We start from the raw sequence: 461,373 nt of genomic DNA on the forward strand, positions 1-461,373 counted from the left end.
TCTGTAACATCCTCTGTTATGCAATTTGACTTTAATAATTGTCGTATAAATATATTAGATACACCTGGACATCAGGATTTTAGTGAAGACACTTATAGAACATTGATGGCTGTGGATAGTGCAGTGATGATTGTAGATGCTGCCAAAGGGATAGAGGCTCAAACATTAAAACTATTTAAGGTTTGTCGCATGCGCGGTATTCCTATCTTTACTTTCATTAACAAACTAGACCGACAAGGTAAAGAACCTCTTGAATTAATGGAGGAGCTAGAAGAAGTACTTGGAATTCAATCCTATGCAATGAATTGGCCTATTGGTATGGGAAAAGAATTTTTAGGGATTTACGATCGCTACAATCATAGAATTGAGCAATTCCGCACAGAGGAATCTGAAAGATATCTTCCTTTAGATGATGAAGGAGAATTAGCTGTCGATCATTCTATGAAAGAAACATCTTATTATACGCAAGCTATGGAAGATATTATGTTGTTAAATGAAGCAGGGAATGATTTTGATAAGGAAAAAGTACTTTCTGGTGATTTAACACCTGTATTTTTTGGTAGTGCATTAACTAACTTTGGTGTGCAAACCTTCTTAGAAACATATCTTCAGTTTGCTCCAACTCCACAGCCGAGAATGACAGATGTTGAAGAAGAAGTAAATCCTTTGAACGAAGATTTTTCCGGTTTTATCTTTAAGATTCAAGCGAATATGAATCCTGCTCACCGAGATCGAATAGCATTTGTACGTATCGTTTCGGGGAAATTTGAACGTGGAATGACTGTTACTCTGGCACGTACTGGAAAAACGTTTAAAGTCACTCAGTCTACTCAATTTTTAGCTGATGACCGTGAGACAGTTGAAACTGCAGTAGCAGGAGATATTATTGGTCTTTATGATGTAGGAAATTATCAGATTGGCGATACGGTTGTTGGAGGGAAAAAAGCATTTAATTATGAAAAGCTTCCTCAATTTACGCCAGAAATGTTTGTAAAGGTTACTGCTAAAAATGTATTAAAATCTAAGCATTTCCATAAAGGTATCATGCAGCTTGTACAAGAAGGTGCAATTCAATTTTACAAAACACTTCATACAGAAGAAGTAATTCTTGGCGCAGTTGGACAGCTTCAATTTGAAGTATTCGAGCATCGTATGAAAAACGAATATAATGTAGAAGTTCGTATGGAGCCAATTGGATCGAAGGTAGCTCGTTGGATTGAAAACGAAGAAGATGTAAAAGAATCGATGACAGGTCCAAGAAGCATGCTAGTAAAAGATCGTTATGATCACTATGTATTCTTATTTGAAAATGAATTTGCAACTCGCTGGTTCCAAGACAAATATGAGCATATAAAGCTATATAACTTACTATAAGGTATATATCCCTGACAAATAGGGAATTGTAAATAAAGGTAATCGGAAGAATGCGCGCATTCTTTTGGTTACTTTTTTTATTAGCTTTGTGAAAGTTAGTGGTTGATTTATGTTGCAAAGAAATCTTAAATCAGAGAGTAGAATTGATTTTTCGCCCCAGCCGGACGCTTTCCTCGGGGTGAGCGATAAGCCATCACCCATCGCTTACGCGCATGGTTGTGATGTCTTATCTGTCTCACTCATCCCGTAGGAGTCGCCGTCTGGGGCTCCAATCAATAAATGGGAACAGCTTTAGCATCGAGAAAGCGCTAATAAATTTACTCGCATAAACAAAGCCAAAAAACTGTACCCAATCCCATTTTCATAATCTATTTATAATCATAATAGTCATTTGAATGTCCCTTTGATAATGTTTACAGTCACTATAGAATTGTTAGTCAAAACCAACCAATAACTTTAACAAAGCTTAGTATAAAAAACGAGAGAATTTGATTTCAATATGGAGCACAAATGATAAATTAAAGAATTACATTTTCCATTGGGGGTGAGTGAAATCGTTGTCTTTATAACTTATATAACTGGAATGCTGCACGTTCTGACAATCATATGCTGTATATGAAAGGGGAAGTAGTTCGTAATTAACAGTATTAGTTGTTTCTGAACATTTCTCCGGCATAGAAAAAAGTTATACATTTGTTATAATCTCTTTATTTATATATCCCTAAGCAATAATAAAATTTGAACTCTTACGTCATAGAGCATATGATATAAATAGAGAAAGTAAAGGTGGTTCCCTGTATATGAAAATTAGTGGTTTCTCTATAAAAAGACCTGTATTTACTACTGTAATTATGTTTTTAGTAGTTATATTAGGAGCTGTTTCTTTTTTTAAAATTCCAATCACATTGATCCCAGAATTAAATCCTCCAATTGGCGTTGTCGTAACTAACTATCCTGGTGCTGGGCCAATAGAGGTAGATGAAAAAATAACCAAACCATTAGAAACTTCATTAAGTACCTTACCTGGTATTAAGTCAATCAGTAGTACCTCTCAAGAAAGCGCTAATTTTATTTTGTTAGAATTTGATTGGTCTACAGATATGGATGATGTTCAATTGGACATCATGCAACGAATAGATTTAGTGCCCGTACCTACTGGAGCAGATAAACCAAGATTTTTAAAATTTGATCCTGCACAGTTTCCTGTCATTCAGTTATCACTAAGAGCTGCTGATGATGGACAAGATATTCGATTAATAGCAAAAGAGCTAGAAAAAGAATTAATCAGCACAGAGGGTGTTGCAAGTGTTAATATATCTGGCTCACTTGTCGAAGAAGTGCAGATATTATTAGATCAAAACAAATTAATTCAAAATGGACTAACTCAAAGTGATATTGTCCAGTTAATTCAAGCGAATAATATTTCTCTTCCTGGAGATCCAATAGAAACAGAGGAAAAGATGTCCTTAACTACTCGAATTATGAGCTCATTAACCTCTGTTGAAGAAATACAAAATTTAATTATTACTGTTAACCCAATTGATGGTTCGAAAATAACTATTTCCGATGTTGCAACAGTTCAGTTAGCCGAACAAGAAACAAATAGTGAAACAAGAGCCAATGAAGAGCCGGCTGTTCTCTTGTCTGTGCTCCAAGAATCTAGTGCAAATACTGCACAAGTATCTACAGCCTTTCAAGAAGCTTTGGACAAGCAGCTAGAGAAAGAGGAATATAAGGGAGTTACAGCGGATATTCTTTTTGATCAAGGGGATTACGTAAAGCTGGCCATTAACAATATTGGAACCACTTTAGTAACAGGTGGTTTATTGGCAATGGTAGTTTTGTTCGTGTTCTTAAAAGGGATTAGAAGTCCAATTATTATTGGTGTAGCAATTCCATATTCTGTTATTGTGACATTTTTACTGATGTACTTTGCAGGTTTTTCTTTAAATATAATGACGCTCGGGGCACTTGCATTGGGAATTGGGATGCTAGTTGATAATTCGATTGTTGTTATTGAGAATATCGAAAGGCATCTCGGTTTAGGAAAAGACCCTAAAGCTGCAGCTTTAATAGGCACAAAAGAAGTAAGTGGTGCAATTACGGCCTCTACTTTAACAACTGTAGCAGTATTTATACCTGTAATTTTCCTTTCAGGTCTTATAGGGCAGATATTTACCGAATTTGCGTTAACTATTTCCTTTAGTCTTATTGCCTCACTTTTTGTTGCACTCACTGTGATACCTATGATGGCTAGTCGAATGTTAAAAAAACCAAAAGGAGATTTAGAGGCGAGAAGACGAAGATCGAAGGCTTACAACAATTTGGAGAAGTCAGTTAAGTGGTCTTTAGGTCACCGAGCTTTAGTTCTTACTATGACATTAGCTTTACTAATTATTTCTGTATTTGGTATTTTCCGTGTAGGTACTGAATTTTTACCTCCTACGGATGAGGGCTTTGCTTCTATTAGTGTAAGGCTACCAAATGGTTCATCGTTTACATCTACAAATGAAGTAGTAGACGAGATAGAGAATATATTGCAGGAACAGAAGGATGTAGATGTCTATGTAAGCTTTGTAGGCGGAAGTCAAGAGGGCATGTCTCGAGGTACTTCTAGATCTAACATCGCAGAAATCTCTGTGAAACTAATACCGCTTGATGAACGAAGTCAATCTACTTTTGAATTTGTAGATAAAGTACAGCCTAAAATAGCACAAGCAATAGGAGAAAGAGCAGAGATAAACTTTAATGTTCAAACAGCATCAGGCTCCTCACCTAATGTGGTATCTTTCAATATTTCCTCTGCTGATAAAGATATATTAAACCAAGCCGTTGCTGATTTGCAGGCTGATTTAGAAAAAATAAAAGGCGTAACTAAGGTCAACAATGACATTATTTCTACCGTAGAGGAAGTGCAAATGATTGTTAAGCGAGATGCAGCAACTGAACTAGGTCTCGCTCCTGCACAAGTAGCTCAAATGGTTAACAATGTAACGAGAGGTGTGTTGGCTTCCCAAATAATCTCGGAAGACAATGAAGTTTACGGAGTTTACGTTAAATATAACGAATCAGACCGGGAAAATATTGAAACCTTAAAGCAATTAAAACTGCGTACTCCATCAGGTCAATTTGTAAACCTTGAGGATGTTGCAAGTATAGAGGTTGCTGAGGGACCAGTAGCTATACGAAGCTTAAACCAGGCTAGTGCGGTTGCATTTTCTGTTAAGTATGAGTCAGAAAATACACTAGGGGATATGTCCGAACAAATTGATCAAGTAATAGAGAAACAAAACTTTAATGATAAAGTGCAGGTCAATTTTGGTGGCGACAGAGAGTTGATGGATAATGCCAAAAATGATATGATTTTGGCTGTTTTATTGGCGGTAGTCTTAGTGTTTATCGTAATGGCGGCTCAGTTTGAATCTTATAAATATCCGTTTGTAATCATGTTTACTGTACCGTTAATCGTGATAGGAATTGGAATTGTCTTATTCCTTACAAGTACTCCTATTAGCGTTTCAGCTGTGATTGGAATATTAATACTTGTTGGAATTGTTGTGAATAATGGGATAGTCTTAGTAGATTACATTAACCAGCGTAAAGCAGATGGCTATTCATCCTACGAGGCAATTACGACTTCCGTACGAGATAGAGTACGTCCGATACTAATGACAGCTCTAACGACAATATTAGGTTTAATTCCATTAGCCCTTGGAATTGGAGAGGGAACAGAAATAAATCAACCAATGGCTTTAACTGTAATTGGTGGTTTAGTTGCTTCGACTTTACTAACATTGTTTGTAGTGCCAATCATCTATAGTTTAGTGGACAAAGAGACAAGGAAAATAAAATCATCTTAAATATGAAAAGCTCCGAACATTTACGTACTGTAAAATTTCGGAGCTTTATTTTTGTATATATTGTTTTGGTTTAAGGCACTAGACCTAATAGTATCGTGTAACACCTTTTCCGATTAAAGTTTATGTATGCGCATTTAGAGGTCTTTAGTATAATCAAAAAAAGGGGATGATTACCAATATGTCTAATGCATTGATTACAGGATTTCCAGGGTTTTTGTCGAAAAATATCATAAAGGAACTACGTCATCAAAATCGATATTCCGCTATTTATGTTCTTGTTCTTCCTAATCTAGTTCAAAAAGCTGAACAGGTAATAAATGAAATTTACGAGGACGGAATAACTAATCAATCGATTATTGTGGTAAAGGGGGATATTACACTTTCAAATGCCGGACTTGATAATGAAACAATTAACAACTTGAAGCAAGAAATAAATGATGTATGGCATTTAGCAGCTATTTATGACTTAGCTGTTCCAAAAGAAATTGCCTGGAAGGTTAATGTTGAAGGAACCAAATTATTTAATGAATTAGTTCTTAAACTTCCCAACTTAAAAAGATACATGTATTTTAGCACGGCTTATGTGGCGGGAAAAAGAGAAGGTAAGCTACTGGAGACGGAACTTATTAAACCCCCTGGATTTAAAAATCATTATGAGGAAACAAAATACGAGGCAGAAGTACTTGTAAACAACTTAAAGAGCCAACTGCCAATTACCATTATTAGACCAGGGATTGTAAGGGGACATTCCATCACAGGAGAAACGATTAAGTTTGATGGGCCATACTTTTTTATAAACATGATTAACAGATTGAAACGATTACCAATAATACCTTATCTAGGTAAGTCAAATTCTTTTATTAATGTAGTACCATCTGATTACATAACGAAAGCCTCGATATATTGCTGTTTTGATGAAGAAGCAGAAGGTAAGACTATTCATTTAACTGATCCAAAGCCTTATCCTGTTGAAGAGGTATATAGAGCTTTTGTTAGAGAAGTTACAGGGAAATACCCAAAGGGGAGAATACCATTAGTATTAGCAAAGGGATCTGTTAGCTTATTACCTATAAGAAAGTTCCTGCAGGTGGAAAAAGAGACTTTAGATTATCTCACTTGGAATTCTTCTTTTGATACAACAAATGCTGAAAAAATTCTTCGAAAAGGTGAAATATATTGTCCAGATTTTATAGAGTCGGTACCTTCTATGGTTCGATTTTACAATAAACATAAGGACGACCCAACATATCACATTCTTATTAAATAAAGCTTTGTTAAAGTTATTGGTTTACTTTGACTAACAATTCTTTTTTATAGTGACTGTAAACATTATAAAGGTGTCATTCAAATGATTATTAAGATGAAAAATAAATTATGAAATTGGAGTTGCCGACAGTTTTTCGGCTTAGTTTATGCGAGTAAATTTATAAGCAATTTATCAATGGATTAAAGCTGTTCCCATTTATTGATTGGAGCGCCAGACGGCGAATCCTACGGGATGAGTGAGACAGATAAGACATCACAACCACGCGCGTAAGCGATGGGTGATGGCTTATCGCTCACCCCGAGGAAAGCGTCCGGCTGGCGCGGAAATCAATTCTACTCTCGGATTTAAAGATTTCTTTTTCTATCTATCGTAAATCAACCCTACTTTTAACGAAACCTGAAATAATTATGCTTTACTAATCACTTAAATATTGTTATTATAGACATATAAATAAATAGACTCTTGACGTTCGTCAAAGGGGAGTAGCTATAGGGAAACCTATTTCATAGTCGTCATTACATGGCTTTTGCCATCGGTTATGATAGCACATTAATTTTTAATTTGCTTAGCAAGACCTTTGCCTTTTTTAGGCAGGGGTCTTTTTATATTTCAAAGGAGGATTTTTATGGATTATGGAATTTTGTTAGAGTATGGATGGGTTTTACTTGTCCTAGTAGGACTGGAAGGCTTGCTAGCTGCCGATAACGCAGTAGTAATGGCAGTAATGGTTAAGCACTTACCAAAGGCCCAGCAAAAAAAGGCTCTGTTTTACGGTCTATTAGGAGCTTTTGTTTTTAGATTTGCCGCTTTATTTATGATTACGTTTTTAGTCAACATTTGGCAGGTGCAAGCACTAGGTGCTGCTTATCTGTTATTTATCTCGATTAAACATATTTACGATCAACGTAAAAAACCAGGTCCACATATTGAAACAGATGGTATAGAGAAGGAAGCAAAAGGTTCAGGATTCTGGATGACTGTATTAAAAGTAGAATTAGCAGATATCGCGTTTGCAATTGACTCTATGTTAGCTGCAGTTGCGATTGCAGTAACATTACCATATTGGGGAGACTTTGAAATTGGTGGAATTAACGGTGGACAATTTGCAGTAATGTTCATCGGTGGTGTTATTGGGCTAGTTATTATGCGTTTTGCCGCACATAAATTTGTTCAATTACTTGAAAAATATCCTACACTAGAAACGGCTGCATTTTTAATAGTAGGTTGGGTAGGGGTTAAGTTAACAGTACTAACACTATCTCATCCAAGTGTAGCTATACTTGATGAGCATTTCCCACATTCAACTGGATGGAAATTGACTTTCTGGGTTGTTTTACTAGTAATCGCTATTGGTGGATATTTACTTGGTGTAGCCAAAAACAAAAAGACTGCTTAATTTTAGTAAATATATAATGATTTAGTTAAAAGTATGAAAAGATAGTATTGTTACTGCTATCTTTTTATACTTTTTTTTTTTACAATGATTTAATAGGCTCTCTTTAACTTGAAAGGAACATATTAAATGAAAAACTATACATTTAAAGCGAAATATAAAATGACACCGGCTCAAATAATTGTTTCTTATTATTTTATTGCCATTGCTATTTCAGTTATTCTACTTCGCTTACCCGGAGTTCATAGGCCAGGTGTGAAAGTAGACTTTATTGATAGCTTGTTTACAGCAGTTAGCGCCGTCAGTGTAACAGGGCTCACCACTATAAGCATTGTAGATACATATACTATTTTTGGGTATATCATGCTTATTCTAATTCTCCAGCTTGGAGGAATTGGAATAATGTCCTTAGGAACATTTATTTGGCTTGTGGTTGGTAGAAGAATTGGTTTAAGGGAAAGGCAGTTAATCATGGTTGACCACAACCAGTCTAAAATGTCGGGTGCTGTAATGCTTATAAAGGAAATTATTAAAATTCTCTTATTCATTCAATTGCTCGGATCAATTATACTGACAGTTTACTTTACGCAATACTACGATACGTTTAAACAAGCATTGTTACATGGAGTGTTTACTTCTGTTTCTGCTACTACTAATGCCGGTTTTGATATTACAGGTGAATCCTTAGTTCCTTATCATCATGATTACTTTGTTTTAATCATCACTAGTATAATGATTGTATTTGGTGCGATTGGCTTTCCTGTTTTAATTGAGGTAAAAGAATTTCTTTCCAATAAAAACAAAAGTTTTAGATTTTCATTATTTACGAAGCTCACTACTTTAACGTATGGGGCCCTATTAGTTATAGGAACAGTGATGATTTTTTTACTTGAATTATTTAATACTCTTAAGGATCTCCCTTGGCATGAGAAATTCTTCACTGCTTTTTTTCATTCAGTATCAACTCGGTCTGCGGGGCTAACTACTGTGGACATCAATATGTTTAACGAAGGAACTAATCTTTTTATGAGTGCACTCATGTTTATTGGTGCTTCTCCTAGCTCAGTAGGTGGAGGAATACGGACAACTACCTTTGCCCTTGCAATCTTGTTTCTAATAAACTTTTCTAGAGGTAAAGAAAATATACAAATATTTAATCGGGAAATTCATTTGCTCGATATTTATAGGGCCTTTGCAGTATTTGTTTTAGCTATCCTGATGGTCTTTGCTGCAACAATTATATTGTCGGTTTCGGAACCGGGTGTTCCAGTAGCATCCCTACTATTTGAAATAACCTCTGCGTTTGGTACATGTGGTATGTCGCTTGGGGTGACAGAGAACCTATCTTCCTTTGGTAAGCTAGTAATCATGCTCCTCATGTTTATAGGAAGAGTTGGTTTAATATCTTTCCTATTTACACTAGGAGGTAAGCGAAAAATTACCAAGTACCATTATCCAAAGGAACGTGTAATTATTGGGTAATTAAAACTGCTTTTGAATAACCGCTAGTTATTCTTACAGAACACAGTGACTAAGCTTGTGGAAAGAGATAACCAATCAATAACCCTCTTGTGAAACAAAGTGGAAACAAAAGCTATGAGGAAACAACAGAAGCCCCAGAATTTACCGAATGGTAAAATTTCTGGGGCTTTTGAAATTTTAAAGCGGGTAAATCAGCCTTCTACTAATTTCTGGGATGAAATTTGGTGATTATTAATTCGTTACTGTTATATTTTCTTTTGTTTGCAAAAAGAAGAATTGTGGAGCTTCTCCGTTTTGGAATGCAGTCAGTAAGAACCCATTATCTTCTTTGATGATTCCTTGCTTAAACAAATCCACATTAACAGTAATCGGTGTGATAAATGTCTGCTTGTACAATTCTCGTTCTGACAAATTTAAGTGTGAAAAGTCTACTCCACCAATCGAGGGATCCTCTATTAGTAGCTTATAGATCGCAGACTGAGTTTCTTTGTTTAAATCATTATTCCACCAAGGCTTCCGTGGTTGGAATTTTTGTTTTGATAAATAATCTAGTTTCATAACAGATTTAATAGTTGCTAAAGGAATATTTTCTAATTGTTCTAGGAAAGCAAAAAGACGAGTATATAGGTCCTCTAGCTGATGACCAATTCTAGACCAATTTCTTTCTTCCCAATAGGTACCGAATTGTTGGAAAAAGTCGAAAGGTGTTTCAAATACATGCTCAAATAGAAATTCTAACGTTTGGTCCATTCTATGTGCATTCCAATACTTTTCAAGAACGTCTTCCACTTGCTTAATACGTAAAATATCATGAAAGCTTAATACATTATTAGAGAAAATTTCATATGGCGCTTGGTCTACATACACATAACCATACTTTTCCGCTTCAACTCTCAATCCTGTACCTCTTAAAAGCTTCAAAAACCCTAGTTGTAATTCTTCGGGACGCATTTCGAAAACTTCATTGAAAGTATTTCGGAAGGAATGATAATCCTCTTCTGGTAGCCCAGCGATTAAATCTAAATGCTGATCGATTTTTCCACCGCTTTTAACCATAGTAACTGTCCTTTTCAACTTTTCAAAGTTCTGTCTGCGTTTAACTAACTCATTAGTCAAATCGTTGGTAGATTGAACACCAATTTCGAAACGGAAAAGACCAGCTGGAGCATTTTCATTTAAAAATTGAATAACTTCTGGTCGCATAATATCAGCTGTTATTTCAAATTGAAAAACAACTCCCGGTAAATGTTCATCGATTAGAAATTGAAACATTTCCATAGCATAACTTCTACTAATATTGAAGGTACGATCGACGAATTTTATAGTTTTTGCACCATTTTGCATTAAATATCGGATATCCTCTTTAACTTTTTCACGATTGAAATATCGAACACCAACTTCAATAGAAGAGAGGCAGAATTGACAAGAAAAAGGACACCCTCTACTAGTCTCAACGTAAACAATACGTTTAGAAAGATTGGGTAAATCTTCTTCGAAACGATACGGAGAAGGAGATTCACGTAAATCTAATTTTGGAGGTAGCGGATTTAGAATAAATTTGTCGTTTTGTACATATGCTAGTCCAGGTACTTCTTTTAGCTCTTTCTTTTTGGAAAGGAAGTCTAAGGTTTCCTTGAAAGTCTGTTCGCCTTCTCCAACTACGATATAGTCAATTTCTGGCACTTTACGGAGCCAAACATTCGTGTCATAGGAAACTTCGGGACCGCCTAAAATAATAGTTATGGAAGGATCTACTGTTTTTAACATCTTGACTACTTTAATGGTTTCTTCAATGTTCCAAATGTAACAGCTAAAGCCAACTACATTCGGTTTTTTTTGGTACAAATCAGCTACTATATTAAAAGTTGGATCTTTTATAGTATATTCAACAATAAGGGGGGAATAGTCAGGTGCTGCTGCAGCCTTTAAACAACGTAATGCCAAATTCGTATGGATAAACTTTGCATTTAATGTGGTTAATATTATATTCATTTTCTTAACTCCTTTAGTTTTGCATAACTATTGTAACAGTGAATATTCATGTCGACAATATGGTCAAAAATAACCATATCCAGAATTATAAAAGTGTGGAATAATCAGAATTAATCAATAATTTAAAAATTTGAATTGTTTATTCTCAAATTCTTATGAGAGGTTGGGTGCAAAATGTTAGCAGAATACGAGTACAAACAAAGGTTTGAACAGGTTTTCCAACTCTTTTCTAGTGGATTAATATTTATAAGCGATGAAGGAGAAGTATTAGACGCTAATCCATATATAGAAAAAGTCTTAGAGATAGAACGAGAAGAATTGCTTAAAATGAACTCTAATACACTTTTAAATATGTTCTCCCTCACAGGAGCTTCTAGGAAGACATTTCTACAGAATTTAGCTTCAAAAGGACAAGCAGAATTTTTTAGTGAATTTCAAACATATATGGGTGACAATAGGTATCTACATTTGATTGTATCTAAACAGAGTGAATCGAATTTATTTCTCATGGAAATACATGATGAATCAGAAAAGATGTTTATGAAGAAGCGCCTCAATCATAACGAATCGTTAAGTACTCTAGGACAACTTGCGGCAAGTATCGCTCATGAAATACGTAATCCCATGACATCTTTAAAGGGATTCACACAGTTGTTACTGAAAACTGCTAATGAAGACGGAAAAAGATACTTGGATGTTATTGATCATGAGATACAAAGAATGGAAGAAATATTGACAGAATTTCTTCAAGTTTCAAAGCCGAGCAACAAAGAGTACACCTACTTCGAAATTGACCAGCTCATAACAGAGGTAGCTAGTTTCATGACTCCTCAATCTCTAATGAAAGCAATTGAAATCAATATTACTAATGAATTATATCCGAACATTAGAGTATTGGGAAATAGAAACCTTTTAAAACAGGTTTTTATAAATGTCATAAAAAATGCTATTGAATCTATGGTAAAAAGTGGTAAAATAGATATTAGATTATCTTTGTCTTGTGATGGATTTATAAGTATTAAAGTAAAAGATGAGGGGAATGGAATTGGAGAAGAAGAGTTAGCTAATATTTTCAAGCCATTCTTCACGACTAAATCGACAGGGACTGGGCTTGGATTATCTCATGCCTATGAAGTTATGGAGGCTCATGGCGGTAAAATAGAGGTTGAGAGTATGGTAGGAAACGGAACGATCTTTAATTTTCTACTTCCCTTACAAATAGCTTCCTAAGCTATTTTGACAATCTATTAGTCTGACCTATATAATGATTGTTAATGTAATTTAATATAGGTGAGGATGACGACAATGACCAATGACTTATCGAGTAGTGCTTTGAAATTATTTATAGTACTTTCCCGTGCTCATAAAGTAATACATGAATGTACAAATCATTTCTTTCAACAAAATGGGTTAAATCCAACTGAATTTGCGGTATTAGAGCTTTTGTTCCATAAAGGAAAGCAACCCTTGCAACAAATAGGAAATAAGATATTACTCGCTAGTGGGTCTATAACTTATGTAGTAGATAAGCTTGAGGGGCGTGGCTTTATAAAGCGGGTTTCCAGCGATACAGATCGAAGAGTTACCTATGCGGAAATTACAGAAGAAGGTTCAGAGTTCATGAAAGAATTATTTCCACGTCATGAGCAGCAGTTAGTACAATTAATGAGTAGCTTGACAGAAGATGAAAAAAAAGATGCTATAGAATTAATAAAGAAGCTTGGTCTGTCCATTAAAAAATTATCTTAAGAACTTCGAGCCATAGTACGGCCCGAAGTTTTTATTTTAATTGATTTTAATAGTATTTGCCATTTTTATGAAATCTTCAATAGCAGGCGATTCTGCTGTATCAAAAACCGTTAATTTTACTCCTAAGCCATCTTGTAGGAATGTGTAGCCATAAACATTATTGCCATCTGGAATTTCTGCTTTGTACGACTTAACATCTTCTATTTGTTTCCCAGAAGGGACAATTGATTTATCAGTGATTTCTGTTACGTTGCCTTCTGAATTAGATGCTTTTACCGTCTCTACTAGCTCATTGGTTACATCTGCCATATTAACCTCAGAGGCATTATAGACTTCTATACGCATAGATTGCTCTTCATTTTCTTTATTGAATAGCAGGTCTTTATTTGGTTCTTCTGCGGTTAATTCATAGCCATCTAGTACGGATATGGAGTATTCCTGATTATCACTATCTACAGAAGTTCCAGTTGCTTCAGAACTATTTTCTTTTTCCTCTGAACCGTTAGCTTCACTGCTGTTTGTAGAATCTGTTACTTGATCATCGTTAGATGTCTCTTTCTCTGAAGAACCACAAGCAGCAATCAAAAGTGTTAACAGTAGGACAGATAGTATTGAAATTACTTTTTTCATTTATTCAGCTCCCTTTCTAGTATTGTTATGGTTTACATAACTTTCATATTAGTGGTAGCACCAGGAATAGCATTAAAAGAAATATAATATGGGCTACAATATTAAGCGGCATACTTTTTTTCTTTTCGTAAAGCCATCCAAAAATGATTCCTACAATAATAGCAAAAAAAACACCAATGTAGAAACCACTCACTATAAAGGATGCTCCATATAAAATGGAACTAGTTAGTATAGCGAGAGTAGGAGAGAACCAATTCTTCACTGCATTTTGGATGAAGCCACGCCAGAAAAATTCTTCTCCAGGAATAATGATGAAGAACAATAAAATGTAATGCCATATAGCAGAAGGTGCAAATACACCAAAGAAACGTGAAACTTCTTTCGTCGCTTTAGACGGTAATAGCTCCAGTAGCTGAAAACCTAAAAAGCACAAGAAGTAAGTTCCTATACCATATACTATACCCCAAAATAAATAGTTAAACGTTTTCAGCTGGTCTTCTAATTTTGAAAAATAAAAAGAAGAAGCCGTTAAAAAAAGTGTTGTAAACGAATAGAAATACCAGAATACGTTTTCATTATTAAACGTAACCCAAGTAAAAACAAAAGCTAATACTAGTGATATTACTAGACCTATAAAAAGTTTTCGATTATTCATATATGCACATCCTTACCATAGTCACAAAAAAAGAGAAGTATAGAGTTTTATGACGGTCTAGGAAAAAGAATTGCCTGTTACTTAGAAATAAAACCGTTCATCTCATGGAGAGGAACGGCATGACGTTTAATCTTCATTGCTATATAATATCTTATAACGCTTATGGTTGATTACCGTTTTTTCTTCTAGTTCAAGCTCGTTAAAGTTTTCCATATAAGTTAAATCAACTATGACAGAATTCTCGTTAACTTTTTCTACTATACCTTGAAGACCATTTTTAAACTCAATAATGTTACCGACTTCAGCGATTTTCATAGATTGTCCCATCCCCTTAAGAACATAATATAATACAGTTTGCCCTAAAAAAAGATGTACGTAAAGTATTTTTATCAAAAGTTTTAAAACTATACATTTTGACTGATATTAAAATACTACTTTTCAATAATACATGAGTAATTCAGTTTAGGAGGCATTCTATGATTGTTGTTTTTCGAAGGAATAGTAAACACCATATTTAAAATATAAGGAGATTTAAAAATATGCAATCGATAGATGAACAACTTAATGCGCTAAAAAGTGGGATGGTAGATCAAATTCACGTCTCTAAGGAAGAGTTTTTAGCATTTAGAGAAGTACTTGTAAAAAGAGAAGATTTTAAACACTTTAGTGGTAATGCGATGCAAGGTGGAGATATAATATATACTTATCTAACGCATCCAAGAAGTTAATGTGCTGAAGTACATTACTTTACACTAAATTGTCGGTATATTCTGATTAGTATAAGTGGTTTATGTATAGATAGTAGTGGGAAATATACAATTTTCAAAAGGAGAGTTTTCTAATGATGGAATCTATTCTAAAAAGGCTAGAATATACAAGAGAAAAGATGATTCAATCTGCGATAGAAAATGGTGTAACTAATAGGGAAACTATTCGATTAAGCGAAGAGCTAGATCATTTACTTAACGAGTTTCATTCCCAAGTTAAACAGCTAAGCACATCTAAACAAATCGACTAATAAATTGGAGAAGATATGAATGGATTCAGCTTTAATCAAACTAAAAAAAGAATTGAACCAATCCATTATAGGTAGAGAAAAAGAAATCGATTTTATGTTAATGGGTTTGTTAGTTCAAGGCCATGTGCTATTAGAAAGTGTACCGGGATCAGGAAAAACAATGATGGCTAAATCTTTTGCAGAAGCTATTCAAGGAGAGTTTAAACGAATACAATTTACTCCCGATGTTCTTCCTTCAGATGTAACAGGAATTAGTTACTTTCATCCTCAGAAGCAGGAATTTATTCTGCGGATAGGTCCAGTTATGAGTAATATTTTGCTTGCAGATGAAATTAATCGTGCCACTCCAAGAACTCAGTCCAGTCTTTTAGAGGCGATGGAAGAGAAACAAGTGTCAATAGATGGTGAAACTATTAAGCTACCTTATCCTTTTATGGTGATTGCTACACAAAACCCAATAGAATCACAGCAAGGTACCTTCCAGTTACCTGCTGCTCAGCTAGACCGCTTTCTATTTAAGCTTAATATTGGTTATCCAACCATGAAGGAAGAGAATTACATTTTAAAACATTTTGGTCAAGCTCCTGGAAAAGTTAAAACAAAGCAAGTTGTGTCTCTTGATAAAATTGAAGAATGGACTAAGCAAGTAAACAATATTCAAGTTCATGAAGACATTTTTACTTACATCATACAAATTGTACAAGGGACGAGAAAACACCCGTACATAGAACTAGGGTTAAGTAGTCGAGCTTCTTTAGCTATGCTACAGGCTTCTAAAGCCCACGCCTTCATTAATGGTAGGGAGTATGTGACACCTGACGACGTAAAGAACATCATAGACCCTGTTTGTTTGCATCGCCTAAGATTGTCCTCGCAAGGAATGCTAATCCATGAAATATCTAGCATTATGACAGAATTGATTAAAGAAATTGAAGCACCTGTAGAGGCCAATATATAATGACGTGGAAACGTAACGATGTAAACTATAAGTATATAAAAATATATAGGGATATATTGCTGATCAGTGCGGGATTTCTTTTTATCTTTGACCAGCATGTACTTTTCGTTATTATTATCTTTTTGTTATGTTTCGTGTTGATTCAACTGCTTTACTTTCAAAAAGTTGGTAGTGGACTTACTTTTGTAAACGAGAAAAAAAGAGTTAGATTAATGAAAGGGACTACCTCACATTTTGAGCTGACTTTTAAAAATAAAGGTATGCCGATTTGGAATGGCACCATTACATTAGCATTCCACGATTCAGTTGCTCCAGTTAGAGTCAATAATATTTCATCTTCAGGATTTTTTGAGGTGAATGTTCCTTTTTCTATTGGATACAATAAAACAGTTACGATACAAGTACCTATAGTTGGTAGTCGAAGAGGTCTTTCGAGGTTTAGAGGCATAGATATTAATATCCCTCATCCTTTAACGGAAGGTTCTATTATATTGAATTACCAACCATACATATTGTTGGATGCGATCGTTTATCCAACTATTTATCCAATTAAAGAAGAATTTCTTCCTACTCGACTTAAGCCTGGAGAGCTGGAGTTAAATTCTTCTTTGTTTGTTGACCCATTCTTCCCTGTTGGTACTAGAGAATATGAACAAGGTGATCAGTTTAATCATATTCATTGGAAAGCAAGTGCAAGGACACACCAGCTACAAACCAAAATTTTTACAAAAGTTACTAATGTATCGGTATTATTTTTAGTTAATCTTGCAGATGGGTATAGGATGGTTCATGATTTTGAGGATAAGATAGAGTGGCTTGCATCTAATGTGGAAGCTTGTTATAAGGCAAATGTTCCCTTTGGATTTGGCTTAAATATTCGAGCATCAGGAAAGAGACCATTCGTATTTGTTCCTTTAGGCTCTGGTGATGTACATAGACTAAATGCTTTAGAGTTACTTTCTATTTTATCGGTTAGCAATATCACTATACCATTTGAAAATATTATTAAATATATTGATAGTCATGAGGAAATGCCGGTGTCTGTTCGAGTTTTTTCTCATAATATAGAGAAGTATCATTCCATATTAACCCTATGGGAGCAGAAAGCGATTGTAACATATCTGACTGAGCAAGAGGAGGGAGATTATGTTAAATAACTCCACTCAAACTTTCCCTGTACAAAAATTGTCCTATGAAAAGTACCTGAAGGATATGTGGATTGTTAGCTTGTTCTTTGTTTTATTGTTAAATGAGACTTTGGTGAGTTTGCCGATTCTATGGATTGGTATCCAAATTTTAATCGGGATGATTGCCCAGTATACTTTTTCCAAGTTTGGGCCTAGTTTAATCATCGCATTTATTATTCCTACGGTGTCATTATTTTTCCTCTTTTTATTTGGAGGTCCCTTTTGGCTATATTGTATAGGGGTTCTAATATCTGTGTGTTGCTTACATTATAGATATAATGTCATTCAGTTGGACGAGGACAGTGATAATCCTTTTGCCTTACTGTCTTTAATGGTATTTTTCTCTGTCCACTTAGCTTGTTTTATGCTTATGATCGAAAATTATAAAGTCTCTTTATATAGTGTATTTATAGGAGGAGTTATTTTCTTTGTAGGGTTAAGGTTATTTAGTGTTTGGAGAAAAAGTTACAGTCATACAAAAGAATCGTTAAACCGATTTGCACTATACTATTTAGTTGGTTTGTCAGTTATCTTTCTTCTAACTTTCTTAACCTATTTAATTTTTAGCCCAATGAGACAACTTTTAAATGTGATCCTCCAGGGGTTGTTTACTATTGTGATGTTGCCTTTGACACCTTTGTTCATTTTACTTGAAGAATATTTGAGTAATTTATTCGGCGAACCTGCAGAGGAAAAAGAACATGATATTTTAGCAAATGACGACTTAATGGATGGTTTACTTGAAGATAAATCTGAAGCAATTACTTCTTCATTTCCAATAGAGTGGATTCTATTTGGGGCGTTAGGTATAGTAATACTTTTAATCGTTATTTATATAATCAAAAAGAAAATAGAATTTCCTGTGCAACAAGAAGGGAATAATTTTATTTATAAAAATGATAATTTGGCAATTGAGGAGGAAGAATTATTAAAGCAAAGTACCATTTATAAAGTTGAAGCTTCATTCCTGAGAGAGCTGTACTTAGAATTTGAAAAAGAGGCAATATCATTAGGGTACAAGAGAGAAATGAGTGAAACTGTTAGGGAATGGTTTAAAAGAATGTCATGGGAGGTAAAAGGTGAATTCTTTTCTACATATGAAGAAGTAAGATATGGTGGTCACATGGTAGGAGAAGAACAGGCCGATATTTTTATAGAAGAACTGGATAAAATAAAAAAAATAATTTTTTTTAAAAAAGAGGTTTAAATAAATGTGAGCAGGGCATATTAATAAAGAACACAGCAACATTCTCATTTCCCCCTTTTTAAGGATCATCCATTGGATGGTCCTCTTTTTTTGTCTAAATTTATCATTTGCGTATTCTTTATTGAAATAAAGTGCACTTTCCTGATATAAATATTTACATCTTTTAATTATGGATGTAGGGGCAGTTTGCTGATCCAGTAGGATGCATGGGACAGTGAAGAGACAAAACAGGTGATGATAGTTTATCGTTCGCCCGATGGAAAGGGACCTACTTCATTTCTGAAAAGAGATATAATATTTTTCTCTTTTCAATCGTCCCTGTCTTACATAAAAACCGAAATTATGAAATGGATTAATCATTAAAGTGAAATTTTAAATAAACTTGTTTTATTTTTCTGATAAACTGTATTTAATACAATTATATTGGAGGAGTTATTTATGTCGGAGCAACTAAAAATAGGTTTTATTGGCACAGGTGTAATGGGTAAAAGTATAGTTAAGCATTTACTGAAAGCAGGTCATGAGGTTAGTGTATACACAAGAACTAAGGAGAAAGCAGATGAGTTACTTACTTTAGGTGCAAGATGGGTCTCAAAGCCTAGTGAAGCTGCTAGCAGTGTACAATACCTCTTTACCATGGTTGGCTATCCACACGATGTAGAAGAAGTTTATTTTGGAGAAGAAGGAATTTTCTCAATAGAAAACAAAGGATTAACTGTCATCGATTTAACAACATCTACACCTACTTTAGCAAAAAAAATTAACGATCGTGCTAAGGAGCTAGAGATGCAATCCCTAGATGCTCCAGTGTCGGGTGGAGATATAGGTGCTCAATTAGGAAAGCTATCCATTATGTGTGGTGGAGAGAGGGAGACCTTTGATAGTTCTTTACCAGTACTGAAGCTATTTGGTGAGACCATTCTCCATGAGGGAACTGCGGGCGCTGGACAACATACTAAAATGTGTAACCAAATAACAATTGCATCTAATATGATAGGAGTCTGTGAGGCACTTACATACGGAAAGAAAGCTGGGTTGGAGTTAGAGCAAGTATTAAGAGCAATTTCTACTGGTGCAGCTGGTTCTTGGTCATTAAGCAATTTAGCACCGCGGATGATTAAAGGTGATTTAGAGCCGGGATTCTTTATCAAGCATTTTGTTAAAGATATGAAAATTGCTTTGGAAGAATCAGAAAGAATGAATTTGACATTACCTGGGTTAGAGTTAGCGAAGTCATTATATGACCAATTAATAAATGACGGATATGAGGATAAAGGTACTCAAGCACTAATAAAATTATACGAATGATATAGTAATATTTTACCTCTGTATGATACAATTGGTATAATCGTGAGCGTGGAAAGGAAGATTTTTTGTGAATGACCACAAAGGAATATTACTAGAAAGCGGAACCAATGAGTTGGAAATCGTAGAGTTTCAAGTAGGTACAAATAGTTTTGGCATTAATGTGATAAAAGTAAAGGAAATTATTCAACCTATCCCGGTTACTTTTATCCCTCTTTCACATCCGCATGTGGAAGGCATTATTCAATTACGAGGTGATGTTCTACCTGTGATAAATATGAGTAAAGTTTTAGGTTTGCCAATGCAATCAACAAGTGAGCAACAAAAATATGTTGTTGCGGAATTTAATAAACAAAAGGCTGTATTTCACGTAGACAATGTAACTCAAATACATCGTATATCATGGGATCAAATAGAAAAGCCTGGTTCCCTATATCAAGGAGGATCTTCCCACGTAATAGGAGTTATTAAAAGAGGCGAAGACATGCTCTTATTATTAGACTTTGAAAGAATTATTGTGGATATAAATCCTGAATCAGGAATGAGTATAGATTCGGTGAAGAAGTTAGGGCCAAGAGAAAGATCTAACAAAAAAATTGTAATTGCAGAAGATTCACCTCTATTAAGGAAATTATTGCATGATACTATGCATGAGGCAGGTTATGTGAACCTAGAGTTCTTTGAGAATGGGAAGGATACTTTAGCATACCTGGAGCAATTAGAGAAAGTCTCTCCAGATGTATCGGAACATGTTCAAATGATCGTAACCGATATTGAGATGCCACAGATGGATGGGCATGCTTTGACAAAATCTATTAAAACCAATAGTAATTTAGCCAAACTGCCAGTAGTCATTTTTTCAAGTCTGATTACAGACGACCTTAGACACAAAGGTGATTTAGTAGGAGCAGAAGATCAAGTAAGTAAACCAGAAATTACTGAACTAGTTTTAAAAATTGATAAATATATACTGTAACAAATATATAGGAATTAAAAGAGGGATTCTCATAGCTAATGCTATAAGAATCCCTCTCCATAATATTATATCGAATATACACTACTCAGCGTTAAAATAGGGTTAGGTAACTAGAACATTATAAGGAAGAAGAAATACACTTTTTTGACTTATAAAAGTGTTTGCTTCTACGAAATTTTATCGATCTAGGTAAGATTTCATCTTACTTGGGCGTCTATTGGAAACACGAGCAAACTTCGCAGTACAAGATGTAGAGTGATTAGTGGACTTGCTTTTAGTAGCTTTGGGAGGTCCTATATAATCGGTTAATAATTGTTTAGCCATTCTTATACTCATTTTCCTGATAGGGTTTCTATAAGTATCATCTAAATGACCGAGATGTGGTAAAGTTTTAAAATCTTCTTTAACCGGAAGAAGGTGGAAATAATAGTCAGCACACTGAACTAAAACGGAGGATTGCTGTTGGCTATTTCTAGGATTACGCACAAAATGAAGACCAATTTTACTAGCTTTTTTTTCTGTGATCATTTTTTGAATAGCTAATTTTTTCAGCTCATAAAGGGGCTTGTTGTCTATAGCAGTTTTTGCATGCCTATTAACTGTATATATCGCAGTCGCTAACTGCTTGTCTGATTCAGTAGTCATAATAAGTACACTCCTTTCTTTTACTCTTTCTATACATACTATCATACCAACTAATGACCTAATTGTGTACACAAATCAAAAAAATATTATATAAAAATATTTAATAGTATTTTTATTAAAAATTACCATTATTTGACGATACAAAAGAGAGTACAGTGTGTTGATTTTTGCAATATGTCTTATACGAGGCTACTGGAGGCTAACATGAACAATTACGAACAGCTTAAGATGGATGATTACTTAGCAGATATGATTCATGAACAACCCAACCTGATAACTTGCCTATTGCAAAAAAAGGAAGATGGTTCTCATGTAATTATTTATACAAATAAAAGTGCTAACAAATTTTTAATAAGTGCGATAAATTTAAATAATTTCACTCAAGAATTATGGATTCAATTAGAACCACTTTTTTTAGAAGAGGCGAAGCAGAAAGTCTACCATAACTTTGACATTTTATTAAACGACCAAGTTTATACGTTTGATATTACAATAGCTCCAATGGGAGAAAAAACAAGAGGGATATATGGTTTGATGATGGTTGATCAAACGGTAAAACCCCATTTTGATCCCTTATTAGAGGTTCAAGAAAAATACCATTCGTTAATAGAACACAATCTAGACACCATATTGGTTATTGACAAAGAAGGTAAAATTCAATACGCAAACAAAATAATAAACACAGTTTATGGATATAAGTCGAATGAGTTATTAAATATACCATTTGAAAAATTTGTAGGAGAAGAATCTCTGTGGAACTTCCGCAATATTATGAGCCATGTAAAGACAGGCAAAGCTACCGAAATGCAGAATTGCTTGATACAACATGAAAAAGGCCATTTTATAAGTACAGATTTAAAAGCAATTCCTATAGTAATTGGTGGAACTGTAAGTGGACTTCATATAGTTCTGCGAAATACAATCAGTGATACCGAGGAGCAGGAGCAATTATTCTATCTTGTTTACCACGATCATTTGACTGGCTTATGGAATAGAAGAGCATTAAAAGAACACTTACATGAAAATATTAAAGACGCTCAAAAAACAAATAGTGAAATATCTATTATACGAATTGACCTTGATCGATTTAAATTAATAAATGAATCATTGGGTTATACATATGGTGATGAGTTACTGAAAAAAATTGCAGATCGTTTAAGTTTATATATTGATAAGGCGAGTAATTTATATAGGCAAAGTGGAGATGAATTTGTTTTTTTATTAAAGGGGAAAACAAAGGAAGCTACTAGTGCTTTTGCGGAAAATATATTAACGGAACTAGCCAAACCGATTTATTTAGATCATCAAGAGTATTTTGGTACAGCCTCTATAGGAATATCGATGTTCCCTTATGATGGAGAAAAAAGAGATGAGTTATTGTTAAAGGCTGATCAGGCTTTATATGTGGCAAAAGATAGAGGCAGAGCTCATTATCGATATTTTCAGGAACAGATGAATTTATCTTTTCCAAATGCAGCATTAATGGAATCACACTTAAGAAGAGCAATTGAAAAAGACGAGTTGTCTATACATTATCAGCCACAGGTCAATCTATTGACTGGGGAGATAAATTCATTCGAGGCTTTGCTACGTTGGAATAATCGAAAGTTTGGATATGTCTCTCCTATGCAATTTATCCCTCTGGCAGAAAAGTCGGAAATTATTTTCAAGCTGGGAGATTGGGTTTTAGATGAGGTTTGTAGACAGTTAAAGCAATGGCAAGATAAGGGCTTCCGAATGGCGAGAGTGGCAGTCAACATTTCACCTCAACAATTTAAACAAGATAATTTTGCTTTCAAGATTAGAGATAAAATTAAGAAATTCAATATACTTGCCTCTTCTTTAGAGGTAGAAATTACAGAAAGTGCGATGACCGACTTGCAGAACACTTTCACTATTCTAAAAGAATTGAAAGATATTGGAGTCGTTATATCAATTGATGATTTTGGAACCGGTTATTCCTCACTGAGTTATTTAAGAAAGTATCCAATCGACATTATTAAGATTGATCAGTCCTTTATAAAAGACATGGAAACTGACGAAAAAAGCGCTGCTATTGCAACGACGATTATTCGTTTAGCTCATAGCTTAGGCATGGAAGTAATCGCTGAAGGAGTAGAAAAAAATACCCAGGTGGAAATCTTAAAAGCAGCGAACTGTCAAAAAGCTCAAGGCTTCTTTTTTAGTCGACCTATCCCGATAGAGGATATTAACAAATCATATATGAATTATCAATAATAATTGTAGACCCAGGAGAGAGCAAAAAGCACTTTTCTATGGGTCTTTTTTTATTAATATAGACTCTAACAAGCCATAGTGCTTTTCTTAGAAGGGTATGATAAAATATTGAGTGAATGTTCATTCAATTTTAAAAGGGGTGTGTTTCCAATGTTATTAAAGGGGAAAACGATTATTGTCACTGGTGGTTCTAATGGGATGGGGAAATATATGGCAATGGCTTTCGTAGCCGAAGGGGCAAATGTCGTCATTACTGGTAGGGACAAGGAAAAGCTAGATAATGCAAAATTAGAGATTGCACAGAATGGGGAACAAGTGGAAGTATTTCAAATGGATGTACGAGACCCTGAGCATGTTGCAGCAATGGTTGAGTTTACGGATAAGGCATTTGGTAGCATAGATGGCCTAGTTAATAACGCGGCAGGCAACTTTATTGTCGAGACCTCCAAGCTTTCTCCAAATGGTTGGAAGACCGTAATCGATATTGTCCTAAACGGTACTTTCTATTGTTCAAATGCTGTAGGTAACTATTGGATAAATAAAGGAACGAAGGGTTCTATTATTAATATGCTTGCAACCTATGCTTGGGGAGCAGGGGCTGGAGTAGCTCATTCTGCTGCAGCTAAAGCAGGAGTGATGTCCTTAACTAGAACACTAGCTGTGGAGTGGGGAAGTAAATATGGTATTCGAGTTAATGGAATTGCCCCAGGTCCAATTGAACGTACGGGTGGAGCGGGGAAGCTTTGGGAATCAGAAGAAGCTGCTAAAAGAACAATTCAAGCGGTTCCTCTAAAGCGTTTAGGTAAACCAGAAGAAATAGGTGATCTTGCAACATTCATCATGTCAGACAAAGCTGCTTATATGAATGGAGAAATAGTAACGCTAGACGGTGGACAATGGTTAAATCAATTTCCATTTTAAAATAAATGTTAACTTCATCTGAAATGGTGAATTCCATAAAAAATAATAGCGGGTATGTGAATGGATGGTAGTCACATACTTGCTTTTTTTATGGAGTAATAAAGTGTTGCGCCAAAGTCAGCAAGTGTTGCGGGAACCAATGAACCAATATGAAGTGTTGCACCTAATTCCTCTTATATCGAAAATTCTTTAGAGATGTTTAATGAGCGATGTCCTCATTTGAATTTAAAAATAATGAGATATTGTAAGCGATTTCATAGTTTTTTATTCCTTTCATATGCTATCATAGTTTTATAGGTTGTGTTTTCCAATTAGGAAAACAGACAAAGGAGTAGGATTCAATGATATTTGTAAGTAGTAAGGACTTTTTGCAAATTCCTATTAAGGATTACATTATTTCAGCGGATAAGGTTGCTCATGTGCAATTAGGAAATAATGCAGAACATGCATTGCTTGTGTTAACAAAGACAGGTTATTCTTCAATCCCAGTCCTAGACGTAAAGTATCGTCTGCAAGGACTTGTTAGTACTCAACAAATTACAGATGAAATACTTGGCCTTGAGCATATTGAATATGAACGATTACCTGATTTAAAGGTTGATCAAATTATGAAAAAGGATATTGCTTCTATTCACGTGAATGAAAAATTTCAAAAAGGTTTAGACCTCTTAGTCAATAACCCATATGTATGTGTTGTAGATGATGAGGGTACTTTTATCGGTATTTTAACGAGAAGAGTTATTTTAAAGCAGATGAAAAAGTATTTATACCAATCCCAGGAACCTCAAGAATGATTTAATATAAATAGCTAGCGTAATATTAAGACACTTACTGTGTGGGTTAACAGTAAGTGTCTTATTTTATGGGCAAAATAAATGGGGTATATAGATTTCCTTTAAATTTCTTAAGGCCTAGCCTGTAGCTACGATTAAAAGAAGAAAATACTCATGTTTGATATGTAAAAAAATTTTCCTATTTCTCTTTCCGTATGATTGTTATGACTTTAGAATTAAATTAGATTACTTAATAAAAGAAATAAAGTATACAATTAAGATGACTAAGTACTATAGCGATAAAGTAATCTCAATTGTAAGGAGTAACATGGAATAACTATGACGAGATGAATGAGAGAGATAAGTCCTGCAGTAAGTATAAATACATGCTTGTAAATTCTCGTGTGGAACATCAACCATTTGAAATAGTAACCAAACTTAAAGAAAGAGGGGCAATAAATGAATTCAGATTATCTTATTATCAAAACATTAGCTGAAGAACAAAATATGCGTAAGGCCGCAGAGCGACTTTTTCTTTCTCAACCAGCCTTATCCTTACGTCTGCAAACAATTGAAAAGGAATGGCAAACAAAATTATTTTTAAGATCTCAAAAGGGTTTAACAGCAACTCCTGAGGGAGAACTTGTTATTGAATTTGCTAACAGTATACTCCAGCAAAGAGAAGAACTTTTTGAGACCATTCAATCTTTAAGCTCTAAGGTGCATGGAACATTAAAAATTGCATGTGCCTCTATAGTAGGTCAAAATTGGCTCCCAAAGGTATTAAAGGATTTTGTCCAAACGTATCCAGAGGCTAAGGTTTCTTTGTTAACCGGTTGGAGTTCAGAAATAGTGAAGGCTATTTACGATGGAGAAGCCCAAATAGGTATTGTACGTGGACAAACAGATTGGAAAGGGAGCAAAATACATTTATTTAGAGATACTCTTTATTTAGTGGATAAAGAAATGACAAACATTGATGAAGTTTTAACAACGGAAAAGCCTTTTATCCAATTTAAAAGTGATTCGAATTATTATCAAGAAATTCAGCAATGGTGGCAAAAACACTTTTCTGTTAATCCGAAGCGTCAAATTATTGTAGATCAAATTGAAACATGTAAGCAGATGGCTTTAAATGGTATTGGGTATGCTATTTTGCCTTCCATCACACTGACAGGTCATGAGGATGTAAACAAGATTCCGTTAACTAATAATGAAGAAGAGTTTGAACTTACAAGGGATACTTGGTTAATAGGGTATGACAGCTCATTCGAACTTCCACAAGTTGAGGCATTTGTAAAAATTGTGAATGAGCATGCGAAGAAATTCCACTAAAGGAACTTTTTTGGGTGAGAAACGTACTAAAAGATATACATAATAGGAGGGAAATAATATGCAGATACGTAAGTTTGCTTGGGCGATCGTAGCACTTTTTATCATTTTTTGTATACAACCATTAGATGCCTTAGCAGCTCCAAGCTTAAAGGTCAAGACTACTCTAGGTTTTGACGGAAAGGCAAAGTATGGAGAGGGCCTTCCTATAACCATCACTGTAGAAAATTCAGGTGATGCTTTTTCAGGGGATATCGTGCTTGATATGTTCGAATCCTATAGTTTAGGGAATGGGCAGGCAATTCCATTTGAAATTGGTGCTAACGAAACAAAGACAGTTCAAATTGCCTCTTCGGGGTTAAGTGACGATTATTTATACTCTAACTCCAATATTCAGCTTGTACATTTTTATGAAGGCGGCTGGAAAAAAGGAAAATCCATTGAATATAAAGGCTCCAAGAATTTAAAGGCAAATTTTATGGACCCATCCTCGACCTTTTATTTGACAATGACTAACAGTGCCGACCGTTTAACTGTTTTAAATGGTTTAAAGCAATCGAATAGTCAGGTAATCCATTTGAGTCAACTAAGTGATTTCAGCTATCCTACTGAAGGTATAGCATGGCAAATGGCAGATTACATATTCATAGATGAATATGTTTTAGCTGACCTATCTAATAGTCAGCAACAGGCTTTAGTTGATTATGTTAGTTCAGGGGGATATATCCTTGCTGGGGCCTCCGATAATACGTCCGCAGAACTTGGATTATTAGCAGAACACTTACCGTTCAATTTGCAATCGACCACAAAAAGTCTTTCACCTGAAACTGTTAGCTCTATTACTGGAGAAAAGTTATTAACAAATGATTTAACAGTTTATGAAGCAACTCTAACTGAAGGTGCACAGCCTTTGATCAATTTAGATGGTACATTACTTGCTGGTCAAAAAAAGTTGGGCAAAGGTGCAATTATACAAACAAGCTTTTCTTTAGGTGATGCGCCTCTAGCAAAAGACGAAGCGTATCCAGAGTTAATGAAAAAAATTCTGAACCCTTTAAAAACGCAGGCTACTAACTATATGTATGGATATAACGTGAAGGATCAATTAGTACATGAAATTGGTAATACGAATTCACTTTTTGCTTCTTTTAAAGTCTCAACTCCTTTGATGATAGGAATTGTAATTGTTTATATGCTTTTAGTGGGACCTTTACTGTACTTTATATTGAAAAGAAAAGATAAAAGAGAATACGCTTGGGGAATTATTCCGCTTCTTGCTATTATAACTTCTGCTGCCATATTTGGTTATGGAGCAAAGGATCGCATTGCCAGACCACAAGTTCAGCAATCTTCATTTTTATATGTAAATGAAGATAGCAGCCTTAGTGGGTACTATGCGGAATCTATTTTGAGTAATAAAGGTGGAGAATTTGCTTTTACGTCTCCAACTAGTACTTCTATGGTAGCAAGTCGAGAATACAACTCCTTTACAGGCGATGTAGTTAATATTCATGAAAACGTAATACTTGAAAAGAGTGCTTCAAGCTCAGAACTAACCTACCGCGACCTTGGTTATTGGTCCGTTTCTTCATTTTATGGAGAAACATTTATTCCAGATATAGGTAAAATAGATTCGGATCTTCGAGTAGAGGCAAGTAAACTATCAGGTACTATAACGAATAGCTTCCCTTTTACCCTTAAAGAAGTTTCTATATGGTCGGGTTCCAAGATAATAAAACTGGGAGATTTAGAACCTGGTGAACAAATGGCTGTAAATAAGGATATAGGATCCATTATGCTAAGTCCAACCTCCAACCCTTATATTAATAGTGGGGGCAGCTATGGCCAAAATGCTGGAAATCAAGACGATTTAATAACTCAACGTAAAAAGTCACTGTATGCAACAAGTAAAACTATTGAGCAACAGACAACCAAACCTGCTATTACTGCATTTGTAGAAGATAATGTAATACCAATCGAGCTTAAAGATAAAAAGGTAGAAATGTCTGCACTTCATTTATTAATACAACCATTTGAGGCAGAGACAATTATATCAGGAGATTTTACACTTCCTTCCACTAGCTTTACGGTTAATGTTGAAACAAATGCATACGGAAAATACATGGAGCCAATGGAGAATAGTAACTTTGAGTGGTATTTAGATGACGGAGAATATATTACGTCATGGAAGCTACCAGAAACTTTATCAGTAGAAGGCGTGACTTATACACAATTGCAAATTGCGAATACGGATCGCAACTCACAAACGATCGAGCTATGGAATAATAAATCCGAAACATATGAACCAGTTGATGAAAGCAGATTTACGATAAAAGAAAATATTTCCGATTATATTAACCAAGAGGGAGTAATTATATATAAATTGACGAAGGATTCTATAGACGGAAATTCTTATACACGACTTCCAGAGGTTCGGATGAAAGGGGAGGTTAAGTAATGATCGAGATTAAGGGATTAACCAAAAAGTATGGCTCTTTTTATGCTTTAAATGATTTAAATTTAACCTTACAAGAGGGAACTGTTTTTGGATTTGTCGGGGCAAATGGTGCCGGCAAATCTACGACTTTCTCTATTTTAGCTACATTGTTGCAGCCTACCTCCGGTGAAGCGTTCGTCAATGGAAATAGTGTTAAGACGGAGCCTCATGAGGTAAGAAAACAAATCGGCTACATGCCTGACTTTTTTGGTGTCTATGATCAACTGAAGGCAAATGAGTATTTAGACTTCTATGGAGCTTCTTACGGTATTCCAGAAGCAGAGAGGGCTGTTTTAATACCCCAGTTATTAGAATTAGTGAATCTAACACATAAACGATATGAATATGTAGATCTCCTTTCTCGTGGGATGAAACAACGTTTGTGCTTAGCAAGGGCATTGATCCATGATCCAAAGGTATTGATATTAGATGAACCAGCATCTGGCCTAGATCCACGTGCACGTATTGAAATGAGAGATATATTAAGACAGTTGAAGGAAATGGGAAAAACTATTCTAATTTCTTCTCATATTTTACCGGAGCTAGCTGAAATGTGTGACGAAATTGGAGTGATAGATGGAGGTAAACTGATTGCGCACGGTTCTGTTCAGGAAATTCAAGCACAGCTTGCTGGCGAGAGACATATAACCGTTAAAGTAAAAGGTTTACTTGAAAATGTAGCAACCTTCTTTGAAGAGGATCCTTTTGCTTCTAAAGTAGAGAGCGACCCTGTGAGAAACGTTATTACGTTTAACTATAGGGGAACGGAAGAAGATCAGATTAATTTACTTAAAAAAGCAGTAGAGCAACACCTAAAAATTATATCTTTTGCAGAAACAGAAACAGATTTAGAAGATGTATTTATGGAAATTACGAAGGGGGCGAAGTAAGTTGAAACAAGCTTTAAATAATCCAGTACTTATCAAAGAGATAAAACTTCGCTTTCGCTCTCTGAAAAGCTTCACAGGTATTTTGTTTTATCTTATTGCCATGTCTATTTTTGTGTTTGGTTTTATACTATTAACAACATCTTTTACAGGCACAGGATATTTTAGACCAGAAGAAAGCTTCTTTATGTTTGTGATGCTTACCTATATTCAGCTCGGTCTTATTCTTTTCATCACACCTGGTCTAACAGCTGGAGCAATTAGCTCAGAGCGTGAGAAACAAACCTTGAATATATTGTTAACAACGTCTCAAACTTCTTTTCAAATTATTATAGGAAAGCTTTCTTCATCCATTGCTTTCTTATTGTTATTGTTAGTGGCAGGCTTACCTGTATATAGCTTTGTGTTCCTTTTTGGTGGGGTATCACCAGGACAGCTTGGGCTAATCTTTTTATTCTTTTTCTTAACCATGATGGCAATTGGCGGTATAGGCATTATGTATTCCACAATTATTAGGAAGACGATTGTTTCTATGATTGCTACCTACGGGACAATGATTTTTTTAGCTGGGGTAACTGGATTTATTTATCTAGTCCTTACTGGTATGAACAGTATGGCTACGGGAGCACTTGCAACTACTCCTCAGCCAATAGCTCATTTTTTTGCAACGATTAATCCGGTTGTCCTTATGTTAAATTTAACAATGTCCAGTTCGGAGAGCTTTATCGGCCAAACAACGAATATAGATTTTCCGATATGGGCGGGATATGCTATTTTTTACGTTTTACTAACGGTTCTAACAATCTTTATAGCAGTCAAAAAGTTACGAGTTAATATGAAAAAATCTAAGTGAGGAGGATTGTAAATGGAGGACAGAAACAGATTGATTCAGTGGATTAAAAAAGCTAGATATAGCCTAGCAATTGAGCACTATTTTAAAATGCTCCAAGGAGCACTATTTTACGCATTTCTTTCTGTTGCTGTGATTTTACTAATTTCTCGCTTATTTGTCTTACCATATTACACAATTTATGCCTGGTCATTAGCCATTATTGTTTTTGTCACTTTATTAGGATGGGCATTTTGGAAAAGGCCGAAGAAAGAAATTGCTCTTCAACAGTTAGATGCATATTTCCCAGATAATGTTCTAATGACTGCCGTGTCATTTATGCACAATAAAAACCCCCTCGCTCAAGGTATTTTGCGCAAAGCTGAAACTAGTGGGGGAGCAGCTTTTGAGGCATTTAAAAAAAGAAAAAAGAATTATTTTGAAGTAAAATGGATGGTCGGGTTTGTAATCTCATGTGCAGCGATTCTTTTGTTATACACCTTTCCAGCGATTACTCAATTAGAGGCAAAAGATATTGAACAAGAAAAACAAATAATAAGTGAAATAAAGAAGGAAGTAGAGAAACTAGAGAAAAAAGATTTATCTAAAGCAGTAAAAAAAGATTTAGAGGAATTAAGGGAATCATTGAAGGATACAGAACTTGCTGAAGAAGCATTGAGAGAGCTTATAAAAAAACAAAAGGAGCTTGCTCTTAAGGAACAAAAATTAGAGGAAAAGAAAGATATGGCTAACTCAGATGGATCAGAGGGCTCCGCATTGAATGAGGAAGAGCTAAAAGAGCTTGCTTCCTTAAAGGAGTCTAATAGCGCATTGGCAAAAAGTTCAGCATCTGCTCACTCTACTCTAAGTAAAATGGGGAAAAAGCTTCCATTTTCCTCGAACAATATAGCTCAAGGTAATACAAATTCAAATAATAACAGTAACAGTAACAGTAACAACAACCAGCAAGGCCAAGGACAGCAAGGCCAAGGACAGCAAGGCCAAGGACAACAAGGCCAAGGACAGCAAGGTCAAGGCCAAGGACAAGGACAGGGTCAAGGACAAGGACAGGGTCAAGGCCAAGGTCAGGGTCAAGGGCAAGGACAAGGACAGGGTCAAGGCCAAGGCCAGGGTCAAGGTCAGGGTCAAGGGCAAGGACAAGGACAGGGTCAAGGTTCAGGAGGGCAAGGAGCTGGTAAGGGTTCTGGAGGAAGGGACCTCCTTTCTATTCCATCTAGAATAGGTGGTACTGGAGATACGAGTGTTGACAGTGGAAGCCTTGGCGAGGGTGACTCTTCTAGTGAAGAACCCGCAGAAGCGCCGACAACTAGAGGTACGGTTAAATCTTACGAGGAAGTCATCAATGAATACATGGACTCCTATTTAAAGAGTTCGGACAGAATGCAGTTGCCTAGTGATTTGCAGAGGATTGTTCAGGATTATTTCTCATCCGTAGAAAATAACGATTAATGGAGGAAACTATGGAGTTAACAACTGAAGACTATATCAATATGAGTAAACGTTTAGAAACGGTTCGCCAGGAAATTGGTCACTTTATTGTTGGCCAAAAAGAGGCAGTAGAATTTTCTATTTATTGTGTTTTAGCAGATGGCCATGCACTTTTAGAGGGATTGCCAGGACTTGGGAAGACTATGCTTATCCGTACAGTTTCTGAGGTACTTGACCTTTCCTTTTCACGTATTCAGTTTACCCCTGACCTCATGCCATCCGATATTACCGGGACTAGTATGATTGAACGATTAGAGAGTGGTAAACAACAATTTAGTTTTCAAAAAGGACCTATATTCAGTCAGATGGTTTTGGCAGATGAAATAAATCGTGCAACTCCTAAAACTCAAAGTGCCCTCTTAGAGGCGATGGGAGAGAAAACTGTTACGGTCCTCGGAGACACAAAGAAGATGGATCGACCATTTTTTGTATTAGCAACACAAAATCCAATTGAAATGGAAGGGACTTATCCATTGCCAGAAGCACAAATGGACCGATTTTTATGTAAGATAATTGTTTCCTATCCAACTAAAGAAGAGTTAATAGAAATTACAAAGAGAACTACGGGAAGCCAAGACATTCGTTTGAACAAAGTAATGAATGCAGAAGATCTGATTATTGCTCAACAAATGGTTAAGGAAGTATTGATTGCGGATGACATGTTAGAGTATGCAGTTGATCTTATTGCAGCTACTCACCCGGAATCTTCTGTCGTCCCAGAAGTTCAGCAATATGTTCAATATGGAAGCGGCCCTCGTGGTTTGCAAAGCCTTATTAAACTAGCAAAAGCAAGAGCCTTGGTTTCAGGACGTTATCACGTTTCGATAGCAGATATTAAAACCGTAGTAAAGCCTGTACTAAGACATCGTTTGTTGCTTAACTATGAGGGGGAAGCAGAAGGTAAAAGTACGGATGATTTAATAGAAATTATTTTACAAACAGTGAAGCAAGGACAAAGTGTATGAGTAAGGATTACTTGATCCCAAAAGATTGGGCTGGAAAACTAAGTCGATTGTCTATAGCAACCAAATCTAAACTACGTGGACAGCATAAAGGGTCTCATCGCTCCCAAAGATTCGGCGCTTCTCTAGACTTCTCTGATTTCAGGGAATACACGCCTGGAGATGATGTTCGTCAAATTGACTGGAATGTTTATGCTAGAACAGATAAGTATTTTATCAAACGTTTTTTAGATGAACAGGAAATGAGAGTACATATTCTACTAGACTCCTCAAAATCGATGGGAGAAAAAGTAAAGTGGAATTTTGCTAGGCAATTAGCAGCTTCCCTAGGTATCCTTGTACTTCAAAGAGATGATCGACTTACCTTTTCCATGGTTTCAAATGAAAAAGTTCCTCCTTTTAGAAGAAAAGGGGCAACCTACCGTAAAGCTTTTGCACAAGTAATAACCGATTTGAATCCGCCCTCCATGGCAGATTCCTTTGCTAAAAATGCAATCTCCTTTCTGCCAAAAGACAGTACTGTATTATTCCTTATTACGGATTGCTTGGAGGACATAGAGCATTTAAGAACTCTTATACAAAAACTACCTCGCTTTGCGGGTGATATACGACTGTTACAAATTGTTACGAATGATGAGTTAACCCCTTCTTTTTCTGGTGACATGCAGTTGGAGGATGTAGAAACCGCTCAACAATTAAATATATCTATGTCTTCCAGAGTAATAGATTCTTACAATGAGGAAAGAAAGCTGCATCAACTTGCTTTGGAAAAGTTATGTAGTAAATTCGGTATCAAACTAATACAGGTCAATGCAGATGAGGGCATTTCTCATGTCCTATTTCATCAATTACTAAGAGCAAATTGGGTGCAGTGAGGTGAGTACATTTGGGTTTTAGTCAATTACCATATTTATGGACAGCAATATTTCCAGTAGTTGTTCTCCTTTATTATTTCTTCCGAAAAAAATACAAGAAACAATCCGTTTCATCTACGCTTTTTTGGGAGGAAGTAATGAAAGAAACGAGAGCCTCTCCTTATTTACAGCACCTTCAAAAAAACGCCTTATTTTATCTTCAGATGTTAGCAATGATTTTACTTGTTCTTGCACTGATTCAGCCTTATTGGAAAAAAGAAGCACTTGCGGGAGAGCAGGTTATCTTTGTCTTAGATACATCCGCTAGTATGGAAGTAAATATTAATAATGCTAATTTATTTGACCTTCATAAACAAGAAATGCTTGATATGATTGAGCAGTTATCTGGTAAGCCATTCACCCTTATTACTACAGGAAATGAACCAACTGCTGTATTAAAACAAGAAACAAATATAAATCATATAAAAAATGAAATAAATAAATTAGAAGTGACATATGATGATGAGGCATTTTCCAAAACACTAGATTTTGCTCAATCTTTTTTTCAAACGAAAGATACTTCCGTTTATGTATTCACGGACATGCTTGATCGACAGACATTACCACTGCACTATGAAAATGTCAGTTGGAATGTTATTGGACAGCCAGTAGAAGTGGATAATATATCCATTAAACGTTTTGGGGCTACTAAGATGAAAAACGGAACTTCAGCATTGGTCCAAATTGACAATCAAACGAACGAAGAACAAAATGTCTCTTTAAAAGTATCAAATGGAGAGAAGGATGTTATAAAAGAAGCGGTTATTTTGCCACCTAGAGAAACGGTGACTCTTTCTTTTAATGAGTTGGAGGAGGCAAGCTTTCTTAAAGCTACTATTGATGTTTCTGATGATTATCTCCTAGATAATGAAATGGTTGTATTTATGCAAGACCAGCTTTCTAAGATTTACATAGATAGCTCGCTACATACATTGGTTCGTACAGCATTTCAATCACTAGGGATTGAAATGAGCAGTATACCATCAGAGCAGGTAAGCTTAGTAAAAGAAGAAGGTATTCTCGCTACCAATCAGTTTGGTTTGATAAATCAAATGGAAAGACCAGCCTTATTTATTGGAAGAAATGATGTGACGCCAATCGAAGTGAACGGTAATGTTCAAACTGTGGAGCACCCGTTATTTTCTTTTGCTGATTTATCGGACATTTATGTGAGCAGTGTATACCCAGGAGTAGATGGCTATTCTACAATTGCAACAGTCGATAATAAGCCCTTTATACAGGTATCACCCAAAGGCGATGTAGTCGTGCTTTCCGATATACAAATGACTGATTGGCCATTAAGTCCTTCCTTTCCATTATTTATGTGGAGCGTAAAAGAACAGCTATCCAATAGTAATCTATATTTAGGAACATTTACTCCAAATGAAAGAAAACCTCAATCATTAGGCAGTACAACGAACGAATGGGAAATATATACGATGGAGGATTCTTATTTATATTCTATTGAAAATGGAGGATCCTTTATGGCACCAAAGGAGCCCGGTGTGTATGTCATACGTTCAGGTGAAAAAGAAAAATACTTTACGGTAGCGTTATCACAAAAAGAAAAAGAAATTTCCAAAGGAGCTTCTTATTCCATTGGAGCTCAGAAAACAGATAAGCAATCCGAGAATCATGAACAATTTTCGCTAGTTCCATTTTTAATTGTTGTATTGCTCTTGTTGTTTGTTATCGAGTGGGAGGTGCAAAGACGTCGTGGATTTACGAGTTGATCAACCACTATTGCTATTAATATCACTACCTATTCTTATTTATTTTATATGGATTTGGAATAAAGACAGAAAGCACTGGAAGAAGGAAGGTCTTGTAGTGTTCTTTATTCGCTTGCTTGCTATTCTTTGTTTAATACTTGGTCTTACGAATCCTTATCTATTAATGCCGATCAAAGAGGAACAGGTAGTTTTCCTTATTGATCGTTCTGCCTCCGTTCAAGGTACGGAACAACAGGTTTCTGAGTGGATTGAAAAAAGCTTAGATGCTCAAACAGACAAGCATCTAGTTGGAGTTTATTCTTTCGCTGAAAATTTTCAGTCAGAGATAGCATTAACGAATGAGGATATAAAGCTTCCTGTATTGAGTCCAATGGATTTACCTGGTAATACAGATATAGCTAAAGCATTGCAATTATCTACTGGAATAATTGATCCCAACAAAGCTACACGAATTGTTCTCTTTACCGATGGAATTGAAACAAGTGGATCGGTGGCAGACGAACTCATGAAAATGACAGGTAGTAATGTAACTGTTGATGTGGTGGAGCTTGAGAGAATATCATCGGAGGATGTAGCGATTACTACTTTTGAGACTCCACCTGTAGCCTTTGAAGGAGAACAACAGCAGCTAAATGTGGAGTTAGAGGCTACCAAGGCAACTAATGCAGAGCTATTACTTTATCAAAACGATGAATTATTATCTAGAGAACAAGTATCCTTGGAACAGGGCTCCAATAGTTTTACATTCCGGAACACGTCTAAGGGTGAAGGTCTATTGAAATATGACGTACAGGTGATAGTTCAAGGGGATGCCCTAATCGAGAATAATAAGCTTACGAGTGTTACGAATGTAGAGAGCTCTCCAAGATTGCTGATTGTCACCAATGAGGATGCTACAACTAATATTACTCAAGTAATTGACCAAGAGGCAATTACTACAGATGTTATCTCTGCAAGTTCCTTACCATATGATTTATCAAATTATCTAGCCTATGATGCAATTATTTTTGATAATGTTCCAGGGCATCTTGTTGGAGAGCAAAAAATGAACGTCATCGAACAGGCAGTCAAAAATTTCGGTACTGGATTTATGATGGTTGGTGGACAAAATAGCTTTGGACTAGGTGGATATTTTAAAACACCTATAGAAAAGTTATTACCCGTTGAGATGGAAGTGAAGGGGAAGCAACAATTACCTTCCTTAGGACTTATTATAGTGATGGATAGGTCAGGAAGTATGGCTGGCTCTAAAATGGAGTATGCAAAAGAGGCAGCTGCTCGTTCGGTAGAAATGCTAAGAGACGATGATTATTTAGGCTTCATAGCCTTTGATGATCGACCATGGCAAATCATTGAGACAGAGCCACTTACAGACAGGGAAGACGCGGTTGAAAAGATCCTTTCTGTAGGCGCCGGGGGAGGAACTGAGATATATTCAAGCCTTGCGCAAGCATACGAGCAGTTACAACCATTGAAGCTACAACGAAAACATATCATCTTACTGACAGATGGCCAATCAAGCTCTTCTAATGACTATCAAACTTTAATAGAAGATGGAAAAGAGAACAATATAACTGTTTCCACTGTAGCGGTTGGTCAGGATGCAGATCGTGCTTTATTAGAAAGCCTTGCTGAAATGGGAGGCGGAACATTTTATGAAGTACAGGATGAATCTACCATTCCAGCGATTATGTCTACTGAAACGGCGATCATCTCCAGAACCTATATAGAGGATAATCCGTTTTATCCTACTATTTATGGAGACCCGACCTGGTCTAGTTTGTTTGTGGAAGGAGTTCCACAGATGAATGCATATATTGCAACCACTGCAAAACAAACTACAAATGTTATTGCACAAAGTGAGAAGGAAGATCCAGTTTTAGCTGAATGGATGTATGGTTTGGGAAGAACACTTGCCTTTACTTCTGATTCTACTGGTGCCTGGAGTGGTGATTTTGCTCGTTGGAATAATTGGGGAGATTTTTGGAACACAGCAGTCTCTAGAATGCTCCCATCCTATAGTGAAGTGCCATATACGATTCAAAAAGCAAGTGATGGAAGCTATACGGTAACAGACCCATCTGGAAAATCATCCTTTATAGAAGTGGCAGCGGTCAATGAAAAAGGGGAAGAGCTAGAAGTAAGTTCAGAACCATTGGCGCCTGGAAAATCACGTGTCACGGTTGAGAGCGAGCCAGGACTTGTATTTTTCCGAGTTTCCAATGAACAGGACGCTGTCTATCAAGCTGGAATATCTATTCCCTATAGTGAAGAATATAAGGTCCAACAGCCAGATGTTCAAAAACTACAGCTTATAACAAACAGAACTGGTGGAGAACTTTTAAGTGAACCAGCAGAGGCGTTTCGAGATATGGATGTCACTAGCTCCGAAAAACAGCCTATTAGACAGATGTTAATATTAATAGCGATAATCCTTTTCTTTATCGATATAACAATCAGGAGATTTGGATTTAAACAGCTAATTTTACCATTTAAGAAACCTAAAAAAGTAATTACCCCTTCCACTACAACAAAGTCAAGTAATATGGAAAAGCTAGTGAGAGAAAAGAAAAAACGATAAAACGTAAAAAAGCGCAACAGAGGCTTGTATCCTCCGTTGCGCTTTTATCATAGAATGACTGGTTTCTTCCTTTTAACCCAAACAAGTGTAATGACCCAAGTGCAAAGTAAAATTACAGCACCTACTAAAAATGGTATGTTAATATTTACGTCAAATAATATACCAGCAAGTGCAGGGCCAATCATATTGCCTAAACTCATATAAGCATTATTCATACCAGCAGCAAACCCCTGCTCATTGCCAGCAAGCTTAGAAACGATAGTATTAACAGCTGGTCTAATCAATGTAGTAGCAATCGAGAAGACTGTTGCTAAAAATAAGATAAGCCAAAAGGAGTCTACTAAAAAGAATAGAACTAATGAGACGGCTCCCACAACTAAGTTGACAAGAATAACGTTTAATTCACCAAAACGTTTAAATAAGCGATCAATGACAACTGTTTGAATAACTACTCCCACAAATCCACCTACCGTTAAAATAGCAGCTATTCTTTGCGGACTATAATCGTATTTGTGATCTACATATAAAGAAAAGGTTGCCTGGAAGTTAGCGATTCCAAAAGAAAATACAAAAATGATAAATAACATCATAAAGTAAGGTGTATAAATCGAGCTTTTCATTTGAGAAAGAATATTTTCACGTTTTTTTATAGCTGGATTTAAATCAGTTATTACATTTTTAATATCAGGCAAAATGATCAAGGATACTATTGCGGAAAGAAAAGAAACTACCGCTGCCATGTAAAATGGAAAGGATAAACTAACTCCTGCTAAAAATCCTCCAATAGCCGGCCCAATCATAAAGCCTAGTGACATGGAAGCTCCAATGAACCCCATACCTTTCCCACGTTCTTCATAACTTGTTATGTCAGCGACAAAGGCCATCGTTGCAGGTACTAAAAACGCTCCTCCAACTCCACCCATAAATCTTGCAATATAGAGCATCCATTCTTGAGTAGCTATCCCAAACCATAATTGTGAAACAGCGAAGATGATCAAGCCAATAATAATCATTTTTTTTCTTCCATGTTTGTCAGATAGTTCACCCGCTAATGGGGAAAATATAAATTGTCCTAAGGCATAGGATGCGATAATAAAACCTAAGGCTTGCCCAGCAACTCCAAAAGTTTCTAAATAAGAAGGCATTACTGGAATAACAATTCCTATCCCTGACATTACAATAAACATATTGAACATCAGAATATATAATGCAAATTTATTTCTTTTCTCTGTCATAATGACTCCTGCTTTCTCTCGTACTATTATTCATCTATCGATAATATCATATTTTCTCATTAATACATACTTTCGTGTCCCGAAAAATTATACAATTTTTTTCAATTAGAGTACTGTGTAAAATAAATAATAATAATAATAATATAAAGCATTAATGAAATATGAGGTTTAAGCATATATAGAGGCCGCTTTCGAAGTAGGGTTAGTCCTATAATAAATCATTGTAAAAAAAAGGTTGTTTGATTATTTATGATTGTTTGTAACAGGTTCCATTCGAAGGACATTAGTGGTGGATAATTATGTTAAAATCATTTGTAAGATTGTGGATAATGTTACTGGGTAGAAAGATTATAAGTGAGAGGAGGTAGTTGTTTGTATGAGAAAAAAAATAGTAGTAATCGTTGCTATTGTTATTGTATCTATTTTTGTTTTAGTGGATCTATTCATGGAGGACTTATGGGAGAGTAATGAAAATTTATTGAAAGAAGAAGTTTTGTCTATAGAGGAATCTGTAGAAAATATAAATTTTAACGAGTTAACGCCATTTGAATGGGATGTAGCTTATGCTTTTGACCCCTATACAACAAATGACACAATCTACGAAACAGTTGGATATAAGTGGGATAAAATTAGGGAGACGATAAATGAAGGTATGAACCAAATTGTGTTTCTAAAGGATGGAAAAGTAGTTTGTTATTTATATGGGTACCCTGAGAACAATGGTTATGGTATCTATTTTACGCAAGAAAATAGAACGGAAATATCCTCTGCTTCTGTGATTAATTCGAAGGATGATTTAGTTTTTCAAGTTGTACGAAGTAATAATGTTATATATTTAGAAAACAAGGTGCGTAAAAAGTAGTTAATTTCAAAAAAAGAGGGTCAGACGTAACAATGCTCGAAATAAAATGTAGTAGTTTTCCGTTATGACGGACGCTTTCTCTGGGCACGTCTTCCATCTCCTCATCGCTTGGCTATTGCATAAAAAAGTAAAAACGCGAAATCAAGTTGCAGATTTCACGTTTTTTTTATTTATTCTAGAAGAAATAATTAAGTTGTTGAAATTAATTATCTCCCATTTTAAATTTCAAGAATAATTCATTGTAATGGCCTAGCATTTCGAGACCAAGATTTTTGTAAACTTCTAAATTATCTCTAGCTTCTTCTGTAGGATAGAAACGCTCGTCTGCGATAACCTCTTCATCCATTATTTCCATCGCTGCAGTATTAGGAGTGGAATAACCAACGTAATCTGCATTTTGAGCAGCTACCTCTGAATCTAACATGAAGTTGATGAAAGCATGTGCACCATCCACGTTTGCTGAGGTTTTAGGGATTACCATATTATCAAACCATAAATTAGAGCCTTCTTCAGGAACAGAATAGTCTAGTTCTTCATTTTCCCACATCATGTCAGCAGCTTGTCCAGACCAAGTAAGGGCTACAGCTGCTTCTTCATTTACCATCAGCTGCGTTACTTCGTCACCAATAATTGCCTTTACATTTGGAGTCAAGCCTTGAAGCTTTTCAAGAGCACTTTGAAGCTCATTTTCATCTGTAGAGTTTAAGGAATAACCTAGGCTATTTAATCCCATTCCAATGACCTCACGTGCTCCATCTACTAATAATACCTTGCCTTCCAATGAGGGATCCCACAAATTATCCCAGCTTTCAAATGTTTGCCCCTCCAATAGGGAAGGATTATATACAATTCCTACTGTTCCCCAAAAATAGGGGATAGAAAACTCATTTTTAGGATCAAAAGGTAAATCTAAAAAGTAAGGATCAATGTTTTTTAAATTTGGTAACTTGGAAGGATCGATTGGCAAGAGTAAATCATTTTCCTTCATTTTTTCAATTGCATACTCTGAAGGGACAGCTATATCATAAGAAGTCCCGCCTTGTTCAATTTTAGTCATCATTGCTTCGTTTGAATCAAATGTTTCATAAACAACTCGATATCCAGTTTCTTCTTCAAACTGGTTTATCAACTCAGGATCAATGTATTCTCCCCAGTTAAAGACAGTAACAGTATCACTACCGGCATTATTTGCATTTTTTCCTAAATAATCGTTTGTGATAAATAATACGATACATACAACTATAATGGCTACAGCTGCTCTTACAATTTCCTTCATTTACGTATCCCCATTCCTGTCAGGTTTTTACCGCCTCGCTGGCTAATGAAGTAGTAACCTACAACTAAGAACAATGTTACGATAAAAATAATACCTGAAAGTGCATTTATTGTTAAAGTAATTCCAGCTCGAGCCATGGAGTATATTTCAACAGATAGAGTACTAAAACCATTTCCTGTTACAAAAAAGGTCACTGCAAAATCATCTAAAGAATAAGTAAGTGCCATAAAGAAACCTGCGAAAATACCTGGCTTGATGAAAGGGATGATAACCCTTCTTAAAATGTCTCTTCTAGTTGCACCTAAGTCAGCTGCCGCATCGATTAATGAGCTGTTCATCTCTTGTAGCTTTGGAAGTACCATTAAAACAACAATAGGAATACTAAAAGCAATATGAGAAATAAGCACAGAGGCAAAACCTAGCTTAACGCCCACCATAGTGAATAGAATTAAAAATGACGCCCCAATGACAACGTCAGGACTTACGATTAACACGTTATTTAACGATAAAATCGAATTTCTCAAAGATTTGTTTCTAATATAAACTATTCCTAAGGAACCTAGAACTCCAATAGCCGTTGAAATTAAAGCCGATAGTAATGCGACTATAACTGTGTTTATAAGTATCATAATTAAGCGAGTATCAGAAAATACTGCTGCGTAATGCTCCCAAGTAAAGGAGTCAAATTCATTCATCGTACCGCCGCTGTTAAATGAATAGAATATCAAATAAAAAATAGGAGCATAAAGAATGACGAAAATAAGGACTAAATATATTTTTGCTGCCTTACTTGTGTTTCCCATTGGAAGTTGCCCCCTTATCTCTTTGCCCTGTAATAATCATTACGATTACCATGAAAATGATTAAGAATACAGCAATCGTTGAACCCATTCCCCAATTTTGAGTTACGAGGAATTGTTGCTCAATAGCTGTTCCTAAAGTAATTACTTTGTTACCAGCGATTAAGCGGGTAATCATAAATAGGGATAAAGAGGGAATAAATACAGCTTGAACTCCAGCCTTTACACCATTTGTTGTTAAAGGGAAGATAACCTTTCTAAAGGTTGTCCAACCAGAAGCCCCCAAATCTTTACTTGCATCAATAAGAGAAGGATTTAACTTATCAAGTGAGTTAAAGATTGGAAGAATCATAAATGGTATAAAAATATATACCGAAACGAAAATAAAACTGAAATCAGTAAATAGTATTTGTTGCTCTCCTATACCGAATACATTTAAGAAAGCATTAATTGGGCCATATAAGCCGAAAATACCAATAAAGGCATATGTTTTTAATAAGAGGTTTATCCATGATGGAATGATGATTAAAAGTAACCATAATTGCTTATGCTTTGTTTTAGTCAAAAGATAAGCTGTTGGATATGCGATTAACAATGAGAACAAAGTAATAAGGAACGCATACCAGAAAGAGCTAAGTGTTAGTTTTAAATAAACAGACGTAAAGAAATTTTGATAGTTATCTAAAGTAAAGTTTCCGCTTAAGTCGAAGAAGGAATAATAAGCGATTAATGCAATTGGAGCTATTACAAATAACAGTATCCAAGCATAGTAGGGTATTAGATAAAGTGCCCTAGCTTTTTTAGTTTCCATAAGCGTCTTCTCCGTAAGACTCTAGGCGTTTATCAAACTCTTCTTCCGTTTCATTCAGACGCATAACATGAATAGACTCAGGATCAAAATTCAAGCCAATCATTTCACCTACGGCTGCCTTTTTAGTTGAATGCACTAACCACTCATTTCCTTCTTCATCATAAGTGGAAAGTTCATAGTGAACTCCTCTAAACAATTGTGTATCTACTTTAACTTTCATTTTTCCTTTATCAATCGTTGTGATTTCTAAATCCTCTGGACGAATAACGATATCGACTTTTTCATTTGGGTTTAGACCTTGGTCTACACATTCAAATTCCTTGCCACCGATACGAACACGGAAATCAGCTACCATTGTTCCTTCGACGATATTAGACTCACCAATAAAGTCTGCAACAAAACGATTAATCGGTTCATCGTAAATATCCATAGGCGTACCACTTTGTTCAATGTTCCCAGCATTTAGGACAAATATTTCATCCGACATCGCAAGTGCTTCCTCTTGGTCGTGGGTAACAAAGATAAATGTTTTACCTAGACGTTGTTGTAGCTCACGAAGCTCGTATTGCATTTCGGATCGTAGTTTTAAGTCTAATGCTGAAAGTGGCTCATCTAGTAGTATAATTTCAGGGTCATTGACAATAGCTCTAGCAATAGCGACACGTTGTCTTTGTCCGCCAGACATCTCTGCTATCTCTCTATTTTCATAGCCGTTTAGGTTAACAAATTTTAACGCCTCTAACACTCGATCCTCTATCTCTTTCTTACCAAATTTTTTAATACGTAGCCCAAATGCCACATTTTCAAATACGTTTAAGTGAGGGAACAGGGCATAATCCTGAAACACCGTATTTACTTGACGTTGGTTGGCAGGCACGTTATTAATAAGTTTTCCGTTAAGATAAATACTGCCATTTGAAGGCTGCATGAAACCAGCTATTAAGCGAAGGATAGTTGTTTTCCCACAACCAGATGGGCCTAACAATGTATAAAACTTTCCACGCTCTAATTCAAAATTAATGTCTTTAAGAACTGTTGTGTCCTCATCATAAAATTTAGTAACATTTTCAAAGCGAATAATAGGTGTCTCTGACATAATAACCCTCCATTTTCATAAATAAGAATTCGTGACGACATAAATAACCTTGGAGATATCATCTGATGCATTTTTCAAAAGATGATGATCTGCCGCTTCAAAATAGAGGGACTCTCCAGCCGAAGCAAAGTAGTGTTGTTTGCCAAGTTGTAACTCGACGCGACCTTGTAAAACGTATATAAAAGTTTGAGATAAGGAAGGTTCAAACTCTTTAAACTGACCGCCTTTATCAAAAGTGATCAATACTGGCTCCATATCGTTTTCATTGGATTCAGAAATAAGCCAGTGAAGCTTGTACTTTTTTTCTTCATCTATGTAAACAGTTTGCTCCTCTTCTTGGAAAACCACCTTAGTTCTACTATGTTCATCATCAAAGAAATCCTTAGGCTTACAACCTAAAACATTTAAAATAGAAAAAAGTGTCTCAATGGAAGGAGAATTTAGGTCTCTTTCCAGCTGGGATATGAAACCCTTGCTTAAGTCCGTTCTCTCGCCTAGTTCTTCCTGTGTTAGACCTTTTTTCAGTCTTAACTGTTTAATTTTTCTACCAATTTGCATGTAATTACGCTCCTTCTCTTTTGTAAAATAAAGAGCTTTTCCATAAAACAAAGTTTATTTTAACATAACTTTAAGTTTACTTTAACAACTTTTTAAAGATAATACAAAAAAAAAATTTTCCAACTATTAGATGCAACTATCTCTTAGTTGCATAGACTGAATATGGATGAAGGATAAAGGAGAGATATGGATGAATTTGAGAGAGGAGTTACCGGAGTTTCCTATTACAACTAAATGGTTAAACGGCTCATGGACAAAGGGACAGTTATTAGGTACAAAGCCTTTGCTTGTCTATTTTTGGTCTGTTAGCTGTGATGCCTGTAAGGTTGCTCCACCATTAATAAATAAATGGAAAGAGAAGTATGAAAATCAGTTTAATGTCATTGCTGTTCATATGCCTAGGTCTCCTGAAGATGCGAGTAAAAGCTTAGTGAAATCAACAGCTTCTGCAGCAGGAATTTTCGACTCTATTTGTCTAGATCATGATTTGGTGCTATCTGAAATGTTCCAGTGTAAGCTTGTACCAAATTTTTATTTGTTTGATAAAAAAGGCCGACTGCGACACAGGCAGGCTGGCGAGAGAGGGCTGCAAATGTTAGAAAAGCGACTTGTCCTCTTGGTAAAAGAGATTTAAATTTTTATAAAAAGCATGGGTTTAAAAAATGATGGAAATCTAGATAGCAGTAGAACCACTGTTGTGTTAAACTAATGGCAATTAGTTCTAGGAGGCGCAGCTATGCAGAAGGAATTTGTTGTTATTGGTTTAGGACGTTTTGGTGGAAGTATCGTTAAAGAGTTAATGGAGCAAGGCGCCGATGTTATGGCCATTGATAAGGTACAAGAAAGAGTTGATGAATTTGCCTCCATAGCAACCCAAGCAGTGATTGCGGATACGACAGACGAAGCAGTCTTAAAATCGCTTGGGATTAGAAACTTCGAACACGTTATTGTTGCAATAGGAGACGATATTCAGTCTAGTATTCTTACAACGCTTATGCTAAAAGAAATAGGTGTAAAGAAGATTACAGTAAAAGCTCAAAATGATTATCATGAGAAGGTGTTGCGTAAAATTGGAGCCGACCAAGTAGTCCATCCGGAGCGGGACATGGGGATACGAATTGCTCATAACATCCTGTCCAACAATGTTTTGGATTATTTGGAGCTTTCCGACGAGCATTCTATTATGGAAATCAAAGTAAATGAAAAAATTGCTGGCTTCTCTATAGTAGACTTGGATATTCGAGCTAGATATGGCATCAATATAGTTGCCGTAAAGAGGGGAAAAGAAATTATAGTATCTCCACAGGCACAAGATAAGATGCAGCTGAATGACGTTCTCATCATCATTGGAGCAGATGTGGATATCAATCGTTTCGAAAAGAAGGTTCTTTCTTAAATAAACGAAGTGTTCATTCTGTCCAAAAGTTAGTTGGCAGTTTTTTGCTGGATGAGCGATAAGCTATCAGCCTATCCATCTCGGGAAATTTTATTAGACTCGTTCATCCAGCTAGATTTAAGGACATCAATTCATAACCTGCAATCTCCCAAAAAGGGGTTGCTTTCCTATTTTCTTCCCTTACAATATTATTAGATAATTAAAACGGGGTATTAGCTCAGTTGGGAGAGCACAACACTGGCAGTGTTGGGGTCAGGGGTTCAAGTCCCCTATGTTCCATCCTCTAGAAACCTTGATATAAAGCGATTCTTTGCTAATGCAAAGAGTTGTTTTTTTATTTTTTTCTAGTCCAGTGTGACCGATTCCGAACTTCGTCTTTTTCTTCTGTATACATCTTACCAAAAGTGATGCTGGCAACTCAATCATCATCCTGATTAATCTGAGTATAAATATTTAAAGCAGTTTTAATAGCTCTATGTCCAAGTCGTTTTTGTATAATCTTCATATTAACTCCCTCACTAAATATGTAAGAGGCAGAGGAGTGCCTAAGACCATGAAATGAAACAGGGCGAAGGTTCTCCCTTTTAATAAATCTATTTCAAAACTGGGTAACAGAATCAGGTCGATAAGGCTTACCGTATTCATTAGAAAATAGCAGCAACACCTCTTTTCCTTCTTCATCTTTAAACCCTTCCAATAAGTTATCCATTTCATCTTGTAACTTTATTTTAAATTGATAATAGTAATATAGCTTGTCCATTAAATATTTAGGATAAGTTACATAACAATCCTCAACTGTCTTGGTCGACTTAAGACGAAATCCCATCTTCTTAGATAACTGTAAGTCTTTTTACATGTATCTGATTAGTATCCCAATAAATTACTTCTGGAGTGATGGCTAATACTTCGCCTCTTCTAAGACCACTAAACAAAGCTAAGGCAGATATGAGGTATTGATGTTCTAGTGAATTTTCCATTACTTTTAATAAGGTAGGTATTTCGTTCTTATCAAAAAATTTATTTGTTTCAACTTTCATTTTTTTACTTTTTGGTTTGCTAACTCCATGCATTGGATTGTTGCGTTCATCGATAATTTTCCAAAGAACCGCATGCTTAAATATTGACTTCAATAGTTTACATTTCTTTTCTAAATTTGCACTTTGTTCCTTTTCCCGGGTGAAAAATTGTACAATTTGAAATGTGGTAATCTCCTTTATTCGTTTTTGTTTTTTCCAAAGTGTTTTATTAAACTGTTCAGGCATAAGAATAGGTTTCAGCAGTAATGCTTCTAATTCAACATCTGCAAAGTTTTTATTCCATCTTATTGCGAAGTCCCCAAAAGAAGGATTGTCATTATCTAAATGCAAGCTTTCTTTTACTTCATGTTCAAATATCCTCAATAACTCTGCAGCATGAGGAAGCAGAGGCAGAGTTCCTTAAACGTCAGGTGACTATCGATGAAAAACTTGAATATCAGGAGAGGATGCGAGCATGAACAACATTCTCTTCGAAATACCAGGTGAACCAGTAGCGCAAGGAAGACCAAGGGCAGGGAAATCTTGGACAGGTAAAACTGTCCTCTATGATCCTGATAAGTCTAGGGACTTTAAGCAATATGTAAAGCTGGTAGTTGGTCAGTACGCTCTAAAAGAGCTCATAACAGGACCGATTGACTTAGCGATAGACATTTTATAGAGCAACCCCTAAGAAGTATCAGACAAAGCCAAAACAGGCTCTAATTGAACAAGGAGAACTAAGACCAACCACTAAGCCTGATGTAGATAACTACGTGAAGGGTGTTAAGGACGGCTTGAACAAAGTAATCTGGCAGGATGATAGCCAAGTGGTGAATTTAACAGCATGCAGCTGAGGGTGGTAGTGAGGGTTGCTTTTTGAAAAGACGTACTAAAATCACAATGTGAATTTATGTATGAGTTTAATTTATAAGTTTATTAATATCGGAGGCGAACCAGTACTCTTAACTGAGTATGGTTGCTTTTATTGAAAGTCGGTCAAGAAATTAACTGATTGAGGATCGTCTCTACAATTAATAAAATTAATTGTTTGAGAAATTTAATCAAAGTTTTTTTCCATTCTTTTCTCACGACTTTCACACCTCCTTACACGAACGAAGATGAGAATCTAATAATAGTTCTTCTAATCATTATTATCTTATTCAGATTTTCAAAAAGTGTTCTACGAAAGGAGTATGAAAATGGAACAACCACTAATAGTAAATCATGGGGAGTATGAATTTACAAGATTTGAGCGCGCTGTATCAGAACTTCAAGAGGAATACGGTTATGAAGGATTAGCTTGGGATATGGTCGTAACAAGTGGTGATTTTGATGTTCTGTGTGACTTTTTAAACGGTGACGGTTTAGATGCGGAACTAGATTAAATACGACACATTAGAACAAAAACTGTTCAATAAAGAGAAAGAAAAAAAGCAATGAAATCTCATTGCCCTAATTCGTTCTTACGTTTAAATATTAATTCAAAAAAACCAGGAGTCCCATAACCTTTTAAGCCTGGTGCAAAAATCTGTACTAATTCCCATCCTTCTTTTTCATGGTCATAAACAACTTGATGGTAACTTTCCTCAGCAGTACGTAGGAATGTAGATAATTGGATTTTCACGAATTTATGTTCGTACAAAAAAACAACCTCCTTTTTTATCTTTAATTTACGTTTTATATTAATGTAAGGTTTCAAAAATCTTAGGGAGTTGATGGACAGTTCGGAGATATTGCGAAGTAAAAAACCAATTAGAATATTCCAATCAGCTTTTGTTTTTTAGTTTTTTTCCTATTTCAACACCAACACCTAAAATAGCGAAAATCATTCCAAAGAAAAATAGTATTTGAACGAATCTAGCTGCTGCCCAATACCCTAAAAAATTCATGAAAACAACGATGATAATTAAAATTACTAAAACAATATTCGTATAGAAACGTAAATTACCAGACATTTTATACCTCCATTTTGTTCAAATATAATCACGCTTTAAGTTTAACATAAAATGGGTATTTAACCCGTTCTTATTACTGCACATTACGTAGAAACTACGTTGAACTAGAAATATATATTGCCATTGAGAGTAGGTGTTATAGAAGTGAAGGAGGCTTGGAAAATGTGCCTCTTCTTAATCTTTTAACTATTAGAGGCTTGAAATTAATAACATAGCTATTCCGAGCCAGATAAAACTAAGAGCCAATGATTTATTTGGTAAAAGAGAATTGAATTCTAGTGGACCAAGCGTTGTTCCAAGACCAGAAATGAAAAATAAGAAACCTAACCAAAATATGATTTTCCCAAATAAATTATGTGTTTTAATTGCCAAAACCTCCGGAATATATTTCTTAATATATGTATACATGATATTTTTTTCTGCATAAATGGTTTAAGTCAAAACACGTAGATAGTGTGTATTAGAAACCTATAACGTAATAAAAAAACATCTATTTCTTTAAGAAATAGACGTAAGTTATTTTTTTAAGGCTTACAGCAAAGGTTTCCTTCTCCTTTTTCAAGTGCAGATTTAAGACTACTTAATACACCAGACCATGCCATATCATGCCATTTAATAGCCTCTGCCCAATTTTCACCACTATTAAAACCAGAGTGGTGTAATGTAATCTTAGTAATATTATTATCTAAATTTAAAAAAACTACCTTTACAAGCGTTAGGGAATTCTCATCGTTCATGACACTTTCAAATTGGTCAGGCCCTTTCCAAGTAAATTGTAGCTCATTCTGTTCATCTAGTTTAGTTATCTTGCAACCTTTAGTATTCATGCCAGTTTTATTCCCAGGTATGAAATAAAGCTCATATGCTCCACCAACTTTAGGATTAATGATTGCTTCAGAAGCAAACCATTCAGAAACTCGTTCTGATATTGTCCAAGCATACCAAACTAAATCCATTGGAGTATTGATAGTGATTTCTTTGTTGATCTCAATACCTTCTAATAATTGTTTCATTCCAAAATCCTCCCTAGTTATTTACTGCTATTCAATACCGATTATATCAAATATTAAAATTATTTTGTATTTTTGTAGAAAATATATTGTATTGCTAACAACTAAGTCGTTATACGTAGAAAAAGTTTTGTATCGGTAGGAGAGAATGGAAGATGTATGGTTCTATGTTTATAAGATGATTCAAGAAGAGGGTCTGGATGGGCATTTTTATTAAGACCTGAATGATGACGAATTGTACGAGATGTATTTTAAGAAAAGAATTAAATAACGCATCTATCATACGATTTAAAAAATTGTCCAGTATAACACCCCTACTGCAGTGAAGTATTCTATTAAGTTAACTTCTCTATCAGTTTCAAGACTACTTTCTCGATTTGGATCCGTAATTAATTAACGATTCTACTTAGAAAGCATTTCATTAATCAAACATGAACATTTTCTCTATATTGAAGCGGCAGGCGGCGACACAAGTAGGGATGAGTGAGACAGATAAGACATCACAACCGCGCGCGTAAGCGATGGGTGATGGCTTATCTCTCCCCCCGCGGAAAGCGTCCGCCGAAAGCGAAAATCAATACTACTTTATTTATTTAAAAGCTTATAAATCTCCTAATTCTCTATCAATCGTTCGTGTTATCAAAATAACTTTTATTAAAAAAGACTGCAATCAAGCACGAAAACCTCGTGGATGACTACAGTCGAAGATACTTTTAAAAATACTAGATTAGATTATACTATTTACACTTCCATAATGATTGGTAAAATCATTGGACGGCGCTTAGTCTTTTCATATAAATAAGGGCTTAAAACATCTGTAATTTCATTTTTCAATTCAGACCACTCTATTGCTTTGTCTTGAATTGTAAACCTTAAGTGCTTATTTAGCATTTGCTGTGCTTCATTAATCATTGTGCCAGATTCACGCATATACACGAATCCTCTAGAAATAATATCCGGACCAGAAACAATTTTCTTTCTTTCCATATCCGCACTAACAACTACTATTACTAAGCCTTCTTCAGAAAGAATTCTACGATCTCTTAATACGATATTACCTATATCCCCAATACCGCTACCATCGATATAAACATCTCCTGATGGTATGCGACCAGCTACATGTGCTTCATTAGAACTTAATGCTAAAACTTGTCCATTTTCCATAATGAATGTGTTTTCAATAGGAACATCACAATCTGCTGCTAACTCTGTATGAATTTTTAACATACGGAATTCCCCGTGGATTGGCATAAAGAATTTAGGCTTCATTAAACGTAGCATAAGCTTTTGTTCTTCTTGAGAGCCATGCCCAGAAGTATGGACATTGTTCAAGGAACCATGAATAACTTCTGCACCCGCACGGAACAACAGATTAATCGTTCTATTAACGCTTGCTCTGTTACCTGGGATAGGAGAAGAAGAAAATACTACAGTATCTCCTGGTTGAATTTGAATTTGTCGGTGAGTACCATTAGCAATTCGAGAAAGAGCTGCCATTGGTTCCCCTTGACTACCTGTACAAAGGATTAAAACTTCGTTAGCAGGTAATCGGTTTAATGCGCTTGTATCAATGAACATTTCCTTAGGGGCTGTAATATAGCCTAGCTCTCGTCCAATTGTAATATTGTTGTCCATGCTTCTTCCGAAAACAGCAATTTTGCGATTATGATGAATCGCAGCGTCTATTACTTGTTGAAGTCTATGGATATTCGAAGCAAAGGTTGCAAAAATAATACGACCATTTACTTTACGGAAAATGGAATCCATACTTTCTCCAACTTTGCGTTCGGACATTGTGAAGTTAGGAACTTCAGCATTAGTACTATCTGAAAGAAGACAAAGAACGCCATCACGACCGATTTCTGCCATTTTCGTTAAGTTTGCAGGTTCGCCGACAGGAGTAAAGTCAAATTTGAAATCTCCTGTATGCACAATATTACCAGGTGGAGTTTTTACCACAATTCCAAAAGCATCAGGTATACTATGCGTAGTTCTAAAAAAGCTTACAGCTGTTTTTCTGAACTTAATCACATCGTCTTCTTCGATTACATTCATTTTCGTTTGACGTAGTAAGCCATGCTCTTCTAGCTTGTTTCGAAGCAGACCCAATGCTAGCTTACTTCCGTATACTGGGACATTGAGTTGCTTAAGTAAGTAAGGAATTCCACCAATATGGTCTTCATGTCCGTGGGTAATAAAAAGGCCTTTAATCTTGTCCACATTTTTGACTAAATAAGTATAGTCTGGGATCACATAATCGATTCCTAAAAGATCATCTTCTGGGAATTTAATACCCGCATCAATTAGAATAATTTCATCTTGAAATTGAACACCATACGTATTTTTGCCGATTTCACCTAGTCCGCCGAGGGCGAAAACAGCTGTTTGGTCATTTTTTACAAATTTCATGAATTACAGCTCTTCTACTTTGAAATTTGGACTTGCTTGTTCGTATTCCAAGTGGTTACCTTCAAGCAACTGGATAAGCTCAATGTTATACTTGCGGTCTATAAGAAGTGAACGAACCTCACGCTCTGATTCAGCCTCTACGTATAAGCTTTTAGTGTTTTCGCGAACTGGTACCTCTAGTGCATTTTCTTGATAATAAACTTTATAAATCATTTTTATACTCTCCTTTTTCACGTTCAAAATAAATCAATTCTCTTTATATTATCACGCTACTTATTTAAAATAAAGAAAAGCCCTTCAATTTTTGAAGGGCAAGACATTTGACTTAAGCAATCGTTTTGTTTCTGAGCATTCCGCCGAGTCGCCGCAACAGTTTTCTTTTCAAGCGTTTCAACATGGCAATCCACTCCTTATGACGTATTATATATGAAAATGTGGAGTTTGTAAAGGATTATAACAGAAAAGTCAAATAATTTAACTTGAAAAGGGAGAAAAAATAATGGAAAAAAAAGTATTGATTTTCGATATAGATGGAACCATTTTAGATTTTGAGAAAAATATTCCTGAAGGGGTAGAAGAAGCATTTAAACAAGCGAGAGAAAATGGACATATTACTGTAATTGCTACTGGAAGAGCACCATTTCTAGCTAAAGCAATCGTAGATCAACTTCAAATTGATTCTTATATAACTTATAATGGTCAAATTGTTCAATTTGAAGGCAAAACCATACATAAAGGTGTTATAGATAAGGAAGAGCTTAAAAAACTTTCGGAGTTTGCTGCTTTGAAAGACCAGCCTTTAGTATATATGGACAGCCATGAGATGGTTTCAAATGTACCCGATCATAAAGACGTGATTGAAAGTATTTCTACTTTAAAGGTCGGTTTTCCTAGACAGGCAGAAAATTTTTATTTAAATAATGATATTCATCAGGCGCTTGTCTTTTGCGAAAAAGATGTACAAGAGGAATATGAACGTGCATTTCCTAACTTGTCCTTTGTAAGATGGCACAGAGTATCTTGTGATGTGCTTCCTAAAGGCATGTCTAAAGCTGTTGGGATTGAGATACTTTTAGAATATTTAGGAGAAACTCGTCAAAATGCAGTTGCGTTCGGGGACGGATTAAATGATGTAGAAATGCTGAAGTTCGTAGGTACAGGTGTAGCTATGGGAAATGCTGTAGATGAACTAAAAAAACACGCCACAATCGTTACTGAACATGTCTCAGAAAATGGTCTAGTAAATGCAATGAGGCAATTAAAGCTAATTTAAAGGAGTATCACATGATAGAGCAAAGTAATAAGTACGTATTAGTATATGGCGATGCCTTTGTTGACTATATTTCAAAGGATCAGACAAATAAGAGCTTTAAAAAGTTTTTAGGAGGAGCCACTGTAAATGTAGCTGCAGGTATTGGCAGACTAGGTTCTTCCTCCTCTTTTATAACTATCATCGGAGAAGATGATACCTCTAAATTTGTGAAGAGGGAGCTAGAAGCAGAAGGGGTTGACCTTTCTTACATACAGGTCGACCCGGAAAAGTCTATAAGTGGAGTTTATGTGCACTTAACAGAAAATAACGATCGTCATTTTCATACTTATTTAGATGATACCCCTGACTTACAAGTAGATTTCTCTATGATAGACTTGAATGCTTTTAATCAAGCAAGTGCTTTCCATTTTTGCTCTGGGACATTATTTCATTCAATCGCTAGAGAGACTACTAAAAAAATAGTAGAACAAACAAAGAAATCTAGTGCGCTAATATCGTTTGATGCTAATATTCGCCCATTAAGATGGAATACTGAGCAGCAATGCAGAGAGACAATTTGTTCGTTTCTTCATGACGTAGATATATTTAAAATCACGGAAGAAGAACTTTTCTTTTTAACTCAAGCTAATACTCAATTAGAGGGGATTAATAGATTAGCGGAATATAATATTTCCGTAATCCTTGTAACAGTAGGAGCAAAAGGAACATACGCCATGATCGAAGGGGAACTGGTTCATATCCCGACTGAAAAAGTAATAGCTGTTGATACAACCGGTGCTGGAGATGCATTTATGGCAGGTATTCTATCTAAAATCCAGTCAGAAGGGAAGCCTAAAACTAGAGAAGAATGGATCAGATATATTGCTTTTGGGAATAAGCTCGGATCTATTTGTGCAACAAACTTTGGAGCGTTGTCTGCTATGCCAAAACTTTCCGATATCAACTAATGTGTAGTTGCTTTAGGAGAGGAGAGCGGAGCATTTATTATTAAAAGCTTTGCTAGGGGTTGGGTGAGGCTTATCGCTCACCCCGAGGAAAGCGTCCGGCTGGTGCGAAAAATCAATTCTACTCTCTGATTTAAGTTTTCTTTGCATCATAAACCAACCCTACCCATCAACATAGCCTTATTGAAAAAAGATTGGTCTCCGTAGAGGCCAATCTTTTTAATTATTTATTTTCGTAAGGAAATGCATCTGCTATTTCCGCATAAGGGTTTTGTGGATTGATATGGTCATAAAACATAATGCCATTCAAATGGTCTAATTCATGTTGGAAGGCGATAGCAGCCAGACCTTTTAGACGTTTCTTAAATGGAGTTCCATCCGGATAAAAGCCAGTTGCTGTAATTCTGGCATATCGCGGAACATACCCTTCAATAACTTCGTCTACAGATAGACAGCCTTCACCAGAAGGTATATATGTTTTTTCTACGGAATGGCTAATGATTTTAGGGTTAACTGCAACAAAGCTGATTTCCTGATCGTTCTCATCCATTAGGTGTAAGGCAAACATTCTTTTAGATTGGTTTACTTGTGGTGCAGCAATTCCAATTCCAGGACGAAGGTTGTATTTATTCACCATTTCATCATCTTGGCTATTTATAACGTACTCCAATAAATCATTTGCCAGAGCTTTTTCATCCTCAGTGAGTGGAAAGGTAAGCTCTTCCGTTTTCTTGCGTAGAGTAGGATGTCCATCTCTAATAATGTTAGGCATTAAAATCATCTTGATCGTCCTTTCAAATTTCATATTTCTATTATATCGAATTATGTCGTTTTACTAAACAAAAAGGTATATAAGTCAGTTGAATTTAGTAACTAGAACAATTATAGTTGAAAATGGGTATAGGAGGTTACGGAATGAAAAAATTAATATTCGTGGTTCCTTTCATGTCACTTTTACTATTGTCTGCCTGCTCTTTTGGAGAAAGCACTCAGGAAAAATTATCAAATGTTTTGACTGAAATCTATGAAGCAGAAGAAGGCTATAGAGAAGTTCAAACATCCTTGAAGGAAACAGAGTTAAAGGAACAGGGAAATTTTCAAAGCATGATGGAATTAACTCAGGACCAAAAAGAAGAGCTTAGTGCTCAAGTAGAGGCAACTGCTAATCTATTAGAAGAACGTATGACACTGGTAGAAAAAGAAAAGGATTCCATATCGAAGGCAAAGGAGAAGCTTACAGACCTAGAGTCAGTTATTTCTGATGCTAAAGAGGAATCCGAAAAGGAAAGTATCCGTTCAGTAGAAGATGCTTTTAAAAATCGATATGATTCTTATGATAATTTGGTTGAACAATACAACTCTCTTACAAGCTTACAAGACGCTCTTTATAATATGCTTTTAGATGAAGAAGCGGACGTATCTAAAATTCAAGAGCAGGTTGCAGAGGTTAATAAGCAGAATGAAGCTGTGCAACAAGCAGTTCAAGAATTCAATGACTTAACTACACAATTAAATGAAGTAAAAGATCAAGCTTTTTCTACTCTTCAAAACGAAGAATAAAATGTATATACACTTTATTTGAGGCTTGAACAAAACTAGTCAATATAATAAAAACGTGAAATCGGCAACTGGACTGCTCCCTGTCAAGTAGACAGTGGAAATAATAAAAATTGAACTAAGCGGCTTGAGCTCTGAATTCTAGAGGGCTCAGGCCGTTTAGTCGTTTTTGATAACGTTGATGATTGTAAAAGTAAATATACACATCAACTGCTTTTCTTAATTCCTCATACTGGAATTCCCGCAAATAATACATTTCTGACTTCAGTGTACCCCAAAAATTCTCGATTGGAGCGTTGTCCAAACAACGGCCAACTCGAGACATACTGTGCGTCATTTTAGCGCCATCTACGATGCGTTTAAATCCCTTCGAAGTATATTGAAAGCCACGATCACTATGAATCATCGGGAAGGCGCCAGCTGGCAATTGTTCTATCACTGGAATAATCGTGTCAAAAACTAAACGATTATTATTGGATTTACCTAGTTTATAACCAACAATTGACCCATCGTGTAAATCAATAATTGCACTTAAATATGCTTTTCTTCCGACACCATATTTGAATTCGGTAATATCTGTACACCATTTTTCATTTGGCTTAGAAGCCTTAAAATTGCGATTTAACAGATTTTCTGCAACGTGCTGTGGTGTAGATTTCTTATATCCTTTTCGTTTTCGACGAATGACAGATTGTATTAGATACATACGCATTAAACGGTAAATTCGTTTTTCATTGTACGTAGGTGAGCCTGCCACTTTACGATAACGATTGATCGTCAGCGTCATACGACGGTATCCATAGATTCCATCAACCTGGTCGTATAGTAGGCGAATCCCCTCTAATAAAGCTTCGTTTTCTTGTTCGCGCTTTGATGAGGTGCGCGCGCACCATTTATAATAGGCAGCACGTGAAATTTTAGCGATTTTACATAAGACGATAACCGGAATATGTTCCTCTGTATGTAGTTCTTGAATCGCTAGATAACGCTGTTGTAAGCGAATTTGACTGATTAACGCCTCCTCTCGATTTCCTCTAACTTTTTTAAGAATAAGTTTTCTGCACGCAAGCGTTCCATTTCACGTTCCATTTGTTGCATGCGTAATTTTAATTTCTCTTCTTCTGTTAATTCTTCCATTGATTTCGTGCGCCCACGACCGTCTTTTAATGCCATTACGCCTGCTGTTTCTAATTTCTTCACCCAGCTATACACTTGTTGATACGAAACCCCATATTTTTCTGCAGTTGCTTGATAATTTCGTTGAGTGTTAAAGCAATATTGTGCAATTTCAATGCGTTCCTCTACCGTTGTTGATCTCCATTTAGTCATAGTTTTACTCATTCCTTTTCTTGAGTCTTTTAATTCGCTATGGCTAGTATACTTGCGAATCCAACCATACAAAACAGAATCACTACTCACTTGAAATTTTGCGAGTATTTCATTCATGGTTAATCCATTACGTGTATAATCTAGTACCGCAGCTTCCTTCAGTTCTTTTGAGTAAGGTTTCCAAGTGTGTGAATCCTTCAACCCCTCTAATCCTTCCGCTTTATATTTCGCTTGCCAACGGTAAAGTGTAGTATAGGTTAATTCATGCATTCTACAAATTTCTTCTAATGTATATTTTCCATCCTCAAACAGTTGGAGAACGGTTAGTTTTTGTTCAACTGTATGCTTACTTCGCGCCATAAAAAAATACCCCCCAACAGGTAAACAGATTTTTGTTTTTTCACCTGTCTACCTATTGGGGAGCATATCAAACTTGATTTCACGTTTTTATTTATTTTTAAAGCAAGCTGACTTATCGGAACTTTTTATTTTGAAGAGAGGTTTGCCTCAGACTTGTCTCTAAGTAATCGAGAGGATCACTAGACTTGGTGACGGTGATGTCCGATTAATTTTATATGGTTTCGGAAAAGCCATAGAATAATCATGTGTAAAAATGATTAGACGTGGTATGTATATCGAAAAGGCGTTTATCTATATCAATATAGGTATTTGGACGATAGGAAATGGGAAATGTATTAATGATGTATTTAATTTATCGATATCCCTTCGAACTGATATAATACAGATGAAATTAATGACTAGTACAGAATGTAATGTTTATAATATTCTAATATAAAAATGATAGAGTTCTAGATGATTGACCGAGCATTTATTCTTGAGTATACTTAGATGGAATTGATATTGTACCAATCAATGTGTAAATAAATTTTAATACAGAGAAAAAGGAGAGGTGCTTTATGGCTTCAAACAAAGAAACCCAGTTTGACCCAATGAAAACGCTTCATGAAATCGAAGAAAAGTTTGAAATGTTCCAGATTTTAAATGAAGACGGGGAAATCGTTAATGAACAAGCGAACCCTAATTTATCTGAAGAAGATTTAGTGGAATTAATGAGTCGCATGGTCTATACGAGAATATTAGATCAACGTTCTATTTCGTTAAACCGACAAGGACGTCTTGGCTTCTATGCACCAACAGCAGGGCAAGAGGCTTCCCAGCTTGCTTCCCATTTTGCGTGTGAAAAAGAAGATTTTATCTTACCAGGCTACCGTGATGTGCCACAAATAGTATGGCATGGTTTACCGTTATGGCAAGCATTCCTATTCTCACGTGGTCACTTTAGAGGCAATCAGATTCCTGAAGGTGTAAATGTATTTCCACCACAGATTATTATAGGCGCTCAATTCATTCAAGCTGCAGGAGTTGCATTAGGAATGCAAAAACGTGGCAAGAAATCAATCGCTATTACGTATACAGGAGATGGCGGTTCTTCTCAAGGAGATTTCTACGAAGGCATTAACTTTGCTGGAGCTTTCCGTGTACCAGCTGTATTTATTGTCCAAAATAACCAATATGCTATCTCTACTCCACGTGAGCTACAGACTGCAGCTAAAACAATTGCTCAAAAGGGGATTGCTGCTGGCTTACCAAGCATGTTAGTTGATGGAATGGATCCACTAGCTGTATATGTTGCAACAAAGGATGCTAGAGATCGTGCAATTAGAGGCGAAGGGCCAAGCTTAATCGAGACTGTTTGTTACCGATACGGTCCACATACAATGGCTGGTGATGATCCTACACGCTACCGTACATCAGAAACAGATTCTGAATGGGAGAAAAAAGATCCATTAGTACGCTTCCGTAAGTATTTGGAGAGCAAAGGTATTTGGAATGAAGAAAAAGAAGCAGAAGTAATTGAGAGAGCGAAAGAAGAAATTAAAGATGCAATCAAAAAAGCGGATGCTGCTCCAAAACAAAAAGTAACAGATTTAATAAATATTATGTATGAAGAAAATCCATATAACTTAGATGAGCAATTAGCTTACTATACAGAGAAGGAGTCGAAGTAACCGATGGCACAAATGACGATGATTCAAGCTATTACGGATGCTCTCCGTACTGAGCTTAAAAATGATGAAAATGTGTTAGTCTTCGGCGAAGACGTTGGTAATAACGGCGGAGTATTCCGTGCAACTGAAGGACTACAAAAAGAATTTGGGGAAGATCGTGTATTTGATACACCACTTGCAGAGTCAGGTATTGGTGGATTGGCAGTTGGTCTTTCATTACAAGGATTCCGTCCAGTTCCTGAAATCCAATTCTTTGGTTTCGTATATGAAGTGATGGATTCAATTAGTGGACAATTATCTCGTATGCGTTTCCGTACAGGTGGTGCTTTTAATGCGCCAGTAACTATACGTTCACCTTTTGGTGGAGGAGTTCATACACCAGAAATGCACGCAGATAGCTTGGAGCTTTTAATGACTTCAACTCCTGGTGTGAAAGTGGTTATTCCATCTACACCTTACGATGCAAAAGGTTTACTGATATCTGCTATTCGTGATAATGATCCAGTTATTTTCTTAGAACATATGAAATTGTATCGCTCTTTCCGCGGCGAAGTTCCTGAGGAAGAGTATACTATTCCTCTTGGAAAAGCAGACGTGAAACGTGAAGGTACTGATTTAACGATTATTACTTATGGTGCAATGGTTCAAGAAAGCTTGAAAGCAGCTGAGGAACTAGAAAAAGAAGGACACTCTGTTGAAGTTGTGGATCTTCGTACTGTACAACCATTAGATATCGAAACAATCATTGCTTCTGTAGAAAAAACAAACCGCGCAATTGTTGTACAAGAGGCGCAAAAACAAGCTGGTATTGCAGCAAACGTTGTTGCAGAAATTACAGAGAGAGCTATTCTAAGCCTAGAGGCTCCAGTTCTACGTGTGGCTGCACCAGATACTGTATTCCCATTCTCTCAAGCAGAAACAGTTTGGTTGCCAAACTCTAAAGATATAATGGAAACAGCAAAGAAAGTATTAAATTTCTAAAAGAAACGAACAATAGAAAGGGTGAGCACTTTGGCATTTGAATTCCGCCTACCGGATATTGGAGAAGGTATACATGAAGGAGAAATCGTTAAATGGTTTGTTAAAGCTGGTGACGAAGTTGATGAGGACGATATCCTTTGCGAAGTACAAAATGATAAAGCTGTAGTAGAAATTCCTTCACCTGTAAAAGGAAAAGTAACAGACGTGTTGGTAAGCGAAGGAACAGTTGCTGTAGTTGGCGACGTACTAGTTAAGTTGGATGCACCAGGCTATGAGGATCTTCAATTTAAAGGAGATCACAGTGGTGAAGAAAAAACAGAAGCTCAAATACAATCTACTTTAGAAGATGGTAAGGAAGTGGAGAAAGAAGCAGTTGATGCTTCTAAAAATCAGCAACCTTCTACACCTACTAAAGAAAAGACTGAAACTACAGAGGTTAAACCTAAAGGCGACACTCGTGTAATTGCGATGCCTTCTGTTCGTAAATTTGCTCGTGAAAATGAAGTGAATATTGCTGACGTAAATGGTACTGGTAAAAACGGTCGAATTCTAAAAGAGGACATTGAAGCATTCCTTTCTGGAGACCAATCAGTAGAAGAAACTAAATCTACAGCACCAGCTGCTGAACAGGAGAAGGCGCAAGAAACAAAATCTTCAGCTCCTGTTAGCCTAGAAGGAGACTTCCCTGAAACGCGTGAGAAGCTTTCACCAATGCGTAAGGCAATTGCAAAAGCTATGGTTAATTCTAAGCATACCGCTCCACACGTAACGCTTATGGACGAAGTTGATGTGACAGAGCTTGTTGCACATCGCAAGAAATTTAAAGAAATAGCTGCAGAGAAAAACATCAAGTTAACTTACTTACCTTATGTGGTAAAAGCATTAGTAAGTACTTTACGTGAATTCCCTGCTTTAAATACTTCGTATGATGATGATTCAAACGAAGTTATTCAAAAGCATTATTACAACATTGGGATTGCAGCTGATACAGATAAAGGTTTATTAGTACCTGTTATTAAAAATGCAGATCGTAAATCTGTATTTACTATCTCTGATGAAATTAATGCTTTAGCAACTAAAGCTCGAGATGGCAAATTAGCTCCTGCTGAGATGAAAGGTGCATCATGCTCAATCACTAATATTGGCTCTGCAGGAGGGCAATGGTTTACACCTGTTATCAACCATCCAGAAGTGGCAATCCTCGGAATTGGTCGAATTTCAGAAAAACCTGTAATAAAAAATAGTGAAATTGTAGCCGCTCCTGTGTTAGCATTATCATTGAGCTTTGATCATCGCATGATCGATGGTGCGACTGCCCAACATGCGTTGAACCATATAAAACGTTTATTAAGCAGTCCAGAATTATTATTAATGGAGGCGTAAAAAATGGTCGTAGGAGATTTCCCGATTGAAACAGATACTTTAGTAATAGGTTCAGGTCCTGGAGGTTATGTTGCTGCAATTCGTGCTGCACAAACAGGACAAAAGGTAGTAGTAGTAGAGAAAGAACATATCGGCGGAGTATGCTTAAACGTAGGGTGTATCCCTTCTAAAGCGCTTATCTCAGTTGGTCACCGTTTTGAACAAGCAAAACATTCAGATGACATGGGTATCACGGCATCTGATGTTAAAATTGACTTTTCAAAAGCACAAGCTTTCAAAGAAAGTGTTGTGAAAAAATTAACTAGCGGTGTTTCCGGATTATTAAAAGGTAACAATATTGAAGTGGTTTCTGGTGAAGCTTACTTTGTTGATGCAAATACAGTTCGTGTAATGGATGAGAAGTCTGCACAAACTTATACTTTTAAACATGCGATAATCGCTACTGGATCTCGTCCAGTAGAAATTCCAACATTTAAATATACAAAACGTGTTATTAACTCAACTGGTGCTTTAAATCTTCAAGAGGTACCTGAAAAATTAGTAGTAATTGGTGGAGGGTACATTGGAACTGAGTTAGGTTCTGCATATGCTAACCTAGGTTCACAAGTTACAATTATCGAAGGCGGAGACGATATTTTAGCTGGCTTCGAAAAACAAATGACTACTATTGTTAAAAAAGGCTTGAAGAAAAAAGGCGTAGATATGGTAGTAAAAGCATCTGCAAAAGGTGTTGAAGAGTCTGATACTGGCGTAGTTGTAACTTATGAAGTTGGTGGAGAAGAGAAAAAAGTGGAAGCTGACTATGTATTAGTAACAGTTGGCCGCCGCCCAAACACCGATGAAATTGGTTTAGAAGAGCTTGGTATTAAATTTGCAGAACGCGGATTAATCGAAGTAGATAAGCAATGTCGCACTAGCATTAGCAATATCTTTGCTATCGGTGATGTAGTAGCTGGTCCTCAGCTTGCTCACAAAGCATCTTATGAAGGTAAAGTAGCTGCAGAGGCGATTGCTGGTCAATCATCTGTTGTAGATTATCTTGCAATCCCAGCTGTTTGCTTCACAGATCCAGAGCTAGCTACAGTTGGTTTATCTGAAGCACAAGCAAAAGAACAAGGATTTGATGTAGCTGCTGGTAAGTTCCCATTCGGAGCTAACGGTCGTGCACTTGCTCTTAACGCGACAGAAGGCTTTGTAAAACTAGTTTCACGTAAAGAAGATGGTTTATTACTTGGCGCTCAAATCGTAGGTCAAGGTGCATCTGATATGATCGCTGAACTAGGTTTAGCAATTGAAGCTGGTATGACGGTTGAGGATATCGCTATGACTATTCATGCACATCCAACGCTTGGAGAAATTGCAATGGAAGCTGCAGAAGTAGTAATGGGTCACCCAATCCATATTCTATCTAAATAATAAGTAGGTCGATAAAACCGTGTAGAAATACTCTACACGGTTTTCTTTTTGACTGTTAGAATGGAAATAGAAGGGATATGGTGATTATATTGAAACTTACAACTTGGTTATTACCCGCAGCACTAACTTTTTTACTAGTAGGATGTAATGCAGAAACAACGGAAGTCCAAAAAGAACTTGGAGAAAAAAACGAAGTTAATAAAGAAACGGTAGAAACTAAGCCTGAAGAAACTGAAAAAGTGGAAGAAATAGAGCCTGTAGAGGAAGTTATAGAGGAAGAACCTGTTTCGGAAATAAAGTATGAAATTAATGAGGCGAATTGGACGATAAAACCAATTGCAGATGCGAATCCTAAGGCTGTGCTTTTAACGATTGACGATGCTCCAGATAAATATGCTGTCGAAATGGCGAAAACATTAAAAGAACTTGACGCTCCAGCTATCTTTTTTGTGAATGGTCATTTCATAGATTCAGAGGAAGAACAAGCTAATCTAAAAGAAATATATGATTTAGGTTTTTCTATTGGAAATCACACTCAAACACACGCGAACTTAAAAAATAGCAGTGAAGAACAGCAACAAGAAGAAATAATTAAAGTAAACGAGACGGTAGAAGCAGTGATCGGTGAGAAGCCTAAATTTTTCCGAGCTCCTTTTGGTGTAAATACTGATTTTAGTAAGTCCTTGGTTCACCAAGAAGGGATGGTCTTGATGAATTGGACATATGGATACGATTGGGAGAAACAATATATGGAGGCTAATAGTTTAGCAGATATTATGGTTAATACGGAGTATCTAGTAGACGGAGCAAATTTGCTAATGCATGATCGAGAATGGACCGCAGCAGCTCTTTCGAAAATTGTAGAAGGCTTACGAGCAAAAGGATACGACTTGATTGATCCGAAAACTATTAAAACTATAGAATAATTTTTCGCCTCTAGTTCTAGAGGTGTTAGAGTATTGACAAAATACCTCGAGATATAAATCTTTTGAGGTATTTTGTTATTTGGAACGGGGTTGTGAGGTAAAAATCCCTGTTTTCTAGTTTTGTCGGCGGAAAGCTTCCGCCTGGAACGAAATCATCCGATTCCTTCCAAACAAGCAAACTACTTTTCTACTCATGGACATACTAAAAGAGAAGGCGTAAAATTATTTCTATTATCAGCTTTTATGGAGGTGAAACTTTAAAAGAATAAACTTTTAAAGTACATAATGAACAAAATAAAAAAAGTAGGTCGAATAATTTTTCAAGTAATTATTCTTTATTTATTCTCTACTCTAGGATCTTTTATAGTGGAATTATTGCCATTTTCTTTTCCTGGAAGTATTGCTGGATTATTAATGCTATTAGCGTGCCTCCTGCTAAAAATAATTCCAGCCAATCTTATAAAAGATGGGGCTGGTTTTTTACTTGCATTTCTTGCCTTATTCTTTGTGCCGGCGACCGCAGGGATAATGGATTACCCTCAGTTAGCCTCGTTAAAAGGGATTTTTATAATAATCGCTTTAATAATTAGCACAATGTTTACTATTGTAGTAGCAGGAAAGGTATGTCAATACTTTGAAAGTAAAATAGTAGGGGAGGAATTGAAATGATTGCTCTAGCGATGGTAATTGGTACAATCATTATTTTTATAGGGATGACTTTTCTCTATAGAAGATTCACCTATCCTTTACTATTACCTATTTTAACTACTACGATTATCCTTGTAGTAGTATTAAGTTTTTCAGGAGTTTCTTACGATACATATATGTCAGGTGCCAAGTGGATTGATGCAATGCTTGGACCAGCGGTAGTAGGGATGGCTTACCCTTTATATATACAGCGAGAAAAAATTATGAAAAACAAGGTGACGATTATATTAGGTGTTACTGTAGCAATGCTTTCTGGACTCATTAGTATTGCTATAATAGCTAAACTTATGTCTTTTGAGGAGTTTCTTCAAAAATCCTTATTACCAAAGTCAATTACTTCTCCAATTGCGATGCCTATTAGTGAATCAATCGGGGGTATTCCAACTTTGACAGCAGTTTTTGTAATTTTAGCTGGTTTAATAGGAGCATTAGCTGGACCGTTTCTCTTTAAATTATTTCACATAGATACCGCAATCAGCAGGGGGATATCTATAGGTAGTGCATCTCATGGTATCGGCTTATCTAAGCTTTCCGAGTATGGGGAAGAGACGATGACGATGGGGTCAGTGGCGATGACTCTTAGTGCTATTTTAGGGGCTTTTATATGTCCAATATTTGCCTTTTTAATTTTTTGATGTTTTGATTCTATTAAAAAACAGACTTTGACGTTAGCAGTCAAGAGTCTGTTTTTGATTGGAGTGAAAGTATTAATATACTAAATGATAGCTTGATGCTCTTTAATAACGTGAATCATTTCTAATGTATCATCTTCTGGTCCTTGTACTGGAAGGCCAGCCTCTAAATTCATCAGAATATAGTCAATATTCCCTTGGGTGATTATTTCCCCGGGAATAAAAATAGGAATACCAGGAGGGTAGACCATCACGAATTCAGCAGAAATACGGCCGCTAGCTTCTAATAATGGAATAGATTCAGTTTCTGCGTAAAATGCATCTCGAGGTGACATAGCTAAACCAGGGATGTCTGGTAAGGTTACAGCTGATTCTACTATTGTTGCAGCAGATTCATAAGCAACGACCATTCTTGATAATGCATTAACTAGCATATCTACCTCTTTTTTTGTATCTCCCAACGTAATAAGGCAAAGAATATTATATAAATCAGAAAGCTCTACTTCGATATTTGCTTTTTCTCTAAGCCAAATTTCTGCTTCAAATCCAGTGATTCCTAAATTTTTAACGCTAATTAGTAGCTTGGTTGGATCCATATCGTAAGTAGCAGAGGTTTGTAATATTTCTCTTCCGACACAATGGATATGTTCAATTTCATTTATACGTTTCCGAGTTTCCTCAGCAATTTCAATTGCTTCGCCTATTAAATCCTCTCCATGTATAGCTAACTGTCTTCTAGCTGTATCTAGAGAAGCTAAAAGAGGATAGGATGTAGAAGTCGTTGTAAGCATGGAAAGGATAGATTGTACCCTTTTTGCTGAAACTAGTCCTTCTCTTACATTCAGGACGGAGCTTTGAGTCATAGATCCTCCAAGTTTGTGTACAGATGTTGCGGCCATATCAGCACCGGCAGACATTGCCGAAATAGGAAGGTCATTATGAAAGTGGATATGTACACCATGGGCTTCATCCACTACTACAGGGATACCGTGCGCATGAGAAATATCTACAATTCTCTTTAAATCGGCCGCTAGACCAAAATAAGTTGGGTTGATAACAAGTAAACCCTTTGCATCTGGATGTGCTTCTATTGCTTTTTCTACGGATTCCACAGAAATACCATGGGAAACACCAAGTTCTTTATCTACCTCGGGATGTATAAATACGGGTATAGCACCTGCAAATACAATGGCAGACATAATAGATTTATGAACATTTCGTGGAACAAGGATCTTATCCCCAGGTCCACAAATAGTAAGAATCATTGTCATAATAGCTCCACTCGTACCTTGAACAGAGAAAAAGGTTTCATCTGCTCCAAAAGCTTCTGCAGCTAGATGTTGAGCTTTTTTGATGGCTCCTTTTGGAGAATGTAGGTCATCTAATGGAGCTATATTGATTAAATCAATTGAAAGTACATTATCTCCAACAAACTCTCGAAATGCAGGGTCCATCCCTTTCCCTTTCTTATGACCAGGAATGTGGAACTGAATTGGATGACGATTTCGATGCTTCAATAAAGCATCGAAGATAGGAGTTTCTAATTGTGACAACGCTTATACCACCTCTAATTAAATTTTTGTGCATGTAAACGATTCTAGTAATTATTAATAGAGACGTTGATGCAATTTTAAAAACAAAAGAATTATAGCATTTAAGGAAATTTATTACTATAAAAATAATTCAAAATTATTAAGATGCATTAATTTTGCTGGGCAAATAGAAAAGAAATCGAGAGGTTTGCTTCTACAAGCATTTTAAAAGTCGTTTGTTTTTAAAAGCATTTTATAATGAAGAACAGTTAACAAGCATTTAAGCCATAAACGATAACCTTATACTAGATTGTATGTTTTTCCTACCGGATATGTCTTGTTAGAGTCTTCTAATACATACATAACCTACTTTAAAGATTTAAAACGGCTCATTTAAAATTCTATCCTTTAATAGATCGATTGAATCCTAATTAAATTTTCTTTACACTACTATAAAGGGAGGGATTAGTTTGTCATTTCAAACAAGGGTTACAGATCTATTAGGAACAAAATATCCTATAGTACAAGGTGGACTAGCATATCTTGCGTATTCGGATCTATGCATTGCGGTGTCAGAAGCGGGTGGCTTAGGACAGATAACTGCTATGAGTCTCTCAACACCGGAGGAGCTTCGCCAAGAGATTGCTAAAGTGAGAGAACATACAAATAAACCTTTTGGCGTAAACTTTGCTATTGGGCAAACAGGTAGACCTTATGAACATATGCTTCAAGTCGCTATCGAAGAAAACGTTCCAGTAGTTTCAATGACTGGAGGCAATCCTGCACCAATTTTAGATGCCCTGGATAAGACGGATATTAAAAAGCTGGTTTTAGTCGCATCTAAGCGACAGGCTCTAAAAGCAGAACAGCTAGGGGCCGACGCTGTGATGGTTGTAGGGCAAGAGGGTGGCGGTCACTTAGGGAGAGATGATATCGGAACTATGGTACTTATCCCTCAAGTTGTGGATGCTGTTTCCTTACCTGTCATTGCATCTGGAGGCATTGGAGATGGGCGAGGCTGGATGGCTGCTCATGCTCTTGGAGCGGAAGGGATAGAAATGGGGACTCGTTTTATCGCAACAAAGGAATGTATCCATGCATCGAAAGCATATAAAAATGCCATATTATTAAAAGAGGAAACAGATACAGTTGTTATTAAAAAAGAGCTAGGGTCCCCAGCAAGGGCAATACGAAATAGTTGGACCGAAACTATTTTGGCTATGGAAAAGGAAAATCCTACATATGAGCATTTGAAGCATCATATTAGTGGAGAAGCCAACAAGCAATTTATTTATAACGGTTTCGAAGACCAAGGCTTTGCATGGGCAGGGCAAGTAATAGGCATGATTCATGACATTCCTACAACGAAAGAGCTCATCGACAGAATGGCAGCTGAGGCACTAGATATACGAAAAAAATGGAAATTATAGGAGAGTTGAAAATGGAATACACATACCCTTTTTCGTTAGATTGGTCTACAAAAGAGATAGTAGACGTAGTACAGTTTTTTGAAGCAATTGAAAATGCTTATGAAAAAGGCATAAAGCGAGAAGAACTGATGAATAAATATCGTCGCTTTAAAGAAATAGTTCCGTCTATAGCGGAAGAAAAAACATACTTTCGGGAGTTTGAAAAAGAAAGTGGATATGCAAGTTTCCCAATCATAAAAAAAATGAAAGAACAAACAAACGAAGCAATTATAAAGGGATAAAGTAATCCCTCCTTAAAAAGGAGGGAAAGCTTGTCTTATTTTATATTGGTCATAGTTTTGTAAATGGGGAGAAGTTTTTCAAAAGTATTTTCTACTAAGTCGAATAATTCTTTTTCTGTTAATTTAACAGCTTCTTCTTTAGGTATATGACGCCCAACTAAAAATTCACCCTTTTTAACGTCTCTCAGACGCGTTAGAAGCTCTTCTACACCCTCTTGATTAACTTCCCTTAAGGAAGAGGCTTCTGGCTTCATATGGTCCCCAGAAACGATAAAATCATCTGGTAGCTTTTTAAATAGACTCATCTGTTGCAGCAAACGCTCTGCAATTGCAACTTTATCTGGTGCTTCATAAATAACTGCTACTATGATAAATAAATGCGTACCCCATAAGCCAATTTGAAAATGAGGCAAAGCCTTGTAACCACGTTTGTAAGGAGCAAAAGCTACCCAACTATCCTTTGGAGGGTTAACTGATCGACGAGCGTGCTTAGCTACATGACTAAAAAACTCATCTCCAAGAACACCAGAAAAATAAAGGCTATATTGTTTACCAAGTTCTTCAAACTTAGGTCGAACATTCTCTATAAGAGCAGTCATTCTATTTTCTAATCCTTCAATTTGAAACACTTCAAAATCTTTTTCTTGCCAAAAAGTTTTACTCATATATTAACTCCTTTCAATTTCTATGTTTATTTTAGCGGATTTTTGGGTAAAAATCTTGTAAGCAGTATTTATTAACACAAATCGATTTGTAGCATAATGTAAGTATAAAGTTCTGAATATTAAGATAAAATGATTATGGAGAGGTGTTAACTATGAAACAGGTTGTGCATATAATTCGTAAATATGATATGGAAAAGGAAAAAATTCAAACATTGAAATTGGAAATGGATTATCAATTAGCTACTTTATACGATGCAATGCAGGATGGAGACCAAGAAGTAATTAGTGAAGCAAAGATGCGATTAACAGAGCTTCATCAGTCACTGGATGAACTAAATGCGTTTACTTAAGTTGTCATCACTAATAGCACCATGAAAAACACCAGCTAATCTTGAAAGACAGCCGGTGTTTTTTTCTTTATACTAAGACTAAGTATATGCAAAGCATGTATGACGGTCAGTTAACAGGAACATAGAAGGGGTGGTAACATGGACTTACATATGCTTGATAAGTATGCAAAATCATTGATTAAACAAGCTGCGATTCAAATAAGAAGCTCATTCTCAGAGGAGTTAATTATTGAATCTAAGTCGGAAGCGAATGACTTAGTTACTAATATTGATAAAGAAACAGAAAAGTTTTTTATTAGACATATTAAAAATGATTTTCCAAACCATCGTATATTTGGAGAGGAAGGGTTTGGAGATAAGATAGATAATTTAGATGGCTACGTTTGGATGCTTGATCCAATTGATGGGACTACTAACTTTATTCACTTCAAGAGAAACTTTGCTATATCGTTAGGTATTTACAAGGACGGCGAAGGAATACTTGGATATATTTATAATGTTATGGATGATGATTTACTAAGTGCTGCATTGGGACAAGGGGCATATCTAAACGACGTGAGGATCCCTCGGCTTGAGAGTACGACAGTAGAGAAATCAATTATAGGGGTGAATGCTAGTTGGGTTGTACCAAATCGAATGGTGCATCACGACGGAATGATAGAGCTCGTGCAAACGTCTAGAGGAACTAGATCCTTTGGGTCTGCTGCAATTGAGATTGCCTATGTAGCCACGGGAAGATTAGATGCATATCTGTCCATGAGACTCTCACCTTGGGATATAGCTGGAGGGATGGTAGTAGCAAACGAAGTGGGAGCAGTTGTTACTAACTTATCTAACGAGCCTATAAATCTGTTAAAACAAAATTCATTTATAGTCTCTAAGCCTAATCTTCATGAACAACTATTATCAAAATATATTATTTTAAAATAAATGAGTTTGTTTCATATATTTAAAATTAAATAATAGAATTTAATAAAATTATATTGTCGAAAACTATAAAAGTAATTTCCGTAGATTAGAAATAAGAATTTAAAAAAGAGGCTGGTTAGTGACGTTAGTCGCGACCAGCCTCTACTGAAGTAGAAAAAAACAGATAAACTACCCAGATATAATTATAAAAAACTCGGGTTGATTTAGATTTTCCTATTCTAATAACCCTTGTTCACGCATTTTCTTTTTTGTTTTAAAACCAAATCCCATTACAACAAATAACATTGCTAAAAACAATAATGCTAACGGAATATTACGTAAAGCAATAGCGACTCCTATTAATCCCATAGACAACATTGCGCCTAGAGAAAACAAGACAAAAACCCATTTAATGTTACTCAAAACAATTACCCCCAAGAAAATAATTAAAAATATTATAACTTTAGTTCTACTTGTGTTATAATAGCACAGTTATGGACATGAAAAAAGAATATGGAGTGGAAATATGACAAAATTACGTCAAGATTTAAGAAACATAGCTATTATAGCACACGTTGACCATGGAAAAACGACATTAGTCGATCAATTATTAAAACAATCAGGAACGTTCCGTTCAAATGAACACGTTGACGAAAGAGCAATGGATTCAAACGATATCGAACGCGAGCGTGGAATTACTATATTAGCAAAAAACACAGCTGTAAATTACGAAGACAAACGCATTAACATTTTGGATACACCTGGACATGCCGATTTTGGTGGAGAAGTAGAGCGTATCTTAAAAATGGTAGATGGTGTTTTACTTGTAGTAGACGCATATGAAGGTTGTATGCCTCAAACACGTTTTGTATTGAAGAAAGCATTAGAGCAAAAGTTAATACCAATAGTTGTAGTTAACAAAGTAGATAAAGATTCTGCTCGTCCACTAGAAGTAGTAGATGAAGTATTAGAACTTTTCATCGAGTTAGGTGCAGATGACGATCAATTAGACTTCCCAGTTGTTTATGCTTCAGGTGTTAATGGAACTGCTTCTTTAGACGCTGACCCAGCTAACCAAGAAGAAGATATGAAGTGTCTATTTGAAAAAATCATTGAATCTATTCCAGCGCCAATTGATAATTCGGATGAGCCGTTACAGTTCCAGGTTGCATTACTTGACTATAATGACTATGTAGGCCGTATCGGTATTGGTCGCGTATTCCGCGGTACAATTGAAGTAGGTCAACAAGTTTCTTTAATGAAATTAGATGGCAAAGTTAAAAATTACCGTGTTTCTAAATTGTTTGGTTTCTTCGGTTTAAAACGTGTAGAGATTGAATCTGCAAAAGCTGGAGATTTAATAGCAGTTTCTGGTATGGAAGAGATTAACGTAGGGGAAACGGTTTGTCCTACAGACCATCCTGACGCTTTAACTCCATTACGTATCGATGAGCCAACATTACAAATGACATTCTTAACAAACAATTCTCCGTTTGCTGGTCGTGAAGGTAAATGGGTAACATCTCGTAAAATTGAAGAGCGTCTTCGTTCTCAATTACAAACAGATGTTTCTTTACGAGTAGAAGATACTGATTCACCTGATGCTTGGGTTGTTTCTGGTCGTGGAGAGCTTCACTTATCTATATTAATAGAGAACATGCGTCGTGAAGGTTATGAGATTCAAGTATCTAAACCAGAAGTTATTATTCGTGAAATTGATGGCAAAAAATGTGAGCCGGTTGAACGCGTACAAATCGATGTACCAGAAGACTGTGTAGGTTCTATTATTGAGTCCATGGGTACACGTAAAGGCGAAATGGTAGACATGGTCAATAGTGGAAATGGACAAGTTCGTTTGATCTTCATGGTTCCTGCCCGTGGATTAATCGGATATTCAACTGAATTCATGTCCTTGACTAAAGGTTTCGGAATCATTAACCATACATTTGACAGCTACCAACCAGTAGTGGCAGGTCGCGTTGGTGGACGTCACCAAGGTGTGCTTGTTTCTATGGAAACAGGAAAAGCAACAACTTATGGTATGATGCAAATTGAAGACCGTGGAACTCTATTCGTAGAGCCAGGTACTGAAATTTATGAAGGTATGATTGTTGGTGAAAATACTCGTGATGCTGACATTACAGTAAATATAACTAAGATGAAACAAAAAACAAACATTCGTTCAGCAAACAAAGACCAAACAAATGTTATTAAACGCCCACGTATCTTAACTCTAGAAGAAGCATTAGAATTCCTTGGTGATGACGAATATCTAGAAGTAACACCAGAGTCTATTCGCTTACGTAAAAAAATTCTTGAGAAGAGCGAACGTGAACGTGTAACAAAGAAAAAGAAAAGTGCAGATCAGGAATAGGAACTGAAAGGGTGACAAGCCTTGGAGGAACAAGATCTAGTAATGGGTAGAATGTCTTCTATCGCTAGGTTTATATATGAAACAATGCCAAACTTTACTGTATCAGGCTATGTTTTATTTATCGTCATATTTTTATTGTCAGTGCTAGTGTACAAGCTTGGATTTGCAAAGAAATTAAAATTTAAGCAAAATATAGTTATCTATATTTTCCTATTGTTAGGTTGCTTAATGTTGACCTTCTTAGCATTTTTCCTTCCGGTAGTGGAAGCATTGTTAGTTGCTGCATTGATATTAATCATATATAAAATACGATTAAAGCTAGAAAAAAGAGGTTCGACTACTTAATTAGGCTACTTTAAATCTAAAAGCCGAGGCTGGGACAAAACCCACCTCAAAATTAAAAGCAGATCAAATTTTACGATGAGTAAAATTTGGTCTGCTTTCTTTTTATGACTAGGGTAGCCGTTGTTCTCCGTTACGGTGGAAACTTTCCTGGGGGCACGTGGCATGAGCCTGTAGTCTCTCCCACGCGCTTGTCCCCTAGGAGTCGTCACCTTCACTCCGAACAACTAATATTACTTCTGTTCAGATAATACCTATAAAATTTCTGTAAGTAAGCATTCGAGGATGACATTTCGTCAGACATTTTAAAAATATAAAGCAAAAAGAGAATTCCTCGTAGCAATTCTCTTTTTGCGTAAAATGAAACTAATTAAGTTCTAGCTTCGTTTTTTATTTATTCTCTTATAAGTAAAAAGTAGATAATAAAAAAGCCCTAAAAATTTGCTGTAATTAAAATTTTTAGGACTTTATGATTTGGAAGATAAGTATGGTCCTAGTCTCGATTAATTAAAACTCATTTTCAATTAATCGAGAACTTTTGTAGGAGATATACTTACCAGTAGCTAGGCGTTCCTTCGTTTTATACTCGATTCGATCATGACATTCTTCGCACATATAAGTGTGAATAGGTCGGTTTCTTAGTTTTTTTGCTAGTGGTAAATCAGAAGAAATTTCATCAATTCGATCGCATATCACACATTGCACTTTCATATACAACACTCCTACTCTAATCGAAATGCAGTTACGTATCTAATCGGATCATTCAGGTTCGTGCCATCTTTTTTTATAATATGGACGGGACCATCTTCACGAAGAGGCTTGCCCTTGTGACTAAATTTAACTAGAATATCATCTATTTCATCTAAGGAGATAGTATGATTTCCTTCGCTTGTTTCAATTATTAGGTGCTTTGCCTCATTTAATGGTTCAGCATTTTGAATAAACGGTTTTAACTCAATGCCATAAGTGTTAGAAAGCATTTTAGTCTTTTCATACTTCTTTTCTGATTTTAATGTAGGGGGATTTGTAGATCCCTCTATAATCTCACGAGACCAATGAGCGGAAGTGACCTTTGTGTATTCCTCGTCTAAATCTTTATACTCATATTTTCCTTCAAAAAACTCATCTAGGTCAATTCTACGATCATCAAAAATCCACACAGTGGGATCAAGCGTTATATTAAATTTAACTGCTCCTGTAATAGGTATTATAAATTCCATGCAAATTGCCTCCTCTTAACTGTCTAATCTATATTAGTATACAGATAAAAGGTGAAATTTAAAAAGAATATTTCCTTTTCGATTAAACCTAAGCGAGAGAACACTTGCAATTTTTCCGATCAAAAGATACACTTTAGGGAGGTAAAGAACAAGAAATAATAATAATGGGGGCGTCCTCATGGATACTAATATAGAACTTTCCTATCAAGATAAAGCTTTAGTGCTCTTAAAAAAAGATGCTGAAAAAATTGCCCAATTGATAAAAGTGCAAATGGATAACTTAACAATGCCTCAATGCCCTCTTTATGAAGAGGTTTTAGACACGCAAATGTTTGGATTATCTCGTGAAATAGATTTCGCGGTAAAACTTGGACTTTTAGAAAAAAGTGAAGGCAAAGAGATTATTGCTTCACTGGAAAAAGAGTTGTCTGTTTTACACGAGATCCACACAGAAAAATAATGTTAAAACTCAAACAAGCAGACTGTTTGAGTTTTTTTCTATAAAGAAATTGAGGTCTTTCATATGAATGCTTATATAAAACGTTTTATTAAAAACTTTGACTATCCTGTTTTTTTTGTTTACATCGCTCTTTGTTTATTCGGTCTAGTAATGATATATAGTGCGAGCATGGTTTGGTCCGTTGAAAGATATGGATGGACCCCAGATTATTTCTTCAACAAGCAAAAGCTTAATTTGTTATTATCTTTGCCTGTGTTTTTTTTAGCTGCGTTGTTTCCGTACAAGCATTATAAGAGTCGATTTATGATGCAGTTGATGCTTGGCGTAATGTTTATCCTCCTCATTCTCGTTCATTTCATTGGAGTAGGGGGAGAAAGTGGATCCCAAAGTTGGCTGAGTTTAGGTTTTGGTAATGTACAGCCATCAGAAATTGCTAAAATTGTAATAGTCTTATACTTTGCTAGTATCTTTACGAAAAAATATCAAAATGGCACGCTAGACAAGCTAAATGAGTCTGTAGGTCCGCCTTTGTTAGTTTTAACTTTTGTGTTTGTTCTCATTATGCTTGAAACTGATGTGGGTAATACAATGATTATAAGTTTTGTAGCCATTTCAGTTATTGCCGCAAGTGGCATTAAATTCAAATCATACTCCAAATTGATAGGATTAATCGGTATACTAATAGTTATTGCCTTAACTTTTATATATTTCTTAAAGGACTCTCTTCTTACAGAACGCAGGTTAGGTAGACTTGAAGCATTTTTCAATCCTTTTGATTATGAACAGGGCTTTGGATACCAAATAGTAAATGGATATATTGCTATTGGGTCAGGTGGTCTTACAGGCTTGGGTTTAGGAAATTCTAATCAAAAGTACGGATATTTACCAGAGCCACATACAGATTTTATCATGGCCATTATTGCTGAGGAGTTAGGCTTGGTAGGTGTTCTGATTGTGTTATGCGGTTTGTTCTTCCTAGTGTTTAAGGCGATAATGATTAGTATAAAAACTAGAGATCCTCAGGCTAGAATGATAGCTGCTGGAATCGCAAGCATCATAGGGTTTCAAACATTTGTCAACCTTGGCGGTATGCTTGGAATAATCCCGCTTACTGGTGTACCACTTCCTTTTATAAGTTACGGGGGGACCTCCATCATTATCTTATCTGCTGCCATTGGTATACTGATGAATGTGTCAATGTTTGTTAAACTTGAAAAGACTAAATCATAAGGAGTGTGCAATGGGATGAATAATATTAAAAAAATAGTAGTAGCAAATAGAGGCGAGATTGCTATTCGTATATTTCGTGCATGTACCGAGTTAAATTTGCGTACCGTAGCTATTTATTCAAAAGAAGATAGCGGTTCCTTCCACCGCTTTAAATCAGATGAGTCTTACTTGGTGGGTAAAGATAAAAAACCTATTGATGCTTATCTAGACATTGAAGATATTATTCGCATTGCAAAAGAAAGTAAGGCCGATGCTATACATCCAGGCTATGGTTTTCTATCAGAAAACGTAGAGTTCGCTAAAAGATGTGAAGAAGAAGGCATTATTTTTATTGGTCCAACATCTAAGCATTTAGATATGTTTGGAGATAAGGTAAAGGCACGTGAACAAGCTGTAAAAGCTGGAATTCCTGTTATACCGGGAAGTGATGGACCACTAGAAAACTTGGAATCCATTCGTGATTTTGGTAAAAAGCATGGCTACCCACTAATGATTAAAGCTTCTCTTGGTGGTGGTGGTCGTGGAATGCGAGTAGTACAAACTGAGGAAGATCTTGAGAGCGCTTACGATAGAGCAAAATCAGAAGCAAAAGCGGCTTTTGGCTCTGATGAGGTTTACGTAGAAAAGTGTGTATATGAGCCAAAGCATATTGAGGTGCAAATTTTAGGAGATAAAGAAGGAAACCTAATCCATCTATACGAGCGAGATTGTTCTATCCAACGTAGACATCAAAAGGTTGTAGAGATTGCTCCTTCCAATTCATTAAGTCCTAAGTTAAGAGATGAAATATGTCAGGCAGCTGTAAAATTGATGAATAATGTAGGTTATATAAATGCAGGAACTGTAGAATTTTTAGTGACGGATGATGAATATTATTTTATCGAAGTAAACCCACGCATCCAGGTAGAACATACGATTACAGAAATGATTACGGGAATAGATATTGTTCATGCTCAAATAAAAATAGCAGATGGGATCCCTTTAAATGCTCCTGAAATGGGTATACCTAACCAAGCTGACATTCCGTTATTTGGCTTTGCAATTCAATCGCGTGTAACTACTGAGGATCCTTTGAATAACTTTATGCCAGATACAGGTAAATTAGCCGTTTATCGTTCAGGTGGAGGATTTGGGGTCCGTCTAGATGCAGGTAATGGCTTCCAAGGTGCGATTATTTCTCCTTATTATGATTCTTTGCTAGTAAAAGTTTCCACATGGGGAATGTCATTTAAAGAAGCAGCAGCTAAAATGGATCGGAATTTACAAGAATTCAGGATCCGTGGTATTAAAACAAACATACCATTCCTAGAAAATGTGGTTAAACACCCTTCGTTCCTGTCAGGGAAATTTAATACAAGTTTCATAGATTCTACACCTGAATTGTTCCTGTTTCCTAAAAGAAAGGATAGAGGGACTAAACTATTAAATTACATTGGTAATGTAACGATTAATGGGTTTCCAGGTATAGAGAAAAAGATTAAACCAGAGTTCGGTTCTGTTAGAAAGCCAAGTTTCGATTTCTCTTCTAATCCACCAGCGGGAACAAAAGATATTTTAGAGCAGCGAGGCGTTGATGGTCTGATTCAGTGGGTAAAGGAGCAGAAGGATGTTCTATTGACAGATACGACATTCCGAGACGCCCACCAGTCTTTACTTGCAACTCGAGTGCGCTCTTTCGATATGTTTAATATTGCCAAAGAATCCGCACATGGTATGCATAATCTTTTCTCCTACGAAATGTGGGGAGGAGCAACGTTTGATGTAGCTTATCGCTTCTTGAAGGAAAATCCTTGGGACCGCTTGATCAAAATGCGTGAAATGATACCAAACACTTTATTTCAAATGCTATTCCGAGGAGCAAATGCAGTAGGCTATAAAAACTATCCTGATAATGTGATCCGGGAATTTATAGCAAAATCTGCTGAAGCAGGAGTAGACGTATTCCGAATATTTGATAGCCTTAACTGGATAAAAGGAATGGAAGTAGCGATTGATGCTACGCGTCAATCTGGTAAGATTGCAGAGGCAGCTATTTGTTACACTGGAGACATTTTAAATGATTCTAGAGACAAATATACTGTTCAATACTATAAAGACATGGCTAAAGAGTTAGAGGCTTTAGGGGCTCATATTTTAGCGATAAAGGATATGGCAGGATTATTAAAACCGGAAGCAGCCTATCGTTTAGTGTCAGAATTAAAAGAAAGCGTAGATATTCCAATCCATCTACATACACATGATACAAGTGGAAATGGTATTTATACTTATGCCAAAGCAATTGATGCTGGGGTAGATATTGTAGATACAGCTCTTGGAACAATGGCTGGGTTAACATCACAGCCTAGTGCTAGTAGCTTAAGCTATGCAATGCAGGGATCTGGTCGCAATGTTATTGGTAACGTCGAAGCATTTGAAAAACTTTCTAGTTACTGGGAAGATGTTCGTAAATATTATCAAGACTTTGAAAGTGGCATGATTAGCCCACATTCTGAAATATATGTCCATGAGATGCCTGGAGGTCAGTATAGCAATCTTCAGCAGCAAGCGAAGGCTGTAGGACTAGGAGATAGATGGGAAGAAGTAAAATCGATGTATTCACGAGTGAATCTTTTATTTGGAGACATCGTAAAGGTTACGCCTTCGTCTAAAATTGTTGGAGACATGGCTTTATTTATGGTTCAAAATAATCTAGATGAGCTATCCGTCGTAACGAGAGGGAAGAAAATTGACTTCCCAGACTCTGTTATCGAATTTTTTGAAGGATATATCGGACAACCACATGGTGGTTTCCCTGAAGAGCTTCAAAAAGTGGTTTTAAAGGATCGTGAACCTATTACAGTGAGACCAGGTGAACTATTAGAGCCAGTAGACTTTAATGCGGTTAAAGAGCTTCTATTCAACAAATTAGAGCGTCCAGTAAATAGTCAGGAAATACTAGCTTATACTTTATATCCAAAAGTGTTTGATGAGTACTGTGCAACTGAGAAAAACTTCGGTGACGTTTCGGTTCTTGATACGCCTACTTTCTTGTATGGAATGAGACTGGGTGAGGAGATTGAGGTAGAAATAGAAGTTGGTAAAACCTTGATCATTAAACTAGTTTCGATTAGTAAATCAGACAAAGAAGGAAATAGAATTATCTATTTCGAGCTCAACGGCCAGCCACGGGAAATAACAATCCAGGATATGAACATGGAAGTTAGTAGTTTTTCTAAGCTTAAAGCTGAACCGTCCAATGAAAGCCACATTGGCGCTACTATGCCAGGAACTGTTTTGAAAGTAGAGGTTGCTACGGGTGACCAAGTAAGACGCGGTCAGCATCTAATTATTACAGAAGCAATGAAAATGGAGACGACCGTCCAAGCACCATTTGATGGTATTGTAAAAGCTATCCATGTAGGAGCAGGAGAAGCAATTGCAACCGGTGATTTATTAATTGAAATGGAAAAATAATAAGTAAAATAGCTCGAAGGTATCAAAGGTAAAATTTATGATATCTAAGACTGTAGGCAAACACTGTGAATTATGGAGTTTGCCTACAGTCTCTTTTTTTAAGGAGTTAAAGTTGATTATCCGATGCGAGCGAATCTTATATAGGGTATTAAGCAAGCTGGTAAGCCATTGGATTCTCAGTCCAGATTATGTCTTTATTGAGTTGACCTATGAAAAAAATAAAACGTAAGCATGCTAGAAGGATACTAGTCTGCTTACGTTTTTTTAAAAGAAAAGAAGAATCTTATTGCTAAGTCTATTTTACTTCTGTATTTCTAGTTACTTGTTTTACTTCTCGATAACAATAATATGAGATAACATAACAAACCAAATAAAAGAGAAATAAATAAAGAATGTAGTAAGGCGATATAAAGATTTAATTTCGTTAATACTACAACCATACCTGTAACTACTTGGCAGGACACAAGTATGAGGGAAATAATCCAGCCCCAGTAGATTGCTCGTTGATCCTTATAATTCTTGATGACATGAATAGCAATGATTAAAATCCAAATAAAGATTAAACCGGCAGCTGCTCTGTGCCCCATTTGAACCCATTCATACAGATTGGTTGGTAAGGCAAAGCTATCATTGTTACATAGTGGCCAGTCATTACAGATTAAACTTGACTCGGTATGACGAACTAATGCCCCCGTGTATATAACAATGTAGGAATATAAGGCTACGCCAATGGTATGGAATCTCAGTGTCTTACCGATTTTAATCTTATCAGTATCAAATTTTCTATCTACCTCGAAAATTAGAAGTGTCAAAAGTAATACTGCTGCAAACGAAATTAGGGAAATCCCAAAATGAAGTGCGAGGATAAAGTCGCCCTGTCCCCATTTAACTTGAGCGGCTCCGATTAATGCTTGCAACACAAGGAAAAAGAAAGCCATAAAGGATAAGAACTTAGTCTCACGAACATGACCCAATGCGCGCCAAGCCCATACGGATAATGCTACAATTAATATTCCAACTGCCCCTGTTACTAGGCGATGTGAAAACTCAATTAAAACTTCAGCGGTAATTACATCTGGTATAAGCTGTCCATTACAGCCAGGCCAATGTCTACCACAACCCATGCCGCTGTCAGTCTTTGTAACAAGTGCGCCACCTAAAAGAATTAGGAGCATACCAATTGTTGAAGCTACAGCTAGCCATTTTAAATATTTGTTTATATGCAATACGTCACCTACTTTATGTATCTATTGCTCGCTTAATAAAAGCGGTATCTGCTACTAGATAATATCGAAACCTGAGCAAAAATACAATGTAAAACAACGAAACACTTAAATAAGACAAACTCTATTCACAAATTGTTCATAAAATCGTTAATTAGTATTCACACATAAGGGGGGCAAATGATTTACTATTGATATGTTCAGTTTAGAAACATAAATTACTAGTACTATTATGCGAAAATTCTATTCGGTGTAGAAATATGTTATAGTTTTCGCTATAGTATTAGATAGCGGAATATGCTTACAACTTTGAAAGGAGGGTGCAGCATGTCAAATGGTCATACTATAACCGCTACTACTGAAACGGAGAGAGATCCTGTAACTTCATCTTTTTTGAAAGACTTCCTTTCATTGATTAAAATTGGAATTGTCAATTCTAATTTAGTTACTACTTTTACAGGTTTATGGTTAGCTTTCCAGTTTACGAATACAAACTTTCTTCACGAGCTAGATTTATTGTTTTTCACGCTTTTTGGTTCCGCGTTAATAATTGCAGGTTCCGCTGCGATGAACAATTTTATCGATCGTGATATCGACCCAGTGATGAAGAGTAAGAAGGGTAGACCAACTGTCACAGGTAGATTTAACCCGACAGCCGTGCTCATTACTTCTTTCACGTTTTTAGTTGTAGGTGAGGTCTTCTTATTTATGGCATCTACTTCCGCGGGTATATGGGGATTAGCTGGTATAATCAGTTATGTCGTTTTGTACTCTATGTGGTCGAAAAGAAAGCATGTCAGTAATACTATTGTGGGTAGTATCTCTGGTGCAATCCCACCGGTAATCGGCTGGGCGGCTGTAGAGCCAGGTTTAAGTTTAGGAGCATTAGGCTTGTTCTTCATTATGTTTGCTTGGCAACCACCTCATTTCTACGCTTTGGCTATGAAACGTGTGGAAGAATACCGAGCAGCTAATATTCCAATGCTACCTGTAGTCAAAGGTTTCAAGCGTACAACGGTTTCTATGCTACTGTGGGTAATTTTATTATTCCCACTTCCACTATTTTTGATGGAACTAGGAACAGCTTTTGTTGTACTTGCAACAGCGTTAAACATTGGATGGCTAGTTTTAGCTGTTAAAGGATTTAAAGTAGAAGACGATATTAAATGGGCGACTAAAATGTTCGTTTATTCATTGAACTATATGACAATTCTATTTGTATCAATGATTATCTTCTCTATGTTTGTTTAATTTTTGGGATTCTTTCTTAGTCAACAAGAATTCATATAAAAGAACCACAGTCCAAATGTACTTGAAAACAATAATGAAAGAGGGGTTTGATTTAGCTATGATGAAAGGGCTTAAAAAATGGCGACTTTTTTCACTGTTAGCAGCTCTTACGATATTTCTGTCGGGTTGTGGCGAAGAATATTTATCAACGCTATCACCTGCGGGAGAAGTCGGAAGAGATCAATTTAATCTATTACTACTAGCATCAGCTATTATGGCATTAGTTATTATAGTAGTAGTGATAATTTATGTAATTGCTCTAACGAGATATAGTCGCAAAAAGGTTGGAGAAGATGTGATTCCTAAACAGGTTGAAGGAAGTCACACACTTGAAATTATTTGGACAGTTATTCCAATTATACTTTTAGTTATTCTTGCAATTCCAACAGTTTATTACACTTATAAGCACGCAGATGTTGCTGCTATGGATCAAGTGGATGAAGAAGGAAACAAAACAAACCTAACAGTAAATGTAACTGCAAAGTTATACTGGTGGGAATTTGAGTATCCGGACTTAGGAATCGTAACTGCACAAGAATTAGTAGTTCCTACAGATGAGCAAGTATTCTTCAATTTGAAGGCTGCTGATGTTAAACACTCATTCTGGATTCCATCAATCGGTGGTAAATTAGATACAAACGTTGAAAACGTAAATAAATTCTACTTAGTTTTCGATAAAGAATCTGCCGGCTTAGAAGATGGCGTATTCTACGGTAAATGTGCCGAGTTATGTGGACCATCTCATGCATTAATGGACTTTAAAGTAAAATCAATGAATCGTGAAGATTTCAATGAGTGGGCAGAAGCAATGAAAACCACTGTACATACTGCAGAAGGGGATCTTGCTAAACAAGGGGAGGAACTATTCCAATCCGCAAGCTGTATCGGATGTCACGCAACTGGCGGTGAAGGTATGTCTGGTCAAATGGGTCCAAGCTTAGCTACTTTTGGAGATCGTAACCGTGTTGCAGGCTTCATGGATCACACGAAAGAAAACGTGAAAAATTGGATCAAGGATCCTCAAGAGTACAAACCAGGCAATATAATGCCACAACCAGAACAATTAAATGGCGGTGAACCATTTACAGACGAGCAGTTAGATGCTCTTGCAGAATACTTAATGGGACTATCTATTGAAAAATAATTCCATAGATAAAAATGAGGGAGGTAAAAAGTTGTGAGTTCTATAGCTAAGAAAAAAGGCTTTGGCGCAACTTTATGGGACTATTTAACAACAGTAGACCATAAAAAGATTGCTGTCCTGTATCTCGCTGCCGGTGGTTTGTTTTTCGTAATCGGTGGTATAGAGGCAATGCTTATCCGTATTCAATTGGCTAAACCGGATAATGACTTTGTAAGTGCAGGTCTTTTCAATGAAATTATAACAATGCATGGTACGACGATGATTTTCCTTGCAGCCATGCCGATATTATTTGGTTATATGAATGCCGTTGTGCCACTTCAAATTGGTGCGCGTGACGTAGCATTCCCATTCTTAAACGCACTTGGTTTTTGGTTATTCTTATTTGGTGGTATCTTCCTAAACCTTTCTTGGTTCATGGGAGGAGCTCCTGATGCTGGTTGGACTTCTTATGCATCGCTGTCCTTAGCATCCCCTGGTCATGGTATTGACTTCTATGCACTCGGACTTCAAATATCCGGTGCTGGTACGTATATTGCTGGGATTAACTTCCTTGTAACGATTATTAATATGCGTGCACCTGGTATGACGTATATGCGTATGCCATTGTTCACTTGGACTACATTTGTAGCAAGTGCCTTAATTTTATTTGCATTCCCACCACTTACAATCGGTCTTTTCTTCCTAATCATTGACCGTATGTTTGGAGGGCAATTCTTCAATCATGAAATGGGAGGAAATACAATTATCTGGGAGCATTTATTCTGGATATTTGGACATCCTGAGGTATATATTCTGATTTTACCTGCTTTCGGTATTTTCTCAGAAATCTTCTCATTATTTGCTCGTAAACGTCTATTTGGATATTCATCCATGGTATTTGCGACAGTATTGATCGGATTCTTAGGATTCATGGTTTGGGCCCATCACATGTTTACAGTTGGATTAGGGCCAACAGCTAACGCAATTTTTGCAGTTGCAACAATGGCAATTGCTGTACCAACTGGTATGAAAATATTTAACTGGCTGCTTACAATTTGGGGAGGAAGTATTAAAGTTACAGTTCCGATGCTTTACGCATTAGGATTCATCCCTTCATTCGTAGCAGGTGGTGTAACTGGTGTCATGCAAGCTGCGGCTCCACTTGACTACCAAGTACATGATTCTTACTTTATCGTTGCCCATTTCCATTATGTAATCGTTGGTGGGGTAGTACTTGCTATCTTAGCTGCATTACATTTATATTGGCCTTTAATGTTCAACCAAATGTTAAGTGAAAAATTAGGTAAATGGACTTTCTGGTTCTTCTTTATTGGTTTCCATCTAACATTCTTTGTTCAGCATTTCTTAGGATTAATGGGTATGCCACGTCGTGTATTCACTTTTGGAGCAGATCAAGGTTGGGACTTATTCAACGCGATCAGTTCCGGTGGTGCCGTATTTATGGCAATCGGTGTAATTATCCTAGTAGTTAATATTGTTATAACAATTGTTAAAAATGAAAAAGTTGGAAATGACCCTTGGGAAGATGGACGTACATTGGAGTGGGCTATTCCACAACCAATTCCATTCTACAACTTTAAGCAAACTCCACTTGTTCGTGGTTTAGATACTTTCTGGATTGAAAAACAAGAAGGAAATAAAGAAGGTATGACATATGCAGAGCCAATTTCGGATATCCATATGCCTAACAATTCTTTCATTCCTTTCGTAATGACATTAGGTTTATTTATCGCAGCGTTCGGTGCACTTTACAATGGCGAAAAAGATTGGGCTGTTCCAGTATTAGTACTAGGACTTGCAATTACAGTTGCTTCTATGGCTGTTCGTTCATTGAAAGACGACCATGGATATCACATTCATAAAGAAGATTTAATGAATGACAAAGGGGGTAAATAAGATGGACGTGAATAAAAAGTACACCCCACAAACTTGGCCAGATCATCCAGAACAAGCAACAATGGAAGGTAAGAATAAATTCTTAGGTTTCTGGTTGTTCTTAGCCGGTGAAACTGTACTATTTTCTAGTTTGTTTGCTACTTATTTAGCCCTTAAAAATAAAGGGCCAGAGGGTATGGAATTCAGTACAAATACGTTATTTGAATTACCTCTAGTTTTTATCATGACAATGATTCTGTTAACTTCATCTTTAACAAGTGTTTATGCTATGTACCATATGAAAAACCATAATTTCCGCGGTACACAAACTTGGATGGCTATTACTGTATTTTTAGGTCTAGTTTTCCTAGGATTAGAAATTTATGAGTTCAATCACTATGTACATTTAGGATTCCATTATGGACAAAGTGCTTTCTCAACTGCATTCTTTACGTTAGTTGGTACTCACGGTCTTCACGTAGTTATTGGATTAGGATGGATCATCTTATTACTTCTACGTAATGCTAAACGTGGATTCAACTTATACAATGCACCAAAATATTATACTGCATCTTTATACTGGCACTTTATTGACGTTGTGTGGGTATTCATCTTTACAGTAGTATACTTGATGGGAGTGGTGAACTAATGTCTTCACATGACAATCATGTTTACGTTAGATCTCAAACTGAATTTGAATATTTGAAGCGAAAAAGAAGAGAGAATATGCGTACACAAGTAACGACATTCTCTATCATGATTTTCTTGACGTTAATTTCATTTACAGCAGTAGTAGCAGATTTCTCAAAATACTACATTATCCCAATCATTTTATTGTTAGCGGCAGTTCAAGTAGTGTTACAACTTTACTACTTCATGCATATGAGTGAAAAAAATCATAACATTCCTGCTTATTTCATCTATTTTGCAGCAATGGTTGGTTTTACATTCCTACTTACTTTCATAACAATCGTTTGGTGGTAATACTAAAAAGAGCTAAGATTTTTCTTAGCTCTTTTTTTTTTAGATAAAATAATTTCATGATTCCTGTTTTAATGTATAAATCCGAACTCAACTCAACTTCTGGGATACCTTTCACATGTGCACGTTATGATATATTATCTGCACCAATGGAGGCAACGCCTGCCTCTGAATCATTATTAGAACTGATCGTGCGATTAACCGGCAGAGAGGGATTCATGAAATTTGAATTCATTATAATCGCCTTTTTATCCAGATCAATGTGTGACAGTCTGTCACAAATTTTATAATAGTAATAATTGTCATAGTTCGTTCATTTGATGTTAATTGAACTGCCCTATATAATAGGGGTAGCAACTTAAAAAGGAGCGTATAGGTATGTCTATTAGCATATTCGGCTTCCAAGCTTTATGGAGTCCTATTCTTTTAGGATTATTAGTTTGTATAGCTATTTTATATTTCTTGATTACTGTCAAATGGAGAAATGACTTTAAAGTTTCCGAGCCACTAAAAAGAAAAGAAGCAATATATTTTATTTCTGGTTTAGTTCTTTTATATATTGTAAAAGGCTCTCCAATGGATTTGATGGCACATATCATGTTTACATTCCATATGGTTCAGATGGCACTTCTGTTATTACTAGTACCACCTTTACTTATGAAAGGAATTCCATGGTGGGTATGGAAAGTGGTCATTGAGTTACCAGTACTAAGAAAGGTTATTCCTTTCTTTACTAAGCCGCTGTTGTCACTAGTATTGTTTACTATGACATTCTCGTTATATCATATTCCTTTGGTGTTTGATGCTATTAAGATGAACGAGGTTCTTCATGGTACTTATACTTTAGTGCTATTCTTAACAGCAGTGTTTATGTGGTGGTCTATAGTTGATGTTATGGAGTCAGAAAAGAGACTTCATGGACTAAAGAAAATTGGTTTTATCGTTGCAAGTGCTATCTTGATCACCCCGGCCTGTGCATTGATTATTTTCTCAAATAACCCAATGTATGACACGTATACAGATTCAGACGTTTGGTTAAAGAACATGGAGCTATGTGTACCTACAGATACGTTAGCTGGTCTAAACTTATCTGGTCCTGAATTATTCTCTAACTTAGATCCACTAGAGGATCAACAGCTTGGTGGAATAGTAATGAAAATTATTCAAGAGATTATATACGCTGCATTCTTATTCTCCATATTCTTTGCATGGTATAAAAATGAGCAGGATAATGCAGATCAAATAACTCAAAAAGCATTAGACGACTTAAAGGTACAAGCTAAACTATAATTTTTATATACGAGGAGAATGAGAATGAGTGTTCCAGTATTACCTACAATCAGCACATTTTTTATTGTTTTAAGTGCTGTGCTTGTTGCGGTTGGTTGGATTTTAGTTAAGCAGAGAAAAATAGAAGCTCATAAAAAAACAATGTTTGCAGCCGCAATCTCAGCGCTTACGTTTTTCATAATTTATGTGTCTCGAACATTATTTATAGGAAATACAGCCTTTGGTGGGCCGGATGATATTAAAATTTACTATACGGTATTTTTAATATTCCATATTATTTTAGCCACTACTGGGGCAGTATTTGGATTAGTTACAATTTATTTAGGATATAAGAACAATATAAAGAAACACCGTAAGCTTGGACCTATTACTAGTGTTATATGGTTCTTTGTCGCAATCACAGGATTGGCTGTGTATTCATTGCTTTATATATTCTATAAAGGCGGGGACACAACCTCCGTGTTCAAAGCAATTCTCGGTGGATAATAACTTATGTTCCCTATAGTAGACTCATTTCTAAGCTATGGAAATTCAATAAGAAGTAGAATGAAGAGGCTTAGGGTAAAATTAGTCTCTGCAACATTAAAAAGGTGAAATTGCGACATGCAATTTCACCTTTTTATGTTGTATATTTGTAATCAAATTATATTTTAAAATTTAATCGAATCATGCCCGCTTCTCTGGCGGTTATAAATAATATGACTACCAGTGGACCGATTAGGAATCCAAGGAAGCCAAACAATTTAGCACCTATAAACATGGCGATAAGAATCGCTAAAGGTGATATACCCATGTGACTACCCATTAACTTTGGCTCCACAGCTCTTCTAATTATAAGTAAAATTATAGCAAGAACCGTTAGCTTTGTGGCGAATACAGTATCACCCACAAGGAACAAATATCCTGCCCACGGAGCTAATACAGCAATCGATCCTAAAATAGGAATTACATCTATTATCCAAATAACTAGAGACATTATGATGGCTATTTTAAATGGAACTATAAATAACAGACCAATTAGAGAAACCCCTAAAATGATGAAGCTAGCCAGAATTTGAGCCTTCATAAAGCCAATTGTTACTTTCTTAACGCTAGAAGTCATGACTCGAACCTTTTCAGCAGTCCCTTCCTTCAAAAAGAAAAAGAACTTTTGGCTTAGGTTTTCTAAGTCTAACATAAACAGAAATAGAGCAATTATAAATACAACGAAGTTTACGAGAAAGGTAGGAATATTGGTGAGTATGGCCGAAATATTTGAGTAGCTTAAAAGATCTAGAAGCGCATCCTTCATACTTGTTAAGGTAGCATTAAACTTATCTTGTATGGACTGTACTACTTCAAGAGGTAGTCCTTCGGTATACTGAAAGACGTTATTCTGAATATTTATCCATATCCCAGTCAAACTATTAAGATGGTAAGGGATTACTTTTGAAGTATATAGAAGTTGGCTTATAAGCTTAGTTACAATGAAATATAAGAGGGCCGAAATGATGGTTAGAAAAAAAATGAAGTTGGTAATAACTGCAGGTTTTCGTTTCCATTTAAATACCCTTTGAGTAAACTTTACAACTGGTTCAATAATTATCGCAGTAAGTAACGCTAAAATAATCGGAACTGACACTGGTAGGATAAAAATAGAAATTAACAGAATAAAAATAAATAGGATTATATACTTAATGTATTCTTTTTTAAACGCTTTGAAAACCATTCTATTTTGCTCCTTTATACATCGTTCCTTTAAGTATATACAAGGAATACCAGTTTTAACAGATAAAAAAACGTTAGAGAAATTTTTCTCTAACGTTTCATTAGTTAACCTTGGATAGCAAATTCATCTAATTCAGCTTTTAAAGCTGTTAGAGTAGTTACACAAGATTTAACTAAATGGTTCGGGAATACTTCACCTTCACCGTATTCTACACCATGCGGATAATAGTGTTTTCCTAAAACCGGTTTTAAAAGTGTAATGTTAGCTTCGTGTGCACCAACATCTCCTTCTTTTGTAAAACCGAATATACGAAGGTAGAAGATACCCTCTTTAATTTCGAATTTCTTATCGTAAGTCACACGTTCATAATCCCATTGTCCAGCGCGAATTAAACCATGTTTTTTCATTATGTCGTCTAATACATTTAAGTCTAAGACTTTGTCTTCTATACCTGTATTTTCAAAATACATCGAATTGTCCTCCTTCACATTGAAGTTATACTAAGAATCTGTTCTTATTAATATTAATTCAAATTCAAAAATGTTGCAATGACAACATTGTGTATTTGTACATATCCTTGATATACTAATGAAAATGAAGGAACTTCGAAGGAGCCAAAAAAGTTGAAAACTTTATTTCATATTTTAGTTGGCATGGCTATTATATTATTAATATTCATATATTTTGATTCACCAGTTCGAGAGAACGATCTAATAACAGGTTCTAATAATAACGGCCAGCTAATTCCAGTTGAAAGAGAAGAAGTTGTCGAAACCGTTAGTATATTCACAAGGCCGAAGGAGGGAATCTCCACTTTAATAGGAAAGTCAGTAAAGGAAGTGAGGACCCTTTATGGAAATCCAGCTAGAATTGACCCTTCCATTTATGGATATGAATGGTGGGTATATAATAAGTCTTTCTCCGACTATATGTTAATAGGAGTTAAAGAAGACAAAGTAACACAAGCATTTGCAATAGGAAATCATGTTGATACTTCCCCTTACAAAATTGGTCAGTCTCTTGAAGACATCTACCGGTTTACACTAGTACAATCCGAAGTAACGATGAATATTGGCGACAACACATATATATTTTCCTTAAACGAAAATGATATTAAAACTAGACTGCTGGTTCAATTTGATGATTTGTTCGCGATGCTCTATATTGATCAAAAGGATCAACAACTAGAGGCTGTAAGATTTAGTGACTCACAAACTCTCCTCCTGCATAAACCGTATGATATTTTATATAGTGGGGAAGTCATTGAATCTAAAACACCATCTTCTAATCTTCAAGTAAGGGCGGATAGAGCTACTGCTATCCAAGTTGTGGAGATAACTAATATTTTAAGGCTTCGACATGGGTTACGTGTTTTAGAATCAGACGTTAACCTCCAGAACTTGGCTGATATGCACAGTGAAGAGATGGCAAAGAATAATATTGTTACAAACGATAACTTTGAGATACCAAGGTTTAAAGATAAGCTTAAAGAAACCTCACTTGATTTTAATCGCGCTGGTGGTAATACTGCTGCTTTTTACTTTGATGCTGGAGAAGCTGTGAATGGTTGGTTGAATTCCCCAGACCATCGACAAACTTTATTAGGTAGGTCATATACTCATACCGGTGTAGGAGTCTACAGTAATTACTATACACAAAACTTTATAGAGAAAAAAGATAATCTAGAATAATTATAGATGAACAAAAGTACCATTCGTTTCTTCGTACAAAGAGCGAATATGAAGGGGTACACCATGAAGGGCAGCAAAATTTGCTGCTCTTTTTTGTATGACTTCTACAGGTTCATTTATTTTAAGCTGGAGCTCATCATACGTCATATGGGATATTAACTCCACTTCGCTATTAGTAGAAGGATCTGCTGACATAACTCCCGGCACATTCTTGTAAAATTCTACAACATCTGCTTTTAAATAATAGCCGTATATGACAGCAGTTAAATCACTTCCACCTCTTCCAAGGGTAGTAAAATTGTTACTACCTTCGGTGACCCCTTGAAACCCAGGAACTACGATACATGGACAGTCCTCAAATGTTTTTAAAATTTGTGAGGTATCTACATTATCTATATTAGCATTACCAAATTCTTCGTTAGTAATAATCCCAGCATTTTTACCATACAAAATTGTTGAACGAACACCATTTTGTTTCAATTCTGCTACTAATACAGATGCACTAATGAGCTCTCCACAAGCAGAAAGTAAATCAGTCTCTACACTGTGTGGCGAGCTTGGTATAAGGTCAAGCAATGTATCGGTAGAGTAATGCTGACCTCTTCTTCCCATGGCGGATACAACAACTAACACTTTCTTATGGGCAGTGATTGCTTTTTGGATTCTTTCGATGACTAATTGTCTATTCGAAGTATCCTGCATCGCAATTCCTCCATATTTTTGCACAATCATATTTTCAACCACTCTTTTCGTGACATTTCAAACACTCCGTTCATAAAATACAAGGAATTCATTTTACTGTATGCGATTTAACAAGAATGGTGTAGGGAGTGAGCTACTATTTATCCAATAAAAGAGCTATTAGAGGGTCTGGAATATAAGATATTTGGAGATTTAAATGGTATAAAGGTTCATCGTTTTATAGATCATTCCAAACAAATACAGCTAGGAGACGTATTTGTCTGGGAATCCAACAATCGTACCTTTGTAGAAGAAGCAATCCAAAGAGGGGCTAATCTAGTCATTACTCAGCATTATATTCCAGACTGTAGTGTTCCACAAATCGTTCTTCCATCTGATATGTTTTTACTAAAAGACAAGATTGCGTATTTAACCTATAAAAAATATGGACAAAAAATAAAGACAGTAGGCATTACAGGTACCAATGGTAAAACTACCGTTGCTTCTTTTATTGGGCAGCTATTGACTCAACAACAGAAGTCAGTATGTGTAATTGGTACTCTTGGGGTCTATGTGAATGGTGAAAAATTGGAAAGACAATTTAGAAACAATACCACTCTACCTTTTTATGATTTCATACAGGTAGTGAGGTATTGTTATGACCATGATGTGGAATACATCGTGTTAGAAGCCTCCTCTCAAGGCTTGTTGGATAATCGGTTAGGAAGTTATCCAATGGACGTGGCTGTATTTTTAAATATTGGAAAAGACCATCTAGAGTTTCATGGCGGGATGGTGCCATATAAAAAATCTAAGGAGCTACTCATTCCATTAGCGAGAAAGTTGGTAGTTAATAATAATGATGAATGGTGTCGTTCAGTTGCACAAAAAGCATATATACCAACAATACGATTCGGAAATCAGGAAGGTAATGATGTAATTTTTAGTAATGAAAAATATTTAAATGAAGAAGTTAAATATGAATATGAAGTAAATGGAAAAGAGACGTCTGTCCTCATGAGGAATAGTGGATATCATAATGGGATGAATTTAGCTGCTGCACTTGGTGCGATGTTAGGGCTAGGTCTCCCCTGTGAGGTGATCTATCCAGTAAATTTACCGGCTGGAAGGCTACAAAGGGTACCGAATAATAAAGGGATTGAAGTATTGATAGACTACGCACATACACCTGATGCACTAGAAGCTTGTTTGTCTTCTATTACAGTTTATGCGAAGAAAAATATATTCGTTGTCTTTGGGTGTGGAGGAAATCGTGATAAGCAAAAGAGAAAATGGATGGGAGAGGTAGCTTCCAAATATGCTACTAAGGCAATTATCACTTCTGATAACCCACGAAATGAGGAACCAGAAGCAATTATCGCAGATATTATTCAAGGGATAGACCCTAGCAAGGTAATGGTGGAAGCTAATCGAAGAAATGCAATTCGCTTGGCATTAGCTACCGCTCAAGAAGGAGATGTCGTTTTAATAGCGGGAAAAGGGCATGAAAAAGAACAAATTATTAAAGAAGTTGTTTTACCCTTTTCTGATCTTGAAGTAGTTCAGTCTTATTTTGATGAAGGTGTAATGACAAAAAATGATCCGGTTGCATGAGCAATCTTTTTCCCATCCGGTTGAGTAATAGTACATTCCATTACTAGCGTTTGTCTTCCTTTATGTAAGTACGTAGATGTAGCAATCAGTTGCTTTTCGGATGAAGCTTTTATGTAGTTGATCGTCATATTAGTTGTAACGGCACCTTTTCCTTCTGGATGAAGGTCTTTGTTCACTAAAAATCCCATAGCATTATCGACTAGAGTTGCAATGACACCACCATGGGGCATATCAAAGCTGTTATGAATTAGTGGGGTAACAGGAAGTGTTACAATGCATTGGTTGTCCTCAAAACGAGTGTCCATTTGAAACGTCGCATTTAGGTATGTAGGTGCAAGTCCTTCTTGTTTCTTTTTTAATCCGGTAAGGAAGTCTGTCAGTAACCCTTTTTCCGTTTCTGAAGCCTCTTTTGTAACTTGTTCAAATAGAGTTTGTAAATTTTCCATAGAAATTCTCCTAACACTTAAGTTATTAGTTTAACAATTGTCTCCAGTTTTCTGTTATGATAGACAGGATTGGAGGTTTTATTTATGATTATGACTGATGAATGGGTGGATATTATGGATCACTCAGACCTATTATGTGCAATGATTTTATCCTCTGAACCATTTTACCTTTACTTAAATGCACATCGTGCTGTATATACAAAACCTGAACTCGTGCGGGAAATCAATAGCTTTACCCGACTGAAGGACCAATACGAAGAGGTTCAACGCTTTGGAAAATACCATCCAGATTACTCAAGAGTCATGAAAGACATTCGTGTAACTAAACGTAATCTTGATATGGTAGATGAAATAGCAGCTCTTAAGGTGGCTGAAAACGAGTTACAGGACCTGCTCGATGAGGTAAGCTTGATTATTGGTAAAACAGTCTCAGAAGGAGTCAAAGTACCTGTAAGTAATCCATTTTTCGCTTCTAGTGGTTCAAGCTGCGGTAGCGGCTGTGGAACCGGCGGATCATGCTCTTGCTCAGCTTAAGAAAAGCGCAAAATTAAAAGTCAGCTAAGCAGACAAATGGATAGCTGCACCATATAAATTAGGAAGGATGTGTACATAAATTGTGCACATCCTTTTTTTAGACTCATAAAATTCTAGTTCAACTTTAATACATCAATTGCTAGGTCAGGTCTATCCGTAATAATCCCTTTTGCTCCATTTTGAATAAGCTTTTTCATTACCTCTGGATCATTGATGGTCCAATAATGTACTGGGATATTTAAAGTAGATAAAAATTTTATAAATCCAGGACTGTCCAAAGAAACCATTTTGGCTCTTAACGGCAACTGAAAAATGTCCGCCTTCGGATGATATAAATGTCTAAATTGTGAAGTGTAAGCTGTGTATGCTTTTTTCACTTCTTTTTCACCGGCACCTAAAGCAACTCTGTTTTGAGCGTAGAGATTGAACCGATCAATTTGTTCATCAAAGAAGCTTGTTACCACTACCCGATCAAAGGCTTGTTTTTCTTCTATCAATCTCCATAGCTTAGATGGCATCAGACTACCTTCATAAGTAGCGGGGTTGTCCTTTATATCCATATTAATGAGCATTTGTGGATACGCATCGATTAACTCACCAAGTGTTACCACTCGTTCACCTTTGCCTCTATATGAAAAGCCATCTTTTATATCTTTAAAATGATACCCTATATCTGCATCTCTGAGCTCAGGCAACGTGTAGTCTGCAACCTTGCCTGTAAGGTCTGTTGTTCTTTCTAATGTTTCATCATGAAATACAATGATTTCTTCGTCTTTAGTTAATCTTAAATCAATTTCAAAGCCATGGACTCCTAATTTTGCAGCATTATCAAAAGCAGCCATAGAGCCTTCAGGAGCAAGGGCTAGTCCTCCTCGATGTGCAAGAATAATGGGATGTTCATACTTTAATGCTTCCTTTGAAGGGCGGCTATCCGGCTTTGATAAAGCTTTTGTACTAGCCCAAGCGGCACCTGCAGCAGCAGCAATTGCAAGAGCTACATTAGATTTTTTCCCCATATTTTAATCCCCCTTTTTGGACTTATTCAAATTGTAGAAAGATAATAGGATCTTAACCCACTTATGTTGACAATGATTTCTTTAATTATAGCCAATTGATATTTAGCTGTCAGCTAGTTGTTGTTGCTATCAAAATCCTCCATATGTTATTCTTGAAGGAAGAAATGAGGGGAAGCGTATGACAGAAAGACAAGGACTAATTGTCTATGTGCATCATTTAAAGCAGGCTAAATCTTTAAGAAAATACGGGCATGTCCATTATATTTCTAAAAAAATGAAATATGTCGTTTTATATTGTGATCAGGATCAGATAGAAGCGGCTAAACAAAAGATGAATAAACTTCCTTTTGTAAAAGAAATATTAGAGTCCTATCGTCCGTTTGTAAAAACAGAATTTGAAAATAGTAAACCAGATAAAGCTAAAGAGTATGATTATAAAATCGGTCTATAGCATTTTATTGGAATGGTGGTATATAATGGTTTAATCTTAGGATTCCAATGATATACTGATAAAATAAATGCGTATCTGCAAAAGTAGAGGAATGCTTAATAGATATTTGTATTGGTTCAACCTGTAACTCGTTTAAAGTTTCTTTAAATGTACTTAGTCTTTTGGATTCTGGCTGTGACTGGGGAATGCCCTCACGGCAAATATAAATTGGGAAAAATTTGGTATCATTTATGGGTTTTAGAGCAATTGCTATAGAAATATAGTCCTTCCCATTTTTTGGTGAAGAGAAGATAAATGCTCTGTAAATACGTTCTTTGTTTACACGTGCTAATTCACATAGCTCAAATGTATCTCCGTAACCTTCGCCAAGTTCTATAAAACGTTGGATCAATGAAAACACTTCCTTTCCAATTCATCTTACCACTATGTTGGAGGACAATTCCATGAAAATTATTGTAGGCTTTATATCTATGCTTTTAGTAGTAACAAATTGTGTTTTATTATTATTTCAATATGAGGTGTACTCCTCCAATATAGATGAAGAAGTACAGGATTTTTCATATGAGCAAGAAGTAGATGTCCAATTATTTGAAAATAGTATACAAGTAAATCATCACTTTTTTAACTTGCCAAAGGAGAAAGTCTCTATTTTATGGCCAATTGCTAGTGGAAATAGGAGCTGCTTAAACATTGCTGGAGACAGCTGTAAACGTTCTACAGAAGACTTGAGTAGCTTTCTTGAAGGTGAAAACTCCAGTCAAAGTGTATCCTATACTTTTCCTTTGCCAAATGGATTAAAAGAAGGAGTCGTTCTTTCTGATTTTCTCTTAAAGCTAGAAAATGGTGATGTAACCTATACAACATTACATATAACAGACTCTTTAAAAAGAGGTGGAATGTGGGTAAGTGGTCTACCTAAGATAGGTAACTCTTCTTTAGACTTAATTGACTACTCACTTTCTATTGGAGAAGGTACTGTACAAGAGTTATATTGGCAACAAGAAGCTTTACCGATTCAATACCAAAATGATCATTATTCTGTCTATTCCAAGGAGCCGGTAGCGGCTGGTCTACAAAAGCTTTTAGATGAATTACAATTACCTAACACTAGACATTCTTCTATTTTAGTTGAGGATAATACGAACAAAGTGAACGCATCCAATATTTTATTTTTGGGAAATGAGGACTTGCCTTCTATACAGAGAGATATAGCAGTTAAAAATATTCAGGATGGCTATAATTTACCGATTGAAAATCTTCTGCTAGCAGAAGTAGTAAGCAGCTTTCTAATGGAGTCTCCTGTGGGGGCTGAAAAGTCAATATGGATGTATGAGACCTTAACTAGTTATTTGACTAATAGTCAATTGTTAGAATGGAAGTCCTTGTTGGAAAATCAGAAGGAGTTAAGTGCGGAGAAGTTGGATAAGCTATTGTCATCTCTTTTGGACTCCAAAACTTCATTTTTCGAATGGAATGATCTGCAAAAGGACAAGTTCCCATTGTTGTTTGAAGATTCACGACCTGTATATATTAATGATGGCATACAAAAGGACATCGACGTCTTATTTAAGGATGGAAAGGTTTTGTATGCAGCAGAACCATTATTTGATGTGTTGGGCTATACGTATGACGACACAGATAAAGGTTTATACGTCCAAAATGAAACTAGGGCATTTAGATTTCCTATTCAAGAACCATTTTATGTTTATAATCAAAAAAGATATGATGCCATGTCCGAGCCCTTTGAAAAAATCGGTTCAAAATTTTATATAGAAGAGACGTGGATGATTCGTTTGTTTTTGTTGAACATAGATAAAGAGGACGGACGAATTCATTTACAAGAAGAAACGTCTAATTAATGCTGGGAGAAATAGTATGAGAGTTATTTCAGGAACTAGAAAAGGATTACCATTGAAGGCAGTACCAGGAACTAATACAAGACCTACTACAGATAAGGTGAAAGAGTCTATTTTTAATATGATTGGACCGTACTTTAATGGAGGAACGGCTGTGGACTTATTTGCAGGTAGCGGTGGACTAGGTATTGAGTCTTTAAGTAGAGGTATAGAAACCTGTATTTTTATTGAAAAAGATTATAAAGCGATTCAAACCATTAACGAAAATTTAAAAAAATGTCGCTTAGAAGATACAAGCGAGATATACAAAATAGATGCATCTCGTGCAGTAAAGGCATTTGAAAAAAGAGAGCTGAGTATAGAGCTATTATTCGTTGACCCTCCCTATAGTAAAACTCCTTTTTATAATCTGGTTGGGGATATAGTAGAAAAGGGTCTAATGTCTGAAACAGGAACAATCGTCTGTGAGCATGAAAAGATGGTGGATTTACCGGATGCTTATGGAGAGTTTCAGCTTTCACGCAGAGAAAATTATGGTGGGACGGTTATTTCCATTTATCGTTACCAAGAAGAAGAGGGGAATTCACATGAGTAAAATGGCAGTTGTTCCAGGAAGTTTCGATCCAATCACTTATGGACATCTTGATATTATTACTCGAGGAGCTTCTATTTTTTCAGAGGTTTATGTAGTTGTTTTAAATAACTCCTCTAAAAATCCTCTATTCTCTGTAGAAGAACGAGTAAAGCTTATTCAGGAAGTAACCGCCCACTTGCCCAATGTAAAGGTAGAAACCTTCTCAGGTTTACTTATGGACTATGCTCAAAATGTAGGAGCAAGTGCAATCATTAGAGGTCTTAGAGCAGTCTCAGACTTTGAATATGAGATGCAAATTACCTCTATGAATCGGGTTTTGAATGATGAAATCGAAACATTTTTTATCATGACCAAAAATCAATATTCATTTTTAAGCTCTAGTATAGTAAAAGAAGTTGCTAAGTACGGAGGCAACATTGGAGAGCTAGTACCACCCCAAGTGGAAACAGCACTTAAAGAAAAATATAAGCATCAACAATAACCTTGCCCTTGGGCAAGGTTATTTTTTACCTCCGATCAATATATGACAGAAGTGTTACTGGTGCCTGGCACCAGTAACATTTCTGTCATTTAGCCAAGTATGAAAAATAGTGGAATGATGAGCATGTTGAGCAAGCGGAACATGAGGTATTTCCGAATGGGTATGCCTGCTTTTTGAGCAAGAACTATTATTTGCATATGAATACTTAAACCGCTAAAAGCAATAATAAGAGCAATGGTAAAAGGAAGGTAGTAAGATCCTGATAGTATCTGTCCAGCAAGGCTAATCCCACCTGTCATTTCAAAAAGTGAGGATACAAAAACTAGGACAGTTGGTGAAATAGATGGGATGATTTCTTTTAATGATTCAAAAACGATATAGCTGATTGTAGTAAAAAAGATAACGGTCGTCCCAATAAGTAAAAGGATTTGATAGGTTTCTTTTATGCTCTCTTGGAAGGGAGAGGTGTTAGCTTCTTTTTTGTATGTATTCATTTGAATAGGCTTGGAGAAAATAATGAATACTAGTAGGAATATAAGGTTGACTACATGAATGATGATTAACAATTTAAGCCCCGCTATTTCTGCGTTAAATATTTCAATTCCCACAAATCCAATAACAAACATTGGGCTAGGTGCGTGGCAAATAGCTAATAGCCAGCTTGCATTCCGGGCGTTCAAGGTGCCTATCTCCTTTAAGGAGGATATAATGGCTGCTCCACTAGGGAAGCCACCAAGTGCTGTCAGGAGGTAAATATTAAAATAAAGTTTAAATTTGTTATTGGTAGTTAAAAATTTTTTCTGAGTGCGAATAAACATTTGAGTAATCACCAAATAAGGTAATAGGTAAGGCATGAGAGAAGTTGTGAAGATACGCATCCCTTCTAATGCACCTTTATGTGAAACTCCGGGCTGTAAAAATAAGAGAATAATAAGTGCCCAACTGCCAACTGTAACAATAATATGCATTATGCGTCATTCCTTATCTCTTAAAGGAAAACAGTTTTTCCTCAAAGTGTAGTTTTTGTAAGATTTCTTTCTTAATCAGAGTTATTCAATCTTTTAAATCTTCCAGAGTTAGCAATATTTTCTTAATATGTTTTGTCAGTCAAAATTGGAAGTGATAAACTTATATTTATATTTAATTATTTATGAAAGAGAGGGATAACTTATGAAGAAGATAAAACCAATAGTCCTTCTTTTTATTGTTGTAATTATTTTGGCATTAGGCTTCTATCCAATGGAATCCTACATTTCAAGACCAGGGGGAGCTTATGAGCTTTCACCATTGGTACATGTTGAGAATGGAGATGAGGATGACGAGGGTACATTAAGTCTTCTAACTATTGCTCTATCAAAGGCGACTCCTCTCACGTATGCATACGCGAAAGTAACAGATAGTCAAAAGATTTATCCTGCCGATCAAATTCGCCAAGAGGACGAAGATGAAGAGGAATATAATGTACGTCAATTAAAGCTTATGTCTGATTCTCAGTTTAATGCTATTACGGTGGCTTTCGATCGAGCGAAAAAACCATACACCGTTATCAATCACGGAATATTTATTTTTAATGTAGTGGATGGAGGAGGCGCTCACAATATTCTGAAACCAGGAGACAAAATTTTAGAAATGGATAATTTGTCTGATCTGACTGGAGATGTGATTGCCAAGTACTTAGCAGATAAAAAAGAGGGCGATACCGTTCGTTTAAAGGTCGAGCGGGAAGAAAAGGTGCTTACTAAAGAGGTAACCCTTAAATCGGTCCCAGGGGTCCTTGAAAAGGCTGGTATTGGTATTTCCTATACTGAAAACAAGGTAGTAGAAACCACCCCGTCTGTAGAGATTAAATCCGAAGATATTGGGGGTCCATCGGCAGGTCTAATGTTTACCCTTGAGTTATTAAACCAACTGCTTCCAGAGGACATAACAAAAGGCTACAATATTGCTGGGACTGGAGAGATGCTACAAGATGGTACTGTAGGAAGGATAGGCGGAATTGACTTAAAAGTAATTGCTGCAGATAAAAAAGGGGTAGATTTCATGTTTGCACCCGACGATGATATACCTGAAGAAATTGTTGCTAAAAACCCAGATCTTACCTCTAACTATGAAGAAGCGTTAAAAACGGCAAAAAAAATTGGCACAAAGATGAAAATTGTGCCAGTGAAAACCATTGACGATGCATTGGAATATTTAGATAACCTAGAACCTAAATGATTAAATTCTAATTGGTATCTTTCTATATTCGCTTCCAACCATGGATGAACCAAATTTAGTTTGAAGTCCTAAATAATATAGATTTGCGGCCTTAATATCAAGCTGCAGTAGTATATTATCCTTGCTTGCAGCCACCCTACTAACTAGAGGGAGCTGCAAGTCTTTTTTTATGGATTGGAGATATGTCTGTCCTTTTTGACTCATTGCAAGTGGTCGGATGTAGGTAGGGTACTCAATAGATCTTAAATCTTCCCATGTAAATGCATTATAAATATGGGTCAACATTCTTTGTATTCTTGTCCAGGTAAATCGTTTGGATTTTATTTGCTCCATAAATGGGAAGAAACTGTCATGCTTTGCAGCAGCGTTCCAAATAGCGTTTTCAATGCCTTCCGTCACCTCTGCATACTTTGCGATGCTATGTTTATCCTGGCGCAAAATTATTAGGCGCAAAATAGGATAAAAACGCTCCCAGCTACCGAAGCTTTCTGCCTGCTCTATCCATTTGGTTAGACCCATGAGACTTGTGTCGGGTAAATATGGATGAATTTTAGATAGCTCTTTTTCTTCGAAGAGTACCTTTCTAATTCCAGTGGCGCTCGCAATCGATTCTGTTTTTTTAGCATCATCGTGATAGTTAGCTACAATGCGTTGAATCGTAGTTGGCTTAATGGATGAATTTATTTGACGTGCAGCCTCTATGTAATGATAGCCTAAGATGTTATTCGGTTTAGACAGATCCACTAGAGGTTCAGTTGCTTCATTTGCCAATAAATGATATGCCTCGTTCAGTGCTTTTGGATAACTAATCCCTTTTTTTATAAATTGGGAGATAGCCTCGTTATATTCGTTCTTTTTGGAGGTTAACAACTTAACTGTATGATTAAAAGACTCTATTGACCCTTCCTCACTTCCAAAACAAAAGCTTTCGCATTTTAGTGCATCCAATAAAAAAATAGCTCCCTTAGCAAAATCACTTGCCTGTGCAGTTGCAAATGCATATGGTAACTCTATAACTAAATCGACACCAGCATCTACTGCCATTTTAGCTCTAGTCCATTTATCTACAAGCGCTGGCTCTCCACGCTGCAAGAAGTTGCCGGACATGACAGCGATTGAAAGTTTGCTATCCGTCTGTTTAGTGGACTGTTGTAAATGGTGTAGATGACCATTATGAAATGGATTGTATTCTACAACAATTCCTGTGGCTTTCATTATAATTAATCCCCCTTAAATTTTCTGATTTTCTAGCTGGTAGTCTTTGCTATCCTTGTTTTGTCTGTTAAATCTGGACCAATCTTAAATACTTTCCTTACTGAAAGTATAATGTTAAAATAAAGTAGTGACAAGAAATTATCTTGACATCTAAAACTAAGCATTATATAATCAACTTTGTTGTCTTGAGGTGATAATCGTATGAAATGGGCAATTAGTCAGCTTTCTAAATATCGTGAGAATGGTCTAGATATAGATGAATTCGTGGAACTCGAAAATGTGAAGAAGCGAAATCAAGACGTTCGAAAGATTTCACCCGTTCATGTAAAAGGGCACTGCACATTTGGTGCAGCGCAAATGACTTGTCATTTTCAGCTTTCTGGAGTTTTAACCTTACCATGTGCACGCACTTGGGAAGACGTAGAATTTCCATTTGAGATTCATTCGGATGAAGTATTCACCTGGTCCGACACTGCACTCGCTTCTGCTAAAGCGTATGATAATTATCATATCGTTGAAGGGGATGTCATTGATGTCGATCCTGTTCTGGAAGAATTAATTCTTTTAGAAATACCATTGCAAGTGTATAAAGAAGGTGCAGACCAATTTAAACACGAGGGTGGGACAGGTTGGAGCTTTACTACTGATGAAGATCTTAAAGAATTGCAAGAAGATGACCAACCAAAATTGGATCCAAGACTTGCTGATTTAGCTAAGTATTTTGATCAAACAGACGAATAATAGATCTGTAAGGAGGTGCCACCAATGGCAGTACCAGCTAGAAGAACTTCTAAAACTGTAAAAAGAAAACGTCGTACACATTTTAAATTATCCGTACCTGGTATGGTTGCTTGTTCAAATTGTGGTGAAATGAAATTGGCTCACCGAGTTTGTAAATCATGCGGTCAATACAAAGGGAAAGAAGTAGTGAGCAAATAATACAGTATTTGTTCCTTAAAAGGCTACCAAAGAGACCATGGCTCTTCGGTAGCCTTTTTCTCTATATTCATTTTAGGAGGTACATACTTTGGCGTACACAATAAAAGAAAAGGATAACATCCTAATATTTGAGATTGATCGACCTGACATACATAATGCTATTAACTTTGATGTTTTGGCTGGATTTAGGCAGCTTGTGACCGAGGTTAATTCAAATAAAGAAATTAAGCTTGTAGTTATCACAGGAGCAGGAGATAAGTCTTTCTGTTCAGGAGGAGATTTATCGGTTTTTCATGAGCTAAAAACGGCAGAGGAATCTTACGCAATGCTAAGCGAGGTAGCTAAAGAACTTTACAAGGTAGCTACTCTAGAGGTACCAACAATCGCTTTAATTAATGGGACCGCAGTTGGTGGGGGATGTGAAATAGCCACATTATGCGATTTCCGACTTGTCAAAAAGGAAGCAAAATGTGGATTTATCCAAGGTAAACTTGCTATAACTAGTGGCTGGGGTGGGGGAACATACCTTTTTGAAAAGGGTATGAGGTATGATAAAGCACTAAAGATGTTAACAGAAGCCACTCCTTATCAATCATCGGAGCTTTTAGAGATGGGTTGGGCTACCGAAGTGTTTGAGGGTGATAAAGTGATTGCTCTACAAGACTTCATCTCCAAAATGATTATTCCCCATTCGACAGTTTTGAAGGCCTACAAAAAACAGATCATACGAAAATGGGAGCAATCTAAATTATTTGAGAGAATAATGGAAGAAGTGAAAGAATGCTCTGTACTTTGGGAAGCAGATGTACACCATGAGGCAGTCAATTCTTTTTTATCAAAAAAGAAATAAAATAGAGTCTATTTATACCCACTTTGCATATATTAATAAAAAAGCAAAGGGTGATTAATGTGAATGTTAAATTGAGAAAAGATAGCTGGACCCTCGACGAAGACAATCTACTAAAAGAGATAGTACTAAAGAAAATCGAACAAGGCCACACCCAAATCTCAGGGTTTCAGGAAGCCAGCGTGTTGTTAGGGCGTTCCAAACAAGCTTGTGCATTTAGATGGAATAAAAATCTTCGCCCACAACTTTTCCCGAAAGAGGATTCCCCGAAGGTAGAAAGTTTCAAGGAGACTGTAAACGATTCCACTTCCCTTCAAAACCATTTGCAACTTGCCATGCAAAGTTATGATGAAATGAAAAATTCCTATGATGAAATAGCTAATGCATATAATTTACTAAAAAGAGATTACGAGGTACTAGTGAACTGGGCAAAACAAGGTGTTCAACACATAGAAAGAAATTAGCAATGAAGTCTCTAAAAAATAGAGACTTTTTTTAATGGGAAATAATTTTATATCAAAATCGTTACAGGTGCCTGGCACCTGTAACGATTTTGTAATTTTTTGTTGGTTATTTGGCCCTAGGTTAGGTAGATGAATTTAATCAATTATTATGTGAAAGTTGAATTCACTTTCAACTTTCGTATAGACTAATAGAGGGGAGAATATTTTGACAAAGGGGAGATACATATGAAAAAGCTGTTAATAGCAAATCGGGGAGAAATAGCACGACGTATTATCAAGACATGTAAACGATTAAATATTGAAACGGTAGCAATTTATAGTGAAGCGGACGAACAGCTTCCTTATGTGAAAGAAGCAGATTATGCTTTTCTTATTGGGCCGAGTCAGGTGCAACAGTCTTATTTAAAGGCTGATGACATAATTGAGCTTGCTATACGAGAGGGTGTAGATGCAATTCATCCAGGCTATGGTTTTTTGTCAGAAAATGCAGAGTTTGCTAGAAAAGCAGAGGCGGCTGGAATTACGTTTATTGGTCCTAAAGCGGAAACGATTGAAAAGATGGGAGATAAAATTGAATCCCGTATAACAATGATTAATGCAAACGTGCCTGTGGTACCGGGAACAGAGGATGGGCTTAATTCTTTGGACGAGGCACTTCACGCAGCCAAACAGATTGGCTACCCAATTATGCTTAAGGCAAGCGCGGGCGGAGGCGGCATCGGCATGATTAAATGTGACGATGAAGCAACCCTTACCAAGCACTTTGAATCGATTAAAACTAGAGCCAAGTCTTATTTTGGTAGTGATATAGTATTTTTAGAAAAATTTATTGAAGACTCTCGTCACATTGAAGTACAAATCTTTGGGGATACAAAAGGAAACATCGTGCATTTGTTCGAACGTAATTGTTCTGTACAAAGAAGAAATCAAAAGGTTCTTGAAGAATCTCCATCTCCAAATTTCCCGGAAGAAGCCAAGAAAAAGCTGTTTGAAGCGGCAGTTAACGCGGCAAAGGCGGTCGATTATGTGAATGCTGGCACGGTAGAATTTATCGTAGACCAAAATCATCAATTTTACTTTTTAGAGATGAATACCCGTTTACAGGTAGAACATCCAGTAACAGAAGCGGTAACAGGCTTTGATTTAGTAGAATGGCAGCTAAAGGTTGCACAAGGTGAGGAGCTGCCAGTTAAGGAACAAGACAAAATTACAACTAATGGGCACGCGTTTGAATTTAGAATTTACGCGGAGGATCCAAAAACGTTTTTTCCTTCTCCAGGAACAATATCTACTCTTACATGGGGGAATGATTCGGATGTAAGAATAGATGCAGGGTATGAGGAAGGGAATAAAGTGACTCCTTTTTATGATCCAATGATTTCCAAAATAATTATACATGCAGAAAACAGAAGATTAGCAATAGAGAAAGCACAAAAATTATTTTCTTCTGCTAAAATAGAAGGTGTAAGAACTAATATTTCACTATTTGACCAGTTTTTACATGACAGTACTTTTGAAAGTGGAGTATATTCAACATCCGTTTTAGGGGAATGGATGGACAAACAAAGGGAGGAAATTTCAAAATGAAAAATTTAGAATCAACTATGGCAGGTACAGTATTTACGGTTAACGTTGCAGTGGGGGACGAAGTGCAAGAAGGCCAAGTGGTTATGGTACTTGAATCGATGAAAATGGAAATTCCTGTAGAATCTAATGTCGCAGGCAAGGTTCTAGAAATAAAGGCGCAAGTTGGGGACTTCGTAAATGAGGGAGACGTATTAGTAACGTTCGAATAAAAACTCTCCAATACAAAAAACTGTAAGTTGAGTATTTAAAATTCTATTAGAAAATTAAGTAGGTTTAACGAATCGTTCAATAAATGTATCTATCAATTAAAATAATTGTTTAGTATTTTATTCTATCAAGCAATTGTATCAGTCGGAGTGTGCCCTACATACAGGGCTCGGCTGCTGCTACTTGAAACGGGGGTTTTACAAAGTGGGAGAAACAAAGGGGTATAACGATAAGTTAGAAGAAAAATTGTCATCCATTTATGCAGGTGGACATTCAAAGTATCATGAGAAAATGAAGGAGCAGGGGAAGCTGTTTGTTCGTGATCGTTTAAACCTGTTATTTGATAATGGGGAATACGTAGAAGACGGTCGATTTGCAAATGTAGAAGCAGGTGACTTACCCGCTGATGGTGTTGTAACTGCGACTGGAAAAATAAATGGACAAACAGTTTGCGTAATGGCAAATGACTCTACAGTAAAAGCTGGATCATGGGGATTTAGAACGGTTGAAAAAATAATTCGAATCCAAGAAATTGCTGAAAAAAATCGTGTGCCACTATTGTATTTAGTAGACTCTGCTGGGGCACGTATTACAGACCAATTAGCAATGTTCCCTAATCGTCGTGGAGCTGGTAGAATTTTTCACAATCAAGTGAGATTATCCGGTTTTATCCCTCAAATATGTTTGTTATTTGGACCATCAGCTGCAGGAGGGGCGTACATACCGGCATTTTGTGATGTTGTATTTATGGTTGAAGGAAATGCCTCGATGTACCTTGGATCTCCACGTATGGCTGAAAAAGTTATTGGAGAAAAGGTGACGTTAGAGGAAATGGGGGGAGCGCGCATGCACTGTACAGTAAGTGGTGTCGGCGACGTGCTTGTTTCCTCGGAAGAAGAAGCTATAGAAGAAGCGAAGAAGTATTTAAGCTACTTCCCTGCCAATTACACCGAAAAGCCAAAAACGGTTGAACCGAAGCAAACCAAAGAAGGTAGAACGTTAGAGGAAATTATTCCTGAAAACCAAAACGCCCCTTTCGATATGTATGAAGCAATTGATGCATTAATCGATGAAGGTACTTTCTTTGATATTAAAAAACTGTTTGCTCCGGAGCTAATAACAGGATTTGCTCGAATCGAAGGGAAGCCGGTAGGAATAATAGCGAACCAACCGAAGGCAAAAGGTGGAGTCTTGTTCGTAGATTCTGCAGACAAGGCTGCTAAGTTCATCTCTCTTTGTGATGCTTTCTCCATTCCATTATTATTCTTAGCAGATGTTCCGGGCTTCATGATAGGGACTAAAGTGGAAAGGGCAGGTATTATTCGCCATGGAGCTAAGCTTATCGCAGCTATGAGCTCAGCAACTGTACCAAAGCTTTCTGTTATTGTACGAAAAGCTTATGGCGCAGGTCTTTACGCTATGGCTGGACCAGCTTTTGAACCTGATGTGTGTATCGCACTTCCTACCGCTCAAATTGCTGTTATGGGACCTGAGGCAGCGGTAAACGCTGTATATTCCAATAAGATTGAAGCAATCGAGGACCCAAAAGAACGATTGAAATTCGTTCAAGAAAAGCATGCGGAATATAAGGAAGAAATAGATATTTATAAGCTGGCATCTGAAATGATTATCGATGAAATTGTGAAGCCGAGCGATCTGCGTAACGAGCTTGCTAATCGTTTGAGATACTATGAGGACAAAGAAATTGCAATTGCACCTCGAAAACACCCAGTCCTTCCTGTATAATATTTTTAAACTTAGGTCTACCTTAGAGGTAGGCCTTTTTAAAAATTTGACCTAATATAAACGTTTAGTGGACGACTTCCCAAGATGGTAGATTTTTATTCCCCATATAATATTTTTTAGGAGGTGAAGAAGTATGCGAATAGGAATTATAGGAGCTGGAGCAGTAGGAATGCTATTTGGCGCCTATTTATCTAAAGCAGGTCATGACATATCCTTTTTAGTAAGGAATAAGAGCTTAAAAGAACTATACATAAAAACAAACGACATTACTGAACCGATTGAATGTCAGATAGTCAATTCTATAGAAGCACTACATCAAATGGATATAATTATTGTGGCAGTTAAGTATCACGATCTCTCTTCATTAAAAAAAAATTTAGATTCCTTACCAAAAGAAACTCCTCTACTGTTTATACAAAATGGTCTACTACATTTACAGTTTATCGATACTTTAAAACAATCGAATATATTATTAGGTTCTGTTTTACACGGAGCGACCAAAATAAATCCGGAAACGGTACAACACTTAGGAATTGGAACGACTTCAATTGGATTTTATAAAGGAAAGTGGCAGAGTCTTGAACAGCTACTGAAATCTGAGGCAGAGCAATTCCCATTTCAACTTACTGAAAATATTAGACAAATCTTGTTTAAAAAAGCATTACTTAATTGCTTGATAAATCCCTTAACTACCATTGCTCGTGTGCAGAATGGTGAACTAATTAAAAATGAATCATATAAAAAAATATTGCGAAGCCTGTATGAGGAAATTATAGAAGCCTTTGAAGATTGGAACGACTTATTGGCTTGGAAAGAAGTTGTGTCGCTTTGTCAAAATACAGAGTATAACTACTCATCCATGCTTAAGGATTTTCAGAGCAACCGCATGATGGAAGTCGATACTATTGTAGGAGCTATCCTAGCCGAAGCAGAGAGTCGTAAAAAGTCATTGCCCATTCTAAATACTTTTTATTTATTATTAAAAGAAATGAATAAAGTAGGTGATTGATATGATCAGCCTTGTTTCTATCATTGTATTAGTTCCAGCAATTCTATTTATCATTTCTTTTGTGATTGCGAAATATGCCTTTCGCAAAAGAAAAAAATCTATTGGTATAGCTGCAGATATTACTACGTTTTTGTTATTCTTTTCAGTTTCTCATGTGTTTAATGTTATTTTTGAAAAAAAAATAGGATTTATTATAATTATTTTTGCTATTTTTATTGCAACTATTATGACCATTCTAGAATGGAAAATGAAAAAAGAGATAGAAATAAAGCCTCTGCTTCGGAAAGTGTGGAGATTGTTTTTCATCCTACTCTGCTTCATGTACGCTCTTTTATGGATAATCGGAGTAATCCGATATGTTTTAAAGTATATAAGCTAATAATTTTCATCTCTTTCTGATGAAATGATATACTCTAAAAGGATTATATTAAAGAGGTGGAAAATCGTGCGATTAGAGCAATACACACAACCATTTGTTTCCCCATTCTATAAAGCATATTTAGAGGACTCTGCAAGTCTTTCCTCTTTTTTTCATTATGAATGGAACCAAGAGGATTTAAATAAAAGACTTCAAGAAACCGATTACTCAAAACATAAAAGAGTTGAGCTGGCGACCGTAATTACTAGCTATATGGACCAGTTTGGTATTTCTGAGAAAAGTAGAAAACATATAGAGGAATTGAAAGATAACGGCGTGGTTGTGATTGGTGGACAGCAGGCAGGCATACTGACCGGTCCTATGTATTCCATCCATAAAGCCATTTCGGTGATCGTTCTTGCGAAACGTCAAAGAGAAATACAAGGGATACCGGTAATTCCTGTATTTTGGATAGCTGGTGAGGATCATGATATCGATGAAATCAACCATGTTTACATAGAGAAAAGCAGAAAGCTCCAAAAGCTCGTCTTCCCTGAAAGATCGAAGTTAAAGAAAATTGCTTCAGAGACAACATTTACGAAAGAAACGATGCTAGCCTATTTAGAAGAGATTTTCAAAAGCTTGCCTGAAACATCCCATACGAAAAAACTATACTCAAAGTTCACCCACTTTGTAGAGGAACATTCCAACTTCACTTCATTTTTTTCGGCAATTATGAACGAATTATTTTATGAAGAAGGACTGCTTATGGTTGATGCAGCCTATAAGCCTCTTCGCCAGTTGGAATCTGACTATTTTGTTCAAATGATTGAACAGTCCTCGGATTTGGCAAGTTTAGTATTCCAAAAGGAACAACAGCTTGACCAACTAGGGTACGGATCTCCAATTCAAGCGAAAGAAACAGCTGCCAATTTGTTTTATGTAGAGGATGGCGAACGTTTTCTTCTAGAAAGAGAGAGCAATTCTTTTGTGCATGAAGCTAAGGGAATATCTTTCACCAAAGAAGAGCTTATTGCGATTGCTAAAGATCAACCTGAGAAACTTAGTAATAACGTTGTTACACGACCATTAATGCAAGAAATGGTTTTTCCGGTATTAAGTTTTATTGGTGGCCCAGGCGAGATAGCTTATTGGGCTACATTAAAAGATGCCTTCCAATTATTTAATATGAAAATGCCGGTTATCACGCCGCGACTTAGTATATCTTTGGTCACTCCTAAGGTGCAATCGCTACTAGATAAGCTGGAATTCTCGATTCCTGATGTTTGGAGTGGAGAGGTTGAGCTTTCAAAAGCTAGGATGATTGAGCAAAATCAAAATAAGGATGTCTCCTTGTTCATCCAGTCAATTAAAGATGATTTAGCAAGTAAGTATGAAGAGCTTGATCAATTATTAAAACGAAACGATATTAAACTTACATCTTTAGTAGAAAAAAACTTGGATTTTCATGCGAAGCAGCTTACCTTCATGGAGAATGCAGTGGAGGATACTATTTTAACTAAGCTAGATTCTTCTATTTATCGATATGACCAATTAATGATTCAGCTTATGCCCAATGGTGGTCTGCAGGAAAGAACTTATTCTCCTATACAATTACTAAACGAAAAAGGACAGAACCTCCTTGAAGAATTACTTCAGGTTCCATATGAATTTAATGGTAAGCACCATGTAGTATCTATATAATGTATCTTGCTCCTCTCCCTTAATGGGAGAGGAGTTTTTCGTTTGTTTAGGAAATTATAAGTTTTGAACCTTTGGATCAATTGATGTCTAGCTCCACCGCCTTGCCCCTCGGGGTCAAATGGATGAAAGCTCCGGTGGCTGAGGAACTGCCTCCTCGCTTTTCTCCATTTGCCTGTCGGGGCAGGGATAGGCGGTTGTGCTTTTCTTGTTTTATTTATATTAGTTGAAATTGATGAAAGGGAAATAATTAAGTCGTTTTTTATAATCCATTGGATGTAAACTATGACTTGTATAATCATATTACAAATCGAAAAATAAGATATTTTAAGATGAATTTGTTTTTTTGTTAATTTTCTCTTCTTTAGAAATATTAAATGTTGTTTATCTATTACATAGTTTGTTAGTTAAATTTAATGTAAATTTAACGAATTATAGGTTTAAGCTTCTGAAAAATGGGTAGCTCTTTTTTCTCCTAAACCCTTGTCATATTTGCTCTAAATGTGTTTTAACAAGTACTAATTACGCATTTTCAAATTTTCTCCACTAATTTACGAAAAAATTGTGGAGGAAAGTGGGGGGATGTGGTATGTTATTGACATAAAGTGGGGTGAGTAGCATGTTCATGGGCGAATACCAGCATAACGTCGATCCTAAAGGGAGAATAATCATACCTTCTAAATTTAGAGAGCATTTGGAGGATTGTTTTGTTTTAACTCGTGGTCTTGATAATTGCTTATTTGGTTATCCTATGAATGAATGGCGAAAGCTTGAAGAAAAATTAAAAGAACTACCTGTAACTAAAAAAGATGCACGAGCATTTACTCGTTTTTTCTTTTCTGGTGCTACAGAGGTAGAAATTGATAAGCAAGGCCGAATCAATATACCAAGTAATCTTAGAGCATATGCAAAAATGGACAAGGAGTGTATTGTTCTTGGGGTGTCCAACCGTCTGGAAATATGGGCGAAGGAAGCCTGGGAAACATACTTTGAAGACTCTGAGGATTCATTTAACGACATTGCGGAGAATATGATCGGCTTTGATATATAAGAAATGGAGGGAAGAGCTTGTTTCATCATACAACAGTACTACTCCACGAGACGGTAGATGGGCTAGCTATTCGTCCCGATGGAATTTATGTTGACTGCACACTAGGTGGTGCCGGTCACAGCGAATACTTAATCAAACAGCTTAATGAAAATGGTAGGTTAATCTGCTTCGATCAGGATATGACAGCTATCGAAAATGCAAAAGTTAAATTAGCTCCTTACTTGGATCAAGTGACTTTTGTTCACTCCAATTTTCGATATTTAAAAAAATCCTTAAATGATTTAGGTATTGAAAAGGTTGATGGGATTTTGTATGACTTAGGAGTTTCCTCACCTCAGCTAGATACCCCTGAGCGTGGTTTTAGCTATAACTACGATGCTCCTCTTGATATGCGGATGGATCAAACAAGTGAATTAACAGCTTTCCATGTCATCAATGAATGGCCTTATGAAAAATTAGTAAAAATCTTTTTCCGTTATGGAGAAGAGAAGTTTTCCAAGCAAATTGCAAGGAAAATAGAGCAGGCAAGGGAAACTGCACCTATCGAAACTACTTTCCAGTTAGTTGAGTTAATCAAAGCAGGAATTCCGGCTGCAGCAAGAAGGACGGGCGGGCACCCAGCCAAGCGTATTTTTCAAGCAGTCCGTATAGCAGTGAACGATGAGCTGGGAGCAGCTGAGGATTCACTCGAAGATGCAATACAGCTTATAAAGGTGGGAGGACGAGTTAGCGTTATTACTTTCCATTCTTTAGAAGATAGGCTGACAAAGACTATCTTTAAGGAGGCGTCCTCACTACCGGAGTTGCCACCAAACTTGCCAGTTATACCAGCTGGAATGGAACCTATGCTGAAGTTAATAACTAGAAAGCCAATATTACCTTCGAAAGAAGAGCTAGAAGTGAATAACCGTTCAAGATCTGCCAAGCTGCGCATTGTGGAAAAACTAATCGAAAAGGGAAGTGTTTAAATGGCTTTACGTAACTATCAGTCAGAAGAGACATACATAGCTAGGCCTTCTTTTCCAGAGCAACCACCACAGCCAAAGAAGCCGGCAAAAATAAAGAGTAAAATACTATCTAAAGGTGAAAAGTTTTTATTTGTAGGATTATTAATCGTTGTAACTGTGCTTTCGTTAATGATTGTTCAAACTCAAACAGACGTTAGAGCAACTACGAAAGAGATATCTTTACTTGAACAACAAATAGATACTACTTCAAAAGAAAATACTGACTTGTCCATACAAGTACGTGAATTATCTACCTATGATCGAATTTGGAAAAAGGCAGAGGAACTCGGCTTGAAACTAAATGAGCAAAACGTAAAGGTAGTACCAGGACAATGAATAAAAAATTTCGTTTTCAATGGGGAGCCTTTCTAATGTTTTTACTTTATGGAGGGCTCTTTTTTGTATTGCTAAGCCGCTTTGTATTTATTCAGGTTACAGGTACAGCAGAAGGGGAAGTTTTAGCTTCAAAAGCAGACGATAAGTATGGACGTGTTCAAGAAATACCAGCAAATCGAGGCAATATTGTAGATCGTAATGGCGAGATAATTGCAGAAGATACCTTAAGCTATAAGATGATTGCAATTACGAGAGCAGAGGTTTCAGGTAATAGTAAAGTCCCTCGACATGTTGTGGATCCAGAGGATACGGCTAGAATACTGGCAGAATATATTGATATGTCAGAGCAAGAAATTCTAGAGATATTAAATAAAGGTATTGAAAAGGACAAGTATCAAGTCGAGTTTGGCAAAGCTGGAAGAGATATTAGTCATAAAAAAATGTTAGAGATTAAGAGCTTAGAACTTCCTGGAATTCAGTTTAGCCAAGATTTAAAAAGGTTATATCCTAATGGGACATTTGCATCTCATTTAATTGGATTTGCTCTCAAGGAAGAGAACAAGGATGGGGAAGCCATTGCAGTGGGTAAAATGGGACTTGAGTATATTTATGATAAAAAGCTTACTGGTGTGCCAGGTAAAGTAGAATATCATAGTGATACAAAGGGCTTCTTACTTCCGAATGCAAGCAAGATGATCACAGAAGCACAAGATGGCTATGACATTCACCTGACGCTCGACAAAACAATAGAAAACTTTTTAGAAGATGCTATGAATAAAGCAGAAGAAAAGTATAATCCTGAAAAAATGACAGCCATTGTTGCGAATGCTAAAACTGGTGAGATATTAGCAATGTCTCAACGACCGACATTCGAACCGAATACGAGAGAAGGACTTTCGACCAATTGGTTGAATGAAGCCATTGAGCAAACGATAGAACCTGGTTCTACGATGAAAATCTTTACTTTAGCATCTGCTATTGAAGAGGGTGTTTGGAATCCAAATGATCAATTTAAATCAGGCTCCTACAAAGTTTATGATCGTACGATAAGAGATCATAATGTAGTTGGTTGGGGAACGATTTCTTACCTAGAAGGATTCCAAAGATCTTCTAACGTTTCCATGGCCTTTTTACTAAATAAAATAGGTGACGAAACCTTTATAGAATATATTCGTCGTTTTGGTTTTGGGCAGCCCACTGGTATAGACCTTCCAAATGAGGCAAGTGGTATCGTAAACGATAGATATCCTATTAACAGAGTTACTACGACTTATGGACAAGGGGTAACTGTCACACCTATTCAATTAGTTCAAGGAATGACAGCTATCGCAAATGAAGGAACTATGTACCAGCCTTATGTTATTGATAAAATCGTTAATCCTAATACAGGAGAGATTGTCGATGACAATGAACCAGTAGAAAAGAAATCTCCTATTTCAGCAAGCACTGCTAATCAGGTAAAGGAAATTCTGGCAAGCACTGTTACATCGGAGCATGGAACGGCCCAACGCTTTAAGTTGAATGGATATACTTCTGCAGGAAAGACTGGTACTGCTCAAATTCCAAAAGGGGATGGAAGCTACTTTTGGGGAAGACAGCTATTCCTATATTCCTTTTTAGGGATGGCTCCTGTAGAGGATCCTCAATTAATCGTGTATGTTGCTGTTCAGAAACCGAAGATTAAAGATACCGAAGTTGGTTCTCAACCAGTATCTGAAATATTTAATTCTGTTACTGAAAATAGCTTGAAATATTTAAATATAGAACCAGAAAACCTTGAATTATCTAAACCGATAAAAATGCCTGATTTAATTGGTAAAAATGTGTTAGACAGCCAAATGGCGTTAGAAACTCAAGGATTAAAAACTGTTATAATTGGACAGTTGGATCAGGTGTTAGAGCAATATCCTAAGGCTGGCACCTCTGTTATTTCTCAAGGAACTGCTTTTATAAAAGGGAGCGGGGAAATAGTACTTCCGAACTTTGCAGGATGGTCAAAAAGAAATCTTATGATTTATAAGTCACTTTCTGGGTTACCAATTGAAATAATAGGAGATGGCTTTGTGTCGAAGCAAAGTTTAACAGCTGGCTCAGTTGTGACTAGTGACTCACCGATTGTAGTTCAATTGTCGAGCCCAAAGGAAATTGCTGAAAACAGCGTAGAGGAAGAAGAATTGGAAGAACTACCGCAAGACTAGAAGAGTGCTAGAATAGTTAAGGACGTTTTCTCATAAGCTATCTAAAACGGACATAAAGGAGAAAACGTAATATCTAAACTTAAACAAGTAATTCGGCTACGGATGATATGGGTTATTACGCTGCTGTTGTTTCTGGCGGTAGCGGGAAAGCTTATTCAGCTTCAGTTTTTTCAGTTCAGTGAATTGACTACTAAAGCTAAGGAAAGCTGGGACCGAGAGCTGCCTTATGCTTCTGAAAGGGGCAATATTCTTGATCGAAATGGGGAGGTAATAGTTGGTAACAAACTATCTCCTACCCTTTTCTATATGCCTTCCCAAAATAAAGAACCAGAGAAGGTAGCAAAAGAAATTGCACCATTGTTAGAAGTGGAAGAGAGTAAGCTATACGAACAAATTAACAAGAGAGCTTATCTTGTTAAAATTGCTCCAGCAGGGAAGAACATTACGTCTGACTTAGCTATGCAGATTCAAGATAAAAATGTTAAGGGTCTGTATGCTGGTATTGACTATGTCAGAGATTACCCGCATGGTAAAATGCTTTCGAGATTGTTAGGCTTTACCGGATATGATGCCCAGGGGCTTGCTGGAATCGAATATCAATACGATTCTGTCTTGAAGGGCAAAGAATCAGCCATTCGAATGTTTACAGATGCTAAAGGAATTCCACTTCCACATGTTGATGACAGTTGGAAAAATGGACAAAATGGTAACCATGTCCAATTAACAATCGATATGAAAATTCAAACCGTAGTAGAGAGAGAATTGTCACAAGCAATGGATAAATATGAGGCAACGCAAGGCATTGCGATTGTAATGAATCCTAATAATGGAGAGATACTAGCATTAGCTTCGGCTCCAAATTTTGACCCTTCTTCTTATCAAGAAGTTGATTCTACTATTTACAATCGTAACTTACCAGTTTGGATGACATTCGAACCTGGATCCACGTTTAAAATTATTACGCTTAGCGCAGCACTCGAAGAAAATGTTGTTAACTTAGATAATGACCATTTTCATGATGCTGGTTACACAATTGTAGAAGGAGCAAGACTGCGATGCTGGAAACGACAAGGGCATGGTAGCCAAACGTTTCTGGAAGTTGTAGAAAATTCCTGTAACCCGGGATTTATAGAATTAGGCAGGAGAGTTGGACCTGACAAGCTTTCAGAGTACATAAAGAAGTTTGGATTTGGTCAATCCACAGGTTCTGGAATGGCTGGAGAATCTTCGGGCATTCTATTTAGTAAAGATGCTTATGGACCAGTTGAACATGCAACCACTTCATTTGGCCAAGGTATTTCTGTCACACCGATTCAACAAGTTCAAGCAGTAGCAGCGGCTATTAACGGCGGCTATTTATATAAGCCTTATATTGTAAAGAACATTGTGGACGGAGAAACAAATAAAATTCTATCTACAGCAGAACCAGAAATGAAAACGCAAGTAGTATCAGAAGCAACTTCTCAAAAAGTACGTGAGGCACTTGAACACGTGGTTGCTCATGGCTCCGGTAGAAACGCCTATAGAGACCAATTACGGATAGGTGGAAAAACTGGGACTGCACAAAAGGTTCAGAACGGCCGATATATGGATGGAGAGTACATTGTTTCTTTCATCGGCTTTGCTCCTGCGGATAAACCAGAACTTATAGTATATGTAGCAATTGATAATCCAAAGCATAGTACTCAGTTTGGTGGAGTAATTGCCGCACCGATAGTAGGTCAAATTATTGAAGATTCACTTGAGGTTACAGGTGGAGGTAAACAATTAGAGAAAGATTATAGATGGGGAGATGTTCAAACCGTCCGCGTCCCAAATCTTGTAGGAACTAAAAGAAAAGAAATTACATCGTACATGTATCCGTTTCAAATTGTTTGGCACGGCGATGGAGATGAAATCTTAACTCAATTACCGAAAGAAAACAGTCTTATTCCGTTAGATGGGACTATACATGTTTACACAAAATAAAAATAACTATAGTACATTCATGATTAGTTGTGCGTATTTAAGGAGATTTTTTTATGACATTGTCTACAACGTTAATTACACTTATTGCTAGTTTTTTAGTATCTGTTATACTTGCCCCGATTATTATCCCCTATTTAAGAAGGATGAAATTTGGGCAAAGTATAAGAGAAGAGGGGCCAGAATCCCATCAGAAAAAAGCTGGAACACCTACCATGGGTGGTTTAATATTTTTAACCTCAATCATTGTGACAACACTTGCTATTTCGTTTATATTTGACAAGCTTACGACACAGTCAATCGTATTGTTGTTAGTATTAGTGGGCTTTGGGTTAATTGGGTTCTTGGATGATTTTATAAAAGTAGTTTTAAAGAGAAATCTAGGCTTAACTTCTCTACAAAAACTAATCGGACAAATAATTATTGCGATTATTGCCTTTTTCTTGTTAAAGCTAGGTCCATTTGATACTTCAATCTCCATTCCATGGACTGAAATTACGCTTTCTCTAGGTCAGTTCTATGTTGCCTTTTTAGTGTTTTGGCTAGTTGGCTTCTCCAATGCAGTAAACCTATCAGATGGGTTAGATGGTCTTGTATCTGGTACAGCATCAGTATCCTTCGCTACTTTTGGAGTGCTTGCTTTAATATACGAACAAACGGATATTGCAATTTTTGCCTTTAGTGTTGCTGGAGCCTTGTTAGGTTTTCTATTGTTCAATAAAAATCCCGCTCAAGTTTTTATGGGAGACACTGGATCACTAGCTTTAGGTGGAGCACTAGCTATGGTTTCAATTCTTGTTCAACAAGAAGTGCTTCTATTGATCGTTGGGATTATCTTTGTAATAGAAACATTATCGGTTATATTACAGGTCATTAGCTTTAAAACTACTGGTAAGAGAATATTTAAAATGAGTCCGATTCACCATCATTTTGAACTTTCTGGCTGGAGTGAACGTAAAGTTGTCACCGTATTTTGGGCTATTAACTTTGCGGCTGCAATGTTTGTAGTGATTATGGAGGTTATGTAAATTGAAACAGCTACCTTTTGTATATCATAAAAAAATACTTGTTTTAGGCTTAGCCAAAAGCGGTACAGTTGCTGCTGAGCTCTTGCATGACTTAGGAGCATTTGTCACAGTTAATGATTCCAAGCCATTTGAGCAAAATGAAAATGCTCAATATCTTTTGACCAAAGGATTGACAGTCATTTGCGGTAGTCATCCAGAAGACTTGTTGGATGAAGGGTTTAATTTAATCGTAAAAAATCCTGGAATTCCTTATACGAATAGTGTAGTTGCAGAAGCTATTAAAAGAGGTATTCCTGTATGGACAGAAGTAGAGCTTGCGTATCGTATTAGTGATGCTCCCATGATTGGAATTACGGGGTCAAATGGTAAAACTACTACAACGACCCTTATATACGAAATGTTGAATCATGCTTCTAAGCAACCATTGATTGCGGGTAATATAGGAACTGTTGCCTCTGGGGTCGCAGAAAAGGCGACTGCAGACAATACAATTGTTATGGAGTTATCCTCCTTTCAGTTGATGGGAACTGAACAATTAAAACCTAAAATTTCAGTTTTAATGAATTTATATGAGGCTCACTTGGACTATCATAAGGATTATCAAGAATATACAGACGCAAAATTTAATATTACCAAAATGCAGGATGAAAATGATTGGTTTGTCTATAATGCAGAGCAACAGTTAGTTCAAGATTATGCTGATAAAAGCCAAGCACAAAAGGTTCCTTTTTATGTCAGCAAAAAGACAGCCAACGGTATAAGTGCCGACGATCAATTTGTATATTGGAATGGTGAACAACTTTTTGAACGCTCCATTATTGCACTACGAGGTAAGCATAACTTGGAAAATGTATTAGCTGCAACTGCTGTAGCTATTTTGTCAGACTGCTCGCTAGAAAGTATTAAATTTGTATTACAAACCTTCCAAGGTGTAAGGCATCGCACACAGTTTGTGTTAGAGTCAGATGGACGTAAGTTCTACAATGATTCTAAAGCTACGAATACGCTGGCTACCAAAAGTGCGTTAGAAGGGTTTTCTGAGCCTGTCGTGTGGATAGCAGGTGGAGTCGATCGAGGGCATTCGTTTGATCAGCTTATTCCTTATTTACCTAATGTAAGAGCACTTGTACACTATGGTGAAACAGCGGAAAGACTTCAGAAATTTGGAGAAGAGAACCATATACCCTTCGTGAAAAGAGTCTCTAATTTAGAGGAAGCCACCCGGTTAGCTGTGGAGGTATCAGAAAAAGGAGACATTATTCTTCTTTCTCCCGCTTGTGCAAGCTGGGATCAATATGAGAGCTTTGAAATTCGAGGGGATGAATTCATCAAGGTTGTTGAATCTTTAACGAATAATTGAAAGGATGAAATAATCGAAAGATAAACGTAAGTTACTATTCTTATCGTCTGTATTATTTTTATCAATTATTGGGATTTTGTTTGTGCATTCAGCCGGATCGTATTGGAGCGAGGTTCATTATCAAGGGCAAACGCCTTTCGCTTTGAAACAGAGCTTGTATTTAATAGTTGGGGTGGCAGGAGCATTTTTTATACAAAATAAATCATTTCTCCGCCTTCCCACATTTTGGCACGTTTTATATATCATATCGGTGGTATTGCTTATAGGGGTATTGATTCCTGGTATCGGTGTCGTACGGAATGGTTCACAGAGTTGGATATCTCTTGGTTTTACCAACTTTCAGCCTGCAGAGCTGTCTAAAATTGCTGTATTAGGCGTGTTGGCTTTAGCTTTGGCAAAGGAACCAAAAAACAAAGGTAAACTATATATGCGTAGCGCACTTCTACTCTTGCTGCCAATAGGGTTAATAATGGTTCAACCAGATTTTGGATCTGCTTTTGTATTAGTTGTAGCAGTATTTATGCTGTTATTTGCTGCAGGACTTCCTTTAAAGTTTTTTTTCGCCATTGGATTATCTGGGGTAATAGGTTTAGCAGCACTAATCATTTCTGCTCCGTATAGGTTAGTTAGGATCCAAGCTTTCTTGGACCCTTGGAAAGACCCTTTAGGTTCTGGATTTCAAGCAATTCAATCACTCTTAGCCATTGGTCCAGCTGGTCTATTCGGTTTCGGCTATGGAAATAGTCGCCAAAAGTTTTTATATTTGCCAGAGCCACAGAATGATTTTATCTTCTCCATTTTATTGGAGGAAACGGGATTTATCGGTGGGATAGTTGTAATCTCTGCCTTTGTTGTTTTTTTCACTACTAGCTATATGATGGCTTCCCGTGCGAAGACAAGAGAGGCCCAATTAATGATAGTAGCCTTAACCTCCTTACTTGTTGTACAAACGTTTTTAAATATGGGAGTGGTAACTGGCTTGTTACCTGTCACAGGGGTAACCTTACCATTTATCAGCTATGGCGGGTCATCCTTAGTAATGACCTGGGGGATTATCGGAATCATTTTAAACTTGGCTAATACATCTAGTACAGAAGGGAGGCGGTAGAATGGAAAAAGTCATCGATATCGAAGATCGAATACCTACCTTAAAAGAAAAAAGAAGACGTAGAACAAACAAAAAATTTTCCATTCTACTTTTTCTCTTTGTCTTTACTCTATTGGTCTTGCTTTATTTTCAATCGTCTTATAGTCAGGTACAAAAAATAGAGCTAGATGGGGCTAAGCTTTTCTCCGTGAATCATTATGTTGAACAAAGTGGTCTGAAAATTGGAGATTCCATGTGGAGCTTTAAGGAAAAAGACATAGAAAATTCATTGGAGAAAAGCGATTGGGTAGAATCAGTACAAGTTAAAAGAAAATGGCTATCCAGTATTCATATCGAAGTTAAAGAATTTAAACAGGTTGGATATGTAGAAAAGGAAAATGCACTTCAAATAATTTTGGAAAATGGTAAGACCATAATTCCAGAAGATGAGATTGTGCCTATCGAAGGGCCAATCATCGCAGATTTTGAAGATGAAAAAATTCGATTACGTCTTATAAAAGAACTTAAAAAGTTGAATAGTGAAGTGTTATTAACTATCTCTCAAATAAATTACGTCCCAACAGAGAATGATATATACTCCATTCAAGTTTTTATGAATGATGGTAATGAGGTACAAGCTCTAATCCCGTCATTTTCAAGTAAAATGAATTATTATCCTTCGATTATTTCACAAATAAACCCAGATCAAAAAGGGGTAATCGATATGGAGGTAGGGTCATATTTTGAACCCTATCAAAAGGTTTTAAATGAAACTGAGGGTGAGGAGGCCATTGAGGATGAAGAAGAGGAGTCGTCTTAATGTTCCTTTTCGTGGACGTATTCTTATCTCGCTGGTTAGTTTAGTATTAGGGTTCATTTTAGCTTATTCCTATAGCATGGCATCTGCGGATAAAGAAATAGAGGGTAGTAATAGCTATTCGTTGGAAATACAAAAGTACAGAGAGCAGCTAATAGAACAAAAGGAAATGAATAAGGAATTAACAGAAGAGATAAATAAAAAACAACAGGCTATTAGAGTTTTTGAAAAGTCATTTGTGGATAGCGAAGAAAGTGTTGAAGAGTTAGTAAAGGAAGCCGAAATGCTTCGGTTACTAATGGGAGACATTCCATCTGAGGGGAAGGGCATTTCAATAGCTTTGCAGGATGGTGAGTATAATCCTTCTCAGGAAAACCCGAATGATTACATTGTTCACGAAAGTCATGTATTTAAAGTGATAAATGAGCTAAAAATATCTGGAGCAGAAGCAATTACTATTAATGGACAAAGGCTTCATGCCCAATCTTACATATCGTGTACTGGCCCAGTGATAACAGTCGATGGACGAGCTTTTCCCGCGCCTTTCACAGTTGAAGCCGTAGGTGATCCAAAGGTATTACTAGCATCGGTTAACTTAGGTGGCGGTATTGTAGATCAGCTAACAAACGATAATATCGTAGTCACCGTTGAAGAAAAGAGTAACATTATGATGCCTGCCTTGCGTAGTGACCAAAATTAACAAAGGCAAAGGAGGGCCGAATACATGAAAAAAACCGTCTATATTCGGTTTACTATAATTTTGTTGATCGTTGGTTTCATGATTGCCATTCAATACAATACAGTAAAACAACCAGAAACTCGCGATACGCGTGATGTATGGGAGATTCGCCAAGAGCTTGCCACGGAAACACAGCTACATTCTGAATTGTTGTCGGAAGTACGCCTGTTAGAGGAGACAGTTGGCAAGTATGACAATATGGTCAATGAAAGTCCTGAAATAGCTTTAAATGAAACCGTTAAACAATTAAAACAGGATATTGGAATTGCGGATTTTAAAGGTCCAGGACTAACCATAACAATTGAACCCTCTATAGAGAGTATGATGGTGGGGGAGCAAATAGAAGAAATATCTCCTGATTTATTAATTCGATTAATCAATGAGATTAATCGCTTTAAAGCGGAGGCAGTAGAAGTGGATGGCAAACGGATTGTATATTCCTCTGCTATACGTGATGTAAACGGAAGGACTACGGTTAATAACCTGACAATAAAAAAGGCCCCCTTCACTATTAAAATTGGCACATTAACACTAGAAGACGCTAAGAAAATGTATAACCAGCTACAAGCATCTCCTATTGGAGATAATTTCTACATTGATAATCTAAGACTAACTATAGGTGAACCGGAAGATGAGGTTACAATACAGGCCTTTGATCAATCAGTAAATATGGAATTTTTACAAGAAGTGCCAGGGGGAGAATAGTTATGTGGTTGCCGTTTTTAGGATTAATACTTGGAATATCACTTGGCTTAATGACTGATATTCAAATTCCAGAGGTTTATGAAAGCTATTTATCCATTGCTGTTTTAGCTGCATTAGATACTTTGTTTGGAGGAATTAGGGCACAACTTCAACAAGTTTATGATGATAAAGTATTCGTTTCCGGTTTCTTCTTTAATATTGCTTTAGCTGCTGGTCTCGCCTTTCTGGGGGTCCATTTAGGGGTAGATTTATATCTAGCAGCCATCTTTGCTTTCGGTGTTCGACTTTTTCAAAATATAGCTGTGATTCGTCGAATAATATTAACAAAATGGCCTGAGAGAACAAAAAGATAATGTTTTGTGCTATAATTTACTATTTCTTTAGAAAATTTTAGACTTTATAGGTTTTTTACAATAGAATAATAAATAAAGAGTTATTAGGAGGTGCCACGGGTGAATCAATCAGAAATGTACGTATCATTAGATATTGGGTCGTCTTCCATTAAAGTATTAATAGGTGAAATGAGTGATGACTCGCTGCATGTAATAGGAGTAGGAAATGTTAAATCAAACGGTATTAGAAAAGGCACCATTGTTGATATAGATGCAACTGTTCAATCGATCAAAAAAGCCGTTGGTGAGGCTGAAAGAATGATAGGAATGTCTATACATGAAATAGTGTTAGGTATACCCGCTAATTTAGCGAATATACAAAACGTTAAAGGTGTTGTCGCTGTCAATCGAGAGGATAGAGAAATAACAGACGCAGATTTGGACCGTGTTTTAGAGTCTGCTCAAGTAATGTCTATTCCTCCTGAAAGAGAGCTAATTAACATTGCTCCCAAACAATTCATCGTGGATCATTTAGAAGAGATTAAAGATCCTCGAGGCATGATTGGAACTCGTCTAGAATTAGATGGTTTAATGATGACGACATCCAAAACGATTTTACATAACGTGTTACGATGTGTGGAAAGAGCAGGCCTTCAAATTAGAGAAATATATTTGCAACCATTGGCGGCAGGACATTTTGCCTTAACTGAGGATGAAAAAAATCATGGTACTGCCTATATAGACATTGGTGGAGGCTCTACAACCATTGCAATATTCAGAGAAGGTCATTTAGTCAATACTGCTGTTATTCCTGTAGGTGGAGATCATATAACTAAAGATTTATCTATCGTTTTAAAAACCCCTACAGAACAAGCGGAAATGATAAAATTAAAATATGGACATGCCTTTTACGATGACGCGTCAGATGATGAGTTATTCGAAGTACCAGTAATTGGTGCTGATATGAAAGAGCAATATTCTCAACGATATATAGCAGAGATTATTGGGGTACGTCTAGAAGAACTATTTGAGTTAATTCTAGAGGAATTTTACCGAATGGGATTACAAGATCTCCCAGGTGGAGTAGTAATTACAGGTGGAGTTGCTAAACTTGAGGGTATCGGACAATTGGCGAGACATATATTACAATCGCGTGTTCGACTGTACACACCAGATTATATCGGCGTTAGAGAACCACAATATACAACAGCTGTTGGCCTTATAAGATATGCCTATAAAGAAGATCTTTTCTATGGTAAAATTGGCAATAGCCATGCATTATCTCAAATGGCACACAATGAAGTAGTAGCAAGCACTAAAAAACAAAAACAACCACAAAAAAATTCAAACAATGAAAACAAAGAGAGTGCAATGAGTAAGGCGAAGAAACTTTTTGACAAGTTCTTTGAATGAGAAAACTTTATCATAGTTGAAAGAATATAGGAGGCAATAGCATGTTAGAATTTGAAACAAACGAAGATCAATTAGCAATTATTAAAGTTATTGGAGTCGGTGGCGGCGGAAATAACGCAGTAAATCGTATGATTGAACATGGTGTCCAAGGGGTAGACTTTATCGCTGTAAATACAGATGCACAAGCCCTTAACATGTCAAAAGCTGAAGTAAAACTTCAAATTGGTGGTAAACTAACTCGCGGTTTAGGAGCAGGAGCTAACCCAGAGGTAGGTAAAAAAGCAGCGGAAGAAAGTAAAGAGTTAATAGAAGAAGCACTAAGAGGTGCAGACATGGTTTTCGTAACAGCGGGAATGGGTGGCGGAACTGGTACAGGAGCAGCTCCTGTAATAGCTCAAATCGCTCGTGACTTAGGTGCTTTGACTGTCGGAGTAGTAACACGTCCATTTACATTTGAAGGCCGCAAGCGCTCTACACAGGCTGTAGGCGGGATTGGCATGATGAAGGAAGCCGTTGATACACTAATTGTCATTCCTAATGATCGCCTATTGGAGATTGTAGACAAAAATACTCCAATGCTAGAAGCATTTAGAGAAGCTGATAACGTTCTTCGTCAAGGTGTTCAAGGTATCTCAGATTTAATCGCAGTTCCTGGTCTTATTAACTTAGACTTTGCCGATGTTAAGACAATTATGTCTAACAAAGGAGCAGCACTAATGGGGATTGGTATTTCTGCAGGAGAAAATCGAGCAGCAGAAGCAGCTAAAAAGGCTATTTCTAGTCCGTTACTTGAAACTTCTATTGATGGAGCGACAGGTGTATTAATGAATATCACTGGCGGCTCAAATCTTTCCTTATTTGAAGTACAAGAAGCTGCAGACATCGTAGCATCTGCTTCAGATGAAGAAGTTAACATGATCTTTGGTTCGGTTATCAATGATAACTTGAAAGATGAGATTGTAGTAACAGTAATTGCAACCGGTTTTAATGAAGAAGTAATTATGCAAAAACAACCTAGAGGGACAGGCTTTGGAACTGCACGTGCACAGCAAGCAGCTACTACACAGCGTGAAACTAGAAAAGAAGAGCCACAGTCTCAACCGCAGCCTTCTTATCAGCAGGAACGTCCTGCTCCAACTCATAACCACCAAGATGATGCTTTAGATATACCAACATTTTTAAGAAATCGTAATCGCAGAAACTAATAGGTTAATAGATAAAAAGTAATCAGGTTAATAGCGATTGCTCAGGCTATAGACTTTCAAAGAAATTTGAAATGTCTATAGTCTTTTTTTATGGCTATGTTAATGGTTGGGGTGATTTCGAAAAAAACTCATACCATAAATCTTTCTATAATTTTGTCGTTTAAAAAATTTACTTTTGAACGTTCCTTTGACAAATTTCTTATAAATCGGATGTTAAGCTTTTATCAAAAGGAGGAGAGCTATGTACGCAGAAGTTATGATTGCAACAAACACCTTTTTCAACTATACCGTTTTAGCGTTTGCAAACAGAATTGGTTGGATTGAAAACAAAAAAAGATACCTGCTTCTGTCTGCATTTGTTGCGGGATTGATAACCGTCGTTTTTTCTAATCATTTCATTACGCTATTTTTGACTTTCTTTCTCATGATTGGAATAGCGTTTTGGAAAAAAAGGACACAAATCGTCAAAGCCATTTCATTAACATTGCTAGCAAGCATCTTTGCTGGCGGACTACTTACAGCAATTGCCCCAATGTACCATAATGCGAGTAATTCATTCATGATTATCAATTATGCATTAATTGCTACTGGTGGTTTATACCTCCTCACGAAACACGTACTAAGTCTGCATATATCACAATCGGAAAGAGAACTTATTTATCCTTCTAGCATTAAATTATTCAATCAAACAAAGGAACTTACACTATTTATTGATTCTGGGAACGTCTGTACAGAACCACTTTCTAATGATCCTGTACACTTTATAGCAGCAGAAGCTCTTCGCCCCATTCTTCCAGAACTTCTTTATGATGTTATAAATAGCTGGGATAGCTCACATTATAAAGGTTTGGATATGCTTCCAAAAGAGTATGCGAGTAAGGTTCGTCTAATACCAATTGCAACCGTTCAAAAGGAAAAGTCATGGGTAATTGGCATTAAATTCGATGAATGGGTCGTAAATGATCAACCTTTACCAAAAGGTTACATCGTACTAACGAGAGGTAAGGACAAATTTCCACACGAGGCAGACGGTATCTTACATAGTTCCTCGTACTATCATTTGAAAAAAAGGAGTGCTAAATAATGATATTAAATATGCTACGTCGATTTTATTATTGGATTCTTTCATTTAGAAGAAAAGGAGTCCATTATATTGGTGGAAGTGAATCATTACCAAAACCATTGACGAGAGATGAGGAACGAGAAATGCTACTAGCTTTTATGGATGGAGATGAGTACGCAAGAGATGTGTTAATCGAAAGAAATTTAAGACTTGTAGTATACATTGCTAGAAGATTCGATCAAACGAATACAAACATAGAAGATTTGATTAGTATTGGATCCATCGGACTTATAAAAGCGGTAGAAACGTTCAATTTAGATAAAGGCATTAAGTTAGCAACCTATGCTTCAAGATGTATTGAAAACGAAATTCTTATGCATTTGAGAAAAACGAACCGCATGAAATCAGAAGTTTCATTTGATGAGCCTTTAAATTCTGATTCAGATGGTAATGAATTACTACTTTCCGATATTCTGGGTACAAGTGAAGACCTAATAATAGAGGATGTCGAAAAAAAGCTAGAACGTCAGCATGTTTTTGAAGCTATAAATTTATTGGGAAATAGAGAAAAATATATTATGCAATGTCGTTTTGGGCTCAACGGACAAGAGGAAATGACTCAAAAAGAGGTAGCTGATCATCTTGGAATTTCCCAATCTTATATCTCAAGATTAGAGAAAAAAATAATTTTAGATTTAAAAGAAGTACTGAATGAACCGATTGCCTAATGGGTGAAATTGGATAGCTATGCTCCGAATAATCTTTTAACCGGCGGATAAACTGACTAAGAACTATTAAAAAGTCCGGAGGAAGATCTATGACGAGAACAAAAGTTGAATTATGCGGCATTGACACATCAAAGCTTCCTTTACTAACCCACGAAGAAATGAAAGCATTATTTATTCGCTTACAAGCTGGCGAAGATTCGGTTAAAGATGAATTGGTAATGGGTAATTTAAGATTAGTTTTAAGTCTAGTACAGCGCTTCGCTTATAGAGGCGAGCAAGCAGATGACTTATTCCAGGTAGGTTGCATAGGGCTTATAAAGTCCATTGAAAATTTTGATTTAAAACATAATGTGCGTTTTTCCACATATGCAGTGCCTATGATCATTGGTGAGATAAAAAGACATTTGCGTGACCACCATTCTGTAAGGGTTTCTAGATCACTAAGAGATATTGCTTATAAGGCTATGAAAGCCAAGGAACAATATATTAACGAACATTTGGAAGAACCGACATTAGAGGATTTGTCTAAAATACTTGAGATACCAGTAGAAGATATATTACTATCGCTAGATGCAATTCAAGATCCTGTCTCTCTTCAAGAACCAATTTTCAGTGATGGAGGAGATGCTATTTATATGATGGATCAATTATGTGATAATGATGTATCAGAAGATCAATGGGTTACTTATTTTACGGTAAAAGAGAGCTTTCAAAACTTAGACTCGCGACAAAAGAAAATATTAACGAAAAGAATATACTTTGGTGCGACACAAACAGAAATAGCTACCGACCTGGGTCTCTCGCAGGCTCAAATCTCAAGACTAGAGAAAAGTGCTTTATCTACTATTCAAAATCAGTTAAATCCTAAATAACAATCCTAAACGCTTTTTCTCGTCAGAAAAAGCGTTTTTTTCTATTTTCATGAATATACTATAAAAAAGGAGGGGAACTGTTGAAGTTTTCAGATGCGCAACAAAAAGAAGTCATTGAGGCTAATTCTGGGCAATTATTGGGCTTTATAGTGGATGCAGAAATAGATAAAGAAACAGGTCATATCATTTCCTTTATTGTAGAAACTAATGGGGCATACCCCACATTTTTCAATAAAAAAAGGGAAACGAAAAAAATTAGCGTACAAAATATAGCTGTTATTGGAAAAGATGTAATAATTGTTGCCAAAAACAGAGAATAGGTACTGTTCTTTATTGATAAAACGCCATTTCATTGATACAATGAACAAAACACTAGATGAAGAGTTGGTTTAAAATGTCAAATGTTCATAATAATTTAATTAATATTCAAAAGCATATTGAAGAAGCCTGTGTACGCTCTAATCGAAATTTTGACGATGTAACACTTATTGCTGTTACAAAGGAAGTTTCAGTAGAACGTACGGAGGAAGTTATTCAAAATGAAATATTGCATCTTGGAGAAAACAGACCTGAAGGACTTAAAAGAAAATTAGAAGCTATTTCAGCTAACGTAAAATGGCACTACATAGGCTCATTGCAAACTAGGAAAATAAAATCGGTAATCAATGAGATAGATTATCTGCACTCCTTAGATCGTAAAAGCTTGGCCGAGGAAATTGAAAAAAGAGCAGACAATGTTAAAAATTGCTTTGTTCAAGTGAATGTTTCTGAGGAACAATCCAAGCATGGTCTATCTATGGAAGAAGCTGAATTGTTTATTGACACTCTTAAAGATTATTCACATATACGTGTAGTCGGTCTAATGACAATGGCACCGAATACGGAAGATAAGGCTTTAATACGAAAAGTTTTCCGTAGCTTAAAAGAGCTTCAACTAAGAATTGCTGCAAAACAACTTCCACACGCCCCGTGTAAGGAGCTATCCATGGGTATGTCCGGAGATTACGAAATAGCTATTGAAGAGGGAGCTACATTTATACGAATAGGAACAGCATTAGTCGGCAAAGACAAGGAGGATGAATGAGTATGAAGAATTGGGTAAAAAACTTCTTCTATTTAGAAGAGGATGAAGATACTACAACACCTCAGCAACCTAGAACACAAAATCGTGCAGTAGAACCAGAACAAGTACGACAACAGCCAGTAAAATCATCATATCCTAAAGAACGCAAATTTAATGCTGCTCCTAAGGAAACTGCTGCTACGAATCTTGTTAGTATTCAAAATATGCAAAAGTCCTCAAAGGTAATTTTAATTGAACCAAGAGTCTATGCTGAGGCACAAGACATTTCAGAGCATTTAAAGAACAAAAAAGCAGTTATAGTTAATTTACAACGTATTGACAAGGAACAAGGAATTAGAATAATCGACTTTTTAAGTGGAACAGTATATGCTTTAGGTGGAGATATTCAAAGAATAGGAACAGATATATTCTTATGTGCCCCTGATTCGGTAGAAGTAGCGGGCTCAATATCGGATTACTACTACAACGATCTAGATTAATAGAGGAGTTATTATAATGGATTTGATTTTATATTTATTGGCACAATTAGTACAAATTTACTCATTTGCGTTGATTATTTATATCTTTATGTCATGGGTACCTAATGTGAAAGAATCTGCGGTAGGACAATTTTTAGGGAGAATATGTGAGCCCTACTTAGAGCCCTTTCGTAAGATTATCCCACCAATAGGTATGATTGATATTTCACCGATTGTTGCTATATTTGTTCTTAATATAGCTATGAGAGGGATTATATCTCTAGGTCATTACATTTAACCTCACATTTGTGAGGTTTTTTTAAAATATATTATTTATTCTTGCCCCCCTCGGGTTAAACAAAGACAAGCAATTTAACTAAACTAAAAGGCTATGTTAAAGGTTATGGTTGATTTATGATGCAAAGAAATCTTAGATCAGAGAGTAGAATTGATTTGTCGCCCCAGCCGGACGCTTTCCGCGGGGTGAGCGATAAGCCATCACCCAACGCTTGCGCGCGTGGTTGTGATGTCTTATTTGTCTCACTCATCCCACCGGAGTCGCCGTCTGGTGCTCCAATCAATAAATGGGAACAGCTTTAGCATCGATAAACCGCTAATCAATTTACTCGCATAAACAAAGCTGAAAAACTGTCACCAACCCCATTTACATCATCTATTTATGTTCTTAATAGCCATTTGAAAGTTCCTTTTTTAATGTTTATAGTCACTATAAAAAAGAATTGTTGGTCAAAATCAACCAATAACTTTAACAAAGCTAACTAAAAAAAGTTTTTCTGTGCTTTTTCCCATTTGCCTGTCGGGGCAGAGATAGGGGCTTACGCTTTTCTTATTATCTAGCTCCAGCCCCATGCCCCTCGGGTTCAAATGGATAAAAGCTGCGGTGGCTGAGGAGCTGCCTCCTCGCTTTTCCCCATTTGCCTGTCGGGGCAGAGATAGGGGCGTACGCTTTTCTTATTGTCTAGCTCCATCGCCTTGCCCCTCGGGGTCAAATGGATAAAAGCTCCGGTGGCTGAAGAGCTGCCTCCTCGCTTTTTCCCATTTGCCTGTCGGGGCAGAAACAGGCGATTGTGCTTTTCTAATTATAAATTTCAGTGAGGTCTTGATTATATGGAACATTTATTACAGCATTTTAGGAAAGAAGAGCAACCTTTTATCGAGCAAACGGTTAGTATGATGAGAGAGGTTGAGGATCGTTATGCGCCAAAGTTAACGGATTTCTTAGACCCGAGACAACAATTTATCGTGGAGTCTATACGTGGGCAATATGAAATAATTGAGTCTAGCTCTGCTGGTGCTTTAGAGGACGCGGAGAGAAAAAGGATACTACTTTATCCCTCATATTTCGAACCGGCGGAATCTGATTATAATATGACCGTAGTGGAAGTAAAGTATCCGCAAAAATTTGTAACATTAAAGCATCAAGATGTACTCGGTTCGATGATGTCCTTAGGGATTGATCGAAGTAAGTTTGGTGATATTCGTGTGGAGGAAGGATCTATTCAGTTTGTAGTTGCTACAGAGGTTCTTGACTACGTTAGAGCAAATTTCGTCAGTATTGGTAAGGTTAAAGTTCATATGGAAGTAGTAGAAGATCCGGCTAACTATTTTAGACAGCAAGAAATATGGACTTCTGAAAATCATACGGTTAGCTCTTTAAGGCTGGATACAGTTATCTCATCTATTTTCAATATTTCTCGGCAAAAGTCTGCTTCTATCATTCAAGGTGGAAAAGTAAAGGTCAATTTCACTGTAAAAGAACAAACATCCCTAGAGTTACAGGAGTTAGATCTAATTTCTGTAAGAGGATTTGGTCGATTAAAGTTATTGATGATTGAAGGAAGAACAAAAAAAGACAAAATTAGACTGCAAATTGGTAGATTAGAGCCAAAAAAGTGATTTCCTTAAATTAAATTTGAAATTTAGATGTTTTCAACCTGCCGGAAATGTATAATAGAGGGAAGAAGATTAGTATGTAAAGGAGATGGATAGGATGCCACTAACACCACTTGATATACATAACAAAGAGTTCAGTAAAGGATTCAGAGGTTATAACGAAGATGAAGTAAACGAATTTCTGGATCAAATCATGAAAGACTTAGAGATACTCATCAAAGAAAAAAAAGAGTTAGAGCTTAAATTGAAGTCGTCTAGTGAAAAGGTTGGCCATTTCACCACTATAGAAGAAACCTTACATAAATCCATAGTTGTTGCCCAAGAGGCTGCTGAGGAAGTAAGACGAAACTCTCAAAAAGAAGCAAAGCTTATTGTAAAAGAGGCAGAAAAAAATGCAGACCGTATTGTCAATGAAGCTCTATCTAAAGCTCGGAGAATTGCTTTAGAAATAGAGGAATTGAAGAAACAGTCTAAAGTGTTTAGAAATCGCTTTAAAATGCTAGTAGAGGCTCAATTAGATCTTATTAATACAGACGATTGGAATCATTTGATGGAGTATGATGTAGATTCTACTGCTGTCGACCGTATTTCTGCTACAGAGGATTAAGAGATTTCTTGACTGCTGGCCGTACATTTCCTATAATAATTTCATATCATATATACATGCATTGAAAAAGACGTCTAAAAATGATTTCAGTCAAGCGACTTGGGGATGGTGGAAGCTCAAGCAATGAAGCGTTTTAGAAAATCACTTTGGAGCAAGGACACTGAATTTTTAAGTGTCTTCGGATATGTCCCGTTATGACATACTAAGCGGCGATTACTTTTGGTAATCGCAAGTAGGGTGGTACCGCGAGCATAACTTCTCGTCCCTTTTTGGGATGAGGGGTTTTTTTATTTGTAAATATACCATTACCTGCGAAAAATGAAGGAGGAAGAACAAATGGAGTACAAAGACACATTATTAATGCCAAAAACAGATTTTCCTATGCGAGGAAACCTACCGGTCAAAGAAGTAGATATCCAAGCAAAATGGGAAGAACAGGACATCTACAAGAAGGTTTTAGAAAGAACGAAAGATCGTCCATTTTTCGTCCTGCATGATGGTCCTCCATATGCAAATGGTGATATTCATATTGGGCATGCTTTAAACAAAGTTCTAAAAGATATGATTGTTCGTCACAAATCAATGACTGGCTATCATGCTCCTTATGTGCCAGGCTGGGATACTCACGGGCTTCCAATTGAACAGGCTTTAACAAACAAAGGTGTTAAGCGTAAAGAATTATCATTGGCTGAATTTAGAAAGCTATGTGAGGATTATGCCTATCAACAAATTGACAACCAACGTACTCAGTTTAAACGTTTAGGTGTGCGTGGAGATTGGGAAAATCCTTATGTGACATTAAAGCCTGAATTTGAATCTCGCCAAATCGAGGTATTTGGGGCGATGGCTAAAAAAGGTTACATTTATAAAGGATTAAAGCCTGTTTACTGGTCACCTTCAAGTGAATCAGCGTTAGCAGAGGCTGAAATTGAATATCAAGATAAAAAATCTCCATCCATTTATGTAAGCTTTGCTGTTACAGATGGTAAAGGGGTATTAGAAGAAGGTACAAAGTTTATTATTTGGACGACAACACCATGGACAATTCCAGCCAACCTTGCTATTTCATTGCATCCACGAGTGGAGTATGTCGTTGTGCAAGCAAATGAAAATAAATATGTTGTAGCGAAAGACTTGGTAGAAGCAGTGGCAGCTGAGCTGGGCTGGGAAGAGTATTCTATTGAACGTACAATCCTTGGTCAAGAAATGGACCGTCTAGTTGCTAAACATCCATTGTATGACCGTGATTCTTTAATAATCCTAGGTGAACACGTAACTACTGAATCTGGTACTGGTTGTGTTCATACAGCACCTGGACACGGGGAAGATGACTTTTACGTAGGGAAAGCTTATGGTCTAGATGTGCTTTGTCCAGTAGATGAGCGTGGAGTAATGACAGCGGAAGCACCAGGCTTCGAAGGGTTATTCTATGACACAGCCAACAAAGCGATTACAGAAGCATTAGAAGAAGCAGGAGCATTAGAGAAGCTTACATTCTTTACTCACTCATATCCACATGACTGGCGTACGAAAAAGCCTGTAATCTATCGTGCAACACCACAATGGTTTGCTTCAATTGAGGCTTTTAGAGATGAGCTATTACAATCTATACGTAACACTAAATTTACACCAGCATGGGGCGAAACGCGTTTATATAATATGATTCGTGACCGTGGAGATTGGTGTATATCTCGTCAGCGTGTATGGGGTGTGCCAATTCCAGTGTTTTACGCAGAGGATGGAGAACCGATTTTAACAGAAGAAACAATTGCTCATGTATCAAATCTTTTCCGTGAGCATGGTTCGAATATTTGGTTTGAAAGAGAAGCAAAAGATTTACTTCCTGAAGGATTCACACATCCACATAGTCCAAATGGTATCTTTACAAAAGAGACAGATATTATGGACGTTTGGTTTGACTCAGGGTCTTCCTACCATGGTGTTTTAGAAGAACGTGATGATTTGGTATTCCCAGCAGACTTATATCTAGAAGGTTCTGACCAATATCGAGGATGGTTTAACTCTTCTTTAATCACAAGTACAGCTATGCATGGTCATGCACCATATAAAGGGCTACTAAGTCACGGATTTATTTTAGACGGAAATGGTCGTAAAATGAGTAAATCACTAGGAAATGTAATTGTTCCTGCAAAAGTAATGAACCAGTTAGGTGCTGACATTTTACGACTATGGGTTGCTTCAGTAGACTATACTGCTGACGTTCGAGTTTCAGATGCAATTATTAAGCAAGTGACAGAGGTATATCGTAAAATCCGTAATACACTTCGCTTCTTACATGGGAACATCAGTGATTTCAATCCAGCAAGCAATCGTGTAGCATTTGAAGATTTACGTGAAGTAGATCAATACATGTACATGAAATTACAAGAAGTTATTAAGACTGTTAGAGCAGCTTATGAGCGCTATGATTTTGCGACCGTTTATCACACAGTAAATAACTTCGTATCTGGAGAATTAAGCTCGTTCTATTTAGATATTGCAAAAGATGTTGTATATATTTATGGAGCAGATGACAAAGATCGTCGTGCAATGCAATCCGTAATGTATAATACACTTTCAGCTTTATTGAAACTGTTAACTCCAATTCTTCCACATACAACAGATGAGCTTTGGGCTTATTTGGAGCATGAGAAGGAAGAAAGTGTCCAATTAACTGACATGCCAGATGCTGTTGAATACCCAGCTTTCGAAGCTCTTGCTCCTAAGTGGGAAAAAATCATGGAGCTACGTGATGATGTTCTTAAAGCACTTGAGGAATCTCGTAATGCGAAGACAATTGGTAAATCATTAGAAGCAAAAGTTACGTTATATGTTAGTGATGAATATAAAGTATTGTTCGATACTGATGCAATTGACTTTGCACAACTATTTATCGTATCTAAGTTTGTTCTGGGAGGCTCCCAATCTGAAGCTCCAGAAAACAGTTTAGTGCTTGAGCATTCGTCCGTTGTAATAGAAAAAGCAGATGGTGAAAAATGTGAACGCTGCTGGACTATTGCTGAAACAGTAGGAGAAAGCGAAGCTCATCCGACTTTATGTACTCGTTGTGCAGAAGTTGTAGAAAAACATTACGTATAATAAATTTATAGATGCCCTATATGTAAATTCAAGGGCATTAAAACAACAGTCAAAAAAAATAAAAGCGAGTACGTGAACGATTACAGTTTACGTACTCGCTTTTTTATAATGAGAGTGATTATATAGCGAACCTGTTAATTAGGGCACTTTTTATAGGAGTTAGTATAGTATTTGCATAAACAGCAAAGTATTATATAACATAGAATTTCCCAGGACGTTAAAGAGAAGCCTAACTTTTCTTTGTATAATCTATAGATGCTCTTTTACGTGAGATAGGTTTCTATGGTAAACTATTGTAGATTGTTTAATATTATTCAGCAAAAATCTTTTTAATAATTATTAGTTGGATGTAATATTCATTACTACAGACGAGAGAGGTCGTTAAGGCTTATTTGATTATCGGGGGAATTAATGTGTGGAAATTTTATGGACTAGCAGTATTTGTTATTGCCTTAGATCAATGGACAAAATGGCTTGTTGTTAAAAATATGACGCTTGGTGAGCAAATTATGATTTGGGACCCTTACTTTGCACTGCTTTCACATCGTAACCGTGGTGCCGCTTGGGGTATGCTCCAAGGACAAATAGGATTTTTTGCGGTAGTTACTATAATTGTAATCGCTGCAATTATTTATTACTTCCATAAGGAAGCAAAAGGGAAACCTGTTTTTCAAGTAGGATTAATGCTTTTACTAGGTGGAGCAATTGGTAACTTTATAGATCGACTTTGGAAAGGCGAAGTAGTTGATTTTGTAGATGTGCTCATTCCAATTGTTAACTATGATTTTCCGATTTTTAATATTGCAGATGCTGCCCTGACTATAGGAGTTGTAGTAGTAATTATCTTTATACTACAAGAAGAACGAGCTGAAAAGAAAAAGGTGAAATAATGGAAGAATTAACGTTTATTATTGAAAAGGAACAAGAAAAAGAGAGAATTGATAAAGCAATTGCTTCTTTTGATACAGACTGGTCTCGTACACAAATTCAAAATTTTATAAAAGATGGTAGTGTATTAGTTAATAACGAGCCTGCCAAAACAAGCTACAAGGTAAAAGAAGGCGATGTTATCATTGTCACACCTCCTGAAGTAGTTGAGCTAGACATAGTGGCAGAAAACTTAAACCTTGAAATCGTTTATGAGGACGAGGATGTATTAGTAGTGTATAAGCCAAGAGGTATGGTAGTTCATCCGGCTCCCGGACATCTTAGCGGTACGCTTGTTAATGGTCTTATGCATCAAATTAAGGACCTTTCTGGTATTAACGGAGTACTACGTCCGGGAATTGTCCACCGTATTGACAAGGATACGACAGGTCTTCTAATGGTAGCTAAAAACGACGTTGCCCATGTTTCTTTAGTAGACCAACTTGTAAAGAAAACTGTTACTCGTAAATATACAGCACTTGTTCATGGCCACATAGCTCATGACAAAGGAACAATTGATGCACCGATTGGCCGAGACAAAAAAGAACGTCAAAACATGGCAGTCGTTGATAATGGTAAGCATGCTGTAACTCATTTCCGTGTATTAGAACGCTTTAACAAATATACTTTAGTGGAATGTCAGTTAGAAACTGGTAGAACACACCAAATCCGTGTTCATATGAAGTATATTGGTTATCCTTTAGCTGGAGATCCAAAATATGGTCCAAAGAAAACACTAAACTTTAATGGACAGGTTTTACATGCGGGAGTTCTTGGTTTTATACAGCCTAGAACTGGGGAATACTTAGAATTCTCATACCCACTACCAGAGGATTTCACGGATTTATTGCAAGATTTAAGAAAAACAGCATTGCCAAAAGAAGAATAGTCAGATATACTGATTACAATAAATTGAATAGTTTCACCTTTAATAACAGTCCAGAGAGGCTGAGAAGGTACATGTGAAAGTGACTCACTATTATTCTGCGGATTAATAGGATCACTATATTTTAAACGCGCACATACAACCTCTTGGGCTCTTCTAGCTCAAGAGGTTTTTTACATTTCCGAATAGGAGGAGATAATTTATGGAAGAAAAAGCAAGTATTCTGGATGAACAAGCCATTAACAGGGCACTTACTCGAATTGCACATGAAATAATTGAACGGAACAAAGGAATTGAAGAATGTATATTAGTAGGCATAAAAACTAGAGGTACATATCTAGCACAAAGACTGGCTGAGAGAATCGAAAAAATTGAAGGCAAACCAATCAAAACGGGTGAATTGGATATTACATTATATCGAGACGATTTATCAATCAAAAGCGCTTCTAATGAGCCTTTAGTACAGCAAGTAGATATTTCTCATGATGTAACGAACAAAAAAGTAATTTTAGTAGATGATGTGCTATTTACAGGAAGAACAGTTCGAGCGGCAATGGACGCAGTAATGGATATAGGTCGACCCTCTCAAATACAGCTGGCTGTTTTGATCGATAGAGGACATAGAGAGCTACCAATTCGAGCGGATTACGTTGGCAAGAACATTCCTACCTCTAGCAGTGAAAAAATAGTAGTTAAAGTTACAGAGACAGACAAAATAGATGCTGTAACAATCTTTGAATAAACCAAAAAGGTGGCGACTTAAATGTCAAAGGCAATATTAGATGTAAATGACAAGCCTACAGGTGGACAGCTGATTACTTTAAGCTTTCAGCACATGTTTGCAATGTTTGGCTCAACAATATTAGTACCTCAGCTTGTAGGGTTAAGTCCCGCTATCGCATTGCTAACCAGTGGTATAGCAACTATCATTTTTTTAATGATAACCAGATTTCAAGTACCAGCGTATCTTGGTTCCTCCTTTGCTTTTATAGCGCCTATACTAGTTGCTTCAAATGGATTAAATGAATCAACAGGTAAAGCTATAGACCCGGGAAATGCCATGATTGGAGCAGTATTCGTCGGTTTGGTATATGGTGTAGTGTCACTGATCATTTGGAAGAGTGGCTATAAGTGGATTATGAAGCTATTACCACCAATCGTTGTTGGTCCGGTAATTATGGTTATTGGTCTTGGATTAGCAGGAGTAGCAGTGGACATGGCCATGAATATTACAAATGTAGAAACTGGTTTAAAAGAATATAGCTTTTTACATTTTTCAGCTGCGCTAGTGACATTATTTACAGCAATCATTTGTACAATCTTTTTTAAAAATATTATTAGTACAATGCCAATTTTAATAGGCTTGGTAGTTGGATATCTCTACTCTATCCTCATTGGTATTGTAGATTTTACACCGGTTAAAGAGGCTAGCTTGCTAGCGTTACCTGATTTCTTAATACCAGGTGTTCATTATGACTTTGAAGTTACTTCTAGAATCTTGCTCATTATGGTACCAATTGTCATTGTTACTATTTCGGAACATATTGGCCACCAATTAGTATTAGGGAAGGTAGTTAATAGAGACTACATTAAAGAACCAGGTTTACATCGATCACTTCTAGGGGATGGTCTTGGAACATTTGCTAGTGCCTTAATCGGCGGACCTCCAAAGACAACCTATGGTGAAAATATTGGAGTATTGGCAATTACTCGCGTATATAGTGTTTATGTAATAATGGGAGCAGCTGTGATCGCCATATTACTTTCTTTCTTTGGTAAAGGCATGGCTCTAATTACAACGATACCTACTGCAGTACTCGGTGGAGTATCTATCCTTCTTTTCGGAATTATCGCTTCTAGCGGATTGCGAATGCTAGTAGAAGCAAATATTGATTTTGGGAATAGCCGAAATCTAGTCATTGCATCGGTAATCCTTGTAATTGGTATAGGTGGAGCTAAATTTATAGTTACAGAGGCTTTGAGTGTGGAAGGTATGGCACTAGCAGCAATCGTTGGTGTAGTTTTAAACTGGATACTACCAGGTAAAAAAGAAGCACAAGCATCAGGTAACGAGACAAAAGAATAATAACCTTTTAAAAAGTTGAACAGAGAGTCAACGAAGGGTTCAGATTGAAAAGAGAATTTTAGTAAAAAATCTCTTCTTTGATCATGCTTTAACGAACCCTCTTGAGCTTTTTCAAGAGGTTTTTTTATAGAAAGGCGGATATTCATGAAAAATTTAGTCTCAATGAAGGAATTATCTGTAGAACAAATAATTGCAATATTAGAACAAGCCGAAGCATTCCGAACAGGCGCAGCCTCTACTTTAAAAAGTAAATATACAATGGCAAACCTCTTTTTTGAGCCGAGCACTAGAACTAAGATGAGCTTTGAAATGGCAGAAAGAAGGCTCCCAATAGATGTGCTACCGTTTGAAGCTGGATTTTCAAGCACGTTAAAAGGTGAAACATTATATGACACAGTAAAGGTACTGGAAGCTATAGGACTTGATGCACTAGTTATAAGACATGAGCAAAACAACTATTTTGAAGAGCTGATAGGTAATGTAAAGCCTGCAATCATTAACGGCGGAGATGGCACTGGAAATCATCCCACTCAAAGTCTGTTAGATATTTTTACGATCTGGCAGGAGTTTGGTACTTTAGAGGATAAAATTGTCACGATAGTAGGGGACATAGTGCATAGCAGGGTGGCAAGGTCTAATGCTCAAGCTCTTACTAGACTAGGAGCTACCGTTCAATTTGTCTGTCCTCCTGAATGGCAAGGAGAATTTGAAACTATTAATAGTTTTGAGGAAGCGATAGAAACAAGTGATGTATTAATGATGCTTCGCGTACAACATGAACGTCACGATGGTTTGGCTTCTTTTTCAAAGGAAGCGTACAACAAGTCTTATGGCCTTACAGTAGATCGGGAACGAAGGATGAAAGATGGAGCAATCATTATGCACCCTGCCCCTTTTAACCGTGACGTGGAAATAGCTAGTGAATTAGTAGAGTGTGAACGTTCTAGAATTTTTAAGCAAATGGAAAATGGTGTTTATATCCGAATGGCTGTTATCGAGATGATCTTAAAAGGGAGAGAATAACATGACAAAAATTATTCAAAACGTCCAACTAGTAAACAAATCAGGTGAATTAGAAACTACCTCAGTTGTAGTAAAAGACGGGAAAATAGCTGAAATTACTCCTACTCCTACTTTAGATGATGCGCAAGTAATTGATGGTAAAGGAATGTTACTGTCCGCTGGCTTTATCGATGTGCACGTTCATTTACGTGAGCCAGGTGGAGAGCATAAAGAAACAATAGAAACAGGAACTAAGGCTGCTGCAAAAGGGGGATATACTACGATTTGTGCGATGCCAAATACTCGTCCAGTTCCAGATACAGTAGAAAACTTCTCTCATGTATTAGATTTAGTAGATAAAAGTGCACTAGTTCGAGTACTTCCTTATGCTTCTATTACCATACGTCAAGCAGGTAAAGAACGTACAGATATAGCCGCACTAAAAGAACTTGGTGCATTTGCTTTAACAGATGATGGAGTCGGTGTACAAACAGCTGGAACTATGCTGGAAGCGATGCAAGAGGCAGCAAAACATACTATTCCTGTTGTAGCTCACTGTGAGGATAATTCCCTTTTGTACGGTGGGGTAATGCATAAAGGAAAGCGAAATGAAGAGCTTGGATTAAAAGGAATCCATTCGGTTTCAGAATCGGTACATATTGCGAGAGATATATTATTAGCTGAAGCAGCAGGAGCACATTATCATGTTTGCCATGTAAGTACAAAGGAATCTGTTCGAGTGATTCGAGACGCTAAGAAAGCCGGCATCCATGTTACTGCAGAAGTAAGTCCACATCATTTATTACTTTGCGAGGAGGATATTCCAGCAAATGATGCAATTTGGAAGATGAATCCTCCGCTAAGAGGTAGAGACGACATGATGGCTTTACGTGAGGGATTGTTAGATGGAACTTTAGATTTTATAGCAACAGACCATGCCCCTCATACAGATGAAGAAAAAGCACATGGTTTCGAAAAGGCTCCCTTTGGAATAGTTGGATTAGAGACAGCATTTCCATTACTGTATACTCATTTCGTAAAAACGGGGGAGTGGTCATTAAAGCAACTGCTAGATTATTTGACCATCAAGCCAGCGAACGTATTTGGGTTTGAATTTGGCAAGCTAGAAGTAGGAGCTCCAGCTGATTTAGTATTAGTAGATTTAAATAAAGAACAAAAAATAGATAAAGAAGCATTCCTTTCTAAAGGAACAAATACTCCGTTTGATGGATGGGTTTGTACAGGTTGGCCACAAGTAACAATCTATAACGGAGAAATCGTATGGCAGGAGGAACAAGCATGAAAACAAGATATTTAATATTAGAAGACGGTACTGTTTTTAAAGGAAATGCATTTGGTAGTGAATCAGGGACTATTGGAGAAGTTATTTTTACAACTGCTATGACCGGTTACCAGGAATCTATATCAGATCCATCCAACTGCAGTCAAATACTAACTTTTACGTATCCGATGGTAGGTAATTATGGTATTAATCCAGATGATTTTGAAGCAATAGAGATTGCCTTGTCAGGAGTTGTAGTTCGGGAGCTAGCAGAGAACCCATCTAACTTCCGTAACCAAAGTACATTGAATGAATTTTTAACTTTAAAAAATATTCCAGGAATTGAAGGAATAGATACTCGAAAGCTAACACGCATAATTCGTAAGCACGGATCTCTAAAAGGAACGCTAACAGCTGCTGGAGAAGAAGTGAATGTGGAAGAAACAGTGGCAACGTTAAAATCTACTGATATTCCTAAAAACGTAGTGGAGCAGGTTTCTATTACGAGACCTTATCCAAGTCCAGGGCGAGGTAAACGAGTTGTATTAGTAGATTTCGGTATGAAACATGGAATACTAAGAGAATTAAACAAACGTGACTGTGACGTTATCGTAGTACCTTTTAATACATCAGCTAAAGAAATTTTAGCAATGCGTCCTGATGGAGTAATGCTATCTAATGGTCCTGGGGATCCGACGGATATACCAGAGTCTATTGAAATGGTAAAAGGTCTAATAGGAAATGTTCCAATCTTCGGAGTTTGCCTAGGTCATCAGTTAATTTCACTAGCAAGTGGTGCAACGTCCTTTAAACTAAAATTTGGTCATCGTGGTGGAAATCATCCAGTAAAAGATTTAACTACTGGAAGAACAGAGCTAACTTCACAAAATCATGGCTATGCGATTGATGCAGATTCAATCTCTAACACGGATTTAGAAATTACTCATCTAGCATTAAATGATGGAACAATTGAAGGTGTAAGACATAAAAAATATCCCGTGTTTTGTGTACAGTTTCATCCAGAAGGGTCATGCGGTCCAGAGGACTCAACCCACTTATTTGATCAATTTATTGAACTAATGAATAAAGAAAGCAAAAAGGAGACTTCACATGCCTAAACGTAAAGATATAGAAACTATTTTAGTAATCGGATCTGGTCCAATTGTAATCGGTCAAGCTGCAGAGTTTGACTATGCGGGGACACAAGCATGTATTTCCCTTAAAGAAGAAGGCTACAAAGTAATATTAGTAAACTCAAATCCAGCAACTATTATGACAGATACAGAAATTGCAGACAAAGTATATATTGAACCTATTACTCTTCCATTTGTGAGTAAGATCATCCGCAAAGAGCGTCCAGATGCAATCCTTCCAACTTTAGGAGGACAGACAGGTTTGAACATGGCGATTCAATTAGATGAATCAGGCATATTGGATGAGTTAGGAATTGAAATTCTTGGTACAAAACTAGAGGCGATTCATAAAGCAGAGGATCGTGACTTATTCCGTACGTTAATGAATGAATTGAACGAACCAGTACCGGAAAGTGATATTATCCACAACCTCGAGGAAGCAAAGGCGTTTGTAGAGCGAATCGGATACCCAGTAATCGTAAGACCAGCCTTTACCTTAGGAGGAACTGGGGGAGGTATTTGTCACAATGATACAGATTTAGTGGAAATCGTAACTAGTGGTTTAAAGTATAGCCCTGTGACTCAATGTCTACTAGAAAAATCGATTGCTGGCTTCAAAGAGATTGAATATGAAGTAATGCGAGATTCAGCTGATAATGCAATCGTTGTTTGTAATATGGAAAATGTTGACCCAGTAGGCATTCATACGGGAGACTCGATTGTAGTAGCTCCGACACAAACATTGTCGGACCGTGAAAACCAAATGCTTCGAAATGTTTCCTTAAAGATTATCCGTGCGCTGAAAATCGAAGGTGGATGTAATGTGCAGCTTGCTTTAGATCCATATAGCTTCCAGTACTATATTATTGAAGTTAACCCACGTGTAAGTCGTTCATCAGCACTTGCATCAAAGGCAACTGGCTATCCAATCGCGAAGCTTGCAGCAAAAATTGCAGTAGGACTTACACTAGATGAAATGATGAATCCGGTAACTGGAAAGACATATGCTTGCTTCGAGCCAGCTTTAGACTATATTGTTGCAAAAATTCCTAGATGGCCTTTCGATAAATTTGAATCAGCAAAACGTAACCTTGGAACACAGATGAAAGCAACCGGAGAAGTAATGTCGCTAGGACGTACATTTGAAGAGGCAATCTTAAAATCTGTCCGTTCCTTAGAAACAGGTCACTTCCATTTGGAAATGAAGAACAGCGAATCCATTACAGACGAATGGATTGCCAAAAGAATTCGTCGCGCAGGAGATGAGCGCTTATTCTTTATAGGAGAGGCACTTCGCCGTGGTGTGAGCATCGAGCAAATACATGAATGGTCTCAAATAGATCTGTTTTTCTTAAACAAGTTACAGAACATCGTGCAATATGAAAAGGTAATACAGGAGAATCCTTTTAATCAAGAAATTCTATATAAAGCAAAAAGAATGGGCTTTGCTGATAAGACAATAGCAAAGTATTGGAACGTGAAAGAAATAGAAGTATATAACTTTAAAAAGGAACATGGAATTACACCAGTTTACAAAATGGTAGATACTTGTGCAGGAGAGTTTGAATCAGAAACTCCTTATTTCTACGGGACATATGAAGAGGAAAACGAATCCATTAAAACGGATAAAGAAAGTGTCATCGTACTTGGTTCTGGTCCAATTAGAATCGGGCAAGGAGTTGAATTTGATTATGCAACAGTTCACTCTGTATGGGCCATCAAAGAAGCAGGCTATGAAGCGATTATTATTAATAATAATCCAGAAACAGTTTCTACCGATTTCTCCATCTCAGATAAATTATACTTTGAGCCTTTAACGGTAGAAGACGTCATGCACATCGTGGACCTTGAAAAGCCAAAAGGAGTAGTTGTACAGTTTGGCGGTCAAACAGCGATCAACCTAGCGGAAGCGTTAGAAGAACGAGGCGTAAAAATATTAGGCACTACTCTAGAAGATATCGATCGAGCAGAAAATCGAAATAAATTTGAAGCTGCTCTTCACGAAATAGGAATTCCTCAGCCGCTAGGTAAGACAGCAGTATCTGTAGAGGAAGCTATTGAAATAGCTAATGAAATTAGTTATCCGGTATTAGTTAGACCTTCTTATGTTTTAGGTGGTCGAGCAATGCAAATCGTTTACAATGAAGATGAAATTAAACACTATATGGAAAACGCGGTTGAAGCTAGCCCGGAAAAGCCCGTTTTAATTGACCGTTACTTAACTGGTACAGAGGTCGAAGTCGATGCAATCTGTGATGGAGAGAATGTTCTAATACCAGGTATCATGGAGCATATTGAGCGAGCAGGTGTGCACTCAGGTGATTCAATCGCTGTATATCCACCACAAAAGCTATCACAAAAACATATAGACACATTGGTAGATTATACAACAAGACTGGCAAGAGGTTTAAAAATAGTAGGTCTAATGAATATTCAATATGTTATTTCCAAAGACGAGGTTTATGTAATTGAAGTAAACCCACGCTCAAGCCGTACGGTACCTTTCTTAAGTAAAATTACATCGATTCCAATGGCAAACATTGCAACAAAGGCAATTTTAGGAAAGTCCATTGTAGAACAAGGATTTAAAACAGGGCTTGCACCAAATAGTCCAGGAGTATATGTAAAGGTTCCTGTATTCAGCTTTGCTAAGCTGCGCCGTGTAGATATTACCCTAGGGCCAGAGATGAAATCCACTGGAGAGGTTATGGGTAAAGATATAACATTAGAAAAAGCCCTATATAAAGGCCTAGTAGCTGCAGGAATGGAAATTAAGGATCATGGCTCAGTGCTAATGACGATTTCTGATAAAGACAAAGAAGAAGCAACAGATATCGCTAAGCGTTTCCACGCAATTGGCTTCCGCATAATTGCAACAGAGGGTACCGCTAAAGCAATACAAGAGGCAGGTATTCCAGTAGATATTGTAGACAAAATTGGTTCTAAGGGAACTACTTTACTTGATGTTATTCAAAAAGGGGAAGCGCAATTTGTTATTAATACTTTAACAAAAGGCATGCAGCCCGAGCGTGACGGCTTCCGAATTCGTAGGGAGTCTGTTGAAAATGGAATTCCTTGCTTAACTTCTCTAGATACGGCAGAGGCAATGGTTCGTGTAATTGAATCGATGAGCTTCTCTACGGATACGATGAAGCTACAGGAGGTCCGTGCATGATTAAACAGGAGCAGATGATTGTTGTATCTCAACATAAAATTGCGACGAACATTTTTAGGCTTACGTTAAAGGGACAGCTCGTACAGGAGATGAAACAACCTGGCCAATTTGTTCATGTACGTGTGGCAAATCAAATGGAGCCACTACTACGAAGACCGATTAGTATTTGTTCTATAAATAGAGAGGCATCGGAATTTACGATGATCTACCGTGCTGAGGGCAGAGGAACTGTGCTACTTTCAGAGAAAAGACCAGGGGATTATATAGATATACTTGGTCCCCTAGGTCAAGGGTTTCCAATAGAAAAAGTCTCTTCAGGTGATAAGGCATTACTTGTGGGGGGAGGAATTGGAGTCCCTCCTCTCTATGAATTATCTAAAAGATTAGTTGAAAAAGGTGTGGAGCCAATCCATGTATTAGGCTTTCAATTCGAGAATGTTGTTTTCTACGAGGAGCTATTTAACCAGCTTGGCGAAACACATATAGTTACAGCAGATGGAAGCTATGGTCATAAGGGGTTTGTAACAAATGTATTAGAGACTATGAATGACGACTTTGCTGTGTACTATAGTTGTGGTCCAACGCCTATGCTTGCTGCTATGGAAAAAATGTATCCGCATAAAGAAGGTTACCTCTCTTTTGAACAACGAATGGGCTGTGGGATCGGTGCATGTTTTGCATGTGTATGTGAGACAACGGAAAAAATGGAAGTTGACTATCTGAAAGTTTGTTCAGATGGTCCAGTCTTCCAGTCAGGAGTGATTCGAGTATGAATAGATTAGCTGTCGAATTACCAGGACTGTCATTAAAGAACCCAATTATGCCTGCTTCTGGGTGTTTTGGGTTTGGGAAGGAATATGCTCAACTCTATGATCTATCCAAATTAGGAGCTATCATGATTAAAGCAACTACCTTAGAAACACGACTAGGTAACCCAACTCCTCGAGTAGCTGAAACGCCTGCAGGGATGCTGAATGCGATTGGACTGCAAAATCCAGGACTAGCTAAGGTCATGACAAACGAGCTTCCTTGGCTAGAGCAATATGACGTGCCCATCATAGCAAACGTAGCTGGGACATTAACAGAGGACTATGTTGGTGTTGCTGAGGCTATTTCAAAGGCACCTAACGTATACGCTCTAGAGCTAAATATTTCGTGTCCAAACGTTAAACAAGGTGGAATTACGTTTGGAACAGATCCCCTAATAGCAGAAGAATTAACAAGAGCCGTCAAGGAAGTTTCAAGCGTTCCTGTCTATGTAAAGTTGTCGCCTAATGTTACGAATGTAGGGGAGATAGCTAAAGCAGTGGAAGCTGGCGGCGCCGATGGAATAACGATGATTAATACATTACTCGGTTTACGCTTGGATACTCGAACTGGCCGTCCTGTCATTGCAAATGTAACAGGTGGCTTATCGGGTCCAGCTATTAAGCCAGTTGCACTTCGTATGGTATATGATGTGGCTAAACAAGTCTCCCTACCTATTATAGGGATGGGCGGAGTTTCAAATATAGACGATGTCATTGATTTCTTATCAGCCGGGGCAAGTGCAGTTGCTGTTGGAACTGCTAACTTTGTCGATCCATTCATTTGTCCGACACTGATTGATCAGTTACCAGAAAAGTTAGATGAGCTTGGATATCAAACAGTAAACGATTTAGTTGGAAGGAGCCATCGATTATGAAAAACAGCCCCATTATCGCATTAGACTTTTCTTCAGCAGAAGAAGTTTACCGTTTTTTAACACCTTTTGAGGAACCTCTTTTTGTGAAGGTTGGAATGGAACTATTTATGCAGGAAGGTCCAGCCATCGTTTATAAGCTTAAGGAAAAAGGACATGATGTCTTTCTAGATTTGAAGCTACATGATATTCCAAATACAGTCGGACAGGCGATGAAAGGATTAGCACGTTTAGGAGTAGATCTGATCAATGTCCACGCTGCTGGAGGAGAGACTATGATGTCAAAAGCTCGTGAAGGCTTAGAGGCCGGAACTTCGGCCGGTAATGTAAGACCTGCTATTATAGGCGTTACTCAATTAACTTCCACTTCTGAGAAGCAAATGCAAGAGGAACAGCTGATTAAACAAACTCTAGAGGAATCTGTTCTTCATTATGCTAGGCTTTCCCAAAAAGCAGGATTAGATGGGGTAGTATGCTCCGTACTAGAGGCAAAGAAAATAGCAGAAGCGTGTGGGGGAGACTTTTTAAGAGTTACTCCAGGTATACGATTATCTACGGGAGAAGCACACGACCAAGTTCGAGTAGCGACTCCTTCTAATGCGAGGAAGCTAGGCTCTTCTCACATTGTTGTTGGACGTGCAATCACAGAAGCAGAAAATCCCGTAGAGGCTTATAAAACTATTCTAAAAATGTGGGAGGAACAAGCATGACACTTGAACATAGAATTGCAAAAGCACTTCTTGAAATAGGAGCAGTAGAACTAAAACCAAACGATCCTTTCACGTGGGCATCAGGAATTGAATCACCAATTTATTGTGATAATCGTATAACGATGTCTTCTCCGGTCATTCGCAAGGAGATTGCAAAAGGTCTTGCTGAAGCAATTAATGAGAGTTTCCCAGGAACAGAAGCAGTTGCAGGAACGGCAACTGCAGGTATTCCTCATGCGGCATGGGTAAGTGATGTATTAGAGCTTCCGATGATGTATGTACGCTCAAAAGCAAAAGAGCACGGTCGAGGAAACCAAATCGAAGGAAAAGTAGTGACAGGTCAGAAGGTAGTAGTGGTCGAAGATCTAATTTCCACTGGAGGAAGTAGCTTAACAGCTGTTGAAGCGCTTCAAAAAGCTGGGTTAGAAGTACTTGGAGTAGTAAGTATTTTTACATATGGACTTCCTAAAGCAGAGGAGTCTTTTAAAGAAGCAGAGATAAACTTTGTCAGCCTAACTAACTTTGAGACTTTGGTTAATGCAGCGCAGGAAGTAGGGACTATTACAGAAGCGGATATTCCGATGCTTACTAAGTGGCACAATGATTTGAAGCAAGGGTTATTAAAATAAGGAAGTGATCGCCTTCTCATTTTAATTGAGAGGCGATTTTTTTTATGGATGAATCAATTTCATAATCATTTGCCTCGGTTTGTGATATTTTGTTTGCCTCACTTATCCTAGTTGAGCTACCCTTGAATCAAAGCAACCCCTAAAGATGCTTACAGATTTTTGCATAGTAAAAGAGAAAGAAGTGAGTTTACTTCTTTCCCTGTTTATTCAAAGAAAGCTAGATTCATTAGTCTACTGTTACAGCAAGCTCTTTTACTAATATAGAGGGTGAACCATAGCCTCCAGGTTGAAAGGTAAGATCTGATGCAATGGCATCTATGTTTTTCATAAGGTGATAGAAGTTTCCAGCAATAGTCATTTGGTTTATAGGTGATGCGATATTCCCGTCTTTAATATGATATCCTGTTGCCTCCACAGAAAAGTCACCTGAAATAGTATTTGTTCCAGAGTGTAGCCCAGATAAATTAGTTATATAAATGCCATTTGGAAGATTACCTAATAACTGATCTCTGTTTTGCTCTCCAGGAGCAATATATAAATTTTGCGGTGCTATAGTTAAAGTACCTTTGTAAGAGGACTTAAATGCATTTCCAGTGGACTCGCAGCCATCAATCTTAGCAGTCTTCCGATTGTGTAGAATAGTTTCTAATGTTCCATTAGAAATAATTGTTCGTTTTTTGGTAGCAACTCCTTCGCCATCAAACGAAGATCCAGAAAAAGCATCAGGGTGGAAAGGGTCATCTACAAGAGTCAGTATATCTGATCCTATTTTCTCTCCAACTTTACCTTTTAAAAGAGATTGGTCCTTTTGAGTATTTTCAGCCGAGAAAATTTCAGAAAAGGTTGCTAGGAGAGAGGCAGCGGAATCATGTCTGAATAATACTGGGTATTTTCCGCTCGGGATGGTTTTACCCCCCAAGTAAGATAATGCTTCTTTTGCTAGCTCAGTAGCAATTTCATCAGCATTCAAAGTATGAAAATCACGTGTCATTTTAATAACGTGTCCAGTTTTCATTTCATTATCAGCTTTTACAACTGCAGATACAAAAATATAAAGTCCGTTTCTTTCATCCTGCAAAGAGAGTCCTTTATTATTAATCATTAATCGTTCGGAATTAAAATCTTCTAGCATGCAATAATTTAAAGTAGTTATTCTTGGGTCGTATGCCAATACTTTTTGTTCAATGGCTTTTATAAGCTCAATCTTCTCAGGAATTCCTATCTTCCTTAATTCGGGACTATAAAAGCTATGTTGGACATATTCTTTACTTCCCTCGAAAATAGAAGAGTTATCACTTTCATCCAAGATATCAGCATTATTCTTAGCGTTTTCTACCAAGAAGGCAATCGAGCTCTCATCTATTTTTTCTGTATAAGCATAGCCCATGTTTCCGTTATAAAGACCTCTAAATCCTATGCCAGCTTCTTCAGAGGTTTCATAACTATCTACTTCTCCATTAAAAATCATACATTTAAACGAATCTGATCTTTCGTAGTAAGCTTCTGCTTCAGAAAATCCAGTGGCTTTTGCTTGTGTAAGCAGCTCTTTTTGAAAGTCTGTTGTATTCATCATTATTCCCCCTTTGTTCCACCAACAGTGATTTCACTTACACGAATCATGGGCTGTCCTACGTTAACTGGAAGGCTTCCACTAATGGAACCGCACATTCCAGCACCGTGAGCTAGATTATTTCCGACACGATCTACTAGTTGTAACGTCTTTGCACCATTTCCAATTAGCGTAGCACCACGGATTGGTTGAGCTATTTCTCCATTCTTAACTATATAACCTTCCATAACTGCGAAGTTGTAGTCTCCAGTGGCAGGGTTAACTTGCCCTCCACCCATATATTTAGCATAGATTCCGTATTCTGTAGAAGCTATTATTTCTTCCGGAGTAGAAGACCCAGGTGCAATAAATGTGTTAGTCATTCGTGACGTAGGGTTGTATCTATATGATTCTCGACGTGAAGAACCTGTTGGCTTTGCATTCATTCTTCTAGCATTAAATTTATCAATCAGATAGCCCTTTAAAATACCATTTTCAATTAATACGTTCTTTTGAGTTTTTTCACCTTCATCATCAATATTTAATGAACCCCATTCGTTAGGTAATGTCCCATCATCAATATAGGATACAATGTCAGGAGCAACTTTTTCACCTATTCGATTAGCAAAAACAGAATTGTTTTTGGCAACCGATGTAGCCTCTAGGCCATGACCGCATGCCTCATGAAAAATAACTCCTCCAAATTCGTTGTCAATAATAACTGGGAACTTTCCGCTAGGACATTCCTCAGCACCAAGCATATTTACTGCGATACGAGCAGCCTCTCCGGCATAATGTTCTAAGTTAAGATTTTCTATAAATTCGAAACCAGCATGAGCACCTGGCCCATAAAAGCCAGTCTGCATTTCAATACCATCAGAAGCAGTGGCTTGAATAGATAGTCGGCTATATACACGAGTATCTTCTACAAACTTTCCTTCTGAATTTGCGATTAAAACATTCTGTTCCTCGTCTATATAGCGTATTCCTACCTGTTTAATACGAGGATCAAAGCCTCTTGCAATATCATTTGCCTGTCTCATTACAGATACTTTTCTAAGATTTTCTACACTACGAGGCTTTAAAGCAATAGTATGTAGTGGCTGAATAATTTCTTTTTGAAGTGGATGAATGATTCCAGCAGAACCGCCTTGGATGGCATGGGCTGCTCGCTTGGCTGCTTGTATTAAACCTTCTTCTGAAAAATCAGTAGTATACGTATAAATACTCTGTAACCCTAAAAATATACGAATACCAATACCAAAATCTCTACCCGAATTACTTTTTTCTACTTTGTTGCTTTGTAGTACTAATTGATTGACGTATTTATCTTCTACAAAGATCTCTGAAAAATCTCCTCCGGTAGAAAGTGCTGCTTCCAATACGTTTTCTATAATGGACTGTTTCAACATATAATTCCCCCCTTAATAGAATTATATAGTAATAAACTATGACTTAATACTTTTTATTTTGATAATTTAGTAAATTTAAAAATGTTTTTAGGGGGTAATATTTACGCAATAATAAGTGTGTTAGAGTTGGGCATTATAGATGGGTGATGGATTATCGCTCACCCCGCGAAAAAGCGTCCGGTTGGCGCGGAAATCAATTCTACTTGCCGATTTAGAACACATCGTAAATCAACCCTAGCCTTTAACATAGCCAATACTAAATATCTGTATTGGATTAAATGGGTAATAAATCATAAGAAAGTTAAGACATCCCTCTCTGGTTATGTTATATTCATAATAATTATAAAAAAATGAAGATAGAGGATGTAGAGAATATGTCAAATTCAAAAATATTGAAATGGGTTACAGGAGGATTAGAGGCTGTACTAGGTATACCAGTTCTTGGAGGAATCATAATTCTTAGTTTGGCCTGGGTTCCTTTGCTAATTATGCTGGCACTGCATATAGTTACTCTAGTGATTACAAAAAAAGAAGGCGGAGGAACTACAACAGGGAGTATACTAGGAATAGTAACCTCTTGCATTGGTTTCATACCTCTTGTAGGAATGATTATGCATATCATTACTGCTGTTATTTTAATGATAGAAGCTTCTAAGCCAGAGATTCCAAAAGACGTCTTTAATGAAGAGTTTTAAATAGATTTAAAGAATCAAAAACTGCACTTAGCAGAGACATTAGCTAAGTACAGTTTTTTCTCAATTCGCTGTAACCGAAAATAACTTCAGATAATTGAAAGAAGCCTTGAAAATTTTACATCCGTAGAATTTTCAAGGCTTCTTATTTTGAGGAGAGTTATGTACCCGCCTCGTTTATTAATTTTTTCTTATTTTGTGTAGTTATCAAAGTATCCTTGAATATAAATCATTGGTGTACCTTTGTCTCCACTACCGGAAGTAAGATCTGACAGAGAACCAATAAGATCAGTTAATCTACGTGGAGTTGTACCTTGAGCTTCCATTGCTCCAACTAGATTGTCTTCTTTGTTATTAATATGCTCAGTAATTGCTTGCTTTAATTCTTCTCCTCTTAAGTGAGCGAAGTTATTATCTGCGAGATATTTTAATTTTACTTCATTTGGAGTTCCAGCTAATCCAGATGTGAAGGCTGGTGAAACGACGGGGTCAGCTAGCTCCCAAATATGTCCTACAGGATCTTTAAATGCTCCATCTCCATATACCATTACTTCCACATTTTTTCCTGTTTTTTCTTTTATAATTTCTTGAATGTTATCAACGATTGGTTGGCAATCGCGAGGGAAAAGCTTCACCGTGTCTTCTGTAGATTTGTTCGATCCAAGTAAACCATATTCCTCGTTAAAACCACTTCCATCAATGGACTCCGATAATATGTTGTCTAGACTGTAAATTTTTTCGCCACCATTTGCTTTTAAGATTTTCTTCGTTCTAAATCTTGAGTGAATATCACAAGCAAGTACGTTTTTTGTATAGTCTAGAATAGATTTTGGGTTGTTAGAGAAAATGACTTCACATTCCACTCCGTATTCTTCTATTAACGATTTATAGTATGCAATGTAGTCTACTCCAGTAAAAGGATGCAGTTTATATCCAAAGTAGTCGCGGAACTGTTTCTCTGTAAGGACATCTGTCCAAGGGTTTACGCCTTTATCATCTAATTCGTCAATTTCTACAAGATGATTGCCGACTTCATCAGAAGGATAGCTTAGCATTAAGACTATTTTCTTTGCACCTTTTGCTATTCCACGTAGTACTACTGCAAATCTATTACGACTTAGGATTGGAAAAATTACACCTAGTGTGTCATCTCCAAATTTCGAATGAACGTCAGTGGCAATCTGGTCTATACTGGCGTAGTTTCCTTGAGCGCGGGCAACGATAGATTCAGTTACTGTCACAATGTCCTGATCGTTGATAGAAAAGCCTTCCACTTCTGATGCTTTTAATACACTATTTACTACTATTTCTTCAATATTATCACCATTATTTATAATTGGGCCACGAAGACCTCTTACAACTGTTCCCACTACTCTTTCCAAATTGAACGCTCCTTCAACTATTATAAATATATTATTACCACTTGTAATTCTACGTAAAACAGTGATATAAGTAAAATTAATATATATTATAATAGATATAAGAGGTGCTTATATGTCAGGGAAATTGGATTTATATAAAATATTTTGCATGGTAAGTAAAAATAATAGCTTTTCGAAGGCTGCAAAAGATCTCTTTATGAGTCAGTCGGCAGTTAGTCAGGCCATAATGCAACTGGAGAAAGAACTAGATACCAGATTATTCTATAGAACGACAAAAGGAGTTACTTTAACAACAGAAGGCTCTGTACTTTTTGAATATGCTAGCTCTGCTTTAAAGCTCATTGATACTGGTGAAGAGAAAATTTTAGAATTTAAAAACCTTACTGCAGGTGAACTTAAAATTGGAGTGGGAGATACCATTTCAAGATTTTTCTTGCTCCCTTATTTAGAGGAATTCCATAATAAATATCCTAGTATTAAATTTACCATTGTAAATGGTACGACCATGGAGCTTTGCAATATTTTAAAGAGTGGAGGCGTAGACATTGCTCTTTGTAATTTTCCAATAGATGATGATAGTTTGGGACAACGGCCTTGTCTAGAGGTACAAGACATCTTTGTATATGGGGAAAAGTTTGATAAAGTCTTGTCAAAGCCAATTAGTTTGGACAAGCTTGTAAAATTTCCATTAATATTCCTCGAACAAAAATCAGTCTCGAGAAGATATGTGGAAGAAATTATGCTTTCAAAGGGTGTAAAAATATCACCTGAATTTGAATTAGGTTCTCATGATTTACTATTGGAGTTCGCAAAAATTAACTTAGGTATTGCTTGTGTTACTAAGCAATTTGCGGGAGATTATTTAAGAAAGGGGATGCTTAAAGAGGTAAAGTTAAAAGAGAGTATACCGCCAAGAAATATAGGAGTGTGCTTTCTAAAAAGAGTTCCATTATCAACTGCCGCCACTAAATTTGTAGAATTAATCGAGTAAAGGCTTGATTATCCACAACTATTTCTAAGAAGTGCTACGCTTTGTCATATTTGAGTAGCACTTCTATTTTCTATCCAAATTACAGTATGTAGGAATACGTAGTGTTATTTAAAAAATATTCTGAAATTCCATTGTAGACATGTAAGGTAACCTTACATTATAATAATGTATTATAAAAAAGGGGGAATTGAATGGTTAAATTTACAGCTGTGTTATCGATCATCCCAAAAGCCTTGCAAATGTTTTTAAACCTCTGCTTAGTCTTCTTGGCCTTTATACTGGCCTTTTTGTTAGTGAAGGAGCTGACGATTTTTATAAAGGTGTTGCTCACAGTAGGTCCGAGCGATTATAAAATGTTCCTTGCTAACATCCTCATATTCTTTTTGTATTTTGAATTCATCACTATGATCGTGAAGTACTTCAAAGAAGACTACCACTTTCCGCTTAGATATTTTTTATATGTAGGCATCACAGCAATGATCCGTCTAATCATCGTAGAGCATGACCATCCAATTGATACTCTTTTTTACTCACTCGTTATTCTAATTTTAATTGTTGGTTATTTTATTATGAATATTACACCACTTGAAAGACCTAGTAACCCATGGTTTATAAAAGGAAGGGAAAGAGAAAATCCATCAAACTTGGGAGAAACGAATGCATGAAAAATACCTATTTAAGTCGTAAAATTATTACTAAAAAAATAAATAAAACCTCTATAAATGTTGCAAAGAGGATGGTTGTGAATACACCACAACCATCCTCTTTATTTATATATAGAAAAGCGCAAGCCTCTGTGCTTGCCCCGACAGGCAAATGGAAAAAGGGAGGAGGCAGCCTCACAGCCACCGGAGCTTTTATCCATTTGACCCCGAGGGGCAAGGGGCTGAAGCTAGCCAAATAGAAAAGCGCAAGCCCCTGTGTATGCCCCGACAGGCAAATGGAAAAAGGGAGGAGGCAGCCTCACAGCCACCGGAGCTTTTATCCATTTGACCCCGAGGGGCAAGGGGCTGAAGCTAGCCAAATAGAAAAGCGCAAGCCCCTGTGTTTGCCCCGACAGGCAAATGGAAAAAGCAACGTCACAGCCAACGGAGATTTTTTCCAGCCCTCCTACTCAATTTAATATACTAAACCAATGCGAGTATGCGTTTTTTGGAAATCCTCTTCCTCAGGGTCAAAATAATCTTCACTAAAACTAGCTATAAATTCCTTGTTGTCATTTAGGTAGCCTGCACCCCATGTAGGATCCATTGTGACCCAACGATTATCGACCTTCGCTTCTACCCATGCATGTCTATCTGTAGTGAAACCTTCTACAAAACGGGCTTCGATATTGCTTGCACGTAAGAGTGCAATAGTAAGGTAGGCGTAGTCCTGACATACCCCCGTTTGAGAATTTAAAGTTTTTAAGGCACTGTCATCCCATTTAAAGTCGTCATTTTGGAATTTAACTACGTCATAAGAGATGGTGTTAGCTACAAAGTCATAAATAGCTTTTGACTTTTCTAATTCGGAAGTTTTTCCTTTTGTAAGACTGTTTGCTAGGTCAATAATTTGTGGTGCATCAGATTCAATTCCTCTTGAAGGAAGAATATCTCGTTTATCCTGTTCAGCTGTAGAAATTATATCGAACTTAGCAACCTCATAATATCTAAAGAAGTCATTTTTAGTTTCAGTTATCTCAGGGACGCTAATAGATACTTCATATTCTCCAGGGCCAAATCTCAAATGAAAATAATCGTTAAATGTAAAGTCTTGGATGGGAATGACCTCTAGGGCTTGATCTTCACCTTTTTGAGTTTGCACATAGAGATGGGTAGTTTGTTTTGATAGTGTAGCTTCTGGATCAATAAAACCATTAATGTGAAACGTGTGTCCTGTTGTCTTTTCTCCACTGACAGGCTCAACCAGATTTATTCCGCGTTCAGCATATAGGGAAGAATAAGAGATTGGTTCCAATATCTCTAACGATGTATTTTCTATAAGCAAATCTGTTGCAGTCTTGTAAAAGTTATCTTTCTCTAAATCGGGAATCATAACTTCTAGCGTATGCAAGCCTTTTCCAAACAAAAGCGGAATATTGGAAGTAAATTGACCTTTTTGTATTGGAATTACATTACTCCACGTTTGACCGTCTTTTGATAGCCGAACCATAATATCCTCGTATAATTCACCATTCTGTAAGCTCCCCTTCAATGTATAAATACCGTCTTCTTCTACATAGCCGACCTCTGTATTAAGGATAAGACCGACTTCTAAACCAATAGGTGTATAGGCAACATCTCTAATTCTATTTGGGTTTACATTTAGAACTTCAAAGTTTGCTGTATCATAGTAATGGTTTTCTCGTTCTGTGCTCGGTATTTGTACTTTAATCTTATACGTTCCTTCACCGTTAAAAAAATGAACGGTTTTCTTAAATTTACCATCACTAATTGGAACAAAATAATCCTGTTCCTGAATATAACTATTTTCTTTTTCTGTTTGGACATTAATCCATATGTAGTTGGATTTTAGTTCGTCAGTCTTTTTTATCTCACCTGCAATAGTAACTTCACCGTTAGCAGAAAACTTCTCATATTTTGGTTCATAAAAGGTGAGCCCTAGTTCACTTGCATAAGAGGAAGTGAAATCCAGTGGAGTAAGGTTTAAACTTTTATTTTTTTCCTGAACTAAAATTTCATAAGGATCAGCTTCAACTTTTTCTATCGGAACAGGAATGTTAAGTTCTGTTGGTATTGGATTATTCAATGTTTCGGAATCATTACCACATGCAGAGAGAAGACATAAAAAACAAAACATAGGGAGCCCACGTTTAAATAACTCCATTGAACATCCTCCTTTTTATATATATAACACTCTTCTATTTATTCTCTCATAAATTTGGAAAAATAGTGGATTATTTTTTACATGTATTGATATCAGTAGCAGGTGTCTCCAGTAGGATAAGTGAGCTATATAAGAGATGACAGCGCGAACGTTTACTATAAGGGATAGCTTAGAGATTAACCCGACCAACTGCCATCTGCTTAATAACTTTAAACAAAATTAAATTATATATAAATAATAAAAAAATGACAAAATTATGAACAATTGATTAATAATTTATGAACTAATAGTGAAAAAAAGAATAATAGTATAACAAAAAAATACAAAAGAGTTATACTTACGTTATTGTGAAATTATTCACAATTAATAATATTAAACCTATTCTTTTAAATGAAACAGCATCAAAAATCCTGCAATTCATGAAATTTTGCTTGGGAATATCAGGTATAAAAAGGTTTTTTTATTACAAGATAATTTAGAAACTTGTATGAAAAAATTATTAATGACTTAAAAGTGAAGTCCAAGTAAGAGAGTAATTAAGAGAAAGAGGCGATTTCCAAAACTGAAAAGTTAAAATAACGTGCACGAGAATTGAAGAAGCTGGAATGATTAATAAGGATAAAATAGGACAAAATACAGCAGATAAGTCTTCAGAGTGCTTTATAAAAGTGAGTTTACCTATTGTTTTATCGACAAGTATGTTTAATCGCAAAGTATGAATTCATACTTAGTTAGTCTATTTGTAAATTTATAGAAGTAGAGGAGAAGAAAAGATGAAAAAAAATAAAATGTTATTTGTTCTTCTGGCTTTTGCAGTATTTCTTATCATTATTTTGTTACCAAATCCTGAAGGACTTCCTGTTGCTGGGCAGAGAGCTCTGGCAATACTTGCGTTAGCAGTAATTCTGTGGGTTACAGAGGCTGTATCGTTTCCTGTAAGTGCCTCCATAATAATTGTGCTCATTTCAGTATTTATAGGTCTTGCTCCAACTATTGATGATCCTACAGTAGATTACACGACATCAGGTGCATTAAAGCTTGCGTTAGGTGGGTTTAGTTCTTCTGCAGTCGGATTAGTAGCCGGTGCTACATTTATCGCAGCAGCGATGGAGCTTACGGGATTACACAAAAGGTTAGCCCTTTTCATCATGTCCAAAGTTGGTACAAAAACAAAGAGCTTAGTTTTTGGGACAATCGTTGTAAGTATTGTATTAGCTCTATTTGTTCCTAGTGCTACAGCCCGCGCGGGTACAATTCTTCCTATTCTTTTAGGAATAGTAGCTGCTTTTAATTTACCTAAAACAAGTAGGCTTTCCGCTTTATTAATAGTTACGGCAGTGCAGTCTATATCTATTTGGAATGTTGGTATTAAAACAGCTGCAGCCCAAAATATGGTTGCTCTTGGATTTATTGAAGAGACTTTTGGCATTAACATTACCTGGGGGCAATGGTTTATATATGCAGGTCCCTGGTCCATACTGATGTCTGTCTTACTATTTTTTCTAATGAATAAGCTTATCAAACCAGAGCTATCGGAATTAGAAAATGGTGACGTAGTTATTAAAGATCAATTAAGAGATTTGGGTCCTATAACAGGGAAAGAAAAAAGATTAATCATTATTTCCGTCGCATTGCTAATTCTTTGGGCAACAGAAGGTATACTTCACCCACTAGATTCAACGACAGTGACTTTTATAGCGGTCATGGTTATGCTCTTGCCTGGAATTGGAATTTTTTCATGGAAAGAAGTGCAAAATAAGATTCCATGGGGAACTCTTGTAGTATTTGCAGTTGGGATATCAATGGGTACAGTGCTTTTACAAACACAAGGAGCTGCTTGGTTATCGCAAAATAGTTTAGAAGCAGTCGGTTTGACAGAAATGCCTCTTATTTTTATTATCATGGTGCTTTCGTTATTTAATATTTTGATTCACTTAGGTTTTGCAAGTGCTACCAGCTTGGCTTCTGCTTTTATACCTATCGTTATCGCTTTAGTGGTCTCCATGCAGCCAACTTCATTTAACGGTCCTGGTCTTGTATTAATACAACAGTTTGTTGTTTGCTTCGGTTTCTTGCTACCTGTAAGCGCACCGCAGAATATGCTTGCATATGGTACCGGTGCTTTTACAACCAAAGATCTTTTGAAATCTGGTCTTCCAATAACTATAGTAGGATACTTATTAATCATTGTCTTCAGCATGACATATTGGCAATGGGTTGGGCTTCTTTAGGACAAGTAGGATTAGATATAAAATTATAAGGATGTGTACTAATGAATAACAATTATCCATGGAATCAATTTCAAGGACCCAATTTAGCGTACCTGTTAGAGCAATACGATTTATATGTACAATCACCTGATGACGTAGAAGAGGAAATAGGAGCGTTGTTTCAACAATATGGTTCTCCAGTCGATTCTTTGGGTCAACGTGAGACTATATCGATCTCAGATAATGCAGACAACAACTTAGATAAAATTCTTCGAGCTATTCGGCTCGCAGATGCTATTCGTACACATGGACACCAAAATGCTAATATCTACCCACTTAACAATGGAATACAGGATCCGTCAAAAATTAGTATGGAATTCTATGGCCTTTCTGAACAGGACTTAGTAGATGTACCGGCAGCTCTTATAATTACTAATCCTCCTAAAGAAATACGTAATGGTCTTGAGGCTATCAATTTTCTAAGGTCTGTTTACACAGAAAGTATTGCTTTTGAAATTACACATATCGCTGACTCCAAGGAGAGACAGTGGCTTCAAGATAAAATTGAAGGAAATGCTTTAAATCAAAGCCATTCATTAGAAGAAAAGAAAGAGTTACTAGAACGTTTAACTAAAATTGAAGGATTTGAAAAATTCATTCATCGTACGTTTGTAGGAGCCAAGCGTTTTTCTATAGAAGGGCTTGATGCATTAGTTGTTTTAATCGATGAATTAGTTAATCAGGCTGGGAAAACAAAAACTAAACAGGTGAATATCGGAATGGCCCACCGTGGCCGATTAAACGTCTTAACGCATGTTTTGAAAAAACCGTATGAGATGATGTTTGCTGAGTTCGCTCATGTACCGTCTAAGGCATTCTTACCTAAGGATGGATCTTTAGAGATTGCAGAAGGCTGGTTTGGTGATGTGAAATATCATAAAGGGGCTACCTATCGTTCAAATAATGGCGTCACAGTACAGCTAGCCTATAATCCATCCCATCTTGAGGTAGTGAGCCCTGTAGTGACTGGTCAAACTAGAGCTGCACAAGAGGTAAAAGATATACCTGGTTATCCGAGGCAGGATAAGAATGCAGCATTTGCAATTTTAGTTCATGGAGATGCTGCTTTTCCAGGGCAAGGTGTAGTAACAGAGGTATTAAACTACAGCCGAGTACGTGGTTTCCAAACAGGAGGATCAATTCATATTATTGCTAACAATATGATTGGATTCACTACAGAGCAATTTGACTCTCGGTCTACGCATTATTCCTCTGATCCTGCAAAAGGGTTTGAGGTACCAGTTATCCACGTAAATGCTGACAAGCCGGAAGCTGTGTTAGAAGTAGCAAGGCTTGCTTTTGAATATCGTCGACAATTTAGTAAGGATATAGTTATTGATCTTATTGGTTACCGTCGATATGGTCATAATGAAATGGACGAACCATCCATTACTAATCCATTGATGTATCACATTGTCCATAAACACCCAACTGTAAGGCAAATTTATGGTGATCAACTTGTAGAAGAAAAGGTACTTAATCAGTCCCAAGTTGAGACGTTAGATGAGACAATATTAAAGGAAATGCAGGAGGCATATGACAGGGTCAAAGAACTTCCGCAGACAACTGCAAACGAGGTAGTGATTCCGCAGGTCGTATTAGACGGGTATCCAGATATACCGACTGGTGTTGAGGAAGAAAAGCTAAGCAAGGCTAACGCAGAACTTTTGACTTGGGCCAAGGAGTTCACTCCATTCAAAAAATTAGAGAAGATACTTAGACGTAGGGAAGAGCCTTTTACCGGAAGCGGAAAGATAGACTGGGGACACGCCGAAACACTTGCGTTTGCAACTATTTTGCAAGACGGACATTCGATACGCTTAAGTGGACAGGATGCCCAACGTGGGACGTTCTCTCACAGACATTTAGTATTACATGATGAGAAAACAGGAGAAGAACTTATACCAATGCATTTTATTAGCGATTCTGCTGCTTCTTTTGTTGTTCATAATAGCCCATTAACGGAAGCTGCTATTTTAGGCTATGAATTCGGATATACACTAGAGGATAAGAATACGTTAACGATTTGGGAAGCGCAGTATGGGGATTTTGCTAACATGGCACAGGTAATGTTTGATAACTTTATTAGTTCTGCTCGAGCGAAATGGGGATTGAAGTCAGGTCTAGTAATGCTGCTTCCACACGGGGCGGAGGGGCAGGGCCCAGAGCACACAAGTGCTAGATTAGAGAGGTACCTACAGCTTTCAGCAGAAAATAACTGGACTGTAGCTAATCTTTCAAGCGCAGCAAATTACTTCCATATTTTACGCAGACAAGCAAAATCTTTGAATGAAGAATTTGTGCGTCCGCTATTAATCGTCTCTCCTAAATCACTTTTACGCAATCCTTTGGTCGGTGCTGATGTCTCTGATTTGCTGGATGGTAAATTCCAAGCAGTGATTGAACAACCGAATCTTGGTGGCCAACCAGAGGAGGTAAAGAAAATTGTTTTTGCTAGTGGGAAAATGGCAATTGATTTAGCGGAAAAAGTAAAAAACGGAACTGATTTTAATTATTTGCATATCATTCGTGTGGAACAGCTTTATCCATTCCCTGAGGATGAAATTTTGGATATATTAGGACATTACCCAAACGTAGAGTTATTGATATGGGCTCAAGAAGAACCTCAAAATATGGGTTCTTGGAATTATGCTCTCCCGTATTTATTAGAGATGGCAGATGGAAGAAGCATTGCTTATACAGGACGAGTGCATCGCTCAAGTCCGGCTGAAGGCGACGCAGATACTTATAAAGTAGAACAAGCAAGAATTATTGAAGAAGCATTAAAAAGTTTGTGAGCATTAGAACTAAAAGGAGGAAGTTTAAGTGGCAGAGATTATAGTTCCGGAATTGGCAGAGTCTATTACAGAAGGCACGATCGCCCAGTGGTTAAAAAAACCAGGTGATACCATTGAAAAAGGCGAGTTTATAGTTGAGCTCGAAACAGATAAAGTAAACGTTGAAGTTATATCCGAGGAAGCGGGAGTAGTTAGTGAACTGTTATTTGGTGAAGGAGATACAGTTCAGGTAGGAGAGGTTATTGCAATCGTTGGTGCAGGATCTGGAACTCCTGCTGCCCAACCTCAGGCAGAAGAAGTAAAGGTTGAGGAAAAAGCTCCAGATATACCAAAGGCAGTAAATGCACCAATTACAAAGGTTGAAACTACCTCAGACGCAAGTAGACCTATTGCTAGCCCTGCTGCTCGTAAGCTTGCAAGGGAAAAAGGTATCGATTTAAATGAAGTGTCACCTGTTGATCCAATGGGAAGAGTTCGTGTTCAAGATGTATCAGCCCATGGCTCTAAACAAAAAGCAGAACCAGCTAAAATTGTCTCTGCTCCAACAGAAGATGGTCGCACGACTCGCGAAAAAATGTCTCGTAGACGACAAACAATCGCTTCACGCTTATTAGAGGTTAAACAAAGCACTGCAATGTTAACGACGTTTAATGAGATAGATATGACGAATGTGATGGCATTGCGTTCTCGTAAAAAAGATAAATTTTTCGAAGACAACCAGGTACGTCTAGGTTTTATGTCGTTCTTCACTAAGGCAGTCGTAGCTGCTTTGAAAAAATATCCTTATGTTAATTCACAGCTGGATGGAGAATATATTGTTAAAAATAACTTCTTTGATATCGGTATTGCTGTATCAACAGAAGGTGGTCTAGTAGTTCCGATTGTTCGTGATGCGGACCGCAAAAACTTTGCAGAAATTGAAGGGGATATTGGAGAACTTGCTAAAAAGGCGCGTGATAACAAGCTAGCTCTTTCGGATATGACTGGTGGTTCCTTCACTATTACAAACGGAGGTGTTTTTGGTTCCTTAATGTCTACCCCGATATTAAATGGGACACAAGTTGGTATCCTTGGAATGCATACCATTCAAAAAAGACCGATAGCGGTTGGAAGTGAAATTCAAATAAGACCTATGATGTATGTAGCTCTTTCTTATGATCACCGTGTAATAGACGGAAAAGATTCAGTAGGCTTTCTGAAAATGGTAAAAGAACTGCTCGAAAATCCAGAGGATCTTATGCTGGAATCTTAAGAGAGTTCAGGTGAAGTATTAATATTTACATTTTATGTTCTGTTAGAGGCTTATTGGATTAATCCAGTAAGTCTTTTTATATTCTTAATTATTTTCTGGGAAATACTATTAGCAGGAACTTTTATATGAAAGGCGAATTACTAGTTATTACATTAGAATGGGAGTGGCGCTATTATGGTAAAAAATATGACTTCTGAAGATTCTATTAAGAGGTGGGACAAATTTGCTGAAAAATATGCAGCCAATCATCTGGAGCATGGAGACCCACATAAAGAGGTATATTTAAATCCAACCTTGTTTAGTCTTATGGGAAATTTAAACAACAAAAAAGTACTAGATGCTGGTTGTGGAGAAGGGTATTTAAGTAGACTGATGGAGAAAGCAGGAGCAGCTGTAACAGCTATTGACTATTCATCAAAGATGATTGAAATAGCAAAAAGTAGAACGACATCAGAACTCAATATAGAATTTAAACAATCTAACTGTGAAAATTTACATTTTATAATGGAAGGAACTTATGACGTAGTTGTTTCTAATATGGTGATTCAGGATTTAGAAGGTTATCAGCAAGCATTTAAAGAAACTTACCGTGTTCTTCGAGAGGGTGGGGTTTTTATCTTTTCTATTTTACATCCTTGTTTTCAAACTCCAGAAAGTGGATGGGAGAAAGGGCATGACGGTAAAAAATTATTTTGGAAAGTAGATAACTATTTTTATGAGGGAGCCTATGAGCAAAGAGGAATGGACCAGGTAATCTTCTATCACCGCACATTAACAAGTTATGTAAAAGCCATCTGTGAATCTGGATTTCTAATAGAAGAGATAGTAGAGCCTACCCCATCTGAGAAAATGTTGAAGAAGTACCCATCATTTCGTGAGGATTTTAGAAGTCCCGACTTCATTGTTTTTCGACTGAAAAAGTGATGTTAATTAAGTAGAATAGATTTTTCACAACTAAGCTAGAACAGTTTAACAAGTTGTATAGTGGGGAGACTGTCACTGGACATAGTGTTAAATAATAATCCCTCTAAATTATTTTTTCTTATATTAAGTTTTTTCTAAACTAATGATTAAACCTAATTTATATACTCTAAAAAAGGGCAATCTCTCATGAGATTACCCTTTTTTCGTGTTAATCACCTATAAAAACTAGATACACAATTTTCTTACGATACACCAATTTTACTAATTTTACTCAAACCTTTCTTTTGGCTATACATATGATAGCAATGTACGAAAATCTATTAAAGGTGTGAAAGTTATGACAAAAGAAAATGATGAAAAACATTTTAATAGACTTGGGGAACATGAACATCACTCAAATAAAAATAGGTATAAACTAACTTCGCAACAATTTCCTATTAGAAGCTCCAGAACAGAATCCGCAAATATAATGCCGAGTGCTTCTGTTAATCGGAACTCTCCTTCTGGATCCACTGGAAATAACAATGTTCGTTATCGAACTTTTAATGGCAAACAAATTAGTCAGTTTTGTAACTATAACCCCAGAAGAGATTTCGGACGTTGCCTTGAATATAACCGCGACGCGATTCCATCTGTTTGGACAAGGAGCCAAGCAGAACAAATTCGAATTAATTCTACTAACGTTGCACCTCTAATTGAAGCCCCATTCCCTCGTATATCAGCCGATTTATGGATATGGGATATGTGGCCGTTAATAGAAAAAGACGGTTCAATCGCAGTGTTACCTGGTGGTTGGCGAGTGTTATTTGCTTTATCTGTCCCTCGTAGTGTTCTACCAGGAAAAAGACACGATGTTGCAAGAATCAGTTACTTTTATTCGAGAAATGGACTTGATTGGATTCAGGGAGGCTATGTCCTTGAAGAAGGCACAGCTTTAGGGTCTAGACAGTGGGCAGGCTCAGCAATGCTTGATGATGATGGTCGTATTTATTACTTCTATACAGCTACTGGTAGAAGAGGTGAAGCTCAAATCACTTACGAGCAGCGAATTGCCTTATCGAGCAGTGATTATATTTCTAACTTAGATGGTGTGCAATTAGTAAACTTTGCACCTCATCAAGTAATCCTAGAACCAGACGGTATTCTCTACCAGACAGAAGAACAATCTAGTGGAGGAATAATTTATGCCTTCCGTGATCCCTTCTTCTTCAAAGACCCTGCGACGGGGTGTGAATATTTATTGTTTGAAGGAAATATAGCTGGTACATCAGCAGATGTAGACTGTGGACCTGGAGTTCCAGCAGACGCTGCAGAATATACAGGCAATATCGGAATAGCGTTACTTCGTAATAACAGCTTTTCCAGTTGGGAACTACTCCCTGCACTTTTAGAAGCAGGATGTACGAACCAACAAACTGAACGTCCTCACATAGTAGTGAGTGACGGACTGTACTATCTGTTCACTGATACTCATGCTTCAACATTTGCACCAGGTCTTGTTGGGCCAGACGGGTTGTACGGTTTTGTAGCAGGTTCCCTGCGTGGAAATTACGTACCGCTAAATGGAAGTGGTCTAGTAGTTTCTAATCCTCCTTCTGAACCATTCCAGGCCTATTCTTGGCTTGTTTTACCCGACTTTTCAGTCCTAAGCTTTATAGATAATTTTGATTTACAAGGTATACCAATAGAAGAGGTTGGATTTTTGCCAGAACAATTCCAATTTGAGCATTTTGGTGGGACATTAGCTCAAACATTGCAGCTAGCTGTAAGAGGCAGAAATACGGAGATTATAGATGTTTATGAGTATGGACTAATGATGGTATCAGAAACAGAAAGTCCTAAATGCAGAGAATGTAATGATGATTATTCTTCTGAGAATCATCACAGACGTTAAGTAAGAAAAATTATAAATAACATTTGATTATATGAGTGGTCAATTTTTCAAATTAGATTATATTAGATTTTCGTACAAACCATTCATTTGATTGAATTGAAAATAAGAAAAGGTGAAAATATATGTCAAAAAAAAGAGATATGGGTCAGAGAGTTCCAATCGCTGGGTCAGGTAATGAAATGCTATCTCCAATAAGTGGAGGTTCATCTAATAGAAATTTCCCAAGTGCTGCAACTCATTCTGGAACTACTCAGTACAGATCATTTAACAACAATGATATTAAAAGATTTTGTGATTACAACCCACAAAGAGATTTTAAAAGATGCTTAAACCAAAGTATTGACGCGGTTCCTTCGGCTTGGACGAGGGCGCAAGCAGAGCAAATTAGAATTACTGCTTCTAATAGCGCTCCTGTTATACAAGAACCATTCCCTCGAATCTCAGATGATTTGTGGATATGGGATATGTGGCCACTTCAAGAAAAAGATGGTTCTATAGCTGTACTTCCTGGTGGATGGAGAGTCCTGTTTGCCTTATCAGCACCTAGAAGTGTATTACCAGATAACAGACATGATGTAGCGAGAATCGCATACTTCTATTCTAGAGATGGCTTAAATTGGATACAGGGTGGACTAGTTTTTGAAGAGGGTACTGCTTTTGGATCAAGACAATGGGCAGGATCTGCAATCATCGACGGAGGAAGAATCTATTACTTCTATACAGCCTCCGGTAGACGTGGCGAAGCTCAAGTAACTTTTGAACAGCGCATTGCATTAACAAGCAGTAACTTTAGATCCAATTTAGATGGTGTCGAGCTAGTTAACTTCGCACCACATGAAATAATTTTAGAGGCAGACGGAGTACTTTATCAAACACAAGAACAATCTGAAGCAGGCGGAAGTAGTATTATCTACGCTTTCCGTGATCCTTGGTTCTTTAAAGATCCAGCAACAGGCTGCGAGTATTTATTGTTTGAAGGTAATATCGCAGGAAACAATTTAGACATTGATTGTGGACCTGGTGTGCCAGAGGAAGCAAGACTTTACACTGGAAATATTGGAATTGCCCTACTACGAAACAATGATTACACTTCTTGGCAATTACTACCGGCTCTCTTAGAGGCGGGTTGTACAAATCAGCAGACGGAACGTCCACACCTTATTGTAAGGAACGGTTTGTACTATTTATTTACAGATAGTCATAGATTTACGTTTGCTCCCGGTTTAACTAATGGACCTGGACCAGATGGTTTATATGGTTTTGTTGCAGGGTCATTAAGAGGGAATTATCAACCATTAAACTCTGGTGGCTTAGTTATAGCAAATCCAGTTACTGAACCGAACCAGGCCTATTCTTGGTTAGTGTTACCTGACTTCTCGGTACTAAGCTTCATCGATACATTCGATTTACAGGGAATAACGACAGAGGAGCTTGCTAATTTACCTGAATCTTTCCGAAGAGCTCATTTTGGTGGAACTCTTGCGCCTACTCTTCAATTAAGAGTTTCAGGTAGAACAACAGAAATTGTAGCTGAATACGAGTACGGATTGGTTATGGTATCTGAAACTGAAAGTCCAAAATGCTGTAGAAGTGGTGCAGAAAACGGTAATGGTGGAAGCAACCATGAACATGAATGCCATTGTAAAGACCGTGGTAGCCATAATTGTAGACATCATCGCAATAGAGATAAAGACCGTAATGATTGTGAATGTAACTATCATCACGATAGAGGCAGAGATCATGATGATTGCAGCTATGATAGAAATGATGATTGTGAATATGATAATTATGATTCTAATGGACAATGTTATAGATGTGGAAAAAATCATAGTAACTCGTCCTATCCAAGAAGTCATAAGTCTTGGAAGGAAGATAACTATTGGAAGGATTCCAAGCATAAACACAATGATGACTGCGACTCAGTAGATGATTGTGCATGCAAGGACAAGAATCATCAGCATGATGATTATGACTGCATCAGCTTCCCTAAGCCAGATAGAAAAAGATTTTACAATGATCCCAACTGTGGATGTAGAAATAGATAAATAAAATTTAGCAATACATCGGCTCCTTTGTGGAGTCGGTTTTTTTAGTTAAGATATATTTTTAAACAATAGGATGTAAAGATTCTGTGAGATACTTTGTTTTCCCAGACAGAAGTTCAGATTGGAAATAAGAGATGGGATTACTAGGAAGACTTAAAGTTAGTACAAGCCTTTATAAAAACATGTAAGCTATCCATGATCTCAAAAAGTACCACGGATTAATAATTGTATCTGCTAAACCCGTTTTTAGCATTAAACACAATCATGTAATAAAAATTAACATAAAATAAAATAAATTCAGAAAAATGTATTGACATTCAATTCGAATTAAGTAAAATAAGGATATAAATAAATGATGTCATGTTTTCTTACATTAAGAGTGAGTAAATGTGACATATCAAGAAAGAGGAGGGGTCAAAATGGAAGATGTAATGTATTTAATGAACAGCTTATGGACCATGGTTGCTGCAATTTTAGTTATTTTTATGATTGGTGGATTTATACTTTTAGAGGCTGGTTCAACCAGAATGAAGAATGCTGGACACGTTGCCGGTAAAACCATTTTTACTTTCGGGTTGGCATCATTAGTATTTTGGGCAATAGGATATGGTTTTATATTTGGAGGAAATGCTAACTTCTTCGTCGGAATGACAGATTTCTTCTATGCTGGTGGAGGAGAGGATGGAGCGAGTGTTTCTCCTACCGTATTTTTTGTTTTCCAATTAGCGTTTGCTGGTATTGCAATAACGATCGCTCTTGGCGGGTTTGCTGAACGTGCAAAATTGTCTGCTTACGTAATTTTCACTATTCTTTTCGGCATAATCGTTTATCCTGTAATCGCTCATTGGGTGTGGGGAGGCGGTTGGTTAGCTGAACATGGAAAACAAGATTTTGCAGGGTCTACAGTGGTACATTTAACTGGTGCAGCTGCAGCTCTTGCGGCAACGATGATACTAAAACCTAGAATTGGGAAATTTAACAAAGATGGTTCTTCTAATAACTTAGCGGGTCATAACCAAGTTTATACTGCATTAGGTGTACTAATTTTGTGGGTTGGTTGGTTTGGGTTTAACGCGGGTAGTACGGTTTCCGTAGATGCAGCATTCTTTGGGTATGTAGCATTAAATACAGCTTTAGCAGCAGGAGCAGGAGCGGTTGCGGCAACATTTATCTCCTGGGTAGCTTTAGGTAAATCAGATATTCCTACTATTTTAAATGGAGCGTTAGCTGGTTTAGTTGCTATTACGGCATCGTGTGCATTTGTAGAAGTATGGGCTTCAGTTGTGATTGGTTTAATAGCTGGGGTACTTGTATTTTATAGTGCACGATTCTTTGAAAAGAGAAAAATTGATGATCCAATTTATGCACTTTCTGTTCATGGAACTGCTGGTATTTGGGGTACTTTATCTACCGGCTTCTTTGCTACAACCGAGCTTGCGACGACAGGTAAACCAGGTTTGTTTTACGGCGGTGGCGTAGATCAGCTGTTAGTACAATTAATGGGAGTGGCAGCTTGCGGAGCATTCGCTTTCGCCGTATCATATGCTATTCTGTTTATAATGAAGAAAGTCATGGGTGGCATTCGAGTAACAGAAGAAGAGGAAATAATGGGTCTGGATATGAGCGAACACGGGAATTATGGTTATCCAGAACAAATGGTTTTAGAGGAAGCGAAAGGTACTAACTAAAACAAATAAATAAACGTCAAAAAGCCTCTGCTGCAGAGGCTTTTTGTATAAAAGGGAGTGTGGTCATGGAAACCTATGAATCCTTAAGAGAATGGAAGGACCAAAATATCATGTCCTATTTGAAAGATACCATCTCTCTCAACGATTTTCATGATCAAGTCATGCAACATGTGATGCATATTGCTAAAAGTAAACTAAAAGAGGAACCGCCATGTAACTTCACATGGTTTATAACGGGCAGTGGAGGTAGAAGAGAGCAAGGTTTAATCAGTGATCAGGACCATGGAATTGTATATGAAAAGTCGAACAAAGAATATGAGGGATATTTTAAGGCGCTGGGAGAGGAGCTAGCATTCGGGTTGCATGCTGTAGGGTATCCATATTGTCAAGGGAACGTTATGAGTTCTAACCCATTATGGTGCAAGTCTGCGGAGTGCTGGAAAAGTCAGCTTGAGGAATGGATGAGAGAGGAAAGCTGGGAAGCGATTAGACATCTTCAGATTTTTTTTGATGCTCGTTTTTTATGTGGAAATCAAAGCTATATTAATGAATTAAAACTTTTTATCTATCAATTTCAGTTGGGTCATCCTTCTTTATTGAGACGGTTTTCTGCCAATATTGAACATGTCAAAAATGTTATAGGACCAGTGGGGCAGATTTTAGTGGAGCAGCATGGTAAGTATCAGGGATGTGTCAACTTGAAATATGCCGCCTTTTTGCCGTATGTAAATGCTGTGCGTCTATTATCCATAAAGGAAGGCATCTATGAGACTTCTACGTTTAGTAGGATTGTTCAATTAAAGCGTTCAAGTAAATATGATAAAATGCTACAAAACTGTGAGAGAAATTTCTTGGATTTATTAAAGTATCGTATTTCATTAATTAAAATAGAGAATTATACGGACACTCATTACTTAAGGATTCATAATTTGTCTAAGGAAGAGCGCAAGGAGATTAAGCGAATTCTGAAGGATGGAAAAAGGCTTCATGAAGAAGTAATTGCTTTAACTAGTTAAAAAAAGGGTGTTGGCGATGGCATTTGAACCATTTATGCAAATATTAAGAGGGCTACAAGGAAAACGTAACAATGTTGGAATTGGTGATATTCAAAATGCTCATCAAATGGCCTATTTACGTAACTTGGAAAAGGAAATGAATCAACAATATGTACTTGATGTTCCGCTTATAGATTTAAAGGTAGTAGTCTTTGACATCGAGACGACGGGGTTTTCTCCTGAAAAAGGAGATACCATTATTTCTCTAGGGGCAATAAAGATGCGAGGAGAGCAAATAATCGAGGATGAGGTGTTTTATTCGCTCATCTACACCGACCGAAAAATACCTGATGCTATTGTTCAATTGACAGGAATTACAAATGAACAGGTAAGCAATGCTACGCCGCTTTCGGATGTATTCATCCAATTCCTTCAATTCAAACAAGATTGCACATTAGTAGCGCATCATGCTACTCATGAACGAAATTTTATGGAGCACGCAAGCTCAACCTTGTTTCGTAAGCCTTTTAAGCATCGGATTGTAGATACTTCTTTCCTTTTAAAGGTGATAGAGCCTAATTTGAATTTTGTAACGCTTGAAGAAGTATGTGTTCATAACGAAATTCCTATTATTGGACGACATCATGCTCTAGGGGATGCCAAAATGACAGCTAAGCTGTGGAGTATTTATGTAAAAAAAGCCAAAGAAAGCGGCTGTGAAACGTTAAGTGACGTCTATCACCGTCTCGCCAGACTCTAAAAGTATAGTGGTATTAAAATAATCCTGACAGTCCATTAACTGTCAGGATTATTTTTATTATATGAGAAAAGGGTATTTACATAGGTAAATCGAATATATAGTAGTGGGTAGGGGGATTGTTTAGTGGAAAATATACTATTATCGGATGGTTGTAATACGATTAATTACTATGAAGTCGGTGATCGACGAAATCCCTTAATTGTTTGTTTACATGGTCTAGCTGGAAATGCACCATATACATTTGATCAACTTTCTACATTATTGGAGAAGGATTTTCATTTAATTATGGTCGACCAACCTGGGCATGGACTTACAAGTCCGCTAAGTAGGGAAAGTGACTATTTATTCTCATCATTGGCTCAGTGGCTTCAAAAATTAATTAGACAAGTAACTGATAAGCCTTTTTATATACTGGGACATTCCTGGGGAGCTGATATTGCACTGCACTACAGTAAGTTTTTCCCAGAGAGTATATTAGGTGTAATGTTGTTGGATGGAGGATATACCTTTCCTGTCAATCAACCAGAGATGACATTTGAAGTTGCACTTTCCGGTTGGAATACATATATGGATCAATCTACTCTAGTAGAATGGGAAACAGTTTTAAAAGAATATAAGGAGTACACAAGCAAATGGGATGACCGAAAAGAAAAATATGTTCGGACGCTATTTTATGAGGAGAACAACCTTTACACTTTAATTCCCTCTAAGTTTACTATTCTTTCTATTATTAAAGCCTTTTTCTCTGAGCCTTTCACAAGTGCCTACCCATACATTCAAGTGCCACTTTTACTCTTGCATGCAACATTGCCGAGAACTCTTGATAAAGCCCGAGGTGTTGGATTTAAGCAGTTAGAAGAATCAATGAGTGAATTGGCAATAATAGCTATGGAAAACGCTGGACATATGATTCAATGGGATCAACCAGAACAAACAGCTTTAGAAATTAAAAAATGGGTTATGCAACAAAAAATGAAGAAAAATGAAGAGGAGTTATTAGGATGACAAAGACTACTTTTGCACTAATCGGAACGGGGATAGTTGGAGAACGTATCATTAACCAAATAAAAACTAATCCTAATTGTGAAATTTTATCTGTTTTTGATGAAAATAAAAAAAGGCTGAGAGAAGTTGCTGAAAAGTATACGCTACCGGAAGCCTCTACGCTAGAAGAACTACTAGAAACAAAGCCAGATTGGATTTATATAGGAACACCCCCAGTTAGCCACGCACCGATCACAGAAAAGGCAGCAGCCTATGGATTAAATATTCTTTCTGAAAAGCCACTAGCACACGATGCACAAGATGGAGAAAGAATGGTTAAAGCCGTGACCAAGGCAAACGTACATACAGCTATGCATTTTCCTTTAATGTACAGTCCAGTTATACATAGTCTACAACAATCGATTTCAGATGGTTCGTTAGGGGATATCCTTAAAATTGAGCTACATACATACTTCCCTCATTGGCCTAGAAAGTGGCAACAAAATGCATGGATCGCATCTCGTGCGCAAGGTGGTTTTATAAGAGAGGTATTTCCACATTATTTCCAACTATTATATCGTTTATTTGGGAACTTCGAGATAACTGCACATCATACGACATATCCTCAGGATATAAAGCTATGCGAGTATGGTGTCTCTGCTTTGGCAAAAACGGATAGTGATATTCCTATTGTTTTAAATGGCCTATCCGGGATAGGGCAGGAAGAACGATTAGAGTTTAAAGTATTTGGAACGAAAAAGGTTATCACGATTAGAAACTGGTCCGAGTTATGGGAAAGTGAATTGGATAAAGAGGCAGTACAAATCACTCCATCTACAGTGCCTGATGGATTAATTGAAGCATGTCATCAATGGAGGGCCGGTGAAAATTCTACATTAGTTTCCTTTGAAGAGGGTTTGAAGGTACAGGGATGGATTGATGAATTATTAAAGTAAATCATAATTGCAATTTCTATGGAAATACACGAACGTTTAATAGAAAACAGTGATCTATATATGCTTTTATATATGTAGAAACTGAATTAATTTCCGCTTTCGACGGACGCTTTCCGCGGGGTGAGCGATAAGCCATCACCCATCGCTTACGCGCATGGTTGTGATGTCTTATCTGTCTCCCTCATCCCGCTGGAGTCGCCGTCTGCCGCTACAATTAATCATTAGTAAATGTTCATGTTTAATCAGTAATTTGCTATTTATGAAATTGAGACAAATATATACTTTCCCAATTTAAAACTCCCATGCTAAATTTTGTAAAGGAGGTTTAAGGTGTAGAAAAAAATCTTATATATATTATAGGGTTTATGTTATGAGTTTTACATAGCTTTCTATATTAAAAGCAATTTTATGGGAGTCTAACTCCTTGAGAATTTGAACTGCTTTTTCTACCTTTTGTTTTCCTTGTTTAATATGGCCCATTTTTATTTCGTAGATGCCTTTTAATTGGAGAATTTGAACTCGTTCGAAGAGATTTGCTTCTGGTATTGACATTGTTGCTAAATAGGAAAAAAAGTTAGCTGCTTCCTGTTGAAAAGTTTTTAACTTTTCATTTCCCCAGTTAACAGGTCCAATTAAATGAATAATAGTATTGATTAGAATTGATACCACAATAGAGTTGTATTTTTCCCACCGTTTATACCGATTACACTTTTCATAGGTTATTTTAGAAAGCTGAACAACTCGTTCTGTATCTAAGAACAACATGGTAGAACTATAGAGCATCATTTCATAATAGCCCCACCTTTCTACTCGAAAAAGATAATCGCTTAAACGATCTATGTCTTCTTTGGTTGTTGAAATATCGTCGTTATCTACAATAAGTGCATAGACTTTTAGAAATAAATAACTATAATAATATGAGTCAATTTTATGTTTTTTCCACTTTTCCATTTCAATCTGCTTCAGATGATGTATCTTCTTGCTATCTCTATTATAGTAAGCGGAACCTGCTTCTATAAAGAATTGTTCTAAGTTATTTATTTCATAGTCGTTATGTATAAATAAAAACTCTTCTATAGTAATCATCAATCTTTCTGCTAATTTATTAAAAAGTCCTAGAGTAATATCTGATTCTCCCCGTTCAAATTTAGAAAGGAAAGAAACAGAAAGTATTTCCTGAGCTAATTCCTTCATCGTATAGCCTTTTTGTTCTCTAATCATCCGAATAGTTTCTCCATATTTTTTTATCGTGTTCATCTCCATTCCACTATATGAGAATTTTATTATGCTTTAATTATATCCCTTTATGATGAATTTACAGAAATATTTTTTAATTATAATAACCTTATAATTTTTATGGTTTTAAAAAAACACTTAGGGATTGTGAGTGTTAAATATTTTATTAAATAACTAATTTAAAAGAGGAGTGGAATATTGATGGAGGAGAACAGGTTTATTTTAAAGAATGCAAATATTATAGATGTAGAAGTAGGTCGATTACTTAAAGGATCTTTGGAGATTGAGGGGAGGTATATTAAAAGAATTTATTTTGGAAACGAGGAACTGCCTCCTCTAAGAGTGGTTGATATGGAAGGGAAATATATTATCCCAGGACTAATTGACATGCATTGTCATATACAAGAAAAATTTGCTCCCCAGTTCGTTGCTTCAGGAGTAACTACTGTCAGAAATACAGCAGGAAATATCTTGCAAATATCCGAGCTGATTGAAGCGCCGCAGGATGCACCTACTCCTAGAGTTTATTCCGCTGATCGCATGATTGACGGGTATCCAGGACTTTGGGGACCGACAAGCTTCGGGAACATAGTTACAGAGGATCCTGAGGCAGCTAAAAGGGAAGTAGTAAGACAAGCGTTGGCTGGAGCTAACTTTATAAAAGTATATGGCTTGCTGAAAAAGGAAGTTATGGCTGCAGTAGTGGATGAAGCAAAAAAACATAATCTAGAAGTTAGCTGTGATTTAATACACTCTAAGGATGTCTCCGCGTTAGATGCTGCAAGGTTAGGAGTAACTTGTTTCGAACACTCATCAGGCTTTGCTCAAGCTTTATATCCAGGGTGGTACCCGACTACAGATGAACCGCAGTGGAAATTAATGGATTGGGGGAAGCTGGATGTTGAAAAAATTCAAGAATTATGTAAGCAAATGTACAGGTTTAAAGTGAAGCTTTGCCCGACCCTAGTTATTTTTGATCAAGTAGAAAAATATCCTGATATTTGGTATCCAGAAAACGATATAGTTAAATCTCTTGATGGTGAGCACGGACTTAACGAGCACTGGAGACTTATGTCAAAGCAAAGTGAGACTTTAAAAGAACAAGTAGGATTTTTAAATTACTTTAATAAAGTAGTAGCGAAAACATATTTTGACTTAGGAGGTACTATTGTAGCAGGAACCGATACTCCGGCTCTTATATGGACTTTTCCTGGAATGGCGCTCCATCGAGAATTAGAGATTTTTGTAGAGATTGGTCTGACCGAAATGGAAGCCCTACAAACAGCTACCATACGTGCAGCGAGATCTATTGGGTTAGATGAGCTAGGAATAATTGCAGAGGGAAAAATAGCAGATCTCGTTATATTAAATAAAAATCCATTGGAAAATATTCAACACACAAAAGAAATTAATTTCATTATAAAAGGTGGAAAAATATATACACCATCAGAGCTACTTGGACACATCCCAGATAATGAGTATTTACAAAAACGTTATCATGAATTTGAAGAAAAATTTCAAGCAACTTTAGAGCATGGATAATTTAAAAATTTTAACTTTAAAGGAGAGTAGGTAATTTATTGGCGGAGAGTTGTATGTCCTAGCTTCTTTAATATCTCAGGACAGAAAAAAGCTAAGGTGGTTGAAAATTCTCCACCTTAACTCTCAAGCGTTTGTACTCCTCTCCTCACAAATACAACGCTGCAAGAAAAATGCCTAAAGCATCTTCGTAAATTTCATCAAATTGGGTTAGTGGTAGGGGGTTTGTTCCAATGCCTAGCTCGATAGTAAAACCAGGTCTTCTCCAGTCTTGGATAAACCAGTCCTTATATCCTGCGTAGCTATTGGTGGTTTCTATTGGAATGTAGCCGCTCGCTTCACCGAATTGTATAGCTAGAACTTCATTTTCGGGAGGCTGAAGATTTTCAAATCCCCAGTAAATGACTTGCCCCTGTGTATGAAAAGGGAGTACTCGAGCGAAATCTCTTCTTCTCGTTAAATCTGCCATTGCGATAGCTTCGGGTTGTGTTAATGGAGCTTCCCCGCCATAATCTCTTGGTCCTGGAGATTTAGGATTCCGATCTCTTTCTAGCTCCCATAACGCAGGAAATTGATCATTTAAATCTACGCCGTTTATATTGGCCTTCCAGCCTGAGAAGTTTGTACTTCCCTTATTCCATTCAATCACATTACTTCGATAAGGCTCGTCGGATGGTGGACCATTAATTACTAAATCCACTCCGTCTGGATTAACCATGGGCACTATGGAAAGAAAAGATTGCTCATACAAAGATGTAGTTTGAATTCCTCTAATGGTGTCCCCATTAGTCAGTGAAAGTAAATAGTCATCTAAGAAGGTCATGATGATAGGAGTTGTAATCCATTCGTTGGCATGAAAGGAACCATCAAAATGGACGCGCTTGTTTCCATTCCCAACTACTATTTCCTGGAGGTCTTTGCCCATAACAGAGCTGCCAATAGAAGAAATTTTTAAAAATGGATAGACGGTTTGAAGGCGTCGAATATCAATGACTAAGGAATTGTAATCATAATTTCTTTTACCGGTGACTACTCTCCAAGTAATTCGCAAAGGGATTTTAATCGTTTGTCCGACTTGTAAAGAGGTTGGGGTAATATTTGGGTTAGCTAAAAGAATGCCCTCTACTGAAATTTTTCTACTCTGTGCAATAGCCCAAAGTGATTCTCCTCTTCTAATTTGATAAACTAATCCTACATACCCTGGTATTTGAATTTGTTGTCCAATGGAAAGGTCTTGGGGGGATATATTCTGGTTGGAATCGAGAATTAGTTGTAGGGGAATATCAAACAACTGACTAAAGTAATAGAGGGAATCTCCTTGTCTTACAAAAACATCCATGCACTTCCTCCACTTCTTTCGATTCATCATAAAATTATATGTAATAGAAAAGGAAAGATATGACTTCAAAGGAAAAACGTGCGAATTTAATTTCGCACGCAAAAATTTTAGTCTACCAATTTTCTTTTTGCAATTACTATTCCGTCTTCGTCTGCATATAAATAATCTCCTGGATGCCAATCGATGCCTAAGAAGAACAGTGGTATATCCACTTCACCTATTCCTTCTTTTTTACTTTTTAAAGGATTACTTCCGAGGGCTAGAATGGCTATGTTAAGCTCAGTCAGTTCATTTGAATCTCTCACGCATCCATTAATCACAATCCCGGAAAGGTTTCTATTCTCGGCTATTCCAGCTAAACGGTCTCCCATTAAGGCGCACTTTTTAGAGCCTCCACCGTCCACGACTAGAACGCTTCCCACTGGAATGTCTTCTAATGCTTGATTTATTAATATATTATCTTCAAAAACTTTAACAGTACAAATGGGACCAGAAAAGCTAGTTTTTTTACCGTAGGATTTAAATTCAGAACCTAGGACTTGGATCTCGTCTGAATATTCATCACATAAATCTGCTGTGCTAAATGTCATTCATTTAACCTCCTGGTTTTAAAAAATATATTTCTACCAATTTACTACTTATTTAAAATATTTGCAAAAATTTAAAAGGAATAAGAAATAGTATAAAGTTTAAAAAAGTGATTGGTAGGATTATCCTACCAATCACTTCATGTTATTTTTTCATATGTCTAATTTTTTCTTCATCTGGTGTAACGAACAAAGTAGTTTGTTCGAAGTAAATGACAAAGCCAGGCTTCGATCCATTTGGCTTTTTCACTTGTTTGACTACTGTATAGTCAACTGGCACCGAAGAAGATTCACGGGCTTTACTAAAATAAGCTGCCAGGTTTGCTGCTTCTGATAGGGCTGTTTCAGATGGGTTATCTGAATGTATAACAACATGAGAACCAGGTATATCCTTCGTATGCAGCCAAGTATCCGTTTTCTTCGCTAGCTTAAATGTCACATAATCATTTTGCTTGTTGTTCTTACCAACTGAAATTTCTGTGCCGTCAGAGGCAATATACTTTTCAGGTGTTGGTTTTACAGGCTTTTTCTTCTTTTTCGAAGCGCGCATTTTCAGCAAGCCTTGCTCCATTAACTCTTCTCGAATCTCCTCGATGTCAGTAGGAGATGCCTGCATGACTTGTTGTTGCAATAGCTCAAAATAGGCGATGTCATCTTGGGTTATTTCTAGCTGCTGTTCAATCTTTAATAAGGCAGTTTTTGCTTTTGTATAGCGGTTGTAGTAACTTTGAGCGTTTTGGGTGGCTGTCTTTCTATCATTTAATGGAATGACAACCGTTTTTTCATTTTCATCATAATAGTTAACTAATTCCACTTCGGACAAACCTTTATCAATTGCGTATGCATTTGCCATTAGCAATTCTCCGTACAATTGGAATGTATCTAGCTTTTCAGCCTGTTCGAAATCCTTTTTTAATTTCTTCATTTTTAACTTTAGCTTATTTAGTTCATTTTGTAGCCATCGTTCTAAATCGCCGGCTTGCTGCTTCACTCGATCACGTTCAGCTTTGGCAAAATAAACACGGTCTAACAAGCTGCCTAAATTTTGTTCGTCAAACTTAGTGCCATCTAAATGATTTAAAGCATTAGGTGAATAATAAGTTTTACCGTTTATCTCTACGATTTGCTTTGAGGTACCACCTTGCATAAATTCACTTATATAGGATTTATAAACATCCAGCTTTTCAGTAGTATTAGTAATTTCGTTCATGCGATATATCAATTCCTTCGCATGAAGTGGAGAAAACCCTGAAATCTTCTCTACTATTTCTTTAGGGTCTGATGTATTGAAAATCACATTTGTTAAATCCTCGGAATATACTAGTGGGTTCAGCTTGTTCTGTGTAGGTGGTGCAATATAGGGCTGACCAGGCAAAATGGTTCGATAGCTATTCATCGAAGAAGATAAGTGTTTAATGCTTTCTAGGATCAAGTTTCTGCTAGGATCTACTAATAACAGGTTACTATGACGGCCCATTATTTCCATGTGAACCTCGCGGGTAATATCATCCCCGATTTCATTTTTGCTTAGTACTTCTAGTATAATAATTCGATCCGTTTCATGTTGGCGAACCGCAGTAATGATTCCGCCCTCTAGATGCTTGCGAAGTACCATACAAAACAGTGGAGGAGTAGCTGGGTTATCGATCGATTCATGAGTGAGTTGTATTCGAGAATAAGAAGGGTGTACAGAAAACAATAGTTTAAAGTTTTTCCCTTGAGCTCGTATTTGCATAAGTATTTCTTGTGCATTTGGTTGGTGTATTTTAGAAATACGACCTGTTACAATTTGTTGTAATTCAGTTTTCATTGAAATGGTAAATAATCCATCAAAAGCCATAATAATTCCTCTTTCAAAACAGTTTTTTATATTCATTTAAAATTGATTAAACTATGTTAGTTTGGTAAAAATGCAGAGAATATGATTTTTTTACAATTGGAATAAGAAGAGTGGACTAAAAAACTACCTGCATAGGCGAGTTTATCCTCTCACCGATTAGTTTCTCTATCATGAGAACTCAATTATAGCTTAAACTTGTATATCTTTAAGCAAAACTATCTCAAACGTTAAAATCTAAAAATTGTTAATATAGCTAAAGTAATAAACAAGTCCTTGCTTTTCTTTTAATCTTATCATTTTATAGAGGACTTGTGTTATAATCAGTAAAGTATGTATTAAAGTTAGTATTCGGAGATAGCATGTAATTGAAGGAGAAGTTATGCGAAGAGAAAAAGGGATATTAATCGTTTTATCAGGTCCATCCGGAGTGGGTAAAGGAACTGTAAGAAAAGAGTTGTTCTCTGAACCGGGAACGAACTATGAGTACTCCATATCCATGACTACAAGGCTCCCACGCGAGGGTGAAGTAGATGGTGTGGATTATTTCTTTAAAAAGAAGGCAGAGTTTGAAGCCTTGATCGAGCAAGGTAAATTGTTAGAGTATGCATCTTATGTAGGAAACTACTACGGTACTCCAATTGACTATGTGAATGAAACGTTAGACTCCGGTCGAGACGTTTTTTTAGAAATTGAAGTTCAAGGAGCTGCTTTAGTACGCGAAAAAGCTCCAAATGCCTTATTTATTTTCCTTGCGCCTCCTAGTTTAAGCGAGCTCGAGCAACGATTGATAGGTAGAGGGACGGAGACAGAGGATGTCATCAACTCCCGTATACTAGCTGCTAGGCAGGAACTAGAAATGATGCACTTATATGATTATGTTGTAGAAAATGATGAAGTTACAAAAGCTTGCGCAAAGATTAATGCAATTGTAGCTGCGGAGCATTGCCGCCGTGAACGTGTGGAAAAAAGATATTTAGCCATGTTGGAAGGGGAATTTTAAAATGTTATATCCATCAGTAGATTCATTAAAAAACCAAATCGATTCAAAGTATTCATTAGTAAGCGTTGCTTCTAAAAGAGCACGCCAGTTACAAGAAGAAGGCGGAGAGCGCCTAGGTATTTACGTTTCAGCGAAGCAAGTTGGTAAAGCACTTGAGGAAGTAGCTGCTGGAGAGCTTAAAATCGAATCCACTAACGAAAATGCTGTATACGAGGATGAAGTATAAGTAACTCTATTTAGCTTGCGTTAGACATCAGCTAAAGTAATAGTTAAATGCCTCAACGGATACCTTAGGAGTAAACGCCAAGGCGAATCGGATGAAAAGACACCTCCCAAAGAATGTATCTGTTCTTTGGGAGGTTGTTGTTTAGAGAGGGGATTAATAAATGATAACTTCTAAGAAAATTCTTGTTTGTGTGACAGGCGGGATTGCAGTTTATAAAGCAGTTGCGCTAGTAAGTAAGCTAACGCAGGCTGGCGCAGAAGTGAAGGTAATGATGACACCATCCGCTATGGAATTTGTGACACCATTAAGTTTTCAAGCGATGTCAAGAAATGATGTATACTATGACACGTTTGATGAAAAAAATTCGCAGGTTATTGCACACATAGATTTAGCAGATTGGGCGGATTTGGTGCTCGTTGCTCCTGCAACAGCTAATACTATTGCCAAGCTTGCTAATGGGATAGCGGACAATATGGTTACCACTACTCTTTTAGCAACAACGGCAGATGTCTGGATTGCGCCTGCTATGAATGTACATATGTACGACCATCCAGCAGTAAAACGGAATATTGAACAGCTTTCAAAAGACGGATATTCATTTATCGAGCCATCTGAAGGCTTTTTAGCATGTGGTTACGTTGGAAAGGGAAGATTGGAAGAACCAGAAAAAATTGTAGAGTTAGTCGAAACACATTTTTCTCCGAAAGACTTACCTCTAAAAGGGAAAAAGGTAGTCGTAACTGCAGGTCCTACAAGAGAAAAGCTAGATCCTGTTCGATTTTTAACTAATTTTTCAAGCGGTAAAATGGGATATGCTATGGCAGAGGCTGCTTCTAAATTAGGAGCAGAGACTATTCTCATTTCAGGTCCAGTTGCAATAGATGCTCCTCAAAATGTAAAGCTAGTAAACGTCGAAAGCACAGAGGATATGTTTCTTGCAGTCCTTAATCATTTTGAAACAGCCTCTATAGTAGTGAAAACAGCAGCAGTAGCGGATTATAAGGCGAAAGAAATACACCCTCAAAAGATGAAGAAAAAAGAGGGGGAAGTTACAATCGCTTTGGAAAAAACTACGGACATATTATCAGAGTTGGGAAAACGTAAAACAAGTCAAATATTAGTTGGCTTTGCAGCTGAAACTAATGATGTTGTGCATTATGCAAAAGGTAAGTTAAAAAAGAAAAATGCAGATTATATAATAGCTAATGATGTGACAGAAGAGGGTTCTGGTTTTGGGACAGAAACGAATGCCGTAACTCTTGTTGGAAAGAATGATATCGATATTCACTTTCCACAAACCAGTAAGAAGGAGCTAGCCCTTCAGTTATTCCGCATGATAATCGAGCTAGAGAAAGATGAGACTCTATGATTGTAGAGGTTATTGTTGATGTAGCTGCATATCCGATTGACCGCCCGTTTGATTATGTAGTACCTGAACATTTGGAAGACTTAGTAGAACGAGGTAGCCGGGTTCATGTTCCTTTCGGTAATCGAAAAGTGCAAGGGTTTATTACCAATATCAAAGGAGAAACAGATATAGATCGAACAAAACTTAAGGAAGTTCTATCGATTATAGATGTTGAGCCAGTTATTACGGAAGAATTGCTAGAGTTGTCTAAATGGATGACAAAGAAAACTCTTTGCTATGAAATTGACGCTCTTCAAGTAATGCTTCCAGCTGCCTTACGAGCATCCTATAAAAAAAATATTAAGATAGTTGACTCTACCCAATTAGATGAAGAGATTCTAGCGCTTTTTGGAAAGAAAGAAGTTCTTCCTTATGAAGCTTTTGAAAAAGCAGGAATGCTACGTGTGATGAAAAGGCATTTAACAGAAGGTAGTCTATTGCTCGAAAATATTATTAAGCAGCAAACAAGAGTTAAAACAGTTACTAAATATACGCTGGTTGAAGATAAAGAATTTATAATAGATCAACTAAATAAACTCACCAAACAAGCAGTAAAACAAAAAGAATTGATTGAGTGGCTTCTAGCACAAGAACAAAACTCTTTCACTATGCAAGAAATAATTCAGACTGCCGCTGTTAGTAATGCTACTGTTCATGCACTTATTAATAAAAAGATATTAGTGAAAGAGCAAGAAGAGGTGTATCGGGAGATTACTTCACTTGACTATCAAGATCGTGATAACCGAGTACAGCTAACTAATGAACAGAAGGCTGCATTATCTAAAATTACAAATGCTCAAAATAATAGAGAAAACACTACCTTTTTATTGCACGGTATAACAGGCAGCGGTAAAACAGAAATCTATCTTCATGCAATAGAAAAATCTATAGCAGAAGGAAAACAAGCAATAATGCTGGTACCTGAGATTTCATTGACACCCCAAATGACACGACGTTTCAAGCTGCGCTTCGGGGACCAGGTGGCAGTAATGCATAGTGGCCTATCAACCGGCGAGAAGTTTGATGAGTGGCGTAAAATTTGGCGTGGTGAAGTAATGGTTGTTGTTGGAGCTAGATCAGCAGTATTTGCTCCATTTAAGGATTTAGGTGTCATTATTTTAGATGAGGAACATGAGTCCTCCTATAAGCAAGAGGATACACCGCGCTACCATGCCAGAGATGTTGCAATTTGGAGAAGTGAGTATCATAAATGCCCGGTTATTTTAGGCAGTGCCACCCCCTCCTTAGAATCCTATGCACGTGCATCAAAAGGGGTATACACTTTACTAACTTTAACAATGAGGGCAAAAGAGCAAGCTTTACCAACCGTCAATATAGTGGATATGCGTGCGGAGCTAAAAAGTGGGAACCGTTCTATGTTTAGTGTTCCTTTAGCAGATGCCATTCGAGAAAAACTAGAAAAGAAAGAACAAATTGTACTCTTTTTAAATAAGAGAGGTTTCTCTTCTTTTGTTCTTTGTAGAGATTGTGGAACAGTTGTAGAATGCGACCAGTGTGATATTTCTTTAACGTATCACCGAGAAGGCGAACGATTAAAATGTCATTATTGCGGACATGAGGAGCCAGTGCCTCATCAGTGTCCGGAATGTCAGAGTGAACATATCCGTTTTTTTGGCACAGGTACGCAAAAGGTAGAAGAGGAAATTACTAAATTATTTCCTTATGCCAGAGTTTTACGAATGGATGTTGATACTACTAGAACGAAGGGATCGCATGAACGCATTCTGAAACAGTTTGGAGATGGCGAGGCAGACATTCTATTAGGAACACAGATGATAGCAAAAGGACTGGACTTTCCTAATATCACTTTGGTAGGTGTCTTGAATGCCGATACTACTCTCCACCTTGCGGATTTTAGAGCTGCTGAAAAAACATTTCAGCTAATGACACAGGTAAGTGGTCGAGCAGGAAGACACGATAAGGAAGGTATTGTATTCATCCAAACGTATACCCCTGAGCACTATGCGATAGAGTACTCTAAGGACCAACTGTACGAGCCCTTTTATCATAATGAAATGATTATGCGTAAGCAATATGAATATCCACCATTCTATTACGTGACATTAGTGCAAGTTACGCATGAAAATGTTCTTCTTGCAGCAGAATACGCGAAGCTTGCTACCGATTGGTTACGAGGTAATCTATCGAGCACGAGTATGGTAATAGGGCCGACTGCAAGCGCAATTAGCAAGATACAAAATAGATATCGCTACCAATGTTTGATAAAATACAAACAAGAACCACTATTAATAGAAAAACTACAGCAACTGATTAAAATTTACCGTACGGAGTGGATAAAAAAAGGGGTTATACTTACAGTAGACTTAGATCCCTCCACTATTTTATAGGCTGTTTGAAAAGAGGAATTTAGAAATGGCAATTCGATCAATCGTTACACACCCTAATGAAATATTAACCCAAAAATGTAAAGAAGTTCATGCATTTGATGAGAAACTTGGTAAGCTACTAGACGATATGTATGACACAATGATTGCTTCAGATGGTATCGGTCTTGCTGCGCCCCAGGTTGGAGAAGCCATCCAAGTGGCGATTGTAGACTTAGGAGAAGGTCAAGAGGTAATTGAAATGATTAATCCCGAAGTAGTCGAAATAGGTGGATCAGAAGTGGAAGTGGAAGGATGCCTAAGTTTTCCTGACATTTATGGAGAGGTAGAGCGTCCATTTTATGTGAAGGTAGAGGCTCAAGATCGTGATGGCTCTTTATATGAGTTAGAGGCAGAGGACTACGAAGCAAGAGCAATTTTACATGAAATTGATCATTTACACGGTATTTTATTTACCTCTAAAATAATTCGTTATGTTGATATGGAAGAGTTGGAGAATGAACAGGAGGATGAGCTATGACTTCTATCGTATTCATGGGCACACCTGCTTTCTCAGCACCAATCTTACGCATGCTAGTTGAGGAAGGCTACGAGATTAGTGCTGTTGTGACTCAGCCTGATCGACCAGTAGGTAGAAAAAAAGTGTTAACTCCTCCTCCGGTAAAGGAAGAGGCTTTAGAGCTTGGATTACCAATCATTCAGCCAAACAAGCTAAAGGGATCTGAGGAACTCAATCAAATCCTTAACCTGGCGCCAGACTTGATTGTCACTGCTGCCTTTGGTCAAATTTTACCGAAAGAATTACTAGAAGCTCCCAAATACGGTTGTATCAATGTGCATGCATCCTTACTTCCAGCCTATCGTGGAGGAGCCCCAATACACCAAGCAATTATAGATGGACAAGAAAAAACAGGTGTCACTATTATGTATATGGAGGAAAAACTCGATGCAGGGGATATCATTTCTCAGCGTGAAATTCCTATTACACATCTAGATGATACTGGAATTCTGTTTAACAAACTAAGTGAAGTAGGAACTCTCCTTTTAAAGGAAACATTGCCATTAATCATTACGGGCAGAAATGAACGAATTGTCCAAGATGAGTCTCTAGTTACCTATGCAAGAAATATTTCACGCGAACAGGAAAGAGTAGATTGGACTAAGTCTGCAATAGAAATTCACAATCAAATCCGTGGTCTTCATCCGTGGCCTGTAGCATATACCACATTAGATGGACAAACAGTGAAGCTTTGGAAAGCAGACACGATTGATACAGATACAATGGAATTACCAGGGACAGTCGTAAAAATTGAAACAGATTATTTTGTTGTTCAAACTGGTTTGGGAGAAGCTATCCGAATTGATGAGATACAGCCGGCTGGGAAGAAAAAAATGTCTGCAAATGACTATTTGCGAGGCGTAGGTTCTAAATTGCGAATAGGAGACAAATTTGAATGACAAAAAAGAATGAAAAAATATGGACAGGTAATGTAAGAGATGCAGCATTAACTATACTAATGGCTGTTGAAAAACAACAAGCTTATAGTAACTTGTTGCTACATCAAACAATTGAAAAGTATGACATTGAACCAAAAGATCGAGCCTTATTAACCGAGTTAACTTATGGAACGCTTCAACATAAAATGACATTAGATTACTACCTTCAGCCCTTTATAAAAGGTAAGCTGGATGACTGGGTTAGACAACTTCTTCGATTGTCCTTATATCAAATACACTATTTATCGAGAATTCCAGACCATGCAGCTGTAAATGAAGCGGTTAACATTGCTAAGCGAAGAGGACATAAGGGAATTTCCGGTGTAATTAATGGTATTTTACGCTCGATCCTTCGAGAAGGCGTCCGTTCCACGGAAGAGATTCAAGACAAGGTAGAGAGACTTTCTATCGAGACTAGTCACCCAATGTGGATGGTGAAACGATTTATTTCCGAATATGGTTTTGAAACAACTGAGCAAATGCTTAAAGAAAATAACGAGCCTCCTGTGACTACTTTACGTGTTAATTTATTCAAGCGAACAGTAGAACAAGTTATGCATTTAATGACTCAAGAAGGATATGTCGTGGCAAAGAGCGAAGTTATTCCAGAGTGTATTTATTTGTTCAATGGCCAAGCAGCTAAAACGACAGCTTTTCAAAAAGGTTTTGTTACCATTCAAGACGAAAGCTCTATGATCCCGGCCTATGCTCTTCAAGCAGAACCAGGAATGACCGTATTAGACATGTGCTCTGCACCAGGCGGAAAAACGACACATATAGCTGAAAAAATGAAAAATACTGGAAAGCTTGTAGCGATGGATATTCACCAGCATAAATTGAAATTAGTAAAAGAAAATGCTGAAAGACTAGGCTTTAGTTTTATTGAAACAGTTGAAAAAGATGCACGCCAAGCGTCAGAGTTATTTCCAGAGCAAACGTTTGACCGTATTTTAGTTGATGCTCCTTGTAGTGGTCTAGGGGTCATGAAAAGAAAGCCTGACATTAAATATACGAAAAGTGAAAAGGATTTCGATTCACTGAAGCCGATACAACTAAAATTATTAGACGAAGCATATACACTTTTAAAGCCAAATGGTTTAATAGTTTATAGTACGTGTACAGTGGACCGTGAGGAAAATGAAGGTACGGCCAAGTTATTTATGGAAAAACATCCAGATATGGAACTAAAAAGTTTTCCAGACGTTGTAAAGAATATAAAGCAACAAGAAGAGGATGGTATGTTACAGCTGTTTCCTCAAGACCTGAGAAGTGATGGATTTTTTGTGGCAGTTTTTCAAAAAAAGAGCTGATTGCAACGGGCTCTATCTATGAAGAGGTGAAGGGATAAATGAGGTTCGTTGTTAAAACTGATGTAGGCTTGAAAAGAACCATTAATGAGGATCGTGTAGGTGTATTTAAACGTGAGGATGGTCGTATTTTAGCTGTTGTAGCGGACGGAATGGGTGGTCATAATGCTGGAGATGTAGCTAGTGAGATGGCTATTACTGAGTTCGAAAAGTATTTTCATGCTTACAATCCTTCTGTTGTTCCAGCAAAAGATTGGTTAATGTACACGTTTCAAACCATTAACCAACTAATCGCCCAACATTCATCCTCTAATACAGGGTGTGAGGGTATGGGAACAACTTTAATTGCAGGTTTGTTTGAAAACAGCAAAGGGATTATAGCTCATATTGGGGACAGTCGCGTTTATCAAATTACACAAAACTTGGTTCGGCAAATTACAAGAGACCATTCTTTTGTAAATGTCTTACTCGACTCTGGGGAGATAAATGAAGAACAAGCAAAAACACACCCTATGAAGAATGCAATTATGAAAGCAGTCGGAACCGAACGAACTATTCACCCTGATTTTTTTGAAGTAGAATTTGCAGCGAATTCATATTTTCTTTTTTGCACAGATGGTTTAAGTAACAAAATAAGTGAATCCTATATACAGCACTTGCTATACTCAAAGAAATCTCTTTACGAAATGGGAGATGAATTAGTAGAGGAAGCTAATAAGTCAGGCGGAGAAGATAATATATCCCTGATCTTGTTAACGAATAAGGATGAGGAGGTGTAAGGATGTTAATCGGCAAAAGAATTAGCGGCAGGTATAAGTTGCTAGAGATGATTGGTGGAGGCGGCATGTCCAACGTATATTTGGGACATGATATGATCTTAGACAGAGACGTCGCAATTAAGGTTTTGCGATATGATTTTTCTAATGAAGAAGAACTGCGTCGTCGCTTTCAGCGAGAAGCACTTTCTGCCACAAGCCTTACTCACCCTAATATAGTTAATATCTACGACGTAGGAGAAGATGAAGATATTCACTATATAGTTATGGAACATGTTAAAGGTGAAACATTAAAACAATACATACAGCATAATGCCCCGGTTTCGCCCGTTAAAACAATTACGATTATGAAGCAGCTAACTTCGGCTATTTCTAATGCACACAATAATCATATTATTCATCGGGATATAAAACCACAAAATATTTTATTGGATGAACAAGAAAACGTGAAAATAACTGATTTCGGCATAGCGATGGCTTTAAGTGCGACTTCCTATACACAAACTAACTCCGTTTTAGGAACCGTGCATTATTTGTCTCCAGAACAAGCCCGTGGCGGTACTGCTACTAGGGAATCGGATATTTATGCGCTAGGAATTGTGTTGTTTGAGTTATTAACTGGACAGCTTCCTTTTTCAGGAGAGTCAGCTGTATCCATTGCATTGAAGCATTTACAGGCGGAAACTCCATCGGTTAGAGCTATCAATCCAGTCATACCACAAAGCCTAGAAAATGTTGTCCTAAAGGCAACTGCAAAAGATCCTAGAAACAGGTACCGTTCTGCAGAGGAAATGGAAAGAGACTTATCAACTGCCATGTCACCAGAAAGGTCCAATGAACCAAAATTTGTTGTTCCTGTAGACGATGGAGCTACGAAGGTTCTTCCGGTTATTAAAGAGCCTGTTTCTTTTGAAGATGTTGCAGAAACTAAAAAATTACAAACGGAGGATAAGCCTCCTGAACAAACAAAACCAAAGAAGAAAAGAAGTAAATGGAAAATAATAACAGGGATAATAGCTGGCCTTATCTTGCTAGCATTAATCATCATCGTAGCTTTCCCTGGGTTGTTTAAACCGGACAAGATAGAAGTTCCTCCTGTAGCTGGCTTAGCGGTCGAAGATGCTATAAAGCTACTTGAGTCAGAAGGCTTTATCATTGGAGAACAAATTCTAGAATTTGATGATGAGGTCGAAAAAGATCATGTCATAGGTACAACACCAGAAGAAGGAAAAATGCGTGACGTAGAAACTGAGGTAGATATAATTGTATCCCAAGGGAAGGAAACTTCTGTAATGGGTGACTACGAAAATCAGGATATCACCCAGGTTATAGCTTTGCTTGAAAAACAAGGCTTTAAAATTGAGGAAGATAAAATCTACTCTTCTACAACGGCGGGTACCATTTTAAAGCAGGAGCCTGAAGCTGGACAAGAAATAATTCCAGAAGAAACAGTTGTCCGTTTTCAAGTAAGTCTTGGACCAGAAATGATTACTTTGAGAGACTTAAGGGAATACAATGAAAAGAATTTAAACGAATATGCAACAAACTCTGGATTAAAGGTCGTTAAAACAAAAGAAGTAAACCACGATACAATTCCTAAAGGAGCAGTTGTAGAACAATCTCCTGGGCCAAACTCGAAAGTGGCAAAGGGAAGTACGGTTCAGGTAGTGATTTCTTCGGGGCCAAAAGCTAAGCCAACTAAGACGTTTGTAAGAATTGTGCCAATTCCTTATTTGGAGCAAGAACTTGATGGTGAAGGGGAAGAAGGAGAAGATGAGGAAAATCCTGAACAGGAAGTTGTTCCTCAAATAATTCAAATTTACATTCAAGACAAAACGCATAAATTTACTGACCCTCCAGTTGAAGAGTTTGAAATTACATCGGCAGTAGAGAAAAAGATTTCACTAGAAATTGTGGAAGGCGAGGCTGGCGGATATCTTATTAAAAGAAATCAAGAGGTACTCGAACAGAAAACAATAAAATATGAAGATATAGATTAGGGAGGCATAGGATGCCAAATGGTCAAATAAGAAAAGCACTTAGTGGTTTCTATTATGTATATGATAATGGTAAAGTGATTCAATGTAGAGGGAGAGGGGTCTTTAGAAATAGAGGCGAATCTCCTCTAGTTGGTGATTTTGTTGACTATACAGTCGAGGGAGAGAACGATGGTACTATAACTGTCATCCACGAAAGAAAAAATAACTTAGTTCGTCCACCGATATCGAATATTGATCAGGCCATTTTAGTTTTTTCTATTAAAGAACCAGACTTCAATACGATATTATTAGACCGTTTTCTAGTAGTGCTAGAATCCTTTTACATTGAGCCAATCATATGCTTGACGAAAAGTGATTTGATGGATACTAAGATGGAACAAACAATGAAGGATTATATCAACGATTATGAAAATATTGGTTATGAAATATTAATGACCTACAAGGATGATCCAGATTTTAACGATAAAATAACCCCTATTTTAAAAGGGAAAACTACTGTACTAGCAGGACAATCAGGGGTAGGGAAATCTACTTTATTAAATACAATTCTCCCTTCCTTAGATTTAAAAACAGGAGTCATATCGGATGCTTTAGGACGTGGGAAGCATACAACCAGACATGTAGAACTAATCGAGGTTTGTGATGGGCTTCTAGCTGATACCCCTGGTTTTAGTTCTTTTGAATTTGATTTAATGGAAAAAGAAGAGCTCTCTAGTTGCTTTCCTGACTTTGTAAAACGACAGGACGAATGTAAGTACCGTGGGTGCCTACATGTTAATGAGCCAAAATGCGCTGTAAAAAAAGCAGTAGAGCTTGGAGAAATTAAAGAATACCGATACAAACATTATTTACAATTTTATGAAGAAATAGTAGATAGAAAGCCGAGGTACTAACTTATGGTAAAGATTGCACCTTCTATTTTAGCAGCAAATTTTGCAAAACTTGGAGAAGAAGTATTAGAGGTAGAAAAAGCTGGAGCTGAGCTTATTCATATAGATGTGATGGATGGTCATTTTGTTCCAAACATAACGATGGGACCGATTGTCGTAGAGGCTTTGCGACCACTTACTAGCCTTCCATTGGATGTACATCTTATGATTGAAAATGCAGATCAATATATTGAGGCATTTGCTAAAGCTGGAGCTGATTATATAACAGTTCACGTGGAGGCTTCACCACATCTTCACCGTACAATTCAGCTGATTCGTTCATTTGGAGTGAAGCCAGGAGTTGTGTTAAATCCACATACGCCTATCGAATCAATTATGCATGTATTAGAGGATGTTGATATGGTTTTATTTATGACTGTCAACCCTGGATTTGGTGGTCAGAAATTTATACATTCGGTTATTCCTAAAGTAAAACAACTTTCTCAGATTATACAGGAAAGAAATCTTTCTATTGAAATTGAGATTGATGGAGGAGTCAACGAGGAGACAATTATTCCTTGTGTGGAAGCAGGAGCAACTATTTTAGTCGCTGGATCCGCTGTTTATAATGCACCTGACAAAGGAAAGGCACTTCAAAGAATAAAAGCTGCAGGATTGAGTGTGGCTTCAAAATGAAGCGTGTCTTCATCTGCGCAGGTGGTCCTGTAGAGGAAGTTGTTGATCTTAGACAGCTTCCTTTTTTACAAGAGGAAACAATCTTTATTGGGGCTGATAGAGGTGCCTATCATTTGCTGAATGCTGATATTATTCCAACTGAGATTATTGGAGATTTTGATTCTATTAGTTATAAAGAGTTGGATACACTACGTAAACACGTGACACATGTATCTATAATGCCTTCTGAGAAGGATGAGACAGATACGCGTTTGGCTTTATTAGAAGCAATGAAATATAAACCAAACGAAGTTATTTTAACCGGTGTAAGTGGTTCTCGTTTGGATCACTATCAAGCAGCTCTTCATGATGTATACCACTTTCAACGATTGCATCCTGAAGTCTCCTTTTATATCCAGAACAATAAAAATAAGCTTCAATTTCTACTTCCAGGAACACATAAAATAGATCAACAAGAATACAAATATATATCTTTTTATCCTTTTGGTGAAGGACTGGAAGACGTTACACTAGACGGATTTTTGTATAATGTGGAAGAAGAACCAATAAATTATGGCCATGCAAAGTTTACTAGTAATGAACAAGTAGAGCGAACAAGTACTATCTCCTTTAAGTCAGGCATATGTTTAATGATAAGAAGCAGTGACTAAAAGGGAGGAAATTCGTGTGAAGGTCTACACATTTAAATTACCTAAATCTGTTAGTAGTTTAATGAAGGTTTGTATTCGTCTTTTTAAAAAGGATGAGGAAAAAAAATAGTTTTAAAAAGAAATAATGCCAGGTCGACAATTTGTCGGCCTGGCATTAATTATGAGAGCGATTATACGCGCTCAATTTTTCCTGATTTTAAAGCTCTAGCAGAAACCCATACGCGTTTAGGTTTACCGTCTACAAGAATACGGACCTTTTGAAGGTTTGCCCCCCATGTACGCTTAGTAGCGTTCATTGCGTGAGAACGAGCATTACCAGAACGAGCTTTACGCCCAGTGATTGCACATACTTTTGGCATTATAATTTCCTCCTTTAAAAAAGAAGCTGAAAGATTTTCAGTTCGATATTTCACATACTTTAATAATTTACCACAGACTCTTTTGATAAGCAAGTATATCAAGAAAAAAACCTTTACACTATAAAATAACAGTTTAGCTTCAGTAGTTACTTGCAGTGTCGGGGTTTACATAGTTACTATAGTAACAGATGGCGTTTATACTGGAAAAATATTTTACTAAAAAATAACTTCATAAATGAATTTAAGAAACTAAGAGGTTTCAGGTTACTTGAAAAATAAGATAAAAAAGCAGGAGAAGAAATTGCTGATTTTCACTTTCTGCTTGATGAGCAATATGGATGCCCGTCATTAGCATACTCGAAAGCAATTCTGAATTATTTTTATTCAAGTCATAGAGCACCTTATTGCTATAATTACAGGTTGTATAGAAAATAACGTATAATGTATAAATCAAACCATCTTTTTTTTGAAAAGGAAGCGCTAAATAAAAACCACTTTTGCAAAAAGTAGACGAATAGAAACGTGTCTTTTATAATTTTAAAGGGTGTAGTACAATAAGGGATAGTCAAAAAGGACTTGGGAGGTTTCAACATGTCAATAGAATTAACAAATGAATTTGGGCACATTGATATATCACAAGATACTATTGCTCAAATTGCAGGCGGAGCAGCGATTGAATGCTATGGAATTGTTGGTATGGCATCAAAGCATCAAATCAGAGATGGTTTAACAGATATATTAAGAAAAGAGAACTTTACAAAAGGTGTAATTGTTAGACAGGAAAAAGATGATTTACATATCGATATGTATATAGTTGTAAGTTACGGAACAAAAATTTCTGAGATCGCTTATCAAGTCCAGTCTAAAGTTAAATACACGCTAAATAAATCTCTTGGTATGTCGGTGAAATCCGTAAATGTTTACGTACAAGGAGTTCGCGTGGCAAACGTGTGATTAAGGAGAGAAAACAATGAAATCAATCAATGGTAATCAATTTGCGGATATGGTCAAGATGGGAGCACATCATCTTTTCCAAAACGCTGACTATGTCGACGCATTAAACGTATTCCCTGTACCCGATGGTGATACAGGCACAAACATGAATCTTTCAATGACTTCAGGGGCTAAAGAGACAGCTGCTCATACTAGTGAGCATATTGGCAAAACAGCTCAAGCATTGTCCAAAGGTTTGCTAATGGGTGCTCGAGGAAACTCTGGAGTTATTTTATCGCAACTTTTTAGAGGCTTTGGAAAGTCGATTGAGCAGCATGCAACCTTAGATGCAAAACAATTTGCCCAAGCTTTACAGTATGGAGTAGAAACAGCTTACAAAGCTGTTATGAAACCAGTTGAGGGCACTATTTTAACTGTAGCAAAAGATTCAGCTAAAAAAGCAGTGGAAGCTAGTGAAACAATTACAGATATATCAGAACTAATGGCAGTTGTTGTAGAAGAGTCTAAACTATCACTAAACAGAACTCCAGATCTATTACCTGTTTTGAAAGAAGTAGGCGTAGTTGATAGTGGCGGACAAGGCTTAGTATTTGTTTATGAAGGTTTCCTTGCAAGCTTAAAGGGAGAAGCTCTTCCTGAGAGAACAATTAGTTCCTCTATGGACGATTTGGTTAGTGCTGAGCATCATAAAAGTGTTCAAGGATATATGGATACTGCTGACATTGAATTTGGTTTCTGTACAGAGTTCATGGTCCGTTTTGAAGAGGGCAAGAAAGCCTTTATCGAAAACGACTTCCGTAATGATTTAAGCGAATATGGTGACTCACTTTTAGTCATCTCGGATGATGAGATTGCTAAAATTCATATCCATTCTGAAACACCAGGTGAAGTCTTAACTTATGGTCAACAATATGGTGATTTAATTAAAATTAAAATTGAAAATATGCGTCAACAGCATACAGATATCGTAGGTGAAGGGCATTCTTCTAATACTGCTAAGAAAGCAGAAGTTCATCCTTATGCAGTAGTAACAGTTGCAATGGGAACAGGTGTCGCTGAATTATTGAAGAGTCTTGGAGCTTCAGCAGTGATAGAAGGTGGTCAGACAATGAATCCTTCTACTGAAGACATTGTAAAGGCGATTGAGTCTGTAGGAGCTGAGCGTGTACTAATCCTTCCTAATAACAAAAACATCGTAATGGCTGCTGAACAAGCTGCAGAGGTTCTAGGGATTGAGGCTGCGGTAGTGCCTACAAAAACAATTCCTCAAGGAATGGCAGCGATTTTAGCGTTTAACGCTCAAGCGACTGTTCAAGAAAACCAAAAGAATATGACCGATGCTTTTGCTCACGTTAAAACTGGTCAAGTTACTTTTGCTGTACGTGATACGTCAATTGACGGTGTAGAGATTAAAAAAGATGATTTTATGTCTTTAGCTGAAGGTAAAATTATACTTTCACAGCCATCTAGAGTGGAAGCTGCAACAAAGCTAGCAACAGAATTGATTGACGAGGATTCTGAAATTGTGACAGTTATTTACGGAGAAGATGTCACGGAAGAGGAAGCTGGGAAATTTGCTTCGTTTATTGAAGAGACCTTCGAAGATGTGGAAGTAGAGCTTTATAATGGTAAACAACCATTGTACCCATATATTTTATCAGTAGAATAAAACTAGTAATACTCCGCGTGGGAGAAATCCCACGCTTTTTTTTTAGCAAGAAATTTCAGAGTTCTTTGTAATCCTTTCGTACAATACTTTTGTTTAAAGTTCCCTAAAAGTGTAAAATAGAAATATCAACATGAAAGTGAGGTCTGTCAAATGAAATTTAAGTCTGTTTTTGACATTATTGGACCCGTTATGATTGGACCGTCCTCTTCCCATACTGCTGGAGCAGCACGAATAGGAAGGGTAGCAAGAGATTTATTTGGAAAGCAACCTACTTGGGCAAAAATCCATCTTTATGGCTCTTTTGCCGAAACATATAAAGGCCATGGTACAGATGTGGCGATCATCGGTGGCTTATTGGACTATGATACCTTTGATGAGCGTATTAAAACGTCGTTTAGTGAAGCAGAAAAGGTCGGTCTATCATATGAGTTTATACCTGAGACAGGACATACTGAGCATCCGAATACAGCTAGAATTGTATTAGGAGACGACGAACGTGAAATGTCGGTGGTTGGTATTTCTATTGGTGGCGGGAAAACAGAAATAACAGAGCTAAATGGTTTTCCGTTAAGATTGTCAGGCAACTTGGCTGCGATATTAGTTGTTCACAATGACCGTTCGGGATGTATTGCAAGCGTTGCCAATTGTTTAGCTAAGCACAATATTAATATCGGTCACATGGAAGTTTCTCGAAAAGAGAAAGGAAATATGGCATTGATGGTAATTGAAGTGGATCAAAATGTTAGTAAAGATATTTTAGATGAAATTACAACTCTACCTAACATAACGAAGGTTACGAGAATTGTAGATTAAGGAGGGTTATGATGGAAGTCTTATTTCGCAATGTGCGAGAATTAGTAGAAAAAGCTGAAAAAGAAAATAAGCTTATATCTGAGATTATGATAGAACAAGAAATTCTTATTACAGAACGCACTCGTGAAGAAATCATGTCACAAATGGATCGTAATCTGACAGTTATGGAAGAAGCAGTAGAAAAGGGACTAAAGGGAGTTCGTTCCACTTCTGGATTAACTGGTGGAGACGCTGTTCTTTTGCAAGCTTATATGAAAAAGGGGAATTCCCTTTCTGGAGAACTGATGCTAGATGCTGTAAGTAAAGCTGTAGCTACGAATGAAGTAAATGCGGCGATGGGAACTATTTGTGCTACACCTACAGCGGGCTCGGCAGGAGTAGTCCCAGGAACTCTATTTGCGGTAAAAAACAAGCTGAACCCGACTCGTGAGCAAATGATCAGATATTTATTTACAGCAGGGGCATTTGGATTTGTTGTAGCGAACAACGCTTCTATATCTGGCGCTGCAGGAGGCTGCCAGGCAGAAGTTGGATCAGCGGCTGGTATGGCTGCCGCGGCGATAGTAGAGATGGCTGGAGGGACTCCTGCCCAAAGCTCTGAGGCATTTGCTATAACTTTAAAAAATATGCTTGGATTAGTATGCGATCCAGTTGCAGGGCTAGTAGAAGTACCATGTGTGAAAAGAAATGCGATGGGAGCCTCTAATTCCTTAGTGGCAGCAGATATGGCACTCGCGGGGGTAACAAGTCGTATTCCTTGTGATGAAGTAATCGATGCTATGTATAAAATAGGCCAAACGATGCCAACAGCATTAAAAGAAACTGCTCAAGGAGGCTTAGCTGCTACACCAACAGGAAAATGGCTAGAAGCTAAAATCTTTGGTGGGGCTGTGGTCAGCAGTGGAAAATAAGAGAAGCAGTTTAGTTACTTCTCTAAAGGGTGTAGGTGCAGGAACAGCTAAAGCCTTAGAGGAACTAGGAATAGTTACACTAGATGATTTAGTAATGACCTTTCCTTATAGGCATGAGGATTTTCGGTTAAAAAACCTAGCAGAAACTGCCCATAATGAGAGAGTAACTGTAGAAGGAAGGGTCGAAAGTGAACCTTCTCTTCTTTTTTTAGGAAAAAATAAATCCAGACTGCAGGTTCGATTGTTGGCAGGCCAGCATTTGATCAAGGCTGTTTTTTTCAATCAAGCTTATTTGAAATCTAAAATAACTCCAGGTTCTGTCATTACTGTTACTGGTAAATGGGATAGAGGACGACAAGTTATTAATGTTTCGACGTTCTCAGTAGGACCAAAGACAGACCAACAGGATTTTGAACCTGTCTATTCGTTAAAAGGCTCCATAAGCCAGAAAGTTTTTAGAAGATTTATGCGGCAGGCGTTAGATGAGTTAAAAGGGGATATCATGGATCCTTTGCCGGAGTCTATCCGCTCGATGTATAAATTGCCTGAAATGGTGGAGGCTCTCGAGGGAATTCACTTCCCACTGGATGCTGAACATTCCAAAAATGCTAGAAGACGGTTTGTTTACGAGGAATTACTTAACTTCCAGTTGAAAATGCAGGCCATTAAAAAGGTACGCAAAGAACAAAATGTTGGAAATGGCGTTTCCTTTGATAATGAACGAGTGAAAAAGCTAATTGAATCCTTACCTTATGAGTTGACTGATGCACAAAAGAGAGTAGTTAATGAGATTTGTCGTGACTTGAAAGCACCTAATCGAATGAACAGACTTTTGCAGGGAGATGTAGGCTCAGGGAAAACTGTAGTTGCTGCAATCTGTTTATATGCCGTCATAACGGCAGGTTATCAAGGTGCTTTGATGGCTCCGACGGAAATTTTGGCGGAGCAACATGCAGCTTCCTTAGATGAGTGGCTCTCACCTATTGGTGTAAGAATAGCGCTATTAACTGGCTCTACTAGGCAAAAGGCAAGAAGAATCGTGCTAGAAAATTTAGCAGCGGGTAATATTGATTTACTCATAGGTACACATGCGTTGATTCAACCTGATGTTTCATTTAAAAATCTTGGTTTAGTTATTACTGACGAACAACATCGTTTTGGTGTGGCTCAAAGAAGAGTTTTAAAAGAAAAAGGAGAAAATCCAGATGTACTTTTTATGACAGCGACACCTATTCCGCGCACCTTAGCCATAACAGCTTTTGGGGAAATGGATGTTTCTGTCATTGATCAGATGCCGGCAGGAAGAAAATCCATTGATACTCATTGGATGAAGGAAGATCAGCTTCCTAAACTTATAGGTCGTCTTAAGAAAGAGTTGGCTAATGGCAGACAAGCCTACATCATTTGCCCTCTAATTGAGGAGTCCGAGAAACTAGACGTCCAAAATGCGGTGGATGTTTATAATATGATGTCTTATGAGCTCGGAAAAGATTACTCGGTTGGCTTGATGCACGGACGGCTTCATCCTGACGAAAAAGATGAAGTGATGAGGAATTTTACTGAGGGGCATATTCAAGTATTAGTCTCGACAACGGTAGTTGAGGTCGGAGTAAACGTTCCTAATGCATCCTTTATGATTATATTTGATGCAGAGCGCTTTGGACTAGCGCAGCTACACCAACTACGTGGTAGGGTTGGGCGTGGAGAACACCAATCGTACTGTATCCTTCTTGCTGATCCTAAGACAGAAGAAGGGAAGGAACGAATGTTGTCCATGACGGAGACGAATGATGGTTTTGTCTTGGCAGAGAAAGATTTAGAGCTACGAGGACCTGGTGACTTCTTTGGGAAAAAACAAAGTGGATTACCTGAGTTTAAAATAGCAGATTTAGTTCATGATTATCGTGCATTAAATACAGCGAAAATAGATGCCGAGCGATTATTGGAATCTGAGCACTTTTGGAATTCCGATGAAATGGAAGGTCTACGGAATGCCTTGGTTGACTCTAAAGCACTAGATGGGGAAAGAATTGATTAAAAAGAATGCAAGGATGAACTAAATCATTTCTTGCATTCTTTTTTTATTGTTTATATACTGATATTAGTACCAAGTGCTAAAATGGTGGTGAATAGCTTGAAATATACGAAAAAAGAAAGACAAAGGCTTTTACTAGAAACGCTAGATAAAAACCCTTTTATAACAGACGAAAACCTGGCGGCAACTTTTCATGTAAGCGTGCAAACCATACGATTAGATCGAATGGAGTTATCCATCCCAGAATTGCGTGAGAGGATTAAATCAGTTGCAGCTCATAATTTTGAAGAAGAGGTAAAGTCTCTCCCAATTGATGAGGTTATTGGAGAAATTATAGATATAGATTTAGACAAACAGGCAATATCACTATTAGATATTAAGCAGGACCATGTGTTTGCAAGGAACGGTATTGCACGGGGACATCATCTTTTTGCACAAGCAAACTCATTGGCTGTAGCTGTTATTAATGACGAACTGGCCTTAACTAGAAAATCTAATATTACATTTGTGAAGCCTGTAAAAGTCGGTGATCGTGTTATTGCAAAAGCAGTTGTCCTATCTAATGACACTGAGAAGAAAAATACAGTTATTCAAGTGACAAGTAAGGTAGAAAATGAGACTGTTTTTGTTGGAGAATTTAATATGTATAGAGAAACTATGAAGTAAAAAGGTGTGTAAAAATGAAAATATCGATAGATGCAATGGGCGGAGACAACGCCCCTCATGAAATAGTAAAGGGAGCCTATGAGGCTCTAGAAGCTTTTGACGATTTGAACATTATCTTATATGGTGATGAAAGTAAATTAGAATCACTTGTAACTAAGCATGACCGCTTGACCGTAGTTCATACCGATGAAGTGATTGAAGGAACTGATGAGCCTGTTAGAGCTATTCGTAGAAAGAAAAATTCCTCGATGGTTAAAATGGCTGAATCGGTGAAAAATGGTGAGGCAGATGCATGTGTTTCTGCGGGTAACACAGGGGCTCTAATGGCAGCGGGACTTTTTGTAGTTGGTAGGATAGATCAAGTAGATCGCCCAGCGCTTGCTCCCACCCTCCCAACAATAGACGGGAAAGGGTTTGTAATGCTTGACCTTGGTGCAAATTCAGATGCCAAACCGGAACATTTACAGCAATTTGCTGTAATGGGAAGTGTGTATGCAGAAAAAGTGCGTGGTATTCAAAACCCTCGAGTTGGCCTACTGAATATAGGAACCGAAGACAAAAAAGGAAATGAGCTTACTAAAGCCGCGTTTTTACTGTTGAAAGAGACACCTGTGAATTTTATAGGAAATGTTGAATCTAGAGATCTTTTAAATGGCGTAGCTGATGTAGTAGTAACAGATGGATTTACAGGCAATATGGTATTAAAAACGATTGAAGGTACGGCCGCGGCGATGTTTACCTTGCTGAAAGAAGCTTTTAATACATCGACAAAAACAAAAATATCAGCGTTGCTAGTAAAAGATCAGTTAAAAGGTATTAAAAATAAATTGGATTACTCTGAGTACGGTGGAGCTGGGCTATTTGGATTAAAGGCTCCAGTTATTAAAGCACATGGTTCCTCTAATAGCAGAGCAATTTTTCATGCGATCAGACAAGCACGGACAATGGTAGAAAATAATGTTTCTGAGATTATTTACACTACATTACGAAAGGAATCTTCCGATGACTAAAATTGCTTTTATATTTCCTGGACAGGGGTCTCAATCAGTAGGGATGGGGCAACAGCTAATAGAAAACAACAGTGAAAGTAAAAAGATTTATGAATCAGCAGATCAAAAATTAGGTTTTTCTTTATCAGATATTATGTTGAATGGACCGGCTGAGGAGTTGACTAAAACCTACCATGCACAGCCTGCTTTACTTACAACCAGTACAATGATTGCAAAATTATTAATCGAGGCTGGAATTACTCCAGATTATACAGCTGGGCATAGCTTGGGAGAATATTCTGCTTTAGTTGCCTCTGGGGCAATTAGTTTTGAGGATGCGGTATTATTAGTTCATAGACGTGGTCTTTTCATGAATGAAGCTGTACCGGCAGGAGAAGGAACAATGGCAGCCATATTAGGATTAGATGCTACTTCTTTAGCTGAGGTAACTCAAAAGGTTACGCAAGCTGGTGACATTGTGCAAATTGCTAATCTTAATTGTCCTGGTCAAATTGTTATTTCTGGTACAGCAGAAGGAGTCAAAAAAGCTTCTGAACAAGCGAAAGAAGCAGGGGCTAAAAGAGCAATTCCTTTAACTGTGAGTGGTCCCTTCCATTCTGAATTAATGAGACCTGCTGCACATAAATTAGATGAGGCAATCAATTCTATTAAACTTTCAACTGCAAAACCTCCAGTAATTTCTAATGTTACGGCGCTTCCTGTAGAGGATGCAGCGGACGTGAAGTCCCTATTGGTCGAACAATTATATTCGCCCGTTCGTTGGGAAGAATCGATTCAACAAATGCTTGATCTTGGTGTCAACGTCTTTATTGAATGTGGTCCAGGTAAAGTGCTGAGTGGCTTAGTAAAAAAAATAGATCGATCTGTTACAACTTATTGTGTATATGACGAGGCTTCCTTCCAGCAAGCCATTACGGAAATAGGAGAGGTTATCAATGGGTAAATTAGAAGGCAAATCTGCAATTGTAACAGGTGCTTCTCGTGGAATCGGTAAGGATATAGCTATTTACTTAGCAAACGAGGGAGCTAAGGTAGTAGTCAATTATAGTGGCAGCAAAGAGAAAGCAGAAGCCGTTGTGGAAGAAATAAAAGCGCGCGGAGGAATTGCCTTTGCTGCTCAAGCTAATATTGACCAAGCCGATGATGTTCAACGTTTAGTCAAGCAAACTTTAGAAGTCTTCGGATCTATTGATATTTTAGTTAACAACGCTGGTATCACACGTGATAATCTAATTATGCGCATGAAGGAACAGGAATGGGACGATGTATTGAATACGAACCTAAAAGGGGTATTTCTCTGCACAAAAGCTGTTACGAGACAAATGATGAAACAACGAAATGGTCGTATTATTAATATAACTTCTATTGTTGGAGTTTCTGGAAATGCTGGACAGGCTAATTATGTTGCGGCTAAGGCTGGTGTCATTGGTCTAACGAAATCTTCTGCAAAAGAATTAGCGAGTCGTAATATAACTGTTAACTCGGTTGCACCTGGATTTATAACTACTGATATGACGGATGCTCTTCCTGAAGAAGTTAAAAGTCAAATGTTGAGCCAAATTCCTTTAGCGAAGTTTGGAAATCCAGAAGACATAGCAAAAGCAGTAGCATTTTTGGCATCAGAGGATGCTAATTATATTACTGGGCAAACGCTTCATGTTAATGGCGGTATGTATATGTAATGACCATCTGTAACTTAATAAGCACGATCTGATGTAAGTATTTATATTTCATGTGAATTAGCCTTTCATAGACTAAAAGTTTTTTGTATAATCATTGAGGGGAGGTGACAAATTTGTCAACAGTTTTAGAACGTGTAACTAAAGTGATCGTTGATCGTCTAGGTGTAGACGAGAGCGAAGTAAAATTAGAAGCATCTTTCCGTGATGATTTAGGTGCTGACTCACTAGATGTAGTGGAGTTAGTGATGGAACTTGAAGATGAGTTCGATATGGAAATTTCGGATGAGGATGCGGAGAATATTTCTACTGTGGGTAACGCAGTTAGCTATATTGAAAGCAAGCAAGGCTAATATTAAATAGTCACCTTTATATATATATTCTTTATATAAAGGTGAATTAAGTTAAATAGCAACAGAGACGTTTTTACTATTCGTATGAATAATTAAAAGCGTCTCTATTTCTTTTTGCACATTGCTATAGAAACAGGTAAACTTAAACAGATAGATGTTAAGTAAGAAAGGCAGATCAGGATGAAAGTAAATAGAAAAAGCAACCACCCTAAAAAAACAGGGTTCCCAGAGAGTGTTAAACAACAGTTTCAAAAATTTCAAAGTCATTTTGAAATCGAGTTCAATAATCCAACATTATTGTATCAAGCCTTTACCCATTCATCTTATGTGAATGAGCATCGACGTAAATTTTTCACCGATAATGAGCGTTTAGAGTTTCTAGGAGATGCCGTATTAGAATTATCTGTTTCTCAATACTTATTCCAGCAATACGAGGTTATGAGTGAGGGGCAGCTTACAAAGCTTCGAGCAGCGATTGTTTGTGAGCCTTCTTTAGTTGTGTTTGCAAACGAATTAGGATTTGGTAAGTATGTGCTCCTTGGAAAAGGAGAAGAGTTAACTGGCGGACGTGAAAGACCGGCACTTTTAGCGGACGTATTCGAAGCATTTATCGGTGCATTATATTTGGATCAAGGATTAGAGGTAGTCGTTTCCTTTTTGGAAAAGATTGTCTTCCCTAAAATCGAAGTCGGTGCTTTTTCGCATGTGATGGATTATAAAAGCCAACTACAAGAAGTCATTCAACAAAAAAACAATGGTGCACTTAGCTATGAAATTGTAGAAGAAAAGGGTCCGGCACATAACCGTACCTTTGTTTCGCGTGTTATTTTAAATACAACGGAACTTGGCGTCGGAATAGGACGTTCTAAAAAAGAAGCAGAGCAACAAGCAGCTAGACTAGCGATACTCGCAATAAAGGATCAAGAACAGGGGGAATAATCGTTGTTCCTTAAGAGATTAGAAATTATAGGATTTAAATCATTTGCAGATCGAGTTGGGATAGATTTTGTCCCGGGAGTAACTGCAGTGGTAGGTCCGAACGGTAGTGGGAAGAGTAATGTTACAGATGCAATCAGATGGGTGCTAGGTGAGCAATCTGCCAAATCACTTCGTGGAACAAAGATGGAAGATGTTATCTTTGCAGGGAGCGATTCAAGAAAGGCGTTAAACTTTGCAGAGGTTACCTTAATATTAGACAATTCTGATCGTCGTGTTCCATTAGATTTTACTGAAATAAGTGTTACGAGAAGGGTTTACCGGTCAGGAGATAGTGAATATCTTCTAAACAAGCAAACGTGTAGATTGAAAGATATTATAGATTTATTTATGGATTCCGGTCTTGGAAAAGAAGCGTTCTCTATTATTTCACAGGGACGTGTTGATGAAATACTAAATAGCAGACCTGAAGACAGAAGAACGATATTTGAGGAGACCGCCGGTGTCCTTAAGTATAAACAACGTAAGAAAAAAGCAGAATTTAAGCTGATAGAAACGGATGATAACTTAAATCGAGTGCTTGATATTCTCCATGAACTAGATGGTCGAATGGAGCCACTCAAAATTCAATCATCTCTTGCTACAGATTATTTAGAGATGTCTACAGAACTAAAGGATATTGAAATAGCAGTTATTGCTCATGACTTAAATCTTTTTGTCCAAGAAAGTACAGATCTACATAATCAGCTTCAACAAATAGAAGAGCAAAAAACAGCGCTTTTGACGAAGATTAGTAATGCAGAGTCAGATATTTTATCCATAAGAAGAACCATTAGTTCTACAGATGAAAAGCTAGACAAGGAACAGACTGAGTTACTTGAGGTAAGTTCTGAATTAGAACGTCTAGAGGGAAGAAAACTGTTGCTTGCTGAGAAAAAACAAAATGCTAGTCAGCAAATATCGCAGTTAAGAAGAGCTTTGGAAGAAGAAAAGACGAGACTTCAAGTACTTGAAAAACAGCTAGAAGAAAATATTTCTTCTAGCACTAAAAAGAAACTGTCATTAAAAGAACTTCGAGCAAAAAAATTACAAATCGATCATGTTCTTAGTAGGTCAGCTTCAGAGGTTGAAGAGGAAATTGAGACTTTGAAGGGCACTTACATTGATTTGTTAAATGAAGAAGCAACAATGAAGAATGAAATGAAGCATATGGAGCAGCAGCTTCAATTTGAACTAGTGTCTTCTGAGAAAATTATTGAAGATTATCGGGAGATCAAAGACGAGTTAGAAAAGCTTACAAATCGAAAAAAAGAGATAGAGAAGCAGCTGGAAGCATGTCAAAAAGACTTAGCACAAAAGGTGCATGACTTTAAAACAAAGCGAGAATCATCGGAGCATTTAGAAGCCTCTTATGAAGAACAGCAAACGTTGCTTCAAAAAGCCTATCAAATGAAGCATCAAATGCAGGCTAGAAAGGATTCTTTACAAGAGCTTGAATCCGAGTTTTCAGGGTATTTCCAGGGAGTTAAGGAAGTATTAGTTGCTCGTGATAAAAAAGAGCTCAAAGGGATTCATGGCGCAGTAGCTGAACTAATCCAAATTCCATCTAACTATATGAATGCAATTGACACAGCTATTGGCCAGCAGTCTCAGCATATTATTACTGATACTAGTCAGGATGCACGTATGGCTATTGATTGGCTGAAAAAGAAAAGAGTTGGAAGAGCTACCTTCCTTCCACTTCAGGTTATGAAGTCGCGTAAATTGAATGAGCAGACGCTGTCTCCGATCAAGGAGCATCCATCTTTTGTGAATACGGCAGACATGCTTGTCAATTACAATACAGACTATAAAATAATCATTGAAAGTTTACTAGGTAATATTATTATTGCAAAAGATTTAAAGGGTGCAAACGAAATGGCGGCACGTCTTCAATTTAGATACCGTTTCGTAACACTTGACGGTGATGTTGTAAATGCAGGAGGCTCCTTGACAGGGGGGTCTGTAAAACAACAGTCATCTGTCTTTACACGAAAAGCTGAGTTAGAGCAATTAAATGATAAGCTTGTAGAACTAGAACAATCCGTACTTCAAGCAGAAAAATCAGTTGCTCATAAAAAACAGCAAGTTCAACAGATTAAAATTGCATTAGAGGAAGCGCGTCTCTCTGGGGAAGCTTTGCGAGAAGAAGAGCATAAACTATTGTCAGAAGACAGAGAATGTGGAGCTATAATTTCTCGTTTAACCAATCGCTTGCTTGAATTTGATGAGGTTCAAACTGAAAAGAATAACCTGCATGAGAATCTAGTTCGTAAAAAAGAACAAACAGCTAAGCGTAGTGCGGAGATTAATGAATCGTTAGCTTCCATTCAAAAAACTATCGATCAACTGCAACTGTTAAAGCAGCAGTCTATGCAAGAAAAAGATAAAGTACAAAATGAACTTGGCGAACTGCTGTCCTCTATTGCTGTAGTAAATGAGCAAGTGACGCAACAAGAGAAAGAAAAGAAACAGCTGGAACAGGATATTCAATATTGTGTTCAAAAAGTTGGTACTTTAGAAAAAGAGATCAGCTGGTTTGAGAATGATGACCAAACAGGTCCATCTCCAGAACAAATTGACCAAATGATTGCCACTAACAAACAGAAAAAAGATTATTTACAGGGGCAAATAACGAAGGACAAAGAGAAAAGAATTGGACTTTCTCAAAGAGTAAACGAATCTGAAGGCCAATTAAAGATGCTACAGCAACATTTAAGTATCTTTTCTAACGACGAGCGTGCATTAGAACTAAGGTTGAGCAAGCTGGAGGTGGAAACTAATTCACTTCAAACACATCTAGAAGAGACGTATGAAATGTCCCTGGATGAAGCAAAGCGAGACTATCCTTTTGACATGGATGAGGAGCTTGCTCGCAAAAAAGTAAAACTATTAAAACGTTCTATAGAAGAGCTTGGACCTATTAACTTAGGGTCTATACAGGAATACGAGCAAGTCAGCGAACGTCACTCGTTCTTAACAGAACAAAGAGAGGATTTGCTTTCTGCTCAAGATACATTGCATGAGGTTATTAAAGAGATGGACGAAGAAATGACTATACGCTTTGAATCTACGTTTAATGACATTCAAAGAAACTTTAAGGTAGTGTTTAGACAGTTATTTGGTGGCGGACAGGCAGACTTAATTTTAACTGATCCTACCTCCATGTTGGATACGGGGATAGATATAGTGGCACAGCCTCCAGGCAAAAAGCTACAGAATCTTTCTTTATTGTCGGGTGGAGAACGAGCGCTAACTGCTATTGCCTTGTTATTTTCAATTCTACATACTCGTCCTGTACCTTTCTGTATCCTGGATGAAGTGGAAGCTGCTTTAGACGAGGCAAACGTTACGCGTTATAGCGACTATTTAAAGAAATTTAGTCATGATACGCAGTTTATCGTCATTACCCACCGTAAGGGTACGATGGAGGGGGCAGATGTACTGTATGGTATCACTATGCAGGAATCTGGGATTTCCAAGCTTGTATCTGTAAAATTAGAAGAAGAATTAGTCACTTAAATAGGAGGTTCTACTGTGAGCTTTTTTAAAAAAATGAAAGAAAAAATGTTGGGCTCTACACCAGAGGCTGAAGAAACAGTTTCGATTACAAATAAATTTAAAGAAGGACTATCGAAAACGCGAAATCAATTTACTTCTAAAGTAAATGATTTAGTAGCAAAATATCGTAAGGTAGATGAGGATTTCTTTGAGGAGCTTGAAGAAATTTTGCTTCAAGCAGATGTTGGATTTGAAACCGTAGTGGAGTTAATGGACAAATTACGTTTTGAGGTTCAGCGTAAAAATATTAAAGATACTGCCGGAATCCAATCTGTTATTTCTGAAAAACTTGTTGAGATATATGAGGCTGGTGATGAGGATCTAACAGAGCTTCACATCGAAGAAGAAGGACTAACAGTTATCTTATTTGTCGGTGTTAATGGAGTTGGTAAAACAACTACTATCGGTAAACTTGCACATCGTCTAAATGGAGAAGGAAAAAAAGTAATGCTTGCTGCTGGGGACACTTTCCGAGCAGGTGCTATTGATCAACTTCAAGTGTGGGGCGATCGTGTAGGTGCAGAGGTTATAAAACAGGCAGAAGGTTCGGATCCGGCTGCTGTTATGTATGATGCTATTCGTGCTGCCAAAAACAGAAAAGCTGATGTGCTTATTTGTGATACAGCAGGTCGTTTGCAAAATAAAGTAAACCTGATGAATGAGTTGGAAAAAATTCACCGAGTTATTACTAGAGAAGTGCCTAATGCTCCGCATGAAGTATTGTTAGCATTAGACGCCACTACAGGACAAAATGCGCTTGTTCAGGCACAGACATTTAAAGAAGTGACCAATGTTACTGGAATTGTGTTAACAAAGCTTGACGGTACTGCAAAAGGCGGTATAGTCCTTGCTATCCGCAATAAGCTACATATACCAGTTAAATTTGTTGGTCTCGGAGAGCAAATGGATGACCTACAGCCATTTGATGCAGAAAAATATGTTTATGGATTATTTGCTGAAGGGTTAGAACTAGAAGAAACATCAGAAGACAAGTAATTTTACTTGACAGTTAAAGCTAGTCTTTATAAACTATTAGATGAACCATTCATGGTAAGGAGAGATGGGAATGATTGAAAAAACGACTCGTATGAATTTTCTCTTCGATTTTTACCAGGCTTTATTGACAGATAAACAACGAAGCTATATGCAGCTTTATTATTTAGATGATTTATCACTCGGCGAAATTGCAGAGGAATATAATATATCCAGACAGGCTGTTTATGACAATATACGTCGCACTGAAATGATGCTGGAAGAGTATGAAGAAAAGTTAAATCTTTTTTCCAAATTCGAAAAAAGACAAGAAACGACTAAACAGCTTATGCAAATAGCAAATGAACAATCATCAGAAGAACTGACTCAACTCATTGAGCAATTAAAAGAATGGGATTAGGAGGCGAGCTTGCATGGCATTTGAAGGTTTAGCTGAGCGTCTCCAAGGGACGATTCAGAAAATCAAAGGTAAAGGCAAAATTTCTGAGGCTGATGTTAAAGAAATGATGCGTGAAGTTCGTTATGCACTACTGGAAGCAGACGTTAACTTAAAAGTGGTAAAAGAATTTGTTAAAAACGTCTCTGAACGGGCTGTTGGGCAAGAAGTGATGAAAAGCTTAACTCCAGGTCAGCAGGTCATTAAAATCGTAAAAGATGAATTGACCCAGCTAATGGGAGGCGAGCAGAGCCAAATCGCATTCTCTTCAAGACCCCCTACTGTTATTATGATGGTCGGATTACAGGGTGCTGGTAAAACCACCACTACTGGTAAACTTGCAAATGTACTTCGAAAAAAGTATAACAAGAAGCCTTTGTTAATTGCTGCGGATATTTATCGTCCAGCAGCAGTGAAACAGCTTGAAACGATTGGAAAACAACTCTCCTTACCAGTATTCCAAATGGGTACGGACATTTCTCCTGTGGAAATAGTGAAGCAGGGTCTTGAGCATGCAAAGGAAGAACATTATGATGTAGTGATTGTCGATACAGCAGGGCGTTTACACATTGATGAAACTTTGATGCAAGAGCTTAAAGATATTCGTGCATTAAAAGAGCCGGACGAAGTGTTCTTGGTTGTAGATGCAATGACAGGGCAGGATGCGGTCAATGTAGCTAACAATTTTAATGACTCTATTGGTATAACAGGGGTCGTACTTACGAAATTAGATGGTGATACACGCGGTGGGGCAGCCCTTTCCATCCGTTCCATTACTCAAAAACCTATTAAATTTGTAGGTATGGGTGAAAAAATGGATGCTTTAGAGACTTTCCATCCAGAACGCATGGCATCCCGTATTTTAGGCATGGGAGACATGATGTCCTTAATCGAAAAGGCTCAAGCTAATGTTGACGAAGAAAAAGCGAAGGAACTGGAAGAAAAGTTCCGTACGCAATCTTTTACGTTCGATGATTTCCTGGAGCAACTAAGCCAAGTGAAGCAAATGGGACCTCTTGACGAGATTTTAAAAATGCTTCCAGGGGCAAATAAAATTAAGGGATTGGAAAATGCGAAAGTTGATGAGAAGCAAATGGATCGTGTCGAAGCCATTATTTATTCAATGACTACGCAGGAGAAAACTAACCCTGAAATTATTAACGGAGCTCGAAAAAAGAGAATTGCTAAAGGATCAGGAACATCTATTCAAGACATTAATAGACTTCTAAAGCAATTTGAAGAGATGAAAAAGATGATGAAGCAAATGACAAATATGCAACAAAAAGGAAAGAAAAAGATGAAAATGCCAGGATTTGATTCTCTTTTTAAGTAATTTTCCTTAAAAAAATAAGGTGTTAAGAAAAAACACTTTACAAACATTTAAAACCTTGATAATATACTATCTTGTGTGAAACTATTCGGAGGTGCAATAAAAATGGCAGTTAAAATTCGTTTAAAACGTATGGGAGCTAAAAAATCTCCTTTCTATCGTATTGTAGTAGCAGACTCTCGCTCACCACGTGACGGTCGTCAAATTGAAACAGTAGGTACTTACAACCCACTTACTAAACCAGCAGAAGTTAAAATTAACGAAGAATTAGCGTTAAAATGGCTTCAAGATGGTGCGAAACCATCTGATACAGTACGTAACTTGTTCTCTGAACAAGGAATCATGGAAAAATTCCATAACGCAAAACTCGGCAAATAATCGGAGGGGACATTGTGAAGCAGCTGATCGAAGCAATCGTTAAACCATTAGTTGATTATCCAGACAAAGTTCAGGTGGTAAAGGACGAAAGTGCAAACCGTATAGTTTACAAACTTTCTGTTCATCCTGAAGATATGGGAAAAGTAATTGGCAAACAAGGCCGAGTAGCTAAATCTATTCGTACAATTGTTTACTCAGCAGCAGGCAGTCACCAAAAGAAAACATATGTCGATATATTAGATTAACTTCACTTGTGAAGCTAATACCTCAGGGAAGAAATTCTAAAGAGGTAAATGTAATATGAGAAGAGGGAGAACACTTTGTTCTTCCTTTTTTGATAGGAGGAATTTATTCAATGGAATGGTACAATGTTGGAAAAATCGTCAATACCCACGGAATTTGGGGAGAGGTTCGTGTCATTTCTACTACTGACTTTCCAGATGAGCGTTATCAGGTAGGAAATGAGCTTGGTCTTTTTAAAAAAGATGGATCTAAACCAATCATCGTTAAAATTACAAGCTACCGTAAGCATAAAAATTTTGATTTGTTAACTTTTGACGGTTATACCTTACTGAAAGATGTAGAAGGCTTTCGTGATGCAACGTTAAAAGTATCTGAGAAGTATCTAACAGAGTTAGAAGAAAATGAATACTACTATCATGAAATTATTGGCTGTACGATTGTTTCTACCGAGGGTGAGACAATTGGAACCGTTACTGAAATACTTCAAACTGGAGCAAATGACGTATGGACTGTGCAGCCGGTCAAAGGGAAGACACACTATATTCCATATATTGAGGATGTAGTGAAAAAAATAGATGTGAATAAAAAAGAAATCACTATTGAGGTACTGGAAGGTTTATTGTCATGATGAAAATTCATATTCTTTCGCTTTTTCCAGAGATGTTCACGGGAGTGTTCAACTCATCTATTTTGAAAAAAGCGCAGGATAAAAATGAGGTATCGATTGATGTAGTAAACTTCCGAGACTATTCTGGTAACAAGCATCATCAGGTTGATGATTATCCCTATGGTGGTGGGGCAGGGATGGTATTAAAGCCAGAACCTATTTTTAACGCCATTGAGGCTCTTCCTCCAAGCTCTAGTGGGAACAGACGGATTATATTGCTCTGCCCCCAAGGAGAACGCTTTAATCAGCAAAAAGCAGAGGAATTAGCGAAGGAAGAGGAGCTTGTTTTTATATGTGGTCATTACGAGGGCTACGATGAGCGAATTAGGGAGCATTTAGTTACAGACGAAATTTCAATTGGAGATTTTGTTTTAACCGGTGGAGAATTAGCTGCTATGACTGTAGTAGATAGTGTTGTGAGATTACTCCCCAATGTTCTTGGCAAGGCTGCTTCCCATGAGCAAGATTCTTTTTCTACGGGCTTGCTAGAGCATCCACATTATACTCGACCAGTAGAATATCGCGGCTACAAGGTTCCAGATGTGTTGCTGTCTGGAAACCATGCAGCTATCGACCAATGGAGAAGAGAGCAGTCTCTAAAACGAACGTTCGAAAGAAGGAAAGACCTTCTAGAAAATGCAGAACTAACAGATACTGAAAAAAGAATGCTTCAATTAAAAGAGTTATAATTTATAATTGCATATAGCCAGTCAATATGATATATTTTACTATGTACTTTTATGTGAAGTACTGATTTTGGGTGTTCCGCTGCAACAGCTATGTGTGTAAGAGCATTCTATATAAGGAGAGAAAATGATGCAAAACATTATTTCAGAAATCACAAAAGATCAATTACGTACAGATCTTCCTACATTCCGCCCAGGTGACACAGTTCGTGTACACGTTAAGGTTGTTGAGGGAACTCGCGAACGTATCCAAATGTACGAAGGTGTTGTAATTAAACGTCGTGGAGGCGGAATTAGCGAAACTTTTACAGTTCGTAAAATCTCTTCCGGTGTTGGTGTAGAACGTACTTTCCCAGTACACACACCAAAAATTGCTAACCTAGAAGTTATTCGTCGTGGTAAAGTTCGTCGTGCTAAATTGTACTACCTACGTGAACTACGCGGTAAAGCTGCTCGTATTAAAGAGCGTCGCTAATAGTGTAAGTAAGGCAAAGTTGCCTGATGTGAATGTTGCAGGAAAAAGTGATCTCACTTTTGCTGCAACATTTTTTTCTTTGTGGATAATTATTGTATTTAAGAGAAGTATATAGATTATCTATTTTTAAAGTAGTTGTTAAGATAACCCGTCAGTGTTTTCGAAGTGAGGTAACTAGCAGAACGTATCGGCCAAGAGTAGCAATTAAATACATATACTAATTGGGAAGCGTATAGAAAGTGATCATTGAGATTGATTGGGTTTTTTATAAGATTATGAAATTGGGATTGGGTACAGTTTTTCGGCTTTATTTTATGCGAGTAAATTTATAAGCAATTTATCGATGCATCAAAGATGTTCCTATTTTTTGATTGGAGCCCAGACGGCGACTCCTGCGGGATGGCTGATCGCTCACCCGGAGGAAAGCGTCCGGCTGGGGCGAAAATCAATTCTACTCTCTGATTTAAGATTTCTTTGCATCATAAATCAACCCTACCCTTAAACATAGCCTTTTTATAAAAGGATTTATGAAATCATCTCCAATGATCATTTTATTTTAGATATTTTCTCTATATATACTGAATTTAGACGATTTTATTTTGCCACTCTTACATTTTCCTTGTACAATATAAGAGTATATAAAGGGGGCAAGTGAATGGGACAAGCACAAAAAGAAAAGAATGAGTTATGGGAATGGTCGAAAGCTTTATTAATAGCTTTTGGACTTGCAGCATTAATTCGACTCTTTTTATTTACCCCTATAATTGTGGACGGAGAATCTATGATGCCGACCTTAGAAAATGGGGATAGTATGTTAGTGAATAAAATTGGTTACGTGGTCGGTGAACCAAAACGATTTGATATCGTAGTTTTTCATGCTCCTGAGCAGAAAAACTATATAAAACGTGTAATAGGGCTTCCTGGCGATCATGTCGAGTATAAAAACGACCAGCTCTACATTAACGGAAAAGAAGTTGCTGAGCCTTACTTAGAACAAAAAAAGAGCGAGTTAACAGAAGGAACATTAACTGGGGACTTTACGCTTGAAAGTATCACTGGAGACAAAAAAATCCCAGAAGGATATGTTTTCGTTATGGGAGACAACCGCTTATACAGTAAAGACAGCCGAATGATCGGTTTAATTGAAATCGATGAAATTATAGGGAAAACAAATTTAGTATTTTGGCCAATTGGTGAGGCTGGTTTTGTAAAATAACCAAAGTAGTGCGTAAGAAGGTGATTCTTCTTCCCGGCTATTAGAAAATAGCTAGTGCTTTAAGAAGGAGGTGCAATATGACAATACAATGGTTTCCAGGTCATATGGCCAAAGCAAGAAGAGAAGTTACCGAGAATCTAAAGCTTGTAGACATTATTTTTGAACTGATAGATGCACGTTTACCATTGTCTTCAAGAAATCCTATGTTAGACGAGGTAGTCCATCAAAAAACGAGACTACTTATTCTAAACAAAGTGGATATGGCTGATGATATGCAAACCAAAAAATGGATAGCTTATTTCGAGTCAAAAGGGCACCCTACTGTTGCAATAAACTCTTTGGAAGGGAAAGGACTCCAAGCGGTTTTTAAAGCCTCTAAAGAGCTTTTAAAGCCTAAATGGGACCGTATGAAAGAACGTGGGATTAAACCTAGACCAATTAGAGCTATGATTGTAGGCATTCCGAATGTTGGAAAATCTACTTTAATTAATCGCTTTGCCAAAAAGAATATTGCTAAAACCGGAAACACTCCAGGTGTAACCAAAAGACAGCAATGGATTAAAGTAGAAAAGGAAATAGAGCTATTAGATACGCCGGGTATTTTATGGCCTAGATTTGAAGACCAAATAATAGGCTATAAACTTGCTTTAACTGGCGCCATTAAGGATGCTGTTATCAACATGGAAGACTTAGCAGTATATGGGCTACGTTTTTTAGAAGAACATTATCCAAAGAGAATGGAAGAGCGATATAATATTACAAAAATCAGTGAGGATTTAGTAGACACTTTTGATCATATTGGTAAACTCAGAAGATGCTTTGCATCCGGCGGTGAAATTGACTATGATCAAGTGGCTGAGCTAATTGTTCGTGATATAAGAAATCAGCAATTAGGTAAGCTGACCTTCGATTTTGTAGATGAATATGAGTGAAAAAATTCCCTTTTTACCTTCTGGTAAAGAGGGTTTTCTCGATTTATAATATTTTTAACCGATACATACAGAAAGCAAAAGAAAGCTGAAGTGATTTTAATGTTACGTTTACAAGAAATAAAAGAAAAATTAATAGTTGCAGATGGCACAGAAGACTGGTTTAAAGAACTTGAAGAAGATCAACGGGCTGGAGCAAAGAAATTATTGGAAAGCTGGAAGAGAAAACAACAAGTCCAAAAACTAGAAAAAGAAGCTCATATTGAGAAGGTAATGTTTGATAAAAGTTTTGATGTTAATCGAAGTGGACTAATAGCGGGCGTAGATGAGGCCGGAAGGGGACCGCTAGCAGGTCCAGTTGTGACTGCCGCGGTTATTTTAAGAGAAGATACAAGTAACTTAATAGGATTAAATGACTCTAAACAAATATCCAGAGCAAAAAGAAATGAATTAGCTTTGAAAATAAAAGAGAATGCTATTAGTTACTTCATACATTTTCAATCAGTTGAAAAAATTGATACGCTAAATATATATGAAGCAACAAAACAATCGATGTCAGAAGCTGTGCTTAGCTTAAAAATCCAACCGAGTGTTGTATTGGTAGATGCTATGAAACTACCAATACATATAGAAAATCACTCCCTTATTAAAGGAGACGCTAAAAGTTTAGCAATTGCAGCTGCTTCTATTTTGGCAAAAACAGCAAGAGATGAATATATGGATAAACTTCACGAGGAGTATCCTGTCTATCTTTTCAATAAACACGCAGGCTATGGTACAAAGGAACATATAGCAATGATTATGCAGCATGGTCCAAGTGAGCATCATCGAAAAACTTTTGAACCGATTAAATCTATATTAAAAAGCGAGGTGAAAGTATGAGTGGACCTTCTTTTTCGTCCATCCAATCCAACGCACCAAATGTTATTTCATCGAAGGTATCAGCACCTATGAAAGAAGGACAAGTCATACATGGAACAATTAAAAGGCTATTCCCAAATCAAACGGCCGAAGTTCAAATAGGGAACCAAAAGATAATCGCAAAACTTGAAACCCCTTTAAAAACTGGGGATGCTCATTTCTTTCAAGTAACAAAGGCAGCACCTGAAATTCAGCTCAAAGTTGTGACTGGTCCCTTAAGTGGAGGAAATTCACTTGCACATCAGTCTCAGCAATTGCTCCAGGCGATGAATTTAAGTAAATCAAGTGAGATGCAGGCAATCATTCAATTTTTTATAAAAGAACAATTACCTATCTCTAAGGAAATACTTATACAGGCTGAACAGCTTATTAAGAATTTACCTCCTAATGCCACTTTAAAAGGAGGACTAGAAGCAATTCAAAAAATGATAGAGTTAAAAATTCCAATGACGTCTAAAATGTTTGATACTTTATTGAGTGGTAAAACTACTACTGGTTTTCCTTCACTAATAACTAATTTGAAAACTGCATTACAGCAGGAACAACAACTTTCTCCATCACAAAAAGAAGCAATTGTCCTAAACCTACAGAAGATAGGAGAACCTTTTCATCTTCCTGTAGCGGGTGCTCTATTAGGTAAACAACTACAAACTCTTCTAAATACACAGCTTCCATCTGCTATTCGTTTACCTATATTACAACAGCTTATAACCGCTTCTATCTTACCTACTGAGGCGACATTGAATAATCCGGTGCCAATTTCAAATAACCCAGCATTAAAACAAACGGCAGGAGAAATCATTAGCAAATTAATGCAGCCAAATATAGAAAATAAACTGGTTGTTGAGCAGTTGCGAAGCTGGATTCAAAACCAGCCTTTACTTTCATCATCTCAAAAGGAACAAGTTTTAATGAATATTAAAGATGGAGAAGCAAAACCTAATATAGTAGCTCATTCTTTAGTTAAAGCTTTTTCTGAGCAAAGCCAACAGGCAGTTTTTAAAGTAGATGCAAATGGTTTTACCCCAAAAGACCATTTAGTTTCATTACTGGGAAAAGGAATGACTATGAATTCTATTAATCAAGCTTTAGAGCAAGTAACCAATCTTAGTAAGGACTCATCCCTAATGCAATATAGAAACCAAGCAGAGCAAACAGTACTAAGTCAACTAGATGGTAAAGCCTTTGAAATGGCAATGAAAGAAACTCTAAAAATGCTTGGATTTAGCTATGAGGGAAGTTTAGCGAGTGGGAAAGACGAAGTGCGCCAACTGGCAAGCCAGCTAAAACCGCAACTTGTAGAGTTACTACAAATGCCTAATATATCGGCTATTGTCAGAGATGGAGCCGAATCGATTATTAGTCGGATGAATGGTTTGCAGCTCCTTTCGGGAGAAAATGGTCACCAACATCAATTATTAATGCAAGTTCCTTTAGAATTTTTAGGTAAACGAATGGATGCAACCCTTGAATGGAATGGGAGAATGAAAGAAGATGGGAAACTAGATTCGGATTTTGCCCGAATAATTTTTTATCTTCAACTAGATTCCCTTAGGGAAACAGTAATAGACATGCAAGTTCAAAATAAAATTGTAACAATTAATCTCTTCAATGATGATCAGACAATTGAAACGATAGCGAATAAGTTTAAAGCTACATTAAAAGATGGACTGGCTACCGCTGGTTATCAATTATCTGGAATTTTTATAAAAACCTTTGCACAACAAAAAATGTCGAGCTTATGGCCAAATAACTCTTCTTCTTCCAAAGAGCAAGGAGTGGATATTAGGATATGACAGAAGGTAAGTTTAAAAGGAAAGAAGCTATCGCTTTAACATATAAGCCAGGTCAATCGGATGCTCCTACTGTAGTAGCTAAGGGGAAAGGGAAAATAGCAGAAAATATATTAGAAAAGGCATTGGAACATTCTGTACCGATACAAGAGGATGCTAGCCTAGTAGAACTGCTAGGAAAGCTAGATATTAACCAATCCATACCCGAAGAACTTTATCAGGCGGTTGCAGAGGTTTTTGCATTTGTGTATAGGGTAGATAAAGAAAGAGGAGAGAAGTAATATTTTGTCCTTTTTATCACAGAATAGATTATGCAAGAGAAAGTTCTATAAAAGATTTAGAAGCTACGGATAGAAAATCATCTTTTTTGTAAATCGGTGTTGTACAAGCTTATTTTGTACACATATTTTAGTTAAATAGGAAGTACATTGTCGATTTCTAAAGATTGAATATTCTATGTTTTTTGTAGTTATAATACTTTTATGGACAATTTGTGACAGCTTTATTACAATGATAGAGGTAGCAAATAGTGACATAAGTTTGAGGGAGGATGTATAAATGAATATCCATGAATATCAAGGTAAACAGCTCCTTAGACAATATGGCGTAGCAGTTTCTAACGGAATCGTTGCTTTTTCACCAGAAGAAGCAGTGAAGGCCGCTAAGGAATTAGGTTCTGACGTTATTGTTGTTAAAGCCCAAATTCACGCAGGTGGACGCGGTAAAGCTGGTGGGGTTAAAATTGCAAAGAATTTAGACGAAGTACGTGAATATGCAAAAGAGCTTTTAGGTAAGGTTTTAGTAACTCACCAAACAGGACCAGAAGGTAAAGAGATCAAGCGTCTACTTATCGAAGAAGGTAGTAAAATTAAAAAAGAATATTATGTAGGTTTAGTATTAGATCGCGCGACATCTCGTGTAACATTAATGGGCTCTGAAGAGGGCGGAATGGATATCGAGGAAGTAGCGGCAAATTCTCCGGAAAAATTATTCTATGAAGAAATCGATCCTGTAGTAGGATTAACTGGATTCCAAGCTCGTAGAATGGCATTCAATATGAATATTCCAGCGAAACTTGTAAATAAAGCAGCTAAATTTATGCTTGGTCTTTACCAAGTTTACAATGAAAAAGATGCTTCTATCGTTGAAATCAATCCATTAGTTGTAACTGAAGATGACAATGTATTAGCATTAGACGCTAAGTTTAACTTTGATAGTAATGCTTTATACAAACACAAGGATATCTTAGAGTTACGTGACTATGATGAAGAAGATGCGAAGGAAATCGAAGCATCTAAATATGACTTAAGTTATATTTCATTAGATGGAAACATCGGATGTATGGTTAATGGAGCAGGTCTAGCTATGGCAACAATGGATACAATTAGCTACTACGGCGGCTCACCCGCTAACTTCCTGGACGTTGGGGGCGGTGCAACAGCTGAAAAGGTTACAGAAGCATTCAAAATTATCTTAGCTGACAAAAATGTAAAAGGTATTTTTGTTAATATCTTTGGCGGTATCATGAAATGTGACGTAATTGCAGAAGGTGTTATCATTGCTGCAAAAGAAGTTGGACTTCAAGTGCCATTAGTTGTTCGCTTAGAGGGTACAAACGTAGACTTAGGTAAAAAATTATTAAATGAATCAGGCATCAATATTGTTGCAGCAGATTCAATGGCAGACGGTGCTCAAAAAATCGTTAATCTTGTAGGATAAGAAAGGCAGGGACATAAAATGAGCGTATATATTAATAAAGATACTAAAGTAATTGTTCAAGGAATTACGGGCTCAACTGCTCTTTTTCATACAAAACAAATGCTAGAATACGGTACTAAAATTGTTGCTGGGGTTACTCCTGGTAAGGGTGGAACAGAAGTAGAAGGCGTACCTGTATTCAATACAGTAGCTGATGCTGTAAAAGCTACGGGAGCTAATGTTTCTGTAATCTACGTACCTGCTCCATTTGCTGCTGATGCAATTATGGAAGCTGTTGACGCTGAGCTAGATATGGCTATTTGTATTACTGAGCATATTCCTGTATTGGATATGGTAAAAGTTAAGCGCTATATGGAAGGCAAGAAAACACGTTTAGTGGGACCTAACTGCCCAGGTGTTATTACAGCTGATGAGTGTAAAATTGGAATCATGCCTGGATATATCCATACAAAAGGACATGTAGGCGTAGTTTCACGTTCTGGTACGTTAACATATGAGGCGGTTCATCAATTGACTCAAGCAGGCATCGGTCAAACGACTGCTGTAGGTATTGGTGGGGACCCTGTAAATGGTACAAACTTTATCGACGTCTTAAAAGAATTTAACGAAGATGAAGATACTTATGCTGTAGTAATGATCGGAGAAATCGGTGGTACTGCTGAAGAAGAAGCTGCTGAATGGATCAAAGCTAACATGAAGAAACCAGTAGTAGGATTTATCGGTGGTCAAACTGCACCTCCTGGAAAACGTATGGGTCATGCTGGAGCAATTATCTCTGGTGGCCAAGGTACGGCAGAAGGAAAAATTAAAGCAATGGAAGCTGCTGGTATGAAAGTAGCTGCTACTCCATCTGTAATTGGCGAAACGTTAATCGAAGCTATTAAAGAAGCAGGAATTTACGACGCTTGTAAAACACATTAATTAAAAAAGTGCGGCTCATCGAATGATGGGTCGTACTTTTTATAAACTAATCATTACCCACTTACCTGTTAGGGCATACACATGCACATACTTTTCGTATAAAAAATTTCATAAAAGGGGTTAATTGATGATAGAACAAACTTTCCAAAGAAGATTACTCGCTCTACATTATGTATTTCCTGTACCTCTCCCTAAAGTAATTCCACTTCTAAAAATAGATCCCTACCTATCCCAACTAGAAAACATCCAACCAACCCTTCTTGCTAAATTGTGTAATATTCCCATTGAAAGAGCTATTCACTTGAAAAATATGTATAAAGAGTTAGTTTTTCACCCTCTACTTGAAACCTATGAGAAACATAATATTTTCCCAATCGCTTATAATGATAATTGTTACCCAGAAAGTCTTTTGAAATTATATGATCCTCCAGTGATTTTATATACTAAAGGAGATGTAAGCTTACTAGCTAACATTAAAAAGATTGCTATAATTGGTTCTAGAAAGGCAACTTCCTATTCAGAAAAAAGTATAGAAAAAATACTACCCCCTCTAATTCAACAAAATTATGTTATTGTCAGTGGGCTTGCGAGAGGTGCGGACACGCTGGCCCATAGAAAAACAATAGAAATGGGCGGAAAAACTATTGGAGTATTGGGCACAGGTTTTTCTAATATTTATCCTAAAGAAAATGAGGATTTAGCGAATTTTATGTCGAAGAGCCACCTACTAGTAACTGAATATCCTCCCTATATTACTCCAAAAAAGTGGAATTTCCCCATGAGAAACCGTATTATAAGTGGTTTGTCGTTAGGTGTCGTTATTACAGAGGCACATAAGAAGAGTGGTACAGTTTCTACAATGGAGCATGCCTTAGAAAATGGAAAAGAAATTTTTGCAGTTCCAGGATCTATTCATTCAGACCTATCTGAAGGTCCGCATCACTTGATTCTAGAAGGGGCTAAGCCTATTTGGGACGGCAATCAAATTATTGAAGAATTAATATAAAAACCCTAAATTTTAAAATTTAAAAATGAAAAGTCTTGCAATTATTAAGAAACTGTTATACATTTTGCAACAGGTATTTGTTTTGCAGATTGAAGCGAGTTACCTTCTATAAGGAGGCACATCTATGTCGGATTATTTAGTTATAGTAGAATCGCCAGCGAAGGCAAAAACGATTGAGCGATATTTAGGAAAGAAATATAAAGTAAAAGCATCGATAGGACATGTTATAGATTTACCAAAGAGTCAAATGGGTGTCGATGTAGAAAATAATTACGAGCCAAAATATATTACAATACGTGGTAAAGGGCCAGTCCTTCAGGATCTAAAAAATGCGGCCAAAAAAGCAAAGAAAGTTTATCTCGCGGCTGACCCCGACAGAGAAGGGGAAGCAATCGCCTGGCATTTAGCAAAATCTCTAAACGTAGATTTAGAGTCAGACTGTCGTGTTGTATTTAACGAAATAACAAAAGATGCTATACTAGAATCATTTAAGCATCCTAGACCGCTTGATAAGGATTTAGTAGATGCTCAACAGGCAAGACGAGTTCTAGATCGTCTAGTAGGATATAATATCAGTCCTATTCTATGGAAGAAAGTTAAAAAAGGTCTTTCAGCAGGTCGTGTACAATCCGTTGCTTTGCGACTAATAATTGATCGTGAACGAGAAATTGAAAAATTTATCCCAGAGGAATATTGGTCTATCGAGGGTAAATTTGAAAAAGGTAAAAAAGCATTCGAAGCTCTTTACTTTGGCAAAGAAAAAGAAAAAGCAAAGCTTACCAATGAAGATGAGGTTAAAGCTGTATTAAATCTCATGAAGGGCAAAAAGTTTGATGTAACTAATGTTACTAAAAAAGAAAGAAAGCGCAATCCTGCGCCTTCTTTCACTACCTCCTCACTACAGCAAGAGGCAGCTAGAAAATTAAACTTTAGAGCTAGAAAAACAATGATGCTTGCTCAACAGCTTTACGAAGGAATTGACCTTGGTAAAAAAGAAGGTACTGTTGGTCTTATAACTTATATGCGTACGGATTCTACTAGAATTTCGGATACAGCTAAAGCAGACGCTGCTGAATTTATAAAGAGTGAATATGGATCAGAGTTTCTTTCGACTAAGAAAGCGGAGAAACAAGATAAAAAAGCCCAAGATGCTCATGAAGCTGTTCGACCTACAAACATACTAAGAACACCTGATTCGTTAAAGGCAATATTATCTCGAGATCTTTTCCGTTTATATAAACTTATATGGGAAAGATTCGTTGCAAGTCAAATGGCTCCAGCAACTTTGGATACAGTTGCAGTAGATTTGAAAAATGGTGAAGTCATTTTTAGAGCTAATGGTTCTCAAGTGAAATTTGCTGGTTTTATGAAGGTCTACGTAGAAGGCTCAGACGACCAAACAGATGACAAAGATAAATTGTTGCCTGCAATGGAAGTAGGAGATAAAGTAAGCGCTACAGAGATAGAGCCTAAGCAACATTTCACACAGCCACCACCACGTTACTCAGAGGCGAGACTTGTTAAAACCTTAGAGGAACTAGGCATAGGTAGACCATCTACATATGCTCCAACTTTAGATACAATTCAAAAAAGAGGCTATGTTGCTCTAGAAACGAAGAGGTTTGTACCAACTGAGTTAGGAACAATTATCCATCAGCTTGTATCAGAATTCTTCCCTAAAATAGTAGATATTGAGTTTACTGCTCAAATGGAACGAGATTTGGATAGTGTAGAAGAAGGTCAAGTCGAGTGGAAGAAAATAATTGATGCTTTCTATGTAGAGTTTGAAAAACACTTGGAACATGCTGAAGCAGAGATGGAAAAAATCGTAATAAAAGATGAACCTACCGGTGAGGATTGTGAAGAATGCGGTTCTCCGATGGTGTACAAGCTTGGTCGCTACGGAAAATTCATGGCATGTAGTAATTTCCCAGACTGTAGAAATACAAAAGCGATTGTTAAAGAAATTGGCGTGAAATGTCCATCATGTGAGGAAGGGCAAATTGTTGAGCGTAAAAGTAAAACAAAACGCTTATTCTATGGCTGCAATCAGTATCCTACATGTGAGTTTCTTTCTTGGGATAAGCCAATTAGTAGACAGTGTCCAAAATGTAATGAAATGCTAGTAGAGAAGAAGTTGAAAAAAGGAATACAAATACAATGTGTTGCGTGTGATTATAAGGAAGATCCGCAAAGCTAGAAAGAAGGATACGACATGACTGAAATAGTAAACGTTATTGGAGCAGGTTTAGCTGGAAGTGAGGCTGCTTGGCAAATAGCTAGCAGAGGAGTTAAAGTACGTCTCTTTGAAATGCGACCTGTTAAACAGACTCCAGCTCACCATACAGATAAATTTGCTGAGCTTGTTTGCTCTAACTCTCTTAGAGCAAACAACTTAACTAATGCTGTTGGGGTTATTAAAGAGGAAATGCGTATGTTGGATTCTCTAATCATCTCCTCAGCGGACAATAGTAGTGTTCCTGCAGGCGGTGCGCTTGCCGTAGACAGACATGATTTTGCAGGTAGAGTTACTGATTCTATTAAAAACCACCCACTAATTGAGATTGTAAATGAAGAAGTTACAGAAATTCCAGAAGGTATTACAGTGATTGCAACAGGTCCTTTAACATCCCCAGCTCTAGCCGAGAAGGTAAAAGAGGTTACTGGTCAAGATTACCTTTACTTCTATGATGCAGCTGCACCTATCGTTGAAAAAGATAGTATCGATATGGACAAAGTATACTTGAAATCTAGGTATGACAAAGGGGAAGCGGCTTATTTAAACTGTCCAATGACTGAGGAAGAGTTTAATCGCTTCTATGATGCTCTTATTGAGGCAGAGGTTGTACCATTAAAGGAATTCGAAAAGGAAATTTATTTTGAAGGCTGTATGCCAGTAGAGGTCATGGCTGCAAGAGGCAGAAAGACGTTGCTATTTGGTCCTATGAAGCCGGTAGGCCTAGAAGATCCTAAGACAGGAAAAAGACCATATGCTGTAGTTCAACTAAGACAAGATGATGCTGCCGGTACTCTTTACAATATCGTAGGGTTTCAAACACATCTAAAATGGGGTCCGCAAAAAGAAGTACTAAGGCTAATTCCTGGATTAGAAAATGTGGAGATAGTAAGATATGGAGTAATGCATCGCAATACGTTCATTAATTCGCCATATGTTTTAAAGCCAACATATCAGCTAAAAGCTAACGAAAAAATCTTTTTTGCTGGTCAAATGACAGGTGTTGAAGGCTATGTTGAATCAGCCGGAAGTGGGTTATTAGCTGGCATAAACGCTGCAAAATTGGCAAAAGGTGAAGAACTAGTTGTATTCCCAGCCGAGACGGCTCTAGGGAGCATGGCCCGTTATATAACAGAAGCTAACCCGAAAAATTTCCAGCCAATGAATATTAACTTTGGCTTGTTCCCAGAGCTACAACCTAAAGTAAGAGATAAGAAAGTACGCACAGAGCAGATGGCTAATCGAGCACTAACAACAATTCAAAATTTTATGAAAAGTACATCGATATAATTGCTAAAAGCCTCTAAAAAGTTGTATACTTTTAGAGGCTTTTACAATAGATGAATTGGAGTGGTTACTTGTGATTGGTAAAGAGGAACTTCATTCTTTTATTGCACATATACAATTAGAAAAAAATTATTCTAATCTAACAGTTCGAGAGTACGAAAAAGATATTATTCAATTTTTAAAGTTTATAGAGGCGGAGGGTGTCCAAGAATTAAATGACGTTGAATATATTCATGCTCGGTTGTATATTACTAAGTTGTATGATGAAAATTTAGCAAGAACGTCTATTTCTAGGAAAATCTCGTCAATCCGATCTTATTACAAATTTTTAAACAAGGAATATAGTATTCGAGACGATGCTTTTCAATCTTTGTATCATCCGAAAAAAGAAACGAGATTACCACAATTTTTCTATGAAGAGGAAATGGAAAAGTTATTCGAGAAAAATAAAGGGACAGATCTATTGTCTGTTCGAAATATTGCCATACTTGAATTATTATATGCAACTGGGATGCGTGTGAGCGAACTTATTTCCATTGAAAACAGTCATATAGATAGTAGTTATGGTGTAGTGCGGGTTATGGGTAAAGGAAGAAAAGAGAGATACATACCAGTGGGAGACTATGCACTTGCTGCAGTTGAAGAGTATATGCATACTAGCCGACCTAAGCTGATGAAAAAGACTTCTCATCCATACTTATTTGTGAACAATCGAGGTGAGCATCTTACTACTGATGGGGTGCGTTATATCTTGAACAGTATGATTAAAAAAGCTTCTATGCATACAACTATATATCCCCATATGCTTCGCCATACATTTGCTACTCACCTACTTAACAATGGTGCTGATTTAAGAAGTGTCCAAGAGCTGCTAGGGCACGCTCATCTCTCCTCGACTCAGGTTTATACTCACGTAACGAAAGAGCATTTAAGAAAAACTTATATGAATGCCCACCCAAGGGCGTAACTACAGGAGGTCATACAATGGGTTCAATTCATGCAACTACTATATTTGCAGTTAGTCATAATGGAAGCTATGCAATGGCAGGCGATGGTCAAGTTACTTTAGGAAATCAAGTGGTAATGAAGCATACAGCAAAAAAAGTTAGAAGATTATTTAATGGTCAGGTTATAGCTGGTTTTGCAGGTTCTGTTGCAGATGCTTTTACGCTTTTCGAGATGTTTGAAGGAAAATTGTTAGAGTACAATGGTAATCTTCAACGAGCTGCAGTCGAGTTAGCTAAACAATGGCGTGGGGATAAAATGCTACGCCAATTAGAAGCGATGCTTTTAGTAATGGATAAAAAGCACTTGTTGCTTGTCTCTGGTACCGGAGAGGTTATAGAACCCGATGACGGTGTTTTGGCAATAGGCTCAGGTGGTAACTATGCATTAGCAGCAGGTAGAGCATTAAAGCAATATGCTGGAGACAAGTTGAACGCAAAGGAAATTGCAGAGGCTGCTTTGAACACAGCTGCAGACATTTGTGTGTTTACAAACCATCAAATAATTGTGGAGGTATTAGGTGAACATGAAGGAAACTAACTTAACCCCTAAACAAATAACAGAGCACTTAAATAAATATATTGTAGGCCAAGAAACAGCAAAGAAGGCTGTAGCAGTTGCTTTACGCAATCGTTATAGAAGACAAATGTTAAACGAAGAAATGAAAGCAGAAGTGATCCCGAAAAATATTTTGATGATTGGACCTACAGGTGTAGGGAAAACTGAAATTGCGAGAAGGATTGCCAAGCTAACAAAAGCCCCTTTCGTAAAGGTAGAAGCGACTAAATTTACAGAAGTAGGGTATGTAGGTAGAGACGTAGAATCTATGGTTAGAGACTTAGTAGAGGCTGCTATTCGTATTGTAAGAGAAGAAAAAATGGAAGAAGTTAAGGATCAGGCTATACGTTTAGCTAATGATGCTATTGTAAAGCTTCTTGTACCTTCTCTTAAAAAGAAGAATGCGGGACAAAATCCCTTTGAAGCTTTATTTGGTGGGAAGCCTGAAGATGATTCATCAGACACCGAGGATACAGATGTACGTATAAAACGTTCTCAAATTGCCGAAGATTTAAGAGATGGCAAGTTAGAGGATGAAATAGTAACGGTAGAAGTAACAGAACAGTCACCATCTTTATTCGACGCTTTACAAGGTGGAGGAATGGAAAGCATGGGCATGAATATGCAGGATGCTCTTTCTAACTTAATGCCTAAGAAAAAGAAAAAAAGAAAAATGAAAGTAAGAGACGCTAGAAAAGTATTAATTCAAGAAGAAGCGGGTAAATTAATTGATAACGATGAGTTGTCACAAATTGCCATTGAAAAGACGGAGCAAACAGGTATTATTTTTATAGATGAAATGGATAAAATCGCTAGCAAAAATGGTGGAAGCTCTTCTGCTGATGTATCTCGTGAAGGGGTACAAAGAGATATATTACCAATTGTAGAAGGTTCAACAGTTACGACAAAATATGGAGCAGTAAAAACAGATTATATACTGTTTATTGCTGCTGGTGCTTTCCATATGTCTAAGCCTTCTGATTTAATCCCTGAACTTCAAGGGCGCTTTCCAATTCGTGTAGAGCTTGAGAAGCTTACGAAGGAAGACTTTGTCCGAATTCTAAAGGAACCTCATCAGTCGCTAATAAAGCAATATGAGGCTTTGTTATTAACTGAAGAAGTAACTATTTCTTTTTCAGATGAGGCAATTGAAAGAATTGGGGATATAGCATATCAGGTAAACCAAGAAACCGATAATATCGGAGCAAGACGTCTTCACACGATTTTGGAGAAAATTTTAGAAGACCTATCTTACGAGGCTTCAGATATTTCACCTGCTCAAATACAGATCACTCCTGCTTATATTGACTCTAAACTTGACAATATTGTGAAAAACAAAGATTTATCACAATTTATACTTTAAAATCCGATTCTTATTACTTTCAAAAACAATTAAAAACCTTTAGAATATTAAAATAAATAGGAAAATTACAATGGAGGCTTTATTTAAATGAATTTATTAGACAAAACACGCAAAATTAACTCGATGTTACAGGCATCTGCTGGGAAACCGGTTAACTTTAAAGAAATGGCTGCAACATTAAGTGATGTAATAGAATGTAACGCATTTATCGTTAGCAGAAAAGGAAAGCTATTAGGGCACGAAGTACACCAACAAATCGAAAATGATCGTATCATTAAAATGATGGAAGAGCGTCAATTCCCTGAGGAATATACAAAAAATCTTTTCCACGTTAGTGAAACGTCATCTAACTTAGATGTATATAGTGAACACTCTGTATTCCCTGAGGAAAATAGAGAATTGTTTAAAGATGGTTTAACTACAATTGTTCCTATTATTGGTGGTGGAGAACGTCTGGGTACACTTATTCTAGGACGTCTTAAAGATGAGTTCCAAAACGATGATTTAATCTTAGGTGAGTATGGTGCTACTGTAGTTGGTATGGAAATCCTACGTGAAAAGTCAGAAGAAATTGAAGAAGAAGCTAGAAGCAAAGCAGTGGTACAAATGGCTATTAACTCATTATCATATAGTGAATTAGAAGCTATTGAGCACATCTTTGAAGAATTAGATGGAAACGAAGGACTTTTAGTAGCATCTAAAATTGCTGACCGTGTAGGAATCACTCGTTCTGTGATTGTTAACGCTCTTCGTAAACTGGAAAGTGCTGGAGTTATCGAATCAAGATCTCTTGGTATGAAAGGAACTTATATAAAAGTTCTAAATGATAAATTTTTAGCAGAACTTGCACAACTTAAAATGCGATAATAATCCAATAAATGGAGCCTACTCTATAAATTTCTAGAGTAGGCTTTTTTTGTTTATATTTATAATAGTTCTAAACTAAAAAAGTTTTTCCAAAAATCGTCAATTATCTCCAAATGTGACAATTATATTGTCGAATTTTTATAAAAAAAGGATAAAAGTCCTACAAAAATTCAAGAAATAGAATAGACACTGTGAAACATTTTCTTTACAATTATATTATTGTGTTTTTAATAGAAAATTAATAAAAATGACTCATAAAAAATAGTTAAGGGGGGTAAAAAAATGGGAATTTTTAACGGTACTATTGAGAGTTTAGAACGAGGTTTGAATTTTGCATCTATGAAACAAAAGACTATAGCGCAAAATATAGCGAATGTTGACACACCGAATTACAAAGCAAAAAGTGTTAACTTTAACGATTTCTTAGAAAATGCTAAAAAGACTTCCATTTCAGCCTACCGCACAGAAGAGAGACATCTTGACTTTAAAGCCAGTCAAAGTTCACACGGAGCATTTGACTATTCCAATCTAAGATATAGCAGCAATGGCAATGGGGTAGACATGGATAAGGAACAGGCTAATCTAGCGACAAACCAACTATACTATAATGCTTTAGTCGATCGGGTTAGCGGTAAGTTAAATTCTCTACAAACAGTTATTAAAGGAGGCGGCTGATAAGTGTCTATATTTCATGGGATGAACACTACAGCATCTGCACTTACTGCTCAACGCTTACGAATGGATGTTATTTCTTCTAATATGGCCAATGCTGAAACGACACGAGCGAAATTGGTCGATGGGGAATGGCAGGCATATAGAAGGAAAACGGTAACTCTACAACCAATAGAAGGCTCTTTTTCTAGCATTTTAAATGTAGCAAGAGGAAATTCTAGTAAAAGTGGGGTAGGAAATGGGGTAAAGGTCTCGGGAGTTAAAGAGGATGCAGAAACACCCTTTAAACTTGTATATGATCCTACACATATTGATGCAAACGAAGAAGGCTATGTGGCAATGCCTAATGTTGACCCTTTAAGAGAAATGGTTGATCTTATCTCCGCTACGCGATCATACGAGGCGAACGTCACTGTCTTTAATGCAAATAAGGCAATGCTTTCAAAGGCACTTGAAATAGGGAAATAGAAAGAAGGTTTAACGCTTTATGGCTATTGAATCAGTATCTATGTTTAATGTAGCACCGGTAAACGCACCTGTAGCTACCAATAAGTTAAGTCCAGCTCAAGCCCAAGAAAACTTTGGTGAATACCTTCAAAGTGCTATCAATTCGGTGAATGACTCGCAGAAGGCTTCAGATGTAGCGACAAACAAACTAATCAGTGGTGGGAATATAGAACTTCACGAAGTTATGATTGCATCACAGAAGGCAAGTATCGCATTAAATGCAACATTAGAAGTACGTAATAAAGTTGTAGAAGCATACCAAGAAATCATGCGTATGCAGGTTTAGTCCTCGGTTATTGTAATATATCGAGCTAAAATATTCACCATAACCGGAGGATAAAGATGAAAGAGCGTATAACTAAAATTAAAAGTGATATAACAACGTTTTGGAAGAGTCGTTCTAAAGGTCAAAAAGGTACGATTATCGGAGGATTCTTAGGTGTAATTATTATTGCAGCTATCCTAACCTTTTTCTTGACGAAGACGGATATGACTCCATTATATTCTGAGGTAGCCCCTTCTGAAGTAGGGCGAATAAAAGAAAATTTAGATTCTAAAGGTATACCAAATGAAATAGCAGCTGGCGGTACTTCTATATTAGTGCCATCGGAACAGAAGGATACTTTATTAGTCCAAATGGCGGCTGAAGGATTTCCTCAATCAGGTATGATCGATTATAGCTTCTTCTCTCAAAATGCAGGATTTGGGATGACTGATAACGAGTTTAATGTATTAAAGCTAGCTACCACTCAAACTGAGCTTGCAAATTTGATTAAAAGTGTAGAAGGTGTTAAGGAAGCGAAGGTAATGATTACCTTACCTGAAGAGGGTGTATTTTTATCTCAAAGCAACGAGGGAGCAAGCGCTTCTATTGTGCTAAATACAGAACCAGGCTATCAATTTTCAGAAACACAAATAGCTTCGCTATATAATTTAGTATCTAAATCTATACCGAACTTGTCTACAGAAGATATCGTGATTAGAAACCAATTCCTAGAATATTTTGACCTACAGCAGGCAAAGGGATCTAATGGAACATCGGTGACGGATCAAATGACGTTAAAGAAAACGATTGAAAGAGATTTACAACGTCAAGTGCAAACAATGCTTGGAACTCTAATGGGACAAGATAAAGTAGTAGTCTCGATTACTACAGATATCGATTTTAAACAAGAAAATCGAGAAGAAAATCTCGTAGAACCAGTCGATGTAGAAAATATGGCTGGAATTGAAATTAGTGCTCAGCGTATTTCTGAAACGTTTACGGGTAACAACCCCGTAGCTGGTGGTACTCCTCAAGGAGAGGATGCTACTGATAACTTCACTAACTATGTCGAAGGAACTACTGCTAATGGAGATTACGAAAGATCGGAAGATACAATAAACAATGAAGTAAATCGTATCAGAAAAGAAATTGTCGAAAGCCCATATAAAATTAGAGACATAGGTATACAAGTAATGGTTGAACCACCAGATGCAGAAGATGTTGCATCCTTACCGGACGATATACGAGGAGACATCGAACAGATGCTTGCTACGATTGTAAGAACTTCTATCGACAAGGGCGTAGGAGAACTAACAGAGGAACAAGTCGAAGACAAGATTGTAGTTTCGGTTCAAGAGCTGAGAGGGAAAACCTCGGTTGCTGAAGTATCTTCTCCAACAATCCCTTGGTGGATATATGTAATTGGTGGAATATTATTAGTCTCCATTATTCTTCTAGTCATTAGTTTACTTCGTTCAAGAAGAAGTGATGAAGAGGAAGAATTACTAATTGTTGAAGAGGCAAGAGAGATACCAAAAGTTGATGATATTAATAATGAAAAAGAAACAGAATCTACTTTAAGACGTAAGCAGCTAGAAAAAATGGCAAAAGACAAGCCAGAGGAATTTGCAAAGTTATTACGTACTTGGATAGCAGAGGATTAAGGAGGGACGGCTATGAGTAAAAAAGAGAAAGAAAAAGAATTAACAGGTAAGCAAAAAGCCGCGCTCCTATTAATTTCTCTAGGACCAGAAGTGTCTGCTTCCATTTATAAGCATTTAAATGAAGAAGAAATTGAGCGATTAACTCTAGAAATTTCTGGAGTGAAAAAAGTAGAACCAGAAATAAAAGAAGGTATTATAGAGGAATTTCATCATATTGCCCTAGCACAGGATTATATATCACAAGGTGGTATTGGCTACGCAAGGACAGTTCTTGAAAAGGCACTTGGTAGTGAGCATGCTCAAGCAATTATCAACCGATTGACGTCCTCCTTACAAGTTCGTCCTTTTGATTTTGCTAGAAGAGCAGAGCCAACGCAGCTGTTTAACTTTATACAAAATGAACATCCTCAAACGATTGCTTTAATCTTATCTTATCTTGAACCACAGCAGGCGGGGATTATTTTATCTTCCCTGCCTCAGGAAGTACAAGCAGATATCGCTAGAAGGATTGCAACAATGGATTCTACTTCACCGGAAGTGATTAGTGAAATTGAATCAGTGCTTGAGAGAAAACTTTCCTCTACTGTAACTCAGGACTTTACAGAAACTGGCGGTGTAGATGCAGTTGTAGAAGTACTAAATGGTGTTGATCGAACTACTGAAAAAACCATTTTGGATGCTCTAGAGATTCAAGATCCAGAGCTTGCAGAAGAGATTAAAAAGAGAATGTTTGTATTCGAAGATATCGTTACGTTGGACAACCGTTCTATTCAAAGAGTTATACGTGATTGTGAAAATGAAGATCTTATTCTTTCTATGAAGGTTTCAAGTGAAGAAGTGAAGGATATACTCTTCCGTAATATGTCTACTCGTATGGCAGAAACGTTTAAAGAAGAAATGGAAATCATGGGACCTGTCCGACTACGCGACGTAGAAGAGGCCCAAAGTAGAATTGTATCGGTTATTAGACGTTTAGAAGACGCAGGTGAAATTATCATTGCCCGTGGTGGAGGAGATGACATTATTGTCTAAAATTTTCCGAAACGTACAAATGGATGGTAATGCTGAAAAATTCCGTCCGATTCATATAAGAAATCTTAATGTAGAAGAGACAAGTGATGAAACACCGATCGCTATAAAGGAAAGCTTCAATATAGAGCGCAGCAAAATGTTGGATGAGGTCAACCAAGAAATAACAACTAAACAAAAGCAGTTGCAATTAGAAGTGGAAAATACTCGGCAACAAATTCAACAGGATCTAAATGAATGGAATAACCAGAAACTTAGCTATCAACAAAGTGCTTATGAAGAAGGGTTTGCACAAGGTCTAGAAGAAGGTAGGCAAAAAGCATTGGCTGACATGCAAAGTTCACTAAAAACAGCCAACGAAGCGATGCAAACAGCATATGAAAATGCTGCTGCCTATTTACAGCAACAAGAGCAAGTAATTCTTGAATTGAGTATTCGAAATGCAGAGCGCATTATTGGGGTTAAATTAGAGGAAGATCATGATTTGTTTTTGTCTATTGTTCAAAGGGGCTTAAAAGAAGCTCGTGAAATGAAAGAAATAAAAATATATGTATCCCCGTATTATTTCAATCTAGTATCTAAAAATCGAGAAGAGCTTGCTTCTATCTTCCCGATAGACGTGCCATTTATGATTTTCGTGGACGAAGAAATGAATGATACAGATTGTTATATTGAAACAAATCGTGGTCGAATTGTTGTAAGTATTGACGAACAAGTAAAAGAATTAAGACGTAAGCTAGTTGATATTCTTGAAAGCATGGAGTGAGAGTAATGAAAGCAATCGATTTAATCCAACAAATACCAAATGTCTCTACTTTTAAAAAGTACGGCCGTGTAAATCGTGTAGTTGGATTAATGATTGAGTCGCAAGGCCCCGAGAGCTCTATTGGAGATGTATGCAAAATCCATATTAATTCTGCTAAAAATGGTCCATCTGTCATTCTTGCTGAAGTAGTAGGCTTTAAAGAAGAAACTGTCGTCCTAATGCCTTATACAAATATACGTGAAATTTCCACAGGGTGTTTAGTAGAGGGAACAAACAGTCCTTTAGAAATAAAAGTAGGTCCTGAGTTAATTGGGAAAGTACTTGATTCCATGGGAAATCCAATTGATGGAACGGTATTACCGAAAGGCTTGAGTACAGTTGGTACCGAACAAGATCCTCCAAATCCTTTAACTAGACCACCTATTCATGAGCAAATTGAGGTGGGTGTGAAGGCGATTGATGGTATGCTTACAGTCGGAAAGGGACAAAGGGTTGGTATTTTTGCTGGTTCAGGAGTAGGTAAAAGTACCCTGTTAGGAATGATTGCAAGAAATACGAATGCTGATTTAAACGTAATTGCCCTTATTGGAGAACGTGGCAGAGAGGTTCGAGAGTTTATTGAACGTGATCTTGGCAAAGAAGGATTGGAAAGGTCAATCGTGGTAGCTGCTACTTCTGACCAGCCAGCTCTTATGCGTATTAAGGGAGCATTTACTGCGACTGCTATTGCGGAGTATTTTCGAGACAAAGGCTTAAATGTGATGCTAATGATGGATTCGGTTACCCGAGTAGCGATGGCTCAACGGGAAATAGGATTAGCAGTTGGTGAACCACCAGCTACAAGAGGATATACTCCCTCCGTATTTTCTATTTTACCTAAGCTGTTAGAAAGAACGGGCACAAATGAAAATGGAAGTATTACAGCGTTCTATACGGTCCTCGTAGATGGAGATGATATGAATGAGCCTATTGCTGATACAGTCCGTGGAATACTTGACGGTCATATCGTGCTTGATAGGGCGCTAGCCAACAAAGGGCAGTTTCCTGCTATCAATGTGTTAAAAAGTATAAGTCGTCTAATGAACCATATTTCAGATGAACAGCATGTAAAGGCTGCTGAAAGGCTGCGTGAGCTTTACTTTACTTACAATAAATCAGAGGATTTGATCAATATAGGGGCATACAAGCGAGGAACTTCCAAAGAGATTGATGAGGCCATTCAATATGAACCTTTAATTACTGCTTTTTTAAAGCAAGGATATTTGGATAAAGTTTCTTTGGACACTAGTGTACATGAATTAGTGATGTTATCAGGCGGAGGAGCTTAAGATGGTTGCTTATCAATATAAATTTGCTAAGGTGCTTACGGTTCGTGAACAGGAAAAGTCAGAAACAGAAATAGCATACAAAGAATCAGTTAATGCCTTTGAACAGGTTGCTACGGAACTATACAATCTTTTGAAAAAAAGAGAGTCTACTCTAGACACTCAAAACGATTTGCTGTCCAATGGATTAAGTATTGATGGAATACATCATTATTCTAATTTTCTAGAGAGCCTACAAAAAAGAATTGAAGTTGTACAAAAAGAGGTTATACAGGCTAGGTCCAAGATGAACTGGTATGAGGAAAGACTGTTGGAAAAAAGCTTAGAGGTTCGGAAGTTCGAAAAAATGAAAGAAAAGGATTTTGAAAGTTTTCAACAAGAACAGTATCGCTTAGAAGCAATTGTTTTAGATGAGATTTCTTCCTTAAAGTTTCAAAACAAAGAGATTAGGTGAGTAAAGCATGGCAAAAAAGAATAATCAAAAGAAAAGCCTTCATACGATGGACAACGGGCCAAGAAAAATCGGCTTAGGCAAGAAAATATTATATTTGTTTATTATACCGCTTCTCTTTGCTTTGGCTCTCCTTTTAACTTTTGCCCAAATAACAAATATTAATGTATTTGAAAAAGCTAAAGAATTTACATCATTTGGTGAGGATAAGCCATTGGATGACAATACAAAATCAATCCGCTTAGAAGAGCGAGTTGTTTCACTGCAAGCAGAGATTCAGCAAAAAGAAGTACAAATTAATCAACTACATGACGAAATAGAAAACTCTGAGAAATCCCAAGAATCCCTGTTGTTAGAACAGGAAAACCTTTTGCAGGAAATTGAAGAACTGAAGAGACAAAATGAGCAATCAAAGAGAGATTATGCCGAGGTAGTTTCTACCTTCGAAAAAATGTCTGCAAAATCAGCAGCTCCCGTTATCTCGAATATGAGTGACGCAGAGGCAATGAGAATTTTGGCCAGTTTAAAACCAGATACAGTTGCAAAAATTTATGAAAAGATGTCTCCTCAGGATGCCGCTAAATATACTGAGCTAATGACTAAGCAGTAAATCGTGTTTTGCATGTGAGAGGAGGTGAAAGAAAAATGAACATAGCGATTGTTAATATGAGACCTCCTGTAGCTGTGCAACCTAAAACAGAGTTACCAACAGGCAACAGTCAAGCCTTTGGGAATGTATTTGGACAAATTCTTTCCAGTCAGTCTGTACCATCTGTAAATGTGGAAAGTCCTGTGAATACAGAACAAAGTCTTATCCAAGATTTACTTTCTCTATTAGATGTCGAATCCATAGAGGATGCTCAGAATTTACTTCAAACGGATGAACTACTAGTAGATTCGAAACAATTACATCAATTGTTAAATAAACTGCTAAGCAAACTTGAAGATTTGGAGAATCATCCAGATCAGAAACAGGATGTCTGGGAAATTCTAGCGAATGTAATGGAACAGCCTCAAAAGCTTGTTGACTCTATCCTTTTAACTTTAAATGGACAAGCATCGACTAAAGTTGCAAGTCCAGTGGAAGCAAAACAAGCAGTAGAACTTTTAAAGGTGGCCCAACTTATAGGAAACAAAAGTGATTTGACATTCAAACAAGAAACGACACTTTTTGATCTAAAACAAACGTTGGAAACTTTAAAGGAAAACTTAACAAATTTATCATTACCACAAGGTAGAAACTCTACTCAAGTAACTAAAGCATTTATACAACAAGTGGTAATGCATCAATCAGTAACTAAAGGAACGAGTACAGAAGTAGTAACAGAAAGTAAAGAAACCACTTCTGTAAATCAAGGTCATACAACCACTGTACAAACAAAAGTAGAAACAGTGTCCATGACTCTCCCTACACAAAAATCTGCTCAGTCAGAGGAGTTTCTAAAAGAGCTTCAAAAGGTGATGAATCGGGTACAATTTGGACAAGCAGCAGGAGCTAATAGATTAGTGATTAAGCTATATCCTGAACAGCTTGGAACGATCCGCATTGAGTTGATACAAAAGGATGGAATCTTAACTGCAAAAATGCTTGCTTCAACTGCCTTAGGTAAAGAGCTGCTTGACACGCATTCTGGTCAATTAAGACAAGGACTGGCAAACCAAAATATACAAATTGAGAAGCTGGAAATTACCCAGGCTTTGCAGGATGCAGCAAAACAGGAGAAAAACCAAGGCTTCCAAGACTCTACTTTTAAACAGCATAGACAGCATGAAGAGCAAGAAGAAGACTCGGATGTTTCAGATACACAAACCACGTTCCAAGAATTCCTAAGTGAAATAGAGGTATAAAAATGGCTGATTTAACACCAATTACAAGCAATATGTACCTGTCATCTAAAAAAACGACTAAAACAACGGGTAATAGTACGCTCGGAAAAGATGAGTTTTTAAAAATATTGATGACACAACTTCAAAATCAGGATCCTACAAATCCAATGAAGGATAACGAATTCATTGCTCAAATGGCACAGTTTTCTTCCTTAGAGCAAATGACGAATTTAACGAATGCCTTTGAAAAGTTTGCCCAGGCACAAGAACAAACCCAAATGATTGAATACAGCAACTTTGTTGGTAAGCAAGTGAAATGGCACGAGCTGACAGATAAAAAAGATGAAGACGGTAAGCCAATTACGAATGAAGGAACTGGCTCTATAGCTGGAGTTAAATTCGTAAATGGTAGTGTAGAATTTACTCTATCTGATGGTAAGAAAATAACACCAGGCAATATCTCAGAAGTATTATCAAGCAATGCAAGCTCTAATAGTTTAGTAGAGGCAAGTATGATGATTGGAAAAACCATTGGTTACACTGCTGAAGCTGGACAAACTACAGGTGTTGTTGAATCCGTCTCTAAAAAAGATGGTGCGATTGTATTTAATCTTTCCGGTGGTACAACGATAACAGCAGATAAAATTAATTCTATTCAATAATAAATAGAACGGAGACTTGCAATGGACCAAGTTACTATTAACCGCGTCTCCCTGCAGCCAGGTATCCGTCAACCAATAACAGCTAAGCAAGTCACACCGCCCAAACAGGCGTTTTTACAGCATTTACATGAAGCCACGGTAAAAACAGAATTAAAGGTAAGCAAACATGCCAATCAGCGATTACTAGAAAGAAATATTCATATTTCAGATGCGCAGTGGCAGCTTGTAAGTGACAAAGTATCAGAAGCGCGCTCCAAAGGCGTCAAGGACTCATTAGTATTGATGGAACAAGCAGCTTTAATCGTAAGCGCAAAAAATGCCACGGTTATCACTGCAATGGATCGCAAGGAAGCAAACAATCAATTGTTTACCAATATAGACGGCACAATAGTGCTAGGATAGCAGGACCTATAAAGGATGCTATGTGCAGTGGACTGATTGAAGCTAGCACACAAATCGAAGGGAGAAATTCATCAATGATTCGCTCAATGTACTCAGGTATCTCAGGACTTAAAAACTTTCAAACAAAATTAGACGTAATAGGTAACAACATCTCTAACGTAAATACTTACGGATTTAAAAAAGGTCGTACTGTTTTTAAAGATTTGATTTCGCAGACTACTTCTGGTGCTTCAGGTGCTTCAGAAAATAGAGGTGGAGTCAACGCAAAGCAAGTAGGTTTAGGGTCTCAATTAGCTTCAATTGACACTATTCATACTGGTGGCTCTCTACAATCAACAGGTAATACACTAGACCTTGGATTGTCTGGAGATGGATTCTTTATTGTTGGAGAGACGAATGCGACTCCGGTGCCTGGAGGAGCGGCAGCAGGATTACAAAATTTTCAGTACACTCGTGCAGGAAATTTTTATATGGATGCAAATGGTTACTTAGTTAATGGAGAAGGAAAGTATGTTTATGGATTTAGTGAAAATATGGAGGATGCTGATACAACTGGAACTCCAGCAGTACCAGGGACAGCCCCTAACTATTCCATCGCTCCAGATGGAACACTTACAGGGACAGTAGGACCCATTCGAATTCCTACTAACGCTAAAAGTATGTCAATATCTCAAGATGGTACTGTAACTTTTGTTGATGCATTCAATGAACTGCAGTATGCGGGAAAACTTATTACTGCTAAATTTCCAAACGCGGGTGGTTTAGAGAAATCGGGCAGTAACTATTACACACCTTCAAGTAACTCAGGGGATCCTATGTTCAGTTTTGCCGCTCAAAATGGAGTAGGGTCAATCGAATCAGGCTTCCTAGAAATGTCTAACGTTGATTTATCTGAAGAGTTCACAGACATGATCGTAGCACAACGTGGATTCCAAGCTAATACTCGTATTATCACAACTTCAGACCAAATCTTAGAGGAATTAGTTAACTTAAAACGATAATCTTCAATAGTGTCCATTTCATAAATAACATTTTACAGAGTAAACACGAACATATTCTAGTTATTGATTGGAGCGAAAGGCGGCGACTCCAGCGGGATAAGGGAGTCAGATAAGACATCACAACCACGCGCACAAGCGATGGGTGGTGGCTTATCGCTCACCCCGCGGAAAGCGTCAGCCTGAAGCAAAAATCAATTCTACATTATTCTTTAAAATAAAAATATGAAATAGATTCAGTTTAATAGTTTGATTGTAAGGGAGGGGTGGGCCGTTCCTTGAATGGCCCGGCCCTTAAATAAATGATTAGTTTAACTCGTTTAAACGGTAAAGAGTTTTCGTTAAATGCATTATACATAGAGACGATTGAATCTTTTCCAGATACTACGATAACGCTAACGAACGGTCATAAATATGTGGCGTTAGAATCACGAGAAGATGTGTATGAAAAAATCGCTCAGTTCTACAAGGAAATACATATTTTATCGAATCCTTATTTAAGAGGTGAACAGGATGAAGAATAACAATAAGCTATTAACAATGATGCTAATTATTTTAGTTTCTCTTACTTTGGTAGGTGTGGTTGCAATTTTACTATATTTTCAATTCAATAAAGGTGAAGAAGCTAACGAACCTACTATTGATGAGATTGTCGAGTCTTCTGTGGACATTCAGGAAATTACAACTAATTTAGCAGGCGACAAATTTATCCGGATTTCTATGAAAGTTCAAACGGATAGTACAAAAGCGGCAGAGGAACTTACAAAACGTGATTTCCAAGTGAAGAATATTTTGATCACCGAGCTTTCGGAAATGACTCCAGAGGATTTAGAAGGTAAGCAGGGAAAGCTAACCTTAGAGTCCTCGCTTAAAACTAAAATAAATGAATTGATGAATGAAGGAGAAGTACAGCAGGTTTATATTACTTCTTATATTATTCAGTAAAGTACTTTTTTGAATGGAGGTGGGCAGATTGGCAGGAGATATATTATCTCAATCAGAAATAGATGCATTGTTAAGTGCCCTTTCGACAGGTGAAATGACAGCGGACGAAATGAAGAGCGAACAGGAATCAAAGAAAATTCGTACTTATGATTTTAAGAGAGCTCTGCGTTTCTCGAAAGACCAAATACGAAGTTTGACACGTATACATGAAAATTTCGCACGTCTTTTAACCACATTTTTTTCTGCCCAGTTAAGATCATATGTTCAAATATCTGTAGTGTCCGTAGACCAAATTCCTTTTGAAGAGTTTATACGCTCTGTTCCTCATATGACACTCATTAACGTGTTTGAGGTTCCTCCTCTAGAAGGCAACATTCTAATGGAGATAAATCCCAATATCGCATATTCCATGCTGGATCTGTTAATGGGAGGGAAGGGTCAGACACATACAAAGGTAGATAATTTAACTGAAATAGAAACAAAGATAATGACTAATCTCTTTGAAAAATCCTTTGATAATTTAAGAGAAGCTTGGAGTAATATAGCGGATATCGATCCAATCTTAACGGAATTAGAGATAAACCCGCAATTTCTACAAATGATTTCGCCAAATGAGACGGTAGTTGTCATATCGTTTAATACGGTTATTGGAGAAACAAGTGGAATGATTAATATTTGTATTCCTCATGTAGTATTAGAACCAATTGTACCTAACCTATCTGTGCGCTATTGGATGCAAACGAATAAAAAAGAAGTGTCACCAGAACAATTAGCAGTCCTTAAAAAGCGTGTTAAATCAGCAGAAATACCAGTCGTGGCTGAATTAGGTTCTACTGAAATCACGATGGAAGATCTTTTATATCTTCAGTTGGGTGATGTGATTCAATTAAATGCAAAAGTTGAAGATGCTCTTACGATTAAAGTAGGCGATATACCAAAGTTTAAAGCACAGCCTGGTAAGCTTAAAAAGAAAATGGCAGTACAAATAATTGAAACTTTGAAAGGAGGAGAGGATGATGATGAGTGATGATATGCTCTCCCAAGAAGAAATTGAAGCCCTCCTACGTGGAACGGTTGATAATGTGAAGGAAGAAAAAGAAAGCTCAAAAACGAATATTGAAGATTATTTAGATTCTTTTGCTATAGACACATTAGGTGAAATTGGTAATATATCTTTTGGAAGCTCTGCTACTGCTCTATCTTCCTTATTAGGTCAAAAAGTGGATATTACTACTCCACATATTAGCATGATTAATAGAAGTAAATTAGTAGAAGAATTTCCTCACCCTTATGTAGCTGTACAGGTTCAATATACAGCTGGATTAATAGGGATGAACCTATTAGTTATTAAGCAATCAGACGCAGCAATCATTGCTGATTTGATGTTAGGTGGGGACGGGTTCGACCCAAGTCCTCAAATGAGTGAAATTCAATTAAGTGCCGTACAAGAGGCTATGAACCAAATGATGGGCTCTGCAGCTACTTCAATGTCCACTGTATTCAATAAAAAGGTAGATATCTCTCCACCTTCCATAGATATTTTAAATCTGATCGAAGGGGAAGGGGAGGAAGCGATCCCTAATGATGACTTACTTATTAAAATATCTTTTAGACTACGAGTAGGAAGCTTAATAGATTCTAATATTATGCAGCTTATACCATTAGAATTTGGTTTAAGCCTTGTTAAGACACTTCTGGGAGGGGGAGAAGATGCTCAGCCAGAGGCAGCAGCAACGATATATGAGGAAAGAGTAGAAACTCACCACGTATCTGCTCCCGTACCAGACTATTATGAGGCACCACCAGTTCAACAATCAGTTGTACCACCAGTTCAACAGCCAGTAGCACCTCAGCATCAACCAAGACAAAGTAATACACCACCTGTAGAGGTGCAACAAGCTCAATTTGCTAGCTTTGAAGCAACAAATCTTACACCTAATGAGTCTAGAAATTTAAATTTACTGCTTGATATTCCTCTTCAAGTAACAGTAGAATTAGGTCGTACTAGAAGAACGGTGAAGGAAATTTTGGAACTTACTAGTGGTTCTATCATAGAATTGGATAAATTAGCCGGAGAGCCTGTAGACATCCTTGTAAACAATCGTCATATTGCCAAAGGGGAAGTTGTAGTAATTGATGAGAACTTTGGTGTTCGAATTACAGATATTCTAAGCCAGGCGGAACGAATTAATAATTTACGATAAGTAATGGAGGAGACATATTATGTCGAAAAGAATTTTAATAGTGGACGATGCTGCATTTATGCGCATGATGATTAAAGATATTTTATCAAAAAATGGTTTTGAAGTAGTAGGTGAAGCGGCTGATGGATTACAAGCTGTAGAAAAGTACGCTGAACTTAAACCAGATTTAGTAACGATGGATATCACGATGCCTGAAATGGACGGTATCGAGGCTTTAAAGAAAATTAAAGAAAAAGATCCTAGTGCAACTATTATTATGTGTTCTGCAATGGGACAACAAGCTATGGTTATAGATGCCATCCAAGCAGGGGCAAAAGACTTTATCGTAAAGCCATTCCAAGCTGACCGAGTAATTGAAGCAATCTCTAAAGCGATAGGGTAAGAAATGATGTGGAAGCTTTACCTAAATATTTGTATAGCATGTTTTCTATTGATATCTTTTCCGTTAGGTACTGAGGCATCTGTAGATTCAAATGAAAGTATTAAAGAGAATTTTGAACGTATAAACAAGGGAACTGCCCCAGAGGCAGAGCCCGAGGAAAACAAAAAATTAGACCAGGAAGAAAATACTCCACTAGAAGGTGATTCAAGTGGAGTGTCTATTACAGCCTGGGATTACATTAAAATGATTTTTGCCTTGTTATTTGTAATTGCTTTATTGTACGGACTATTACGTTTCTTAAATAAACGAAACCGAAGTTTCCAGCATAACCAGCTCATCCATAATCTTGGAGGAGTTGGGGTTGGTCAAGGCAAGTCAATTCAGTTAATGCAAATTGGCAACTCTCTCTATTTAGTAGGGATTGGAGAAAATATAAATTTACTGAAAGAAATTACAGATCCTCAAGAAATAGAAGAGTTAACAAAGCTATATGAGGATAAGCTTGGAACTGCTCAAACGCTTCCTTATATTATGGAGTTAATGAATAAACTAACAAAAAACAAGACTCAAAAGGCAAAAAATAACGAAAATCCTTCATTTAATGAAACGTTTCAAAAGAAGTTAGAAGATATAAAACGAGACCGTAGTGAAGTATTAAAGGATTGGAAGACAAAGGAGCGCAAAAACAATGAATGATTTCGTCCAATTCTTCTCGGACAGCGATCCGTCAAATGTCTCCACTTCTATCAAATTAATGCTTTTACTAACGGTTTTATCTTTGGCACCGAGTATTTTAATATTAATGACTTCCTTTGCTAGAATTATAATTATTTTATCTTTCGTTCGTACAGCTTTAGCAACCCAACAAATGCCACCTAACCAAGTATTAGTTGGTTTAGCCTTATTCTTAACGTTTTTTATCATGGCACCAACACTCCAGGAAGTGAATGAAACTGCCTTGACTCCTCTCTTTGATGAAGAGATTACGTTGGAACAGGCTTATGAAAATGCTAGTGGACCATTTAAGGAGTTCATGAGTGAACATACAAGGCAAAAGGATTTAGAACTATTTCTAAGGTATACCGAAGCAGAACGACCAGAATCGATTGATGATATTCCATTGACAGTAATGGTACCTGCTTTTGCTTTAAGTGAAATTAAAACAGCCTTTCAAATAGGCTTTATGATCTTTATCCCTTTCTTAGTAATTGACATGATTGTGGCAAGTGTCCTAATGTCGATGGGGATGATGATGTTACCACCGGTAATGATATCCTTACCATTTAAGATTTTATTGTTTGTGTTAGTGGACGGATGGTATTTAGTTATGAAGTCCATCCTACAAAGTTTTTAGGAGCTGATTGTATTGAGTAATGAAATGGTAATATCAATTGCAGAAAGAGCCATTTGGGTCATTCTTCTTGCATCAGGTCCTCTTTTGTTAGTGGCTTTAATAACAGGTCTTGCAGTGTCTATCTTTCAAGCAACAACGCAGATTCAAGAGCAGACTCTTGCATTTGTTCCTAAAATTATTGCAGTTTTAGTGGCTATCGTCTTTTTTGGACCATGGATGCTATCACAAGTGACCTCCTATGCTGCAGATATTTTTGAAAACTTAGTGAGATATATTGGTTAGTTCAATGGAAGAGATCATACCTAGCCTAACTGTATTACTATTAATTATTGCAAGAGTTTCAGCGTTCATGATTACATTGCCACTGTTTTCACATCGTACTATTCCAGCTACGCATAAAATTGCCTTTGCCGTAATTCTTTCATGGATGATGTATTACACGATGGATGTGAGTCCTTTTGAAATTAACGGAGAATACATATTATTAATCATCAAGGAAGTAATGGTAGGTTTATTTGTAGGGTTACTAGCCTATATCATTCTTTCTGCAATTCAAATTGCTGGCGGATTTATCGACTTCCAAATGGGGTTTGCAATTGCCAATGTAATAGACCCTCAAACTGGAGCCCAAAGTCCGTTGATAGGACAATTTTTAAATATTATTGCACTTTTATTATTGTTAGCTTTAAATGGTCATCACTTGCTCTTAGATGGAATTTTTTATAGCTATCAGTTTATCCCTATGGAAACGACTTGGCTTGCTTTTGGACAAGAAAATTATGTGGAATTCATTATGAAAACATTTGCGGGGGTTTTTGCAGTAGCCTTCCAGATGTCTATTCCTATCGTGGCGACTCTGTTTCTAGTAGACATCGCATTAGGAATAACAGCTCGTACTGTTCCTCAATTAAATATTTTTGTAGTGGGATTCCCTATAAAAATTGGGGTTACATTTATTGTGTTATTAGTCATGATGGGAGTCTTATTGGCTGTTATGCAAAAAGTATTCGAGATGATGATTATCGCTATGCGAGATTTAATGATAATTTTAGGTGGTGGCTAATATGTTGATGCTCCGATTGGATTTACAGTACTTCGCAGGAGAAAAGACAGAAAAGGCTACTCCTAAAAAAAGACAGGATTCTCGAAAAAAAGGACAAGTGCTAAAAAGTCAGGATGTCACAAGTGCCATTGTGTTACTAGCAGTATTCGTCTTTATGTTTTTCTTTGCAGGATTTTTACGAAATGAGATTTTTACTTTCTTCAATGTTACTTTTACAAAGTATATGTTAATGGATTCCATTTCCATCCCCATAGCTATTGAGATTTATAAGGATATGCTAATGGAAATGGCGATGATTTTGCTCCCTATCATGTTAGTTGCTGTAGTTGCTGCTGTTGCGGCGAACTTCTTTCAGTTTGGCTTGTTATTTACGACGGAGCCTTTGAAATTTGATTTGAAGAAAATAGACCCGATAAAGGGACTTAAGCGAATCTTTTCGATGAGGGCAATCATTGAACTATTAAAATCCATTCTTAAGATTACATTTATAGGATCTGTTACAACGATGATTTTATGGTTGAACCTTGAGCAAGTGCTCTCTTTATCCTTCAAAACTGCTTGGGACACCTTATCAACAATAGGCTGGCTTACAGGAATGATGGGTATTGTTGCTTCCCTTGTCTTGTTGTTTATATCGATCTTAGATTTCTTCTATCAGCGCTTTGATTACGAGAAAAATTTGAAGATGTCTAAGCAGGATATAAAAGACGAACATAAGAACTCAGAGGGCGATCCTATTATTAAATCACGTATTCGGCAGAGACAAAGAGAAATGGCCATGCGTCGAATGATGCAGGAAATTCCTACAGCTGATGTTGTCATTACGAATCCTACTCATTATGCTATTGCACTAAAGTACGATGACCAATCAATGGAAGCCCCAATCGTAGTGGCGAAGGGTGCCGATTACGTTGCTCAAAAGATTAAAATGATTGCTAAGGAAAATGACGTGGTAATGGTTGAAAATCGGCCACTGGCTAGAGGGATGTATGACCAGGTAGAAATTGGTCAACGAATTCCCGATGAATTCTTTAAGGCGGTAGCTGAGGTATTAGCTTATGTGTATCGCATTAAACAAAAAATTTAAAGATTGAGGTGGAAGTATATGCAAGTCCGCGATATATCCGTTTTAGCAGCAGTAATTTCTATTGTGGCTATGCTCGTGATACCTCTTCCTCATTGGTTATTGAGTTTTTTAATCATTGTTAATATTACTATTGCTCTTTTAATTTTAATGACGGCAATGAATATGCAAGAGGCATTACAATTTTCTGTCTTCCCAACATTATTATTATTAGTAACCTTATTTAGACTTGCGCTTAATGTTTCCACTACACGCGCGATTTTAGCTGAAGGGGATGCGGGGAAAGTAGTAGAAACGTTTGGAACATTTGTTACAGGTGGGAATATGTTAGTTGGGTTAGTAGTTTTTGCAATTTTAGTTATAATCCAATTTATCGTAATTACTAAGGGAGCTGAACGTGTATCAGAAGTTGCTGCCCGTTTTACCTTGGATGCTATGCCTGGTAAACAAATGAGTATTGACGCTGACTTAAATGCCGGAATGATTTCGGAGAAGGAAGCAAGAGAAAGACGTGAAAAGGTAAGTGGAGAAGCCGACTTTTATGGAGCAATGGATGGTGCAACCAAATTTGTAAAGGGTGATGCGATCGCTGGTATTATTATCGTAATTATTAACTTACTATTTGGTATTATCATCGGTGTAGTTCAGTTTGGACTACCTTTTGGTGAGGCTGCAGTTTTATTCTCCACAATGACTGTTGGGGATGGACTTGTGTCCCAGATTCCGGCTCTGCTAATATCGACTGCTACAGGTATTGTAGTTACAAGAGCTGCATCTAAAGGTAATTTAGGTGGAGATATTACAGGTCAGTTATTAAATCAGCCTAAGCTACTTTATGTAGCAGCTGCCACAATCGCACTTCTTGGAATCGTAACACCTATTGGAGTGATTCTTACTTTTCCTATCTCGGCTATTTTAGTTATTGGGGCATACATGATGGGTAAAACAGAAAAAGAGGATCCGGAAGAGCTAGAGGAGTTCCAGGAGGAAGCAGCTACAGATAATATGAAGAGCCCTGAGAATGTTATTAACCTATTAAATGTAGATCCTATAGAATTTGAATTTGGCTATGGACTAATTCCCCTTGTTGATACAGCACAAGGCGGAGATTTACTTGATCGTGTAGTAATGATTCGCAGACAGCTGGCGTTAGAGCTCGGTATAGTAATTCCTGTCGTACGTATACGAGATAATATTCAGCTACAGCCAAATGAGTACCGCATCAAAATAAAAGGGAATGAAATGGCTCGAGGAGAATTGCTGTTAGATCACTATCTTGCTATGAGCCCTGGAGACGATGATACGATTGAAGGGATTGATACTATTGAACCTTCTTTTGGATTGCCGGCTAAATGGATAACTGAGGCGGTCAAGGAAGAAGCAGAGATTATGGGATATACAGTCGTAGACCCACCTAGCGTTGTTTCTACTCATATGACAGAAATTATCAGAAACCATGCCCATGAGTTACTTGGTAGACAAGAGACGAAGCAGCTCATTGATCATATTCGTGAAACATCTCCAATTCTAGTGGACGAATTGACTCCAACTCCAATGACAATAGGAGAGATTCAAAAGGTACTAGGAAACTTACTAAGAGAGCATGTTTCAATCAGAAACTTGCCAATTATTTTCGAAACACTTGCAGATTATTCAAAAATGACATCCGATGTCGATATATTAACTGAATACACTAGACAAGCTTTAGCAAAACAAATAACATCTCAATATGCTGGGAACAGTAATACACTTAAAGTTTTAACGGTGTCTGGTAAGGTAGAGAAAATGGTTGCTGATAGTATTCAACAAACTGAGCATGGTAACTACCTTTCAATTGATCCTACTGATTCGCAAGCTATATTGGAATCTATGGCGAGAGAGGTGGAACGAGCTTCTCTGATGGAGCAGTCTCCGATAATATTATGTTCACCAGCAGTAAGAATGTACTTAAGACAAATGACCGAAAGATATTTCCCTCAAATACCGATTCTTTCGTATAACGAACTAGAATCATCTATTGAGGTACAAAGCGTTGGGGTGGTGAATGTTGAATGAAAATGAAAAAATATATCGCAGCCACTATGCCTGAAGCAATGAAGGCTATTCGAAAGGAATTAGGAGACGAAGCAGTAATTCTCAGTTCTAAGGTTGTATACTCAAAAGGTTTTCTAGGAATGTTTAAAAAGAAATCTATTGAGGTTTTAGCTGGAATGGATAGTATAGAGCTTTCAAATAAAGCAGCAAATTTACCGACTGTGCAACTTGATCCTGATTCTAATCAAACTTTAGAGATAAAAAAAGAATTAGAAGATATAAAGAATATGGTTAAATCGATTCAACGTCCACAGTTGGAACAACAATATTCGGAAGAACTTCATACACTTATTCACCACCTTAAGCAACAGGAACTAGCAGAGGAGCTTATCACGCGAGTAAGTGATGAGCTTTTTGTGCATGGTAAAAAAACGATTGAAGAACAATTACACTTCACAAAAAACTATTTAAATAATATCCTTAGTGACCTTTCATTTGGAGGAATCTCCTACGAAAGAAAATTTATTAATGTGCTAGGGCCCACGGGTGTTGGTAAAACAACGACAATTGCAAAAATGGCGGCCCGTGCAGTTCTTGAAAAGAAGAAAAAAGTAGGTTTTATCACAACCGATACTTACCGCATTGCTGCAATAGAACAATTAAAAACATATGCAGGTCTTTTACAGGCACCTATCGAAATTGTCTACAGTCAAAAAGACTTCCAACAAGCTGTTCATCAATTTGAGAAGTTGGACCTGGTCTTTATCGATACAGCAGGTAGAAACTATAAAGAAGTTAAATTTGTAGAGGACTTACAAAAGTTAATCGATTTTAAGGACAACACGGAAACTTTTCTTGTTCTCTCTTCTACCTCTAAAGAAAGAGATATGGAAATAATAATAGAGCAATTTACAGATTTTCCAATTGAAAAATTGATATTTACTAAAATCGATGAAACAAATTCTATTGGCTCAATGATTAATTTAATGGTTAAATATAACAAGGGACTTGCTTACTATACAGACGGGCAAGAAGTACCGGAAGATATTGTAGAGGCTAGTCAAGATGGAATAGTCGAGTTGCTATTAAAGGGGATTCATAATGAGAGATCAAGCTGAGGAATTACGATTGAGAATGCTTCGCAATCATAGTCAGTTAGGCCGTTCTATTGCAGTAGTTAGCGGAAAGGGGGGCGTAGGGAAAAGTAATTTTTCTACAAACTTCACATCGATGCTTAGTGCGCAAGGGAAAAAAGTGGTCTTAATCGATATGGACATTGGAATGGGTAATATTCACATTTTAATTGGAAAATCGGCGCCTCATAACTTAAAAGATTATTTAGTGGGAGAAAAATTATTAGAAAGTGTCATGTTTGATGGACCAAACGGACTGAAATATATATCTGGAGGTTCAGGACTAAATGGAGTCTTAGAGTGGTCGGACAGTATGTTTGAAAGGCTAATTGAAGCGTTTGAATTCCTTCAAAAGTCCTATGATTATATTATATTCGATATGGGTGCTGGGGCCACATCTCAAACATTAGACCTGTTAGTTGCATTAGATGACATTATCGTCATAACAACGGCAGAGCCTACATCAATCACTGATGCCTACTCTATGATGAAATATATATATCTTAAAGATCCACAGAAAAGCTTCTTTCTTTTATGCAATCGAGCTTTTTCAAAAGAAGAAGGAGAAGATACGACGGCTAGATTGAAGTTGGCTATGTCCAAATTCCTTTCAAAGGATGTGGTTGTTCTAGGGAGCTTACCAGAGGATCCCACAGTACGTAAAGCAGTCCAACAGCAAGTACCTTTTTCCATTTTGTATCCGCAAAGTGAAATCTCTAAAAAGCTTTCCTCTATTGTTAGCAAGTTTACAGAAGAGCAGTTGGAAGCAGTTCCTTCTAATCCGAGTAAGTTTATTGATAAATTGAAAAGCTTATTTAAAGGAGGCGGTAAGTAGGATGGGACCAAAGAAAAAATTACTTATCGTGGATGATTCAGCTTTTATGCGTAAATTAATCGGGGACTTCTTTAAGGAAAGCAAAACAATTGAAGTAGTTGGTATAGCCCGAAATGGATCAGATGCCCTTAGAAAAATTAAAACACTACGTCCTGATGTTATTACGATGGATGTAGAAATGCCAGAGATGAATGGAATAGAAGCCCTAAAACAAATAATGATTGATTCGCCTGTTCCAATCATTATGCTTTCTAGTACTACTCAACGGGGTACGGAAAGTACTTTACTAGCTATGGAATATGGTGCAGTAGACTTTGTAGCTAAACCTAGTGGCACCATATCTTTAGATTTACATAAGATTAAAGATGAATTAGTTGAAAAAGTAGAACATGCTTCAAGAATCACTATAAGTAAATTAAAAAAAGTACAACTACCAACAAGAGAAGAGCCAAAGGTAGCGATGAACCAATCTGTTACACATAGGCTGCTAAACAAAAAAAAGATGGTATTGATCGGTACTTCTACAGGGGGACCACGAGCTTTACAAGAAGTTCTACCCAATTTACCAGGGAATTTAAAGGCTCCTGTTCTAATTGTCCAGCATATGCCTCCTGGATTTACTAAATCACTTGCGGAACGTTTAAACCAACTATCCGAGATAGAGGTAAAGGAAGCAAGTGAAGGAGATATTATTCGGAATGGACATGCGTATATAGCTCCAGGTGGATATCATATGCGCATAAAAAAAGTAGGAACCGCTTATACGATAAAACTGGATGATGTAGAGCCTCCTAGAGGAGGACATAGACCGTCTGTGGACGTTCTATTGGAAGACAATAGCAGCTATAATGACTTTGATAAAATCGTAATCATTATGACTGGTATGGGTTCGGACGGCTCTAAAGGCCTGAAGCGGTTAGTTGAGGCTGGTAAAGTAGTAACAATTGCTGAATCCTCGAATACATGTATTGTTTATGGCATGCCTAAAGCAGCGGTAGAAACAAAATTAGTGAACGAAGTGGTAGATTTAGAGAGAATTGCAAACACAATCACACGGTATTTACCTTAAAGGGGAGTTAAGTTCATGGATATCAATCAATATTTAGAGATGTTTATAGAAGAAAGTAAGGAGCATTTACAGGCTTGTAATGATCATTTACTAGAACTAGAGAAAAATCCCCAGGATCTTTCTATTGTTAATGAAGTTTTTCGTTCTGCTCATACATTAAAAGGGATGTCTGCAACAATGGGGTACGAGGACATAGCTAATCTTACTCATAAGATGGAGAACGTTCTAGACGAAATTCGAAATAGCCGTTTAAATGTTACTCCAGAGCTTCTTGACGTAGTTTTCGTAGCGGTGGACCAGCTAGAAGAAATGGTCTTTAACATTGCTGAAGGTGGAGATGGAAAACTGAATGTAGAAGAGACTGTAAGAAAGCTTCATATGATTGAAACCGGAGAAATAGAAGTTGCTGCTACTGTTGTAAATAATGTTTCTTCAACCTCGCTAGAAAATTATTTAACTTATGACGATTATGAAATGACTGTCATACAGCAATCTGCAGAACAAAATTATTTTTCATATGAGATATCTATCAAACTTCGAGAAGATTGCTTGCTTAAAGCTGCCCGCGTGTATATGGTTTTTGAGCTACTTGAAAAAATGGGAGATGTTATTAAATCTTCTCCTTCCGTTGAAAAGCTCGAAGATGAGGATTTTGATGAGCAGTTCTATGTAGCCTTCGTTACGACGGAGACGCAAGCTGATGTACAGAAGAAGCTGATGAAAGTATCAGAGGTTACGGAAGTAATCGTAAACACGGTTAGTCTGGAACAATTAAAGAAACGACAAAATGAAGCCTTTGAAAAAGAAGGAAGCACTGTCATAGAACTACAGACAGTAGAGAAACCAACAACAGAAGTGAAAGCTTCCGGAGATAAACAAGTAGCTACAAAGAATAACCAGACCCACGGCAACAAAACAATCCGGGTTAACATCGAGAGATTAGATATTTTAATGAACTTGTTTGAAGAGTTAGTAATTGATAGAGGTAGGCTTCAATCGATTTCTGAAAACCTCCATGATAGTGAATTAGAGGAAACTGTAGAACGTATGGCAAGAATTACGGGTGATTTACAGAATATTATTCTCACAATGCGTATGGTACCAGTAGATACAGTATTCAATAGATTTCCTAAAATGGTTAGACAGCTGGCAAGAGACTTGAACAAAAAGATTAATCTACAGGTTATCGGTGCTGACACAGAGTTAGATCGTACGGTAATAGATGAAATTGGAGATCCACTTGTTCATCTTATTAGAAACTCTTTAGATCACGGCATTGAAAGTCCTGAAATTCGAAAAGCAAAAGGTAAACCGGAAGAGGGTACTGTTATACTTCGAGCTTATCATAGTGGTAATCACGTCTTTATTGAAATTGAGGACGATGGTGCAGGGATTAGTCGTGAAAGAGTATTGAAAAAAGCAATAGCTAAAAACATTGTTACACCAGAGGCCGCAACGGTAATGAGTGATAAACAGGTTGCGGAGTTAATATTATCATCTGGTTTTTCGACGGCGGAAGTTATTTCTGATGTATCAGGACGTGGCGTAGGTCTTGATGTAGTAAAAACAACGATTGAATCATTGGGAGGATCTATTGAGATTTCTTCTACTGAAGGACAAGGGTCCTTGTTTTCTATTCAGTTACCTTTAACGCTGTCTATTATTTCAGTCATGTTAGTGGAACTAGGAAAAGAAATTTTCGCTGTCCCTCTTTCTTCTATTATTGAGACCGCAATCATTCGTTCTTCCGACATTTTAAATGCTCACAATCAGAAGGTCATCGATTTCCGTGGCAAAGTTGTGCCGCTTGTATTCTTAGAAGAAGTATTTGAAGTTCCTCATGAGCGTCTAGAGGAAGAATTTCATTCCGTAGTGCTTGTAAGAAAAGGAGATAAAATGGCTGGCTTAGTTGTTGATTCATTTATTGGCCAACAAGAGATTGTATTAAAAACTCTTGGAGCATACTTGTCTAGTGTATTTGCTATTTCAGGAGCAACTATTCTAGGAAATGGGAAAGTAGCCTTAATAATTGATTGTAACGCTTTAATAAGGTAGGGGGAAAAATAATGACAGAGGCTTTAGAAATAGAAAACTTAAAAGTAGTTGTTTTTCAATTAGCGGACAAAGAATACGTAATACCAGTAAGCCAAGTACAAGGAATTGAGAAACTGATTCATATAACGAGAGTTCCCAAGACTCCTTCTTTTGTAAAGGGTGTCATTAATTTACGTGGTGTAGTTACACCTATTATCGATTTAAAAAGCCGATTTGGTTTAGGTGAGAGCAATTTAAATGATTCATCTCGAATTATTATTATTTCTTTAGAAGATATGAATGTTGGGGTAATTGTAGACTCTGCAAATGATGTATTAGATATTTCGAAGGATTCCATTGAACCACAGCCGGAAGTAGTTGGAGGATTAGAACAAGACTTTATAGCAGGTGTTACTAAAATTGACAAGCGTCTATTAATATTACTGCATCTAGATTTAGTTTTAAATCCTATTAAGACAGGAGCTTAGTCTAATGTTTGAAAAGCAAATTACTTCCGTCCATCTGGATGTCCTACGAGAAATTGGGAATATTGGAGCAGCTCATGCTGCTACTGCACTGTCCATGCTATTAAACAAAAAAATAGATATGAATGTTCCTAAGGTAGAAATGGTGACCTTCGATGAAATGATGGAGCTAGCTGGCGGGGCAGAAAGTGTTGTGGCAGGAATATATCTTCGAATTGCAGGAGATGTCAATGGGAGTATGTTCTTTGTATTACCTGTGGAGCAAGCAAATCAATTTATTCGAAGATTAGTTCAAGATGACCAAATAGATTTTGAAAAGGCTAAAGTAACTGAGATTGGCGCGTCTGCTCTTCAAGAACTAGGTAACATATTATCTGGCTCTTATTTATCGGCTCTCTCTGATTTTACAAAGCTAAATATATATCCATCTGTTCCTGCATTGTGTGTAGATATGGTAGGAGCAATCATCAGTTTTGGTCTTGTAGAGCTTTCACAAATAAGTGATTATGTTATTGTCATTGATACAGCTATTAATGAAGAAGAAATGGAAAATGGAAAAAGTGTCCACGGACATTTCTTCTTACTTCCAGATCCAGAATCATTTCAGACGATCTTTCAAGCCTTAGGAGTAGAATAATATGATTGAACAAGCTCAAATGGCAGCGGTGGTGAAGGTAGGAATTGCTGATATGAACATTGTAAAGGCTCCTCAAATTATAAGGACCACAGGCTTGGGGTCTTGTGTTGGAGTAGTTTTATATGATGATAAATCTCAGATAGCTGGTATGGTTCATATAATGCTTCCTAACTCTTCTTTAGGTAGAGGTGAAAACATTAATACGGCCAAGTTTGCTGATACGGGTATTCAAGCGCTTATTAACCTCTTAAAGCAAGAAGGGGTAAGTAGTGATAGACTACGAGCTAAAATAGCTGGCGGTGCACAAATGTTTCAATTTTCGTCCAGTAGAGACACGATGAGAATAGGTCCTAGAAACGTAGAAGCAGTAAAAGAATATTTAAAAAAATACTCCATCCGAATAATTTCAGAAGATACTGGAGGGAATAGCGGGAGAACAATTGAGTTTGATCCTCTGACCAAGCTGTTAAATGTACGGACGGTTAACCAAGGGGTGAAAAATATTTAATGGTTGGAACGATTATGTCTAATTTTTGGATAGCGTTGCTAACATTTAGCATTCTTTTTCTCTTCTCTTACCCATTTATAGAAGGGGCAATTATTCTTATACCGATTATTTTGTGGGCTATCCTATCTTTTTTTATAACTTTTGGGGGTCGTGCAATTTTATCTTATGTACTAGACGATAGAATGAAAAAATTAGAAGTCGAGGTACCTTTTACCCAGGAAAGTTCTCAAACAACGGTTGTCGGTTCAAAAGAATATGCTGAAATTATAAAAGATATGATAAATGAGGAATCTTAAGTGGGGGGCGATTTTTCTTCGTCTCCCCTTTTTATACGAAATTTTGGTATAATATCCATAAATAATAGAATGCAATGTCGAAAGGAGGATATTTGTGTCAAAACAAAACTTGACAGAGGAGCAGCTCCTTTGGAGAAGATGGACTGAAAGCAAGGATCCTCAAGCGGGCGATTTACTTCTAAAGAAATATACTCCACTAGTTACGTATCATGTTCAACGGATAGGTGCGGGTATACCTCAAAATGTTTCGAGAGATGAGCTCAAGAGCCTTGGTATGATGGGCTTATTTGATGCATTAAATAAGTTTGATCCTTCTAGAGATTTGAAGTTTGATACATATGCATCCTTCCGGGTGAGAGGAGCTATAATAGATGGGCTAAGAAAAGAAGACTGGCTCCCTAGATCATCTCGTGAAAAAGCTAAAAAACTGGATCAGAAAATAGAAGAATTAGAGCAAAAACTAATGCGACATGCGACACCAGAAGAACTGGCCGATTTTGCAGAAATACCTTTAGAGGATGTATATCAGACTGTTCAAGAACACTTCTTTTCTAATGTTTTGTCTATAGATGAACAATTACATGATCAGGATGAAATGGATAGCAAATCTTTTGTGATCCGAGACGATACACAAACTACGCCTGAACAAAAGCTGGTAAAGGACGAGCTAATTAATGACCTTGTCAATCAAATCCAACACTTAAATGAAAATGAGCAATTAGTATTAAGTTTATTTTATACAGAAGAATTAACTCTAACTGTTATCGGGGAGATGCTCGGCTTATCTACCTCGAGAATATCTCAAATACATTCTAAGGCACTTTTTAAGCTTCGGAAGCTATTAGTAAATGAAATGATGAACACCTAAAGTGTGGAGGGCTGACAGATGAGTCTTAAAGGTTTGGAATTACAAATAGCTATCCCAAAGACTGTGGATGCAGGGAAAATGGCTGATCAGATGCAGCAGCAAAGCCTAGTTAACCAAGCCAACGCCCAAGCTGCGACAGAAAGGCAAATAGAAAAGAACAGAGAAACTGTTATAAAATCTAATCATATAGAAGCAGACGCAAAGGGAAACCAACAGGAGCAGGATGAGCAAGAGAAGAAAGATAGAAAAAAAGGACAAGAGAACAACAGTATAAAACATCCTTTTAAAGGGAACTTTGTGGACTATAATGGATAGGAGAAAAAATGACAACAATTATTATAATAGCACTGTTTCTTCTCCAAATTATTAGCTTTTATTTCATTGCATTATTAAATATGAAATTATCAAAATATAAAGATTTGGAAGACAGACAAGAACAAACTATGAAAGAAATAGAAGAATCATTTAGTGCTTATCTAGCAGACATGAAGGATGAAAATGATCGCCTTCTATATGAATTAAAGGAAAACAGTTTTGTTCCTCCTCTAAAGGAACATGCTTCCGCACAAGAAGAAGTTTCTACTACTATAAAAAATGATATAGATCCGTCCTTTGTGCTTTCAAGGCCACTCGTATCCAAACATAAGGTAGCAAATAGCTATGTCCAGGCTGCTAGTTTGCCAGAAATAAAACAGCCAGTTACGATGAAAGAGAAGGTACTATATTATAGTGAAGAAGGAAAAAGTCCAATGGAAATAGCCAAATTGCTTCAAATAGGAAAGACGGAAGTAGAACTTTTCTTAAAGTTTAAGTAATAAATAGTTGAAAGTATAAAATAACTATGGTATATTACAATACGGTATGAATACACACGCATTACGGATGAACTTGGCAGGTGCTCTAGAAATAGAGTAGCCAATGACAGATGATGGATGCGGAAGACTAAACCAAACCAGGAGGAAATAAAATGTCAGTAATCTCTATGAAACAACTACTTGAGGCCGGTGTACACTTCGGTCATCAAACTCGCCGTTGGAATCCAAAAATGAAAAAATACATTTTTGTTGAACGTAACGGAATCTATATCATCGATCTTCAAAAAACGGTGAAAAAATTAGAAGAAGCTTATGATTTCATGCGCCAAGTAGGTCAAGATGGCGGGAAAGTTCTTTTCGTTGGAACTAAAAAACAAGCTCAAGAAGCTATTAAAGAAGAAGCTGAACGTTCAGGTAACTACTACATCAACCAACGTTGGTTAGGTGGTACTTTAACAAACTTCGGTACTATTCAAAAACGTGTTGCACGCTTAAAAGCAATCGAAAAAATGGAAGAAGACGGTACTTTCGCTGTACTTCCTAAAAAAGAAGTTGTTCAACTTAAAAAACAACACGAACGTCTAGTTAAATTCTTAGGCGGTATCCGTGATATGAAAGCTGTTCCAGATGTAATGTTCGTAGTTGACCCACGTAAAGAGCGTATTGCAGTAGCAGAAGCTCGTAAATTGAACATTCCATTAGTAGGAATTGTTGATACTAACTGTGACCCAGATGAAATCGACTATGTAATCCCTGCAAATGACGATGCAATCCGCGCAGTAAAATTATTAACTGCTAAAATGGCGGATGCATTACTTGAAGCAAGACAAGGTGAAGATGCAGAAGTAGCTTCAGCTGAAGTTGCTGCTGAGTAAGACACATGTAAGTACAGGTGATAAGCGGCCAAACCACTTATCACCTTTTTTTGAGAAACGACATGATTCGTACTAGGAGGAATTTATAATGGCAGTTACAGCTCAAATGGTAAAAGAATTGCGTGAAAAAACTGGCGCAGGTATGATGGATTGTAAAAAAGCTTTAGTTGAAACAGACGGAAACCTAGAAGCAGCAATTGACTTCTTACGTGAAAAAGGTCTTTCTTCTGCAGCTAAAAAAGCTGATCGTATCGCAGCTGAAGGTACAACTTACATCCATATTGATGGAAACAAAGCTGTATTATTAGAAATGAATGCAGAAACGGATTTCGTTGCTAAAAACGAAGGATTCCAAACATTAGTTAAAGATGTAGCTTCTCACTTATTAGCTACTGAACCTGCTTCAGTGGAAGAAGCATTAGCTTCTAACATTCAAGAAGGCGTTACAGTTGAAAATGCTATTTCTAATGCAGTAGCAAAAATCGGAGAAAAAATTACTCTACGTCGTTTTGTTATTGAAACAAAAACAGATGCAGACGCTTTTGGACCGTACCTACACATGGGTGGACGCATTGGTGTTCTAACTGTTCTTGAAGGATCTACTGATGATCAAGCAGCTAAAGATGTTGCTATGCACATCGCAGCTTTAAGCCCATCATATATCTCTCGTGATGAAGTATCTGCTGAAGAAGTAGAGCATGAGCGTAAAATTTTAACTGAACAAGCATTAAACGAAGGTAAACCTGAAAATATCGTTGCAAAAATGGTAGAAGGTCGCCTTGGTAAATACTTTGAAGAAGTGTGTTTATTAGACCAATCTTTCGTTAAAAATCCAGACCAAAAAGTACGTGCTTTTGTTGAATCAACTGGTGGTAAACTAGTTTCATTCACTCGCTATGCTGTTGGTGAAGGAATCGAAAAACGTGAAGACAACTTTGCTGAAGAAGTAATGAGCCAAGTTAAAGGAAATAACTAATAATAAGAACTTTAAGTTCTTATTTTATAGAAAAACTCTAGGGAGCACGTAATTTGTGTTCCCTATTTTTCAAGAAAAGAGATGGAGGATATCTATGAGCACACCATATAAAAGAATCGTTTTAAAACTAAGTGGCGAAGCATTAGCTGGAGAAAAAGGATTCGGATTGTCACCTGAAATTATCAAATCAGTAGCTGAGCAAGTGAAAGAGGTAGTGGATCTTGGTGTAGAGGTTGCTGTTGTAGTTGGTGGAGGCAATATCTGGAGAGGTAAAATTGGAAGTGAGATGGGTATGGACCGTGCGAATGCTGACTATATGGGCATGTTAGCTACGGTAATGAATTCATTGGCACTACAAGATTCTCTAGAGCAATGTGGAGTTGAAACTCGTGTACAGTCTTCCATTGAAATGCGTCAAGTGGCAGAGCCGTACATAAGAAGAAGAGCTATTCGTCATTTGGAGAAAAAACGTGTAGTAATCTTTGCAGCGGGAACAGGAAATCCATACTTCTCGACTGATACTACAGCAGCCTTAAGAGCGGCAGAAATTGAAGCAGATGTAATCTTAATGGCTAAGAATAATGTAGATGGTGTGTATTCTGCTGATCCTAAGACGGATAAAACAGCAGTGAAATATGATGAATTGTCTTTCTTGGAAGTAATTCAACAAGGTCTGCAAGTAATGGACTCAACAGCGTCCACGCTATGTATGGACAATGATATTGCACTTATTGTATTCTCAATTATGGAGAACGGAAATATTAAAAAGGCTGTCCTAGGTGAATCTATCGGTACAGTCGTTAGGAGGAATTCATAATGCCGAAACAAGTAATAGAGCAAACAAAAGATAAAATGGCTAAAACTATTCAAGTGTATACAAGAGAATTGGCTTCTATCCGTGCTGGTCGTGCAAGTGCAGCATTATTAGACAAAATAACTGTAGATTATTACGGTGCTCCAACTCCAATTAACCAAATGGCTGGTATTTCAACACCTGAAGCTCGTTTACTAACGATTCAGCCATATGATAAATCCATTTTAGGAGATATCGAAAAAGCGATTATGAAGTCAGATTTAGGGATTACGCCAACAAACGATGGTAACCTAATTCGTATCGCTATTCCTGCACTTACAGAGGAACGTCGTAAAGACTTAGTGAAACAAGTGAAAAAAGAAGCAGAAGAAGCTAAAGTAAATATTCGTAACGTACGACGTGATGGAAATGACGACTTGAAAAAGTTGGAGAAAGCCGGAGAAATCACAGAAGATGATTTAAGAAGCTATACTGAAGAAATTCAAAAAATCACAGATGCAAATATTGAAAAAATTGATGCAATCACGAAAGACAAAGAAAAAGAAATTCTAGAAGTTTAAGCGCTTCTAGCCAGTCTTACAGTTGAACTTTTATTCGAGGAAGGCGTCCTTTTAGTAGGACGCCTTTTTATATTCGTCTTTATTTGTTATGATAAGATATATGCTTCGAGAAGGTTTAAAGTGGAGGTTAATGCATGTTAAAAAAACTTATGCGTAAAAATGATCAAGCGATAAGTAACTGTTTAAATGAACGGATTGAAAATGTCCGAAAAGAACAATTGCCAGACCATATAGCCATTATAATGGATGGGAATGGTAGATGGGCTAAAAAAAGAGCTCTACCACGAATCGCGGGTCATCATGAAGGAATGCAAACGGTTAAGAAAATAACGAGGTTTGCAAACGATGTTGGAATAAAAACGCTCACTCTATATGCATTTTCGACAGAAAACTGGAAAAGACCGAAAGTCGAAGTTGAATTTTTAATGCGGTTGCCTGAGGAATTTCTTAATACGTATTTACCAGAATTGATTGAACAAAATGTTCAAGTACGAATGATGGGTAATATTGAACTACTACCAGAGCATACTAAAAAGGCAGTAACTAAGGCTATGGAAAAAACAGCAAATAATAATGGCCTAATATTAAATTTTGCTTTAAATTATGGAAGTAGAGATGAAATTGTTCAAGCTATAAAGAAAATAGCTAGTGATGTGCAAAAAGGAAACATGACAGTAGAAGATATATCAGAAAGTAAGTTCAATGATTATCTAATGACAAAGGACCTGACCGAACCGGACTTACTTATTAGAACAAGTGGAGAGGTTAGATTAAGCAACTTCATGCTTTGGCAGCTTGCTTATACTGAATTTTGGTTTACAGACACATTATGGCCAGACTTTGATGAAGGCTGTTTACTAGATGCGATTGAAACTTTTCAAAAACGTAATAGAAGATATGGTGGAATTAAGGAGGAAGAAACAAATTGAAAACAAGAATCATCACGGGTGCGGTGGCTTTAGCGCTCTTTCTTCCTATTGTTCTGCTAGGAGGACCTGTATTTACTGTTCTAATTTATGCGATTGCTGCAATAGGATTATATGAAATATTAAAAATGAAGGGTATAAGCTTAATTAGTTTTCCAGGTATTATATCAATTCTTCTTTTATTCTTACTATTATTCCCTTCCGTATATACAGAGAAAATAGTTAATCTTACAGGGCATACAAAGCTCGAATGGATATTCGTAGCAGTATTCATTTTATTAATATTTACCGTATTAACGAAAAATAAATTTACATTCGAAAATGCATCATTTGTGCTATTAAGTACGTTATATGTTGGGATTGGCTTTTATTACTTTATTGAAACACGAGCAATAGAAGGTGGTTTGGCATATGTCATTTTTGCCTTATTAATCGTTTGGACCACGGATTCTGGAGCTTATTTTACAGGGAGAAAGTTAGGTAAACGAAAGCTTTGGCCAGAAATATCTCCAAATAAGACGGTTGAAGGTTTTGTTGGGGGTATAGTTTGGGCAATAGTAACAGCACTAATTATCCAATCGATCAGCCCGCTTACATCTTCATACATAATATTGATAGGGATTACAATCGTAGCCTCTATATTCGGGCAACTTGGGGATTTAGTAGAGTCAGGTATTAAAAGACACTTTAATGTAAAAGATTCAGGTAATCTTCTTCCTGGGCATGGTGGTATATTAGACCGTTTCGACAGTCTTCTTTTTGTCTTGCCATTATTGCATTTTTTACATTTTATATAAGGGAGACGACATTATTTCATGAGTAAAAGAATAAGTTTATTAGGTGCAACAGGTTCTATCGGGATACAAACATTAGATATAATAAGGGAGCATCCAAATAGATTTCAATTAGTTGCATTTTCTGTTGGTAAAAATATAGAAGAAACAAAAAAGATTCTAAAAGAGTTCAAGGTAGAGGTTGTGTCTGTCCAAAAAGAGGAGGATGCTATTTTACTTCAACATGAGTTTCCAAAAGTAGAAGTTGTTTTTGGCGATGAAGGTTTAATACAAGTGGCTGCTCATACGAAAGCAGATGTTCTAGTGAACGCTGTTCTAGGAAGCGTAGGTTTAAGACCTACTTTAGAAGCGATTAATAAAGGTATTACTATAGCGATCGCTAATAAAGAAACATTAGTTACTGCTGGTCATTTAGTAATGCGGGCCGCTAAAGAACATAATGTGCCGATATTACCAGTGGATAGCGAGCATTCAGCACTTTTTCAAGCAATGAATGGAGAGAAAAAATCTGAAGTATCTAAACTAATCATTACTGCGTCAGGTGGTAGCTTTAGAGACCGTACACGCGAAGATTTAAAAAACGTCACTGTAAAAGAAGCATTGAACCATCCAAACTGGTCGATGGGTTCTAAAATCACAATTGACTCAGCGACGATGATGAACAAAGGCCTTGAAGTAATTGAAGCGCACGTTCTTTTTGATATCTCTTATGATGATATTGAGGTTTTATTGCATAGAGAAAGCATCATACACTCCATGATTGAATTCAAAGATACGAGTGTGATAGCTCAATTAGGAACACCGGACATGCGAGTACCAATTCAATATGCCTTGTCATATCCAGATCGATTGGAGCGTTCAAATGCTCAACGATTAAATTTAGCGGAAATTGGAAAACTTCATTTTCAAGAGATGGATTATAAGAGATACCACGCCTTAAAGCTTGCGATAGACGCAGGCCGAGCAGGAGGTACAATGACGACTGTCTTGAATGCTGCTAACGAGGCTGCAGTAAGTCTATTTTTACAAGAAAAGATTAAATTCCTTGAAATTGACGAATTAATCGAACGAGCAATGGACGAGCATTCTAATATTTCTTCACCAGATTTAGATACTATATTATTTGTTGATAGCCAAACGAGAAAAACTGTTCAAAACATGGTAAAATAATGTATTGAGGAAAGATAAGCAGGAGAAAAAGGTGGGGTATAATGGAAACAGCCATTGCGTTTATAATCATATTTGGAAGTATTGTTTTTTTTCATGAGCTAGGGCATTTTATATTTGCCAAAAGAGCTGGAATAATGGTTCGAGAGTTTGCTATTGGCTTTGGTCCTAAAATATTTGGTATGACTAAAGGCGAAACTCTGTACACAATCCGTTTATTACCAATGGGTGGATATGTACGGATGGCTGGAGAAGATTTAGATTCCGTAGAATTGCAGCCTGGTTATCGTCTAGGTATTCGCGTAAACAAGGATAACAAAATCGATCAAATCGTACTTAACCAAAATAAACAGTTTCCTGATATGCTCTTTTTAGAAGTAGAAAGATCAGATTTGATGAAGGACATGTATATTGAAGGCTATGATGAGGAAGAGCGTTTAGTTCGTTATCAAGTGGCAAGAAACGCTGTTATCATTGAGAATAATACAGAAACATTTATAGCCCCTTACGATCGACAATTTGGTTCAAAAACAGTTGGACAACGTGCTCTAACGATTTTTGCGGGACCTTTGTTTAACTTTATATTAGCTTTCTTTATATTTTTAGCTCTAGGACTGATACAAGGTATTCCAACTAATGAGCCTATCATTACGACAGTAGTGGATGATAGCCCAGCTGAAATGGCAGGTATGAAAGACGGCGATTTAGTTAAAGAAATCGACGGAGTGCAAATTACAGAATGGGAGCAGCTATCGAATGCTGTGAGAGAAAGTGCAAACGAGCCGATGACTTTCGTCGTAGAACGAGATGGTATGATGGAAGAACTGATGATTACTCCAAAAGAAGTATCTACAGAAGAAGGGAAAGTCACACAAATCGGCGTCACGTATCAAAGTCCTTATGAGAAAAATCCAATAGGAGCAATAGCCTTTGGAGCGGAACAAACCTATGAATTGACGAAACGAATATTTACTATTTTAGGTACATTAATAACCGGTTCATTTAGTATAGATGACTTGTCTGGTCCAGTGGGCATATATCAAGCAACAGATACAGTAGCACAATTAGGAGTATTTAATCTTATGTACTGGGCGGCAGCGTTAAGTATAAATCTAGGAATTATGAATTTGTTACCACTACCTGCACTAGATGGTGGTAGATTATTGTTCTTCCTATTTGAAGCAGTAAGAGGAAAACCAATTGATAAACAGAAGGAAGGAATGGTTCATTTTGTTGGAATCATGCTTCTAATGATACTGATGGTAGTAGTTACCTGGAATGATATACAACGATTCTTCCTATAGAGTAACTTGGTGAATACTGGGCAATCTTTTTGTTTATAGATTTGATAGAATATGTTAGAGGGGGAGTTCGAGTAGCTGAACTTCCTTTCTTTTTCTGTTAATGGTTCAATTTAATCTATAATAATGTTTAATATAGTACTTTATATAAAAGAATCTTATTTAAGAAGGCTATGTGAAAGATTAGGGCTGATTTATGATGCAAAGAAATCTTTAAACCAGAGTGTGGAATTGATTTCCGCGCCAGCCGGACGCTTTCCGTGGGTTGATCGATAAGCCATCAGCTATCGCTTACGCGCGTGGTTGTGATGTCTTATCTGTCTCACTCATCCCACAGGAGTCGCCTTCTGTCGCTTCCAATCAATAAATGAGAACAGCTTTAATGTATCGAAAAGTGCTTATCAATTACTTGCATTAACAAAGCTGAAAAACGGTCACCAGCCCCAATTTCAAAATCTATTTATGTTTTTACCTTTGTTTATGTTTACAGTCACTATTAAAAAGAATTGTTAGTCAAAATAAACCCAAATCTTTAACAAAGATTTTTAAGAAAAAGAATAAATAATGATTTCATTGATTTTCCTCTCCCCGTCTGCTATTTCGTTGGGAATAGGATGTCTAAAAGAATAATCGCATTCAAAAACAAATAAAATATATAGAATTAATTTTAAAATAAGGGGGGATAGGTAATATGCAAGATGGCAAAATGAGAATGCATCTATTGTTGCAACAGCTAGAGTTGACCGAAGACACTGTTGTTAAGCATTTCGAAAATGCTTCTATTACAAGATTTACAGTTCATAAAAAACAAAGACAATGGCATTTTCAAATCAATATAGCTGCCGTTCTTCCTATCGATGTCTATAACCAATTCCAATCAAGACTAGAAGAAAAATTTCAAGGGATTGCTACAATATATTTAGAAATCAATTGTGAGCATCCAGAAGTAACAGAATCGCTCATAAAAGCTTATTGGACAAGTGTACTTAAAGAGTTGAGCGACATGGCTCCTCCTTTAAAAGATTGTCTACTTGGTCAAGAGCCCGAGTGGAATGGTCAGATGATTCAGCTGACATGCGGACAAGAATTACAACAACGTACTTTTAAAAAGAAATATATTGAACAAATTGCAAGTGTATATGAGAGCTTTGGTTTTCCTAAACTTGCGATAGATTTTAAGTTAGTCGAGGATACAGAGGCTTTAGCTGAAGCACAGGTAGCTTTTTTAGAACAACGAAGAATGGAAGAAGAGCAACTTGGGAAAAAGGCTTTAGAAGATATGCAAAAGAGAGACTCTCGTCAGGATAGTGGTGAAGCCAGCGAAGATGGTCCATTCCAGCTAGGTACTCCACTGAAAAAAGAAGAGGCAAGTGTGGAGATACGTTCTATACAAGATGAAGAGCGCCGTGTAACGATTGAAGGCTTTGTGTTTGATGTCGAGGTGAAAGAGCTGAGAAGTGGTAGATCTCTATTGACGGCTAAGGTCACTGACTACACAGATTCTATTCTTGTAAAAATGTTCTCTCGCGACAAAGAAGACGCTGGAATGATGGAGCGCCTTAAAAAAGGAATGTGGATAAAGGTAAGAGGATCAGTTCAAAACGATACATTTGTGCGTGATTTAATCATTATGGCTCAAGATATGTGTGAGATTAACCCTGTACTAAGATATGATACTGCAAAAGAAAAAAGAGTCGAGTTACATATGCACACTCCGATGAGTCAAATGGATGCGGTTTCTTCTGTATCGGCGTTAGTTTCTCAAGCAGCAAAGTGGGGCCACCAGGCAGTAGCCATAACGGACCATGCGAATGTGCAATCATTTCCGGAAGCGTATGCTGCTGGTAAAAAGAATGGCATTAAAATTTTATATGGACTAGAAGCTAATCTAATTCATGACGGTGTTCCAATAGCTTATGACGAGCAGCATATCCCACTTGAGGATGCAATTTATATAGTTTTTGACGTAGAAACAACCGGTTTATCCGCCACATATGACAAAATCATTGAGCTTGCTGCAGTTAAAATGCAAAATGGCAATATTATAGATAAGTTTGAAAGATTTGCGAATCCACATCATGCTTTATCAGCTACAACAATTGAGCTTACAGGTATCACAGATGATATGGTTCGCAATGCACCAGAAATAGAAGACGTTATACGGGATTTTCATGAGTTTATTGGAGACGGCATAATTGTTGCCCATAACGCATCATTTGATATGGGCTTTTTATACGAGGGGTATAGAAAGTGTGGCATTGATCACTTTGATCATCCAGTAATTGATACGTTAGAGCTGGCTAGGTTTTTACATCCAGAGATGAAAACACATAAACTAGGTACTCTAGCCAAAAAGTTTAATATTGAATTAACACAGGCCCACCGAGCAATTTTTGACTGTGAAGCAACTGGCTATTTACTTCTTCACCTACTAAAAGAAGCTGAAGAAAACAATATTCATTATCATGATGACTTTAACAAGCACATCGGCCAAGGTGATTCATACAAAAGAGCTAGACCATCTCACTGCACAATTTTAGCTGTTAATGATGAGGGGCTTAAAAATCTATTTAAGCTAGTGTCCTTGTCACATACAACAACATTCTATCGAGTTCCACGTATTAAGCGTTCAGTACTACAAAAGCATAGAGCTGGATTGATCATTGGCTCTGGCTGCGATAGAGGTGAGGTATTTGAGGGACTCATGCAAAAGCCGTTAGAAAAGGTTGAGGAGATTGCAAGTTTCTATGATTATCTGGAGGTTCATCCGAAAGAAGTCTATGCTCATTTAATAGAAATGGAACTAGTAAGAGATGAGTGGAATCTAGAAGATATTATTCGTAAATTAATTAAAGTAGGGAAAAAGCTGGGAAAACCAGTAGTAGCGACAGGTAACGTACATTATTTACATGAGAATGATGCAATGTTCCGAAAAATTCTTGTCAATTCACAAGGGGGGGCAAACCCGCTTAATAGGCATGAGCTTCCTAAAGTACATTTTAGAACGACAAATGAAATGCTTGATGCCTTCTCCTTCTTAGGGGAAGAGCTAGCAAAAGAGATAGTTATAACAAACCCTAATAAAATTGCGGACTCAATAGAAGACATAAAACCGATTAAAGACGATTTATATACTCCAAAAATTGAAGGTGCGGATGAAGAGGTTAGAGAACTGACCTATACCAAAGCAAAAGAAATTTATGGAGAGAATATACCTGAGATTGTGGAAGCTCGTATAGAAAAAGAACTTACCTCAATTATCGGACATGGCTTTGCCGTTATCTATCTAATCTCTCATAAGCTAGTAAAGAAATCTTTAGATGATGGTTACTTAGTTGGTTCTCGTGGTTCTGTAGGCTCGTCCCTTGTAGCAACATTAATGGATATAACAGAGGTCAATCCTATGCCTCCTCATTATGTCTGCCCAAACTGTAAGCATTCGGTGTTCTTCCAAGACGGCTCAGTCGGCTCTGGATTCGATTTACCAAATGCCAACTGTGAAAAATGTGATACACCTTATGTAAAAGAAGGACAAGATATTCCATTCGAAACATTCTTAGGATTTAAAGGCGATAAGGTACCAGATATCGACTTAAACTTTAGTGGAGAATATCAACCAATCGCACATAATTATACGAAGGAACTGTTTGGGGAAGAATATGTTTTTAGAGCGGGAACGATAGGAACTGTTGCAGAGAAAACTGCTTATGGGTACGTCAGAGGCTACATGAATGATAACAATATAAATTTACGTGGAGCTGAAATCGATCGCCTCGTACAAGGATGTACAGGAGTAAAACGAACTACAGGGCAACATCCCGGCGGTATTATCGTTGTACCTGACTATATGGATATTTATGATTTTTCACCAATTCAGTTCCCAGCAGATGCTCAAGATTCTGAATGGAAAACGACACACTTTGACTTCCATTCCATTCACGATAATCTACTTAAGCTGGATATATTAGGACACGATGATCCAACGGTCATTCGTATGCTCCAAGATTTATCTGGAATTGATCCTAAAACAATTCCAACAGATGATCCTGAAGTGATGAAAATATTTAGTGGGCCAGAGTCACTTGGTGTCACAGCAGAACAAATCGATTGTAAAACTGGAACCCTCGGCATCCCAGAATTTGGGACCCGTTTCGTTAGACAAATGCTTGAAGAAACAAAGCCATCTACTTTTTCCGAGCTTGTTCAGATTTCCGGACTGTCCCATGGGACGGATGTTTGGTTAGGCAATGCTCAAGAGCTTATACAAGCAGGCACCTGTCAGCTTTCTGATGTAATCGGTTGTCGTGACGACATTATGGTCTATTTGATTTATCAGGGACTTGAGCCATCACTTGCGTTTAAAATTATGGAATCTGTACGTAAAGGGAAAGGTTTAACGCCTGAGTTTGAAGCAGAGATGAAATCGAAAGGTGTAGCCAACTGGTATATTGAATCGTGTAAAAAGATTAAATACATGTTCCCAAAAGCGCATGCCTCTGCCTATGTTTTAATGGCTGTTCGTATTGCATATTTTAAAGTTCATTTCCCAATACTATATTATGCGGCATATTTTACTGTACGAGCGTCAGACTTTGATTTGATCTCTATTGTAAATGGCTCTCATACGATAAGAGCTAAGTTAGATGAGATTAATGCTAAGGGATTAGAAGCATCTAACAAAGAAAAAAGTTTAGCTACAGTGCTAGAGCTTTCCCTAGAAATGTCAGAGCGTGGCATTAAGATGCAAAAGATTGATCTTTATAAATCCAAAGCGCATGAGTTTACTATAGAAGGTAATACATTAATACCACCTTTTGATGCAGTGCCAGGGTTAGGGACAAATGTAGCAGTTCAAATTGTTAATGCTCGCAAAAATGGTGAATTTCTCTCTAAAGAGGATTTACAGCAAAGAGGAAAAGTATCCAAAACAATCATTGATTATTTAGATGCAATGGGTTGCCTAGAAGGGCTTCCTGAAGCAAATCAGCTTTCGTTGTTTTAGTCACTAATTTGCAAACAAACCTATGGTATGGTAAGATAAATCTACCAATGTTTCATAGTTCTGTGACGAAAGAGTGGGATTTCCCGCTCTTTTCTGTTGTTATATAGAAAATCACGGTTTTGTAAGGAGGCCTTTATGAGTAATATAACTAGTAAAATGGAAGAGCTTGTTTTACCGATTTTACAAGAAATGAACTTAGAGCTCGTTGATATTGAATATGTAAAAGAAGGTCGCGATTGGTTTTTACGTGTGTATGTCGATACACCAACTGGTGGAATCGATATTGAACAATGTGCACAAGTAAGCAACAAACTAAGCGAAAAGCTGGACGAAGAAGATCCTATTAAGGAAAATTACTTTTTAGAAGTTTCCTCTCCAGGGGCAGAGCGTCCATTGAAAAAAGAAGCTGATTTTATTGCAGCTGTAGGGAAATATGTTTTTATTAAAACTTATGAGCAGATTAATGGTGCAAAAGAGTTTGAAGGAACATTACTTTCTTATACTGCAGAAGAAGGCGCTTTAATAGAAATTCGCATCAAAACAAGAAGAGTAAAAATTCAAATTGAAAAAGAGAAAATTGCGCTAGCTCGTTTAGCAATCGATTTCTCTGCATAATGTATATTGAGGAGTGGTGGCTGTGAGTAGTGAGTTATTAGATGCGTTAACAGCGCTAGAGAAACAAAAAGGGATTTCAAGAGATGTATTAATCGAGGCAATCGAAGCTGCTTTAGTTACGGCTTATAAAAGAAATTTCAATCAAGCTCAGAATGTTCGCGTCGACATTAATTTAGCGAATGGTTCGATGATCGTTTATTCAAGAAAAGATGTAGTTGAAGAAGTAGGAGATGGTCGTTTAGAGATCTCTTTAGAGGATGCACAAGCTATTAATCCACATTATACAATTGGAGATGTAGTGGAAGAAGAGGTTACTCCACGTAATTTCGGCCGCATTGCTGCACAAACAGCGAAACAAGTTGTAACGCAAAGAGTTCGTGAGGCTGAACGAGGATTAATATACGAAGAGTATGTTGATCGTGAAGACGATATAGTAAATGGTATCGTTGAACGACTAGATGCGCGTAATATATATGTAGGATTAGGGAAAGTGGAAGCTGTTTTACCAGTAAACGAACAAATTCCAACTGAAACATATCGTCCCCATGATCGTATCAAAGTGTATATTACAAAGGTTGAACGAACAACTCGTGGACCACAGGTGTTTGTTTCAAGAACACATCCAGGATTACTTCGTCGCTTATTTGAAATGGAAGTACCTGAAATTTTCGAAGGTATTGTAGAGATTAAATCTATCGCTCGTGAAGCTGGAGATCGTTCAAAAATATCTGTGTTTGCACATAACGAAGAAATTGATCCAGTTGGCTCATGTGTAGGTGCGAAAGGTGCTCGTGTTCAAACGATTGTAAACGAACTAAGCGGAGAAAAAATTGACATTGTTGAATGGTCAGAAGATCCGATTGTTTTCGTTGCAAATGCACTTAGTCCTTCGAAAGTTTTAGATGTTCAAGTAAATGAAGAAGAAAAATCCACTACTGTAGTAGTACCAGATTATCAATTATCCCTAGCTATTGGTAAAAGAGGCCAAAATGCAAGACTTGCAGCTAAGCTAACTGGCTGGAAAATTGATATTAAAAGTGAAACTGATGCTAGAGAGCTAGGAATTTATCCTAACGAGAATTCTCCACAGCTAATTGTAGAAGAATTAGAAAATGATATGGATGATTTTGATTTTTACAAAGACGAAGAGTAAGAATAGGAGGCTGATTTAGTATGGCCACTCAAAAAAAAATCCCATTACGAAAATGTGTTGCTACTGGAGAAATGTTTCCTAAAAAAGAAATGATTCGAGTAGTTCGTTCTAAGGAAGGCGAGGTTAGCGTGGACCCAACAGGAAAAAAATCTGGTCGTGGTGCGTACGTCTCTAAAACCGTAGAAGCTGTTAACCAAGCGAAGAAAAAGAATTCTTTAGGTAATCATTTAGAAGCAAGCATTCCAAATGAAATATATGACGAGTTAATCGTCATGATTGAAAGAGAAAAGTTGAAATGAATATAGAACAACAAATTACGCAACTATTAGGACTCGCCACTAGAGCTAGAAAAACGATTTCTGGTGAAGAGTTAGTCGTAAAAGAAATTAGAAGTAAGAAAGCAAAGCTAGTTATATTAGCTAACGATGCTTCACATAATACTGCTAAAAAATTGAATGATAAATGTGCATCTTTTAACGTTGAGCTGCATGTCTTTGGAGACCGGCACGATCTCGGACATGCGACGGGAAAAGAGGCCAGAGTGGCAATAGCCATTATGGATGACGGTTTCGCTAAAAAACTGTCCGGCCTTCTCAACGAATATAACCGGGGGTGAGCTAATGACTAAAATCAGAGTTCATGAATACGCGAAACAAATTAATAAATCGAGTAAAGAAGTTATAGAGCAACTAGGAAAGTTGAATATAACAGTAACGAATCATATGTCTACGCTTGAAGGAGATGCTGTAAGTAAATTAGACGGCATTTATAAAAAAGGTGGAGCTGGAAACAATTCTAATTCACAACAGTCTAAACCTGCTAGCCAAGGACAAAGACCAAGTAATCAGAACCAATCTAGACCAGCATCACAAGGACAGCAAAGACCAAATAACCAAAACCAGTCTAGACCGTCTTCACAAGGTCAACAAGGACAGCAAAGACCAAGTAATCAGAACCAATCTAGACCAGCTTCCCAAGGTCAACAAAGACCAAATAACCAAAATCAATCTAGACCATCATCACAAGGGCAATCACGTCCATCTAATGCTGGTCAGTCTCAGCAAAGACCAGGAAGTCAGTCCAATACTCAAGGTTCTAATACTCAAGGTTCAAACAACCAACCCAAGAAAACCTTTACTAATAATAACAAACCAGGTGGACAAAATCGTCCGGGTGGCCAAAACCAAAACAGACCAGGTGGACAAAATAGACCAGGTGGCCGATTCAACAAACGTAGAAAAGGACCAACTACTCCTGTTCAACCACCAGTTCCAAGAAAAGAAAGAGAACTTCCAGAAAGAATTACCTTTACGGAATCTCTTACAGTTACAGAGCTAGCTAAAAAATTAGGTCGTGAGCCTGCAGAAATCATTAAAAAATTGTTCTTACTTGGTGTAATGGCAACAATTAACCAGGAACTTGATAAGGATGCTATTGAACTAATTTGTGCAGACTACGGTGTAGAAGTGGAAGAAGAAATTAAAATCGATATTACCGATTTAGAAGTTCATTTCGAAGCTCCTGTTGAAGAAGATGCTGTTAACATGGGTGAACGCCCACCAGTAGTTACAATCATGGGACACGTTGACCATGGTAAAACAACTCTTCTAGATTCAATTAGACACACAAAAGTAACTGCTGGAGAAGCAGGCGGTATCACTCAGCATATCGGTGCATACCAAGTGGTAGACAATGGCAAAAAGATTACTTTCTTAGATACTCCAGGACATGCTGCATTTACAACGATGCGCGCACGTGGAGCGAAAATAACTGATTTGACCATTTTAGTAGTAGCAGCTGATGATGGTGTAATGCCTCAAACAGTAGAAGCTATTAACCATGCCAAAGCAGCTGAAGTTCCAATTATCGTAGCAGTTAACAAAATGGATAAACCATCTGCTAATCCTGATCGCGTAATGCAAGAGCTTACAGAGCACGGTTTAGTACCAGAAGCATGGGGTGGAGACACAATCTTCGTACCAATTTCTGCTTTAAAAGGTGATGGTATCGACAACCTACTTGAAATGGTTCTACTTGTTTCCGAGGTTGCTGAGCTTAAAGCTAACCCAAAACGTCTTGCTTTAGGAACAGTAATTGAAGCTCAATTAGACAAAGGTAGAGGTTCTGTTGCAACGTTATTAGTTCAAGATGGTACATTAAAAGTTGGAGATCCAATCGTAGTAGGGCATGCTTTTGGGCGTGTTCGTGCAATGGTCAATGATTTAGGTCGTCGTGTGAAAGAGGCAGGTCCTTCTACTCCTGTAGAAATTACAGGATTAAACGAAGTACCACAAGCAGGAGACCGTTTCGTTGTATTTGAAGATGAAAAAACTGCTCGTCAAGTAGGGGAAACGCGTGCATCTCATGCTCAAGTGAGCCAACGCTCTGAAAAATCACGAGTAACATTAGATAACTTGTTTGATCAAATGAAACAAGGTGAAATGAAAGAACTTAACCTAATTGTTAAAGCAGACGTTCAAGGTACTGTGGAAGCAATGGCAGCTTCACTTATGAAAATCGAAGTTGAGGGTGTAAATGTACGTATTATCCACACGGGTGCAGGAGCAATTACTGAATCAGACATTAGTCTTGCAGCTGCTTCCAATGCAATTGTAATCGGATTTAACGTTCGTCCAGATACAAATGCTAAACGTGCAGCAGAACAAGAGGGTGTTGATATTCGTCTTCACCGTATTATCTACAAAGTAATTGAAGAAATCGAAGCTGCAATGACAGGCCTATTGGATCCAGAATTCCAAGAGAAAATCATTGGTCAAGCAGAGATTCGTGAAACCTTTAAAGTTTCTAAAGTAGGAACTATCGCAGGATCCTATGTAACAGAAGGTAAAATTACACGTGATAGCGGAGTGCGAGTAATTCGTGATGGTATCGTTATTTTTGAAGGTGAATTAGATACGTTAAAACGCTTTAAAGACGATGCAAAAGAAGTTGCAAAAGGCTATGAGTGTGGGATAACGATTAAAAACTTTAATGATGTAAAAGAAAACGATATTATCGAAGCTTACATTATGGAAGAAATTAAACGCTAATGATTGTCTATGCAGAGTGTGAATTTCTTATTCCTACTGCACATTCATTGAAAGAAAAAAGAGCAGTTCTACAACGAATGCTCACTAGAACCAAACAAAAATTTAATGTTTCTGTTTCAGAGTTAGATCACCAGGATGTGTGGCAACGTACCAAAATTGGAATAGTTGCCATTGCTTCTGACAAGCGTGCGGTCGAACGCGAGCTAATGATGGCCATTAGGTTTTTAGAATCTAACCCTGAATGGGAATGTATTGAAATCAACAAAGAATATTTATGATGAAAATGAGGTGTAGCAATTATGTCAATGCGTGCGAACCGAGTTGCCGAACAAATGAAAAAAGAGTTAGGTGAAATCATAGGACGTAAATTAAAGGATCCTCGTATAGGATTTGTAACAGTTACAGATGTAGCAGTTACAGGAGACCTACAACAAGCGACTATTTATATTACCGTACTAGATGGAGACCGTAACGATACCTTAAGAGCTTTAGAAAAAGCTAAAGGCTTCATACGTTCGGAAATAGGACAGCGTATTAGATTACGTGTAACGCCAGAATTATTATTTGAGTTTGATGAATCTGCAGCATATGGAAATCGTATCGATAATCTATTAAGACAGATTAACCAATCTTCAAATGAGGAATAACACATAATACAAAGAAGTCTGCTTAAATTGAGCAGACTTCTTTCGTGTATTTTTGAAAAATGGGGTGAGCATGATGTATGAAGGAATATTGCCTTTATGGAAAGAAAAAGGAATGACCTCACATGACTGCGTTTTTAAATTACGCAAAATATTGAAGATGAAACGGATTGGCCATACAGGAACATTAGATCCAAGTGTAGAAGGTGTATTGCCAATTTGTCTTGGTCAAGCTACTAAAGTATCCGAGTATATAATGAATGAAGGAAAAACCTATGTAGCTACTGTAACTATAGGATCATCTACGACTACTGAGGATGCAGATGGTGACGTAGTAAAGGTAGATTCAAGTGAAAAACAATTCTCTATAGATCAAATAAAAAGTGTCCTTCAACAGCTGACTGGACAGATTACTCAAACTCCTCCAATGTTTTCTGCGGTTAAAGTTAATGGTAAAAAGTTATATGAATATGCCCGCGAAGGTAAAGAGGTAGAGCGACCTAGTAGACAGGTGACTATACATTATTTAAATCTTTTAGATGAAGATGATCTTTTTTCAGGTCAAGAAATTTCCTTTCAAATAGAAATTGGTTGCAGTAAAGGTACATATATACGTACACTTGCAGTACAAATAGGTGAGCTTTTAGGTTATCCTGCACATATGTCTTCACTTGTTCGTACAGCATCAGGGAACTTTACTAAGTCACATTGTTTAACCCTTCAAGAGGTACAAGAAGCTTTGGAAGAGGGTGTATTGGATAACAATATATTACCTATTAAGCATGCACTCGCGAAATGGCCATCTCAAGAAATGGATGATTCGTTAAAGAAATGGATTGCGAATGGAGCCGTCTTAGAGTTACACCCTCTCCTCAATACTAATGACAAAGTTGTTTTTACAGAGGAAGGGCAACCAGTTGCAGTTTATATTAAACATCCAACAAAAAATGGTATGATGAAACCAGAAAAAATGTTTTCATCAGAAAAAGGAGTATAATATGAACGTTTATCATTTATCTTATCCAAACCATTTATATAACATAAAGAACAATGAAGAATTTTCCCTAGCAATCGGCTTTTTTGATGGTGTTCATTTAGGTCATCGAGCTGTCATTCAAGAAGCCTTGGACAAAGGGAATGAAATGAATCTAAAAACAGCTGTAATGACATTTGATCCACATCCTTCTCTTGTTTTAGGTGGAAGGAAGGAACAGGTATTTTATATAACTCCCTTGGAGCAGAAAATTGATATTCTGGAACAAATGAACGTAGATACACTGTTTGTAGTGAGATTTACATCTGACTTTGCAAAGCTAACACCGGTTGAATTTATAGAATCTTTCATTAAACGAGCTAATGTAAAGCATGTTACTGCTGGTTTTGATTTTTCTTTTGGTGCTTTTGGTAAAGGGACAATGAAGGATATGGCGGATCTTTCTGCTGGAGAGTACTCTGTTTCTGTAGTAGGTAAACAAGAAATGGAAGGCGATAAAATTAGTTCTACTAGAATACGTGGAGCACTTAAAGAAGGTAACGTGGAAGACGCAAAAGAACTTTTAGGTCGCCCATTTATGCTTACAGGTGTCGTGGTACATGGTGATAAGCGCGGAAGAACGATTGATTTTCCTACTGCTAATATTCAACCAAAAGAAGGTCAGTTTATACCGGCTATAGGTGTTTACGCAGTGAAGATACGCGTTCAGGAGCAATGGTATGAGGGAGTGTGTAATGTAGGATATAAGCCTACATTCAATAATCCTGATGAAAAAAAATTGTCTATTGAAGTACATATCATTAACTTTGACCAATCTATTTATGGTGAAGAAGTGGCAGTCCATTGGTACAAGCGCATACGTGCTGAGCAAAAATTCAGTGGAATTGTAGAGCTTAAAGAACAAATCGGCAAGGATAAGCAAGTTGCTATTGATTACTTCAAATTATAATTTTTGAACCAATTGTTTCAGACAAACTGCTACTATATTTGGAGAAGAAGCATCTATAAAAGTTGCTTCACGTAACAGATTATGCTATTCTTTATAAGTACAAAATGTACTTAACCTTTCCTTGGCTTTTTCGATTCTCCAACGATTGCTCAGGAACAGGGGATATTAAGAATATTAGGAGGAAACCTACATGGCAATTACACAAGAACGCAAAAATGAACTAATCGCTGAGTACAGAACTCACGAAAGCGATACAGGATCTGCAGATATTCAAATCGCAATCCTTACAGAAGAGATTAACTCTTTAAACGAACATTTACGTACACATAAGAAAGATCATCACTCACGTCGTGGTCTATTCAAAATGGTTGGACGTCGTCGTAACTTATTAAAATACTTACGTGAAAACGAAGTACAACGTTACCGTGAACTAATCGCAAAACTTGGTTTACGTCGATAAGATACACCTAGGAAAGCGGGATTTATCCCGCTTTTTCTATTGGTATAAATTTTAATATATTAGGGAAAATATTATATATTAGTATTAGCAAGTAATTTCTGTTTTTTTAGTAAAATATTTCGCATAGTTCCGATATTTTTGATACACTACTTATGATACATATAACCACTATAGCGCGCTAAACATTAGACTGCGTTATATTTCAAGTTGTATAGAAATAGTAGATGATTTGTGAAAGTGTGCACTTCTAATGAGAAGGAATCTTTCTTAGGATTGTCGAAAAATTTATTATAGCTAATTAAAAAGAAGTTTTTTGAAGTTGAGAGGAGTCCAGATTAATGAGTGAAAAGAAAGTATTTACACACGAATGGGCAGGCCGTCCATTGCAAGTAGAAATTGGACAACTTGCAAAACAAGCGAATGGGGCAGTTCTAGTAAGATATGGTGATACTAGCGTATTATCAGTAGCGACTGCATCTAAACAACCAAAGAATTTAGATTTCTTTCCATTAACAGTGAACTATGAAGAGAAATTATATGCCGTTGGTAAAATTCCTGGTGGATTTATTAAGCGTGAAGGTCGTCCTTCTGAAAGAGCGATTTTAACAAGCCGTTTAATCGACCGTCCAATTCGCCCATTATTCCCGGATGGCTTCCGTAATGAAGTTCAGGTAATCTCTATTGTTATGTCAGTAGACCAAAACTGTTCTTCTGAGATGGCTGCAATGCTAGGTTCTTCTTTAGCACTAAGTGTATCCGACATTCCGTTTGATGGACCAATTGCAGGTGTACAGGTAGGTTTAATCGGTGATGATTTCATCATTAATCCAACAGTAGAACAAATGGAAAAGAGTATATTAGATTTAACAGTTGCTGGAACAAAAGATGCGATTAACATGGTAGAGGCAGGAGCTAAAGAAGTTTCTGAGGAAGTCGTTTTAGAAGCAATTATGTTTGGGCATAGTGAAATCGTTAAGTTAATCGAATTCCAAGAAAAAATTGTTGCAGAAATCGGTAAAGAGAAAAAAGACATTCCTTTATTTGAACTAGATAAAGAACTTTTTGCTGAAATAAAAGAACTATGTGAAGCTAAACTAGTACAAGCTATCCAAGTACAAGAAAAGCATGCACGTGAAGATGCAATCTCTGAAGTGAAAAATGAAGTATTAGAACAATATAAAGAAAAAGAAGCGACAGATGAAACATTGAAGCAGGTACGTGAAATTCTAGATGCAATGGTTAAAGAAGAAGTACGTCGTTTAATCACAGAAGAAAAAGTGCGTCCAGATGGTCGTGGAGTAGCTGAGATTCGTCCATTATCTTCTGAAGTAGGTGTTTTACCTCGTACGCATGGTTCTGGTCTATTCACACGTGGACAAACTCAAGCATTGAGTATTTGTACATTAGGACCGCTAGGTGATGTGCAAATTATTGATGGTATTGGCTTAGAGGAATCTAAACGCTTTATGCACCATTATAATTTCCCACAATTCAGTGTGGGTGAAACTGGTCCAATCCGTGCTCCAGGTCGTCGTGAAATTGGTCATGGTGCCTTAGGTGAACGTGCATTAGAAGCAGTTATTCCAGACGAAAATGATTTCCCATATACGCTTCGCTTAGTTGCTGAGGTGTTAGAATCAAATGGTTCTACTTCACAAGCAAGTATTTGTGCTTCTACACTTGCTATGATGGATGCTGGTGTTCCACTTAAAGCTCCAGTTGCTGGTATAGCAATGGGACTTGTTAAAAAAGGAGAGCATTACACAATCCTAACTGATATTCAAGGAATGGAAGATCACCTTGGGGATATGGACTTTAAAGTAGCAGGTACTTCTAAAGGGATTACAGCACTTCAAATGGATATCAAAATAGATGGATTATCTAAAACAATTTTAGAGGAAGCTCTTGAGCAAGCTAAAATTGGACGTATGCAAATTTTAGAAAGTATGCTTGCCACTATTGGTGAGCCACGCCAAAGCTTATCTAAATATGCACCAAAAATTACAGTTATTAAGATTAATCCAGACAAAATCCGTGATGTTATTGGACCGGGTGGTAAACAAATCAACAAAATCATTGATGAAACTGGCGTAAAAATTGATACAGAGCAAGATGGTACAATTTATATCGCTTCAGCAGATGAAGAAATGATTGCTCGTGCAAAACAAATTATTGAAGACATCGTGCGTGTAGCTAAAGTAGGAGAATACTACTTAGGAAAAGTGAAACGTATTGAAAAATTTGGTGCATTTGTTGAAATCTTCAACGGTAAAGATGGCTTGCTTCATATCTCTGAAATTCAAGAAGAACGTACGAAAAACGTAGAAGACGTTCTGAAACTTGGCGACGAGCTTTTAGTAAAAGTTATTGAAATCGACAACCAAGGTCGCGTTAACTTATCTCGTAAAGTAGTAATTAAAGAAGAAAAAGAACGCGCAGAACAACAAGATAACTAATAATTAAAATATACGTAAACAAAAGGTTGTCCGTAGATCCAATCTACGGCAACTTTTTTAAATGAAATAGAAAAGCGTGCCTATCCCTGCCCCGACAGACAAATGGGGAAAAGCGAGGAGGCAGCTCCTCAGCCACCGGAGCTTTTACCCATTTGACCCCGAGGGGCAAGGCGAAGGAGCTAGCCATCAAGAAAAGCGCAATCGCCTATCTCTGCCCCGACAGGCAAATGGAGAAAAGTGAGGAGGCAGCTCCTCAGCCACCGGAGCTTTTACCCATTTGACCCCGAGGGGCAAGGCGAAGGAGCTAGCCATCAAGAAAAGCGCAATCGCCTATCTCTGCCCCGACAGGTAAATGGAGAAAAGTGAGGAGGCAGTTCCTCAGCCACCGGAGCTTTTATCCATTTGACCCCGAGGGGCAAGGCGAAGGAGCTAGCCAAATAAAAAATAAATGAATAGATTAGATAGAGGTGCTATATTGATAAAGAAGAAAACGTGTAAGAATGGGTTGCGTATAGTGCATGAGCATATTCCACATGTGCGATCTGTTGCAGTAGGCATATGGGTTCAAGCTGGTTCAAGGTATGAATTGCCAGAGGAAAATGGTTTAACTCATTTTATTGAGCATATGTTATTTAAAGGAACTAATACTAGAACAGCTAGACAAATCGCTGAAGAGTTCGATCGAATTGGTGGAAACATTAACGCCTTTACTTCAAAAGAAAATACTTGCTACTATGCAAAGGTTCTCGATCACCATGCAAAATATGCTGTTGAAATACTTTCAGATATGTTTTTTAACTCCACATTCGATCCAATCGAATTAGACAAAGAACGACAAGTAGTATTAGAGGAAATCAAAATGGTAGAAGATACACCTGATGATATCGTACATGAGTATCTTTGGCAGGCTATGTTCCCGAATGATCCATTAGGTGCTCCTATATTAGGGACCGAAGATACCTTAAATACATTTTCAAGGGAATCCATCATATCGTATATGGAAAAACACTACACACCGAAAAATATTGTAATTTCAGTAGCAGGTAACATTTCTGAGGATCTATTAGACTATATAGAGTCATTGTTTGGTGATTTTATGCAACCAATCTCAGAGGTGACACAATTTAGCACACCTGCTATTAAGCCTGTGTATACGGAAAGCCATAAGGATACAGAGCAAGCCCACTTATGTTTAGCTTATCCTGGGCTTAGTGTAAAGGCGGACAAGATATACAGTCTTGTAGTTTTGAATAATATACTAGGTGGAAGCATGTCCTCAAGACTTTTCCAAGAAATTCGAGAAGAAAAAGGGCTTGCCTATTCTATATACTCGTATCATTCATCATACGAAGATACGGGAGTTGTTGCCATTTATGGCGGAACCTCTTGCAATCAATTAGAAGAATTAAAGAGCTCTATTAATGAAACGATTCAAACTGTTCTGGAGCACGGCTTTACGGAGACAGAAGTTTCAAACGCTAAAGAACAGCTCAAAGGAAACCTTTTGTTAGGACTGGAAAGCTCAAACTCTAGAATGAACAGAAACGGTAAAAATGAATTATTATATGGCAAGCATCGCTCATTAGATGAAGTAAGCGATTCAATTGATGAAGTTACTTTGGAGTCCGTAATGGACCTTACAAAAGAAATATTCTCTCATAAGCCTGCTATTTCTGTAATTATGCCTAAAGACGTCGAGTGTTAATCGACGTCTTTTTTATAGATTAGGAAATTATAAAATTTTGCACCTGTTGATAAATTGATGTCTAGCTCCACCGCCTAGCCCCTCGGGGTCAAATGGATAAAAGCTGCGGTAGCTGAGGAGCTGCCTCCTCGCTTTTCCCCATTTGCCTGTCGGGGCAGAGACAGGCGGTTGCGCTTTTCTTGTTTATTTAAAAAAATATCCTCCCCTATAGTTGTACTAGGAGCCTATTATTTTAATGGGTTTTTAATTCACTTTGTATTAAAGATGGCATATACATAAGTAGAGATTAAATGAGGAGGGGACAGATTGTTACTTTCGGAACTTGCAGAAAAAGAGCTTATTCAAGTGAAAGATGGATCGAGATATGGAAGGCTGGCAGACACTGAATTATTATTTAATCCACAAACGGGTAAAATACTTGGGTTTGAATTATATCAAAAATCTTCATCTTTTTTTCAATCCAATAAAGCTCCTAGGAGAAAAGAGTTTATATCCTGGGAAGAAATAATTCTTATTGGTAAAGATCGAATTTTGTTCAATGAAACTGACTCTTCGATAGAAACAAGTGTATACCCATGAAGAAAAAAATTGCAATTATCGGAACAGACCCACGCTTAAATTTTTTGCAACAATCTGTGTCTGACTATCTAGATACTCAATTGTATCCAACGATGACATGGGATACAGAACTCAGAGAAACTATTTTTGCATATGAGCCAGAGGTTATTTTTTTACCGATTCAGCCAATCCAAACAGATTGCTCCTTGGAATTGCCTCCCAGTTGTCAAACCCTTTTTATAGGTAAAACAAACGAAAGCATTGATAGGGAATCTAAAAAAGATACTATTCAGCCCTTTTATTATTTAGAGGACGAAGAATGGATTTGGGAAAATGCCAACCTCACTGCTGAGGGCTTTATCAATTATTTTTACTTATATGAAAAACAAGCAATTTATAACAAAAAATTCATAATTACCGGATACGGAAGGGTAGGTAAAAGATTAGCACTTGCATTGCATCATTTGGGAGCCGAAGTTATTATCTCTGTTAGATCGGAGCTTCAACTTTACGAAGCTAAAAGCTCTGGCTATCAAATAGTAACCCTAGATAACGTCTTGGACCAACAAGGTGAGGACGCCTATCTGGTTAATACAATCCCTACCAAATGGTTAAATAATGAATATGCAGCCTCTTTCAGTCGAGTTTTTGACCTTGCCTCCAATCCGGGCTGTCTCTTGGATAACGAAAATAACATCCCTCTGAATTACAGTCTCTCCACCAGCTTGCCAGGTATGTACTTTCCGCAAGATGCAGGACAATTACTTGCCAGGTCTGTTTTGAAGCATCTTGCTTTTTAGAGGAGGAAAAATAGTGTTAGAAGGTCTACGTATTGGTCTAGGAATCACCGCTTCTCATTGTACGTATGAGGAAGTGATACCAATGATTAAGCAATTTACGGATGTTGGTGCGACAGTTGTACCAATCATCACTTTTTCAGTTTTAACAGCTGCTACTCGTTTCGGTACAGGAGAAGAGTGGGTAGAAAAAATAGAGGCAGCTAGTGGCAATAAGGTAGTTTCCAAGATAGTAGAGGCAGAGCCTTTTGGTCCTACTAATCCACTAGACTGTATGGTTATTGCACCAATGACGGGTAACTCCATAAGTAAGTTAGCTAATGCACAAACAGACTCACCTGTATTAATGGCTGCTAAGGCCACCTTGCGTAATGGAAAGCCTGTTGTGCTAGGTATATCCACAAACGATGCATTAGGCTTAAATGGAACGAATATCATGAAGCTGCTCACTACAAAAAATATTTATTTTATCCCCTTTGGTCAAGACAATCCATATAAAAAACCTAATTCTTTAATTGCAGATTTCACAAAGATTGTACCTACTGTTGAACACGCAATAAATGCAAAGCAAATTCAGCCTTTACTCATTGCCTATCAATTATAAATATTAAAAATAGTGTATTATTATTTAATTTATGATACAATATCGCCAATATGTTTTGATTTTTGAGAGGAGAGCTTTGCATGTCAAAAAAATATACAACAGCTATTGTAGGAGCTACAGGTGCTGTAGGTCAAAAAATTATAGAGCAACTAGTTAAGAGAAGCTTTCCTTTTTCTAACTTGAAGTTATTAGCTTCCAAAAAGTCTGCAGGAAAACAGATTGATATTGACGGAAAAATTTATACAATAGAAGAAGCTACACCAGAAGCTTTCGAAGGTGTTGATATAGCATTTTTTTCTGCGGGGGGCTCTATTTCAAAAGCATTGGCTAAGGAAGCTAGTAAGAGAGGCGCTATAGTAATAGATAATACGAGCGCATTTCGAATGGATCCGGATGTTCCGCTAGTAGTACCAGAAGTGAATAAATATGCTTTAAATGAGCAGCAAGGGATTATTGCTAATCCTAATTGTTCTACTATTCAGATGGTTGTTGCATTAGAACCAATTCGTAAGCATTATGGGCTATCAAAGGTCATCGTTTCGACTTATCAAGCAGTATCAGGAGCTGGGGCTGCAGCTATTCAAGAATTGACAGCTCAAAGTGAGAGAATAATAGAAAGACAACCAAATCCTGAAGTTTTACCTGTAAAAAGTGCGGAGAAGCATTATCCAATTGCAGGTAACGTAATTCCTCAAATTGATGTCTTTAATGAAGATGGTTTTACATTTGAAGAGCACAAAATGATGAATGAAACAAAAAAAATTATGTCACTACCGGAACTTTCGATTGCCGCTACCTGTGTAAGGGTGCCTGTTGTAACAGGACACTCTGAATCTGTGTATATAGAGGTAGATAAAGAGAACGTATCCGTTTTTGATATTAAACAATTGTTATCTGAAGCAGAGGGAATTGTTCTTCAAGATAATCCGAATGAGCAACAATACCCAATGCCTTATTTCTCAGAAGATGAAGATGCAGTTTTCGTTGGACGTATTAGAAAAGATCCTTCTAACGAGTATGGTTTCCATATGTGGATTGTTTCTGACAACCTATTAAAAGGTGCTGCTCTAAACTCCATTCAAATTGCTGAAGCATTAATCGAAGAGAAAATATTGTAAGCAAGAATAGTTTTTAGCTTATCTAAGAGGTCGCTTGTTTGTGGGGGGATCGATAAGGAACCACCCATCACTTCCAAGTGGTTGTGGTGTTAAGCTTTCTCTTATCCCTACTTGTAGCACCGCTTGCCTTTAATAATGATGAAATATACTCCATTAAATATATTTAGATTTTTAGAGAGAGTTTTTTCTCTATTCATTTGGAAAAGCGCTAGCAGCCTAGCCCCACGGGTCAAATGGATATAAGCTGCTCCTGCGCAAGCTCGTCGCAAATAAAAGCGTTTGTGGTGGCTGAGGAACTGCCTCCTCGCTATCCCCATTTTCCTGTCGGGCAAACATAGGCGCCTGCGCTTTTCTTATTGTCTAGCTCCGGCGCCTTGCCCCTCAGGATCAAATGGGAAAATACTGCGGTGGCTGAGGAACTGCCTCCTCGCATTTCCCCATTTGCCTGTCGGGGCAGACATAGGCGCCTGCGCTTTTCTATTAAATATAGAGAATTAAATAAGAGGTGTGGTTGAATGAATATAGGAAATGTTTCTACAGCAATGGTTACACCGTTTAGTTCAGACGGTTCTATTGACTATCATAATACTGAAATACTTATAGAGCACTTGCTTTCGAATGGAACTGATTCTCTTGTAGTTAGTGGTACGACTGGGGAATCTCCGACATTATCAACAAATGAGAAATTAGAACTTATACAATTTGTAGTGGAAAAGGTTAATAAAAGAGTACCAATCATTGCTGGTACTGGAAGCAATAATACAGCTGCATCCATTGAGCTTTCGCAAAAGGCGGAAGCGCTCGGAGTAGATGCTTTGATGATAGTAACTCCTTATTACAATAAGCCCAATCAACGAGGAATGATTGCCCATTTTGAGGCTATTGCTTCAGCTACTACTCTTCCTATTGTTGTTTATAATATCCCTGGGCGATCAGTAGTCAATTTGGAGCCAGAGTCAATTATTTCCCTTAGTAAGATACCATCTATTCAAATTGTAAAAGAAGCTAGCGGCAGCCTGGATCAGATGACCAAAATCTTAGCCGAAACAAATGAGGATTTCCTTGTGTACAGCGGGGACGACGGCCTAACCTTACCTTTACTTTCAATTGGGGGGAAAGGGATTATTTCAGTCGCTTCTCACGTTATTGGTAACGAAATGCAGGAAATGATACAACTGTTTCATCAAGGAGAACATGCTAAAGCTGCTAAAATCCATCAACAAATCTTGCCAGTCATAAAAGCATTATTTCAACATCCGAATCCTGTAGTTGTAAAATATGCACTTTCTAAAATTGGCTTAGAGGTTGGCTCCTTGAGACTTCCTTTAGTTGAGATGAACGAGGAAGAGAAGCTAGATTATGATCGTGTTTGGGGTAAATTTTTGGAAACGAAATAATGATATGAGAAGCTGGAGTTCTAACTTCAGCTTTTTTTATTTGTGTGAAACGGTGACGTCCGATATAATAAAAAATAGTGGATGTTGGTCGGGTTAACAATTAGGAGGAAAAGAATTGGTAAAAGCTAAAAATGAACTTATACGTATTATACCGCTCGGCGGAGTTGGTGAAATAGGAAAAGCAATGTACGTAGTAGAAATAGACGATGAAATATTTATAGTAGATAGTGGACTTATGTTCCCAGAAAACGAAATGTTAGGAATCGATATAGTTATTCCAGATATTACGTATTTAGAAGAAAACAAGGATCGTGTTAAAGGAATATTTTTGACGCATGGACATGAAGACGCAATTGGTTCTATTGCTTACTTACTGCAAAAGATTCAGGCGCCTGTATATGGATCTAAGCTGACGATTGCTTTAGCAAAAACGCATGTAAAGGCTATGCCAGTTAAACAACAAATAAAGTACTTTGAAGTTACAAACAAAAGTCGTATGAACTTCCAAAACACACACGTAACTTTCTTTCATACCACACACAGTATTCCAGACTCTTTAGGTATCGTATTCCATACATCTGAAGGTGCAATTGTGCATACTGGTGAATTTAAATTTGATCAGTCTGCTAGAGGGAAGTACCGTCCTGATATTGCTAAAATGGCTGGCCTAGGTGAAGAAGGCGTATTTATATTAATGTCTGATTCAACAGAAGCAGAAAGACCCGGACACACAACATCAGAGGCAGTAATCGAAAACCAATTATCTGAAACATTCCACGCTGCTAAAGGTCGTATTCTAGTATCTTTATATGCATCCAACTTTATAAGAATTCAACAAGTGCTAGACAAAGCAACGGAAACAGGAAAAAAAGTTGCTATTGCAGGAAAAAGCTTGGAAAATATCTTTGCAATAGGGTTAGACCTAGGTTACTTTACGGTGGCAGAGGACACAATCATACCTATAAAGGAAATCTCTAAGTATAACGATGAACAAATAGTAATCATTGTATCTGGTAATCAAGGAGAACCTTTAGAAGCTTTAGAGAAAATGGTACGTAAGCATCATAAAGATATTAAGATTAAAGATACAGATACCGTGTTAATAACATTTACACCATCACCAGGTATGGAGGTTGGCGTATTTAATACGATGAACCTGATTGCCAAGGCTGGTGCCAAAGTGTTGACTTCAAGTAAAAATGTCCATGTATCAGGACATGGAAGTCAAGAAGATTTAAAAATGATGTTAAATTTAACAAAGCCTAAATACTTTATCCCAATTCAAGGGGAATATCGTATGCTTATTGCTCACTCTAAGTTGGCCCAAGATATCGGGATGTCTAAGTCAGAAATCTTTATTGCAGATAAAGGCGACATCGTGGAATACAAAAACGGGAAGATAAGAATGAGTGGAAGAGTACAAGCAGGTAACGTCCTAATCGATGGCATTGGTGTAGGAGACGTAGGGAATATTGTTTTAAGAGATCGTAAGCTATTGTCTCAAGATGGAATATTCATTGTAGTAATTACACTTAACCGTGCACAAAAGAAAATAGCGTCAGGGCCTGAGATTCTTTCTAGAGGGTTTGTATATGTAAGAGAATCCGAAGAGTTGATGGACGAGTCAGCTAAACTAGTAAGAACAATTGTTGAAAAATATGTGAATAAAGAAACGTTTGAATGGACAAACATTAAACAAGAAATCCGTGATACGCTAAATTCATATTTATTCCAACAAACGAAGAGACGTCCGATGATTATTCCAATTATCATGGAATATTGATATCTAAAAATCAGGATTTCCTTTCCCCAGTGGAAGGAAATCTTTTTTATCTTTTTAAGCTGTTATATTTTACCTGTTAGGGACATCCTAATAGAGAATACTTAATGCAAAGCAGGTGATATTCTTGGCGAAGAAGAAAAGTAAGAAAAAAGTAAATAAAAGTAAAAGTAAAAAGAAAACCCTTCATCCTTTAATGTTTGAAATTATAGGGCTTCTCATTTTGGGAATCGCAGTTATTTCTTTCTTTGAATATGGCTTGGTTGGAGAGGTATTCGCTTATATTGGGTATTTTTTATTTGGAAATTGGCATATTGCTATTCCATTTATGTTCGTTATTTATGCTCTTATTATTATGATCAAACAATCCTTTCCACCGTGGAATCATCGCTTGTTATTAAGTGGAGCCTTTATTTTAAGCAGCTTACTTATATTCAGTCATTTAGCACTTTTTGAGCAACTGTTTGAGGGCAAGGCACTGATGACGAACTCTGTTCTAAGGGAAAGCTACAGGGTCTTAGTAGAAAGTGGTGGAATTACTAATAGAAGCAGCTCTCTAGGTGGAGGTATGATCGGGGCTATTCTGTTTGCCTCATTCCATGTATTATTTGACTCTGCTGGTGCAAAAGTTATTAGCTGGCTACTATTATTAATTGGTATCGTACTTTTAACAGGAAAAGCACTTGTTCCTTATTTGGTAGAGGTTTCTCCTAAGATGGCAGAAAGCTTTAAGAACCGACCAAAAGCTGATAAGAAAAAGCCTTCAACGGAGCAGAAGAAGGTTTCTCGCAGATCACGTAAAGATGCAGTACAAGAAGAGTCTGAACAAGCTGTTACCATACTTGATGTCAATCATCCGCCAGAGGAAGAAACAGAAATACCATCTTCTCCGATTATCTCTGCTTTTACAGAGAGAATCACAAGAAAAGAAGAGACAAATGAATCGACAGAACCAACAGAACCCATTGAGATTAATATGGATGCGGATGAACTGGAAAACGAAGATTATCAGTTACCGAGTATTAATCTATTAGATTCTCCAGAGCACAATGATCAAAGTGGAGAGTTAAATGCAATTCAAGCTAATGCTAAAAAGTTGGAGCAAACCTTCTTAAGCTTTGGGGTAAAGGCAAAAGTTATGCAAGTCCATTTAGGACCTGCAGTTACTAAGTATGAGGTACTACCTGATGTAGGAGTGAAGGTTAGTAGAATCGTAAGCCTTCACGACGATTTAGCCCTTGCTTTAGCGGCTAGAGATATCCGGATTGAAGCACCAATCCCAGGGAAGTCTGCGATAGGGATAGAAGTACCAAACAAAGAAGTGGCAATCGTAAGCTTACGAGAAGTACTAGAAGCAAAAGAAAATAATAAGCCAAGCCAAAAACTATTAATAGGTTTTGGTCGAGATGTTACCGGACAGGCAGTATTAGCCGAATTAAACAAAATGCCTCATTTACTTGTTGCTGGTTCGACAGGTAGCGGGAAAAGTGTATGTATAAACGGAATTATAACAAGCATTATGATGCGAGCAAAACCGCATGAAGTTAAAATGATGATGATTGATCCAAAAATGGTTGAGCTTAACGTCTATAATGGGATTCCCCATTTGTTAGCACCCGTAGTTACGGATCCAAGAAAAGCATCCCAGGCATTGAAAAAAATTGTTTCTGAAATGGAAAGAAGATATGACTTATTTTCCCATACAGGGACTCGAAATATCCAAGGCTACAACGACCATATAGAAAAATGGAATGAAGAAAATGAAGAGAAGCATCCCAAACTTCCGTTTATTGTAGTGATAGTCGATGAGTTAGCTGACTTGATGATGGTAGCATCAAGTGATGTAGAGGATTCTATTACACGGCTTGCACAAATGGCCCGTGCAGCTGGGATCCACTTGATAATAGCGACACAAAGACCAAGTGTGGATGTTATCACGGGAATCATTAAAGCTAATATACCTTCAAGAATTGCTTTTGCAGTATCTTCTTCTATAGATTCTAGAACTATTTTGGATATGGGCGGAGCAGAAAAACTCCTTGGGAGAGGCGATATGCTCTTCCTACCAGCTGGGAGCTCTAAGCCCGTTCGTGTACAAGGAGCATATTTGTCAGATGCCGAAGTAGAGAGAATCGTCGATTTTGTGATTGAGCAGCAAAAGGCAAACTACCAAGAGGAAATGATTCCAGATGAAGTGGAAGAATCCCAGGAGCAGTTAGATCGAGATGATCTCTATGATGACGCTGCGCAGCTTGTGATGGAAATGCAAACAGCTTCAGTTTCCTTGATCCAAAGACGCTTCCGTGTTGGATATTCTAGGGCTGCCAGAATTATTGATCAGCTAGAGATGGGTGGGATAGTAGGACCATACGAAGGAAGTAAACCAAGACAAGTGTTAATATCAAAACAAGATTACGACCAAGATCCAATGTAAAAAATGTGCTAACCATTATTGAGGAATAACATATGCAAACATACTAAAGATAATCGAGAAGTTCTATACTCGATTATCTTTTTTTAATTACTACAGAATAAATAATTTATTTTTCAAGACATTACAAATACGCGTAAGCAAAACAGAGGGCTTATCGTAACTTTCTAGAATGGGTCCACAAAAAATCCGTATCTGTCTACGGGATGAGGGAGACAGATAAGACAGCACAACCACGCGCGTAAGCGATGGATGGGTGATGGCTTATCGCTCACCCCGAAGAAAGCAAAGCGTCCGGCTGGGGCGAAAAATCCATTCTACTCTCTGATTTAAGATTTCTTTTTATCATAAATCACCCCTACCCTTTCACATAGCCTTTAACTTTAAAATTTAAAACGTAAAGCTAAGCTAATTTATTACTAAATCTTGAATGTAATTTATATATATTATTCCTTTTTTTTACTACAATATTAACCAATTTAAAACACTAGCAAAATTCAGTGTTTTCAAGGGTTTTTATCAATTAGTATCACACATTAAGTGATATATTATGACAAAATGATTACATTTATATATTAACAACGTAAAAACAAATAATAATTTCGTAAATAAAGTATTTATTTAAAAGATTAAAAGTGGTATAGTATGTACTGATTAGTAGGAAAGTTTTACATCAGAGGTCTGATCTCTTCATAATGGTGGTGTTTTAAATGACAATAAAAATGGATCAAAGGCATTTATACCTACAAGTAATCGATCGTCTTAAACAAGACATTGAAAAGGGGATTTTCAAAGAAAAGGAGAAATTACCTTCTGAATTTGAATTGGCCAAGCTTCTTGGGGTAAGTAGAGCAACTTTACGAGAAGCTCTGCGAGTGCTAGAGGAAGAAAATATTATCGTAAGAAGACATGGCGTAGGAACCTTTGTTAACTCAAAGCCTGTTTTTACATCAGGGATTGAACAACTCTCAAGTGTTTCGGCGATGATTAGAAACGCAGGGATGGAGCCTGGTACTATTTACCTTAGTTCTATGGAATCAGAAGCATCTGAAGATGATGCAAAACGATTCCAGTGTGAGGAGGATACGACCGTTGTTACAATGGAGCGAGTCCGAACTGCAGATGGTGAACCAGTGGTATATTGTATCGATAAAGTTCCACAATATTATTTACCGGCAGATTTTCTTATAAGAAAAGAAGGCTCTATTTTTACAGCATTGGAGGAATCAGGTGATATAAGGATTTCGCATGCGGTTACCTTCATTGATCCAGTGGGATATCATGAAGTAGCTTCACCAACCTTAAATTGTGATCCAGAGACTTCGTTGCTGATTTTAAAACAATTGCATTATGATGAGAATGATCGTGTAGTTTTATATTCGAAAAATTATTTTCGAGCAGACAAATTTAGCTTTCATGTAGTTCGGAAAAGGGTGTAAAAAAGTAGTTCCTGCTAAGAAGAAGAAAAAATAATGGGGGTTTTCAAGTTGACGAAACGTAAATTTGGTTTAGGCTTATCACTTGTTTTAGCTGCTGGTACTATTCTTGGAGCATGTGGTTCTAAAGATGAGGAAACAAAAAAAGACGAAGGTTCTAATGCTGGTACTGGAACTGAAGAAACAGCAGACATCTCAATCGCAATGGTTACAGACGTCGGTGGAGTAGATGATAAATCATTCAACCAATTAGCTTGGGAAGGTATTGAAGCATTCGGTAAAGAGCATGGTCTTAAAAAAGGCGATGGCGGTTACGATTATTTACAATCACAATCAGATGCAGATTATATCAACAATATTACTAACTTAGTTCGTCGTGACTTCGACATAGTTTATGGTATTGGTTTCTTGATGGAAAAGCCTATCACTACAATTGCTGAACAGCAAAAAGATGCTCAATTAGCAATTATTGATGCAGTAGTTGATGCTCCAAACGTTGCTTCTGTAATGTTTAAAGAACAAGAAGGTTCTTACCTTGCTGGAGTAGCAGCAGCGTTAATGTCTGAATCAAAACAAATTGGTTTTGTTGGTGGAATGGAAATTCCTGTTATTGAACGCTTTGAAGCAGGTTTCCTTGCAGGAGTTAAAGCAGTTGATGACACTATCAAAGTAGATGTTCAGTATACTGGTAAATTTGACGATGCAGCTCTTGGTAAAACAACAGCAAATCGTATGTACTCTTCAGGCGTAGACATTATTTTCCACGCAGCTGGTGGGACTGGTAATGGTGTTTTTGCAGAAGCTAAAGAACGTAAAACAAAAGATAAAGATGCTAACGTATGGGTTATTGGAGTTGACTCTGACCAATACGAAGAAGGAGCAGTTGGCGATACTAATGTAACGCTTACTTCTATGCAAAAACGTGTTGATGTAGCAGTACAAAACATTGCAAAAGAAACAATGGAAGGGAAATTCCCAGGTGGTAAAACTGTTACTTACGGTTTAGCTGAGGAAGGTGTTCAGCTTGCTGATTCACGTGGAGCTATTCCTGAGGATGTTTTAGCGAAAATTGAAGAATATTCTAAAAAAATCGCTTCTGGTGAAATCGTAGTTCCTGAAACTGTAGAATAATTTGACTTAACATCATAAAGGCCGACTTGCTCGGTCTTTATGATATTTTAAATTAATGGATGAAAGATTTTAAATATTTAAAGTCTTTCCTGTATTAATTTAGTACTAGTATTCAAGTAGGGAGTGAAATTCATTGGATTATGTAATAGAAATGCTAGGCATTCGGAAAGAGTTTGGAACTTTCGTAGCAAATGATAATATAACCCTTCAATTGAAAAAGGGAGAAATACATGCTCTTTTAGGTGAGAATGGAGCAGGGAAGTCCACTCTCATGAACGTATTATTCGGTCTGTATCAACCAGAAGCAGGCGACATAAAAGTGAGAGGTAAGTCTGTGAAAATTACAGACCCAAACGTTGCCAATGACCTTGGAATTGGAATGGTTCATCAGCATTTCATGCTAGTGGAAAACTTTACAGTTACGGAAAATATTATTTTAGGTAACGAACCAACTAATGGCGGTGTCGTAAATATTAAGGATGCTGCACGTAAAATAGAGCAACTGTCAGAAACTTATGGATTAAATGTAGATCCTTATGCAAAAATAGAGGATATTTCTGTAGGAATGCAGCAACGGGTAGAAATTTTGAAAACGCTTTATCGTGGTGCAGAAATTCTAATTTTTGATGAACCAACAGCCTCTTTAACGCCTCAAGAGATTAATGAGCTAATTCAAATTATGAAGCGTCTTATTAAAGAAGGTAAATCTATAATTTTAATAACGCACAAATTAAAAGAGATTATGGATGTGTCGGATAGAGTCACGGTTATTCGTAAAGGTAAAGGAATTGGGACAGTTATAACAGCAGAAACAAATCCAAACGAATTGGCATCACTTATGGTTGGACGTCAGGTTGAATTTAAAACCGTTAAGGGCGAAGCTAAGCCTAAGGAAGAAGCATTGATCATTAAAGACTTAATAGTGACAGACTATCGAGGTATTGAAAAGGTTAAGGGGTTAAACTTAACTGTTCGCAAAGGTGAAATTCTCGGCTTAGCAGGGATTGACGGAAATGGTCAAAGTGAGCTAATTGAGGCAATTACTGGTCTTCGTAAGTCTAAGAGCGGATCTATAAATCTAAATGGAATAGATATTACAAACAAAAAACCTCGTAAAGTTACAGAGGCGGGAGTTGGACATATTCCACAGGATAGACATAGACATGGTTTAGTTTTAGATTTTCCAATTGGTCATAATATTGCTCTTCAAACCTATTATTTAGAGCCTATTTCTAAAAGAGGAATTATAAATTACAAAAAAGTGTCTAACTTAGCGCAAAAAATTATTAAAGAATATGATGTACGTACACAAGGGGAGCATACATTGGCTCGAGCATTATCAGGAGGTAACCAACAGAAGGCAATTATCGGTCGTGAGGTTATACGTGACCCTGAGTTGTTGATCGCGGCGCTTCCTACTCGTGGTTTAGATGTAGGGGCAATCGAGTTTATTCATCAACGTTTAATAGAACAAAGAGATAAAGGGAAAGCTGTTTTACTTCTTTCATTTGAACTTGATGAAGTTATGAATGTATCGGATCGAATTGCTGTTATATATGATGGACAAATAGTTGATTCTCTTTTACCTAAAGAAACGACAGAGCAAGAGCTTGGTCTATTAATGGCAGGACATACAAGAGAAAAAGATAAGAAGCAGGGGGATGTAGAGCATGTCGAATAGAGTAGTAAATATACTTGTCCCTGTTATTTCCGTAATACTAGGGTTAATCGTGGGTGCGATTGTCATGCTAATAAGCGGATATGATCCTATCTTGGGATACGCTGCACTATGGGAAGGTATATTTGGAGATGCCTATAGAATGGGTGAAACAGTACGTCAAATAACACCGTACCTATTATCAGGGCTTGCGGTGGCGTTTGCTTTCCGCACTGGGCTGTTTAACATTGGAGTGGAGGGGCAATTACTTGTAGGCTGGTTTGCAGCTGCATACGTCGGTATTGCATTTGACCTGCCAATGTACATACATCTACCATTAGCAATACTTGCTGCAGCTGTTGCAGGAGGATTGTGGGCTTTCCTACCAGGATTATTAAAAGCAAAACTTCAGGTGCATGAAGTAATCGTAACGATTATGATGAACTACATTGCTCTTCATACAACGAATGCGCTTATTAAAATTGTTGCTGATGGTGGCGACAGTACGGAATCTATTAAACCAACCGCTTCACTGACGTCTGCTTTCTTCCAAAGCATGACAGACTATTCTCGTTTACATTATGGAATATTTATTGCGTTAGCAATGGTTTTATTAATGTGGTTCATTTTAGAGAAAACAACTACTGGATATGAGTTGAAGTCAGTAGGATTTAACAAGCATGCTTCAGAGTATGCTGGTATGAATGTCTCTAAGAATATCATCTTATCTATGGTTATCTCAGGTGCTTTTGCCGGTCTAGCAGGTGCTATGGAGGCATTAGGTACTTTTGGTTACGCAAGTTCAAAGGGTGCCTTTACGGGTATTGGATTTGATGGAATCGCCGTGGCTTTACTGGGGGCGAATACACCTCTAGGAGTAATTTTTGGTGCTACACTATTTGGATCTCTTAAATATGGAGCAACTAATATGCCTAACGCAGCAGGAGTTCCGATAGAAATTGTATCGATTGTTATTGCGATTATTATTTTCTTCGTTGCCTGTGGATATGTCATTCGCTATTTCCTTGAAAAGATTAGTAAGAAAAAGGAGGCGAATTAAATGAGCTTTTTAGATGTATTATATTTCATCGTTCCATCAGCAATTTTCTATGCAGCCCCTTTAGTTTTCACTGCTATAGGTGGAGTTTTCTCTGAAAGATCTGGTGTAATTAATATTGGTCTAGAAGGTATGATGGTTATGGGTGCCTTTATTTCCATCATTTTTAACCTGACTTTCGTTAGTACGTTTGGCGCTATGACACCTTGGGTTGCAGTTATTGCAGCCATGATTGTTTCAGGTATATTTGCTTTGCTACATGCGGTAGCATCTGTATCGTTTAGAGCAGACCAAACCATTTCTGGGGTAGCGATTAATATGTTAGGTGTCGCTATTGCATTGTTCACAGTAAAAATGATCTATGACAAAGGACAAACAGATTATATTCAAGAACGTTTTATACGTTTTGATATTCCTGGTTTAAGTGAAATACCAATCATCGGACCAATGTTATTTAAGGATGTCTACTCTACTTCTATTTTAGCTGTTGCAGTAGCTATTCTAGCATGGTTTGTTATTTACAAAACTCCATTTGGTCTTCGCCTTCGTGCAGTAGGTGAGCATCCTATGGCAGCAGATACAATGGGAGTTAATGTAAAGAAAATGCGATACATTGCAGTAATTATTTCTGGTATGCTGGCTGGTATTGGTGGAGCTGTATATGCTCAATCGATTTCAGGAGAGTTCAGTCACACTACAATTAATGGACAAGGATTTATGGCTCTTGCAGCCATGATCTTTGGTAAATGGCATCCGCTAGGAGCCCTTGGAGCAGCACTTTTCTTCGGATTTGCGCAAGCTTTAAGTATCGTTGGTGGACAAATACCATACATTGATCAAATTCCAAGCTATTACTTGCACATTTTACCGTATGCATTAACGATTCTTGCAGTAGCAGGATTTATAGGGAAAGCAAATGCTCCTAAAGCGAGCGGTATTCCTTATATTAAAGGAAAAAGATAAATTTTTGCTTAGAATTTACCAATTAATAATAAAAAATATAGCGATTAAAAAGGGACCAATTAAGTTTGGTCCCTTTTGTTTGTATTGATATAATTAGAAGATGTATAGTGAAAAGGTATATGAGTAACACTAGAAAGAAAAAGGGGGAATTCTTTTCATGTTTCAACATTTTGAATTAGCCAAAGGTGTCCAGCTTTATATAAGACCAACAGAACAATTTAAAACCATTAATATTTCCTTTAAATGGAAGCAACCATTAACTGTAGAGTCTGCTGCAGTAAGAGCGGTACTTTCCAATGTACTGCAATATAGCAATGCCAAATATCCAACATATGCATCTTTTAGAAAACGTTTAGATGAATTATTTGGAGCGGTATTATATTTTGACACATCTAAAAAGGGTTTAAATCATATTTTTTCTTTAAATGCCGAAACAGTTAACGATGCTTATTTGTCTAATGAAACTGTGGTAGATGAAGTACTTTCATTATTACAAACAGTGCTTTTCCAACCTAACTTAGAAAATGAGAAATTTGTTGAATCGGTTGTGAAGCGAGAAAAAGAACAAGTGATAGAACGTATTCAGTCTATGTACGATGATAAAACTCGTTTTGCACAGCAACGATTATTAGAAAATATTTTACCCGATCATCCTGCTTCTATTAGCGCTAATGGTACGGTGGAAACAGTGAAGGCAGTAACAAACAAACAATTATTAGAAATGCATCAAAACCTGCTTACAAAAGAACCGTTGTCTATCTATATTGTAGGTGATGTAGATGTAGAGGAAATGAAAGCTAAAATTAGTGAATTTTTCCCGTTTGAAGCTCGTTCTGCAGACATTCCAAAAGAAACAGAAAGTGCTGTTTCAACAAACGACAAAGAGTTTTTACATGAAAAACAGGACATGAAGCAAGGGAAATTACATATCTCTTATAGAACTCCAGTCACGTTTTACTCTAATGAATTCCCAATTATGCAAATTACTAATGGTATTCTTGGTGGCTTTGCTCATTCCAAAATTTTTATGAATGTTCGTGAAAAAGAAAGTATGGCATACTATGCCTCAAGTAGCTTTTCTTCCCTTTATGGTCGCATTTTTGTATTTGCTGGAATTGATGCCAACCTACAGGAAAAAGCTGTTGCATTAATAGACGAACAGCTAAAGGAAATGCAAAAGGGAAATATATCTGATTTAGAGATCAATCAGACAAAATCCATGCTTAAAAACCAGCTTAAGGAATCTCTGGATTCTGCTAGAGGACAAATAGAAATTTACGATCAATATAAAGAACTTGATGAATCCTTTACAGTGAAAAACTGGACCGCTAAATGGGAAGATGTCACGAAGGAGCAAATTCAAGAAATGGCTACAAATATCGAAAAGGAATTTGTCTATTTCTTATCTGGTAAGGACGGTGCAGACTATGAATGAAACTTACTTTGAACAGCTAGAAGAAACACTATATCACGAAGAACTTTCTAATGGATTAAATGTTTATATTTTGCCTAAAAAAGGCTTTTCCAAAACATATGTAACCTTCACTACAAAATACGGTTCTATTGACCGAGAATTTATTCCGCTAGGTAAAAAAGACCCTGTTACAGTACCAGACGGGATTGCCCACTTTTTAGAGCATAAAATGTTTGAAAAAGAAGAAGGAGATGTTTTCCAGAAGTTCAGTGAAAATGGGGCTTCTGCCAATGCATTCACATCATTTACAAGAACTTCTTATTTATTCTCCTCAACAGATAATATATTAGAAAACACTAATACTCTTCTTAACTTTGTACAGGAGCCATATTTCACAGAACAAACTGTTGAAAAGGAAAAGGGTATTATTGGGCAAGAAATTACCATGTATGACGACCAGCCCGACTGGAGGTTATACTTTGGTACGATTGAAAATATGTACAAAGAACATCCAGTGAAAATTGATATTGCTGGCACAATAGAGTCTATTAGTCATATTACAGCTGAGCATCTATACGAATGCTATAACACGTTTTATCACCCTTCGAATATGGTGTTGTTCGTTGTAGGAGCTGTAGATCCTAAAGAAATGATGGAATTTGTGAAAGAAAATCAAGCTAAAAAAGAATTTAAGGCTCCAGAGGAAATTGTCCGTTTCTACCCAGAAGAGCAGCCGCAAGTAGATAAAAAAGAACGCACGTTAAAAATGGACGTACAGAAGTCTAAGCTTTTATATGGCATTAAATCGAACAATGTTAATATTACCGGTGAAGAAATGTTAAATTATGAGTTGGCTATGCAAGTGGCAGTTGAACTGATATTCGGTAGAACATCCTCGTTTTTCCAAGAGGTCTATGAAAAAGGGTTGATCGATGAATCCTATAGTGCAGACTTCTCTATGGAGGAAGGCTACGGTTTTGCAATGATAGGCTCCGATACAGGAAATCCGGAAGAGCTTGGTCAGAAGATTAAAGAAACTATCACTAAATTTGCAACGAATTGGACATTGGAAGAAGAGGACATGAAACGAATTACCAGAAAGAAAATTGGTCATTTCTTACGTTCATTAAATTCAATTGAATATATTGCAAACCAATTTACTCGTTATAAGTTTAACGATATGAATTTATTTGATGTAGTACCAGCCTTAGAGAACTTAGGGGTGGAACAAGTCAAGAAGGCATTTGAAGCATTTAAGGATGAGAATACGCATACTGTATTTAAGATTATTCCTTCGAAGGAAACAGATAATGGCTAAGAAGTTTGCTCTAGTGGTAGGTGCGTCTGGAGAAATAGGGATTGCTACTAGCCTAAGTATGGCGGAGGCTGGATGGTCCCTGTACCTTCATTTTGCGAGTAATAAAGAGAAGGTGGATGAACTTATAGTTGCCCTCAATCTTGCCTATCCAGAACAGGAATTCTTACCTATTCAAGCAGACCTATTAGATACAAGTGCAATTGAAGTCATTGTGAATTCTATTTACTCTCTTCAATCGATTGTCTTTGCCCAAGGCCAAAGTCTTTATAAAGGTATAGAAGAGACCTCTCTGGAGGAAATAAGACATCTCTTTCAAGTACATGTAGAGCATCCGATGTTTTTAGCGGGAAGATTAGCGCCTAAGCTACGAAAGCATGAGCATAGCTCTATTATCTTCATTGGCTCTATATGGGGAGAAACAGGTGCTTCCTATGAGGCAGCCTATTCTGCTGCTAAAGGGGCTCAGCATGCTTTTGTGAAAGCCTATGCTAAAGAGGTTGCCATGCAAAAGACAAACGTTAATGTCGTCGCACCAGGTTTTATCGATACAAAAATGAACGCTCATTTAGATGATGAATCACGAGAGTTTATATTAGAAGAGATTCCTGCAGGTATATTTGGCAAACCACAGGACGTAGCCAATGTGGTTGTTTTTTTAGCAAGTGAGCATGCATATTATATTACTGGTCAGGTCATTCGAGTTAATGGTGGTTGGTATATTTAGGAAAAGAAAAGGGGGAAGTTAACTCTCTTTTCTTTTTTCCTTTTATTCGGTTATAAAATCATATATGATAGAACTATTAATGCATTGAGAACGTCATTCTATAAAGGGAGGAATACATGATGGCAAGTGAATGGTTTTTTGAATACGAAATTCAAGTAAATCGTCCTGGACTTTTAGGAGACATTTCTTCTCTATTGGGTATGCTACGAGTAAATATAGTAACTATTAATGGTGTGGATGAGGGTAGACGTGGTATGCTCATTAAAGCTGAAAAAAAAGAAAATATTGAACGCTTTGAACATATCATTTCCACAATGGAAACAATTCATTTAACTAAGTTTCGTGAGCCGAAGCTAAGAGATCGTTTAGCTGTGCGTCACGGAAGATACATACAAAGAGATGCTGATGACAGAAAGACTTTTCGATTCGTAAGAGATGAGCTTGGTCTACTAGTAGATTTCATGGCTGAGATCTTTAAACAGGAAGGACATAAGCTAATCGGTATCAGAGGTATGCCTAGAGTAGGGAAAACAGAATCTGTAGTTGCCGCAAGTGTTTGTGCGAACAAAAAATGGATTTTCCTGTCTTCCACAATGATTAAGCAAACTATTAGAAATCAACTCGCTGGGGATGAATTTAGCGATCGCAATATCTTTATTCTGGATGGAATTGTTACAAGAAAGTCAAATGATGAAAAGCATCTACAACTTGTTAGGGAAATGATGAGAATGCCTACTATTAAAGTAGTGGAGCACCCAGATATGTTCATCAAGCATTCCGAATATTCTATAGAGGATTTTGACTATATAATTGAGCTTCGTCATAGTCCAGAGGAAGAAATAACGTACGAAATGATGGAAAAAAATCATGCGATGACCGACAAAGGCATGGGTGGATTTGGCGGATTCGGTGAATTTAATTTTTAACGAAGTAGGTGTTTTAATTGACTGAACTTGGTACTCGTTTAAAAGAAGCGAGAACAGCAAAAGGATATAGTATCGAGGATTTGCAAGAAATAACAAAAATTCAAAAAAGGTATTTAGCTAACATTGAGGAAGGGAATTATTCCACAATTCCTGGTGCTTTTTATGTGCGAGCTTTTATCAAGCAATACGCAGAAGCAGTTGGCTTAAATGGGGATGAGCTTTTAGAGACATACAAATCAGAGCTTCCAAGTCCTACAAATGAGGATGTTGCAAAAACTATCCCTGCAACACCGTCTAGAAGAACTTTGGGTGGCCGAGCATCGAACAGATTCATGGAAATTATGCCGATGATTATAGTGGCATTGTTTGTTGTGGCGATAATTGTGATTGTATGGACACTTAGACAGAACTCTCCAGAGACGGAAGAGTCACCAGCAGTAGAAACAGAGGAACCAGTGACAATGGATATCACACCTCCACCTTCAGATCAAACAGCTACAGATAATGAAGAAGAGGAAGAGGCTGTGGAAGAAGAAATTGAGGAAGAACCAGTGCCTAAACTAGCTTTCACATTAGAGGGGACTCAAGGGGAAACTTCAACATATACTGTATCTGGTGCAGAAACTTATCAGCTAAAGTTAATGGCTAGTAGCGACAAGACTTGGTTAAACTTAAAAGACCAGGCTAACAAAACTTTATATGATAGCTGGGTTAACACTGGAACGCCATATGAGCTAGATGTAAGCACAACGGAACAAATTCGCGTGAGAGTAGGGAACGTTCCAGTTACAAAGGTTTTCATTAATGATGAGCTAGTGGAATTCCCAACAGATAAGACTCCACAAAACTTAGTTATAAAGTTCAGCAAATAGTCATCGATTAGATGGCTATTTTGTTTGAAATATGAAAGGAGTAGTTTTAGATGAAAATGAATATACCAAACCAAATTTCCATGTTCCGCATATTTTTAATTCCAGTATTTATGATTTTTATGCTAATTGATTTTAACTGGGGGGAAGCTAGTTTTTTAGGCGCAACTATTCCAGTAAATCACCTAATTGGGGCTATTATTTTTATTATCGCTTCTATCACTGATTTTATCGATGGTTATTATGCTAGAAAATACAATTTAGTAACCAATATGGGTAAGTTTTTAGATCCTCTAGCAGACAAATTACTTGTTTCAGCAGCATTAATTATATTAGTGCAGTTTGGAGTTGCACCAGCATGGGTAGTTATATTAATTATCAGCCGTGAATTTGCAGTAACTGGTTTACGTTTAATACTAGCCAATACAGGAGAGGTAGTTGCAGCAAACCAACTTGGTAAGATAAAAATGTGGACACAAATTATCGCGATTTCATCATTACTTTTAGGAAATGTATTTTTTGAAATGTTCAATTTCCCATTTGATATGATCATGCTATACGTTTGTCTATTCTTTACTTTATGGTCGGGATTTGATTATTTCTATTTGAATCGCAAAGTGTTACTTGACTCAAAATAGGAAGGAAGTTTTGGGATGAAAGCAGAGATTATTGCGGTAGGATCAGAATTATTGTTAGGACAAATTTCCAATACGAACGCAAGATATATATCCTCCCAGCTGGCAGAGTTAGGGATCGATGTGTATTACCACACAGTAGTTGGAGACAATCCTAATCGTTTGTTAGAAGCTATAAAAATCGCAGAAAATCGAGCTGACCTCATTATTTTTTCAGGAGGTTTAGGACCTACTAAAGATGATCTTACAAAAGAAACAATTTCTAAACACCTTAACAAAAATCTTGTATTAGATGATCATGCAATCATATATATAGAGGATTTCTTTAAAAGAGCTGGAAAAGTAATGACAGAGAACAATAAAAAACAAGCATTAGTTTTAGAAGGCTGTACTGTCCTTGAAAACAAGCATGGAATGGCTCCGGGGATGCTTCTTTCCACAGAGAAACATACATATATGTTATTGCCTGGCCCTCCAAAAGAATTAGAGCCGATGTTCCAATTTGAGGCTAAGCCGCTGTTGCCTAAACTGCTTTATAAAGAAAATGTAATTATGTCCCATGTCATTCGCTTTTATGGTATTGGCGAAGCAGAGCTGGAGAATGAAGTACAGGATTTATTGGACAATCAAACAAATCCTACCCTTGCGCCGCTAGCTTCTGACGGAGAGGTAACATTACGACTTACTGCGAAAGCAGATACGGAAGAAGAAGCTTGGAAAAGGATTGAAAAGCTACAAGCTGAAATCTTAAACCGTGTGGGCAAACATGTGTATGGATATAATAACGAATCTTTAGCCTCCAAGCTAAGAGATATACTAATTGACAACAAGCTAACAATTTCTGCTGCCGAAAGTATGACAGCTGGACTTTTTCAATCAGAGTTGGCTGCAGTCCCAGGAATGGGCGTAGCACTTGTAGGTGGCATTATCACCTACACTGAAGAAGTGAAAATCAATCAGCTTGGTGTTAAAAGAGAAACGATTGATGAACATAGTGTGGTTTCTAGTCATGTTGCAGAAGAAATGGCTAGTCGAGTCAAAGAAAAGTTTGAAACAACGATAGGTGTAGGTATTACTGGAGCAGCTGGACCAGATGGACATGGAGATCAACCGGCAGGAACGGTGTGGATTGGAATAGCGTATGGAGACGTTGCTCCAATTTCTTATAAATTGAATCTATCCGGTATGAGAAACACAAATCGTTTAAGAACAGTTAAGTTTACTATTCATTATTTGATTCGACTTTTAAGAGAAGAAGGATTATCGAAAATTTAATTTTGACAAAGGAAAACGGCTCAAATTATCATTTTGTGCTGTTTTTTTCTATCAAAATCTAATAGTGGTAAAAAATAAACGAATAGATGTTCGCTTTTTTCTTGTAAATTTCTCAAAGACCGAGTATACTAAAGATAGTAAAAAAAATGATAGTTTCTAGGAGGAAATACATTTGGCTAATGATCGTAAAGCAGCGTTAGAAATGGCTTTAAAACAAATAGAGAAACAATTTGGTAAAGGTTCCGTAATGAAATTAGGAGAGAAAACAGACCGTGAAATCTCTACCTCTTCAAGTGGTTCCCTAGCTCTTGATGCAGCACTTGGAATAGGCGGATATCCAAGAGGTCGTATTATTGAAATTTATGGCCCAGAGAGCTCAGGTAAAACAACTGTAGCGCTTCACGCTATTGCAGAAATACAAAAAACAGGTGGGCAAGCGGCATTTATTGATGCAGAGCATGCGTTGGACCCTGTATATGCACAAAAACTAGGCGTTAACATAGATGAATTATTATTATCTCAACCCGACACTGGAGAGCAAGCCCTTGAAATCGCAGAAGCTCTAGTCCGCAGTGGTGCGGTTGAAATCATTGTTATCGACTCTGTTGCAGCATTAGTACCAAAAGCGGAGATAGAAGGAGAAATGGGAGACTCTCATATTGGTCTTCAAGCTCGCTTAATGTCTCAGGCATTACGAAAACTTTCTGGAGTTATTAACAAATCTAACACTATAGCAATCTTTATTAACCAGATTCGTGAAAAAGTTGGAGTAATGTTTGGTAACCCGGAGGTAACGCCGGGTGGTCGCGCACTTAAATTCTACAGCTCTGTCCGCTTAGAAGTAAGACGTGCTGAAGCTATTAAACAAGGTACAGACATTATGGGTAACAAAACGAAAATTAAAGTAGTAAAAAACAAAGTTGCTCCACCATTTAAAACTGCAGAAGTAGATATTATGTACGGAGAAGGAATCTCTCAAGAAGGAGAAATCGTTGATATAGGTTCTGAATACGATATTATCCAAAAAAGTGGTTCTTGGTATGCTTACAATGAAGAACGTATTGGCCAAGGGCGAGAAAACGCTAAGCAATTCTTGAAAGAAAACCCTGCTATTAAAGAAGAAGTGGCATTAAAAATCCGTCAATCTCTAGGTATGACTGCTGGTGCACTTGTTATTGCAGCGCATGAGCCAGAGGACGAAGATGGCGAGTTCGAGCTACTTTTAGAAGATGAATAATAGTTAAAATTAAAAAGATATCAAGAGACTTTCTCTTGGTATCTTTTTTTAAAATCTATTTCTAATATTTTTTGTGAATTTAAACTTATCACAAAGTCCAATTTTAATTGAACTTTAGTATTTATGAATGAGCTAATTTCAAAAATAGAAGCTTTACCTATTAAAAGCGTTCGTTGATGCGACAGGCAGTGACTCTAGTCGGTTGAATGAACATGGATCATTCTTCAGAAAAGGGCCACCAGAGTTGAAACTAATTATAATACTCTTTGCTATGCAGATAAGTATCATGAATCTTTTATTGATTTTTCCTAGTGGTTTTACATAATAAAAGAAAATATGAAATTGTTTTAAATAAGAATTATGAAATCATTTTATTTAGGCAATACCTAAAGTAATAGATATCCTCTCTCTAAAACTAATAATATTCTTCCGTTTCCTTGACAGAGTATTTCTACATCTATACAATTAAAATTGTATAATTTCTTTATTAAATGACTAAAAAGCAGTACAAATATGCATTCAATTAGCATATATGTGCCGACTGAAACTTAAAAGTATAGCAAGAGGGGGTGTTCGAAATGACATTGGAAATTATCATCTCCGCTTTGCTTGGTCTTATTATCGGTGGCGCTGTTGGTTACGGTTATCTGAAAAAAGTGAATGATTCAAAAGTGACTGGTGCAAAACAATCTTCTGTACTCATTATAGAGGAAGCAAAGCGAGAGGCAGAAGCATTAAAGAAAGAAGCACTTTTAGAGGCCAAAGATGAAACTCACCAATTACGAAATGAAGCTGAATCTGACATCCGAGAACGCCGCATGGAACTGCAAAAACAGGAAAATCGGTTATTACAAAGAGAAGAGAATCTAGATCGTAAAGATGATGCTCTAAACAAGAGAGAAGTAAGTCTTGAGCGTAAAGAAGATGCTCTAACACAAAGACAACAGCATATCGAACAAAAGGAAAGTAAAGTGGATGAACTAGTTGAAGAGCAACAAACAGAGCTACAGCGTATTTCTACTCTTACTCGTGAAGAAGCAAAAACTATCATTCTTCAAGAGGTAGAAAATGAATTGGCTACTGATATTGCTGTGATGACTAAAGAATCTGAAACAAGAGCCAAAGAAGAGGCTGACAAGAAATCGAGAGAAATACTTTCACTTGCTTTACAAAGATTTGCAGCAGATCACGTGGCGGAAACTACCGTTTCAGTTGTAAACTTACCTAATGACGAGATGAAAGGACGAATTATCGGACGTGAAGGACGAAACATTCGTACACTCGAAACATTGACTGGTATCGATCTTATCATTGACGACACACCAGAGGCTGTAATTCTTTCCGGGTTCGATCCGATTAGAAGAGAGACTGCTCGATTAGCCCTTGAAAAATTAGTGCAAGATGGACGTATCCATCCTGCTCGAATTGAAGAAATGGTAGAGAAGTCTAGAAGAGAAGTAGATGAACAAATTCGCGAAATTGGCGAACAAACTACTTTTGATATAGGTGTTCATAACCTACATCCAGATTTGATGAAGATTTTAGGCCGTTTAAGATACCGTACAAGTTATGGTCAAAACGTATTAAAACATTCTACTGAAGTTGCCTATTTAGCTGGTCTCTTAGCTGCAGAGCTTGGAGAAGACGTAACACTTGCTAGACGTGCAGGCTTATTACACGACATCGGAAAAGCAATTGACCATGAAGTGGAAGGAAGTCACGTTGAAATAGGTGTAGAACTTGCAAGAAAGTATAAAGAACATCCGGTAGTAATTAATAGTATTGCTTCCCATCACGGAGATACAGAAGCTACTTCTGTCATTGCCGTATTAGTAGCAGCAGCAGATGCTTTATCTGCAGCTAGACCTGGTGCAAGAAGTGAAACATTAGAAAATTACATTCGCCGCCTTGAAAAACTAGAGGAAATTTCAGAATCCTATGAAGGTGTTGAAAAATCCTTTGCTATTCAAGCGGGTAGAGAAATCCGCATTATGGTTCGTCCTGATCAAATCGATGACATTACAGCTCATCGCTTGGCAAGAGATATCCGTAAGCGAATTGAAGAAGAGCTCGATTATCCTGGTCACATAAAAGTAACTGTAATCAGAGAAACTAGAGCCGTAGAATACGCAAAATAAAGTAAAAGCAATCATAACATTGAAAACAAAAGGCTTCGAAATGAAGCCTTTTTTTCGTGAAAGGACGTTATTGTAAAAATGAAAATACTATTTATCGGTGATATTGTTGGATCAATTGGTAGAGATACGTTGGAAAGCTACTTACCAAGACTAAAAAGAAAATATATGCCAGATGTTGTAATTGCCAATGGAGAGAATGCAGCTGCTGGTAGAGGCATTACGAAAACTATATTTAACTCTCTTTTACATATGGGAGTAGACGTAGTGACGATGGGAAACCATACATGGGATCAAAAAGAAATTATGGACTTCATCGATGATACAGATTATTTAATTCGTCCTGCTAATTTTTCAGAAGACGCTCCGGGTAAAGGGATGACCTCTGTAACGAAAAACGGCCACACTATTTCTGTCATCAATATGCATGGTAGAACATTCTTGCCGCCACACGATGATCCATTTAAAATGGCAACTGAAATGGTTGAAGAAGCTAAGCAGCTATCCCCAATTGTATTTGTAGACTTTCATGCAGAAGCTACAAGTGAAAAAATTGCCTTTGGATGGCATTTAGACGGCAAGGCCTCTGTTGTAGTGGGAACTCATACGCATGTACAAACAGCGGATTCTCGCATTCTTCCTGGTGGCACTGCTTATATTACAGATGTCGGAATGACAGGTCCCTATGATGAAGTATTAGGGATGAAAAAAGAGGACGTACTATACCGTTTCCAAACAAATATGCCAACTCGCTTTGAAGTACCGAAGAGCGGTCGTTCTGTGCTAAGTGGATTTTTCGTAGAGGTGGATAACCAAACTGGTAAAGCGACACATCAAGAGAGAATATATATTAACGAAGATTATCCATTTGAAGCATAAAAAAGTCTAAAAAATTTCTTCCGAGCATAAGTTAGTTTATGAACGAAAGCAAGTTCATAAATATAGCGATAAAAGGAGAAATGATAGTGGATTCTTTAAAAGTATCTTCTCGTTCAAACCCCAATTCAGTTGCTGGTGCATTAGTTGCAGTTATAAGAGAACAAGGTTACGCAGAAATGCAGGCAGTAGGCGCAGGAGCATTAAACCAAGCTATAAAAGCTATTGCTATTGCAAGAGGATTTGTTGCTCCTAGTGGAACAGACCTAACTTGCTCACCGGCGTTCACAGATATTATTATTTCTGGTGAAGATCGAACCGCTTTGAAATTATTGGTAGAAAAGAAATCAAAATAATATATAGCAGCAAGGCTTTCTTCACAAAAGGCTTGGCACTCTATATAAAGTTTCACAAAAAGCCGCTACTGCCTTTAGTAGCGGCTTATAATTTGCGTTTCCATAGTTTTTTGAATAAATCGTGACGGAGGGTTTCCGTCAAAGGTCTGAAATTCCATAAAAGTACAGGTAATACATAGTGTATATCGCTACTTCGTGATAAACTAATGAAGGAAAAAAGCATTTAAAGAGAACAGTAAGGAGATGTTTATATGTTGCAACAGCTTTCTTGGAAAGTAGGAGGGCAGCAAGGAGAGGGTATTGAGAGTACAGGCGAAATATTCTCTATGGCTATGAACCGCCTTGGGTACTACTTATATGGATACCGTCATTTCTCTTCTCGAATTAAAGGTGGACATACTAACAATAAAATTTGTGTGCGTCCTACTCAAGTACGTACCATTCCAGATAACTTAGATATTTTAGTGGCATTCGATCAAGAAACAATTGAAGTCAATTATAAAGAGCTTACAGAAAAAAGTATCATACTAGCAGATGCTAAATTTTCACCAGAGGCACCAGAGGACTGTTTAGCACCAATGTATATCGTACCTTTTACAGAGATTGCTTCTAGCCTTGGAACCTCTCTAATGAAGAACATGGTGGCAATTGGAGCAACGTCTGCTTTATTAAACCTAGACAAAGCCGTTTTCCAAGGAGTCGTTGATGAAATCTTTGGTAAAAAAGGTGAAGAAGTTGTTGAAAAAAATATGCAGGCTATTCAACAAGGATATGACACGATGGCTGAGCAGCTTGGGGACCGTCTAGGAGAGTGGGAAATAGCTCCAGCTGACGGCAAACAGCGTTTATTCATGATTGGTAATGATGCAATAGCTATGGGCGCATTAACTGCAGGCGTACGCTTTATGGCAGCTTATCCAATTACTCCAGCTTCTGAAATAATGGAGTATATGATTAAAAAGCTACCTCTATTTGGAGGAGCAGTCATTCAAACAGAAGATGAAATTGCTGCAGCAACAATGGCAATTGGTTCTAACTACGGTGGTGTACGTGCATTTACAGCGTCTGCAGGGCCTGGTCTTTCTCTAATGATGGAAGCAATCGGATTGTCCGGTATGACCGAGCAGCCATTAGTAATTGTGGACACGCAGCGTGGGGGTCCATCTACAGGATTACCAACCAAACAAGAGCAGTCTGATTTAATGCAAATGATCTACGGTACGCATGGGGAAATTCCAAAGGTGGTCATTGCACCAAGTACTGGAGAAGAAGCATTCTATGATACAATCAAAGCATTCAATATTGCTGAAGAATTGCAGCTACCTGTCATTATTCTTTCGGACTTACAGCTATCACTTGGTAAGCAAACAGTGGAGCCATTTGATTATTCGAAAATAGAAATCCGTCGTGGTCGTTTAATGGACAACGAAGAACTTCCGGAAACAGAAGATAAAAGTTATTTCAAACGATATGAAGTAACCGAAGATGGTATTTCACCACGTGTATTACCAGGTATGAAGCATGCAATTCACCATGTAACAGGTGTAGAGCATGATGAAACTGGCAAACCTTCTGAAGCAGCATTAAACCGTCAAGCTCAAATGGACAAGCGTATGAAAAAATTAAAGTTTGTTAACTTCGATGAGCCAGTGTACGTTAACGCCCCTCATGAAGAAGCAGATATATTGTTTGTAGGATTCAATTCTACTCGCGGAGTACTAGAAGAACTACAACAAACACTAAATGACAATGGAGTGAAAGTGAACCATGCACATATTCGCTTAATTCACCCATTCCCAACCGAACAAATGCAACCGCTAGTAGCTAAAGCTAAAAAGGTAGTAGTGGTAGAAAACAATGCAACAGGACAATTGGCAAACATTATTAAAATGAACGTCGGCGGTCATGACAAAATAGTGAGTGTATTGAAATATGACGGTACTCCATTCTTGCCATTAAGTCTTGCAAAACAAGTGAAGGAGATGCTAACAGATGGTAACATTTAAAGATTTTCGTAACAATGTAAAACCAAACTGGTGCCCAGGATGTGGTGACTTTTCTGTGCAAGCAGCAATACAGCGTGCAGCAGCAAACGTAGGCATCCAGCCGCATGATTTAGCAGTCATCTCTGGTATCGGATGTTCTGGACGTATTTCTGGCTATATCCATTCTTATGGCTTCCATGGTATCCACGGCAGAGCTTTACCAATTGCACAAGGTTTAAAAATGGCTAATAAGGACTTACACGTAATCGCATCTGGTGGTGACGGAGATGGGTTTGCCATCGGTATGGGACACACGATCCACTCGATTCGCCGTAATATTGATTTGACCTATGTAGTAATGGATAACCAAATTTATGGCTTAACGAAAGGACAAACATCTCCACGTTCAGCAGAAGGCTTTAAAACGAAGTCTACTCCAGGTGGAGCAATTGAACCTTCCGTTAAACCACTGGAGCTGGCACTTACTTCTGGAGCTACATTTGTCGCACAAGGCTTCTCTTCAGACATTAAAGAGTTAACAGCAATCATCGAAGCAGGTATCCAGCATAAAGGCTTCTCGTTTATCAATGTGTTCAGCCCATGTGTCACTTATAACAAAGTAAACACATATGACTGGTTCAAAGAGCATTTAACTAAACTATCCAACATCGAAGGCTACGACTCCACTAACCGTGAGGAAGCAATGCGAGTAGTAATGGAAAATGAAGGCCTAGTAACTGGAATCATCTATCAGGATGAGAATGCACCTTCATACCAGGATCAGGTACCTGGATATGCGCCAACACCGCTTGTGGATCAAAACCTGAAGATGAGTGAAAAAGAGTTTGATGCATTGTTAAAAGACTTTATGTAAATGAATACTAAGCTCATGAACGATTATCGTTCATGAGCTTTTTTTTTAAGAGTAGAATCTCTGCTATGGATGCGTATTTAGTGGGTGGTTGCACGGAAATGTCGGGAGGTGCACGTAAGCGAGTGGAGCGCCCATAAGTAATAGCAAAGTGTCCCATAAACGAGTTGAAACCGCCCATAAAGCGTGTACAAGTAGAGATAGTATAAAAAGTAGACATGTTAAAACACGACCTTCATACTTATAGAAAATAAAGGGAGCGTGTTTATTATGATAAGGACAAGTAGAGAAATGCGTGATTATCTGGTGAAATTGGTAATCGAAGATGGAAGAAAGGCAACCGAATTAGGATATGAACATGGGATCAAGCCGCAAAGAATTCGTGCCTGGGTAAGGGCCTACAACAAGAAGCAGGAGCTTTCAAATAATGAACAGCTCATCTCTTCTACAGAACTGAAAAGACGCATAGCAGAGCTAGAGAAGAACGAAAAAGAACTGAAGGAGGAAAATGAAATCTTAAAAAAGGCCATGCATGTCTTCGCCAAAGGCCACACGTGATATTTACGTTCATAGAGGAACATCAAAATGAGTTTCGCGTGGTGAAGATGTCTGAAGTTTTAAAGGTTTCAACTAGTGGTTATTACAAATGGTTGAGAGAAAAAGAGAAACGGAACAGAATTCAAGAGGAAAAAGAAGAAATCAACCAACTGATCCGAACCAGCTTCATTGAAAGTCATGGAACTTATGGCAGCCCGCGAATCGCAAAAGATTTGGAGGCGCAAGGTGTTCACGTGTGTGAGCGGACAATAGGGAAACGAATGAACGAGATGGGACTCCGTGCGACATCAGCGACCCCTTACGTGGTGACGACGGATTCCAATCACCAACATCCTATCTATCCAAATCTGCTTGAACGCAAATTCTTGGCGGAAGCACCTAATACCGTATGGGTAACAGATATAACGTATATCTGGACTATACAGGGGTGGTTATATCTGGCGAGCGTGATGGACCTTTTTTCACGAAAAATTATTGGCTGGAGTATTAGAGACAATATGAAAAAAGAATTACCCTTCGAAGCCCTCCAACAGGCAATTATGATAAGGGACCCAGGGGAAGGACTAATTCATCACTCGGACCGTGGATCGCAATATTGTTCGCAGGATTATACCGGATTATTGACCGAAAGAGAAATGAAGGGCAGCATGAGTCGCAAGGGAGATCCTTATGACAATGCCTGTATCGAGTCGTTCCATGCGACGATCAAGAAAGAGTTGATCTACCGCCATAAATGGGAGACGCGTGAGCAAGCAATCAAAGCGGTTGGGCATTATATTGACCAATTCTATAATACGAGAAGAAGGCATTCCACGTTGGGTTATGTGAGTCCTGTAGACTTTGAACAAGCGTTCATTAAAAGTTGTCTTTTGGCTGCAGGGTGAGAAAATCAGAGATGGTGGAAATAGGATAGGTATGGTTGTGACCTATCCTGTTTTCACCATCCCAGCAAGCGACAGCGCGGTAGTGGAAGAAAAAAAGTTGTGAATTAATTTGTCTACTTTCTTTACAGAAGACCACAAGTGTCCCATAAATCACAGAAACCCGCCCATAAACAAAGAAGGCGCCCATAAGTAATAGCAAAGTGTCCCATAAACGAGTTGAACCCGCCCATAAAGCGTGTACAAGTGTCCCATAAATCACAGAAACCCGCCCATAAACAAAGAAAGCGCCCATAAGTAATAGCAAAGTGTCCTATAACAAGTTGAAAACGGCCCATAAAGCATGGACAAGTGCCCCATAAATCACAGAAACCCGCCCATAAACAAAGAAAGCGCCCATAAATAATAGTAAAGTGTCCCATAACAAGTTGAGAACAGCCCATAAAGCATGTACAAGTGCACCATAAACTCCAACAAACCACCCATAACCATAAGCTCACCATAATGCCATACCAGAAGTTTCTCCCAAACCACCATAACAACCTAAAAAGGACCCCCTAAAACAAGGGAATCCCAGCAGCACAAACTCTATTATTCAAATCACAATCTTATCTAATTCCCATTAAGTACACTATATAAACCAAAAAACCGTACATATTTTGTCTAAATAAGAAATTTTAAGCTTAATGCCTTGTAGCAATGGAGCACTATTCAGTATAATAGGATGGATATTCGGATTTTGGCGAATGAAAGAAAGGGGAGTTCTTATGAACGAGGAATCACGTTTACAAAGTACTCAAATAAAAGAAACTACTTCTCCCGAGAAAAACGTGGAGAAAGATTATAGCAAATATTTTCAAGCAGTTTACACTCCCCCGTCCTTAAAAGATGCAAAAAAACGTGGGAAAGAAGAAGTGGCTTATCACAACGACTTTTCAATTGCAGATGAATTCAAAGGGATGGGACAAAATCGTAAATTTTATATACGTACCTATGGATGTCAAATGAATGAACATGACACAGAAGTAATGGCTGGGATTTTCATGCAGTTGGGATATGAGCCAACTAATACAGTGGAAGATGCTAATGTCATCCTTTTAAATACTTGCGCTATTCGTGAAAACGCGGAGAACAAAGTATTTGGTGAACTTGGTCATTTAAAGCATTTAAGAAGAAATAATCCTGATTTGCTGATCGGCGTATGTGGATGTATGTCCCAGGAAGAATCCGTAGTAAAGAAAATTTTGAAAACGTACGATCAAGTAGATATGATTTTTGGTACACACAATATTCACCGTTTACCTAACATTCTTAATGAGGCGTACCTATCAAAAGAGATGGTTATCGAAGTATGGTCTAAAGAAGGGGATGTAATAGAGAACCTTCCGCGAGTACGTAAGGGGTCTATTAAAGCCTGGGTTAACATTATGTATGGCTGTGATAAGTTCTGTACATATTGCATCGTGCCATATACACGAGGTAAAGAGCGTAGCCGTCGACCAGAGGATATTATTCAAGAAATTCGCCACCTTGCAGCTCAAGGCTATAAGGAAATTACACTGCTTGGTCAGAATGTAAACGCTTATGGAAAAGACTTTACAGACTTAGATTATCGTTTTGGCGACTTAATGGATGATTTAAATAAAATTGATGTAGCGAGAATTCGTTTTATGACTAGTCACCCAAGAGACTTTGATGATCATTTAATCGAAGTTTTAGCAAAGGGCGGCAACTTGGTAGAGCATATTCATTTACCAGTTCAGTCAGGCTCATCTGATATTTTAAAAATTATGGCTCGTAAATATACAAGAGAACATTATTTAGAGCTAGTAAGAAAGATTAAAACTGCTATTCCGAATGCCTCATTGTCAACGGATATTATTGTTGGTTTTCCTAATGAAACGGACGAACAATTTGAGGAAACGTTATCTCTTTATAAAGAGGTAGGATTTGAAATTGCATACACTTATATTTATTCTCCACGTGAAGGCACTCCAGCAGCTAAAATGATTGATAACGTGCCAATGGAAGTGAAGAAGGAAAGACTTCAACGTTTAAATGCACTAGTAAATGAAATGTCTGCAGAGGCAATGAAAAAGCTTGAAGGTGATATTGTAGAGGTATTGGTAGAAGGGGAAAGTAAAAATAACCCTGATGTACTTGCTGGATATACCCGAAAAAGCAAACTAGTGAATTTTGTTGGACCTAAAGATATTATCGGGAAACTTGTTCAAGTTAAAATTACAAATGCAAAAACATGGTCACTTACTGGTGAACTAGTAGAAGCAACAATTGAGGAAAAGGTGGGTATATAATGACTACTAAATACACTAGAGATGATATTATTGAAAAGGCTAGAGAAATAGCTACTATGATTGCAAACACGGAAGAAGTTGACTTCTTTAAACGTGCAGAAGCACAAATTAATGAAAATCAATCCGTTCGCGAGAAAATTGCTAGCTTAAAGAGCTTACAGAAACAAGCTGTTAACTTCCAACATCTTGGAAAAGAAAAAGCATTGAAAATGATTGAAGGTAAAATTGCTGCAATCGAAGAAGAAATCGACAGTATTCCAATTGTTCAAGAGTTTAAGCAATCGCAAGGTGATGTAAATAGTCTGTTACAGCTAGTTGCTAATTCAATCTCAAACAATGTTACTAACCAAATTATTGAATCTACTGAAGGCGATCTTCTTAGAGGAGAAACTGGCTCTAAGGTCAAAAACACTACTTACGATAGCTGTTCATAATTATAAACGACAAAACATACACTGTATCTACACGATACAATGTATGTTTTTTTATTTGGACAAAATTCTAAATTAATTATGTAATAACGCTCGCTACCCGTTAAATTGATATTTAAAAAGGGAGGAAATGTAAATGGAGAATAGACAATTGAAATGGTTAGCTGTTTTAAGCATTTTTACGTTATTAATTTTAGCTGCATGCGGTTCAGATGATGATGACAGTGAAACAGGATCTGGAGATTCAGCCAAAACCGAAGCAGAGTATAAATTTTTAAGTATTTTAACTGGTGGAACTCAAGGGACATATTATCCACTAGGTGGTACTTTTGCTGAATTAGTTTCTGAAGAGACAGGTATAAAAACTACTGCTGAAGTATCACAAGCTTCAGCTGCAAATATGACTGCACTACAGGAGGGGAAAGGAAATATTGCCTTCGTACAAACTGACATCGCATATTATGGGACGGAAGGAACAGAAATGTTCGAAGGGAAAAAATTAGATAATATAGTTGCTCTTGGCGCACTTTACCCAGAAACAGTACAACTAGTAACTTTAGCCGACTCAGGGATTAATTCCTTTGAAGATTTAAAAGGTAAAAAAGTTTCGGTTGGTGCTCCTGGTTCAGGAACGTATGCAAACGCTGAACAGCTTTTAGAAATTCATGGATTATCGATCGAAGATGACATCGAAGCTCAAAACTTAGATTTTGGGGAGTCTACAGATGGATTATCGACAGGTCAAATTGAGGCAGCTTTCATCACAGCTGGTTATCCTACGTCAGCAGTTGAGAGCTTAAATGCCACAAACAAAGTTAACATTATTCCGGTTACTGAAGATAAAGCAAAAGAGCTTATTGAAAAATATCCATACTATGCTTTAGATGCAGTACCTAAAGGAACTTATGGCCTTACAAAGGAAGTACCAGCTGTATCCGTATTAGCAATGTTAGCAGTTACGAAGGACCTTCCAGAGGATTTAGTTTATGAAATAACAAAAGGCATCTACGGCAATACAGATAAAATTAGCCATGCTAAAGGTGCGTTTATTAAAGCTGAAACTGCTCTAGATGGTATTGGTATAGAAGTTCATCCTGGTGCTCAAAAATATTTTGATGAAGTAAACAAGTAACTATTACGGAAAAGAGGCTTTGACGCGTACAGCTTCGAGTCTCTTTTCTAATGGAGTGAGGCTTCCCACATTATGAAGAAAAGAATAATTTTGACTCTTTTGTTGATAATGGTAGCTTTTATATTCGTACCTTTCATACCTGTCCTCTCATTTACCGAAACACACACAGATTCACCAATTCCTCATTACCTTTCTATTAAGAAAGAAAAAAACTTCCAAATTATATTTACTCATACTATACATAAAACCGATGTTATTGAAAATTATCGAGTATTTAATAATAAGGAGATTCTCTTACTTTCCATGGAATATAGTGACGTGGCCATTGGAATGCCTAGCTATGCAGAGGAGGGGCAGACGTTACTTTATGAAGATGGCAAATATACTCTTTCGTATGACCGGTCAGTTTTACCTCATTTTACTTTGTTCATCGGAAATGTAGAGGATCAGCTGTTTTTACAATATCAGCAGAAGAAATACGATTTAAAAGAGAGGCTAGAAAAAGGAAAATCCTATCTTTTTGAAGTGAAAAAGCTATCCTTGTTGGAAGTAATGAAAGGAGCTAACCTGAATGAGCAATAATAAAAAGCAGAACACTAAGGTCAATGATTTTCAAGAGCTGTCTGCTGCGGAACAACAAGCACTATTAGAAAAGTATGATCCAGAATCTAATACGCGTAACGTAGATAGTAAACTTAAATATGTCATATATTTTGGCTTGTTGGGATTTTCATTATTTCAGCTTTACACCGCTATATATGGACAGTTTCCAGCTCAAATCCAGCGTACTGTTCATTTAGGCTTCGGTTTATTGTTTGTATTTTTATTATTTCCAGCTCGCAAAAGGTTATCTAAAACCAAGATACCATTTTATGATTTTATACTAGGAGCAGGAGCAATTTTTGTTGGGAGCTTTTGGGTTATAAATTATAAACGGCTTGTCCAAAGCTTAGGTAGTTTAGAAACGGTAGACTTTGTTGTAGGTATAGTCGCTATTTTATTAGTTTTAGAGGCTGCACGCCGAGCTGTAGGCTTACCGATAACAATTATAGCAGCATTGTTTTTAGTATATGCCTACTTTGGGGAACATTTTCCGGCGTTTATGGCTCATCGAGGACAAGACTTTGATAGTATCGTAAACTTAATGTACTTTTCTACAGATGGAATTTTAGGTACACCGTTAGCGGTTTCCTCTACTTATATATTCGCCTTTCTATTATTTGGAGCGTTTTTAGTTAAAACGGGGGTAGGTCAGTATTTTAATGACCTTTCAGTTGCGGTTGCTGGAAAACTAGTAGGAGGCCCTGCAAAAGTCGCTATTTTTTCATCTGCCCTACAAGGGACAATTTCTGGAAGCTCTGTAGCAAATGTAGTTACTTCAGGGGCTTACACGATTCCGATGATGAAATCCCTAGGATATAAGAAGGAGTTTGCTGGTGCAGTTGAAGCCTCCTCCTCGACTGGAGGCCAATTAATGCCGCCAATCATGGGGGCAGCTGCATTCTTGATGGTCGAGTTTATCGGACGGGGAGTGACCTATTGGGATATTGCTAAAGCAGCAGCGATACCGGCACTTTTATACTTTACCGGAATCTGGATTATGACTCACTTTGAAGCTAAACGTTTAGGCTTGCGCGGATTGACAGATGATCAAATGCCAGATCGGAAGGAAATTTTGAAAAAGATTTATTTAATCTTGCCGATTTTTTTAATTATTATTTTAATGATGGTCGGTGTACCGGTCATTCATTCAGCACTATATGGTATTCTTGCTTGTATCGTGGTGGGTTGGATTAATAAAGACACTAGACTTGGTCCAAAGGGAATTTTAGATGCTCTAGTCGACGGAGCTCGTACCGCGCTTAGCGTAGTTGCAGCAACAGCTTGCGCTGGAATTATTGTAGGGGTTGTCGTAAAAACAGGTCTTGGTCTCAGTCTGGCTACAAGTCTTGTAAAGCTTGCAGGGGGTAGTATAATTCTTACCTTGTTCTTTGTTATGATTGCTTCTTTGATTCTTGGGATGGGGGCTCCAACCACTGCAAACTATGTGATCACCTCCACAATTGCAGCACCTGCAATCATTACGTTACTAGCGCCAGATACAGCACAAAGCGCTATTCCGCTTGTTGTTTTACTATCTGCTCATTTCTTCGTATTTTATTTTGGAATAGTTGCAGATATAACCCCGCCAGTTGCCCTAGCCGCCTTTGCAGCGTCAGGCATATCGGGTGGTGACCCTATTAAAACAGGGATTCAATCTTCGAAGCTGGCGATAGCTGCATTTATCATTCCATATATGATTGTATTCTCACCAACCTTATTGATGATAGATACAACCATCGGGCAAATAGTGTGGGTGACCTTTACAGCAGTCATTGGAATGCTAGCGATTAGTGCGGGGATGATTGGTTATTGGTATCGCAAAGTTAATCTAATAGAAAGAGTGCTAATAATTCTTGCAGGACTGCTGCTTATTTACCCTGAAGGATACTCTGATATGGCTGGCTTAACTTTATTCGGAATTCTATTGGTCATTCAGCTTGCTACACGTGAAAAAAATGTAGTCACTCTATAATAGAAACCATGGGCAAAACAGCCCATGGTTATTAAGTATTTAGATAGAAAAATATGAATATATTGGTATAATGTAAATAAACAGAATACATAGAATAGAGGATATGTTCATGACGTTAAAATTCATTCAAGCTGGTAAGCATACAAATGATATGGTTCATTTTCCTGAATTTGATTTGATAATACAACCGGGAGAGGTAACGGCAATCGTTTCTACAGTAAATGTTAAAGAGCAACTTTTAAATACATTTCTAGGAAAAACACGACTTTCCAATGGTAAAGTAGATTATCTCCCAGATAAAAAAATAGGTTTTTTCTTTTTACATGAAGGTTGTTATGAACGACTAACGGTAGTTGAAACTTTAAAATATTATAAAAAGCTCTTTAATTCCTCCGAACAAATAGAAAGCATACTACAAACAATGCAGCTAGATGCTCAAAAGAATAAGAAACTAAAGAATTTGACTTACTCTGAAAGAAAGCGAGCACAGCTTGCATGGTTGCTTATACAAAATCCAGACATATACATAATGGAAGAACCAGATCAGAATCTGGATATCGAGTCCAAACGGATTTTGTTTTCACTGTTAAGAGAGCTACGATTAGCACAAAAGATAATTTTAGTATTAACTGGTCAAGTAGAGAGTGGAGTCGCTTGTTCGGATAACGTTTACCGATTAGATGAAAAAGGACTGCGACCAGTTTTGACTCAGGAAGAAGACAATGAAGAGGATAAAATTGAGCAGCCTACTGATAAAATTTCCAATGCCGATGAAGTAGTGGAAGAAAAAATAGTTCAGCCTATTCGATTCGAAAAAATACCGACGAAAGTAAATGAAAAAATTGTATTATTTGATCCACCGGAGATTGATTACATAGAAAGTACAGAAGGACAAACCTATTTACATATAAAAGGGGAAAGCTTTGCTTGTTCATTTACGTTGAATGATTTAGAAGAAAGATTATTGGCTTTTGGTTTCTTTCGTTGCCATCGTTCCTATATAGTAAATTTACAAAAAGTGCGGGAAGTCATCACATGGACAAGAAACAGTTATAGCTTAGTACTAGATGACTCAGAAAAATCGTCCGTTCCACTCTCAAAGACCAAAATGGCGGATTTAAAGGGAATGTTGGGCCTCAAATAAGCTCCATTCAGCATAAAAAGGAGTTCATTCACCCCAAATTTAACTCCTTTCACGGTAAATATGATGTCTTTCCATTAAATATCTTCTAATCTTAGGTTGTAGATACGAAATGCTAAACCAAACAATTAGGAGGTTTTCAAATGGAAAATGTAATTGAAGTGAAAGGCCTTGCCAAATATTTTTCGAATTTTAAGGCAGTAGAAGATGTAAGTTTTCAAGTAAAAAAAGGTGAGATATTTGGATTTTTAGGACCAAGTGGCTCGGGGAAAACAACCACTATAAAAATACTAACGGGTCAGCTAGATCCAACTGAAGGGGAAGCATTTGTTTTTGGAGAGAAAGTATCCAATTTTAAAAAGGCCAATGAGAGAAAAAGATTTGGCGTTCTAACAGACAACAGTGGTCTATATAGTAGGTTAACCATTTTTGAAAATCTAAAGCTATACTGCGAATTATATGACTTGCCTATTTCTAAGGTAGATGAAGCACTGAGCTTTGTAAATCTAACGGAAGCACGAAAGAAGAAAATTGCTGAATTATCTAAAGGAATGACACAACGTGTAATACTAGCGAGAGCTATTCTTCATGAACCAGAGCTTTTGTTTTTAGATGAACCAACGTCCGCGTTAGATCCAACAAATACGTTACATATTTATAATGGCTTACGGGCATTAAATGAAAAAGGAACAACAATCTTTTTAACAACACATGACATGCAGGAAGCTGAAACGCTTTGCGATCGAGTTGCATTCTTAAATAAAGGGAGAATTCAATTACTGGATAAACCTAGTGAACTAAAGAAACAATTTTCAGATGGAACAATGACTATTGAGCTGACTAACAATGAAACAATCATAATTAAAAGGGATGCATCTGGAGCAGATGCAATGTTCCAATTAATGAAGGAAAATCGTATTTCCACTGTACATTCCAACGAACCTACATTAGGTGATATTTTTGTCAAAGTGACTGGAGGAGAATTAATATGACATTTTCATGGAAACGTGTAAACGCAATTTTTCAAAAGGATTTTAAGGAATTTAGTAGAAACATGGCAGTCTCAGTTGTTGTCTTATTACCTATCTTAATGGCAGCTATTTTTAGCCGAATGGGCATGGATCCGTTGGTAAATGGTAATTTCACGATAGGCTTTGCGTTAACAATGGTAGGCTCGTACGTTCAATGCTGCTTGATTGCAGAGGAAAAAGAAAGAAATACACTGCGTGGATTAATGCTATCCCCTGCAAATACGTATGAAATTCTTGGTGGGAAAAGTGCATTATCATTCGTTTTAACAATGATAGTGGCTATTGTTAGTGTAATGCTTGCTGAGTATACTCCAACCAACGTACCTGTATTATTATTAGGATTAGCCTTATGTGCGATATTTTTTATAGGCTTAGGTACTTTACTAGGGTTAATAGCAAAATCAGTAATGGAATCTTCTGTGATCGTGTTGCCAGTTATTTTATTGTTCTCTATGGGAACAGCTATTGAAAGCTTTAGTGATAAATATCCTATTTTTAGTGTGATTGAATATATACCAAACCTTCAGCTATTAGAATTAGCAACTAGAATAGATGCTGGTGCCGGGTTCGGAGAAGTTTGGAGCCATTTAGGTATCATCGCTCTATGGTCAGTAGTAATTTATATCATTACTGCTATTGTCTATAGAAAACAAATGGTAGACTAATAAAAGGAAATGTAAACCGACTGAAATATTAAAATGAATTAGATTAATAAAAATTAATGCCGAATCTAGGAGAAGCTTTGTATCCCCCAGAGCTACTCCTTAAGGTATTTAGAAGAGAGGATAAAAATTTTGTACAGTCCAATTTGATTTAACTCCGTATTAAATGAACGAAATTAATATGGGGGATAATGATGAAACAAAATAAAAATTTTATAGTATTACTAACTAGTCAATCGATTGCAAACCTTGGAGATGTTTTTTATCTAGTAGGTGTTATTAGTGTTTTATATAACTTAACGGGTTCGGCTGCCATTTCTTCTATAGTGCCATTTACTATTACTACTGCAATGTTTATTTCTAGTTTAGTGACTCCTTTATTTCTTGGGAAATATAGGCTGAAGTTCTTACTGGTATGGTCACAGGCAGGAAAAACTTTGCTGTTAGCATTGTTAGTAGTTTTTCTATTGTTTTTTATGCATTCAACTAATTATTGGTACACTTTCTTTATAATAGGTGGAATTGCTTTGTTAGATGGCTGTGCCAATCCCATAATGCGAGCTTTCCTACCTCATTATGTGGAAGATGCTCAGCTGATAAAGGCTAATAGTATCGTAGAAACTGTCACTCAGTTATTGCAAATTGGTGCTTGGTTGTTCGGCGGATTGTTACTTTTGTTGCTAAGCCCCAACTGGTTAATACTTATAGTATGCGGCTTCTTTTTAGTTTCTACTATACTTACGTTTCTTTTAGAAGATGTAAGTCATGAGGAAAAAGAAAAAGATACCCTCTGGAACCAGTTCTCCGAAGGCTGGATTAGTATAAAGAAAACACCGGTTCTTAAAAAAATTATGCTAATGGATATCCTAGAGACGATAGCTGGTGCTGTCTGGATAGCAGCCATTCTATATATTTATGTGGATCAGGCTCTCCATGAAGGAGAACAATGGTGGGGCTTTATTAATGGAGCCTTCTTTATAGGACTTTTAATAGGTAGTATTATTTGTATGAAATATTCTAATTTTACAGATACGTATAAGCAATATTTTATTGGCTTTGGTGCATTCATTAGCGGTATTCTTACCATCCTATTCGGTTCGATAAGTTTTCCATTACTAGCGATTATATTATCTGTAGGTATTGGACTAACTAGCCAACTGAAAAATATACCGCAACAAACAATTATTCAGAGAAGTATCCCGAAAGAGAAATTAGTAACTGTATATACATCTTTAGGTACAGTAGGTACTGGGCTGTTTGGTATATCTTCCTTAGCCATAGGTATTGCAGTAGATTTAGTCGGAGTAAGAATAGTATTTATTCTTTCAGGAATACTACTACTTATGGTGAGCCTGATAGTTTTGAAGAATAGAAGGCTGTTTAATTAAAGTTTTCATGCAGGAGCTCAGTTATATTACTGAGCTTTTTGTATGTAGTTCAATCTATATCAGTTATAATTAAAGTAAACAACACGAGGTGATTTGGATGGATCGTGATTTCTTAATACATATTACCTCTGAAAGCCTCAAGCTAGTCAGAGTAGAGAACGACTATACACAAGACAAAATGGCAGAGCTGCTAGGAATCTCTAAGAAGACGCTAGTTCAGATAGAAAAAGGTAGGACACTAGCAAATTGGACAACAACTATCGCTATTTGTGCCTTGTTCCGTGATAGCCCAACCTTACAAAATCATATTGGTGGAGATCCCATGGAGGTAATAGAGCTCACTGCTCATGATGTGATTATACGACCAAAGGATAAAACATTAGGTGGCTACGTATGGTGGAAAAATGTTGAAGAGAAAAACGGCTTTCGATTACAGCAAAATTTGTTGAGCAAGCATTTTCGAATAGTAGATGAAGAAAATTATCGAATTCTTAGCACTTTTGATGAAGCGGTAGTAAGAGATAAGTGGAATGTTATTAGTCAGAAAATTTAATGTTGTCCAAAACTCCCCTTTAGTGTAAAATTACACTAAAGGGGAGTTTTAGTATGAATAATATAAACAAATATCAAATTATAATTATAGTTATTTTCATCAGCGCATTGCTTATTAATTTCATGCCTGCGATTAAATTTCCAGACCATCGGATAAGTATTTTCAACTTAGCAATTTCTATACTGTTTTTAATAGGTATCCTATATTACTCGAGTGTAAAGAATGGCATTGTTTTATATGGAATTGCATTTGTAGCAACCTCAGTTATATTTGTTGTAAATCTTATAGAAAGTTATCTTTTCGATTATGTTGTCTTAGATGTATTAGCAAATATACAGTATCCTTTATATGTTATTTTCGTCATTCCATTTTTTGGACTAAACAAATTATTGAATATGAGCTACGGAAATTTTTCTTTTATAGTTTCTCTTCTATACCTAATCATTTTAGCTGGCAGCCTTTTAAAATATAAGTGGAAGGTACGGAATACAAGTTTACTTATTTTGGTTCTTTTGTTTTATTGTTTGCCTTTTGGCTACTACGGCATGTATTTGGATTATACAAATGGGACATTGCTCGGATACCTATCAATGATTATCATTGGTTTAGCTCTAGCGTATATTTGCAAAGCATTTCTATTTGTACCTGTTCTAGTTGTAGGGAATTTACTATCTGCCATTAGTTCTTTATATTTTATACACATGATGGATATAAAAGAGGATTGGGGATATTTTTTTAAACCATTTAGGCAAACAACTATATTTTTTATTATCTTCCTTTTAAATTGTATCCTACAATGGTTTGTCATTAGATCAACTGGTAGGAGGTATAGAAAAAGATGAAAAAGTGGTTAGTTATAAGTTTATGTGTAAATGTATTGCTGTTTGGCAATATTTTCTGGAAAGGGATGTATACACCTAACGAAAGAGATCAAGTTATTTTAGGAGAAATGGTACAATTAGTAATAAGTAGTCCTAAATTTAAAACAATAGATGAATCAGAGGGAGTCCTAGCAGTCAATCAAATGGTTGATAGAAACAAGGGAGGGGTATTTCCATATCACTATGACGTAATTGTATATACCAGTGAGCAGGCATATATCTTTGGTTGTAAAGATGATAAATGTGACGTAGTGGGATTTGAAGGGACTATGGCTTCTAAATACGAAGATTTGGAGCAACTATTACCGTTCAAATAATAAATAGGAGTTCGTGTTCAGAATGGATATGACCAATTCCGCCGTAAGATCTTTGAAACGAATATATTTTTTCCTCGTCTAATTCATAAAAATAAAGAGGGATTATAATGTATAAAATAGGTTTCCTTGTGTCTTTAATAGTTCTGTCCTTATGTTTAGTGAGCTGTCAACAAAAGGTTGATAGGAAAGTTGATACCGAACCGTCTGATACGAAACCATTAGATACAAAAGCCCAAGCTATAGAAGAAGATATTGTATATCGACTTGTGACAGAAAAAGCAGAGTACGGTAAGAATGAACCTATAAAAATTTATGCTGAATTAGAATATACAGGTGAAAAAGATGAAATTGAAATTTTTCATTCAGCTTCCCCGTTTTCTTTCCCAATGGTTGAAACTACCAGAAACTTTGAAATCGGATACGGTATGGATGCACCATTATTAAGCACTAAACTAAGAAAAGGGGAACCACTCCGTGCAGAATATTGGGGAAGTGGCGGCTACACTTCAGAGGATAAAAAAGAATATGTAGATTTTATAAGTCAAATTATGAATCAGGAATTTCCAGAAGGACGTTATATCGTAAACGGCTCTGCTGATTTTTATGTGAAAGCTAACGGGAAAACTGAACAAAAGAAAAACTATAACATTAAATTGCAAGTTGAATTTAAGGTTAATAATACTAACTAGAAAAAAATGCTAGATGAAAACAACTACTCTAACGTAAGAAAGGTTGTTAGCTAATTGAAGAAAGTAATAACAGCCATCATTTTATTCGGATTAATTGTAATAGTTCAAAGCATTCAAGTTATTTATACGACCCACACATTTATTAGGGTTATGAATTTAATATCTACCATCTTCATTTCTGTTGCAATCGGTACCTTTATTAGAGAAATGTTTATTTTAAAGAAGGTAGATAAGTAGAAGGGTTAAAGCGTATAAATTAAATAATTTCTATCTATAAAATAGCCAGAAGAAGAGAACTTTTGAAATTTATTTAGTAAGTCATTTAACCTCTAAAGCTTTTTTCTTTGCTAGTTGTAGAATTTGAAGTCGAGGTGCTTGCTCGCCCTCTAGCTGTTTGATCATCATTTCAAATGTACTAAAATTACTTATAATATAACCTGTTTTCTCATTGTTAAATTCATAGTTTCCAATTGTTTTTATTTTTGATAGGTACCAAACTGTATATGTATCGGAAGCAGACCAGTACCAGGAAGCAAACGGAACTCTTTCATCTGTTAACGTGATTCCGACTTCCTCCATCACCTCCCGCTCTAAAGCCTCCTCCAAACTCTCACCATTTTCTAAACGCCCTCCAATAGTGGTGATTTGCTGTTCTGCCTTGTCCCACGAAAGCATAATCATGCCTTGTTCGGTTATGGGTATACAATGAACACCAGCAATTCTTCTGTCCTTTGGTAGTGAATCCCTATAATTTAGCATCAAATTCCTCCTTACACCTTAAACTATTTCGATATAAATCTGTAAAAACCTCCTTTTAATAAAAAATAGAAAAGCGAAAAAATGTTTACTTAATTTACAAATTTTAGAGTATAATAGTATTGACAGATAATTAAAATAAATGTTTAAATGGGGGAAATATGGGGTGAAAAACTTATATATCATTTTAGCTACTGTCCTAGTAGAAACAGCTATATTATGGGGAGTTTCTATTCTATTAGATTGGAAATTCGTAGATGTCATTTTTCTTGGTAGTTTAGCGGTATTTGGCCTCATCTGGTTTCTTCAACTTAATTCTAATAGAAATAGCAATGAAGAGAACGCTCATTTGAAAGGCTGGAATGGACAGGATGGTGGCGGGGTTACACCTTTTCAATTTAAATTTAGAGGATCTCCTATTGTATTAGGACTACTGCTATTCATTGTAGTGAGCTTTTGCATAACTGCATTCACTTATTATCCTTATTTTATTGATTAATGAAAGAGGTCTAGGTATGGAACAATTGATAACAGAACAAGAGGATTTATTATTAGTGTTAGACAGTCTTTTAAGAGAACCAAAATTTTTTTGGGACGATTTTTATCGTGATCGGAAAAGAGAGGTTCCTTTTTTTACGGTAAAGCCTGATGAAAATTTAGTAGAATATGTGGAACGCAATATATTTAAACAGGGTAATGTGTTAGAGCTAGGATGTGGACCTGGCAGAAATGCCATTTACTTAGCTAATAAAGGCTTCTCAGTTGATGCGGTTGATATTTCAAAAGAAACAATACAATGGGCAAGCGAGAGAGCAAAAAAAGAAAATATTGATGTTAACTTCATCTGTCAAAATATTTTTGAGTTGAATATTCAGGAAGATAGCTATGACATTGTCTATGATTCAGGGTGTTTTCACCATATCGCTCCTCATCGGCGAATGAGTTATATCCAACTAATACAGAGAGCACTTAAATCTGGAGGCTATTTTGCTATTACTTGTTTTTCTCCAAATGGCGAATATGGTGGAGCGACAATTTCGGACGAAGAGGTTTATCGTTCACTAAGCTTAAAAGGTGGACTTGGGTATGATGAAACTAAATTACGAGCTGTCTTTAAGGATTTTAAGGAAGTTGAGATACGACAAATGAGGGAAATAAAACCACCCGCAGAAATGCTTGGCTTAGCTGGATTTATGACAGCAGTTTTTCAAAAAACATGATTAAAAGAAAAGAAGAAAAGAGTTATTTGTTATTTATGAGCTTATATTGGAATGAACACAAGAAGCTAGTTATTGTTCATATAAGAAAGAGAGGCTATATAAATATATGAATAAGTATGGCAATGAATTGTTTGCAGGAACAGCTTTGTTTTATTCTCGATACCGACCTCTTTACCCTGCTAGCCTTATTCGACTTTTAATCCAAAGGTTCGCTTTAGACGGAACGGGACAAATGCTAGATTTAGGGTGTGGTGATGGAAGACTTGCGTTAAGATTTGTCGATTGGTTTGAAAGAATAGTGGGAATAGATCAAGAAGCAGAAATGATTCAGCAGGCTATCCATTTACAGCAGGAGACGAGATTTAGTAATACGAAGTGGTTTCTAGGTGATTTGGAAAATTATATTACTAATCATGAGGAAAAATTTAAGCTAGTAACAATTGCCAAAGCTTTTCATTGGATGGAACGTGAAAAAACACTTGAACTGTTGTTTAGTATGGTTTCACCAGGAGGCGGTATTGCGATTATTGACCCTGCTTCCACAAAAGTCACGCCTAGTTTGTGGGAACTCAAAGTGGATGAAGTGATGAAGCATTGGTATGGTAGCGAACGAAGAGCGGGCAATACTGTTTATCGACCGCCAAGTGAGACTTATGAACAGCTTATTATTCGCTCCAACTTTGACTTGGAAACTATAGAGCTTCCACCATATCAACATAGCTGGAATATAGGTTCTATAATCGGCAATATATATTCATCCTCCTATGGTGCCAAACATTTTTTGGGTGACAATTCTCATTTGTTTGAAAGGCATTTAAGAGAGGAATTACTGAAAATTGAACCTACTGGACGTTTCGAGGAAAAAATCCAACTTTCAGTCCAATTAGCGCTTAAATAAGGAGTGTTATCAATTATGTATAAACAAATTAAAACCTACAAGGAAGCTATACATATAATTGAAGAATTTGGGCTTTTGCCCCTTGCGCCTCTTATCCCTGATTATCCTTCATTAGGAAGTATAACTGCTAAAGAAGTCTGGCATTCAGATACAGAATTTGATCCATGGATGTGGAGGACACAATTTTCGATGGATGGAACGGCAGGATACGGCAAGTTTATTAAGAAAAAGTCGGTGCTCATTTCAAGGGAGCTACTCCCATACTTCAAAAAGGTTTTAGGTGAAGAAGATTCAGTCGAACAACGTTTTGCAGATGGCAAACTTTCAAGAGAGGCTTTAGTAGTTTTTCAATTAATTCAAGAAGAACAGGGAATAGATACTAGAGTTTTACGGAAAAAGTCGGGTCTGATACAAAAGGAGCAAAAGAAAGTTTTTGAAAATGCATTGTTAGAACTTCAAGGTTATATGGATATCGTAATTGCTGGAATTCAAGAGAAGACAGATGAATATGGAGAGAAAAATGGTTGGAACTCCACAGCCTTTGAAACCTATGATGCATGGACTATCAGAAATGGGATCCAGAAGCTTGGCCATAGTAGACAGGAATCTAAAGACTATTTAATTGCTCATTTTGAGAACAAGTGCAATGAGAATGGGATGAAAAAAATAATTAAAATACTGCAATAGAATGTGGGGGTTCAATGGAGTTTTTATATCATATGGTGCCAAAGAAAATGATTGGTGATGAACTATTACCGCTAAATTATATAAAAGGCTTAGACAACGAGCTTTATAAGCAATATAGCGAGAAATATCGTAACAGTCCAGAAAGGGAAAGTCTTTTACAGAGGAAAATACCTAAACTAGATTGTTTGTGGAATGATGTTATATTTTTATTGCCACTTCATCCAAACTACATTTTTAAATCATTGTCCGAGTTAGGGGTAAGAATAAAAAAAGACTTATTATTTTATGAAATCCCAATTGAAAGACTACATGATAACTTAAATGCTATCTATTATTATCGTAAAAGCAATTACAAGGGACCATCTTCAGATATACCCGAAGATGAGGTGGAAATTATTCAAATGGATTCTTTTCCGACGTTGAATGCTCTTCCCAAAGATACATTGTCCTACTTTACGGAAGAAAGTAAAAAAGGTACTAACTTCGGGATGTTTGCCCATATTCCACATATTTTAAGCCTTGGAAAAATTAATATTTCTGGTGTAGGTCATGTAAACTGGAGTGAGAAACCAATTTAAAAATTACTTATAATCCAAGAAAAAGAACAGCGACTGCTGCTCTTTTTTTTGTACAGAAATTCTAAATAAGGGTATCACGTATTTAAGAAGGGTATAATGAAAACATAAGAAAAAAGTATTTTATAGGAAAGGAAGATACGATGACAGAAACTAGAAAACAAACTGAATGGAATTTAGACAATAGTTATACTAGTCTTCCGCCAATATTTTTTACAATAATAGATCCTAATCCTGTTAGCTCCCCTAAGCTTACAGTTTTAAATGAATCACTAGCCACTGAGCTAGGGTTGAACAAAGACTTACTTAAAAGTGATCAAGGTATAGAAATACTTGCAGGAAATAGTGCCCCGTCAGGAAGTACGCCTCTTGCACAAGCCTATGCTGGTCATCAATTCGGCCACTTTAACATGCTAGGAGATGGTCGGGCATTACTGTATGGAGAACAAATAACCCCTGATGGGGAACGTTTCGATATACAACTAAAAGGATCAGGTAAAACTCCTTATTCTCGCGGAGGAGATGGAAGAGCTGGTCTGGGCCCAATGCTTCGGGAATATATAATTAGCGAAGCGATGCATGGTTTAGGAATACCGACGACACGTAGTCTATCAGTAGTAACAACTGGAGAATCGATTATACGAGAAACTCTTCAACAAGGGGCTGTAATGACGAGAATCGCTACCAGTCATATTCGGGTAGGTACATTCCAATTTGCTGCAACCTATGGCACATATGAGGACTTACAGGCATTAGCTGACTACACAATAAATAGACATTACCCTGCGTTGGAGGAAAAAGAGAACAAATATTTACTTTTCCTCGAAGAGGTAACGAAGCGTCAAGCATCTCTTATTGCTAAATGGCAGCTTGTTGGATTCATTCATGGAGTGATGAATACAGATAATATGAGCATCAGTGGAGAAACGATAGACTATGGACCATGTGCATTCATGGATACATATGATATGAATACTGTGTTCAGCTCAATTGATACGCAAGGTCGTTATGCATATGGCAATCAACCAGGTATTGGTGCATGGAACCTGGCTAGATTAGCAGAAAGTTTATTGCCGCTTATTCACGAGGATCAAGAGGAAGCAATCAGACTTGCACAGGAAGTGTTAACTGCCTATCCAGAGTATTTCCAAACAAATTATCTAAAAGGCATGAGAGCTAAACTTGGTTTATTCCATGAAGAAGAAGGGAATATTGCCCTCGTTCAAGAGCTACTAGAACTAATGCAGAGGTATAAAGCAGACTACACGAACACTTTCCGAGCTCTAACTTTAGAGGAACTAGATGAAAATGAACTTTTTAAATCTGTTGAATTTAAAGATTGGCAAACAAAGTGGCTAAATAGATTAGAAAAGCAACAAGAAACAAAACAAGAAGCGATACAAATGATGAAGAAACATAATCCAATAGTGATTCCTAGAAATCACCGTGTGGAGGAGGCGCTAGAGGCAGCAGTTGATAGAGGAGACTATCAAGTGATGGAAAGCTTAGTGGCAGTGCTTCAAAACCCTTACGATTATTCAGCAAACAACGTAGAATACTCAAAGCTTCCACCTGACTCTAGCTGTGGATATCAAACTTTCTGTGGGACGTGAAGAAGGCAAAGATTAGTATTAAATATAAAAGAACTCTTAAAGCCAGCAGACAATAATTTGTTTGTACGGCTTTTTTTATTTGAAAACATGGTTTTATAAGCCATTAGTATTATTTTTCTGAATAGGTATTAAATATCAACTATAATTGGGTCTATTTTAAGACATATCTATAGTTTTCAAAAGATAATATACTGAAAATTGTAATTATCCTGATAAAGGAGGGTTTTATTTGAAAAAAGTGCAATTTTTACGTTTGATTTCCGTCCTATTAAGTTTAGCATTACTAGTTTCCGTGTTACCTTTAACAAGTTTTGCTAACTCATCAGAAGGGGATGTAATAGTAAAGCTTAAAGACAGAGGCTTTAAGGCACCTGTAAATCTCGGAATAGGTGCCTCAGAAGTTGTTCTATTAAACGCTGCTTTTGGAAAAGAAAATGGTAGAGATGTAGTTTATGCCACAGCAAATGGTGGTGTATTTAATGTAGTAGATGTAAAGGATAATAAGCTAATATTTTCTCAGCAGTTAGCAAAGGTATCTCAAGTGTGGAGTCATTCTATTGCTTCTAATGGGACAGTGTATATTGCTGCACTCGGAGAAGGAAATGTAGGAGAGCTTTGGAGCTATTCCCCAACAACCAAGATTGTCGAAAAGCTAGGAACACCTAATGCTGGACACCAAGCATGGAGTAGTACTACGGACGATAATGGAAACGCATATATTGGTACGTATGCGGAAGGCAACGGGCGTATTTATAAGTATGATGGTGCCACCAAGTCTTTCGTTGACTTTGGAAAGATTGATGCTGGCAATGCTAGTTATATTCGTTCTCTCGAATATCATGATGGATACTTATATGCTGGTTTAGGAGTGGAAGGAAAGGTTTATCGTATTAATGTAGAAACGATGGAAAAAGAAGAAATAACAAAAAATGTACCTGACATTTTAGGGAAACCTGTCAGCCAGATTAAATTCGTTTATGATATGGCTGTCGTTGGTAACTATCTATTTGCTCGTTTTGATGATGGAGGAGAATCGGCAATACTTTTTTATGATTTGATTAACCAAGAATGGGTGTCAGATAAAAAGCTTGGAAAACTACATGATGGATCAGCAGATGATTTTGGAAGCTTTGGTTTTATCCAGTTACCGGTCAATGGAGATAAGGCATATGTAATTCACAATCGTCACATTGTAGAAGTTGATATCAATACATTGGAGACGCGTGAAACAGGGATTAGATATGGAGCTGGCTTACGAGGAGGGGCTTTTGTAGATATGGGAAGAGAAGATCTTCCAGGTCTCTCTCTAGTAACAATGAATAGGACAGGGCAAATATTTGCTGCAAATCTTGAAACAAATAAAACTGTTACCCTACCAACCGCTATGCAAGCACTTCCATTGAGACTTCATAACCTTGGGGAAGGTCCAGATGGTAATCTTTATATGACTACTTATCCGGGGGGACCAAAGGGTTCGAAATATAATATCCAAACAGGGCAATTTGTTACGTATTCCCAGGGACAAGCAGAAGGAATTGTAGCGGGAAATGGAAATGATTTATATTTTGGAATATACGGTGGTGCTGCTATTCAAAGAATGAATACAGAAACCATGGCGATAGAAACACTTTTTGATCTTAAGCCGGAGCAGCAGGATCGGCCGTACATTATGAAATTTGTAGAAAACAAATTGTTAATCGGTACTATACCGGATTATCAAAAGCTTGGCGGGGCACTTACGATTTATGATTCAGTTACTGGAGATAGAAAAACTTATCGTAATGTGGTTCAGGATCAAAGTATTGTTGGATTATCCCATAAGGACGGTTTAATTTACGGCTCCACTACAGTAAGAGGAGGGCTTGATATTCCTCCGAGCACCTCAAAGGCAAAAATGTTTATATGGGATATGGAAAGCGAGCAAAAATTGAAGGAATTTGAATTAGATATTCCAGAACTAGATGCTCCTCCAATAATTAGCGGATTAACGTTTGATGATAACGGAACATTATGGGGCGCAGTAGACGGCATTATTTTTGCAATGGATCCCGCGACCCAAGAAGTGATAAAGTATAAAAATATATATCCAGAGATAAAAAATAGGGGCATGTGGAGACCGGTCCATATTGAAATTGGAAAAGATGGTCTGCTATACACAGATGTTGGTGGAAAGCTTACGGTAATAGACCCTTCCTCTGAAAACTTAGACCATGTTTCATTGATAAATTCAGGTCCTGAAATTGACTTTATGGTTCTAGCGAATGACAAAGAAGGAAATGAAAATATCTATTATATAGACGGCGATGCAACTCATCTATTTATGATTCCTGTAGTTGATGGTGGAGAAGTTGTAAATCCTGAGGAACCGATTTATGAGACTGTCAATGTTCCGATTAAAAATGCAGGATTCGAAGACAAGGTCAAGAAAGAAAGCATACCAGGTTGGTCATCCTTATTTGGAGCATTTCCATCCAATGCATCCTTTGAAATAAGCGAATTACGTAAAAGCTATGGTAAGAAAAGCTTAAAAATTAACGATACGGATCAAAAGCAAACCGTTTTCGCACAAACCGATTCAATTTCTATAAAAGAAGGAGTAGAGTATACAGCTTCTACTAATCTCTTTTTAGAAGACGGCAGTGTAAGCTTCTTTATTCGGTATTTTGACGAAACGGGAATACAAGTTGGTAGTGATCGAGACGGTGAAAATATTATCCATATCCGTAACGGTCATAAGGAATGGCAGACGGTAAAAGCGACCGTCACAGCTCCAGAGGGGGCTAAATATGCCCGACTATTTGCTGGAACATCTAATTATTTTACTACAACAGCTGCTTATTTTGATGATTTTAAACTGAGCTATGAAAAGGAAGTAACGAAGCCTGGAAAACCTGGGAAGCCAGATAAACCAGGGAAACCTGAAAAACCAAAACCAGGGAAGCCCGGAAAACCAGGCAAGTAAGGTATTAGAAAAAGAGGAGAAAGTGAATTTTCACTTTCTCCTCTTTTTTCAATTTTATCTCTTTTTCTTCTTGCCTAGCTCTGCTGCAGCTTTACTTTTTTCTACTATTTTCTCAAATTCTATTTGAACATGCACATGATTGTTATCATTATAGGAGACATCTAGTACCTTGCACTTGCGTCCTTTAATTTTTAAGTCTTCGTCTACTGCAGGAATGTTTCTTAACGCTTGAGTTAATACAATTATATTATTTTCATAAAAATGTACTGCGAACATGTGCTTTTCCCCTTTATCAAATAAATTAATTCTGAAATAGAATCTCTATATTTTATGAGATAGAAAGGAATATAGAACAAGAAATTTGACAAGATAAAGATTGGTAGAAAATCGATTGTAATTATGAAGCAGACCAACCGATTATTTGGAAAAACCGACCGGTTAATGAAGTTTACCGACCGATTATTTAGGAAAACCGACCGATTAATGGAGTCAACCGACCGATTATGAGATAAAACCGTCCGATTACTCTCCAAGCATACAAAAAAACGAAAAAGTTACACTGTGTGTTTCACTTTTTCGTGGAAGTTTATTAAATATCTGTATGATCACTTTCTAATTCATTGAGCTTTTCATAAATTCTTCTCTTCCTGTAAAGCATGATGCCAGCCTCTGCTATATCTTGGATCATTCCTTTATTTGCAAATGCTCCAAATATGATTCCGGCTATTGGTACCATTTGAAAGAGCTTCTTCCAACCAAATTGATCACGATAGGTGAAAAATACTTCCTGCCAGCCTTTTAACTGGGACAGCATATTCTCTGACGTCGGTTTTTTTTCATGAAGAACCGATAATTCATTTAAAATGGATTCTTTTCCAACGATATCAGCAGACGCAAATTGCAGACACTTAATGATAAACACACGCTCCTGTTTGTCATTTGGATCATACCCATGAATAATCGCAATTTCCTGCAAAGTTTTTAGTGCAGTACCAAGAATCACGGGAATATCGATTGCTAGTGTAAATATGCCACCAACCCCAGTAGTCGCACCCTGAAGAGTAGCAAACTTCACACGATCTTTTTGTAACCTTTCACTCAGTATGATCATATCTTCTAATGGAATGTTCCCAATATCCTCTATAGACTCAATAGGGTCGTAAGGAGTAGATGATTTAATCTTATTAATCATCGTTTGTTCATTGATTAAGTATTTTCCACCGGTTTGTATATAGCTACCTATTTCAGAAACAAGTAAGCCAATTTTTTCTTGTATAAAAGCAGGAGTTAACTTATCTAAGACCTTAAAAGGAAGACGGCCTAGCTTCTCCCAAAACCATAAACCCTTCTGATCTTTCTCCCAGGCTTCAATCTCTTCTAAATGTGTATGAAGATATTCTTTCGTTTCCATCTATCACTACTCCTTATAATAATATCTTATCACTACTATAATCTAATCTTGTTCAACTTACTTACATGACGTGCTTAAATCATTATCGGTTTCTATATTGTTAAGTACTGGTGCTATGTTATGTTACAGGTGCCAGGCACTTGTAACAATTGGAAAATGTTATTTTGAAATAATTGTTTACCAATTCATAATCTTCGTGTTAGACTAGCATTTATATATAACTAATCACAATTATTTAACATATTAAGGAGCAGTAACATCGTTGAATATGCTATTATGTTTAATAACGGAGGGAACAACATGAAAAAACTTATACATAAATGGAACCAAGTAAGTCTCGTTAAACAAATTTTACTAGGTATTCTTATAGGTGTTATTCTAGCTCTAACTATACCTGAAGCTGCAAGCTGGGTGACTATTTTTGGTGCTTTGTTTGTTGGTGCTTTGAAGGCTGTTGCACCAATACTTGTATTATTCCTAGTTATTCATGCAATTTCGTCTCATAGAAGTGGTCAGCAAACGAATATGAAGTCAATTATTATTCTTTATGGAATTGGAACTTTTCTCGCTGCGCTAGTTGGTGTTATTGCTAGCTTCCTGTTTCCGGTTACTCTTACGCTTACAACTGGAGTAGAGGACGTAACACCTCCAAGTGATATTGTAGCGGTGTTGAAAACCCTTTTGTTTAATGTCATAGATAATCCTATCAATGCTATTTTAAACGCAAATTATATTGGGATTTTAACATGGGCTATTCTTTTAGGACTAACTCTGAAGAATGCTGCAGAAACAACAAAGACTGCCATAGCTAATTTTTCAGATGCAATCTCACAACTAGTCAAATGGGTCATTAAACTTGCCCCTATTGGTATTTTAGGACTTGTATTTGAAGCTATCGCAACTAATGGTCTTTCCGCTTTAAAAGAATATGGTCAATTAATCATCATATTATTAGGCTGTATGCTATTTGTAGCTCTAGTTATTAATCCTTTAATTGTTTACTTATATGTACGAAAAAATCCTTACCCATTAGTATTCCGCACGTTAAGAGAAAGTGGAATTACAGCTTTCTTTACGCGTAGCTCGGCAGCTAATATTCCAGTAAACATGGGGCTATGTGAAAAGCTGAAATTGGACAAAGATACATACGCTGTTTCAATTCCTTTGGGTGCCACTATCAATATGGCTGGAGCAGCTGTGACTATTTCTGTATTAACATTAGCTGCTGTAAACACATTAAATATAGAAGTGGACCTAGCTACTGCTTTAATCCTAAGTGTTCTTGCTGCTGTGTCTGCTGCAGGAGCATCTGGAGTTGCTGGTGGATCACTTTTACTTATTCCATTAGCTTGTAGCTTGTTTGGTATTCCAAACGAAATTGCGATGCAGGTGGTAGGTGTAGGTTTCATCATTGGAGTCATCCAAGATTCATGTGAGACTGCATTAAACTCTTCCTCTGATGTTTTATTTACGGCTACTGCTGAGTATGCAAAGGATCGTAAAGAAGGAAAAGACGTTATTATTCACTCTTAATAAAAGAAAATCAAGTGCCTCTCTACAATCCGTTGTAGAGGGGTGTTTTTTATACATATTTTAAATGAATAGAAGGATACTAAAGCTAAAGGCCAAAGGAGAATCTTTATGTCCGAGTGTCCACTGTGCAATGCATTCAATGAATTTGAAGAGAACTGTCCAAAGTGTACTAACCCTTTAGAGGACGCTGGCAAGGAAAGTGATTTTCTAGATCCCTATGCTCATTACAACGACCTAGACACCATTAAAATGGCAGACGGTTATTCTCATACAAGCAAGGAAGAAATTTGCCCACATCTCATCACTTGTAATAATTGCGGATACGATGAAGTGAAATTTGTACAAGGAATATGAAAACAGCTGAATAATCAGCTGTTTTATTTTTGTGTATTGAAGTAAAATATATGTAATATTGAAAAAATACCGTTTAATAAAAAAAAGAAAAGAAGTCAAATCCATATAGAAGAGAGGAATAGATATAGTTATAAAAACAAAAACGCATTACCCATTTATCTATTTCTTCATTGAGCCGAATGTTGTCATTGTATATAAAATAGAAACTCAAAACTATTTAACAGCAACTGAATTTAAGAACTATGACTGCAAGATGTATGAAATCAATACACCAAGTGAATTTGAAGAGTTTCACCATGAAAATTATCGACCTCTCCGTTCACGAACCTGGTTTATCAAGCAGGAAATAATGAGTGACATGGTAGAAAAAATAAACTCCTTCATCCAAGAGTCTCTACAGTTACATCAAAGATCTAAAGGACCTATTCATTTAGTTTCTTCGGAATCTGCAGCCGGGTCTCTTAAGGTAGGACTTCCGAAGCCACATACAGTCATCGCTATCCCAGATAACTTTACTTTTGGTCCGTTAGGAAAGTTAGATAAAGAAACAGAGCAAAAAATACGAGAAGAATGGCTATTTGATCATATAAATGACGAGCAGGAAGAAGGAAATTATGCCAGTAAATTCAGCAATATGTTACGTCAAATAGATGATATTGTCGATTCAATCCCTATATATTTATGGTATGGAAATAATGTGGCTGAACAAATAGGGATTCGATTTATGGTTTATTTATTGAGAGAGAAGAAAAATACTATTTATTTGATAACTGAGGATAAAACAGCTATATCTTATACTTCACAATTACATTCGGAGCAAATTAAAAAAATATTTGAACAAAACAAAGATGTTTTTCCACTTTCCTCAAATGAGCGTTCAACCTATATCGAAGAATGGTTCAAGTTAGTTGATAGTAAGGAAGTCTTGCGCAAATGGAATGGCAGAGAAATAATAGGGGTTACAGAAAATTATTATGATTCCCTCATTCAAGCAACTGCCGAAATGCTGCATAACAGTCAATCTGAAAAAGAGTTTCTTCCCGTAGGAGAAGTCATAGCTGAAATACTTAATAAAGAGATAATAGATCCATTCTTCTTAGAATATAGAATAAGACACTTAACTTACGATGGTACTTTTCAGATAAAAGGTATTCCTAAATCTATGCACAGCTATAAAATAAAGCTCCAATAGTGATGTATTCGGAAGCTATCCAATGTAAATATTCAAGATTTGCTAATTATAAAATGTAACAAAAGGAGAAAAAATTATGAAAAAACTTTATATAAAGCAAAAGGTATTAAGTCTAAGTGGCAAGTTCACCGTAAAGGATCAGCAGGAGAACGATGTATATTACGTTGAGGGCAGCTTTATGAAAATCCCCAAAACGTTCTCTATTTTAAATACATCCAGAAACGAAATAGCGCTCATTACGAAAAAAATGTTCAGTTTTTTACCGAAGTTTTTTGTGGAGGTAAATGGAAAAGAAGTACTAACGATTAAGAAGGAATTCTCTTTCTTGAAGGCTCGTTATTCAATTGATGCAGCTGGTATTGAGGTGCATGGTAACTGGTGGGATATGAATTTCCAGGTGTTACAGCACGGAGAAGTGGTAGGGCAAGTTAGTAAGGAATGGTTCACTTGGGGGGATAGCTATCAGGTGGAAATATGGAAAGAAGAGATGGAAGCTATTATCCTTGCATTAGTTATCGCAATTGACTGTGTAAAGGCGGACCAAGCAGCATCTTCATCTGCTACTGCGTCGATTTAAGCTTTAGATTGTCTACCAGCATTTCAAAATATGATTCTTGAATTCGAAAAACAAGAATCATATTTTGATAAAAAAATTTTACCCTTTAAACCAATGCTTATTATAATAATGCTTCAATATCCTTTTCCATATCAATGGTATCTGTAGTAGATTCATAACGATGTAGAACGTTACCATTACGATCTAATAGAAACTTAGTGAAGTTCCATTTAATCGAATTTCCTTGCATATAATGTGGTACCTTTTCATTAATGATGGAACTTAGTATTCGAGAAGACGGATGAGAATTGTTAAATCCTTTAAATGGCTTAACTGTCGTTAGGTAATTAAAAAGAGGTTCGGCTTCTTGATCTCTTACTTTTACCTTAGAGAACATTGGGAATTGTACACCAAAATTTATCTTACAAAACTGATTAATGTCTGAATTACTACCAGGCTCCTGGTCATCGAAATGATTAGATGGGAATCCTAGGACTACAAATCCCTGCTCCTTATAACGAGCATATAATTTTTGCAAATCTTCATATTGGTATGTAAAGCCACACTTGCTTGCAGTATTGACGATCAACACTACATTCCCCTTAAATTTTTCTAATGAAACCAAGTTACCACTGATATCCGGTAATTTAAAATCAAAATCATAGATACTCATCTTTTCTCCCCTATCCTCAAATAAAAACTTATAATAAGAGTCCTTAGACCTAATTCGTTAGACTCATATAATTGATTGTATTATAGTTCTTAAATAATTGCCAAATTATTGCTTGGTATGTTTATAGAATGATTTAAATCTATATATTTTAACTGCTAACTTACAAAAGGAGGAAGTGGAAGGAGGAAAGAAAAATCTTTTGTAGTATTTATAATAAGACAGTTTCTTGAGTCCCAATTTACTTAGGAAAAATCCATAAAAAAATACTAGAAAGAGATACCATCTAGTATTTGAAAAAATTATAAATTTTCGTTTTGTTGTTTGATCTCGTCGCCAGTTAGAATGATATTGGCCTCTTCGAGTGCTTTATGTTTATCAACAGAGTCACCAGGAACATGGTTACCGTTTGGATAGGTAGATCCGTTTTCAATCGTTATTTTTTCATTTTTAGGTGCTTTTGTATTAAAGTCATCCTGCTTTTTCATTTTTTCACTCCTTGTTTGTTATTAGTATCGTTTACCAATGTACAATTTCTGCTTTACTATTATGGACATCCCTTTAATAGACATACATTTGGCTCAATGAAAGATGGAATATCTCCACAATCTCGAAACTATACCTAGGAGGAATTACAATGAATCGCATAAATATTATTACACTTGGGACAAAGGATATCGTCCGTGCACATGAGTTTTACAAGAAACTAGGATTCGCTACTGCTGTAAGAGGACCAGAATCAAGTCCGCATATTATCTTCTTTAAAAATGAAGGTACTAAAATAGCTTTATATCCATTGGAAGACCTTTCTAAGGACATAGATTCAGCTAATCCACCCACGGTAGCCAATGGATTTACAGGCTTCACACTTGCTTATAATGCAAAAACTAAAGAAGAAGTGGATGAATTAATGAAAAAAGCTCATGTTGCAGGTGCAACTATTCAAAAAACAGCCAAAGCAACCGATTGGGGTGGTTACGGTGGCTACTTTACTGACCTTGACGGCTATTTTTGGGAGGTTGCCCACGCAGATTCCTGGGAGTTTGATGAAAATAATATGTTAATTATTGAAGATTAGCAGATAGGAGACTAAAATGGATAAGTTTGTTTTTATATTTGGACCCTAAGCAGTGGGCAAGATGACAGTTGGACAGGAGCTTGCGAGGGAAACAGGTCTAAAGCTGTTTCACAACCATATGACAATAGATTTGCTAGAGCCACTTTTTGGCTTTAGTGAGGAAATGTGGAGACTGACTCACGAGTTTCGAATGGAGATTTTTCAATCATTTTTGAAAAGTAATCAGGATGGAATGATCTTTACGAAGGTATGGTATTTTGACAAACAAGAGGATTGGGATGATATAGAGAATATCTGTCAAATGATGTCATCCAAAGGTGTTTCTATTTACTTTGTTGAGTTAGAAGCCAATGTGGAGAAGAGACTCGAACGAAATATGACACCACATCGATTAGAATGTAAACCAACAAAAAGAAACGTGAAGCTATCTGAACATCACTTACTAACAACAATGGAAAATAACAGATTAAATTCAATGCCTGGAGAAATAGAAAGAGAAAATTATATAAGAATCGATAATACTTTTTTGAGTCCATATGAAGTCGTACAAATAATAAGAGCTGAGTTTAATTTTTAATAAGAAAATGAGGGGACATAATGTTAGAGACAGTAAAAGAGCTAATTACAAGAGAGCAGTGGTCAGAAGCATTTCCTTTAATGAATCAACTAAGAACAGATTTAACGATGGAAACGTACATAGATTTATTGGACGAAATGCAGAAGGATGGATACAAGTTGTATGCCCTCTATGTCCAAGAGAAAATGGTTTCTTTAATCGGATTTAGCTGGCGAACGAACTTTTACAATAAGCGCCATATATTTGTTTACGATTTAGTAACGGATACATCACAGCGTTCAGGTGGCTACGGTGAACAATTATTAACATACATACATAAATACGCTAAAGAAAATGGTGCAGAGTACATAGCTTTAGAGTCAGGCTTACAAAGAAAAGAAGCCCACCGTTTTTATGAAAATAAATTTGAATACGACAAATGGTGCTATTCCTTTAGAAAAACGTTGAACTAAATAAAACAAAAGGAGCAATAAAATGAAAGTACTTATTCTTGGAGCCACTGGTTTTTTAGGATCTACCTTATATCAAAAGGCTATTGAGGACGAATCGCTAACCGTTGTTGGAACCTCTCGATTGTCAAACGCGGCAAAAAATATCATTCCTTTAGATGTAATGGACAAGCATTTAGTTGCACAGACAATAGAAAGTATAAAGCCGGATGTCGTCATATGGTGTCTTATGAGCATGGAAAACGAGGACCAGCTTATTGAAATTGGACTGAAAAATGTCGTAACACATTTGAGTGAAGACACCAAATTCATATTCTTATCTACCGATGCGGTGTTCGTGGATGGCAGGGGTGATTACGATGAGCTTGATCCAATTGGTTTGCTACCTTCCGAAGCTCGTCTAGCTATTTACGTAAATGCAAAACATGCCGGAGAACAATATTTGATGGAGAATCACCCAAACTATGTGATTGTACGCACAGGACCATTATATGGGGACAATCATTACATAGAAAGACGTACTCTCCAATTAATTGAGAATATAAAAGAAAGTAAACTATATAGCGCGTGGGAAAATGTATATAGATCTTTTGTGAATGTTTATGATTTATCAGATGCCTTGATAGAGCTAACTAAAAATAACGTGATAGGCATTCTTCATGCAGGTCCACCACAAAAAGAAAGCTATTATACATTTAATAAAAAGAGAGTGGAGCAGCTTGGATTCGACAGTACCTTAATTTGCCCAGTGATTGTTACAAAAGAAGAGAATCCCTACATTTCTCTAGATACCACTTTAAGGACAGATAAGATTTCTGAATTGCTACCAACCGTATTTAGGAATATATAAATTACGGAAAATCGATACATGCAGAGACGATGAATGTTCGACTAAAACAGCAAATACTCTCTAATACTAATTCAATAGACATATTTATCATAGGAATATTGATAGATGCTTTCCTTAACATACCACTCCGAAAATCCTCTTTTTTACTTGTTGGAAGGAAATTTCTTCTTTAAGTGGAATATGTCCCTAATCTATTAATGCAAATTAGAATGGGGGAAGATTATGAGGAAAAGGTGGGCAAGCCTTTTGATGGCTTGGGTCTTATTTGTGAGCATGTTTGGAATGGGGCAATTAGCTCAAGCAGAGGTAACAACAGAGGATGCTTTAAGTGAATCCATTTCGACAATCGTTCAAGAAAAACTGTCAGGTGCAAAAGTAAGTATTGCGATTATGGACCGGATGACTGGTGAAGTGGTGTATGACTATAATGGTGATACACCTATTAAACCTGCTTCCAATATGAAGCTGCTTACTACTGCCGCAGCGCTAGATGTTCTAGGAGAAAATTATCGTTTTAAAACAAGTCTGTATACGAGCGGTAAGCTATCTAATGGAGTATTAAAAGGAGATGTCTATTTACAGGGACAAGGCGATCCAACCTTAATGGAGGCAGACTTACGACAATTTGCTCAAGCATTGAAGGCTAAAGGAATTCAAACGATTGATGGAAGAATTGTCGGAGATGACAAGTGGTTTGATGATGAGTTGTTAACACCAGGCATATGGGCAAACGATGAATCGTATTACTACGCAGCTCCAATTTCTGCATTGACTACATCACCAAATGCTGACTATGATTCTGGAACCATTATTATAGATGTCAATGGTTCTGCAATCGGGAATGCTCCTACCGTAAAAGCAACACCCCATCTTGGAGATCTAGAAATTGTCAATCAAGCACAAACTGTAGCGGCTGGCCAAAGTAATACAATTACGATTGAAAGATCTTATCGAACAAATCAAATTGTCATAAGTGGCAATCTACCGATCGATAAGACTAAAAGAGAGTGGGTAACGATGCAGCACCCAACTACTCATACATTGACAATGTTCCAAGCCATATTAGAACAAGTAGGGATAGAGTATAAGAAACATAAATTGTTTAGAGCTGCCACTCCTAAAAGCGCTGAACTAATATCAGTAAAAGAATCTATGCCATTAAGAGAACTACTCATTCCTTATATGAAGCTAAGTAATAATGGTATTGCGGATATATTGGTTAAAACAATGGGCAAGGTCAACGGCAATCATGGAAGCACGAAGGCCGGCTTAAAGGTGATGGAGCAGTACGGTAATTCCATTAACTTAGATATGTCTAATTGGAAATTTGAAGATGGCTCTGGCATGTCTCACGCAAACTCAGTGTCCGGCTTGGCTATTAATGATTTACTTCTAAAGATACAACAGGAAGATTGGTTTGCCACTTATTTTAAAAGTTTACCAGTAGCTGCTCATCCTGACAGAATGGTAGGAGGCACACTAAGAAACCGTCTAAAAGATCCACTTACTTCAGGTAACGTTTTTGCCAAAACAGGTTCATTAACTGGCGTTAGTACGCTAAGTGGTTATATAGAAGGAAGTAGTGGGGAACAATATATTTTTAGTGTATTGGTACAAGATAAGTCAGGTACAGCTACAGTAATTGATGAAATTGTAAAGGAAATGGCTAGAGGACTATAAAATATTTAAAAACTAATAGAAAGGCCGGTAAACGAAAGTTTACTGGCTATTTCTATTGTCAAAATGAAAGTAAAAGTATCAAGTTAGAGAAGTGGCGCTTAATAGAATATATGATTTTGATTGACAGTCAAATCAAAAAGTGTGCTAACATACATATTTATGACGAATAATAATGAGATAATTCTAAAAAATCTAATTTTTATTTGATTTATTGCGATTAGTGAAATATATTAATAGAGTGCTTAATATGTTAAAAAAAGGGGATGAATGAAGTGAAAAAGAAATTATTATGGGTGTTTCTACTTACCTTAAGTATTTTGCTAGTTGCTTGCAATGAGGACAAAAATACTAAAGAAAGTTCAACGAAAGAACCAGAAACTACTGAGGGGAAAGATTCTGCTGAACTTGATGAAGTACAAGAATTAAATCTTGTTGCAGGTGCAGAGATTCCGTCAATGGACTCAGTTTTGGCCGATGATGCTGTGTCATTTAATTACCTTAATAACGTAATGGAAGGGCTCTATCGATTAAATCAAGAAAACATTCCTGTGCCTGCAATGGCAGAAGGTGAACCAGAAGTTTCAGAAGATGGATTAACCTATACATTCAAATTACGAGATGCTAACTGGTCCAATGGTACTCCAGTAACAGCAAAAGATTTTGTATTTTCTTGGAGAAGAGCAATTGACCCTGAGACAGGCAGTTCCTATGGTCCTTATATGATGCAAGGGTTAATAAAAAATGCAACCCAAATATCAATGGGGGAAATGGCAAAAGAAGAATTGGGCGTTGAAGCCGTGGATGATAAAACCTTAAAGGTGACGCTTGAGAGACCCGTACCTTATTTTATGTCCTTAATGTCATTTGGTACCTTCTATCCTCAAAATGAAGAATATGTAACTGAAAAAAGTAATTCCTATGCATCAAACTCAGATAACCTTATCTACAATGGACCATTTGTGCTAACTGAATGGGACGGGACTGGCTTATCCTGGTCATTAGAAAAAAATGCAACCTACTGGGATGCTGAAGTTGTCCAGTTGGATAAGGTTAATGTGGACGTAGTCAAGGAAACAGCTACATCTGTTAACCTCTATGAGAATGGGGAAAAAGATCGTGTAGGATTATCAGGAGAATTTGCACTTCAATATGCAAACCATGAAGAAGTAATAAAAGAATTAAAACCTACTATCTACTATTTGAAGCTAAACCAAGAACGTGATGGTCAAAAAACAGCCCTTTCAAATGTGAAAATTCGTAAAGCAATTGCTATGTCCTTCAACAAAGAGGATTTGGCATCAGCTATACTGGCAAACGGTTCAATACCAGGTGATTTCCTAGTGCCTAAGGGACTGACATTCGATGAAAATAAAAAAGATTTTCGTGATATAAATGGAGACATGGCAAAGTATAACGTTGAAGAAGCAGCAAAACTATTTCAAGAAGGAATGGAAGAAGAAGGACTGACTGAATTAGAGCTAGAATTAGTTGGTAATGACAGTGAGCTTGCTAAAAATATGGATGAATATTTAAAAGCTCAGATGGAAGGAAATCTTAAAGGGCTTACTATTAAGCTGATACCAGTTACATTCAATGTGAAATTGGACAAGGATGCAGCGCAGGATTACGATATTCAAAGCACTGGCTGGGCACCTGACTTCCAAGATCCAATTACCTTCCTAGAATTATTTGTTACAGGTTCACCGCAAAATAATATGTCTTATTCAAACCCGGAGTTGGATAAACTGATTGACCAAGCAAAAAATGAACTTGCATTGGAGCCTGAGGCACGCTGGGAAGCACTAGCAAAAGCCGAAAAAATCATTATGGAGGAAGATGTTTCCGTCGCATCGATGTATCAGTCAGGACTCATGTCACTACAAAAACCATACGTCCACGGAATTATATCTCATCCGTTTACAGGTGATTATAGCTACAAATGGGCTTATATTTCAGGAAAAGAATAATCCGTAAATGATGAGTGTATATCCATTATTGGATATACACTTTTTATTTCACCTATTCTAGACTGCATATTTGTTACAAGGGTGGAAAGTATAATAGTATTCGATTAAAGGAGGCCATACATATCTTGAAGCAAGAAAATAATGAAAGTGCTAAATTAGGGAATAAAAACGTTGCTACGAATACGGCTTATGGAGATCCCATTAAATCTACCAAACCCTCAATAAATCAAGAATTTAAGCAAGCATCCTCCCAAATTGCAGATAGTACACAAAAGCCAATGATGAATGACTATGGAAAACAGAATACTTCCAAGGAATATACAACGGATCGGTCATACGGAGACCCTTTAAAATCAGATGCACGACCTATGGATTATACACACAAAGCAGCATACTCCATTATTGCAGAGAGTACGGAGAGGGCTAGTACAAAAAAAGCGAATGAGAAGGAAGACCCCACTAGTTTCACTGCATACGGAGACCCAGTGGTTTCTTCTAGCGAATCTATAAATGAAAACTATAAAAATGCTTCTGCAATTATTACAAAAAGTACAGAGGATACTGGGCATGATGGGGCTAGAATCAAATAGTATAAATATATAATAGCATTTAAATTGAGATATAAAGGATTAAGGGGTAGGATGAAATAGAAAAGAGTTAAGGAGGTAATATTATGGACAGACTTAAGGATAGGGTTGTTATTGTTACAGGAGGAGCAGGAGGCATTGGGCTAGGTATGTCCAAGGCGATGGCTAAGGAAGGAGCAATAATAGCAATTGTTGATGTGAACGAAGAAGCTGGTCAAGCAAGTCTAAAAGTACTTCAGGAAATATCACCTAAATCGATGTTTTTAAAGGCAGACTTAATGGATAGAGACAAGCTTCCTACAATTATCACTACAGTAGCAGAAGCGTATGGAAAAATTGATGTTTTAGTCAATAATGCACATGCATCTAAACAGGTGACGATTGAAGACACAACACAAGCAGATTTAGATTTGTCATTCGGCACAGGGTTTTACCCAACCTTCTATTTGATGCAGGCAGCACTTCCATATTTAAAAGAAACAAAAGGAAATGTGATTAACTTTGCATCAGGCGCTGGATTAGCTGGACACGAAACACAAGGGGCGTACGCTGCAGCAAAAGAAGCAATTCGAGGAATTTCCCGTGTGGCAGCCAATGAATGGGGTCGCTTCGGTATTAACGTAAACATTATTTCTCCTATTGCCGACTCTGAAGGCGTACGAGCATGGGCGAAAGCACAGCCTGAATATTACGAAAATGTTCGCAGCAAAATCCCATTAGGACGCTTCGGTGATGTGGAAGAAGATATCGGTCGCGTAGCAGTTTTCTTAGCAAGCGAGGACTCTAAGTATATAACTGGTCAAACAATCATGGCAGACGGCGGATCTATAATGCTACGCTAAATATATGAAAAAGTCAGGGTGAATTGTTTCTCACTCTGACTTTTTAAATGTGTATTTTTATTACTCTCCGCAAGGTACCACTCCTATATGCTTGTTTCGTAAAAAAACTAAATTCTCTAGACTTACTAGATGCACTAGACTACGGTAAATCTCCTTCTGAACTAACAGTTCCATTTGAATTGTAGTAATTCATTGTGTGATTGTCGTAAAGTAGAGCGGCATTGTAGTAAATGAAAGTTAGATTGTAGTAAATTTCATTTCAAATTCACAGTCAGATTTGGATTGTAGTAATTTACTGGGTGAATGTCGTAAAGTAGAGCGGCATTGAAGTAAAGGAGGTCTAGAATGTCGTAAATTTCTTTTCAAATTAACAGTCAGAAATGGATTGTAGTAATTTACTGGGTGAATGTCGTAAAGTAGAGCAGCATTGTCGTAAAGGAGGTCTAGAATGTCGTAAATTTCTTTTCAAATTAACAGTCAGATATGGATTGTAGTAATTTACTGGGTGATTGTCGTAAAGTAGAGCGGCATTGTAGTAAACGAACGTTAGATTGTCGTAATACGCTGGAAAATTTTCGTAAAGCACAGCATTATTGTAGTAAACGAGCGCTATACCAAATAGATTCATGAAAAAAAGAAGACTAATAAATAGCCTTCTTCAGAAAATTATTTCAAAAATTTAGGATCTTCATATTTTGGATTTGGATAATCATAAAAACCTTTTCCATTTTGAATTCCCAATCGTCCTTTATCGATTAACTCCGTTTTAAAGTATGCTGCTATTTTCGCCTTTTGCTCATTTCCTAATTTTGCTTTTTCAAGTGCAATGTTATATGGGGTGTTTAATCCTATAATGTCTAGCACTCCGAAGGGGCCTCTGTTTACGCCCATACCTGCCATCCATGTTTTATCCACTGTCTCAGGATCAGCAATTCCATTTGCGACTAAATTTTGAGCGGCATCTAAAAATGGTACTAATAAGGAATTTAAAATGTAGCCAGGCTGTTCCTTATGGATAGGTAAAGCAATCATATTAATTGCTTTAGCAAATTCAATCACCTCTTCAAAAACCTGAGGTTCTGTGCCTTCATGTTTCATAATTTCAGCCGTGTTGTTTAACCAAATTCTATTTGCAAAGTGTAAATGTAAGAATTTCTCAGGACGACCCGTAAACTCAACGAGCTGACTAGGGATCATAGTGGAGGAATTTGACGCAAAGATTGTTTTCTGTGGAGCAACCTTCGACAAATTTTCATAAAATACTTTCTTGATATCCAACACTTCGGGAACTGCTTCAATTACTAAATCCACATCCTGAACAGCCTCAGCTAAGTCCGTATGCAACGTTAAACGATCATAAGCTGTATCTACTGCTTCTTGAGTTGCACCTAAGTCTTCTTGATAGCTTGCTTTCAGCCCAGTAAGTCTTTCCTTTGCCTTCTCTAACGCTTCTTCATTAATATCATATACGGCTACTTTAAATCCGTAAAAAGCTGTCTGAAAAGCTATTTGACTTCCTAAAACTCCACTACCCGCTACCAGTACCTTATTAGTATCCAAAATAGTTCACTCCTCTATGCTCTAATAACTATTAGTTATTATCTAATTTGACATTATTATGTATTAGAAAATAAAAAATTAGTATAAGACAGCTTGCTATTGAGTGAAGGTGAAAATGATGGAAAATTACATTTATTCATTGAAAAAGAAAGGAAAAAAATTAAATACATGTTAAAATTGAACAAGAAGCACAAATATTTAGTTTTAGAGAGGACGCTAATGGACTATACAGAAGTAATTCATAGGTTGAAAGATAATCGCTTGATGCATTCTGAGCAAGAAATTATTTTGTTCGAAGAGGCATTGGAGGAAGTAGCAAATACAAATGATGTTCACTTTATCGGTCAGCTGATGGGCGTGTTAGACGATGAAACCGAACAGGAAGAAGTCATGTGGGGCGTTATACATACAATAGAATACTTAAGTGCGTTTTCTCCTAAGAAAGGCTTGAAACAAATGATTGCTGCTGTTCCAATGAATATCGAAAAAAGTAGAGAGTGGATGGTGTTTCTACATTATAGAATTTTAAATCATGATGAATATAGAAATTTATTTATTGAAGCATTAAAAGAGGCTGACATAATATGCAAAGGCGTTGTATTGAATCTACTAGAAGTTATAAGGGATGATAATCCAATTGATTTTACAGATAAAGTAGAAGAGGTAAAAAAAGGATTATGCACATAGAAAGGAAGAAAACAGTGGAATTGAGAATAATACGAGAAGATACCGATGAATCTAAAAAAAATATTAATGAAAGATTGTATTATTTTAATCTAGCACACTTTCCTGAGGACTTGAGAGGGAGATATGAGGAAGTTAACTTATTTATAAAGGATGAGAAGGATCAAGTGCTAGGAGGAATAATGGGAGAAGTATGCTGGAATTGGCTAGAAATTCATGTTTTGATAATGGATGAATCGCTACGTAAGAACGGGTATGGTTCAAAGTTGTTGATAAAAGCAGAGGAAATAGCTAAGGAAAGAAAATGTGATTTCATTAAACTGGATACTTTAAGCTTTCAGGCATTAGAGTTTTATAAAAAACATGGGTATGAAGTGTATGGAACTCTGCCTAACGTTGGTCGGGACTTTGACCATTATTACATGAAAAAAGATTTAATGTATGAAAATAGATAGGGGTAATTTAATGAACATGCAAACTATACATATGCTAGATATAGCATACTGCGAAACATTTACTAGAAGAATTGATAGATCATGGGGGATTCTATTTTGTAACGAGAATCAGCCTGACTACTATGATGCTAATCATGCAAGGATAATGACTGCTTGCGACAATTCACATGAAGTAGCTGAAGAAGTCATAAACTTTTTTCAATCCAAAAACATCGTACCAAGATTCTACATTTATGACCTAGAAAACCAGCAAAACTTACTGACCGAACTAAAATCGAGAAATTTTAAATATGAAGAATTGATAAGTCCGGTACAACTATGGGATAACAAAGTTATTGATATCTCCGCTGACCCTAAGGTGACAATTGAAAAAGTGACAAATGAAAATTACCGAGAAGCGATTGAGATTGAGGGAAGTATAAAAGAGTTCGGTGGTCTGGAAGTAATGGAAAAGGTTTTTGAGGAGCAATTTAATCACCCAGCATTCACTCATTATCTACTTCGTTATGATGGGGTAGCCTGCTCCTCGGCTTGTATTTTTGAAGACGGCAATCAAGCTAGAATGGAAAGTGTAGCAACATTAGAAGCATTTAGAGGAAAAGGATTAATCGGACAAATCATTCATCATATTCAGCAAGAAGTTACAAAAAAGGGAATTGAAAAGCTATGGGTTTTCCCTATAAATGAAACCATCGAAAAGGTCTATCAAAAATATGGTTTTGAGACAGTACATAAAGCAGTAGCGGGTCATGCATTTTTAAGCGGGAAGAGTATTAAAGAAATTCAAAGTTAATTTTCATGATAGCTTGGTTCGTATTAATCGAACTAAGCTATTATTTATAAATCTATTTCATATAAGTAGTTTTGAACTGTAGCTATCCTAAATGCAAAAACATTAAATAAGTAAATGAGGTAATTAAAATGAAATATGCCCGATTTTTATATTTTAGTATAGTGTTTATATTTTTGATGTTATTTATAAATCTATATATTCTAATTGAACCATTCCACCATATCGTTTTTATGATAGTTGGTATAACTTTTATTATATCTTCCTTTGTATATTATAAATATCAAGAAAAGAGTTAAAATGGCTTAATTAGCTATTCTTCATCGAATTCCTTAAAATAATTCTCTATTGCTTCGGGGAGCACTTCTGCCCGAAGGATCGTTAGTTTATTCGTCCCAGGACTGGTTTCTATAAGAACTGATTCTGTATCATCATCATACTGAATAACGGTGAATTGCCGAATCATTGACGGGCTACCTTTCTCGCTTTTTAATACGTCATATGCCTCTTCAGAAAAATAATTCTCGTAGCCCGGCTCCAACAAATGGTGAACACTCGAGAATTCTTCTGAGAATCTTAACTCTTGATATAGTTCTAAGGAATCTTCCGGCTTCGTGTAGTAGTCATATAACAAGGGACCAAAAAAAATCACAACTATTAATATTATAACGGTTACTTGAATGGTTGGTTTCCTCATATCACCTTTCCTCCTCTAATTTAGAATTGCTAAAAGTAACACAATGATTATACCATGCGAATTATAATTGGGGTATATTTCCAAAAAGAAGCGATCAGATTGTCTCGAGTTTAATGAGTAGTTTATTCGCAACAAATATATGAAGGAGTAGATGAGGATGTATAAGCAAGGAATGGTTTCCATTTGGCTTGGTAATATCAAAAACCAGAGCTTGTTATATGGGTACGTGGATGTAACTTATGATGAGGATGGAGATTCCATTCCTTCTAAATTTTATTTGGATTTTAATATTGATATGGATGAAACAGACGAGGACTTCATTGAAAAAGATTTTGTTAGTAAGAAGAGTGATGATCTATCCAAACTTTTAGAAGGGTGTTCATATGATGATGTTATAATCCCAAATGTTAAAAAGAAAATTAATATAACAAAACCATATAATGCATTAATATTAATTTATAATTTTGAGTATGAAAATAATATCCAAGCAGCTGGCGATTTTGAATTCGTAATTACTACTAGGTACGAATAAAAGGAATAAACATTTTGCATTTAATTTCGACTTTTCGTTTGACTTTTTTAATTCCAAATATTACAATCAAATTAAGGTTAACGAATTGTTAATCAAAACACCTTTGGAAAAGAATTTTTTCTTCAGAAGGAGTGATAAACATGTCTAACGAAGAAGCATTAAAGCAGTATGATATCAGAAAATATAAAACACCGGACGGCTATACATCAGATATCGCAGTTTTTACAATAGTTGCAGAGAACAAGGAAGAGCATAAACCACCTATCATGTCTCTGAAGCTAATGCTGATCCAGCGGGCCTTACTGAACGCGGAAGGCGATACAAATATAGAGGCAGGAAAATGGGCGCTACCAGGAGGTTTTGTTCAAGAGGATGAAACTGCTTTGGAAGCAGCTAAGAGAGAGCTTGAGGAAGAAACAGGCGTTGAAAATGTGCTGATCAAACATTTCGGGGTGTATGACACACCTGGTAGAGATCCCCGTGGATGGATTATTACAAATGCACATTACGCTATTGTTCCGATGGATTACCTTTCTAAAAGAAAAGCTGCAGATGATGCAGCAGAAGTGGAGTTATTCTCCATTGAGGAAGTGTTAAATCTCTCATTAGCATTCGACCATCGGGAAATCATTACAGATGCTATTCACATGATTACAAATGATTTGCTCCAAACGACTGTTGCTAAAAACTTCTTGCCAAAACATTTCACTTATTCAGAGCTGCAAGCAGTATTAGCAACTGTAACTAATGAACCAGGTATCCTTAGCGAGCAATCCTTTGCTAGGAAAATAAAAACGCTGCCGTTTATTCAAAAAGTGGAAGGAAAGAAAACGCAAAGAACATCTAAGTCTCCTGCTGCATTATACGAATTTTTGGAAATGGATATTGTAAAGTCTATTTACACGGCTAGATATTAATTTTTTTATTATTAATGACTAACGATTTGTTTATTAAAATAATATTTAGGAGGAAATGAAAATGAAAGCACTTATTAACATTGATTACACTAATGACTTTGTTGCAACAGAGGGAGCATTGACATGCGGAAAGCCTGGGCAGGACATTGAGCAGGAAATCGCTCGATTAACAGAATCATTTATACAAGAAAATCATTATGTAGTTTTTGCAATTGACGTGCATCATCCAAACGATCCTTATCATCCAGAAACTAAATTGTTTCCTGCTCACAATTTAGAAGGAACAGAAGGCCGTAATTTATACGGTAGCCTGCAGGAGATATATGAAATTCATAAAGATAGTAAGCAAGTGTATTGGATGGACAAAACAAGGTATTCTGCTTTCGCGGGAACGGATTTAGAGATAAAACTACGCGAAAGAGGAATTAACGAGGTTCATTTAGTTGGAGTATGTACGGATATTTGTGTGCTTCATACTGCAGTGGATGCTTACAATAAAGGTTTTAAGGTCATTGTTCACAAGGATGCAGTCGCTAGTTTCAATCAAGTAGGACATGACTGGGCTTTAGGGCATTTCCAAGGGTCTATAGGGGCAGAGGTTATTTAATCGAAATTTAGACTGGGAGGTTTGTTCAATGGAACGATTATATAAAGACGATAGCTTAGCTCTTCATACGGACCTGTATCAAATTAATATGGCCCAAACGTATTGGAGAGACGGATTTCATAATCAAAAATCGGTGTTCGAAGTTTATTTTCGTAAGCTGCCATTTGGGAATGGCTATGCTATTTTTGCAGGTCTAGAGAGAGTGATCGAATTTATCAACAACTTCCATTTCTCTGAGACAGATATCGATTATTTAAGAGACCAAGGCTATGAAGAGGAATACTTAGATTACTTGAAGGGTATTCGATTTACTGGTACATTACGAAGCCTTAAAGAAGGCGAGCTAGTATTCCCGAATGAGCCAATTATGCGTATAGAGGCACCACTGGCCGAGGCACAGCTGATTGAAACACCTATTTTAAACATCATCAATTTCCAAACACTTATTGCTACAAAGGCAGCACGGATCAAACAAGTAGTTGGTGATGATACAACATTGGAATTTGGTACTCGCAGAGCACAGGAAATGGATGCTGCTATCTGGGGCACAAGAGCAGCTTATATTGCAGGCTTCGATGGAACGTCCAATGTGAGAGCTGGAAAACTGTTTGGAATTCCTATTGCAGGCACACACGCACATTCATTGGTTCAGGCTTATATCGACGAATATACAGCGTTCACCAAGTATGCAGAGAGCCACAAGGACTGCGTGTTTTTAGTGGATACGTACGACACATTAAAATCTGGTGTGCCCAATGCGATACGAGTAGCGAAGGAGCAAGGAGATAAGATTAATTTTAAGGGTATCCGATTGGATAGCGGAGATTTGGCCTACTTATCTAAAGAGGCTAGAAAGATGCTGGACGAAGCAGGATTTAAAGACACGAAAATATCTGCCTCTAACGATTTAGATGAGGCAACAATTTTAAACCTGAAGGCGCAAGGGGCCAAAATCGATACATGGGGAATCGGAACCAAACTAATAACTGCATTTGACCAACCGGCACTAGGAGCGGTCTACAAAATAGTATCTATTGAAGGAACGGACGGAGAAATGGTAGACACCATCAAAATAAGTGCAAATCCTGAAAAGGTTTCGACACCTGGTTTGAAAAGAGTCTACCGAATCATAAATCGCAACAATGGAAAATCAGAAGGGGACTACATTGCTTTAGAAACCGAAGAGCCACAAAAAGAAGAGCGATTAAAGATGTTCCACCCGGTTCATACATTCATAAGTAAGTTCGTGACCAATTTTGAGGCAAGAGAGCTGCATCATACAATTTTTGAAAACGGCAAGCTTACGTACAAAACTCCTTCTATATTAGAGATTCGAGAAAATGTTCAAGAAAATCTAGAGCTACTATGGGATGAATATAAGCGCCCGTTAAATCCAGAAGAGTATCCGGTCGATCTGAGCCAAAAATGCTGGGATAATAAAATGAATCGCATCGCAGAAATCAAAGAAAAAACGCAGCAAATGATGAAACAGAAAAAAAGTTTATAGGGGGAGTAAATATGGCTAGGATCGGAATCTATGGATCATCCTTTGATCCCATTACGAATGTCCATCTGTGGACAGCAAGTACGATTGGGCGCAGATGTCGTTTAGATAAAGTAATCTTTTTACCTTGTTCGCACAAAAGAAGAGATAAAGAGATGAATGTTGCAGACAACCATCGTTGGAATATGATCTTACTCGCTATCGAAAACAATGAAAAATTCGAGGCAGATGATTATGAGATGAACCAGGAAGCCTGGAATGCAAATACGTATCAAACGATGAAGCATTTCAAAGAAAAATATCCGAATGATGAAGTATTCTTCATCATGGGAGCAGATTTACTAGTTGATATAGGTGCAGGTAAATGGAAAAACGGTGAAGATTTAGTGAAGGAAAATAAATTTATTGTCATGGCAAGGGACGGAATTGATATGCTAAAGGTAATCAGCAAGTCCCCTATCCTAAGAAACAACGATGAAGGATTCCACCTCATAGACAAGGGACTAGCAATGGAAATCAGTTCCTCCTATATTAGAGATGAATTTGCAATGGGTGGAGAGCCGAGATATCTTCTTCCAGATAAATGTTATGAGTACATCTTAGAAAATGCACTGTATCAAAGAAAATAAACGAAGGCGCCTAGTTTAGTAATTAAACATAGGCGCTTCTTTAAACTATTGCTAAGCATTTTGTTGAATGCAAGTGTAGATTGAAGTGGTAAAAATGGTATTTATTCATTTAAATAGTTTAAGTAATTTATCCGAACAGTTGAAAGGAGAACAAGGAATGCGCTCTCATGAGGAATTAGAGGAGCAACTAATAGTATTTATCAAGCAAATGCCAACTATGAAGAATAAAGCAGATTTAATAGAAGCACTAGAAAGTATTTATAATATGGATATAACCAATTTTCAAAATCTACTAGAAAAGAGCTATAAGGAGTTTGAGGATTGGTTAAATACACTGTTAAGTAAAGAAAAAATACCAAAAGAAATAGTAGCTATTAATTTCGGAATATTTGATAAAAAAGATAGCTTTCAGCTTTATATTTCGGGCTCCATGGAATGGGATGGGTATGATGATGACTGGGCAAGTAATAATGATTATTTTCCACAAGGCAGATATGCTGAAATAACAGCTTATAAAACGTTGTACCATTTATACGAAGAGCAGTTCTACTTAGGTTTATTTTTAACTCTTGCTTCTACAATCATTTTTACACATACATACTTACAATCTAATATTTCAAATTTCCCAGGAAACATATTTTTTGCAACAGGATTTGATGATGGTGATCTATACAATTTTTGTGGAAAACATGATAATACCATGGTTCCTCTCATTTATCGGTAAATAAAAGATGGAGACATATTTATTCATCTTTTCTTAGAGAGTTTAAAATACTATGTAAAAGATATTAGGGACCTTATAGTGTTACAAATTATAAAATTATAAAATTATAAAATTAGGAGAAATGAACTCATGATAAGAATGCACAATTTACCTGAAAACATCAAAGAGGCCTTAAAACCTTACTATAATAAAAACGAAAAACCAGATGTTTTTCCGGCAAAGTTTTCATTTAAAGGAGAGCTTTATTACTATTTTACATTCGCTCCTGCAGCTGAACAGGTGATTTTACGCAACGATGGAAGCGCTCCTTACTTCGAGGAGATAAAGGAAGAAGCGCTACTAGCAAACAATTTTAATGTTTGTATTGAGAAGTTTGTACATATTGGAGCTGGATGGGCAACTGCAAACAGGCTAGGTAACTATGAAAACTATAAAAACATACTTACCCAAATTAAAAGGAAATTAGGTCCATTCCCGGAGGATGTACAAAAAGCATATGATGTAGTCAAGCATGTCCCCGATATAATTATAGAAAATCAACATCAAATAGTAGATGCCGTGAAAAAGGCGGATGAGTTGTGGAAAGTAGCAAGTGATAAAGAGCTGGTTACCGATCAGGATGAAGAAAAATTGGAGTCCTATTTAGTTGAAATGATTCAGGCACAGGTTAGACAAAATGATATTCAAATGAAAACAGATGAGGAAAGAAGGATAATTAGTGAATTTGTTTCCTTAAAAAAATGGGTTAACTTACACGCATTTATATTATCCATCAGGCTAAGACCCTTTGATAAATACATGTTTAGTCGTAATCATGAGGATGCGGACGAATGGGCTGAGCTTAGAGATATGGCGCTATATAGTAATCGAAAAGCAGAGGAAGTAAAGGATCATTATATGATTTTCGATAGCTTAAGAAATCCTAGATTAAATAAAGAGTAAGGTATTTAGATGAGAGGATAATTTGAAATATTGTGACGTCACCCTATCGTCCTTAGCGTTTTAAACACGTTAAGAACGATAGGGATTTTTTGATGTCTACAAAGCAGCTTTGATTGAAGATAAAGTGATTATTCTCGTGCCACAAAAGTGTATTCATGACACAAAATAGCAAAACAGTCTCTAGTACAGGATAATCTACTACTATATAATATAGGATGCATGAAAGATAAATTGGAACGGAGAAAAATTATTGACGCACATTCTAGTAGTAACATTAGCGGGCATAATAAGCTTGTTTCTTAGTTTATATATACGAGTTAAAGCGAAAGATGCTCCGGGAGTAAAGCCGTATATTGTAGTTACCATATTGTCATCGATTTTCACATTTGCTTATGCCTTTGAATTAGCAAGCACGACCTTAAAAGAAATGAAGTTTTGGCTCGGAGTTGAATACCTTGCCATGCCATTCATTCCTGTATTTGTTCTATTTATGTGTATGGAGTATGTAGGACGCAAGATTAAAACATGGAACTATGCTATTTTCGTCATTCCCATCACTACGATATTTATGATGCAAACGAATGATCTGCATCATCTTTATTATAAAACAATGAAAATAAATAGCGATGGTCCATTCCCATTATTAGAGCTAGAATGGGGCCCATGGTTTAATGTTCATGCTATCTTCTTATTTTTATGCTTAACTATATCTGTCTTCCTATTGCTTAGGGAATACCGTAAATCTCTGTTTTTGTTTCGTATGCAAACTTTATTGATGGTGGCAGGTTTTATTACGCCTATCATAGCTAATTATTTTTATTTAAATGATTGGAGTGAAGGAATAGACCTTGGCCCGATTTCTTTAAGTATTGCTTTTACGTTCCACGGGGTAGCTCTGATATCCTTACAAATGTTCAATGTCGCTCCCATTGCTAGGGATAGTGTATTTGAAAGCCTAAAGGAGGGAGTGCTTGTTTTAAATCAAAACAAAGTGATCGTTGATTATAATAAAGCAGCACTATTTGTAATCCCAACTTTAAGTGGTCATCATATTGGTAAACCGATCGCAGAGGTTCTCGCTGAAAATCCAGAACTTAAAGAGAGGTTAGATGAAGAAATAGAGTCTGACTATACTAGCTTACTAGATGAGCGAGTTACACACTTTCGAATTAATTTTACAGAAGTGATCAATAAAAATGGGTTACAGGTCGGTAAAATTATTACCTTTATTAATGTTACGGAAAAAGTGCAGATGGAAGCAAAATTAAAACAATTAGCAAGCATAGATGGGCTTACCCAGGTATTAAACCGTACATTCTTTATGAAAAAAACGGAAGTAGTATTTGATGATATATCGATAGATGGAGGTAATATTTCTATTGTCATGTTTGATATAGACCATTTCAAAAGAGTAAATGACACTTATGGACACGAGGCAGGAGATGTAATCCTGACTAGTGTCACAAGCATAGTAAAGAAAAATTTACGCTCCACGGACTATATGGGTCGCTACGGAGGGGAAGAGTTCATTATTTGTATGCATGATACTTCTTTGATGGAGGCTGCTAATAGAGCAAATATCATTCGACAAGCAGTTGCAGAAAGCTTAGTCGCTTTTTATAATGAAGAAATACAAGTAACATCAAGTTTCGGGATATCTCATGCTCTTCTGGAAGTAGGAGAAGATAGATATTCCATTCAACAGCTAATTAGGGAAGCTGACCAAGCGTTATATGCTGCAAAAAATAAAGGTAGGAACTGTGTAGCAATATATAATGCTGACGAACTATTACTTCAAATCTAATAAAGACGAGTGAGTAAACAGGTGATCTGTTTACTCTTTTTTTTATAAATAAGAATAAAGACTTAGGATTAATTAATACAATAGACTTAATTTTTCTAGATATTAGTAATCCTTATGAATTGTTTTGATGATTTAATCCATTTCATCCTTTACCTTTCTTTATAATAAATGGAATATTATAGATAAAAAGAGATTGCTAGAGGAGGAGAAAGTATGCCTAGTTCTAGGGGAATATTGTATAATAATGAAAACAGGCAATCCTTCCTAACACCGAACATTTGGTGTGGTTGCCTATGAAAATATTAGATGTAGATTTACTTCAAGATGGATTGAAACGAAATATGGCTATGCTTGAGCGCCTGAAAAACGAGACAGAGAATATCGAAAGAACGGTAAGTGGCTTAGTTGAAATGGACGAGCTGTTAAAGGGCGCAGGAGGCAATGCTATCCGCGACTTCTATGCAGAATGTCACCAGCCCTTTCTACAATTCTTCCAGCTGTTCTCCGTTAGTTATCTTCAAACGCTTCAACAAATGGAATCTGCCCTCCTATCACTAGAGCCAGATCCAGCAGGATACATAAGGCAAGAATTTCTAGAGGGAGAGCTGGAGCAGGGCCTAACACTGATCGGCAATCTGACAGAAGCCCTCACCAATGAGGCGAACAGTATCATGGACAGTGTCAGTGATATCGTGGCCCTGCCACATCTCGATGACAGTGCAGTTCAGGAAGGTGTCATTACTTCCAAAAAGAAGCGGGATGACACCGTTCAAAAGTTGAACGAGTTCGATTACTCTCAGACCGTGTCATTGAATCCTGTGGAACAGGACATTCAAACGATGGACACATGGCTAACGGATATAGAAGGAATGTTTCAAAGTGGTCTAACCGATGTCCATTTTCAGCCGAGTCGCTGGGGGATCTTGGCTTCGAGAAATACTTTGAAAATGGAGCTGGAGGCACGTACTTCACGGATTCCAGGAGACACCACCCTCCAACCCAAAAATCATGACTTGACGACCATGTTTTACACTTTTTTAACAGGGGCAAGCCCCCTCCAATTTGGCTACAGGGGATTCATCCAAAAACCAAATGTATTATATGGTCCTAGTATTCTAGGTTTTGCTAGTCTTCCTACTCATTCGACCACAAAAAATATAAATGAAAATGTGAAAGATGAATCGAATGAACTGGACGAAATTTATGCAGCGATTTTAAAAAGTAATCCAGAATTGGCAACAGATAGCCCTTCAACTCCTCAAACATATTACGCTAATGAACCTATTACCTATGAGGGAATGAGGAAAGTGCTAGGTGGAAATGGATCCGGAACTCCGGATGGGTTATTTGCCATGGGAGTAGGTTTGAGTATAGCTTCTAAAAAGGGTGGAGAAATCGCGGCAGATGAGTTTCTCTTAAATGATATTGAAACCCTAAGGGACCCTAATGCTTCTAAAACAGACAAGGGAATCGCTCTTTTTTCTTTAACGCCTATGGGGAAATTAAAAAAAGCCGCTGAAGGGATAGAGGAAGGGAAGGACTTTTTAGAGCATGTCATTGATGCTCAAAAGAAGGCCGAGAAAGCAAAGGATACGGCAAAGGATGCTAAAAAATCCGTGGAGGATGTTGAGATTGAGACTAAGGGTACGGGTAAATTTATCAGTAGCGCCGATGATGTTGTATTTAAACAAAGCTCAATAGATAAGGCTTTCAGTAAACACAGAAAAGATTTTGGAAGTTATCCTGATGGTAGTAAATCTAGTGTGGAATTATTCAAAAATGATGTTTCAGAGCTGATTAATACTGGAGTTCGAAAACAAGGAAAATATAGAAACGTTGAAGGAACGCATATTTATAACGAAGATAATAAACAATGGACTTTTATTAACTCAGATGGAACTATGAATACAGCATTTAAATTAAGTGACTCACAATACAAATATTTAATTGACAAAGGAGTTGTAAAATAGTGAGATTAGTTAACACCTACCTCTCAGAACATGAATTAAAGAAAGAAGAAATTGAAGTGATTTGCAATATATTTAAGAAACAATATGATGAAAATATAGAAGTAAATAGCTATAAATATGATGATCGTAAATATTATGAAACTGATATTGATATAATTGACATAGAATTTCTAAAGGAGAGTCTTTATAAAGAAATTGATAAGTTGATTAAGGTTCATGAAATGGTTATTCAATTAGTTAACCAAAATGTAGAAATAATTGTAGCTAATGATGATACAGATACGGAAATCCAAGTATTTGAAAAAAATTGGAATGATATATCAGGATTTGGATTATTTATTACTTCAAGAAAAATTCAAGATGTTGAACCCTATTATACTTCTGATATTTGTAACGCATATTTGAATTTTGAAAATGTTAGCTTTGGAGTAATGTTCGAATAATGTTTATTATGTAGAAGGGGAAGTTGTATAATTGACTATGAAAATTTATTATTGTGACGAATGGTCGGACATTAAAAAGAAGCCTTGGAACATAATTGATGACCGTACTGCATACACATACCATCAAAAACAAGAACCATATACGGCGGTATTAGTAGAGGATGAGAAACCTAAGTATATTGTAAATGTTACAAATGATTGGGTATCGGTTGGGTTTTATGATGACCTGATTCGTAAGTATTTAAATTATGATTTTGAAGTTATGAGTGATGGTAAGATTTTTTTAAGAACAGCTATGTATTGGGAATATGATGATGAAACTGACACGGAAGTAAGTACCTTGATTTTAGGCTTCCGAGAAGATGGTTATATAGCAATGGAAAAGAGAGATTTAAATACCGGTTCAGTCGAGGAGCGCGAAACTAGCGATACCCTTGAAAGAAACTGGGATGTATTTCCTGGATTTGGTCATTACAATCATTTGTGCAAAGAGGAAAGGTAACGTGTTTAGAGCACTCTAGTGCCTAAACTAGTTATACGAAAGGGTTTTACGTATAGGCACATAAAGCAAGTGAACTAAAATACAATTAAAATATTTAAGATGGACAAAAAGAGCAATGATCCGTTTAAAAATAGAGACTCCATGAAGGTACTGCCATCATGGAGTTTTATTTTGTATAGGAATAATAAGAAAAGTACGTGAATTGGGTGATTTGACATTTTACATGGTGTGGGGACTTATGACACTGCAAAACCTATAAACTAAAGACAATGGGTAAGCTCGTAATTTAAAGTGAAGATTTATGAGTGGGACAATAAGAATGTGATATGGTTTGTAATTTTACTAGAGAAGGTCGTAGACGAGTAAGAATGAGTTTAGAAAGTTATTTTCACTTCCAAAAAGAAGCGGGATGACACCGTTCAAAAGTTGAACGAGTTCGATTACTCTCAGACCGTGTCATTGAATCCTGTGGAACAGGACATCCAGACGATGGACACATGGCTAACGGATTTAGAAGGAATGTTTCAAAGTGGCCTGACAGATGTCCATTTTCAGTCGAGTCACTGGGGGATCTTGGCTTCGAGAAATACTTTGAAAATGGAGCTGGAGGCACGTACTTCACGGATTCCAGGAGACACCACCGTCCAACCAAAAAATCATGACTTGACGACCATGTTTTACACTTTTTTAACAGGGGCAAGCCCCCTCCAATTTGGCTCCAGGGGATTCATCCAAAAACCAAACGTTTTATATGGTCCTAGTATTCTAGGTTTTGCTAGTCTCCCTACTCATTCACCCACAAAAAATATAAATGAAAATATGGAACATGAGACGAGTGAATTGGACGAAATTTACGCAGCAATTTTAAAAAGTAATCCAGAATTGGCGGTAGATAGTCCTTCTACTCCTCAAACATATTCCGCGAATGAACCTATTACCTATGAGGGAATGAGGAAAGTGCTAGGTGGAAACGGATCCGGAACTCCGGATGGATTGTTTGCCATGGGAGTAGGTTTGAGTATAGCTGCTAAAAAGGGTGGAGAAATCGCAGCAGATGAGCTATTTTTAAATGATTTTCAAACGTTGAAGGACCCAAATGCTTCGAGAATAGATAAAAGTATAGCACTTTTTTCTCTTACACCAATGGGGAAATTAAAAAAAGCCGCTGAAGGGGTAGAGGAAGGGAAGGATTTTGTAGAACAGGTCATTGATGCACAAAAGAAGGCGGAAAAAGCAAAGGATGCTAAAAAATCTGTGGGGGATGTTGAATCTAGTAATACAATCAATGACATCAAAACTGATATAAACTCAAAATTTGATGGTTTTGATTTGAATCAAGCTTCAAATAAACAAAAGGGCAATTATGGGGAATACAAAGCATATGATAATCTTGTAAATAATGAAAGTCTGAAACAAGCTGGTTACGATTTGGAGCGTATCGGAAATGTAGCACCAACTTCTCCGAATGATAAAATAATTAAAGGAATTGATAGATTAAATAAAAATAATAATACTAATAGTGCTATAAAGTATGTTATTGACGAAGCAAAATTTGGTACTTCACAATTAGGAACAACCAAACTAGATGGTCCGCAAATGTCGAATGATTGGTTGTTAGGTATGGGTTCGGGAAAAAGCAGAATAATAAAAGCGGTGAATGGAAATGAGAAATTAGCAACAGAAATTTCGGATGCATTAGAAAATGGTCAAATCGAAAGAGTTTTATCCAAAGTTAATTCAAAAGGAGAGACACTTACATTTCGTTTGGATACAGAGGGGAAAATTGTAGGAACTTGGCCATAATTGAAAACATAACAAGAGGTGGGATTTAATGAGGGATTTTTTATGTGATTTAGAATATTTAAAAGAAACCATTGACTTTAAAGAGAAATTAATTAAAGAAAAAAATAACAAAATAGAAAGAATAAAACAAGATGTAAAAGAAAATATTCAAAGATACCCATTGGATAACGAACAAATTATATTTAATACGAGATCTTCTTTGTTTCAGTTATATACTGAATTGATACGGGCCAAGTACTCAATAGGGAGAGCATGTGCAGATTTAGAAGAAGATTATCTAGAAGCATTAATGATGCTAGAGTATATTGGATATAAAAAAGTACGTTATGTTAATTTTATTTGGATGGTTGCTTTAGGTATACTACTTGAAACTGACAAAGAAAACATACGTAGATTAGCAAAGATTGCAGATGGTGAACATGTAGATGATGTTCTACTGGATTACTTATTATATTCATATAAAATTGAACGAAAGATAAAATCATCACAATTTGAATTGAAGAAACCTTATTCTAAGTCATTAGAAATTATTGAGCTAAGTTTCAGAAACAAAGTGGAAGCTTCTACGAGAATAGAAAAATATATCGAAAAAGAATGGTTTCAAGGACACTATAGTTATGGATGGAAAAACTCACATAAAGAGCCAGGTTATCTTGGCTTTTGGAGTTTTGAAACTGCAGCCCTAGCAAAAATCCTTAAATTAGATGACAGTACACTAAAAGCAAATAATCATTATCCGTACGACTTAGCCCACTATAAAAAAGATATGATATTTAATATTGAACCATTAAAACAGTTAGAAAAAGATGAACCTTCATCAATGGAAGAGGATTATCATTTCGGAATCGAATGTAATCGAAATTTGGAACAAATTATACCTAGAAAATATCATCAAATGGTAAATCAAATAATTGAAGACTATGAAAATATATCCTCCTCTGAATTTTGGAACAAATATAATTTGAAAGATATCTGGTTTGAGGAAGAAGAGTTTGTTCGCGAAAAAAATACTAAAGATTTACTTGGAACATTAATCGTTTTTGCCCTCGTGGATCAAGAATATATTTTACAACTTGATTATAAAGAAAAAGTAGAAGATTATATGGATGATATACCAAATGACTGGCTAGAGCAAGAAGTGAAACTAGTAAGATTAGAAATGGATAACGATCAAGATTACTATATGTATATCCCTGTATCGGTTCAAATGAAGAATCTTTATGAGGTTAGAATAATAAATGGCTTATAAAAATCTTATTTTAGGAGTGTTAGAAAACGATTTTCTTAAACGTTTTCTAACACTCCTTCTTCTCCTTAGTTTCAAGTTCCTTCTAATCTAATAGACTGACAGATATTTAAAATACATAATAGCAGTAGTGGTTTTGTCTTAGCTTTAGAAGATAGTTCTATCCACTTTCAGACATCACAGTGGAGTGTGAACCCTGCAAAAAAGAGGCTGGTATGGGATCTTGCAACCCGTGAATCGACTCTTCCGATATTAAAAAAGTACTCTTTAACCGAGGAACTATCCAGTATGCTCCAAACTTATCTGCAAGGGGTGTCAACCATCTCGTTTGGACTTGGTGGGCAGGTTTCAAGACCAAATGTGTTTATGGGTCCTGCAGTGAATAAGAGTAACGGGAATCCTCTCCATTTGAATTTCTGGAAGAACAACCTGATTCCATCCGTGTAACAGCTGATTAGCGCCACAGAGGCGGAAACACTCATCAATGAAGCAGTGAATGTAAAAAAAGTTGCCGATGAATATGGTAGCGTTTCAGAAGAGAGCGTGATCGAAGGAACTTATTATACATTACCGGATGGGAAGATTATACGACAATATTATGGTCGGACAGGTGCCCAACAGTATAAATACGTTCAGAGTATTCCAAAAGAACGAATCGGCAGTGGCAAAACATTAGAAGATATATTCCCTCCTATAACAAAGACAGAAGAATTTTTAATAGGGGACATCATCGCCATGTCAGAGGATCCCTCATCGGAATCCGTTGCGGAGGCTGCATTATTCACCGTTTTCAAGCCACTTAAAATGGTAGATAAGATTATTGATAGTATTAAAGATGGGGAAAAGAAGATAGAAAAGATTGAGGACAAGAGTCCAGGGAAAGCTGAGAAGAAGGAGAAAACTAAAAGTGCTAAGAGATTAAGGGAGCATTATTTAGGTAGGACACCAAGCAAAAAGTCCCGGACTGGAAGTGAAGTAATAGAAAGAATGAAGAATGAAAATCCACCAAAAATCAGAACAACACGTGGTGGTAAAACAGAGTTTAAGGATAATGAAGGAGAATGGCATGATATCAGTGAGGCAGATATGGCTCATATAACCGATGCTGTTTCGTGGTGGAATGAAGTTGGAAGACATTATGGTCCGAAGTCAAAGGAAGTAAGGGAATGGATGTTAAACTCAGATAATTATGTATTAGACCATTATAGTCTCAATCGTTCAGTAGGTGCAAAATTAGGTGAGACCTATTTGCCACCCAAAAAATAATTGGAGGTAGAATTGTTTGGAACTAGATGATAAAATTTATGCCCACATTGTACGGTTATGCGAAGAAGGAGATTCTTTAATTGATGAGGAAGAGTTTGATAAAGCAATAGAAAAGTATTCCCATGCCTTAGAACTAGTGCCATTACCGAAAACTGACTGGGAAGCAAGTACTTGGATTTTTACCGCATTGGGTGACACGTATTTTATCAATGAGGATTATGATATGGCTAAGAATAATTTTTATAATGCCCTAAATTGCCCGGATGGCTTTTCAAATCCATTGATTCTCATGAGACTTGGAGAGAGCTTATTCGAATGCGGGGAGTTGGAAAAAGCAAAGGAATACTTGTTAAAGGCATACCTGTTAGAAGGTTATAAGATATTTAACGAGGAAGATGATAAGTATTTTGAATTAATTAGAGATATTATTTGAGGAGGAAATTAATATGGCTAAACTACAATCACCTATAAAGGAGAAATTTGAAAACCTTGTAAACAAAAGTAATGAACAATTTGAAAATGGTAAACATAATGACTCTATTATAACACTGGAGGAAGCATGGGATTTACTGCCTGAACCGAAAGGGGTTTATAGTGAAGAAAGCTTTTATCTAGTAAAAGATATTATTGATACATGTTTCATTTTAAAAGATTATAAAAAAGCAAAAGAATGGTCTAATAAAATTTATATAACAGGATTAGCCCGGAAAGATACGGGTAAAAAAGAATTTATTTCAGGGAAAGTTGCATTTGAATTGGGAGAAGTAGAGGTAGCAAAAGAATTTTTTGATATTGCAAACAAGAAATCAGAAGGCAGATGTTTTGAGGGAGAGGATCCCAAATATTTAAGATACTTTAAAAGTTAGATAAGTTCTCTAGTTTAAAGTAAGTCTCGCTATCAATGGGAATACGAGGTTTATCACATAAATAACGGTACCCAAGATAAAAACAATGAGTTTCAAGCCTGCTAGACTATTAAAATATTTAAGATACCCATATCGAAGAAAAAGAGAGGACATAGACTATAATAATGTCGGAAAGAATAAGACTGTTAGAATCAAGTCGCACCGAACTTATTTTATCTAACATATGAAATAGGCGGGGAAAGAATAGATGTTTTTATTCATCCAGACGGTCAATTTGGTAGTGTATATGGAAGACATAAGTTTACGGTTGAGGATATTAGAAAAATGACCAAATAAGGAGGAAAATGATGTTCGAAATATGTTTTAAAATATTTGAAAATGAAAATGTTGAAGAAATGGAGCTAAACGGGGCAGATGGGTATTTTCAATTTATAATTGATAACGAAACCTACGGTATTATTATCCCAGAAGAGATTGATGAATTTTCAGTATCTATTTATTGGTGGGTTTATTATTTTTTAAAAGCGGTTTTAATTTTGAAAACCGAAAACTATGTTTTAATAAGTGATATTGAAAAACCTAAAGTTTGGATTGAACTAAAAAAAGTAAAAAATATTGTAAGGATAAGTAAAGTAACTGCTGATAAACCTGAAGGAAGTGGTGCAATAGAAACGAAAGAAATGCCTAATTTAATTCATCAAGATTGGGAAGACAAACAAGTTACTTATGAGAACTTCAAAAGTGAAGTAGTAAATAAAGCTAAGTTTTATGTCAATGAATTAAGAGTTTTAAACAACGAGAATAGAAAAGATATTTTGAATTTAGAGAGTTTGATAATGGAAATAGAAAAATAATTTGATATTGTATCGACTTTAATTGATGGTGCATTAAAAAAATAAGTTAGTCAATTAAACCAACGAGCTCGTACAAAATTATAAGTTTCTACGTATTAGTATTATTAATGAAATACAAATTTTATAATACCTAAAAAACAATTTCCTCGATGACTGGTGAAACGATGAAAAACGTGAATATCATAGCATGCGGAAACGTTGCGATTGCCTCCCACTCGGATTCCCGGAGCACAACACGTCTAAGTTTTGTGGCGATTGTTCTTCTTGTTCTCTAATTTGATGTGTCTGATATTTAGGTTAAGCATTATTGTATTCACCTCTTTCATCTTTTAATTTTTGGTTTATTTATATTCTTGTCTTTTATCGGGGCATCACGGCACAGGTTAGCGCGATATGTCAGAAATAAGATGCAAGGGGAAATCTATGGGACTCTACGCTTTAGGTTTTTTATTAATCAACACTTAATCGGATGATATAGAGGCAATGGAGTTTAAATATGACGGGTCACTTATCTATCGTATATAAAAAACCAAGGCGTTATGCCAAGGTTTTTTTGTTTTTTATTATTTTATATACGTAACATGACTACCAGTTCCACCAGCAATAGGTAGTTTAAAGGTATTTGTATTCGTGCCCATTTTCAGCTTTACATTAGTTTTGGTGGATATGTTAATTCCACGGACATTTACATATTTGTTTGATAACTTACCATCACTAGTTATGACGTTTTGTAAGATGGTTCCTTCGTTATCAGTAGAGCGTATTGCAATAGCTGCAGGCACTACGTACGACTTGTCCTGTACATTCAAAATTTTATTTTTAGTAATTAAAAACTGATGATTTTGGGTGTTCATACTAATACCATTAGCGAAGCTATTCGTCAAGGTGTTTTCTTTTATTACTATACCTTTCGTAAGCTTGGCACAGATTGCACCTGAGATACTACTTCCTTCTTTTCCGGCATTTGTTAATTGGTTACCGCTTATCATAAGACCAGTGGAATAATCTACCGTTGATCCTGCAACAATAATGCCGCAACCTTTACCGATCCCTTCGATTTGGTTACCTTTTGCCGTTGAGTGATGTGTACCAAACATTCCTACTTTGCCGTCTTTGCCATCACCTGTAGCATTGACTAACGCTATACCGACATTCGCGTTTCTTATTTTATTGTAGTTAAACGTAATATTTACTCCACCGTGCGTGTCTAACGCCTCCCATAATGGAACATCCTCTATGGTGCTATTTGTTACCGAGCTGTCTTTGCTTAGTGGATGTTTTTCGAGGTCACTTTGGCGAGCTTTCCTAGAAAAGTACACACCGTATGCATTACCGTTGTGTCCCGGAGTAATATTTTTAATATGGCTCTTATCTACGTGGAATTTACTAACAGACATTGCGCCAATGCCCGCATAGCCGATGTTCTCAACTTTTGTGTTTATAACAGTCACATTGTCTGCAAAATCGGCTTTGATGCCAAAAAATCCGATGTCATGAATAAAGCTATCTTGAATGACGATATTTTTAATATAATTCGCTGAATCTGCACCAGCAATGTTTATTCCGATACCTTTTACATTAGCATCTTTGTTGCCTGCCCCCTGTATTTCTAAACCGTATATCTTTACTCCGCTACCTATCGTTAGTAGTGTCGTGTGCTGTTTATCATTATAAATTTTAGAGCCATAACCAATAATAGTTGTATTTTCAGGAACTTTTAATCCGCTCACTTCATACGAACTACCATATGGTAATACAACAATTTTTCCGGATCCGAGGTTCAATGCATTTTGTAGTTTTTCAGTCTTATCGGCATTTTCTACAAGTACAACTTTGTCTTTATTACTATCTGAAATGCCAAGTTCAAGTCCAAGTTTGGCCTTTTCTAATATTTCTTTTTCTAACGTATTGCTATCAAGGGATTCTGCGTTTACTTTCACATCTACACTGACACCAATCGTCAGCACTATAATAATTGCTAAAATACTGGTAAATAATACTCTCGATAACCTCATCATCATCGTCCTCTTTCGTCTTTTAATTTTTGGTGTATTTGTTTATTTATGCTCACACCTTTTATCGGACGTGCAGATACAAAGTATCATGCAAAGTCAACTTTATATGAGATAAAAAAACTATGTATATTTTGAAAAGTAGGTCTTAATTACTTGTACACAGACTATATATCGGATTTTTAAACCACTTATTTACATAAAAAACAAAAAAAGCCCCATCAAAAAATAGGGGGGTGTATTCTTTTGCCGCGAAATTGCGCTTGGTGTACTAATCGTTTGGTAATCTCTCCATCGACAGAGCCTTTTGGCGAGCTGTGGCATCCGCACCGAGTGACACACCGAAGTTTCGAAGACAGTAAGCGGATTCAAAGGAATTCACTGTCCAGTTAGCGAAGAAACTAGATGATGTAATTGGTGGTAAGTGTATGGGTGAAGTTGGTAAGGGAGCAAGTATGGCTGATGATATTTTTAAACAAAGCAAAAAGGTAGTTGATCATATGTCAAACCAAAGCATTTATCAATAAGGTAATGGAGCAAAGTTTTTAGGAGATTCTGAAGGTGCTGCCGAGCAAATATCGAAGGACTCAATGAAAAATAGAATAGTCCAATCAATAACAGATAACGGATTAACTAAAATGGGAAAACAGAGTTATTCAGTAATAATTGAGGCTGGAAACCATAGGACCACAGGTGAAAATTTAATTAAAGTTGAATTATCAGAAGAGGGAGGCATGTTATAAGCTTATCCAACAAAATAGAAAGGGATCTATTATGAACGTTTTAAAAGGGTTTTTGCAGGCAGAGATTAATACACAGGAATTATATGAAGATATAATGTCTTTTATAACTTCATATCATATCAGATGTGGAGAATTTGAAGGAAATGAATATGTAATAAAAAAATGGATCAAACGAATTTTATTTTATTTCCGGAATATATAGATGAAGATGATGAAAGAGAAATACACGGAGCAATATCAGTTTATAGAAACAACTTAATCAAAGAAATTAATGACTGCGCTCACCTTAAAGGAATACAAGTAATTCATGTAAATTAGTAGTAACTAAGATGGTTTGAGTTCGAAAACGTAGTCTCATTGGAAAGAGTAACCCCCCTCTTTAGTAAACTTTCAAGAGTGGATTTCCGAATCCTCCAATTAAATTAATTAAATGTAAGAAAAAATAATAGGGTGTTAGAAAATATATACTCCCCTAGGGTTGTATCATCATAGAGTATTGTTTGCAATGATAGACGTTAACAGTAAAGTTTCATATACTGGAAACCTACGTGTAGATTTTATATAGTTGCTATCAATCAAAGCTTATTACTAAAGAAAAGAGTGATTAACATTAGAGTTTTTGAAGAGTTGCACACAATCGAAGAAGTTGATCGTTTTATTTCCAGCAATCCATTAAGCTTTATTTACGTGTCACGTAGAGAATGCACGGTTTGTCATGCTCTTTTGCCACAAGTGAAGGTGCTTATGGAAAAGTTTCCAGATATACAGCTCGCACACGTTGATTCGGCTGAAGTAGAAGAGGTTGCAGAAAGGTTTATTGTTTTTTCAGTCCCTGCTATGCTTTTGTTCATTGAGGGAAAAGAATATTTGCGGGAAGCACGCATGGTCCATATGAGTCTTTTCGAAGAGAAATTACAAAAAATTTATGAAGGATATAAAAATGAAAGGCTATTCTAGCATGAGCTAGGAATAGCCTTTCATTTTTAATTAATAGGGAAATAAGATTCTTAGTCGCAGGATAAACAACTCATCATTATAAAGCGTCTAAGAGCAACCCCATACTTGCATATATAATAACCGTAAAGTAAATCACAATCATATGGATTAATGAGAATTTAAACATTTTGTTTGCCCAGTCTTTCATATCCATTTTGCGTGTTCCGAATAAGCTTAATCCCAACCAAAATAGACCTAAAACGAGTGAAACTAATGTGAGACCTAAGCTAAGCGGTAAAAACAAAAAGCTAGATAGCACTAATAGAATTAAATAGAAATTTGTTTGGATATATGTGCGTCTACCTGCTTTAACAACGGGAAGCATTGGAATTTTTGCAGCAGCATAATCATCCTTTTTTCGAATGGCGATCGCGTAAAAGTGAGGCATTTGCCATATTACCATGATTAAAAATAATGCCCAACAAGCTGGGTGCCAAATATCAGGAGCGACAGCTGCCCAACCGATCAATGGGGGCATTGCACCTGAAATACTTCCTACTTCCGTGTTCCAAATCGTATGGCGTTTCGTCCACATTGTATAAGGAACTACGTAAAAAAATACTCCCAAAAATCCAAGTAAACTTGCTAATGGCGATGCTAAATATAATAAAATTAATCCAATTACTAATAATAGAATCGCGACTATTAAAACTTTCTTAATCGATATAGCGCCTGTTACGGTTGGACGTACCTTCGTACGAGCCATAATCGCATCGATATCGCGATCATAAATGTTATTAAACGAACCAGCGGCAGCAATTACGGCTGCTGTTCCTAAAAATGCAAAAACTACATTCCAAATATTATCTACAAAGCTGTACTCATAAGTATATAAAGCAAGCATTAAACCAGCAATCATTGGAATAAGATTAGACTTAATGATTCCTGTTTTAACTACTTGAGCCCATAACGTTTTTTGTGATTGTTTAGTCATCGTATTTCATAGCTCCTTATTTATCCACTTGAACTAATATAACCTATATGATTAGCTAAAATCTATATATTAACTCTTTTTTATAATCATATTTGAACAATTTAGGTCTATTTCTACATATATAATTGCCGCATAGTAAAAACAGTCCTGCTGAATGCTAAAAGGACTGTTTAAGAGAATTGATTTTAATGTAAAAATGGAAAATTTGATTAATCGATATTTACAATCACTATGATAATTAGTAAGACGAATATAGGCAGACCAACAATTACAGATAATATAGAAATAAAGTTTTTAATTTTACTATCCTCTTTTAAAAATTTCTCTGCAATTTTATAAATTATGACTCCAAGGAATCCACCAATAAAATTTAAAATAATATCATCAATGTCCGTTGCTCCTAATTCAAAAATATATTGAACAACTTCAATAAATAGGCTCAATAAAAAGATAGAACATAAAACCCTAGCTATGGATTTAATACTGCTATGAAGACTCAGATAGATTCCTGCTGGGATGAACATTAAAACATTTCCCCAAATATTCATATCTACAATTCTTGTTCCACCAATTCCATTATCCACCATAATATACTCTCTTATAGAATTCAACGGAACGAAATTAACACTTCTGAAGCTACCTCTGCCTAAAAATACGGTATCAATTAATAAAAATAGATAGAAAAATAATATGCCCCAGTAAAATATATTTAAATACTTTTTCATTATGGTTTATCCCTTCACTCAATTACTTCTTACCCACTATACATTAAACTCTTTAAGAAAATGTAAGGCAAACTCTTAAGGAAATATTAAATAATGTAATTTATTTTCTTCCACCAAATAAATTATTTCCTCAATATTCTAGATTGAATTTTGTCCTCAATAGTAGTTTTATCGAGTAACTTAACTCTTAAGGTTTTTGTAAGAAATAAGTAAGACAAAAGATATTTCTGAAGTTTAGTATAAATCATACAGTAGGGAGGAGGAAGGGGGTGTAAACTTCCAAAATCGTCCAAGTCAGTTCTAGATAATTGGAACTTTGCTATGTACGTGATAAATAGGGTCATCAACCATTTGGGGATTAATTTTAGCTTGAGTTAGTGTAGAGGACTTCGGATAAAAGGTAGTTTTTTCAGAAAAGCGAGAGAACCTTGCGGAGATGGGAATAAACCCTGCGGAAACGAGCTAGAACCTTGCACAGACGGAGCAAAGCCTTGCCGTACTGAACTAGCCTTTGCTAAAAGCATGCTAGTTAATAATCTAATATTCACTTATATTTTCTCAATTACAATTCATAAAAAGGAGCCAAAAAGATGATTAAACGAATTCTTGTAGTACTCATTTTAGTTAGTACTTGTCTTTCTTTCAGTCCTGTTTACAGTGCGGAAAATGGAAGTACGCCATCAGGTATTCCATTAAATAAGTTAAAGGAGGAAATCGATGGGTTTGTCTTAAATCACATTGGTCAATCAACACCGGGTGCTTCAATTGTAGTCGTAAAAGATGGAGAAATTGTGTTTTCTAAAGGATATGGTTACGCAAATATTGAAAAAGAGATATTAGTAAATCCACAAAAAACGGTTTTTGAATATGGTTCTATTAGTAAATTGTTTGTATGGACAGCTGCAATGCAACTAGTCGAACAAGGAAAATTAGATTTAAATGAAGATATTACAACATACCTTCCTAAAGATTTTGTCTCCAAGTTAACATATGAAAAGCCTATTACAATGAATCAAATTATGAGTCATACAGCGGGTTTTGAGGATTATTACTTTGATTTAATCATGTCTACCCCAGAAAGTGTAGATTCTTTAGAAGAAGTTTTAATCAGTAGGCAACCGAAGCAGATCTATGAACCAGGTAGTACAATGGCATATTCAAATTATGCGACTGCTCTAGCGGGTTACGTCATTGAACGAATTGCAGAGCAAACTTTTTTAGATTACGAGATGGAGCATATTTTTCTACCACTATCCATGCACAGCACATCAGGCGATCCTACTTTAGCGAATTACACAGAACTTGAACACAAAGCGAAAGGTTATATACCAAAAGAAAATAAGGAGTTTACAGAAGGAAGTTGGTCATATGTTCCACTCTACCCGGCTGGTTCTGTAAATGGAACAGCTGAAGACTTAGCGAGATTTGCTGTCGCGCTAATGCCAAAAGAGTCCACTAGCAGTGCACTTTTTTCAACTGAAGGCACTCTCGATAAAATGCTAACACAAAGCTATTCTCCACATGGTGAGATTCTTTCGAATGCACATGGTTTTTGGGAGTATGATGGTAAAGTGAGAGGGGTTGGCCATGGAGGAAATACAGCTGCCTTTAGTTCAAATATGGTAATTGCACCGGAGGAACATTTTGGAGTAGTTGTACTAACAAATGCTTCAGCTGAAATGGATGTGACATCAGGGGTCATAGATTTACTTTTTGGTAAACCTGATAATATGACTCAAACAGCAACCATTGATTTACCAAACGCTGAAGAAATTACTGGATTGTATGTCGCTGCCCGTCAATCACGTAGCACATACACGGAGTTTCTTGGTTTTATACCACCTTTAAAAGTAGAAGCGATATCAAAAAATAAAATAAATATCAGCCTTTATGGAATGGAAGGTACCTACACTCAAATTGATCCTTATTTATATACCCTTACATCTAGTGAGAATCCGATTGTGGGATATATTCTTTCAAAAGCTTATTTTGAGGTAGACGAATACGGAGTAAAACGGCTCACCAATGGTCAGGTTGCTGATTATTTACCTTTAGAAGGGGATCGAAAGCTGCTATGGCTAATAATGAGTTTAGGGATAGTACTAATTAGTGTATTATATTTTATTTTCTCACCTATCATTTGGCTAATAAAATCATTAAAAAATCGAAAGCAAAATATGCAGCACTCAACAGAAACAAAGCTATTTTGGTTGATAAATTTAACTGGAAGCTTGTTAGTCATAAATAATATTGTTCTTGTTATTCGTACTATTGTTAGCTCCTCGATGCTTTATTTAGATGCGCTTCAATTACACATTTACTTAAACTGGTTCCTTCTTTTTGTAGCAGTCATTCTTCTCATTTTAGATTTAGTTAATTGGAAATTAGTAAATTTGAAAAAAAGCCATAAATTTATACGAGTTTTCACAATATGCCTCATTGTATTATTAGTAGCCGTATTAATGAATTGGAATTTCTTTAATTTTCTATAAAAATACTTTTTCCTAATATTGATAGGTTTCAAACGTCAACTAAAAGGGAGAGGAATTTTATAAAAATATAAGAATAAAATATCATAGAAGTATTTGATATTGCACAGGATGGTCTAGAAGACGATATTAGGAGGAAAGATGTATAGTGGATAATAAGTTAAGTTATGCAAAAAAGCACCCCATTAAAAGTATAATACTGATTGAGATTAGTTTTTTACTAGTAGTTTTTATAGCGGGGGCGATTGCGACGATTAAACAATTAAGTTACAATGCGCCGATATTAATATCGTTCATACCAACTGCACTAGTATTAATTATTTATTTTACATGGAAAAGAAAATGGACTTATTTTGGTTTTAAACGCGTAGTAATAAGAAAAAGCTGGTATTCGTACTTCCCTCTATTTCTTATTTTAATTGTATTATGCTTTCAAGGGTTTAGTTTCCAGCCTATTGAAACAATTATATTCTTTGTTGGCTTTGCTATTCTAGTTGGTTTTGTGGAAGAAAGTATTTACAGAGGAATAATGATTAAAATATTATTGCCACTAGGTATGCTTCCAGCTATTCTAACTTCGAGCATATTATTTTCTGTTACCCACATGCTTAATTTGTTATCTGGACAAAGTTTAGGACAGACTGGACTTCAATTGATTTATTCTTTATTAATAGGAATAGTGCTTGCACAATTATTTGTAAAAACAGAAAACATTTACCCTCTAATTTTGTTTCATGGCCTTCATAATCTGCTTCAATTTTTAGGAAACGGAGAATCCAGTGTCATTCTGGATACGACAGTGATTGGTATTTTAGTTATAGCTATTACTGTCTTAGCATTTTCTCTGCGGAAAAATAATACAGTAAAGAATGCTTTTATTCATGAAAGAATTTAAATGATTAAAGGCTATACATTTTGAACTAAACCCCGAATAGTGGCTGCTTTTAAAAGTAGACCAATTCGGGGGTTAATGTTTTTCATGGTGAATGTCGAGCTTCCGGATGGTTCATTGCTTCAAGAAGAGAAATAGCCTTTAGGAAAATAATCTTCACATAAGGTAAGTTAGTGCTTAGGATTTAATATGGCAAACATTTCATGGTCTTCCCATTTTTCGTTAATTTCTACACTTTTTTTTGCCAATCCCTCATTGTGAAAACCTACTTTTTCTAAAACTCGAATGGAACCTGTATTATTTGGCATGACTCCTGCTTCTATTCTGTGTAAGTTGAGTGTCTCAAAAGCATATTTAATAACTAGAGCAGTAGCTTCAGTGGTATATCCTTTGCCATTATGCGCTTGATCCAAGGAATAGCCTAAAAGGGCGCTTTGACGAGGTCCGCGGACTACTTGAAATAGTGAGATAGAACCTATTAATACGTCGGCATCTACTTTAAAAATTCCAAACTGATATGCGGAATCCTTTGTCGAATTTTGTGCCCATTTTTCAATTAATTCTTTTTGAGTTTCTATAGTCCAGTAGTTTTCTGGAAGAGCTACGGAATAGTTTTGTAAAAATGCACGATTCCTGATTTCTAAATCTAGCAGTTCTTCCGCATCTGAAACAATAAACGGACGAATGTATATATTTAATGTTTTTAACATCTCATATCTCCTTCTCTAAGAAATAAATACAGTATATCATAGTGAATTATGGAGATAAATGGTTGAGGTTCTTTCGTTAAAATTGATATTCGCATTATTTCATTTTCTTTAATTAGCATGAGAATTATACATATCTAGTTTTCCAGAAAAGAGATGATTGCGATTGTCTAGAAAATCTTTCTTAATCGGTGTGTGCGATAGCACTGATCTCAATTAGTTGCTCAGGGAAAGCCAAGTAAGTCACGCCGATACAACTGCCGGCTGGACGATGTTCTCCGATATATTCCTTAAACATTTCTATGACTGGGGAGAAATGGGCTTGAGGATTCGTTAGATAGAGCTCCACATAAGCGAGATTAGATTTTGTTACACCAAACTCCTGAAGGACGAGGTCTAGATTTTCAAGTGTCTGACGGGCCTGCGCCTCAATATCTTCCTCTCCAACGAATACGCCGTCTTGATTGTGTGAAAATTGCCCTGAAATGTAAATGGTATTGTTGACGCCATAACCTTGTGTAATCCCATGATCCCAGAGATTGTGGTTGTAAGTTTTAACACTATTCATTATTTTCTCTCCTTTATTTCAAAGTAAAGTAAGTATAAAATGAATAAAAAGAAAAAAATAGTACGCACATTTTTGATAGTTACTATCAGAAAGGATAGTGTCAAATGAGTATGGAGGAATATAAAGACAAGGGGAATATTCAAGAGACATCATTTGGGTATACTTTGTCGGTAGTAGGTGGGAAATGGAAAATGCTAATTCTCTATCTGCTAGCTGAAAATCAACCCGTTCGCTTTAATGATATGAAAAGACAAATAGGAGCCATTACCTTTAAAACATTGAGTTCACATCTTAAAGAGCTGGAAGCAGATGGGTTGGTTTTACGGAAAGAGTACCCACAAATACCTCCTAAAGTAGAGTATAGTCTAACACCTAAAGCAGATACTTTATTACCTGTTTTGGAACAACTATGTGAGTGGGGAGAAAAAAATCGCAATAACTAATAGCTCATGATATTGCGTGGATTTACTAATACTAAAAGCTACTAATAGGGGGAGCATTTTATGGAATGGATCGTGTTGCTACTTATAGTTTTTATTGGTTTTAGTCTTTTTGTGCGCAAGAACACCTCATATAAGTTTGGTTTATCTCCAAAAACATTAGAATTAAAGCAAATTAAAGGGTTAAAAAAGCTAAATGATACACTGGAGCAATCCCTTCCTAAAAGTTTTATGGAAAATGTAGAAGTGAGGGTAAGGAATAATAATAGATTAAAAGAAAATGAGTATGAGTGGCGCCTCCTAGATTTAAAACGCTATTTTATTATGGCGTCACTATTAAAAGAGTCTCCAATGTTTAGTGAGAAAGTTGATGAATTGTGGCATGAGATGCTTATGTTTACCCGTGAGTATGAAAATTTTTCGATAAATTATTTAGGTGCAAAGCTACATCATAGTCCAAATGTAAAGATAGAACCCGATCCTGATTTACGTGGTTTTTTTGACTGGGTGTATGCAGAGCTATTTTTTATAAGACGCGAGAATATACTTCTGTATAAAGGTTTTTTTAAGAACCCTGTCCATCCAACTGTAATGGATGATTTTAAAAATTTACAAGAAAATGAATTAATCGATATTTACTTTAAACGTGATTCGAAATATATGAAAACTGTACTTGCGCTTATTACTTCGATGAAAAATACAGTCCATGGAGTAAGAGATTACGAGAAAAAGATTGTACATGAAAAGTTGAAACAAGGAAAAACTTATCAAAATTATAACGCAATGCTCGTTCCTTTCTTGTCGGTTTCATATTTCCATTATGATGATTTTTCAAGTTACATGAAAATAAGCAGCAGCGACAATTTATCGAATTGCACAAGTTGCGGATCGGCCAGCTCTTGTAAGTCTTGCTCTACAGATAGTTCTTGCTCAAGCTGTGGGGGAGGAGATTAATAAAGAGAGGCTGGGATATAGCGAGTCAATCAATGAAAAGAGGTGAAATAAGAAATATGATTTCACCTCTTTACTGTTTTTATAAGGTAACTGATCTCTAATAAAAATTCACTATCATTGTTTGAAGCGGAGGCGACGTTTCCTGGTAGTACAGCGAACTGAAAACCTAAAAAGAAACATAGCAAGGAAGTCTAATCATATTGAGGGAAGGATATAGCATACTAATTAAATGTGAAGCAAGAGAGTTTTCTAAAATATATTATCGGCCATTATTATAGTAATTTACTTTTGGAAAGCGTTTTCGTTAATTTGTAAGAAAATTCTTGATTTTCTATTAATCTAGGATTATAATTCTATTTGAAAGCGGTTTCACCTTCTAATTATTGCTTTTTTTTATATTATTTAGAAACCGGTTTCCTTAATGTATCAAGTAGCTTAGTTTTTATGATGAGGACAATATGGGAGGTGCATGATACAAAAATAATAACTTTCATTATTTTTGTTGAAGAATTACAACCTGTAAGACACATTGACTAAAAAAATTAGGGGGAATCAATTTGAGAAGTTTAAAAAAAATAGGTGCTTTGGGCTTGTCGGCTGTTCTTGCACTATCATTGGCAGCTTGTTCTGAAAAGGAATCGTCTGAAGGTGCAAAAAGCGGAGGCTCACAAGACCAAGTTACATTAAACTTTTGGACTTTTGGTGCTACTAACTATGAAGACTTAGCGAAGGCATATGAAGAGGAAAATCCTAATGTGAAAGTTAAAGTAAGAGCTGCTGAAACTGCAGAGCACCATGATGCATTATTTACTGCATTATCGGCAGGAAGCGGAGCTCCAGATATTACGATGCTAGAGATTGATCAATTAGATCGTTTTAAAGCAGCACAAGACCAGTTTGAAAACCTTTATGATCTGGGTGCAAAAGATATTCAAGACCAATACTTAGATTGGAAATGGAGTACGGGAGAAAATAATGCTGGGGATTTCTTAATCGGGTTACCAACGGATATTGGTCCAAAAGCTTTATATTATCGTACAGATGTCTTTGAAGAGGCTGGTTTACCAACAGATCCTAATGAAGTAGCTAAACTTATCAGTTCTCCCAAAGCATTTGAAGAAGCTGGTATACAGGTGAAGGAGAAAACTGGAAAACCATTCATCGATAGTATTGAAATGGCATTCAGATCTTATTTAGATGCAGCACAAGAAACGTTCCTAAACCCTGAGGGTGAATTATTAATAGAGCAAGAAGGAAATACGGTTAAAGAGGCATACGACTATGCTGTAAAGCTTAATGAGCTTGGTATTGTTGGAAAATTCGAAATGTGGTCACCAGAGTGGGCAAATGCGGTAAACAAAGGTGAATTTGCAGCTGAATTAGGAGCTGGCTGGTTAAAAGGTTGGATGGAAGGGAATGCACCAGAAGGAGTAGGTAAATGGAGAGTAGCAACATTGCCAACTGAATTTGCTGCAAACTGGGGCGGTTCGTTTATCTCCATCCCAAAAGAAACTAAACATGCAGCTGAAGCTTATGAATTTGCAGAGTGGTTAATCTCTCCTGACAATCAAATAAAATCATTCCAAACAAAAGGATTATTCCCATCTGCTCCGTCTGTTTACGAAATGGATTCCTTCAAAAACAATGAAGATGAGTTCTTTGGTGGCCAATCAACAGCACCAGTATTTGCTCAAGCAGCACAAGACATCAATGGAGCGGTGTATAAAGGAGAAAAATACTTCCCGGTTTATCAGGAAGTACTGAATGCCTTAAAGGATGTTCAAGCTAAAGGGGCAGATCCAGAAAAAGAGTGGGCTGCAGCAGTTAAGCGTGCAAAGGATTTAATGAATCGCTAGTAAAGAGAATAATAGATTTGAAGGTGGATGAGGAGTTGAATGAGCTTCCATTCCACCTTTCATAGGACATGAGGTGAGTATATGAGTGCTGTAAGTAATAAGGAAAAGGTAAGAAAAAAAAGGTACATGTCCGAAGCAAAAAAAGATATGGCTTCAGGTTATTTATATATTGCACCTTTCTTTATTATTTTTGCTATTATTGGGTTATATCCAGCATTATTTAGTATTTATCTAGGTTTTCAAAAGTGGAATGGATTAAGTCCTATGACTTTTGTTGGTTTAGCAAATTTTAAAATAGTATTAACAGATCCTCTTTTTTGGAAATCAGTCTACAACACAATTGTCATGGGAATCATGGGAACCGCCCCTCAATTAGTGTTTGGAATCATTTTTGCCTATTTATTAAATCTGGCATTTTTAAAGTTTAGAAATTTCTTTCGCGTAACAATTTTTATGCCGTATATTACTTCCATGGTGGCTGTAGCTCTTATTTTTAGTGTATTGTTTAGCGATCATGAATCTTCTTTAGCCAATTATGTATTAAGTTTGGCGGGGCTGGATCCTGTGAGCTGGAGCAGCTCTGAGTGGGGAACGAAGATTGCCATTTCGATTATGGTATTTTGGCGGTGGGTAGGGTATAACACCATTATCTATCTTGCTGGTATTCAAAGTATCCCAAGCTATTTGTACGAAGCAGCAACGATCGATGGAGCAAATAAATTTCAACAGCTTATATACATTACCATACCGATGCTGAAGCCATTTATCATTTTAACGGTCTTCACTTCAACTGTAGGAGCTCTGCAGTTATTTTCTGAACCAACCATCTTTTTAGGAACTAGTGCTTTTACAAGAGACGAAGCGATGACAATTGTTATGTATTTGTACCGGGACGCTTTTAAACTCCAATCTTTTGGGACGGCATCGGCTACAGCTATCATATTATTAGTATTGATAACCGTTTTTGCTACGATCAATACATTATTAACCTCAGGCATTGGTAGGAAGAAAAGAGGTAGAAACTAGTGAATAAATCGGAAAAAGGAAGAAAACCGTCCTTTAGTAATATCCTTTCTTATGTACTTTTGTCCATTGCATCCCTACTTTCGTTGTTTCCGTTTTACTGGATGTTTGTAATGGCAACAAGCCCTAGCTCTGCTTACAATTCCATTCCACCAACAATTACACCTGGGAGCTTATTAATAGAGAATTTTAAAAAGGTCTTGGATAAAATTGATTTCTTTCAAGCCATGTGGAACTCACTGATTGTTTGTTCAATTGTCACCGTTGTCGTTTTGTTTATTAGTTCATTAGCTGGCTTTGCCTTTGCGAAGTTTAAGTTTCGAGGTAAAAATATACTTTTTACTGCTATCCTCTTAACGATGATTATACCGCCTCAATTAGGGTTAATTCCGCAATATTTCCTAATTTCTAAGGCAGGATTACTTGATACGTTACCAGGTGTGATGGTATTGTTCTTCCTTAATCCTCTAGGTATCTTCCTGATGAGACAATATATTAGTCAATCTGTCCCAGATGAGCTAATTGAAGCAGCAAAATTAGACGGATGCTCCAACTTTAAAATTTATCGTAGTATTGTACTTCCCATTATACTTCCGGCATTTGCAACATTAGGAATTATTGTATTTTCGGCTGCATGGGGCGAATTTTTATGGCAATTTACCGTTTTAAGAGATCCGGAGATGTATACGATTCAAGTTGCTTTAGCCCAATTAAGTAATACACAAAATGCAGACTTTGGCATGATCTTATCGGGTGTGTTTTGGGCAACTATCCCACTTTTGATTGTTTTCTTATTGTTTAACCGCTTATTTATATCAAGTATTACAGAAGGCTCTGTGAAATAAAGTAACGTGTAATAGAAGGGATAAGAGATGAATTTAACTATAAAAGATATCGCACAAATGGCAGGTGTCTCCCCAGGCACTGTTTCAAAGGTCATCAATAACTATGAAGGCATTAGTGACAAAACAAAGAAACAAGTGATGGATGTCATTAACCAAAAGGGGTATGAACCTAATTTTTCGGCAAGAACTCTGGCAACAAAAAGGTCAAATCTTATTGGGCTGATCTATGCCGGAAAGATTAATGTGGAAATGACACATCCTTATTTTAATGAGGTTATTTCAGCTTTTAAAAAGAACATCGGTCTACTAGGCTATGATATTATCATGTTCTCCAATGAACGCTTTCAAATGGGGCAAGGCAGCTATTTAGCACGATGTCGACATTTTCAAGTGGATGGCTGTATCGTAATTGCCGGTGAGGAAGTGGAAGAGGCTATCTATGATGTGGCGAAGGAAGGAATTCCATGTATCGGTATAGATATTGAGTTAAAAGGTCCGAAATCTAGCTACATCATGACAGATAATGTGGATTTATCGAGAAAAGTAGTAGAATTTTTTTATCTTCATTCCGTTAGAAAGATTGGATATATAGGCGGAAAATGGGATTCAGCCATTTCTCGTTATCGGAAACAGGGTTTTTATGAAGCTATGCATCAATTTGGTCTAGAATTACGCGAAGAGTGGATTGAGTATGGTGATTTTCATGAAGAAAGCGGATATGAGGCGATGAAAAAAATACTGCAATGTAAAGAGCATCCAGAAGCTGTCTTTGCTACATCTGACCTGATGGCTTTAGGTGCTTTAAGAGCGATAAAGGAAGAGGGGCTAAGTGTACCGCAAGATATTCAAATTGTCGGGTGTGATGACATTGTGGCTTGTCGTTATAGTGAGCCAAAACTTACGACAGTAAAGCAGGATAAAGAAAAGTTCGGGAAATTATCCGCTTATATGTTAAATGATTTGATAAATGGAGAGACACAATTAAAGCCAGTGTTGATCGACTCCGAGTTGATGATAAGGGAATCGTGCGGAACGAACAGGGTTGATAGGAGGTAATTTTGTGAATTACTATGCTGTTTTTGATGTTGGAGGTTCTTCTATCAAATATGCCCTTATGAATGATTTAGGAGAGTTTATTGAAAAGTCATTTGCTCCCACTCCTGAAGCTAGTCTTAAGCTGTTTGTGGATACGGTGGAATCTATCGTAAAGGATTTCCGAAAAAAATACGAACTAAAGGGAATAGCTATAAGTGTACCTGGTGCTGTCAATGTAGAGACCGGATATATAGGGGGAGTCACAGCACTTCCATATATCCACGGACCGAGTATTAAGGAGCTTCTACAGGACCGGACACATATACGGGTTGAAATTGAAAATGACGCTAATTGCGCGGGGTTAGCAGAAGGATGGATCGGTGCTGCAAAGGATATTAAGGATTACCTATGTATCGTGATTGGGACCGGTATCGGAGGAGCTATAGTTCTTGATAAAAAAATTAGACATGGCAAGAACCGTTTTGCTGGAGAATTTGGTTATATGATCATGGAGGACTATTTAGAGGAACCAATAGGGAAAACGTGGAGTACTTTAGCTGCAACTGGTGGATTGATAAACCAAGTGGCAATACGCGAAGGAATGGAACCGAATGCCCTTACAGGTGAAAAAGTGTATGAATTGGCTGAAGACGGTAACAAAGAGATACAAAATGAAATAGAAAAATTTGTGAAACGATTAGCAGTAGGAATTTATAATTTACAGTATGTAATTGACCCAGAAAAAATCTTGATAGGTGGAGCCATCAGCACGCGAGAGGGTTTCATTGAACAAATCAATGAAACCTTAAATCAAATGAAACATGATAAGGATAGTTTAACTATTCAAGTAGAAAGATGTCAGTTTGGAAATGATTCTAATTTAATCGGAGCTTTGTATCATTTCATACAGAGACAGTCGATGCATGGAGAATAGCTAGGAGGGTGAAATCGATGATACATCAAACGCTTAAACCGTTTCCGAAGAATTTCTTATGGGGAGCAGCATCTGCAGCCTATCAAGTGGAGGGTGCTTGGAATGAGGATGGAAAAGGTGTTTCAAACTGGGATATGTTTGTTCGTATACCTGGTAAGACATTTAAAGGAACAAACGGTGATGTGGCAGTAGATCACTACCATCGTTATAAGGAAGATGTTCGCTTGATGGCAGAAATGGGAATGAAAACCTATCGATTTTCTGTTGCTTGGACACGTATTTTTCCAAAAGGCAGAGGAGAAGTTAATCAAAAGGGCTTGGAGTTTTATAATCAATTAATTAATGAATTAAAGGTTAATAACATAGAGCCGATTTTGACATTGTATCATTGGGATTTGCCACAGGCCCTTCAGGATGAGTACGGAGGCTGGGAGTCTAGGAGGATTATTGAGGACTTTACGAATTACAGTATAGAATTATTTAAACACTTTGGTGACCGAGTGAAATATTGGGTTAGCTTAAATGAGCAGAATATATTTACAAGCCACGGATACCAAATGGGGACACATCCTCCAGGTATGAATGATGAAAAACTATTTTATCAAGTCAATCACCATGCAAACTTAGCAAATGCTAGTGTGATCAAAGAATTTCATAAATATGTTCCCGAGGGGAAAATCGGTCCAAGCTTTGCCTACTCACCAGCTTATGCCGCGTCTTCTAGCCCAAAGGATATTATAGCTGCTGAAAATGCCGAGGAGCTAAATAGTCATTGGTGGATGGATACATATATATGGGGTAGGTATCCAGAGGTAGCATGGAATTACTTAGAGAAAAAAGGGCTCTCTCCCACTATTGAAGAAGGGGATCTTGAGTTATTAAAAGAAGGTAAGCCAGACTTTATTGGTTTAAATTACTATCAAACAACAACTTTTGAAGAAAACCCTTTAGTAGGCGGTGTTGGATCATCGGAAATGAATACCACTGGTGAAAAAGGAACGTCGAAAGATACTGGCATACCGGGATTATATAAAACAATTGCCAATCCAAACTTAGAACGCACTAACTGGGATTGGAATATTGATCCGGAAGGGCTGAGAATTGCCCTACGTAGAATGACTAATCGTTATGGTCTTCCTATTCTGATAAGTGAAAATGGGTTAGGAGAATACGATAAGGTAGAAGCGGAAGAAGTGATTCAAGATGATTATAGGATTGAATATTTGCGTTCTCATATTATTGCCATTCAGGAGGCAGTTTCCGATGGCTCCGATGTTCTAGGTTATTGCATTTGGTCCTTCACAGATTTGTTAAGTTGGCTAAACGGCTTCCAAAAACGTTACGGGTTAGTTTATGTAAATCAGCATGAAGAGGGAGAACATGATTTAAAGCGCATTAAGAAGAATAGCTATTATTGGTACAAGAAAGTCATCGAATCGAATGGAACCAACTTGTAGTATGAAGAGTTCTTAAGATTAAGCAAAGTCCGTTTATTTTGAAACACCCCGTAAATGTTAGACTTGAAACTAACATTTTCGGGGTGTTTTATATGGCGTACAGCAGAAGCATATAGTTTACTTGAAACAAAAAACTGGCTTAAGTTCCATCACACAGAACTTAAGCCAGCCAATTAGCTGTATAGAGAATCTCTTTATAGTCAATGAATCTACTACATAGAGATTAGTTATAAACTAAAATTTAACCTTCTAGTGTTAACACGCCATCTTCCATACGGTACACTTTGTCACAAAACTCTAGCATACGCTCATCATGCGTTACCATTACAGCAGCCTTATTACGTTCTTTGACCTCTTTGCGAATTTGTTTTACTACTTCAAATGCGCGGTTAGAGTCTAAGCTCGCTGTCGGTTCATCTGCCAGGATGATGTTTGAGTTGTTAACAAACGAGCGGGCAATTGCTACACGTTGGCGTTCCCCACCAGATAATTCGTTTGGAAACTTGGATAATTTTGAACCTAATCCTAGGTCGTTTAGCAACTCTTTAGCAAATGCTTTTTCTGCTGGAGTTACCTTTCCTTTCATTTTACAAACAAGTAGCAACTGATCGAGCACGTTTAAATACGGAATTAAGTTCGATGTTTGTAAGATGAAACCTATATCCGTTAGGCGGAATGCTGAAAGATCTTTTTCTTTCATGTTACCAACGTTTGTACCACCTACTAATACTTCCCCTTTAGTAGGCTGAAGTAGAGCACCGGCAATAGATAATAATGTACTTTTCCCTGAACCAGAAGGGCCGATAATGGCGATGAAGTCACCAGGTGCAACTGTTAACGAAACATTTTTTAAAGCGTCAACAGTTGAATCGCCTTCTTTAAATGATTTTGTTACATTGTTTAATACTAAACCTGTCATTTATTCCACTCTCCCAATCGCTGTTAATGGATCGATTTTCGTTACTTGACGTGCGGAAATAACGGAACCTAAAACAGAAACAATTAAAAGAACTACTCCATAGATCAATACCATATTAAAATCTAAGTTGAATGGCATGTCTTCTGGGAAGACTAATGCTGTCAAATAAGTCAATCCGATACCCGCGATAATGCTAACTAACGATAAAACAAATACTTGTGTGATGATTGAATTTTTAATAAATCGGTTTGAAGCACCAATTGCTTTCATAACACCGAACTGCTGCGTTTTTTGTAAAATGAATACATAGAAGAATACGGCAATAATAACTGCAGAGATGGCAAATAAGAAGGCAAGCATCATGTAAATAGTGGCACTTTCTTCTTTATAACCAGGCATTCCCATTACCGCTTCTGATTTCGTGAACGTTTCAATTAAGTCATAGTCTTTAGCGATCTGGTCAGCTTCGATTGAAGTTCCTTGTAAAACAATCATCGTTACAGGATCTTCTAGACCATTATTTGAACCAGGTGCTGCAAAGGCATAAGATTGCCAAGTTGCAACATCAACAAAGACTGTAGGTAAATGGTTAAATGTTTCGCCAGTTGTAAATCCTACTATGTTTAATTTGATGTCTGAACTAGTTACTACAATCGTATCGCCAATTTCATATCCTTTTTTCTGTAGAGATTCATCAATTAGTACACCGAATGGATCATTTGGATCTAATTGCTTACCTTCTACAACTTTTGGTTCGATAAATTTGCCAGGATCAACCCCGATAAAGGCAACATCATGTTTTTCTTTAGTGTTGGAAGTAGCTTCATTTTGAATAATAATTGTAGATTGTCCAAATTTTGCAGCTTCCTTAACACCGTATTTACCCTCAATGTCTTCTGCGATTGCTCCAGACACCTTCGTTTTCATCATCGTTCCCTCAGAGCCCTCTTCATATATGAAAAGATCTCCATCGATATTTTTCATCGTTGCAGCAGCTAATGTGGATAATCCATTACCTAAGCCCGATAAAATAAAAACAAGCCATGCAATTAGCATAATGATTGTGCCAATCATTGCAAAACGTGTTTTGGAATGTTTCATTTCTTTTAGTGCTAAAAACATTCTATGTTCCTCCTCTTATATATGTTATTTGACGATAGATTTCTCTATGGTTCTGACTACTTGAAGAACAGATCATAAGAAAACACATTAACTCAATCCAATAAAACTATATTAAAATAACAAAAGTTTGCAAAAAAAATAAATATAGCTTTTTTGAGGTTGAATAATATGTCCCTCCTATACGCCTCGATTTACAGTATAAATCACTAATATGAACTTTAGCTAAACTTTTTAAAAATTTTTTCGGTTGTTTTTTGTATAAAAGATATATTTTAATAGTATTAATTCGTTATATTAATATTATTTTGATGTGAAAGTGTAATTTACTTATATCCTGGAGACCAGACTAGCGGTTTGTTGTTCACTAAGTATTGCACCCCATTAATCTTTTTACTATTTTAAATCTTTTTACATTTTTGCGGTGAAAATAATTCCCAATATATTCTATTGACCATTTAAATTAATCTTGTTATTATTCTCCTATTGTTTTTAAAAGAATAGATATACCTTGTATAATTTCAAGAATACGGCTTGAAAGTTTCTACTAGCTACCAGTAAATAGCTTGTCTACAAGGAATGGGAAATTAATGATGTTTTTTATTCCATTTTTTGTAGAAAAGCTTTGACCTAATAGTGGTCAAAGCTTTTTTTATATCAAATGGATAATAAAATGAATTGGTTGGAAAACTAACTTCTAAGTCATTCCCTTTCACTCTTTAATTATAGGAAATAGGAGATTACAACATGAGAAACTTTTTTAAATTCACAGAACGGAACACTTCCTATAAGCAGGAATCACTCGCAGGGATAACGACCTTCCTATCGATTGCTTACATATTAGTCGTGAATCCAATTATTCTAAGCCAGTCTGGTATGGATAGTGGAGCTGTATTTACAGCAACCGCTCTTACTGCAATCATTGGATCACTACTTATTGGTCTACTTGCTAACTATCCAATCGCAATTGCACCGAGTATGGGTTTGAATTCATTTTTTACTTTTTCTGTCTGTATTGGAATGGGAGTAGAATGGCAAGTCGCTTTGACAGGTGTCTTTGTTGCAGGAATCATTTTTATGCTATTAAGTTTAATGAAAATCCGAGAAAAAATTATTAATATCATTCCTTTGGATTTAAAATATGCGATTGCTTCTGGAATTGGATTCTTCATCACATTTATTGGATTAAAAAATGGAGGAATTATTACTGGCAATCCAGATACATTTGTTTCCATCGGTGATTTAACTTCACCGATGACCGTATTAGCCATCATTGGCCTAATTCTAACGATCGTTATGTTAGTTCGTGGAATAAAGGGCGGCATTTTTTACGGAATGGTCATTACAACGATTATTGGTATGATTTTTGGATTAATTAAAGTTCCCTCATCGATCATTGGAAGTATACCAAGTATTGAGCCAACATTTGGTGTTGTGTTTTATCATTTAGATGAGATTTTTACACCAGAGATACTGACAGTTATTTTCACATTTTTAATCGTTGCCTTTTTTGATACAGCTGGTGCACTTATTGCACTTACTAGTCAGGCAGGAATGATGAAGGGGAATACAATTCCAAATATCGGAAAAGGATTACTTGCGGATTCTTCTGCTGGTGCAATTGGCGCTATTTTAGGTACATCGACGCCTGCTACGAGTGTGGAATCTTCCGCTGGTATAGCTGTAGGAGGAAGAACAGGCTTTACGTCTGTCGTTATAGCAGCTTGTTTTGTCATTGCGTTATTCTTTTCACCACTGGTTGCCGTTATTACAGTCGAGGTAACAGCAGCTGCATTAATCATTGTAGGTGCATTAATGGCCATGGAAATCAGTAAAATTAACTGGACTAAGTTAGAAATTGTCATTCCCTCGTTTTTAACAATAATTATGATGCCTCTTTCTTCAAGTGTGGCAATCGGAATTGGATTAGGTTTTGTTCTTTATCCAATTTGTTTAGTAGCACAAAAGCGTTATAAAGAAGTTCATCCAATTATGTATGTACTTTGCTTGTTATTCATTTTATACTTTGCTTTTATCGTATAGGAAGAGAACTAGAGGACTGTTAGAATACAGTATCAGGATAATTAAATTAATGAGAGTAAACTATAAGAGACATAGATTAGTTCAGCTAATCTATGTCTTTTTTATCTCATAAATACTTAGGAAAGTTACACTTAAACCTTGTATTTAGTAAGATAGATGTTATTGTATTATAAATACTAAAACTAATGCCTCGATAAAAATTTACACTTTAAAGATGAAGGAGAATTTCATGAGCTGGAGCAAATTGAAGAAAAACTTGGAGAGTTATCTCTGCCCTGCATTATATGGAAGGGTTGAATACAGTGCTAGTAGCTACCGTTATTTACCTGACAAATCAGGAACTTGTTTTATTACGGTAGATAAAAAGAATGTGCTGAATATGAGTGATAAAACAATTTTAATTAAATGGTATCTAACTGAGCAGGAAATTAAGAATGATGCCAATATCCAAATTCCTATCAGCAATGAGGAAATAGAAGCGGTAAGAAAAGAAAGCAATGGTATGATTCCGGATGATCGTCTACAAGTAATTGCAAGGAGTAGAAAATTATCAGAATATGCAAAGGAGCTTTTGTCAGCACAGTCATCATTAAGCAAATCAAATTTTGTAGTTGTAGCTAATAAGTTTTTATCCACTTCTATAGAGGAAAGTATAGAGAGTAATGATATATTATTGAATGTTCTTGCTTTGGTGGACAGACGGCTTGGCAAAAAACGAATTTTAAACATGTCGGAGAAGATGAAGTTAAAACACCCAATTGTGCAGTATTTTTATGAGCTAAGGCACCGTACGTTATGATAAAAAATAACGTGAATGGAATAAACCAGACACAGGAAAAATATGCTTACATTAAAGAGTTTCTTACCTTATAGAGTAAGAAGCTCTTTAATATTTGTGCATCGTACTATGGTTTATCTAATGGGAACCTGCACATTTCAGACAAACTATGTGCTGAAATACAGTAAATCTTAAAATTTACTATTATCATTAGATTAACAATAATGTTAGTCTATACTAGTTCCGAAATTTTTAGAATGAACAATATGAAACTATTATAGGAGAGTCCTAAAATGAAAAAGAAAATGAAATATTTAATTATACTTTTAACGGCCATCTTAATGGTTGGTTGTACCGACGTAGAAGACGCAGCCATTTCAGATGTAGAAACAATTCCTCAAGACATACCCACAGAATCAAATATAAATAGTGAAAAAGAAGAAGTTACCCCTACAGTGGCTGAACCGGTAATTGAAGAAATACCAACACAATCCAAAGAGGATCTATTCTCAGGATACAAACTTATCGAAGTGGATGGCGGAGGTTTATCCGGATATCGTGAATCTAACGTGGTCGTTGACATTGGTTACGGGGAACGTGAATATTGGGCATTTACGAATGAATATGGGCAGCTAGTACGTGTTATTGCGGAAGAAATCACCCTACAAGATGACAGTACGGAGCCTGTATTATCGTCTGGCAGATACTATTCGGATGAGGCAAAGGTGCCAGGGGTTGAAAGTGACTTTTTAGATGAAGGACATATCATTGCTGATTCTCTCGGTGGGGTATCCAATGCTTATAATATTACCCCACAAGAAAGTACACTTAACCGACATGGTGATCAAGCATATATGGAAGATGCCATTCGTAAAGCGGGTGGAGCTACTAATTTTGAAGCAATTATCACATATCCTAATACAGAAACGCAGATACCTTCCAGTTATCAGTATACCTATACGATAATGGGTAACAAAATCGTGGATACATTTGACAATGTGAACCCTGATGAAGTAAATGCATCCCTTGGTTTAACGGTTAATGAGTCTCCTGCTCCAACTAGTTCAAACACTAATGAAGATATTTCCAGTGTGGATACAAACGGTAATGGACAGGTGACGATTAAAGAAGCTAAAGCAGCAGGCTTTAGTATGCCAATCACGAGTGATCATTGGTTATACCCATATATGCATGATAATGATAAGGACGGTATGGTAGGTGAGTAAGTTCTTAGAGCTAAAATAGTGTAATACATCACGGAAAGATTATGAGGATTTACCACATATGAAAAGGGAGATTGTTTTTTTAAAACAATTTCCCTTTTTTACTTGAATTATATGTCTTTTAAGACTTGTTAGTTTTGTTCCAGGAAATCGTCGGTCGAAATTACATTGGCATACATATTGTTAAGTGTGCTGACAAACGAATAATGAACTTGTTGTGCTGGCACTACCTTATCCTGATACGTTAGTTCTCGAGTTGCACATGCATCTTCAATAAGTGTAGCTTCATAGCCAAGATCCACTGCAGCTCTGACTGTAGCATCAATACACATATGTGTCATCATGCCCAATAGGTGAACAAATTCATATGACTGGGCAAGCAGTAGGCAATCGTATAAAGAAACTGGAGGAAAGCGGTGTAATTAAAAACTACTCTCTAATAGTTGACGAAAAGAAATTAGGGCTCACTTATACAGCATTTATCATCATTTACATGATAACTACAAACCATGATTCGTTCATCCAAGTGATGAATGATCGAGATGAGGTAGTGGAAGTTCACCGCGTATCGGGGGAGGGCTGTTATCATTTAAAAGTAAAGGTTAGCTCTCAAGAGCAATTAAATATTTTCCTGGATAAAATTCTAGACTATGGGAACTATAGTGTACATTTATCCATTAAATAGATCAAACAACAGAATCGAGTGTTTTGAACCTTTTGGAGGGATATAAAAATGATGATAAGGGATATTTATCAATTGCCACAGGGAAAAGTCCAAGAAAATTATGCATTAGATGAATGGTATAATACCTTAATAAATAAAGATATTACAGAATTAGATATTAATGATTTATGTAGAATGATTAAACAGAATATTTTTATCGAATTAGCAATAGATAAAGCAATAGGGTTTCTTAAGCATAATCCTCTAGAAGGTGATGTTTATGATGGTCAGTTATTAGAAGTACTATTTTCTGTTGATATGGAAAATATTGCAGAACAAAAGGAACCACTAAAAGAAGTACTCTTGGATGTAAAAGAAAATGTAGGAATTGATAATTTTATGAGTGATGTGGATTTTAATGAATATAAAGACTTGGTAGAGAAATTTTTAACTAAAATAAACTCATTCTAAACTTAAACTATTACCTTGGTTGGCTATAAGCCTTTCAGGGTTTCTTTTTTAGGTGAATACCTTATGCGTGAATAAAGCGAATTCTCAACCCAAAGCACTTTTCTTTCGCTTACTCCCTGCAGAGCGTAAAGGCAAATGGGAGACTTGGGGGAGGAACTGCAGTAAAACAGTTTAAAATATAGAGGGAAGATTGGTGAAATAACAAAACTTTTTCCCTATTATTCATTAACTAAAAATATGATTTGATAGGAGTACGAAAATGAGTCGAGAATATCAAGTAAATGAAGATAAAGCAGATTTAGATAAATTAATGCTAACATATTTTGATTTCATAAATGGAAAATATCTAAAAAAGGCATTAGAAAGCTTTGCCCAAAGAGAAGGTTATGGGCAAGAAATTATATTTGTTTTTTTTCAATCTGATTTAGATGAATACGATATGGAACAATTACCTAGAGCTTTAGATGAAGAACACGTATTGATAGAACTAGGTTATCCAGCTGTTGAAATTGATCAAATAGCTTATATGGATTTTAAAACATTTTATAATTATTTGGACGAAAATGTTAAAAAAGAAAGTGAAAAAAATCCAAGCAATATTGAGCTAACAGATTTATTGGCAAAAGTGAAACGTAGTTTATATATTTAATTTAATAATTATAGAACAGTTGCACACCATCACTTGAATGGTAATTAAGTGATAGAACTTTGTTAACAGACTATCAAGGTTTTGAAAACTAACAAAATATAGCTATTCGTCTCTAGTGACGTCAAAGGCGTGGTCTTAGGGATAGGTAGTGGAATTATGATGTTAAATGATAGTCATAAATTACACAAGATCCATAAGTAATATCTGTGTTTGAACAAAACCATAACATACAGGGCTTGTAATTAAAATTGTTAGGGATGCGGTTATTTTCCAGATGCCAAGAAAAACTTTATAGTGGGAGGATCAGCCATGGATACTGAAAATAAAATGAAAGTTATATTAAATAAAAGGAAGAAATTAAATTTAAATGATGACTATGGGATACGACGTAGTTGGGATAAAATAGTACAGGTTCTCGGAGAAAACGAGGGAAATACTTTAAAATATTTAGATAATTGTAGTGCTGAAGATTTGTATTGGATAAGCGAAGTTTTTGAAGATATAGCAGAAATACTACAAAGTAAAGAACTGATTAATTGTCTAAGAAAATTAGATGACAAATTTCCTGAACTAAATATGACAAAGGATATAGATATTGCAGAAAGTTATATAGAAAATCCATAGTTAAAAACTAATAAACAAATTAATAGATTGTTCATCTCTACATTTGAAATATTAAATGATTTTGCTTCTAGGAAGTTTGCTGCTAAATATACAAATAATGAATTAGAAGTCATACACAACAATGGCAATAGAATTATTCTTTATACTTAATTTTTGGGAGAAGAAAACTAATGAAAGATTGGAAGTATAATGAATTATTTGATGCAATACAGGAAACATTTGAAGAGTTGTTAGTTGAAAATAGGGGATATAGGTATGCTATAGCAAAATTAGCGGATGAATTTGATAACTTAGGTAAGATAGAAGATATAATTGTTGATACTGCTATTGGAGAAATTGCAATTGGCCATGATAAAATTTTTGTTGGACGTAGTGAAGGAATAACAAAGAGGTTAAGCATGTTTAACCCACAAGAAGTAGGAAACGAATTAACATTAGAAGAAATAAAAGACTTATCGAGACGAATAAATACAGTAATAGAAGGACTAAAAAATACAGAGGTTGATTATAATCCTTCAGCAGAATAGTGATATTTGTAAAGGATTGGTTACAACAGCGCATTATATAAGAATATAAAGATCATGATGGTTGTACCTCAAATTAAGATTTATGGAGATTTGTTTAGTATATTTGAACAAGAGAATGGATTGATTTTCTTTTCAAATAATTTGGTCTATCTATTATTTTAATAGAGGAGTTTTGCAATTGGAAAAAATAAATGAGGAAATTATGTTGGAAAAAGACCATTATGTAGTAATTGCATTTTTTAATGCTATATCTGATACGGATTTTGTTAGAACAGTTGAACAAATGTCTTTAGGTATAGGTACTGGAATTAATGTTGTTGATTGTTCGTTCCCTAATGATCTTGAAGATGATGAAGAAAAATTTGAAGGTGTTATGTTTTCTTTACATAATGAAGAGTTGTTGTTAAGCTATTCTGAATTTTTCTATTATCTTAATTTAGCAAGTGAACTATATATTTCTGATTTTCCGAATAGCCGAGAAATTTTAGAGGTGTACCTTGACAAAATTGCAAAAAACTACGACTTATAAAGTAAAACTGTCTAGGCTGACGGGCGAAAAATGCTTGGAAGAATAGTTGATTGAATTAACCTAGAATTTCTAAGGAGCATTTAATACTACTTAAAAGTAATCTTTATGGTTGATAGTAAAATCCATTTCAATGGTTTGTGAAGCTATATGGTGACGTGAGCCACAGAAAGTTCATTGAAAAAGATTTTATAACATGGTAGCCAAATCAAATTCCAAGAAAGTAGGACGTGAATAATGTGAAATTAAAAGATTTTAAAAAAAGACATATTAATTATGACTGGAAAACTATTTTTATAGGTATCCAAGAAAACTATTTTAGTAAAGATGTTATTTCAGACTATGCGGTAGAGTTAATGGAAAATGGAGATGAAAGTGAGATTGTCAGTGAGCTTGCATGGGGAGTATCTAGTGAAAATTTAGATAAAGTAATGGTAGAAATAAAAACTAATTATTTTCCCTATTTAGATGAAGAAAGCACAATATTATTAGAGGAGAATAGAAAACTTAGATTTGTTTGCTTATCTGAAATAAAAGAAAGCTGTGAAGAAGAAAACGAATTACTAAATAAAATTGCAGAGTTTTATGGAAATCATCACTACCCAGAAGATATGGTGAGTTTCATTAATTATATGCCTCAAGATGTTCCAACTACGACACAAGATTTAGTAAATAGGTTTGAAAAATTTTTAGAGCTAGAGAGAGTGAGATTTTGTTAGTTATTTTACTTGACTCTAAGGGCAGAGGTATGAAGCTATAGATAAGGATACTTGGCAATCCATTATAGAAAGCTATATAGTGAGCATATTGCAGTGAACATAATCTATTAGTAGGAGGATAAAGTTTTATGATAACGTTGAGAAATTATTCGGAATTGGGGTCGTACTTTGTAATCGAGCATAACCATTATTCGATCATCAAAGATAAGGATAGACATAAAGAAATACAGGGTGTAGGAGGGGTAAGTGAGGATGGTCAGGTGGTTGGTATTTATGTGGAAAATGAAGAGTTAAATTTTTTCTATAATAATCAATCATTTTTGGCTCGTCCTGAAAAATTAGTCTGTAAAAATGAATATGTTTCTAGTTTAGAGAGATGTTTTAATGTAACTATAGAAGGTAAAGAGATTTGTAACATAATTTATAAACCTTATATTGATCCAGGTATGATTTATTATGATGCTGATCCAGAAGAATTTGATGTTTTGTTATACTTGAGTAGACTGATGAAGGATGAAGAGTCTTTAAAAGAATTTATGAATGGAATGAAATTGATTAAAGAAAGACACAAAGAGGCCTAAATATAATTAGACGATTTACATGATGAAATTGAGGATAGTACGTATTTACAGGGTTATCCAAACATAAGGAGAATTAAACTAATGATAGAAGAGAAACACCATCTTAATACTAAGTGGTACTTGAGTGGAGATTTAAAAATATGTCAACAAGACTTGGGAGATGGGAGAATAGGTATTTGGGTTTCGATTCAAAAATTCAATGTTTGTTTTACGATGATAATGTATGATTTTATTGAATGGTGCAAGGTATTGGATATAGATTTAGAGTTTAATTTAATTTGGAAAAATCATAGAGGATTTGTGATTAATAGTAAAGATCAAGTAATAGTTTTATCAGAGATAAAAAGATTCATTGATATAAACAATATAGAACCTAGTGAAGCTGATGAAGAATTTTCTGATGAAATGTGGTATTCATAATATAAAATCAAACCTATTTTTCTAATGAGATTCCAATCTCTTGGAGAGATATGATAGTATTGCGTCATAGTAAACACAGAAGTGTCTAGCAGGATTTTCTCTCTATTTTGACGAATTGTGGAGGGAAGAGGGAGGGGTTTTTAAATGTTTGATTATATTCTTAGTGTAAAAAATGATAAAGAGTGGAAAATTATTTCAAGTATTCAAACTAACTTATTTGATATGAAAGACCATTGTTTTGTGATTAATGATAATGAAAAAAACATATTGTTAGATTATAAAAATAAGCCTCTTCGTTTAACTACATTAATTACGGATACACAAAACCAGGAAGTTTACGGTTATGATGTAAAGGAATTCGCTGATTGGACTATAACTGCTTATAGGGTTTACTGTTTGAATCCTAATAAAAACTACAAAGAATTTAGATTACCACTTAATGAAAATTAATATCAAAAACTGCACACCATGTGGATGTGTTTTTATTTATATAAAAAGGATACACAAAAAATTTATCCAGAAATGAGGAAATAAAATGAATGATATTTTTGTTAAATCACTTTATGAGTCTATCATTAAAGAGAACCTTGAAATATACAAAGACCTGTATGAAACTACGAATGTTACTTCTATAACAGATGATTACTGGAAAAAAGCTATTGGTTTTTACGATAGTTTAACTGATGAAAATAAAGACACATTAACAAAGATTCTTGAACAAACTATGATTGATACTATTTCAAACATGCTCGGAGTAATTGATGGAAGTTCGACTTTAAAAGATTGTTCGTTAGAACCTAAATTACTTCTCGATTCTATTGACACAGAAGGAGAACTGCAAGATTCGTTTTTAGAATTCATAGAAGAAAGAGATAGTAACAGCTAGTTGGTCTTTTTATTTGTATATCGCAACCCAATAGGGAATCATTTGTTAACTGAGCTATTGAGCCACTTAAAAATTAATTATGCGGACAAATTGCGGACAAAAGAATAAACAGGTGGTCAGTATTACTCTTTGGATAAATACAGGTTGCTACAGTACGGTAATAACTAATGGTTAAAGATGGCTTATTGCTAAAATAGTTAGAATGGGCTTCCTAAAACTACACTCTCTATGCCTATAACGATATATATTCATTAGACCCGACATCTTAAGTAGAAAGTACCCTCAATCAAAGAAGATTTAGTAATGATAATAGTAATGAAATGTTATATTCGCCACTAGCTATTCAACTAATGTTTTTCTTCGACAGTAGGGAAAGAGTATCAGGAGTTTTTATGCATACTAATACGTAAGGTTTATTTTAAAGGTTATTGTAGTTAATCCCTTTACCTCTTCGTGTGAAAATGGAATATTATAACTACTGATAGTTTGCTAGAGGGGGAGAAGGATGTTCACCTATGGGGCATTATTGTATACTAAAGGATATAGTGAAATGAGTTTTTCTAAACATGTGATGAGGACAAGCCTATGAAGGTATTGGATGTAGATTTATTACAAGATGGGCTACAGCGAAACATTACAATGTTAGAAAGATTAAATACTGAAATAAAAACAATCCAGCGTGGAATCGAAGGACTAGTTCAGATGGAGGAACAATTAAAAGGAGAAGGAGGAGGTGCCATTCGCTCCTTCTATGAGGAATGTCATTTACCATTTCTTCAGTTTTTTCAATTGTTTTCCTACGATTCTCAACAAGTACTTTATCAAATTAGCAAAGCTCTTAACTCACTTGAGCCGGACCTATCAGGTTACATAATAGAAGAATTTTTAGAGGGCGAATTGGACCAGGGATTGACACTTATTGGCCAACTTACCGCTAGTCTAACTGACGAAGCAAATAGTATCATGGATCAGGTGAGTGACATTGTAGCACTGCCTCATCTAGATGATAGCGCAGTGCAGGAGGGGGTTATCAGTTCTAAGAGAAAACGTGATGATACCCTCTCACAACTGCATGAATTTGATGCAACACAGACGACTGCTTTAAACACCATGGAACAGGATATTCAGACAATGGAAACGTGGTTCTCTGACATAGAAGGAATGTTTAAAAGTGGACTAACGGATGTTCATTTCCAAGCAGATAACTGGGGAGCATTTACTGCTAAAAATAAGTTGAAGACAGAATTGGCATCTCGTATATCTCCTGTTGCCGTACTTTCCTCCATAGTGAATAGAGAAAATCAGTTGACGACTATGCTCCAGGCATTTATTGCGAGTAATGGTCCTATACGATTTGGCTATGGTGGTTTAATTGGGATACACAATCCTTTTGTCGGTACAGATATGATTGCCTTATCCTGTCCTAAACCTGAGCTCAATGGGACGGAACAAGAAGATATTGATCAAAACATATTTGTGAAATCCTTCCATAGTTTCAAAGGGATTGCTAAAGATTTTTGGGAGGGTGTACGCATACGACGTGAAAAAGCACTAGATTCTCCGTATGATTTTGTAAACTATTGGACTTTTGGGATTTCAGATGGAATTGTGTCAGGATCCAATGAAAGAAGTGCCAAGATGTTCGACTCAAAACTGGATTTTTTAAACTATGCTACATTTGGTTTTAGTGGAATGGTTAAAGAAGCGGTCTTTCCAGAAGATCCATTCTCCAAAGAACACTGGCAAAATAGTTTTGGATTTGTTGGAAGCATAATTGGACTTAGATTGGCGGCAACTCCGTCACCGGTTAAGAAACCTGGTAATGCTGCGGGGGATGGTAAAGGAATAAATGATGGCAATAATGTAACTGAAAATCCAAATAAAATTGGTGAAGGAACATCTAAAGGTGTGGTTAATAATAGTAAGCCAGTCAGCGGAGCTAAATCAATTATCACACCTGAAATGAAGGAAAAAATCCTGTTGGGACAGAGAAAGAACCCTAATAAAAATGAAGTTATTGGGGGGCATTCATCAAACATTAATAATAGCCAATCTAACTATGCTACAGAATCTATTAAAATCAACCCTGATGGTACAAAAGATATCAAATATATAACTCAATTTCCCGATGGCAATCTTTCAAAAATAAAAAATAGTACAATATTTCCTGGAGGTTGGAGTGATATTAAAATCTTAGATAGTATAACTGATATTGGTAATTCTCCTCCAATAAGTATAAGAGATAGAGATGGAGCAACTTTCCATAGGGGAATTATTGATGGTGTAGAAATTGATGTTATTAAAATAGGTGATACGGTAGTCAGCGGCTACCCAACAGGACAAATTAATGCTCCATTACCAGGTGGTTTTAGTAAATAGAGGAGGAATGTGAATGTACGAAAAAGTAGATGCAGTATTATCTGAAAATAGCTCAGATAATTATTTTTATGACGATGAATTTATGTATGTGCAAGAATTGATGAGTGACTTTACTAATATTGATTGGGAGAATTTAATTCAAGGATTAAAAGATAAAGATGATAAATATAAAATTAGATTGGCCTACTGTATAGATGAAGATAACGGGGTATATGGATTTAATTTATTATTAGATTTACTTAATGAGAGTGATGAAGTGGCTGAATATGCAATAGATTCTTTACGTTCTTTTGATGGAGAAGAATACAAAAAAATAATTGCTTCTAATAAGCAAATAAAGGACAAAGTAGAGAAATTGTTAATAAATGCTAGTTTACCTATTGAAAGGATTTTAGAAGCATTTTTACAACAATACAAATTATAAAAATTCGCAAATATTATTAAACTTAAAAAATGTATAAAATCACTTGATTCCCTAAATTTTGTAGTGAATGGATAGAGTAAAATTTATGGTGAAATTTCTCGAATCTTATGAAACTAAACAAAGTATAGTATTGAAAAATTAGATTATTATTTAGTGAAATTAATTAATAAGGATTATGAAAAAGAGACTTAGTGATGCTAGTATGGATGTATGGACACAAATTAGTTAAGTCTCTATCCTATAAATAGAGAGGAAGTGTTCGGAATGAAACAAAAACGGTATAACCAAGAATTTAAACAAACAATTGTCGAACTCCACAGATCTGGTACACCTGTGAGTAATCTCAGTAGCGAATATGGTATTTCTGAAGTAACTATTTATAAATGGATTAAAGCACACTCCCCAATCGAAAACAGTGGGGGTTTAACACCGTCTCAAATCGCAGAAATTCAAAAGGAAAACCTTCGGCTTCAACAGGAGGTAGACATCCTAAAAAAGGCTATGACCATATTCGCAAGAAAGTAACAGACCAAGAGATTATTGACCATATCGAAAAGGAGAAAGAACACTTTCCTATCCAATTGATGTGTGATGTGCTAAAAGTGTCCAGAAGTACGTATTACCAGTCGTTCCATAAAGTAAAATCTTCGTATGCCATGGAAAACGAAGCGGTTTTAGCACGCATAAAAACTATACATGCGGAGAGTAAAGGTCGCTATGGTGCACCAAAAATTCATTATCTGTTAACACAAGAAAAGGTCGATTTCAGCTTAAACCGAGTGCAGCGAATCATGAAAAAGGCTGGAATTCGATCAACGATCGTGAAGAAGTACCGACCAACTTCCTCCAATGCGCAAGTGGTGGAACGCGAAAACCTGTTAGAACAAAATTTTGAAACGACGAGCATTAATGAAAAATGGGTTGCAGATATTACGTATATTAATACATTAAAAGACGGCTGGTGTTATTTAGCTTCCGTCCTAGATTTACACACGAAAAAAATTGTTGGCTATTCCTTTTCCAAATCGATGACAACAGAACTTGTTTTACAAGCTTTAGCGAACGCAATCGATGTTCAACAACCAGAAGAAGGACTAATTTTACATACCGATTTAGGCAGCCAGTATACTAGTGAAGACTTTGAAAAAGCAGTGAAAGAAGCAAAAATCAAACAATCTTTCAGTCGTAAAGGATGCCCGTATGACAATGCATGTATCGAGTCTTTTCATGCGATTTTGAAAAAAGAAGAGGTATATCAATCTAGTTATATCAACTTTGAAACAGCCCGATTGACCCTATTTCATTATATCGAATCGTGGTACAACCGAAAACGAATTCATGGAGCTATTAACTATCTAACACCTCAACAATTAGAGGACTTATGCCGAAAAGAAGCGGTTTGATAGCAAAGGCATCTCGTTTTCCTGAGTTACCCCTACCTACACATTTTTTCAGGACGACATCCATGGCTTGTATTTCCTGTATCCAGCGAAAGCTGTCAAGTACGGTCTTTCACTTGATTGGTTTCGCTGGATACAGGACGCTCCATGATTGGATGCCGTTCTGACAGGGACTTAACTTTTTTGTGTCCAGGATATTGACGTAGATCCATAGGTGACTAGTATATGAGTCAATAAATCTTAAATATATTATTAAACCTTGATTGGCTAAATGCCTTTCAAGGTTTTTACTTCTTCGTTTATTATTATGAAATATTGGACTTTATTGTTTTAATCGGGAAATTTTGTAATGGACAATTATTATTGGTGCTAGAGGACAAAATATCTCAAGAAATGTTTTAAGGTATGTTAAACAAAAAACAAATGAAAGAACAAATGGTGTATCGGCAATTATTTATAAAATGGATTAGAGATGTAATATAGATGGCAGTAGGAGTATTAGTAGATTGTTTTTATTACGTATTAGGGCATATGATTTTGTACATTCATTCTATTCGACATCAAAATTATAACTTTAACTAAGTTTAAACCATGGGAAAATTTCCTCATATAGTGTGGAGGATGAATATGGATACTGAAAATAAAATGAGAGCAATATTAAATAAAAGGAAGAAATTAAATTTAAATGATGACTATGGCATACAAAGTAGTTGGGATGAAATAGTACAGGTTCTCGGAGAAAACGAGGGAAATACTTTAAAATATTTAGAGAATTGTAATGCGGAAGATTTGTATTGGTTAAGTGAAGTTTTTGAGGATATAGCAGAAATAATACAAAGTAAAGAACTAATTAATTGCCTAAGAAAATTAGATGAAAAATTTTCTGAATTAGAGATGACAAATGATATAGATATAGCAGAAAGTTTTATAGAAAATCCATAGGTAAAAATAATAAACAAAGTTATAGTTTTTTAACTAGTGCTAAGCTATAAAGAAGGAAACGTAGTCGAATGACTCTTGGGATGGAGTACGTATACGACGTGAACAGGCACTAGGTCTTTCGTTGGCTCCTGACAAAATCCCCCTAAGCTCCGAAAGTCCAATAGTTTACAAAATCATAAGGAGAAGTACCAAGATGGTCGACTCGAAACTGATCATTTTAAATTATGCTTAATATGGTTTAAGTGGAATGATGTGAACTAGTTGTCTATATACCGAAACAACACCATCATCAGTACCCTTAGTCATTCCTTCACCATTTTTTGACGTGGATTAACTGCTGCAAAAAGATCCGTAACTTATATCTAACGAGCAATGGCTATGTTAATTTAGCAAAATTAAAAGAAAATACGATTAACTAAATTGGAATAAAGGAGGAGATATTTTGACTAAAGTTACTCAAATGAATAAAGAAATTTTTTCAACAAATTTATCTAAAGCAGTTGATAAGATTAAAGAAGTTAGGAAAATTTCAAGTGATATAATTAAATTTGTTATAGAGCCTGTGGAGGAACATGGGAAAATATTAGATGGTGGCGATGAAATGATGAAACGTCTTGTTTTATCTAAAGAGAATATTGGTGGTAAAAGACTATTAATAGAGGATGCTGTTGGAGTTTTAGGAGGACTTTTCCCGAAAGCCCCCATGTGGATTAATATATCTTTTATGGAGATGGAAGGAGATATCGCCATATTCAAATTGGAAACTAGTTTACGTTTTAGAAAACCAACATTATTAAGGAATGCTGAAACAGGTCATGCCCCTTTTAATGTCATCATATAAAATTTTGTAACAGATTTTTGAATAATGGTATCATGTTTATCCTTGGATTATAATTATCGGGAGTGAAGCTAGTGGAAAAGATAAAGCAGTTGCTCACACAAATAAACACTTTACCAAATAGTCGTATCTTTGAGCCTTCTGGATTACCCATTATTGATGAAGAAAAGCATATTTTACCTAATGATTTAAAAGAGTTTTATAGTCTTTGCGGGGGATTAGTTCTATTTGAAGATGAGGAATATCCAATATATATTGTGTCTCCTGATAAGTTTGTATTGGCAAACCCAATAATTGTAGCAGAATTATGTGAAGAAGATATTTCATCTAACTGGTATATTATTGGTAATGATGGAACGGATGAATACTTAACTACTGACCTCAATGAAGATAGACTAGGTAGATGCACGATAGTTTTTTTGACCGCCATGGGCTTGTAGGTGAGTCCCAGATTATAGCTACTTCGTTTACTGATTTACTTGAACAACTTATAAAAAATAAAGGGCAATATTGGTATTGGCTTAGAAGTGATTTTATCTCTCTAGGTGATGCATATGATGAAATTGAATAGCTAATAATTTGTATAAAGAAAAAGCTGACCTTGATTGGCAATATGCCTTTCAAGGTTTCTTTTTGTTGGCTGCTCATGAAAAGCATATTTCTAATACGCCAAATTTCAAACAAGAAATAGCAAATGGAAAAAACAAGAGTATTTTCTATGGCGATAATAAAACAGCACAAGAATTGCTTGATCAGTTTGCAGGGAAAGGTCAACTACTGCCAAACGGTAAAAAAGAAAGAGTAGACTTTGGTAAAACTATTGGGAATTACTATGATCGAAATACCGGTGAATATCTTGATACTACTAATGGATTGATACATTAGTGGTAAAGATGGAGCTCATATAGTACCGTCAAGGCCGTAAAAACAAAAGAAAAGAGGATGTATATGGGGTATGACTCTTTAATAGGAACATTAATAAAATATGAACATAGTGACATGATACTAGAATGGGAAAATGGATTAAGGATTGTTGGTGTACTAGAGACAGTTTTTGAAACAGATAATGGGTTAGATGACGACAATGTAAATTATACCAAATATGATGCAGCTGTTTTTCAAGTAAGTGATATTTTAGAGCATCCTACTAATGAGGAAAGTCGTTTATATAATTGGTTAATACAAAAGAAAGGTTCATTAGTTGAAATTTCACTTTATGATGATCCGCCAAGTGCAGTTTTTTTAACTGAAGGAGAAAGTGTATGGAAAAGGGATAGTAAAAAATAAAAACGTTACTTTAAACATAACCTTGATGGGCTAAATTGCCTTTCAAGGTTTTTTTACTTTAATTTATATTAAGTCTGCTGATATTAGTGAGAATCAAATTGAAAATGATTAGATTGTAAGGATGTTTCTAGTAATGGCGGAGAAGTCCATCATATGCCAGCTAATTCTGTTAGTCCGATAAGTAGAGGTAATGGTCCTGGTGTAAGAATGGAAACCATAGACCATAGACAAACAGCGAGTGGGGGTAACTCAAGAGAAGCAAGAGCATATAGAGAACAGCAAAAATCTTTAATAGAACAAGGGAAATTAAATGAGGCTCAAAATATGGACATTAATGATTTAAGAAATAAGTTTGGTAACAAATATGATGAAGGTATTAGACAAATGTTAGAATATACTAAAAGATTAAACAAATCTAGGGATGGTGTAAAAAATGAATGAACTTATAATAACTCCTAATAAGGGAGTAGGTCCAATTAGTTTTGGCATGACAAGAGATGAGGTTAGAAATGTTTTAGGAGGAAATGTAGTAGAATTTAAAAAAACGCCTATGTCTGATACTTTTACAGATGCATTTAATGATCATGGAATACACATATATTACGATAGTAACGATACGTGTGAAGCAATTGAAATGGCACTACCAGCAGACCCAAAATTTTCACATAAACACATGATTGGAAGGCCTTTTAGCGAACTGAAGTCAACTATTATTTCACAAGATTGTGATGTTGAATTGGATGAAACAGGCTTATTATCTTTCCCATCAGGGATTGGACTTTTTGTTCCTGAACTTGAGGATTCTGAAGATAGTCTTGTTGAAAGTGTAATTGTTTTTAAAGAGGGCTATTACGAATAATAGTGGAGGGCACCAAGTTAAATTCCTAAGGGTACTTATGAAAATGATAAGGTATTAACAAAAAATGTAGTATTAATAGATGCAAAGAGAAGCGCGGGAATACCTAACTCTACTCAGCACAAGAAACCTGTCGATGTTTATGATGAAACAACTGAAAATAGAAGAGAGTATGAATTTGAAGTAAATGGTAAGAAAAAAATATATCATAGAGCACCGAGTAGATAAATTCGTGAGGTCCTCATTTCACGGTACTGACGATTTGAAAGGAAGCCCATTCGAAAACGGAAGATATAATCAGTAGCCTGGACATTTTCCGGAAGATTTAGTTGATTATAAAAAGAAGGGTCGACCGTGAGAAAGGTGATTAATATGAGTGACGAAAGAAAAACAAAAATGGAGCTGTTAAAAAGAAAAAGTAGAAGAAAGAATTTATTAAAAGAAATAAACTTCATGAATCTTTCAGAGGAACCTTTTTTAAATATCGAAGATAATGATTTATTTTGTAAGAATGTGTTTTCCCTACTTAACAGAAAGGAAAATAAGATTCAATTGCAAGGAGATAGCTATAAAGAACATATTCAAAAATCAAGACAATTGTTAAACGATACTATTGATAATATCGAAGTAATACCAAAACAAGGAAGACTATTAATTTTTAGAGAAAATGAAATAGAAGCAGTGTTGGTTAATGTTAATGAAGTATTTAGTCACTTAAATGAAATGATTGAGTTAACAAAGTTTTCAGGTGGCTATGGTGATTTTATTCTAGTTGCAGAAGATTTTAATTTTGGTTTGTGTATTGAACGAACGGAATATTTTTATGAGTTAAGTGTTTGGGGACTATCATAAGGAAAAATTTGAGAACCTTGATTGGCTATATGCCTTTCAAGGTTTTTGATTTTAATTTATAATAAATCAACTGTTATTGGAATGGGACAACTGCTTTGTCTTATAAATTTTGGTTTGTCTTTTTACTAGAAACGGTCTGATAATACTCGCTATTCGTCAAAAAATCGTTACGGAAATTAAATTTATGTACGGGAGGGTGAAATATTGAACATTGTTAGATATATACGAGTCTCGACTCAAGGGAAAACCAAAGAGGACTATAGTTTGAAATGCCAAGAAGATGAAATTAAAGTATATTCTGAAGAACAAGGCTTATACTTGATCAGTATCTTTAGAGAAGAATTCAATAGTGGCGTCAAATTAAATGGAGGAGCATTAGAAAAAGACAGGATCAGCTTACAGGAGATGTTAGCTCCACTTGTCATCTGTCCACGTTGATTTTGTGGTAGTGCTCAACACAAGTCAATTATTGCTGTCGGATATCGTACTTATTCAACGCTAGTTGAAGAATATGATTGTGATATCAAAAAGCACATAAGAGAACATGGAATTGGACACTTTGAATCAGTTTATCAAATTGGACAAGCTTGGGATAGGCTTCAAAAACGTACTTATAACAAGAATGATATTAATTTATTAAATCATGAACTTTTTTAATCAAGATTTGAAGGAATATTAAAACAGATTCCAGGACCGCACACGATAAAACAGTCGAATCTAGGCGTCCGTGGTACTCAGAAGAGGAGGAGTAAAAATGGCGTCGTATATTTTACTATTAAAAGAATATGAAGATGATGAAACTGTAGTTTACAAATTTGGACCTAACGAAGAGATTATGGGTAAAATTGAGTTAAATAAAATAACCAGAAAGTTTTCAGAGTTAGAAAGTTTACCTGATCAAAATATTCCCGCTAAGTTTTATTTTGATCGAGCTGCTCAAAGATTGGCAGTTTGTCTTGTAAGAGAAAAAGGTATATTTCCAGATAAAACAGCTTTTGAGTCATAGTAGACATAAATAAGCTTTCTTGGGTGGGGGTGTGTAACCGTCAAGTAGAATTGAACACTTTTTGCTAATTTAGAGTGAACACTTTTGCTTAAAACAAACTCTGTCGGTTTTTCATCCGATAACTGTCTCCATTCATGTGTATTACCTCCACACGATGTAAAAGGCGATCTAAAATAGCCGTAGTAATTCCTTCATCTCCCATTAATTCTCCCCATTGATCTGGACTCTTATTAGAAGTTAAGATAATTGAACTTTGTTCATAAAGATGATTGATCATTTGGAAGAACAGATTGGCCTCACGTTGATCCATCGCCATATACATCAAATCATCAATAATTATTAAATCAGAAGCTCTTAATCGTTTCATCTGTACCTGTGATTTATGCGTAAATTCCTCCGTTTTCAGTAATTGAATTAATTCTCCCATTGTCACAAAGTAAACTTGATAACCTTTGTTAATTGCCTCGATGCCTAAGCCTACGGCTAAGTGAGTTTTTCCCACTCCTGGAGGACCTAATAAGATCAAATTATACTGTTGCTCCAGCCAATTTATTTCTTGTAGTTGAGTAAGTTGGCGTTCACTTAAAGAATTTTGTGCTTCAATACTAAATTCCAACAGAGTTTTCTGATAAGGGAACCGTGCCCATTTCAACCGTCTTTCCACACTCTTAGCTTCTCTTTTCTTTAATTCAAAATGGGTAATGGCCTCTAGGAATTCTAAATAGGTCCATGACGATTTCTCAGCTTCGCGAAGGAGCTGTGGAAGCTCCTCAGCTGTTTCGGCTAAGCGCAATAGTTTGAATTGGCTCTGAATTTCTTTTACCGTATGATTCATGAAAGTTCGCCTCCTAAAATGCTTGTGTACGTACTTAAAGGGCGTGTTCCAACTGGTATATCTACTTTATGAATCGGCCGTTTCTCCTGTTCTAAGGAAACTAATGGTTCCTGTTGAGATTGTTTTTTTAGGTAAAGCACAACGTCTTTAAAATCGTTCGCACTATACAAGTTTTCATGGATGCATTTCTCCAGCGCCTTATCAAACCAAGTTGAATCAGTTATTGATACCGAACGGAAAATTTCTAAATGATCTCGACGATAACGTGGGTATTTCTCGAGCACTTTCTCTATGTAAACCTTCGCTTTTTCTTCATCGTCAAATGCAGATAAAAGCCCATTTTTTAATGCCTCGATGCCTTTAGATCGATCCCTACCATGATTTCTATTCTTAATAAGAATACCTTTCTCCTTGCTAATTGTATGTTTGGCAATGACTTCACGATTCTTACTACTCCTGATAACCAGCTGCTGATTGTTTGAGCCTTTTATTTCAAGGAACACCTGATTATTTCCTTTTGTTTTGTAAGTACCTATCGGTACGGAGTATCGATTAGACTCAAATCTGATTGTGTTGTCCTTCATTACATTTCTTGTTATACTAGACTCATTCATACTTTCTATTGAAAGTAAGCTAGAGACCGGTTGTAAGTGTTGCTTTTCGAGGAGAAACACTTCATCGGGTCTTTTTTTCGTTGTGTTATGCACATTGTGATTCCCAGTTCGTTCGAGCCATTGAAGTGCTCGTTCATTCCAGTCATCAATATCATTAAAAACTCGACTATTTGCGAAGTTCCCTTTGATAAATTTAACGACATTTTCAATCATTCCTTTTGATTCAGGGTCTGCCTTACGACATAAATGAACCCTAAAATTCCGTTCTTTCACATACGATTGAAAATCGGTAGTCAGAATTAAATCACCAGCGTTCTCGCTAACCGAAAGTAAATGATCCTGATCGTATACTATTTCGTTAGGCATTCCCCCATAAAAGTGAAAGGCGTTTTCATGGCAGCGAATCGCATCTCTTGTTGTAAATGGTCGATTTTGCCATTTCATGTATTTATGGCGCGAATGCGCCAAAACAAACGCGATAAAGTAAAGTTTTATCTCTCTTTTACTTACGGTTTTCTGCTTTGTTTCTCCCCAATCAACCTGCATCTGTTTTCCCATAGGCTGTTGTTGTATTGCCTCATACTGCCTTGTTTGTTTCGTCTTTTCAATTTGATATTTCTCTCTGACTTCTTGAACATATAATCGAACAGTACTGTCTCCAATCTCTAGGCTTGGAAACTTTTCTAATAACCAATCTTTAATCTGGGCTGCACTTAGGTGTGGATATTCCTCCAACCAGGCAACTATCCAATCTAGATGTTCATCTAATTTCTTCTTCCTTGTTTTACCTTCTTCAAATTGTTGTATCGCCTCTTCCAAGCTCATCTCCAAATATTTATACACTGTCGTTCGAGATACTTTAAACTGATTTGCAATTTGAGAAACTGTTAAGTTTCTTTTGGCTAGTTGATGAATTTCTAAATATAGCACTAATTTTCCCTCCACTTGTCTGACCCCCAATAAACGAATATATATAGTTTACTGAAAATCTATTAGATTAGCGAAAGTGTTCAATGTTATTTAGCAGAAACTGTCCATTTTATTTTAGCGTTTACAGGGTGCACTGACCTATACAAATGACACAAATAAAAACACCTTTCGTTGAAAACGGTTATAACATACCTAAACTCAATGCAGAGGTGTTTTTTCTATTGAAACTAGAGTCAAATATCCAGTAGAAGTGAAACTGAAGGTGATTGAAATTCTACAATGGATTACCCACAACTACTTAAGGATGCTGGAGTTAACGTTAAAGGTGCATGGATTGAAGTTTATAGCTATAAAATAGATGCTGATGGCTTTATTAACGACTCCACTAAAGTAGTCTCTAAAAAATTAAAGGAGTGAATAATTTGATTAAGTACATGGATAATGCTACGTTCAAAGAACACTTGTTACAAGCCTTAAATAAGCTTTCAAATTTTCAAAATGTCAGACTAGGTGAAAATTGTAAATTTACTGTAGTACCTATAATCGAGCATGGCAAATTTCTTAATTCTACTGATGAGTATTTGCAACGAGGGATGTTAAATGAAAAAAACTTAAATGGAAGGGAACTTGATTTCGAAACGGTGGTTAATATGCTTGCATGCAGGATTCCACTATGCCCTATCTGGATTAATGTATCGCTCAAGGAAATAAAGGGAGAAGTAGCTGTAATCGAACTACAAACTAGTTTAAGATTTCGTAAGCCTAGCTTATTACAAAATCAAGATACTGGTCATCCCCCATTTAAGGTTATTTTTCCAACTTTAAGCTGATAGTATATGGTAGAAGGGTATGTCAATGTAAATGGGGAAAAATTGAAATTTATAGGCTTTAAAGACATAAATACAGTGAGAGATTTCGAATTTTTTCCCAGTTCTAGATTAAATGTTAAAGGAATGTTTGTTATAAGTGAGGAAGTTTTTATTATTGAAGAATTTTCAGAAAAAGTTGAGTTGATGCGTCTATATTACAAAATAATAGGTGATGGGAAGTTTATGGAAGCGATTGAAAATTTCAAAAACAAACAAGGTTTTGGGATTGATCCAGTATGTTGTATTTTTGCAAATGAATATCAGTCAGGAGAAGAGGAATATTTTGGTGAAACTGGTGTTAACTTTAGTATACAACCTCCTATGGCTGAAGTTGAGGAAAATGCTATTGTAGATGAAAATGTATTTTTTCAATATTTAACAGAGGCTGGGGAAGACTATTTAACAAGACAACCTCAAGATCGAACAAGAGTTGAAGTTTCCTTAAAAGAACTAAAAGAAATTTTAAATTTATCATAATTTAAGATGGAGAAGAAATAGATATTTCAAGACACATTTACCAGATTTTAGATTAATCAAAAGTTATAGTATCTATGAAACCATAAAAGAGGAGTGATATCTTGGAAGACTGGGAATATAATGAAATATTTGAGGCTATTAATGAAGACTACAATGATTATTTAAAATTAAATAGAGGACATGAGTATGCAATAGCAAGAACTGTTAATGATTATATAAATCTTGGAAAGATAGAAGACTTTATTGTTGATACTGCTATAGGTGAAATATTGTTATCCAAAAATAAGGTCTTTATTGGTTATGTTGAAGGGATAACAAAGAGATTAAGTATGTTTGAAGATTTAGATGCTACAAGTGAACTAACACATGTAGAAATAGCTGACTTGACTAATAGGATAGAGAAAGTACTAGATGGTCTTACTAAGGTTGAGATAGATTATAACCCTTACTCCCAGTAATAATTTGCGATGTTGTGATGATGAAATTTATTAAAAGCACTTGATTTCCTTTTAGGGAATGAGGTGCTTTTTATGTGATATTTAAGCTATGGACAAAATAAAAATGTCTAAATTAAATCATAGCTTATAAAGGTTGTACCATCTAGGTATTCAGTTTTAATGCTTGGTTTGTGAAAATAATAATGTTAAATAGGTGAGATGAAATTTGGTGGTTTGATTCACATAAACAATCCTTTTGTGGGTACAGATATGATTGTCTTATCCTGTGCAAGACCAGAGAACAGTGGTTTGAACAAGAAAAAATAAATATCCAAAAGAACAGCAATATTTTTCAAGACTTCTATGATCTAGGAATAGGTGCGTTAAAATCTGTAGCAGCAATAAATCCATTCGATAGTAAGTCATTCGGAGAAGCTATGCTAGAAAGAGCGAATGATGTTGGTCAAAGACAGACGGACGATTTTGTCGAGGTACAGCGATTTACCCATCGGACAGCTAATACATCTCTTTTAGGTTTACCTTCAGAATTGCACAAGGCTGGAACAGGAGATGAGCATTTATTTTATACTACACGGGAGTTTGGTGAAGGCGGAGGTACTGACCTCATAGCTGATATGCTGGGCTATGGAGTCCCTGGGCTTGGTGCTGTTAAAGCTATTAGAGGTACATCTTTAGGAGCGAAAGGACTTACAACCGGGATCTCTGCACGCAATTTAGGGCAATTTGCTAAAGAGGGTACAGCCGTTGGTAGTATCTTGTCAGCAGGAGAGATTGGCGGTCGGGAGTTACTAAATCCAGAGGACACTAACTGGAAACAGAATGCTTTAGATTTAGGGCTAAATATTGGTGCAGGTGCTACACTTGATCCCTTATTTTCAATGGCAGTCCCTATTGCTAAGTCTATACAGAAGATGGTTAATGAGAAATCAATTGTAGAAGCTGTTAATTCACCATCGAAAATTGGTGAAAGGATACCTAAGGGTACGGTTAAGATTGAAGGAATGCCTCCTCTTGTTCAGTCTAGAGTAAACTTAAGAAATGGAAGTGCAGCAGAAGGATCAGGTTTTAATCATGTATTAGATAGGCATTTTAACCCTTCAAAGAATGCTTCCCAATTCTCAATTACACCTGACGTGCTTAAGGGAGTTCTTCAAAGTAAAGAAGTTGTGAACACTCCAGTTTCAAAAGTTTTATACTCAGATATAAAGTTAGCAGATGGGACAATCGAGAAGCAGGCTAGATATGTAAGGGAAGTTACATTAGACTCAAACATAGGTATTGATAAGTTTAGTGGTTCTCCTACAAATATTATGACAGTACTAACCGATAAGTATGGAAATCTAGTTACTACTACACCAGGGGTGATAAAATGAAACTAAACGGAAGCAAACAGGAACAGGATTTCAGAAAGGAGTTAGAAGGTTCGAACATTGTTTCGGCTCAAGATGGTAAAGCAGAAGCAATATTGAATGTGTTAAGAACTACTTTTGGAGAAGTAAAAAGTGCATATATTTTAAATTGGACACCTGACCAAAGCGAAGACATATTCACTATTTTAGTTGACCTTGATAGAATTGCTAAAATTGAAATTAGTAGAGTCAATCATTCGGAAGTTCCTATAATTGAAACTTTTAATCTGAAGGATTTTCAAAGAGGGTTAAGTAAAATTTTTCAAATAAAATTAGCCGTAGCGATTGATTTAGCGAAAAAGGAACATCAAAACGGTTAAATCAGTATTGTGAAACCTTGATTGGCTATATGCCTTTCAAGGTTTTTTACTTTAAGATCTTTACGGTTAAAAGCAAGATGACTTTTGAATCAAAAACTCAGATTGAGGCAGGAGTTGATCCAAAAACTGCCCGTAAAGCAAGGGGAGATGAATTCTCGAACCAGCGACCCCCCACCTTGTCGAATTTGTAAATAGTAATGATAATAGTAATGAAATGTAATATTTTCCACTATCTATTTAACTGTTGTTTTTCTGTGACAGTAGTGAAAGAGTATCAGGAGATTTTGTGCATCTAATACGTAAGGTTTATTTTAAAGGTTATTGTTGTTAATCCCTTCACCTCTTCGATAGAAAATGGAATATTATAACTATTGACAGTTTGCTAGAGAAGGAGAAGAATGTTCACCTATGGGGCATTATTGTATACTAAAGGATATAGTGAAAAGAATTTTTCTGAACGTGTGATGAGGATAAGCTTATGAAGGTATTGGATGTAGATTTATTACAAGATGGGCTACAGCGAAACATTACAATGTTAGAAAGATTAAATACTGAAATAAAAACAATCCAACGTGGAGTCGAAGGACTAGTTCAGATGGGTATTTACAGGTTATTTTAATAATGTAACAAGTATTAAAAAAGACGATAAAGCTTTTGTAATGTATGTGGGGGAAGAAGAGAGAATAAAAGTTAAATTTTACAAACAAATTAGAGTAGAATTACTTTAATATAGATTGATTATTTGAAAAAACATCAAAATTTTGATGCTTTCACCTATTTCCTGAGTTTAAGTATATATTAAAAAAAGAAAATTAAGTTAGTTAAGCATGACTCTCTACAAGTTGTGCGTTTTTATATTTAATAACAGGAGAGTTTCCATTGGTATTCTAATTTCATCGGGCAGCTAATACATCTCTTTTAGGGAGCACTTATTTATCAAAGAATACATAAAAGAACGTGGAATTGTACGCTTTGAATCAGATTATCAAATTGGACAAGCTTGGGATAAGCTTCAAAAAGGTACTTATAACAAGAATGATATTAATTTATTGAATCATGAAATTTTTGAATCAAAATTTGAAGGAATATTCAAAACATAACAAGACCGCACACGATAAAACAGTCGAATCTGGGCGTCCGTGGTACCCAGAAGAGGAGGAGTAAAAATGACTTCGTATGTTTTACTATTAAAGGAATATGAAGATGATGAAACAGTAGTTTACAAATTTGGACCTAATGAAGAGGTTATGGGTAAAATTGAGTTAAATAAAATAACCAGAAATTTTTCAGAGTTAGAAAGTTTACCTGACTATTTAGTTGGCTCTGTTGATCGCTTGGGTACATATAAGAGTAAAAAAATTCGGAACGTAGTTACAATCGTCTAATGCACGATTGAATAGGAATGACACCGTATGTATTAAGAAAAACTCTAATAACTATCATACATAATAAAAATGCTGATTTAGCAACATTTTCGAAACAAACTGGGCATAAATCATTGCAAACTATAAATGAACATTATTTACATATAGATATAAGAATTTGGATAAATTTCTTTTATAATTAATTAAATTACATATCAGGTAAAATTAAATTAAAGTTTGTTATAATAAGGAAAAAAGGAGGTATTTTAGAATGTCCGACGTACAAAAGTATTTTGTAGATTTCCATGATTCTATAAAAATTGTAATGGGTGATAATAAAGAGCTTAAAGAAAAAAGAGATGAAATAATTGAACTTATTAAAAGTAATTTAAGAAGCGAAACTTCTAATAGTTTTGAGACATTTAGCCAAGGAAGTTATGCAATGAAAACAGGAATTAAAGCGTTAGATGACGGTGATTATGATATTGATGTAGGAATAATTTTTACTTTAAATAAAGACGAAGAAAAGCCAGTTATCTTAAAAGAAATCGTATCTAAAGTACTTTTGGAAGAATATGATGATGTGCAAATTAAAGTTCCTTGTGTGACTGTAAAGTTTGAGAATGAAGTAAAAGAAAATCGGAATTATCATGTGGATTTTGCAGTTTATATTAAAGATGAAAATGAGGATATGTTTATAGCAAAAGGAAAACCCGGGTCAAATGATGAAAATAAGTATTGGGAAGATAGTGACCCGAAAGAATTATTAAATAAAATTCAAAATAGTTATAGTAAAGATTGTGAAAGAAAGCAATTTAGAAGAGTAATAAGATATTTGAAGCGTTGGAAAGATTTAAGATTTAAAAATCAAGTTAATCGACCTACTGGGATTGGTTTAACGATAGCGGCACTAGATAAGTTCGAAGTGAAGTATACATTAGATCCAGTATCTTTTAAAAGGAAATATAATGATTTAGAAGCTCTAAGAAATTTTGTTTCAAATATGATAAATGGGTTTTATTATGTCTTTGAAAATGATGAAGAAGGTTATAGATTAAGCGTTAAATTACCTACCAAACCTTTTAATGATGTCTATAAGAATATCAGTTTAAAGCAAATGAACGATTTTAAAAGCAAGTTAGAAAACTTGAATGAGGTTTTGAGTGAAGCTGCTAAGTGTACGGATCCTAAGGAAGCCTGTGAATTGTTAGCCAAAGAGTTTGGAGAAGATTTTCCAATTCCTGATGAAAAAGATACAGCTCAGTCTAAGAATAAAGCTATATTAACTAATACGTCTTCAGCACATGAGTTAAATGATTAGTTTTGAGAAATATAAAATAGATTTAGAAAGTTCTTTTTCTGCTGCTGGATACGAATTCATTGAGGATAAAATCGATAATATTAAAAGTACAAGAGCTAACTGGGTTAAAACATATAAATTACAAATTAATTTGGAAAGAAAAATTCTCGAAATAAGAATAGCGTTATCAATAGATTTTCCTATTGAGAAGCCTTACTTCTTTTTCGAGAATGTAATAGATTTTAATTTTATGCCACATATTGAAAAATCGGATAATCTGATTTGTTATGCATTCGATGATGGTCTAATTTTAGATGTTAATTACCCTGTTCAAATTATAATGGAATCATTGAATTTAGCTATAAAAACAATAAGTAATGGAATGAATAAGTCACGTTTCGAAGAGTTTAAAAGAGAATATGAGATTAATTGGAGTAGATTAGATAATACAGTTGAAGTTCAATCATTTTTTGATGATCGGGATATAAAAATAAAAGAAGTTGAAATTTTAAAACCTAAGAATAGTTTGGGCAATGAAACTAGAATATTGATTAATCCGGAAGTGTCTAGCTTAAGAGAATTAAGCTATATCTATGAAATAGATTTAGAAAAATGGGATAGATATAAATGTGTATTTATAACCCTAAAAAATTCAGATATGATTCCTTTTCCTAATAGATATAAGATGTGGAATTTTAAACAATTAAAGCGATTAATTTTAAGGAATTGTGGCTCTTCAACTAAGAGATACCTTCAAAATATTAAATTTAATAATGAAGAATTATACTTTATATTAAGCGTTCCTTTTGAGAAACAAAGGATTAATGTCGGGGTTTGTGTATATCCCGCTAATGGAAGTAATAAGGAAATAAAATTAGCTAATATTTCAAATAAATCCAGGTTAACACCAGTTAGATATACACGTATTCATGCTGATTATTTGATGAAAAGAACACAAGGAAAAAACGCTTATGAAAATTATAAAGTTTTAATTTTGGGATTGGGTTCGATAGGTAGTAATACTTTAGCAAATTTAGCTAAAATGGGAGTAAAATATTTCGGCTTAGTCGATAATGATATTCTTCTTCCAGAGAATTCAATGAGACACTTTTTAGGACTTAATCATATTTTAATGGGTGGAACTTATAAGTTTAAAACAGATATCCTAAGTTTGTACTTGAAAAGTAATTTTACAGAAGTGGAAGTTGAGAAATTCACTAAAAATGTTAAAAATTTTATTGATGATAATTTAAAAGAACTATCTACAAAGTACGATTTGATAGTATCGGCTTTAGGCTCTCCTACTTATGAGTTATATTTAAATGATTTTATTTATAAAAATAAGATTAATATCCCTATAATTTACTCTTGGATTGAGCCTTTGGGAATAGGTAGTCATATTTTGGTTACAAATAATTCAGAAATTCCTGGTTGTTTTAGATGCTTATATACTGAAGAAGATAACCTTAATCGGTTAGTTCATAATCGAGGAAGTTTTGTTAATCCAGAAGATAATTATCTAAGAAAAATGCAAGGATGTCATAGTGAATTCACTCCATATAGTTACTTGGATTCACAGGAAATAAGTATTAACTTATCAAAAATTATTTTAGAGGTTATGAACAACAAATTTAAAGGTAATAAGCTAATATCATATTTAGGAGACTCTCGGAGATTTACCGATGAGGGATTCGAACCTTCATTAAGATATAAGCAAATTTCTTTATTAGGAGCTAAAACAAATACTGTTTGTGTTAAACAAAATGAATGCGTTACTTGTGGTGTCAATTATGAGATTTGAATATAGTAATTGTACTGTGGAGATTAAAAAGCAAGTGCTAGATGAGTTTAAAAAATATATACAAACAAAACCAAGTAAAAAAGAGTCTGGTGGTATTTTAATAGGACGGTATATTAAAGATACTCCAAATGCAATTGTTGATTTATGCACTACTCCGCAACCTGAAGATCGGCAAAAAAGATACTTTTTTAAAAGGAGTAAAAAATACCATCAAGAAATCCTTGACTTAATCTGGGAGAAATCCAATTCAACACAAAATTATTTAGGAGAGTGGCATACACATCCGGAATTAAGACCTATACCGTCTAGTCATGATTTAAAAGAATGGGGAAACTTGTTAAGTAAACAAAATGAGGATGTAAGATATATTTTTTTCGTTATCGTAGGGATACATGAAATATGTGTTTGGAGAGGTTGCACAAAATGTAAACAAATTCTAAGAATGGGGATGCAGAAATAACGTGTCAAAACAACAAATTTGGTTTCTTTTCACAAAAATAATGGTACCTATTTTAATTGTATTAATGTCTTTTAGTTTACCTTTTATTTTTTATCAGATAGCCTTGATATTTATTACAGCATTACAAGTTGATGCATCTATAATAGTAGATAATTTAGAAGCTTATAACGAAAAAGATATTTCTAAAGTTGTTATAGGAATAATATTAGCGTATTTAGTTTTAACAATTATTCGCAATAATAATAAAGATAGAGTTTTTAATACTAGTAATATTTATTATGATATAAGTTATTCTACTTTTTGGATTGCTGCAAAAGTTCTTGGATATACTAAGGTATCTTTAATGAATGTGCCTATATATTTGCATTATATAATTTGTTTTAAAGGGGATTTCCAAGATATTGAGTATATAGATACTGAAGAAATAGATAAACCTGTAAACGTAAAGATTAAAAACGATACTAGACAAGGGAATACTATTAATATTCTTATAAAGGACACATATGATATTGAGGATAAAATGTTACCTAAAGACTTAGTAAAATCACCTATGATAATAATTGATAACTATATAAATACAGATGGTCAACGTTTATATAATAAAAATATTCAAAAAGAATTAAAAAAACAAATAGATCATTATTCTAGACTATATACAGCGGTCAATATTTTTGCAACTACAAATACTCGAACTTCAAAAACAATAATCGACTACTGTTTTAAGAATGCTGGAAGAACAGGCTTTAACGAAGTATTTGTATATAAACAAGAACGAAATAGAAATTTTGTGAAGAGAAAAAGAGTATATAAATTTAATAATTAAGTGGATAGAGTTTTACACAAAATTTTACACATGTATTAAATAGAAATATTATCGTCGGATCAATATTTTGTAGCCATATATAATGTGCTCCTGGGACGTATCAGGTACAGAAACAATAAGTTAGAACCAAACAAAAAGCACCTACAATCCTTTAGTATCAAGGATTGTAGGTGCTTTTTGTTTTCTGTATTAATAAGAAAAAATAGAAAATGAAAAGTTTCTACAATAGAATGGTTTGTGAAAAACGGAGCTTCAAAATGTTTTAAACCAAATATATTTATAATCAGTGTGGTTCCTATTAACTCTAACTACAATAATCCAAACAGATTATTTTTGATACAAACGTTGATATAACAACGTTTGCAATCCTACTAAATTAATGGTCCCGACTGGTCTCGAACCAGCGACCCCCACCTTGTCGAGGTGGTGCTCTCCCAACTGAGCTACAAGACCGGGTTTTATGAAAGGAATACCTTGTTGTACCAACGTTTCTACTTTAGATCCTAGCACAAAGCAGGGTGTTAGTATACCCCATTAATTCCTACCCTGGCACTACCCATCAAAGTAATGAAATAATGAAATACTCTTAGTTGTTTAGAATATTAACGCATATACAACGCTAATAGGGTATGCTAAGAGATCCCTTAATAAGTATATTCCGCTATGCTCTGATTTTTCCTTTATTTTAAATTGCAATATTCTAAATAAATGAAGCAAATTTCTACTTTATAAGTATATAATTAAATCATATTGTTTTGTTTTGATGAGGTGAGATTATTGAATGATCTTTTTTTTAAAAAGATTAATGAGAAATACATAAAAGAAAATGCAATTAGATTTTATAAGTATGATGAGCATGAGAAATATCGTGTTCAAAAAAATAAATTTTTAATCAGTTTTTTACTTACAACACTAGGATTAATTATACTAACTTATTTGGGTATATATATAAGTAAAGATAATTTTGAAATGTATAAGGTTTTAGATAGTGAGAAGGAACCTTTTATAAGTTTTGTTATTTTTTTTATACTAGGGATAGTAATTTTCTTTATGTATCTTTTTATTACGGTAATATATAAACGCTTACAGCTTGATACGATTTATTATTATTATACAGATGATGAAAAGAATATTATTGAACATAAAAAACTTGATTTGAGAAATTCGAAATTAATTTTTAATAAGCAATATTTATTGCCTTTAAACATTAAAGAGGGATTTTTCTTTCTATTATCACCAGATTATTTTTACTCAAATAGAAATAAAGAACAATTAATAGAATTTACTAGAAAAATAAAATATAAATATAATGAAGGTGAAATAATTGAACTTATTGGTGAAAATGAACATGGATTAACAAATTATGATTGGCTAAGAATTTCAATAGAAAGAAAATTTTTAGTGGAATGGTCTAATTGGTCAAATGTTAAAAGAAGTATTGTTTATTTCTTTCTAGTAACAATATTATATATAGTTCAATATGTTGTTGATATTTGTTCCGTAGAAAATTCTAATAAGGATGAACACATAATTATGTATTTAATACTTTTTATTTCTGGAATGATAATTTTTAGAATAATTTCAAGAAGTATAGAGATAATATTTGCTTTTTATAAAGATGTAGTTAGAGTTGATTCCAAATCATACCTTGTTAAAAATTTTCAAAATAATTATATGGAGTATCAAATTTCTACAATGGGATATATTAACGGATTTAAATCAAGTCTATTAAGATCTCAAGGTAGACTTTCCTTAGCAATACATAGTTTAATTGAATTTTTTATTTTGTTTTCGGCTATTTATATTATATTATCCACTACAATAAGTAATTTTTGGGGAGGAGAAAGTAGTGAAGCAAATCCTTTAAATGCAATTTTATATAGTTTTTCACTAGGTGTATTTAATGTTTCGTTTGATAGTGAATTTTTGCTGTTACAAGGATTCTTACATTCTTTACAGTTATTGACTAGTTGTGTGTTAATACTTTTATCGGTATCACACTATCTAAATGGAAACAATAGAATGGCTGTTAACTCATTTGAGTATAGCTTTTATAATACGCTAAATATAGTGAAGTTGGAGAAAAAAAAGAGAGTTCTAAATATAAGAAATAGACAAATTTTCGATTTATATATCTGGTATGATTATGGAATTAAACCAAAATATATTAATGATAATGAGTATGAATTTATTAATGAAAGTAACAATGCAAAGTGTAAGATTAATTATGATAAAAAAGTATTTACCGTAAGCAATGTGGATGATTTTAATATAGAAATTAGAGATGATAAAAAGATTTTCTTAAGTCTAAATAGAGAAAGTAAATAAAATTGAATTTTGGGTCTATAAAATATTTAATTAGAAGTAAAAATTTAAGAGGGGAGTTTATTATGCCTAAATATAATAAACTAGTTCGTGATAATATAATAGAAATTATTAAAAAAGATAATAAAGCATACAATTCTCGTATCTTATCGGATGAAGAGCATGTAGCTGAGATTAAAAACAAAATGTATGAGGAATTACAAGAATTTCAAACTGCTACAACATTACAAGAAGCGGTAGAAGAGTTATCAGATCTATTAGAATTAATAAATGCATATTTAGGTGTAAATAACTTAACTTTTGAACAATTAGAAGCAGTTCGTTTAAAGAAAAAAGAAAAACGTGGTGGATTTGATCAAAAGATTTACCTAATTGATGTGGAAGATCTATGAACGAATTTTTAAAAGATGATCAATCTATAGAATCACAGTTTAGATCGATTGTACTGTTTGGTCGCAATGTAGCAACATATAAATTTGCTTTAGCTCATTCTCTACTAGATTTAAGTCAACAGGATAAGACTTTTGTCAGTCTGGAAGAATTATCACCTATATTTGCAAAATACATGTTAGAGCATGTTCAAAGTGGAAAACGTCAAATTACTAGTCAATCATCTCAATTCATTAATGCACTACACTTATATGATGAGGATAAAATTACCTGGGATCAATTAATGTTTGTGACAGAGCGAAAAGGTTTTAATAATGTTATTGATGCTTTTCACAACTTATTTGAAGGTGAAATAACTTCGCCATTTTATGAAAAAAGTGTGCAAGGCAAAAAACTAGGTATTTCATTAACTGATAGTATTTATCTACTGAATGAGAGTCTGCATTTTTCAAATTTAGCTAATGAGATTGAGGGACGTTGGAATCTAGTAGAATCTGCATGGACGGAACGAAATCCAAATTTAATAGTTAATTATGATATTGATTCAGAAGAGTTGTTTTTCCTTAAATCCATGACTGCAGAAAGATATATGAACTCTCATTTTCGAATAAACTTAACTCCTGTACGAAAATCATTGAATGGTTATCAAAAGGGGAAGTGTTTCTACTGTTATCGTAAAATCTCGATTGATAGCGGGTTAGAAGATACATGTGATGTTGATCATTTCATCCCGCTATCAATTCAGTATAGTACGGATAAGGACCTTACATTAAACGGTGTATGGAATCTTGTGCTATGTTGTAAAGAATGTAATCGTGGTGAAGAAAATGGAAAGTTTGCGAGGGTTCCTGTACGTTTATTATTAGATCGTTTGTTTAAGCGAAACGAATATTTAATTAACAGTAATCACCCTTTAAAGGAAACGATTCTTATGATAACGGGTAATAACTCAAAGATGCGGAAACATTTCATTGAAGGTATCTATAATCACGCTGCTTCAATAAAAAAAACTACTTGGGAACCAAAGAAATGTTTTGACAATGCATTTTAGATTACTGGTAAGTCCTCCTTTGCCATTCACTAGATGATGCCACAAAATGTCAATGTCACAATGCGATATGTTGCGAAGTGAATTTAAAGAAGTGAATGAATGATAAACAAAACTTGAAAAATACAATTAGCAGGTAATTATTGAATATAAACTAGTGGTTTAAAAGTTTAAATTTTAAGGAATCCAGTCTTACTTTAGAATGGATTCTTTTTACTTTCATTAATGATGGCTCTTTGTATGGTTTATGAAGATTGCTAATATAGTTTTAGATATACATATAGCGATCCACCACTGTTAAATACTAGACCGTATGAAGTAATAAAAATACTTTTAAATACACCTTAATAGACATATCTTTCACGTATGATAATTTAAAGAAGAGTTTTATGCAGGATATATTAGTATTATATTTATATATCCGACAAAAACCCCTTGAGAAAATATAGCTCTATTATGCAAATGTAAAGTGTATTAAGAAAACTTCGAATATAAAATAAAAAAGCCTCTTTAGGAATAGAGAGACTATCGCAACAATCTAATTTGACAAACAGTAAAAAAAATGATATATTAGTAATACTTCTCTAAATGATGAAGTTGAATATAGATGTACCACCTTAATACAACTATACATTAAGTCAACATCTTTTGTCAACAGATTTATAAAAAAAGAAGGAAAAATAAAAATGGAGGAAAATAAATGAAGAATCAGAATTTCTATTGCAGTAAGTGTCAGCAAAATGTAAGGGGAAATGAATATTATCATCAAGGGGGAATTTGTAATAAATGTCGAAGCAGAATATCTAAAGAGAAAGTAGATAATTATACTGGTATTCAACTGGCAGAGTATTTATTACATAAGTCATGCATAAGAGCTTTAGAGAGAGTTAAAAGGAAATGGTATAAAACATATCAAGGGGTGAAATGTCAGTGGAAAAAGCCAGTAGAAATGAAGAAAGACTTAATGAATAACAAATTATTTTGGGAGGCTTGGATTAAACAAAGCAATGTTTACGAAAATAACGAAAGAAAATTAAGTATTAGACCTTCTCTGGACAGAATTGAATCAAACGTAGGCAATGAAGGTCATTACTATATGGAAAATATGCAAGTATTATCTTTTGGAGATAATTCTATAAAGGCTAGTGCAATTAAATGTAAAGTGTTTTTTATCAAAAATATGAGAATTGTTAGAGTAACAGATTTTGACGCTATACAGGATGTAATGAAAGAGTTTAAGGTTATAGGATATAACACAAAGCAGATTAATAGGGATACAGGGGAAATTCAATACATAGGTGATGGTTACTCAGTATTAATTCAGTCAATAGACGGAGAATTAAATCAAAAGGATAATGACAAGCCACGATATAGAGGGGTATATCAGAGGCAGAAATTCATGGTTGATTTAGATACAGGAGAAGAGTTTCTCATAGGAGTATGGCAGGACATTTTTGAAAGTGATGGAATTTGGTTTAATGAGAGTCAGGTGTCCAAGCCATGAAATTAATGTTAGATAACACCTGTTTCAACTCAAAACCTACAGGGAAGGATGCTTCCAACTTAACCTTTAAACTCATGAAAAACCCAATAGAAATTAACGTAAAGGACTTAGCCCAAGAGTTAATAAAGGGTAAGACATTTACACCTGCTTACTTCAAAGAAAAGGGAGGAGAAATAAAAAGGCAAAAAGCATACTGGTACTCACAGCAAATAATTGCTTTAGATTTTGATGAAGGAATGACATTGTATGAGGCAATTAACACATTTAAAGAGAGTGCTATGTTTATTTACACTACATTTTCTCATACAGAAGAGAATAATAAGTTTCGGGTTGTTTTTGCACTTGATAAACCTACATACAATATATATGAGATTGAACAGACACTCGTTGAGTTAATGAAAATGTATCCAGATGCAGACCCACAATGTAAAGACTGTACACGTTTATTCTATGGAGGAAAGAAGTTATATGAACTCAATTACAATAACAGATTGAAAGTTGAGGATTTCGAAATAGAAGTTTTTAGTGGGACAAAAGAGAATATATTAATATATCCTGCCGAAAACACAAAACAGCAAAAAAACAGTCGAAATATCCTAACAAATAGTAATACAGCAATGAACATTCAGTTGATAAAACAAAAGGACATAGTTAGATTGCAAGAAGTAATATCACCAGAACCCAAAGTTGTACATAATGTTTTTGAACTATTTGATTACTTAAAACAACAAGATTTACGTTTATACATAGGAATTGCTTCACAGAATAATTTTATAGACATATTTCATCACGAAGAAAATCCAAGTGCTTCGATATTTGATTCCAATAAAAATAATGGACATCAGCTTTACAAATGCTTTTCTAAAAGTCATCCATTTACTGGAACGATCCTTCAGATAACTCAAAAGTTATTAGGATGCTCAATTCTAGAAGTTAAGAGATTTCTTATTGAATTGTATAAAATAGAAATCGTAGAGAGTGAAGCACAAAAGGAATTAAAGCTCGCAATTGATACGTATAAGGAGCTTCTTCAATCAGAAGATTTAGAAGAGTTGTATCCGAATTTTTACAAACTTTTTTCAAGGTATGGTTACTTAAAAGACCTATATATATTATTGGATTTAGTAAAAGAGTATCTACCAACAGGTGATGACCCAAGATTATTATTTCATCATTCAATAGATACAATTGCTAGGAAATTTGGAAGAAGTAGAAGTGTTACTCATACCAGAATCAATCATTTTACATTCTTTGAATTAATAGTAAAACTTGATGTTGATGACATACCGTCAGAACTGCTCTCTATACAGCGAAAAAGAAAGAAAGAAAAAAAACATAAATATCTAAATTCTACATATGAGCTTCCATTATACAACTACGATTTCTTTGCTGAATTGGATTCTGTGTGTGCGATATGGATAGAAAAGGGATGTACTTCAAAGACAGTTAATTATGAGGGTATTATGAGAAACTTTGGAGTAGAGGAAGCTGATAGAGTTTTTCCACAAGATAAAGGTAAAGTAATCCCACCGCTTAATGAAGAAGTTGTAAGTAGAATACATAGAACCACACTAGAATTAATTGCAAATAATGGTTGGACAACTGAACAAGAGGTATTAGAAAATATAATACTTTATTTTAATGGTCAGCAAGTTTTTAAACAAAAGCAGTTTAAAATCTGTTTTGGGGAATTATTAGATTCATACGACCTAGAAAGAATAAGGTTAAATAAAGAGTTGAAACAAGAGATGGGAATAGAAGGTAATGGTTATGGGTATATAATTAGACATAAAAAATATGGATTAGTTAGTGTGTACCAGGAAGTCAAGAACACTATGGAATTTTCAATTAACAATAGGTGAAAAACATAGACAAAGCAAACCCAAACTAGGGTAAACATAATGTTAATTGAGTATTTCAAACGTAAAGTAATTAAAATGATAAAAAAACCTGATCCTATGATAAATGGTGGTCAGGTTTTTCTGTATAAAAGAAGTATTTTATCTCAATTGAACTTTGTAATCTTAGGAATTAGTTAACTTACCTTATATCTACGTGCTTATGCTAATTGCTTTAGAAATAGGAGCATTTAAAAAGAGATAGGGGAAATTTTCAAAGGGCTCTTTGGATAAAACTAACTACGTTAGACTTTATAATTTTTAAAATATTCTAATTTTATCTATAATTTGTAAACTGTAATCATCTTGTAATTCACTAAAGATCGCTTCGCATTTTATTTCTGCTGGCGTTAACACTTGTATATATTCATCGTCGCCATAATCGGAATACTCTCTAGATAGTAAATTTATAGAAGTTTTAATTATAATTGGGACGTGGATATATATACTAGATTTAAGTGCCTTTTTTGAAAAGTCGATACGGCAGACAGATTCATTAAGATTAAGCCCGTTTAGAACTATTTCATTTTTGGAATAGACATTTTTTTCAAAAATGTATTCATTTAATGGCTCCTCAAATTCCCAATTATGTACCGATAAATATTTCCTTAGTCGTTCTAACATTTGTTCTTCCTTTAATGTATCTATTTCATAATCAACATAATATTCTTTATCATTCAAAAAACTATAAATATCGTTTCTTAATATTAATCCAGAAAACTCTGCTTTGTAGTCTGGGTGTAAATCGTCTTTATTATGTTTATCTATAGCAAAATCAGTTGAATTTTTGGTTATCAAAAAGTATTGACTTGTTTCATTAATAATTTTCTCTTTGAAATTTAGAATGGTTTCCCAAAGCAACCCGTCTTTAAATTGCTGTCTATTATTTTCAAAAGGTTTCAGTTTTTTAAAATATCTATCAAAGACTTTTTTATAAACATTTAGATCTGGAGCAAAAAATGTAAATGGATATTTACTTAATAACTGTTCTTTATATTTTGTTACAAGCTCTTCCACTTCAAACTCTTTAATAGGGCGGCTTTTATCCACCCAACGATTAAGTTTATTTATCGATTTGATACTTTCATTTCTTTCAACAATTTCTTTTCGTGCGTGGTCAACTAATTCTTGAAAGACAATATCAGTTAGTATAATATCCACATCGTTGCCAGAGATATTTTTAAATCTCAATAATTCTTCGACTGCTGGATTTATAAAAAATTGCTTATCAAGTATATTTGTATCCAAAAAAATATAAGTTTTCATTCAACCAACACTCCTGATTTTAATATTGAATCTCTAATATATTTATCTCAAAGAAGTCTTTCTCTTAAATAACTTAATCATCAGTCTTTTCTGTAGTTTAACATATTTTGAGACAGTGGTGTAGGCGGTTGTGTATGTATTTCATTAATAAAAGATATATTGCTGTTATAAAAATCAAAACAATATGATCTAAATAGTATAGAACCATATTCATTAAGATAATACATGTTAAAAACCCTCTAAAACTGTGTATTGTGCACGAAAATAGATTACAGGTCACATAATAGTGATAAATATCATACATTATTTACAGTATGTACTTATAATCAGACATTTCCATGACGGGATTAAGTTCAAAATGATGGGTGAACATTAAGGATAATAGTTTATAAAGGCATACCTTTAAGGATACTAATATTTAATAGCTATGAGAGGTTTTAAAGGTTGATTTTTTATTTTATAAACGTTTATAAATTTTGTGTATATTTACAAACGATTTGGTTATAATTAAATTAAAGATAACCAAAGGGAGCAGGGGCAAATGAATAAAAAGATCTTCTTATATGTAAGAGTTGTAACCGTCAAGTAGAATTGAACACTTTTTGCTAATTTAGAGTGAACACTTTTGCTTAAAACAAACTCTGTCGGTTTTTCATCCGATAACTGTCTCCATTCATGTGTATTACCTCCACACGATGTAAAAGGCGATCTAAAATAGCCGTAGTAATTCCTTCATCTCCCATTAATTCTCCCCATTGATCTGGACTCTTATTAGAAGTTAAGATAATTGAACTTTGTTCATAAAGATGATTGATCATTTGGAAGAACAGATTGGCCTCACGTTGATCCATCGCCATATACATCAAATCATCAATAATTATTAAATCAGAAGCTCTTAATCGTTTCATCTGTACCTGTGATTTATGCGTAAATTCCTCCGTTTTCAGTAATTGAATTAATTCTCCCATTGTCACAAAGTAAACTTGATAACCTTTGTTAATTGCCTCGATGCCTAAGCCTACGGCTAAGTGAGTTTTTCCCACTCCTGGAGGACCTAATAAGATCAAATTATACTGTTGCTCCAGCCAATTTATTTCTTGTAGTTGAGTAAGTTGGCGTTCACTTAAAGAATTTTGTGCTTCAATACTAAATTCCAACAGAGTTTTCTGATAAGGGAACCGTGCCCATTTCAACCGTCTTTCCACACTCTTAGCTTCTCTTTTCTTTAATTCAAAATGGGTAATGGCCTCTAGGAATTCTAAATAGGTCCATGACGATTTCTCAGCTTCGCGAAGGAGCTGTGGAAGCTCCTCAGCTGTTTCGGCTAAGCGCAATAGTTTGAATTGGCTCTGAATTTCTTTTACCGTATGATTCATGAAAGTTCGCCTCCTAAAATGCTTGTGTACGTACTTAAAGGGCGTGTTCCAACTGGTATATCTACTTTATGAATCGGCCGTTTCTCCTGTTCTAAGGAAACTAATGGTTCCTGTTGAGATTGTTTTTTTAGGTAAAGCACAACGTCTTTAAAATCGTTCGCACTATACAAGTTTTCATGGATGCATTTCTCCAGCGCCTTATCAAACCAAGTTGAATCAGTTATTGATACCGAACGGAAAATTTCTAAATGATCTCGACGATAACGTGGGTATTTCTCGAGCACTTTCTCTATGTAAACCTTCGCTTTTTCTTCATCGTCAAATGCAGATAAAAGCCCATTTTTTAATGCCTCGATGCCTTTAGATCGATCCCTACCATGATTTCTATTCTTAATAAGAATACCTTTCTCCTTGCTAATTGTATGTTTGGCAATGACTTCACGATTCTTACTACTCCTGATAACCAGCTGCTGATTGTTTGAGCCTTTTATTTCAAGGAACACCTGATTATTTCCTTTTGTTTTGTAAGTACCTATCGGTACGGAGTATCGATTAGACTCAAATCTGATTGTGTTGTCCTTCATTACATTTCTTGTTATACTAGACTCATTCATACTTTCTATTGAAAGTAAGCTAGAGACCGGTTGTAAGTGTTGCTTTTCGAGGAGAAACACTTCATCGGGTCTTTTTTTCGTTGTGTTATGCACATTGTGATTCCCAGTTCGTTCGAGCCATTGAAGTGCTCGTTCATTCCAGTCATCAATATCATTAAAAACTCGACTATTTGCGAAGTTCCCTTTGATAAATTTAACGACATTTTCAATCATTCCTTTTGATTCAGGGTCTGCCTTACGACATAAATGAACCCTAAAATTCCGTTCTTTCACATACGATTGAAAATCGGTAGTCAGAATTAAATCACCAGCGTTCTCGCTAACCGAAAGTAAATGATCCTGATCGTATACTATTTCGTTAGGCATTCCCCCATAAAAGTGAAAGGCGTTTTCATGGCAGCGAATCGCATCTCTTGTTGTAAATGGTCGATTTTGCCATTTCATGTATTTATGGCGCGAATGCGCCAAAACAAACGCGATAAAGTAAAGTTTTATCTCTCTTTTACTTACGGTTTTCTGCTTTGTTTCTCCCCAATCAACCTGCATCTGTTTTCCCATAGGCTGTTGTTGTATTGCCTCATACTGCCTTGTTTGTTTCGTCTTTTCAATTTGATATTTCTCTCTGACTTCTTGAACATATAATCGAACAGTACTGTCTCCAATCTCTAGGCTTGGAAACTTTTCTAATAACCAATCTTTAATCTGGGCTGCACTTAGGTGTGGATATTCCTCCAACCAGGCAACTATCCAATCTAGATGTTCATCTAATTTCTTCTTCCTTGTTTTACCTTCTTCAAATTGTTGTATCGCCTCTTCCAAGCTCATCTCCAAATATTTATACACTGTCGTTCGAGATACTTTAAACTGATTTGCAATTTGAGAAACTGTTAAGTTTCTTTTGGCTAGTTGATGAATTTCTAAATATAGCACTAATTTTCCCTCCACTTGTCTGACCCCCAATAAACGAATATATATAGTTTACTGAAAATCTATTAGATTAGCGAAAGTGTTCAATGTTATTTAGCAGAAACTGTCCATTTTATTTTAGCGTTTACAAGAGTTTCGAGTAAAGACCAAAATGAAGCTAGACAATTAAAAGAAGTAAAAGAATTAGGTATAAATGAACGTGATATATTTATTGACAAGGAAAGTGGTAGAGACTTCAATAGACAGCAATATCAAGCATTAAAACAATGTTTGCGGGAAGGTGACTTACTTTACATAAAGTCTATTGATCGCTTTGGAAGAAATTCAAAAGAGATAAAAAAAGAATGGGAAGATATTACGCAAAATATCAAGGCAGATATAAAGGTTTTAGACATGCCTTTACTTGATACTACCCAGCATAAAGACACATTGGGGAACTTTGTGAGTGATTTGGTTTTGCAGGTGTTAGCATTTGTAAGTGAGCGTGAACGTGAAAACATATTGCAACGACAAGCTGAAGGAATAGCTGTAGCTAAAGCTAATGGCAAACATTTGGGGAGACCTAAATTAAATATAAACACAATATCCAAGCAACAACTTCTAACGCTTGAACTAAACTATCCCAAATGGAAAAATAATCAGATTACTGGAGTAGAATTTATGACCTTATTAGAACTAAAAAAGAACACTTTTTACAAAGTCATTGGTGAGTATGAGAAAACGTTGACGGTATCCGAATAGCAATGTTTACCTGTTCTTTAACTAGTTGACCAAATAATAAACCTAAACTCAATAGTGATTCCAGGGAGTGTACTGCTATAGCCTGTATGAACATAGAAGAAAAATAGCAATCAAGACAATGTATAAAGCTATTGATTACTATTACAATAGAACAGAAAACAAAATGAGCAATGAGTGTATCATAAACATTGTCATATGGAATACCAATAGCTAGTTTCTATGGAGTAATAAGCTAACTGGAGCAGAAGATTATAGATGTCTGCTCCAGTTTTTTATTTCATCTTTCCATTTCGAGTTGCTTCTATTAAGGAATTTCGCAGTGAAAGTTGTTTAGATTTTTCCCAAGTTGCATTGATTACAATTTCTTCATCAATCTCTAATTCCATTAGCAGATAATACTCTAACATCAATTTTAACAGAGATATTAATTGATATAATTCTTCACCCTTAACCGTCTTTTTCATTAACTTCTCATCAAAGTGAGTATTGTAGTTTCTAGTATTTTTAATATCTCTAATTATTTCAATTTTTTCCTTATTTCTAAGCATAAATAGATGATGATACTTAGCTTCGTGATGTGGTGAACCAGATTTACTTTTAGGTGTTAACAATTCCTCAAGTCTTTCGTGCAAACTTGGTTCATTAGAAAAAGCTAATTTTTCTTTAACCCATTTTTGATATTCTTCTGGTACATTAGCAATAATTTTTCCTATTTTTTCCGTGTGTTCTTCTTTTGGTAACACTTCATTTTTTCTTGTTAATCTATGGTAGGCCTCAAGTGCTTGAACTAAGTTAAGAAAATGTCTTTCATATGATGTTCGATGGTATTTTATTGATAAAAATAGCTCAATCACTGGTTTTAATTTTTCATTTTTCTCAAACCAGTTTTTCATGCATAAATTAAAATCTTTTTTTATTTGTACTAGACTTATATAGTTCTGATAATTTTTTAACTCATCAAGATTTTCTTTTTTTCCAAATTCTATACCTTTTCCATAAATTTTTATAGGTAATTCTATTTCTTGTGGTGTATTGTAATAAGGCATTGCAGAAATATATTCAATATATGTCCTTGAGTTAGTGCAAAGTGAAAGAAAGTCTCTAACTTGATATATAAGAACGCATGCTTTTTTTAAACATGTAGATTTAAAAAATTTAACTCTCAATTGAGCGTTCGTTTCAATTTTCAATGAACCTGTAAAACTATAATTATAATCTGGCATAGTAGTATAGCAAATACTTAATTCAAATTCGTCGTTTATATGAAATATGTCATCTATTTTTTTGGTAGTTATAATATATTCCGATGAATCATCTAATTCCATATCTACGCCAACTTGAAATGCCCATTTGTTCAAATTCGTAACACTAAAATAAACTTCTTTAACCATAACTTCTTGTTCTGAAGTGAAAATTCCACCTTCTAAGGTATAACTGCTATGAACTTTATATATATACTTTGTATTAAAATTATGAACAAGAGAATTAGATGTTCCTCTACTAATGCTGCAATCATATAAAGTAAAGGCTTCTCCATGATATGTTTTACCGTACACAACATCTGTAGAATAAGGGAGTGATAAAGACTCATCGCTAAAAAGGAATAATTCAGTTTCGTTCGTATCATAATTCAAGCTTAATATGCCATTTAAATTAATATCCGTGTCACCAATTTGCCAATTTCCGAATTGCAATTTCTCTTCTTTATTCAATGCAAAATCTCCTTTTTTACTGTGAGCTATTATATTTGAAAAACTTACGCTATAATATTTATTTCGTCATCTTATTAAAAAAACCTTCTTTTCCCAGTAACCAGTTTCAAGGTTATTATTATTTGTAAAGAAACTATCTGTTGATAATTTAAAAGGAGGTCTCATGGATAATCTAAAGAGTGAAATGTTCAATCATTATGCAGAGAAATGGTTACAAAAGAATTATAAAGAGGTAGTTGTTGGAGAACAGGTGAATAAACGTGAGAGAGATTTATTAGTGATACTATCGTTAACTATGATGGTAGCTGATGAAGAAATTGAGGAATATACGTCTGATCCAGATTTTAGTGTGATAACAGAACTTTTATTAAAATTAAATAATAATAATACTAATTTTGATAAGTTAATGAATATTTTTGATAGAAGAAAAAAAAATATGGACGATACTTTTAATCATAAATTACAAGAAATTGAAGCAATAATTATGAAGGATAAACTCATTGAAGTAAATAATATTCTTGGTAAAGGCATAAGTGAAGAATCTAAAACAGATATTATTAACAAAATTAGAGAAGGTTGTTTTCAACACCAGAAGAATAATTCTCTTGTAGAGCGTTATGATCTGATTAAGTCGCAATTACAATTTACAAATCAATTGTTGGGAAGATTAAATTTAAAAGCACTGTCGACTATGGATTTCGAGAAAAATCAGAATTGGGTTGAAAGAGTTGCGTTTCTAATATATAAACCAGAGATAGTAAATCAAGAATCATTCGTAATATATGACGAGTGGAAAGATTTTCCTTTAAAATGGAGTTTATACTACAAGTCTGTTCCAGAAGGTAGATTAGTTTTTTTTCAATACTTAAAAACAAAAGACTTAAATTTTTACTACAGCCATTATGAAGCCCATACAATAGAAGAGTTAGAGAAAATTACAACGAATAGATTTCTTCATAAAAATGTTCAAAATAGGTATCCATTAATAAATGAAGTTTTAGAAAACTACCGAGATCAAAGGTATGCTTCAACAGTATTGCTTTCTTTGAGTATTATTGAAGGATTATTATGGGATTTATCTAAGATGATATTTGAAGTAGAAGGTAAAATTTATAATAACCATGGAATAATGTTGGATAGTGAAACGGGTAATCTTATTAAAGAGAATAAAATTCGAGAATTGTTGAAGCGTACAGAGATGAAGAATTATTTATATATGCCTTTTATTGAATACTTTTGCGAAGAGTTGTATGAAGAAAGAAATCCTATTATGCATGGTAGAGAGATTAAAAGATTTAAACAAAGTAACGCATTGCAAAAATTGTTCGCTTTAGAAAATGTTTTAAAAGAATTTCAAAGTTATAATGAAAAACAAATGATGAAATTATTTGAACAATTTGATGATAGGGCTAAAGGTTTTTTTCGAAAAATCAAAGAATAAAATGAGATTTGTGATAAAGAACTGTATTTGATTTTTAAAGACTTAAGTAGTCTAGGTATTGATTAAAGAAAAATAAATGTATAGAGGGGTGGTATTTGACCAAATAGATTATATTGAATACTCTAAAAGGTTATAGCTGTACCGCCACTGCACTCACTAGTGGTTTTAGAATGGTGATTTTGGGGTTGGGTAAGAGGGAATAAAGGAACAGATGAAATATTTTCAAAGGGGTGTGGCTATATGCTACATCTTTTTTTATTGTATCGGTGTAGAGGTAGCAAACAGTGGTCATTGCTTATATAAAAATCACAATTATATATTGGTTTCATCTCAGGTGTATAAATAAGATTTGAACAATATAGTTCTATTAAGATGAACGTTTCCTGTTATAAGGCTAGAGGTAACACAACTTATCAAAAATAAACTATAAACGTAGATAAATAAAATAATTCAACCAGAAGTCTAATAGTAAGCAAACACTCATAAAGCCTTAATGTCCGTGGAAATCGCAATTATTAGAGAGTAAAATGTTTATGGTAATAAAGTACTTTTATAAATTAGTTCATTGGCTATATTTTTAGATATTATTTAATACTATAGACTTTATAACTTCCAATATGTAGAATTAGAGGAAATGAAATAGGAGGTATTTGAAATGTTTAATAAGTTATTTAAAGTTATTTTACTAATCGTATTAGCATTAAGCTTTAGTACTATCACTATATTTGGAGCAGAAGCATCAACTAATAAAGTAATGTGGGGTAAGACAGAGTTGAAATTAGGACAGATTGGTAAGGTTACAATATTAAGTAAGACTGAATTAGTGAAATTAGAAAGCGATGGATCTTTGTCTACAGTTAGAACAATTAAAAAAGGTGAAGAGTTCAGAGTATATAACTTCAAGAGTCAACATGGAGGGTTATATGGTGTTGGTGGTGGAAGCTATGTGAAGAAGAGCGACAAGGTTAAGTATGAGACACCTAGTAAGTCAAAACTAGCTCAACTAGAAGAAGCAATCAATAATCCTACCCCTGTTGTAACAGCTCCTTCGACACCTAAAGTTGAAGCTGGATTAGAAGTAATAAAAGGTGCTCCATCATCATTTAAAAACTGTACAGCATTGAAACAGTATTATCCAAATGGGGTTATGAGAGGTCATCCAGCATACGCTTCGAAACATGACAGAGACAAAGATGGTTGGGCCTGTGAGCCTTATTAATTAGGAGGAAAAATAAATGATTAAAGGAATAATGAGACTTCTTATAGTTGCTATATTATTAATAAGTGTGTTCACATTTCATGACCAAACAGCGAATGCTCAGTCAAACAAGGTGATGTGGGGGAAAACAGAACTTAAAGTTGGACAATTGGGCAAAGTAACAGTGCTTTCAAACACACCCCTAGTTAAATTAGAAAGTGATGGATCATTGACTACAGTTCGTAATTTAAATAAAGGTGAAGAGTTTCGAGTATATAGCTATAAGTCTAATCATGGTGGGTTATACGGGGTAGGTGGAGGAAGTTTTATTTCTAAGAGTCCAGTAGTAAAATATGAAACTCCATCAAAAAGTAAATTAGCTTTACTTAGTCAAAATCCAGCAAATGAAAAGAAGGTATATTCCACAAAAGAAATTGTAGAAAAAAATGATGATAAAGTTGTATTAATTGAAACTGAAAATAGCCTAGGTAGTGGGATAGTGGTAGGTAATGGTTTAATTTTAACTAATTATCATGTCATAGAAGGTGCATCAAAAGCTACTATTACTTTTAACAATGGACAACAGTTTGAAGTTGAAGGTATTGTTGAAATGGATGCGAACAAAGATATTGCTTTATTAAAAACATCTAAAGAATTTAATATTTCTGGTGTGACTATTCGTTCTACGAATAAGGGTCTATCCAAGGGAGAGAAAGTAGTCGCAATAGGAAGTCCAGTGGGTTTACAAAATACAGTTTCGGAAGGGATTATTAGTTCATTTAGAACTTCTGCCGGTATTTCTCTTATACAAACAACCGCTGATATAGACAATGGTAGTTCTGGGGGTGCTTTATTTAACACAAACGGGCAACTTATTGGAATGACAACTAGTGGAATTGATAGTCTAAGTGCGAATCTAAATTTCGCAATAGCTACTGAAGTATTTGTACCACTAGTAAACAAATATATCGGTAAAAATCACCGAAATATAAATGCTTCATTCCCTATTATTTCAACACCATTACCTGTAACCAATACGCCAGTTTTTGGAGATATAGCAATGGGTATGACAAAGCAACAAGTAAACAATTTATCTGGTGGTTCATTAAAAAATGAAACTCAGGATCTCCTATTTTACTCTGATGTATCTGTGTTAGGACTATTAGGAGATGTGAATTATGAATTTAAAAATAATAGACTAGTTGCGATTAATATATTTCACTATGCTGTAGATAATCAAGATATTGATACACTTGAAGCCTATTTTGTTTTAATGCACGATGTTCTTAGCGAAAGCTACGGGCTAGCAAAGGTACTGGATACAAATTGGTTTGATGACAAAGATGTTTATAGATTAGCTGCGTACTGGGTATTGGCAGACCATAACACTCTGCTTAATGTTACAATCACAAGTGACTATATTCAAACTTATGGTGGACTGCGTATCTCAATTTCAGAATAACTTATTATTAATAATAAAACCTTCTAATTACCAGGTAGTTATAACGATAAATAAATGAATAGTTTAACTAAGCCTTCTATTCAAAATATATACAGTTAGAATACCTCATTGAAGCAGGAGGATCGAAAGGGTAGTCAATGGTGACTGCTCTTTTTTATTTATTATTAATATACAGTGTTTAAATAGAGGTACAACTGTATACATAATAAGAATTGAAATTGTAATAGGTTGTTTAAGATATATCGAATTTTTACAATAGTTTTGGAGATCTAGAAATAATTTTAGCCAAGAAGGGTTGCATGAATGGTTTGTCCAAAGGTATAGGGAGTTAGAAAAAGTAGGTGGGAAGCTGGGGAAAAGGAGTGACTATAATGGTACTTTACGATGATTACGTATTAGAACACTTAAAAGGACGTGGTTTTCAAGAGATTAAGGAACTCCATATGTATATTACTGACTATATCTTTCATCGTTCTGAAAAGTATTATGCAATTCAAGAAAAATTCTATCGTATGTCTGTTATTGATGTTTATAGGTACGAGGTTCGTTTACAGGAAATTGACATATATGGGGAACTTATTCTTAATGAAAATGGTAAAGTATATAAACTAAGATTGAATATTGATAGGTTTGAAGAAATTGCAGAAATATTTGAACCCAATTCGATTTAAGATTATTAACGAATAGAAGTAGAAATTAAATATACATGGTATATAAGTGAGAATAAAAAATGTCTCAAATCATTTTGAGTATACTTCTGCATTAATTATAAATGATTAAATTGTTTCATTAAAAGTAATGTTATGATATGTAGATTGAAACTTTGGAGGGTGTTTAATGAAACGAAAATTTATTGTAATGCAAAATGCTTCACATAAAGAGGAAATTGGAAATGGATTTATGTGGTCTCCTCAAAAAAATAAAGTTGGTGGGAAGAACCATTCTTACGAAAGAATGAAAGAAATTAGAAATGGAGACATAATTGTTAGTTGTTATGATAAAGCTGTACGAGCAATTGGTATTGCCACTTCATCTTGTTATGAAAATAATCGGCCTACTGAACTGGAAAATTTCGGTCAATGGAACCAAGCAGGATATAGAGTAGATGTAAATTATACGGTTTTAGAAAATCCAATTAAAATAGAAGATATTTGGGAGGAAATGAAGAGATATCGGCCTGATCATTATTCTGCTTTCCAAGAAGATGGTCGTGGAAACCAAGCATATCTATTCCCATGCCCAGAAGAATGGTACGAAATTATTGTAAGGTATCTAGGAATTGAAATTCTAGAAGAAGTAGAAGAAGTAGAAGAAATAGAAGAAATAGAAGAAATAGAAGAAATAGAAGAAATAGAAGAAATAGAAGGAGATATTACAGAAGAACATAAGATGAGTTCAACTTTTGAGGAAGGACAAATAAAGGTAGATAAAAGAATGAACACTAAGAAAAAAAAAGATAGAGTTGTCAGTCCTGAGGATATTCAAAAAGACATGACAAAAAGAAAAAAGATTGGAAATATAGCTGAAGAAAAAGTATTTTCATATATGAAGAGGAAAGTAGCTGAAGCTTTTGGACAAGAGTGGGCTGAAAAGGTTAAACATGTAGCTAAAACCCAAGACGGTCTAGGATATGACATTGAAGCCTTTGATTATCGACAATCAGAGTTTCCACCCAAACCTACAAAAGTAGAAGTTAAAGGAACGACATCTAAAGATAGAGGTAGTTCTTATTTCATCTCATTTCCTGAACTTGAAAAATTTATTAAACATAAAGAAGAATTATGGGTTGTTAGAGTTTTTGGTGTGACAAAACAAGAGAATTTGATTATGGAAATTGATGATGATTTTAAACAATATAATAGTGCCGCTGATTTACTTATTAGGAAATATAGATATATACCTCAGGTTGTAGAAATTTTAGGAACAAAAGTAGAAGGTTAAGAAGAACAAGGAAAACATCTAAAGATAGTAGGGAATATTAGAAGAAATATATGTTGAAGAAACTGTACAGATCAATACAGCTCTTTTTCCTAAAGATCGATCTAATCTATTGGCAAGTTTAAAAGTCGATAGAAATAATGTCTAACATGTACAGCGAGTGATGTGGGTACGAGGTACATCATCAAGCCAAGTGAGTAGATATGTTATAAACCCTAATAGAGAAAACGTTGATTTAACAATATTCTTTACTGTATTTAGAGTTTGACTGCTACTAGAAATTTCATTATTAAAAGAGATACTTCCATCAGATAGGTTGTATCTCTTTTTGAGTAATCCTGAAAAAATTAATTCTAGATATTAATGAAATTAGTCAAACTGTACCTCCGAGCTGCAACAATTATGGAGTTGTCGGCAATGTGTGCATAGCGTTTAACCATGTCGTATTTTGAATGACCAAGAATTAATCTTAATTCCTCTAAACCACCTCCATTTTCAAGCCATTTAGTGGCGGAAGTGTGTCTAAACAAATGAGGATGGACATTCTTATCTAAATTTGCTAACTTAGCGTATTGTTTGAGACGCTGATTGTAATTTTGTCGATTATAAAAGCTATATTCACTAACTGCAAATATAAACTCGCTGTGGAATCCATATTCATTTTCTTTTATTAATTGATTCAACAGGTTAATTACCTTTTTGCTAACTGGGACTGTTCGAGCTTTTCGATTTTTGGCTACACTAGCACGAATAATTATGAGACCCGCTTCTATATTGAGATCAGCTTTCCTCAAAGTAACTGCTTCTGATACTCGTAACATAGTATCAAGAAGAAACAAAGTTAAAACGTAGTCCCTGAAAGTAGTATAGGCATTTTTATCTATTACAGCTAATAATGCATTTATCTCTTTTTCTGTAAGTACTTCAATTAATTCTTCTGGTTCATGTACTTTTTTGATGTGTAGTAGTGGGTTTGATGTTACCAATTGATTTTGTAAGAGAGTGCTAAACAACACTTTCATAGTTTTGATACGAGTGTTAATAGTAGAAGGCTTTAAGCCAATCTCTTTTACCTCCCTAGTTTTAATATCTTTAAAACGAATATGTTCGAATTGCATATACATAATCCATTCCCTAAACAATTCTGTATTTATTGTCTCAATTAGAAATGAATAATTCTTTAGTAGTAAATAATCACAAAAGAATTGGAAGTTCTCCTTATATTGATTCAATGTACCTTCTGAAATACCTTCTGACGATTTAATACTCATAAATTTTCTAAATAAATTACGAATATCGTTTTCCTGTGCGTTACTTTGTGAAGAAGTGATTTTAGTATTACGTCTTTTCTTCATGTTGTTCCTCCTTGGCCTCCACCCTGACAGGGTCTAAGTAGAACTACCCTGCCACCTCTAAAATAAGAAAAACCCTGTAGGTATCAGCGATAGTAAACGTTGATATAACAGGGTTTTATTATGTGTTTCTTGCATAAGATGGTCCCGACTGGTCTCGAACCAGCGACCCCCATCTTGTCGAGGTGGTGCTCTCCCAACTGAGCTACAAGACCGGATTTTGAAGTTAATCTGATTTTATCATATACCAGAGTTGGTAGTATATAGTTTTTTCTTTTTATCCAAATGTGGTGTCATAAATTCCTCACATATAAACTAGAAGTGGTACTTGTTTGGGACTGCTCCCTTCCACTAAGATGGAAGAGATAGTGGGAGGGGCTATGATCATGTTAACTGAAGCGCAGGAGTTTATAAGACTTTATTACATAGAGACAGGTAAAGAGGAACACGAGATGGTTGCTCGCCTGGAAGAAATAGAAGATGAAATCAATCTGAGTGGCACATATGTACATACAACGGAGGAGCTGGAGTTCGGGGCTAAAGTTGCTTGGCGTAATAGTAATAAATGCATCGGTCGTTTGTTTTGGCAAAGTCTGACTGTTTTCGATAAGCGAGATTTATGTAAGGAAGAAGACATTTTCAAGGCATTGCTTGACCATATCGAGTACGCTACGAACGGCGGAAGAATAAGACCGACGATTACTATTTTTTCACCGAAAGATGTTCGTGTTTGGAATCACCAGCTCATTCGTTATGCTGGCTATGAAACCGAGGAGGGAGTCATTGGAGATTCTGACTCCCTTGCTTTTACGAAAGTATGCGAAGGGCTCGGCTGGAAAGGGGAGGGTACTAACTTTGATGTGCTCCCGCTTGTCATTCAAGTGAATAATCAACCCCCAAAGATCTTTAACATTCCGGATTCGTATATTTTAGAGGTTCCTTTCCGGCATCCAGAAATGGATTGGTTTCAAGACCTACACTTAAAATGGTATGCCGTTCCGATGATTTCTAGCATGAAGCTAGAAGTTGGGGGTATAACGTACGCAGCTGCTCCATTTAACGGCTGGTATATGGGAACAGAGATAGGTGCACGCAATCTCGCGGATGATTATCGATATAATATGCTGCCAATCATTGCTAAGCAAATGGGCTTGAACACGAAGTCGAATGCCTCTCTTTGGAAAGACCGTGCATTGGTCGAACTGAATGCTGCTGTTTTATATTCCTTTAAGGAGGATGGGGTGAGTATCGTGGATCATCATACTGCTGCTCATCAATTTAAAAAGTTTGAGGAAATAGAACGGGATGCAGGCAGAGACGTTACTGGGAACTGGGCTTGGCTCATTCCACCGATGTCTCCAGCAACAACCCATATCTTTCATAAGAAGTATCAAAATGAAAAAGTGACACCAAACTATTCCTATCAGTCATCCCCATATTAAATATCCAAGTAGCAGACCATCAATTATATTGGTGGTCTTTTGTTAATGGTAAGGAAACATAGAATCTTCTTCAAGGTAAAAGGATTATGTTATAAGAACATAGAATAAGTTAATATAAGTAAATTTTAATATGTTGTACTTTATTTATAATGTTGCTAGTTGAGTCAATTTCTAAAATAAAAAAAGGAGGTGAGCTTTTGTCTAAAGCTATAGAGAATAGAATAGATACGATTTTTATCCATGTTTCTGATTTAGAGCGTTCCATACAATGGTATAGCAATTTACTTGGCATCGAAGTAATGAAAACAAATCATACAGGTCCAATATATACCTTTAATATGGGGGAGAACAGACCCGGGTTAACGCTTGATAATCATTGCTTGGATGAAGATTATACATTCATCCCATCTAATCAGCCACTTTTTATCTTTAATTGCACTGACATTGAGGAAGCTTTTCTGCATGTTAGTAGCATGGGAGCTGAAATGGTTACGGATATTATAAGGTACCCTGATCTATCTGAGTTCTCCTTTAAAGATCCCGATGGGAACATATTAATGGTTTGTACTTGTTTTACTTAGTTCCAAACAATAAATAGCTCGCTGGTTAGATTTAACTTCCGGATAAGGTCACTATTGAAATAATAGCCAGCTCTCCTAATTTCTCACTTGTTCAGTACGAATTGCAAAAGAGTAGGTCTGAGTTATAGTCAGAACCTACTCTATATTTTATGCTTCAGTTTCAATCTCTGATACAAATCGATTTCTTCCGGCATGCATTCCCGCAAAGAACAGTAGAATAGCGGTTGTGATGAATAAAAACAATGGTGTATGCCAGCTTCCAGTCGTATCGTGAACAAACCCAAAGAATACTGGTCCGATTGCAGCAAGTAAATAGCCGATAGATTGCGCGACACCAGATAAGTCTGCAGCCTCCATCGGTGTTCTTGATCTAAGAGAGAAGAACATCATAACTAATCCAAATGAAGCCCCGCCCCCTAATCCTAGGAATACCATCCATAGTAACGCTAGTGAAAGACTTCCGTATAACAACCCCATAAAACCAATCAAATAACAAATCGTAAATACTGCTACCAGTATTCTTTGATCCTTCATCCGCCCTGCTAGGATTGGAATAAGAAAGGTCATAGGGAGCTGTGAAAATTGCATGATGGATAGCATCCAGCCCGATTTCCCAGCCTCCATTCCTTGTGTCTGCAATATTTCCGGAATCCATGCAGCAGTTGTATAAAAGATAAGGGATTGGAATCCCATACATAAAGTAATAGTCCAGGTTAAAGGAGATTTCAAGATAGATTTAGCTTTTATAGGATTGGCTTCGGGTATATCCGGGACAATTTGCTGCTTCCTTTTAATTTGGGGTACCCAAACGAGGCAGGCGATGACAGCTAAAATAGACCAGATTCCTAATGCTCCTTGCCAACCAAGGAATGTTCCTTTTGCAATGGGATAACTAATGCCAGCTCCAATGCCAGCAGAAAGATTCATAGAAACGGTGAAAATACCTGTAAGCAACCCGATTTGTAAAGGGAACTTAAGCTTGATGAAGCTGGGTATTAACACATTTCCAAACGCAATTGCGATTCCGATTAAAGCTGTGCCAAACAATAAGAAGAAGGGAGTGCCGATGGAGCGGATAGCAATTCCGAACGCAAGCAGTGAAATAGCAAGAAATAATGTCATTTCCATTCCAAGACGACGTGCTACTCTAGGTGCAAATGGTGATATAACCGCGAAGGCAAGCAATGGAATCGTCGTGATAAAACCTGCCAACACATTGGAGATATCAAGCCCATCCCTAATATAGGATATAATCGGTCCCACCGCGGTAAGGGGTGCTCGCAATGTAGAGGAGATGAATATAATCCCTATGACCAATACGGCAATAGATTTTTTATTTATTTCTGAGGTAGTCAACAATACTATTTCTCTCCTCACAACATTTATGTACTTTGATATTAGAAAATCCTACACGCTTTATCTGAAAATTTCAATAGCAATAGCTTCAAAATCATAAAGAGCAAACGCAAAGACTATGTATAATATGTTACACTTAATATGTAAAAATTTTGAATAATTGCATTTCATAATACTAAATAAAAGATGGGGTAATAGAGAACGGTCGATAGGTGTTCTTTCAATGTAAGCATCACGTATAGAGTTATAAATTAAGGGGGAGTTCCATGGAGACGAATAAGATTTTATCATTAGTAAATGTTTCGAAACAGTTCGGGAACAAGAAAGTGCTTAGCGGGGTGAACTTAGATGTCTATGAAGGTCAGATCATTGGATATATTGGACCGAATGGGGCAGGAAAAAGCACAACTGTAAAGCTAATTTTAGGCTTACTTGATGGGTACTCCGGAATGATTGAGATATTTGGAGAAAATATTAAAAAAAACAATTATACATATAAAAAGAGAATAGGCTATGTTCCTGAAACGGCAGAACTATACGAAAATCTAACAGCCTATGAGTATCTTGTTTTTTTGGGTGAAATGTATGGATTAACAACGGAGGAGGCAGAAAAAAAGGCTTCTTCACTCATGAAGGAATTTGGTCTCGAAGCTGCATTCCACCAACGATTGTCCTCTTTTTCTAAGGGGATGAAACAAAAAGTACTAATCATTTCTAGCTTGCTACACGATCCAGACTTATTATTTTACGATGAGCCATTAAGTGGTTTGGATGCGAATAGTGTGATGGTTATTAAAGAAATTTTAGCTAAGCTTGCAGCACAAGGGAAAACTATATTTTACTCCTCTCATATAATGGATGTCGTTGAGAAAATCAGTAATCGGATTGTACTTTTAGTAAATGGGGAGGTAGTGGCGGACGGAAGCTTTGAAGAGCTTAAGCAACAAAGTCAAAGTCAAGAGGGCTCCTTAGAGGGAATATTTAATCAGCTGACTGGCTTTAACGAACATGAAGAGATTGCAGAACGTTTTGTGCAAACGGTTAGTGGAGGAAACTCACATGAATGATTTTGCATCGCTTAGAGTGCTGGACCGTTTTCGGAAGATATTTTTAAAATTTGATATTGATTATGACACAATGAGGAGAATTTTACAGCTAAAGCTGACAATGGATAGCCGGAGGTTGCCTCCTATATTTAATGGCTCAAAAGAAAAAAAGGATGGAAACCAATTTACGAAGTCCTTATGGGTTTATGGTCTTTTTGGACTTCTTCTGTTAACTCCTTTTCTTTTTTTAGGAGATAACTTTCTTTTTTCTCTCACGATCATGTTCAGTTCTATGTTTGTAATACTCATGACGTCCATGATCTCAGACTTTTCTGCTGTGCTGCTTGATATTCGGGATAAAAATATACTTCAGCCAAAGCCTATTAGCAGTCGTACGATTAATGCAGCCAAAATAATGCACATTTTGATTTATATTTTTCTATTGACTGGTTCCTTCGTGATCATACCGTTAATCGTAAGTATCTTTAAGTTCGGCCCCTTATTTGCCCTTTTATTTTTCATGGAAATAGGGATGATTAGCTGTTTGACGGTTATTTTCACAGCTTTTATAAACTTATTCGTTCTTCGCTTCTTTAGTGGAGAATTTTTGAAGGACGTCATTAATTATGTTCAAATTTTCTTGGCAATAGGGATGGCTGTCAGCTACCAGTTAGTAGGACGCATTTTTGATATTGTCAATCTGGATATCGATTACAGCTTTGCCTGGTGGCATTTATTCCTTCCGCCGTTTTGGTATGCAGCCCCTTTTGAATTGATCTTTAATAACAACTATTCCTTATATATCATTCTTTTTACTATACTTGCACTAATCATTCCGATCATAGCTGTTTTGCTATATGTACGACTAATGCCTACGTTTGAAAACTACTTGTCTAAGCTGCAAAGTGATTCGAATAGAAAAAAGAAAAAAGCTCGAAGACTGACCTCGTTTTGGTCCAGTGTTTTGTGTAGAACAAAGGAAGAAAGAGCTTTTTATAAATTTTCCTCAATGATGCTAAAGGAGGAAAGGGAATTAAAGCTGAAAGTATACCCAATGCTTGGATTTGCCGTTATCTTCCCATTTATCATGCTTTTCAATAATTTAAGAATGAGCAGCTATGAGGAATTGGCTAATGGAAATTCTTTTATGATCATTTACTTTTCACTTATTTTTGTTCCATCAGTAGTACTCTTGCTGGAGTATTCTAATTACTATAAGGCGCACTGGGTATTTTACGTTGCACCTATGCGTAGTAGAGGACTAGTATATAGTGCCACCTTGAAGGCAACAATCATTAATTATTTTTTGCCTATATTAATACCCTTAATCTTAATTTTTCTTTGGATCTTTTCCTTCCGCATATGGATGGATCTAGTAATAGTTTTATTAGTGGCAGTAATTTTATCTCTTGTTTCCTATTGGATGTTCATTAAAGATCCATTTCCTTTTTCCAATGAACCGAAGCAAGCGCAGGAAAGTTCTGTGATTAAAGTGTTTGGTTCGATGTTTTTAGTTGGTGTACTTGCTGTTATTCATATGGTGATTGCGGTGGTTGGCCTCGAATGGTTATACATTTTGGTGCTCATCATTAGTATTTTTATAAGCTGGAAGCTCACATTCTTTCGGAGTAAGGGGGAGGCCAATGTTTAAGATGGATATTCATACGGAGCAAGAGATAATAGCCCTAATAGAAGATGACAAATGGATGATGGATTTACTGAGAGTGGCAGAGCGACTAAATCTTCCCGATTGGTGGATTTGCGCTGGGTTTGTTCGGTCGAAAATATGGGATACGCTACATGGATATGATAGACGTACCCCCTTGGCAGATATAGATGTGATTTACTTTGATCCTCATTGCTTGGATGAAGGGGAGGAGAAAAGACTCGAACAGCAGTTGATAGCTTGGAAGCCTGGTATCCCTTGGTCTGTGAAAAACCAGGCAAGGATGCACAAGATAAATAATCTCCCACCTTATAAATCAGCGGAGGACGGGATAGCAAATTTCCCGGAAACAGTCACAGCGTTAGGGGTAAAGTTAGGGGCTGATGGTTTAATCTTAACGGCACCTCATGGTATCGAGGACGTAATTCAAATGCAAGTTCGCCCAGTGCCGGTATTTGTAATGAGCGAAGAACTTCAAGACGTATATAAAAATCGTATGAAGAGCAAGGACTGGAAGGGTAACTGGCCTATGGTTTCTGTACAACATAAATTTCTTTGAAAAAAAGGAGTATTTTATGAGCAAAAAATCTTGGTTTTTACTGTCTTTATCCATACTTATTACATTTGTTATAGTTGTCATTATCCTAAAGCCAAGTGAAACTGATTATGCCAACTGGATGGAAAGTTCCTATCAAGTACACTGCCTTAATTATAATTGCGATACTTTCCAACTAGATGTAAAAGAAGGAGAAGAGCCAGTTATGATGCAGTCTGTTAGAGGCTATGTTTCACCAGGTATATTTATAACGAAAATAGAACGACATTATACAAGTTTTAGCGACTCTTCGTATATTTTAAACGTTGAAGTAGAAGGCTTCTTGGGTAAATTCAAGATTAAAAATGAAGAAATTAAGAACGTGCCAAGAAACTAAAATAGCTAGGACATAATTAGTCAATAAATTAAATAAGGTGAAATCGGCAAATTGATTTCACCTTATACTTCTTTTTATAGCTAGCTTAGCTGATATCTTGAAAGAAATTTCTCCATTCTAGTTGTTTGGTGAGGAGGCGGTGACTCCTGGGGGAACAGCGCGAGCTGAAAGCCTAAGCAGGAGCAAAGCGACGAGGAGATTGAAGCCGTGCCCCGCAGAAAGCGCCCGCCGTATCGGAAAACAACTGCATGTATTGAATAGAAGCCCCGAAAACTTTGCCAGGTCCTAAACATTGCGAGACTTTTTATTTGGAAGAGAATTTTGTCCCAGCTCCTTGTCGAATACATACGAGAAATGAAAAAAGAAATCATATTCTTTCCCTTTTTATCTACACAACATCTTCAAACAGATGAACCGATTGGGCAAACGGTGCATATGATGTTATGACTTGATTACAAGGAGGAAGAACATGAAATATTTGCGACATATCGTGACGAAAGCAGTAGTTGCTAAAGGTAAAAAGAGAACGGAATCTTGTGAGACACTTCGACCACCAAACACACCTTCTAGCATTTTAGGGTGCTGGGTTATTAATCATACGTACCAGTCTAAAAAACACGGGAAATTTGTAGAAGTATCTGGAAAATTCGATATCAACGTGTGGTATGCTCACCACGATCACTCTAAAACATCTGTATTTACGGAGACTGTGAACTATAAGGACCGCATTAAACTAAGCTATAGAGACAAAGATGCCACTGGTGAGGAAGTACATGTACGTGTCATTCAACAGCCAAATTGCACAGAAGCAATTATTGTCAAAGGCTGTGAATTCCAAGTGACGGTAGAGAGAGAGTTACTTGCGGAAGTAGTAGGAGAAACAACTGTTTGTATTCAAGTTTATGATGAAGATTTCGAGGAAGAATGGTCTTACGAGGATGAGAGTTCATCTAGCTCTTCCAGCTCATCTAGTTCATCCAGCTCATCCAGCTCTTCAGACGATTTCCACGATTCATCTTCACTTTAATAAGCCGGCGCTGGCCGGCTTTTTTTTGCTTTAAAGTATGAATTTTTTTTTGAGATACCATAAATTGCATGCACTGGCATGGTCATGTAGCTCTTCTAACTAGTCCCTTCTAATGATTGCAATAGGTCTCCTCTAAAGCTAGTTTTTCCCACAAGAAACATCTAAAAACAAGTCGTATTATGTCTGCGGTGATTATTTAATTTGTTATAATAGGGGGAGTAACAATGAGAAGAGGGAAACAATGACTACAATTACTCCAATGATGCAACAATATTTAAAGATTAAAGAAGACTACATAGATGCTTTTTTGTTTTTCCGTCTCGGTGACTTTTACGAGCTATTCCATGATGATGCGATTAAGGCGGCATCCATCTTGGAAATTACTTTAACAAGCAGAAAGGATGGCATTCCAATGTGTGGAGTGCCACATCATGCTGCACAGAGCTATATAGAGACCCTAATTTCGAAAGGGTATAAGGTAGCGATATGCGAGCAGGTGGAGGATCCGAAGGTTGCTAAAGGTGTGGTTAAACGTGAGGTTGTTCAACTGGTAACTCCAGGTACTCTGATGGAGGGAAAGGCATTACAAAATAAAACGAATTATTTTATTGCCTCAGCAGATTTATTGTCCACGGAGGAGGTTGTCTTTTCCTATTTGGATGTGTCCACAGGTGACGGGTTTACTACTATTATAAAAGGAGACGAGAAGGAAGTCGTTCAGCAGCTCTTGGCGCTACAGGCAAAGGAGTTAATCGTAAGCGAACAATTATACTTAGTGATAAATGACTTATCCTCTATTCACGATTTCACGTTATCCATTGAGCAAGAGGAATTGTCGGATGATGAAGCTGCGAAGTATGTGGTAAATCATCCAGCAGAGACCTATCGTACAGTCAAGCGCTTGTTAAAATACATACAGAAAACACAAAAACGATCATTGCTTCATATTCAACCGTTTAACTTTCAGGAAAGAGAATCATTCCTTGCAATGGATTACCATTCTAAACGTAATTTAGAGCTTGTTTCCTCGATACGAAGCGGAGATCAAAAAGGAACGTTGTTATGGCTTTTAGATGAAACGGTTACTGCTATGGGCGGTAGAAAGCTAAAGCAATGGATTCATCAGCCACTTGCCAATAAAAGTGCGATTGAATCTAGGCTCAATATAGTTACCAGCTTCCTAGATGATTTCATGTTAAGAGAGGACATAAAAGAGCTTTTCAAAGAGGTCTATGATTTAGAACGACTGGTTGGAAGAATCGGCTTTGGAAGTGCTGGAGGACGCGACCTTGCCCAACTTAGACAGTCTCTTTCTAAAATTCCACAGATCAAGCAGCTTTTATTGGAGACACAAGACGAAACGCTACAAGTATTAGGAGAAGCGATTGAAGATTGCCAGGACATTTGGAGAAAGCTAGAGGATGCGATTAGCGAGCAGCCACCAATTTCTGTTAAAGATGGCGGAGTTATAAAAAATGGTTACAATGACCGCTTAGATAAGCTTCGAGATGCTTCTGTTAACGGGAAAAAATGGATTGCAGAGCTCGAGAGAAGAGAACGAGAGATCACTGGGGCTAAAAATTTAAAAATAGGCTATAACCGAGTATTCGGATATTATATTGAGTTAACGAAGTCGAACATTCACTTGGCAGATGAATCAAGATATGTCCGAAAACAGACTCTAGCAAATGCTGAAAGGTATATAACTGATGAGCTCAAGGAGAAGGAATCCCTTATCCTTTCAGCTGAGGATGAAAGCCTAGTTTTAGAGTATGAGCTTTTCTCTGAGCTGCGAGAAGAAATTAAACAATACATCCCACTAGTGCAAAAGCTAGCGAAGCAAATTAGTGAGCTAGATGTGTTCATTTCGTTTGCAGAGGTCGCTGAAAAGCATCGTCTGACAAGACCGATGTTCCATGACTCGAATGCGATGATTATTAAAGAGGGAAGACATCCGGTTGTGGAGAAGATGATGAACAATCAGCTGTATGTCCCAAATGATTGTGTACTGACTGAAAAGGAAAATATGCTACTTATTACTGGACCGAATATGTCAGGTAAGAGTACCTTTATGAGACAGGTAGCCATTACTGTCATAATGGCTCAAATTGGCTGCTACGTGCCTGCTAAATCTGCTGAGCTGCCAATCGTCGATAAAATATTCACTCGAATAGGAGCAGCCGATGACCTGGCAGGGGGACAAAGTACCTTCATGATTGAGATGATGGAATCTCAGCATGCCATAGTCAATGCAACAAGCAAAAGCTTACTATTGTTTGATGAAATCGGACGTGGGACTTCTACTTACGATGGTATGAGCTTAGCCCAGGCCATGATGGAATATATACACGACCATATTGGAGCAAACACGTTGTTCTCCACTCATTATCATGAGCTGACAGAACTAGAGCAAACGTTATCGATGCTACGAAACGTCCATGTGGCTGCTACTGAACAAGATGGTAAGGTAGTGTTCCTACACAAGCTAAAAGAAGGTCCAGCCGATAAAAGCTACGGAATACATGTCGCAGAGCTTGCGCAGCTACCAGAAGAGATTATCTCAAGAGCTCGAGATATCCTGAAGTCGTTTGAACAGCAGGAGAGAAAAGAGTCAAATGAGAGAAACGGGGCAAATACTCAGCTGTCATTTTTTGATGAGGCGGCCTCTTCTGAAGCTCCCGTAGCCATTGTAAAAGCGGAAGAGACTAATGAAGAAGAAAATGAAACAGCAAGAATTATTATGAAAAAGCTTAAAAAGGTCAACATTTCGGGTACAACACCTTTAGAGGCCCTTCAATTATTATACGAGCTACAAAATGAGCTAGATTAAAAAATATAGGTGGTGAGCAACAATGGGGAAAATCGTCGTAATGGAAGAGCTCTTATCTAACAAAATAGCGGCAGGGGAAGTCGTTGAAAGGCCAGCCTCCGTAGTGAAGGAGTTAGTAGAGAATGCCATTGATGCAGAAAGCACCTCCATAGAAATTATGCTAGAGGAGGCAGGATTAGCTAAAATTCAGGTGACAGACAATGGTAAGGGAATGGACGAGGAGGATGCTTTACGTTCCTTCTCCAGACATGCCACTTCCAAAATAATGACGGAGCACGATCTGTTCCGCATACGCTCCTTAGGGTTCCGTGGAGAGGCCTTAGCCAGTATAGCTTCTGTTTCTAAAATCGATCTTTGGACATCAGATGGAGAAAATGTAGGGACTAAGGTTATGCTAGAAGGAGGAAAAGTTATCTCCTGTACTCCTGCCCCAATCCGAAGAGGGACGGACATTGTAGTAAAACAGTTATTTTTCAACACACCAGCTCGACTAAAGTATTTAAAAACGATTCAAACAGAGCTAGGACATACAATTGATTTGATCAATCGCTTAGCGCTTAGCTTTCCTGAAATAGCATTTAAGCTATCTCATAACAATCAGACAATCATACAAACGAGCGGCCGTGGAGACTTAAGACAAGTGCTTGCTTCCATATATGGCGTGTCCAATGCCAAGAAAATGATAAAATTCGAAGCAGAATCGTCGGATTTTAAAATCTCAGGCTATGGAACACTGCCCGAGATTACAAGAGCGTCTAAAAACTATATGACGATTTTGGTTAACGGGCGCTGGGTCAAGCATTACGGATTAAATAATGCCATTGTAGAGGCATATCATACGCTACTACCGATAGGGCGCTTTCCAATTGTCGTTTTAAACATTGAAACAGACCCAATGCTGACTGATGTTAACGTACATCCAGCGAAGCATCAGATTCGTTTGAGTAAGGAAAAGGAACTGATGGAGCTGGTGAAACAAACCATCCGTAAGGTGATGCATCGCGCTCAACAACCACTAGAGATTAAAGAGAAGCCTGTAAAGCCAAAACCTCAGCCAAGTTTCCAGTTTGATTTTTTTAAACAAACATATGAGCCAGTAAAGCAGGAGGTAACGGAGCAGGAAGGTATGTCTGTCACACCTACTCGAAGTGCTGATCAACAACCTGAAATAGAGTCGACTAAATGGGATGACAACACGACAGTCATGGAAGAGAGCTTTCCTACTAATGAGGAACCTTATTCTGAAACTGAACTCGAACTAAGAGACCCGTTTCCCGATTTGCATGTGGTCGGCCAAATCCATGGTACATATATTGTTGCTCAAAGTGAAGATGGATTTTATTTGATTGACCAGCACGCAGCACAGGAACGAGTGAAGTATGAGTATTACAAGGAAAAGGTAGGGGACGTGGATGTAACAGAGCGTCAAGCACTTTTACTGCCACTCACCTTCCATTATTCTTTGGATGAGGCCTATCGTATTAAAGAATCCATCGATGAGCTGCACAAAGTAGGGATATTCTTGGAGGAATTTGGTTCCTCTAGCTTTGTTGTGAGAGATCATCCCGTATGGTTTCCAAAAGGACATGAAACTAAGATTATTGAGGGACTAATCGAGCAAGTATTGACGAATCGCAAAACAGATATTAAAAAGCTCCGGGAAGAAGCGGCAATCATGATGAGCTGTAAGTTATCGATTAAAGCAAACCATTATTTAACGTTACATGACATGGAGCAGCTGCTAGTCAGTCTAAAAAATGCGAAGCATCCTTTGACGTGTCCGCATGGAAGACCAGTCATTGTCCATTTTTCTACGTATGAAATTGAAAAGATGTTCAAACGAGTAATGTAGGAGGGGTTATATGGGAAAATATATTTTATCCATCGATCAAGGTACTACTAGTTCAAGAGCTATTCTATTCGATAAAAAAGGTAATATCGTTCACTCTGCGCAAAAGGAATTCAAGCAACACTTTCCAAAGTCTGGCTGGGTGGAGCATGATGCAAAGGAAATTTGGGGAACGGTACTATCGGTATTGGCAGCAGTATTAACAGAAAGCGGCAGTCAGCCCGGAGACGTCCATGCCATTGGGATTACTAATCAACGCGAAACAACCGTGGTATGGAACAAGCGCACGGGTAAACCTATCTATAATGCAATTGTCTGGCAATCGAGGCAGACCCAATCTATTATTGATGAGCTGAAGAAAGAGAACCTGGAATCCTTCTTCCAGGAAAAAACGGGCTTAAAGCTAGATCCCTATTTTTCGGCAACCAAAGTGAAATGGATATTAGATAATGTCGAGGGGGCAAGAGAACAGGCAGAGGCTGGCGAGCTACTGTTTGGAACCATTGATACATGGCTAATCTGGAAGCTTTCGGATGGAAAGGCTCATGTCACAGATTATTCCAATGCCTCCCGGACAATGCTCTATAATATATTCGAACAAAAGTGGGATCAGGAAATTTGTGAAAAGCTAAATATTCCAATGGGGATGCTCCCTACGATTGCTTCCTCCTCTGAGGTTTATGCGAAAACCGATCCTTCTGTATTCTTTGGTAAGGAGATAGATATAGCAGGTGCTGCAGGTGATCAGCAGGCTGCCTTGTTCGGACAATGCTGTTTTGACAAGGGAATGGCTAAAAATACGTATGGTACTGGTTGCTTCATGCTGTTAAATACCGGAGAGGAAGCGGTAACCTCTGAGAACGGTTTATTGACAACCATTGCATGGGGTATGAATGGGAAGGTGACTTATGCATTAGAGGGAAGCGTTTTTGTCGCCGGTTCTGCCATACAATGGCTTCGTGATGGGCTTCGTATGCTAAAGCATGCGAGTGAATCGGAAAGCTATGCGAAGCGGGTGGATTCAACGGAAGGTGTCTATGTCGTCCCTGCCTTTGTAGGATTAGGAACCCCTTATTGGGATTCTGATGCAAGAGGATCTATATTTGGTCTGACCCGAGGTACGACCAAGGAACACTTTATCCGTGCAACACTTGAGTCTCTTGCCTACCAATCGAAAGACGTTTTAGATACGATGATTAGTGATTCTGGTGTCTCAGTGGAAGTGTTACGCGTAGATGGTGGTGCAGTAAGTAATGAATTCCTCATGCAATTTCAAAGTGACTTGTTACACTTACCCGTAGAGCTTGCAAAACTTAACGAGACAACCGCACTAGGAGCCGCCTTCCTTGCCGGCTTGGCGACAGGGTTCTGGAAGGATGAGCAGGAGCTCTCCGATTTAAGGGAAAGCCAGCGCTTATATGAACCTCAAATGGAGGAAGAAAGAAGAAACCGATTATATAAAGGCTGGAAATTGGCCGTTGAAGCAACGAGATTATTTAAATTTCAGGACGAGGAGTGGAATAAGTGAAATCTTCAGTAGAACGTGAACAAATACTTAATACATTAAACTTTTACGAATTCGATGTTTTAGTTATCGGTGGCGGTATTACAGGAGCGGGCATAGCGCTTGATGCAGTTACAAGAGGGATGTCCGTAGCCTTAGTGGAAATGCAGGACTTTGCAGCTGGTACATCAAGCAGATCGACCAAGCTAATCCATGGTGGTTTGCGTTACCTTAAGCAAATGGAAATTAAAATGGTAGCTGAAGTAGGGAAAGAAAGAGAAATTGTATACGAAAATGCAGTTCATGTCTCTAAACCTACTGGCATGCTACTTCCATTCCATAAGCAAGGAACGTTTGGTCCTGTAAGCACATCCGCTGGATTAAAGCTGTATGATTATTTAGCCGGTGTAAAAAAAGAAGAGCGTCGTCTAATGCTCTCTGCTAAGGAAACACTAGAAAAAGAGCCTTTAGTAAAAAGTAAGGACCTTCTTGGTGGTGGCTACTACGTTGAGTATGTAACGGACGATGCGCGACTAACAATTGAGGTTGTAAAAAAAGCGATTGAAAAAGGAGCCGTATGCTTAAACTATGCTAAGGCAAGATCTTTCCTTTATAGTGATGATAATAAAGTAGTTGGTGCTGAAATAGTAGACATGGTCACAAACAAGAGAATCGCGATCCATGCTAAAAAAGTAGTGAATGCAACTGGACCTTGGGTAGACGGCGTAAGAGCGCTAGACGCAATCGAAAATAAAAAGAAGTTGCGACTAACTAAAGGTATCCACGTAGTAATCGACCAATCTATATTCCCATTGCACCAGGCCATCTATTTTGATACACCTGATAAACGAATGGTATTTGCGATACCTAGAGACGGCAAAACATATGTTGGTACAACCGACACCTTTTTTGAAGGAAAAATTCAAAATCCAGTAGCGACTTTACAGGACGTTGAATATCTATTAGATGCCATCCATTATATGTTCCCTGGTGTCCAAGTAGGAATTGAGCATATTGAATCTACATGGGCAGGTGTTCGTCCTTTAATCTATGAGGATGGCAAGGATCCTTCGGAGATTTCACGGAAAGATGAAATTTGGCAATCGGAGGCGGGACTATTAACAATAGCAGGCGGTAAGCTGACTGGCTATCGTAAAATGGCAGAAACAATCGTCGATAAGATATCGAAACAACTTGGGGATGAAAAGTATGGCCCTTGTGTAACGAAGCATTTGAATTTGTCTGGTGGTGAAATTGGTGGCTCCGAACAATTCGAAGGGTTTGTTGCATTAAAAGAGCAAATCGCTCCTTCCTACGGGTTGACGCAAGAAGAGGGAAGAAGGTTGGCTAAGCTTTACGGCTCTAATGTCGATAAAGTGTTCCAATACGCTCATATCCTCTCTACTGTTCCATCCAATTTGCAATTAGGTTTGCTAGCGCAGATTTACTATGCAGTGCATGAAGAAATGACGTACTCCCCTGTAGACTTCTTGGTAAGAAGAACGGGTATGCTTTATTTCCGTATTGACCAATACAAATTGTATAAAGATGAAGTGCTGAATGTCATGAAGCAATTGCTCCAGTATTCAGAGGAAGAGACCGAAAGTTTTTCGCAACAATTAGAAGAAGCTTTAATGGATGCTATGTTTTCGAAAGGTAGTGTTGTGGAGTGAAGGAAATTTTAGAAGCAAAGATGTCAGACGGACACCTCATTTATGTGATGAGATGTATACCAACTGATACACCAATTGGCCATGTTCACCTTATGCATGGATTGGCTGAGCATATTGAGCGTTACGATGAGTTTGTCGATTTTCTGGTTGATAAGGGTTTTATCGTAAGTGGTCATGATCATCGCGGTCATGGAAAGACGGCTGTAAAGAATGGTCAGTTAGGCTATTTTGCAGACCGTGCTGGCTTTGAAAGAATTACGGAAGATGTACGTGAAGTGCTGTTAACTGTTCGAGAAGGATTAACGAATCTTCCACTTATTTTATTCGGACATAGTATGGGCTCGTTCGTCGCTCGTCGATATATGCAAAAATATAGTGATTCTCTATCTAAAGTCATCCTAAGTGGTTCAGCATATGATCCTGGCGTATTAGGCAACATTGGAAAACTAATTGGTAAAGCAGCTTCTAAGATTAAAACACCACAGGCAGAAAGTCCTTTGCTTAACTCGCTAGCATTTGGCG

Annotated in this window: 446 protein-coding genes, 3 tRNA genes, 3 pseudogenes, 1 riboswitch and 1 other annotated feature (2 of these 454 cut by a window edge); of the genes and pseudogenes, 384 read left to right on the plus strand and 68 right to left on the minus strand. The window is 36.4% G+C overall.

The window, feature by feature from the left end:
- The 5 genes from NSQ95_RS05360 to NSQ95_RS05380 all read left to right on the plus strand — a co-directional run.
- On the plus strand, nt 1-1,374 hold the 3' portion of the coding sequence (locus tag NSQ95_RS05360; protein WP_340884519.1) for a peptide chain release factor 3. The gene continues 201 nt to the left of window position 1, outside the view; only the last 1,374 of its 1,575 coding nucleotides appear in the window; its start codon lies off the left edge, out of view; the stop codon is at nt 1,372-1,374.
- An 800-nt stretch (nt 1,375-2,174) separates the two neighbouring features.
- The gene (locus tag NSQ95_RS05365; RefSeq protein ID WP_340884518.1) at nt 2,175-5,234 is read left to right on the plus strand and encodes an efflux RND transporter permease subunit; all 3,060 of its coding nucleotides are present in this window, start codon (nt 2,175-2,177) and stop codon (nt 5,232-5,234) included.
- A gap of 178 nt (nt 5,235-5,412) precedes the next feature.
- Nucleotides 5,413-6,501, plus strand: coding sequence for an SDR family oxidoreductase (locus NSQ95_RS05370; protein WP_340884516.1), 1,089 nt, complete (start codon nt 5,413-5,415; stop codon nt 6,499-6,501).
- 625 nt (nt 6,502-7,126) lie between these two features.
- Nucleotides 7,127-7,897 carry a TerC family protein gene (locus NSQ95_RS05375; protein WP_340884513.1) on the plus strand — a complete coding sequence of 257 codons (771 nt, stop codon included), beginning with the start codon at nt 7,127-7,129 and terminating at the stop codon, nt 7,895-7,897.
- Nucleotides 7,898-8,023: 126 nt separating this feature from the next.
- Nucleotides 8,024-9,376 carry a TrkH family potassium uptake protein gene (locus NSQ95_RS05380; RefSeq protein WP_340884511.1) on the plus strand — a complete coding sequence of 451 codons (1,353 nt, stop codon included), beginning with the start codon at nt 8,024-8,026 and terminating at the stop codon, nt 9,374-9,376.
- Nucleotides 9,377-9,607: 231 nt separating this feature from the next.
- On the opposite strand, the gene NSQ95_RS05385 is transcribed toward NSQ95_RS05380, so the two are convergent.
- Nucleotides 9,608-11,368 carry a B12-binding domain-containing radical SAM protein gene (locus tag NSQ95_RS05385; protein WP_340884508.1) on the minus strand — a complete coding sequence of 587 codons (1,761 nt, stop codon included), beginning with the start codon at nt 11,366-11,368 and terminating at the stop codon, nt 9,608-9,610.
- 174 nt (nt 11,369-11,542) lie between these two features.
- Between NSQ95_RS05385 and NSQ95_RS05390 the strand changes: the two genes are divergently transcribed.
- Nucleotides 11,543-12,598, plus strand: coding sequence for an ATP-binding protein (locus NSQ95_RS05390; protein WP_342560450.1), 1,056 nt, complete (start codon nt 11,543-11,545; stop codon nt 12,596-12,598).
- A gap of 75 nt (nt 12,599-12,673) precedes the next feature.
- Nucleotides 12,674-13,117: a MarR family transcriptional regulator gene (locus NSQ95_RS05395; RefSeq protein WP_340884502.1), complete on the plus strand. Its 444-nt coding sequence runs from the start codon at nt 12,674-12,676 to the stop codon at nt 13,115-13,117.
- 36 nt (nt 13,118-13,153) lie between these two features.
- On the opposite strand, the gene NSQ95_RS05400 is transcribed toward NSQ95_RS05395, so the two are convergent.
- From NSQ95_RS05400 to NSQ95_RS05410, 3 genes are all read right to left on the minus strand, one after another.
- Nucleotides 13,154-13,747 (minus strand): hypothetical protein, encoded by a 594-nt coding sequence (locus tag NSQ95_RS05400; protein ID WP_340884500.1) that lies wholly within the window; start codon nt 13,745-13,747, stop codon nt 13,154-13,156.
- 43 nt (nt 13,748-13,790) lie between these two features.
- Nucleotides 13,791-14,402, minus strand: a complete 612-nt coding sequence (locus NSQ95_RS05405) for a type II CAAX endopeptidase family protein (protein WP_340884498.1) — start codon at nt 14,400-14,402, stop codon at nt 13,791-13,793.
- Nucleotides 14,403-14,528: 126 nt separating this feature from the next.
- Complete coding sequence (locus NSQ95_RS05410; RefSeq protein ID WP_340886053.1) at nt 14,529-14,717, minus strand: DUF2187 family protein; 189 nt, start codon at nt 14,715-14,717, stop codon at nt 14,529-14,531.
- Between the two features lie 224 nt (nt 14,718-14,941).
- Here NSQ95_RS05410 and NSQ95_RS05415 point away from each other — a divergent pair, with 224 nt between their 5' ends.
- From NSQ95_RS05415 to NSQ95_RS05445, 7 genes are all read left to right on the plus strand, one after another.
- On the plus strand, nt 14,942-15,130 hold the full coding sequence (locus NSQ95_RS05415) for a hypothetical protein (RefSeq protein ID WP_340884495.1): 189 nt from the start codon (nt 14,942-14,944) through the stop codon (nt 15,128-15,130).
- A gap of 113 nt (nt 15,131-15,243) precedes the next feature.
- Nucleotides 15,244-15,420, plus strand: a complete 177-nt coding sequence (locus NSQ95_RS05420; protein ID WP_169358892.1) for an aspartyl-phosphate phosphatase Spo0E family protein — start codon at nt 15,244-15,246, stop codon at nt 15,418-15,420.
- A gap of 19 nt (nt 15,421-15,439) precedes the next feature.
- A complete protein-coding gene (locus NSQ95_RS05425) occupies nt 15,440-16,378 on the plus strand; it encodes a MoxR family ATPase (RefSeq protein ID WP_340884491.1) in 939 nt (312 codons plus the stop codon).
- Complete coding sequence (locus tag NSQ95_RS05430; protein ID WP_340884488.1) at nt 16,378-17,535, plus strand: DUF58 domain-containing protein; 1,158 nt, start codon at nt 16,378-16,380, stop codon at nt 17,533-17,535. The genes NSQ95_RS05425 and NSQ95_RS05430 overlap by 1 nt, the downstream gene beginning before the upstream one ends.
- Nucleotides 17,525-18,772, plus strand: a complete 1,248-nt coding sequence (locus tag NSQ95_RS05435) for a DUF4129 domain-containing protein (RefSeq protein ID WP_340884486.1) — start codon at nt 17,525-17,527, stop codon at nt 18,770-18,772. Before NSQ95_RS05430 ends, NSQ95_RS05435 begins: the two co-directional genes overlap by 11 nt.
- A gap of 438 nt (nt 18,773-19,210) precedes the next feature.
- The gene (locus NSQ95_RS05440; RefSeq protein WP_340884484.1) at nt 19,211-20,080 is read left to right on the plus strand and encodes an NAD(P)-dependent oxidoreductase; all 870 of its coding nucleotides are present in this window, start codon (nt 19,211-19,213) and stop codon (nt 20,078-20,080) included.
- A gap of 67 nt (nt 20,081-20,147) precedes the next feature.
- Complete coding sequence (locus NSQ95_RS05445; protein WP_340884482.1) at nt 20,148-21,053, plus strand: chemotaxis protein; 906 nt, start codon at nt 20,148-20,150, stop codon at nt 21,051-21,053.
- A 177-nt stretch (nt 21,054-21,230) separates the two neighbouring features.
- Here NSQ95_RS05445 and NSQ95_RS05450 read toward each other — a convergent pair whose 3' ends face one another.
- Nucleotides 21,231-21,698 (minus strand): YkyB family protein, encoded by a 468-nt coding sequence (locus NSQ95_RS05450; protein ID WP_169358898.1) that lies wholly within the window; start codon nt 21,696-21,698, stop codon nt 21,231-21,233.
- Nucleotides 21,699-21,902: 204 nt separating this feature from the next.
- Here NSQ95_RS05450 and NSQ95_RS05455 point away from each other — a divergent pair, with 204 nt between their 5' ends.
- From NSQ95_RS05455 to NSQ95_RS05510, 12 genes are all read left to right on the plus strand, one after another.
- On the plus strand, nt 21,903-23,936 hold the full coding sequence (locus tag NSQ95_RS05455; protein WP_340884479.1) for an EAL domain-containing protein: 2,034 nt from the start codon (nt 21,903-21,905) through the stop codon (nt 23,934-23,936).
- A 150-nt stretch (nt 23,937-24,086) separates the two neighbouring features.
- Nucleotides 24,087-24,857, plus strand: coding sequence for a 2,4-dienoyl-CoA reductase (fadH, locus tag NSQ95_RS05460; RefSeq protein WP_340884477.1), 771 nt, complete (start codon nt 24,087-24,089; stop codon nt 24,855-24,857).
- Nucleotides 24,858-25,198: 341 nt separating this feature from the next.
- Nucleotides 25,199-25,651 (plus strand): cyclic-di-AMP-binding protein CbpB, encoded by a 453-nt coding sequence (gene cbpB, locus NSQ95_RS05465; protein WP_169358901.1) that lies wholly within the window; start codon nt 25,199-25,201, stop codon nt 25,649-25,651.
- Nucleotides 25,652-26,089: 438 nt separating this feature from the next.
- Complete coding sequence (locus tag NSQ95_RS05470; RefSeq protein WP_340884473.1) at nt 26,090-26,965, plus strand: LysR family transcriptional regulator; 876 nt, start codon at nt 26,090-26,092, stop codon at nt 26,963-26,965.
- A 58-nt stretch (nt 26,966-27,023) separates the two neighbouring features.
- Nucleotides 27,024-29,420 (plus strand): hypothetical protein, encoded by a 2,397-nt coding sequence (locus NSQ95_RS05475; RefSeq protein WP_342560451.1) that lies wholly within the window; start codon nt 27,024-27,026, stop codon nt 29,418-29,420.
- Nucleotides 29,420-30,349 (plus strand): ABC transporter ATP-binding protein, encoded by a 930-nt coding sequence (locus NSQ95_RS05480; RefSeq protein WP_342560452.1) that lies wholly within the window; start codon nt 29,420-29,422, stop codon nt 30,347-30,349. Before NSQ95_RS05475 ends, NSQ95_RS05480 begins: the two co-directional genes overlap by 1 nt.
- A gap of 1 nt (nt 30,350) precedes the next feature.
- Nucleotides 30,351-31,199, plus strand: a complete 849-nt coding sequence (locus NSQ95_RS05485; RefSeq protein ID WP_340884463.1) for an ABC transporter permease — start codon at nt 30,351-30,353, stop codon at nt 31,197-31,199.
- Between the two features lie 12 nt (nt 31,200-31,211).
- Entirely contained in the window at nt 31,212-32,645 is a 1,434-nt protein-coding gene (locus tag NSQ95_RS05490; protein ID WP_342560453.1) for a hypothetical protein, read from the plus strand.
- Between the two features lie 11 nt (nt 32,646-32,656).
- Complete coding sequence (locus tag NSQ95_RS05495; RefSeq protein WP_342560454.1) at nt 32,657-33,649, plus strand: MoxR family ATPase; 993 nt, start codon at nt 32,657-32,659, stop codon at nt 33,647-33,649.
- Nucleotides 33,646-34,521, plus strand: a complete 876-nt coding sequence (locus tag NSQ95_RS05500; protein ID WP_342560455.1) for a DUF58 domain-containing protein — start codon at nt 33,646-33,648, stop codon at nt 34,519-34,521. Before NSQ95_RS05495 ends, NSQ95_RS05500 begins: the two co-directional genes overlap by 4 nt.
- Before the next feature lie 11 nt (nt 34,522-34,532).
- The gene (locus tag NSQ95_RS05505) at nt 34,533-36,293 is read left to right on the plus strand and encodes a BatA and WFA domain-containing protein (RefSeq protein ID WP_342560456.1); all 1,761 of its coding nucleotides are present in this window, start codon (nt 34,533-34,535) and stop codon (nt 36,291-36,293) included.
- A complete protein-coding gene (locus NSQ95_RS05510; RefSeq protein WP_342560457.1) occupies nt 36,277-38,874 on the plus strand; it encodes a VWA domain-containing protein in 2,598 nt (865 codons plus the stop codon). The genes NSQ95_RS05505 and NSQ95_RS05510 overlap by 17 nt, the downstream gene beginning before the upstream one ends.
- 47 nt (nt 38,875-38,921) lie before the next feature.
- Here NSQ95_RS05510 and NSQ95_RS05515 read toward each other — a convergent pair whose 3' ends face one another.
- The gene (locus tag NSQ95_RS05515) at nt 38,922-40,109 is read right to left on the minus strand and encodes an MFS transporter (protein WP_340884450.1); all 1,188 of its coding nucleotides are present in this window, start codon (nt 40,107-40,109) and stop codon (nt 38,922-38,924) included.
- A 376-nt stretch (nt 40,110-40,485) separates the two neighbouring features.
- On the opposite strand from NSQ95_RS05515, the gene NSQ95_RS05520 reads away from it, so the two are divergent.
- Nucleotides 40,486-40,971 (plus strand): hypothetical protein, encoded by a 486-nt coding sequence (locus NSQ95_RS05520; RefSeq protein WP_342560458.1) that lies wholly within the window; start codon nt 40,486-40,488, stop codon nt 40,969-40,971.
- Between the two features lie 202 nt (nt 40,972-41,173).
- Here the strand turns inward: NSQ95_RS05520 and NSQ95_RS05525 are convergent, their stop codons facing one another.
- The 5 genes from NSQ95_RS05525 to NSQ95_RS05545 are packed head-to-tail and all read right to left on the minus strand — an operon-like array spanning nt 41,174 to nt 45,512.
- A complete protein-coding gene (locus NSQ95_RS05525; RefSeq protein WP_342560459.1) occupies nt 41,174-42,247 on the minus strand; it encodes an ABC transporter substrate-binding protein in 1,074 nt (357 codons plus the stop codon).
- Nucleotides 42,244-43,050, minus strand: coding sequence for an ABC transporter permease (locus NSQ95_RS05530; protein WP_169358913.1), 807 nt, complete (start codon nt 43,048-43,050; stop codon nt 42,244-42,246). Before NSQ95_RS05530 ends, NSQ95_RS05525 begins: the two co-directional genes overlap by 4 nt.
- Nucleotides 43,034-43,858 (minus strand): ABC transporter permease, encoded by an 825-nt coding sequence (locus NSQ95_RS05535; protein WP_169358914.1) that lies wholly within the window; start codon nt 43,856-43,858, stop codon nt 43,034-43,036. The genes NSQ95_RS05530 and NSQ95_RS05535 overlap by 17 nt, the downstream gene beginning before the upstream one ends.
- Nucleotides 43,848-44,954 carry an ABC transporter ATP-binding protein gene (locus NSQ95_RS05540; RefSeq protein WP_340884439.1) on the minus strand — a complete coding sequence of 369 codons (1,107 nt, stop codon included), beginning with the start codon at nt 44,952-44,954 and terminating at the stop codon, nt 43,848-43,850. Before NSQ95_RS05540 ends, NSQ95_RS05535 begins: the two co-directional genes overlap by 11 nt.
- A 15-nt stretch (nt 44,955-44,969) precedes the next feature.
- A complete protein-coding gene (locus NSQ95_RS05545) occupies nt 44,970-45,512 on the minus strand; it encodes an XRE family transcriptional regulator (protein ID WP_169358916.1) in 543 nt (180 codons plus the stop codon).
- Between the two features lie 190 nt (nt 45,513-45,702).
- Between NSQ95_RS05545 and NSQ95_RS05550 the strand changes: the two genes are divergently transcribed.
- From NSQ95_RS05550 to NSQ95_RS05560, 3 genes are all read left to right on the plus strand, one after another.
- Entirely contained in the window at nt 45,703-46,146 is a 444-nt protein-coding gene (locus NSQ95_RS05550; protein WP_340884433.1) for a TlpA disulfide reductase family protein, read from the plus strand.
- 102 nt (nt 46,147-46,248) lie between these two features.
- Nucleotides 46,249-46,908 carry a TrkA family potassium uptake protein gene (locus NSQ95_RS05555; protein WP_169358918.1) on the plus strand — a complete coding sequence of 220 codons (660 nt, stop codon included), beginning with the start codon at nt 46,249-46,251 and terminating at the stop codon, nt 46,906-46,908.
- 206 nt (nt 46,909-47,114) lie between these two features.
- Nucleotides 47,115-47,187, plus strand: a tRNA-Ala gene (locus NSQ95_RS05560).
- Between the two features lie 319 nt (nt 47,188-47,506).
- Here NSQ95_RS05560 and NSQ95_RS05565 read toward each other — a convergent pair.
- Nucleotides 47,507-47,734 carry a hypothetical protein gene (locus NSQ95_RS05565; RefSeq protein ID WP_340884428.1) on the minus strand — a complete coding sequence of 76 codons (228 nt, stop codon included), beginning with the start codon at nt 47,732-47,734 and terminating at the stop codon, nt 47,507-47,509.
- Nucleotides 47,735-47,738: 4 nt separating this feature from the next.
- On the minus strand, nt 47,739-48,308 hold the full coding sequence (locus NSQ95_RS05570; protein ID WP_340884426.1) for a hypothetical protein: 570 nt from the start codon (nt 48,306-48,308) through the stop codon (nt 47,739-47,741).
- Between the two features lie 91 nt (nt 48,309-48,399).
- On the opposite strand from NSQ95_RS05570, the pseudogene NSQ95_RS05575 reads away from it, so the two are divergent.
- Both NSQ95_RS05575 and NSQ95_RS05580 read left to right on the plus strand, forming a co-directional pair.
- Nucleotides 48,400-48,778: pseudogene (locus NSQ95_RS05575) on the plus strand (RusA family crossover junction endodeoxyribonuclease).
- Nucleotides 48,779-49,123: 345 nt separating this feature from the next.
- Nucleotides 49,124-49,309: a hypothetical protein gene (locus NSQ95_RS05580; RefSeq protein WP_340884424.1), complete on the plus strand. Its 186-nt coding sequence runs from the start codon at nt 49,124-49,126 to the stop codon at nt 49,307-49,309.
- Between the two features lie 59 nt (nt 49,310-49,368).
- Here NSQ95_RS05580 and NSQ95_RS05585 read toward each other — a convergent pair whose 3' ends face one another.
- From NSQ95_RS05585 to NSQ95_RS05605, 5 genes are all read right to left on the minus strand, one after another.
- The gene (locus NSQ95_RS05585) at nt 49,369-49,566 is read right to left on the minus strand and encodes a DUF4177 domain-containing protein (protein ID WP_340884421.1); all 198 of its coding nucleotides are present in this window, start codon (nt 49,564-49,566) and stop codon (nt 49,369-49,371) included.
- Nucleotides 49,567-49,690: 124 nt separating this feature from the next.
- Nucleotides 49,691-49,879, minus strand: coding sequence for a hypothetical protein (locus NSQ95_RS05590; RefSeq protein ID WP_340884416.1), 189 nt, complete (start codon nt 49,877-49,879; stop codon nt 49,691-49,693).
- Nucleotides 49,880-50,403: 524 nt separating this feature from the next.
- Nucleotides 50,404-50,892, minus strand: coding sequence for an SRPBCC domain-containing protein (locus NSQ95_RS05595; protein ID WP_340884413.1), 489 nt, complete (start codon nt 50,890-50,892; stop codon nt 50,404-50,406).
- A gap of 738 nt (nt 50,893-51,630) precedes the next feature.
- Nucleotides 51,631-53,298 (minus strand): ribonuclease J1, encoded by a 1,668-nt coding sequence (rnjA, locus tag NSQ95_RS05600; RefSeq protein WP_340884410.1) that lies wholly within the window; start codon nt 53,296-53,298, stop codon nt 51,631-51,633.
- Between the two features lie 3 nt (nt 53,299-53,301).
- Nucleotides 53,302-53,511: a DNA-directed RNA polymerase subunit epsilon gene (locus NSQ95_RS05605; RefSeq protein ID WP_169358920.1), complete on the minus strand. Its 210-nt coding sequence runs from the start codon at nt 53,509-53,511 to the stop codon at nt 53,302-53,304.
- Between the two features lie 286 nt (nt 53,512-53,797).
- Between NSQ95_RS05605 and NSQ95_RS05610 the strand changes: the two genes are divergently transcribed.
- Nucleotides 53,798-54,571, plus strand: coding sequence for a Cof-type HAD-IIB family hydrolase (locus NSQ95_RS05610; protein ID WP_340884406.1), 774 nt, complete (start codon nt 53,798-53,800; stop codon nt 54,569-54,571).
- A gap of 11 nt (nt 54,572-54,582) precedes the next feature.
- Nucleotides 54,583-55,518 carry a carbohydrate kinase gene (locus tag NSQ95_RS05615; protein ID WP_340884403.1) on the plus strand — a complete coding sequence of 312 codons (936 nt, stop codon included), beginning with the start codon at nt 54,583-54,585 and terminating at the stop codon, nt 55,516-55,518.
- Between the two features lie 220 nt (nt 55,519-55,738).
- On the opposite strand, the gene def (NSQ95_RS05620) is transcribed toward NSQ95_RS05615, so the two are convergent.
- Nucleotides 55,739-56,296, minus strand: a complete 558-nt coding sequence (def, locus tag NSQ95_RS05620) for a peptide deformylase (RefSeq protein WP_340884401.1) — start codon at nt 56,294-56,296, stop codon at nt 55,739-55,741.
- 134 nt (nt 56,297-56,430) lie between these two features.
- Between def (NSQ95_RS05620) and NSQ95_RS05625 the strand changes: the two genes are divergently transcribed.
- Nucleotides 56,431-57,075 (plus strand): YkyA family protein, encoded by a 645-nt coding sequence (locus tag NSQ95_RS05625; protein WP_340884399.1) that lies wholly within the window; start codon nt 56,431-56,433, stop codon nt 57,073-57,075.
- Nucleotides 57,076-57,190: 115 nt separating this feature from the next.
- Here NSQ95_RS05625 and NSQ95_RS05630 read toward each other — a convergent pair.
- Nucleotides 57,191-58,761 (minus strand): IS3 family transposase gene (locus tag NSQ95_RS05630; protein WP_340884396.1). Its coding sequence is split into 2 segments (ribosomal slippage): nt 57,191-58,128 and nt 58,128-58,761, totalling 1,572 coding nucleotides; the frame shifts between segments, so codons are not numbered across the junction.
- A gap of 557 nt (nt 58,762-59,318) precedes the next feature.
- Here NSQ95_RS05630 and pdhA point away from each other — a divergent pair.
- The 7 genes from pdhA (at nt 59,319) to NSQ95_RS05665 (ending at nt 66,480) form a co-directional block, all read left to right on the plus strand.
- Nucleotides 59,319-60,431, plus strand: coding sequence for a pyruvate dehydrogenase (acetyl-transferring) E1 component subunit alpha (gene pdhA / locus NSQ95_RS05635; RefSeq protein ID WP_340884394.1), 1,113 nt, complete (start codon nt 59,319-59,321; stop codon nt 60,429-60,431).
- Nucleotides 60,432-60,434: 3 nt separating this feature from the next.
- Nucleotides 60,435-61,412: an alpha-ketoacid dehydrogenase subunit beta gene (locus NSQ95_RS05640; protein ID WP_340884392.1), complete on the plus strand. Its 978-nt coding sequence runs from the start codon at nt 60,435-60,437 to the stop codon at nt 61,410-61,412.
- A 30-nt stretch (nt 61,413-61,442) separates the two neighbouring features.
- The gene (locus NSQ95_RS05645) at nt 61,443-62,795 is read left to right on the plus strand and encodes a dihydrolipoamide acetyltransferase family protein (RefSeq protein ID WP_340884390.1); all 1,353 of its coding nucleotides are present in this window, start codon (nt 61,443-61,445) and stop codon (nt 62,793-62,795) included.
- Between the two features lie 3 nt (nt 62,796-62,798).
- On the plus strand, nt 62,799-64,211 hold the full coding sequence (lpdA, locus tag NSQ95_RS05650; protein ID WP_169358928.1) for a dihydrolipoyl dehydrogenase: 1,413 nt from the start codon (nt 62,799-62,801) through the stop codon (nt 64,209-64,211).
- Between the two features lie 80 nt (nt 64,212-64,291).
- On the plus strand, nt 64,292-65,137 hold the full coding sequence (locus tag NSQ95_RS05655) for a polysaccharide deacetylase family protein (RefSeq protein WP_342560460.1): 846 nt from the start codon (nt 64,292-64,294) through the stop codon (nt 65,135-65,137).
- Nucleotides 65,138-65,422: 285 nt separating this feature from the next.
- Complete coding sequence (locus NSQ95_RS05660; RefSeq protein WP_340884385.1) at nt 65,423-65,806, plus strand: CidA/LrgA family protein; 384 nt, start codon at nt 65,423-65,425, stop codon at nt 65,804-65,806.
- Nucleotides 65,803-66,480 carry an LrgB family protein gene (locus NSQ95_RS05665; protein ID WP_340884382.1) on the plus strand — a complete coding sequence of 226 codons (678 nt, stop codon included), beginning with the start codon at nt 65,803-65,805 and terminating at the stop codon, nt 66,478-66,480. Before NSQ95_RS05660 ends, NSQ95_RS05665 begins: the two co-directional genes overlap by 4 nt.
- A gap of 80 nt (nt 66,481-66,560) precedes the next feature.
- Here NSQ95_RS05665 and NSQ95_RS05670 read toward each other — a convergent pair whose 3' ends face one another.
- Nucleotides 66,561-68,030, minus strand: a complete 1,470-nt coding sequence (locus tag NSQ95_RS05670) for an aminotransferase class I/II-fold pyridoxal phosphate-dependent enzyme (protein ID WP_340884379.1) — start codon at nt 68,028-68,030, stop codon at nt 66,561-66,563.
- Nucleotides 68,031-68,479: 449 nt separating this feature from the next.
- Between NSQ95_RS05670 and NSQ95_RS05675 the strand changes: the two genes are divergently transcribed.
- The gene (locus NSQ95_RS05675; RefSeq protein WP_340884376.1) at nt 68,480-69,439 is read left to right on the plus strand and encodes a nitronate monooxygenase family protein; all 960 of its coding nucleotides are present in this window, start codon (nt 68,480-68,482) and stop codon (nt 69,437-69,439) included.
- Between the two features lie 11 nt (nt 69,440-69,450).
- On the plus strand, nt 69,451-69,720 hold the full coding sequence (locus tag NSQ95_RS05680) for a UPF0223 family protein (protein WP_169358934.1): 270 nt from the start codon (nt 69,451-69,453) through the stop codon (nt 69,718-69,720).
- Between the two features lie 35 nt (nt 69,721-69,755).
- Here the strand turns inward: NSQ95_RS05680 and NSQ95_RS05685 are convergent, their stop codons facing one another.
- The gene (locus NSQ95_RS05685; protein ID WP_342560461.1) at nt 69,756-70,385 is read right to left on the minus strand and encodes a DUF1054 domain-containing protein; all 630 of its coding nucleotides are present in this window, start codon (nt 70,383-70,385) and stop codon (nt 69,756-69,758) included.
- A 152-nt stretch (nt 70,386-70,537) separates the two neighbouring features.
- Between NSQ95_RS05685 and NSQ95_RS05690 the strand changes: the two genes are divergently transcribed.
- A complete protein-coding gene (locus NSQ95_RS05690; RefSeq protein WP_169358936.1) occupies nt 70,538-70,735 on the plus strand; it encodes a hypothetical protein in 198 nt (65 codons plus the stop codon).
- A 138-nt stretch (nt 70,736-70,873) separates the two neighbouring features.
- Nucleotides 70,874-71,665: an inositol monophosphatase family protein gene (locus tag NSQ95_RS05695; protein ID WP_340884370.1), complete on the plus strand. Its 792-nt coding sequence runs from the start codon at nt 70,874-70,876 to the stop codon at nt 71,663-71,665.
- 213 nt (nt 71,666-71,878) lie between these two features.
- On the opposite strand, the gene NSQ95_RS05700 is transcribed toward NSQ95_RS05695, so the two are convergent.
- Complete coding sequence (locus NSQ95_RS05700; RefSeq protein WP_169358938.1) at nt 71,879-72,067, minus strand: YlaF family protein; 189 nt, start codon at nt 72,065-72,067, stop codon at nt 71,879-71,881.
- A 103-nt stretch (nt 72,068-72,170) separates the two neighbouring features.
- On the opposite strand from NSQ95_RS05700, the gene typA reads away from it, so the two are divergent.
- Both typA and NSQ95_RS05710 read left to right on the plus strand, forming a co-directional pair.
- Nucleotides 72,171-74,018 carry a translational GTPase TypA gene (gene typA / locus NSQ95_RS05705; protein ID WP_340884368.1) on the plus strand — a complete coding sequence of 616 codons (1,848 nt, stop codon included), beginning with the start codon at nt 72,171-72,173 and terminating at the stop codon, nt 74,016-74,018.
- Nucleotides 74,019-74,060: 42 nt separating this feature from the next.
- Complete coding sequence (locus NSQ95_RS05710; RefSeq protein WP_340886051.1) at nt 74,061-74,363, plus strand: YlaH-like family protein; 303 nt, start codon at nt 74,061-74,063, stop codon at nt 74,361-74,363.
- A 504-nt stretch (nt 74,364-74,867) separates the two neighbouring features.
- On the opposite strand, the gene NSQ95_RS05715 is transcribed toward NSQ95_RS05710, so the two are convergent.
- Nucleotides 74,868-75,071, minus strand: a complete 204-nt coding sequence (locus tag NSQ95_RS05715) for a YlaI family protein (protein ID WP_169358941.1) — start codon at nt 75,069-75,071, stop codon at nt 74,868-74,870.
- 11 nt (nt 75,072-75,082) lie between these two features.
- Complete coding sequence (locus NSQ95_RS05720; protein ID WP_342560462.1) at nt 75,083-75,580, minus strand: peptidyl-prolyl cis-trans isomerase; 498 nt, start codon at nt 75,578-75,580, stop codon at nt 75,083-75,085.
- Nucleotides 75,581-75,758: 178 nt separating this feature from the next.
- Here NSQ95_RS05720 and NSQ95_RS05725 point away from each other — a divergent pair, with 178 nt between their 5' ends.
- The 3 genes from NSQ95_RS05725 (at nt 75,759) to pyc (ending at nt 80,723) form a co-directional block, all read left to right on the plus strand.
- Nucleotides 75,759-76,040 (plus strand): YlaN family protein, encoded by a 282-nt coding sequence (locus tag NSQ95_RS05725; protein ID WP_169358943.1) that lies wholly within the window; start codon nt 75,759-75,761, stop codon nt 76,038-76,040.
- A 63-nt stretch (nt 76,041-76,103) separates the two neighbouring features.
- Complete coding sequence (locus tag NSQ95_RS05730; RefSeq protein ID WP_342560463.1) at nt 76,104-77,270, plus strand: FtsW/RodA/SpoVE family cell cycle protein; 1,167 nt, start codon at nt 76,104-76,106, stop codon at nt 77,268-77,270.
- 15 nt (nt 77,271-77,285) lie between these two features.
- Nucleotides 77,286-80,723 (plus strand): pyruvate carboxylase, encoded by a 3,438-nt coding sequence (gene pyc, locus NSQ95_RS05735; protein WP_342560464.1) that lies wholly within the window; start codon nt 77,286-77,288, stop codon nt 80,721-80,723.
- Between the two features lie 314 nt (nt 80,724-81,037).
- On the opposite strand, the gene NSQ95_RS05740 is transcribed toward pyc, so the two are convergent.
- Nucleotides 81,038-81,949 carry a heme A synthase gene (locus tag NSQ95_RS05740; protein ID WP_340884360.1) on the minus strand — a complete coding sequence of 304 codons (912 nt, stop codon included), beginning with the start codon at nt 81,947-81,949 and terminating at the stop codon, nt 81,038-81,040.
- A gap of 324 nt (nt 81,950-82,273) precedes the next feature.
- Here NSQ95_RS05740 and cyoE (NSQ95_RS05745) point away from each other — a divergent pair, with 324 nt between their 5' ends.
- The 7 genes from cyoE (NSQ95_RS05745) (at nt 82,274) to NSQ95_RS05775 (ending at nt 89,012) form a co-directional block, all read left to right on the plus strand.
- A complete protein-coding gene (cyoE, locus tag NSQ95_RS05745) occupies nt 82,274-83,197 on the plus strand; it encodes a heme o synthase (protein WP_342560465.1) in 924 nt (307 codons plus the stop codon).
- Between the two features lie 97 nt (nt 83,198-83,294).
- Nucleotides 83,295-84,380: a cytochrome c oxidase subunit II gene (gene coxB, locus NSQ95_RS05750; protein ID WP_340884354.1), complete on the plus strand. Its 1,086-nt coding sequence runs from the start codon at nt 83,295-83,297 to the stop codon at nt 84,378-84,380.
- A gap of 33 nt (nt 84,381-84,413) precedes the next feature.
- Complete coding sequence (locus NSQ95_RS05755; RefSeq protein ID WP_340884352.1) at nt 84,414-86,276, plus strand: cytochrome c oxidase subunit I; 1,863 nt, start codon at nt 84,414-84,416, stop codon at nt 86,274-86,276.
- A gap of 1 nt (nt 86,277) precedes the next feature.
- Nucleotides 86,278-86,904 (plus strand): cytochrome c oxidase subunit 3, encoded by a 627-nt coding sequence (locus NSQ95_RS05760; protein ID WP_340884349.1) that lies wholly within the window; start codon nt 86,278-86,280, stop codon nt 86,902-86,904.
- Nucleotides 86,904-87,239 (plus strand): cytochrome c oxidase subunit IVB, encoded by a 336-nt coding sequence (gene ctaF, locus NSQ95_RS05765; protein ID WP_169358950.1) that lies wholly within the window; start codon nt 86,904-86,906, stop codon nt 87,237-87,239. The genes NSQ95_RS05760 and ctaF overlap by 1 nt, the downstream gene beginning before the upstream one ends.
- 375 nt (nt 87,240-87,614) lie before the next feature.
- On the plus strand, nt 87,615-88,526 hold the full coding sequence (gene ctaG, locus NSQ95_RS05770) for a cytochrome c oxidase assembly factor CtaG (protein ID WP_340884346.1): 912 nt from the start codon (nt 87,615-87,617) through the stop codon (nt 88,524-88,526).
- Nucleotides 88,527-88,550: 24 nt separating this feature from the next.
- Entirely contained in the window at nt 88,551-89,012 is a 462-nt protein-coding gene (locus NSQ95_RS05775) for a DUF420 domain-containing protein (protein ID WP_340884344.1), read from the plus strand.
- 157 nt (nt 89,013-89,169) lie between these two features.
- Here NSQ95_RS05775 and ytvI read toward each other — a convergent pair whose 3' ends face one another.
- Both ytvI and NSQ95_RS05785 read right to left on the minus strand, forming a co-directional pair.
- Complete coding sequence (gene ytvI, locus NSQ95_RS05780) at nt 89,170-90,234, minus strand: sporulation integral membrane protein YtvI (RefSeq protein ID WP_340884341.1); 1,065 nt, start codon at nt 90,232-90,234, stop codon at nt 89,170-89,172.
- Between the two features lie 104 nt (nt 90,235-90,338).
- On the minus strand, nt 90,339-90,704 hold the full coding sequence (locus NSQ95_RS05785) for a YugN family protein (RefSeq protein ID WP_169358954.1): 366 nt from the start codon (nt 90,702-90,704) through the stop codon (nt 90,339-90,341).
- Nucleotides 90,705-90,857: 153 nt separating this feature from the next.
- On the opposite strand from NSQ95_RS05785, the gene NSQ95_RS05790 reads away from it, so the two are divergent.
- Nucleotides 90,858-91,925: a CAP-associated domain-containing protein gene (locus NSQ95_RS05790; RefSeq protein ID WP_340884335.1), complete on the plus strand. Its 1,068-nt coding sequence runs from the start codon at nt 90,858-90,860 to the stop codon at nt 91,923-91,925.
- On the opposite strand, the gene NSQ95_RS05795 is transcribed toward NSQ95_RS05790, so the two are convergent.
- Nucleotides 91,926-92,657, minus strand: a complete 732-nt coding sequence (locus tag NSQ95_RS05795; protein ID WP_340884332.1) for an aspartate kinase — start codon at nt 92,655-92,657, stop codon at nt 91,926-91,928.
- 171 nt (nt 92,658-92,828) lie between these two features.
- On the opposite strand from NSQ95_RS05795, the gene NSQ95_RS05800 reads away from it, so the two are divergent.
- Nucleotides 92,829-94,220 (plus strand): UDP-N-acetylmuramoyl-L-alanyl-D-glutamate--2,6-diaminopimelate ligase, encoded by a 1,392-nt coding sequence (locus NSQ95_RS05800; RefSeq protein WP_342560789.1) that lies wholly within the window; start codon nt 92,829-92,831, stop codon nt 94,218-94,220.
- On the opposite strand, the gene NSQ95_RS05805 is transcribed toward NSQ95_RS05800, so the two are convergent.
- Nucleotides 94,175-94,666: a PaaI family thioesterase gene (locus NSQ95_RS05805; protein ID WP_342560466.1), complete on the minus strand. Its 492-nt coding sequence runs from the start codon at nt 94,664-94,666 to the stop codon at nt 94,175-94,177. The two genes, NSQ95_RS05800 and NSQ95_RS05805, sit on opposite strands and share 46 nt — an antisense overlap.
- Nucleotides 94,667-94,750: 84 nt before the next feature.
- On the opposite strand from NSQ95_RS05805, the gene NSQ95_RS05810 reads away from it, so the two are divergent.
- A complete protein-coding gene (locus NSQ95_RS05810; protein WP_340884328.1) occupies nt 94,751-95,200 on the plus strand; it encodes a YlbF family regulator in 450 nt (149 codons plus the stop codon).
- Between the two features lie 113 nt (nt 95,201-95,313).
- Here the strand turns inward: NSQ95_RS05810 and NSQ95_RS05815 are convergent, their stop codons facing one another.
- Nucleotides 95,314-96,216, minus strand: coding sequence for a glycerophosphodiester phosphodiesterase (locus tag NSQ95_RS05815; protein WP_340884325.1), 903 nt, complete (start codon nt 96,214-96,216; stop codon nt 95,314-95,316).
- 178 nt (nt 96,217-96,394) lie between these two features.
- On the opposite strand from NSQ95_RS05815, the gene NSQ95_RS05820 reads away from it, so the two are divergent.
- Nucleotides 96,395-96,667: a DUF2129 domain-containing protein gene (locus NSQ95_RS05820; RefSeq protein ID WP_169358960.1), complete on the plus strand. Its 273-nt coding sequence runs from the start codon at nt 96,395-96,397 to the stop codon at nt 96,665-96,667.
- A gap of 4 nt (nt 96,668-96,671) precedes the next feature.
- On the opposite strand, the gene NSQ95_RS05825 is transcribed toward NSQ95_RS05820, so the two are convergent.
- Nucleotides 96,672-97,058, minus strand: coding sequence for a methylthioribose kinase (locus tag NSQ95_RS05825; RefSeq protein WP_169358961.1), 387 nt, complete (start codon nt 97,056-97,058; stop codon nt 96,672-96,674).
- A 52-nt stretch (nt 97,059-97,110) separates the two neighbouring features.
- Between NSQ95_RS05825 and NSQ95_RS05830 the strand changes: the two genes are divergently transcribed.
- From NSQ95_RS05830 to coaD, 3 genes are read left to right on the plus strand one after another with little or no spacing between them, the layout of a single operon-like run.
- Entirely contained in the window at nt 97,111-98,526 is a 1,416-nt protein-coding gene (locus tag NSQ95_RS05830; protein ID WP_342560467.1) for a hypothetical protein, read from the plus strand.
- Between the two features lie 16 nt (nt 98,527-98,542).
- Complete coding sequence (rsmD, locus tag NSQ95_RS05835) at nt 98,543-99,118, plus strand: 16S rRNA (guanine(966)-N(2))-methyltransferase RsmD (protein ID WP_340884315.1); 576 nt, start codon at nt 98,543-98,545, stop codon at nt 99,116-99,118.
- Nucleotides 99,111-99,599: a pantetheine-phosphate adenylyltransferase gene (gene coaD / locus NSQ95_RS05840; protein ID WP_342560468.1), complete on the plus strand. Its 489-nt coding sequence runs from the start codon at nt 99,111-99,113 to the stop codon at nt 99,597-99,599. Before rsmD ends, coaD begins: the two co-directional genes overlap by 8 nt.
- An 89-nt stretch (nt 99,600-99,688) precedes the next feature.
- Here coaD and NSQ95_RS05845 read toward each other — a convergent pair whose 3' ends face one another.
- Nucleotides 99,689-100,567, minus strand: coding sequence for a hypothetical protein (locus NSQ95_RS05845; RefSeq protein WP_340884309.1), 879 nt, complete (start codon nt 100,565-100,567; stop codon nt 99,689-99,691).
- 202 nt (nt 100,568-100,769) lie between these two features.
- On the opposite strand from NSQ95_RS05845, the gene NSQ95_RS05850 reads away from it, so the two are divergent.
- Nucleotides 100,770-101,816, plus strand: a complete 1,047-nt coding sequence (locus NSQ95_RS05850; RefSeq protein ID WP_340884306.1) for a SepM family pheromone-processing serine protease — start codon at nt 100,770-100,772, stop codon at nt 101,814-101,816.
- Here the strand turns inward: NSQ95_RS05850 and NSQ95_RS05855 are convergent, their stop codons facing one another.
- Nucleotides 101,817-103,031 carry a nucleotidyltransferase gene (locus tag NSQ95_RS05855; RefSeq protein ID WP_340884303.1) on the minus strand — a complete coding sequence of 405 codons (1,215 nt, stop codon included), beginning with the start codon at nt 103,029-103,031 and terminating at the stop codon, nt 101,817-101,819. It abuts the gene before it with no gap.
- Nucleotides 103,032-103,232: 201 nt separating this feature from the next.
- On the opposite strand from NSQ95_RS05855, the gene NSQ95_RS05860 reads away from it, so the two are divergent.
- From NSQ95_RS05860 to pyrE, 46 genes and pseudogenes are all read left to right on the plus strand, one after another.
- Nucleotides 103,233-103,772 carry a YceD family protein gene (locus tag NSQ95_RS05860; protein ID WP_298471936.1) on the plus strand — a complete coding sequence of 180 codons (540 nt, stop codon included), beginning with the start codon at nt 103,233-103,235 and terminating at the stop codon, nt 103,770-103,772.
- Nucleotides 103,773-103,796: 24 nt separating this feature from the next.
- On the plus strand, nt 103,797-103,970 hold the full coding sequence (gene rpmF / locus NSQ95_RS05865) for a 50S ribosomal protein L32 (RefSeq protein ID WP_144537945.1): 174 nt from the start codon (nt 103,797-103,799) through the stop codon (nt 103,968-103,970).
- Nucleotides 103,971-104,058: 88 nt separating this feature from the next.
- Nucleotides 104,059-104,820 (plus strand): enoyl-CoA hydratase/isomerase family protein, encoded by a 762-nt coding sequence (locus NSQ95_RS05870; RefSeq protein WP_340884300.1) that lies wholly within the window; start codon nt 104,059-104,061, stop codon nt 104,818-104,820.
- 59 nt (nt 104,821-104,879) lie between these two features.
- The gene (locus tag NSQ95_RS05875) at nt 104,880-105,281 is read left to right on the plus strand and encodes a hypothetical protein (RefSeq protein ID WP_169358970.1); all 402 of its coding nucleotides are present in this window, start codon (nt 104,880-104,882) and stop codon (nt 105,279-105,281) included.
- 225 nt (nt 105,282-105,506) lie between these two features.
- Nucleotides 105,507-106,868, plus strand: a complete 1,362-nt coding sequence (locus NSQ95_RS05880) for a biotin carboxylase N-terminal domain-containing protein (RefSeq protein ID WP_342560469.1) — start codon at nt 105,507-105,509, stop codon at nt 106,866-106,868.
- Entirely contained in the window at nt 106,865-107,077 is a 213-nt protein-coding gene (locus NSQ95_RS05885) for an acetyl-CoA carboxylase biotin carboxyl carrier protein subunit (RefSeq protein ID WP_169358972.1), read from the plus strand. Before NSQ95_RS05880 ends, NSQ95_RS05885 begins: the two co-directional genes overlap by 4 nt.
- A gap of 202 nt (nt 107,078-107,279) precedes the next feature.
- Nucleotides 107,280-108,821 (plus strand): acyl-CoA carboxylase subunit beta, encoded by a 1,542-nt coding sequence (locus tag NSQ95_RS05890; RefSeq protein WP_340884292.1) that lies wholly within the window; start codon nt 107,280-107,282, stop codon nt 108,819-108,821.
- 133 nt (nt 108,822-108,954) lie between these two features.
- Nucleotides 108,955-109,830 carry a 2-dehydropantoate 2-reductase gene (locus tag NSQ95_RS05895; RefSeq protein ID WP_340884290.1) on the plus strand — a complete coding sequence of 292 codons (876 nt, stop codon included), beginning with the start codon at nt 108,955-108,957 and terminating at the stop codon, nt 109,828-109,830.
- A gap of 1 nt (nt 109,831) precedes the next feature.
- Nucleotides 109,832-110,209, plus strand: a complete 378-nt coding sequence (locus tag NSQ95_RS05900) for a DUF3397 domain-containing protein (protein WP_340884289.1) — start codon at nt 109,832-109,834, stop codon at nt 110,207-110,209.
- Between the two features lie 66 nt (nt 110,210-110,275).
- The gene (gene bshC / locus NSQ95_RS05905) at nt 110,276-111,892 is read left to right on the plus strand and encodes a bacillithiol biosynthesis cysteine-adding enzyme BshC (protein WP_342560470.1); all 1,617 of its coding nucleotides are present in this window, start codon (nt 110,276-110,278) and stop codon (nt 111,890-111,892) included.
- Nucleotides 111,893-112,508: 616 nt separating this feature from the next.
- Complete coding sequence (mraZ, locus tag NSQ95_RS05910) at nt 112,509-112,940, plus strand: division/cell wall cluster transcriptional repressor MraZ (protein ID WP_169358978.1); 432 nt, start codon at nt 112,509-112,511, stop codon at nt 112,938-112,940.
- Nucleotides 112,941-112,957: 17 nt separating this feature from the next.
- Nucleotides 112,958-113,908 (plus strand): 16S rRNA (cytosine(1402)-N(4))-methyltransferase RsmH, encoded by a 951-nt coding sequence (rsmH, locus tag NSQ95_RS05915; RefSeq protein ID WP_298471949.1) that lies wholly within the window; start codon nt 112,958-112,960, stop codon nt 113,906-113,908.
- Nucleotides 113,909-114,283 carry a cell division protein FtsL gene (gene ftsL / locus NSQ95_RS05920; protein WP_340884281.1) on the plus strand — a complete coding sequence of 125 codons (375 nt, stop codon included), beginning with the start codon at nt 113,909-113,911 and terminating at the stop codon, nt 114,281-114,283.
- 35 nt (nt 114,284-114,318) lie between these two features.
- Nucleotides 114,319-116,481 carry a penicillin-binding transpeptidase domain-containing protein gene (locus NSQ95_RS05925; protein ID WP_340884280.1) on the plus strand — a complete coding sequence of 721 codons (2,163 nt, stop codon included), beginning with the start codon at nt 114,319-114,321 and terminating at the stop codon, nt 116,479-116,481.
- 102 nt (nt 116,482-116,583) lie between these two features.
- Nucleotides 116,584-118,449 carry a penicillin-binding transpeptidase domain-containing protein gene (locus NSQ95_RS05930; RefSeq protein ID WP_342560471.1) on the plus strand — a complete coding sequence of 622 codons (1,866 nt, stop codon included), beginning with the start codon at nt 116,584-116,586 and terminating at the stop codon, nt 118,447-118,449.
- Between the two features lie 53 nt (nt 118,450-118,502).
- Complete coding sequence (gene mraY / locus NSQ95_RS05935) at nt 118,503-119,474, plus strand: phospho-N-acetylmuramoyl-pentapeptide-transferase (RefSeq protein ID WP_340884275.1); 972 nt, start codon at nt 118,503-118,505, stop codon at nt 119,472-119,474.
- Nucleotide 119,475: 1 nt separating this feature from the next.
- A complete protein-coding gene (gene murD / locus NSQ95_RS05940; RefSeq protein WP_342560472.1) occupies nt 119,476-120,834 on the plus strand; it encodes a UDP-N-acetylmuramoyl-L-alanine--D-glutamate ligase in 1,359 nt (452 codons plus the stop codon).
- Nucleotides 120,835-120,883: 49 nt separating this feature from the next.
- Nucleotides 120,884-121,942, plus strand: a pseudogene (locus tag NSQ95_RS05945) (putative peptidoglycan glycosyltransferase FtsW); the annotation flags it as partial.
- A gap of 1 nt (nt 121,943) precedes the next feature.
- Nucleotides 121,944-122,741: an FtsQ-type POTRA domain-containing protein gene (locus NSQ95_RS05950; RefSeq protein WP_342560473.1), complete on the plus strand. Its 798-nt coding sequence runs from the start codon at nt 121,944-121,946 to the stop codon at nt 122,739-122,741.
- Nucleotides 122,719-123,438 carry a DUF881 domain-containing protein gene (locus tag NSQ95_RS05955; RefSeq protein WP_340884267.1) on the plus strand — a complete coding sequence of 240 codons (720 nt, stop codon included), beginning with the start codon at nt 122,719-122,721 and terminating at the stop codon, nt 123,436-123,438. The genes NSQ95_RS05950 and NSQ95_RS05955 overlap by 23 nt, the downstream gene beginning before the upstream one ends.
- Before the next feature lie 24 nt (nt 123,439-123,462).
- Nucleotides 123,463-124,182 (plus strand): DUF881 domain-containing protein, encoded by a 720-nt coding sequence (locus NSQ95_RS05960; protein ID WP_340884265.1) that lies wholly within the window; start codon nt 123,463-123,465, stop codon nt 124,180-124,182.
- A 2-nt stretch (nt 124,183-124,184) separates the two neighbouring features.
- Nucleotides 124,185-124,535, plus strand: coding sequence for a small basic family protein (locus NSQ95_RS05965; RefSeq protein WP_169358988.1), 351 nt, complete (start codon nt 124,185-124,187; stop codon nt 124,533-124,535).
- 99 nt (nt 124,536-124,634) lie between these two features.
- Nucleotides 124,635-125,927, plus strand: a complete 1,293-nt coding sequence (gene ftsA, locus NSQ95_RS05970) for a cell division protein FtsA (protein WP_169358989.1) — start codon at nt 124,635-124,637, stop codon at nt 125,925-125,927.
- A 41-nt stretch (nt 125,928-125,968) separates the two neighbouring features.
- Nucleotides 125,969-127,132: a cell division protein FtsZ gene (gene ftsZ / locus NSQ95_RS05975; RefSeq protein ID WP_169358990.1), complete on the plus strand. Its 1,164-nt coding sequence runs from the start codon at nt 125,969-125,971 to the stop codon at nt 127,130-127,132.
- A 241-nt stretch (nt 127,133-127,373) separates the two neighbouring features.
- The gene (locus tag NSQ95_RS05980) at nt 127,374-128,216 is read left to right on the plus strand and encodes a sigma-E processing peptidase SpoIIGA (RefSeq protein ID WP_298471961.1); all 843 of its coding nucleotides are present in this window, start codon (nt 127,374-127,376) and stop codon (nt 128,214-128,216) included.
- On the plus strand, nt 128,216-128,923 hold the full coding sequence (gene sigE, locus NSQ95_RS05985) for an RNA polymerase sporulation sigma factor SigE (RefSeq protein WP_240949634.1): 708 nt from the start codon (nt 128,216-128,218) through the stop codon (nt 128,921-128,923). The genes NSQ95_RS05980 and sigE overlap by 1 nt, the downstream gene beginning before the upstream one ends.
- Before the next feature lie 89 nt (nt 128,924-129,012).
- Nucleotides 129,013-129,795 (plus strand): RNA polymerase sporulation sigma factor SigG, encoded by a 783-nt coding sequence (gene sigG, locus NSQ95_RS05990; RefSeq protein WP_169358992.1) that lies wholly within the window; start codon nt 129,013-129,015, stop codon nt 129,793-129,795.
- Between the two features lie 80 nt (nt 129,796-129,875).
- Nucleotides 129,876-130,115 (plus strand): YlmC/YmxH family sporulation protein, encoded by a 240-nt coding sequence (locus NSQ95_RS05995; RefSeq protein WP_169358993.1) that lies wholly within the window; start codon nt 129,876-129,878, stop codon nt 130,113-130,115.
- 74 nt (nt 130,116-130,189) lie between these two features.
- Nucleotides 130,190-130,879, plus strand: a complete 690-nt coding sequence (locus NSQ95_RS06000; RefSeq protein WP_342560474.1) for a YggS family pyridoxal phosphate-dependent enzyme — start codon at nt 130,190-130,192, stop codon at nt 130,877-130,879.
- Nucleotides 130,876-131,358 (plus strand): cell division protein SepF, encoded by a 483-nt coding sequence (locus NSQ95_RS06005; protein ID WP_169358995.1) that lies wholly within the window; start codon nt 130,876-130,878, stop codon nt 131,356-131,358. The genes NSQ95_RS06000 and NSQ95_RS06005 overlap by 4 nt, the downstream gene beginning before the upstream one ends.
- A 16-nt stretch (nt 131,359-131,374) precedes the next feature.
- Nucleotides 131,375-131,635, plus strand: coding sequence for a YggT family protein (locus NSQ95_RS06010; protein WP_340884251.1), 261 nt, complete (start codon nt 131,375-131,377; stop codon nt 131,633-131,635).
- A gap of 830 nt (nt 131,636-132,465) precedes the next feature.
- Nucleotides 132,466-133,254 (plus strand): YlmH/Sll1252 family protein, encoded by a 789-nt coding sequence (locus NSQ95_RS06015; RefSeq protein WP_169361230.1) that lies wholly within the window; start codon nt 132,466-132,468, stop codon nt 133,252-133,254.
- 94 nt (nt 133,255-133,348) lie between these two features.
- Nucleotides 133,349-133,858 carry a DivIVA domain-containing protein gene (locus NSQ95_RS06020; RefSeq protein WP_340884249.1) on the plus strand — a complete coding sequence of 170 codons (510 nt, stop codon included), beginning with the start codon at nt 133,349-133,351 and terminating at the stop codon, nt 133,856-133,858.
- Between the two features lie 52 nt (nt 133,859-133,910).
- Nucleotides 133,911-134,128 (plus strand) — a binding site (T-box leader).
- A 66-nt stretch (nt 134,129-134,194) separates the two neighbouring features.
- A complete protein-coding gene (ileS, locus tag NSQ95_RS06025; RefSeq protein WP_342560475.1) occupies nt 134,195-136,957 on the plus strand; it encodes an isoleucine--tRNA ligase in 2,763 nt (920 codons plus the stop codon).
- A 413-nt stretch (nt 136,958-137,370) separates the two neighbouring features.
- Nucleotides 137,371-137,847 (plus strand): signal peptidase II, encoded by a 477-nt coding sequence (lspA, locus tag NSQ95_RS06030; RefSeq protein WP_169361233.1) that lies wholly within the window; start codon nt 137,371-137,373, stop codon nt 137,845-137,847.
- The gene (locus NSQ95_RS06035; protein WP_298470650.1) at nt 137,847-138,773 is read left to right on the plus strand and encodes an RluA family pseudouridine synthase; all 927 of its coding nucleotides are present in this window, start codon (nt 137,847-137,849) and stop codon (nt 138,771-138,773) included. Before lspA ends, NSQ95_RS06035 begins: the two co-directional genes overlap by 1 nt.
- A gap of 199 nt (nt 138,774-138,972) precedes the next feature.
- A complete protein-coding gene (gene pyrR / locus NSQ95_RS06040) occupies nt 138,973-139,512 on the plus strand; it encodes a bifunctional pyr operon transcriptional regulator/uracil phosphoribosyltransferase PyrR (RefSeq protein ID WP_169361235.1) in 540 nt (179 codons plus the stop codon).
- Between the two features lie 21 nt (nt 139,513-139,533).
- On the plus strand, nt 139,534-140,856 hold the full coding sequence (locus NSQ95_RS06045; protein WP_340884242.1) for a solute carrier family 23 protein: 1,323 nt from the start codon (nt 139,534-139,536) through the stop codon (nt 140,854-140,856).
- A gap of 144 nt (nt 140,857-141,000) precedes the next feature.
- A complete protein-coding gene (locus tag NSQ95_RS06050; RefSeq protein WP_342560476.1) occupies nt 141,001-141,879 on the plus strand; it encodes an aspartate carbamoyltransferase catalytic subunit in 879 nt (292 codons plus the stop codon).
- A 1-nt stretch (nt 141,880) separates the two neighbouring features.
- Nucleotides 141,881-143,161 (plus strand): dihydroorotase, encoded by a 1,281-nt coding sequence (locus NSQ95_RS06055; protein ID WP_342560477.1) that lies wholly within the window; start codon nt 141,881-141,883, stop codon nt 143,159-143,161.
- Nucleotides 143,158-144,258 (plus strand): carbamoyl phosphate synthase small subunit, encoded by a 1,101-nt coding sequence (locus tag NSQ95_RS06060; RefSeq protein ID WP_340884234.1) that lies wholly within the window; start codon nt 143,158-143,160, stop codon nt 144,256-144,258. The genes NSQ95_RS06055 and NSQ95_RS06060 overlap by 4 nt, the downstream gene beginning before the upstream one ends.
- Nucleotides 144,251-147,448: a carbamoyl-phosphate synthase large subunit gene (gene carB / locus NSQ95_RS06065; RefSeq protein ID WP_342560478.1), complete on the plus strand. Its 3,198-nt coding sequence runs from the start codon at nt 144,251-144,253 to the stop codon at nt 147,446-147,448. Before NSQ95_RS06060 ends, carB begins: the two co-directional genes overlap by 8 nt.
- Nucleotides 147,445-148,221, plus strand: a complete 777-nt coding sequence (locus tag NSQ95_RS06070; protein WP_342560479.1) for a dihydroorotate dehydrogenase electron transfer subunit — start codon at nt 147,445-147,447, stop codon at nt 148,219-148,221. The genes carB and NSQ95_RS06070 overlap by 4 nt, the downstream gene beginning before the upstream one ends.
- Complete coding sequence (locus NSQ95_RS06075; RefSeq protein ID WP_340884226.1) at nt 148,218-149,132, plus strand: dihydroorotate dehydrogenase; 915 nt, start codon at nt 148,218-148,220, stop codon at nt 149,130-149,132. The genes NSQ95_RS06070 and NSQ95_RS06075 overlap by 4 nt, the downstream gene beginning before the upstream one ends.
- Nucleotides 149,129-149,839, plus strand: coding sequence for an orotidine-5'-phosphate decarboxylase (gene pyrF, locus NSQ95_RS06080; protein ID WP_342560480.1), 711 nt, complete (start codon nt 149,129-149,131; stop codon nt 149,837-149,839). Before NSQ95_RS06075 ends, pyrF begins: the two co-directional genes overlap by 4 nt.
- Nucleotides 149,836-150,468 carry an orotate phosphoribosyltransferase gene (gene pyrE / locus NSQ95_RS06085; RefSeq protein ID WP_340884221.1) on the plus strand — a complete coding sequence of 211 codons (633 nt, stop codon included), beginning with the start codon at nt 149,836-149,838 and terminating at the stop codon, nt 150,466-150,468. The genes pyrF and pyrE overlap by 4 nt, the downstream gene beginning before the upstream one ends.
- Before the next feature lie 226 nt (nt 150,469-150,694).
- Here the strand turns inward: pyrE and NSQ95_RS06090 are convergent, their stop codons facing one another.
- The gene (locus NSQ95_RS06090) at nt 150,695-152,038 is read right to left on the minus strand and encodes a TldD/PmbA family protein (protein ID WP_340884218.1); all 1,344 of its coding nucleotides are present in this window, start codon (nt 152,036-152,038) and stop codon (nt 150,695-150,697) included.
- Nucleotides 152,039-152,040: 2 nt separating this feature from the next.
- On the minus strand, nt 152,041-153,429 hold the full coding sequence (locus tag NSQ95_RS06095) for a TldD/PmbA family protein (RefSeq protein ID WP_340884217.1): 1,389 nt from the start codon (nt 153,427-153,429) through the stop codon (nt 152,041-152,043).
- Between the two features lie 374 nt (nt 153,430-153,803).
- Here NSQ95_RS06095 and NSQ95_RS06100 point away from each other — a divergent pair, with 374 nt between their 5' ends.
- Complete coding sequence (locus tag NSQ95_RS06100) at nt 153,804-154,124, plus strand: hypothetical protein (RefSeq protein ID WP_340884213.1); 321 nt, start codon at nt 153,804-153,806, stop codon at nt 154,122-154,124.
- 188 nt (nt 154,125-154,312) lie between these two features.
- On the opposite strand, the gene NSQ95_RS06105 is transcribed toward NSQ95_RS06100, so the two are convergent.
- Nucleotides 154,313-155,503: a coenzyme F420-0:L-glutamate ligase gene (locus NSQ95_RS06105; RefSeq protein WP_340884211.1), complete on the minus strand. Its 1,191-nt coding sequence runs from the start codon at nt 155,501-155,503 to the stop codon at nt 154,313-154,315.
- Nucleotides 155,504-155,615: 112 nt separating this feature from the next.
- Between NSQ95_RS06105 and NSQ95_RS06110 the strand changes: the two genes are divergently transcribed.
- The 3 genes from NSQ95_RS06110 (at nt 155,616) to NSQ95_RS06120 (ending at nt 157,398) form a co-directional block, all read left to right on the plus strand.
- The gene (locus NSQ95_RS06110) at nt 155,616-156,494 is read left to right on the plus strand and encodes a LysR family transcriptional regulator (protein ID WP_342560481.1); all 879 of its coding nucleotides are present in this window, start codon (nt 155,616-155,618) and stop codon (nt 156,492-156,494) included.
- 191 nt (nt 156,495-156,685) lie between these two features.
- Entirely contained in the window at nt 156,686-157,159 is a 474-nt protein-coding gene (locus tag NSQ95_RS06115; protein WP_169358529.1) for a phosphate-starvation-inducible protein PsiE, read from the plus strand.
- The gene (locus tag NSQ95_RS06120) at nt 157,156-157,398 is read left to right on the plus strand and encodes a hypothetical protein (RefSeq protein WP_342560482.1); all 243 of its coding nucleotides are present in this window, start codon (nt 157,156-157,158) and stop codon (nt 157,396-157,398) included. The genes NSQ95_RS06115 and NSQ95_RS06120 overlap by 4 nt, the downstream gene beginning before the upstream one ends.
- A gap of 215 nt (nt 157,399-157,613) precedes the next feature.
- Here NSQ95_RS06120 and NSQ95_RS06125 read toward each other — a convergent pair whose 3' ends face one another.
- The gene (locus tag NSQ95_RS06125; RefSeq protein WP_342560483.1) at nt 157,614-159,323 is read right to left on the minus strand and encodes a transglutaminase domain-containing protein; all 1,710 of its coding nucleotides are present in this window, start codon (nt 159,321-159,323) and stop codon (nt 157,614-157,616) included.
- 773 nt (nt 159,324-160,096) lie between these two features.
- Here NSQ95_RS06125 and NSQ95_RS06130 point away from each other — a divergent pair.
- The 11 genes from NSQ95_RS06130 (at nt 160,097) to NSQ95_RS06180 (ending at nt 175,889) form a co-directional block, all read left to right on the plus strand.
- Entirely contained in the window at nt 160,097-161,554 is a 1,458-nt protein-coding gene (locus NSQ95_RS06130) for a DASS family sodium-coupled anion symporter (protein ID WP_340884200.1), read from the plus strand.
- Between the two features lie 41 nt (nt 161,555-161,595).
- On the plus strand, nt 161,596-164,391 hold the full coding sequence (locus tag NSQ95_RS06135; protein WP_342560484.1) for a 2-oxoglutarate dehydrogenase E1 component: 2,796 nt from the start codon (nt 161,596-161,598) through the stop codon (nt 164,389-164,391).
- Between the two features lie 28 nt (nt 164,392-164,419).
- Nucleotides 164,420-165,643, plus strand: a complete 1,224-nt coding sequence (odhB, locus tag NSQ95_RS06140) for a 2-oxoglutarate dehydrogenase complex dihydrolipoyllysine-residue succinyltransferase (RefSeq protein ID WP_340884197.1) — start codon at nt 164,420-164,422, stop codon at nt 165,641-165,643.
- A 174-nt stretch (nt 165,644-165,817) separates the two neighbouring features.
- Nucleotides 165,818-166,567, plus strand: coding sequence for a class I SAM-dependent methyltransferase (locus NSQ95_RS06145; protein ID WP_342560485.1), 750 nt, complete (start codon nt 165,818-165,820; stop codon nt 166,565-166,567).
- 337 nt (nt 166,568-166,904) lie between these two features.
- Nucleotides 166,905-168,461 carry a glycoside hydrolase family 68 protein gene (locus NSQ95_RS06150; protein WP_342560486.1) on the plus strand — a complete coding sequence of 519 codons (1,557 nt, stop codon included), beginning with the start codon at nt 166,905-166,907 and terminating at the stop codon, nt 168,459-168,461.
- A gap of 122 nt (nt 168,462-168,583) precedes the next feature.
- Complete coding sequence (locus tag NSQ95_RS06155; protein ID WP_342560487.1) at nt 168,584-170,506, plus strand: glycoside hydrolase family 68 protein; 1,923 nt, start codon at nt 168,584-168,586, stop codon at nt 170,504-170,506.
- Nucleotides 170,507-170,925: 419 nt separating this feature from the next.
- The gene (locus NSQ95_RS06160) at nt 170,926-172,194 is read left to right on the plus strand and encodes an ammonium transporter (RefSeq protein WP_342560488.1); all 1,269 of its coding nucleotides are present in this window, start codon (nt 170,926-170,928) and stop codon (nt 172,192-172,194) included.
- Nucleotides 172,195-172,259: 65 nt separating this feature from the next.
- Entirely contained in the window at nt 172,260-173,210 is a 951-nt protein-coding gene (locus tag NSQ95_RS06165) for a DUF294 nucleotidyltransferase-like domain-containing protein (RefSeq protein ID WP_342560489.1), read from the plus strand.
- A gap of 16 nt (nt 173,211-173,226) precedes the next feature.
- Nucleotides 173,227-173,949: an exonuclease domain-containing protein gene (locus NSQ95_RS06170; protein ID WP_342560490.1), complete on the plus strand. Its 723-nt coding sequence runs from the start codon at nt 173,227-173,229 to the stop codon at nt 173,947-173,949.
- Nucleotides 173,950-174,072: 123 nt separating this feature from the next.
- Nucleotides 174,073-174,954, plus strand: a complete 882-nt coding sequence (locus NSQ95_RS06175) for an alpha/beta hydrolase (protein WP_342560491.1) — start codon at nt 174,073-174,075, stop codon at nt 174,952-174,954.
- Entirely contained in the window at nt 174,951-175,889 is a 939-nt protein-coding gene (locus NSQ95_RS06180; protein ID WP_342560492.1) for a Gfo/Idh/MocA family oxidoreductase, read from the plus strand. The genes NSQ95_RS06175 and NSQ95_RS06180 overlap by 4 nt, the downstream gene beginning before the upstream one ends.
- Before the next feature lie 363 nt (nt 175,890-176,252).
- On the opposite strand, the gene NSQ95_RS06185 is transcribed toward NSQ95_RS06180, so the two are convergent.
- The gene (locus NSQ95_RS06185) at nt 176,253-177,146 is read right to left on the minus strand and encodes a helix-turn-helix domain-containing protein (protein WP_342560493.1); all 894 of its coding nucleotides are present in this window, start codon (nt 177,144-177,146) and stop codon (nt 176,253-176,255) included.
- 180 nt (nt 177,147-177,326) lie between these two features.
- Between NSQ95_RS06185 and NSQ95_RS06190 the strand changes: the two genes are divergently transcribed.
- Complete coding sequence (locus NSQ95_RS06190; protein ID WP_342560494.1) at nt 177,327-178,667, plus strand: amidohydrolase family protein; 1,341 nt, start codon at nt 177,327-177,329, stop codon at nt 178,665-178,667.
- A 145-nt stretch (nt 178,668-178,812) separates the two neighbouring features.
- Here NSQ95_RS06190 and NSQ95_RS06195 read toward each other — a convergent pair whose 3' ends face one another.
- The 3 genes from NSQ95_RS06195 to NSQ95_RS06205 form a co-directional block, all read right to left on the minus strand.
- Nucleotides 178,813-180,003, minus strand: coding sequence for a M14 family metallopeptidase (locus NSQ95_RS06195; RefSeq protein WP_342560495.1), 1,191 nt, complete (start codon nt 180,001-180,003; stop codon nt 178,813-178,815).
- 107 nt (nt 180,004-180,110) lie between these two features.
- Nucleotides 180,111-180,593 carry a ribonuclease E activity regulator RraA gene (gene rraA, locus NSQ95_RS06200; protein WP_342560496.1) on the minus strand — a complete coding sequence of 161 codons (483 nt, stop codon included), beginning with the start codon at nt 180,591-180,593 and terminating at the stop codon, nt 180,111-180,113.
- A 142-nt stretch (nt 180,594-180,735) separates the two neighbouring features.
- Nucleotides 180,736-182,430 carry an NFACT RNA binding domain-containing protein gene (locus tag NSQ95_RS06205; protein WP_342560497.1) on the minus strand — a complete coding sequence of 565 codons (1,695 nt, stop codon included), beginning with the start codon at nt 182,428-182,430 and terminating at the stop codon, nt 180,736-180,738.
- Nucleotides 182,431-182,809: 379 nt separating this feature from the next.
- Here NSQ95_RS06205 and gmk point away from each other — a divergent pair, with 379 nt between their 5' ends.
- From gmk to spoVM, 13 genes are all read left to right on the plus strand, one after another.
- A complete protein-coding gene (gene gmk, locus NSQ95_RS06210) occupies nt 182,810-183,430 on the plus strand; it encodes a guanylate kinase (protein ID WP_342560498.1) in 621 nt (206 codons plus the stop codon).
- 1 nt (nt 183,431) lies between these two features.
- Nucleotides 183,432-183,656 carry a DNA-directed RNA polymerase subunit omega gene (gene rpoZ / locus NSQ95_RS06215; RefSeq protein ID WP_169358547.1) on the plus strand — a complete coding sequence of 75 codons (225 nt, stop codon included), beginning with the start codon at nt 183,432-183,434 and terminating at the stop codon, nt 183,654-183,656.
- A gap of 160 nt (nt 183,657-183,816) precedes the next feature.
- Nucleotides 183,817-185,025, plus strand: a complete 1,209-nt coding sequence (gene coaBC / locus NSQ95_RS06220) for a bifunctional phosphopantothenoylcysteine decarboxylase/phosphopantothenate--cysteine ligase CoaBC (RefSeq protein ID WP_342560499.1) — start codon at nt 183,817-183,819, stop codon at nt 185,023-185,025.
- Nucleotides 185,022-187,433 (plus strand): primosomal protein N', encoded by a 2,412-nt coding sequence (gene priA / locus NSQ95_RS06225; RefSeq protein ID WP_342560500.1) that lies wholly within the window; start codon nt 185,022-185,024, stop codon nt 187,431-187,433. Before coaBC ends, priA begins: the two co-directional genes overlap by 4 nt.
- A 25-nt stretch (nt 187,434-187,458) precedes the next feature.
- Complete coding sequence (def, locus tag NSQ95_RS06230; RefSeq protein ID WP_342560501.1) at nt 187,459-187,950, plus strand: peptide deformylase; 492 nt, start codon at nt 187,459-187,461, stop codon at nt 187,948-187,950.
- On the plus strand, nt 187,947-188,888 hold the full coding sequence (gene fmt / locus NSQ95_RS06235) for a methionyl-tRNA formyltransferase (RefSeq protein ID WP_169358551.1): 942 nt from the start codon (nt 187,947-187,949) through the stop codon (nt 188,886-188,888). Before def (NSQ95_RS06230) ends, fmt begins: the two co-directional genes overlap by 4 nt.
- Complete coding sequence (rsmB, locus tag NSQ95_RS06240; protein WP_169358552.1) at nt 188,885-190,237, plus strand: 16S rRNA (cytosine(967)-C(5))-methyltransferase RsmB; 1,353 nt, start codon at nt 188,885-188,887, stop codon at nt 190,235-190,237. The genes fmt and rsmB overlap by 4 nt, the downstream gene beginning before the upstream one ends.
- A 38-nt stretch (nt 190,238-190,275) precedes the next feature.
- Nucleotides 190,276-191,013: a Stp1/IreP family PP2C-type Ser/Thr phosphatase gene (locus NSQ95_RS06245; protein WP_169358553.1), complete on the plus strand. Its 738-nt coding sequence runs from the start codon at nt 190,276-190,278 to the stop codon at nt 191,011-191,013.
- A gap of 2 nt (nt 191,014-191,015) precedes the next feature.
- A complete protein-coding gene (gene pknB, locus NSQ95_RS06250) occupies nt 191,016-193,010 on the plus strand; it encodes a Stk1 family PASTA domain-containing Ser/Thr kinase (RefSeq protein WP_169358554.1) in 1,995 nt (664 codons plus the stop codon).
- 11 nt (nt 193,011-193,021) lie between these two features.
- A complete protein-coding gene (gene rsgA, locus NSQ95_RS06255; RefSeq protein ID WP_169358555.1) occupies nt 193,022-193,903 on the plus strand; it encodes a ribosome small subunit-dependent GTPase A in 882 nt (293 codons plus the stop codon).
- Nucleotides 193,904-193,906: 3 nt separating this feature from the next.
- Nucleotides 193,907-194,575, plus strand: coding sequence for a ribulose-phosphate 3-epimerase (rpe, locus tag NSQ95_RS06260; RefSeq protein ID WP_298472339.1), 669 nt, complete (start codon nt 193,907-193,909; stop codon nt 194,573-194,575).
- Complete coding sequence (locus tag NSQ95_RS06265; protein ID WP_298472337.1) at nt 194,572-195,225, plus strand: thiamine diphosphokinase; 654 nt, start codon at nt 194,572-194,574, stop codon at nt 195,223-195,225. The genes rpe and NSQ95_RS06265 overlap by 4 nt, the downstream gene beginning before the upstream one ends.
- Nucleotides 195,226-195,241: 16 nt before the next feature.
- Nucleotides 195,242-195,334 carry a stage V sporulation protein SpoVM gene (spoVM, locus tag NSQ95_RS06270; protein WP_169358558.1) on the plus strand — a complete coding sequence of 31 codons (93 nt, stop codon included), beginning with the start codon at nt 195,242-195,244 and terminating at the stop codon, nt 195,332-195,334.
- A gap of 61 nt (nt 195,335-195,395) precedes the next feature.
- Here the strand turns inward: spoVM and rpmB are convergent, their stop codons facing one another.
- Entirely contained in the window at nt 195,396-195,584 is a 189-nt protein-coding gene (gene rpmB / locus NSQ95_RS06275; RefSeq protein WP_142605779.1) for a 50S ribosomal protein L28, read from the minus strand.
- A 591-nt stretch (nt 195,585-196,175) separates the two neighbouring features.
- Here rpmB and NSQ95_RS06280 point away from each other — a divergent pair.
- The 131 genes from NSQ95_RS06280 to NSQ95_RS06930 all read left to right on the plus strand — a co-directional run bounded on the left by NSQ95_RS06280 (nt 196,176) and on the right by NSQ95_RS06930 (nt 328,335).
- Nucleotides 196,176-196,538 (plus strand): Asp23/Gls24 family envelope stress response protein, encoded by a 363-nt coding sequence (locus NSQ95_RS06280; protein WP_169358559.1) that lies wholly within the window; start codon nt 196,176-196,178, stop codon nt 196,536-196,538.
- A 16-nt stretch (nt 196,539-196,554) separates the two neighbouring features.
- Nucleotides 196,555-198,207 (plus strand): DAK2 domain-containing protein, encoded by a 1,653-nt coding sequence (locus NSQ95_RS06285; protein ID WP_251552922.1) that lies wholly within the window; start codon nt 196,555-196,557, stop codon nt 198,205-198,207.
- Between the two features lie 150 nt (nt 198,208-198,357).
- On the plus strand, nt 198,358-199,020 hold the full coding sequence (gene sdaAB, locus NSQ95_RS06290; protein ID WP_169358561.1) for an L-serine ammonia-lyase, iron-sulfur-dependent subunit beta: 663 nt from the start codon (nt 198,358-198,360) through the stop codon (nt 199,018-199,020).
- 11 nt (nt 199,021-199,031) lie between these two features.
- Entirely contained in the window at nt 199,032-199,931 is a 900-nt protein-coding gene (gene sdaAA / locus NSQ95_RS06295) for an L-serine ammonia-lyase, iron-sulfur-dependent, subunit alpha (RefSeq protein WP_169358562.1), read from the plus strand.
- Complete coding sequence (gene recG, locus NSQ95_RS06300) at nt 199,921-201,969, plus strand: ATP-dependent DNA helicase RecG (RefSeq protein WP_342560502.1); 2,049 nt, start codon at nt 199,921-199,923, stop codon at nt 201,967-201,969. The genes sdaAA and recG overlap by 11 nt, the downstream gene beginning before the upstream one ends.
- A 96-nt stretch (nt 201,970-202,065) precedes the next feature.
- The gene (gene fapR / locus NSQ95_RS06305; RefSeq protein ID WP_298472327.1) at nt 202,066-202,632 is read left to right on the plus strand and encodes a transcription factor FapR; all 567 of its coding nucleotides are present in this window, start codon (nt 202,066-202,068) and stop codon (nt 202,630-202,632) included.
- A 14-nt stretch (nt 202,633-202,646) separates the two neighbouring features.
- The gene (plsX, locus tag NSQ95_RS06310; protein WP_169358565.1) at nt 202,647-203,642 is read left to right on the plus strand and encodes a phosphate acyltransferase PlsX; all 996 of its coding nucleotides are present in this window, start codon (nt 202,647-202,649) and stop codon (nt 203,640-203,642) included.
- Entirely contained in the window at nt 203,635-204,585 is a 951-nt protein-coding gene (gene fabD, locus NSQ95_RS06315; protein WP_169358566.1) for an ACP S-malonyltransferase, read from the plus strand. The genes plsX and fabD overlap by 8 nt, the downstream gene beginning before the upstream one ends.
- Nucleotides 204,578-205,324, plus strand: coding sequence for a 3-oxoacyl-[acyl-carrier-protein] reductase (fabG, locus tag NSQ95_RS06320; RefSeq protein WP_169358567.1), 747 nt, complete (start codon nt 204,578-204,580; stop codon nt 205,322-205,324). The genes fabD and fabG overlap by 8 nt, the downstream gene beginning before the upstream one ends.
- A gap of 113 nt (nt 205,325-205,437) precedes the next feature.
- A complete protein-coding gene (gene acpP, locus NSQ95_RS06325) occupies nt 205,438-205,674 on the plus strand; it encodes an acyl carrier protein (RefSeq protein WP_169358568.1) in 237 nt (78 codons plus the stop codon).
- A 180-nt stretch (nt 205,675-205,854) separates the two neighbouring features.
- Nucleotides 205,855-206,613, plus strand: a complete 759-nt coding sequence (gene rnc, locus NSQ95_RS06330) for a ribonuclease III (protein ID WP_169358569.1) — start codon at nt 205,855-205,857, stop codon at nt 206,611-206,613.
- 3 nt (nt 206,614-206,616) lie between these two features.
- Nucleotides 206,617-210,171: a chromosome segregation protein SMC gene (gene smc / locus NSQ95_RS06335; RefSeq protein ID WP_298472324.1), complete on the plus strand. Its 3,555-nt coding sequence runs from the start codon at nt 206,617-206,619 to the stop codon at nt 210,169-210,171.
- 15 nt (nt 210,172-210,186) lie between these two features.
- The gene (gene ftsY, locus NSQ95_RS06340; protein ID WP_169358571.1) at nt 210,187-211,206 is read left to right on the plus strand and encodes a signal recognition particle-docking protein FtsY; all 1,020 of its coding nucleotides are present in this window, start codon (nt 210,187-210,189) and stop codon (nt 211,204-211,206) included.
- A 70-nt stretch (nt 211,207-211,276) separates the two neighbouring features.
- Entirely contained in the window at nt 211,277-211,603 is a 327-nt protein-coding gene (locus NSQ95_RS06345) for a putative DNA-binding protein (RefSeq protein ID WP_169358572.1), read from the plus strand.
- Nucleotides 211,604-211,616: 13 nt separating this feature from the next.
- Nucleotides 211,617-212,972, plus strand: coding sequence for a signal recognition particle protein (gene ffh / locus NSQ95_RS06350; protein ID WP_169358573.1), 1,356 nt, complete (start codon nt 211,617-211,619; stop codon nt 212,970-212,972).
- A gap of 102 nt (nt 212,973-213,074) precedes the next feature.
- The gene (gene rpsP, locus NSQ95_RS06355) at nt 213,075-213,347 is read left to right on the plus strand and encodes a 30S ribosomal protein S16 (protein WP_053590001.1); all 273 of its coding nucleotides are present in this window, start codon (nt 213,075-213,077) and stop codon (nt 213,345-213,347) included.
- 14 nt (nt 213,348-213,361) lie between these two features.
- Complete coding sequence (locus NSQ95_RS06360; protein WP_169358574.1) at nt 213,362-213,592, plus strand: KH domain-containing protein; 231 nt, start codon at nt 213,362-213,364, stop codon at nt 213,590-213,592.
- Between the two features lie 110 nt (nt 213,593-213,702).
- On the plus strand, nt 213,703-214,218 hold the full coding sequence (rimM, locus tag NSQ95_RS06365; RefSeq protein WP_169358575.1) for a ribosome maturation factor RimM: 516 nt from the start codon (nt 213,703-213,705) through the stop codon (nt 214,216-214,218).
- Nucleotides 214,218-214,946: a tRNA (guanosine(37)-N1)-methyltransferase TrmD gene (trmD, locus tag NSQ95_RS06370; RefSeq protein WP_169358709.1), complete on the plus strand. Its 729-nt coding sequence runs from the start codon at nt 214,218-214,220 to the stop codon at nt 214,944-214,946. Before rimM ends, trmD begins: the two co-directional genes overlap by 1 nt.
- Before the next feature lie 127 nt (nt 214,947-215,073).
- Nucleotides 215,074-215,418, plus strand: a complete 345-nt coding sequence (rplS, locus tag NSQ95_RS06375; RefSeq protein ID WP_169358710.1) for a 50S ribosomal protein L19 — start codon at nt 215,074-215,076, stop codon at nt 215,416-215,418.
- Nucleotides 215,419-216,073: 655 nt separating this feature from the next.
- Nucleotides 216,074-216,634 carry a signal peptidase I gene (lepB, locus tag NSQ95_RS06380; protein ID WP_169358576.1) on the plus strand — a complete coding sequence of 187 codons (561 nt, stop codon included), beginning with the start codon at nt 216,074-216,076 and terminating at the stop codon, nt 216,632-216,634.
- Nucleotides 216,635-216,711: 77 nt separating this feature from the next.
- Nucleotides 216,712-217,566, plus strand: coding sequence for a ribosome biogenesis GTPase YlqF (gene ylqF / locus NSQ95_RS06385; protein WP_169358577.1), 855 nt, complete (start codon nt 216,712-216,714; stop codon nt 217,564-217,566).
- 99 nt (nt 217,567-217,665) lie between these two features.
- Entirely contained in the window at nt 217,666-218,445 is a 780-nt protein-coding gene (locus NSQ95_RS06390) for a ribonuclease HII (RefSeq protein ID WP_340884098.1), read from the plus strand.
- Nucleotides 218,442-220,280: a hypothetical protein gene (locus NSQ95_RS06395; protein ID WP_342560503.1), complete on the plus strand. Its 1,839-nt coding sequence runs from the start codon at nt 218,442-218,444 to the stop codon at nt 220,278-220,280. The genes NSQ95_RS06390 and NSQ95_RS06395 overlap by 4 nt, the downstream gene beginning before the upstream one ends.
- A complete protein-coding gene (locus NSQ95_RS06400; RefSeq protein ID WP_169358580.1) occupies nt 220,277-220,558 on the plus strand; it encodes an EscU/YscU/HrcU family type III secretion system export apparatus switch protein in 282 nt (93 codons plus the stop codon). Before NSQ95_RS06395 ends, NSQ95_RS06400 begins: the two co-directional genes overlap by 4 nt.
- 277 nt (nt 220,559-220,835) lie before the next feature.
- Nucleotides 220,836-221,996, plus strand: coding sequence for an ADP-forming succinate--CoA ligase subunit beta (gene sucC, locus NSQ95_RS06405; protein WP_342560504.1), 1,161 nt, complete (start codon nt 220,836-220,838; stop codon nt 221,994-221,996).
- Between the two features lie 18 nt (nt 221,997-222,014).
- The gene (gene sucD, locus NSQ95_RS06410) at nt 222,015-222,917 is read left to right on the plus strand and encodes a succinate--CoA ligase subunit alpha (protein WP_340884088.1); all 903 of its coding nucleotides are present in this window, start codon (nt 222,015-222,017) and stop codon (nt 222,915-222,917) included.
- 127 nt (nt 222,918-223,044) lie between these two features.
- The gene (gene dprA / locus NSQ95_RS06415) at nt 223,045-223,923 is read left to right on the plus strand and encodes a DNA-processing protein DprA (RefSeq protein ID WP_342560505.1); all 879 of its coding nucleotides are present in this window, start codon (nt 223,045-223,047) and stop codon (nt 223,921-223,923) included.
- A 124-nt stretch (nt 223,924-224,047) separates the two neighbouring features.
- Entirely contained in the window at nt 224,048-226,123 is a 2,076-nt protein-coding gene (gene topA, locus NSQ95_RS06420; RefSeq protein WP_251552914.1) for a type I DNA topoisomerase, read from the plus strand.
- A 15-nt stretch (nt 226,124-226,138) separates the two neighbouring features.
- Nucleotides 226,139-227,449, plus strand: coding sequence for an FADH(2)-oxidizing methylenetetrahydrofolate--tRNA-(uracil(54)-C(5))-methyltransferase TrmFO (gene trmFO, locus NSQ95_RS06425; protein ID WP_342560506.1), 1,311 nt, complete (start codon nt 226,139-226,141; stop codon nt 227,447-227,449).
- A gap of 73 nt (nt 227,450-227,522) precedes the next feature.
- Nucleotides 227,523-228,413 carry a tyrosine recombinase XerC gene (gene xerC, locus NSQ95_RS06430; RefSeq protein WP_169358711.1) on the plus strand — a complete coding sequence of 297 codons (891 nt, stop codon included), beginning with the start codon at nt 227,523-227,525 and terminating at the stop codon, nt 228,411-228,413.
- A 17-nt stretch (nt 228,414-228,430) separates the two neighbouring features.
- Nucleotides 228,431-228,991 (plus strand): ATP-dependent protease subunit HslV, encoded by a 561-nt coding sequence (hslV, locus tag NSQ95_RS06435; RefSeq protein WP_340884077.1) that lies wholly within the window; start codon nt 228,431-228,433, stop codon nt 228,989-228,991.
- Nucleotides 228,978-230,372, plus strand: coding sequence for an HslU--HslV peptidase ATPase subunit (gene hslU / locus NSQ95_RS06440; RefSeq protein ID WP_169358712.1), 1,395 nt, complete (start codon nt 228,978-228,980; stop codon nt 230,370-230,372). The genes hslV and hslU overlap by 14 nt, the downstream gene beginning before the upstream one ends.
- Before the next feature lie 87 nt (nt 230,373-230,459).
- A complete protein-coding gene (gene codY / locus NSQ95_RS06445) occupies nt 230,460-231,239 on the plus strand; it encodes a GTP-sensing pleiotropic transcriptional regulator CodY (protein ID WP_169358587.1) in 780 nt (259 codons plus the stop codon).
- A 282-nt stretch (nt 231,240-231,521) separates the two neighbouring features.
- Nucleotides 231,522-231,914, plus strand: a complete 393-nt coding sequence (flgB, locus tag NSQ95_RS06450) for a flagellar basal body rod protein FlgB (RefSeq protein ID WP_340884073.1) — start codon at nt 231,522-231,524, stop codon at nt 231,912-231,914.
- A gap of 3 nt (nt 231,915-231,917) precedes the next feature.
- Complete coding sequence (gene flgC, locus NSQ95_RS06455; protein ID WP_340884070.1) at nt 231,918-232,379, plus strand: flagellar basal body rod protein FlgC; 462 nt, start codon at nt 231,918-231,920, stop codon at nt 232,377-232,379.
- A 19-nt stretch (nt 232,380-232,398) separates the two neighbouring features.
- Nucleotides 232,399-232,704 (plus strand): flagellar hook-basal body complex protein FliE, encoded by a 306-nt coding sequence (fliE, locus tag NSQ95_RS06460; protein ID WP_340884068.1) that lies wholly within the window; start codon nt 232,399-232,401, stop codon nt 232,702-232,704.
- A gap of 56 nt (nt 232,705-232,760) precedes the next feature.
- Nucleotides 232,761-234,347: a flagellar basal-body MS-ring/collar protein FliF gene (gene fliF, locus NSQ95_RS06465; RefSeq protein WP_340884065.1), complete on the plus strand. Its 1,587-nt coding sequence runs from the start codon at nt 232,761-232,763 to the stop codon at nt 234,345-234,347.
- Between the two features lie 12 nt (nt 234,348-234,359).
- Nucleotides 234,360-235,379 carry a flagellar motor switch protein FliG gene (gene fliG / locus NSQ95_RS06470; protein ID WP_340884063.1) on the plus strand — a complete coding sequence of 340 codons (1,020 nt, stop codon included), beginning with the start codon at nt 234,360-234,362 and terminating at the stop codon, nt 235,377-235,379.
- Complete coding sequence (fliH, locus tag NSQ95_RS06475; protein WP_342560507.1) at nt 235,363-236,142, plus strand: flagellar assembly protein FliH; 780 nt, start codon at nt 235,363-235,365, stop codon at nt 236,140-236,142. The genes fliG and fliH overlap by 17 nt, the downstream gene beginning before the upstream one ends.
- Nucleotides 236,143-236,147: 5 nt before the next feature.
- Nucleotides 236,148-237,470, plus strand: coding sequence for a flagellar protein export ATPase FliI (gene fliI, locus NSQ95_RS06480; RefSeq protein ID WP_340884059.1), 1,323 nt, complete (start codon nt 236,148-236,150; stop codon nt 237,468-237,470).
- Between the two features lies 1 nt (nt 237,471).
- Entirely contained in the window at nt 237,472-237,921 is a 450-nt protein-coding gene (gene fliJ, locus NSQ95_RS06485) for a flagellar export protein FliJ (protein ID WP_340884057.1), read from the plus strand.
- A gap of 7 nt (nt 237,922-237,928) precedes the next feature.
- On the plus strand, nt 237,929-238,528 hold the full coding sequence (locus tag NSQ95_RS06490) for a hypothetical protein (protein ID WP_342560508.1): 600 nt from the start codon (nt 237,929-237,931) through the stop codon (nt 238,526-238,528).
- A gap of 35 nt (nt 238,529-238,563) precedes the next feature.
- Nucleotides 238,564-239,766, plus strand: coding sequence for a flagellar hook-length control protein FliK (locus tag NSQ95_RS06495; RefSeq protein WP_342560509.1), 1,203 nt, complete (start codon nt 238,564-238,566; stop codon nt 239,764-239,766).
- A gap of 2 nt (nt 239,767-239,768) precedes the next feature.
- Nucleotides 239,769-240,407, plus strand: a complete 639-nt coding sequence (flgD, locus tag NSQ95_RS06500; RefSeq protein ID WP_340884049.1) for a flagellar hook assembly protein FlgD — start codon at nt 239,769-239,771, stop codon at nt 240,405-240,407.
- 21 nt (nt 240,408-240,428) lie between these two features.
- A complete protein-coding gene (locus NSQ95_RS06505; RefSeq protein ID WP_340884045.1) occupies nt 240,429-240,809 on the plus strand; it encodes a TIGR02530 family flagellar biosynthesis protein in 381 nt (126 codons plus the stop codon).
- 74 nt (nt 240,810-240,883) lie between these two features.
- Nucleotides 240,884-241,810: a flagellar basal body rod protein FlgG gene (gene flgG / locus NSQ95_RS06510; RefSeq protein WP_340884042.1), complete on the plus strand. Its 927-nt coding sequence runs from the start codon at nt 240,884-240,886 to the stop codon at nt 241,808-241,810.
- Between the two features lie 299 nt (nt 241,811-242,109).
- Entirely contained in the window at nt 242,110-242,331 is a 222-nt protein-coding gene (locus tag NSQ95_RS06515; protein ID WP_169358601.1) for a flagellar FlbD family protein, read from the plus strand.
- Nucleotides 242,321-242,752, plus strand: coding sequence for a flagellar basal body-associated protein FliL (fliL, locus tag NSQ95_RS06520; RefSeq protein WP_169358602.1), 432 nt, complete (start codon nt 242,321-242,323; stop codon nt 242,750-242,752). Before NSQ95_RS06515 ends, fliL begins: the two co-directional genes overlap by 11 nt.
- 28 nt (nt 242,753-242,780) lie before the next feature.
- Nucleotides 242,781-243,779 (plus strand): flagellar motor switch protein FliM, encoded by a 999-nt coding sequence (gene fliM, locus NSQ95_RS06525; RefSeq protein WP_169358603.1) that lies wholly within the window; start codon nt 242,781-242,783, stop codon nt 243,777-243,779.
- On the plus strand, nt 243,772-244,956 hold the full coding sequence (gene fliY, locus NSQ95_RS06530; protein WP_342560790.1) for a flagellar motor switch phosphatase FliY: 1,185 nt from the start codon (nt 243,772-243,774) through the stop codon (nt 244,954-244,956). Before fliM ends, fliY begins: the two co-directional genes overlap by 8 nt.
- Before the next feature lie 19 nt (nt 244,957-244,975).
- Complete coding sequence (locus NSQ95_RS06535) at nt 244,976-245,338, plus strand: response regulator (RefSeq protein WP_340884036.1); 363 nt, start codon at nt 244,976-244,978, stop codon at nt 245,336-245,338.
- 48 nt (nt 245,339-245,386) lie between these two features.
- Nucleotides 245,387-246,034 (plus strand): flagellar biosynthetic protein FliO, encoded by a 648-nt coding sequence (locus NSQ95_RS06540; protein WP_342560510.1) that lies wholly within the window; start codon nt 245,387-245,389, stop codon nt 246,032-246,034.
- On the plus strand, nt 246,027-246,692 hold the full coding sequence (gene fliP / locus NSQ95_RS06545) for a flagellar type III secretion system pore protein FliP (protein WP_340884032.1): 666 nt from the start codon (nt 246,027-246,029) through the stop codon (nt 246,690-246,692). The genes NSQ95_RS06540 and fliP overlap by 8 nt, the downstream gene beginning before the upstream one ends.
- A gap of 12 nt (nt 246,693-246,704) precedes the next feature.
- Nucleotides 246,705-246,974 carry a flagellar biosynthesis protein FliQ gene (fliQ, locus tag NSQ95_RS06550; RefSeq protein WP_144538065.1) on the plus strand — a complete coding sequence of 90 codons (270 nt, stop codon included), beginning with the start codon at nt 246,705-246,707 and terminating at the stop codon, nt 246,972-246,974.
- Nucleotides 246,975-246,978: 4 nt separating this feature from the next.
- A complete protein-coding gene (fliR, locus tag NSQ95_RS06555; protein ID WP_298471196.1) occupies nt 246,979-247,755 on the plus strand; it encodes a flagellar biosynthetic protein FliR in 777 nt (258 codons plus the stop codon).
- 1 nt (nt 247,756) lies between these two features.
- The gene (flhB, locus tag NSQ95_RS06560; protein WP_340884029.1) at nt 247,757-248,842 is read left to right on the plus strand and encodes a flagellar biosynthesis protein FlhB; all 1,086 of its coding nucleotides are present in this window, start codon (nt 247,757-247,759) and stop codon (nt 248,840-248,842) included.
- A gap of 18 nt (nt 248,843-248,860) precedes the next feature.
- Complete coding sequence (gene flhA, locus NSQ95_RS06565) at nt 248,861-250,894, plus strand: flagellar biosynthesis protein FlhA (RefSeq protein ID WP_340884026.1); 2,034 nt, start codon at nt 248,861-248,863, stop codon at nt 250,892-250,894.
- Nucleotides 250,891-251,991 carry a flagellar biosynthesis protein FlhF gene (gene flhF / locus NSQ95_RS06570; protein ID WP_342560511.1) on the plus strand — a complete coding sequence of 367 codons (1,101 nt, stop codon included), beginning with the start codon at nt 250,891-250,893 and terminating at the stop codon, nt 251,989-251,991. Before flhA ends, flhF begins: the two co-directional genes overlap by 4 nt.
- Nucleotides 251,975-252,841, plus strand: a complete 867-nt coding sequence (locus NSQ95_RS06575; RefSeq protein WP_342560512.1) for a MinD/ParA family protein — start codon at nt 251,975-251,977, stop codon at nt 252,839-252,841. Before flhF ends, NSQ95_RS06575 begins: the two co-directional genes overlap by 17 nt.
- A 1-nt stretch (nt 252,842) precedes the next feature.
- Nucleotides 252,843-253,910, plus strand: a complete 1,068-nt coding sequence (locus tag NSQ95_RS06580; protein ID WP_340884018.1) for a chemotaxis response regulator protein-glutamate methylesterase — start codon at nt 252,843-252,845, stop codon at nt 253,908-253,910.
- A 15-nt stretch (nt 253,911-253,925) separates the two neighbouring features.
- Nucleotides 253,926-255,965 carry a chemotaxis protein CheA gene (locus NSQ95_RS06585; RefSeq protein ID WP_342560513.1) on the plus strand — a complete coding sequence of 680 codons (2,040 nt, stop codon included), beginning with the start codon at nt 253,926-253,928 and terminating at the stop codon, nt 255,963-255,965.
- Nucleotides 255,966-255,976: 11 nt separating this feature from the next.
- Nucleotides 255,977-256,432: a chemotaxis protein CheW gene (locus NSQ95_RS06590; protein ID WP_340884013.1), complete on the plus strand. Its 456-nt coding sequence runs from the start codon at nt 255,977-255,979 to the stop codon at nt 256,430-256,432.
- A 4-nt stretch (nt 256,433-256,436) separates the two neighbouring features.
- Complete coding sequence (locus NSQ95_RS06595) at nt 256,437-257,066, plus strand: chemotaxis protein CheC (protein WP_342560514.1); 630 nt, start codon at nt 256,437-256,439, stop codon at nt 257,064-257,066.
- A gap of 1 nt (nt 257,067) precedes the next feature.
- Nucleotides 257,068-257,574 carry a chemotaxis protein CheD gene (locus NSQ95_RS06600; RefSeq protein ID WP_340884010.1) on the plus strand — a complete coding sequence of 169 codons (507 nt, stop codon included), beginning with the start codon at nt 257,068-257,070 and terminating at the stop codon, nt 257,572-257,574.
- Nucleotides 257,574-257,870, plus strand: a complete 297-nt coding sequence (locus tag NSQ95_RS06605; RefSeq protein ID WP_340884009.1) for a hypothetical protein — start codon at nt 257,574-257,576, stop codon at nt 257,868-257,870. Before NSQ95_RS06600 ends, NSQ95_RS06605 begins: the two co-directional genes overlap by 1 nt.
- A 94-nt stretch (nt 257,871-257,964) precedes the next feature.
- Nucleotides 257,965-258,738, plus strand: a complete 774-nt coding sequence (locus NSQ95_RS06610) for a FliA/WhiG family RNA polymerase sigma factor (protein WP_169358616.1) — start codon at nt 257,965-257,967, stop codon at nt 258,736-258,738.
- Between the two features lie 18 nt (nt 258,739-258,756).
- The gene (locus tag NSQ95_RS06615; protein ID WP_169358617.1) at nt 258,757-259,053 is read left to right on the plus strand and encodes an RNA polymerase subunit sigma; all 297 of its coding nucleotides are present in this window, start codon (nt 258,757-258,759) and stop codon (nt 259,051-259,053) included.
- 8 nt (nt 259,054-259,061) lie between these two features.
- Nucleotides 259,062-259,553, plus strand: a complete 492-nt coding sequence (locus NSQ95_RS06620) for a hypothetical protein (protein WP_342560515.1) — start codon at nt 259,062-259,064, stop codon at nt 259,551-259,553.
- Between the two features lie 152 nt (nt 259,554-259,705).
- Nucleotides 259,706-260,428, plus strand: a complete 723-nt coding sequence (gene rpsB, locus NSQ95_RS06625; RefSeq protein WP_169358619.1) for a 30S ribosomal protein S2 — start codon at nt 259,706-259,708, stop codon at nt 260,426-260,428.
- Between the two features lie 88 nt (nt 260,429-260,516).
- Entirely contained in the window at nt 260,517-261,404 is an 888-nt protein-coding gene (gene tsf, locus NSQ95_RS06630) for a translation elongation factor Ts (protein WP_251552892.1), read from the plus strand.
- Nucleotides 261,405-261,498: 94 nt separating this feature from the next.
- Nucleotides 261,499-262,221, plus strand: a complete 723-nt coding sequence (pyrH, locus tag NSQ95_RS06635; protein ID WP_169358621.1) for a UMP kinase — start codon at nt 261,499-261,501, stop codon at nt 262,219-262,221.
- On the plus strand, nt 262,221-262,778 hold the full coding sequence (gene frr, locus NSQ95_RS06640) for a ribosome recycling factor (protein ID WP_169358622.1): 558 nt from the start codon (nt 262,221-262,223) through the stop codon (nt 262,776-262,778). The genes pyrH and frr overlap by 1 nt, the downstream gene beginning before the upstream one ends.
- 134 nt (nt 262,779-262,912) lie before the next feature.
- Entirely contained in the window at nt 262,913-263,707 is a 795-nt protein-coding gene (locus NSQ95_RS06645; RefSeq protein ID WP_169358623.1) for an isoprenyl transferase, read from the plus strand.
- Nucleotides 263,704-264,501 carry a phosphatidate cytidylyltransferase gene (locus NSQ95_RS06650; RefSeq protein ID WP_169358624.1) on the plus strand — a complete coding sequence of 266 codons (798 nt, stop codon included), beginning with the start codon at nt 263,704-263,706 and terminating at the stop codon, nt 264,499-264,501. The genes NSQ95_RS06645 and NSQ95_RS06650 overlap by 4 nt, the downstream gene beginning before the upstream one ends.
- Before the next feature lie 18 nt (nt 264,502-264,519).
- The gene (dxr, locus tag NSQ95_RS06655) at nt 264,520-265,668 is read left to right on the plus strand and encodes a 1-deoxy-D-xylulose-5-phosphate reductoisomerase (protein WP_342560516.1); all 1,149 of its coding nucleotides are present in this window, start codon (nt 264,520-264,522) and stop codon (nt 265,666-265,668) included.
- A 41-nt stretch (nt 265,669-265,709) separates the two neighbouring features.
- Nucleotides 265,710-266,969, plus strand: a complete 1,260-nt coding sequence (gene rseP / locus NSQ95_RS06660) for an RIP metalloprotease RseP (RefSeq protein WP_342560517.1) — start codon at nt 265,710-265,712, stop codon at nt 266,967-266,969.
- A gap of 679 nt (nt 266,970-267,648) precedes the next feature.
- The gene (locus NSQ95_RS06665) at nt 267,649-271,968 is read left to right on the plus strand and encodes a PolC-type DNA polymerase III (RefSeq protein ID WP_342560791.1); all 4,320 of its coding nucleotides are present in this window, start codon (nt 267,649-267,651) and stop codon (nt 271,966-271,968) included.
- A gap of 135 nt (nt 271,969-272,103) precedes the next feature.
- Entirely contained in the window at nt 272,104-272,583 is a 480-nt protein-coding gene (gene rimP, locus NSQ95_RS06670; RefSeq protein ID WP_169358627.1) for a ribosome maturation factor RimP, read from the plus strand.
- A 22-nt stretch (nt 272,584-272,605) separates the two neighbouring features.
- Entirely contained in the window at nt 272,606-273,736 is a 1,131-nt protein-coding gene (nusA, locus tag NSQ95_RS06675; RefSeq protein WP_340883985.1) for a transcription termination factor NusA, read from the plus strand.
- A gap of 20 nt (nt 273,737-273,756) precedes the next feature.
- Nucleotides 273,757-274,035, plus strand: a complete 279-nt coding sequence (locus tag NSQ95_RS06680; RefSeq protein WP_251552889.1) for a YlxR family protein — start codon at nt 273,757-273,759, stop codon at nt 274,033-274,035.
- Complete coding sequence (locus tag NSQ95_RS06685) at nt 274,032-274,352, plus strand: YlxQ family RNA-binding protein (RefSeq protein ID WP_169358630.1); 321 nt, start codon at nt 274,032-274,034, stop codon at nt 274,350-274,352. Before NSQ95_RS06680 ends, NSQ95_RS06685 begins: the two co-directional genes overlap by 4 nt.
- 4 nt (nt 274,353-274,356) lie before the next feature.
- Nucleotides 274,357-276,786: a translation initiation factor IF-2 gene (gene infB, locus NSQ95_RS06690; RefSeq protein WP_340883981.1), complete on the plus strand. Its 2,430-nt coding sequence runs from the start codon at nt 274,357-274,359 to the stop codon at nt 276,784-276,786.
- Nucleotides 276,786-277,064 (plus strand): DUF503 family protein, encoded by a 279-nt coding sequence (locus NSQ95_RS06695; RefSeq protein ID WP_340883979.1) that lies wholly within the window; start codon nt 276,786-276,788, stop codon nt 277,062-277,064. The genes infB and NSQ95_RS06695 overlap by 1 nt, the downstream gene beginning before the upstream one ends.
- A gap of 21 nt (nt 277,065-277,085) precedes the next feature.
- Entirely contained in the window at nt 277,086-277,433 is a 348-nt protein-coding gene (gene rbfA, locus NSQ95_RS06700) for a 30S ribosome-binding factor RbfA (protein ID WP_298472615.1), read from the plus strand.
- A gap of 73 nt (nt 277,434-277,506) precedes the next feature.
- The gene (gene truB / locus NSQ95_RS06705) at nt 277,507-278,427 is read left to right on the plus strand and encodes a tRNA pseudouridine(55) synthase TruB (protein WP_342560792.1); all 921 of its coding nucleotides are present in this window, start codon (nt 277,507-277,509) and stop codon (nt 278,425-278,427) included.
- 1 nt (nt 278,428) lies between these two features.
- The gene (gene ribF / locus NSQ95_RS06710; protein WP_340883977.1) at nt 278,429-279,373 is read left to right on the plus strand and encodes a riboflavin biosynthesis protein RibF; all 945 of its coding nucleotides are present in this window, start codon (nt 278,429-278,431) and stop codon (nt 279,371-279,373) included.
- 190 nt (nt 279,374-279,563) lie between these two features.
- A complete protein-coding gene (rpsO, locus tag NSQ95_RS06715) occupies nt 279,564-279,833 on the plus strand; it encodes a 30S ribosomal protein S15 (RefSeq protein WP_169358635.1) in 270 nt (89 codons plus the stop codon).
- Nucleotides 279,834-280,171: 338 nt separating this feature from the next.
- Entirely contained in the window at nt 280,172-282,289 is a 2,118-nt protein-coding gene (gene pnp, locus NSQ95_RS06720) for a polyribonucleotide nucleotidyltransferase (RefSeq protein WP_340883973.1), read from the plus strand.
- Between the two features lie 475 nt (nt 282,290-282,764).
- Entirely contained in the window at nt 282,765-283,994 is a 1,230-nt protein-coding gene (locus NSQ95_RS06725; RefSeq protein ID WP_342560518.1) for a pitrilysin family protein, read from the plus strand.
- A 306-nt stretch (nt 283,995-284,300) separates the two neighbouring features.
- Nucleotides 284,301-284,573, plus strand: a complete 273-nt coding sequence (locus NSQ95_RS06730) for a YlmC/YmxH family sporulation protein (RefSeq protein ID WP_169358638.1) — start codon at nt 284,301-284,303, stop codon at nt 284,571-284,573.
- Nucleotides 284,570-285,352 carry an NAD(P)-dependent oxidoreductase gene (locus NSQ95_RS06735; RefSeq protein ID WP_342560519.1) on the plus strand — a complete coding sequence of 261 codons (783 nt, stop codon included), beginning with the start codon at nt 284,570-284,572 and terminating at the stop codon, nt 285,350-285,352. The genes NSQ95_RS06730 and NSQ95_RS06735 overlap by 4 nt, the downstream gene beginning before the upstream one ends.
- Nucleotides 285,353-285,365: 13 nt before the next feature.
- Nucleotides 285,366-285,953: a dipicolinate synthase subunit B gene (locus NSQ95_RS06740; protein ID WP_169358640.1), complete on the plus strand. Its 588-nt coding sequence runs from the start codon at nt 285,366-285,368 to the stop codon at nt 285,951-285,953.
- Nucleotides 285,954-286,033: 80 nt separating this feature from the next.
- Entirely contained in the window at nt 286,034-287,071 is a 1,038-nt protein-coding gene (locus tag NSQ95_RS06745; protein WP_342560520.1) for an aspartate-semialdehyde dehydrogenase, read from the plus strand.
- A 515-nt stretch (nt 287,072-287,586) separates the two neighbouring features.
- Nucleotides 287,587-288,468, plus strand: coding sequence for a 4-hydroxy-tetrahydrodipicolinate synthase (gene dapA / locus NSQ95_RS06750; protein ID WP_340883963.1), 882 nt, complete (start codon nt 287,587-287,589; stop codon nt 288,466-288,468).
- Between the two features lie 115 nt (nt 288,469-288,583).
- Nucleotides 288,584-290,251, plus strand: a complete 1,668-nt coding sequence (locus tag NSQ95_RS06755; protein WP_251552879.1) for a ribonuclease J — start codon at nt 288,584-288,586, stop codon at nt 290,249-290,251.
- Nucleotides 290,252-290,375: 124 nt separating this feature from the next.
- Nucleotides 290,376-292,682, plus strand: coding sequence for a DNA translocase FtsK (locus tag NSQ95_RS06760; RefSeq protein WP_340883958.1), 2,307 nt, complete (start codon nt 290,376-290,378; stop codon nt 292,680-292,682).
- Nucleotides 292,683-293,389: 707 nt separating this feature from the next.
- On the plus strand, nt 293,390-294,118 hold the full coding sequence (locus NSQ95_RS06765; protein WP_169358645.1) for a GntR family transcriptional regulator: 729 nt from the start codon (nt 293,390-293,392) through the stop codon (nt 294,116-294,118).
- A 48-nt stretch (nt 294,119-294,166) separates the two neighbouring features.
- The gene (locus NSQ95_RS06770) at nt 294,167-295,246 is read left to right on the plus strand and encodes a BMP family protein (RefSeq protein WP_340883955.1); all 1,080 of its coding nucleotides are present in this window, start codon (nt 294,167-294,169) and stop codon (nt 295,244-295,246) included.
- A 133-nt stretch (nt 295,247-295,379) separates the two neighbouring features.
- Nucleotides 295,380-296,927, plus strand: coding sequence for an ABC transporter ATP-binding protein (locus tag NSQ95_RS06775; RefSeq protein WP_340883953.1), 1,548 nt, complete (start codon nt 295,380-295,382; stop codon nt 296,925-296,927).
- Entirely contained in the window at nt 296,917-297,963 is a 1,047-nt protein-coding gene (locus tag NSQ95_RS06780) for an ABC transporter permease (protein WP_169358648.1), read from the plus strand. The genes NSQ95_RS06775 and NSQ95_RS06780 overlap by 11 nt, the downstream gene beginning before the upstream one ends.
- A complete protein-coding gene (locus tag NSQ95_RS06785) occupies nt 297,964-298,923 on the plus strand; it encodes an ABC transporter permease (RefSeq protein ID WP_169358649.1) in 960 nt (319 codons plus the stop codon).
- 157 nt (nt 298,924-299,080) lie between these two features.
- A complete protein-coding gene (locus NSQ95_RS06790) occupies nt 299,081-300,358 on the plus strand; it encodes a pitrilysin family protein (protein ID WP_342560521.1) in 1,278 nt (425 codons plus the stop codon).
- The gene (locus NSQ95_RS06795) at nt 300,351-301,655 is read left to right on the plus strand and encodes a pitrilysin family protein (RefSeq protein WP_340883945.1); all 1,305 of its coding nucleotides are present in this window, start codon (nt 300,351-300,353) and stop codon (nt 301,653-301,655) included. The genes NSQ95_RS06790 and NSQ95_RS06795 overlap by 8 nt, the downstream gene beginning before the upstream one ends.
- Complete coding sequence (locus NSQ95_RS06800) at nt 301,648-302,379, plus strand: SDR family oxidoreductase (protein WP_340883942.1); 732 nt, start codon at nt 301,648-301,650, stop codon at nt 302,377-302,379. Before NSQ95_RS06795 ends, NSQ95_RS06800 begins: the two co-directional genes overlap by 8 nt.
- Nucleotides 302,380-302,498: 119 nt before the next feature.
- Nucleotides 302,499-303,305, plus strand: coding sequence for a YmfK family protein (locus NSQ95_RS06805; RefSeq protein ID WP_169358718.1), 807 nt, complete (start codon nt 302,499-302,501; stop codon nt 303,303-303,305).
- Nucleotides 303,306-303,322: 17 nt separating this feature from the next.
- On the plus strand, nt 303,323-304,177 hold the full coding sequence (locus tag NSQ95_RS06810) for a RodZ domain-containing protein (RefSeq protein ID WP_340883939.1): 855 nt from the start codon (nt 303,323-303,325) through the stop codon (nt 304,175-304,177).
- Between the two features lie 56 nt (nt 304,178-304,233).
- Entirely contained in the window at nt 304,234-304,812 is a 579-nt protein-coding gene (gene pgsA / locus NSQ95_RS06815) for a CDP-diacylglycerol--glycerol-3-phosphate 3-phosphatidyltransferase (RefSeq protein ID WP_169358719.1), read from the plus strand.
- A 15-nt stretch (nt 304,813-304,827) separates the two neighbouring features.
- Nucleotides 304,828-306,084 (plus strand): competence/damage-inducible protein A, encoded by a 1,257-nt coding sequence (locus NSQ95_RS06820; protein ID WP_340883937.1) that lies wholly within the window; start codon nt 304,828-304,830, stop codon nt 306,082-306,084.
- A gap of 172 nt (nt 306,085-306,256) precedes the next feature.
- Nucleotides 306,257-307,321, plus strand: coding sequence for a recombinase RecA (recA, locus tag NSQ95_RS06825; RefSeq protein ID WP_340883934.1), 1,065 nt, complete (start codon nt 306,257-306,259; stop codon nt 307,319-307,321).
- 578 nt (nt 307,322-307,899) lie between these two features.
- Complete coding sequence (gene rny, locus NSQ95_RS06830) at nt 307,900-309,459, plus strand: ribonuclease Y (protein WP_340883931.1); 1,560 nt, start codon at nt 307,900-307,902, stop codon at nt 309,457-309,459.
- 78 nt (nt 309,460-309,537) lie between these two features.
- Nucleotides 309,538-310,335 carry a TIGR00282 family metallophosphoesterase gene (locus NSQ95_RS06835; RefSeq protein WP_169358656.1) on the plus strand — a complete coding sequence of 266 codons (798 nt, stop codon included), beginning with the start codon at nt 309,538-309,540 and terminating at the stop codon, nt 310,333-310,335.
- An 86-nt stretch (nt 310,336-310,421) separates the two neighbouring features.
- Entirely contained in the window at nt 310,422-310,688 is a 267-nt protein-coding gene (locus NSQ95_RS06840) for a stage V sporulation protein S (RefSeq protein WP_169358657.1), read from the plus strand.
- A 251-nt stretch (nt 310,689-310,939) separates the two neighbouring features.
- Nucleotides 310,940-312,694: a 2-oxoacid:acceptor oxidoreductase subunit alpha gene (locus NSQ95_RS06845; protein WP_342560522.1), complete on the plus strand. Its 1,755-nt coding sequence runs from the start codon at nt 310,940-310,942 to the stop codon at nt 312,692-312,694.
- Nucleotides 312,681-313,547 carry a 2-oxoacid:ferredoxin oxidoreductase subunit beta gene (locus tag NSQ95_RS06850; RefSeq protein ID WP_340883930.1) on the plus strand — a complete coding sequence of 289 codons (867 nt, stop codon included), beginning with the start codon at nt 312,681-312,683 and terminating at the stop codon, nt 313,545-313,547. Before NSQ95_RS06845 ends, NSQ95_RS06850 begins: the two co-directional genes overlap by 14 nt.
- A 267-nt stretch (nt 313,548-313,814) precedes the next feature.
- Complete coding sequence (locus NSQ95_RS06855) at nt 313,815-314,102, plus strand: transposase (protein ID WP_340883119.1); 288 nt, start codon at nt 313,815-313,817, stop codon at nt 314,100-314,102.
- Complete coding sequence (locus NSQ95_RS06860; RefSeq protein WP_340883118.1) at nt 314,099-314,986, plus strand: IS3 family transposase; 888 nt, start codon at nt 314,099-314,101, stop codon at nt 314,984-314,986. Before NSQ95_RS06855 ends, NSQ95_RS06860 begins: the two co-directional genes overlap by 4 nt.
- Before the next feature lie 764 nt (nt 314,987-315,750).
- Nucleotides 315,751-317,298: a tRNA (N6-isopentenyl adenosine(37)-C2)-methylthiotransferase MiaB gene (miaB, locus tag NSQ95_RS06865; RefSeq protein ID WP_251552869.1), complete on the plus strand. Its 1,548-nt coding sequence runs from the start codon at nt 315,751-315,753 to the stop codon at nt 317,296-317,298.
- The gene (locus NSQ95_RS06870) at nt 317,298-317,732 is read left to right on the plus strand and encodes a RicAFT regulatory complex protein RicA family protein (protein WP_169358661.1); all 435 of its coding nucleotides are present in this window, start codon (nt 317,298-317,300) and stop codon (nt 317,730-317,732) included. The genes miaB and NSQ95_RS06870 overlap by 1 nt, the downstream gene beginning before the upstream one ends.
- Before the next feature lie 133 nt (nt 317,733-317,865).
- Nucleotides 317,866-318,861 (plus strand): TAXI family TRAP transporter solute-binding subunit, encoded by a 996-nt coding sequence (locus NSQ95_RS06875; protein WP_340883929.1) that lies wholly within the window; start codon nt 317,866-317,868, stop codon nt 318,859-318,861.
- A gap of 72 nt (nt 318,862-318,933) precedes the next feature.
- Entirely contained in the window at nt 318,934-319,443 is a 510-nt protein-coding gene (locus NSQ95_RS06880; RefSeq protein WP_342560523.1) for a DUF1850 domain-containing protein, read from the plus strand.
- Nucleotides 319,433-321,436 carry a TRAP transporter permease gene (locus tag NSQ95_RS06885; protein WP_342560524.1) on the plus strand — a complete coding sequence of 668 codons (2,004 nt, stop codon included), beginning with the start codon at nt 319,433-319,435 and terminating at the stop codon, nt 321,434-321,436. The genes NSQ95_RS06880 and NSQ95_RS06885 overlap by 11 nt, the downstream gene beginning before the upstream one ends.
- Nucleotides 321,437-321,545: 109 nt before the next feature.
- The gene (locus NSQ95_RS06890; RefSeq protein WP_340883924.1) at nt 321,546-322,580 is read left to right on the plus strand and encodes a LytTR family transcriptional regulator DNA-binding domain-containing protein; all 1,035 of its coding nucleotides are present in this window, start codon (nt 321,546-321,548) and stop codon (nt 322,578-322,580) included.
- Nucleotides 322,581-322,720: 140 nt separating this feature from the next.
- Nucleotides 322,721-323,569: an ABC transporter ATP-binding protein gene (locus NSQ95_RS06895; RefSeq protein ID WP_342560525.1), complete on the plus strand. Its 849-nt coding sequence runs from the start codon at nt 322,721-322,723 to the stop codon at nt 323,567-323,569.
- Nucleotides 323,566-324,273 carry an ABC transporter permease gene (locus NSQ95_RS06900; protein WP_342560526.1) on the plus strand — a complete coding sequence of 236 codons (708 nt, stop codon included), beginning with the start codon at nt 323,566-323,568 and terminating at the stop codon, nt 324,271-324,273. The genes NSQ95_RS06895 and NSQ95_RS06900 overlap by 4 nt, the downstream gene beginning before the upstream one ends.
- Nucleotides 324,274-324,464: 191 nt before the next feature.
- Nucleotides 324,465-325,658 (plus strand): MFS transporter, encoded by a 1,194-nt coding sequence (locus NSQ95_RS06905; protein WP_342560527.1) that lies wholly within the window; start codon nt 324,465-324,467, stop codon nt 325,656-325,658.
- Between the two features lie 97 nt (nt 325,659-325,755).
- Complete coding sequence (locus NSQ95_RS06910) at nt 325,756-326,211, plus strand: helix-turn-helix domain-containing protein (protein ID WP_340883920.1); 456 nt, start codon at nt 325,756-325,758, stop codon at nt 326,209-326,211.
- Nucleotides 326,212-326,264: 53 nt separating this feature from the next.
- The gene (locus NSQ95_RS06915) at nt 326,265-327,053 is read left to right on the plus strand and encodes a hypothetical protein (RefSeq protein ID WP_342560528.1); all 789 of its coding nucleotides are present in this window, start codon (nt 326,265-326,267) and stop codon (nt 327,051-327,053) included.
- Nucleotides 327,050-327,409 carry a hypothetical protein gene (locus tag NSQ95_RS06920; RefSeq protein WP_342560529.1) on the plus strand — a complete coding sequence of 120 codons (360 nt, stop codon included), beginning with the start codon at nt 327,050-327,052 and terminating at the stop codon, nt 327,407-327,409. Before NSQ95_RS06915 ends, NSQ95_RS06920 begins: the two co-directional genes overlap by 4 nt.
- 107 nt (nt 327,410-327,516) lie before the next feature.
- Nucleotides 327,517-328,098 (plus strand): hypothetical protein, encoded by a 582-nt coding sequence (locus tag NSQ95_RS06925; RefSeq protein WP_342560530.1) that lies wholly within the window; start codon nt 327,517-327,519, stop codon nt 328,096-328,098.
- Between the two features lie 54 nt (nt 328,099-328,152).
- Nucleotides 328,153-328,335 carry a hypothetical protein gene (locus tag NSQ95_RS06930; protein ID WP_340883916.1) on the plus strand — a complete coding sequence of 61 codons (183 nt, stop codon included), beginning with the start codon at nt 328,153-328,155 and terminating at the stop codon, nt 328,333-328,335.
- An 81-nt stretch (nt 328,336-328,416) separates the two neighbouring features.
- Here NSQ95_RS06930 and NSQ95_RS06935 read toward each other — a convergent pair whose 3' ends face one another.
- On the minus strand, nt 328,417-328,857 hold the full coding sequence (locus NSQ95_RS06935) for an NUDIX domain-containing protein (protein ID WP_342560531.1): 441 nt from the start codon (nt 328,855-328,857) through the stop codon (nt 328,417-328,419).
- A gap of 163 nt (nt 328,858-329,020) precedes the next feature.
- Between NSQ95_RS06935 and NSQ95_RS06940 the strand changes: the two genes are divergently transcribed.
- The 7 genes from NSQ95_RS06940 (at nt 329,021) to NSQ95_RS06970 (ending at nt 336,809) form a co-directional block, all read left to right on the plus strand.
- Nucleotides 329,021-329,353: a hypothetical protein gene (locus NSQ95_RS06940; protein ID WP_169358676.1), complete on the plus strand. Its 333-nt coding sequence runs from the start codon at nt 329,021-329,023 to the stop codon at nt 329,351-329,353.
- A gap of 16 nt (nt 329,354-329,369) precedes the next feature.
- The gene (locus NSQ95_RS06945; protein ID WP_342560532.1) at nt 329,370-330,074 is read left to right on the plus strand and encodes a class I SAM-dependent methyltransferase; all 705 of its coding nucleotides are present in this window, start codon (nt 329,370-329,372) and stop codon (nt 330,072-330,074) included.
- 106 nt (nt 330,075-330,180) lie between these two features.
- Nucleotides 330,181-330,972 carry a class I SAM-dependent methyltransferase gene (locus NSQ95_RS06950; protein ID WP_342560533.1) on the plus strand — a complete coding sequence of 264 codons (792 nt, stop codon included), beginning with the start codon at nt 330,181-330,183 and terminating at the stop codon, nt 330,970-330,972.
- A gap of 15 nt (nt 330,973-330,987) precedes the next feature.
- Nucleotides 330,988-331,659 carry a hypothetical protein gene (locus NSQ95_RS06955; RefSeq protein ID WP_342560534.1) on the plus strand — a complete coding sequence of 224 codons (672 nt, stop codon included), beginning with the start codon at nt 330,988-330,990 and terminating at the stop codon, nt 331,657-331,659.
- Nucleotides 331,660-331,673: 14 nt separating this feature from the next.
- Complete coding sequence (locus NSQ95_RS06960) at nt 331,674-332,237, plus strand: group-specific protein (RefSeq protein ID WP_342560535.1); 564 nt, start codon at nt 331,674-331,676, stop codon at nt 332,235-332,237.
- Between the two features lie 140 nt (nt 332,238-332,377).
- The gene (locus NSQ95_RS06965; RefSeq protein WP_342560536.1) at nt 332,378-333,847 is read left to right on the plus strand and encodes a YdiU family protein; all 1,470 of its coding nucleotides are present in this window, start codon (nt 332,378-332,380) and stop codon (nt 333,845-333,847) included.
- 229 nt (nt 333,848-334,076) lie between these two features.
- Complete coding sequence (locus tag NSQ95_RS06970) at nt 334,077-336,809, plus strand: hypothetical protein (RefSeq protein WP_342560537.1); 2,733 nt, start codon at nt 334,077-334,079, stop codon at nt 336,807-336,809.
- A gap of 54 nt (nt 336,810-336,863) precedes the next feature.
- On the opposite strand, the gene NSQ95_RS06975 is transcribed toward NSQ95_RS06970, so the two are convergent.
- Both NSQ95_RS06975 and NSQ95_RS06980 read right to left on the minus strand, forming a co-directional pair.
- Nucleotides 336,864-337,085, minus strand: a complete 222-nt coding sequence (locus tag NSQ95_RS06975) for a hypothetical protein (RefSeq protein ID WP_169358684.1) — start codon at nt 337,083-337,085, stop codon at nt 336,864-336,866.
- A 313-nt stretch (nt 337,086-337,398) separates the two neighbouring features.
- Nucleotides 337,399-338,220 carry an EcsC family protein gene (locus tag NSQ95_RS06980; RefSeq protein ID WP_342560538.1) on the minus strand — a complete coding sequence of 274 codons (822 nt, stop codon included), beginning with the start codon at nt 338,218-338,220 and terminating at the stop codon, nt 337,399-337,401.
- A 300-nt stretch (nt 338,221-338,520) separates the two neighbouring features.
- On the opposite strand from NSQ95_RS06980, the gene sstT reads away from it, so the two are divergent.
- The 4 genes from sstT (at nt 338,521) to NSQ95_RS07000 (ending at nt 341,876) form a co-directional block, all read left to right on the plus strand.
- Nucleotides 338,521-339,753, plus strand: coding sequence for a serine/threonine transporter SstT (sstT, locus tag NSQ95_RS06985; RefSeq protein ID WP_342560539.1), 1,233 nt, complete (start codon nt 338,521-338,523; stop codon nt 339,751-339,753).
- A 108-nt stretch (nt 339,754-339,861) separates the two neighbouring features.
- Nucleotides 339,862-340,107 carry a hypothetical protein gene (locus tag NSQ95_RS06990; RefSeq protein WP_169358687.1) on the plus strand — a complete coding sequence of 82 codons (246 nt, stop codon included), beginning with the start codon at nt 339,862-339,864 and terminating at the stop codon, nt 340,105-340,107.
- 349 nt (nt 340,108-340,456) lie between these two features.
- A complete protein-coding gene (locus NSQ95_RS06995) occupies nt 340,457-341,299 on the plus strand; it encodes a DUF1835 domain-containing protein (RefSeq protein WP_342560540.1) in 843 nt (280 codons plus the stop codon).
- A gap of 76 nt (nt 341,300-341,375) precedes the next feature.
- Nucleotides 341,376-341,876, plus strand: a complete 501-nt coding sequence (locus tag NSQ95_RS07000; RefSeq protein WP_342560541.1) for an LURP-one-related family protein — start codon at nt 341,376-341,378, stop codon at nt 341,874-341,876.
- A 100-nt stretch (nt 341,877-341,976) separates the two neighbouring features.
- Here NSQ95_RS07000 and NSQ95_RS07005 read toward each other — a convergent pair whose 3' ends face one another.
- Together NSQ95_RS07005 and NSQ95_RS07010 are read right to left on the minus strand one after the other, a co-directional pair.
- On the minus strand, nt 341,977-342,528 hold the full coding sequence (locus NSQ95_RS07005; protein ID WP_298473414.1) for a glutathione peroxidase: 552 nt from the start codon (nt 342,526-342,528) through the stop codon (nt 341,977-341,979).
- A gap of 299 nt (nt 342,529-342,827) precedes the next feature.
- A complete protein-coding gene (locus tag NSQ95_RS07010) occupies nt 342,828-343,013 on the minus strand; it encodes a hypothetical protein (protein WP_298473417.1) in 186 nt (61 codons plus the stop codon).
- Between the two features lie 149 nt (nt 343,014-343,162).
- On the opposite strand from NSQ95_RS07010, the gene NSQ95_RS07015 reads away from it, so the two are divergent.
- The 8 genes from NSQ95_RS07015 to NSQ95_RS07050 all read left to right on the plus strand — a co-directional run bounded on the left by NSQ95_RS07015 (nt 343,163) and on the right by NSQ95_RS07050 (nt 350,555).
- On the plus strand, nt 343,163-343,603 hold the full coding sequence (locus tag NSQ95_RS07015) for a VOC family protein (protein WP_251552845.1): 441 nt from the start codon (nt 343,163-343,165) through the stop codon (nt 343,601-343,603).
- A gap of 61 nt (nt 343,604-343,664) precedes the next feature.
- The gene (locus NSQ95_RS07020) at nt 343,665-344,180 is read left to right on the plus strand and encodes a shikimate kinase (protein WP_342560542.1); all 516 of its coding nucleotides are present in this window, start codon (nt 343,665-343,667) and stop codon (nt 344,178-344,180) included.
- A 20-nt stretch (nt 344,181-344,200) separates the two neighbouring features.
- Entirely contained in the window at nt 344,201-344,632 is a 432-nt protein-coding gene (locus NSQ95_RS07025) for a GNAT family N-acetyltransferase (protein WP_342560543.1), read from the plus strand.
- 22 nt (nt 344,633-344,654) lie between these two features.
- Nucleotides 344,655-345,479 (plus strand): sugar nucleotide-binding protein, encoded by an 825-nt coding sequence (locus NSQ95_RS07030; RefSeq protein ID WP_340883889.1) that lies wholly within the window; start codon nt 344,655-344,657, stop codon nt 345,477-345,479.
- 222 nt (nt 345,480-345,701) lie between these two features.
- Nucleotides 345,702-347,159 carry a D-alanyl-D-alanine carboxypeptidase/D-alanyl-D-alanine-endopeptidase gene (gene dacB / locus NSQ95_RS07035; protein WP_340883888.1) on the plus strand — a complete coding sequence of 486 codons (1,458 nt, stop codon included), beginning with the start codon at nt 345,702-345,704 and terminating at the stop codon, nt 347,157-347,159.
- 272 nt (nt 347,160-347,431) lie between these two features.
- Nucleotides 347,432-349,126 (plus strand): peptide ABC transporter substrate-binding protein, encoded by a 1,695-nt coding sequence (locus tag NSQ95_RS07040; protein WP_342560544.1) that lies wholly within the window; start codon nt 347,432-347,434, stop codon nt 349,124-349,126.
- A gap of 125 nt (nt 349,127-349,251) precedes the next feature.
- Nucleotides 349,252-349,716, plus strand: coding sequence for a hypothetical protein (locus tag NSQ95_RS07045; protein WP_342560545.1), 465 nt, complete (start codon nt 349,252-349,254; stop codon nt 349,714-349,716).
- Between the two features lie 83 nt (nt 349,717-349,799).
- Nucleotides 349,800-350,555 (plus strand): SDR family oxidoreductase, encoded by a 756-nt coding sequence (locus NSQ95_RS07050; protein WP_342560546.1) that lies wholly within the window; start codon nt 349,800-349,802, stop codon nt 350,553-350,555.
- A 666-nt stretch (nt 350,556-351,221) separates the two neighbouring features.
- Here NSQ95_RS07050 and NSQ95_RS07055 read toward each other — a convergent pair.
- Nucleotides 351,222-352,115 carry a 3-hydroxyacyl-CoA dehydrogenase gene (locus NSQ95_RS07055; RefSeq protein ID WP_342560547.1) on the minus strand — a complete coding sequence of 298 codons (894 nt, stop codon included), beginning with the start codon at nt 352,113-352,115 and terminating at the stop codon, nt 351,222-351,224.
- A gap of 219 nt (nt 352,116-352,334) precedes the next feature.
- On the opposite strand from NSQ95_RS07055, the gene NSQ95_RS07060 reads away from it, so the two are divergent.
- The 3 genes from NSQ95_RS07060 to NSQ95_RS07070 are packed head-to-tail and all read left to right on the plus strand — an operon-like array spanning nt 352,335 to nt 354,047.
- Complete coding sequence (locus NSQ95_RS07060) at nt 352,335-352,802, plus strand: Imm30 family immunity protein (RefSeq protein ID WP_342560548.1); 468 nt, start codon at nt 352,335-352,337, stop codon at nt 352,800-352,802.
- Nucleotides 352,803-352,816: 14 nt separating this feature from the next.
- Nucleotides 352,817-353,254 (plus strand): GNAT family N-acetyltransferase, encoded by a 438-nt coding sequence (locus tag NSQ95_RS07065; RefSeq protein ID WP_342560549.1) that lies wholly within the window; start codon nt 352,817-352,819, stop codon nt 353,252-353,254.
- Nucleotides 353,255-353,264: 10 nt separating this feature from the next.
- Nucleotides 353,265-354,047, plus strand: a complete 783-nt coding sequence (locus NSQ95_RS07070) for a GNAT family N-acetyltransferase (protein WP_342560550.1) — start codon at nt 353,265-353,267, stop codon at nt 354,045-354,047.
- Between the two features lie 310 nt (nt 354,048-354,357).
- Here the strand turns inward: NSQ95_RS07070 and NSQ95_RS07075 are convergent, their stop codons facing one another.
- A complete protein-coding gene (locus NSQ95_RS07075; RefSeq protein WP_342560551.1) occupies nt 354,358-354,741 on the minus strand; it encodes a hypothetical protein in 384 nt (127 codons plus the stop codon).
- 157 nt (nt 354,742-354,898) lie between these two features.
- Between NSQ95_RS07075 and NSQ95_RS07080 the strand changes: the two genes are divergently transcribed.
- From NSQ95_RS07080 to NSQ95_RS07160, 17 genes are all read left to right on the plus strand, one after another.
- Nucleotides 354,899-355,273, plus strand: a complete 375-nt coding sequence (locus tag NSQ95_RS07080) for an immunity 22 family protein (RefSeq protein ID WP_342560552.1) — start codon at nt 354,899-354,901, stop codon at nt 355,271-355,273.
- 140 nt (nt 355,274-355,413) lie between these two features.
- Nucleotides 355,414-356,190, plus strand: a complete 777-nt coding sequence (locus NSQ95_RS07085) for an NUDIX domain-containing protein (protein WP_342560553.1) — start codon at nt 355,414-355,416, stop codon at nt 356,188-356,190.
- Between the two features lie 55 nt (nt 356,191-356,245).
- Nucleotides 356,246-356,797: an isochorismatase family cysteine hydrolase gene (locus tag NSQ95_RS07090; RefSeq protein WP_342560554.1), complete on the plus strand. Its 552-nt coding sequence runs from the start codon at nt 356,246-356,248 to the stop codon at nt 356,795-356,797.
- Nucleotides 356,798-356,825: 28 nt separating this feature from the next.
- Nucleotides 356,826-358,304, plus strand: a complete 1,479-nt coding sequence (locus NSQ95_RS07095) for a nicotinate phosphoribosyltransferase (protein ID WP_342560555.1) — start codon at nt 356,826-356,828, stop codon at nt 358,302-358,304.
- Nucleotides 358,305-358,315: 11 nt separating this feature from the next.
- Entirely contained in the window at nt 358,316-358,930 is a 615-nt protein-coding gene (gene nadD / locus NSQ95_RS07100; protein ID WP_342560556.1) for a nicotinate (nicotinamide) nucleotide adenylyltransferase, read from the plus strand.
- 94 nt (nt 358,931-359,024) lie between these two features.
- The gene (locus NSQ95_RS07105) at nt 359,025-359,654 is read left to right on the plus strand and encodes a hypothetical protein (RefSeq protein ID WP_342560557.1); all 630 of its coding nucleotides are present in this window, start codon (nt 359,025-359,027) and stop codon (nt 359,652-359,654) included.
- Nucleotides 359,655-359,783: 129 nt separating this feature from the next.
- Nucleotides 359,784-360,596 carry a hypothetical protein gene (locus NSQ95_RS07110; RefSeq protein WP_342560558.1) on the plus strand — a complete coding sequence of 271 codons (813 nt, stop codon included), beginning with the start codon at nt 359,784-359,786 and terminating at the stop codon, nt 360,594-360,596.
- Nucleotides 360,597-360,846: 250 nt separating this feature from the next.
- Nucleotides 360,847-362,400 carry a histidine kinase N-terminal 7TM domain-containing protein gene (locus NSQ95_RS07115; protein ID WP_342560559.1) on the plus strand — a complete coding sequence of 518 codons (1,554 nt, stop codon included), beginning with the start codon at nt 360,847-360,849 and terminating at the stop codon, nt 362,398-362,400.
- Nucleotides 362,401-362,693: 293 nt separating this feature from the next.
- Nucleotides 362,694-364,370: an LXG domain-containing protein gene (locus NSQ95_RS07120; protein ID WP_342560560.1), complete on the plus strand. Its 1,677-nt coding sequence runs from the start codon at nt 362,694-362,696 to the stop codon at nt 364,368-364,370.
- Entirely contained in the window at nt 364,370-364,813 is a 444-nt protein-coding gene (locus tag NSQ95_RS07125; RefSeq protein ID WP_342560561.1) for a hypothetical protein, read from the plus strand. The genes NSQ95_RS07120 and NSQ95_RS07125 overlap by 1 nt, the downstream gene beginning before the upstream one ends.
- Nucleotides 364,814-364,850: 37 nt before the next feature.
- The gene (locus NSQ95_RS07130; RefSeq protein WP_169361526.1) at nt 364,851-365,315 is read left to right on the plus strand and encodes a hypothetical protein; all 465 of its coding nucleotides are present in this window, start codon (nt 364,851-364,853) and stop codon (nt 365,313-365,315) included.
- Between the two features lie 384 nt (nt 365,316-365,699).
- The gene (locus NSQ95_RS07135) at nt 365,700-367,118 is read left to right on the plus strand and encodes a T7SS effector LXG polymorphic toxin (RefSeq protein ID WP_342560793.1); all 1,419 of its coding nucleotides are present in this window, start codon (nt 365,700-365,702) and stop codon (nt 367,116-367,118) included.
- A gap of 28 nt (nt 367,119-367,146) precedes the next feature.
- Nucleotides 367,147-368,367 carry a PoNe immunity protein domain-containing protein gene (locus NSQ95_RS07140; RefSeq protein ID WP_340883871.1) on the plus strand — a complete coding sequence of 407 codons (1,221 nt, stop codon included), beginning with the start codon at nt 367,147-367,149 and terminating at the stop codon, nt 368,365-368,367.
- Between the two features lie 489 nt (nt 368,368-368,856).
- The gene (locus tag NSQ95_RS07145) at nt 368,857-369,630 is read left to right on the plus strand and encodes a GH-E family nuclease (protein WP_342560562.1); all 774 of its coding nucleotides are present in this window, start codon (nt 368,857-368,859) and stop codon (nt 369,628-369,630) included.
- Between the two features lie 16 nt (nt 369,631-369,646).
- On the plus strand, nt 369,647-370,063 hold the full coding sequence (locus NSQ95_RS07150) for a hypothetical protein (RefSeq protein WP_342560563.1): 417 nt from the start codon (nt 369,647-369,649) through the stop codon (nt 370,061-370,063).
- Between the two features lie 13 nt (nt 370,064-370,076).
- Nucleotides 370,077-370,496: a hypothetical protein gene (locus NSQ95_RS07155; RefSeq protein WP_342560564.1), complete on the plus strand. Its 420-nt coding sequence runs from the start codon at nt 370,077-370,079 to the stop codon at nt 370,494-370,496.
- Nucleotides 370,497-370,843: 347 nt separating this feature from the next.
- Complete coding sequence (locus NSQ95_RS07160) at nt 370,844-371,350, plus strand: hypothetical protein (RefSeq protein ID WP_340883865.1); 507 nt, start codon at nt 370,844-370,846, stop codon at nt 371,348-371,350.
- Between the two features lie 563 nt (nt 371,351-371,913).
- Here the strand turns inward: NSQ95_RS07160 and NSQ95_RS07165 are convergent.
- Nucleotides 371,914-373,365, minus strand: a complete 1,452-nt coding sequence (locus tag NSQ95_RS07165; protein ID WP_340883864.1) for a hypothetical protein — start codon at nt 373,363-373,365, stop codon at nt 371,914-371,916.
- Between the two features lie 1,340 nt (nt 373,366-374,705).
- On the opposite strand from NSQ95_RS07165, the gene NSQ95_RS07170 reads away from it, so the two are divergent.
- A complete protein-coding gene (locus NSQ95_RS07170) occupies nt 374,706-375,062 on the plus strand; it encodes a thioredoxin family protein (protein ID WP_340883863.1) in 357 nt (118 codons plus the stop codon).
- Between the two features lie 76 nt (nt 375,063-375,138).
- Here NSQ95_RS07170 and cyoE (NSQ95_RS07175) read toward each other — a convergent pair whose 3' ends face one another.
- Both cyoE (NSQ95_RS07175) and NSQ95_RS07180 read right to left on the minus strand, forming a co-directional pair.
- Nucleotides 375,139-376,035, minus strand: a complete 897-nt coding sequence (gene cyoE / locus NSQ95_RS07175; RefSeq protein WP_340883861.1) for a heme o synthase — start codon at nt 376,033-376,035, stop codon at nt 375,139-375,141.
- A 209-nt stretch (nt 376,036-376,244) separates the two neighbouring features.
- Nucleotides 376,245-376,760, minus strand: a complete 516-nt coding sequence (locus tag NSQ95_RS07180) for a VanZ family protein (RefSeq protein ID WP_342560565.1) — start codon at nt 376,758-376,760, stop codon at nt 376,245-376,247.
- Nucleotides 376,761-377,350: 590 nt separating this feature from the next.
- On the opposite strand from NSQ95_RS07180, the gene NSQ95_RS07185 reads away from it, so the two are divergent.
- Both NSQ95_RS07185 and NSQ95_RS07190 read left to right on the plus strand, forming a co-directional pair.
- Nucleotides 377,351-379,252, plus strand: coding sequence for a serine hydrolase domain-containing protein (locus NSQ95_RS07185; protein WP_342560566.1), 1,902 nt, complete (start codon nt 377,351-377,353; stop codon nt 379,250-379,252).
- Nucleotides 379,253-379,397: 145 nt separating this feature from the next.
- Nucleotides 379,398-380,144 carry a type II CAAX endopeptidase family protein gene (locus NSQ95_RS07190; protein ID WP_342560567.1) on the plus strand — a complete coding sequence of 249 codons (747 nt, stop codon included), beginning with the start codon at nt 379,398-379,400 and terminating at the stop codon, nt 380,142-380,144.
- A gap of 167 nt (nt 380,145-380,311) precedes the next feature.
- Here the strand turns inward: NSQ95_RS07190 and NSQ95_RS07195 are convergent, their stop codons facing one another.
- Together NSQ95_RS07195 and NSQ95_RS07200 are read right to left on the minus strand one after the other, a co-directional pair.
- Nucleotides 380,312-380,851, minus strand: coding sequence for a GNAT family protein (locus tag NSQ95_RS07195; protein ID WP_342560568.1), 540 nt, complete (start codon nt 380,849-380,851; stop codon nt 380,312-380,314).
- 181 nt (nt 380,852-381,032) lie between these two features.
- Nucleotides 381,033-381,416, minus strand: coding sequence for a RidA family protein (locus NSQ95_RS07200; RefSeq protein WP_169361078.1), 384 nt, complete (start codon nt 381,414-381,416; stop codon nt 381,033-381,035).
- A gap of 104 nt (nt 381,417-381,520) precedes the next feature.
- On the opposite strand from NSQ95_RS07200, the gene NSQ95_RS07205 reads away from it, so the two are divergent.
- The 8 genes from NSQ95_RS07205 to NSQ95_RS07240 all read left to right on the plus strand — a co-directional run bounded on the left by NSQ95_RS07205 (nt 381,521) and on the right by NSQ95_RS07240 (nt 389,960).
- Nucleotides 381,521-381,859, plus strand: coding sequence for a helix-turn-helix domain-containing protein (locus tag NSQ95_RS07205; protein ID WP_169361077.1), 339 nt, complete (start codon nt 381,521-381,523; stop codon nt 381,857-381,859).
- Between the two features lie 60 nt (nt 381,860-381,919).
- The gene (locus NSQ95_RS07210) at nt 381,920-382,810 is read left to right on the plus strand and encodes a hypothetical protein (RefSeq protein ID WP_340883851.1); all 891 of its coding nucleotides are present in this window, start codon (nt 381,920-381,922) and stop codon (nt 382,808-382,810) included.
- A gap of 557 nt (nt 382,811-383,367) precedes the next feature.
- On the plus strand, nt 383,368-384,666 hold the full coding sequence (locus tag NSQ95_RS07215) for an extracellular solute-binding protein (protein ID WP_342560569.1): 1,299 nt from the start codon (nt 383,368-383,370) through the stop codon (nt 384,664-384,666).
- 81 nt (nt 384,667-384,747) lie between these two features.
- Nucleotides 384,748-385,692, plus strand: a complete 945-nt coding sequence (locus NSQ95_RS07220) for a sugar ABC transporter permease (protein ID WP_251556770.1) — start codon at nt 384,748-384,750, stop codon at nt 385,690-385,692.
- Nucleotides 385,692-386,534, plus strand: a complete 843-nt coding sequence (locus tag NSQ95_RS07225) for a carbohydrate ABC transporter permease (RefSeq protein ID WP_342560570.1) — start codon at nt 385,692-385,694, stop codon at nt 386,532-386,534. Before NSQ95_RS07220 ends, NSQ95_RS07225 begins: the two co-directional genes overlap by 1 nt.
- A gap of 27 nt (nt 386,535-386,561) precedes the next feature.
- On the plus strand, nt 386,562-387,590 hold the full coding sequence (locus tag NSQ95_RS07230) for a LacI family DNA-binding transcriptional regulator (protein ID WP_251556773.1): 1,029 nt from the start codon (nt 386,562-386,564) through the stop codon (nt 387,588-387,590).
- Nucleotides 387,591-387,594: 4 nt separating this feature from the next.
- Nucleotides 387,595-388,503 carry an ROK family protein gene (locus tag NSQ95_RS07235; protein ID WP_342560571.1) on the plus strand — a complete coding sequence of 303 codons (909 nt, stop codon included), beginning with the start codon at nt 387,595-387,597 and terminating at the stop codon, nt 388,501-388,503.
- A gap of 17 nt (nt 388,504-388,520) precedes the next feature.
- Nucleotides 388,521-389,960 carry a glycoside hydrolase family 1 protein gene (locus tag NSQ95_RS07240; RefSeq protein ID WP_251556776.1) on the plus strand — a complete coding sequence of 480 codons (1,440 nt, stop codon included), beginning with the start codon at nt 388,521-388,523 and terminating at the stop codon, nt 389,958-389,960.
- Nucleotides 389,961-390,201: 241 nt separating this feature from the next.
- Here NSQ95_RS07240 and NSQ95_RS07245 read toward each other — a convergent pair whose 3' ends face one another.
- Both NSQ95_RS07245 and NSQ95_RS07250 read right to left on the minus strand, forming a co-directional pair.
- A complete protein-coding gene (locus NSQ95_RS07245; protein WP_169361071.1) occupies nt 390,202-390,879 on the minus strand; it encodes an ABC transporter ATP-binding protein in 678 nt (225 codons plus the stop codon).
- Nucleotides 390,880-392,001 (minus strand): ABC transporter permease, encoded by a 1,122-nt coding sequence (locus NSQ95_RS07250; RefSeq protein ID WP_342560572.1) that lies wholly within the window; start codon nt 391,999-392,001, stop codon nt 390,880-390,882.
- Nucleotides 392,002-392,489: 488 nt separating this feature from the next.
- Nucleotides 392,490-392,591: riboswitch (purine riboswitch) on the plus strand.
- Between the two features lie 154 nt (nt 392,592-392,745).
- On the opposite strand from NSQ95_RS07250, the gene NSQ95_RS07255 reads away from it, so the two are divergent.
- The 3 genes from NSQ95_RS07255 (at nt 392,746) to NSQ95_RS07265 (ending at nt 396,045) form a co-directional block, all read left to right on the plus strand.
- Nucleotides 392,746-394,041, plus strand: a complete 1,296-nt coding sequence (locus tag NSQ95_RS07255; protein ID WP_342560573.1) for an NCS2 family permease — start codon at nt 392,746-392,748, stop codon at nt 394,039-394,041.
- A 229-nt stretch (nt 394,042-394,270) separates the two neighbouring features.
- Nucleotides 394,271-394,840, plus strand: coding sequence for a hypothetical protein (locus NSQ95_RS07260; protein WP_342560574.1), 570 nt, complete (start codon nt 394,271-394,273; stop codon nt 394,838-394,840).
- A gap of 272 nt (nt 394,841-395,112) precedes the next feature.
- Nucleotides 395,113-396,045, plus strand: a complete 933-nt coding sequence (locus NSQ95_RS07265; protein ID WP_342560575.1) for a DNA/RNA non-specific endonuclease — start codon at nt 395,113-395,115, stop codon at nt 396,043-396,045.
- Nucleotides 396,046-396,173: 128 nt separating this feature from the next.
- Here the strand turns inward: NSQ95_RS07265 and NSQ95_RS07270 are convergent, their stop codons facing one another.
- Nucleotides 396,174-396,374 (minus strand): isochorismatase family protein, encoded by a 201-nt coding sequence (locus NSQ95_RS07270; RefSeq protein ID WP_342560576.1) that lies wholly within the window; start codon nt 396,372-396,374, stop codon nt 396,174-396,176.
- Nucleotides 396,375-396,409: 35 nt separating this feature from the next.
- Here NSQ95_RS07270 and NSQ95_RS07275 point away from each other — a divergent pair, with 35 nt between their 5' ends.
- From NSQ95_RS07275 to NSQ95_RS07390, 24 genes and pseudogenes are all read left to right on the plus strand, one after another.
- Nucleotides 396,410-396,727 (plus strand): Lrp/AsnC family transcriptional regulator, encoded by a 318-nt coding sequence (locus tag NSQ95_RS07275; protein ID WP_342560577.1) that lies wholly within the window; start codon nt 396,410-396,412, stop codon nt 396,725-396,727.
- Between the two features lie 48 nt (nt 396,728-396,775).
- A complete protein-coding gene (locus NSQ95_RS07280; RefSeq protein WP_342560578.1) occupies nt 396,776-397,177 on the plus strand; it encodes a contact-dependent growth inhibition system immunity protein in 402 nt (133 codons plus the stop codon).
- 259 nt (nt 397,178-397,436) lie between these two features.
- Nucleotides 397,437-397,826 carry a hypothetical protein gene (locus NSQ95_RS07285; protein ID WP_342560579.1) on the plus strand — a complete coding sequence of 130 codons (390 nt, stop codon included), beginning with the start codon at nt 397,437-397,439 and terminating at the stop codon, nt 397,824-397,826.
- Nucleotides 397,827-398,135: 309 nt separating this feature from the next.
- Nucleotides 398,136-398,450 (plus strand): hypothetical protein, encoded by a 315-nt coding sequence (locus NSQ95_RS07290; RefSeq protein ID WP_342560580.1) that lies wholly within the window; start codon nt 398,136-398,138, stop codon nt 398,448-398,450.
- 170 nt (nt 398,451-398,620) lie between these two features.
- The gene (locus tag NSQ95_RS07295; RefSeq protein WP_342560581.1) at nt 398,621-398,977 is read left to right on the plus strand and encodes an Imm3 family immunity protein; all 357 of its coding nucleotides are present in this window, start codon (nt 398,621-398,623) and stop codon (nt 398,975-398,977) included.
- A 178-nt stretch (nt 398,978-399,155) separates the two neighbouring features.
- A complete protein-coding gene (cdiI, locus tag NSQ95_RS07300; RefSeq protein WP_342560582.1) occupies nt 399,156-399,506 on the plus strand; it encodes a ribonuclease toxin immunity protein CdiI in 351 nt (116 codons plus the stop codon).
- A 236-nt stretch (nt 399,507-399,742) separates the two neighbouring features.
- Nucleotides 399,743-400,222, plus strand: coding sequence for a DUF2247 family protein (locus tag NSQ95_RS07305; protein WP_342560583.1), 480 nt, complete (start codon nt 399,743-399,745; stop codon nt 400,220-400,222).
- A gap of 128 nt (nt 400,223-400,350) precedes the next feature.
- Nucleotides 400,351-400,803 (plus strand): hypothetical protein, encoded by a 453-nt coding sequence (locus NSQ95_RS07310; RefSeq protein WP_342560584.1) that lies wholly within the window; start codon nt 400,351-400,353, stop codon nt 400,801-400,803.
- Nucleotides 400,804-400,884: 81 nt separating this feature from the next.
- Entirely contained in the window at nt 400,885-401,223 is a 339-nt protein-coding gene (locus NSQ95_RS07315) for a hypothetical protein (protein WP_342560585.1), read from the plus strand.
- Between the two features lie 144 nt (nt 401,224-401,367).
- Nucleotides 401,368-401,673 (plus strand): hypothetical protein, encoded by a 306-nt coding sequence (locus NSQ95_RS07320; protein WP_342560586.1) that lies wholly within the window; start codon nt 401,368-401,370, stop codon nt 401,671-401,673.
- Between the two features lie 85 nt (nt 401,674-401,758).
- On the plus strand, nt 401,759-402,109 hold the full coding sequence (locus NSQ95_RS07325; RefSeq protein WP_342560587.1) for a transposase: 351 nt from the start codon (nt 401,759-401,761) through the stop codon (nt 402,107-402,109).
- Between the two features lie 585 nt (nt 402,110-402,694).
- A complete protein-coding gene (locus NSQ95_RS07330; protein ID WP_342560588.1) occupies nt 402,695-404,488 on the plus strand; it encodes a T7SS effector LXG polymorphic toxin in 1,794 nt (597 codons plus the stop codon).
- Nucleotides 404,489-404,501: 13 nt separating this feature from the next.
- Complete coding sequence (locus tag NSQ95_RS07335; RefSeq protein ID WP_342560589.1) at nt 404,502-404,912, plus strand: hypothetical protein; 411 nt, start codon at nt 404,502-404,504, stop codon at nt 404,910-404,912.
- Nucleotides 404,913-405,176: 264 nt separating this feature from the next.
- A protein-coding gene (locus NSQ95_RS07340; RefSeq protein ID WP_342559786.1) for an IS3 family transposase occupies nt 405,177-406,315 on the plus strand; the annotation gives its coding sequence in 2 pieces (ribosomal slippage) (nt 405,177-405,402 and nt 405,402-406,315; 1,140 coding nt in all).
- A gap of 624 nt (nt 406,316-406,939) precedes the next feature.
- The gene (locus NSQ95_RS07345; RefSeq protein WP_342560590.1) at nt 406,940-407,254 is read left to right on the plus strand and encodes a hypothetical protein; all 315 of its coding nucleotides are present in this window, start codon (nt 406,940-406,942) and stop codon (nt 407,252-407,254) included.
- Between the two features lie 442 nt (nt 407,255-407,696).
- On the plus strand, nt 407,697-408,095 hold the full coding sequence (locus tag NSQ95_RS07350) for a hypothetical protein (protein ID WP_342560591.1): 399 nt from the start codon (nt 407,697-407,699) through the stop codon (nt 408,093-408,095).
- Between the two features lie 71 nt (nt 408,096-408,166).
- A pseudogene (locus tag NSQ95_RS07355) lies at nt 408,167-408,663 on the plus strand (SMI1/KNR4 family protein).
- Nucleotides 408,664-408,671: 8 nt separating this feature from the next.
- Nucleotides 408,672-408,977, plus strand: a complete 306-nt coding sequence (locus tag NSQ95_RS07360; protein ID WP_342560592.1) for a polymorphic toxin type 50 domain-containing protein — start codon at nt 408,672-408,674, stop codon at nt 408,975-408,977.
- Nucleotides 408,978-409,040: 63 nt separating this feature from the next.
- Nucleotides 409,041-409,379, plus strand: coding sequence for a hypothetical protein (locus tag NSQ95_RS07365; protein WP_342560593.1), 339 nt, complete (start codon nt 409,041-409,043; stop codon nt 409,377-409,379).
- A 153-nt stretch (nt 409,380-409,532) separates the two neighbouring features.
- Nucleotides 409,533-409,820, plus strand: coding sequence for a hypothetical protein (locus tag NSQ95_RS07370; protein WP_342560594.1), 288 nt, complete (start codon nt 409,533-409,535; stop codon nt 409,818-409,820).
- The gene (locus NSQ95_RS07375) at nt 409,813-410,238 is read left to right on the plus strand and encodes a hypothetical protein (protein ID WP_342560595.1); all 426 of its coding nucleotides are present in this window, start codon (nt 409,813-409,815) and stop codon (nt 410,236-410,238) included. Before NSQ95_RS07370 ends, NSQ95_RS07375 begins: the two co-directional genes overlap by 8 nt.
- A gap of 351 nt (nt 410,239-410,589) precedes the next feature.
- On the plus strand, nt 410,590-411,087 hold the full coding sequence (locus tag NSQ95_RS07380) for a hypothetical protein (protein WP_251556810.1): 498 nt from the start codon (nt 410,590-410,592) through the stop codon (nt 411,085-411,087).
- 204 nt (nt 411,088-411,291) lie between these two features.
- Nucleotides 411,292-411,525, plus strand: a complete 234-nt coding sequence (locus NSQ95_RS07385) for a recombinase family protein (RefSeq protein ID WP_342560596.1) — start codon at nt 411,292-411,294, stop codon at nt 411,523-411,525.
- Nucleotides 411,526-411,841: 316 nt separating this feature from the next.
- The gene (locus NSQ95_RS07390) at nt 411,842-412,093 is read left to right on the plus strand and encodes a hypothetical protein (protein WP_342560597.1); all 252 of its coding nucleotides are present in this window, start codon (nt 411,842-411,844) and stop codon (nt 412,091-412,093) included.
- Nucleotides 412,094-412,181: 88 nt separating this feature from the next.
- On the opposite strand, the gene istB (NSQ95_RS07395) is transcribed toward NSQ95_RS07390, so the two are convergent.
- Complete coding sequence (istB, locus tag NSQ95_RS07395; RefSeq protein ID WP_342559798.1) at nt 412,182-412,928, minus strand: IS21-like element helper ATPase IstB; 747 nt, start codon at nt 412,926-412,928, stop codon at nt 412,182-412,184.
- Nucleotides 412,925-414,472: an IS21 family transposase gene (gene istA / locus NSQ95_RS07400; protein ID WP_342560794.1), complete on the minus strand. Its 1,548-nt coding sequence runs from the start codon at nt 414,470-414,472 to the stop codon at nt 412,925-412,927. The genes istB (NSQ95_RS07395) and istA (NSQ95_RS07400) overlap by 4 nt, the downstream gene beginning before the upstream one ends.
- 279 nt (nt 414,473-414,751) lie before the next feature.
- On the opposite strand from istA (NSQ95_RS07400), the gene NSQ95_RS07405 reads away from it, so the two are divergent.
- From NSQ95_RS07405 to NSQ95_RS07460, 12 genes are all read left to right on the plus strand, one after another.
- Nucleotides 414,752-414,889 (plus strand): hypothetical protein, encoded by a 138-nt coding sequence (locus NSQ95_RS07405; RefSeq protein WP_342560598.1) that lies wholly within the window; start codon nt 414,752-414,754, stop codon nt 414,887-414,889.
- A 5-nt stretch (nt 414,890-414,894) separates the two neighbouring features.
- Nucleotides 414,895-415,302: a hypothetical protein gene (locus NSQ95_RS07410; protein ID WP_342560599.1), complete on the plus strand. Its 408-nt coding sequence runs from the start codon at nt 414,895-414,897 to the stop codon at nt 415,300-415,302.
- A gap of 6 nt (nt 415,303-415,308) precedes the next feature.
- Nucleotides 415,309-415,818 carry a ribonuclease toxin immunity protein CdiI gene (gene cdiI, locus NSQ95_RS07415; protein ID WP_342560600.1) on the plus strand — a complete coding sequence of 170 codons (510 nt, stop codon included), beginning with the start codon at nt 415,309-415,311 and terminating at the stop codon, nt 415,816-415,818.
- 101 nt (nt 415,819-415,919) lie between these two features.
- Nucleotides 415,920-416,276 carry an Imm3 family immunity protein gene (locus tag NSQ95_RS07420; protein ID WP_342560601.1) on the plus strand — a complete coding sequence of 119 codons (357 nt, stop codon included), beginning with the start codon at nt 415,920-415,922 and terminating at the stop codon, nt 416,274-416,276.
- A gap of 416 nt (nt 416,277-416,692) precedes the next feature.
- Entirely contained in the window at nt 416,693-417,649 is a 957-nt protein-coding gene (locus NSQ95_RS07425; RefSeq protein ID WP_342560602.1) for a hypothetical protein, read from the plus strand.
- Entirely contained in the window at nt 417,646-418,005 is a 360-nt protein-coding gene (locus NSQ95_RS07430) for a hypothetical protein (protein ID WP_342560603.1), read from the plus strand. Before NSQ95_RS07425 ends, NSQ95_RS07430 begins: the two co-directional genes overlap by 4 nt.
- Before the next feature lie 478 nt (nt 418,006-418,483).
- Nucleotides 418,484-418,624 (plus strand): hypothetical protein, encoded by a 141-nt coding sequence (locus NSQ95_RS07435; protein ID WP_342560604.1) that lies wholly within the window; start codon nt 418,484-418,486, stop codon nt 418,622-418,624.
- Nucleotides 418,625-419,171: 547 nt separating this feature from the next.
- Nucleotides 419,172-419,390, plus strand: coding sequence for a hypothetical protein (locus NSQ95_RS07440; protein WP_342560605.1), 219 nt, complete (start codon nt 419,172-419,174; stop codon nt 419,388-419,390).
- Nucleotides 419,391-419,640: 250 nt separating this feature from the next.
- Nucleotides 419,641-420,690 carry a nucleotidyltransferase gene (locus NSQ95_RS07445; RefSeq protein WP_342560606.1) on the plus strand — a complete coding sequence of 350 codons (1,050 nt, stop codon included), beginning with the start codon at nt 419,641-419,643 and terminating at the stop codon, nt 420,688-420,690.
- Nucleotides 420,683-422,470, plus strand: coding sequence for a ThiF family adenylyltransferase (locus NSQ95_RS07450; protein WP_342560607.1), 1,788 nt, complete (start codon nt 420,683-420,685; stop codon nt 422,468-422,470). Before NSQ95_RS07445 ends, NSQ95_RS07450 begins: the two co-directional genes overlap by 8 nt.
- Nucleotides 422,460-422,930, plus strand: a complete 471-nt coding sequence (locus tag NSQ95_RS07455) for a Mov34/MPN/PAD-1 family protein (RefSeq protein ID WP_342560608.1) — start codon at nt 422,460-422,462, stop codon at nt 422,928-422,930. Before NSQ95_RS07450 ends, NSQ95_RS07455 begins: the two co-directional genes overlap by 11 nt.
- 1 nt (nt 422,931) lies before the next feature.
- The gene (locus NSQ95_RS07460) at nt 422,932-423,753 is read left to right on the plus strand and encodes a hypothetical protein (protein WP_342560609.1); all 822 of its coding nucleotides are present in this window, start codon (nt 422,932-422,934) and stop codon (nt 423,751-423,753) included.
- A 380-nt stretch (nt 423,754-424,133) separates the two neighbouring features.
- On the opposite strand, the gene NSQ95_RS07465 is transcribed toward NSQ95_RS07460, so the two are convergent.
- Nucleotides 424,134-424,206 (minus strand) — tRNA-Val (locus NSQ95_RS07465).
- 324 nt (nt 424,207-424,530) lie between these two features.
- On the opposite strand from NSQ95_RS07465, the gene NSQ95_RS07470 reads away from it, so the two are divergent.
- From NSQ95_RS07470 to NSQ95_RS07490, 5 genes are all read left to right on the plus strand, one after another.
- A complete protein-coding gene (locus NSQ95_RS07470; RefSeq protein ID WP_342560610.1) occupies nt 424,531-426,081 on the plus strand; it encodes a hypothetical protein in 1,551 nt (516 codons plus the stop codon).
- Nucleotides 426,082-426,143: 62 nt separating this feature from the next.
- Nucleotides 426,144-426,470: a nucleoside triphosphate pyrophosphohydrolase gene (locus tag NSQ95_RS07475; RefSeq protein WP_342560611.1), complete on the plus strand. Its 327-nt coding sequence runs from the start codon at nt 426,144-426,146 to the stop codon at nt 426,468-426,470.
- Nucleotides 426,467-427,519, plus strand: a complete 1,053-nt coding sequence (locus tag NSQ95_RS07480; protein WP_342560612.1) for an HNH endonuclease domain-containing protein — start codon at nt 426,467-426,469, stop codon at nt 427,517-427,519. Before NSQ95_RS07475 ends, NSQ95_RS07480 begins: the two co-directional genes overlap by 4 nt.
- A 697-nt stretch (nt 427,520-428,216) precedes the next feature.
- Nucleotides 428,217-429,020: a hypothetical protein gene (locus NSQ95_RS07485; RefSeq protein WP_342560613.1), complete on the plus strand. Its 804-nt coding sequence runs from the start codon at nt 428,217-428,219 to the stop codon at nt 429,018-429,020.
- A complete protein-coding gene (locus NSQ95_RS07490) occupies nt 429,017-430,882 on the plus strand; it encodes a hypothetical protein (RefSeq protein WP_342560614.1) in 1,866 nt (621 codons plus the stop codon). Before NSQ95_RS07485 ends, NSQ95_RS07490 begins: the two co-directional genes overlap by 4 nt.
- A gap of 297 nt (nt 430,883-431,179) precedes the next feature.
- Here the strand turns inward: NSQ95_RS07490 and NSQ95_RS07495 are convergent, their stop codons facing one another.
- The 3 genes from NSQ95_RS07495 to istA (NSQ95_RS07505) form a co-directional block, all read right to left on the minus strand.
- Nucleotides 431,180-432,184: a PIN domain-containing protein gene (locus NSQ95_RS07495; protein ID WP_342560615.1), complete on the minus strand. Its 1,005-nt coding sequence runs from the start codon at nt 432,182-432,184 to the stop codon at nt 431,180-431,182.
- Nucleotides 432,185-432,813: 629 nt separating this feature from the next.
- Nucleotides 432,814-433,560 (minus strand): IS21-like element helper ATPase IstB, encoded by a 747-nt coding sequence (gene istB / locus NSQ95_RS07500; protein WP_342559798.1) that lies wholly within the window; start codon nt 433,558-433,560, stop codon nt 432,814-432,816.
- On the minus strand, nt 433,557-435,104 hold the full coding sequence (gene istA / locus NSQ95_RS07505) for an IS21 family transposase (RefSeq protein WP_342560794.1): 1,548 nt from the start codon (nt 435,102-435,104) through the stop codon (nt 433,557-433,559). Before istA (NSQ95_RS07505) ends, istB (NSQ95_RS07500) begins: the two co-directional genes overlap by 4 nt.
- Before the next feature lie 111 nt (nt 435,105-435,215).
- Between istA (NSQ95_RS07505) and NSQ95_RS07510 the strand changes: the two genes are divergently transcribed.
- Nucleotides 435,216-435,842, plus strand: coding sequence for a recombinase family protein (locus tag NSQ95_RS07510; RefSeq protein WP_342560795.1), 627 nt, complete (start codon nt 435,216-435,218; stop codon nt 435,840-435,842).
- 272 nt (nt 435,843-436,114) lie between these two features.
- Here the strand turns inward: NSQ95_RS07510 and NSQ95_RS07515 are convergent, their stop codons facing one another.
- The gene (locus tag NSQ95_RS07515; protein ID WP_342560616.1) at nt 436,115-437,554 is read right to left on the minus strand and encodes a HEPN domain-containing protein; all 1,440 of its coding nucleotides are present in this window, start codon (nt 437,552-437,554) and stop codon (nt 436,115-436,117) included.
- A gap of 163 nt (nt 437,555-437,717) precedes the next feature.
- On the opposite strand from NSQ95_RS07515, the gene NSQ95_RS07520 reads away from it, so the two are divergent.
- The 5 genes from NSQ95_RS07520 to NSQ95_RS07540 all read left to right on the plus strand — a co-directional run bounded on the left by NSQ95_RS07520 (nt 437,718) and on the right by NSQ95_RS07540 (nt 443,596).
- Entirely contained in the window at nt 437,718-438,995 is a 1,278-nt protein-coding gene (locus tag NSQ95_RS07520) for a hypothetical protein (RefSeq protein WP_342560617.1), read from the plus strand.
- A gap of 655 nt (nt 438,996-439,650) precedes the next feature.
- Nucleotides 439,651-440,214 (plus strand): excalibur calcium-binding domain-containing protein, encoded by a 564-nt coding sequence (locus NSQ95_RS07525; protein WP_342560618.1) that lies wholly within the window; start codon nt 439,651-439,653, stop codon nt 440,212-440,214.
- Between the two features lie 16 nt (nt 440,215-440,230).
- Nucleotides 440,231-441,655, plus strand: a complete 1,425-nt coding sequence (locus NSQ95_RS07530; protein ID WP_342560619.1) for a S1C family serine protease — start codon at nt 440,231-440,233, stop codon at nt 441,653-441,655.
- 371 nt (nt 441,656-442,026) lie between these two features.
- Nucleotides 442,027-442,326, plus strand: coding sequence for a hypothetical protein (locus NSQ95_RS07535; RefSeq protein ID WP_342560620.1), 300 nt, complete (start codon nt 442,027-442,029; stop codon nt 442,324-442,326).
- 166 nt (nt 442,327-442,492) lie between these two features.
- Complete coding sequence (locus tag NSQ95_RS07540) at nt 442,493-443,596, plus strand: DUF3883 domain-containing protein (RefSeq protein ID WP_342560621.1); 1,104 nt, start codon at nt 442,493-442,495, stop codon at nt 443,594-443,596.
- 350 nt (nt 443,597-443,946) lie between these two features.
- Here NSQ95_RS07540 and NSQ95_RS07545 read toward each other — a convergent pair whose 3' ends face one another.
- Both NSQ95_RS07545 and NSQ95_RS07550 read right to left on the minus strand, forming a co-directional pair.
- The gene (locus tag NSQ95_RS07545; protein ID WP_342560622.1) at nt 443,947-444,948 is read right to left on the minus strand and encodes a tyrosine-type recombinase/integrase; all 1,002 of its coding nucleotides are present in this window, start codon (nt 444,946-444,948) and stop codon (nt 443,947-443,949) included.
- A gap of 139 nt (nt 444,949-445,087) precedes the next feature.
- A tRNA-Val gene (locus NSQ95_RS07550) sits at nt 445,088-445,160 on the minus strand.
- A 165-nt stretch (nt 445,161-445,325) separates the two neighbouring features.
- On the opposite strand from NSQ95_RS07550, the gene NSQ95_RS07555 reads away from it, so the two are divergent.
- Nucleotides 445,326-446,387, plus strand: coding sequence for a nitric oxide synthase oxygenase (locus NSQ95_RS07555; protein WP_342560623.1), 1,062 nt, complete (start codon nt 445,326-445,328; stop codon nt 446,385-446,387).
- A 197-nt stretch (nt 446,388-446,584) separates the two neighbouring features.
- Complete coding sequence (locus tag NSQ95_RS07560) at nt 446,585-446,968, plus strand: VOC family protein (protein WP_342560624.1); 384 nt, start codon at nt 446,585-446,587, stop codon at nt 446,966-446,968.
- A 147-nt stretch (nt 446,969-447,115) separates the two neighbouring features.
- Here the strand turns inward: NSQ95_RS07560 and NSQ95_RS07565 are convergent, their stop codons facing one another.
- Nucleotides 447,116-448,327 carry an MFS transporter gene (locus NSQ95_RS07565; RefSeq protein ID WP_342560625.1) on the minus strand — a complete coding sequence of 404 codons (1,212 nt, stop codon included), beginning with the start codon at nt 448,325-448,327 and terminating at the stop codon, nt 447,116-447,118.
- 263 nt (nt 448,328-448,590) lie between these two features.
- Between NSQ95_RS07565 and NSQ95_RS07570 the strand changes: the two genes are divergently transcribed.
- The 10 genes from NSQ95_RS07570 to NSQ95_RS07615 form a co-directional block, all read left to right on the plus strand.
- Nucleotides 448,591-449,391 (plus strand): ABC transporter ATP-binding protein, encoded by an 801-nt coding sequence (locus tag NSQ95_RS07570; protein ID WP_342560626.1) that lies wholly within the window; start codon nt 448,591-448,593, stop codon nt 449,389-449,391.
- Nucleotides 449,384-451,021, plus strand: a complete 1,638-nt coding sequence (locus NSQ95_RS07575; RefSeq protein WP_342560627.1) for a hypothetical protein — start codon at nt 449,384-449,386, stop codon at nt 451,019-451,021. The genes NSQ95_RS07570 and NSQ95_RS07575 overlap by 8 nt, the downstream gene beginning before the upstream one ends.
- A gap of 1 nt (nt 451,022) precedes the next feature.
- Nucleotides 451,023-451,595 (plus strand): nucleotidyltransferase family protein, encoded by a 573-nt coding sequence (locus NSQ95_RS07580; protein WP_342560796.1) that lies wholly within the window; start codon nt 451,023-451,025, stop codon nt 451,593-451,595.
- 16 nt (nt 451,596-451,611) lie between these two features.
- Nucleotides 451,612-451,968, plus strand: a complete 357-nt coding sequence (locus tag NSQ95_RS07585) for a hypothetical protein (protein ID WP_342560628.1) — start codon at nt 451,612-451,614, stop codon at nt 451,966-451,968.
- A gap of 469 nt (nt 451,969-452,437) precedes the next feature.
- A complete protein-coding gene (cotE, locus tag NSQ95_RS07590; protein WP_251557107.1) occupies nt 452,438-452,995 on the plus strand; it encodes an outer spore coat protein CotE in 558 nt (185 codons plus the stop codon).
- Between the two features lie 241 nt (nt 452,996-453,236).
- Entirely contained in the window at nt 453,237-455,825 is a 2,589-nt protein-coding gene (mutS, locus tag NSQ95_RS07595) for a DNA mismatch repair protein MutS (RefSeq protein ID WP_298472216.1), read from the plus strand.
- 22 nt (nt 455,826-455,847) lie between these two features.
- A complete protein-coding gene (mutL, locus tag NSQ95_RS07600; protein WP_342560629.1) occupies nt 455,848-457,677 on the plus strand; it encodes a DNA mismatch repair endonuclease MutL in 1,830 nt (609 codons plus the stop codon).
- Between the two features lie 10 nt (nt 457,678-457,687).
- Nucleotides 457,688-459,202 carry a glycerol kinase GlpK gene (gene glpK, locus NSQ95_RS07605; protein WP_342560630.1) on the plus strand — a complete coding sequence of 505 codons (1,515 nt, stop codon included), beginning with the start codon at nt 457,688-457,690 and terminating at the stop codon, nt 459,200-459,202.
- Nucleotides 459,199-460,851 carry a glycerol-3-phosphate dehydrogenase/oxidase gene (locus NSQ95_RS07610; protein ID WP_342560631.1) on the plus strand — a complete coding sequence of 551 codons (1,653 nt, stop codon included), beginning with the start codon at nt 459,199-459,201 and terminating at the stop codon, nt 460,849-460,851. The genes glpK and NSQ95_RS07610 overlap by 4 nt, the downstream gene beginning before the upstream one ends.
- A protein-coding gene (locus NSQ95_RS07615; protein WP_342560632.1) for an alpha/beta hydrolase crosses the window boundary here: on the plus strand, nt 460,848-461,373 show its 5' portion. The gene runs 395 nt beyond the window's last position; only the first 526 of its 921 coding nucleotides appear in the window; the start codon lies at nt 460,848-460,850; the stop codon falls past the right edge of the window. The genes NSQ95_RS07610 and NSQ95_RS07615 overlap by 4 nt, the downstream gene beginning before the upstream one ends.

It is taken from the genome of Psychrobacillus sp. FSL W7-1457 (genome assembly GCF_038593405.1).
GTDB lineage: Bacteria > Bacillota > Bacilli > Bacillales_A > Planococcaceae > Psychrobacillus.

Coding starts and splice junctions, on each gene's coding strand:
- NSQ95_RS05365 (WP_340884518.1), top strand. CDS start 2,175: ATGAAAATTAGTGGTTTCTCTATAAAAAGACCTGTATTTACTACTGTA.
- NSQ95_RS05370 (WP_340884516.1), top strand. CDS start 5,413: ATGTCTAATGCATTGATTACAGGATTTCCAGGGTTTTTGTCGAAAAAT.
- NSQ95_RS05375 (WP_340884513.1), top strand. CDS start 7,127: ATGGATTATGGAATTTTGTTAGAGTATGGATGGGTTTTACTTGTCCTA.
- NSQ95_RS05380 (WP_340884511.1), top strand. CDS start 8,024: ATGAAAAACTATACATTTAAAGCGAAATATAAAATGACACCGGCTCAA.
- NSQ95_RS05385 (WP_340884508.1), bottom strand. CDS start 11,368: ATGAATATAATATTAACCACATTAAATGCAAAGTTTATCCATACGAAT.
- NSQ95_RS05390 (WP_342560450.1), top strand. CDS start 11,543: ATGTTAGCAGAATACGAGTACAAACAAAGGTTTGAACAGGTTTTCCAA.
- NSQ95_RS05395 (WP_340884502.1), top strand. CDS start 12,674: ATGACCAATGACTTATCGAGTAGTGCTTTGAAATTATTTATAGTACTT.
- NSQ95_RS05400 (WP_340884500.1), bottom strand. CDS start 13,747: ATGAAAAAAGTAATTTCAATACTATCTGTCCTACTGTTAACACTTTTG.
- NSQ95_RS05405 (WP_340884498.1), bottom strand. CDS start 14,402: ATGAATAATCGAAAACTTTTTATAGGTCTAGTAATATCACTAGTATTA.
- NSQ95_RS05410 (WP_340886053.1), bottom strand. CDS start 14,717: ATGAAAATCGCTGAAGTCGGTAACATTATTGAGTTTAAAAATGGTCTT.
- NSQ95_RS05415 (WP_340884495.1), top strand. CDS start 14,942: ATGCAATCGATAGATGAACAACTTAATGCGCTAAAAAGTGGGATGGTA.
- NSQ95_RS05420 (WP_169358892.1), top strand. CDS start 15,244: ATGATGGAATCTATTCTAAAAAGGCTAGAATATACAAGAGAAAAGATG.
- NSQ95_RS05425 (WP_340884491.1), top strand. CDS start 15,440: ATGGATTCAGCTTTAATCAAACTAAAAAAAGAATTGAACCAATCCATT.
- NSQ95_RS05430 (WP_340884488.1), top strand. CDS start 16,378: ATGACGTGGAAACGTAACGATGTAAACTATAAGTATATAAAAATATAT.
- NSQ95_RS05435 (WP_340884486.1), top strand. CDS start 17,525: ATGTTAAATAACTCCACTCAAACTTTCCCTGTACAAAAATTGTCCTAT.
- NSQ95_RS05440 (WP_340884484.1), top strand. CDS start 19,211: ATGTCGGAGCAACTAAAAATAGGTTTTATTGGCACAGGTGTAATGGGT.
- NSQ95_RS05450 (WP_169358898.1), bottom strand. CDS start 21,698: ATGACTACTGAATCAGACAAGCAGTTAGCGACTGCGATATATACAGTT.
- NSQ95_RS05455 (WP_340884479.1), top strand. CDS start 21,903: ATGAACAATTACGAACAGCTTAAGATGGATGATTACTTAGCAGATATG.
- fadH (WP_340884477.1), top strand. CDS start 24,087: ATGTTATTAAAGGGGAAAACGATTATTGTCACTGGTGGTTCTAATGGG.
- cbpB (WP_169358901.1), top strand. CDS start 25,199: ATGATATTTGTAAGTAGTAAGGACTTTTTGCAAATTCCTATTAAGGAT.
- NSQ95_RS05470 (WP_340884473.1), top strand. CDS start 26,090: ATGAATTCAGATTATCTTATTATCAAAACATTAGCTGAAGAACAAAAT.
- NSQ95_RS05475 (WP_342560451.1), top strand. CDS start 27,024: ATGCAGATACGTAAGTTTGCTTGGGCGATCGTAGCACTTTTTATCATT.
- NSQ95_RS05480 (WP_342560452.1), top strand. CDS start 29,420: ATGATCGAGATTAAGGGATTAACCAAAAAGTATGGCTCTTTTTATGCT.
- NSQ95_RS05490 (WP_342560453.1), top strand. CDS start 31,212: ATGGAGGACAGAAACAGATTGATTCAGTGGATTAAAAAAGCTAGATAT.
- NSQ95_RS05495 (WP_342560454.1), top strand. CDS start 32,657: ATGGAGTTAACAACTGAAGACTATATCAATATGAGTAAACGTTTAGAA.
- NSQ95_RS05500 (WP_342560455.1), top strand. CDS start 33,646: ATGAGTAAGGATTACTTGATCCCAAAAGATTGGGCTGGAAAACTAAGT.
- NSQ95_RS05515 (WP_340884450.1), bottom strand. CDS start 40,109: ATGACAGAGAAAAGAAATAAATTTGCATTATATATTCTGATGTTCAAT.
- NSQ95_RS05520 (WP_342560458.1), top strand. CDS start 40,486: ATGAGAAAAAAAATAGTAGTAATCGTTGCTATTGTTATTGTATCTATT.
- NSQ95_RS05525 (WP_342560459.1), bottom strand. CDS start 42,247: ATGAAGGAAATTGTAAGAGCAGCTGTAGCCATTATAGTTGTATGTATC.
- NSQ95_RS05530 (WP_169358913.1), bottom strand. CDS start 43,050: ATGGGAAACACAAGTAAGGCAGCAAAAATATATTTAGTCCTTATTTTC.
- NSQ95_RS05535 (WP_169358914.1), bottom strand. CDS start 43,858: ATGGAAACTAAAAAAGCTAGGGCACTTTATCTAATACCCTACTATGCT.
- NSQ95_RS05540 (WP_340884439.1), bottom strand. CDS start 44,954: ATGTCAGAGACACCTATTATTCGCTTTGAAAATGTTACTAAATTTTAT.
- NSQ95_RS05545 (WP_169358916.1), bottom strand. CDS start 45,512: ATGCAAATTGGTAGAAAAATTAAACAGTTAAGACTGAAAAAAGGTCTA.
- NSQ95_RS05550 (WP_340884433.1), top strand. CDS start 45,703: ATGAATTTGAGAGAGGAGTTACCGGAGTTTCCTATTACAACTAAATGG.
- NSQ95_RS05555 (WP_169358918.1), top strand. CDS start 46,249: ATGCAGAAGGAATTTGTTGTTATTGGTTTAGGACGTTTTGGTGGAAGT.
- NSQ95_RS05565 (WP_340884428.1), bottom strand. CDS start 47,734: ATGGGATTTCGTCTTAAGTCGACCAAGACAGTTGAGGATTGTTATGTA.
- NSQ95_RS05580 (WP_340884424.1), top strand. CDS start 49,124: ATGGAACAACCACTAATAGTAAATCATGGGGAGTATGAATTTACAAGA.
- NSQ95_RS05590 (WP_340884416.1), bottom strand. CDS start 49,879: ATGTCTGGTAATTTACGTTTCTATACGAATATTGTTTTAGTAATTTTA.
- NSQ95_RS05595 (WP_340884413.1), bottom strand. CDS start 50,892: ATGAAACAATTATTAGAAGGTATTGAGATCAACAAAGAAATCACTATC.
- rnjA (WP_340884410.1), bottom strand. CDS start 53,298: ATGAAATTTGTAAAAAATGACCAAACAGCTGTTTTCGCCCTCGGCGGA.
- NSQ95_RS05605 (WP_169358920.1), bottom strand. CDS start 53,511: ATGATTTATAAAGTTTATTATCAAGAAAATGCACTAGAGGTACCAGTT.
- NSQ95_RS05610 (WP_340884406.1), top strand. CDS start 53,798: ATGGAAAAAAAAGTATTGATTTTCGATATAGATGGAACCATTTTAGAT.
- NSQ95_RS05615 (WP_340884403.1), top strand. CDS start 54,583: ATGATAGAGCAAAGTAATAAGTACGTATTAGTATATGGCGATGCCTTT.
- def (WP_340884401.1), bottom strand. CDS start 56,296: ATGATTTTAATGCCTAACATTATTAGAGATGGACATCCTACTCTACGC.
- NSQ95_RS05625 (WP_340884399.1), top strand. CDS start 56,431: ATGAAAAAATTAATATTCGTGGTTCCTTTCATGTCACTTTTACTATTG.
- pdhA (WP_340884394.1), top strand. CDS start 59,319: ATGGCTTCAAACAAAGAAACCCAGTTTGACCCAATGAAAACGCTTCAT.
- NSQ95_RS05640 (WP_340884392.1), top strand. CDS start 60,435: ATGGCACAAATGACGATGATTCAAGCTATTACGGATGCTCTCCGTACT.
- lpdA (WP_169358928.1), top strand. CDS start 62,799: ATGGTCGTAGGAGATTTCCCGATTGAAACAGATACTTTAGTAATAGGT.
- NSQ95_RS05660 (WP_340884385.1), top strand. CDS start 65,423: ATGAACAAAATAAAAAAAGTAGGTCGAATAATTTTTCAAGTAATTATT.
- NSQ95_RS05665 (WP_340884382.1), top strand. CDS start 65,803: ATGATTGCTCTAGCGATGGTAATTGGTACAATCATTATTTTTATAGGG.
- NSQ95_RS05680 (WP_169358934.1), top strand. CDS start 69,451: ATGGAATACACATACCCTTTTTCGTTAGATTGGTCTACAAAAGAGATA.
- NSQ95_RS05685 (WP_342560461.1), bottom strand. CDS start 70,385: ATGAGTAAAACTTTTTGGCAAGAAAAAGATTTTGAAGTGTTTCAAATT.
- NSQ95_RS05690 (WP_169358936.1), top strand. CDS start 70,538: ATGAAACAGGTTGTGCATATAATTCGTAAATATGATATGGAAAAGGAA.
- NSQ95_RS05695 (WP_340884370.1), top strand. CDS start 70,874: ATGGACTTACATATGCTTGATAAGTATGCAAAATCATTGATTAAACAA.
- typA (WP_340884368.1), top strand. CDS start 72,171: ATGACAAAATTACGTCAAGATTTAAGAAACATAGCTATTATAGCACAC.
- NSQ95_RS05710 (WP_340886051.1), top strand. CDS start 74,061: ATGGGTAGAATGTCTTCTATCGCTAGGTTTATATATGAAACAATGCCA.
- NSQ95_RS05715 (WP_169358941.1), bottom strand. CDS start 75,071: ATGAAAGTGCAATGTGTGATATGCGATCGAATTGATGAAATTTCTTCT.
- NSQ95_RS05720 (WP_342560462.1), bottom strand. CDS start 75,580: ATGGAATTTATAATACCTATTACAGGAGCAGTTAAATTTAATATAACG.
- NSQ95_RS05725 (WP_169358943.1), top strand. CDS start 75,759: ATGGATACTAATATAGAACTTTCCTATCAAGATAAAGCTTTAGTGCTC.
- NSQ95_RS05730 (WP_342560463.1), top strand. CDS start 76,104: ATGAATGCTTATATAAAACGTTTTATTAAAAACTTTGACTATCCTGTT.
- pyc (WP_342560464.1), top strand. CDS start 77,286: ATGAATAATATTAAAAAAATAGTAGTAGCAAATAGAGGCGAGATTGCT.
- cyoE (WP_342560465.1), top strand. CDS start 82,274: ATGTCAAATGGTCATACTATAACCGCTACTACTGAAACGGAGAGAGAT.
- coxB (WP_340884354.1), top strand. CDS start 83,295: ATGATGAAAGGGCTTAAAAAATGGCGACTTTTTTCACTGTTAGCAGCT.
- NSQ95_RS05760 (WP_340884349.1), top strand. CDS start 86,278: ATGGACGTGAATAAAAAGTACACCCCACAAACTTGGCCAGATCATCCA.
- ctaF (WP_169358950.1), top strand. CDS start 86,904: ATGTCTTCACATGACAATCATGTTTACGTTAGATCTCAAACTGAATTT.
- ctaG (WP_340884346.1), top strand. CDS start 87,615: ATGTCTATTAGCATATTCGGCTTCCAAGCTTTATGGAGTCCTATTCTT.
- NSQ95_RS05775 (WP_340884344.1), top strand. CDS start 88,551: ATGAGTGTTCCAGTATTACCTACAATCAGCACATTTTTTATTGTTTTA.
- ytvI (WP_340884341.1), bottom strand. CDS start 90,234: ATGGTTTTCAAAGCGTTTAAAAAAGAATACATTAAGTATATAATCCTA.
- NSQ95_RS05785 (WP_169358954.1), bottom strand. CDS start 90,704: ATGTATTTTGAAAATACAGGTATAGAAGACAAAGTCTTAGACTTAAAT.
- NSQ95_RS05795 (WP_340884332.1), bottom strand. CDS start 92,657: ATGATTGTGCAAAAATATGGAGGAATTGCGATGCAGGATACTTCGAAT.
- NSQ95_RS05805 (WP_342560466.1), bottom strand. CDS start 94,666: ATGGAAAATTTACAAACTCTATTTGAACAAGTTACAAAAGAGGCTTCA.
- NSQ95_RS05810 (WP_340884328.1), top strand. CDS start 94,751: ATGATTATGACTGATGAATGGGTGGATATTATGGATCACTCAGACCTA.
- NSQ95_RS05815 (WP_340884325.1), bottom strand. CDS start 96,216: ATGGGGAAAAAATCTAATGTAGCTCTTGCAATTGCTGCTGCTGCAGGT.
- NSQ95_RS05820 (WP_169358960.1), top strand. CDS start 96,395: ATGACAGAAAGACAAGGACTAATTGTCTATGTGCATCATTTAAAGCAG.
- NSQ95_RS05830 (WP_342560467.1), top strand. CDS start 97,111: ATGAAAATTATTGTAGGCTTTATATCTATGCTTTTAGTAGTAACAAAT.
- rsmD (WP_340884315.1), top strand. CDS start 98,543: ATGAGAGTTATTTCAGGAACTAGAAAAGGATTACCATTGAAGGCAGTA.
- coaD (WP_342560468.1), top strand. CDS start 99,111: ATGAGTAAAATGGCAGTTGTTCCAGGAAGTTTCGATCCAATCACTTAT.
- NSQ95_RS05845 (WP_340884309.1), bottom strand. CDS start 100,567: ATGCATATTATTGTTACAGTTGGCAGTTGGGCACTTATTATTCTCTTA.
- NSQ95_RS05850 (WP_340884306.1), top strand. CDS start 100,770: ATGAAGAAGATAAAACCAATAGTCCTTCTTTTTATTGTTGTAATTATT.
- NSQ95_RS05855 (WP_340884303.1), bottom strand. CDS start 103,031: ATGAAAGCCACAGGAATTGTTGTAGAATACAATCCATTTCATAATGGT.
- NSQ95_RS05860 (WP_298471936.1), top strand. CDS start 103,233: ATGAAATGGGCAATTAGTCAGCTTTCTAAATATCGTGAGAATGGTCTA.
- rpmF (WP_144537945.1), top strand. CDS start 103,797: ATGGCAGTACCAGCTAGAAGAACTTCTAAAACTGTAAAAAGAAAACGT.
- NSQ95_RS05880 (WP_342560469.1), top strand. CDS start 105,507: ATGAAAAAGCTGTTAATAGCAAATCGGGGAGAAATAGCACGACGTATT.
- NSQ95_RS05885 (WP_169358972.1), top strand. CDS start 106,865: ATGAAAAATTTAGAATCAACTATGGCAGGTACAGTATTTACGGTTAAC.
- NSQ95_RS05895 (WP_340884290.1), top strand. CDS start 108,955: ATGCGAATAGGAATTATAGGAGCTGGAGCAGTAGGAATGCTATTTGGC.
- NSQ95_RS05900 (WP_340884289.1), top strand. CDS start 109,832: ATGATCAGCCTTGTTTCTATCATTGTATTAGTTCCAGCAATTCTATTT.
- mraZ (WP_169358978.1), top strand. CDS start 112,509: ATGTTCATGGGCGAATACCAGCATAACGTCGATCCTAAAGGGAGAATA.
- ftsL (WP_340884281.1), top strand. CDS start 113,909: ATGGCTTTACGTAACTATCAGTCAGAAGAGACATACATAGCTAGGCCT.
- NSQ95_RS05925 (WP_340884280.1), top strand. CDS start 114,319: ATGTTTTTACTTTATGGAGGGCTCTTTTTTGTATTGCTAAGCCGCTTT.
- NSQ95_RS05930 (WP_342560471.1), top strand. CDS start 116,584: ATGATATGGGTTATTACGCTGCTGTTGTTTCTGGCGGTAGCGGGAAAG.
- mraY (WP_340884275.1), top strand. CDS start 118,503: ATGACATTGTCTACAACGTTAATTACACTTATTGCTAGTTTTTTAGTA.
- NSQ95_RS05950 (WP_342560473.1), top strand. CDS start 121,944: ATGGAAAAAGTCATCGATATCGAAGATCGAATACCTACCTTAAAAGAA.
- NSQ95_RS05955 (WP_340884267.1), top strand. CDS start 122,719: ATGAAGAAGAGGAGTCGTCTTAATGTTCCTTTTCGTGGACGTATTCTT.
- NSQ95_RS05960 (WP_340884265.1), top strand. CDS start 123,463: ATGAAAAAAACCGTCTATATTCGGTTTACTATAATTTTGTTGATCGTT.
- NSQ95_RS05965 (WP_169358988.1), top strand. CDS start 124,185: ATGTGGTTGCCGTTTTTAGGATTAATACTTGGAATATCACTTGGCTTA.
- ftsZ (WP_169358990.1), top strand. CDS start 125,969: ATGTTAGAATTTGAAACAAACGAAGATCAATTAGCAATTATTAAAGTT.
- NSQ95_RS05980 (WP_298471961.1), top strand. CDS start 127,374: ATGTACGCAGAAGTTATGATTGCAACAAACACCTTTTTCAACTATACC.
- sigE (WP_240949634.1), top strand. CDS start 128,216: ATGATATTAAATATGCTACGTCGATTTTATTATTGGATTCTTTCATTT.
- sigG (WP_169358992.1), top strand. CDS start 129,013: ATGACGAGAACAAAAGTTGAATTATGCGGCATTGACACATCAAAGCTT.
- NSQ95_RS06000 (WP_342560474.1), top strand. CDS start 130,190: ATGTCAAATGTTCATAATAATTTAATTAATATTCAAAAGCATATTGAA.
- NSQ95_RS06005 (WP_169358995.1), top strand. CDS start 130,876: ATGAGTATGAAGAATTGGGTAAAAAACTTCTTCTATTTAGAAGAGGAT.
- NSQ95_RS06010 (WP_340884251.1), top strand. CDS start 131,375: ATGGATTTGATTTTATATTTATTGGCACAATTAGTACAAATTTACTCA.
- NSQ95_RS06015 (WP_169361230.1), top strand. CDS start 132,466: ATGGAACATTTATTACAGCATTTTAGGAAAGAAGAGCAACCTTTTATC.
- NSQ95_RS06020 (WP_340884249.1), top strand. CDS start 133,349: ATGCCACTAACACCACTTGATATACATAACAAAGAGTTCAGTAAAGGA.
- ileS (WP_342560475.1), top strand. CDS start 134,195: ATGGAGTACAAAGACACATTATTAATGCCAAAAACAGATTTTCCTATG.
- NSQ95_RS06035 (WP_298470650.1), top strand. CDS start 137,847: ATGGAAGAATTAACGTTTATTATTGAAAAGGAACAAGAAAAAGAGAGA.
- pyrR (WP_169361235.1), top strand. CDS start 138,973: ATGGAAGAAAAAGCAAGTATTCTGGATGAACAAGCCATTAACAGGGCA.
- NSQ95_RS06045 (WP_340884242.1), top strand. CDS start 139,534: ATGTCAAAGGCAATATTAGATGTAAATGACAAGCCTACAGGTGGACAG.
- NSQ95_RS06050 (WP_342560476.1), top strand. CDS start 141,001: ATGAAAAATTTAGTCTCAATGAAGGAATTATCTGTAGAACAAATAATT.
- NSQ95_RS06055 (WP_342560477.1), top strand. CDS start 141,881: ATGACAAAAATTATTCAAAACGTCCAACTAGTAAACAAATCAGGTGAA.
- NSQ95_RS06060 (WP_340884234.1), top strand. CDS start 143,158: ATGAAAACAAGATATTTAATATTAGAAGACGGTACTGTTTTTAAAGGA.
- carB (WP_342560478.1), top strand. CDS start 144,251: ATGCCTAAACGTAAAGATATAGAAACTATTTTAGTAATCGGATCTGGT.
- NSQ95_RS06070 (WP_342560479.1), top strand. CDS start 147,445: ATGATTAAACAGGAGCAGATGATTGTTGTATCTCAACATAAAATTGCG.
- NSQ95_RS06075 (WP_340884226.1), top strand. CDS start 148,218: ATGAATAGATTAGCTGTCGAATTACCAGGACTGTCATTAAAGAACCCA.
- pyrF (WP_342560480.1), top strand. CDS start 149,129: ATGAAAAACAGCCCCATTATCGCATTAGACTTTTCTTCAGCAGAAGAA.
- pyrE (WP_340884221.1), top strand. CDS start 149,836: ATGACACTTGAACATAGAATTGCAAAAGCACTTCTTGAAATAGGAGCA.
- NSQ95_RS06090 (WP_340884218.1), bottom strand. CDS start 152,038: ATGAATACAACAGACTTTCAAAAAGAGCTGCTTACACAAGCAAAAGCC.
- NSQ95_RS06095 (WP_340884217.1), bottom strand. CDS start 153,429: ATGTTGAAACAGTCCATTATAGAAAACGTATTGGAAGCAGCACTTTCT.
- NSQ95_RS06100 (WP_340884213.1), top strand. CDS start 153,804: ATGTCAAATTCAAAAATATTGAAATGGGTTACAGGAGGATTAGAGGCT.
- NSQ95_RS06110 (WP_342560481.1), top strand. CDS start 155,616: ATGTCAGGGAAATTGGATTTATATAAAATATTTTGCATGGTAAGTAAA.
- NSQ95_RS06115 (WP_169358529.1), top strand. CDS start 156,686: ATGGTTAAATTTACAGCTGTGTTATCGATCATCCCAAAAGCCTTGCAA.
- NSQ95_RS06120 (WP_342560482.1), top strand. CDS start 157,156: ATGAAAAATACCTATTTAAGTCGTAAAATTATTACTAAAAAAATAAAT.
- NSQ95_RS06125 (WP_342560483.1), bottom strand. CDS start 159,323: ATGGAGTTATTTAAACGTGGGCTCCCTATGTTTTGTTTTTTATGTCTT.
- NSQ95_RS06130 (WP_340884200.1), top strand. CDS start 160,097: ATGAAAAAAAATAAAATGTTATTTGTTCTTCTGGCTTTTGCAGTATTT.
- NSQ95_RS06135 (WP_342560484.1), top strand. CDS start 161,596: ATGAATAACAATTATCCATGGAATCAATTTCAAGGACCCAATTTAGCG.
- NSQ95_RS06145 (WP_342560485.1), top strand. CDS start 165,818: ATGGTAAAAAATATGACTTCTGAAGATTCTATTAAGAGGTGGGACAAA.
- NSQ95_RS06150 (WP_342560486.1), top strand. CDS start 166,905: ATGACAAAAGAAAATGATGAAAAACATTTTAATAGACTTGGGGAACAT.
- NSQ95_RS06155 (WP_342560487.1), top strand. CDS start 168,584: ATGTCAAAAAAAAGAGATATGGGTCAGAGAGTTCCAATCGCTGGGTCA.
- NSQ95_RS06160 (WP_342560488.1), top strand. CDS start 170,926: ATGGAAGATGTAATGTATTTAATGAACAGCTTATGGACCATGGTTGCT.
- NSQ95_RS06165 (WP_342560489.1), top strand. CDS start 172,260: ATGGAAACCTATGAATCCTTAAGAGAATGGAAGGACCAAAATATCATG.
- NSQ95_RS06170 (WP_342560490.1), top strand. CDS start 173,227: ATGGCATTTGAACCATTTATGCAAATATTAAGAGGGCTACAAGGAAAA.
- NSQ95_RS06180 (WP_342560492.1), top strand. CDS start 174,951: ATGACAAAGACTACTTTTGCACTAATCGGAACGGGGATAGTTGGAGAA.
- NSQ95_RS06185 (WP_342560493.1), bottom strand. CDS start 177,146: ATGAACACGATAAAAAAATATGGAGAAACTATTCGGATGATTAGAGAA.
- NSQ95_RS06190 (WP_342560494.1), top strand. CDS start 177,327: ATGGAGGAGAACAGGTTTATTTTAAAGAATGCAAATATTATAGATGTA.
- NSQ95_RS06195 (WP_342560495.1), bottom strand. CDS start 180,003: ATGGATGTTTTTGTAAGACAAGGAGATTCCCTCTATTACTTTAGTCAG.
- rraA (WP_342560496.1), bottom strand. CDS start 180,593: ATGACATTTAGCACAGCAGATTTATGTGATGAATATTCAGACGAGATC.
- NSQ95_RS06205 (WP_342560497.1), bottom strand. CDS start 182,430: ATGGCTTTTGATGGATTATTTACCATTTCAATGAAAACTGAATTACAA.
- gmk (WP_342560498.1), top strand. CDS start 182,810: ATGCGAAGAGAAAAAGGGATATTAATCGTTTTATCAGGTCCATCCGGA.
- rpoZ (WP_169358547.1), top strand. CDS start 183,432: ATGTTATATCCATCAGTAGATTCATTAAAAAACCAAATCGATTCAAAG.
- coaBC (WP_342560499.1), top strand. CDS start 183,817: ATGATAACTTCTAAGAAAATTCTTGTTTGTGTGACAGGCGGGATTGCA.
- priA (WP_342560500.1), top strand. CDS start 185,022: ATGATTGTAGAGGTTATTGTTGATGTAGCTGCATATCCGATTGACCGC.
- def (WP_342560501.1), top strand. CDS start 187,459: ATGGCAATTCGATCAATCGTTACACACCCTAATGAAATATTAACCCAA.
- fmt (WP_169358551.1), top strand. CDS start 187,947: ATGACTTCTATCGTATTCATGGGCACACCTGCTTTCTCAGCACCAATC.
- rsmB (WP_169358552.1), top strand. CDS start 188,885: ATGACAAAAAAGAATGAAAAAATATGGACAGGTAATGTAAGAGATGCA.
- NSQ95_RS06245 (WP_169358553.1), top strand. CDS start 190,276: ATGAGGTTCGTTGTTAAAACTGATGTAGGCTTGAAAAGAACCATTAAT.
- pknB (WP_169358554.1), top strand. CDS start 191,016: ATGTTAATCGGCAAAAGAATTAGCGGCAGGTATAAGTTGCTAGAGATG.
- rsgA (WP_169358555.1), top strand. CDS start 193,022: ATGCCAAATGGTCAAATAAGAAAAGCACTTAGTGGTTTCTATTATGTA.
- rpe (WP_298472339.1), top strand. CDS start 193,907: ATGGTAAAGATTGCACCTTCTATTTTAGCAGCAAATTTTGCAAAACTT.
- NSQ95_RS06265 (WP_298472337.1), top strand. CDS start 194,572: ATGAAGCGTGTCTTCATCTGCGCAGGTGGTCCTGTAGAGGAAGTTGTT.
- rpmB (WP_142605779.1), bottom strand. CDS start 195,584: ATGCCAAAAGTATGTGCAATCACTGGGCGTAAAGCTCGTTCTGGTAAT.
- NSQ95_RS06280 (WP_169358559.1), top strand. CDS start 196,176: ATGTCAATAGAATTAACAAATGAATTTGGGCACATTGATATATCACAA.
- NSQ95_RS06285 (WP_251552922.1), top strand. CDS start 196,555: ATGAAATCAATCAATGGTAATCAATTTGCGGATATGGTCAAGATGGGA.
- sdaAB (WP_169358561.1), top strand. CDS start 198,358: ATGAAATTTAAGTCTGTTTTTGACATTATTGGACCCGTTATGATTGGA.
- sdaAA (WP_169358562.1), top strand. CDS start 199,032: ATGGAAGTCTTATTTCGCAATGTGCGAGAATTAGTAGAAAAAGCTGAA.
- plsX (WP_169358565.1), top strand. CDS start 202,647: ATGAAAATATCGATAGATGCAATGGGCGGAGACAACGCCCCTCATGAA.
- fabD (WP_169358566.1), top strand. CDS start 203,635: ATGACTAAAATTGCTTTTATATTTCCTGGACAGGGGTCTCAATCAGTA.
- fabG (WP_169358567.1), top strand. CDS start 204,578: ATGGGTAAATTAGAAGGCAAATCTGCAATTGTAACAGGTGCTTCTCGT.
- rnc (WP_169358569.1), top strand. CDS start 205,855: ATGAAAGTAAATAGAAAAAGCAACCACCCTAAAAAAACAGGGTTCCCA.
- NSQ95_RS06345 (WP_169358572.1), top strand. CDS start 211,277: ATGATTGAAAAAACGACTCGTATGAATTTTCTCTTCGATTTTTACCAG.
- ffh (WP_169358573.1), top strand. CDS start 211,617: ATGGCATTTGAAGGTTTAGCTGAGCGTCTCCAAGGGACGATTCAGAAA.
- rpsP (WP_053590001.1), top strand. CDS start 213,075: ATGGCAGTTAAAATTCGTTTAAAACGTATGGGAGCTAAAAAATCTCCT.
- rimM (WP_169358575.1), top strand. CDS start 213,703: ATGGAATGGTACAATGTTGGAAAAATCGTCAATACCCACGGAATTTGG.
- trmD (WP_169358709.1), top strand. CDS start 214,218: ATGAAAATTCATATTCTTTCGCTTTTTCCAGAGATGTTCACGGGAGTG.
- rplS (WP_169358710.1), top strand. CDS start 215,074: ATGCAAAACATTATTTCAGAAATCACAAAAGATCAATTACGTACAGAT.
- lepB (WP_169358576.1), top strand. CDS start 216,074: ATGGGACAAGCACAAAAAGAAAAGAATGAGTTATGGGAATGGTCGAAA.
- ylqF (WP_169358577.1), top strand. CDS start 216,712: ATGACAATACAATGGTTTCCAGGTCATATGGCCAAAGCAAGAAGAGAA.
- NSQ95_RS06390 (WP_340884098.1), top strand. CDS start 217,666: ATGTTACGTTTACAAGAAATAAAAGAAAAATTAATAGTTGCAGATGGC.
- NSQ95_RS06395 (WP_342560503.1), top strand. CDS start 218,442: ATGAGTGGACCTTCTTTTTCGTCCATCCAATCCAACGCACCAAATGTT.
- NSQ95_RS06400 (WP_169358580.1), top strand. CDS start 220,277: ATGACAGAAGGTAAGTTTAAAAGGAAAGAAGCTATCGCTTTAACATAT.
- sucC (WP_342560504.1), top strand. CDS start 220,836: ATGAATATCCATGAATATCAAGGTAAACAGCTCCTTAGACAATATGGC.
- sucD (WP_340884088.1), top strand. CDS start 222,015: ATGAGCGTATATATTAATAAAGATACTAAAGTAATTGTTCAAGGAATT.
- dprA (WP_342560505.1), top strand. CDS start 223,045: ATGATAGAACAAACTTTCCAAAGAAGATTACTCGCTCTACATTATGTA.
- topA (WP_251552914.1), top strand. CDS start 224,048: ATGTCGGATTATTTAGTTATAGTAGAATCGCCAGCGAAGGCAAAAACG.
- trmFO (WP_342560506.1), top strand. CDS start 226,139: ATGACTGAAATAGTAAACGTTATTGGAGCAGGTTTAGCTGGAAGTGAG.
- hslV (WP_340884077.1), top strand. CDS start 228,431: ATGGGTTCAATTCATGCAACTACTATATTTGCAGTTAGTCATAATGGA.
- hslU (WP_169358712.1), top strand. CDS start 228,978: ATGAAGGAAACTAACTTAACCCCTAAACAAATAACAGAGCACTTAAAT.
- codY (WP_169358587.1), top strand. CDS start 230,460: ATGAATTTATTAGACAAAACACGCAAAATTAACTCGATGTTACAGGCA.
- flgB (WP_340884073.1), top strand. CDS start 231,522: ATGGGAATTTTTAACGGTACTATTGAGAGTTTAGAACGAGGTTTGAAT.
- fliE (WP_340884068.1), top strand. CDS start 232,399: ATGGCTATTGAATCAGTATCTATGTTTAATGTAGCACCGGTAAACGCA.
- fliF (WP_340884065.1), top strand. CDS start 232,761: ATGAAAGAGCGTATAACTAAAATTAAAAGTGATATAACAACGTTTTGG.
- fliG (WP_340884063.1), top strand. CDS start 234,360: ATGAGTAAAAAAGAGAAAGAAAAAGAATTAACAGGTAAGCAAAAAGCC.
- fliH (WP_342560507.1), top strand. CDS start 235,363: ATGACATTATTGTCTAAAATTTTCCGAAACGTACAAATGGATGGTAAT.
- fliI (WP_340884059.1), top strand. CDS start 236,148: ATGAAAGCAATCGATTTAATCCAACAAATACCAAATGTCTCTACTTTT.
- fliJ (WP_340884057.1), top strand. CDS start 237,472: ATGGTTGCTTATCAATATAAATTTGCTAAGGTGCTTACGGTTCGTGAA.
- NSQ95_RS06490 (WP_342560508.1), top strand. CDS start 237,929: ATGGCAAAAAAGAATAATCAAAAGAAAAGCCTTCATACGATGGACAAC.
- NSQ95_RS06495 (WP_342560509.1), top strand. CDS start 238,564: ATGAACATAGCGATTGTTAATATGAGACCTCCTGTAGCTGTGCAACCT.
- flgD (WP_340884049.1), top strand. CDS start 239,769: ATGGCTGATTTAACACCAATTACAAGCAATATGTACCTGTCATCTAAA.
- NSQ95_RS06505 (WP_340884045.1), top strand. CDS start 240,429: ATGGACCAAGTTACTATTAACCGCGTCTCCCTGCAGCCAGGTATCCGT.
- flgG (WP_340884042.1), top strand. CDS start 240,884: ATGATTCGCTCAATGTACTCAGGTATCTCAGGACTTAAAAACTTTCAA.
- NSQ95_RS06515 (WP_169358601.1), top strand. CDS start 242,110: ATGATTAGTTTAACTCGTTTAAACGGTAAAGAGTTTTCGTTAAATGCA.
- fliL (WP_169358602.1), top strand. CDS start 242,321: ATGAAGAATAACAATAAGCTATTAACAATGATGCTAATTATTTTAGTT.
- fliY (WP_342560790.1), top strand. CDS start 243,772: ATGAGTGATGATATGCTCTCCCAAGAAGAAATTGAAGCCCTCCTACGT.
- NSQ95_RS06535 (WP_340884036.1), top strand. CDS start 244,976: ATGTCGAAAAGAATTTTAATAGTGGACGATGCTGCATTTATGCGCATG.
- fliP (WP_340884032.1), top strand. CDS start 246,027: ATGAATGATTTCGTCCAATTCTTCTCGGACAGCGATCCGTCAAATGTC.
- fliR (WP_298471196.1), top strand. CDS start 246,979: ATGGAAGAGATCATACCTAGCCTAACTGTATTACTATTAATTATTGCA.
- flhB (WP_340884029.1), top strand. CDS start 247,757: ATGTTGATGCTCCGATTGGATTTACAGTACTTCGCAGGAGAAAAGACA.
- flhA (WP_340884026.1), top strand. CDS start 248,861: ATGCAAGTCCGCGATATATCCGTTTTAGCAGCAGTAATTTCTATTGTG.
- flhF (WP_342560511.1), top strand. CDS start 250,891: ATGAAAATGAAAAAATATATCGCAGCCACTATGCCTGAAGCAATGAAG.
- NSQ95_RS06575 (WP_342560512.1), top strand. CDS start 251,975: ATGAGAGATCAAGCTGAGGAATTACGATTGAGAATGCTTCGCAATCAT.
- NSQ95_RS06580 (WP_340884018.1), top strand. CDS start 252,843: ATGGGACCAAAGAAAAAATTACTTATCGTGGATGATTCAGCTTTTATG.
- NSQ95_RS06585 (WP_342560513.1), top strand. CDS start 253,926: ATGGATATCAATCAATATTTAGAGATGTTTATAGAAGAAAGTAAGGAG.
- NSQ95_RS06590 (WP_340884013.1), top strand. CDS start 255,977: ATGACAGAGGCTTTAGAAATAGAAAACTTAAAAGTAGTTGTTTTTCAA.
- NSQ95_RS06595 (WP_342560514.1), top strand. CDS start 256,437: ATGTTTGAAAAGCAAATTACTTCCGTCCATCTGGATGTCCTACGAGAA.
- NSQ95_RS06600 (WP_340884010.1), top strand. CDS start 257,068: ATGATTGAACAAGCTCAAATGGCAGCGGTGGTGAAGGTAGGAATTGCT.
- NSQ95_RS06605 (WP_340884009.1), top strand. CDS start 257,574: ATGGTTGGAACGATTATGTCTAATTTTTGGATAGCGTTGCTAACATTT.
- NSQ95_RS06615 (WP_169358617.1), top strand. CDS start 258,757: ATGAGTCTTAAAGGTTTGGAATTACAAATAGCTATCCCAAAGACTGTG.
- NSQ95_RS06620 (WP_342560515.1), top strand. CDS start 259,062: ATGACAACAATTATTATAATAGCACTGTTTCTTCTCCAAATTATTAGC.
- rpsB (WP_169358619.1), top strand. CDS start 259,706: ATGTCAGTAATCTCTATGAAACAACTACTTGAGGCCGGTGTACACTTC.
- tsf (WP_251552892.1), top strand. CDS start 260,517: ATGGCAGTTACAGCTCAAATGGTAAAAGAATTGCGTGAAAAAACTGGC.
- pyrH (WP_169358621.1), top strand. CDS start 261,499: ATGAGCACACCATATAAAAGAATCGTTTTAAAACTAAGTGGCGAAGCA.
- frr (WP_169358622.1), top strand. CDS start 262,221: ATGCCGAAACAAGTAATAGAGCAAACAAAAGATAAAATGGCTAAAACT.
- NSQ95_RS06645 (WP_169358623.1), top strand. CDS start 262,913: ATGTTAAAAAAACTTATGCGTAAAAATGATCAAGCGATAAGTAACTGT.
- dxr (WP_342560516.1), top strand. CDS start 264,520: ATGAGTAAAAGAATAAGTTTATTAGGTGCAACAGGTTCTATCGGGATA.
- rseP (WP_342560517.1), top strand. CDS start 265,710: ATGGAAACAGCCATTGCGTTTATAATCATATTTGGAAGTATTGTTTTT.
- rimP (WP_169358627.1), top strand. CDS start 272,104: ATGAGTAATATAACTAGTAAAATGGAAGAGCTTGTTTTACCGATTTTA.
- NSQ95_RS06680 (WP_251552889.1), top strand. CDS start 273,757: ATGGCCACTCAAAAAAAAATCCCATTACGAAAATGTGTTGCTACTGGA.
- NSQ95_RS06685 (WP_169358630.1), top strand. CDS start 274,032: ATGAATATAGAACAACAAATTACGCAACTATTAGGACTCGCCACTAGA.
- infB (WP_340883981.1), top strand. CDS start 274,357: ATGACTAAAATCAGAGTTCATGAATACGCGAAACAAATTAATAAATCG.
- NSQ95_RS06695 (WP_340883979.1), top strand. CDS start 276,786: ATGATTGTCTATGCAGAGTGTGAATTTCTTATTCCTACTGCACATTCA.
- rbfA (WP_298472615.1), top strand. CDS start 277,086: ATGTCAATGCGTGCGAACCGAGTTGCCGAACAAATGAAAAAAGAGTTA.
- truB (WP_342560792.1), top strand. CDS start 277,507: ATGTATGAAGGAATATTGCCTTTATGGAAAGAAAAAGGAATGACCTCA.
- ribF (WP_340883977.1), top strand. CDS start 278,429: ATGAACGTTTATCATTTATCTTATCCAAACCATTTATATAACATAAAG.
- rpsO (WP_169358635.1), top strand. CDS start 279,564: ATGGCAATTACACAAGAACGCAAAAATGAACTAATCGCTGAGTACAGA.
- pnp (WP_340883973.1), top strand. CDS start 280,172: ATGAGTGAAAAGAAAGTATTTACACACGAATGGGCAGGCCGTCCATTG.
- NSQ95_RS06735 (WP_342560519.1), top strand. CDS start 284,570: ATGAAGAAAAAAATTGCAATTATCGGAACAGACCCACGCTTAAATTTT.
- NSQ95_RS06745 (WP_342560520.1), top strand. CDS start 286,034: ATGTCAAAAAAATATACAACAGCTATTGTAGGAGCTACAGGTGCTGTA.
- dapA (WP_340883963.1), top strand. CDS start 287,587: ATGAATATAGGAAATGTTTCTACAGCAATGGTTACACCGTTTAGTTCA.
- NSQ95_RS06765 (WP_169358645.1), top strand. CDS start 293,390: ATGACAATAAAAATGGATCAAAGGCATTTATACCTACAAGTAATCGAT.
- NSQ95_RS06780 (WP_169358648.1), top strand. CDS start 296,917: ATGTCGAATAGAGTAGTAAATATACTTGTCCCTGTTATTTCCGTAATA.
- NSQ95_RS06785 (WP_169358649.1), top strand. CDS start 297,964: ATGAGCTTTTTAGATGTATTATATTTCATCGTTCCATCAGCAATTTTC.
- NSQ95_RS06790 (WP_342560521.1), top strand. CDS start 299,081: ATGTTTCAACATTTTGAATTAGCCAAAGGTGTCCAGCTTTATATAAGA.
- NSQ95_RS06795 (WP_340883945.1), top strand. CDS start 300,351: ATGAATGAAACTTACTTTGAACAGCTAGAAGAAACACTATATCACGAA.
- NSQ95_RS06800 (WP_340883942.1), top strand. CDS start 301,648: ATGGCTAAGAAGTTTGCTCTAGTGGTAGGTGCGTCTGGAGAAATAGGG.
- NSQ95_RS06805 (WP_169358718.1), top strand. CDS start 302,499: ATGGCAAGTGAATGGTTTTTTGAATACGAAATTCAAGTAAATCGTCCT.
- pgsA (WP_169358719.1), top strand. CDS start 304,234: ATGAATATACCAAACCAAATTTCCATGTTCCGCATATTTTTAATTCCA.
- NSQ95_RS06820 (WP_340883937.1), top strand. CDS start 304,828: ATGAAAGCAGAGATTATTGCGGTAGGATCAGAATTATTGTTAGGACAA.
- rny (WP_340883931.1), top strand. CDS start 307,900: ATGACATTGGAAATTATCATCTCCGCTTTGCTTGGTCTTATTATCGGT.
- NSQ95_RS06835 (WP_169358656.1), top strand. CDS start 309,538: ATGAAAATACTATTTATCGGTGATATTGTTGGATCAATTGGTAGAGAT.
- NSQ95_RS06845 (WP_342560522.1), top strand. CDS start 310,940: ATGTTGCAACAGCTTTCTTGGAAAGTAGGAGGGCAGCAAGGAGAGGGT.
- NSQ95_RS06850 (WP_340883930.1), top strand. CDS start 312,681: ATGGTAACATTTAAAGATTTTCGTAACAATGTAAAACCAAACTGGTGC.
- NSQ95_RS06855 (WP_340883119.1), top strand. CDS start 313,815: ATGATAAGGACAAGTAGAGAAATGCGTGATTATCTGGTGAAATTGGTA.
- miaB (WP_251552869.1), top strand. CDS start 315,751: ATGAACGAGGAATCACGTTTACAAAGTACTCAAATAAAAGAAACTACT.
- NSQ95_RS06870 (WP_169358661.1), top strand. CDS start 317,298: ATGACTACTAAATACACTAGAGATGATATTATTGAAAAGGCTAGAGAA.
- NSQ95_RS06875 (WP_340883929.1), top strand. CDS start 317,866: ATGGAGAATAGACAATTGAAATGGTTAGCTGTTTTAAGCATTTTTACG.
- NSQ95_RS06880 (WP_342560523.1), top strand. CDS start 318,934: ATGAAGAAAAGAATAATTTTGACTCTTTTGTTGATAATGGTAGCTTTT.
- NSQ95_RS06885 (WP_342560524.1), top strand. CDS start 319,433: ATGAGCAATAATAAAAAGCAGAACACTAAGGTCAATGATTTTCAAGAG.
- NSQ95_RS06890 (WP_340883924.1), top strand. CDS start 321,546: ATGACGTTAAAATTCATTCAAGCTGGTAAGCATACAAATGATATGGTT.
- NSQ95_RS06895 (WP_342560525.1), top strand. CDS start 322,721: ATGGAAAATGTAATTGAAGTGAAAGGCCTTGCCAAATATTTTTCGAAT.
- NSQ95_RS06900 (WP_342560526.1), top strand. CDS start 323,566: ATGACATTTTCATGGAAACGTGTAAACGCAATTTTTCAAAAGGATTTT.
- NSQ95_RS06905 (WP_342560527.1), top strand. CDS start 324,465: ATGAAACAAAATAAAAATTTTATAGTATTACTAACTAGTCAATCGATT.
- NSQ95_RS06910 (WP_340883920.1), top strand. CDS start 325,756: ATGGATCGTGATTTCTTAATACATATTACCTCTGAAAGCCTCAAGCTA.
- NSQ95_RS06915 (WP_342560528.1), top strand. CDS start 326,265: ATGAATAATATAAACAAATATCAAATTATAATTATAGTTATTTTCATC.
- NSQ95_RS06920 (WP_342560529.1), top strand. CDS start 327,050: ATGAAAAAGTGGTTAGTTATAAGTTTATGTGTAAATGTATTGCTGTTT.
- NSQ95_RS06925 (WP_342560530.1), top strand. CDS start 327,517: ATGTATAAAATAGGTTTCCTTGTGTCTTTAATAGTTCTGTCCTTATGT.
- NSQ95_RS06935 (WP_342560531.1), bottom strand. CDS start 328,857: ATGCTAAATTATAGGGATTCACTACCAAAGGACAGAAGAATTGCTGGT.
- NSQ95_RS06945 (WP_342560532.1), top strand. CDS start 329,370: ATGGAACAATTGATAACAGAACAAGAGGATTTATTATTAGTGTTAGAC.
- NSQ95_RS06950 (WP_342560533.1), top strand. CDS start 330,181: ATGAATAAGTATGGCAATGAATTGTTTGCAGGAACAGCTTTGTTTTAT.
- NSQ95_RS06955 (WP_342560534.1), top strand. CDS start 330,988: ATGTATAAACAAATTAAAACCTACAAGGAAGCTATACATATAATTGAA.
- NSQ95_RS06960 (WP_342560535.1), top strand. CDS start 331,674: ATGGAGTTTTTATATCATATGGTGCCAAAGAAAATGATTGGTGATGAA.
- NSQ95_RS06965 (WP_342560536.1), top strand. CDS start 332,378: ATGACAGAAACTAGAAAACAAACTGAATGGAATTTAGACAATAGTTAT.
- NSQ95_RS06975 (WP_169358684.1), bottom strand. CDS start 337,085: ATGTTCGCAGTACATTTTTATGAAAATAATATAATTGTATTAACTCAA.
- NSQ95_RS06980 (WP_342560538.1), bottom strand. CDS start 338,220: ATGGAAACGAAAGAATATCTTCATACACATTTAGAAGAGATTGAAGCC.
- sstT (WP_342560539.1), top strand. CDS start 338,521: ATGAAAAAACTTATACATAAATGGAACCAAGTAAGTCTCGTTAAACAA.
- NSQ95_RS06990 (WP_169358687.1), top strand. CDS start 339,862: ATGTCCGAGTGTCCACTGTGCAATGCATTCAATGAATTTGAAGAGAAC.
- NSQ95_RS06995 (WP_342560540.1), top strand. CDS start 340,457: ATGAGTGACATGGTAGAAAAAATAAACTCCTTCATCCAAGAGTCTCTA.
- NSQ95_RS07000 (WP_342560541.1), top strand. CDS start 341,376: ATGAAAAAACTTTATATAAAGCAAAAGGTATTAAGTCTAAGTGGCAAG.
- NSQ95_RS07005 (WP_298473414.1), bottom strand. CDS start 342,528: ATGAGTATCTATGATTTTGATTTTAAATTACCGGATATCAGTGGTAAC.
- NSQ95_RS07010 (WP_298473417.1), bottom strand. CDS start 343,013: ATGAAAAAGCAGGATGACTTTAATACAAAAGCACCTAAAAATGAAAAA.
- NSQ95_RS07015 (WP_251552845.1), top strand. CDS start 343,163: ATGAATCGCATAAATATTATTACACTTGGGACAAAGGATATCGTCCGT.
- NSQ95_RS07020 (WP_342560542.1), top strand. CDS start 343,665: ATGACAGTTGGACAGGAGCTTGCGAGGGAAACAGGTCTAAAGCTGTTT.
- NSQ95_RS07025 (WP_342560543.1), top strand. CDS start 344,201: ATGTTAGAGACAGTAAAAGAGCTAATTACAAGAGAGCAGTGGTCAGAA.
- NSQ95_RS07030 (WP_340883889.1), top strand. CDS start 344,655: ATGAAAGTACTTATTCTTGGAGCCACTGGTTTTTTAGGATCTACCTTA.
- dacB (WP_340883888.1), top strand. CDS start 345,702: ATGAGGAAAAGGTGGGCAAGCCTTTTGATGGCTTGGGTCTTATTTGTG.
- NSQ95_RS07050 (WP_342560546.1), top strand. CDS start 349,800: ATGGACAGACTTAAGGATAGGGTTGTTATTGTTACAGGAGGAGCAGGA.
- NSQ95_RS07060 (WP_342560548.1), top strand. CDS start 352,335: ATGGACTATACAGAAGTAATTCATAGGTTGAAAGATAATCGCTTGATG.
- NSQ95_RS07070 (WP_342560550.1), top strand. CDS start 353,265: ATGAACATGCAAACTATACATATGCTAGATATAGCATACTGCGAAACA.
- NSQ95_RS07075 (WP_342560551.1), bottom strand. CDS start 354,741: ATGAGGAAACCAACCATTCAAGTAACCGTTATAATATTAATAGTTGTG.
- NSQ95_RS07080 (WP_342560552.1), top strand. CDS start 354,899: ATGTATAAGCAAGGAATGGTTTCCATTTGGCTTGGTAATATCAAAAAC.
- NSQ95_RS07085 (WP_342560553.1), top strand. CDS start 355,414: ATGTCTAACGAAGAAGCATTAAAGCAGTATGATATCAGAAAATATAAA.
- NSQ95_RS07090 (WP_342560554.1), top strand. CDS start 356,246: ATGAAAATGAAAGCACTTATTAACATTGATTACACTAATGACTTTGTT.
- NSQ95_RS07095 (WP_342560555.1), top strand. CDS start 356,826: ATGGAACGATTATATAAAGACGATAGCTTAGCTCTTCATACGGACCTG.
- nadD (WP_342560556.1), top strand. CDS start 358,316: ATGGCTAGGATCGGAATCTATGGATCATCCTTTGATCCCATTACGAAT.
- NSQ95_RS07105 (WP_342560557.1), top strand. CDS start 359,025: ATGGTATTTATTCATTTAAATAGTTTAAGTAATTTATCCGAACAGTTG.
- NSQ95_RS07110 (WP_342560558.1), top strand. CDS start 359,784: ATGATAAGAATGCACAATTTACCTGAAAACATCAAAGAGGCCTTAAAA.
- NSQ95_RS07120 (WP_342560560.1), top strand. CDS start 362,694: ATGAAAATATTAGATGTAGATTTACTTCAAGATGGATTGAAACGAAAT.
- NSQ95_RS07130 (WP_169361526.1), top strand. CDS start 364,851: ATGAAAATTTATTATTGTGACGAATGGTCGGACATTAAAAAGAAGCCT.
- NSQ95_RS07140 (WP_340883871.1), top strand. CDS start 367,147: ATGAGGGATTTTTTATGTGATTTAGAATATTTAAAAGAAACCATTGAC.
- NSQ95_RS07155 (WP_342560564.1), top strand. CDS start 370,077: ATGGCTAAACTACAATCACCTATAAAGGAGAAATTTGAAAACCTTGTA.
- NSQ95_RS07160 (WP_340883865.1), top strand. CDS start 370,844: ATGTTCGAAATATGTTTTAAAATATTTGAAAATGAAAATGTTGAAGAA.
- NSQ95_RS07165 (WP_340883864.1), bottom strand. CDS start 373,365: ATGAGGTTATCGAGAGTATTATTTACCAGTATTTTAGCAATTATTATA.
- cyoE (WP_340883861.1), bottom strand. CDS start 376,035: ATGACTAAACAATCACAAAAAACGTTATGGGCTCAAGTAGTTAAAACA.
- NSQ95_RS07180 (WP_342560565.1), bottom strand. CDS start 376,760: ATGAAAAAGTATTTAAATATATTTTACTGGGGCATATTATTTTTCTAT.
- NSQ95_RS07185 (WP_342560566.1), top strand. CDS start 377,351: ATGATTAAACGAATTCTTGTAGTACTCATTTTAGTTAGTACTTGTCTT.
- NSQ95_RS07195 (WP_342560568.1), bottom strand. CDS start 380,851: ATGTTAAAAACATTAAATATATACATTCGTCCGTTTATTGTTTCAGAT.
- NSQ95_RS07200 (WP_169361078.1), bottom strand. CDS start 381,416: ATGAATAGTGTTAAAACTTACAACCACAATCTCTGGGATCATGGGATT.
- NSQ95_RS07205 (WP_169361077.1), top strand. CDS start 381,521: ATGAGTATGGAGGAATATAAAGACAAGGGGAATATTCAAGAGACATCA.
- NSQ95_RS07210 (WP_340883851.1), top strand. CDS start 381,920: ATGGAATGGATCGTGTTGCTACTTATAGTTTTTATTGGTTTTAGTCTT.
- NSQ95_RS07220 (WP_251556770.1), top strand. CDS start 384,748: ATGAGTGCTGTAAGTAATAAGGAAAAGGTAAGAAAAAAAAGGTACATG.
- NSQ95_RS07230 (WP_251556773.1), top strand. CDS start 386,562: ATGAATTTAACTATAAAAGATATCGCACAAATGGCAGGTGTCTCCCCA.
- NSQ95_RS07240 (WP_251556776.1), top strand. CDS start 388,521: ATGATACATCAAACGCTTAAACCGTTTCCGAAGAATTTCTTATGGGGA.
- NSQ95_RS07245 (WP_169361071.1), bottom strand. CDS start 390,879: ATGACAGGTTTAGTATTAAACAATGTAACAAAATCATTTAAAGAAGGC.
- NSQ95_RS07250 (WP_342560572.1), bottom strand. CDS start 392,001: ATGTTTTTAGCACTAAAAGAAATGAAACATTCCAAAACACGTTTTGCA.
- NSQ95_RS07255 (WP_342560573.1), top strand. CDS start 392,746: ATGAGAAACTTTTTTAAATTCACAGAACGGAACACTTCCTATAAGCAG.
- NSQ95_RS07260 (WP_342560574.1), top strand. CDS start 394,271: ATGAGCTGGAGCAAATTGAAGAAAAACTTGGAGAGTTATCTCTGCCCT.
- NSQ95_RS07265 (WP_342560575.1), top strand. CDS start 395,113: ATGAAAAAGAAAATGAAATATTTAATTATACTTTTAACGGCCATCTTA.
- NSQ95_RS07270 (WP_342560576.1), bottom strand. CDS start 396,374: ATGTGTATTGATGCTACAGTCAGAGCTGCAGTGGATCTTGGCTATGAA.
- NSQ95_RS07275 (WP_342560577.1), top strand. CDS start 396,410: ATGACTGGGCAAGCAGTAGGCAATCGTATAAAGAAACTGGAGGAAAGC.
- NSQ95_RS07280 (WP_342560578.1), top strand. CDS start 396,776: ATGATGATAAGGGATATTTATCAATTGCCACAGGGAAAAGTCCAAGAA.
- NSQ95_RS07285 (WP_342560579.1), top strand. CDS start 397,437: ATGAGTCGAGAATATCAAGTAAATGAAGATAAAGCAGATTTAGATAAA.
- NSQ95_RS07290 (WP_342560580.1), top strand. CDS start 398,136: ATGGATACTGAAAATAAAATGAAAGTTATATTAAATAAAAGGAAGAAA.
- NSQ95_RS07295 (WP_342560581.1), top strand. CDS start 398,621: ATGAAAGATTGGAAGTATAATGAATTATTTGATGCAATACAGGAAACA.
- NSQ95_RS07310 (WP_342560584.1), top strand. CDS start 400,351: ATGATAACGTTGAGAAATTATTCGGAATTGGGGTCGTACTTTGTAATC.
- NSQ95_RS07315 (WP_342560585.1), top strand. CDS start 400,885: ATGATAGAAGAGAAACACCATCTTAATACTAAGTGGTACTTGAGTGGA.
- NSQ95_RS07320 (WP_342560586.1), top strand. CDS start 401,368: ATGTTTGATTATATTCTTAGTGTAAAAAATGATAAAGAGTGGAAAATT.
- NSQ95_RS07325 (WP_342560587.1), top strand. CDS start 401,759: ATGAATGATATTTTTGTTAAATCACTTTATGAGTCTATCATTAAAGAG.
- NSQ95_RS07330 (WP_342560588.1), top strand. CDS start 402,695: ATGAAGGTATTGGATGTAGATTTATTACAAGATGGGCTACAGCGAAAC.
- NSQ95_RS07335 (WP_342560589.1), top strand. CDS start 404,502: ATGTACGAAAAAGTAGATGCAGTATTATCTGAAAATAGCTCAGATAAT.
- NSQ95_RS07345 (WP_342560590.1), top strand. CDS start 406,940: ATGGATACTGAAAATAAAATGAGAGCAATATTAAATAAAAGGAAGAAA.
- NSQ95_RS07365 (WP_342560593.1), top strand. CDS start 409,041: ATGGGGTATGACTCTTTAATAGGAACATTAATAAAATATGAACATAGT.
- NSQ95_RS07370 (WP_342560594.1), top strand. CDS start 409,533: ATGCCAGCTAATTCTGTTAGTCCGATAAGTAGAGGTAATGGTCCTGGT.
- NSQ95_RS07375 (WP_342560595.1), top strand. CDS start 409,813: ATGAATGAACTTATAATAACTCCTAATAAGGGAGTAGGTCCAATTAGT.
- NSQ95_RS07390 (WP_342560597.1), top strand. CDS start 411,842: ATGGCGTCGTATATTTTACTATTAAAAGAATATGAAGATGATGAAACT.
- istB (WP_342559798.1), bottom strand. CDS start 412,928: ATGAATCATACGGTAAAAGAAATTCAGAGCCAATTCAAACTATTGCGC.
- NSQ95_RS07405 (WP_342560598.1), top strand. CDS start 414,752: ATGGATTACCCACAACTACTTAAGGATGCTGGAGTTAACGTTAAAGGT.
- cdiI (WP_342560600.1), top strand. CDS start 415,309: ATGGTAGAAGGGTATGTCAATGTAAATGGGGAAAAATTGAAATTTATA.
- NSQ95_RS07425 (WP_342560602.1), top strand. CDS start 416,693: ATGCTAGAAAGAGCGAATGATGTTGGTCAAAGACAGACGGACGATTTT.
- NSQ95_RS07430 (WP_342560603.1), top strand. CDS start 417,646: ATGAAACTAAACGGAAGCAAACAGGAACAGGATTTCAGAAAGGAGTTA.
- NSQ95_RS07435 (WP_342560604.1), top strand. CDS start 418,484: ATGAAGGTATTGGATGTAGATTTATTACAAGATGGGCTACAGCGAAAC.
- NSQ95_RS07440 (WP_342560605.1), top strand. CDS start 419,172: ATGACTTCGTATGTTTTACTATTAAAGGAATATGAAGATGATGAAACA.
- NSQ95_RS07445 (WP_342560606.1), top strand. CDS start 419,641: ATGTCCGACGTACAAAAGTATTTTGTAGATTTCCATGATTCTATAAAA.
- NSQ95_RS07450 (WP_342560607.1), top strand. CDS start 420,683: ATGATTAGTTTTGAGAAATATAAAATAGATTTAGAAAGTTCTTTTTCT.
- NSQ95_RS07455 (WP_342560608.1), top strand. CDS start 422,460: ATGAGATTTGAATATAGTAATTGTACTGTGGAGATTAAAAAGCAAGTG.
- NSQ95_RS07475 (WP_342560611.1), top strand. CDS start 426,144: ATGCCTAAATATAATAAACTAGTTCGTGATAATATAATAGAAATTATT.
- NSQ95_RS07480 (WP_342560612.1), top strand. CDS start 426,467: ATGAACGAATTTTTAAAAGATGATCAATCTATAGAATCACAGTTTAGA.
- NSQ95_RS07485 (WP_342560613.1), top strand. CDS start 428,217: ATGAAGAATCAGAATTTCTATTGCAGTAAGTGTCAGCAAAATGTAAGG.
- NSQ95_RS07490 (WP_342560614.1), top strand. CDS start 429,017: ATGAAATTAATGTTAGATAACACCTGTTTCAACTCAAAACCTACAGGG.
- NSQ95_RS07495 (WP_342560615.1), bottom strand. CDS start 432,184: ATGAAAACTTATATTTTTTTGGATACAAATATACTTGATAAGCAATTT.
- istB (WP_342559798.1), bottom strand. CDS start 433,560: ATGAATCATACGGTAAAAGAAATTCAGAGCCAATTCAAACTATTGCGC.
- NSQ95_RS07520 (WP_342560617.1), top strand. CDS start 437,718: ATGGATAATCTAAAGAGTGAAATGTTCAATCATTATGCAGAGAAATGG.
- NSQ95_RS07525 (WP_342560618.1), top strand. CDS start 439,651: ATGTTTAATAAGTTATTTAAAGTTATTTTACTAATCGTATTAGCATTA.
- NSQ95_RS07530 (WP_342560619.1), top strand. CDS start 440,231: ATGATTAAAGGAATAATGAGACTTCTTATAGTTGCTATATTATTAATA.
- NSQ95_RS07535 (WP_342560620.1), top strand. CDS start 442,027: ATGGTACTTTACGATGATTACGTATTAGAACACTTAAAAGGACGTGGT.
- NSQ95_RS07540 (WP_342560621.1), top strand. CDS start 442,493: ATGAAACGAAAATTTATTGTAATGCAAAATGCTTCACATAAAGAGGAA.
- NSQ95_RS07545 (WP_342560622.1), bottom strand. CDS start 444,948: ATGAAGAAAAGACGTAATACTAAAATCACTTCTTCACAAAGTAACGCA.
- NSQ95_RS07555 (WP_342560623.1), top strand. CDS start 445,326: ATGATCATGTTAACTGAAGCGCAGGAGTTTATAAGACTTTATTACATA.
- NSQ95_RS07570 (WP_342560626.1), top strand. CDS start 448,591: ATGGAGACGAATAAGATTTTATCATTAGTAAATGTTTCGAAACAGTTC.
- NSQ95_RS07575 (WP_342560627.1), top strand. CDS start 449,384: ATGAATGATTTTGCATCGCTTAGAGTGCTGGACCGTTTTCGGAAGATA.
- NSQ95_RS07580 (WP_342560796.1), top strand. CDS start 451,023: ATGGATATTCATACGGAGCAAGAGATAATAGCCCTAATAGAAGATGAC.
- NSQ95_RS07585 (WP_342560628.1), top strand. CDS start 451,612: ATGAGCAAAAAATCTTGGTTTTTACTGTCTTTATCCATACTTATTACA.
- cotE (WP_251557107.1), top strand. CDS start 452,438: ATGAAATATTTGCGACATATCGTGACGAAAGCAGTAGTTGCTAAAGGT.
- mutS (WP_298472216.1), top strand. CDS start 453,237: ATGACTACAATTACTCCAATGATGCAACAATATTTAAAGATTAAAGAA.
- mutL (WP_342560629.1), top strand. CDS start 455,848: ATGGGGAAAATCGTCGTAATGGAAGAGCTCTTATCTAACAAAATAGCG.
- glpK (WP_342560630.1), top strand. CDS start 457,688: ATGGGAAAATATATTTTATCCATCGATCAAGGTACTACTAGTTCAAGA.